Below are 343,212 nucleotides of genomic sequence, written 5' to 3'. Positions count from 1 at the left end.
CGCACCACCTTGCGACCCGCACCACCAACACCCCCCCCCCCCCCCCCCCCCCCCCCCCCGCCCCCCCCCCCGGCGTCACCCACCCTCCCGAGAGCCCACCCCCCAACAGCAACCCCCCACCGACAGCCCCCGCTAGGGTTCCCCAGGTGGATCTGGATCTGGGACAGGTACGAGCCTTCGTCACCACCGCCGAGGCCCTGCACTTCGGCCGGGCGGCAGCCCGGCTCGGCATCAGCCAACAGGGCCTCTCCAAACGCATCGCCCGCCTGGAAGCCACCCTCGGCCTCCGCCTGCTGGAACGCGACGCCCGCGGCGTCAGCCTGACCGCGGCCGGCACCCGCTTCCTGGACCCGGCACGGCGAGTGCTCACGCACGGAGACCTGGCGGTGGCCGCCGTGCGGGAGTCCGGACGCCCCCTGCGGATCGACGTGTGGGGCCACCTCTACGCCCCGATGCGCACCCTCGCCCAGGCCGTGGACGCGGCGCCCGGCCTGGAGGTGGAGCCGGTGCCGGGTCGGGACCTGCCGTCGGTGGCGGCGGCGCTGCTGCGCGGGGAGGCGGATGCCGGGTTCGGCCGGGTGCACGCCCTGCCGGACGGCGCCGACGCCGGGCTGACGCACCGGCTGGTCCGGCTGGAGCCGGTCGACGCGCTGCTCAGCGCGGACCACCCACTGGCCGACCGGGACACCCTGAGCCCGGCGCAGCTGCGCCGCAGTGTGCTGCGCTATCCGGCGGCGGTGGACCGGCTGGACTTCCTGACCCGCTTCGCCGCGAGGTTCGACATCACCGCCCGGGTCGGCTCCACCAATCTGGGGCTGGAGCACTTCCTCGACCAGGTCGCCGCCGACCCGAGCTGCTTCTCCCTCGTCCCCGCCGACGGCCCGCTGCCGGACCGCCCGGGCGTGCGCACCGTCCCGCTGGCCGACCCGACCCCGCTGTACGCCTGGTCACTGCTCTGGCGAACCGACGACGGTGCCGAGGACAACGGCCAACTGGACCGTCTGCTAAGGGCGTTCACCGCCGAGGCCGCCCGCAGCCGGTGGCTGGAGTACGACCCGTCCCGGGACTGGCTCCCGGACGCCGACGAGGCCGCCCTCCAGCCGTGAACCGCTCGCAACGGCCGAACCGGGGCGCCGTACAAACGAGTTGGGCGCCCGAGCGGCACTCGGCGGTCACCACCAGGTGTTCTGGGTGCCCAGCACCGACCCGTCCGCGGCGAAGGAGGTGACGGTGTTGTCGGTGGAACCCAGCCTGCGGACGACGGCGTACCAGTGGACCGGGGAGTCCCCGACCGCGACCGGCACCGCCCCCACGGAGCCGCCGGTTTTCCAGTTGACCCGGACCTTGGCGACGTCCGGTCCGACCGGGACGGCCACCATGTCCGGGCGGCTCGCGTCCCCGGTGACCCGGTTGAGCATCACGCCCCTGGTGGGGCCCGAGACACCCGTGACCGTTCCGCCGGGGGCGGTGGTCGCCGCCACGAGGTCCCCGGGCTGCCGCCTGCCGTCCGCGATCAGGTAGATGTCGACCCGGTCCGCCTGCGGGTCCCAGACCGGGTTGCCGCTGTTCTCGGGGTCGGGCGGCAACGTCGGGTCGGCGGCGCGCCGCTCGGTCCGGATCAGCTCGCCCTGTTTGAGGCCGTCCTCCGCCGTCCGGGCCGCCGGCCACAGGGCGACCCAGACCTCCATGGCGTGGCCGTTGACGGCGCCCTCACCGACCTTGGCCCGCATCGGGCTGAACGGATCCCGCACGGTCCCGGACGGCCCGGCCGAAGCAGCCGAAGCCGTCGGAGTGGCCGTCCCGACGGCCGCTCCCGCCGGAGCCACCACCGGCGACGCCGAGGCCACCGGCGACGCCGAAGCCGCCGCCCCCGCCGTTCCCGCCCCCGCCGGCCCGTCCCCCGACGCCCTGCCCGAAGCGAGCGCCGCCGCCGACGAGACCGCCGCCACCGAGGCGCCGCCGGCCTCCCGCCCGTACCCGCCGAGCGCCGTCCCCGCCCCGGCCACCGCCACCACCAGCACCGCCACCGCGCCCGCGGTCAGCAGCCGCCGGCGCCGCAGTCTGCGCCGCCCCCCGGCCAGCAGCCGGTCGTACGGGACGGCGCCGATCTCGAAGCTCTCGGCCACCTCGCTCAGCCCGTACGACGCGGCGGCCTCGGCCCCGGTCATGTCCTCGTTGCTCATCCTGCGCCTCCGATGGTCGTCAGCTCGCCGAGTGAGGAGGTCTCCCGGAGCTTGGCCAGTCCCCTGGCCGCCTGGCTCTTGACCGTGCCGACCGAGCAGCCCATGGCCGCCGCGGTCTGGGACTCGCTGAGGTCCTCCCAGTACCGCAGGACGACGGCCTCGCGCTGGCGGGGCGGCAGGGCGGCGAGCGCGGCGAGCAGCACGGCCCGGGCGTCCGGGTCGGGCGCGGTCGGGGCGGGCCGGTCGGGGAAGGCCTCGACCAGGTACTCGGCCGGTCTGCGGCGGAACCGCCGGGCGTGCTCGTTGATCAGGATCCGGCGCACGTAGGCGTTGGGGTCGTCCGCTGCGCGGACCTTGGTCCAGTGGACGTAGGCCCGCTCCAGGGCCTGCTGGACCAGGTCCTCGGCGCCGTGGCGGTCCCCCGCCAGCAGGTACGCCGTCCGCAGCAGCCGTGACCACGCACTGCCGGCGAACGCCCGGAACTCGTCGTCCCGGGCGGTCTTGTGGGCTCCCATGAGCACCTCCTCGACCCCCAGAGCCCGGAACCGCGGCCGACCGTTGCCCGGCGTTCGCGATTCGCCACCGGCGGCTGTGACACTGGAGGGGCTCGAAAACCGAGGTGCGCTCCGCCGTGCCTCCTTGCGAACCTAGAGGGATGCCCGCAGTGAGTTCTCCCGCAGTCCAGTCCGCCCCCGTACCCGCCGAGGGTCCCGGAATCGGTGAGCTGGCCGCCCGCCTGCCCGAGCTGACCCTGCGCGACGAGGTGCGGATCGGACGCCGGCTGGAGGGGGCCCGCAGGGTCCGCAAGCCCGAGGCCCGGCAGAAGATCGCCACCGAGATCGCCGCCGACATCGACCGCGCCGAGCTGCTGGTCGAGCAGCGCCGGAACGCGGTGCCGAAGATCACGTACCCGGCCGAGCTCCCGGTCAGCCAGAAGAAGGACGACATCCTGGAGGCGATCCGGGACCACCAGGTGGTGATCGTCGCAGGCGAGACCGGCTCCGGCAAGACCACCCAGATCCCGAAGATCTGCCTGGAGCTGGGCCGCGGCGTGCGCGGTCTGGTGGGCCACACCCAGCCGCGCCGGATCGCCGCCCGTACCGTGGCCGAGCGCGTCGCGGAGGAGCTGGACACCCCGCTCGGCGAGGCCGTCGGCTGGAAGGTCCGGTTCACCGACCAGGTCGGCCAGGACACCCTGGTCAAGCTGATGACGGACGGCATCCTGCTCGCGGAGATCCAGACCGACCGCGACCTGCGCCAGTACGACACCCTGATCATCGACGAGGCGCACGAGCGCAGCCTGAACATCGACTTCCTGCTCGGCTACCTCAAGCAGCTGCTCCCGCGCCGACCCGACCTCAAGGTCGTGATCACCTCCGCGACCATCGACCCGGAGCGCTTCTCCCGGCACTTCGGCGACGCCCCGATCATCGAGGTCTCCGGCCGGACGTACCCCGTCGAGGTCCGCTACCGCCCGGTGGTCGACGACAGCGAGGACGAGGCCGACGAGGCGGACCGCGACCGCGACCAGATCCAGGCGATCTGCGACGCCGCCCAGGAGCTGCAGGACGAGGGCCCGGGCGACATCCTGGTCTTCCTCTCCGGCGAGCGCGAGATCCGCGACACCGCCGATGCCCTCACCAAGCTGAAGCTCAGGAACACCGAGGTCCTGCCGCTCTACGCCCGGCTCAGCTCGGCGGAGCAGCACCGGGTCTTCCAGCGCTCCAACCTGCGCCGGATCGTGCTGGCCACCAACGTGGCCGAGACCTCGCTGACCGTCCCCGGCATCAAGTACGTGATCGACCCGGGCACCGCCCGGATCTCCCGCTACAGCCACCGCACCAAGGTGCAGCGGCTGCCGATCGAGGCGATCAGCCAGGCCAGCGCCAACCAGCGCAAGGGCCGCTGCGGCCGCACCTCGGACGGCATCTGCATCCGGCTGTACTCGGAGGAGGACTTCCTCTCCCGCCCCGAGTTCACCGACGCCGAGATCCTGCGCACCAACCTGGCCTCGGTGATCCTCCAGATGACCGCGGCCGGCCTGGGCGACATCGCCGCCTTCCCGTTCCTGGACCCGCCGGACTCGCGCAACATCAAGGACGGCGTCCACCTGCTGCACGAGCTGGGCGCGCTGGACCCGGACGAGAAGGACCCGCGCAAGCGCCTGACCGCGCTCGGCCGCAAGCTCGCCCAGCTGCCGGTGGACCCGCGGATGGCCCGCATGGTGCTGGAGGCGGACCGCAACGGCTGTGTGCGCGACGTCATGGTGATCGCCGCCGCGCTGTCCATCCAGGACCCGCGCGAGCGCCCCGCCGAGAAGCGCCAGGCCGCCGACGAGCGGCACCGCCGGTTCTCCTCGGAGACCTCCGACTTCCTCTCCTACCTGGCGATGTGGCGCTACGTCCGGGAGCAGCAGAAGGAGCTCTCCTCCTCGGCGTTCCGCCGGATGTGCAAGGCCGAGTTCCTCAACTACCTGCGGATACGGGAGTGGCAGGACGTCTACACCCAGCTGCGCACGGTCGCCAAGCAGTTGGGCGTGACGATCGAGGAGCCGCATCCGGACGCCGAACCGGACGCCGACCGGATCCACCAGTCGCTGCTGGCCGGGCTGCTCTCCCACATCGGCCTGTTCGACGTGGAGAAGCGCGAGTACGGCGGCGCCCGCGGCGCCCGCTTCGCGATCTTCCCGGGCTCCGGCCTGTTCAAGAAGCCCCCGCGCTGGGTGATGTCCGCCGAGCTGGTGGAGACCTCCCGGCTGTGGGCCCGGATCAACGCGAAGATCGAGCCCGAGTGGGTCGAGCCGCTGGCCGGGCACCTGATCAAGCGCAGCTACAGCGAGCCGCACTGGGAGAAGAAGGCCGGCGCCGTGCTGGCGTACGAGAAGGTGACCCTCTACGGGATGCCGGTCGTCGCCCAGCGCAAGGTCAACTACGGTCGGATCGACCCTGAACTCTGCCGCGAGCTGTTCATCCGCAACGCGCTGGTCGAGGGCGACTGGGAGACCCACCACAGGTTCTTCGCCGAGAACCGCAAGCTGCTCGGCGAGGTCGAGGAGCTGGAGAACCGGGCCCGCCGCCGGGACATCCTGGTGGACGACCAGACCCTGTTCGACTTCTACGACGCCCGGCTGCCCGACGAGGTCGTCTCCACCCGGCACTTCGACGCCTGGTGGAAGAAGGCCCGGCACGAGCAGCCGGACCTGCTGAACTTCGAGAAGTCGATGCTGATCAACGACGCCGCGGACGGCGTCACCGAGGCCGACTACCCGGACTACTGGCAGCAGGGCAAGCTGCGCTTCAAGCTGACCTACCAGTTCGAGCCGGGCAGCGACGCGGACGGCGTGACCGTCCACATCCCGCTGCCGGTGCTCAACCAGGTCACCGCGGAGGGCTTCGACTGGCAGATCCCCGGTCTGCGGGAGGAGCTGGTCACCGCGTACATCAAGTCGCTGCCCAAGGCGATCCGGCGCAACTTCGTGCCGGCCCCGGACTTCGCCAGGGCGGCCCTGCGCCAGGTGAAGGACCGCCAGGAGCCCCTGCTGCCGGCCCTGGAGCACGCCCTGAAGCGCCTGACGGCCGTCACGGTGCCGCCGGAGGCCTGGGACGACGAACGGGTGCCGGAGCACCTCAAGGTGACCTTCCGGGTGGTGGACGGCAAGCGCAGGCTCGCCGAGTCCAAGGACCTGGAGGAGCTGCGGCTGAAGCTCAAGCCCAAGCTCAAGGAGACGCTCTCCTCGGCGGCCTCCGGCCAGGGCATCGAGCAGAGCGGGCTGACTGCCTGGCCGACCGGGCTGCCGGTGCTCCAGCGCACCTTCGAGCAGCGCTCGCGCGGTCACTCGCTGCGCGCCTACCCGGCGCTGGTGGACGAGGGCACCTCGGTCGGCGTGAAGCTGTTCGACACCCCGGAGGCCCAGGCCCGGGCGATGTGGGAGGGGACGCGCCGGCTGCTGATGCTGACGACGACCTCCCCGGCCAAGTCGATCCAGGGCCGACTGGGCAACCAGGCGAAGCTGGCGCTCTCGCACAGCCCGCACGGCTCGATCAACGCCCTGTTCGAGGACGTCGTCTCGGCCGCGACGGACCGGCTGATGTCCCTGGCCGGCGGCCCGGCCTGGGACGAGGCGGCCTTCGGCAAGCTGCACGACAAGGTGCGGGCGGACCTGTACGACCTGTCCGCGGACACCACGCTGAAGACGGCCGGCGCCCTGATCGCCTTCCACAAGGCCTCGACCCGGCTGAAGTCGGTGAGCAGCCCGGTGCTGCTGAACGCCGTGAACGACGTCCGGCTGCACCTGGCCTCGCTGGTGCACCCGGGCTTCGTGACGGACACCGGCTGGCGGCGGCTGCCCGACCTCAAGCGCTACCTGCTGGCGGTCGACCGCCGCCTGGAGGCGCTGCCCAACCACCCGCAGCGGGACGCCCAGCAGCTGCTGAAGGTCCAGCAGGTGCAGCAGGCGTACGGGGAGCTGCTGGCGGCGGTGCCGGCCGGGCAGCAGCCCTCCGAGGAGGTGCGGGCGATCCGCTGGATGATCGAGGAGCTGCGGGTCAGCTTCTTCGCCCAGTCGCTGGGCACGCCGAGCCCGGTCTCGGAGAAGCGGATCATGAAGGCGATGGAGGCGGCCCGGGCGACGCTGTGAGGCCCGTCCCGGGCGGCGCTGTGAGGCCCGGCCCGGGCGGCCCCGCGTACCGGGCGGCGCCCTGAGCTGCGGGTGCGCGGTGGGCCTTCAGGAGCCAGTTCGACCTGGGGGCCCACCATGGGCTACGATCTGTCTTGTTCGCAGCGCGGCAAGCGAGTGAACGAGATCAGAAAACTCTGGTCCCGTGGAGCAGTTGGTTAGCTCGCCACCCTGTCAAGGTGGAGGTCGCGGGTTCAAGTCCCGTCGGGATCGCCGTAGCGCGAGAGGCCCGGAACCGTCAGGTTCCGGGCCTCTCGCTTTTGGCCGTCCGGCTTTTACCGCATCCAGGTCCGGACCGCAAGTGACAGGCTGTGTGATCGTCGCCACTCACCCCCTCCGGGAGGCATCCCCGGAACAGCCCGTTCTAGATACCACTAATTTAATATGTAAAATTGCACTTTTATTCACTGTAAATCCCCCCCGCATCTTGCGCACCAAATCGTTATCCGGAGTTCAGCATTCCGACCCCCGGGAAGCGCGGCGCCGGGCACGACAAAGGGGCCACCAACCGGACCCGGCGGAGTCCGGTTGGTGGCCCCTTTCAAAGAGCCTTTGGCCTATCAGGCCTCAGTGCGCTGGGCGGGAATCCCGGCCAGCAGGGCGCGCACCTCCGCCTCACGGTAACGACGGTGACCGCCGAGCGTGCGGATCGACGTCAGCTTGCCCGCCTTGGCCCAGCGGGTGACCGTCTTCGGGTCAACGCGGAACATGGTGGCAACCTCTGCCGGCGTCAGCAGCGGCTCAGCATCAGGGGTACGAGCGGTCATGAGCGGCCTCCTCGGGAGAACCGAACCAGGGCGGTTCTATCCTTCAAATTCTGCACCTTGGCCCGCGATGCCCGAAATGGCATAGACGGGCCGAGTCGGTTATAGGACGAACGGCTTGTCCTGGTGTCTACAACTACACCATCCGTCCAGCCCTATCGACCAAACCGCCAAAATTGACCCCTCACGGGTTCAAGGCCGACGGATGGCGATGGACCACCCCATAACGGACAGTCACACCACAGTGACGTCCGGTTACGAGGGGACCAGACCCTCCGTTTCCCCGCAAAGCACGCATCGACTCCAGAACCACCCAAAAGTGGGTACGCTCACGTGAAGTTGGGCTGGTTGTCCCATTTTTGCACATAGGGGTAAGTTCGCGTCAACGGTGAGTAGTGTCACGTTCGGCAGCTATTGACCCGAACCAGGACCTTGGTCAGCCCCGTTGCGGACCAAAGACCCCTCACAGTCATACACGGGCGGTCGGACGTCAGTTCGCCTGCCGCAGCGCCAGCACCCGCCGCCACCGCACCGTCAGTTCCCCGTACGCGCGCAGCGCCTCCGCGGTGTCCCCCGCCCGCAGCGCCCGCAGCCCGTCCTCCAGCTCCCCCGCCGAACGGTCCGCCAACAGCCGCTCCGGCCCCAGCAGATGCACCAGCCCCCCGTAGTCCAGCTCCACCAGCGAGCGCGGGTGGAACTCCTCCAGCCACCGCCCGACCTGCTCCGCCCCGCGCACCAACTCCCCCTCCGGCACCGCCTCGCGCAGCGCCCGCAGGGCCCGCGCCACCCGGCGCCGCGCCTGGGCCATCGGCACCAGGTAGAACAGCGCCGCCGCCCTCCCCCGCTCCCCCTCCGTCCCTTCCCCGTCCGCCCGCTCGCCGCCCGTGCCCCCCGGCACGAAGCACCGGTCCTCGTCCCCGAACGGGAGGAACCAGCGCACCGGCACCTCCCACCGGCTGGTGAGGATCCACGGCCGGGCGTCCGGGTGGCCGGCCAGCCAGCGCTCCCGGTCCGCCTCGGCGGCCGCCCGGGTCACCGGCGGCACCGCGGTGTCCAGCAGCGCCACCGGAGCCCCCGCCCGCAGCTCCTCCAGCGCCTGCCAACTGCGCAGCCTGGTCGCCCACGGGCACACGTACAGTACGCCGTCCACGATCCGCAGGTACGCCCGCGCGCTCTCCTTCTCCGGCAGCGCCCTGGGCGTGCGGGCGGCCAGCTCCGCGAGCGCCTCCCGCTGCTCCTCCAGCACCGCCGCGGCCACCGACTGCTCGGCCGCCACCGCGTCCGGCCCGTGCTCCGCCGCGTAGGCCTGCCAGCCCGCCCGCTCGGGCTCCGGGTAGGCCGCCAGCGGCTCGTAGACGCGCAGGTGGGCGGCGTAGGGCGGCAGTACGGAAGTGCGTACGACGGTCACGTCCTGCATGGTCGCACGCGCCGCGCGACCCCGGGAGGGCGCGCCCTCGAACCGTTCGCCCCCGCACCGCTCACCCGCCGCCGTCTCACCCTTCGGACAACCGGCACAAGCTCGGACAAGACGGCGGATCGGCGGCCCTCGCCCGACTACTCTTCGCCCTAGGCGCCCGCACCACAGCAGCGGGCCTTTCCATACTGGAGTCACCACCGTGACCGACGTACAGACCCCGGCCACGCACCCCGCACCCGGCGTGCTCAGCAGGATCTTCCGCACCGAGCAGGACGGCGCCCCCGGCGACGGCCACGAGCAGGTCGTCCTCTGCCACGACCGCAGCTCCGGGCTCAAGGCGATCATCGCCATCCACTCCACCGCCCTCGGCCCCGCCCTCGGCGGCACCCGCTTCTTCCCGTACGCCTCCGAGGAGGCGGCCCTGGAGGACGCGCTGAACCTGTCCCGCGGGATGTCCTACAAGAACGCGCTGGCCGGCCTCGACCTCGGCGGTGGCAAGGCCGTCATCATCGGCGACCCGAACAAGGACAAGAACGAGGCGATGCTCCGGGCCTACGGCCGCTTCGTCGAGTCCCTGCGCGGCCGCTACATCACCGCCTGCGACGTGGGCACCTACGTCCAGGACATGGACGTCATCGCGCGCGAGACCGAGTTCGTGACCGGCCGCTCGCCCGAGCACGGCGGCGCCGGCGACTCGTCCATCCTGACCGCCTTCGGCGTCTTCCAGGGCATGCGCGCCAGCGCCCAGGCCCGCTGGGGCCAGCCCACCCTGCGCGGCAAGCGGGTCGGCGTCGCGGGCGTCGGCAAGGTCGGCCACTACCTGGTCGGCCACCTGGTCGCGGACGGTGCCACCGTCGTCGTCACCGACCCCTTCGAGGCCGCCGTCAACCGCGTGCGCGCCGCCCACCCGGACGTGGAGGTCGTCGCCGACACCGCCGCCCTGCTCCAGGCCAAGCTGGACGTCTACGCCCCCTGCGCCCTCGGCGGCGCGCTGACCGACCCGGTGGTCGCGGCGCTCGGCGAGTTCGGCACCTCGATCGTCTGCGGCGCGGCCAACAACCAGCTGGCCCACCCGGGCGTCGAGAAGGACCTGGCCGACCGCGGCATCCTCTACGCCCCCGACTACCTGGTGAACTCCGGCGGCGTGATCCAGGTCGCCGACGAGATCGACGGCTTCAACTTCGAGCGGGCCAAGAACAAGGCCACCAAGATCTTCGACACCACCCTGGAGATCTTCACCCGGGCCGCCGCCGACGGCGTCCCGCCGGCGGTCGCCGCCGACCGCCTGGCCGAGAAGCGGATGCGCGAGATCAGCGCGCTGCGCACGGTGCTGCTGCCGGGCGCCCGCCGCGGCTGACCGCGGCCGCTCCGGTGAGCCGGTGCGCGGGGGGCCGTCACCTTCGGCCCCCCGCGCATCACGATGTGGAACCGGATTCTCACTTCTCCGCCCGAACGGGTGATCCGAGGTCCCCCTAGGGGGGATAATCAGTCCTGGAACGACGGACCCCGAACACCTCCGGACAGCGTGCAAACTGCCCCAAAACCTCCCCTGACCTGGGAAGACCTGGTCGCGGGTGCGGTAGGTGCGCGCCACGTCACACCGACGACGTACCGTCCAGCGGCGGAAACAGGTACCGTTAATGCTCCAAGGGACGGTCCTCCCATTCGGGCAGGCCGGTCCTGATCATGAACACGTGTCAGACTCGGGGCCGTGAGCCCCATCGTTGAGGGGGTCGACCCATGGGGCGCGGCCGGGCCAAGGCCAAGCAGACGAAGGTCGCCCGCGAGCTGAAGTACAACAGCGGCGGGTTCGACGCTAACCGTCTGTCCAACGAGCTGGGCGTATCGCCGTCCACCGCTTCGATCGACCCGGAGCCGATCGAGGAGGAGGAGGACGACGACCCGTACGCGGAGTACGCCGCCCGCTACGCCGACCTCGACGACGAGGACGACAACGAGCCGGGCACCGGGCCGTCGCAGGCCTCCCGCCGCTCGTAACCCACAGCTTCGCCGGACCGGTCCGTGCACCCCTGGGTGCCGGACCGGTCTTCGGCGTTCCCGCGATCCCGCGTTCCCGCGGGCGGACCGGGGGCCGGCGCGTCGACCTCGCCCGGTACCGGCCGACGGCTGACGGCTGACGGCTGACGGCCGACGGAAACGTGACCGCGGACGTGCGGGAGGGCCCCTCCGGTGCACCGGAGGGGCCCTCTGCCGTCGACGGGGCCGGGGAGGGCCGTCAGCCCGCCGCGAAGCCCTCGTAGGCGTTGTAGAGGGCCGCGCCCTCCGCGTGCTCGTCGGTGCGCTCGACGATGTCACCGAGCAGCCAGGCCTCGACGCCGCGGTCCTCCAGGATCGACAGCACCACGTCCACCGAGTGCGGCGGGACGACGGCGACCATGCCGACACCCATGTTGAGCGTCTTCTCCAGCTCCAGGGTGGCCACCTTGCCGACCTCGGCGACGGTCCGGAAGACCGGCAGCGGGGTCCAGGTGCCGCGGTCCAGGCGGGCGTGCAGGCCGTCCGGGATGACCCGGGCCAGGTTGGCCGCCAGGCCGCCGCCGGTCACGTGCGAGAAGGCGTGCACCTCGGTCGCGCGGGTCAGCGCCAGGCAGTCCAGCGAGTAGATCCGGGTCGGCTCCAGCAGCTCCTCGCCGAGGGTGCGGCCGAACTCCTCGACCTTGCGGTCCAGCTTCCAGCCGGCCTGGTTCAGCAGCACGTGGCGGACCAGCGAGTAGCCGTTGGAGTGCAGGCCGGAGGCGGCCATCGCGATCACCACGTCGCCGGCCCGGACCCGCTCCGGGCCCAGCAGCGCGTCGGCCTCGACCACGCCGGTGCCGGCACCCGCGACGTCGTACTCGTCCGGGCCGAGCAGGCCCGGGTGCTCGGCGGTCTCGCCGCCGACCAGGGCGCAGCCGGCCAGCGCGCAGCCCTCGGCGATGCCCTTGACGATCGAGGCGACCCGCTCCGGGACGACCTTGCCGACGCAGATGTAGTCGGTCATGAACAGCGGCTCGGCGCCGCACACCACGATGTCGTCCACGACCATGCCGACCAGGTCGTGGCCGATGGTGTCGTGCTTGTCCATGGCGGCCGCGATGGCCACCTTGGTCCCCACGCCGTCGGTGGCCGAGGCCAGCAGCGGCCGCTCGTAGTTCTTGAAGGCGGACACGTCGAACAGGCCGGCGAAGCCGCCGAGACCGCCGACCACCTCGGGGCGGTTGGCCTTCTTCACCCACTGCTTCATGAGCTCGACGGCGCGGTCGCCCGCCTCGATGTCGACACCGGCGGCGGCGTAGGTGGCGCCGTTCTGGTTGCTGGTCACTGCGTGCGGCCCTTTCGGGTCAGGTGGGGGTGGTTCGGAAACAGCGGTGGGGCCCCGGTTCGCGGGACCCCACCGTGCGTTCGTTACGGGCGGCGCAGCGCGTCGGCCGCGCCCGCCCCGCCGAGCAGCGACTGGACGCCGTCCAGGTCGCTGCCGCTGGTCGGCTTGCCGCGGACGGCCGGCTGCTGCTGGCCGCCCTTGATCTCGGCCTCCAGCAGGAGCTTGCCGAGCAGAGCCGGGTCCGGCAGCTCCATCGGGTACTCACCGTCGAAGCAGGCCCGGCAGAGCTTGTCCTTCGGCTGCGTGGTGGCCTCGATCATGCCGTCGATCGAGATGTACGCGAGCGAGTCGGCCCCGAGCGTGCGGCCGATCTCCTCGATGGTCATGCCGTTGGCGATCAGCTCCGCGCGGGTGGCGAAGTCGATGCCGAAGAAGCAGGGCCACTTCACCGGCGGCGAGGAGATCCGGATGTGCACCTCGGCGGCGCCCGCCTCGCGCAGCATCTTCACCAGCGCGCGCTGGGTGTTGCCGCGCACGATCGAGTCGTCCACGACCACCAGGCGCTTGCCGGCGATGACCTCGCGCAGCGGGTTGAGCTTGAGCCGGATGCCGAGCTGGCGGATGGTCTGGCTGGGCTGGATGAAGGTGCGGCCCACGTAGGCGTTCTTCACCAGGCCGGAGCCGTACGGGATGCCGCTGGCCTCGGCGTAGCCGATCGCGGCGGGGGTGCCGGACTCGGGCGTGGCTATCACCAGGTCGGCCTCGACGGGGGCCTCCTTCGCCAGCCGGCGGCCCATCTCCACCCGGGAGAGGTGCACGTTGCGGCCGGCGATGGAGGTGTCGGGGCGGGCCAGGTAGACGTACTCGAACACGCAGCCCTTGGGCTTCGCCTCGGCGAAGCGGGAGGTGCGCATGCCGTTCTCGTCGATGGCGATGAGCTCGCCGGGCTCGACCTCGCGGATGAAGGAGGCGCCGCAGATGTCCAGCGCCGCCGTCTCGGAGGCGACCACCCAGCCGCGCTCCAGCCGGCCGAGCACCAGCGGGCGGATGCCCTGGGGGTCGCGGGCGGCGTAGAGGGTGTGCTCGTCCATGAAGACGAGCGAGAACGCGCCCTTGACCTTGGGCAGCACGACCTTGGCCGTCTCCTCGATGGAGAGGTCCGGGTGGCCGGCCAGCAGGGCGGTCACCAGGTCGGTGTCGTTGGTCGCGGCGGTCCGGCCGGAGCGCGAGACGTGCTCCTCACCGGGCAGCTCGGCGACCATGGCCGCCAGTTCGGCGGTGTTCACCAGGTTTCCGTTGTGCCCGAGGGCCAGCGAACCGTGAACGGTCGCCCGGAAGGTCGGCTGGGCGTTCTCCCAGACCGAGGAACCGGTGGTCGAGTAGCGGGCGTGTCCGACGGCGATATGCCCGTGCAACGACCCCAGCGAGGCCTCGTCGAAGACCTGGGAGACGAGTCCCATGTCCTTGAAGACGAGAATCTGGGAGCCGTTGCTCACTGCGATGCCCGCGGATTCCTGACCGCGGTGCTGCAGGGCGTAAAGGCCGAAGAACGTGAGCTTGGCGACCTCCTCGCCGGGAGCCCAGACACCGAAGACGCCACACGCGTCCTGGGGGCCTTTCTCGCCGGGAAGAAGATCGTGGTTGAGTCTTCCGTCACCACGTGGCACGCCTTCGAGTCTAGGGCAGTTGACCAGGGCATCCGGAACCCGGGACGCCCGGTTCGATCGGCGATCACGGAGTAACGCGCGTAGACAAAACCCCTTACGGGGCCGGGAATTCGGGTGGGGGAATTCCGGCGGACGGCGGTTGGCCTTGCGGTTCGCGCCTGTTGGGGCTTTCCGTGTGCGGAACGGTGGCTGCCGGGGCGGTGCCAACGTGAGCCTGCTCACCCGGGGTTCACCCGGTGGTCATGCGGCGGGCAGCAGCAGGCCCCAGGCGCCCGGGCGGACCGTCCAGGTCCGGGCGCGGACCGGGCCGACGGAGTGGCCGTCCGCCTCGTAGCCGAAGCCGCGCCCGACCACCGAGACGCTCGCCGCCCGCACCCGCACCAGCGCACCCTGCGCGCTGACCACCACTTCGAGCACCCCCGCGCCGGCCGGCTCGGCCCGTCCGGCGCCCGGGAGGGTCAGCTGCACCAGGCGGACCGGGCGGTGCACGTCCGCGAGCAGCCGGCCGTCCGCCTCGACCCGGACCCGGGGGCTGTGGTCCGCCGTCTCCGGCGTTAGTGCGTTCGCCTGCTCGGCCGCAGCCAGTTTCGCCCATAGCGAACGCCAGCCACCCGTACGGCCCACCGGCCGCCGCGCACCGCCGCCGGTGATCCGCACCCCGCCCAGCGCCACCCCGCCGCCGTCGTCCACCAGCAGGTCGAAGGTGCGCGGCGCGCCCGACAGCACGGCCCGCGCCGCCCGTACCGGCTCGCCCGGCACGCCGAGCGCCCGGGCCGTCGCCAGCTCCTCCGCCCGGCCGACCGGAACCATGCCCACCGGATCGGCGCCCAGCTCACGCTGCCGGTGCAGTGCCTGGAGCACCCGCTGCAGGGCGAGATCGGAACCGATCACCACCGGTCTCCGACGACCCCGGTGCGAAAGCATCCGGTCGAGTTCCGACGGGCTCTCCGGATAGGCCACCTTGACGTCCGCACCCCCGCACAGCACGTCCTTCGCGATCCGCACCGACTCCCCGTCGGTCTGCCGGGCCGCCGGGTCGAGCAGTAGTAGAAGGGGCTCGGGACCGCCGGTTCCAGGCGTGGACAGGGACGACACGACCGGTCCTTCCTCAGGTAATCTCTCGGTGCAAGAGCCCCTTGCGCCATTGCGCCAGGGGCTTCGTCTATCTCGGGGCAGACTGCGGCCTACGCAGGATGCCCCAACCGGAAGGGGTGTACGCCTGTGCCGGCACTCGTGCTCGTTGGCGCTCAGTGGGGGGACGAGGGCAAGGGGAAGGCCACCGACCTCCTCGGCGGCTCCGTCGACTACGTCGTCCGCTACCAGGGCGGCAACAACGCCGGTCACACGGTGGTCATCGGCGACCAGAAGTACGCCCTGCACCTGCTCCCCTCCGGCATCCTCAGCCCGAACGTGACGCCGGTCATCGGCAACGGCGTGGTCATCGACCCGGGCGTGCTGCTCTCCGAGCTCAACGGCCTGAACGAGCGCGGCATCGACACCTCCAAGCTGCTGATCTCGGGCAACGCCCACCTGATCACCCCGTACCACCGCACCATCGACAAGGTCGCCGAGCGCTTCCTCGGCAAGCGCCGGATCGGCACCACCGGCCGCGGCATCGGCCCGACCTACGCCGACAAGATCAACCGTGTCGGCATCCGGGTCCAGGACCTGTTCGACGAGTCGATCCTGCGCCAGAAGATCGAGGCGGCGCTGCACGACAAGAACCAGATCCTGGTCAAGCTCTACAACCGCCGCGCCATCCCGGCCGACCTGGTGGTCGAGGAGTACCTGGGCTACGCGGAGAAGATCAAGCCCTTCCTCGCCGACACCACCCTCGTCCTGGACGAGGCGCTCAAGGCGGACAAGGTCGTCCTGCTGGAGGGCGGCCAGGGCACCCTGCTCGACGTCGACCACGGCACGTACCCCTTCGTGACCTCGTCGAACCCGACCGCGGGCGGCGCCTGCACCGGCGCCGGCATCGGCCCCACCAAGATCGACCGGGTCATCGGCATCCTCAAGGCCTACACCACCCGCGTCGGCTCCGGCCCGTTCCCGACCGAGCTGCTCGACGAGGACGGCGAGGCGCTGCGCCGGATCGGCGGCGAGCGCGGTGTCACCACCGGCCGCGACCGCCGCTGCGGCTGGTTCGACGCCGTCATCGCGCGCTACGCGACCCGGGTCAACGGCCTCACCGACTTCTTCCTCACCAAGCTCGACGTGCTCACCGGCTGGGAGCAGATCCCGGTCTGCGTCGCCTACGAGATCGACGGCCGCCGGGTCGAGGAGCTCCCCTACAACCAGTCGGACTTCCACCACGCCAAGCCGATCTACGAGACGCTGCCGGGCTGGACCGAGGACATCAGCAAGGCCAAGACCTTCGCCGAGCTGCCGAAGAACGCCCAGGCGTACGTGAAGGCGCTGGAGGAGATGTCCGGCGCGCCGATCTCCGCCATCGGCGTCGGCCCGGGCCGCGACGAGACGATCCAGATCAACTCGTTCATCTGAGCCTGAGCGCCTTCGAGGGCCCCGCGGGACGCGCCGTCCCGCGGGGCCCTTCGCTTGGCGGTCCGCATTTGCACTAGTTCATATGTCCATTGCCTCTAGTGCAGAACCGCGCTACGTTCGAAGCCATGACCGCGAAGCTGCCCTCACCCGTCACCCTCACCGGCAACCACATCCGCCTGGAGCCGCTGGACCGCCGCCACCTCGCCGACCTCTGGGCCACCGTCGGCTCCGAGCCCGAGGTCTGGCGCTGGACCATGAACCTCCCGCCCACCACGGCGGAGGAGCTCGGCGCGATCCTCGACGCCCGCATCGCCGAGGCCGAGCGGGGCGAGTCGGTGCAGTTCGCGGCCGTCGACCTCGCGAGCGGCACCGCCGTCGGCATCACCGGCTACTACGACCTCAACGCCGAGGACGAGTCCCTGGAGATCGGCGGCACCCTGTACGCCCGCTCGGTCTGGCGCAGCGCGGTCAACACCGAGGCCAAGCTGCTGCTGCTCACCCACGCCTTCGAGGACCTCGGCATGGGCCGCGTCTTCTGGAAGACCGACGCCCTCAACGAGCGCTCCCGCAACGCCATCCAGCGCCTCGGCGCCCAGTACGAGGGCACCTTCCGCCGCCACCGCCTCCGCCCCACCGGCACCTGGCGCGACAGCGCCTACTTCTCGATGCTCGCCGAGGAGTGGCCGGCCGCCAAGTCCCGCCTGGCGGAGCGACTTTCGCGAGGCTGAGGGCTCACCCTCATCACCGGTGGGCCCAACTTGGCCACGGCCCATACGGCTTTGCCGTAGCTGCCGATCAGTTCGACGCCCCACTCGTCCGAGAGAGCTTCGACGATGTCCAGGCCCCGGCCACTCGCCCGCGCGTCGTCCCGGGCCAGCCGGTGGAGCGGGTTCCCCGAGGCGTCGGAAACGGTGATGTGCAGCTCGCCGCAGATGAGTTCGAGCGTGACGCCCGGTCGGCCCTCCCCGTGGAGCAGGGCGTTGGTCACCAGCTCGGAGAGGATGAGGCACGCCGAGTCCGGGTCCAGGCCCATGGCGTGGAGGACGTCCCGGAGGAGTCGGCGGATCGGCCCGACCATCCCGGGAAGGGCCGGCGGAGAGAGGTCGAGCCGGAACTCGGAGACCAGCGGACCCCGGGAGGGGCCGAACTGTGGAAGGCACATGGCTTTCTCCAGCCCTGAGTTGAGTGAAGGCATCTGGGAGAGAAGTGGAAACCCGTGGCCTGCCCCCGCCGACGGCGTGAGAGGGCAGGCGTCGGCAGCCTGCACCCCCACACCCGGGGTGCACTTCGGGTGCGCTTTCGCGACTTCGCGTAAGCAACCTGCTACACACGGTAGGCCATCTCCAGGCAGTTGCGCCACCCACTACGTGGCATTGATGCCCCGTCCAGCCGGGGAACATATGCCCCAATGGACAAGGTGCGCAGCCCGCACGAAGTGGACTGCCAACACCGGACGCGGGAGACTCTCCGCATGCCGCCAAGGACCACACCAACCGCCCGCCAGTTGCGCGTTGGCCTGGAGCTGCGAAAAATGCGTGACTCCGCCAGGAAGACCACCGCTGACGCGGCCTCAACTCTCGGCCTGGACCGGACGAAGATCACCCAGATCGAGAAGGGCCTCTACCCCATCTCACCCGATCGCGTCCGGACCCTTGCCTGCGAGTACCAGGAAGGCGATTCGGCCTACGTCGAAGCGCTCGCCGCCGTCGCGGCGGAGCGCGGCAAGGGGTGGTGGGAAGAGTTCCGGGGCGTCCTGCCGGCCAGCCTTCTGGACATCTCGGAACTCGAACACCGAGCCGAGGGGCGGATAAGGACCTTCCAGATCGGCCACCCTCCGGGCCTGCTCCAGACCGAGGACACCGCTCGCGCGATCTTCGAGCTGGTACATCCGCGTCTACCCGCCCGAGACCTTTGGGCGCGAATCGCCCACCGCGTGGAGCGCACCCAGGTCCTCACCGGGCCGACCGCCGTCGAGTACGACGCGATCGTCCATGAGGCAGCCCTGCGGATGAGGTTCGGCGGCAAGGACGTGGCCCGCGCCCAGCTCGAACACCTCCGCTCGATGGCCGAGCGCGCCAACATCACCATGCGCGTCATCACCTTCGACGCCCCGGGCTTCTCCGGCGCCGGGAACGCGGTCCTCTACGTCGGCGGTGCGGTCCCCCGACTGGACACCGTGCAGATCGACTCCGTGCACGGCCCGATCTTCCTCGACGACGCCAACCAACTGCGGAACTACCGCGAGACGCTCGACGCCATGGAGAGGTCGGCACTCAGCCCGGCCGACTCGATCACCTTCATGGATGATCTTCTGAAGACGTCCTGAAAGGGGAAAGACCATGGAAGACCTCGACTGGCGCACCCCCAGCATCTGCGGCGCGGGCAACAACTGTCCCGAGGTGGCGATCACGGCTGACTCCGTCTTCGTTCGCAGCAGCCTCGCCCGCGACACCACCCCGGTTCGCTTCACGCACCGGGAGTGGAGGGACCTCCTCGACGGCATAGCCAAGGGAGAGTTCACCGTCTGACCGGCACCGGAGGGATGGTTCGTTCCGGTGGCCCCTTGCGCCTCGCAAGGGGCCACCGGCCAGAAGCCGCTCGGCTCGGACGCCCGAGCCTGAGACAGGGTCCGGATTCTCGACCGCCCGTCCGTGGCCGACCAGCTTTCCCGTTCTGGAAATATCAGATCCTTGACCCTGCGCCTTGGAAGCCAGGATCATCGACGAGACAGCAACCACCCACAACTGGGGGCACTTGATGCTGCGTTGGCTGGCTGGAGACGGGTCCTGCAAGAACGGAAACTGCCCCACTCTGTGGGGCAGCGAGAATGGGGACTACGTGGTCCAGGGATACGTGATCACCGATCCTCGACGCCTGGCAGAGTTGAACCTGCCTGCCGGCGAATCGGCGGTTGTGATCCCCGCTTCGGTCCTGGAGGGATACTTCAGTGCTCAAAGGTGAAGGTTTCGGCCGTCTCTTCGAGACGTTCGAACGAACGGCCTTCCGTCTCGAAACGCTGGCCGTCTACGACGTGGACGAGGAACGTGAGGAATTCGCCGACTTCCTCGCGGGGAAGGGGTTGCCACCGGAGTCCGCCGACAACCCCTGGGTCCGCTCCATGACGGACCTGGGCAAGCAGGTGTCCCGGGTGCATGTCCTTCAGTCCCCGCTGTCCGACTACCTCCGGTACGAGTTGGCGTCGTACCCCGGCAACATCAAGGCCGGCGAATCGATCGGCATCATCGACACGGCCCGACAGGAGGTCGCCGGACTGCCCGACCACGACTTCTGGCTGTTCGACGACGCCCTGGTCTACCGGATGCACTACACCGACGCAGGGCAGTTCCTCGGCGCCGAACTGCTGCCGGACGATCGCTTGAACGAGTACCGCCTGTACCGGGACATCGCCCTGGCGAACGCCGTGCCCTTCGGGGAGTACACGGCAGCTTGAGCGGTGACCAGCACAACGACCTGGGAAGAGCCCTGCGGGCGCTGCGGATCGCCTCGGACAAGACAGCCGAGACCGTCGCCCGCAGGGCTTCCATGTCTCCGGCCAAACTCTCGAAGATCGAGAACGGCAAGACCCTACCGAGCGTGCAGGACGTGGACCTCATCCTGTCCGCACTCGGCATATCCGGCGAGGCCAAGGCCGAGTTCCTGGATGCAGCCCGCGGCGCGGCCACCGAACAGACCGCCTGGCGGGAACTCCGCCGCATAGGCCACTGGAAACATCAGCAGGCCATCAAGGCTATCGAGGCCCGCACGACCGTTCTCCGGCTGTTCCAGGGGCAACTTATCCCGGGACTACTGCAAACTGCCGAATACGTCTCCGCTGTATTCTCGATTCCTCCGGTGTTGCCGGAGGAATCGAGAGCAAAAACGATCGGGGCTCGACTTGAGCGCCAGGCCGTCCTGTATGACCGCCACCGCGAGTTCCATTTCGTTATTTGTGAGCATGTGCTGCGGTGGCGGATCTGCCCGCCTGGCGTCATGGCCACTCAGCTCGATCGCATGGTTTCACTGTCTCGGCTTCCCAATGTGACCATCGGAGTCCTGCCCCTCACCGGGCTGATGCCAGACTTTCCGATGACGTGCTTCAGCATGCACGACGATCGCCTGGTCATGGTGGAGACATTCCATTCAGAGATCACCACGCGCGACCCCAGGGACGTCAGCCTCTATCTTTCGACGTTCTCCAGATTCGATGCCGCCGCGCTTCACGGAGACGACATGCGCACCCTGGTCGAAGGAATCCGAGACGAGTACTTTCGCGAACAGTGAAGCGCATAGCAATCACATCGACTCCCCCGTAGATTAGTGGCTCGCCGGAGCAATTCGAGAGTCCTGGGAGCCCTCCATGTCCACTGCGGATTTCGCAGGTCCGACCGGCATGAAGCGTCGCCGCAGCCACGCGGAGCTCATGGAGCGCGTTGAGAACAACCCGGTACGGAAGGATCTGACGACCGGGCGGCTGGTCGAGGTGGTGGGGGCGGAGGACGGGCGGCCCTTGGTGCGGCCGTTGTTCGAACCGGACGGTCCTGTGCGCCAAGTGCCCGCCGACCAGTTGACCACCCGCATCGGGCTGTGGGGGTGACCGTGGCCGAGCAGTGGGTGCCGGTGGTCGGCGAGCGCGTCCACGAGCGCCGCACGGGTGTCGCCGTCGAGATCATGGCGATCGACAAGGCCGACGTGTACGTCCGTCCGCTTCGCGGTGGGCTGGAGCGGGTAGTCCGGCGCTCCGATCTGGTCCCGCCGGACGATGCTCCGGGCGGGTTCTTCGACTGGCAGGCCTCGCGCGGGTAGCGGCCCGGCATCGCTCGCCCTCCCGCTGGCTCCTCCCCTGAGTTTTCCGCCCAAGCCCTGGGCGGAACGGGGCCGTTCCGTGCCCCGACGCCACACCGGAAGGTGCACTGCGATGAATGAGCGCAACCTGTACGGGCTCGATCTCTCCCGGGTCGAGTTCAAGCGTGCGTGCGGCGGCAACCAGGGCGGGGGTGACGACGGTTCCGAGACCTGCGTGACCCTCGGCCTGGTCGAGGACGGCGTGTACGCCATGGGTGACAGCAAGCGGCCCGACCGGGAGCCGTTGCTCTTCACCACCGAGGAGCTGACCACCGCCGGGATCGACCCGGCGCGGTTCGGTCTCTCGGTCTGAGTCCTGCCGACAGCCCCGGCCGCCCGCAATGCCGTGCGGGCGGCCGGGGTTCCATGTCTCCGAGGAGCGACGCAGTTGCACTTCCATGGATACGAGTGGGCCGGGGACGGCCGGCTACTGGCGAAGGAGTCGGAGCGTCGGCCGATCGAGGGTGGAGGCTTCGGGCTCTCTGGGCTTCCGCCGCTGATGACGGGCTGGTGGCTGTTACGGCCGCCCGCTCAGGTACGGGGCACTTGGGAAGCAGCGGCCGACGCGGTCGAGTGGCTCGCGGAACGGTATGGGGAGCACTCGCCCGGCGGCGATCCGTGGATGCCGATCGAAGCACGGCGCCGGTGTGCGATCGAGCAACTTGCCGAAGGCTCGGACGTCGTGTGGTCCCGGTGGGTGTCGGGAAGTCGCTGGTCGGGCCACTACGTGATCGCGTGTCCCAACGTGGTCTGGCCGCAACTGACTTGTCCAAGGGGACAACATGCCTGAAATCCGGGCCGGGCCTGCGCGGGGAGCGCCGGCCCGGGCCTCCTGTGTGCGGGACCGGGCGGTCAGACGCGGGGTGGGCTACTCGCGGTCGGCGGGGGTGGGGGTGGGGCGGCGGGGGGTGAACTCGCGTTTCAGCGGGCGGAGTTCGCGCGGCTGGCCGTTGACCAGCCAGACCAGCCAGCCGACGAAGACGACGGCGAGGAGGAGGGCGGACAATCCGGCGACGAGAAGGGCGTTCACCAGGAGAGGGGAATGCGGGGAGGAAGACGGAGGGGCGACGGAAGGGGCACGGCTGTCTCCGGTCGGTGATGTCGAACGCCCTGACCATGCGTCTGGTGGGTACTGGCAGCTGATCGGCGACTTGGCGACTGTTTACGGGGCAACAAGTCAGTGAGTGACACGGACGACCATAGGGTCAGGGTGCCAGAGTTGCTACCGAGGGACTGGACGTTCACTCCATCGTGGGGTATCCCCCATTTCGCTAGCTAGTGCCCGGTGTCCACGGCACACTTCACCGGAAGCATCGACCGTAGCCGCGATCCGGAGAAGAGAGTCATGCCACCCCGCTTGTCGCCGACCGTGCGCCAGCAGCGCCTGGGGATCGAGCTGCGCAAGATGCGCGAGCGCGTGGGCGTGACGCCCAAGAGCCTGGCCGCCACGATCGGCACCGACCTGCCGAAGATCTCCCAGATGGAGAACGGGAAGTCGGGCATCAGCGCCGAGCGGCTCCGGATCTGGGCGCGCACCTGCGGCTGCCCCGACGGCCCCTACCTCGACGCGCTGCTCGCGATGACGCAGGACCGCCGGAAGTACTGGTGGGACGGCTACCGCGGCCGGATGCCCAGCGGGATCATCGACATCGCGGAGATGGAGCACCACGCGGCCTCGCTGTCGATCCTCAACAGCACCTTCATCCCCGGGCTGTTGCAGACCCCGGCCTACGCCGCCGCGGTGTTCGAGCGGCTCCCCGCGCAGCACCGGCAGGAGGCCGAGGTCCGGATGGCATTCCGGATCCGGCGCCAGCAGATCTTCGTCGACGACCCGAAGCCGTACAGCGCGATCCTGCACGAATCCGCGCTGCGGATGCAGTTCGGCGGTCCGGAAGTGCTGCGCGAGCAGTTGCGGAGCCTGCTGGCGAATTCCGAGCGGCCGGGGGTGGAGATCCGGGTGATCCCGTTCAGCGTGCCCACCTACACGGGGTCCGGGGAGAGCCTGTATCTCGCCCGAGGTCCGGTCCCGGAGCTCGACACCGTCCAGATCGACCTCACGCACGGGCCGAAGTTCGTGCACTCGGAGGCGGAATTGGCCTCCTACCGCCGGATCAAGGAGAAGACCGCGGCGATCGCGCTCGGGACGGCCGAGTCCCGGGACTTCGTCCGGGCCTTACTGAAAGACTTCACATGAGTACGTGGCGCAAGGCGTCAGCCAGCGGTGAGAGCACCGACTGCGTGGAGGTCAGAGCCGCCGGCGGGCTGGTGGAGATCCGGGAGTCCGACCTGCCGGAGGTGGTGGTGCGGACGACGCCGCGCAAGTGGGCGGCGTTCGTCCGCGGGGTGAAGGCCGGGGAGTTCGACCGGTACGCGGACTTCAGCCGGCCGTGAAACCGGCCGCGAAAACGGCCGCGAAAACGGCCGTGAGCCCGGCCGTGAACCCGCCGGGACGGCGGTAGGCTTGGCAGCCCACAGTGGACCCCTGCGCCTGGCACAGCACTCCGGGTCGGGGTGCGCGTGCGGGAGAAATCGGAGCATCCGAGGATGGCTCGGCACCTGATCACCAGCGCCCTTCCGTACATCAACGGGATCAAGCACCTGGGCAACATGGTCGGGTCGATGCTCCCGGCGGACGTCTACTCCCGCTACCTGCGCCAGACCGGCCACGAGGTGCTGTACATCTGCGCCACCGACGAGCACGGCACGCCCGCCGAACTGGCCGCGCAGGAGGCCGGGCTGCCGGTCGCGGAGTTCTGCGCCCAGGCGCACGAGGCCCAGAAGGCGGTGTACGACGGCTTCGGGCTGTCCTTCGACCACTTCGGCCGCAGCTCCTCGCCGCAGAACCGGGAGATCACCCAGGAGATCGCCCGCGAGCTGCAGCGCAACGGCTTCATCGAGGAGCGCTCGATCCGCCAGGTGTACTCCAACGCCGACGGCCGCTTCCTGCCGGACCGCTACATCGTCGGCACCTGCCCGCACTGCGGCTACGACAAGGCGCGCGGCGACCAGTGCGAGAACTGCACCCGGGTGCTGGACCCGACCGACCTGCTGGAGCCGCGCTCGGCGATCAGCGGCAGCGCCGACCTGGAGGTCCGGGAGACCCGGCACCTGTTCCTGCTCCAGTCGAAGCTGACCGAGGAGGTCGAGCGCTGGATCGCCGACCACGGCGACGACTGGCCGGTGCTGGCCTCCTCGATCGCCCGCAAGTGGCTGACCGAGGGCCTGCAGGACCGCTCGATCACCCGTGACCTGGAGTGGGGCGTCCCGGTGCCGGCCGACGTGTGGCCCGAACTGGCCGCCGAGGGCAAGGTGTTCTACGTCTGGTTCGACGCCCCGATCGAGTACATCGGCGCCACCAAGGAGTGGGCGGACGCGGCCCCGGCCGAGCGGCGGGACTGGAAGTCCTGGTGGTACGAGGCCGACGAGAGCGTCCGCTACACCGAGTTCATGGCCAAGGACAACGTCCCGTTCCACACCGTGATGTTCCCGGCGACGATCCTCGGCTCGCGCCGCCCGTGGAAGAAGGTCGACTACGTCAAGGCCTTCAACTGGCTGACGTACTACGGCGGGAAGTTCTCCACCAGCCAGAAGCGCGGCATCTTCACGGACGTCGCGCTGGAGCTGCTGCCGGCCGACTACTGGCGCTACTTCCTGATGGCGCACGCCCCCGAGTCGGACGACTCCAGCTTCACCTGGGACCTCTTCGCCTCGGTGGTCAACAAGGACCTCGCCGACACCCTCGGCAACTTCGTCAACCGGGTGCTCTCCTTCAGCCGCAAGCGCTTCGGCGACGACGTCCCCGCCGGGGCCGCGGCCGGCGAGGCGGAGGCCCGGCTCGGCGAGCAGATCGCCGGGCTGCTGGCCGAGTACGAGGCCCAGCTGGACGCGCTGAACTTCCGCAAGGCGGCGCAGGCGCTGCGCGCGCTGTGGAGCGCGGGCAACGCGTACCTGGACGAGAAGGCGCCCTGGCAGCAGGTGAAGACCGACCCGGAGGCGGCGGCGCTGACCCTGCGCACGGCGATGAACCTGATCCACCTGTACGCGGTGGTGTCCGAGCCGTTCATCCCGACCGCGGCGGCCGCGATGCGCCGCGCCTTCGTGCTGCCCTCGGACGAGCGCACCTGGATCACCGGGGACGAGGCCCGGTCGCTGGGCCTGGTGCCGGCCGGGACGCCGTTCACCGTGCCGCCGGTGCTGTTCGCGAAGATCACGGACGAGGACCTGGCGGCCTGGACGGCCCGCTTCGGCGGCGCCGAGGGCTGATCCGGGCGACGGAACGCCCCGAGGGCCCCGACCGTGGCGAACGGTCGGGGCCCTCGTCGGTGGTGCCGGGCCCGTGGGGGCGGGCCCTCGGTTCGGCCCGACGGCGCGAGCCGGTGACACGGGTCGGTGACACGGGTCGGTGACACGAGTCGGTGACACGGGTCGGCGGCGCGAGCCGGTGGGGGCGGGCCGGTGGTCGTGACTACCAGCGGGTGGTCTCCGCGAAGAAGCCGGGGATCTCGGTCGCCTTGCCGGCGGCCACCGCCTCGTCGTGCACCAGCGCGCCGACCGCCAGGTCGAGCACGCCGAGGCCGAACGGCGAGAAGACCACCGGGCGGTCGGTGCCGACGGCGACCTCGCCCTCGATCACCTGGGCGAGCGTGCCGGTGACGAACTCCCGGTTGCCGTAGAGCTGTTCGGCCAGGTGCGGCGAGGTGTTCGCCTTCATGCAGTGCTCCACGTCGTCGAGCACGTTGTACGCGCCGCCGATGATCTCCGGGGCGAGGTCGCGCAGCGAGATGTTGAGCACCAGCTGACCGGGGGCGAAGGTCCCCGGGTCGAGGATGTACGGCTCGCCCGCGGTGGTGGCCAGCACCACCACGTCGGCGCCCTTGAGCGCCTCGCCGAGGTCCTCGACCACGCGCGCCGGGTAGCCGAGTTCGGCGTCGGCGTGGTCGACCAGCGCCTGGGCGTACTTCGCCTCGCGGTCGTGCACCACCAGCTCGTCGATCGCCCACTCCTGGGCGCCGAAGAACTCCAGGATGTTGCGGGCGATGATGCCGGCGCCGACCACCGCGAGCCGGCCCGCCGTACGGCCGCCGCTGAGCACCTCGGCGGCGAGCACCGCGGAGGCCGCGGTGCGGGCCGCGCTGATCTGCGAGGCCTCCAGGACGGCGAACGGGTAGCCGGTCTCGTAGTCGTTCAGCAGCAGGGCGGCCGAGGCGCGCGGGAAGCCCCGCTCGATGTTGGCCGGGAAGCTGCTGATCCACTTGATGCCGGCCAGGCCCACGCCGCCGCCGAGGTAGGCCGGCAGGGCGATGATCCGGGCGTCCGGCTTGGCCGGGAACCGCAGGAAGTAGCTGTCGGGGTTGACCGACTCGCCTGCGCCGTGGGTCAGGTAGGTCTCCCGGACCTCCTGGACGATGCGCTGACGGGCTCCCGCGATGACCTCGCGGGCGGTGGTGCCGTCGATGACTCTGAACTCGAACACGGTGGTGGCTCCAGTCGAGGCCGCCCTGCGCGGGCGGGAAGGGGAATGTGCGGGCGAGGTGATCAGCCGACGTAGGCGGTGCCGGCCGGCTCGTGGTGGCCGCCGGCCGCGTGCGCGCCACCGGCGTGGGCCCGGGTGCCGCGGCCGCCGCCCAGCCAGCGCGGCAGGTACCAGTTGCGGTCGCCGAGCAGGGCCATCACCGCGGGCAGCAGCACCGCGCGGACCAGGGTGGCGTCCAGCAGGACCGCGACCGCCAGGCCGATGCCGAGCTGCTTGAAGTCCTGCATGCCCAGGGTGCCGAAGACCGCGAACACCGCGACCATGATCAGACCGGCGCTGGTGACCACCCCGGCGGTGTTGCGGATGCCGAGGCCGACCGCCTCCCGGCTGGGCTTGCCCTCCAGATACGCCTCGCGGATCCGGGAGACCACGAACACGTGGTAGTCCATCGAGAGGCCGAAGAGCACCACGAAGACGAACAGCGGCATCCAGGACTCGATCGCGCCCGGTGCCTTGGTGCCGACGATCGAGGCGCCCCAGCCGTGCACGAACACCGCGGTCATCACGCCGTAGGCGGCCGCCACCGAGAGCAGGTTGAGCAGGATCGAGGTGATCGAGATGGTCAGCGAGCGGAAGGAGAACAGCATCAGCAGGAAGGTGACGCCCATGACGAAGGCGAACACCGGGACGATGCTGCGGTGCAGCTGGTCGTTGTAGTCGACCGAGAAGGCGAGGTCACCGGCGACCAGCGCGGTGGTGCCCGGGACGGTCTTCAGCGTCTGCGGCACCAGCTGCCCGCGCAGCGCCGCCAGAGCCGCCTTGGAGGTGGCGTCGGTGCCGTTGCCGGCCAGCGGAACGTTGATCTCCGCGATGTTCTTGTCCTTCCAGTACCGCACGTCGATCTGGTTGCCGGTCTTGCCGGAAGCCAGTGCGGCCCGCTTGAAGTCCTCGATGCTCTTGGCGACCTGCGGCGAGTCGATGTTGTCGGCCTTGACCACCACGGTGGCGGGCGAGGGCGAGCCGGGGAACTCGCGGTCGATCCGCTGCGAGACCGAGACCAGCGGGTTGTCCGAGGGCAGCAGCTTGTCCATGCCGAGCTTCTCGGTCTTCATGCCGAGCGCCGGAACGGCGAGCACCACGAGCACCGCGGCGGACAGCACGGCGAAGATGCCGGGACGGGCGAGCACGGCGCGCAGCAGCGCGTTGGCGGGCTTGACGCTGGCCGCGGCGGCCTGGCGGCGCTTGCTGATCCACGGGATCCGGCCGGACGCGACCTTGTCGCCGAGCATCGACATCAGGGCCGGGAGCACGGTCATCGAGCCGACCACCGCGACCGCGACGACCTCGATGGTGGCCATCGCGAAGCCCTCGAAGACGGTCAGACCGGAGAGGAACATGCCGGCCATCGCGACCATGACGGTGAAGCCGGAGACCATCACCGAGTGGCCCGAGGTGTGGGCGGCGATCCGCAGCGCGGTCGCCTTGTCCCGGCCGAGCGCCCGCTCCTCGCGCTCACGGCGCAGGTAGAACAGGCAGTAGTCGACGCCGACGGCCAGACCCATCAGGAACATCACCGAGTTGGTCATGGCGTCCACCGGCACCAGCTGGCTGCTCAGCGAGAGCAGACCGAGCGCGCCGATGCAGGCGGTGACCGCCAGGGCGACCGGCAGAACGGCCGCCACGAAGGCACCGAAGACCACCAGCAGGATGCCCAACGCGACCGGCAGGGCGGTCAGTTCGGCGCGGGTGAAGTCGTCGCCGAGGCTGTCGTTGATGCCCTTGAGGGCGGTCGCGCCGCCGAACTCGCCGATGGTCACCTGGGGGTGGGCCTTGGCGGTGTCGTTCACCGCGGTGATCACCGGGTCGATCCGGTCGGCAGCGGTGTCCGGGTCACCGGTGACGGCGAACATGATCAGCGCGGAGTGCTTGTCGGCCGAGAAGGCCTGGGTGGCGTACGGGTCGCGCAGGTTCTCCGCGAGACCGGTCTTGTTGACCGCGTCGGAGGTGGCCTGGACGGCGCCGCGGAACTCGGGGGAATCCGCGGTCAAACCGTCGCTGTGAATCAGGATCAGCTCGTTGACCGGGTCGCTGATCCCGGCGTCCTTGAGCACCTGGGCGGCGCGGCCGGAATCCCCGGTCCCGTAGTCGGCCTGGGTCAGGCTCTTCTGGCCGACCATGCCACCGAGCACGGTGACCAGGACGACCAGGACGACCCAGCCGATGACGGCGGTCTTGCGGTGGTGGGCACTCCACTCGCCCAGCCTGGCCGCGAAGTTGCTTTGACGTGCCATTACCTCTCCTGCGATAGGCGGCATGATCAAGCCGCAGTGGCGACAGTCGGGTTCGGATGTGTCCTCACCGGCATGAGGGGGACCGGAGGAATACCCTCGACCGTAGGCCCTCCCGAACCACTGCGGGCCCTCCGGGAGTTGCAACATCCTGCGGTGGCAAACTGCTGCCAGCCGAGCCCGGCCGAAGCCCCTTACCGCGTCCGTTTCCCCGGTGCTACCGTCGGTTCCCGTTGAGGGACAACCATTCGAGCGGGCCACATTCGGGTGAAGCCGGGCCGAAGACGCGGGAACGCCCACCGGCCGCGAACGATTCCACCGAATTCCCGGATTCCACGTCGGAATGCGTTCCGGCGTCTGCTTTCCGAACGATCCACCTACCTCCGTGAAAGGGGGAATGAATGATGGACACCGCCATTCGGGCGACCGGTCTCGGCAAGAGATACGGGGAGCACCACGCGCTGAGAGGCGTGGACCTGGAGGTGACGGCCGGAACCGTGCTCGGTCTGCTCGGGCCCAACGGGGCCGGCAAGACCACCACCGTCCGGCTGCTGGCGACACTGCTGGAGCCTGACCAGGGACGCGCCGAGGTGGCCGGTTTCGACGTGGTCCGCCAGCAGCGCCAGGTGCGCCGCCGGATCGGCCTGGCCGGCCAGTACGCCGCCGTGGACGGGCTGCTCACCGGCCGCGAGAACCTCGAACTCCTCGGTCGGCTCCTGCACCTGGGCCGCAAGGGCGCCCGCGAGCGGGCGGCCGAGCTGCTCGCCCGGTTCGAGCTGGAGGGCGCCGCCGAGAAGCCCGCCCAGACCTACTCCGGCGGCATGCGCCGCCGGCTGGATCTGGCCGCCGCGCTGATCGGACGGCCCGAGGTGCTGTTCCTGGACGAGCCGACCACCGGGCTGGACCCGGCGAGCCGGCTGGTGCTCTGGGAGATGGTCCGCGAGCAGGTCGCCCAGGGCGTGACCGTGCTGCTCACCACCCAGTACCTGGAGGAGGCCGACTTCCTGGCCGACCGGATCCTGGTGATCGACACCGGCCAGGTGATCGCCGAGGGCACCCCCGACGAGCTCAAGCGCAAGGTCGGCGAGGAGTGGCTGGAAGTGGGCGTCGCCACCGACGCCGCCCTGCCGCAGGCCCTGGCCGTGCTCGCCCCGGTGGCCGCCGCCCAGCCCGAGGTGGACCGCACCGGGCGCCGGATCACCGTCCAGCTGGCCGACGGCATCGGCACGATCGCCGCGGCGGCGGTCGCGCTGGAGTCGGCGGGCGTGCCGGTGACCGACTTCGCGCTGCGCCGCCCGTCGCTGGACGACGTGTTCTTCCACCTGACCGGGCGCGGCACCCAGGTGGGCCGGGCCCCGGAGGAGGGCGCCCAGCGGCTCGAACCGGGCGCGGAGGGCTCGAAGGGCTCGAAGGGCTCGAAGGGCGAGGCCGGGCAGACCGGGAAGGCCGAGCGGGATCCGGTGGCCGCCGCCACCGCACGGACGGGAGACGAGCAGTGAGTGACATCGGCGCCTCGGCCGGCCTCGGCACGGCCATCGGCGACACCGCCGCGCTGATCGGCCGCCACCTGCGGCACCTGCGCCGCACTCCCGAGAAGATCATCGCGATCACCCTGACCCCGGTGACCATGGTGATCGTGCTGGGCTACCTGTTCGCCAGTGTGGTGACCGTGGCCGGCTCCGGGGAGTACCACGACTACGTGATGGCCGGGGTGTTCGCCCAGGTCGGCCTGACCTGCGTCGGCGTGGCCGCGCTGGGCGTGGCCACCGACCTGCGCACCGGCCTGATCGACCGCTTCCGCTCGCTGCCGATGGGCCGCTCCGCCGTGCTGGTCAGCCACACCGCGGCCGACCTGCTGACCGCCGCGGCCGCCACCTTCGCGGTCACCCTGGCCGGCCTCGGCGTCGGCTGGCGGATCCACAAGGACGCCGGCTCCGCGGCGCTGGGCTTCGTGCTGGTGCTGGCCTTCGCCTACGCGATGCTCTGGCTGGGCGCGCTGGTCGGCATGCTGATGCGCAACGCCGAGGCGATCAACGGAATTTCGGCGCTCTTCCTGGTCGTGCTGTCGTTCCTGTCCAACTCGTTCATGCCGCTGTCCGGGCTGCCCGCCTGGCTGCGCGCGGTGGCCGAGTGGAACCCGGTGAGCCTGGTGGCCGCGGCCTGCCGCGAGCTGTGGGGCAACGCCCCGACGGTGGTCGGTTCCAGCCTGCCGGACCGGCACCCGGTGCTGCTCTCGATGATCGTGGTGGCGGCCCTGCTCGCGGTGCTGATCCCGGTGAACCTGCGGGTCTACCGCACCGCGGTGACGCGTTGATGATGCACGGGGCAGGCCGGTTCGGGCGAGGCGGTAGGTGTCCCGCCCGGACCGGCCGTTCGCGTGGGCGCGTGGGCTCAGGAGCCGGACAGGCCCTGGCCCTCGCGCTCCGGCGCGCCGCCCTGCAGCAGACCGCGCTCGCCGGCGATCACCCCGGCCTGGAAGCGGCTCCGGCCGCCGAGCCAGGCCATCAGCTCCGCGGTGATCCGGCGCGAGGTGCGCACCGAGACGCCGAGCTTGCGGGCCACCACCTCGTCGGTGTGGCCCTGCGCGAGCAGGCTGAGCACCGCCATCGTCTGCGGGTTGAGGCCCTCGGCCCCCTTGGCCGGGGTCTTCCCGTACGGGGCGGCGTTCTCCCAGACGTACTCGAACAGCGCGCAGAGCGCCGAGACCAGTCCGGGACCGGACAGCACCAGAGCCCCCACGCTGGTGTCGTCCGGATCGGTCGGGACGACCGCCACCGTGCGGTCGAAGATCACCAGGCGCATCGGGAGCGCGGGAGCGACCCGTACCCGGGCGCCCTTCTCCGTGAGCCAGTCCAGGTGGGCGATGGTGCCGCCGTCGTTGGCCGCGCTCTCCAGGTAGATGCTGCGCATCTGCACGCCGCGGTCGAAGACCGCCTGGTCGGCTGCCTGGCTCGCCTTCCGGGCGGCCTGGGACTGCCCGCCGCCGGTCGCGAAGCCCATGATCTCGCTGGTGCAGGAGTGCGAGAGCTCCTCCAGTCTCAGCCGGATCTGGTCGACGCCCTCCAGCTGTTCGACGCCCAGGCCCCGTTCGCCCTTGCGGCTCTCGGCGTACTGGGCGACGAGCTTGGCGGCCTCCAGCCGGCTCTGCGCGATCTGGCGCTGCCGCTCGGCGAGTTCGGCCTCCTGCCGGCCGATCAGCATCGCCAGACTGACCTCCGGGTTCACCAGGAGGAGGTGTCCGGGCTCCAGCTCGGAGTGCCTGATCAGGGTGAGCCGGGCGAGCCCGTCCAGGGCGTCCCGAACGCGTTGTTCCGGCCAGTTGAGATCCTGCGCGACCCCCGCGATTCCGAGCTCCGGCCGGGCCAGTACCGTCCGGTACACGGCCTCGGCGTCGGGATCCAGTCCTAACACTGATAGCACCGCCTGCCCCCCGATATTTCGAACCTGATGAAAGCGCCACGTCATTGCCGGATCTCGGGGCATGCTACGACACCAGCCCCGGAGCCACCCGAGGTTTCAGGCCAGGGCCCTTTCCTGCGGGCTTCGAGCGGGTCCACCCACGAGAGGATTTGACATGTATATCACTGTCGGACGTCTGGTTCGGGGTATGGTCGGGCCGGAACAGGTCACGCCCGACAAACTCGTCGAACTGCTCCGGAAGGCCGCCCTTCCGGGCGAGGGACTTGAGCACGTGTACGTCGAGATCGATCCCCTCGGCGCCGATCTCGTCTTCTTTCTCGGGCCACCGAAATCCGGAGACCTGGATTCCGCCGCGCGGCGAATCACCAGCCGCTGCCTACGGGATGCGCCTGAACTGCGCGGATGGCGGCTGGTGGCCCAATTCAGCGACGACCGTTTGCCGCTGCTTGAGGAGTGACGCCGGGAGTCGGGACTGTGCAGGGTGCTGCCATAGCAGGACCCTGACAGCGGTGAACCATGGCACGGAACGTGTGTGCGAGACAGACTTGGTCATGCCGAAGGGGGCCGGAACCCCCTTCCCGCAGGATTAGAGAGCCGGGCTCGCCCAGCCATTCAGCGCAGGGTTCGAACCCGGGGGGAGCACTCATCCGTTTCAGCTGTTTCGCCGCCGCTTATTCCGCGGCCCGCGACGTCTTTGCCACCGGGGGTTCACCATGAGCAGCATCACCGTTTTCGCCGGCCGCGCCGCCGTCCTCCTCGGCCTGCTGGCCGCCGGCGTCACCCTCAGCGCGCCGGCCGCCGGCGCCGCCACCACCGCCGCCCTGGCCGGCGCCCACACCGCCACCGTGCACGGCGACGACATCATCTGGGACTGACGTCCCGTCACTCGACGCGAAGGGGGACGGGCCGATGCCCATCATCAGAACACCGCAGGAGTTCAACGAGGACGAACTCTTCGTCGACCTGCGGGCGATGTTCGACTACCCGCTGTACCTCAAGTGCGAGGGCTTCAACTTCGCCGGATCCGTCAAGCTCAAAGCCGCCCTGAGCATGGTCGACGCCGCCGAGCGCGACGGGCGGCTCAACCGCGACTCCATCCTGGTGGAGTCCTCCTCGGGCAACCTCGGGATGGCGCTCAGCATGATCGCCTCCGTCCGGGGCTACCAGTTCATCTGCGTTGTCGACCCACGTACCAATCTGTCCACCCGTCAGCTCATCGAAACCCTCGGCGGTCAGGTTCACATGATCACCGAGCCGTCGCCGGAAACCGGGTTCCTGGGCGCCCGGTTGGACTACGTCCGGGAACTGTGCGCGTCCTCGCCGCGGTACGTGTGGCTCAACCAGCACGCCAACCCGGACAACTGGCGGGCCCACTACCGCACCACCGGCCCCTCGATCCACCGGCAGTTCCCGAACCTGGACGTGCTGTTCGTCGGAGCCGGGACCACCGGAACGCTGATGGGCTGCGCCCGTTACTTCAAGGAGCACCGGCCGGACACCCGGATCGTCGCGGTGGACAGCGTCGGCTCCGTCACCTTCGGCGGCGAGCCCGGCCCGCGGATGATCCCCGGCCTGGGCGCCGGCGTCCGGCCGGCCCTGCTGGACGAGGACTTCGTCGACGACGTGGTGCACGTACCCGAGGTCGACACCGTCCGGACCTGTCACCGGCTCGCCCGCGGCGGCTTCCTGTTCGGCGGCTCCACCGGCACGGTGGTCAGCGGCGCCGCGGCCTGGCTGGCGAAGCACCGCGGCGGCAAGGACGTCGTCGCCGTCGCCGTCTCGCCCGACCTGGGCGACCGCTACCTCGACACCATTTATCAGAGCGCCTGGGTGCGCGACATCTACGGAGCCGACGCGCTGGACGCGGTCGAGCGCCTCACGCCACCCAACGCCATTGTCACGGGGGTAAGATGACGATGCGTCAAGACGCGCGTCCGTTGGAAACACCGCGTCCCGAAGAACTGCCGCTGTCCGCCGCCCAGCGCGAGATGTGGTTCGCCCAGCAGCTCGACCCGGGCAACCCGGTGTTCACCATGGCGGACTGCCTGGAGCTGACCGGCCCGCTGGACGGCGAGCGGCTGCGGGCCGCCTGGCAGCGCGTGCAGAACCGCACCGAGGCACTGCGGGTGCGCTTCGTCGAGCGCGACGGGCAGCCGGTGCAGCTCGTCGAGCCGCCCCACGAGCGCCCCCTCCCGGTGCTCGACCTGACCGGCGAGCCGGACCCGCTCGCCGCCGCCGAGGCGTTCCTGGACGCCGACCGGCGGCTGCCGTCCTCGCTCGGCCCCGACGCCTTCGCCGCCACCCTGCTGCTGATCGGCCCCGAACTGGCCTGGCTGCACGTGAAGGCCAACCACATCCTGGTGGACGGCTTCAGCAGGTCCCTGGTCTACGCGCGTCTCGCCGCCGAGTACGACCTGCCCGACGCCGAGCCGGCCGCCGACCCGACCCTGGCCGAGCTGCTCGCCGAGGAGGGCGAGTACCTCGCCTCCCCCGCCCACCAGCGCGACCGCGCCTACTGGGCCGAGCAGTTGGCCGACGGCATCGAGCCCACCGTGCTCTCCGCCCACCTCGGCGCGCCCGCCCGCAGCACCCTGCGCAGCACCGGCCTGATCCCGGCCGGCACCGTCACCAGGCTGCAGGACGCCGCCTGGGCCGAGCGGGTCACCTGGCAGACCCTGCTGATCGGCGCCACCGCCGGCTGCCTGGCCCAGCTGGCCGGCACCGACCGGGTCGTGCTGACCCTCCCGGTCGCCGCCCGGACCACCCCGCTGGCGCAGTCCGTCCCCGGCATGCGCGCCAACTTCCTGCCGCTGCCGGTCGCCACCCACCCCGCGCTCGGTCGCGGCGGCCTGCTCACCCAGGTCGCGGCCACCCTGCGCGGCACGCTGCGCCACCAGCGCCACCGCCACGACGAGATCCGCCGCGAGCTCGGACTGACCGGCGACGCCGGCCGCACCTTCGGCCCGACCGTCAACGTGCTGCAGACCGGCGGCGAGTTCGCCCTCGGCGAGTGCCGCGCCCGGGTCCGCAACCTGTCCACCGGCCCCGTCCCGGACCTGCAGATCCTGTTCCTGGACAGCGGCGAGGAGGGCTGCGAGCTGCGGATCGACGGCGACGCCGACCGCTACCCCCAGGAGCGCCTGGACCTCTTCCGCGACGCCCTGCTCGGCTACCTGGCCGAGTTCGCCACCGTCTCCACCGAGCTGCCGGTCGGCCGGATCGCCGCCCTGCCGGCGGCCGAGCGCGAGCGCGTCCTGGCCGAGGGGAACGGCTACGGACAGCAGCCCGAGGTCTTCACCGACGTGCTGCCCCGGATCCGCGAACTCGCCCTGGCCCGGCCCGGTGCGACCGCCGTCCAGGACGACGCCGGCCGGCTCGACTACGCCGAACTGGTCGCCCGGGCCAGCGCCCTGTCCCGCCGGCTGGTCGCCGCGGGCGCCGGGCCGGACCGGCTGGTGGCCGTCGCCGCCGCCCCCGGCACCGGCTTCGTGACCGCCGTCCTCGGCGTGCTCGGCGCGGGCGCGGCCTGGCTGCCGCTGGACGTCCAGGCCCCGGCCGCGCGCGGCGCGGCGCTGGTCGAGGCGGCGGGCGCCGCCGTCCTGCTGCACGGCGAGGACCAGCGGCCGTACGTCGACGCCCTGCTCGACGCGCTGCCCGGGGAAGGACCCGGGCCGGTCCCGTCCGTCCTGGTGCTCGACAACGCCCGCGACGAGGAACTGCTGCCGACCGCCGGCGGCCCCGCCGAGCTGGCCTACGTCATCTACACCTCGGGCTCCACCGGCCGCCCCAAGGGCGCCATGGTGCACCGCGACGGCATGGTCAACCACCTGCTCGCCAAGCACGCCGACCTGGAGCTGTCCGAGGCCGACACCGTGGTGCACAACGCCCCGGTGACCTTCGACATCTCGGTCTGGCAGATGCTGAGCCCGCTGGTCGCGGGCGGGCGGCTGCGGGTGGTCTCCCGCGAGCTCGCCGCCGACCCGGGCGCGCTGTTCGCGCTCGCCGACGCCGAGGGCGTCACCGTGCTGGAGGTCGTCCCCTCGCTGCTGCGCGCCGCCCTGGACTCCTGGGAGTCCGGCGCGCCGATGCCCCCGCTGTCCGGGCTGCGCAAGCTGGTGGTCACCGGCGAGGCGATGCCCGCCGACCTGGCCCGGCGCTGGTTCGCGCTGCGCCCCGGCATCCCGCTGGTCAACGCCTTCGGGCCGACCGAGTGCTCGGACGACGTCACCCACGCCCTGATCGGCTCCCCGGCGGAGCTGGACTCGGTGCGCGCCCCGATCGGCCGCCCGGTCCGCGACACCCGGCTCTACGTCCTCGGCGACTCGCTGCAGCCCGTCCCGATCGGCCGGCCCGGCGAGCTGTACGTCGGCGGGCGCGGCGTCGGCCGCGGCTACCTGAACGACCCCCGGCGCACCGCCGGGGCCTTCGTCGCCGACCCCTTCAGCCCGCTGCCGGGCGCCCGGATGTACCGCACCGGCGACCGGGTGGTGCACCGGGCGGACGGCCAGCTGGAGTTCCTGGAGCGGGTCGACCACCAGGTCAAGATCCGCGGCCACCGGATCGAACCCGGCGAGGTCGAGGCCGCGCTGCGCGCCGTTCCCGGCGTGGCCGACGCGGTGGTCACCGTCGCCCGGGACCCGTCCGGCGGCGCCCGGCTGGTCGCCCACCTCGCCGGTGACGCCGACCCGGCCGCCGTCCGCGCCGAACTGGCCCGGACGCTGCCCGACTACATGGTCCCGGCCGTCCTGGTGCCGATGGCGGCGCTGCCGCTGACCCCCAACGGCAAGGTGGACCGCAAGGCCCTTCCGGTGCCGGACTTCGGCGCGCTGCGCCGCGAGCGGCGGGCCCCGGCCACCGAGCGCGAGGCGCTGCTGTGCGCGCTGTTCGCCGAGGTGCTGGAGCTGGACGAGGTCGGCGCCGACGAGGACTTCTTCGCGCTCGGCGGGCACTCGCTGCTGGCCGGCCGGGTGGTCACCGGGCTGCGTGCCCGGCTCGGCGTCGAGCTGCCGATCCGCACCCTGTTCGAGGCGCCCACCCCGTTCGCCCTGGCGCTCGCCCTGGACGGCGCCGAGCCGGCCCGGGAGGCGCTGGCGGCCGGTCCGCGGCCGGAGCGGATCCCGCTCTCCCCCGGGCAGCAACGGCTGTGGTTCCTCTCCCAGTTGGACGCCGCCGGCGCCACCTACCACCTCTCGCACGCGGTCCGGCTGACCGGCGCCCTGGAGCGGGCGGCGCTCGCCGCCGCGCTGGCCGACGTGGTCGCCCGGCACGAGAGCCTGCGCACGGTCTTCCCCGCCGAGGACGGACGCCCGCACCAGCGGGTGCTGCCGGTCGGCGAGGCCGGGCCGGAGCTGCCGGTCGTGCCGTTCGTCGGCCGCCCGGCCGAGGAGCTGGACGCCGAGCTGGCCGCCCGGGCCGGCACGCCCTTCGACCTGGCCGCCGAACCGCCGCTGCGCGCGGTGCTGTTCGAGACCGGCGCCGAGGAGCACGTGCTGCTCCTGGTGCAGCACCACATCGCGGCGGACGGCTGGTCGGTGCGCCCGCTGGTCGAGGACCTCCAGGCCGCCTACCGCGCCCGGCTGGCCGGCGGCGCCCCGGACTGGGCCGAACTGCCCGTCCAGTACGCCGACTACACCCTCTGGCAGCGCCGACTGCTCGGCGACCAGGACGACCCCGGGTCGCTGATGTCCCGGCAACTGGACTACTGGGCCAGCCAGTTGGCGGACCTGCCGGAGGAACTGGCGCTGCCCGTCGACTTCCCGCGCCCGGCGGTGCCCAGCTACCGGGGCGCCACCGTGCCGCTGCGGCTGGACGCCCGGACGCACCGCGCCCTGACCGCGCTGGCCCGGGAGTCCGGCGCCAGCCCGTTCATGGTGGTGCAGGCGGCGCTGGCCGTGCTGCTCGGCAAGCTCGGCGCCGGTACGGACATCCCGCTCGGCACCCCGGTCGCCGGGCGCACCGCCCAGGCCCTGGACAGCCTGGTCGGCTTCTTCGTCAACACCCTGGTGCTGCGCACCGACCTCTCCGGCGACCCGTCCTTCCGCACCCTGGTCGGCCGGGCCCGGGAGACCGTCCTGGCCGCCCTGGCCCACCAGGACGTGCCGTTCGAGAAGCTGGTCGACCGGCTCGGCGCCGGCCGTTCGCTGGCCCGCCAGCCGCTCTTCCAGGTGATGCTGGCCTTCCAGAACAACGCCGGGGCCCGCCCCGAGCTGCCCGGCCTGACCGCCGAGGTCAGCCCGGTCGGCACCGGGACGGCCAAGTTCGACCTGGCCTTCGAACTCGTCGAGCAGTACGACGGTTCGGGCGAGCCGGACGGCCTCACCGGCACCCTGGAGTACAGCACCGACCTGTTCACCGAACGGACCGCCCGCGGCCTGGCGGACCGGCTGGCCCACCTGATCGGCCTGCTCACCGGCCTGCCCGACCGGCCGCTCAGCGGGCTCGACGCCCTGCTGCCCGAGGAGCGCGAGCTGCTGCTCGGCTCCTGGAGCGGGGCCGCGACGCCGACCACCGTCGGTGCCGTCCAGCTGCCCGCGCTGTTCCAGGCCCAGGCGCACCGCGCGCCCGAGCGGCCCGCGCTGCGCTGGTTCGAGGACGGCGCGGTGCGCGCCGAGGTCGGCTACGGCGAGCTGAACGAGCGCGCCAACCGGCTCGCCCACCACCTGATCGCCCTGGGCGCGGGCCCCGGACGGATCGTCGCCCTGGCGCTGCCGCGCACGGTCGACGCGGTCGTCGCGGTGCTCGCGGTCCTCAAGACGGGCGCGGCCTACCTGCCCGTCGACCCGGCGTACCCGCGCGAGCGGATCGCCTACCTGCTGGAGGACTCCGGTCCGCTGGCGGTGCTCAGCCACGGCTCGGTGGCCGGACGGCTGCCGGAGCAGGCGACCGCGCCGGTGCTGCTGCTGGACGACCCGGCGACCACCGCCACGATCGCCGACGCCCCCGCGCACGACCCGGACGACGCCGAGCGGACCACCCCGCTGGGCCCGGACCACCCGGCGTACGTGATCTACACCTCGGGCTCCACCGGCCGCCCCAAGGGCGTGCTGGTGCCGCACCGGGCGGTGGCGGCGCTGGCCGCCGAGCACGACCGCTTCGGCGTCGGCGAGGGCACCCGGCTGCTCCAGTTCGCCTCGTTCAGCTTCGACGCCGCCGCCTGGGAACTGCTCACCGCCCTGCTCAACGGCGCCGTCCTGGTGCTGGCCGCGGAGGCCGACCGGGCGCCCGGCGAGCCGCTCGCCCAGCTGGTCGCCGAGGCCGGCATCGAGGTGGTCTGCCTGCCGCCGACGGTGCTCGCCGCCTGGCCGGTCGGGCTGCCGATGCCCGAGGGGCTGACCCTCATCACGGCCGGCGAGGCCTGCCCGCCCGAGCTGGTGGAGCGCTGGTCCGCGGGCCGTCGGATGCTCAACGCGTACGGCCCGACCGAGACCACGGTCTGCGCCACCGTCAGCGAGCCGCTGGCCGGAGCGGTCAAGCCGCCGATCGGCCGGCCGCTGGCCGGTGCCCGGGTGTACGTGCTGGACGAGGCGCTGCGGCCCACGCCGCCCGGCGTGATCGGCGAGCTGTACGTGGCCGGCGCCGGGGTGGCCCTGGGCTACCTGCACCGGCCGGAGCTCACCGCCCAGCGCTTCACCGCCGACCCGTACGGCGCCGAGGACGACCGGATGTACCGCACCGGCGACCTGGTGCGCTGGACGGCCGACGGCCAGCTGGACTACGTGGGCCGGGTCGACGAGCAGGTCAAACTGCGCGGCTTCCGGATCGAGCTCGGCGAGATCGAGACCGCACTGCTCGCCCGGCCCGGCGTGGAGCAGGCCGCCGCGGTGGTCCGCGAGGACCGCCCCGGCGACAAGCGGCTGGTCGCCTACGTGACCCCGGCCGACCTGCCGGTCGGCGAGCTGCGGGCGGCGCTCGCGGCGGAGCTGCCCGACTACCTGGTGCCCTCCGCGTTCGTCCCGCTGGAGACCCTGCCGCTGACCGGCAACGGCAAGCTGGACCGCCGGGCGCTGCCCGCGCCCGACTACGCCGCCGCCTCCACCGGCCGGGCCCCGGCCGACGCCCGGGAGGCCGCGTTCTGCGCGGTCTTCGCCGAGGTGCTCGGACTGCCCGAGGTCGGCGCCGACGACGGGTTCTTCGACCTGGGCGGCGACAGCATCGTCTCCATCCAGCTGGTCAGCCGGGCCCGCGCGGCCGGGCTGGTGGTCACCGCGCAGGACGTCTTCACCCACCGGACCCCGGCGGCGCTGGCCGTGGTGGCCCGCGACGGCGAGGACGAGGGGGGCGTCGCCACGGTCGGCACCGAGGACGGCGTCGGCCCGATGGGACAGCTGCCGATCGGGCACTGGCTGCGCGAACTCGGCGGCCCGGTGGACGGCTTCCACCAGGCCGTCCTGGTCCGCACCCCGGCCGACGCCACCCGGGAGTCGCTCACCGCGGCCCTCCAGGCGCTGCTGGACCACCACGACGGGCTGCGGATGCGGCTGCTGCCGGACTGGTCGCTGCTGGTCACCGAGCCCGGCACGGTCGACGCCGCGGCGCTGCTGCGGACCCTCGACGGCCCGGCCGCCGACTGGCCCGCCGAAGCGGTCGCCGCCCGGCAGCGGCTGGCGCCCGGTGAGGGTGTCATGGTCCAGGCGTTGTGGCACCCCGTCGGCGGCGAGCTGCTGCTCACCCTGCACCACCTGGTGGTGGACGGGGTGTCCTGGCGGGTGCTGCTGCCCGACCTGGCCGCGGCGCACGCGTCCGTCGTGGCGGGCGAGCCGGTGCGGCTGCAGCCGGTCGGCACCTCGCTGCGGCACTGGTCCGGGCTGCTGGAGCGGACCGCGGACACGCCCGAGCTGCAGGCCCAACTCGACTGGTGGCGCACCGAGTCGGCCGGCGACGAGGCCCCGCTGGGCCACCGGCCCGCCGACCCGGCGGTGGACACCTTCGCCACCGCCCGTACGCTGCACCGCACCCTGGACGGCGACACCACGGCGGCGCTGCTCACCGAGGTCACCGGGGCGTTCCACGCCGAGGTGAACGACGTGCTGCTGACCGCCCTGGCCCTCGCCGTCGCGGACTGGCGGCGGCGCACCGGACGGCCGCAGGGGCCGGTGCCGGTCGAGCTGGAGGGCCACGGGCGCGAGGAGTTCGCCCCCGGCGTGGACCTGTCCCGCACGGTCGGCTGGTTCACCACCGCCTACCCGCTGCGGCTGCACCCGGGCCCGGTCGACCTGGCCGAGGCGCTGGCCGGCGGCCCGGCCGCCGGACACAGCCTCAAGCTGGTCAAGGAGCACCTGCGGATGGTGCCGGGGCACGGGCTCGGCTGGGGCCAACTGCGGTACCTGGCCGGGGCGGAGGCGCTGTCCGGGACGGCCCGGCCGCAGCTCGGTTTCAACTACCTGGGCCGGATGCCCGCGCCCACCGGCGAGGACTGGTCGCTGACCGAACAGTCCTCCGCCCTGGCCGCCGGGGCCGATCCGGAGATGCCGCTGCCGCACGTCCTGGACGTCAACGCGGTGACCGAGGACGGCCCGGACGGCCCGCGGCTCAGCGCCCGCTGGACCTGGGCCGGCCAGGCGCTGCCGCAGGCCGACGCCGAGGACCTGGCCGAGGGCTGGTTCCAGGCCCTGCGGGCCCTGGTGCGGCACACCCGGGAACCCGGCGCCGGCGGCTGGACGCCGTCCGACCTCGACCTGGTGGCACTCAGCCAGGACGAGATCGACGAATTCGAGGACGAGATGGACGACTGGGGGGACGAGCTGTGACCACGGCCTCGGCCGAGCCCCGCGCCGGGCGACGACCCGGACGGAGCTCCAATCTGAGCGACATCCTGCCGGTGGCACCGCTGCAGGAAGGGCTGATGTTCCATGCGCAGTACCACCGCGAGGAACTCGACGTCTACACCGTGCAGTTGGTGATGGACCTGGCCGGTGAGCTGGACCCGGCGCGGCTGCGCGCCGCGGGCACCGCCCTGCTGGAGCGCCACCCCAACCTGCGGGCGGCCTTCCGCTACCGCAAGAACGGCGACCCGGTGCAGGTCGTGCCGCGCGAGGTCCCGCTCGACTGGCGGGAGCTGGACCTGCGGGACGTCGCCGACGCCGAGCAGCAGAGCGAGGGGATCGCCGAGCACGACCGGCTGCGGCCCTTCGACCTGACCCGCCCGCCGCTGCTGCGCTTCAGCCTGCTGCGGCTCGGCGAGCGGGAGCACCGCCTGGTGCTGACCGCCCACCAGATCCTCTTCGACGGCTGGTCGATGCCGATCGTGGTGCGCGAGCTGTTCGCCTGCTACGCCGACCGCGGCGTCTCGCTGCCGCGCCCCGCCCCGTACAAGTCCTACCTGGCCCACCTGGCCCGGCAGGACAAGGCGGCGGCCGAGGCGGCCTGGGCGGCCGCGCTGGACGGCTTCACCGAGCCCACCCGGCTGTCCGGCGCGACCGCCGGCGGCGAGCCCGCCCGGCGCGGCATGCCCGGTGAGCACGCCGTCGAGCTGGACGAGCGGGAGTTCGCCGCGCTCACCGGCTGGGCCCGCAGCCGCGGCCTGACCGTCAACACCGTGGTGCAGGGCGCCTGGGCGACCGTCCTGGGCACCCTGACCGGGCTGCGCGACATCGTCTTCGGCGGCACCGTCTCGGGCCGCCCCCCGGAGCTGCCCGGGGTCGAGGGCATGGTCGGGCTCTTCATCAACACCCTCCCGGTGCGGGTCGACCTGGACCCGGCGCAGAGCTTCACCGAGCTGCTGTCCGCCCTGCAGGACCGCCAGTCCGTCCTGCTGCCGCACCAGCACCTGGGCCTCAACACCATCCAGCGCCTGGCCGGGGTCGGCGACCTCTTCGACAGCGTGCTGGTCTTCGAGAACTACCCGCTCGACCCGAAGGCGCTGGCCGGCGAGGTCGCCGGGCTGCGGCTGACCGGCCTGCGGGCCGGCGACGCCAACCACTACCCGCTCAGCCTGATGGCCCTGCCCGGCGAGCGGCTGCGGCTCCAGGTCGGCTACGACACCGCCCGGTTCACCCCGGCCGAGGCCGCCGTCGTCGCCGAGCGGCTGCTGCACGTGCTGCGCACCGCCCAGGCCGAGCCGGACCGTCCGCTCGGGCAGCTGGACCTGCTGCTGCCCGGCGAGCGCACCCGGCTGGCCGTCACCGCTCCGGAGCCGGCCGAGACCGACCCGTGGACGGACGTGGTGGCACGGGTCCAGGAGTTCGCCCGCACCGCCCCGGACGCCGTCGCCGTCTCCGACGGCACCGAGCGGCTGACCTACCGCGAGCTGGCCGGCCGGGCCGGCGCCGTGTCCCGGGCGCTGCTCGACGCGGGCGCCGGGACCGGACCGGTCGGCGTGCTGGCCCAGCCCGGCTGCGGCTTCGTCACCGCCGTCCTGGGCGTGCTCGGCGCGGGCGCGGCCTGGCTGCCGCTGGACGTCGCCGCGCCGGTCAGGCGCGGCGCCGTGCTGGCCGCCGAGGCGCACGTCAGCGCCCTGCTGGTCGGCCCGGACGAGCGCGCCACGGCCGCCGAACTGCTGGCCGGGGCCGGTCTGGACGTCCCGGTGCTGGAGCTGGGCACGGCCGTCGCCGAGGAGCCGCCGGCCCCGCGCGGCGCCCGCGACGACCTGGCGTACGTCATCTTCACCTCGGGCTCCACCGGCCGCCCCAAGGGCGCCATGGTGCACCGGGCGGGCATGGTCAACCACCTGTTCGCCAAGATCGACGACCTGGAGCTGGACGGGCGGACCGTGCTGGTCCACAACGCCCCGGTCACCTTCGACATCTCGGTCTGGCAGATGCTCTCCGCGCTGGTCGTCGGCGGACGGCTGCGGGTCACCGGCCGGGAGCTCGCCGCCGACCCGCAGGCGCTGTTCGGCCTGGTCGCCCCCGAGGGCGTCACCGTGCTGGAGGTCGTCCCCTCGCTGCTCCGGGCCGCCCTGGACAGCTGGGACGACGGGGCCGAGCCGCCCGTGCTGGAGGGCCTGCGCAAGCTGGTGGTCACCGGCGAGGCGCTGCCCGCCGACCTGGCCCACCGCTGGTTCGCCCGCTACCCGGCGATCCCGCTGGTCAACGCGTACGGCCCGACCGAGTGCTCGGACGACGTGACGCACGCCGTGATCGGCTCCCCCGCGGAGCTGGACTCGGTGCGCGCCCCGATCGGCCGGGCGGTGCGCGGCACCGGCCTGTACGTCCTGGACCACGCGCTGCGCCCGGTGCCGGACGGCGTCCCCGGCGAGCTGTACGTGGGCGGGCGCGGCGTCGGCCGCGGCTACCTGGACCAGCCCGGCCGCACCGCCTCGGTGTTCGTCGCCGACCCGTTCAGTCCGCTGCCGGGCGCCCGGATGTACCGCACCGGCGACCGGGTGATCCGCCGGCCGGACGGCCAGCTGGAGTTCCTGGAGCGGGTCGACCACCAGGTCAAGATCCGCGGCCACCGGATCGAGCCCGGCGAGGTCGAGGCCGCGCTGCGCTCGATCGAGCGGATCGGCGACGCGGTGGTGGTGGTGCGCCACGGCGGAGCCGGCGACGCCCGGCTGGTCGGCTACGTCACCGGCGACCTCGACCCGGCCTGGGGCCGGGCGGCGGCCGCCGCGATCCTGCCCGAGTACATGGTGCCCTCCGCCCTGGTGGTGCTGGACGCCCTGCCGCTGACCCTCAACGGCAAGGTGGACCGCAAGGCGCTGCCCGAGGTCGACCTCGCCGCGTCGACCGGCCGGGGCCCGCGCACCCCGCAGGAGGAGGTGCTGTGCGCCGCCTTCGCCGAGGTGCTGGACCTGCCGAAGGTCGGCATCGACGAGGACTTCTTCCAGCTCGGCGGCCACTCGCTGCTCGCCACCCGGCTGGTCAGCCGGGTGCGCACCCTGCTCGGCGCCGAACTGCCGATCCGCGCCCTGTTCGACGCGCCCACCGTGGCCGCGCTGGCCGGGCGGCTCACCCAGGACGCCGACCGCCCCGCGCTGACCGCCGGGGAGCGCCCTGAGCTGCTGCCGCTGTCCTACGCCCAGCAGCGGCTCTGGTTCCTGGACCGGCTGGAGGGCCCGTCCGCCACCTACAACCTGCCCTGGACGCTGCGGCTGCGCGGCCCGCTGGACCGTACGGCGCTGACCGCCGCGCTGACCGACGTGGTCGAGCGGCACGAGAGCCTGCGCACCGTCTTCCCGGACCGCGACGGGCTGCCGTACCAGCAGGTCCTGCCGGTCGGGCAGGCCGCCGTCGGACTGCCGGTCCGCGAGCTCGACGAGTCCGAACTCATCTCGGCCGCCGAGGAGTTCGCCACCGAAAGCTTCGACCTGGCGAACCGGCCGCCGATCCGGGCCACGCTGCTCGCGGCCGGCCCTGAGGACCACCTGCTGGTCGTGGTGATCCACCACATCGCCGGTGACGGCTGGTCCAACGGCCCGCTCGCCCGCGACCTCTCCACCGCCTACGCCGCCCGGCTGGCCGACCGCGCGCCCGCCTGGACGCCGCTGCCGGTGCAGTACGCCGACTACGCGCTCTGGCAGCGCGAACTGCTCGGCGAGGAGGGCGACCAGGAGTCCGTCATCGCGCGCCAGATCGCCTACTGGAAGGAGCAGTTGGCCGGCCTGCCGGAGGAGCTGCAACTGCCGGTGGAGACCCCCCGGCGGGCCACCGCCGGCTACCGCGGCGACAGCGTCCGCTTCGCCGTCCCGGCCGGACTGCACCAGCGGGCGGTCACGCTGGCCCGGCAGAGCGGGGCCAGCCTGTTCATGGTGCTCCAGGCCGCGCTGGCCACCCTGTACGGCAAGCTCGGCGCGGGCGAGGACATCCCGCTCGGCACCCCGATCGCCGGGCGCACCGACGACGCGCTGGACGACCTGGTCGGCATGTTCGTCAACACCCTGGTGCTGCGCACCGACCTGTCCGGCGCGCCGACCTTCCGCGAACTGCTGGACCGGGTCAAGGCCACCGACCTGGCCGCGTACGCCCACCAGGACCTGCCGTTCGAGAAGCTGGTCGACGCCCTCGGCCCCGAGCGCGCCCCGGCCCGCAACCCGCTGTTCCAGACCCTGCTGGCGCTGCACAACAACGCCTCCGCCCGGCTGGAGCTGCCCGGGATCACCGCCGAGGCGGGCGCGGCCGAGCTGGGCGTGGCCCGGCTCGACCTCTGCTTCGAACTCGCCGAGGTCCCCGGACCGGACGGCCCCGGCGGGCTGGAGGGGCGGCTGGAGTACAGCACCGACCTGTTCAGCGCGGCCGGCGCCCAGCGGCTCGCCGACCGGCTGGTGCACCTGCTGGGCGTCCTGGTCGACCAGCCGGACCGGCCGATCGGCGCCGCCCCGGTGCTGCTGCCCGGCGAGCAGGAGGAGCTGCTGGCCCTCGGGGCCGGCGCCCCCGCCCGGGGCGACGGGCAGCCGCTCGCCACCCTGCTGGAGGCCACCGCCGACGCCCACCCGGACGCGATCGCGCTCGAATACGCCGACCAGCGGCTCGACTTCGCCGAGCTGCACCGCCGGGCCAACCGGCTCGCCCGCGTCCTGGTAGACCAGGGCGCGGCGCCGGACCGGCTGGTGGCGATCGCGCTGCCGCGCTCGGTCGACCTGGTGGTGGCCGCCCTCGCGGCGGTCAAGTCCGGCGCCGCCTATCTGCCGATCGACCCGTCCTACCCGGCCGACCGGATCGCCGGGATGGCCAAGGACGCCCAGCCGGTGCTGACCGTGACCCTGACCGGGGTGGCCGCGGCCGTCCCCGGCCTGGACAACGGCCGGCTCCTGCTGCTGGACGACCCGGCCACCCGCGCGCTGGTCGACGGCCAGGCCCCGGACCACCTGCGCCCGGCCGAACTGGCCGCGCCGGTACGGCCCGAGCACGGCGGGTACGTCATCTACACCTCGGGCTCCACCGGCCGCCCCAAGGGCGTCGTGGTGCCGCGCGGAGCCCTGGTCAACCACCTGTACGACCTCACCGAGCGGGTCGGCCTGGCCCCCGGGCGCACCCTGCTGGCCGTCACCACCTTCGGGTTCGACATCGCCAACCTGGAGCTGTTCGGCCCGCTGCTCAGCGGCGCCCGGCTGGTGCTCGCCCCGCACGACACCGTCCGCGACCCGGAGCTGCTGGCCGAGCTGACCCTCGCCACCGGGGCGCACGTCATGCAGGCCACTCCGACGCTGTGGCACGCGCTGGTCACCGCCCGGCCCGACTCGCTGGCCGGGGTGCACGTGATGACCGGCGGCGAGGCCCTCAGCCCGGCCCTGGCGGCGGCGCTGACCGGCGCCGCGGCGAAGGTCAGCAACCTGTACGGCCCGACCGAGACCACCATCTACTCGGTCGGCGTCGACCTGGCGCCCGACCACACCGGCACCCCGCCGATCGGCCGCCCGCTGGCCGGCAACCAGGCCCTCCTGCTGGACTCCGAGCTGCGCCCGGTGCCGCCGGGCGTGGTCGGCGAGCTCTACCTGGCCGGCGCCGGCCTCGCCCGGGGCTACCTGGACCGCCCCGGCCTGACCGCCGAACGCTTCACCGCCGACCCGTACGGGCCGCCCGGCTCGCGGATGTACCGCACCGGGGACCTCGCCCGCTGGCGGCCGGACGGCTCGATCGACTACCTCGGCCGGATCGACCACCAGGTGAAGATCCGCGGCTTCCGGATCGAACTCGGCGAGATCGAGGCGGTCCTGACGGACCATCCACTGGTCGAGCGCGCCTCGGTGACCGACCGGGAGGACTCCCCCGGCGAGCGCCGGCTGGTCGCCTACCTGGTGCCCGCCGGGCCCGAGCGGCCCGAACCCGCGGCGCTGCGCGCCCACTTGGCGGCCGTACTGCCGGAGTACATGCTCCCGGCCGCGTACGTCCCGCTGGAGGCGCTGCCGCTCACCCCGAACGGCAAGGTGGACCGCAAGGCGCTGCCCGCGCCGGGGGCCGACGACCGGGCGGTGGCCCGATCGGACGGCCGCGCGCCCAGCGGACCGGTGGAGCTCGCGCTCAGCCGGGTGTTCGCCGAGGTGCTCGGCCTGGACCGGGTCGGCGCCGAGGACGGCTTCTTCGAGCTGGGCGGCGACAGCCTGAAGTCCATCCAGCTGGTCAGCCGGGCCCGCGCGGCCGGGCTGGAGCTCACCCCGGCCGACGTCTTCGCGCACCGCACCGTGGCCGGGCTGGCCCTGGTGGCCGGCACCGCCGAGGGCACCGGCGCGCCGGAGGACCCGTTCGCGCCCGTCCTGGCGATCCGGCCGACCGGCACCCGCCGTCCGGTGTTCTGCGTGCACGGCGCGGTCGGGCTCGGCTGGCCCTTCCTGACCCTCGCCGCGGAAATTGACGCGGACATTCCCGTGTTCGCTTTCCAGGCGGGCGGCGTGCGCTCCCCGGAAAAGTTCCCGGAGTCCGTCCGGGAAATCGCCGGAAAATATCTCGGCGAAATGCTGGAAATCCAGCCGCAGGGGCCCTATCGTATTCTCGGCTGGTCGTTCGGAGGGCTCGTCGCCCACGAGATCGCGGTCCAGCTGCAGGCCCGCGGCGAACAGGTCGAACTGCTCGCCGACCTGGACGGCTACCCCGGCAGCGGCTCGCCCGCCGAGGACGTGCCGGACGACCGGGCCGTCCTGGCCGAACTGCTCCAGCGGGCCGGCCTCCCCGGCGAGGGCCCGGTCGACCCGGGCGCCGCCCGCGAGCGCCTCGCCGAGGCCGGCAACGCGCTCGCGGAGCTGGACGAGACCGAGCTGACCAGGCTGCTCGGGGTGATCCGCACCCACAGCCTGCTGGGCGAAGCCCACCGCCCCGGCCGCTACCAGGGCGACCTGCTCCTGTTCGCGGCCACCCGCGGCGTCGCCCCCGGCGACCCGGACGAGGAGTCCTGGCGGGAGCACGTGACCGGCCGGATCCTCCGGCACCCGGTCGACAGCGACCACGACTCGATGCTCGAACCGGCCCCGGCCGCATTCATCGGAAAAACCCTGTCGGCCACCCTGCGAAAGTCGGACTGAAAACAGGCGGCGACCGCCCCGGACAATTCCGCCCCGGGGCCGCCGCGCCCGGCGAGAAGACGATTCCCGGGAATTCCGAAAGGACCAGAATCATGAGCAACCCGTTCGACGACGAGCAGGGCACCTTCATCGTGCTCGCCAACCACGAGAACCAGCACAGCCTGTGGCCCGCCTTCGCCGAGGTCCCGGCCGGCTGGCGGACCGTGAAGGGCGCGAGCACCCGGCAGGAGGCGCTCGACCACATCGAGCGCACCTGGACCGACCTGCGGCCGCAGAGCCTGATCGACGCAACCGCCTGAGCACCACCCACCCCACACCACTGAGGAGCACCCCATGAGCGCTGTCGCCATCGACGAGGCCAAGGTCCGCGAGATCGTCGCCGACTGCCTCGACCTCGAAGTCGAGGAGCTGACCCTGACCGACCACTTCATCGACCACTACGGCGCCGACTCGCTGAACGCCATCGAGGTCCTCGCCCGCCTGGAGAAGGAGTTCAACGTCACCATCCCGCAGGAGGAGCTGGCCAACATGGTCAACCTGTCCGCCGTGCTGGAGGTCCTGTCCCGGGCGAACGCGCGATGACCGAGCCCCAGCGCGTGGTGGTGACCGGCATCGGCGTCCTGTCGAGCATCGGCAACGGGGTCGAGGAGTTCACCTCGGCCCTGCGCGAGGGCCGCTGCGGCGCCGGGCCGATCACCAGCTTCGACACCACCGGCTTCCTGCGGACCTTCGGCCACGAGGTCGACGGCTTCGAGCCGGAGCAGTGGATCCACCGCCTCCCGGTCGAACAGCTCGGCCGCGCCACCCAGTTCGCCGTCGCGGCGGCCCGGATGGCCGTCCAGGACGCCGGCCTCGACGAGCAGGAGCTCGCCGGGCTGCGCGCCCAGGTCACCGTCGGCACCACCGACGGCGAGGCCGCCGAACTCGACAAGATGATGGCCGAGTCGGTGGCCAAGGGACCGGACCACCCGGCGGACCAGGTGATGGCCGGCCGACTGCCGTCGCACCAGCTGGCCCTGGCCATCGCCCGGGAGCTGCGGCTCCCGCGGGCGGTCCCGACCGTCCTCGGGACCGCCTGCGCGGCCGGCAACTACGCGATCGGCGACGGCTTCGACGCCGTCCGCGGCGGCGAGGCGGACATCGCCGTCGTCGGCGGCGCGGACGCGATCTGCCGCCGCACCTTCGCCGGGTTCAGCCGGCTCGGCCTGGTCTCCTCGGACTTCTGCCGTCCGTTCGACGCCGACCGGGAGGGGCTGCTCACGGCCGAGGGCGCGGGGGTCCTCGTCCTGGAGACCCTGGAGTCCGCCCGGCGCCGCGGCGCCCGGATCTACGCCGAACTGCTCGGCTACGGGCTCAACTGCGACGCCCACCACCCGACCGCACCCGACCAGGCCAGCGTCGCCCGCTGCATGGAGCTGGCGCTCGCCGACGCCGGGGTCAAGGCGAACGAGGTGGACCTGGTCTCCGCCCACGGCACCGGCACCCCCACCAACGACATCACCGAGACCCGCGCCATCCGCGAGGTCTTCGGCGACACCCCGCCGCGCACCGTCGCCCTCAAGGCGATGCTCGGCCACTCGATGGGCGCGGCGAGCGCGCTCGGCGCGGCCGCCTCGGCGCTCGCGCTGGCCCACGGGTTCATCCCGCCCACGGTCAACCACCGCACCACCGACCCCCAGTGCCAGATCGACTGCGTGCCCAACCACTCCGTCCCCGCGGACCTCCGGGTGGTGGTCAACAACGGCCTGGCCTTCGGCGGCAACAACGCCTCCGTCGTCCTGGGGCGCCACGACGAGGAGCCTGCCCGATGAGCGAGCGAATCATCAAGAGGAGCGCGTGGGCGAACGCCCTCGCGGAGCACAGCGAGGCGGGCGCATGAGCGAGCGCAGCGAGCGAATCATCAAGAGGCGCGCGTGGGCGAATGCCCTCGCCGAGCACAGCGAGGCGGGCGCATGAGTCCCAGTACCATCCACCGTGATGCGCCGCTGATCACCGCGTGGTCCGCCGTCTCCCCGTTCGGTCTCGGCCGCGACGCGTTCGCGGCCGGGGTCGGCCGGGGGGAGCCGGCCCACGAGGTGCCCGACTTCGACACCCGCAAGGTGCTCGGCAAGGCCGGAACCCGCACCTTCGACCGGGCGACCGGCCTGGCCGTCACCGCCGTCCGCGAGCTGCTCGACGAGGCCGAGGCCGCGCAGAGCCCGATCGCCACCGGCGGCGGCACCGCCCTCGTCCTCGGCACCACCCTCGGCAGCGCCCACAGCGCCGCCGGGTTCAGCCGGGCCTCCTTCGAGGGCGACAAGCCCTACGACGTGCCGGCCCAGCTGATGCCGAACGTGCTGATGAACGGACCGGCCGCGGCCACCGCCATCCGCTTCGACCTCAAGGGCCCCAACACCACCCTGGCCGGCGGCGCCGCGGGCGGCCTGCTCGCCCTCGGCTACGCCCGCCGCCTGCTGGCGGCCGACCGCGCCGAACGCGCCGTGGTCGGCGCGGTGGAGGAGCAGTCGACCACCCGCGAGTGGCTGGCCGGAGACCCCGCGCAGCCCCTCGGCGAGGGCAGCGTCGTGCTGCTGATGGAGACCGCCAGGACGCTGCCGCCCGGCCGCCGGGTACTGGCCGAACTGCTCGCCCTGGACGTCCGGCTCGACGTCGACGACGACCCGGCACAGGCCCTCGCCGACGTCGTCCACGAGGCCCTCGACCAGGCCGGCGCGGCCCCCGACGAGGTCTGGGCCGCGGCCGTCACCGGCCAGCCGGCCCGCGACCGGCTCGCCGAGCTGGTCGGCGCCGAGGCCGTCGACCGGGTCCCCGCCCTGCTCGGCGACACCGGCTCCGCCGGGACCGTCTTCTCCCTCACCACCGTGCTGTCCCTGGCCGAGAACGACCCCACGGCCACCGGCCGGGTCGCCGTGATCGCCTCGCTGGACCACCAGGGCCTGGCCGCCTGCGCCGTCCTGCGCCTCACCGGCGGTGACCGATGAGCGCCCCCGGCACCGCCCTGATCAGCGGCGGCTCCCGCGGCATCGGCAAGGCGGCCGCCCTGCGGCTGGCCGCCGAGGGCTACGCGATCAGCTTCTGCTACCAGTCCGACCAGCAGGCCGCCGACCTCCTCACCAAGGAGCTCGACGCCCTCGGCGTGGGCGTCCTGGCCGAACGGGTGGACGTCACCGACGCCCCCGCCGTCCGCGCCTGGGTCACCCGCACCGAGCAGGAACTCGGTCCGATCACCGTCGCCGTCGCCAGCGCCGGGATCACCCGCGACAAGCCGCTCCTCCTGATGGCCGACGAGGACTGGCAGGCCGTCACCGACACCAACCTCACCGGCACCGCCAACGTCTGCCGTGCGGTGGCCTTCCCGATGGTCAAGCGCCGCGGCGGCTCGATCATCACGCTCTCCTCGGTCTCCGGCGTCTACGGGAACCCCGGCCAGAGCAACTACGCGGCCTCCAAGGCCGGCATCATCGCGCTCACCCGCGCCCTGGCCAAGGAGATCGGCCGCTACGGCGTCCGGGTCAACGCGGTGGCCCCCGGCATGATCGAGACCGACATGACCTCGGCGCTCACCGACGCCCAGCGCACCGAGGCCCTCAAGAACATCCCGCTCGGCCGGTTCGGCACGGCGGACGAGGTGGCCGACTCGGTCGCCTTCCTGGCGGGCCCCCAGTCCGCCTACTTCACCGGCTCGGTCCTGCAGATCGACGGCGGCATCGTCCTGTGATCCAACGCACCAGACGCACCGTCAACCTCGACTAGGAGAAACGACCATGACCATTCCCGCCGTGCGCACCTTCGACAACCACACCCCGCTCGTCGACACCGAGCTGCTCCCCGGCCGCGGCACCGGCGTCAACGCCGCCCACCGGATGTACGAGCACCTCATCGGCATCTGGGCCACCGGCGTCATCGAGGCCGCCCACGACCTCGGCGCCTTCACCGCCCTGATCAGCGGCCCGGCCACCGCCGGCGAGCTGTCCAGCAAGCTCGGCACCGACCTGCGCGCCACCCGCGTCCTGCTCGACGGCCTGGCCGCCTACGACGTGGTCGAGCGCAGCCGCGCGGCGGACGGCCAGGCCGTCTACACCCTGCCCCCGGAGATGCACGACATATTCGCCCCCGAGGGCCTGTACAGCCTGGTCGGCAAGATCCGGCACGACCGCAACGTCGCCTGGAACGCCTGGCGCAACCTCGCCACCAACGTCCGCACCGGCGCCCGCAACTCCGAGGGCTCCCAGCAGCTCAACCAGATCTCCGAAGAGGACTACACCTCCCTCGTCCGCGGCATCAACTTCTGGGCCCCGCCGATCGCCTCCACCCTCGCCACCGCCCTGCGCGAGCAGGGCTGGACCGACGGCACCGGCCGCACCCTGCTGGACGTCGGCTGCGGCACCGGCATCTACAGCCAGCTCCTCCTCCAGGAGTTCAGCGGCCTCAACGCCCGCGCCCTGGACGCCGAGCGGATCATCCCGATCGCCAACGCCCAGGCCCACCGCCTCGGCGTGGCCGACCGCTTCAACCCCGAGGTCGTCGACTTCTGGGCCGACGACTGGGGCACCGGCGTCGACGTCGCCCTCTTCGTCAACATCTTCCACCTGCAGACCCCGGAGTCCGCCCGCGAGCTCCTCCTCCGCTCCGCCAAGGCCCTCACCGAGGACGGCGTGATCGCCATCGCCGACCACATCGTCGACGAGGACAGCACCGACGGCAACACCCAGAACCGCTTCTTCCGCCTCTTCGCCGCCTCCATGCTCGCCACCGGCGGCGGCGACGCCTTCACCGTCCAGGACTACGACCAGTGGCTCGCCGACGCCGGCCTGCGCCGCGTCGCCCTGCTCGACACCCCCATGCACCGCCTCCTCCTGGTCAAGCACGCCTGATCCACCCCCTCACCCCACCCCCTCGACGGCCCCGACGCCCCGCGTCGGGGCCGTCGGGGTTCCCACACCCGGAGGCCCGGAATGCCCCACCGAACCCCCCTCTTCCGCACCGACCTCACCCCCGAGGAGATCGCCACCCTCACCCTCCTCCTCATCCACCACCACCGAGGAGCCCAACCCACCACCAGACCCCGACCCACCCCCCGCAGAGTCCGCTGGCACGACGTCTCCCTCAAACCCCCCACCCCCACCACCTCCTGGCAAATCGTCGCCTGACCCCACGGCCCCGCCGCCCCCGCGCCGGGGCCGTACCCGTGCCCGCACCCATCCGTAGCGCGCAGCCCCTGTCCGTGGGCACGCAGGCCCCTCCCCCCATCCGTGGGCGCGCGGGCAACGCCCCGCGGGCCACCACACCCCTCCCCCCTCCCCCTCCCTGGGCGCACGGGCAACGCCCCGCGCGCCCACACACCCACCCCTCGCCCCCTCCCTGGGCGCGCGGGCAACGCCCCGCGCGCCACCCCCCCTCCCCCTCCCACCAACCCAGGCGAGAGGGACGCGCTGCGGGAGGGGGCGGTGGAGGGGGTGGGTGCGGAAGGGGGCGTAACGGGTGATTTTCAGACTGCCAACGGTCCAAAGCCCCCCACGATGAGAGTCGGCAGTCTGAAAATCACCCAGCCCCCGGAGCGCCCACCCCCGGAACCGCCCCCGGCGTCACCCACCCTCCCGAGAGCCCCCCGAACACCCCCCCAACCCCCCACCCGACAGCCCCCAAAACCAAATGGCCCGGAGCCTCCCCGGCCCCGGGCCCCACCCAACCCCGCTCACCCGATCAGATCCAACGACCCCGCCAAGTTCCCCGTCCCGATCAGGTCATAGCCCCCCGCCAGCACCAGGAACACCAGCGCCGCCACCGTCACCCCCGTGTAGTGCAGCCGCCCGAACACCCCCCACCATCCACGCCGCCAGGCAACCACCGCACAGATCGTCATCAGCAGGGTCAGCACCGCAGCCCCCAGGTACATCGCCGGCACCACCTTCAGCAGCGGCGAGTCCCCCAGGAACAGCGTCTGGTTCAGCGCATTGGAGTCCGAGGTCAGCAGCGCGAACCCAGCGGTCGCCACCACCAGCACCGCCCCCGTCAGCCACCCCAGCAGTCGAGCCACCGGCTGCCCGGCCCGCCCCTTGCCCCGTGCCGCCCGCACCACCGCGGCCACGCCCCATCCGATCACCGTCAGCGCCAGCACCCCCAGGCTCCCCAGCGCGACCCGCTGGTGCAGCTCCGGAGCCTGGTACCAGGCCAACGGCTCGTACGCGATGGTCGGGTCGCTGTCCGTCAGCATCGAGGTGACCTCCCCGTCCCCGTTCAGCTCGAAGGCGATCTGACCGCTCCCGCCCACCTGCTGGAAGAGTCCCGGCTGCACCTGCTCCCACTGGGTGTCCCCCGCCGAAGGATCCCGGGTGACCGGCCCGCTCACGACCAGCCGCCCGTCACGCGCGGCGATGTGCACCGACCCCATCAGCGCCGCCGCCTTGGTCAGGTTCGACTGGCTCACCCGCGTCGACCGGAAGTCCCCGGTGAACTTCGAAAGGTCCCCACCGACCACCCCCGCACCAGCCCCCGCACCAGCACCAGCACCAGTCCCAGCCGCCGCACCCGCACCCGCACCCGGGTAGAACCGATCCACGAAGTCGTTCAGCACCTGCTGCGTCATCCACCCCCCGGTGGCCCCCTCCCCGTCCCCGTTCACGGTCACGTACAGCCCGACCCCCCGCGCCGGCAGCAGCGCCAGGTTGCTGTGGAACCCGGGCACGTCCCCGTCCTTGACCAGCAGCTGCTGCCCGTTCCGGTTGCGCTGTTCGAGCAGGTACGCCATCCCGGGCATCCGCTGGTCCGGCCCGAAGTGCCGGGCGAGCAGCAGGGCGTCGCCCTCCCGGTCCAGGACCGACCCGCCGTCGTGGGTCCCGCCGTGCAGCTGGGCGAGCATCAGCCGTCCCATGTCACTCGCCGTGGTGACGGCGGCCGCCCCGGTCGGGGTCAGCGGCCCGTACAGCCCCTTGGTCTCGGTCTGCCCGTTCCCGTCGGGGCGGTACCCGTGGGCGAGGTCGGCGTCGATGGGGGCGGGGTGGGGCTGGGTGAAGGTGGTGTGGTCCATGCCGAGCGGCTGCAGCACGTGCTGGGCGACGTACTGGTCGAACGGCTGGCCGGAGACCACCTCGACCAGGTAACCGGCGAGCGCGACACCGTAGTTGTCGTACGCGGCGATCACCCCGGGGGCCCGGACCCGGTCCGGCTGGTGGGCGGCCAGCGCGGCCCCGAGGCCGCCGTTGTTCCGGGGCTCGGCCTCCGCCAGCCCCATGAAGGTGTCGTCGAAGCCACCGGTGTGGGTCAGCAGGTTCTCCACGGTGACCGGGTGCCCCGGGTAGCTGTCCCGGATCTTGAAGGCGGTCAGGTAGGTGTTGACGTCCGCGTGCAGGTCCAACCTGCCGGCCCGGACCTGCTGGAGGACGGCGACGGCGGTGAACACCTTGGCGTCGGAGCCCATGAAGAAGGCCGTCCGGGCCGGGTCGACGGGCTTGCGGTTGGGCACGTCGGAGACCCCGTACCCGCCGGCGAAGACCTGCTTCCCGCCGGCCACCACGCTCACCGCCGCGCCGGGGATCTTGTGCTCGGCGAGCAGTTTCGGCACGATCTCGTCGAACAGCCGCTTCACCGACCCGGAGTCGGGTGGTGCCGTCGAGCCGCCCGCCGCCGCCGAACTCCCGCTGCCCGCCGTCGTGGTGGCCGCGTGGGCACGGTCCGGCGTGAGCCCGTACAGGAACAGACCGATGGCAGCCAGCACCATGACCAGACGGACCCAACCCCGCTTGACCAGCGGCCGGTTCGCCTCTGCACGTCGCTCGCTCATGGTGAACTCCCGTTCCAGACAAGTTGATTGTGGAAGCTCCGGCGCGCTCTGGCGGGTCGCCTCCCGACACCGACAACACTAGGAGGGATGCCCTTCCCCGGGACATGGCCTCTGGTCGTCGATCGGGGGGTGTACCCAGGTACCACCAAGAGGGGTCCAGGGCCCAGTGATCGGAATCGCGGCGGACGGCAGTCTGGATGTCGTCAGCAAGCAACGGGTAGGGATACCGGCCGCGAGGCCGTCACGGAAGGGGCCGAGCGGTCATGACCAGCAGCATCACCACAGGAGTTGTGAACAACGTGCAGAACACCGACACCACGACCGGCCGCTCCGGGCGGAACCCGCTCCGGGCGCTGGGCAACGCCATCCGGTCCTGCCTGCGCGGCCCGGTCCTGGCGGCCCTCGCGGTGCCGCAGGTGCTGCTGCTCACCGCGGCCACGGTCGCCGCCTCCCTGCTGGGCCTCGGTGTCGGCGCGCTGCTGGTACCGCCCACGATCGTGGCCATCCGCGGCCTGGCCGGCCTGCGACGCCGGCTCGCCGCCGACTGGACCGGCGTGGAGATCCGCGACCCCTACCAGCCGCTGCCGGACGCCGAGGCGGGCTTCAAGGGGGCCTGGAAGCGCTGCCAGGCGATGCTGTCCGACCAGGCCACCTGGCGCGACCTGCTCTGGCTGCTGGTCGATCCGGTGGTCGGCTTCACGCTGGCGATCCTCCCGCTCGCGGTGGTCGCCTACGGCGTCCTCGGCCTGGTGCTGCCCCAGGTCTGGCAGTCGATCGCCGACAACGGCGGCAACACCTGGTACCTGTGGATCCACGTCACCAGCTCGGGTGCGGCCGGTACCGCCGCCCTGTTCGGCGTCCCGGTGATGCTGGCCGGCCTGGCCGTCGCCCCCGGCGTCATGCGGGCCCACACCGCGCTCGCCAAGTCGCTGCTCGGCCCGACCGCCCGTGCCGAGGCGCTGGCCGCCGAGCGCAAGGTCGCCCACCTCACCGAGACCCGGCGTGACGCGCTGACCACCCAGGCCGCCGAACTGCGCCGCATCGAGCGGGACCTGCACGACGGGGCGCAGGCCCGGCTGGTGGCCATGGGCATGAACCTGGGTGTGGCCGAGCGCCTGGTCGAGCGGGACCCGGAGGCCGCCAAGCAGCTGCTCGCCGAGACCCGTCAGGCCTCCGCCTCCGCCCTCAGCGAGCTGCGCGACCTGGTCCGCGGCATCCACCCGCCGGTGCTGGCCGACCGCGGTCTCGCCGACGCCGTCCGGGCCCTGTGCATGGACAGCCCGCTGAACGTGACCGTCTCCGCCGACCTGCCCGGCCGCCCCGAGGCCCCGGTCGAGTCCGCCCTCTACTTCGCCGTCTCCGAGGCCCTCACCAACGCCGCCAAGCACTCCGGCGCCAGCCACGTCGACGTGCAACTGTGGTACGAGAACGGCACCCTGAAGGCCCAGATCACGGACGACGGCACCGGCGGCGCCGACCCCTCCCGAGGCACCGGCCTGCGCGGACTGGAGCGCCGACTTGCTACCTTCGACGGAGTCCTGGCCGTCCGCAGCCCGCTCGGCGGCCCCACGACCCTGACGATGGAGCTGCCGTGCGAGTTGTACTCGCGGAGGACCTCTTCCTCCTGAGGGACGGTCTGATCCGGATGCTGCAGGCCTACGACTTCGAGGTCGTGGCCGCGGTGGACACCGGACCGGACCTCCTCCAGGCCCTCCTCACCGAACGTCCGGACGTGGCAGTCGTCGACGTACGACTGCCGCCGACGTTCACCGACGAGGGCCTGCAGGCGGCTCTGGAAGCACGCCGGCAGATCCCCGGTCTGCCGGTGCTGGTGCTTTCCCAGTACGTGGAGCAGCTCTACGCCAAGGAGTTGCTGGCCGACGGCAGCGGGGCGATCGGCTACCTGCTGAAGGACCGGGTCTTCGACCCCGACGAGTTCGTGGCCACGGTCCACCGGGTGGCCGCGGGCGGCACCGCGCTCGACCCCCAGGTGATCGCGATGCTGGTCAGCAACACCGAACGCACCAAGCCGCTGGAGCGCCTGACGCCGCGTGAGCGCGAGGTGCTGGAGCTGATGGCGGAGGGGCGCTCGAACGGGGCGATCGCCGAGCGGATGGTGATCACCGAGCGCGCGGTGAAGAAGCACACCGCCAACATCTTCCTCAAGCTCGACCTTCCCCCCTCCGAGGAGGACCACCGCCGGGTGCTGGCGGTGCTGGCCTTCCTCCAGGTCGCGCCCTGACCGGCTACGACGCGGTCTCCCCGGCCACCCAGCGCAGGTAGCCGGGGCTGCCGGACACCACCGGCACGGCGATCACCTCGGGCGTCTCGTACGGGTGCCGGCCGGCGACGAACCCGGCCAGCCGGTCGGCGAGTTCGGCCCGGGTCTTGAGGTCGATCCGCCACTCCTCGGCGTCCTGCACCTCGCCCTCCCACCAATACACCGAGCGGACGGGGTAGACCTGCGCACAGGCCGCCAGCCGCTCCCGCACCGCGGCGGCCGCCAGGTCCCGGGCCCGCTCCTCGCTCTCGTGGGTGGTGGTCACCACGACGAAGCCCTGCTCGTTCGCTGTCATGCGCCGACTCTAGGACCCCCGGGCCGTGGAGCCCGGAAGCCTCCGCCCGTCGCGGCCCCGGAAGCGGCGGGCGGAGGCGGTTCTCAGGCCCTGCGGGCGGTGTGGACGGTCATCGCCGAGAGGTAGAAGGCGTCCGGGCGGTGCAGAACGCCGGTCGGGGCGTCCTCCTCGATCAGCGCCTCCAGGGTCGCCCGGTCCTCCGGGTCGAGCACCTCGGCGAGCTGGTCGTGGCGCCGGACGAGCTGGGCGCGCAGGTACTCGCGCACCGGCCGGGCCAGCGGCGCCGGGTGGTCGACCAGGAAGGTGCGGGTGCCGCTGGGGACGAGCCCGGCCCGCCGCAGCATGGCCGGCCAGTCCTCGATCTCCTCGGTGGTGCCGGGCAGTTCGGCGCGCATCGCGGCGAAGCCGTCCTCGTGCACCGCGTCCAGCCGGGCCTGGAAGCCGGGCCGGCCCAGACCGAAGTCGCGGGGCAGGTAGCGCGCCGGCAGGCCGCTCTCGGCGACGGCGAGCAGCCCGCCGGGCCGCAGCCGTCCGGCCAGCGCGGTGAGCGCGGCCTGCTGGTCGCCGAGGTGGTGGATCGCGTTGCCGGACCAGATCAGGTCGGCCTCGGCGAGCTTGTCGAACTCGGCGGGCAGGTCGGCCTGCTGGGTGCCGAGTCGGCCGCCGGAGCGGGTCCGGGCGCGTTCCAGCAGGGCGGCCGACTGGTCGACGGCGACCACCTCGGCCGCCGGGAAGACCTCGGCGAGCAGCCCGGCGATCACCCCGGGCCCGGCGCCGACGTCGAGCACCCGGCGCACCGCGCCGTCCCCGGCGAGGCCGGACAGCCAGCGCCCGGCTTCGGTGACGGCCCCGGCGCGCAGGTCGGCCTCCAGCTCCAGGTGCGCCGCGAGGGCGTCCCAGTCGAGGTCGGCGGCGGGTACGTGGCCGTGGCCGTGGGCGTGCCCGTGGTGCTGGTGGCCGTGCTGGTGCTGGTGCTGGTGTGCGGACATGGTGTCCCCTCTCCGTGGTGACGGATTCGCTGGTGGGTTCGGTGGTGGGCCCGGTACGGCGGTGAGCCGCTCATCACGGCGGTGGGCCGCTCATCATGGCGGTGAGCCGCTCATCACGGCGGTGGGCCGCTCATCATGGCGGTGGGCCCGGTACGGCGGTGGCTTCGCCGCTCACGCGGCCACGGCCGGGCCGGACGCGCGGCGCAGCGCGACCGCCCGTCCGATCTCCTCGTCCACCAGGTCGTGGTTGAGGGCGAGGGCGGCTGCCGCGCCCATCCCGGCGGCGACCACCACCTGGGCGCGCGGGTCGGCGACGTTGCCGACCGCCCAGACGCCGGGCACGCTGGTGCGGCCGGCCCGGTCGGTGGTGACCCAGCCGTTGTCGTCCCGTGCGCAGCCCAGGCCGAGGAGCAGGGCGTCCCGGGGCACCGGCCGCGGGAGGACGAACACCGCCTCACGGGCAACCAGCTGCCCGGTGTCGAGCTCGACGCCGCGCAGCCGCCCGTCCTCGACCACCAGCCGGACAATCCGGCCCTCGGCGACCCGGACGCCGCGTGCCGCGAGCCGCTCGCGGTCGGCCGCGGTCAGCTCCAGAGTGTGGGCGAGCAGCACCACGTCCGCCGACCACTGGCGCAGCAGCAGCGCCTGGTCGACCGACCCGGGGCCGGTGCCGAGCACCCCGAGCGGGCGGTCGCGGACCTCCCAGCCGTGGCAGTAAGGGCAGTGCAGCACGTCCCGGCCCCAGCGTTCGGCGAGGCCGGGCAGTTCCGGCAGGCCGTCCCGCAGTCCGGTGGCGACGACCAGCCGGCGCGCGTGCAGCACCGGTCCGCCGGCCAGGTGGACCACGAAACCGAGCTCGGTGGGCCCGGTGCTCCCGACGTGCTCGACCCGTCCGTCGATCAGCTCCGCCCCGTACCGGGCGACCTCCTCCCGGCCGACCGCCAGCAGCGCGGCCGGTGGCATGCCGTCCCGGCTCAGGAAGCCCTGCATGCGGGCGGCGGGGGCGTTGCGCGGCTCACCCGCGTCCACCACCGCGACCCGCCGCCGGGCCCGGCCCAGCACCAGGGCGGCGTTCAGTCCCGCCGCGCCCGCGCCGATCACCACCGCGTCGTGGCGCTCCGCCGTGTTCGTTCCGCTCATCGTCGCTCACCTCCACCGCCAGGCTGCGACCGACCATCCGGTATCGGCAAGCTTTGTTGCCGCCTCAGCAAAGAACTCAGGAGGCACGGTCGCCCCCGGTACGCCGCCAGTACGAGCGGGTGGCCACCGCCAGCGCCACCCCGTACCCGGCGAAGGCGCAGGCCCCGACCCAGGCCACCTGCAGGGTCTGCTCGGGCGTGGCCCATTCGCCCTGCCGGACCCCGAACACCCCGGCCGAACACAGCGCCAGGTACCCGATCCCGACCAGCCCGTACGGCGCCAGCGTGGCCGCGCCGATCAGCGCCGGAACGAGCGGCAGCCAGCGCGGGACGGCCCGGCCGCGCAGTGGCGGGGTCCAGCGCGGGAACACCTGCCCCCACGGCCGCACCAGCCCCCACAGCAGGAACACCCCGATCGCCGCCAGCAGCACGGTGCCGTCCAGCCCCCGGCGCTCCAGCGCGAGCCACAGCCCGGAGGAGCCGTTGTGCACGTAGCTCGCGTACATCTCGTCCCCGCTGATCCCGGCGAAGCTGCCGCCGAACGCCCAGATCAGCTTCATCGCCACGTACGGCAGGAAGGCCAGGCTCCCGGCCCAGGCGGCGAGCTGGACGGCCGCCGGGGCCGCCGAGGGCGTCGGGCGGCCGGTGGCCGCCGCCGTCCGCTCCGCGAGCGGCCGCCGGGCCCGGGCCGTCCCGGCCAGCAGCAGCGCCCCGGCCGCCGCCAGCGCCTTGTGCACCGCGTCCGGGACGCTGTCCACGGCCTGCCCGAACAGCAGCGTCACCACGTCCATCAGCAGGCTCCAGGACGCCACCACGGCCAGGGCGCACAGCAGCCGGAGCACCCACGTCAGCCACCGCCCCGGCCGCCCCCGCGCCGCGGCCCACCCGGCCCCGGCCGCCGCCAGCCCCACCCCGGCGACCACCCACCCCAGCCAGTCGGCGCTCCACAGCGCGGTCCCGCTCAGCGCACATCCCAGCCCGAACCCGGCGTAGCCCACGCCCCAGCCGGCCGCCGCCCGGCCGTCCCGCACCCACTCACGCTTCCGCATGGCCCCAGGCTCGCCCGCGCCGCCCCGCACCGGCCTCCGCCCGCGTGCTGATCCGGCTCCCCCGGCGGGGGGATCCGCGCCGCCCTTGCCCTGGAGCGCACTCCAACTCCTAACCTCTGAGCCACCACCGCAGCACCGACCCACCAACTTGGGGAGTACCACCATGCGTTACCGCGTCCTGGGCGGCACCGGCATCGAGGTGAGCGCCTACTGCCTCGGCACGATGATGTTCGGCGCCATCGGCAACCCCGACCACGACGACTGCGCCCGGATCATCAACACCGCGCTCGACCGGGGCATCAACTTCGTCGACACCGCCGACATCTACTCGGCCGGCGAGTCCGAGGAGATCGTCGGCAAGACGCTGGCCGCCCGCGGCGACCGGGACGAGATCGTGCTCGCCACCAAGGCGCACTTCCCGATGGGCGAGGGCCGCGCCCGCGGCGGCAACTCGCGGCGCTGGATCGTCCGCGAGGTGGAGGAGAGCCTGCGCCGGCTGCGCACCGACCGGATCGACCTCTACCAGATCCACCGGCCGGACCACACCACGGACATCGAGGAGACCCTCGCCGTCCTGGGCGACCTGGTCCGGGCCGGCAAGATCCTCGCCTTCGGCTGCTCGACCTTCCCCGCCGAGCAGATCGTGGACGCCCACCACGTCGCCGAGCGCCGCGCCCTGCCGCGCTTCCGCACCGAGCAGCCCCCGTACTCGCTGCTCGCCCGCGGCATCGAGCGCGACGTGCTGCCGGTCGTCCAGCGGCTCGGCATGGGCGCGCTGACCTGGGGCCCGCTGGCCGGCGGCTTCCTCACCGGCCGCTACCGCAAGGGCCGCCCGATCGACCTGACCGCCGGCCGGGCCGCCCTCAGCCCGGGCCGCTTCGACCCGGCGCTGCCCACCACGGCCGCCAAGCTGGACGCCGTCGAGGCCTTCACCGAGCTCGCCGAGGAGCTCGGCCGCACCCTGCCCGAGCTGGCCACCGCCTTCCCGCTGGCCCACCCCGCCGTCACCTCGGTGATCATCGGCCCGCGCACCATGGAGCAGCTCGAATCCGCCCTCAAGGCCGCCGACCTGGTCCTGGACGACGACACCCTGGACCGGATCGACGCCATCGTCCCGCCCGGCACCGACCTCTACCGGGCCGACGGCGCCTGGCAGCCCCCGTCCCTCACCACCCCCGCCCTCCGCCGCCGCCCCACCGCCGACCGCTCGGCGGGCTGACCGCGCCGGACAGGCAGGCCCTACCCGTCCCCCCTCGGCGCGGCGAAGCAGTGGACCACGACCGTACGGCCGGAGGCCCAGCGCTGCTCGCCACCGCCGAGCGGGGTCCAGCCGAGGCGGCGGTAGAGGGCCAGGGCGGCGGTGTCGGTGGCGAGGACATCGAGCACGGGGTGCAGTCCGAGCACCCGCGCGTGCGCCACGGCGCGCGCCAGCAGCAGTGCGCCGACAGCCCGTCCGCGCGCCGTCGGGGCGACGAACAACCGGCCGATCACGGCGGTGAGTTCCGGGCGTCCGCCGGTCCGCTGGCTCCACAGTCCGGGGGCCAGGTCCCCCGGGGTGCTGCGGACCAGGCCGATGTGACCGGCGACCCGGCCGTCCACCTCGGCGATCCAGGCCGCCAGCAGGCCGTCCGGGGAGAGCCAGGCGGCGGGCCGCTCGGGCCACTCGACGGGGTAGCCGTCGGCGGCGTGGACGTCGGCCAGGGCCCGGACGCAGCCGGCGAGGTCGGCGGCCGTGCGCCGGCGCACGCCCACCTCCGCCCCGGTCAGCCGTGAGCCGGACGCGACGACATTGGCGCGTTCTTCAAGGTCAGCCATGCCGGTACGTTACCGGCCGGCCCTCACCGCCGCAGCAGGTCGACCACCCCGGCCAGGTCCTCGGCACCGCTGCCGAGCGCCAGCCGGTGCTCCATCAACCGGAAGAACGGGGACAGCAGTTCGGCGCTCACCCGCTGCTCCTCGGCGGTGCGCAGCAGCGTCTGCTTGCCCGCCACCTGCATCGCCAGGTTGGAGACCACGCCCGTGGTGTAGTCGCCGCTCTCCAGCTGCTCCGCCGTCCGCTCCACCGACCCGACCATCGCGGTGAGCCAACTCCCCAGCAGCGGCGCCAGATCGCCCGGCTTCACGTCCTCGTCCCGCACCAGCGCGAAGGCGTGCGAGATCCCGGCGAACGTCCCGTACATCGCGCTCAGCAGCGCCACGTCGTGCAGCGCCGCGTACCCGGCGTCCGCGCCCACGTACCGGACGGCGGCCGGCGCGGCCAGCGTCTCCCGGTGCTCCTCCAACAACTCCGCCGAGCCGCTGTAGAACACGTACGCCCCGGCCGCCGGGACGCCGATCATCGGCGGGACGGCCATGATCCCGCCGTCCAGGTAGCGGGCACCGCGGGCCTCGGCCCAGTCGGCGCGGGCGCGGGCCTGGCCGGGGGTGCTGGTGACCAGGTTGACCAGGTCCCGCCCGGCCAGGTCGGCCCCGGCCAGCGCCTCCTCGACCGAGGCGTCGTCCAGCAGGCAGACCACCACCAGCCGGGCGGCCGCGACGGCCTCCGCGGCGGTGGCCGCCACCGCGGCGCCCTCGGCGGCGAGCGCCTCGGCGCGGGCGGCGGAGCGGTTCCAGACGGTCAGCGGGTGCCCGGCGGCGAGCCAGGCGCGGGCCAGCGCGGTGCCCATCGCACCGAGGCCGAGCAGGGTGACGGGGGTCTTGCCGACGTTCTCAACAGTGTTCGTTTCCATGCCGATCAGCCTCGGCGCGGCCCCGTCCGTGATCAAGTACGCACTTCGGAGTGGGTGGTTACCCTGAGGTGAGCAACGAGGTCGGAAGGGGTGGGCCATGGCGACCGTGCCGAGGCCGGGGGCGTACGTCTGCGGGATCGACGCCGCGATGGACGTGATCGGCGGCAAGTGGAAGGTGCTGATCCTGTGGGCCCTCGGCCAGCGCCCGCAGTGCCGCTTCGGCGAGCTGCGCCGCCTGGTGCCGGGCATCACCGAGAAGGTGCTGGCCGCCCATCTGCGTGAGCTGGAGGCCGACGGCATCGTGCACCGGGAGGCCTACCAGGAGGTGCCGCCCCGGGTCGAGTACGCGCTGACCGAGGCGGGACGGCACCTGAACACGGCACTGGCACCGCTGGGCGTCTGGGGCCGGGACCACGTCCTGAACCGCTGACCCTCAGCGCTCCTCCCCCTCCGCCCCTCCCCCTCAGTGCTCCTCCGCCGCCAGGTGGTCGACGCAGGCCGCGACCGCGAGCAGCAGCCCGGTGTCCGCCCCGTCCGCGACCTCCACCCCGTAGGTGTCCCGGACCCGGAACCACTTGCGGGAGATCCGGGCGAGCTGGTCACCGTGCTGGTTCTCGATCCGGTAGTCCTTGTCGATCAGGTCGCCGCGGATCCGCAGCTCGCCGCCGGAGGCCAACTCCACCAGGTACTTGTCCCGGAACGGGGTGAAGAGCTTCTCCCGGACGGTCGCGACCGCCTCGCCGTCGGCGTCCTCGATCCTCATCGCGTCGCGGACGGCGAGCATCTTCTCCTTCACCACCGCGACCACCCGCCCGTGCGCGTCCTTCAACTCGAAGGTGTGCCGCAGCCGCAGCACCTTGCCGTCCACCAGGTAGGCCTTGTGCCCCCGGTCGTCCTCGATCCAGTAGTCGTCGCCGACCGCGAACAGCTTCTCCCTGACCAGGTACCGCACCACAGCCTCCTCCGTCGTCGGACCCGAACCACCCATTCGACCCGTACCCGCACCCGCCGCACCGCACCGCCACGCCGCGACGCTTCAATGTCGCCATGCTGATCACCCCGCTGCGCACCGAGCGCCTCGACCTCCTGCCCCTCACCCCCGACCACGCCGACGAACTCGCCGCCGCCCTCGCCGACCCCGCCCTGCACGCCTTCACCGGCGGCCGCCCGGCCACCCCGGAGGAGATGCGCGCCCGCTGCGCCCGGCTCGCCGCCGGCTCCCCGGACCCGGCCCAGGTCTGGGGGAACTGGGCCCTGCGACTGCGCGCCGACGGCGCCCTGACCGGCTACGTCCAGGCCACCGTCCGCCCGGAGGCCGCCGAAGCCGAACTCGCCTGGGTGGTCGGCACCCCCTGGCAGCGCCGCGGCCTGGCCACCGAGGCCGCCCGCGCCCTGCTCGACCACCTCGCCGCCACCGGCGTCACCACCGCCCTCGCCCACATTTACCCCAACCACGAGGCCTCCGCCCGCATCGCCCGCGCCCTCGGCCTCCACCCGACCCCGCACACCCAGGACGGCGAAATCCGCTGGCAGACCGATCTTCCGCACCCGTAGCATCCGAGGCCCGAAGCCCCCGGAGGAGCCGCCGTGTCCGTCGATGCCTCGCTGTCGCTGCGCTGGCCCGAGGGCCTTGCCCCGGGCACCGACGGACTGGCCCGGCTGCTCGGCCTCGACCACGGGCCCGGCCACGGACCGGACGCCGGCCCCTGGAGCCTGACCACCGCCCCCGACGGCCGGAGCCGCATGTGGGTCCGCATCGCCACCGACCCCGCCGACCGCACCGGCCCGTACGACCACTGGCTCCACCTCTCCCCGCCCGGGTCCCCGCCGTACGCCGAGGACACCCACGCCGTCCTGCGCGCCCACTGCCGGGAGACCGTCGCCCTGCTGCGCCGCCACGGTCTGGCGGAGGCCGCCCACGACATCGACGGCGACCCGACCGGCTACTGGACCCGCGCCGCCGACCACCCCGAACTCCTCACCGACCCCGAGCTGACCGTCTGGTGGGCCGCCGAAGCCCCCACCACCGCGACCCTCCCGGCCGTCCTCACCCCCAGCCTCCGCCCGGCCCCCACCACCGGCACCGTCCGGGTCGCCCCCACCGACGACCTCGGCGCCCACGCCGCCGAGCTGCCCGTCCAGCACACCGCGCGCTTCACCGGCCACCGGGTCACCCCCGAGGAGCTCGACACCTTCGCCGACCGCCTCGTCGCCACCCTGACCCGCCCCGGCGAACGCATCGACGTCGCCCTCCGCCTCCACACCCGCCTGATCCGCTACGAGTCCGCGACCCAGCCCCTCACCGACCTCCGCGTCCTCCCCTGACCCCCGAAGGCCGCCCGCCCGGAATGCCGCCGACCCCCCATGGGGTTGGATACAGCCATGGCATCTCGTGCACGCGTACGCGCCCCCGAACTGGTCGGGGCAGGCGGTTGGCTGAACACCGGCGGCAAGGACCTCACCCTCGCCGACTTCCGGGGCAAGATCACCGTCCTGGACTTCTGGACCTTCTGCTGCATCAACTGTCTGCACGTCCTCGACGAGCTCCGCGAGCTGGAGGAGGAGCACCGCGACACCGTGGTGATCGTCGGCGTGCACTCGCCCAAGTTCGTGCACGAGGCCGACCACCAGGCCGTCGTCGACGCCGTCGCCCGGTACGAGGTGCACCACCCGGTGCTGGACGACCCGGAGCTCGCGACCTGGAAGCAGTACGCCGTCCGGGCGTGGCCGACGCTCGTGGTGATCGACCCCGAGGGCTACGTGGTGGCCCAGCACGCCGGTGAGGGCCACGCCCACGCGATCGCCAAGCTGGTGGCCGAGCTGGAGGCGGAGCACGAGGCCAAGGGCACCCTGCGGCGCGGGGACGGCCCGTACGTGGCGCCGGAGCCGGTCGCCGGGGACCTCAAGTTCCCCGGCAAGGCGGTCCGGCTGCCGAACGGGCACTTCCTGGTCGCCGACTCCGGTCACCACTCGCTGGTCGAGCTGGCCGAGGACGGCGAGACGGTGGTGCGCCGGATCGGCGACGGGCAGCGCGGCCTGGTCGACGGCACCAGCCCCCGGTTCAGCGAGCCCCAGGGCCTCGCGCTGCTGCCGGAGGGCCACGACTACGACGTGGTCGTCGCCGACACCGTCAACCACGCCCTGCGCGGCGTCCGCCTCACCGAGGACGGTGCCAGCGTCACCACCCTGGCCGGCACCGGCCGCCAGTGGTGGCAGGGCTCGGCCACCGAGGGCCCGGCCCGCGAGGTGGACCTCTCCTCCCCCTGGGACGTCGCCTGGTTCGACGGCCGGGTGTGGATCGCGATGGCCGGCGTGCACCAGCTGTGGGCGTACGACCCGGCGGCCGGCACCGTCGGCGTCGCGGCCGGGACCACCAACGAGGGCCTGGTGGACGGCCCGGCCGCCGAGGCCTGGTTCGCCCAGCCGTCCGGCCTGGCCGTCTCCGCGGACGGCGGGAAGCTCTGGGTGGCCGACTCCGAGACCTCCGCGCTGCGCTTCGTTTCACGTGAAACCATGACGGTCGAAACCGCCGTCGGCACCGGCCTGTTCGACTTCGGCCACCGCGACGGCGCCGCCGACCAGGCCCTGTTCCAGCACCCGCTGGGCGTGACCGTGCTGCCGGACGGCTCGGTGGCCGTCAGCGACACCTACAACCACGCGCTGCGCCGCTTCGACCCGGCGAGCGGCGAGGTCACCACCCTGGCCACCGACCTGCGCGAGCCCTCCGGGGCGGTGCTGGTGGACGGCGACATCGTGGTGGTCGAGTCGGCCCGGCACCGGCTGACCCGGCTGCGGCTGCCGGAGGAGGCCGTACGGGTGGAGTCGGTGGCGCACCGCACCCAGCGCGCCGCCACCGAGGTCGCGCCCGGCGCCCTCCGGCTGGACGTGGTCTTCGAGGCGCCGAGCGGCCAGAAGCTGGACGAGCGCTACGGCCCGTCCACCCGGCTGCTGGTCAGCGCGACCCCGCCCGAGCTGCTGGTCTCCGGCGCGGGCGCGGACACCGACCTCTCCCGCGAGCTGGTGCTGTCCGAGCTGGTCACCGAGGGCGTGCTGCACGTCTCGGCGATGGCCGCCTCCTGCGACGACGACCCGGAGATCGAGTTCCCGGCCTGCCACGTGCACCAGCAGGACTGGGGCGTGCCGGTGAAGCTGGTCGCCGACGGCGTCCGCCGTCTCCCGCTGGTCCTGGCGGGCATGGAGTAGCCGGGCAACGCGCAGGGGGCCCGCCGGAACACCGGCGGGCCCCCTGCGTAGCGGCGTGCTCAGCCCTCCAGGAAGGCCTTGATCGCGCCGGCCAGCAGGTACGGGTCCTCCGCACCGCACAGCTCGCGGGCCGAGTGCATGGACAGTGCCGCGATGCCGCAGTCCACCGTCTGGATGCCCAGCCGCGCCGCCGTGATCGGGCCGATCGTCGTACCGCAGGGCATCGCGTTGTTGGACACGAAGGTCTGCCACGGCACGCCGGCCTTCTCGCAGGCCGCCGCGAACACCGCCCGGCCGACACCGTCGGTCGCGTAGCGGTTGTTGACGTTGACCTTGAGGATCGGCCCGTCGTTCGGCAGCGGGTGGTGGCCCGGCTCGTGCCGCTCGGAGTAGTTCGGGTGGACGGCGTGGCCCATGTCCGAGGACAGGCAGACGGTGCCGGCCAGCGCCCGGGCGCGGTCCTCCGGGGAGCCGCCGCGGGCGTGGACCGTCCGGTCGAGCACGTTGCCGAGCAGCGGGCTCTGCGCGCCGGTGTCGGACTCGCTGCCGGTCTCCTCGTGGTCGAAGGCGGCCAGCACCGGGATGTACGGCAGCACGGTCTCGCCGTCGGCGACGGCCGTCGCGACGGCGGCCAGCGCGGCGGTGGCCGCGTGCACCGAGAGCAGGTTGTCCAGGCGCGGGCCGGCCAGCAGCTCGCGGTCCCGGCCCAGGTAGGCGGCGGGCTGGACGTCGTGGGTCATGAGGTCCCAGCCGGCCACGTCCTCGGCGGCCAGCCCGGCCCGCTCGGCGACGTAGGCGATCAACGAGCCCTCGTCGACCGGGCCGAGGCCCCAGATCGGGGTGAGGTGGCGCTGCCGGTCGAGCTTCATGCCGTCGTTGACCTGGCGGTCCAGGTGGATGGCGAGCTGGGGCACGCGCAGCAGCGGCTCGTCCAGCTGGACGAGCCGTGCACTGCCGTCCTTCAGCGCCAGTCTGCCGGACAGGCCGAGGTCCCGGTCGAGCCAGGTGTTCAGCGGCACCCCGCCGTAGATCTCCACCGCCACCTGCCGCCACCCGGCCGAGCCGGTGTCCGGCACCGGCTTCACCCGCAGGTTGGGGGAGTCGGTGTGGGTGCCGACGATCCGGAACGGCGTCTCCGGCCCCGCGCCCTCCGGCAGGTACCAGGCGATCAGCGCACCACCGCGGATCAGGTAGCGCCCGCCGGCCGAACCGTCCCAGGCGTCCGTCTCCGCGACCTGACGGAACCCCGCCTTCTCCAGGCGCCGGGCGGCGCTCGCGACCGCGTGGTACGGGGACGGCGAGGTGCCGAGGAACGTGATCAGATCGTCGGTGTGCGTCCGGTCGAAGAATGCCCGGCGGGCGGCGGTCGACATGCTGCTCCAGGGTCGAGGGGGGCCGAAGCCGGAGGGGGTCAGCTTCGCCCCCTGAGCATATGCCCGTACACGGACATGGCATTCGATACCCGGCAACCGTTGTGGTAAAGGGACACAACGCGAACCCGCACTTCACCGGGCCTCCTTCACCCCGTGGTCCCCGCCGGTCGCAGACCGTCAGCGGGCTCCCGCGCGCGAACGGGCCACGAGCGGCGCCCGACAGTCGGACGATGGCCCTGGTCCACAGTGAAGTCACCGGGGTGGGAACGCAGTTGACCACCACGATGCCCGCCGAGGAGACCGTCGAGCCCGGCCCCGACCCGTCGTCAGGTCCTGCGCAGCACAGCGCGGGAGCAGCGGAAGCAACGGAACAGCGGAACGGCGGAACCGCGAAAACACCGAAGGGCCCGGTGGCAGCCGGGCCCTTCGGTGCGAGGGTTTCGTCAGGCGGTCAGAGAGGTGCCGCGCGCGGCACACCCCGGGAAGGGTGGTGGCGGGCGGCAGGCGGGCGGGCCTTAGAAGGCCTCCTCCGCCAGCTCCATGATCTCGTTGTCGATGCCCTCGGCGATCGCCCGCTGCGGAGCGATGGTCGGCAGGATGTTCTTGGCGAAGAAGCGGGCCGCCGCGACCTTGCCCTGGTAGAACGGCACGTCCTTCTCCGAGGCGCCGGCCTCCAGCTTGGCCAGGGCCACCGCGGCCTGGCGCAGCAGCAGCCAGCCGACGACGACGTCGCCGGAGACCATCAGCAGGCGGGTGGTGTTGAGGCCCACCTTGTACATGTTCTTGACGTCCTGCTCGACCGAGGTCAGGTCGGCGATCAGCTTGCCGACGATGGCCTCCAGGTCACCGGCGGCCTTGGCGAGCAGCTCGCGCTCGGCGGCCAGGGCGTCGCCGCCCTCGGCGGAGGCGAGGAACTTCTGGATCTGCTCCGACAGCGCGGCCAGCGCCTGGCCGCCGTCCTTGACGATCTTGCGGAAGAAGAAGTCCTGGCCCTGGATCGCCGTGGTGCCCTCGTAGAGGGTGTCGATCTTGGCGTCGCGGATGTACTGCTCGATCGGGTACTCCTGCAGGTAGCCGGAGCCACCGAAGGTCTGCAGGGACTGGGCGAGCTGCTCGTAGGACTTCTCCGAGCCGTAGCCCTTGACGATCGGCAGGAGCAGGTCGTTGAGGCGCTCGGCGGCCTCGTCGCGCTCGCCGCGGAGCTTGGCGGCCAGCATGTCGTCCTGGACGGACGCGGTGAACAGGACCAGCGCGCGCATGCCCTCGGCGTAGGCCTTCTGGGTCAGCAGCGAGCGGCGCACGTCCGGGTGGTGGGTGATGGTGACGCGCGGGGCGGTCTTGTCCAGGAACTGCGAGATGTCGGCACCCTGCACGCGCTCCTTGGCGTACTCCAGGGCGTTCAGGTAGCCGGTGGAGAGGGTGGCGATGGCCTTCGTGCCGACCATCATGCGGGCGAACTCGATGATCTTGAACATCTGGCGGATGCCGTCGACGGTCTCGCCGAGCAGCCAGCCCTTGGCCGGGTGCTTGGCACCGAAGGTCATCTCGCAGGTGTTCGAGGCCTTGAGGCCCATCTTGTGCTCGACGTTGGTGGCGTAGACGCCGTTGCGCTCGCCGAGCTCGCCGGTCTCCCAGTCGAAGTCGAACTTCGGGACGATGAAGAGGCCGAGGCCCTTGGTGCCCGGCTTACCGCCCTCGGGGCGGGCCAGCACCATGTGGATGATGTTCTCGGACATGTCGTGCTCGCCCGAGGTGATGAAGCGCTTCACACCCTCGATGTGCCAGGAGCCGTCCTCCTGCTTGATCGCCTTGGTGCGGCCGGCGCCCACGTCGGAGCCCGCGTCGGGCTCGGTGAGGACCATGGTGGAGCCCCACAGGCGGTCGGTCATCCGCTGGGCGACCTTCAGCTGCTCCTCGGTGCCCTCCTCGGCGATGACGCCGGCGAAGGCCGGGCCGGAGGAGTACATCCAGATGGCCGGGTTGGAGCCCAGGATCTGCTCGGCGAAGGCCCAGATCAGCGAGTTCGGGGTGACCTGGCCGCCGATCGACTCCGGGATGCCCAGGCGCCACCACTCGGCGTCCATGAAGGTCTGGTAGCTCTTCTTGAAGGCCGCCGGGATCGGCGCGGTGTTGGTCTCCGGGTCGAAGACCGGCGGGTTGCGGTCGGTGTCGGCGAAGGACGCGGCGAGGTCGTTCTCGGCGAGGCGGGCGATCTCGCTGAGGATGTTCTTCGCGGTCTCGACGTCCATGTCGGCGAACGGCCCGGTGCCGTACACCTGGTCGCGACCGAACACCTCGAAGAGGTTGAACTCCACGTCCCGCAGGTTGGACTTGTAGTGACCCATGGCCTGTTTTCTCCGGTTCGTCGCTTCCGGGTGACCGCCGCGTTTCGGGCGTCCCGTACCCACCAGTAGGCATCATGATGCTACCCAGCGGTAACTTGGGCAAGCCCCCGGCGGTGAATCCGCTATGAACGTGGTCACGTCCCACAAGCCGGGACGACCACTCCTTGTCAGGATCGACGCCAGCGCGGGCGGCTGCGCTCCCGCTAGCCTGTCCGTGTGTACGGATATGACCAGAACGCATACCCGGGTGACCCCTACCAGCAGCAGGCGGGTCCGCAGCCGGGCATGAACGGCATGCCCGGACCGGACGCCTACGGCGCGCAGGGCCAGGCGTCCCAGCAGTCCCTCTACCCGGAGCCCTCGCCGCCGTCCCTGGCGGACGCGGTCCGGGCGTTCACCACGGGCTCGATGGCGGTCGAGGACTTCCAGGCCATCTTCATCACCTCGAAGGTGCACTGTCCGCGCGGCGACCGCCCCGGCTTCCTGGCACTGCACAACACCCCGACGCCGGTGATCCCGATGTTCAGCTCGCTCAAGGAGCTGCGCCGCTACGCCGGCAAGGACTCCAAGCACTTCACCGTCACCGGGGCCGAGGTGCTGGACCTGCTGCCGACCGGCTACGGCTTCGCCCTGGACATGGAGGGCGAGCACCGGATGGTGTTCGACGCCAAGGCGGTCGAGCAGATGGTCGACTTCACCATGCGCCGGATGTACGGATAGCCACCCCGGGGAGAGGAGCCGCGCTCCTCCGTCCCCGCATAGTTCAATTTTCAACTTGCTTGTTGTTGAGGATTGAACTAACCTCGTGGAACGTAGGCCAGAGAACCCCGCTCGAAGGAGGCCGACATGCCCGCCGTGACCGTCGACAACCCGCTGACCCTCCCGCGCGTGACCACGCCGGACCCGGCCGTCGCGAACGCCCGGCCGGTGCTGACCGTCGCCACCGCCCCCGAGGGCTACGAGGGCGAGGGCTTCCCCGTCCGCCGCGCCTTCGCCAAGATCAACACCAAGTACCTCGACCCGTTCATCATGATGGACCAGATGGGCGAGGTGGACTACGCGGCCGGCGAGCCCAAGGGCACCCCCTGGCACCCGCACCGCGGCTTCGAGACCGTCACCTACATCATTGACGGAACGTTCATCCACCAGGACTCGCACGGTGGCGGCGGCGTCATCACCGACGGCGACACCCAGTGGATGACGGCCGGCTCCGGTCTGCTGCACATCGAGACCCCGCCGGAGTCGCTGGTGCTGTCCGGCGGCCTGTTCCACGGCCTCCAGCTGTGGGTCAACCTGCCCGCCTCGGACAAGATGATCGCCCCCAAGTACCAGGACATCCGCGGCGGCAGCGTCAAGCTGCTCAGCTCCGCGGACGGCGGCGCCCTGCTTCGCGTGATCGCCGGCGAGATCGACGGCCACCAGGGCCCGGGCGCGACCCACACCCCGATCACGATGATCCACGCCTCGATCAACCCCGGCGCCCAGATCACCCTGCCCTGGCGCGCCGACTTCAACGCCCTCGCCTACGGCCTGGCCGGCAACGGCTCGGCCGGCACCGAGCACCGTCCCTTCCACCGCGGGCAGGCCGTCGTCTTCGGCGACGGCGACTCCATCACCCTGCGCGCCGACGAGAAGCAGGACTCCCGCGACAACAACTTCGAGGTCGTCCTCCTCGGCGGCCTCCCGATCCGCGAACCGGTCGCCTGGTACGGCCCGTTCGTGATGAACAGCCACCGCGAGCTCCAGCAGGCCATGGAGGACTTCCAGGCCGGCCGCCTCGGCACCATCCCCACCGACGCCGGCTGACCGCTTCCGTCACGAAGGGCCCGGACCATCGGTCCGGGCCCTTTCGCACACGTCGCACCACAAGGCCGGCGGAGCCCCGTCTCCCCCGTGCCGCACCGCGGGGCCGGAACCGCCGATCCGACGGCCCCCGCCCGGACGACGCCTCCGCCCGCCTCCGCCGCCTACAGCAGCGCGTAGACGGCGGAGGCGTCGTCGTGGGTCTTGCCGCGCGGCCAGCGCTCACAGGTGGCGTCGGCCCGCTCCACCTCGCGGACCTGGGCGATCAGCTCACCCGGCCCGGACTCGGCGAGCAGCCGCAGCACGTCGCCCCAACTACCCAGCCCGAAGCGCTCGGTGTAGCGCGAGGCGCCGTCGGTGAGGGCGGCCAGCGCACGCAGCCGGTCCAGCGGCACGAAGCCGGTCTCGGCGTGCTCGGCCGCCCGCGGACTGGCGGCGGCGATCCACGGGCCGGTGCCCCGGTTGCGGGCGGCGCGCACCGCCAGCGCGTACTCCAGGTGCAGCGCGGCCCGCTCGGCCGAGCCGGGGACGGTCGCCCAGACCTGGCGGCGCAGCCCCTCCCCGCCGGGGAAGCGCTGGTTGTCGCCGATCACCCTGGGCGGGCCGTCCTTGAACTCCAGCACCAGCAGCGAGTCGCCGAGCACCAGGTACTCCAGCGAGTCGCCGTGCCGCCGGGCCGCGACCACCATCGCCGCGGGCGTGTTGGCGTGGCCGAGGTCGCAGCGGCCGCCGTGCAGCGCGGCCGTCTCCACGATGGCGTCGGCCAGGCACTCGGCGATCGACCGGTCCACCCGGTCGGTGAGCCGGGCGAGCAGGTGCACGCCCAGACGCCGGACGTACCAGGCGGTTCCGTGCCGGCACCCGGACTCCAGGCCGGCCGGCGAACTGGCGCCGTCCAGCAGGACCAGTGCCTCCGGCGAGGCCGCCGCGAAGTCCTCGCTCTCGCGGTCGGGCCGCCGCGCTTCCCCTGCGAGCTGTAGCTGCATCCCGTCAGTGTGGCCGCCCGTCCCGGCCCGCGCCCAGACCCGTGCGCCGGTGCGGCGGGGGCCGGGGCGCGGTGTGCGGTGGCAGCGGCGGTGATTCGGCCATACCGTCGGATAGCGACCGGCCGATTCGGCCAATCAGGGCCGGTCGGGTTTGGGCGCACCTTCGGGTGTCCGGACGGCCCGGGACTGACGAGGAGCGGATGATGACGACGTTCTGGCAGTTCATCGTGTTGCTGGCCGCCTCGCTCGGCTTTCCGACCGCCGCGCTGTTCTACCTGATCGGCGGACCGCGCTTCCCCGACGAGCGGCGCGACCGTTAGGGCCTGGCCCTCCAGGCCGGATCGCGGCCGAGCAGCGCCAGGGCGCGGTCGAACCGGCCGGCACCGCCGCCGGCTTCGAGGCCCGGGCGGAAGGCCCGGCCGGGCGCCCGCGCCTCCGGCGTGTTCGGGACGGCCTCGCTCACCGCCAGCAGCGCGGTGACCAGGGCGTCGTCGCCGTCCACCGCCGCGACCAGCCGGTCCGCGTCGCCGAGCGCCGCGGCGACGTCCCAGCCGTGCACCAGGGTGTCCACCAGGTGGAAGCCGACCGCCTGGGCGAGCGGGAACGGCCCGCCGTCGCGGATCTCGGGCAGCCAGAGCGCCCGGTCGGTGACGGCCGCCTCCCGGAACGCGGCGACGAGGTCAGCGCCGGTGCGGCGGAAGTCCTCCGCCGGATCCGCCCCGAGCGTGGCGTCCGCGAACAGCGCCAGGTCCGGCCCGGCGCCGCGGGCGGCCGCGGCGAAGCCCCGGTGCTGGCCGACGCAGTGCTCCAGCAGCCGGCGCAGCGTCCACCCGGCGCACGGGGTGGGTCGGTCCAGCTGGTCCGGCCGGACGGCGTCCACCACCTCGATGGCCAGTTCCATCGCCTGTGCGTGCAGTTCGACGACGTTCATGCGGCAGTGACCCCCAGTCCTGCGGAAATGAATCCGATCACCTGATCAACGACGGTCGGTTCCCCGATGATCCTGCGGTGCCCGAGCCCCCGGGTGACCACCAGCTCCAGCTGCTCCCCGTACGCCCGCTCCGCCGGTGCGCCTGGGCCCGGGTCTTCCCCGGCGGCTGCTTCTTCTACGAGGTCACCGCCGAGTTCGACGCCCGGCCCGGCGCCGTCCGGGACGCCCTGGCCGGCTGCGCCCGGGAGTGGCACGCAACGATCGTCGAAGCCCTCGCCGACGCCCGCGCGGCCGGCGCCCTGCGCCCCGACACCGACCTCGGCGACCTCGCCTTCGCACTGATCGCGGTCCTGGAGACGGCCAACTCGCAGGCCGTGCTGCACGAGGAGGACGTCCCCTACCAGCGGGCCGGCCGCTTCCTGCTCCGCCTGCTGCGCGCCGAGGCCACCGACCCGGCCGACCCGGCGCTCGCCCCCTAGCCGGGGCAGGCCCTAGGCCAACAACCCTTCCAGCACAGCGGCTCGGGCGAGCAGCCGTTCGTCCTCCCCCGCCGCGCCGACCACCTGGAGGCCGAGCGGAAGCCCGTCCGGGGTCCGCCCGGCGGGCAGGCTCAGCGCGGGCAGACCGAGGTAGCTCCACGGCAGCGACATCACCGCGTCCCCGGTGAAGTGCAGCCCCTCCGGCGCCCCGCCCGTCGCGGACGGGGCCAGCCACAGGTCCACCCCGGCCGCCGCGGCGGCTCCGGCCACCCGCTCGCGCAGCCGCTCCCGGAACCCCAGCGCGGCCTCGCGGTCCTCCGCCGCGATCCCCTGGCCGACCCTGATGCTCGCCGCCGTCTCCGGCCGGTACAGGCCGCCGAACCGGGCGAACCAGTCGGTGTGACTGCGGGCCAGCTCGAACCGGTTGACGGTCTGCAACTGCCGGGTGATCTCGGCGAAATCGGGAAACAGCGGCACCCTGCGCACCGCCGACCCGGCCCGCTCCAACCGCGCCACCTGTTCCTCGAAGGCGCGCAGCGCGGCCGGTTCGGCCCGCTCCAGGTACGGACCGTCCGGCACCCCGAGCACCGGCTCCGGGCCGGGCTCGACCTCCCGCCAGCCGTCGCACAGCAGCGGGGCCGCCAGCGCGGCGCCCGCCAGGTCGGAGGTGAACACGCCCAGGGTGTCGAGGCTCGGCGCGTTCGGGATCACCCCGTCGATCGGGATCCGCCCCCACGTCGGCCGGAAGCCCACCACCCCGCAGTACGCGGCCGGGCGGATCACCGAACCGACCGTCTGGGTGCCGATCGCCAGCGGCACCAGCCCGGCCGCGACCGCCGCCGCCGACCCGCTGCTGGAACCGCCCGGGGTGTGCCCCGGGTGGTGCGGATTGCGGGTCGGGCCCGGGGCGCTCGCGGCGAACTCGGCGGTCACCGTCTTGCCCGCGACCATCGCCCCCGCCGCCAGCAGCCGGTCCACCACCACGGCCTGCGGGCCCGCCAGCACCCCCGGCGGCAGGGCGGAGCCGCCGTGCGTGGGCAGCCCGTCCACGTGCACGATGTCCTTGACCCCCACCAGTACCCCGTACAGCGGCGGCCGCCCGGCCGGCTCCGGGTACCGCGCGGCCAACTCCCGTGCCCGCGCCAGCAGTCGGTCGTGCCGCCCGGGCTCCGCCACGAAGGCGTGCAGCAGCGGATCCACCCGCTCGACCAGCGCGCAGAAGCGCTCGACGTGCTCGGGCAGCCCGGGCACACCGGCCCGCAGCCCGGCGGCCTCCCGGGTCAACGACCGCGGCGGCGCCAGGTCTTCGTCCATACCGCGCACCGTAGCGCCCGGCCGCTCACCGGTGCTCGGCCGGCAGGTACGGAGTCTCGCGCAGGAAGTACGCCCCACAGGTGTGGCAGCACAGCTCCGGGGTCGTCCCCCAGTCCACCGCCTCCCGCACCCGCGACCCCTGATCGAGCTCCCGACCGCACATCGCCACGCTCTGCTCGCCCCGGACCATGTGCCACAACCGGACCGCGCCGGCCTCCCCGTCGGCCCCGTACTCGGCTCGCATCTGGTGCATCATGCCCCCCATCGTCCGACCGCCCGGCACCCCCGGCAACCGGAACCGGCGGGCCCGCGCCCCGGTCGGGACCCGGCCACCACACCCGGGTAGGGTACGCACCCGAATCGGTGCCGACGGCCTTCACGGAAGCCCAAGTCGACCGAAACCACCCGCATTTCACCCAAAGAGGGAGCCTTCAGCGTGCGCTCTTCCCGCCTTCTCGCCGCCTCCGCCCTGGTGGCGCTCACCATCGGCGCCACGGCCGGCGCGGCCACCGCCGGCGCCGTCGGGATCGGCACCGCCTCCCCGACCCCCACCGCCTCCCCGACCCCCACCGCGACCCCGAGCACCACCGCAACTGCAACCGCGACTGCCACCGCGAGCGCCCCCGCTCCGACGGCCACGGCCAAGCCGACGAACCTGCCCACCCCTCCGGTCGCCACTCCCAGCGGCGGCCACTGCCAGAGCTACGTGCTGCAGAACCTCAAGGTCACCGGCACCGGTCTCGCCAACACCACCCTGGTCAAGGGCGGTCAGGCGCAGGAGGCCACGGTGACCTTCGAGAACACCACCGGTGTCGACCTCAAGAAGGTCGACACCTACTTCTTCTTCACCGACGTGGCGGAGACCGAGCCGGTGACCAACCCGGTCACCTGGGGCAAGGAGTCCTTCAACATCCAGGTGAAGCTGCCCGGCGGGGACTGGAAGGCGCCCGAGGCGGGCGCCGTCACCGGGAGCATGACCTACCTGAAGGTGGACCTCGGCAAGTACGCGATCGCCAAGGGCGGGAAGCTCACCCTCCAGGTGCGCCTCGCGGCCACCGACAAGGCCCTCACCGCCCGCTACTTCGCCCAGCTGAGCGGCACCTCGGAGGCCTTCGAGGCCAAGGACGTGCCGGGCGCCGACACCAACGGCCGCTGTGTGGCCTTCAACGGCGACTACCGCGTCGACGACCTCTTCAAGGTGGTCGACGCCGGTTCGACCACGGCCGGCGGCACCTCCACCCCGGCCGCCGTCCCCGCCGCCGCGGTCTCCGCCTCGCCGTCGGCCGGTCCGCACCTGGCCGAGACGGGCGCCTCCTCCAACACCCTGCCGATCGCCCTCGGCGGCGCGGCCGTACTGGCCGCCGGGGCCGGCACCCTGTTCGTCCTGCGCCGCCGCAAGGCGGGCGCGCACGGCTGACCCTCCGCCAGGAGAACCGAGGGGCGCGGACAACCGTTCGGGCCCCTCGGTGGTCTTCCCCCGGAGAGCGAACCCCGACCCCACCGCTGGAGCCCCCCGATGCGTCCCGCCCGCCTTCCCGCCGCCTGCACCCTGCTCGTGCTCACCATCGGTCCGGTCGCCCTCGCCACGGCCCCCGCACTCGCCGCCGACGCCACCCCCACCGCTTCCTCCTCCGCCACCGGCGACTGCCCGGAGGGCGCGACCGCCGACCCGATACCGGTCACCAGCAGCAGCGACGCCGCGGGCGAACTCTCCGTCACCTTCACCAACCCCGGCACCACGACGGTCAAGCAGCTCGCCACCACCGTCGCCCTCGCGGACGGCGGCAGCCTCCCCGTCGAACTGCGCGCGGGGAACGGCGCCTGGAAGGCCCTCACCGTCACCGGCACCCCGCTCAACACCGGCAGCTACCAGCTCCCCCAGGGCCAGCGGCTCACCCTCCAGGTGCGGCTCGCCGCCGGAGCGGCGCACGGCGACCACCGCCTCACCTTCACCGCCAAGTCCGAGGTCCTCCCGAGCGGCTCCGCCCCGGCGAAGAAGGACACCTGCCCCCGGCTCACCGCCACCCACACGGCCCCGCTCACCCCCACCGACGACCTCCCGGCCCCCACTCACCTCGCCGACACCGGCGCCGGCACCGCCACCCGCCCCCTCGCCATCGCCGGCACCACCGCCCTCCTCCTCGGCACCGCCCTCCTCCTCCTGACCCGCCGCCGTCCCCTCACCGACTGACCCCGGGCACCGCCCGGCCGAGGGGGACTCCCCCCGCCGCGGCTCCCTGTCACCCGCCTCCGCCACCCCGCGCGGCACGCGCTGCGTCCGGCCACGAGGCCCGACCCGGGCGCGACCCCCAGCGCTACGAAGCCGCCCTCAGGAGGGCGTCGTCCTGCCACTTGAGGATCTTGTCGAAGCTCACGATGGCCCCCCGGAGGGGGTGGTTGCGGAGCTGGACGTGGTCGGTGAGGGCGTGGATGAGGAAGAGGCCGCGGCCGGATTCGGCGGTGAGGTCGGGGAGCGTGTCGAGGTCGACCGGGCGGAGGGTGGGGGCCGGGGGGCGGCGGGGGAGGACGTGGGTGTCGTAGGGGTGGCCGTCGCGGCGGGGCCGGTGGCCGGTGAGCACGCGGGCCGGGACGGTGGCGCGGCCGCGGCGGTGGCGGCGGGGCGCGTGGCCGACCGGGGCCGGGGTGGCCGGGCGGCGGACGGCGGGCGGGGCGCTCGCGCCGGGCAGGCCGGGGCCGGAGTCGGTGACCTCGATCCGCAGCCGGTCGCCGTTGATCGAGGCGGTGACCTGGAAGCCGTCGTCGGGCCGGCCGGTCGCGCCGTGCTCGACGGCGTTGGCGCAGGCCTCGGTGAGGGCGACGCCGAGGTCGTCGGCGATCTGCGGGTCGACGCCCGCGGTCGCCATGGCACCGAGCAGGATGCGCCGGGCCAGCGGCACGCTGGCCGGGTCGCGCTTGAGGTGCAGAGTCCACCAGATGTCCACGGGAGGTCCCTCCTGGCTGCGGCTCCACATACAACTAGGTATCTCCGGGCGAATCGGCGGCGAACCGTGCCCGGGGGCGGCTACCGCCCGTTCGGCGGATGGACTGGGGACGGGGTCTGTGCCGAAGGGCGCACGGGGTGGGGTGCACGCCGCCGCCGAACGGGGCATTCGTAGGGATTTCCCACCCTGCCCGTGTCGGCGGTGTACGCGATGAGATGATGGCCCGGCCATGACTGCCCTCCCCGCCGCCCCGTTCCGGGGCACCCCTGTGCCGGCTCGGCCGGTGGGTGCCGCCTGGGATCTGCGGCTTGCCCGGGCGGTCCCGTTCGCGCTGGTCTGCACGCTGATTGCGGCGGCCGGGCACGCCCTGGCCGGTGGCGGGAACGTGCCGCCGGCCGCGCTGGCGACGGGTTTCGCCGCGGTGCTGGTGCTCGCGGTGGCGTGCGGCGGGCGGGAGCGTTCGCTGGCGGCCATCGCCGGGGCGCTCGGCGCGGGGCAGCTCGGACTGCACTGCCTCTTCCACGGTCTCAGCGGCCACGGTTTCGGCGGCTCCGGCATGCACGACGGCTCGATGTCGGTGCCGCAGGCGGCCGGCCGGCTGATCTGCAACGAGGCCCGCCCGGGCACGCTGATCGGTCTGCCCGGCGGCACCTCCCCGGAGCAGCTGGTCTCCTCGGCGGGCCTGGATCCGCACGCGTACGCCGCCGCGCCGTGGTGGCAGGGCGGCGTGCTGGGGATGACGCCGTCGATGCTGGCCGGGCACCTGGCCGCCGCGCTGGTGGCGGGCTGGTGGCTGCGGCGCGGCGAGGCGGCGCTGTGGCGGCTGGTGCGGGTGGCCGCGTCGGCGGCCCGGGAGCACTGGGCGGCGCCGCTGCGCTCGGCGCTGGTGCTGGCGGCCGCGCTGCTGCGCGGTCTGTTCGGCGTGGCCGGTCCGGCCCGCCGGTTCGGTGCGGGCGGCGGCGACGGCCGGCTGCCCGCGAGCGCGGTGCTGCGGCACAGCGTGGTGCGGCGCGGTCCGCCGTGCGGGGCCTTCGCGTACTGACCCGGTGTTCCGCCGTACCCGTCGAACGGGGGCGGACGAGCCGGTGAGGTGCGCGGTGTCCGGGCCGTTCCCGTCCGCCCACGGCGACGGCGGCCCCCGGCTCTGCCCTCACACGTCCGCACGTGCGGCGCCGCCGAGGCACGGTTCCGCCGTCGCCCGGTCCGGCCGGCCGCCGAGCTCCGATCGGAGACCCCCCATCATGCGTTCCCTCCCCACCCGCCGCATCGCCGCCGTCGCCCTGACCGCCGCCGCCTCCGTGGTGGCGCTGGCCGGCCCGGCCTTCGCGCACGTCACCGTCAACCCGGGCTCGGCCGCCCAGGGCGGCTACGCCACGGTCAACTTCCAGGTGCCGGACGAGAGCGACACGGCGAGCACGGTGAAGCTGGAGGTCAACCTGCCGCTGGACCACCCGCTGGCCTCGGTCCGGACCCTGCCGATGCCGGGCTGGACCGCGACCGTCGAGAAGTCCAAGCTCGACAAGCCGATCAAGGTGCACGGGAGCGACGTCAACGAGGCCGTCTCCAAGATCACCTGGACCGCCGACGCGAACACCAAGATCGCCCCCGGCCAGTTCGGGGAGTTCAGGCTGTCGCTCGGCCCGCTGCCGACCGACGCCGACAGCATGGTCTTCAAGGCCCTGCAGACCTACGACAACGGCGACGTCGTCCGCTGGATCGACGAGGCCCAGGCCGGCCAGCCCGAGCCGGCCCACCCGGCGCCCACCCTGAAGCTCACCAAGGCCGCCTCCGGTGACGGCCACGGCGTCACCGCCACCGCCTCCGCCTCGCCCGCCGCCGGTGCCCACGGGGACACCTCGGACCAGGCCGCCTCCGGCGGCGACGCCAAGTCCAGCGACACCACCGCCCGCACCCTCGGCGTGGTCGGCATCGTGGTCGGCGTGATCGGCACCGCCGTCGGCGTGCTCGGCCTGCGCCGCAAGAACAGCGGCTCCGCCTCCTGACACCCGCACCGGCGGGGCCGTACCGGTACCCGCGGCCGTACCCGTGGACCGGTACGGCCCCGCCGGTGGTCCTCCTGCGCCCGATCGGATCCACCATGCCCCGCACCACCCGCTCCACCCGCACCACCCGCCTGGTCGGCGCGGCCGCCCTCGCGCTGACCGCCGCGCTCACCCTCTCCGCCTGCGGCTCCTCCGGCGGCGGCTCGACCGCCGCGAAGGTCACCCAGCAGAAGGACGACAGTCCGTACCAGGGCACCAAGCTGGCGAAGAACTTCGAGAAGCCCGACCTCCAGCTGACCGACACCTCCGGCCAGCCGTACGACCTGCGGCAGCAGACCAACGGCAAGGCCACCCTGCTGTTCTTCGGCTACACCAGCTGCCCGGACGTCTGCCCGACCACCATGGGCGACATCGGCGTCGCGATGAAGGCGCTGTCCCCGGAGGACCGGAAGAAGATCAACGTCGTCTTCGTCTCCACCGACCCGCAGCGCGACACCCCCAAGGTGCTGCGCACCTGGCTGGACTCGATGGGCACCGACTTCATAGGCCTCACCGGCGACCTGTCGAAGGTGAAGACCGCCGCCCGGTCGCTCGGCATCATGATCGAGGACCCGGTGGTCAACGCGGACGGCACCGTCACCTCCACCCACGGCGCGCAGGTGCTGGCCTTCCTCCCCTCGGACGACAGGGCGCACGTGCTCTACATGAGCGGCACCGAGGAGAAGACCTACGAGCACGACCTGCCGCTGCTCGCCAAGGGCGTGGCGGCATGAGTGGGCGCAGCGAGCCCACCGACGGGAGAGGGGCGGCCGACCGCCGCTTCCGCCGCTCGGCCCTGGCCGGCGCGGTGCTGGCGACGGTCCTCGGCGGCGGGGCGATACTCGCCGCCTGCGGGACCGGCGGCCAGGACGGCGCCGCGGCCGCCGACGCCGGACCGGCGAAGCTGAGCGTGGCCGACCCCTACATCCCGCTGCCCCCGGCGGGCGGGATGGGCGCCGGCTACCTGACCGTGCGCAACGACGGCGGGCCGGACCAGCTGGTCAAGGTGTCCAGCCCGGCCGCCGGGTCGGTCACGATCCACCGCTCGACCGCGTCGACCATGGAGCAGGTGAACAGCCTGGACGTGCCCGCGCACGGCGCGCTGCAGCTCGCCCGCGGCGGCACCCACCTGATGATCATGGATTGGCAGAAGGCCCCCGCCCTCGGCGACGAGCTGGAGCTCGACCTGACCTTCGCCAAGTCCGGCACCATCACCGTCAAGGTGCCGGTCAAGGAGCTCACCTACCGCCCAGGCCAGAGTTAGGGACCCGCCAGCATGGAGAAGGCCGCCCACCCGCGCAGCGCCCACCCCCGCAGCGCCCGGCCCAAGGACGCCCGCCCCGGGAGCACCCGGCGCCGGATCACCCCGCGTCGGATCGACCGGCGCCGCCGGGCCGCCGGACTGCTCGGCGTGCTCGGCGCGCTGCTCGCGCTGATGCTCGCCGGGGCCGGCCCGGCCTCCGCGCACGCCACCCTGGACTCCACGGACCCGGCGCAGAACTCGGTGGTCGCCACCGCCCCGCAGGCCGTGACCCTGACCTTCAGCGAGACGGTTTCGCTGTCCGGTGACTCCGTCCGGGTGCTCGACCCGGCCGGCAGGCCCGTGGACACCGGCAACCCGGCGCACGCCGACGGCAAGGGCGACACCGCCCGGGTCGGCCTGAACAGCGGGCTCGCCAACGGCACGTACACCGTCGCCTGGCGGGCGGTCTCGGAGGACTCCCACCCCGTCGGCGGGGCGTTCACCTTCTCCATCGGCGCGCCCTCGGACACCTCGGTGTCCACCACCGCGCTGCAGGGCGCCAAGGCGGACACCGTGGTCGCCGCCCTGTACGGGACCGGGCGCACCGCCGCCTACGCGGCCTTCGCGCTGCTCGCCGGGGTCGCCGCCTTCGTGCTGGTCTGCTGGCCGGCCGGCGCCACCCGGCGCCCGGTGCAGCGGCTGCTGATGACCGGCTGGACGGCGCTGCTGGTCTCCACCGTCGCGGTGCTGATGCTGCGCGGCCCGTACGAGCGCGGCACGGGCGTCTGGCAGGCCCTCGACCTGTCGCTGGTGCGCGCCACCCTGGACGAGCGGATCGGCACCGCGCTGGCCGCCCGGCTGCTGCTGCTCGCGGCGGCCGGGATCTTCCTGTCCCTGCTGGTCGGCCAGCTGGGGCAGCCGCCGAAGCCCGCCCCCACGGCTCCTGCGGCTCCCGCGGCCCCCGCGGAGGACGAGGACGCCGACGCCGAGGCCGCCGAGCTCCACGCGCTGGAGCAGCGGGCCGCCGAGCGCCCGCAGCGCGAGGCCCGGCTCGGCCTGGGCGTGGCCGGGCTGGTGCTCTCGGTGGCGCTCTCCGCGACCTGGGTCGGCGCCGACCACGCCTCGGTGGGCATCCAGGTCTGGCTGGCCCTGCCGTTGGGCATCCTGCACCTGATCGCGATGGCACTCTGGCTGGGCGGCCTCGCCTCGCTGCTGGTCGCGCTGCGCGAGGGCGTCGGCGCCGAGGTGGTGGACCGCTTCTCCAAGGTCGCCTTCGGCTCGGTGGCCGTGCTGGCCGCCACCGGGATCTACCAGTCCTGGCGGGGCCTCGGCGGCTGGGGCGCGCTGACCGGCACCGAGTACGGGAAGCTGCTGCTGGTGAAGAGCGGCTGCGTGGTCGTGATGCTGGGCGTCGCCTGGATCTCGCGCGGCTGGCTGGCCCGGCTGCGCTCGGCCCCGGCCGAGGCGGCCGAGGTCGAACGGGCCGAGGTGCCCGCGCCGGTCACCGCCGCGGTGCACAGCGAGGACCCGGTGCGGCAGGCGCAGCTGGAGCGTCAGCGGGCCGCCGCGGCGAGTGCCGGGCGCGAGCGCGGGCTGACTCCGACCCGGGCCGGGCTGCGCCGTTCGGTGCTGGTCGAGGCGCTGGTCGCGGTGGCGGTGCTGGTGGTCACCACGATGCTCACCAACTCCCCGCCCGGACGGGTGGCGGGCGAGGTCCGGGCGGCCGGGACCACCTCGGAAGCCGGGGCCGCGGCCCCCGCTTCCCCGAGGACCGAGCCGGGCCGCACGGTGGCGCTCAAGCTGCCGTACGACACCAAGGGCCGGACGCCGAACGCCAAGGGCACCGCGACCGTCACCCTCAACCCGGCCACGCCCGGCTCGAACGAGGTCGGGCTCGCGCTGGACGGCACGGACGGCAAGCCGGTGGACGTCCCCGAGGTGCAGCTCGCCTTCACCCTGCCGGACCGCGACCTCGGCCCGCTGCCGGTCGCGCTCACCCCGGACGGCACCGGCCGCTGGAGCGGTACCGCGCAGCTGCCGCTGGCCGGCACCTGGGTGGTCTCGGTGCAGATCCGTTCCTCCGACATCGACCAGACCACCCCGACCCAGCAGTTCAAGATCGGGTGAGCGGGGTGGATGACGCGGTGGAGGAGGACGCGAAGGGCGGCCCGGCGGGCTTCACCCGCCGGGCACTGCTCGGCACGGCCGGAGCCGGACTGCTGGTCGGCGCCGGGGCCGGGGTGGCCGGGGCGGTGGCCTACGGCCGCCCGGAGGACGGCGCGGTCAAGAGCGGGACGGCGGGCGGTGGCGCGCTCGGCGCCGGCCGGGTGCCGTTCCGCGGCGAGCACCAGGCGGGGATCCTCGACCCCCAGCAGGCCTGCGTCCGGCTGGCCGCCTTCGACCTGGCCGACGGCGCCGGCCGGGACGGGCTGCGTACCCTGCTGCAGCGCTGGACGAGGGCCGTCGACCGGCTGACCGCCGGGGAGCCTGCCGAGGAGTTCGACAACCAGGTCGCGCTGGACGCCGGGCCCTGCTCGCTCACCGTCACCCTCGGCTTCGGCGCCGCGCTGTTCGACAGGGCGGGGCTGGCCGACCGCCGCCCGGCCGCCCTCGAACCGCTGCCCGCCTTCCCCGGCGACGCGCTGGACCCAGCCCGCGGCGAGGGCGACCTGTTCGTCCAGATCGGCGCCGACGACGCGCTGGTGGCGGTGCACGCCCTGCGGACGCTGCAGAAGCTGGCGGCCGGTACGGCGGCGCTGCGCTGGCAGTCGGCCGGTTTCGCCCGCACGCCGGGTGCGACCGCTCGGCCGGTGACCGGGCGCAACCTGATGGGCCAGATCGACGGCACCAACAACCCCAGGCCGGGCGAGGAGGGCTTCGCCGCCAAGGTGTTCTGCGCCCCCGGCGGGAACGAGCCGGCCTGGCTGGCCGGGGGCTCGTACCTGGTGTTCCGGCGGATCCGGATGCTGCTGGACCACTGGGAGCAGCTGCCGGTGGACCGCCAGGAGCGGGTGATCGGGCGGCGCAAGTCGGACGGTTCGCCGCTGAGCGCGCCGGCCGGGTCGGGCGAGGGCACCGCGGTGGACCTCTCCGCCCAGGGCCCGGACGGCGGCCTGGCCATCCCCTCCGACGCCCACATCCGGGTCGCCGCCCCGGCGGGCAACGGCGGGGCGGCGATGCTGCGGCGCGGCTTCTCGTACCACGACGGGGTGCTGCCGGACGGCTCTCCGGACGCCGGGCTGCTCTTCCTCGCCTTCCAGGCCGACCCGCGCAGGGGCTTCACCCCGGTGCAGCGCAAGCTCTCCCGGGGGGACGGGCTGTCCCGCTTCCTGCGGCACGAGGCGAGCGGGCTGTACGCCGTCCCACCGGGGGTGCCGGCCGGAGGTTACCTCGGACAGCAGCTGCTGGAGGGATGATCGTCCACCGCGGTCCCGGCCACTGGAACGCTTTCCTGCCGGGAGCGCGGAATCGTTATGGTGACTGCTTCGGCACCACCCCGCCCATGCACCACACCACCCGCAACGGAGGCGTCATGTCGGCCACCCGCTACACCTATCTCGGCCCGGCCGGCACCTTCACCGAGGCGGCGCTGCACACGCTGCCCGAGGCGGCGACCCGGGAGCTGGTGCCGCTGTCCTCGGTGGCGCTGGCGCTGGACGCGGTGCGCGGCGGGGACGCCGCCGGGGCGTTCGTGCCGATCGAGAACTCGGTCGAGGGGGCGGTCACCGCGACCAACGACGAACTGGCCGCCGGCGCGCCGCTGATGATCTACCGCGAGGTGCTGCTGCCGATCACCTTCGCCCTGCTGGTGCGGCCGGGCACCGAGCTGTCCGGGGTGAAGACGGTGACCAGCCACCCGGTGGCCCAGCCGCAGGTGCGCAAGTGGCTGGCCGCCAACCTGCCGGACGCCACCTGGGAGTCGGCGGCCTCGAACGCGGACGGCGCCCGGCTGGTCGCCGAGGGCCGGTACGACGGGGCGTTCGCGGGCGAGTTCGCGGCGCCGATCTACGGGCTGGACCCGCTGGTCAAGGAGATCGCCGACGCGCAGGGCGCGACCACCCGGTTCGTGCTGGTCGGCCGTCCCGGTCGGGTCTCCTCGCCGACCGGGGCGGACAAGACCTCGATGGTGGTCTGGCTGCCGGACGACCACCCCGGTGCGCTGCTGGAGCTGCTGCAGGAGTTCGCGGTGCGCGGCGTGAACCTGATGCGGATCGAGTCCCGGCCGACCGGGGAGGGGCTGGGCAGCTACTGCTTCCTGATCGACTGCGAGGGGCACCTGTCGGAGCGGCGGGTGGCCGAGGCGATGATGGGGCTCAAGCGGATCTGTCCGCAGGTGCGGTTCCTCGGCTCCTATCCGCGCGCCGACCGGCAGGTCTCCAAGCACCGGCGGCCGGGGACCTCGGACGAGGATTTCACGGCGGCGGCGGACTGGCTCTCCCGGGCACTCGACGGCCGCGGGGACATCTGAGCGCCTTCTCGCGTCTTTCCGACCTTTTCCGACCGTTATCGACCGGACTGATCAAGTGCGGCGGGTGACCGTACCGTCATCCACAGGAACGTCCGACTCCGGGGGCCACTGTCCACAGGCCTCCCCACCGTCCACACGCTGTCCACAGCCGGAAGTTATCCACAGGCCTGGGGACGAGTCGACAAACCGGTATAGCCATTACCCAGAACAGGTCGGATCATCGGTTTGCGTCGCAGAGATGACCAATCCGACCAGAGTCACCCGCTTGCCTGCAAATCACCCGTCCGAGTGCTTCAATTCCCTCACCCGAGAAGGTGCATTGAGGTTTGAAACCTCAATTCCCTGGTTTCGGCGAGCGGAAGACGATCATCCCCCGCCGTCCACAGCCCCGGCCCCGGGCCTGTGGATAACCCGCCCCGGGCCCGGACCCGGCGGATTCCCCACAGGAGTTATCCACAGGTTCCGGCGAGTTATCCCCAGGGGAAAACCGGTACCGGTGGAGGAACGCCCGCCCGGTACGCTTGGCCCTGTGATTGACCTTCGCCTGCTCCGTGAGGACCCTGACCGAGTGCGCGCCTCGCAGCGCGTCCGTGGCGAGGACGTCGACGTCGTCGACGCCCTCCTCTCCGCCGACGAGCGACGCCGGTCCTCGGGCAGCCGCTTCGACGAACTGCGCAACGAGCAGCGGGTGCTCGGCAAGCAGGTCGCCCAGGCCAAGGGCGAGGAGAAGACCGCCCTGCTGCAGCGCACCAAGGAACTGGCCGCCGAGGTCAAGGCCGCGGACGCCGAGCAGAGCGCGGCCAAGGAGGAGGCGGACCGCCTGCTCCGCTCCCTGGCGAACCTCATCGACCCGGCCGCCCCGGTCGGCGGCGAGGAGGACTTCGTCACCCTGGAGGAGATCGGCACCCCGCGCGACTTCGCCGCCGAGGGCTTCGAGCCGCGCGACCACGTCGAGCTCGGCCAGCTGCTGGGCGCCATCGACACCGAGCGCGGCGCCAAGGTCGCCGGTGCCCGCTCCTACTACCTGACCGGTCCCGGCGCGCTGCTGGAGCTCGCCCTGGTCAACATGGCGATCGCCCAGGCCACCGCGGCCGGCTTCATCCCGATGATCACCCCGGCCCTGGTCCGCCCGGCCGCCATGGACGGCACCGGCTTCCTCGGCCAGGCCGCCGAGAACGTGTACCACCTCCCCGAGGAGGACAAGTACCTCGTCGGCACCAGCGAGGTCCCGCTCGCGGCGTACCACATGGACGAGATCATCGAGGCCGAGAAGCTGCCGCTGCGCTACGCCGGCTACTCGTCCTGCTTCCGCCGCGAGGCCGGCACCTACGGCAAGGACACCCGCGGCATCATCCGCGTCCACCAGTTCGAGAAGGTGGAGATGTTCGTCTTCACCACGCCCGAGGACGCGGAGAACGAGCACCGCCGCCTGCTCCAGTGGGAGAAGGACTTCCTCAACGCGCTGGAGCTGCCGTACCGGGTGATCGACGTCGCCTCCGGCGACCTCGGCTCCTCGGCCGCGCGCAAGTTCGACATCGAGGCCTGGATCCCGACCCAGGGCAAGTACCGCGAGGTCACCTCGACCTCCAACACCACCGAGTACCAGGCCCGCCGCCTGTCGATCCGGATGCGCGAGGAGGGCAAGACTCGCCCGCTCGCCACCCTGAACGGCACCCTGGTCGCCGTCCCGCGCACCATCGTGGCGATCCTGGAGAACCACCAGCAGGCCGACGGCTCGGTCGTCGTGCCCGAGGCGCTGCGGCCCTACCTCGGTGGGCGGACCGTCCTAGAGCCGGTCAAGTGACCTCGACCGCACACCCGATCGGTGGCGACCTGCCCTACCGGCTGGTCGCCACCGACCTCGACGGCACGCTGCTGACCAGCGCGGAGACCGTCTCCGAGCGCACCCGCGCCGCCCTGGCCACGGCCACCGGCGCGGGGGCGCTGCACATCGTCGTCACCGGGCGCTCGGCCGTCTGGGCCCGCCCGGTCTTCGACGAGATCGGCTACACCGGGATAGCGGTCTGCGGCCAGGGCGCCCAGGTCTACGACGCGGGCGCGCACAAGCTGCTCACCTCGCTCACCCTGGACCGCCGGCTCGCCGCGCTCGCGATCGAGAAGATCGAGGCCGAGACCGGCCCGCTGGCGATCGCCTCCAACCAGGACGGCCTAGACGGGCAGGTGCTGGCCGGCCCCGGCTACGAGCTGCTGATCGGCTCCGACCTCCCGGTCGTCCGGGCCGAGCGCGGCGAACTGCTCGCCGCCCCGGTCGCCAAGCTCTACATCCAGCACCCCGGTCTGACGGACGACGCCCTCGCCGAGGCCGCCCGGCGCGCCGCCGGGGACCTGGTCGGCGTGGTGATGGCCGGGGCCGGCGTGGTCGAGCTGCTGCCGCTGGGCCTGTCCAAGGCCACCGGCCTGGCCGTCGCCGCCCGCCGCCTGGGCGTGCGCGCCGCCGAGACCATCGCCTTCGGCGACATGCCCAACGACGTGCCGATGTTCGGCTGGGCGGCGCACGGCGTGGCCATGGCCGGCGCCCACGAGGAACTGCTCGCCGTCGCCGACGAGGTCACCGCGGGCAACGACGAGGACGGCGTGGCCGTCGTCCTGGAGCGGCTCTTCCCCCGGGCGTAGGACACGCCGTCCGCCGATGACCGCGCACCTCCGCGAGCAGTTGTAGGATGACCGGGCAATCGGTTGTAGGATGACCGATGACCGACGCGTGGTGCACGAAGGGAGGCCCGGCATGAGCGGCGACGGCAACAGTCTGCAGGCGGCCGGGCGACGGTCCCTGGTGGACACCACCATCGACCAGCTGCGCGAGCAACTGGCCGGCGGGGCCTGGCCGGTGGGGTCGCAGATCCCCACCGAGCACGAGCTCGCCGAGCGGCTGCAGGTCGGACGGAACACCGTCCGGGAGGCGATCCGGGTGCTGGTGCACGCCGGAATGCTGGTCTCCCGGCAGGGCGAGGGCACCTTCGTACGGTCCACCAGCGACCCGGCGGCGGTGCTGCGCGGCGTCCAGCGCTCCGGCATCCGGGACGTCCTGGAGGTCCGCGCCGCGCTGGAGACCGAGGGCGCCCGACTGGCCGCCCTGCGGCACACCCCCGAGGACATCCGGCGGATGCGGGCCGCGCTGGCCCGGGAGGCCGAGGTCTTCGCCGCCCACCCCGAGCGGGCCAGCCGCGAGGCCACCGTCGAGCACGACCTGGAGTTCCACACCGCCGTCGTCGAGGCCGCGCACAACCCGGCGCTGGCCGAGGTGTACCACTACTTCGGTGCCTCCGTGCGCGAGGCGATGACCGCCGCCTTCGGCGACCACGAGATGCCCGAGGCCGTCGTGGCCACCCACGAGGCGCTGGTCGACGCGATCGAGAGCGGCGACCCGGACCGCGCCGAGGCGGCCTGTCGCGCGCTGCTCGCCGAGCCCACCGCCGCCGTCGAGCAGCTGCTCGCGGCCATCGCGGCCCGGAAGTAGGACGGGCCCGAGCCCGCTTCCGTCCGTTCCGCGGCCGACGCCCGTTCCCCGCCGTCCGCGTCTGCCCTCGATTCACGAAAGAACAGCACCTCCATGGCCGTCACCCGTGCCCAGCAGCCGGTTGCCACCACCCCGCTCCCCGTCCGCACCCGGCTGGCCCATCCCGTCCTGCTGCTGACCGGCATCGTGCTGGTCGCGCTGAACATGCGCGCCTGCCTGGCCGCGGTCTCGCCGATGGTCGCCGAGATCCAGCGGACCTTCGGCCTGTCCGCCACCGCGAGCGGGCTGATCACCACCGTCCCGGTGCTGTTCCAGGGCGTCGGCGCCCCGCTCACCCCGCGGCTGACCCGCCGGTTCGGCGCCGAGCGCGTCGTCCTGGGCGCGGTGCTGGTGCTGGGCGCGGGCGTGCTGCTGCGGGTGCTGCCCTCGGTGTTCGCGCTGTACGCGGGCTGCGTGGTGATCGGCGTGGCCATCGCGGTGCTGAACGTGTCGATGCCGGGCCTGGTCAAGCGGGAGTTCCCGGACCGCGCGGCGACCATGACCGGCGTCTACTCGACCACCATGCTGGTCGGCGCGACCCTCGCCGCCGGCACCTCCGTCCCGCTGGAGCACGCGCTCGGAGGCGGCTGGCGGGCCTCGCTCGGCGCCTGGTCGCTGCTCGCCCTGGTCGCCGCGGTGGCCTGGCTGCCGCAGGTGCTGCGCTCCCGGCAGGAGAAGGCCGCGACCGCCGCGACCGCCCAGCCCGGCAAGCCGATCGAGGGCCTCTGGAAGTCCCCGCTGGCCTGGCAGATCAGCCTGTTCATGGGCATCTCGTCGCTGCTGGTCTACACCCTGGTCGCCTGGATGCCGACCATCCTGGCCGACCACGGCATGGACCGCGGCCAAGCCGGCCTGGTCTTCGCCTTCTCCAACCTGGTGCAGGTCGCGGGCGCCTTCCTGGTGCCGCTGATGGCCGGCCGGATGACCAGCCAGCGCGCCCTGGCCGTCACCATGGCCACCCTGAACGGGCTCGGCATCGCCCTGCTGCTGGTCGCCCCGGTCTCCGGCGCCTGGGTGTCGGCGGCCATCCTCGGCGTGGCCCAGGGCGGTTCGCTGGGCCTCGGCCTGGCGTTCATCGTGCTGCGCACCGGCACCGCGGCCGGTGCCGCCCAGCTGGGCGGGATGTCCCAGGCGATCGGCTACCTGGTCGCCGCGGCCGGCCCGGTCGGCGCCGGTGCGCTGCACCAGCTGACCGGCGGCTGGGAGGCCACCCTGGTGCTGATGCTGGTGCTGGTCGCGGTGGTCGGCGCGGCGGGCTTCGGCGCGGGGCGCAACCGCACGCTGTAAGGCGCTCGCCTGCTCCTCGCCTGCTCCTCGGCTTCTCGTCGGCTGGTCCTCGGCTTCTCGTCGGCTGTTCCTCGGCTTCTCGTCGGCTGGTCCTCGGCTACTCCTCGGCCGCCAGCGTCAGCCCGGCCAGCTTCACCGAGGCCAGCACGGTCGCCCCGACGGTGACCACCAGCAGCAGCGGGACGGCCGCCCCGAGCGAGACGTCGGCACCCACCGCCGCGTCCCCGGCCACCGCCTCGGCGACCGCCCGGCCCCACTGCTGGACGCTCAGCGTCCGGGCGCCCTGGACGAAGTTGCCGACCAGCGACTCCCAGATCAGCGCGTAGGCCAGCCCGGCCACCACCGCGTGCCGGGTGACCACGCCGAGCAGCAGGAACAGCGCGCTGTACGCGGTCCCGGCGACCAGCACGGCCACGGTGTAGCCGAGCGCCACGCCGTCCCGGGTGCCGTACAGCAGCAGCCCGGCGAGCAGGGTCGGGACGGCGGCGAACACCCAGGTGGTGCCGACCGCGACGGCCAGCTTGGTGGTGACGATCTTCCAGCGCGGCAGCGGCTTGGCGAGCAGGTAGACGATCGAGCCGTCGTCGATCTCGGTGGCGATCACGCCGGTGCCGATCACCAGCCCGAGGATCGGGACGAGGGTGCCGAGGTCCAGCTGGCCGAGGATCTTGACGGTCAGGCTGTGCGCGTCGCCGTCCGACCGGCCGGCGATCGCCGAGACGATCAGCAGCAGGACGGGCGCCACCAGCAGCAGGGCGCCGCGGCGGCGGCCGAGCAGGCCGCGCAGGGTCAGCCTGGCGACGGTCGGGTTCATGGTCGGTCGGCCCCTTCCTGGGTCCGGGTTTCGGTGAGGTTCGGGCCGGGTGTCACGCGGAGACCAGGTACGAGAAGACGCTCTCCAGCGACTCGTCCGCCGGGGACACGGTGTACAGCCGGATGCCGGCCTCCCGGGCGACCCTGGGCAGCAGGGTGGTGAAGCCCTGGAAGTTCACCGCCTCGATCCGCAGCGCCCGCTCCCGCTCGTCCACCTCGATGCCGGTGGTCGAGCCGTCGGCGATCAGCGCGGCGGCGAGCCGGCGGTCGTCGCTGGAGCGGACCAGGTAGCGGTGCGGACGGTCGGTCATCAGCCGCCGGATCCGCCGGAAGTCGCCCGAGGCGGCGTGCCGTCCGGCGACCACCACCTCGATGTGCCGGGCCAGTTGCTCGACCTCCTCCAGGATGTGGGAGGAGAACAGCACCGTCCGGCCGTCCGCGCCGAAGCGGCGCAGCAGCTCCATCAGCTGGAGCCGCTGGCGCGGGTCCATGCCGTTGAAGGGCTCGTCCAGCAGCAGCACGGCCGGGTCGTGGACGAGTGCCGAGGCCATCTTGACCCGCTGCTTCATGCCCTTGGAGTACGTCCCGGTGCGGCGGTCCTTGGCGTACGCCATCTCGACCAGGTCCAGGGCGCGCCGGGCGGCGGCGCCGGGCTGGGGCAGGCCGTGCAGTTCGGCGTTGGCGAGGACGAACTCCCAGCCGGTCAGGTGGTCGTACATCGACTCCCGTTCCGGGACCAGTCCGATCTGCCGGTACACCTGCTGGTTGCGCCAGATCGGCGCGCCGTCCAGGGTGACCGCGCCGCTGGAGGGGGCGAGGAAGCCGCTCATCATGTGGATGAGGGTGGACTTGCCGGCGCCGTTGGGGCCGAGCAGACCGGTGATGCCGGGACCGATCGACATCGTGATGTCGTTGACCGCGACCACGTTCCCGAACCAGCGGGAGACCTTGTCGATGGTGATGGTGGCCATGCCGCCCTCTCAGACGTCTCACTGAACACTGCGGTTGATCAGACGCGGCTGTAGCGGCGCAGCAGGAGCCGGTACGAGCCCGCCACCATCGCCGCCGCGACCAGGGCGAACACCAGGGTGCCGAAGGTGCCCGGGGCGTGCCGGCGGTCGAGCCCGGAGCCGAGGTCGAACACCTCGTTGACCAGCGCCTCCACCAGGCCGTTCGGTGAGATCAGCGCCGTCCACTGGGCCGCGTCCGACCCACCCGGGCGGGGGCCGCTCATGCCCACCACGACGGCCGCGACCGTCGAACTCACCGCCAGGTAGCCCATGATGGCGGCCACCCCGAAGCCCCGGCGCGGGGTGCTCGCGGCGATCACCAGCGCCACCGAGGTGGGCACCAGGGCGTACAGCAGGGCCGCCGCCAGGCCGTAGAGGAACTGGGCGGTGTTGTGCCCGAAGTCCATCCCGCCGAGCAGCGCTCCGATGTACAGCACCAGCAACGGCGCTGCCATCAGCAGGAGTTGGGCGCAGGCCATGGCCGCGAACTTGGCCCGGACGTAGTCGGCGCGGGTGATCGGGCGGGAGAAGTAGAGCGGGACGGTGTGGTGGCGGAGGTCCCGGGAGAGCAGCACCGGCGCCTGGGAGGCGAGGAAGATCGACACCACCAGGCCGAGGTCGGAGAGGTAGCCGGCGTACTCGACCGGCAGTTCGTCCCGCTTCAGGTAGATCCCGGCGGCGACGAAGATCATCGCCGGGACGGTGACCACGCCCAGCAGCAGCATCGGCAGCACCTTGGACCTGCCGGAGCGGCCGAGGCCGTAGGTGGCGCGCAGGCTCTGGGTGAAGAGCGAGCGGGTGGCGTAGGCGCGGCCGAGGCGCGGGCCGGTGTAGCCGCGGTAGCCGATGTCGTGGATGACGCCGGTGTCGGCGGGCCAGGCCTCAGGAGGCTGCGGCATCGTCCGTACCTCCCCTGGTGCTCGCGTCGTCGTGGTCGGTGAAGAGTTCGGCGACCCGGTGCCGGCGCTGTTCCAGCCGGACCAGGCCGAGGCCGAGTTCGGCGACCGTGTCGCGGATGGTGTCGTAGGTGTCCTCGCCGGCCAGCCGGACCAGCAGCAGGTGCGAGCCCTCCGGCTGGACGTCCAGCCCGGCGGCGGTCAGCCGCTCCCGCACCGCGGCGCCCGGCTCCGCCACGGCGTCCTGCGGGAAGTCGGTGACCTCGACCGCGAGGACGGCCGTCGCCTCGGTGAAGGAGGCGGTGGAGGAGGAGCGCAGCAGCTTGCCGCCGTCGATGACGACCAGGTGGTCGCAGGTCCGTTCCAGTTCGCCGAGCAGGTGGGTGGTGACCAGCACCGAGATCCCGAAGTCGGAGTGGACCCGGCGGATCAGCGCCAGCATCTCGTCCCGGCCGGCCGGGTCCAGGCCGTTGGTCGGCTCGTCCAGCAGCACCAGCTGGGGGTCGTGCACCAGCGCCTGGGCGAGCTTGACCCGCTGCTTCATGCCGGTCGAGTAGCCGCCCATCGGGCGGTACCGCTCCTCGTGGAGGCCGACGTGCCGCAGGGTGTCCGCGGTGCGCTCGCGGGCGGCGGTGGCGGGCAGTCCCGCCATCCGGGCCATGTGCACCACGAACTCGGTGGCCGAGACGTCCGGCGGCAGGCAGTCGTGCTCGGGCATGTAGCCGACCCGCTCGCGGATCTCGGAACCCCGGGTGGCGATGTCCAGGCCGAGCACCTCGCCGCGGCCCGCGGTCGCCGGGGCGAGCCCGAGCAGGATCTTGATCAGGGTGGACTTGCCCGCCCCGTTGGCCCCGACCAGCCCGACGACCCCGGGCTGCACCTCGACGGTCAGCTGGTCGAGCGCGGTGACCCGGGGGAACCTCTTGGTGAGGCCCTCGGTCTTGATGACAGCAGTGGACACGCCCATCAACGTAACGGCCTTGCGCGGCAGGAGGCATGAGCAGGAATGACGAGGCCTGCCGGTACCCCGGTATGACGTCGGGACCGAACTCCCCTAAGGGTCGGCAAATCAGGAGTCCGCTTGTACTCTTGTCGCAATTTTTTGAGACGCGCCACCGACGGGGGTGCCGGTACGGCTGCACCGGCGCAGAGAGAGAGCGATCGACATGTCTGATCGGGCGACCGCGTTCGACCGGATGATGAATCCGTGGGCGTACGACGCGGACGGCAACCTGACCGCCCAGGCCCGGGCGCAGGAGGTGGCCCGCACTCAGATCAACTCGGCGAGCGCGCCCGCCGGGGGCGGGGGCGGCGGATTCTCCGTCGACTCCAACGCGCTGGCCACCGCGGGCACCAACTCCGACCAGATCCACGCACGGCTGAACACCGACGGCCGGGGCGCCGACGACGCCACCGCCAAGGTCAGCACCTCGCTCGCCAACTGGAGCACCGGCCAGGCCGCCAAGAACGCCGCCGGCACCTGGGACCAGTGCATCGCCGCCCTCGGCACGACGATCGGGCAGACCACCCAGGCGCTGCGCACCAGCGCCACCGCCTACCAGCAGCACGAGCAGCACGTGCAGCACGACATGGGCGCCTGAGGGGAATACGGACATGGTGGACTTCCACGAACTCAGCAACGCCAACTTCGACTCCCTGGACGCCGCCGCGACCGCCTGGACCACCGTGGCGCAGAAGCTCAAGTCGATGGACGACGACTGGAACACCACGGTCGTCGGCCAGGTCGACTCCGAATGCTGGGTCGGCAACGCGGCCGACCAGGCCAGGCCCGGACTCAAGCGCACCGCCGACCAGTTGAGCGCCGCCGTCACCGAGGCGAACGCGCTGGCCTCGATCTTCACCGACGCCGCGACCGAGTTCAAGGCCGCCAAGGCCAAGCTGGACAAGGCCGTCGCGGACGCCCGGGCCGCCAAACTGACCGTCACCGGTGACGGCACGGTGAACTGGCCGCCGCCGGACACCGCCACCCGGCACGACCGGGACGCCCTCGACGAGTACCAGAAGGAGTGGGGCGGCAAGGCGGACGCCGCCCACCAGGCGATCGTCGCCGCCATCGCGGAGGCCACCGCCGCCGACGAGCGGATCGCCTACGCGCTGAACTCCGACAGCGGCACCGACAAGAACCACTCCTTCAACGCCAACGCCATCGGCGGCGGCCCCGAGGCGGACGGCAAGCGCGCCTCCCTGCTCGCGGCCAAGGGCGGGGACATCAGCGACACCGAACTCACCGAGCTCAACTCGCTGCTGGCCTCGCACCAGAACGATCCGAAGTTCGCCACGGCGTTCTACCAGGACCTCGGTCCGGACGGCCTGATCAAGTCCTGGAACAGCATGGTCGGCGACCCGGCGCACTACCGCGACCCCAAGGACCCGCGCTGGAAGGCCTACCAGGAACTGCAGAAGAACCTCGGGCTCAACCTGGCCACCGCCACCCGGCAGAGCAACCAGCCGCACCTGTCCGACGACTGGGCCGCCGCCCTGCGCAAGGCCGGCGCCCAGCCGGTCTGGGACAAGCCGATGCGGCCGAGCGGGTTCGACTACCAGCCGTACGGCTACCAGGTCCTCTCCGGCATCCTGATGACCGGCAACTACGACCCGCACTTCCTCGACCCGATCGCCCAGCACGTCACCCAGCTCGACACCAACCGGGACAAGTACTGGCCGGCCCCGCCGCAGGCCGTCGCCGACAAGGTGCACGGCTTCAACCTGCTCGGCGGCACCGACGGCGGCCTCGGCTTCCAGCCGACCACCGCGGTGCTGACCGCCCTGGGCCACAGCCCGGCCGCGGCCAACCAGTTCTTCAGCGAGCAGCCGACCGCCTACCACGAGGACGGCACGGTCAATCCGAACGGCAAGCCCAAGCCGGCGGACTACTTCACCTACTACACCCACGACAAGGAGTGGCTGCCGGACACCAACTCGATGCGCGACATGAACGCGCTGGACCAGAGCAAGCACGCCGGCCCGACCGCGCTCGGTCACGCCCTGGAGGCGGCCACCTCCGGCCACCCGTACGACCAGCCGGCCGACGTCCCGCCGAAGCCGCACACCCCCGAGCAGGCCGCCCTGGCGGAGCGGGTCCTGGACACCTTCGGCACCCACGGTGGCAACGGGGCGCTGGACGACATCAAGGGCGACGGCAAGTTCGCCCCGCTGCGCGGCAGCCTCGGGCACATCGCCGCCGACTACATCGGGGACGTCCAGCGGGCCGCCTCGGGCGCGAACGACCTGCCCGTCAACGGCTCCGCGGCCAACCTCGACGGCTCGAAGGTCCAGGGCCTGCTGGACGCGCTCGGGCGCGACCCGCAGTCGTACGGCTCGATCACCAACGCCAACCAGGCGTACACCAGCGCGCTGATCCGCGGCGCGCTGGACAGCGGGCAGACCGACTTCTCCCGGCTGCAGGCGGACATCAACCACATCGCCCAGAACGGCAGCGTGGTGACCGGCACCCTCGCCGAGGCCCGGGTCGACGAGGTCCACACCCAGCACCACGCCTCCGACAAGGCGTACAACGACGCCGTGGCGGAGAACGTCGGCTTCGCCAAGGACGCGTTCAACCAGACCATCGGCAAGGTCACGGACAAGGTGCCGTTCGGCAGCGACCTGTCGGGCATGCTCGTCGACGACATCACCAACAACATCATCGCGGCCAACTCCCGCGACACCACGGCGGACGGCGAACAGGAGGCCCGGGTCTACGTCCAGCAGGCCAAGCAGAGCTCGATGGACGCGGTCTCCCAGGCGGTCCGGGACGCCTCCCTGCAGACCTCCGTCAACTACGCGGACGTGCAACGGCTGGCGGCGAGCGCCCAGGACGCCTCGAAGACCGGCTTCATCGACGGTCTCTCCACCAACATGGCCACCCAGGTGAGGGGTTAGCACGTGAGGATGCTCGAAGGCCGGTGGCCGCTGCCCGCCGCACTCGCGGTGCTGGTGGCGGCCGCCGGGGCCGTCGGCTACCTGGACTGGCGGGGACACCGCCCGGTGGAGGAGCCCGGCCGGACCGCCTACCTCTGCGGGGTGCCCACCGGGAGCGGCTCCCCGCTCGGGCGGCTGCTGCCACCCGGCGGGCAGGACGTGGAGGAGAGGCAGGACGGCCGCTCCGGCGATCCGGTCTCCTGCACCGTCCGGGTGGACGGGCGCACCGCGCTCACCGTCCTGGCCACTCACCACGACGGACAGCCCGCCCTCCCGCCCGAGGCCGCCCAGCACCCGGATGCGCACGGCTTCGCGCAGCCCGGCCCGTCCGCGTCCTGGGCGGGCGGCGCCGTCATCGCCCGGACCTGCCCGCCCACCAGGAGCGACTACGGCTACGTCGTGCTGGAGGTCACGGCCGGAGCGGCGGCCCGCACGGACGACAGCAGCCGGAGCGACCTCGAACAGATCGCCACCGCCGTGGTGGAGCAGAAGACGAAGGACGCCTGCCAGTGACGAAGACCCGACCACTGACCGCGGGCGCGACGGCCCTGCTGCTGCTCGGCGGCGGCCTGCTCGGCTGGCACCTGTACCTCGACCGCACCGAGTACCGGCCGCCGGCCGTCGCCCTGTCCCACGGGGAATGCCAGGGCACCCTGGACGACCCGGGGATCAGCGCACTGCTGGGGCGCACTCCCCGGGTCTTCGTGGACACCGGGCTCCGCCCCGCGACGCCGGAGCTCAAGCCCGGCCTGAACTGCACGGTCCAGGGGCAGGGTCAGCGGCTGCTCTTCGCCTCGGTGCTCAGCGCCACGGACGCCAACGGCGCCGAGGACGGGGAGGCGGCCTTCGGCTGCACCCTGAACGGCAAGGCCGAGCCCTACCGGGCCCGGCTCAGGGTGGACAAGAAGTTTCCGCCCGCCGCCGTCCCCGACCGGGAGCACCGGGCCGAGCTGGTGACCGGCTTCGCCAAGCGCGCCGCCGAGAAGCTGGGGTGCGCCAACGGCGCCGAGTCGCTCACCGTGAAGTGAGTGCCCCGGCGCCGCTACCGGCTGCCCGTCAGGAGCTCGGACGCTCCCACATCTCGGTGACCTTGCCCGAGGCGTCGATCGCGACCGTGTAGACGCCGCTCGAACAGGGGTAGAAGCCCTTCTGGTTCCCCGGCGTGGCGATGCACTCGTTGATGTGCTTCGCCAGGTCGGCCGCGTTGACGTCCTTCGGCGCGGCGACCACCGACCGGAGGTGGCCCTTGACGGTGGGCGCGAACTGCGCGGTCTTGTCGGGGCCCGTCGCCTCGTGGGCGACGTCGTCGACGCCGCACGCGTCCTTGGTCTCCTTGTAGACCAGGGCCGTCGCGCTGGTGCCCTTCTCGACGTTGATCCACTTCTGCCCGGCGGGCAGCGGGGCACTGGTGCAGAAGCCCTCCGGGCCGCCGTCGGTGGGCTTGCCGCTCGGCGCGGGCTTGGCGGTGCCGGTGGCCGGGGCGGCGGCGGTGGGCGACGCGGCACCGGCCGGGGCGGCGGTCGCAGTGGCGGTGGTGGAGCCGGCGCCCTGGTCGGACGGGTTGTTCGGGCCGCAGGCCGCCAGGCCGAACGCGGCGGTGGCGACCAGAGCGGTGGCGAGCAGCCTCCTGGAAACAGACATGACGAAAGAACCCCCGTTTAACGCATGATCAGATGAAGGTGCGGCGGACAGATTAGCGCCTTCCGCCCCCACCCTCCTCGAACGGCCACCGGCCCGCCCCTCGTCGAAGGCTCGCTGAACCGGCCCGTCCGGTTAGGGTCGGAGACATGCGACTGAGCACCGTGATCCTCCCCATCCACCGGTGGGGCGAGGGGCAGAAGATCTGGCGGCGGGCCGAGGAACTCGGCTTCCACGCGGCGTACACCTACGACCACCTGTCCTGGCGCAGCTTCCGGGACGAGCCGTGGTTCGGCTCCGTACCGACGCTGACGGCGGCGGCGTGCGCCACCGAGCGGATCAGGCTGGGGACGCTGGTGACCTCGCCGAACTTCCGGCACCCGGTGACGCTGGCCAAGGAGCTGATCACGCTGGACGACGTGTCCGGCGGGCGGGTCACCCTGGGCATCGGAGCCGGCGGGACGGGCTTCGACGCGACCGCCATGGGCCAGGAGGCGTGGTCCCCGAAGGAGCGCGCCGACCGCTTCGGGGAGTTCCTGCCGCTGCTGGACGAGCTGCTGCGCGAGGACGCGACGACCCGCGAGGGCACCTACTACTCGGCGGTCGAGGCGCGGAACATCCCCGGCTGCGTGCAGACCCCGCGGGTGCCGTTCTACGTGGCCGCGACCGGCCCGCGCGGGCTGAGGCTGGCGGCCGAGTACGGGCAGGGCTGGGTCACCTACGGGGACCCGCGCGGGCCGGCGGACGTGCCGGTGGAGCAGGCGCCCGGGGTGATCGCCCAGCAGATCGCCAAGCTGACGGCGGCCTGCGAGGCCCGCGGCCGGGACGTGGCGACGCTGGAGAAGGTGCTGCTCCAGGGCTCGACGGCGGAGAAGCCGCTGCAGTCGGTGGACGCCTTCGTGGACTGGGCCGGGACGTACCGGGAGCTGGGGATCACCGAGCTGGTGATCCACTGGCCGGTGCCGCACTCGGTCTTCGAGAACGACCTCGCCGTCTTCGAGAAGATCGCCACCGAGGGCCTGGCCCAGCTGGGCTGAGCCCCTGCCGGGCCGGGCGTCACGGGTGCGGGCGGGTGCGCTGGGCCGGGAGGGCGGGGACCGGGTCCGGGGTACGGCGGGCGAGCTCGGCGAGGGTGTGGAAGAGGACCTCGCCGAGCAGGACCGGCTCCCGGGAACCGGTCGGTGCGGCCCGGCGGTCCGCGGCCGGGACGTCGGCACGGACGTCAGCCGGGACGTCAGCCGGGACGTCAGGGGAGGAGAGGGTCGGGGGCGGCTCGTCACGGACCTGGCGAGTGGGCATGGCTCTTCCTGCCGACGGAGTGACCGGGGGGAGTCGTGCCCGCCGGACCCGCAGCGACACCCCGGGCGGGGCCGGATCGGCCGGAAACGGCGCGCGAAGGGCCGGAACCCGTCCGTACGGTCATCGCCCCGGCCCCCACCGCGGCGCCGCCCGGGTGTTCAGCCGGGCGGGGGCGATGGGCGAAGATGGACCGGTGACCGAAGCCCGTACCGCTCCCCGCCTCATCGCCACCGACCTGGACGGCACCCTGCTGTGCTCCGGCGGCACGGTCAGCGACCGCACCGCCGCGGCCCTGGCGGCGGCCGAGGCGGCCGGGGTGCAGGTGGTGTTCGTGACCGGGCGGCCGCCGCGCTGGATGCAGCAGCTGAGCCCGCACATCGGCGGTCACGGGGTGGCGATCTGCTCCAACGGCGGCGCCGTCGTGGACGTGCGGCGCGGCGGCGAGCTGATCGAGTACTTCCCGATCCCGGCCGAGACCTCGCTGGCCGTGGTGGAGGCGCTGCGGACCGAGCTGCCCGGCACCGCGTTCGCCTTCGAGTACGCGGACGGCTGGGCCCGCGAGCCCGAGTACGAGGTCCTGATGTGGGGCGACGCCGAGGTCCGGGCGATCGGCCCGGCCGAGCGGCTGCTGGCGGACGGCGGACCGGTGCGCGGCCTGTTCAAGCTGCTGGCCAAGCACCCGGACCTCGACCCGGACACCTTCCTCACCGAGGCCCGGACGGCCGCCGGGCACCTGGCCGAGATCACCCGCTCCTCGCCGATCCCGCTGCTGGAGATCAGCGCGCCCGGCGTCACCAAGGCCAGCACGCTGGCCCGTTGGTGCGTCGAGCACGGGATCGACCGCAGCGAGGTGGTGGCCTTCGGCGACATGCCCAACGACCTGGACATGCTGGCCTGGGCGGGCACCGCGTACGCCGTCGCCAACGCCCACCCCCAGGTGCTGGCGGCGGTGGCGCAGCACACGGTGAGCAACGAGGAGGACGGCGTCGCGGCGGTGGTGGAGGAGCTGCTCCGGCTGCTCTGACCGAAGCGTTCACAACGGGCCACGCCGGCCGGGAAGTTCTCCCCCGCCCGGCTTTCACCTGTCGGCGGGGGAACCGTTGCGGCCGGGCCCGCTCACAGCCGCGCGGTCCAGCGCACCACGGTCCCCTTCCGGTACGGACCGCTCTCGTGCCAGGCCGCCCCGCCGAGCGCCTCCGCCCGCCGGGTCAGGTTGAGCAGTCCGCTGCGCCGCCCGCCCTGCGGGATGCCGACCCCGTCGTCGGTGACGCTGAGCAGCACGCCGGGCCGTCCGCCCCGGTCCAGCGACTCCGGGTCGCCGCCGACGGGCCGGCCCTCGTCGCCCAGGTGGACGGTGGCGTCGATCTCCACGCCGACCCGGGAGGCCCGGGCGTGCCGGGCCGTGTTGGAGAGCATCTCCCGCAGTGCGGCGAGGAGTTGGCGCCCGGTCTTCTCGCCGACCAGGCTCTCCACCGGCCCGACGAAGCTCACCGAGGGCTTGAAGCCGAGCGCCGCCGCGGCCTGGCTGGCCTCGCGCAGGACGCGGGTGCGCAGGGTGTCGGGGGCGTCGCCGTGGTTGTCGTGCTGGAGGGCGTAGATGGTGGTGCGGACCTCCTGGATGGTGGCGTCCAGCTCGTCCACCGCGTTGCCGATGCCGACCTTCACCTCGGGGACGACGGCCCGGCGGGCCGCGCTCTCCAGCATCATCCCGGTGGCGAACAGCCGTTGGATCACCAGGTCGTGGAGGTCGCGGGCGATCCGGTCGCGGTCCTGGAAGACGGCCAGGCGCTGCTGGTCGCGCTGGCCCTCGGCGAGCCGCAGGGCGAGCGCGGCCTGCGAGGCGAAGGTCTCGGCGAGCTGCTTCTCGGAGTCGGTGAACGGCAGCGCGCCGCGCGGGCGCCAGACGCAGAGCCCGCCGAGCACCCGCCCGCGGGCGACCATCGGCACGGCCATGGACGGGCCGAAGCTGCGGGCGAGCCGCATCACCACGGTGGGGTCGCCGGACATGTCGTCCAGGTAGACGCTTTCCCCCTTCAGCAGCCGGGCGGCGAAGCTGTCCTTGGGCAGCAGCTCGCCGCGGACGAACTCGGCGGCCTCGCCGGAGGCGTGGGCGACCCGCATCTGGCAGTCCCGCTCGCCGACCGGGGCGGTGGGCAGCAGGATCATCCCGAGCGCCGCGTCCGCCAACTCCCGTACCTGCTCGGCCGCGACGGTCAGCGCGCCCTCGGCCTGCTCGGCGGAGAGCAGGGCGGTGGTGACGGCGGCGGCGCCGGCGATCCAGCGTTCACGGCGGCGCCCCTCCTCGTACAGCCGGGAGTTCTCGATGGCGACGCCGGCGGCCGCGGCGAGCGCGTGCACCACCTGCTCGTCCTCGGGTGTGAAGGCGCCGCCGCCCTTCTTCTCGGTGAGGTAGAGGTTGCCGAACACCTCCTCCCGGACCCGGATCGGCACGCCCAGGAAGGTCCTCATCTGCGGGTGGTGCGACGGGAAGCCGGAGGAGCGCGGGTCGGCGCCGAGCTCGGTCAGCCGCAGCGGCTCGGGTCGGTCGATCAGCGCGCCGAGGATGCCGCGGCCGGCGGGCAGTTCGCCGATCTCGGCGGCGGTCACGTCGTCGATGCCGACGTGGATGAAGTCGGCCAGGCCGTCCCCGCCGGGGGCGATCACCCCGAGGGCCGCGTACCGGGCGTCGACGAGCTCGGCGGCGCCGGTGGCGATCCGGTGCAGGGTGGCGTGCAGGTCGAGCCCGGCCCCGATGGAGACCACCGCCTCCAGCAGCCGCTGCATCCGGTCGGTGACCGCGGCGGCGGACTGCAGGCGTTCCGCGACCTCGGTGACCAGGGTGTCCAGTCCGAGCGAGGCGATCTCGGGCACCCGGTGGGGTGTCGGCTCGGGGGCGGCCTCGGGAAGGTCCGGCGTGGAGTCCATGGAGAAAGCCTAGTTTGTACGCTTTTCAGTCGAAGATCGGCGCAGCGCCCACGGGCCCGGCGCTCACGGGCCCGGCGCTCACGAGCCCGGCGCTCACGGGTCCACCGGTCAGGAGCCCGGCGCTCACGCGCCCACCGGTTCCAGCAGGCCGTCCGCCTCCCGCTCCCGCCGCCGCATCGCGTGCAGCCGGCCGTCCGGGTCGGCCGCCAGCTCCGACCAGCGGCCGCGCTCGACGACCCGCCCGCCGTCCAGCACCAGCACCTCGTCCACGGAGCTGTCGTCCAGCCCGGCCAGCCGGTGGGTGATCAGCACGGTGGTGCGGCCCGCGGTGGCGGCCAGCAGGTCGGCGGTGAGCGCGTCGGCGGTGGGCAGGTCGAGGTGCTCGGCGGGCTCGTCCAGGACCAGGACGGGGAAGTCGGCGAGCAGCGCCCGGGCGAGCGCGAGGCGCTGGCGCTGGCCGCCGGAGAGGCGGGCGCCGTGCTCGCCGACCATGGTGTCCAGGCCCTCGGGCAGGGTGTCCGTCCAGTCCAGCAGCCGGGCGGCGGCGAGCGCGGCGCGCAGCTCGTCCTCGTCGGCGTCCGGCCGGGCGAGCCGCAGGTTTTCCCGCAGCGAGCTGTCGAAGACGTGGGCGTCCTGGGCGCAGAGGCCGATCACCCGGCGGACGTCCTCGCCCGCGAGCGCCCGGCTGTCCACAGCCTGTGGACGGCCGGCGGCGAAGGTGACCGTCCCGGCCCCGGGCTCCAGGAAGCGCAGCAGCGCCTGGGCGAGCGTGGTCTTGCCGGAGCCGGACGGGCCCACCACGGCGATCCGGCGGCCGGGCGCGAGGTCGAGGTCGATCCCGGCCAGCGCGTCCGCGCCCTGCCCGGGGTGCCGTACGGTCAGCCCGCGCACCGCGACGGGCAGCGGCCGCTCGGGCAGCTCCGCCGGCTCGGCGGGCTCGGTCACCACGGGCTCGGCGGACAGCACCTCGTCCAGCCGGGCCCGGGCGGCGCGGCCGCGCTGGCGGGCCTGGACGGCGAGCGGCATCCCGGTGACGGCCTCGAAGGCGGCCAGCGGGGTCAGCACCACGACGGCCAGGCAGACCGGCGGGAGCGAGCCGGCCCGCACCCCCTGGATGCCGACGGCCGCCGCGCCCACCACGGTCAGCCCGGTGAGCAGCGCGATCAGCCCGGTGCCGAGCGCGGTGGTGGCGGCCGAGCGGGCGGCGAGCCCGGTCAGCGCCGCGTCGGCGGTGCGCACCGCGGCCAGTCGGCGGGGCAGCGCGCCGGCCACGGTGAGCTCGGCGGTGCCGGTGAGGGCGTCCACCACGGAGGTGGCCAGCCGCCCGCGGGCGGGGGCCTGGCGCCGCTCGGCGCCGGCCGACCAGCGGGCGGCGAGCGCGGGTACCAGCACCCCGGCGAGCAGCAGTCCGAGGCCGAGCACCAGTCCGGCGGAGGGCAGGAAGGCGGCCGTCGCGACCGCCGAGGCCAGCGCGACCACGGCCGCCACGGCGGCGGGCAGCCGCCAGCGCAGGTAGCGGTCCTGGATCGCGTCGACGTCGGCGACCAGCCGGGAGAGCAGGTCGCCGCGCCGGAAGGCGGGCAGTCCGGCCGGGGCGAGTGCGGTCAGCCGGCGGTACACGGCGGCCCGCAGGGTGCCGAGGGTGCGCAGCACGGCGTCGTGGGAGACCAGCCGTTCGGCGTAGCGGAAGACGCTGCGGCCGATGCCGAAGGCCCGTACGGAGGTGACGGCCATCATCAGGTAGAGCACCGGGGGCATCTGGGAGGCCCGGGAGATGAGGTAGCCGGAGGTGGCCATCAGGGCGACGGCGCTGCCGAGGGCGAGCGCGCCGAGCAGCACGGACAGGGCCAGCCGGGGGGCGGCGGGCTCGGCCTCGGGCTCCTCGGGCGCGGCCGGGGCGGGGGTCGGCCTCCCGCTGTGGGCCGGCCGGGTGACGGCTGGGGAGGCCTCGGCGGCGGCGGGCCCGGCCAGGTGGACCCGCTGGTCCGCGACGGCCAGCAGGGCGGGCCGGTGGGCGACCACCAGCACGGTGCGCGCCGGGTCCTCGGCGAGGGCCCGGACGGCGTCCACGACTGCGGCCTCGGAGGCACCGTCCAGGTTGGCGGTGGGTTCGTCCAGCAGCACCAGCGGCCGGTCGTCGGCGAGCAGCACCCGGGCGAGCGCGAGGCGCTGGCGCTGTCCGGCGGAGAGCCCGGCGCCGTCCTCCCCCAGTTCGGCGTCCAGGTCGGTGACGAAGTCGAGCGCGTGGGCGGCCCGCAGCGCGGTCCACAGCTGCTCGTCGGAGGCCTCTGGCCGGTAGAGCCGCAGGTTGTCGGCGACCGTGCCGGCGAACAGGTGCGGGTGCTGGGGCACCCAGGCGATCTGGCGCCGCCAGCTGCCGGGTTCCAGCTCGGCGAGGTCGTGGCCGCTCCCGTCGGCGGCGGTGATCCGGACGCTGCCGGCCCCGGGGGCGGTGAGGCCGAGCAGGACGGCCAGCAGGGTGGACTTGCCGGCCCCGCTGGGGCCGGTGAGGGCGGTGCTGGTGCCCGGGCGCAGGGTCAGCCCGGCGCCGTCCAGTGCGGGCAGGGCGCGCCCGGGGTGCCGTACGGTCAGGCCCTCGACGGTGATCACGGCACCGGTGAGGTCGGGGGCCGGGACGGTTCCGGCGGCGGGCAGCGGGGTCTCCAGCACCCGGAAGATCTCGTCGGCGGCGGTGAGCCCCTCGACGCTGGAGTGGTAGAGCGCGCCGACCTGGCGGATCGGGAAGTAGACCTCGGGGGCGAGGATGAGGATCAGCAGCCCGGTCTCCAGGTCGAGCGAGCCGTCCACCAGCCGGAAGCCGACGGTGACCGCGACCAGCGCGACGGACAGGGTGGAGAGCAGCTCCAGCGCGAAGGAGGAGACGAAGGCGATCCGCAGGGTGCGCAGGGTGGCCCGGCGGTAGTCGGCGGTGATCCGGGCGATGGTGGCGGCCTGGCTGCGGGCCCGGTTGAAGACCTTGAGGGTGGGCAGGCCGGCGACCACGTCGAGGAAGTGGTGGGAGAGCCGGGCCAGGGTGTTCCACTGCCGGTCCATCCGGGACTGGGTGGCCATTCCGATCAGCACCATGAACAGCGGGATCAGCGGCAGTGTCCCGGCGATGACCGCGGCCGAGGTGAGGTCGGCGCCGACGATCCGCAGCAGCACGATCACCGGGACGACCACGGCCAGGGCGAGCTGCGGCAGGTAGCGGGCGAAGTAGTCGTCGAGGGCGTCGATGCCCCGGGTGGCGAGGGTGGTGAGTTCGCCGGTGCGCCGGCCCGCCAGGTAGGACGGGCCGAGCGCGGTGGCGTGGTCGAGCAGCCAGCGGCGCAGGGTGGACTTCACCCGGGCGACGGACCGGTGCGCGGTGAGTTCGGTGAGCCAGCCGACCAGCCCGCGGCCGACGGCGGTGAGCGCCAGCAGCACCAGTGGGGTGGTCAGTTCGCCGAGGCCCGCGCCGCGTTGGAAGGCGCGGACCACGATCTCGGCGATCAGGCTCGCCTGGGCCACGACCAGGGCCGCGCCCGCCCCGCCGAGGAGCACGGATCCGGCGAGGAAGGCCCGGGTGGTGCGCGCGTACCCGAGGAGTCGGGGGTCGACCGGCTTCACGGCGTCAGGCCCGGTCGGCCGGGGCGGCGGGAGCCGTCGGAGCGGCCTGGGCAGCGGCAGCGCCGGGAGCGGCCGGGGCTGCGGCGGGAGCGGCCGGCCGGTGGCCGCCGGGGATGTGCTGCACCCCGATCCGCTTGCGGAACACCCAGTACGTCCAGCCCTGGTAGAGCAGCACCAGCGGGGTGAACACGGCGGCCACCACGGTCATCAGCTTGAGGGTGTACGGCGAGGAGGCCGCGTTCTCGACGGTCAGGCTCCACGCCGGGTCGAGCGTGGACGGCATGACGTTCGGGAACAGCGCCAGGAAGAGCATCCCGACCGCGGCCACGACGGTCGCCCCGGAGAGGACGAACGCCCAGCCCTCACGGCCGAGTTGGTTGGCCGCCAGCGCGCCGGCCAGGGCCGCCACCGCGACCGCCAGGGCGACCAGGCTCCGGCCGTTGCCGCTGTCCGCCTGGGTCCAGAGCAGGAAGGCGAGGGCGAGGACGGCGGCCGCCAGACCGGCCCGGAGGGCGGCCCTGCGGGCCCGCTCGCGGATCTCCCCCACGGTCTTGAGGGCCGCGAACACCGCGCCGTGGAAGGTGAACAGGGTGAGCGTCACCAGTCCGCCGAGCAGCGCGTACGGGTTGAGCAGGTCGGCGAGGCCGCCGACGTAGTTCTTGTGCGCGTCGATGTCCACGCCGCGGACGATGTCGGCGAAGACGACGCCCCACAGGAAGGCCGGGACGAGGGAGGTCCAGAAGATGGCCTCCTCCCAGTTGCGCTGCCAGCGGGCGCCGTCCCGCTTGGCCCGGTACTCGAAGGCCACGCCGCGGACGATCAGGCAGACCAGGATGGCCAGCAGCGGGATGTAGAAGCCGCTGAAGAGGGTCGCGTACCAGTCCGGGAAGGCGGCGAAGGTGGCGCCGCCGGCGGTCAGCAGCCAGACCTCGTTGCCGTCCCAGACCGGGCCGATGGTGTTGATCAGCACCCGGCGCTCGGCGGTGTTCCGGGCGAGCGGCTTGGTGAGGACCCCGATCCCGAAGTCGAAGCCCTCCAGGAAGAAGTAGCCGATCCACAGGACCGCGATCAGCACGAACCAGACGTCGTGGAGTTGCATGACCCTGGGTCTCCTATCTTGGGTCGGTTCCGCGGATCAGTACGCGAAGGCGAGCGGCTTGTCGGCGTCCTCGTCCGTGGACGGGCCACGCAGCGACGGGTCCACGGCCGGGGGCTGTTCGGTCACCACCGGGCCGGCCTTGGCGTACTTGACCAGCAGCCGGACCTCGACGACGGCGAGGATCGCGTACAGCGTGGTGAAGGTGGCCAGGGCGCCGATCTGGGTGCCGACGCCGACGTTGGGGGACACCGCATCGGCGGTGGTCATCAGCCCGAAGACGGCCCAGGGCTGGCGGCCCATCTCGGTGAAGATCCAGCCGAAGCTGTTGGCGATCAGCGGGAAGCCCATGGTCAGGATGCCGATCCGCCAGCTCCACCTGGTGAGCAGCGGGCTCAGCTCCCGCTTCGGGGTGAGCATCAGCCGGGGCACCTCGGTGTCGCCGGTGCGGAACTCGGGGCGCAGCAGGAACCTGCGCCGGGTGGTCCAGAGGCCGATCAGCCCGGCCACGAAGGAGGTCATCCCGAAGCCGATCATGAAGCGGAAGCCCCAGTACGTCACGAAGACGTTCGGGATGTAGTCCTTGGGGTTGCCGCCGTGGGCGGCGGCCTCGGCGGCGGCGGTGTCGTTGATGCCGGGGACGGACGAGCTGAAGTCGCTGTGGGCGAGGAAGGAGAGCACCCCGGGGACCTCCAGCGCGACCGAGTTGTGGCCCTTGCCGACGTCGCCGACCGCGAAGACCGAGAACGGCGCGGGCGCCTGGGTGTCCCACAGCGCTTCGGCGGCGGCCATCTTCATCGGCTGCTGCTCGAACATGACCTTGCCGAGGGTGTCGCCGCTGAGCGCGGTGCCGGCGCCGAAGATCACGGCGAGCACCAGGCCGAGCCGCAGCGAGGTGCGCATCACGGCCGTCTTCTTCGGGTCGGCGCCCTCCGGCCTGCGCTTGGCCTTCCAGAGGTGGAAGGAGGCGATGCCGACCATGAAGGCGGCCCCGGTGAGGAAGGCGGCGGTCAGGGTGTGGAAGACCACGGTGAGCGTGGTGTCCTGGAACAGCACCTTGGTGATGTCGGTGAGCCGCGCCTTGCCGGTGGCCTTGTCGATCGCGTAGCCGGCCGGGTGCTGCATCCAGGAGTTGGCGGCCAGGATGAAGTAGGAGGAGAGCACGGTGCCCAGCGAGACCATCCAGATGCAGGCGCAGTGGATCTTCTTCGGCAGCTTGTCCCAGCCGAAGATCCACAGGCCGATGAAGGTGGACTCGAAGAAGAAGGCGATCAGCGCCTCCATCGCGAGCGGGGCGCCGAAGACGTCACCGACGAAGCGGGAGTAGTCGGACCAGTTCATGCCGAACTGGAACTCCTGGACGATGCCGGTGACGACGCCCATCGCGATGTTGATGAGGAAGAGCTTTCCCCAGAACTTGGTCGCGTGGAAGTACTTCTCCTTGTTCGTACGCACCCACGCGGTCTCCAGCCCGGCCACGATCGCGGCCAAGCTGATGGTGAGCGGTACGAAGAGGAAGTGGTAGACGGTGGTGATCCCGAATTGCCATCGCGCGATCGTCTCGTGAGCGATTGCCAGTTCCACGTCGCCCTCTCTCCGCCGGCCCCGTTCCCAGGGCTGTTTCGGACAAACTCCGTCTCCGGTCGAGCACCGTTGCCGAACCACGCAGGCTTGTCCGCTTGTGAACGTGAACACGTTCACAAGCACAGTATCCACCATCCTTACGGGGGAACCGCAGGTGGGGTGGCATTGACAGCGGGTGGCGGGGCGTGACGGTGCGCACAGTTTGCGGACCGACAGCGGGGCGTGGCAACGAACGACCCAGGCGGACGGGGCCCCGCTCTTGTCCGAACCGGCGCTTGACAGCCGTACGCCCCGCTCGCTTCGGCGAACGGGGCGTGCTAGCGGCTGACCGGGCCGCGGTTACGGACGGCCGAGGAGCTGCGCCCCCGAGGTGGAGTCGGCCCGGGCGGTGAAGAACTCGGTGAAGCCGCGCAGGAACTCCTCCAGGGTGATCCGCCCGTCCCCGTCCGTGTCCAACTGGCGGAAACCGTGCGACAGCTCGACCGGATGGACACGCGGGCCGCCGAACACCGCGCGGTACTCGTCGAACTCCAGGAAGCCGCTGCCGTCGGTGTCGGCCGCGACGAACACCGCCCGCAGCGCGGGCAACAGCCCCTGCTCCAGGTACGCCTCGTCCCGGTCGAGACCCGCCAGGGTCGCCGCCGTGAACTCCTCCCGGCTCACCTTCCCGTCCCCGTCGGCGTCCATCGCCCCGCGCAGCTGCTCCCACCAGCCGTCGAACGCCGCGTACACCCGCGCCTCGGCGGCCTCGTCCAACTCCAGCTGCCAGCACACGTTGTGGGCCATCGCCCGCAGGTCGTGCACGGTGATGGAGCCGTCCCCGGTCTGGTCGAGCACCTCGCGGAAGAACCGGTCCACCCGGGAGCCGCGGGCATCCACGCGCTGCGGGCGCAGCCGGCGCGGCGGCCGCTGCCGCTCCTCCGGGGAGCGGTAGCGCACCCGGTCCGGGAGGAGCGGGACGACGGCTCCGGCACCCCGGTGCAGCACCGCGGACAGCAGCGCGCCACGGCGGGTCCGGACCAGCCCGAGCCGCTCCCGCACGGACGGCGGCAGGTCCGCCACCGTCAGCTCCCGGATCCCCCGGGCCACGGCCTCCCGGACGACCCGCCACCCGGCGTCCCCGAGGAACCAGAGCCGGCGCGGGCGGGGCGCCTCGCGCAGGATGTCGTCGAGCAGATAGCGGGCCGCCTCGGTGAACTCCAGCTTCTCGCGGGTGTACCGGGCGAAGTAGGCCGGCAAGTCGGCGGCAGTCTTGGGGAGTTCATCCTCGGGCAGCTCGAAGGCGGCGACCGCCTCCCTGAACTCCTGGTACGCGTGCTCCAGTTGAGCACCGTCGTACGGATCGCCGCCGAGCCGCCGCATCGCCGTCACGCACTCGAACAGCGTCAGCAGCACCCACGCCCTGGTCGCCGCGTCCCGCGCGTCGTACGGCTTCCCGTCCGGCATCGTCCCGCGGATCCGCTTGTGCGCCCGGTTCAGCCGCGCGACCTCCCGCCGCAGGGTGTCGGCGTCCTGGTAGAACAGCCGCCGGCCGCTCCCCAGGGTGTGCTCGATCCGCCGCCAGGGGTGCGCCCGGTAGGTGGAGTGCTCGTGCATCCCGGCCCCCACCACCGGGTCCGCGGCCTGCAGCACCAGCAGCCGCCAGGCGACCAGGGCGACCCGCCACTCGGACAGGTCCTGCTTGAAGGAGACGGCCCGGTCAGCCACGGAGCTCCCCGGTGATCTCGGGGCCGATCACGAAGCCCTTGGCCGGTCCCTCGGGGATCACGGCCTCCCTGCCGTACGGGATCCGGGTCGAGGAGGCGTAGACCCCGCGCTCGGGGTCAGGGCTGGTGAGGACGGTCACGGTGCCGCCGTCGTCGTAGTCGTCGATGATCACGTACACCGGGACGCCGGCGCGGGCGTACGCCCGGCGCTTGAGAACGTGGTCTCGTTTGCGCGCTTCGGCGCCCGGCGAGACGGTCTCGACCACCATCGGGACACCTGAGGCGAGCACCCCGACGCCCTCGGGGTGCTCGATTTCTTCGACGTCGTCCGGCGCCACGAAGACGTCCGGGAAGAACACCTTGAGGTCGGCGATCACGTTGCCGTCCTGCGCAGGCCCGTAGCCGGAGCCCCTCAGATGGTCGCACAAGGCCCGACCCAGCCGCCTGTTCACGCTGAAATGGCGGGTGCCGCCAGTGGGTGACAACGTGATCGTCCCCTCGATGATCTCCGCCCGGAAGCCCTCGGGTACATCCATGGACTTCCATGCCTGCCATAGTTGCTGGTCCAGGTTCACGACGGTCTCCTCGACAACGAGCGCGCTCACGAGACACCTCTTTCCCGTCCGGTGTGGTCAGCCCGCGCGATCCCGCACAAGCAACGGCAGCACGGTCGCACACGACCGGGGGGCCGAGCGGGTGAACGGGTTCCGGGTCACCCGATCGAGGAGCTTCGGGCGGTATCCGTCAGCGCTGGCGCGGCAGTTCGACCCGGAACGTGGCCCCGGCGCCCGGGGCGGTGTCCAGGCTGAGGGTGCCGCCGTGGGCGCGGGTGAGGGCGGTGGCGATGGCGAGGCCGAGTCCGCCGCCGCCGCCGTTGTCGCGGCTGCGGGAGGCGTCGACGCGGTAGAAGCGGTCGAAGACCCGCTGGGCCTGCTCCTCGGTGAGGCCGGGCCCGGAGTCGGCGACCTCCAGCAGGCAGACGCCGTCGGCCCCGCCGCCGACGCCGATCCGCACCGGGGTGCCGGGCGGAGTGTGCTTGACGGCGTTGCCGACCAGGTTGGTGACGACCTGTCGCAGCCGGGCCTCGTCGCCGAGGACGGGCGCCGCGCCGGGCGCGCCGGTACCCGTGGGGCCGGTGAGCGCGACCGGGCGGCTGGGGTCGAGGGCGGTGAGGTCGTGCAGGGCGTCGGCGGCGAGGGTGCGCAGGTCCATCGGGGCGAGGTCGAGCGGGCGCTCCTCGTCGAGCCGGGCGAGCACCAGCAGGTCCTCGACCAGGGCGCCCATCCGGACCGCCTCGCTCTCGATCCGGCTCATCGTGCGGGTGACGTCCGCCTCGGTGGGCAGCGCGCCCATCCGGTACAGCTCGGCGAAACCGCGGATGCCGGCCAGCGGGGTGCGCAGCTCGTGCGAGGCGTCGGCGACGAAGCGCCGCATCCGGGCCTCGGACTCGGCGCGGGCGGCGAAGGCCGCCTCGATCTGGGTGAGCATGCCGTTGAGCGCGATCGACAGCCGGCCGACCTCGGTGCCCGGGGACAGTTCGGGCATGCGGTGGGACAGTTCGCCGGCGGCGATCCGCTCGGCGCCGGCCTCGATCCGCCGCAGCGGCCGCAGCCCGGCCCGCACGGCGAAGAAGCCGAGCGCCGTGATCAGCACCAGGACGCCGCCGCCGATGGCCAGGAAGGAGGTGCTCAGCCGGCCGGTGGTGGCGTCGACGTCCTCGCGGGAGACGGCGACCATGACGTACGTCGGGGTGCTGGCCGGCGAGACGTACGCGGCGGCCCCGGTGGCCGGGGCGCGCGGGGGCTGGAGCGGCAGCACCAGCACCCGCCAGCTGTGGTGGCCGCGCTGGTCGGGCAGGTCGAAGGGGGTGTCCGGGGCGGTCTGGGTCGGGTCCAGTCCGGCCAGTTGCGGCGCCGGGTCGGTGTCCGAGAGGGGCTGGCGCAGGGAGCCCTGGACCTTGCCGTCCGAGGACAGCCACTGCACCAGGTACTGGCTGGGCAGGCTGATCCGCCGCCCGTTGACGCCCGGCTTCCCGGCACCCGGCGCGGTCACCTGGACCGGGGCCTTGCGGGACAGCGGCTGCCCGTAGCGCTGGAGCTGCTCGTCCAGCTGCTCCACCAGCTGGGCCCGTACGGTGCCCAGCACGAAGGTGTCGCTGACCGCGAGCCCGGTGGTGACCAGCGCGAGGGCGAGGACCAGCAGCCGGGCGCGCAGCGACAGCCGGGAGGTGAAGCGGTTGAACACGAGCGGGTCCGGTCAGCCCTGCGGGGGGCGGCGCAGCGCGTACCCGATGCCGCGCACGGTGTGGATCAGCTTGGGGCCGTGCGCCGGGCCGGAGTCGAGCTTGCGGCGCAGGTAGGAGATGTAGGACTCGACGATGGAGAGGTCGCCGCCGAAGTCGTAGGCCCAGACGTGGTCGAGGATCTGCGCCTTGGACACCACCCGGCCGACGTTGGCCATCAGGTAGTGCAGCAGCTTGAACTCGGTCGGGGAGAGCGCGACGGGGGTGCCGGCCCGGGTGACCTCGTGGGCGACCGGGTCGAGGCTGAGGTCGGCGACGACCAGTCGGCCGTCGTCGGAGGGGCCGCCGGCCCGGCGCAGGATGGCGCGGATCCGGGCGATCAGCTCCTCCAGGCTGAACGGCTTGGTGACGTAGTCGTCCGCGCCCGCGGCCAGGCCCTGGACCTTGTCGCCGACGCCGTCCTTGGCGGTGAGGAACAGCACCGGCAGGTGGTCGCCGGGGTGACCGTGCGCGGGTCCGGCGATCTGGCCCCGGCTGGTGCGCTCGCGCAGCTTCTCGACGACGGTGAAGCCGTCGAGGTCGGGCAGCATCACGTCGAGGACCACGAGGTCCGGCCGCTCGGCGGCGATCAGTTCCAGGGCCTCGGTCCCGCTCGCGGCGGAGGCCACCCGGAACCCGGAGAACCGCAGCGAGGCGGCGAGCAGTTCGCGGATGTTCGGCTCGTCGTCCACGACGAGGAGGAAGGCCTCGCCCTGGCCCCCGGCCACGGTGGAGCCGCCCGGTGTGGTGACAGTGCCTTGCACGGCGGTTTCGCCTCCCGGTCGGACGATGACGTTCAGCATGAGGCTAGCCCCCGGAGGCTATGCGGCATGGATGAATGTTGGATTAACACCTTATCGGTCGGTTTTTGGGCGACAAGCCCCCCGGGGTGCGGCTCGGTGGTGTGCGCACGGGTGCGCGGGAACGCCGAACGGCCGGGGAGCACGCTCCCCGGCCGCACCGCGTCACACCGTTCCGACGGTCAGTGCTGGGCAAACCGGCCCGGCCGGTAGTCGCCGGCGGGCTGACGGATCATGACATTGCCGCGGTTGAAGGCGTTGATCAGCGCGATGACGCAGACCAGTGCCGCGAGCTGCTCCTCGTCGTAGTACTTCGCCGCGTTCTCCCAGGCCTCGTCCGTCACCCCGCCGCCGTCGGCCAGCCGACTGCCCTGCTCGGCCAGCTCCAGGGCGGCCCGCTCGGCCTCGGTGAAGACGGTGGCCTCGCGCCAGGCCGCGACCAGGTTCAGCCGGGTCGCCTCCTCGCCCGCGTGCACGGCGTCCTTGAAGTGCATGTCGACGCAGTAGCCGCAGCCGTTGATCTGGCTGGCCCGCAGCCGCACCAGCTCCTGGGTCGCGTACGGGAGGGTCGAGTCCGCGATCGGCTGGTTCGCGGCGATGAGGTGCTTGAAGACCTTGCCCATCACGGGGCTGGTGAAGGCGTTCAGACGAGCTTCCATGGTGTGCTCCCTCGGGGTCGGTGTTGCGTTGCCGTCCTCTGTGACAGGACAGCCGGGCCGTCCGTGACAGACCGGGACGTGGCCTGCCTCACACCTGCCAGGCGCGGAGCTTCTCCGGGTTGCGCACGGCCCAGATGTGGGTGATCCGGCCCTCGGCGATCCGGAACGCCATCACGGTGTCCGTGACGCCGTCCTGCCGCGCGACCAGGCCGGGCAGGCCGTTGACGGTGCTCTCCAGCAGCGTCAGCCCGGCGGTGACCCGGTCACCGTGGACACCGGTGCGGTCGATCCACTCGCTGCCCGTGAGCGGTTCCAGCAGGGCGGCGACCAGGCCTCCGCCGTCGGCGATCACGGTGGCGTCGGGGTCGAGGAGGTCCATGAGCGACTTGACGTCCTTGGCCTCCCAGGCCCGCTTGAACTCCCGGACGATGCCGGCCTGCACGCCCGTCGGTGTCGCGGGGGCCCGCGCCGCACGGATCCGGCGCCGGGCGGAGGAGGCCAGCTGGCGACAGGCCGCCGCCGAGCGTCCGACGATCGCGGCCACCTCGCCGAAGGGGTACTGGAAGACGTCGTGGAGGACGAACGCCACGCGCTCGGCCGGGGTCATCGTCTCCAGGACGACGAGGAAGGCCATGTTGACCGACTCGTCGAGGGTGATCCGGTCCGCCGGGTCCGCCGCCGCGCCGTCGGGCCCCTCCCGGCGCTCGGGCAGCGGCTCGGGGAGCCACTCGCCCACGTAGCGCTCCCGCCGGGCCCGGGCGGAGCCGAGCTGGTTGAGGCAGATCCGGCTGGCGACCGTGGTCAGCCAGCCGCCGGGCGAGACCACGGCGTCCCGCTGGTGCGGGGGCATGGCGTACCAGCGGGCGTAGGTCTCCTGCACGACGTCCTCGGCGTCGGCGAGTGAGCCGAGGAGCCGGTACGCCACGTTGGTCAGCCGGCGCCGCTCACCCATGATCACGCTCAGGTCCTGGTCCATGCTCCGCCTCCGGTTCGTCTCCTGCCCTCATGACAGGACAGCGGGCCGGAATGTGACGTCGGCCCCCGTCCGCCCCCGCCTCACATTCCGGCGCGCTGCCGTGTCGTACCCGGCAGACGGAAACCGAACGGTAGGGAGGAACCACCGTGAACGACTTCCAGGCCATCGCCGACCTCGTCGGGATCCAGGCCCTGCAGGCCGAGTTCACCGACGCGGTGATGATGCGCGACGGCGAGCGGCTCGCCGGCCTGTTCACGCCGGACGGCGCGCTGCGGATGCCCCATGTCCCGGTCGAGCTGGTAGGCAGGGAGCAGATCGACGCCGGGCGCAGGAAGCTCCAGGCCCAGTGGGACTTCTTCGTGCAGAACACCCACCCCGGCGCGATCCGGGTCGACGGCGACACCGCGACCGGCCGCGCCCTGCTGCACGAGGTCGTCCGCCTCAAGGACGGCCAGGAAGGCCTCAACTACGCCGTCTACCACGACCGTTACCAGCGGACCGCGGACGGCTGGCGGTTCGCCGAGCGGGTCTACGAGGTCCGGTACGTCGACACCAGCCCGCTGGGCGGCTCGGCCCCGCGTGATGCGCGGGACGCCGTCGCCGAGGCCGCCGACCGCGGTGCCTCCACCGCGTTCACCGCCCCGGCGGACGGGGAGCGGCTGGAGCGGGCCGCGGCCGCGCTGGCGGCCGCCGGCTTCACCGTCGAGATCCTCGACGACGCGGCCGCCGCCCGTGCCCGCCTCAGGGAGCTGGTCCCGGCGGACGCCACCGTGTTCACCGCCGCCAGCGAGACGCTCCGGCTGTCCGGCATCGACGAGGACCTCAACTCCGGCGGCCGCTACCGGTCCGTCAGGTCCCGGGCGCTGAACATGGACCGGGAGGCCGAGGCCGACGATCTCCGGCGCCTGCTGGCCGGCCCCGACGTCGCGGTCGGCAGCGTCGTCGCCGCCACCGAGACCGGTTCCCTGGTGATCGCCTCGGGCTCCGGCAGCCAGCTGCCCGCCAACGCCGGCGGCGCCGGTCATGCGGTCTGGATCGTCGGCGCCCAGAAGGTCGTCCCCGACCTGCCCACCGCCATGCGCCGCCTGGAGGAGCACGCCCTCCCCCTGGAAGACGCCCGCGCCCGGGCCACCTACGGCCAGGCCAGCGCCGTCAACCAGCTCCTGGTGCTCAACGCGCCGACGCGCTTCGCGCGGGGCACCGTGCTGCTGCTGCGCGAGGCCATCGGCTACTGAGACGCGGACGCGCGGGAAGTCGGCCGGCCCGACTTCCCGCGCATCGCCGCAGGTCAGTCCGAGGACGCCTCGGGCTTCGCGTGGAGCACCTCGGGCTTCGCGTGGAGCACCTCGCGCCCCTGCTCGGCGGCTCGCGCGATGGACTCGGAGATGAAGTCGAGGAAGCGGGCGATGTTCTCCAGCCGCACACCGGCCGGGGTCCCCGCGCCGAGGATGCCGACGCCCTGGCGGGTGGTGTCGCCGAGCTGGGCGGTCGCCCGGGCGCTGACCACCATCGACCGGTACCACATGTCGTCGTCCATGAAGTAGCGCTCGCGGCGGCGTTCGTCGCGCTCCCGGCGCACCATGCCCTGGCTCTCCAGGAACGCGATCGACTTGGAGACGGTCGCCGGGCTGACCTGGAGGCGCTCGACGAGTTCGGCGGCGGTGAGGCTGCCGTCGTCGGTGATGTAGAGACAGGACAGCACCCGCGCCATCATCCTGGGCATGCCGGACTGCATCATGACGGTGGTGAGCACCTCCTCGAAGGCGCGCACCGCCTCGGCGTCGCGGCCGTGCGGCTGCGGGGTGGCGTTCGCCCCGTGGGCCGCGGGCTGCCGGCGGCGCTGGGCCCGGTGGCCGGTGGCGCGGTGGGCGAGGTCGGCGCGGTAGGCGGTGGGGCCGCCGTTGCGCATCACCTCGCGGGTGACGGTCGAGGTCGGCCGGTCGAGGCGCCTGGCGATCTCCGCGTAGGCGAGGCCGTCGGCCAGTCCCAGCGCGATCTGCTGGCGTTCCTGCTGGGTGAGTCTGCCGCCCGGCATCGCGGCCTCCTTCGTGCTCCGTGTTCGGTCTCTCCGTACAAGGTAGCGTTCATCTCCAGTCCATTGCAATGGACGGGATGGCCCGCGTTGCATTCCTTGCATGACGGTTGCAATGATTTCCCGTCATCCACCTGCACAGTTGCCGTTTTTACGCAACGAACTAGTTGCTGGATCGCTAAACGCAACGTAGCTTTTCCGTCACGAGAAAGCAGCTGGCCGCAGTGGCCGGCTGCCGGAGCAGAGGAAGGGACGACGATGCAGAAGCGCACCGACACCGCCACCGGGATCCCCGCCTGGTCGGGCACGGTCGAGGTCGACGACACCGCCCTGGCCGTCACCGACACCGGCGGCAACGGCACCGCCGTGGTCTATCTGAACGGCTCCTACGCCGACCGCTCGCACTGGCGCCGGGTGATCGCCGACCTCGGCGACGGCTACCGCCACATCACCTACGACGAGCGCGCCCGCGGCAAGTCCGCCCTCGCCTCCGACTACTCCTTCGAGGCCTGCCTGCGCGACCTGGACGCCGTGCTGGACGCCCGCGGCGTGCGGCGGGCGGTCCTGGTCGGCTGGTCGTACGGCGCGATGGTCGCCGTGCACTACGCCGACCGCCACCCCGATCGGGTGCTGGGCGCGGTCTCCGTGGACGGCGCGATGCCCGTCGAGCCGCTCGACGAGGCCGCCAAGGCCAGGATCCGCGGCCTCTTCGCCCGCCTCAGCCCGCTGTTCCCGGTGTGCCGGCGCCTCGGCCTGGCCGCCCGGATGAGCGCCGTCCAGCACGCCGAGATCAACCTCGAACTTATCGGCCTGTCCGCCCCCGCCCTCCTCCTCCCGCTCTTCGACCGGCTGACCGTCCCCGTCCACTACGTCCTCGCCACCGGCGGCAACCTGGGAGCCGACGAGCGGACGATCGAGGGGCTGCGCACCGTCATCACCGGGATCGCCGCCGAGAACCCGAACATCCGGATCGCCGCCAAGGTCCCCAGCAACCACTCCAAGATCCTGCGCAAGGACCACCGGACCGTCGCCGACACCATCCACGCCGTCGCCACCGCTCCTGCCCGGCAGGAGAGTTGAGCAACACCGCCCGCTGCCGCGGCACCGCCCACCGGCCCGCCGGAAGTGGTGCCGGAACCGGGGTTGACCTTGACCCGAGGTCAACCCCGACGCTGGAGGCATGAAGACGAACGCGAACGCCCGACGGACCACCACCCACCGCCCCCGGACCCGCATGCTGCCGGTCGAGGACACCGCCCTGGCGGTCACCGACACCGGCGGGGACGGCCGCCCCGTGCTCTACCTCAACGGCTCCTACTGCACCCAGAAGGACTGGGGGCGCGTCATCACCGAACTCGGCGACGGCTACCGGCACATCACCTTCGACGAGCGGGCCCGCGGCGGGTCGCGGAAGTCCGCCGACTACAGCTTCGAGGCCTGCCTGCGCGACATCGACGCCGTCCTCGCCGCCACCGGCGCCCGCAACCCGATCATCGTCGGCTGGTCCTACGGCGCGGCCCTCGCCCTGCACTGGTCCACCCGCAACCCCGAGCGACTGGCCGGCGCCGTCATGGTCGACGGCGGCTACCCCTGGGACTACCTCGCCACCGTCGAAGGCGGCCGCGAGGCCGGCAAGGAGCAGATCCGCAAGCTGTTCAAGCGGTTCGCCCCGCTGATGCCGCTGGTCCGCCCGCTCGGCATGGCCGCCCGGATGTCCGCCGCCGAGCACGCGGAGATCAACATCGAGCTCAACGAGATCGTCGCCGACAGCGCCGCCGTCTTCGACCTCGTCAACTTCCCGATGCGCTACCTCGTCGCCACCGGCGCCAGCCTCGGCGGCACCGCCGAAGGCCTCGCCGCGATGCGCGCCACCCTCGACCCGATCCTCGCCCGCAACCCCGACGTCCGGGTCAGCGCCACCGTCCCGAGCAAGCACACCACCATCGTCCGCAAGGACTTCCGCGCCATCGCCGCCGCCGTCCGGGAGGTTGCCGCCCTCCGGTACGGGCTGGTCAACTGACGCCATGACGGACGGAGTAACGATCGGTCAGGCCGCCGCCTTCGCCGGTGTCACGGTGAAGACCATCCGGCACTACCACAAGAGCGGCCTGGTCGAGGAGCCCGCGCGCGACCGCTCCGGCTACCGCCGCTACGGCAGCCCCGAACTGCTGCGGCTGGTCCAGGTGCGCACCCTGGCCGGGGCGGGCGTGCCGCTCGCCGAGATCGCCCCCATCCTCGACGCCGGTCCCGAGGACTTCGCCGCCGCCCTCGTCGACGTCGAGGAGAACCTCACCGCGAGGATCGACGAACTGATCGCCCGGCGCGAGACCCTGCGCCAACTCGCCACCGGCGACCGGGTCCTGCTGCCCGCCCGGGCCCGCGCCCTGCTCGACCGGATGCCCAAACTCGGCTTCGACGCGGACGACCTGAGGACGGCCCACGAGGGCCTGGTGCTGGTCCGGGCCCTGATGCCGGAGGGCTTCGACGACTACCTCGCCCAGATCGAGCACGGCCTGGAGGACCCGGGACACGTCGCCGTCATCAAGCTCACCTGGAGCGCCGGGAAGTGGGACCCGGACGATCCCAGGATCGAGGAACTCGCCGAGGAGGTCGCCGCCCACTTCATCGCCGACCCCTCCCTGCTGCCCACCCTGGGCGGCCTCCGCTCCCGCCAGGACGGCGACACCCGCCACGAACTCCTCACCCACCACGGCGAGGACGAGCGGCCCGGCTGGACCCGCCTCACCGCGCTGATCGAACAGAAGCTGCGCGCCGCGGGCGTCGACGTCCCGTAGCCCGGGCCGGTCCGGCACCCGCGGCCGGGCACCCCGTTCCAGGGCCTGCCGTTTCGCTTCGGCGCTGCTCGGGCGTCACCGTCGGCGACCGGGCGTGCCGAGGGTGGCGAGGGTGGCGAGGCCGAAGAGCAGCCCGCCGGTCATGAAGAAGGGCTCGTAGAGCAGGGTCGCGAAGCGGTCCATGGCGTCGAGGTCGGCGGTCGTCCGGGCGCCGGTGGCGAGGGCCAGCCAGTCCGGGACGGACGGCAGGGAGTGCACCAGCAGCACGGCGGTGATGCCCCGGAGGACGTGGCCGAGGAGCCTGGCCGGCAGCCGCCCGCCCCACGGCCGGACGATCGCCAGGGCGAGCACGGCGGCGACCGCGCAACCCGGGATGGCCAGGACGTCGATCACCAGCAGCGGGGTGTTGCCGGTGACCGAGAGCCCGTCCGGCAGGCCGGTCCGGCCGCCCAGCAGCCAGTACAGGTGAACGACGGAGAACGCGGCGGACCAGGTGGCGGCGGCGTAGGCGGCGACGTGGGCGGCCCGGAGGGTGGTGGTCTTCATGCCTCCACGTTCGCCGTCCGGGGGCGGGCGGCGGATCGTCCCGGCGGGTCGACCCCCTCCCCTGGGAAGGGGAGTTCTGACTCATCCCCACGGCGGGAGCCCCTGGGGCTGTCGCTGACCGGGTATCAGCTCCACATCCTCACCGTCAGGCGACGGCGAGCCGGTCCACCAGCAGTTGCACCCTCTGGTCGACGTACTCCGGGGGGAGCCGCCCGGCCCGGGTCAGGGTGGCCAGTCCGTGCAGGGCCGCCCAGAACGTCTCGGTGAACACTCCGGGGTGGACGCCGTCGCCGGCGACCTCGCCGAGGCTCTCCAGCAGGGCGGCGAAGGCGTCCTTGAGGGGTTCCGGGGTGTCCTCCTGCGCGAAGGCGAGGCCGCCGTCGAGCTGGAACAGGGCGTCGTAGACCGCCGGGTTGCGGGCGGCGAAGTCGAGATAACTCCGGGCGAGGGCGGTGACCCGGGCGCGCGGGCCGTCCGCGGCGGCGGTCGCGGCCCGCAGCGCCGCGGCCATCTCGGTGGCACCTTCGAGGGCGACCGCGCCGATGATCTCGCGCTTGCCCCGGAAGTGGCTGTAGAGGACGGGTTGGCTGTACTCGATGCGCTCGGCGAGGCGGCGGGTGGTGACCGCGTCCCAGCCCTGCTGCTCGGCGAGTTCACGGGCCGTGGCCACGATGAGGCGTTCGCGCTCCGCCCGTTCGCGCTGCTTGCGTTCCTGTACCGACATGAGTCGATCCTAGCACCGCTAGACAACAGAGCGGCAGCAGGCCTAGTCTTGCTTCATCAGCTAGCAGCGCTAGATGCCGGAGGGAACGTCATGCTCAACGCACTTGAGGTCTTCACCACGGTGGTCGTCGGCGTGATGGTGGGGGTGGAGTTCTCCGTCGCTTTCGTCATGAACCCGATCTTCAACGCACTCCCCGACGACAGCACCCAACTCGCCAACGCCCACGGGGGCCGGATGCTCGGCGCCCTGATGCCGTTCTGGTACATCGGCTCGCTCGTCCTGAGCGCGATCTGGGCCGTCGCCGGATGGCATCGCCACGGCGCCGGGCTGGTGGTCACCGCCGCCGTGCTGCTGATCGTCAGCGTGATCATGTCGGTCCTGCTGCTCGTCCCGATCAACAACCGGAACAAGACGTGGACCCCCGAGAACCGGCCCGCCGACTGGAAGGAGCAGCTGAACCGCTGGAACCGCTTCCACTACGTCCGGGTCGCGGTCATCATCGCCGCCTTCACCCTGCTGGTCGCCGCCCTCGTCTGACCGCCCGGGGGAACTCGTCCGACCGCCGGGGAACCTCGTCCGACCACCGGGGAAAAGGGACCGCGCAGGAAGTCGGACCGGCCGACTTCCTGCGCCTCGTTGTTCCGATGTCCTGAGCGGGGCTCGGGGTCACTGCTTGGGGAAGGCGGTGGCGACGGCCTTGGTGCGGGTGAGGACCGCGACGGGGACGAGGGCGAGTGCGGAGAGTCCCTGGAGGACGGCGTACCAGGCCGGGCAGATGCCGGGGATCAGGTCGACGGCGATGACCGCGATCGGCATCACGGTGGAGAGGGTCCGGACGCGGTCGAAGGCCTTGTAGGAACCCTCGGCGGCGCGGCCGGCCAGGCGGAGGAGCACCGGCGCGAGGGCCGGGAAGATGACGCCGCGGATCCACATGAACGGGGTGGTGCCGTGGCCGGTGGAGGCCATGACCACGACGGTCGCGAGGGTGATCAGGCCGATGGCACCGAAGAGCGCGACGCACTTCTTCGCAGTCGCGAAGGCCTCGCGGGTACGGGAGTTGCCGAGGTTCGCAGTCGCGGTGATCGCCATGGTTCTGTCCTCCGTGTCGTGGTGAGAACGAATCTACGGAGGCGGCGAGCGGCCCGACACCGGTCTGGCCCCACACCTGGGGTGGGGCCAGACCCACCCCCTAACGTCCGCCGGCCGCCCCGTGGCGGCTGTCCAGGCAGAGCGCCCACACGTCGGTGTAGGTGTCCGGCGAGGGCGAGCCGCCGACGTGGACGGTGGCCGTCCAGGAGGCGGGCTCGGTGGATCCGTCGGCGGCCGGGGTGCCGTCGGCGTCGCCGGGGTAGCTGCCGGTCAGGTGGGTGCCGCCGGAGCCGGCCTTGCTGAAGTCGGTGGTCGTCACGTTGCCGCCACTGGCTGCCGCGCCACCGCTGAGCAGGTGCCATCCGCTGGGTCGGCGCCACTCGCCCGGGGTGTCGCAGCCGACCGTCGCCGTCCGGTGGGTGCCGGCCACCGTCGGGCCGCTGAGTTCGCTGAACCGCACCTTGGTGGTGACGCCCTTGACGTGGTCGTCCGCGCCGCTGCAGATCGCGTACGCGTAGGTGGTGTTACCGGCGTCGCGGCCGCCGCCGATCCCACCGACGGCCGTCCAGGAGTCGGGGTCGGTCTCGCCGTCGGCGGCGGCCTTCTTCCCGAAGTCGTGGGCGACGTCGTCGAAGGTGGGGAAGCTCGCGACGGGCTTGAGGCTGCCGACGCTCGCCGGGGTGGTGCGGGCCCCGCCGCCGATCAGGAGGGTGCCGGCCGGGCAGGTGGCGGTGACGGGCTTCGCGGTCTGCGACACCGTCGGACCGGCGACCTGGTTCATCACGACCTGGGTGTGCCGGATCCGGTTGCTGGTCAGGCACAGCGCGTAAGGCGTGGTGGAGAAGGCGGAGTTGAGTTGACCTCCGCTGCCGCCCTTGGCGATCCAGTAGGTGAGGTCGGTGCCGACGACACCGGTGCTGCCGGTGTACTCGGTGGTCCCGTCCGAGCTCGGCTCGGTGCCCAGCACGTGGTTGCCGTTCGAGCCGGTGCCCGTGCCGGTGGCCTGGTCGATGCCGCCTGCTGAGACCAGGCCACCGGTGCAGTGGGCGCTGGTGGAGATCGACGAGTCGATGGCGGTCGGGCCGAGGGTGGCCCCCGGAGTCCGTACGGTGACGGCCGCGGTGTTGGCGTACGCCGTGCCCGGGGCTGCAAGGGTGAGCAGGGCACCGATGAGCAGGGCTTTCCCCGCAAGGGTGGTTGTGCGCTGTTCCATGCCGGTTCCTCCGTGTCGGGTTGCGCGAGGCGATCCGAATTGAAGCAACGGGCAGAGCGTGGGAACTACTGGTGATGAGTGCAGGGCGAACCCGCAGAACTGGTGGATCAACCAGCGGCGGCCTCCTGCGGGGAAGGCGGGAAGGGCAGACGGCGATGGGGCCTCAGGAGTCGGAGCGGTAGGCGAACGGCCGGTCCGGGCAGTCGGGGCACTCGAACAGGTAGATGCCGCCCATGTCACCGAGCATCAGGCCGTGTGGGCGCTGGATCCGCGTCCGCTCCTCGTACGGAAGGTCCCAGATCTCGCCGTCCGCCGGAGTGTCCTCGACGGCCAGCCAGGTGCGCCAGCTCGCGCCGTCGAACTCGACGCTGTTGACGGTCAGCAGGTGCTCCATGGTGCGGTCGCAGCTTCGACAGGTGGGCCAGTCCGGGTCCTGGCTCCAGGTCGGGTAGCCGCCGACCTTGATCCCGTCGGACACGGACAGGTGGGCCTCGTAGGACCAGCCGGTCTCCTCCTCGACCTCCTCGAACCTGGCTCGGAGCGCGTCGTACACGTCCTCCGGCAGGTCCCAGCTCGGGTAGTCGACGACCTGCTCCGGGTGCAGGACGCACGGATTCGGCAGATAGGCGTCCTGCACGCCCTCTTTGCCGGCCGGCGCCGCCGCTTCGAGGTCGCTCCGGTAGCTGTCCCAGCGGTACACCTCGGGCCGCGGCACATAGCCGGGCTCGTGATCGAACGGGCACCACAGCACCTGCAACAGGTCGGTGCCACCAGGGAATTCGAGCCCGGGCACGTCGGCGGCGAACAGCTGCAGAACGGGTACGAGCGGGAACGGCCCCTCGGCGTCCTTCGGCGGCGCGTACGAGGTGCGCGGATGCCCGTCCGCGCAGTGCGGCCACGGCTCCGAGCGCGGCCAGAGCACCGGCCCTCCCATCGAACTGTCCCGAACACCCGGGTTGCCGATCCTCGGATGCAGCCGAGTGGCCGCCCGGCGAAAGGCCGCCACCTCAGGAAAGACCGCCCCGACATCGAGCGGACGCGGCGGAGTCGTACGAGCCATCGAACGGCCAATCTGCGGGAGGGAACGAAAATCCACCCGTGTCTACCGGTGGCCCCGTACGAGACACAAGAGACCACAGGTGAACTGCCGAGGAGCTGCACATCGATTAGCCAGATGTGGCGGTCCAGGCTGCCGAACGCCGTAGTACGACGGCGGCCTGAAGAAATGCGCAGGAAGTCGGCCGGGCCGACTTCCTGCGCAGGAGCTGGGGCCGGATGGGCAGCTCGCGGGTATCAGGTCGACGGTCGGGGCTGTCGAACTCGCTCCGACCGGCCCCGTCGGCTTTCACGAGACCCCGGTACGCGCGGCAAACTCCCGCACGCCGGCCACCGCGACCGGGGCGTACAGCAGGTCCGCTGTGAGCGCCTGCAAGGCCGGTCGCCGCACCTCCTCCGGGGCCACCTGCTCCGTGAAGCGCAGCGCCGCGAACGTCTTGCGGTCGTCGCCGAGACGGTGCCACATGCGCGCGCAGTCCGTGCCGTACCGGGCCTGGCGCTCGGCTGTCGGCAACTGCCGCGGTGAGATCCGCGTCGCGTACCGAACTCCCTCGTCCGGTGTGCCCAGCGCCGTGTGTACGCCGATCCAGTACAGGTCCGCCTGCGCGCCGGTGGCGTCGACAGTGAACAGCGGGGTGCCCGGCCGATGTCTGGCGCTGGTCAGGCGGTCGACCGCGTCCTCTGCGCCGGCCATGAGGTCGAGGGCGTCGCCGCGGCGCTGCCCGCACGCAGCCGTGTAGGCGGCCGTCATCAACAGAGTCGCCGCCACGGCCCAGGACACGTCGCTCCGGTCCTGCGAGAGCGAGTCAGCGGTGCGGCGCAACAGATCGACAGCGGCGGCCGGGCGGCCGGAACGCCGCATCGTGATCGCCAGAACCCGAGCCGCCTCTCCGTGCACTACCGGGTCGCCGCCGGCCTGGGCCGCTGCCAGGGCCCGATCCGCCGCCGGCCACGCGACGTCGGAGTGGGCCTTCAGCGCGAGTTCCGTCGCCAGCACCCAGGAACGGGCCACGCATCCATGGGCCTCTTCACGGGACCGGCCGGACAAGGCATCCCGTGTCGCCTGCGCCGATCCCAACAGGCCGGGAAGGGAGTTGCCGAGCTGCCGATAGCGGGCCGCCGTGAACTGTGCGCGTGCCGAAGTCAGGGACGTCTTGAGCTGCTGCAGCGACGTGGGTGCAGATGGTTCGGCCCCGTACAGGGCCCTGACGATCCGGGCCGATGCGTCCGGCCGCGCGGCAGCCGCCGAGGCGGATTGCAGGACTGACGCCCCGGCAGCGACCATACCGGCCACGAGCAGCTGCCTACGGAGCATGGCGTCCTCCTGATCCAGAGTCACATCCTCTGTCAGAGTAGCCGGTCTGCCCAGCCCAACGGTGTCAGGCCGCAGGTCCAGCGCCTGCGTGATCAGCCGGAGCGCCCGCTCCGTCGGCCGAAGGACGGCCGCCTCAACCCGGCTGATCGCGGACGCCGAGTAGCCACATGCCAGGCCCAGCTGGGCCTGGGTCATCCGCTGTGCACACCGAGCGGCCCTGATGACCGTCCCGAACTGACGCTGATGTGACACCTCGTTGCCCCTCGTGTGCGCGGAGTAGCCACCGTATCGAGTGGGCGGCTTCCCAAGGCAGGGCGTGCACGGGGCGTGCGGGGCACGCACGCGGTGTGCGGGAGCCTCCGCGCGGCACCCGCACCAGGCACCAAGCCGGGTTCCCTTGGTAATGCCCGGCCGGCGTACCTCTGCCACGCCATCCCTAGGAGAGACGCCATGAGCACCAGCCTGCTCGACAAGCCCGTCACCGAGACCGAGCCCGCCGACGACCCGACGCCCAGTACCCTGCTGGAGCGGGTCGACGAGCCGAGCGCCCGTGTGTGCCCGGTCTGCGGATCGGGTGCCACCTACCAGACCATGGACGGCCGATGGGGCTGCACCTCGTGCGGCTCCACCTGGGCCTGACCTCGGGGAGGGCCCGATGGTGGACTGCACGCAGTGCTCTGCTCCTGCGGTGATCGAGGATCTCGACCCGCAGCCGCCACAAGCCTGGTGCCTCGGATGTGCGACCGCCCTCGTGCGAGCCGGCGATCCGGTGCTCAACTACCGCCCGCTCGACGGTGACAGCGAGTACCGGCACATCCTGGCCGGCGGCAGTACCCAGGTCCTGCCGTTCCGCTGACGGACGCACCGAAGCGGCCCCGCCCCCTGACAGCACTCTTCCCCGCTGGATGAATCCAGCGGGGAAGAGCAACGGAAGTGCAACGGACCCAGCCGACCGCCGGCGTCCGGGGAGGGCGAGGGCCTCGCGGGCGTCCGACGACTGCAGGGGGTCAGCCTCCGGACGGGTTCCGGTTTCCACCTCCGAAGCCACCGCCGCCGAAGCCGCCGGTTGCGGCGCCCTCGACGAGTTGGCTGGCGTTGTACCCGCCACTGGAATCCGGCGTTCCGACGACGGTCACGCTCTGCCCGGGCTGGAGGTCGGCGACCTTGCCCTCCTTGTTCAGCTGGACCTTGGTCGAGTCCGCCGTGGTGACCTTGACGGTGTTGCCGTTGGCGTCGGTCAGGTACACCGTGTTCCCGTCGACGGCCTTGACGGTGCCGCGCGTGAAGCCGCCCTGGCCCTGACCCTGCCCCTGACCGGCTCGGCGCCCGGCGCCCTGGCCGTACCCGCCTCCCGCCGAAGCGGCAGCAGCCGCTCGGGGGGAGGAGGACCTGCCGCTCGAAGCGCCGTTCCCCTGCTGGTACCAGACCCCGCCCGCGAACGCCCCGGTGGCGATCACGCCGCCTGCGAGCACCAGCGTCAGCCACGGCAGCTTCCGCCTCGGCGGTGCGGCCAGTTCCGCGCTCACGTCCTGCGCGTCCGGCGGCGTGGAGAGCAGCGCAACCTGTTCGTCGTGATTCATCGAAGAAGTGCTCCTACTCGTGCCGGAGGGCGTCGATCGGCCGCAGCGAGGCGGCCCGGTTGGCGGGGTAGCTGCCGAAGAACAGTCCGATCGCGACGGCGATGCCGAACGCGCCGAGCACCGACTCGGGGATCACCACCGGCTTGATGCCGACGATGCTGAAGTGCGAGCCGACGATCCCGGCCGCCACGCCCAAGCCCGCGCCGATCACCGACAGCAGCGTGGACTCGGTCAGGAACTGCCCCAGGATCACGGCCCGGGGAGCGCCCAGTGCCTTGCGGATGCCGATCTCCCGCGTCCGCTCCGTGACCGTCACCAGCATGATGTTGGTGATCCCGATCCCGCCGACCAGCAGTGAGATGGCCGCGACGGCGCCGAGCAGCACGGTGAAGGTCTTCGTCGTGCTCTCCCTCGCCGTGAGCAGTGAGGCCTGGTTGGTGATCCGGAAGTCGGCCTTCGTGGGATCGGCGATCGCGTGGGTGCCGAGCAGCACCCGGGTGATCTCCGACTGCGCCGCCGTCGTGGTGTCGGCGGAGGACGCCTGCACCAGGATCTGGTTGACCGCCCCGAAGCCCGTGAAGGCGTTCTGCACGGTCGGCAGCGGTGCGATCACCACATCATCCGGATCGGTGAACCCGCTGCCGCCCTTGGTCTGCAGCACGCCCACCACCGTGAACGGCGTCCCGCCGAGCACGATCTTCTTCCCGACCGGGTCCTCGGTGTCGAACAGCTGCTTGGCCGTCGTGGCGCCGAGCACCGCGACCTTGCGCGAACCGAGCACGTCGTCGTTGGTGAAGTACTCGCCGTGCGCGACCTTCTGGTTGGCGGTCTCGAAGTACGCCGGGTACGTCCCCACGACCGAGCCCGGGCTGTACGAGACGTTCCCGTACAGCGCCGTCGCGCTGGTGGTCACCACCGGCGCCACGGACTTGATCGCCGAGGCGCCGGGGTCCGCGTCGCTCGCCAGCGCCTTGGCGTCGGCGACGGTCAGCTTCTTCACGGAGGACACCGAGCGCGATCCGCCGGCCGCCGAACCGGAGCTGACCGTCAGCGAGTTGGTGCCGAGCGAGGTGATCGAGTCCTTCACCGCCTGCGACGAGCCGTTGCCCACCGCGAGCAGCAGGATCACCGAGGCCACACCGATCAGCACCCCCAGCACGGTGAGCGCCGACCGCACCTTGTTGGCCGCGAGCCCACCGGCCGCGAAGCGGAGCGTCTGCCAGAGGATCATGCCGGAACCCCCAGGAGCGCGGGTGGCAGCCCGTCCGCGGCCGCCTGCCGGACGTCGCTGACGATCTGCCCGTCGACCAGCCGCAGCACCCGCTTGGCGTGCTGGGCGACCTCGTCCTCGTGGGTGATCAGCACGACGGTGCGGCCGGTGGCGTTGAGCCCGTCGATCAGGCCCAGCACCTCCTCCGTGGAGCGGCTGTCCAGGTTGCCGGTGGGTTCGTCGGCGAGCAGCATGGCGGGCGCCGTGACCAGCGCCCGGGCCACCGCGACGCGCTGCTGCTGCCCGCCGGAGAGCTGGTTGGGCTTGTGTCCGGCCCGCTCACCCAGCCCCACCAGCGTCAGTGCGGCCATCGCCCGCCGCCGGCGCTCGGCGGCCCGGACGCCCGCGTAGGCGAGCGGGAGCTCGACCTGGGCGAGGGCGGTGGTGCGCGGGACCAGGTTGAAGGACTGGAAGACGAAGCCGATCTTGCGGTTGCGGACGAGGGAGAGCTGCTGCTCGTCCAGGTGGCCGACGTCGGTGCCGTCCAGCAGGTAGCGGCCGGAGGTGGGGACGTCGAGGCAGCCGAGGATGTTCATCAGCGTGGACTTGCCGGAGCCCGAACTGCCCATCACGGCGACGTAGTCGCCCTGCTCGATGTCCAGGTCGACGCCGGCCGGCTCGTCCGTCCCGGGCAGCGACGGACCGCGCAGGGCGTGCACGGTGGCGTCGCCGTGCCCGTACGACTTGGTGAGCCGGCGGATGCGGATCACCGGTACGGGCGTCGCGGGGACACGGTTGTCGATGACGTGCTGCATGCTCAGCCCTTACCGCCCCGGCCGCCGCCACCGCCGGCGCCACCGCCGCCCGGGAGGCCGACCGCGCCGCCGGCGCCGCCGCCGAAGCCCGGGAAGGAGCCGTTCGGGAAGCCGTTGTTGCCGCTGGTGGTGGGGAGTTCGACCTTGTCGCCCTCCTTGAGCCCGGAGACCACCTGCACGGTGCTGTCGCCCTCGACGCCCACGCCGACGTCCACCCGCTCGGTGGCACCGCCCTCCCGCACCACCGTCGCGGTCCGCGAGGAGCCGGTGCCGGACAGGGCCGAGGTCGGCAGCGAGAGCGCGTTGTCCGCCTCGCCGGTGATCACCTGGACGGTGGCGCTGAGGCCGGTGCGCAGGGTGCTGGTGTCGCCGGTGAGCCGCAGGGTGGCCGCGTACTGCACGGCGGAGGAGCCGGCCGCGCCGCTCCCGCTGCTCGACGGCAGCGAACTCACCGACAGGACGGTCGCGTTGAGCTTGGTGTCGGACTGGGCGTTCAGCGTGACGGTCGCCGCCTCGCCCTTCTTCAGCTTGAGCGAGTCCAGCTCGGAGAAGTTGGCGGTGACCTGCATCCCGGTCGGGTTGGTCAGCACGATGAAGCCGCTGGGCGAGCCCGAACCGGCGCTCGCACCGGCGGACTTGGCGGTGGAGGAGGAACCGGAGCCCGAGGCCGGCGAGCCCACGGTGTCGCCGGCCTTCGCCGCGATCGAGGCGACGGTACCGTCCACCGAGGCGGTGAGCGTCGTACCGGCCAGCGCGGCCTGGGCGTTGGAGAGGTTGGTCTGCGCGGTGGCGACCTGCTGCTGGGCCTGGGCGACGGCCGCGTCGTCCACCTTGGTGGTGGTGATGGTGGTGGTCTGCGGGGCGGGCGTACTGCTCCCGCCCGCCCCGCGACCGCCGCCGCTGCCGCCCTGCGGGGCTGTGGTGGCCCCGGGCAGCGGCTCGGTGGTGGTCGTGGTGACGCCGGCCTGCGCCTTGGTGAGGCTGGCGTTCGCCGTCGTCAGGGCCGCCTGGGCGGCGTCCACCTGCTGCCGGGCCGCCGTGGTGTCGACGGTCGCCAGGACCTGCCCCTTCTTGACGACGTCCCCGACCGCGACCTTGACGGCCGTGAGCCGCCCACCGGTGATGAAGTCCTGGGCGGCGTCGGTCGGCGAGACCAGGGTGCCGGTTCCGGACACGGTGGCCAGGACCGTCCCCTTGGCGACGGTCGCGGTACGGGCGACCGGCTTGGCGGCCGCCGTGCCGCCGCTGCCGTTGACGGTGGCGTACACCAGGGCCGCACCGCCCAGGAGGGCCACGCCGAGCGCGGAGTTGACGAGGACGGCGCCTCGCCGCCGTGGGAGCACCTTCATGGCGGACAGCTTCGCCGGGCGCTCTTGCGCTGCCCTGGGCGGCGGCTGGGAGAAGACTGACCGGCCGGATCCGGGCATTCCGCCCCAATCGCCCACCCCGAACGGGCGCCTTGGCCGGGCCGTGGGCCGTCGTTGGCCGAACTCCCAGCGCCCTCCCAGCGATCCCCAGCCATCCGGCAGGGCTTCCTCAGGGATCCCACCTCCACGAACGCGGGGGCGCCCGGGAACGCCGCAGGGGCGCACCCCCGAGGAGTGCGCCCCTGCGAACCGGGAGCCGGGAGCCGGGACCGGAAACCGGAAACCCGCGACCCGCGACCGGCGACCGGCGACCGATCAGCCGTCGAGCTCCTTGCGGAAGGCCTCCGCCACCGACAGGAAGATCGTGTTGCCCTCGGTCTCACCGATGGACACCCGCACGCCCTCCGGGAACGGCCGGACGATCACCCCGGCCGCGGCGCAGGCCGCGGCGAAGTCCGCCGAGCGCTCGCCGAGCCCGAGCCAGACGAAGTTGGCCTGCGAGTCCGGGATGTCCCAGCCCTGGGCGCGCAGCCCGGCGACGACCCGGTTGCGCTCCTCGACCAGCGCCTCGACCCGGACCAGCAGCGCCTCCTCCGAGCGCAGCGAGGCGACGGCGGCGTCCTGGGCGAGCTGGCTGACGCCGAACGGCACGGCGGTCTTGCGCAGGGCGCCCGCCACCGGCTCGTGGGCGATCGCGAAGCCGACCCGCAGGCCGGCCAGGCCGTACGCCTTGGAGAAGGTGCGCAGCACGCAGACGTTCGGGCGGTCGCGGTAGAGGTCGATGCCGTTGGGCACCTCGGGGTCGCGGATGAACTCGATGTAGGCCTCGTCGACGACCACCAGGACGTCGCCGGGGACGGCGTCGAGGAAGCGCTCCAGCTCGGCGCGGTGGACCACGTTGCCGGTGGGGTTGTTGGGGTTGCAGACGAAGATCAGCCGGGTGTTCGGGGTGACGGCGGCGAGCATCGCGTCCAGGTCGTGGTCGCCGTTGGCCTTGAGCGGGACCGGGACGGGCGTGGCACCGGCGATCTGGGTGATGATCGGGTAGGCCTCGAAGGAACGCCAGGCGAAGATCACCTCTTCGCCGGGGCCGGCCGTGGCGAGCACCAGCGACTGGGCGACGCCGACGGAGCCGGTGCCGAGGGCGATGTGCTCGGTGGGGACGCCGAAGCGCTCGGCCAGCACGGCGGTCAGCTCGCTGACGCCCATGTCGGGGTAGCGGTTGAACGAGCCGGCCGCCGCGACCGCCGCCTCCAGGACGCCGGGCAGCGGGTTGTTCGGGTTCTCGTTCGAGGACAGCTTGTAGGCGTCGGCGCCGGCCGGCTTGCCGGGCTTGTAGGTGGGGATGCCGTCCAGACTCGGGCGCAGGCGCGGGCCCTGCGCTGAGGTACCACTGCTCACGGTCGTACTCCTTCGTGTTCTCTGCCGGTCCGCCCGCCCTGGCACGGTCGGGATCGCCGCCGTACCCCGGGACCCGGCTCCGCCCCCGGGATCTCGGGACGCGCCTGCCGGACCACCCCGGTCGGGTGCCTTGCACGATACCGACCGCCCTCACCCGTAGGAGTGAGATGCCCGGACGGGTTACAGGCGCAGATCAGCCATTCTGCCCGGTTCCTTTGGCACATGTCAGAGGTAAGAAGCCTGGTTTCAGAAGGGGATCGAAGGGGCGCACCCCGGCTCACTCTTGGAGAAACGTATCTCCGAAGGCTCCCGATGCGCCGGTCACAGACCCTTGTCAGGAGCCATACGATCGGTCCGCCATGACAGCAGCAGCCAACCAGAGCGGTCGGCGACCTACCACCTCACGGCGTCTGGAGCGGGCCGGCATCCGGGATGTGGCAGCAGCCGCCGGAGTGTCGATCACCACCGTCTCCGATGCGCTGAACGGAAAGGGCCGCCTGCCCGACGAGACCCGCAGCCGGGTGCGCGAGGTCGCCGAGCGCCTCGGCTACCGCCCCTCCGCGGCGGCCCGCACCCTGCGCACCGGACGGTCCGGCCTGATCGGGCTCACCGTCACGACCTACGGCGAAGAGCCCTTCACCTTCACCGAGTTCGCGTACTTCGCCGAGATGGCCCGGGCCGCCACCAGCGCCGCCCTGGGCCGCGGCTACGCGCTGGTGGTGCTGCCCGCCTCCTCCCGCCACGACGTCTGGGGCAACATCGCCCTGGACGGCACCGTGGTGATCGACCCGCCCGACCAGGACCCGCTGGTCAGTGAGCTGTACCGGTCCGGCGTGCCGGTGGTCAGCGACGGCAAGCCCGGCAACTGCCCGGTCACCGCCTGGGTCGACAACGACCACGAGGCGGCCGTACTCGGCATCCTCGACCACCTCTCCGAGGCCGGCGCCCGCCGGATCGGCCTGCTCACCGGCACCAGCACCGACACCTACACCCGGCTCTCCACCGAGGCCTACCTCGGCTGGTGCGCCAAGGTCGGCCAGGAGCCGGTGTACGAGGCCTACCCGGCGCACGACCCGGCGGCCGGCGCGGTCGCCGCCGACCGGCTGCTCGCCCGCCCCGACCGGCCGGACGCCGTCTACGGCCTGTTCGACCCCAACGGCACCGACCTGCTGGCCGCCGCCCGCCGCTACGGCCTGCGGGTGCCGGACGACCTGCTGCTGGTCTGCTGCAGCGAGAGCGACGTCTACGCGGCCACCGAGCCGCCGATCACCACACTCTCGCTCAAGCCGCGCAAGATCGGCACGACCGTGGTCAACCTGCTCATCGACGCCATCGAGGGCGTCGACTCCGGGACGGGCGTGGACATCGCCCGGCTCTTCCCGCCGCGCTTCCGCACCGCCGGCAACGGCCCGCCGCCGGGCACCCTGATGCCGACCGAGCTGATCGTCCGCGCCTCCTCCCAGCGGCGGAGCCCGCGCACCACCGTCAGCCCGCCCCGCCCGCCGGGCGAGGTGTAGACCTCGCGCGCACCGGTCGTCGGCCGCCGGGAGGCCGACGACCGCAGGACACCGACGACCGCCGACAGGTCGGCGCTCCGCCGGTAGGCAGGTCGGCAAGAGGTCGGCAAGACCCTATCGAGCCGGGACAAAACGGACCTTGCGGTGCCGCCCGGCTGACGCTCCGGAGGATTGGATACCCACCAGGTGACGACGCCGGGAGAGTGGTCTTCCTATGATGGGCGAATGACACCCGAGGACCGCTTCCCCGGACCTGAGCACCCCCACTCAGGCCCCCGCCACCAGCCGGACCTCGACGTGCTGCCGTACGGCACCTACTACGAACCCGAGCCCGCCGCGGGCTACCAGAGCAGCGCACCGTACGAAGCGGAGACCTACAGCGGTTACGGCGGCGCACGCTACCTGGAGCAGCACTGGCCCGCCGACGGCCAGGGCCACGGGCACACCGTGCACGCCCAGGGGCTCGGCACCGACCAGGGGCCGGTCGACCAGGCGGCGGTCTTCTCGCACCAGGGCCAGGGCGACTACGAGGGGGATTACGAGGGCGGGTACGAGGCCGCCGGGTACGAAGGCGGCTACGACACCCCGGAGCACGCCGGCCACGACGTCCGCTCGGGGCACGACGTCCGCACCGGCCACGACGTCCACTCGGGCCACGAGGTCCACTCCGGCCACGAGGTCCACTCGGGCCATGACGTCCAGGACCACCCCGGCTACGAGCCCACCCTGCCCGACCAGCCCTCCCCGGCCCTCCAGCTCGCCGAGCGCGACGACCCGCCGACCATCGAGCTCGGCCCGCCGCTGCCCGACCCCGCCGCCCCGACCTACCCCTACCCGGCCCCCGGCCCCGGCGAGCCGCCCGGCCCGGTGTACGTGGTCGGCGACGTGCACGGCTACCTCGACGAGCTGCGTGCCGAACTGCACCACCAGGGCCTGATCGACGCCGACGGCCACTGGTCGGCCGGCCGCGCCCGGATCTGGTTTCTCGGCGACTTCACCGACCGCGGCCCGGACGGCATCGGCGTCATCGACCTGGTCATGCAGCTCGCCGCCGAGGCGGCCGCGGCCGGCGGCTACTGCCGCGCCCTGATGGGCAATCACGAACTGCTCTTCCTCGGCGCCCACAAGTACGGCGACGAGCCCGTCCAGTCCACCGCCGGCACCGCCTCCTTCCTCGCCGCCTGGCGGCTCAACGGCGGCCAGCAGAACGACCTGGACCGCCTGGAGGCCCACCACATCAGCTGGCTGTCCCGGCTGCCCGCCATCGGGCTGGAGGACGGGCACCTGCTGCTGCACTCCGACACCACCGCGTACCTGGAGTACGGCGAGTCCATCCCCGACGTCAACGACGCGGTGCACAGCCTGCTCGCCGACGGCGGGGTGGACGAGTGGTGGGACTGCTTCCGCCGCTTCACCAAGCGCTTCGCCTTCCGCGGCGACGCCGGCCCGACGGCCGTCCACGAGCTGCTCGACACCTACGGCGGCTCCCGGATCGTGCACGGGCACAGCCCGATCCCGTACCTCACCGGCGCGGTGCACGCGGACGACGGACAGCCGCCGCACATCCCGGGGCCGTACGTGTACGCGGACGACCTGGCGGTGGCGATGGACGGCGGGGTCACCATGGAGGGCCGGCTGCTGGTCGCCCGGCTGCCTATCTGACGATCGTTCAATAGTGGGACTTCACTAGAACAGTTGTTCCCAGCGCCCGGGCCCCCGCACGCGCGCCGTCCGGGGCGCGAAATTCCGGAAACCGACTGTCAGCACGGCCGCGCCCGCCCCTAACATGAGGCACACCACACCCGGCCGCCCGTCCGGCGGCCCGCCTCCGCGCCCGTCCCGGCGTTCCGAGGGTGTCCCGCGTCCCCGACGCGGCCCCGCGCCCTCGCTGCCGGCCGGGGTCCGCATGAACGGGGTCCCCATGTCCAACCCCCCGCCGCTGCACGCCGAGGACCGCCCGGAGTACGAGCGCCTCCTCGGCGAAGCACTGCGCGACCGCACCGTCCTCACCGCCCTGCGCGCGCCCGGCGCACTCACCGCCGACCAGCTGCGCGTCCTCGCCCTGCGCGACGCCGACGCCGTCAACACCGCGGCCGCCACCGAGTACGCCCACTACACCGCGCTGCGCGAGAGCCTGCGCGCCACCCCCGCGCCGCCGGCCGACGTCGAACCGTACGCCCCCGGGCTGCTCAGCCAACTGCGCTCCACCAACGGCGGCGCCGGGCTGTTCCCCGTGCTCACCGTGCTCACCCCGATCCTCGCCTGGTCCGCCGGGCTGGTCCTGCTGCTCGTCGGCTACCTGCTGCGCGCCGTCGACTCCGGCCTCCTGCTCGGCCGCTCGGTGGTCACCGCCGGCTGGGTCGCGCTCGCCGCCGGGGTCGCCGCGATGGCCGTCGGCGTCGTCGGGCTGCTGCTCACCGCCATACGCGACGGCGCCGCCGCCGTCCCGGCCGGCACCGACCCCGAGCTCGCCGCCGAACTCGCCACCGCCCGGGCCGAATGGCGCACCGCCCTGCGCGAGCGCGGCCTGCTGCCGTACCTCCACACCCACCTGCCGGCCGTCCCCGGCCGCCCGGCCGCCGGCTTCGCCGGCCCCGGGTACAGCCCGCCCGCCTTCACCAGCCCCGGCGCCGGAGGCCTCACCGACACCGACGGCCGCACCCCCCGCCCCGCCGCCTTCACCACACCCGACTTCACCGGGCCCGGCTACACCCCGCCCGACTTCACCGGGCCGGACGACGTCCGCTGACGCCGACCGGGGCCGGCCGAGCGGCGGACACCGCCGCACCCGTACCGGCCGTCCGTCCGACAGCCGCGCGGGTCAGCACCCGGCGGCCGGTCCAGCCCCGGCCGCCGGGTACCCCCACCTGCGCGCCATCTCCTGACGGGCCGACCGCCCGAACTCCGAACCCGGCCCTACGAACCCCCACCACCCGCGGCCACATCCGCCGTAGCCCGGATGAACTCCCGCACGCGCTCCGTGCTGTTGGCCGGAAGCCAGATCGGACCCCGCTCGATCGGCGGGGCGTCGTGGATGGGGACGTAGGCGAGGTCCGGGCGGGGGTAGTACTGGCGGCAGAGTTCGCCGACGGGCAGGACGCCACGGCCCATGGCGACCAGGCTGAGCATCTCGGAGAAGGTGGCGCCGGAGGGGCCCTTGGTGACGGGACGGCCCGACGGGGTGCGGTCGGGGGTGCGGTCCCGCTTGAAGCCGACCGAGGTGACCGCCGGGTACTGCACCACCGGGTGGTCCGCGAGCACCTCCAGTGACACCGAGGCCTCCGCGGCCAGCGGATGCCCGGCCGGGACGGCCAGGACGCGCCGCTCGGTGAGCAGGACCGGGCCGAGCGCCATGCCGTCGAAGGGGTAGGAGGCGACCAGGATGTCGATCGAGCCGTCCTCCAGGCTGGAGCGGGAGTTGGAGAGGTGCACCTCCCGCACGTCCACCCGGCAGTCGGGGTGCCGCTCACCGAACAACGCGACCACCCTGAGCAGCACCGGGGCCGTCCACTCCCCGAGGAACGCGACCCGCAGCTCGCCGGTCACCCCCCGGCCGGCGTCCACCGCCCGGCGCAGCGCCTGCTCCATCGCGGCCACCACCGGGGCGAGGTCCTCGGCCAGCTGCCGCCCGACCGGAGTGAGCCGTACGGACCGGCTGGTGCGGTCGAACAGCGGTGCGCCGATCCGGCGTTCCAGCTTCCTGACGACCTGGCTGACCCGGCCGGTGGTGAGGCGCAGCCGCTCGGCGGTCCGGCCGAAGTGCAGTTCCTCGGCGAGCGCGAGGAAGATCTCCGTCTCCAGCCGCTCCAGCATGCCGCCCCCGTCCCTGCCGTCACGCGCCCGGCATCGTTTAATCCAGCTCAATGATCCTACGGCGATCCGGCGTTGATGATCGCTTCCGTCCGGAGGATCGTGGAGCCCGTCCTCAGCGGAACCACACCACCGGAGCGGATCACCATGCGCGTCGTCGCCCTCGACCACCTGGTCCTCAACGTCGCCGATGTCGAGCGGTCGCTGGCCTTCTACACCGGCCTGCTGGGCCTGGAGCCGGTCCGGGTCGACGAGTGGCGGGCCGGCAAGGTCTCCTTCCCGTCCGTCCGGGTCACCCCGGACACGATCATCGACCTGTTCGACCGCCCCCGGCACGAGTCCAACGTCGACCACATCTGCCTCACCGTGGAGCCCCTCGACTGGCAGGAGGTCGTCGACTCCGGCGTCTTCACCGTCCTCGACGGTCCCGGCCCCCGCTACGGCGCCCGCGGCACCGGCACCTCCCTCTACGTCCAGGACCCGGACGGCAACACCGTCGAACTCCGCTGGTACTCCGAGGACACCATTCCCGCCACCGACTGACACAGCCTGCAGGTGCCGAGCACGCCGGGCAGCACGCTCGGGCCGTCCTACCAGGCGCCCAACGAAGCGCCGCCCCGAGAAGCGGAGGCTCCCGGGGCGGCGCTCAGGCGTCAGGCGTCAGCCGTCCTGCGTCAGCCGTCCTGCGTCAGTCGGCGAGGGGGAGGTAGACCCGGTTGCCCTGGGCGGCGAACTCGGCGGACTTCTCGGCCATGCCGGCCAGGGCCTCGGCGTCGAAGTCGCTGGTCACGGCCGTGGAGCCGTCACCGTGCTCGTCCCGGATCTTCTGGGAGATCTTCATCGAGCAGAGCTTCAACGAAGGCACACCTGGACGCGCCGCGCCGGCTAAGGGCGAACCGAAGCGAAGACCTCGATGTCGCACTTTGCCGCCCCGCTGCGCTTGATCCTCGCATCGCTGGTGATCAGCGGTACGCCGAGGGCTTCCGCCAGGGCGACGTACTGGGCGTCGTAGGCGCTGAGGTTGGCGTGCAGCTTCTTCACTCTGTCCCAGAACGGCAGCGTGTCCCGTTTGGCGATGGGAAGCATCCGGTAGGCGTCAACCGCCCTTTCCACCTCCCTCTCGGTCAGCTTGCCGCCACGCTGCATGCCGAGCAAGGCCGACTGGATCTCGTAGTCCAGGAGGGTGGGAGCGTAGACGTCCCCCGCCTCGGCCACACGGCTCCGGATGAGTTCTCCGTCGGGACTGTGGGCCGTGAGGACCAGGACCAGAGCGGAACAGTCGATAACGATCAACGCCCGGCTCGTCCCTCGTCGATGGCAGCGACGATGTCGGTGGCGCTGACGCGGGCGGTGGTCTCCCGGTTCAGCCGCTCCATCATCTCCGCCATCGTGGGCTTGGACGCTTCCCTTGCGATCAGGTCTTGCATGAACGCCTGGAGCGACTTGCCGGCCTGGGCTGCGCGGACCTTCAGGGTCTGGATCTGATCGTCCGGGACATCCCGGATGGTGAGCGCTGTCATATCTGCACTCTAGCATCAGTAGCTGCAAAATGCAGATATCACGCCGGTCGGTACCGCGTCGCCCCGGGAATCCAACGGGACCCGGAGCGACGCAGTCGGCGAGACCCGATCAGTCGGCCAGGGGGAGGTAGACCCGGTTGCCCTGGGCGGCGAACTCGGCGGACTTCTCGGCCATGCCGGCCAGGGCCTCGGCGTCGAAGTCGCTGGTCACGGCCGTGGAGCCGTCACCGTGCTCGTCCCGGATCTTCTGGGAGATCTTCATCGAGCAGAACTTCGGGCCGCACATCGAGCAGAAGTGGGCCGTCTTGGCGGGTTCGGCGGGGAGGGTCTCGTCGTGGAAGTCGCGGGCGGTCTCCGGGTCGAGGGCCAGGTTGAACTGGTCCTCCCAGCGGAACTCGAAGCGGGCGTCGGAGAGGGCGTCGTCCCAGGCCTGGGCGCCGGGGTGGCCCTTGGCGAGGTCGGCGGCGTGGGCGGCGATCTTGTAGGTGATCACGCCGGTCTTGACGTCGTCCCGGTTGGGCAGGCCCAGGTGCTCCTTGGGCGTGACGTAGCAGAGCATCGCGGTGCCCCACCAGGCGATCATCGCGGCGCCGATGCCCGAGGTGATGTGGTCGTAGCCGGGGGCGACGTCGGTGGTGAGGGGGCCGAGGGTGTAGAACGGCGCCTCGTCGCAGATCTCCTTCTGGAGATCCATGTTCTCCTTGATCTTGTTCATCGGGACGTGCCCCGGGCCCTCGATCATCACCTGGACGTCGCGCTCGCGGGCGATCCGGCCCAGCTCGCCGAGGGTCTGCAGCTCGGCGAACTGCGCCTCGTCGTTGGCGTCCGCGATGGAGCCGGGCCGCAGGCCGTCACCGAGCGAGAAGGTGACGTCGTAGGAGGCCAGGATGTCGCAGAGTTCCTCGAAGTTGGTGTAGAGGAAGTTCTCCTGGTGGTGGGCCAGGCACCACGCGGCCATGATGGAGCCGCCGCGCGAGACGATGCCGGTCTTGCGGCGCGCGGTGAGCGGCACGTACCGCAGCAGCACTCCGGCGTGGACGGTCATGTAGTCGACGCCCTGCTCGCACTGCTCGATGATGGTGTCCCGGTAGACCTCCCAGCTCAGCTCCTCGGCCTTGCCGTCGACCTTCTCCAGGGCCTGGTAGAGCGGCACGGTGCCGATCGGCACGGGGGAGTTGCGCAGGATCCACTCGCGGGTGGTGTGGATGTTGCGGCCGGTGGAGAGGTCCATGACGGTGTCGGCGCCCCAGCGGGTGGCCCAGGTCATCTTCTCCACCTCCTCCTCGATCGAGGAGGTGACCGCGGAGTTGCCGATGTTGGCGTTGATCTTCACCAGGAAGTTGGTGCCGATGATGGCCGGTTCCACCTCGGGGTGGTTCACGTTGACCGGGATGACGGCCCGGCCGCGGGCCACCTCGGCGCGCACGAACTCCGGCTCCAGGCCCTCGCGCAGCGCCACGAACTCCATCTCCGGCGTCACCACGCCCCGCTTGGCGTAGGCGAGTTGGGTGACGGCGGCGCCGGCGCGACCGCGCAGCGGGCGGCGCGGACGGCCGGGGAAGACGGCGTCCAGGTTGCGCAGGTTGCCCCCGCGCGGCGAGGTGTGCTTGATCCCGTCGTCCTCGGGGCGCGCCTCGCGGCCGTCGTACTCCTCGACGTCGCCGCGCTGGCGGATCCAGGCGTCGCGCAGGGCGGGCAGGCCGCGCCGCACGTCGGGCTCGTAGGCGGGGTCGGTGTACGGGCCGGAGGTGTCGTACAGCGGGACGGTCCGGCCGTTGGTGAGCTGCACCTCGCGGTACGGCACCCGCAGGTCCGGGCGGGATCCGTCGCGGTAGGCCTTGCGCCAGGCCGGGGTGGGATAGCCGGTGCGCTCGCTGCTGGGGGCGCTCTGGGCAGACTGCGGCTGTGCTTCGAACGTGGTCATCTGACCTCTACTCCCTACGCCGGCATTACCCGGTCAGGTTCCTGCGGTCGACGCAGCCGTCGGTCCGTCCGTCGACGTCCCGGTCAGCGCCCTCTCAGCCCGGTGCTCCGAGCTCCCGCGTCGCAGGCGGTGTTGCCTGCACATGACGCCCAACACGGTAGCGAGCCGATCGCCGCAGGTCCAGACGGTCCCCGAACGGAACCGGCCACGCGGAGCCGGCGGACGGACGATCCCAAGGCGGTCCGAAGGCGGCCCGAAGGCGGTGCAAAGGCCGAGGCCCGGCCCCCGCGGACGGGGTGCCGGGCCTCCGGAGGTGCTCCGCGCGGCGCGCGGAGCGGGGTCAGCTCTTGGCGGCCTTCTTCACCAGGATCACCACGGCGGCGGCGATGCCGACGACCACCAGCAGCTTGATCACGATGCTCAGCAGGGCGCCGACCACGCCGAACACGAAGGCGATGACGTTCCAGGCCAGCACCAGGACCAGCACCGGGATGACGATGTTGCGCACCCAGGAGGGCAGCGACTTCCAGAGCTCAGCCATGTCGGTTCCTCTTCTCCCCTCGGGCCGGCTGCCGTCCGGTGCCGCATCCCGCTTGCTTTCGATGCTTCGATCGTACGGGGGCGGGAGCGGCGGAACGAGGGCCAACGGCCCGGAGAGAACCCCGAGATCACCCCTATCCGACCCCCCGGGACGACCCCCGAGAAACGGCGGGGGCCGGGGTCAGACCGGCCAGCGCTCCCCGCGCCAGGCGGCGTCCCAGAACATCCACTCGTAGCGCGAGGTCGTCCTGAAGTGCTCGACCACCCGGCGCCGTTCGGCCGCCGAGAGCTCCTCGCCGAGCCGGTCGGTGAGCGTCAGCACCCGGCGCACCACGGACTGGAAGGCCTCGTCGCCGTAGGTGGCGATCCACTTGGCGTACAGCGGGTCGGGGGAGCCCTGGGCGAGCAGCGCCTCGCCTACCCGGGCGTAGATCCAGTAGCAGGGCAGCACCGCGCCGAGCGCCTCGGCGAAGGAGCCGCCGTACACGGTGGCCAGCAGATAGCTGGTGTAGGCCCGGGTGGTCGGCAGCACCGGTTCGGCGGCGGCCTCCTCGGCGGTGCCGCCGAAGGCGGTGAGGAACTCGGCGTGCATGCCCTGTTCCGCGGCCAGCGCGCCGACCGCGTCGTCGGCGAAGGCCCGGACGTCCTCCTCGCCGGGCGCCTTGGCGGCGCAGACGGCGAGCGCCCGGGCGTAGTCGCGCAGGTAGTGGGAGTCCTGGACGACGAAGTGGCGGAAGGCCTCGCGCGGCAGGGTGCCGTCGGTGAGGCCGCCGATGAAGGGGTGGGCGAGGATCTCGGCGTAGATCGGCTCGATCGACGCCCAGAGCTCGTCGGTGAGGCTACGGGTCATACCGGCGACCCTAAGCGCTCAGTCCTCCGGCGGGGAGAACACCACCAGCACCCGCAGCTCCTCGGTGATGTGGTGGAACCGGTGCGGGGTGCCGGCCGGGACGTACACCACGCTGCCGCGTCCGACGGTCGTGGTCTCGGCGCCGACGGTCAGCTCGGCGCGGCCGCTGATCACCTGGTAGATCTCGTCCTGGTCGTGCGCGGTCTGGGTGTCGGTGTCGCCGGGGGAGAGCGCGTACAGGCCGGCGGACATCCGCGGTTCGCGCAGGAACCGCAGGTACGCGCCGTCGTTGGCCGCCCGCTCCGCGTCCAGTTCGTCCAGCCGGAACACCTTCACCGCTGCCGTCCTCCTCCGCCCGTCGGGTCCCTCGCGTCCGTCGCGTGCACCGCGTCCGTCGCGTGCACCGTGTCCGTCGCGTCCGTCGCATCCACCGCGCGGACCAGGGGCATTCAACACCAACTCGTCCGGTGGGACCTTCCCCCGGGGCGGGGCGCCTGCCAGGCTTGGGCGCCATGAAGGGTTTCGTCATCAAAACACTGATCAACGCGGCGGCCATCTGGGTCGCCGCTTGGATCGTCAGCGGCATCCAACTCGCCGAGGGCAAGGCCGACTGGCAGCACAAGGCACTCACGGTGCTCGGCGTGGCCGTGGTCTTCGGCCTCATCAACTGGCTGATCAAGCCGGTGGTGAAGCTGTTCTCGTTCCCGCTGTTCATCCTCACGCTGGGCCTGATCACCTTCGTGATCAACGCCCTGATGCTGCTGCTCACCTCCTGGGCGTCCAGCAGGCTGGAGCTGGACTTCCATGTGGTCAACTTCGGTTCGGCACTGGTCGGTTCACTGATCATCAGCCTCGTTGCCTGGGGCCTGCACCTGGCCCTGGACGACGACTGACCCGGTCGTGCGGCCGTCGCACACCACGACGCGGAAGGGGCCGTGCCCGGGTGGGTCCACCGGGTACCGGCCCCTTCGCCGTGTCCGGGTGGTCCACCGGTACCGGCCTGCCGCCGTTCCCGGCCGCTCAACCCGCGTCGCACCCCCTGAGGATGGCCGCGAGCTGGGCGTCGAGCTCCCGCCCGGTGAGCTCCTGCCCCGTCGGCACCAGCCGGTCGGTGCGCGCCAGGAAGGCGACCAGCGGCGCCGCCGGGGCGTGCAGCACGGCGTCCCCGTTGGGGGTGTGCAGCGCGATGCGGACCTCCGGGGGCTCCCCGCCGAGCGGGTGGATGTGGACGTCCCCCTCTCCGGACGGGCGGCCGAGGCCGTCCCGCAGCAGCTCGCGCGCGAACACCCAGGTGACGGGGGCGTCGCCGGGCAGGTTGAAGGCGAACCGGACCGCGTACGGATCGCCGGCCTCGTACACCAGGTCCGCCCCGATGCCGAAGGACAGCTCGGGCGAGACCACGAGGCTCATCCCCAGGTGCTCCTGGACTGTGCTGTGCTGCATGGCGCTGGTACCTCTCTGACGAACGACGGGTTCGGAAGCCGAACGGTGGACTTCGGAGCACACCCGACCGGGTGGGCGTTTCGACCTCCGCCCCGCGCGGCAGACTCCCGCACAACGCTCCAGCCCCGGAGGTCGCCATGGGCCCCGACAACCGAACCCCGCCACCGCGCCCGGTGGTCAAGCGGACCGCGCGGGCGATCCTGCTGGAGCTGGACCCGGACGACCCGTACGGCCCGGCCTCGATCGTGCTGATCCGGCGGGTGCGGCCCGGGGCGCCGCACCCGTACTGGATCACCCCCGGCGGCGGCGTCGAGCGGGACGACCGCACGGTGGTGGAGGCACTGCACCGCGAGGTGGACGAGGAGCTCGGCGGCAAGATCGTGGACGTGGTGCCCGCCTTCGTCGACACCATCAGCCACACCCACCACGACGACGGCACCCTGCTGCACCCCCACGGGGTCAAGGTGCAGCACTTCTTCGTCTGCCGCCTGGCCTCCATGGACCTCAGCCGGCGGCACGGGCCCGAGGTGACGGATCCCAACGGTGAGTACCAGGTGGTCCGGCTGCCGTTCACCCGCGAGGGCGTGACCTCGGTGAACGTCGTCCCGCCCCGGCTGCGGGCGTACCTGGCGGCCAACATCGAGGGCATCCGCGCGCTCCTCGCACCCGATCTCGGCTGATCACCCGGCGGCCCGCTCGCCCACCAGGTCGTGCCGGATCCGCTCGGCCGGCAGGCCCATCCGCAGCAGCACCCCGACCCCGCGCCGGACCATCGCGGGTGGACCGCTGAGCACCGCCTCGCGGCCGCTCCACGGGCCGAACCGGCCCACCACCTCGGGCAGTTCGCCGGTCAGCACGCCCTCGGCCGGGCCGGTGCCGGAGAGCACCGGCCGCACCGTCAGCCAGGGCAGGCGGTCCGCCAGCCCCTGCAGCGCGTCCAGCTCGTACAGCTCGGCGGCCTGGCGGGCCCCGTAGAACACCTCGACGCTGCGGCCGGGGCCGCCGTGCCCGGCCGCCTCCTCGACCAGGGCGCGGATCGGCGCGATGCCGGTACCGCCGCCGAGGCAGAGCAGGTCGGTGCCGGCGCTGTGGTCGACGGTCATCGAGCCGGCCGCCGGGCCGAGCCGCAGCACGTCCCCGGGTGCGGCCCGGTGCACCAGCGCGTTGCTCACCCAGCCCGCCTGGACGGCCTTGACGTGGAAGGTCAGCAGCCCGTCCGGGCGGGGCGCGGAGGCGAAGGAGTAGTGCCGCCAGACCCGCGGCCACCAGGGCGTCTCCAGGCTGCAGTACTGGCCGGCCCGGAACGGGTAGGCCTGGTCCGGGCGGACGGTGAGCACCGCGACATCCCGGGTACGGCGCTCGTGCCGCACCACCTCGCCCTGCCACCAGGGCGGCGAGGTCCGGGCGTCCTCCTCGGCGGCCTCGATCATCATGCCGGAGATCAGCCGGTAGGCGCGGCGCCAGGCCAGTTCGGTGTCGGCGCCCCAGCGGCTGCCCGCGTACCGGGCCAGCGCCTGCACCAGACACTCCCCCACCGGGGCGTAGTGGCCGGTCAGAGTGCCGTAGCGGCGGTGGCCGCGGCCGAGATCGCTCATCCGGGCGCGCAGCGCCGCCGGGTCCTCGGCGCCGCGGGCGGCGGCGAGCAGGGCGCGGAACAGCCGGTCGCGCTGGACGTCCATGGCGGCGGGGAAGAGCGAGCGGACCTCCGGGTGCCGGAGGAAGAGCAGGGCGTAGAAGTGCGCGGTGGCCCGGTCGGCGACCGGCTCGACGACGGCGAGGCTGGCCCGGATCAGCTCGATGTCCCGCGCGGTGAGCGGGAGTTCGACGTCCTCGGCACTCGAAAGCGCGACGGGCAGGGCTACCGGCGGCTGCGCTGCCGGACGCCGTGGGGCGGACGGCTGGGGCGCCCGACCGCCGCCGGGGCCGGACCAGTTGAGCCCAGGAGCGTCGGCGAAGAGGGGCTGGAAGCAGGGCGCGGTACCGGTGGTCGAGGGCGACTCGGGGAGCGCGGGGACGGTCGGCGGCTCGACGGGCCGCGGCGGAATCACCGGCACCGCCGGCACCGTCGGCGTCGGCGGCCCGGACCGCACCGCCTCGCCGACCGCCGCTTCGGCCGGCACCGGCTCCGGCGCCGACGCTTCGGCCGCCGCCACCGGTTCGGGCTCGTGCGCCTCCGGCAGGCCCGGGACGGCGGCGGCCCCCGCCGAGCCGAGCCCGGTACGGATGAGGAGTGTTCTGCGGGACTTCACCGCTGCGTTTCGAGTACCCAAGAGAATCGTTTCGCCTCCGGCCGGCCTGCGTCACCACCTGGCTTGTCTCTGCTGACGCCTAGGTTGGCACGCCCGGAAAGCTCATCCGATAAATCACGCGAAGCCCGGACACCCGGCCCGGGAACGCGCTACTCTCACGTGATCGGCGGTCGCCCTGAGTGCCGAGCAGCACACCCAGGGCGACCCCGCCCTGCTCAGTGCGGTGGGGTCACAGCTGTCGCAGCAGCATGCCCGGCTGCTCCACGCAGTCCGCCACGAACCGCAGGAACCCGCCGGCCGTCCCGCCGTCGCAGACCCGGTGGTCGAAGGTGAAGGACAGCTGCGTCACCTCGCGCACCGCCAACTCCCCGCCGTACACCCAGGGTTTGGCCACGATCCGGCCGACCCCGAGCATCGCCGCCTCGGGGTGGTTGAGGATCGGGGTGGAGCCGTCCACGCCGAACACCCCGTAGTTGTTCAACGTGAAGGTGCCGCCGGTCAGTTCGGCCGGGGTGAGCGAGCCGCTGCGCGCCGACTCGGTCAACCGCCCGAGCTCCGCGCCGAGCTGCTCGGTGCTGCGGGCGTGCGCGTCCCGGACCACCGGGACGACCAGCCCGCGCTCGCCCTGAGCGGCGAAGCCCAGGTGCACCGCCGAGTGCCGGACGATGCCCGAACCGTCCTCGGTCACACTGGAGTTGAGCTCCGGGAAGCGCGCCAGCGCGACCGTGCAGATCCGGGCCAGCAGCGCCAGCACGCTCACCTTCGGGCCCGGCGTGGCGTTCAACTGCCGTCGCAGCGCCATCAGTTCGGTGGCATCCACGTCCACCCAGCAGGTCGCCGCGGGGATCTCCCGGTGGCTGCGGCTGAGCTTCTCGGCCACCGCCCTGCGCAGCCCGCGCAGCGGGACGACCTCGTCCTGCGCGACCGCCACCTGCGCGACCGCCGTCGGCGCGGCGGGCGCCGACGCCGCGGACCCCGGGGCGGCGGACACCGGAGCGGCGACCTTGGCCGCGACCGCCCGCTCGACGTCCGCCCGCATGATCAGCCCGTCCGGCCCGCTGCCGGAGAGCGCGGTCAGGTCGACCCCCTGCTCCCGGGCCAGCCGCCGCACCAACGGCGAGATCACCGGCACCACGACCGGAGCGGCAGGGGCAACCGGAGCCGCCACCGCAACGGGAGCAGGAGCAGGAGCAGGGGCATGAGCAGGAGCAGCCGCCCCCACCCGGCGCCGCCGCGTCCCCCTGCTCTCGGCGACCCCGTACCCCACCAACGGCCGCTCGACCTCGGCGGAAACCACGACAGCGGAAGAAGCAGGGTCACCCGCCTCGCCCCCCGCCGAAGCCACGGCCACCGTCACCAACGGCGCGCCGACGGCGATCTCCTCGCCCTCCGCCCCGTACCGAGCGGTGACCACCCCGCCGTACGGGCAGGGCACCTCCACCACGGCCTTGGCCGTCTCGACCTCCACCACCGGCTGGTCGACCGCGATCACCTCGCCGACCTCGACCATCCAGCGCACCACCTCCGCCCCGGTGAGCCCCTCACCGAGGTCGGGCAGCCGGAACTCCCGCACGACGGGCATCATCCTCAGTCCTCCCACTGCAGCCGGGCGACCGCGTCCAGGATCCGGTCCACGCCGGGCAGGTGGTGGTGTTCGAGCATCGGCGGCGGGTACGGGATGTCGAAGCCGGTGACCCGCAGCACGGGCGCCGCCAGGTGGTGGAAGCAGCGCTCGGTGACCCGGGCGGCGATCTCCGCGCCGGTGCCGCCGAAGCCGCTGGCCTCGTGCACCACCACGGCCCGGCCGATCGAGCGGACCACCCGGGTGACCGTCTCGTCGTCGAAGGGCACCAGGGTGCGCAGGTCCAGCACGGCGAGGTCCCAGCCCTCGGCCCGCGCCGCCTCGGCCGCCTCCAGGCAGACCGGCAGCGAGGGGCCGTAGGTGATCAGCACCGCCGACGTGCCGGTGCGCCGCAGCACGGCCCGGCCGATCGGCTCGACCGGCGCCGCCGGGTCGAACTCGGCCTTGCCCCAGTAGAGCCGCTTGGGCTCCAGGAAGACCACCGGGTCGTCGGAGGCGATCGAGGCGCGCAGCAGCCCGTACGCGTCGGCGACCGTCCCCGGGGTGACCACGTGCAGACCGGGAGTGCTGGTGTAGTACGCCTCGGAGGCGTCGCTGTGGTGCTCGACGCCGCCGATGCCGCCGCCGTACGGGATGCGCACGGTGATCGGCAGCGGGAGCCGGCCCGCCGTGCGGTTGCGCATCTTGGCGACGTGGGAGAACAGCTGCTCCAGCGCCGGGTAGGCGAAGGCGTCGAACTGCATCTCGACCACCGGGCGCAGCCCGTACATCGCCATGCCGACCGCGGTGCCGAGGATGCCGGCCTCGGCGAGCGGGGTGTCCAGACAGCGGTCGGGGCCGAACTCGGCGGTGAGCCCGTCGGTGATCCGGAAGACGCCGCCGAGCGCGCCGACGTCCTCGCCGAGCACGTGGACCGTCGGGTCCTCGCGCAGGGAGTCCCGCAGAGCGGAGTTGAGCGCCTGCGCCATCGAGGCGGTACGGGAGGAGACTGCCGTCGACATCAGTGCTGCACCTCGGCCTCGGCGGCCAGCTCGGCGGACAACTGGGCGGCCTGCTCGCGCAGTTGGGGGGTGGGCTCGGCGTAGACATGGGCGAACAGCGCCATCGGGTCGAGTGCCGGGTCGGCGTGGAACTCGGCCCGCATCCGGGCCGCCAGCGCCTCCGCCTCGTCCGCCGCGTCCTGCACCAGCCCGTCGTCCAGCAGGTTCAGTTCGCGCAGCGCGCGGTCCATCAGCAGGATCGGGTCGTGCTCCCGCCAGGCGTCCACCTCGGGCTCGGTGCGGTAGCGGGTGGCGTCGTCGGCGTTGGTGTGGGCCTCGATCCGGTAGGTGAGCGCCTCGATCAGGGTGGGGCCCTCGCCGGCCCGGGCGCGCTCGACGGCCTCGGTGAGCACGGAGTGCAGGGCGGGTGCGTCGTTGCCGTCCACCAGCCGGCCCGGCATGCCGTAGCCGACGGCCTTGTGGGCCAGGCTGGGCGCGGCCGACTGGGCGCTGAGCGGGACGGAGATCGCGTAGCCGTTGTTCTGCACCAGGAAGACGACCGGGGCCCGGAGCACGGCGGCGAAGTTCAGCGCCTCGTGGAAGTCGCCCTCGCTGGTGCCGCCGTCGCCGAGCATGGCCAGCGCGACCACCGGCTCGCCGCGCAGCCGGGCGGCGTGCGCCAGTCCGACGGCGTGCGGGGCCTGGGTGCCGAGCGGGGTGCAGAGCGGGGCGGTGCGGCTGGCGCGCGGGTCGTAGCCGGTGTGGGCGTTGCCGCGCAGCAGGGTCAGCGCCTCCAGCGGGTCGACGCCCCGGGAGACCACGGCGAGGGTGTCGCGGTAGCTGGGGAACAGCCAGTCGCGTTCGCCGAGCACCAGCGCGGCGGCGACCTGGCAGGCCTCCTGCCCGGTGGAGGCCGGGTAGACGGCGAGGCGGCCCTGCTTGGTCAGGGTGGTCGCCTGCTGGTTGTAGCGCCGGCCGACGACGAGTCGCCGGTAGAGCTCGCGCAGCAGCGCCGGGTCGTGCTTCTCCAGCGCGGGGGTGCCGAGGACCCGGACGGGGGAGACGTCCGGGAGGAGGGGGGCCGGATCGGTGCGCGGGGCGGTGGCTCCGGGCATCCAGCCGGGCACGCCCGTGTGGTGTCTGTGGTCGAGAACGGTCATCTCGGGGCACCTCCATGGGTGGCGGGGGCTCCCTACCGATTGTTCGGTCGTCTGTTCATCTTGACCAGAAGCGTGACAAGGTGGTGGACATTCGGCCTGAGCAGCGGTCGACTGGTGGCAGTGCGTCCAATCGGTGAGGGTGGGGGGTCATGTCGGCTGAACAGATGTCCAGACTCGACCGGGTCGACCGGTCGATCCTGCGGCTGCTGCAGCAGGACGGTCGCGCCTCCATCCGCTCGGTGGCCGAGCGGGTGCACGTGTCCCGGGCCAACGCGTACGCCCGGATCTCCAGGATGGTCGAGGACGGCGTCATCCGCGGCTTCACCGCCCGGGTGGACCACGAACGGGCAGGTCAGGGCGCGTCCGCGTACATCACCCTGAAGATCGTCCAGAATTCCTGGCGCACCGTGCGCGAGCAGCTGCTGGGACTGCCCGGGGTCGCCCACATCGCCCTGGTCGGCGGGGACTTCGACGTCCTGCTGCTGGTGCACACCGCCGACAACCACGCCCTGCGGGAGCTGGTGCTCAACCGCATCCAGTCCATCCCCCAGGTGCTCGGCACCCGAACCATGCTGGTGTTCGAGGAGACCGACCAGGTCCCGCCGGACTGAGCCCCCGGACCGAAGGCCCCCGGACCGGTACCGCTAGCAGGTCACCGCGCCCGCAGGCCGTCGAAGGCCAGGTGCACCACGGCGTCCGCGACCCCGTCCGCTCCCTTCGCTCCCGGCCGGTACCACTCCACGATCGAGTTGATCATCCCGAACAGCAGCCGGGTGGCCAGCCGCGGCTCCACGTCCCCGCGCAGCGCGCCGTCCGCGACGGCCGCCCGCACCAGCTCCGCCACCTGGTGGTCGAAGTCCCGCCGCCGCTCCAGCGCCCACAGCTCGGTGGCCGTGTTGCCGCGCACCCGCAGCAGCAGCGTCACGTACGGCAGCTCGGCCAGCAGCACCTCCGCCGTGCGCCGCACCACGTGCTCCAGCCGCTCCACCGCCGGGCCCTCCACCGCGGCCGGCTCGGCCAGGATCGCGAACAGCCCGTCCAGGGCCCGGCCCACGGCCAGCCGCAGCAGCTCCTCCTTGCCGCGGACGTGGTGGTAGATCGAGGACTTGGAGATCCCGGCCGCCCGGGAGAGGTCCTCCATCGATGTGCCGTCGTAACCCCGCTCGTTGAACACGTCAACGGTGACCGCGAGCAGTGACTCGACGGTATAGGCGGTGCGCGTGGTGTGATCGGCCATCCTCCGAGTATCCCCGGACGCCCCACGGGCCACTCGATCGGGTCCGCTCGGTCCACGCCTTCGAGGACGGGACCTAGAATCTGCGGACGATCGTCCACGTCCAGCAGGCTGGGGTCCACAGCTGATGAACGCAATACCGGCAGTCTCCTCCGACGTGCCCGAACAGCGCAGCGAGGAGCCGGCGGACGTCCCGCACCCCTGGCAGGCGCGCGCCCGGGCCCTGGTGGTCCGCTTCGGCCCGGCCGTGTGGTGCTACGCCGTGCTCAAGCTGATCGGCTTCACGGTGTTCATGAAGCTGCTCTCCTTCGCCGGCGACTACGCCAAGAAGCCGGCCCGGTTCGGCGGCGGCGCCCACCCCTGGGACGTACTGGCCAGCTGGGACGGCTGGTGGTACCAGCAGGTCGCCCAGTTCGGCTACCACCCGGCGCTGGTCCCGATCCCGGGCGGCCAGCCCGGCTTCACCATCGAGCAGAACTCGGCCGCCTTCTTCCCGCTCTACCCCGGCCTGATGCGGCTGACCTCGGACGTCACCGGCCTCGGCCTGTACGGCGCCGGGATGCTGGTCTCGGTACTGGCCTCGCTGTTCGCCGCCGCCGGGATCTACGCCGTGGTGGACAGGCTGTCCGGCCCCCGGGCGGGCGTGATCGCCGCCGGGATCTGGGCGATCGCCCCGGGCTCGGGCGCCGAGTGGGCGGTCTACTCGGACTCGCTGTTCGTCGCACTGGCCGCCTGGGCCTGCTACCTCACGATGACCAAGCAGTGGGTCGCGGCCGGGGTGGTCACCCTGGTCGCCGGGCTGAACCGGCCGACCGCGGCGGCGCTGATCGGCGCCGTCGGTCTGGCCGCGCTGGTCGAGCTGTACCGGCGGGAGAGCGGCGTGCTGCGCCCGCTGGCCGCGATGGTGCTGGCCCCGCTGGGCCTGCTCGGCTACGTGGCCTGGGTGGGCTGGCGGACCGGCGAGTGGGGCGGCTACTTCCGCATCCAGCACGACGCCTGGCTGCACTACTTCGACGGGGGCCAGGGCACCTGGCAGGCGATCCGCGGGGTCCTGCTGGGCCGCAGCGACTACCCCTTCGCCTTCCCGGTGCCGGACCTGCTGGCCACCCTGATCGTGTTCAGCCTGCCGGTGCTGATCGTGCTGCTGGTCCGGCTGCGGCCGCCGCTGGTGCTGACCGCCTACACGCTGGCCACGATCGTCTCGGTGCTCGGCAGCCTGGGCATCTTCGGCAACGTCTCGCGCTACCTGCTGCCGGCGTTCCCGCTGTTCATCGCGCTCGCGGTGGGGATGCGCAAGCTCAGCTGGCCGGTGCTGGCGGCCGTGCTGGGCACCGGAGCGATCGCCTCGGGCTGGTACGCCGGGTACGTGATCTTCGAGCTCGGCGTGCCGTAGACCGGCCCACCACCGTCGGAGCGGGGGCGCGTCCGGACCGGACGCGCCCCTTCGCGTTCCGGGGAGCCCGCGGGACCCGGCCGGAATCCGTCCCCTGCTCCCTCTTGAGCCGACCGATCGTTCGGTTACTCTGTGACGTGTCCCGTCCTCCCCCCTGAGGAGCGCACAGATGTCCGCAGCGGTCACCCACCCCCTCGTCAGCGAGCTGGTCGAGCGCCACCAGGCCACCCTGGACGCCGCGCTCTCCGCCGCCGCGAAGCGCGACTACTGGTCCGCGTACCCCGAGTTCCCGAAGGCCTACGGCGAGAGCGGCCCGGCCGACGGCAAGGCCGCCTTCGACGCCCTGCTCGGCCGGCCCTTCGCCCTCGACGGCCACCCCACCGACGGCGACCAGGTCGGCGGCGAGGCCTCCCCGTACGGCATCGAGCTGGGCATCACCTACCCGCACGCCGACCCGGACTCGCTGATCGCCGCACTGCGCGCCGCCCAGCCCGGGTGGGCCGCCGCCTCCCCGCTGGAGCGCGCCGCCGTCTGCCTGGAGATCCTGCACCGGATCAACGCCCGTTCCCACGAGTTCGCCCAGGCCGTCATGCACACCACCGGCCAGGCCTACGGCATGGCCTTCCAGGCCGGCGGTCCGCACGCCCAGGACCGCGGGCTGGAGGCCGTCGCCTACGCCTACGCCGAGCAGACCCGGCTGCCCCGGCAGGCCGGCTGGACCAAGCCCCAGGGCAAGCGCGAGCCGCTGGTGATGACCAAGGAGTTCACCGTCGTCCCGCGCGGCCTCGCGCTGCTGATCGGCTGCAACACCTTCCCCACCTGGAACGGCTACCCGGGCCTGTTCGCCTCGCTGGCCACCGGCAACCCGGTGCTGGTCAAGCCGCACCCGCGGGCCGTGCTGCCGCTCGCGCTGACCGTCGCCGTCGCCCGCGAGGTGCTCACCGAGGCGGGCTTCGACGCCAACCTGGTCTGCCTGGCCGCCGAGCACGAGGGCGGCACCGTCGCCGCGACCCTCGCGGTCCGCCCCGAGATCAAGATGATCGACTACACCGGCTCGACCACCTTCGGCGACTGGCTGGAGGAGCACGCCAAGCAGGCCCAGGTCTACACCGAGAAGGCCGGCGTCAACGCGGTGGTCATCGACTCCACCGACGACTACAAGGGCATGCTGGGCAACCTCGCCTTCGCGCTCTCGCTCTACAGCGGCCAGATGTGCACCACCCCGCAGAACGTGCTGATCCCGCGCGGCGGCATCAGCACCGACCAGGGCGACAAGTCCTACGACCAGGTCGTCACCGACCTCGCCGGCGCCATCGAGGGCCTGCTCTCCGACGACGCCCGCGCCGCCGCCATCCTCGGCGCCGTGGTCAACCCGGGCGTGCTCCAGCGCTCGGCCGCCGCGGCCGGCGGGGAGTACGGCGAACTCGCCCTCGCCCCGCGCCCGGTGGTCTCGCCCGACTTCCCCGGCGCGACCGTCCGCACGCCCGCGCTGATCAAGCTCGACGCCGACAAGCCGGACGACCGCGCGGTGTTCCGCAGCGAGTGCTTCGGCCCGGTCTCCTTCGCCGTCGCCGTCGAATCCACCGCGGCCGCCGTGGAGTTGCTGCGCACCACGGTCCGCGAGAAGGGCGCCATGACGGCCTCCGGCTACACCACCTCGCCCGAGGTGGAGGCCCTGCTGGTCGAGGCCGCGCTGGACTCCGGCGTCTCGCTCTCGCTCAACCTCACCGGAGGCGTCTACCCCAACCAGACCGCCGCCTTCTCCGACCTGCACGGCACCGGCGCCAACCCGGCCGCCAACTCGGCCTACTGCGACGGCGCCTTCGTCGCCAACCGGTTCCGCACGGTGGAGATCCGCCGGCACAGCTGATCCGGCCCGGCCGGGGCGGCACGGCACGGCCGGCCGCCCCACCTGCGCAACCCGGTCCCCCGGTGGTCACCGACCGCCGGGGGACCGGCGGTTCACAGCTCCGTGGGCGCCAGCGATGATGGAGGCTGGGAGAACGCCGGAAACGGCGTCCAACCGCCCTCCGAACAACGGGAGCTGATACATGACCCTGAAGCCGACCACCGAAACCGACGTGATCGTCGTCGGCGCCGGACCGACCGGACTGCTGCTGGCCGGCGACCTCGCCGCCGCCGGGGTCGGCGTCACCGTCCTGGAGAAGCGCGCCGCCGAGTCCAACCTCACCCGGGCCTTCGCCGTCCACGCCCGCAGCCTGGAGCTGCTGGACGCCCGCGGCCTCGCCGACGAGCTCATCGCCACCGGCCGCCCGCTCGGCGGCCTGAAGATGATGAACCGGCTCGGGATCGACCTCAGCTCGCTGCCCAGCCGCTTCCCGTTCGTCCTGATCACCCCGCAGTACAACGTCGAACGGCTGCTCCAGGAGCGCGCCGAGCGGGCCGGCGCGGTGATCCTGCGCGGCGCCGAGGTCACCGGGCTGCGCCAGGACGCCGAGGGCGTCACCCTGGGGACCGCCGACGGGCAGAGCCACCGCGCCCGCTACGCGGTCGGCACCGACGGCGTCCGCTCCGCCGTCCGCGAGCTGCTCGGCATCCCCTTCCCCGGCGAGTCCGTGGTCGACTCCGTGATGCTCGCCGACGTCCGGCTGGAGCGCGAGCCCGCCGACGCGATCGCCGTCGGAGCCAACAAGGCCGGCTTCTCCTTCGTCGTCCCGTTCGGCGACGGCTGGTACCGGGTCATCGCCTGGGACCGCAACGAGCACCACGCGGACGGCGCCACCCCCACCCCCGAGCAGCTCACCGCGATCGTCCGGGCCACCCAGGGCGAGGACTACGGCCTGCACGACGTGCGGTGGAGCTCCACCTTCCACAGCGACGAGCGCCAGGCCCCCAACTACCGCTCCGGCCGGGTCTTCCTGGCCGGCGACGCCGCCCACTGCCACTCCCCGGCCGGCGGCCAGGGCATGAACACCGGCCTCCAGGACGCCGCCAACCTCTCCTGGAAGCTCGCCGCCGCCCTCCGTGGCCGGGCCACCGACGCCCTGCTCGACACCTACCAGACCGAGCGGCACCCGGTCGCCAGGACGGTGCTGCGCACCTCCGGCGCGCTGATCCGAATCGCCCTCGCCGAGTCCGCCCCCACCCGCGCCCTGCGCGGGGCGCTCACCGCGATCGGCGGCCACCTCGACCTGCTCACCGAGCGCGGCGCCCGGATGGTCTCCGGGATCGAGATCTCCTACCCCGCCCCCAAGGGCGCCCACCCGCAGGTCGGCAAGCGCGTCCCGGACCTGCGGCTGACCGCCCTCAGCAAGCCCGCCGAGGGCTCCCCGGCCGGCCCCGAGCGGCTCTACGAGGCGCTGCGCGCCGGGCAGTTCGTGCTGGTCAGCAATGACGAGCTGACCGCCGTCGACCCCTGGGCGGACCGCCTGGTCACCGCCGCACCCGCCGATCCGCACGGCAAGCTGGCCGACACCGTCCTGCTGATCCGCCCGGACGGCTACGTCGCCTGGGCCGCCGTCGACCCCGGCCGGGGCGAGCTGCACGAGGCCCTCACCAGCTGGCTGGGAGCCCCCTCGGAGGCCTGACCGGCCACCGGGCGCGGCCGGCGGATCCACCCCGGCCGCGCCCCGCCGCACCGACCCTTCGTTCGGTCGTCGGTTAACCCCGCGCCTTCACGTAGTGCCGCGCCGCCTTCGCCCGATTCCCGCAGACCGCCATCCGGCACCACCGCCGGCGCCCGTTCTGCGAGGCGTCGAAGAAATGCAGAATGCACGCCTCGTGTGCGCACTGCTTCACCCGGTGAGCGCCCTGTCCGAGCAGCGTGAGGAAGTCGTCCGCCGCCAGCCAGGGCGCCAGCCACTCCGGCCGGTCGGCCTCGACCCGGTCCTCGGCGCCGCCCGGCCCGGCCGTCCGCAGGATCCGCCCGTGCGCCAGCACCGCGTCCAGCCCGTCCCGGGCCGGTGCGCCCAACTCGCCCTGCTCGCGCGTGTCCTGGGCCGCCAGCTCGATCGCCTCGCGGGCCTGACGGATCGCCGCCAGCCCCGCCTCGTCGGCCGTGCAGCGCCCGCTCAGCCCGTTGCTGGAGAGCCAGATCCCGTACTGCTCGACGCCGGTGAGCGCGTCGTTGACGGGCGTCCCGGCCCAGCGGGTGTTGAGCAGGTCGAGCGCCAACGGCTCGCCGATCAGCGGTCGGTGGTCCCTCGGGTCCGGCATCACGTTAGTCATCGCTCTCCCTCGGCTCCGTCCGATTCTACGGCCGCGCCGCGCGCCGTGAATTGGTACGGACCGGTGCCGGAATTCCGGTCATTCACTGTATGGAATCCCCCGCTTTCCCGGCCTCCACAGTTGACTGTTTTTTAGCAATGAATTGCCGGACCATGATCCACGGCGCCGATCCGTTCTGACATGTTCTAGCCAGCGTTCCCGAACCCCTCGGAACGCCTTGCCCCTTGCCGGCTCCCCACAGCCGGACGGAGGAGGATCCGTTGCGCCACCGTTCCCTCGCCGTCGCCGCCGCGATAGCCGTCCTGCCGCTCACCGCCGTCTCGCTCGGCCTCTCCACCGCGCAGGCCGCCACCCCACACGCCGCCCCGCGCGTCGCCCTGCCGAACACCGTGAACCCCGCGGTCGCCCACTCGGAGAAGAAGGGTGACGTCCCGGCCGAGCAGCAGATCTCGGTGGCCGTCAGCCTGAAGCTGCGTAACGCGGCCGAGCTGGACCGCTTCCTCACCGCGGTCACCACCCCCGGCGCGCCGGAGTTCGGCAAGTACCTGACGCCGCAGCAGTTCAGCGACCGGTTCGCGCCCACCCAGCAGTCCGTCGACCAGGTCAAGGCCTACCTGGCGGCCCAGGGCCTGACCGTCGGCGACGTCAGCGCCAACCGCCAGGTGGTCAACGCCAAGGGCACCGCCGCCCAGATCTCGCAGGCCTTCGGCACCCACGAGAGCTCCTACCTGGACCCCCGGTCGAGCCGCGCGTTCTTCGCGAACGACGCCGCCGCCTCCATCCCCGCCGAACTGGCCTCGGTGGTCCAGGGCGTGAGCGGCCTGGACAACCACGCGGTGCGCAAGGGCCGGATCGCCGCGCCGAACGCCGCCGCCGCTACCCCGAACGGCATGACCCCGGCCCAGTACCAGGGCGCCTACAACCTGAACAGGACCGGCGCCGACGGCACCGGCACCACGGTCGCCCTCTGGGAGTTCGACGGCTACAAGACCTCGGACCTGACCACCTACGACTCGCAGTACGGCCTGACCGGTCCGGCCGTCTCCACCGTCTCGGTGGACGGCGCGAACTACGACTCCTCGCCCGGCCAGGGCGAGGGCGAGGTCGAGCTGGACAGCGAGATCGTCCGCGGCGCGGCCCCCAAGGCCACCCAGCTGCTCTACGAGGCGCCCAACAGCGACCAGGGCGAGATCGACATGGCCAACAAGATCGTGGCCGACAACAAGGCCTCGGTCATCTCGATCTCCTGGGGCACCTGCGAGCCGGACACCACCGCCTCCTCGATGACCGCCGTCGACAACGCCTTCAAGCAGGCCGCCGCCCAGGGCATCTCGGTCTTCTCCGCCTCCGGCGACGACGGCTCCCGCGACTGCACCCGCTCCGCCAGCGGCTCGGGCGTCACCTCGGTCGACTTCCCGGCCTCCAGCCCGCACCAGACCGGTGTCGGCGGCACCAACCTCAAGGTCAGCAGCTCCAACACCTACTCCTCGGAGAGCGCCTGGAGCACCGCCGGCGGCGGCGTCTCCACCGTGTTCGCCAAGCCGAGCTGGCAGACCGGCACCGGCATCAACGGCACCATGCGCACCGTTCCGGACGTCGCCTCCAACGCCGACCCGCAGAGCGGCTTCGCGATCTACAGCGGCGGCGCCTGGGCCGTCTACGGCGGCACCAGCGCGGCCGCGCCGCTGTGGGCCGGCTACGCCGCCCAGTTCAACCAGAAGGCCAAGGCCGCCGGACAGCCCGTCCTCGGCGAGGCGAGCCCGCGGCTGTACGCGGTCGCGAACAGCAGCAGCTACGGCAGCGCCTTCCACGACGTGACCACCGGCGCCAACCAGGACTTCTCCACCAAGGGCGGCTACGACCAGGTCACCGGCTGGGGCAGCCCGGTCGCCGACGCCCTGACCACGGCCCTGCTCGGCGGCGGCAGCGGCAGCGGCACCACCCCGCCGCCCACCGGCGGCTGCACCGCCACCCAGCTGATCGGCAACGGCGGCTTCGAGACCGGCACCGCCGCCCCGTGGAGCACCTCCTCGGGCGTCGTCGACAACAGCTCCTCGGAGCCGGCCCACTCGGGCAGCTGGAAGGCCTGGCTGGACGGCTACGGCTCCGCCCACACCGACAGCCTGTCGCAGACCGTCTCGGTCCCGGCCGGCTGCGCCTCCGCCACCCTCACCTTCGCGCTGCACATCGACACCGCGGAGACCGGCAGCACCCCGTACGACAAGCTGACCCTCAAGGCCGGCAGCACCACGCTGAAGACCTGGTCCAACGCGGACGCGGCCGCCGGCTACGTGCAGCAGACCCTGGACCTGACCTCCTTCGCCGGCCAGACCGTGACCCTCACGTTCACCGGCACCGAGGACGGCTCCAACCAGACCAGCTTCGTGATCGACGACGTCGCCCTGAACGTCAAGTGATCACCGACCGGTAGCACCACACCCGGACCCCCGCCGGGGCGGCGCCGACACGGCCCGCCCCGGCGGTGTCCGTTTCCGCCCGGTTCCCCACTCCCGGGGCCTGCGTTCCGGCCGTGTTTCCGGACTGTTTCAAGATCGATAACCCTCCGGTCCACCTGCCGTGACCACTGTCATACGCACGACTGATGACGTAGCCTCTCGACCGTGCATAGGGTTCCCCAAAGCTCGGTGAAGCCGCTGGCGGCGCGCCCCGGCGTCGGCCCGGTGCAACCGAACTCACCTGGTGGGGAGGGTCACCGCATGGCCGCACAGCAGCCTCAGGACGCCGCGCGGCTGCGGCTGGTCGGATCGCGTACGGAGCGACCCGATCCGCCCGCCCCTGCGCCGTCCGCCAACCCGGCCCCCGCGCCGTCCGCCAACCCGGCCCCCGCGCCGTCCCCCGGCCGCCCCGCCCCGCCCGGCGGCTTCGCGGACGCCCTACACCTGGCCATCGAGGCCAGCGGCCTCAGCCTGGACCGGATCCGCGCCGCCCTGGCCCAACGTGGCGTCAGGGTCAGTGTCACCACGCTGAGTTACTGGCGCCGCGGTCGCAGCCAGCCCGAACGGGCCAGCTCGCTGCGCGCCGTCCACCTGCTGGAGGAACTGCTCGGCCTGCCGCACAGCGCGCTCTCCTCGCTGCTCGGCCCGCCGCGCCCGCGCGGCCGCTGGGCCGCCGCCGCCAACACCCTCCACCTCGGGCTGGAGGACGTCTGGCCGGGCGAGCAGGAGATCGCCTCGATCTTCGCCGAGCTGGACGCCCCGCCGGCCGGCGAGCTGGAGCGCCTCAGCATCCACGACTCGTACTACGTGGACGCCGAGCGGCGGGGCAACCTGCTGCGGATGCGCCAGGTGGTGCGCGCCACGGTCGGCGGCGTCGGCCGCTGCATGGTCGTCCACAAGGCCGACGAGGAGGCCACCGGCTGCCCCGAGATCACCTCGGTCCGGCACGGCCGGCTGGGCAGGGTCCGCCGCCGCCCGGACGACGGCCTGACCGTCGCCGAGCTGATGCTGGACCGCCCGCTCGGACTCGGCGACAGCACGGTCTTCGAGTACGAGGTGGAGATCCCGCCGGGCGGCCCGACCATGGAGTACAGCCGCCGCTTCGCCACCCCCGTGCGCGAGTACGTGCTCCAGGTCCACTTCGACCCGGCGGCCGTCCCGGCGCACTGCGAGCGCTACGACCGCGAGCCGGGCGCCGACGTCGACCACCGCCGCGAACAGCTGTGGATCGGCGCCTCCGCGAGCGCCCACGTCCTGGCCCCGGACCAGCAGCCGGGCCACATCGGCATCCGCTGGGAGTGGGCCTGACCGCACACCGCCCGAGAGCCCCGCCGGACCACGAGGTCCAGCGGGGCTCTCGCGTTCCCGGACCTAACCACTTCAAGCTGTCACACCGGTTGACGCCTCATCACCTAACTCCTAATCTCCTTATTACCGGTTAGGCAGCGGCCTCGCCGGAAGCCCCAGCCCCGGGAGTGACCAGGCATGTCCAGCACCACCCTGCTCCGCACCCTGCAGACCGGCCACGTGGGCCTGAACGTCACCGACCTGAACCGCTCGATCGACTTCTACCGCGCCGTCCTCGGCCTCCAGCTCGCCTACGAGGGCACCGACCCCGAGCGCCGCTACGCCCTGCTCGGCCGCGACGGCCGCCTGGTGGTCACGCTCTGGCAGCAGAGCACCGGCACCTTCTCCACCGGGACCCCCGGCCTGCACCACCTCTCCTTCGAGGTCGAGAGCCTCGACGAGGTCCGCGCCACCGAGGACCTGCTGCGCGAACTGGGCGCCGATTTCGCCTACGACGGCGTCGTCCCGCACGGCGAGGGCTCGGCCTCCGGAGGCATCTTCTTCAGCGACCCGGACGGCACCCGGCTGGAGATCTACACCCGCACCGGCGTGGACGGGACCACCGCCGAGGCCCCCACCACCGGCGCCCCGACCTGCGGTTTCTTCTAGACCGGACCCGACGGTCCCGAGCCGGCGCACCTGCTGGTGTGCCACGGGGGAGCACACCATGACGACCATCAGCACGCCCTACCACTCCGGTGAGCGGACCGCCCAGGCCCGCGCCGGGGTGACCGACCGGGCCGACCACGCCGGCCGGTCGATCCGCAGCACCGTCCCGGCGGTGGCCGCCCGTTTCCTCACCGAGCGGCGGATGCTGGTGGTCGGCGCCGCCGACCTGGAGGGCCGGGTCTGGGCCACCCAGCTGTCCGGCCCGGCCGGCTTCCTCCAGGCCGCGGACGAGCGCACCATGACGGTCGCCGCCCGCCCGGCCGAGGCCGACCCGCTGGCCGAGGCCCTGGCCCGCCCGACGCAGATCGGCACCATCGCCCTGGACCCGGCCGGCCGCCGCCGGATGCGGCTCAACGGCCGCTCGGCCCCGGACGGCCGGGGCGGCCTGACCGTCCACGCCGAGGAGGTGGTGTCCAACTGCCCCAAGTACATCCAGCGCCGCACCCCGCTGGACCGCCCGGGCGCCGGCTCGCCCCGCACCGTCGCCGAGGGCCAGGCCCTGTCCACGGCGCAGCGACTCGCCGTGAACACCTCGGACACCTTCTTCATCGCGACGGCCGGCCCGGACGGCCGGGTGGACGCCTCGCACCGCGGCGGCTTCCCCGGCTTCCTGGAGGCCGTCGCGACCGACACGGTGCGCTGGCCCGAGTACCGCGGCAACGCGATGTTCATGACCCTCGGGAACCTCGAACTGGACCCACGGGCCGGCCTTCTGCTGCCCGACTGGGAGACCGGCGGATCCCTGCTGATCACCGGCGAGGCCCGCACCGACTGGTCCGAGGAGGCCCGACAGTCCGCCCCGGGCGCCGAGCGGATGGTCGAACTGACCGTCACCGGCGTCCGCGAACTCGCCGACGCCACCCCACTGACCTGGACCGGCCCCGAGTACTCACCCGCCAACCCCCACTGACACCAGGCCGCCTCACCGCTTCCCGGACATCCAGTGGAAGAGGCCCATGGCCACACTCGTCGCCAGATTGAAACTGGACACACCCGGCTGCATCGGCACCGCGACCAACTGGTCCGCCCGCGCCTTCAACTCCGCCGACACCCCGTGCCGCTCCGTCCCGAAGGCGAGCAGAGCATCATCCGGGAACGGCAGGTCCCGGATGTCCGCCCCCTCCGGATCCAGCACGTACAACGGCCCCGGAGGCAGCTCCGACAACCCCACCCGCTCCACGGCCGTGGCGAAGTGCAGTCCCGCGCTCCCCCTCAACACCGTCGGATGCCACGGATCCAGATCCCCGGTCGTCACCACCCCGGTGGCCCCGAACCCGGCCGCCAACCGGATCACCGCCCCGACGTTCCCCAGGTTCCGCGGATTCTCCAACACCACCACCGGAGCCCGCCGGGGCCGCCGCCCCAACACCTCCCGGTTCGCCGCCACCGACGGCCGCACCGCCAACGCGATCACCCCCGTCGGATGCAGCCGGGGCACCAGCCCCCGCAACCGCTCCTCCGACACCTCCACCGCCAACCCCTCCAACGCCGGCACCACATCCGGCGCCAACTCCCCCGCCAACCCCAGCAACGCCCCCCGATCCCCCGTCAAAACCCGCCGAACCCCACCCCCGAACCGCAACGCATGCTTCAGCGGATGAAACCCGTCCAGCAGCACCACCCCAGGCTCCTGCTCGACAACCCGCCACTCCCGCACCACCTCGTCATCCATCCCCCCACTCTCCCACCCGGGCCCCCGCCCCCTCCCGCTCCGCACTCCCCCGCAACGCCCGCTCCAGATCCCGCAGAGCCACCCCGATCAACCGAGTCCCCGCCCGCACCACATCGCCCTGCACCCCCACCGGCAGCACCGCCTCCAACCGCTCCTGAGCCACCCGCACCGCCCCGAACTCCACCGTCCCCCCCGTCAGCAGAGCCCCCGCCGCCAACGCCGTGGCCAGCTGCAACTCCTCCGCGTACTCCGCCGCCCCCGGCACGGGCTCCGCATCGGCACCCGGCAGGTGCGCCTCCAGCAGCACCGCCGCCCGCCCGAGGTGCCCGACCGCCGCCCGGGCCCGGTCGAGCTGCCGCCGAGTGACCCCGGCCAGCCCCGACTCGTGCCGCCCCGGCTCCGCATCCGCCCGTTCCATGGCCTGGATGAGCTCCGACCGCGCCTCCCGCGAGTCCAGCAGCGCCGACCGGACGATCCGCCCCCGTGGCGTCGCCGGGTGCTCGTAGCAGGCGACGACCGCCGCCGCGTACCGTCCCGCCGCCGCCAGCCACTCGGCGAGCCGCTCGCCGAGCCGGGCCGTCTGCCAGGTGGGGAACAGCGCGTAGGTGAGCAGCGCCAGCGTCCCCCCGAGCAGCGTCATCCCCACCCGTTCGAAGGCCGTCTCCAGCGGGTTCCCCTCCTGCAGCCCGAGCAGGAACACCACGTACGTCGAGATCCCGACGGTCGTCAGCGCGTACCCGGTCCGGAACGCGAGGTACGCCCCGCCGATGCACAGCACCGCCAGCGCGGCCAGCACCCACTCCCCGGGGTGGGCCAGCTGCACCACCAGCGTCGAGACGACGACCCCGACGACCGTCCCGACGAGCCGGGCGACGCCCCGGCTGTACGTCTGGGCGAAGTCCGGCCGCATCACCATGGCCGCGGTCATCGGCGCCCAGTACCCGTGGTGGAACCCGAACGGCCGGGCCAGCAGATAGGCGACCGTGACCACCCCGGCGAGCCGGACGGCGTGCTGGAAGATCGCCGAGCGCGGCCGCAGCTGCCGCCGTACGGTCCGCAGCGCGACCGGCAGCATCCGGAGGATCGACGGTTTGTGCAGCGCCCCGCCGGCCCCGACCACGGGCGTGGTGATGGTGTCCGCGTCACCGCGTTCCAGCGCGTCCGCCGCCTTGCGCAGCAGCCCGCCGAGCCGCCGGGCGGAGCGCCGGGCGGCTCCCTGCAGCCGCGGCCCCTCGTCCGGCCGGACCAGGGTGAGCGCGGGCGCCGAGCGGGGGAGCCGGACCGGGTCGCCGGTGCGGACCGCCCGGGCGATGGCGTCCATGACCTCGGCGGCGGCCGCCAGCACCTCGCGGGCGCGGTCGCGTTCCGGCCCCTCCTCGGGGGCGCCCACCTTGGGGTCGGCGAGCGCGGCGAGGGTGGGGCGGATGCGTTCGGCGATGCCGCGCAGGCCGCGCAGTTCGGGCGGCCGGTGGCGTTCCTGCCAGGGGGTGACGGCCGAGGCGTGCCGGGCGGTCATGAACGGTTCCGGGTCGACGTGCGCGGTCGGGTCCTGCCGCAACCGGCGGGCGTAGTCGGCGAGTTCGGCGTAGGTGTCGGCGAGCGCGGCCCGCTGGGCGGTCCAACTCCCGATCGGCCAGAGGGTGATGACGGCGGCCTGGACGATCCCGCCGAACGCGGCGACCAGCCCGTGGCCGAGCGCGGTGGCCACACTGACCGGCAGCTGCACGACGATCAGCATCACCGAAACGGTGTTGGTGGCGACGATCCCGGCGGTCGGTCCGATCGCCCAGGCGAGTCCGGCGCCGAAGGCCCACACGGCGAGCAGCACCGGGAACAGCCCGTACACCCCGACCGCCAGGTAGCCGAGGAAGGAGCTGACGCCGAGCCCGATCCCGGCCGCGACGGCGAGGCTGGCGCGGGGCCGGAAGCTGCGCTGGAAGGTGGCCGCTCCGGCGATGAACGCCCCCATCGCGGCGGAGGTGGCCAGCCGGACCCCGCTGACCGCCAGGATCGGGAACATCACCAGCCCCACGGCGACCGCCCCGCGCAGCGCCCGCTTGGGGTCGGTGAGCGCCCGGTCCAGGGTGAGTCCGGTCCGCGCGGTGTCACGAAGGGCAGCGAACCAGGACATACCGACATCCTAGGGCGCGCGCACCGCCCGCCGCCGTAGCCGCCCGAGCCGCTCCGCCGCCCAGAGCAGCGCGCCGGTCGGCAGGAACACGGCGTCCGCCGCGACCATCGCGAGCGAGAAGACCGGCAACCCGAGCACCACGGCGATCCCCAGGTGCTCGGCCATCATCACCGCCAGCAGTACGTTCTTGACCCGCCGGTTCATCAGGGTGAACGGGAAGGCGACCTGCAGGGCCACCGTGGCGTACGAGACCAGGAAGACCGGGAACAGCGCCGAGCCGACCAGCCCGGACAGCCCCGGCCAGGGGGTGAAGTAGTCCAGGTGCAGCGGGTAGTACAGCGCGGTCCCGTCCTGCCAGCGCGAGCCCTGCACCTTGTACCAGCCGGCCGTGGCGTAGATCAGCACCACCTCGACGGCGATCACCAGCATCGCGCAGTTGTGCACCATGTTGGCCAGCGCGTCGAGCACCGCCCGCGGCTCGCCGGCCGGCCGCAGCCGTCCGAGCAGCCACCAGAGCCCGGCCACCGCCCAGAGCCCCCAGAACAGCGGCGCCCAGCCGAGGTACGGGAAGGCCGGGGCGGTCCAGGTCAGGCTGTCGCCGGAGAAGTCACCGGCCTGACAGGCCGCCAGCGCCGCGCCGAGCAGCACCCAGAGCACCACCCCGCTCCGCCCCGGCCCGGCACGGCCTGGGGGCACCTCCCGGCCGGAGGCTGGGGGAGCGTCCAGCGACCACACCTCGGCGCAGCGGGTGAAGACCAGGTAGACCGCCATCAGGTGGACGACGTTGTCCCCGCCGTCACCGAGCAGCACGTCGCGGTTCTGCAGCGACAGCACGGTGATCAGGAACAGCACCGTGCTCGCCCTGGTCCGCCAGCCCAGCACCACGGCCAGGGCCGCCAGCACGGCAAGGTGGTAGACCAGCTCGAACCAGAGCCGCCCGCCGAACCAGGGCAGCACGGTGAACGCCCCGTCGTCGGCCAGCAGCCGCTGGGCCAGTTCCATCGACCAGGGCGAGCGGTCGCCGTACAGCACCCGCCGGTTGGGCCACTCGCGCAGCAGGTAGGCGAGCCAGACCAGCCCGAAGCCGATCCGCACCGCCGCGGCCTGGTGCCGTCCGAGCGCCCGTCCGGTGAACGCCTCCATCGCGCGTCCGAAGGCCGCCACCGGTCCGCGCCGCGGCACCGGAGCGGGCCGCGGCGCCGGAGCGGGCGGCGGCACCGGAGCGGGCGGCCCGGCCGGACCGGACGGCTGCCGCGGGAACTCCCCGAGCTCGGCCGGTTCCACCGCCGACGCCTCGTTCACCCCAACCCCCGGTAGTCCTCGTCCCCGACCGGCCACCACGGCAGCTCGCGCACCTTGGGCGCCGGCGGCGCGGTCTCGCCGCTCCAGGACGGCGGCGGCACGGTGGCGGTGGTCACCCGGAACTCGATCTCCAGGACGCGCTCGCCGCCCACCTCCCGGCCGATCCGCTGCAGCGCGATCCGCTTGAGGTACTGCTCGGCGAGCTTGCCGCGCGAGTTGGTCGGCTTCTCGTCCTGCGGGTCGTGCGAGCCGTCGTAGAAGTCCCAGGCCCGGCGCAGCAGGTTCTGGTCCACGTGGCTGGGCGCCGGGTTGCCCCGGATCGCGGCGATGTCCTGCGCGGTCAGCCCGGTCCAGTCCCCGGTCCGGGTGGCGCCGCCGTCCGCGACGGTGCGCACCCGGGCGTCCAGGCTGACGTTCTGCTGCAGCGGGTTGGGCGCGAACAGCTTCCAGTTCTGCTCGAACTCCGGGTACACCACGCCGTCGACCTCGTCCCGGTACTGCCGGGAGAGCACGTTGTCGGGCGCCACGTGCAGGAACACCGCGGCGAGGAACAGCCCGGTGCCGCTGACCAGCACCGCGGCGGCCAGGCCGAGGACGAGCTGCGCGGGCCCGGACCACACGCGTCCGGGGGCGGCCCGGTCCGTGGTTACCGTCATGGCCTCCCCGCCCGATCGGCGCGCCGCCGGCCCGCACCGGCGCGTCGCGCGCCCATCCTGCCCTAACCGGCGCGCGGCGGGCGCGGCGAGGCGTCACCGACCGCGGGCGCCGGCCGGACGCCGGCGTCAGAGCACGAAGGCGGTCTGTCCGCTGCTGCTGACCATCGGACGGCCCGCGCCCTCCCAGGCGTACATCCCGCCGTCCACGTTCACCGCGTCCCGGCCCTGCTGCACCAGGTACTGGACGACCTGCGCGGAGCGGCCGCCGACCCGGCAGATCACGTACAGCTTCTCGTCCGGCAGCTCGCCGATCCGGGCGATCACCTCGCCGATCGGGATGTGCAGCGCGCCGTCCACGTGGCCGGCGTCCCACTCGTCCTGCTCGCGCACGTCCAGCAGGGCGGCGTCGGCCGGCACGGAGGCGGCGTCGGTGGTGGGGATCTGCGCGAACATCGTGGGGCTCTCCTGGGGTCGGTTCGGGTCGGTGCCATTGTGGCCCACCGGGCGGTCCGGGGCCCCGAGCAGCCGCTCCAGCTCGGCCTGCTGGGCGGCGGCCTTGGCGAGCAGTTCCTCGGCGAGCTGCTCCAGCAGCCGGTCCGGGTCCTGCGGGGCGAGGGCGAGCAGCTGCCCCATCGGGGTCTGCTCCAGCCGGACCTGCTCGGTGGCGGTCTCGGTGATCTTGGTGGTCAGCCAGTCCAGCCGGCGGCGCAGCCAGCCCAGCCGGTCGGGGGAGTCGACGGCGGGCGCGGCCTCCGGCGCGGTGGACCACTCGGCGGCCAGGCTCTCCAGCGCGGCGGTGTCCCCGTACGCGTAGGCCTCGTTGACCCGCACCAGGAACTCCGCCCGGCGCCGCTGCTCGGCCCCGTCGGTGGTCAGGTCCGGGTGGGCGCGGCGGACCAGCTCGCGGTAGATCCGCTGGGCCTCCTTGCCGGGGCGCACCCGGGCCGGCGCGGCGGGTGGCGGCGGGGCCTCCTCCGCGCCCTCGCCGGACTTCTCCCGCACCGAGTCGAACAGCGCGTCCAGGTCGGGCAGCTCCTCGACCCGCTGCCGCGCCTCGGCGGCCCGGCGCAGGTCCTCGGGGTCCCCGGTCCGGGCCGCGACGGCCTCGGCGACCAGCGCCTCCAGCTCGTCCAGCCGGGCGTAGAGCGGGCCCAGCAGCTGGTGGTGGATCAGCGCGAAGTTGTCGATCTCGACCCGCAGCGTCTGCACGTCCACGTCCATGCTGAGCCAGGCGAGCTCGGCCGCGGCGACCCGCTCCTCCAGCTCCTGCTGCTCCGGGTCCGTCCAGCGGACGGGGCTCTGCGCGCTCACGGTCTCGCCTCTGTCTCGTCCGGCCGACTGGGTCCTGCGGAGCCGCCGCGAGGGCGGCCCGGCCTGCCACCCTACCGTCGCGTTCCAAGGCCCCGTCCGGGTGAAGCGGGGGTACGAACCGGCGCGCGGCGCGCGACACGCAACCGATCCTGATGAATCTCCCCGTTTCGGTGTCGAGCCCGGCCCGGTCCGTGCTTCGCTGGTATCCGCACAGCGTGCCTTCCTCCGGAGAGAGGGCCGCCTCCAGGCGCGGCGGCCAGGCGGGAGCAGACCGAATCCATGGTGGCCGAGTCCAACTCCACACCGCTTCCGGCGGGTGCCAGGACCGCGCCGGGCGACCACCCGACCGGAGTGGCCGCCCTGGTCCGGCTCGCCCTCGTGCTGGTCGACCGGACCGGCCGGATCGCCCAGTGGAGCCGGGCCGCCGAGGAGCTGTTCGGTCACCGCGCCGAGGCAGCCACCGACCGCCCCGCCTCGGGCCTGCTGCCCGCCCTGGAGTCGCGGGTGCTCGGGCGCTGCGCCGTGCGCCGACGCTGTGACGCCCTCGACACCCTGGCCGAGCTGACCGCCGCCGGCCGCCCCTGGGCCGGCCGGCTGACCGTGATCGACCGCGAGGAGCACCAGCGCGATGTGCTCTGGTGGGCCTACCCGCTGCCCGGCCCGTCCGGCGGACTGCTCGCCCTCGCCGCCGACGCCCGCCCGCTGCGCACCGGCGGGCCGCGGCTGGCGCTCGGCGAGCGCCAGCTGCCGTTCGCCGCCGCACCGGCCGCCCGGGGCGGCTTCCACGGACTGACCGCCGCGCTCACGCCGCCCGCAGCCGAGTTGCCCGAGCCGCTGGCCCGGCTGCTGCCCGCCGCCCACCGGGCCCCGCTGCGGGAGGTGGCGGCGCTCGGCGGGCTGCCCGCGCTGCGGCTGGACGCGGCCACCGTGCTGCCGGTGCTGCCCTCGGACCCGCAGACCGGCACCGCCCACGCGGCCGCCGGCCTGGGCCGCCGCTACCCGACGCCCCAGCAGCGCGCCGCCCGGCTCGGTCCGCCGCAGCAGCCCGACCAGTCCGCGCCCGGCCGCCGTCCCGGCGGCCCGCTGCCCTCCCCACGCGAATCCGTCCCACGGGAGCAGCGGGAACAACGCGAGCACCGGGAACACCACGAGGCCGCGCAGACCACCCCCGCCGTCCGCCCCGCCGCCGTCCTCGGCGGTCCGGCCGGCACCCCGTCCGTCCCGTCCCCCCACGGAGGAGGAGCCACCATCGAGCAGCAGGCCGCCGTCGAGTCGTCCGCCCCCGGCGTCCCGCCGCGCCGCGCCGACCAGGCCCCGCCCGGCGCCGTCCCCGCCCCCGCCGGTGCCGAGGGGCCGCCGAGCGGCCGGCTGAGCCCGTTCCTCACCAACGGGCAGGCCGGCGAGCAGCTGGCCCTGCTGAACGAGGTCGGCGGCAAGGTCGGCACCACCCTGGACCTCGGTTTCACCGCCCACGAGCTGTGCCAGGTGCTGGTCCCCCGGGTCGCCGACTTCGCCTGCGTGGACCTCGTGGACGGCCTGATCTCGGACTCCGAACTGCCGGTCGCCCGCCCCGACGACGACACGATGCTGCGCCGGGTCGCCCTGGTCTTCAACCAGACCGGCGGCGCCTGGGATCACGTGCTCGCCGAGGGCTCGCTGGTCAGCATGCCGCGGCGGACCCCGCCCGGAATGGCCCTGCAGCTGAACCAGCCGGTGCTGGTCCCGGTGATCAGCGCGGACGTCGCCGTCGACTACGCGATCGCCCTCGGCGGCGCCCGGCTGGCCCCGGTGGTCTCCGGCCGCTCGATGCTGGTGGTGCCGCTGTCCGCCCGGGGCACCGTGCTGGGCATCCTCAAGCTGCTCCGGCTGCCGGACCGCGCCCCCTTCGACGAGAGCGACGCCGCCACCCTCAAGGAGCTGGCCGTCCGGGCCGCGCTGTCGCTGGACAACGCCCGGCTGCACCGCGCCGAGGCACGCGTCGCCACCACCCTGCAGCGCTCGATGATCCCGACCCGACCGCCGCAGATCCCCGGCGTGCAGATCGCCCACCGCTACCTGCCCGGCGATCCCAAGGCCGAGGTCGGCGGCGACTGGTTCGACGCGATCCAGCTGCCCGGCAGCCGGGTCGCCCTGGTGGTCGGCGACGTGATGGGCCACGGCATCCACTCGGCGGCGGCGATGGGCCGTTTCCGTACCGCGATGCAGACCCTCGCCGCCCTCGACCTGCCGCCCGGCCAGCTGCTGCGCCACCTGGACAACCTGGCCCAGAAGCTCGGCGACGACCACCTGGCCACCTGCCTGTACGCGGTCTACGACCCGATCAACCGGACCTGCGAGCTGGCCAGCGCCGGCCACGTCCCGCCCGTCCTGGTGCACCCGGACGGCACCGGCGAGCTGCTGGAGATCCCGGCCGGCGCGCCGATCGGCGTCGGCGGGGTGCCGTTCGTCGCCAAGACCATCGACGTCTCGGACGGCTCGATGCTGGTGCTGTGCACCGACGGACTGGTCGAGGTCCGGGGCGGGGACATAGGAGCCGGCCTGGCGGCGCTGTGCGGCAACCTGATCGACCCGCAGCAGAGCCCCGAGCAGGCCTGCGACGAGGTGCTGCGCCGGCTGCACTCGGACGACCGCAAGGACGACGTCGCCCTGCTGGTGGCCCGCTTCGACGGGGTCGCCCCCTCCGAGGTGGCCACCTGGAACCTCACCGTGGACCAGCGCGAGGTCCGCCGGGCCCGCTCACTGGTCCGCGAGCAGCTGACGGCCTGGCACCTGGAGGCGCTCAGCGACACCACCGAGCTGCTGGTCAGCGAGCTGGTCACGAACGCCGTACGGGTCGCCCGGGACCGGGTGCAGCTCCAGCTGATCCGGGTGGACAAGCTGCTGGTCGAGGTCAGCGACGACAACCACAACCTGCCCTCGCTGGAGCCGGCCGAGCAGCTCGGCGAGACCGGCCGTGGCCTCACCCTGGTCACCAAGCTCGCCGAACGCTGGGGCACCGCCCGCAAGGCGGTGGGCAAGGTCGTCTGGTTCGAGCTGCCCCTCCCGCACGCATGACGGCCGCGTACGGGCAACGCCCCGTACGCGGCCGACACGCCAGATGGAGCGTCCCTCAGGGGATCACGGCCCCCGCCGCACGGCGCCGGGCCGCCTCCTTGGCGACCTCCCGGGAGGCGGCGGTGGCCACCGAGGTGGCGGCGCCGACCCCGGCCAGCACCCGCGGCCAGAAGTCCCCGAAGACCTCGACCGAGACGGCGATCAGCAGCGCGGTGATCACCGCGACCACGTGCTCCAGGCCCGCCAGGTTCGGCAGCACGACGGCCTCACCGACCATCAGCACCACCACCAGCGTGGCGGTGAACCAGGCCCGGGTGCGGAAGGCGATGCAGATCGCCAGTGCCACCACCGCGGCCGACGGCCCGGTGTCCCGCACGTAGGCGACCCACTTCGGGAAGCCGAACAGGTGGCCCGGACCGATCGCCACCCCGACCCGGGCGAACAACGTGCCCGCCAGGGTGCACGTGTAGGCGACCACCAGGGTCATCCGCCGGCCGAGCACGACCTCGGCGATCGCGAAGACCACGAAGACCTGGGCCAGCGCCCCCCAGACCGGCAGGTCCAGGGCCGGCACGTACAGCGACAGCGGGGTCCGCAGCAGCGAAAGGTCGAGCGGCAACGAGGCCCGCACCACCCCGATGTGGTTGACGAAGCGTTCGCCGCCCGGCAGGTGCTGGACGACGCTGAACAGCAGGATCAGAAACGTCGCCGCCGTGGCCAGCGGAAACGCGGCGAACCTCTTCCGCGCCACCGCGCCCCGGACCGTCAGGTACAACGTTCCCCACTCGGCGACAGCGGCCTTTCCGGCTAGCGCCAGAGACCCCTTTCGCACGCCCCCCGCGTGGGTCCTGTGAATCACAACCGTTTCTCCCGAATCCCCGGACTTGTCAGCTACTCCAACATTAGAAGCCCGTTAACAAATCCACATCGGCATGGATGGGGATCGAGGTCATCCTCAGGAGGGAGACGAATCCCCCCTCCGGACCCCCCTTACGACCGATGGCCCTAGGTGCCCCAGTGACACTGGCCCTAGGTACACCCCCGGCCCTCGGCCCCCTCCGCCCCCCGACGGAGGGCTACCCCTTCCCGTCCCGCGCCGCCACCGGAACCCGGGGCGCCACCACGGCGGTTCCGGTGTGCCGGCGGCGGAACAGGGCGGGCAGGCTCGGCGCGACGATGAAACCCTCGGCGCGGGCACTGGCGATGCCGATCCGCGGAATCTCGCTGCTCTTCTCGAACAGCAGGTAGCGCGGCTCCCAGATCGGCCGGTACTTGGCGTTCGCGCGGTACAGCGATTCGATCTGCCACCAGCGCGAGAAGAACCCGAGGACGGAACGCCACAGCCGCAGCACCGGGCCGGCGCCGAGCCGCGAACCGCGCTCGAAGACCGACCGGAACATCGCGAAGTTCAGCGAGACCCGCTTCAGCCCCACCTCCTCGGCACGCTGCAGCAGCTCGATCACCATGAACTCCATCAGGCCGTTCTCGGTGTCCCGGGCCCGGCGCATCAGGTCCAGCGAGAGCCCGTCCGGGCCCCACGGGACGAAGCTCAGCAGCGCCTTGAGCTCGCCCTCGCCGTCGCTGCACTCCAGCATCACGCAGCGGCCGTCGCCCGGGTCCCCGAGCCGGCCCAGCGCCATCGAGAAGCCGCGCTCGGTCGCCCCGTCGCGCCACTCGTCGGCCTTGGCCACCAGCTCGGCCATCTCCGCCTCGGAGATGTCCTCGTGGCGGCGGATCCGCACGGTGTAACCGGCCCGCTTGACCCGGTTGTAGGCCTGCCGGACCACCCGCATCGCGCGGCCGTCCAGCGAGAACTCGTCCAGCTCGACGATCGCCTCGTCGCCCAGTTCCAGCGCGTCCAGCCCGTGCCGGGCGTAGATCACCCCGGCCTCCTCGGAGGCGCCCATCACGGCCGGCGCCCAGGCGTGCTCGCGGGCCTCGGACAGCCAGGCCTCGATCGCGCCCGGCCAGGCCTCCGGGTCGCCGATCGGGTCGCCCGAGGCCAGCGACACCCCGCCGATCACCCGGTAGGTCACCGCCGCCTTGCCGCTGGGGGAGAAGATCACCGCCTTGTCCCGGCGCAGCGCGAAGTAGCCCAGCGAGTCCCGCTCGCCCTGCTTGTCCAGCAGGCCGCGCAGCTTCGCCTCGTCCTCGGGGTTGAGCAGCTCCTTGCCGCGCGGGCTGCGGAAGGCCACGTACAGCACCAGCAGGAAGAGCACCGCGCCCATCGCGTTGATCGCGGCGTTCACCCAGGTCGGGGCGGCGATCACCGAGCGCAGGTGCTCGGACGGCGTGATGGTGATCATCCGGCCGACCGAGTACCAGAAGAGGTCCCAGAAGCCCGCGCCGGACAGCTCGTTGGTCGCCCAGACCACCAGAGAACCGGCCAGGCCGCCGAACAGCAGCCCGCCGACGAAGGTGGCCGCCGCGGTCTTCGGGTTGGAGCTGTCCCCCTTGGACGTGAACTCCTTGCGCCCGACCAGCAGCACCAGCACGAACAGGCAGGTCAGGACCGTGGAGAAGTAGTTGAGCGGATGCGCGCGGAAATGCCCGTCCGGAAGTGCCATGAGCGCCAGGTAGAGCAGCGCGAAGAGCCCGCCGAGCGCCGCGTTGAAGATCCACGCGGCCCGCTTCCGCCGCCGCATCGCGATGGCGAGGAACACCGACAGCACCGCGCTGGCCAGGCCCGAGGTCATCAGGTACGGGGTGAAGTACTCACCCTCGTTGTGCTCGCTGACCTGGTTGCGGAAGGGCACCAGCAGCACCGTCGCCACGTTCAGCAGCGCGATCAGGCGCAGGTACCAGACGGAGGCGACGGCGGCCCTCGGGCGCCAGCGGTCGAGCACGCCGACGGGTCCTGGCCCGACGGACGTGGCGGACGGCTCCGACTTCACAGTGGACGACACAGCTCAATTCCAAACGATCAGATGGTGGGGCGCATCCGCAACGGCCCGGCGCCGGGCGCCCGCACGGGCCCGACGGACTGACCGACCACCCCCGCCCACCGACCGCCCGCGTCGAGCGGCAGGTCGGAAAGGGCAGCCAACTCCATGGTTCCGCACCATTCCTGAGAATTACGTGAACCGGGTAGCGGATTCCCACCCCCGCCGAACGGCGGGGGTCCGTACCCCCCATGCGTTCGGCGACCCGCCCGGCCTACCCCTACTCTCAACAGCGACCCCCGCGGACCGACCGAACCCGGCCGCCCGAACCGAGGAGGCACCATCACCACCACCCGCGTGCTGATCGTGGACGACGAGATCCTGGTCCGCTCGGGCCTCGGCCTGATCGTCGGCTCCGCCCCCGACCTGGAGGTGGTCGGCGACTGCTCCGGCGGGCAGGCCGAGGAGCACGCCCGGCGGCTGCGCCCGCACGTGGTGCTGCTCGACATCCGGATGCCCGACCTCGACGGCATCTCGGTGCTGCGCCGCCTGCGCGCCCTGCCCGACCCGCCCGCCGTGGCGATGCTCACCACCTTCGACACCGACGAGTACATCGGCACCGCGCTGCGGGGCGGCGCGGCCGGCTTCCTGCTCAAGGACACCGCCCCCGAGCAGCTGGTGCACGCGGTCCGGGTGCTCGCCGCGGGCGGCAACATCCTCTCCCCGACCGTCACCCGCACCGTGATCGGCGGCTACGTGGACGGCGGCGGCCCGGACGCCGAGGCCACCGCGCTGGCCCGCACCCTGACCGGCCGGGAGCTCGACGTGCTCGCGCTGCTCGGCGAGGGCCTGTCCAACGCCGAGATCGCCGACCGGCTCTTCCTCGGCACCGGGACGGTCAAGGACCACATCAGCGCGATCCTCGGCAAGCTCGGCGCCGCCAACCGGGTGCAGGCCGCCGTACTCGCCCACCGGGCCGGCCTGGTGCGGCCCAAGCCCGGCGACGGGGCATGACGACCGCCGGCCAGCTGCCGTCCCGACGGCTGCCGGCCTGGTGCACCGCCCCCTGGCTGACGTTGCTGGTGCCCGTCCTGTACTCCCTGCTGGACACCGCGCTGGTGGCCAGGGACGCCACCTGGTGGCAGCTGGCGCTCTCCACGCTGGCGGCCGTCTCGCTGTTCTGGCGCCGCCGCTTCCCGGCGACGGTGCTGCTGCTCACCATGCCCGGCACCTGGGTGGAGGCGATCTGGCTGGCCCCGATCACCGCCGTCTACACGGTGGCCACCGAGCGCCCCGGCGCCAGGGTGCTGTTCCCGTGCGCCTCCCTCTTCACCCTGGTCTCCTTCTTCCACTGGCCGCTGCCGAACCCGGTCGTCGACCTCAGCCGGAACACCGCCCTGGACGCCATCCAGGCCGTCATGCTGGCCGCCGGCCCGGCCGCCACCGGCCTGCTCTCCCGCACCCGGCGGGAGCTGGCCGCCCGCCTGGACGAGTTGACCCGCGGCCAGGAGCGGGAGAGCCGGCTGCTCGCCGAGCGGGTGCTGATCAGCGAGCGCGGCCGGCTGGCCCGGGAGATGCACGACGTGGTCTCGCACCAGGTCAGCCTGATCAGCATCCAGGCCGGCGCACTCCAGGTGAGCACCGCCGACCCGGCCGCCGCGGGCGTCGCCCGCACCATCCGCGAGCTGTCCGTACGGACCCTGGACGAGCTGCGCCAGATGGTCGGGGTGCTGCGCGGCACCGCCAACGGCCCCTTCCCGGATGCCCCGCTCGCCCCCCAGCCCCGGCTGGCGGACCTGCCGCGACTGATCGAGCAGAGCGGCCTGGCCGCCGACACCGAGCTGAACCCGGGCGACCGCCCGTGGCCGGAGGCGGTCGAGCGGGCCGCGTACCGCACCGTCCAGGAGGCGCTGACCAACATCACCAAGTACGCGCCGGAGGCCGTGGTGCACGTGAAGGTCCGGGCGAAGGGCCGCCGACTGCGGGTCGAGGTCCGCAACGAGGCGCCGCCGGTCCACCCGGCCGAGACCCTGCCGGGCGGCGGCCACGGCCTGGTGGGCCTGCGCGAACGGGCCCAGCTGCTCGGTGGCACCCTCACCGCCGGCCCCACCCAGGACGGCGGCTTCGAGGTCCGCGCCGAGCTCCCCGCCACCCGCTCCTGAGCCGTCGCTCCCGGCGCCCGGGCGCGACCGGGGGCGAACGGGGGCGAACGGGCAACAAAAAAGCCCCGCAGATCCGAAGATCTGCGGGGCTTCGCTGTGCGCGAGGGGGGAGTTGAACCCCCACGCCCTTTCGGGCACTGGAACCTGAATCCAGCGCGTCTGCCTATTCCGCCACCCGCGCATGGGTGTTGTCTTCTCTGCCGTCCGATCCTCGGAACCGCCGGTACCATGTGGCCCTTCGCGCTTCCTCGGTCCGGCTTCCCTTCCGGGCGGCCCTTCCGACGTGGAAAACATTAGCACGACCTGGGGGGCAGCTCCGAATCCGTTCCCCGGGGAGACCAACCGCCTCGCGAACGGGTGCACGACGGACGGGTGAGCGAACGGCGTGGGCGGTTCCGATGGACACACCTGGCGTGCCGCACCCGAAATGCGTCACCCTGTGTGTCCGAGCCCACCCCCCGGCACCACGCGGGCCGGGAACCGTACGGAAGGGCCCGGCGTGGATACGATCAGTACGGAAGTACCGCAAGTAGGCACGACCGACTCCCCGGAGAACCGCTCCCCGAGGAGTCCCGGACGGCAGGCAGGCGAACGAACCCTGGAAGGGGGTGCCCCATGGGGATGCTGAAGAAGTTCGAGCAGCGGCTGGAGGGTCTCGTCAACGGCACCTTCGCCAAGGTGTTCAAGTCCGAGGTCCAACCCGTGGAGATCGCCGGCGCTCTGCAGCGCGAGTGCGACAACAACGCGAGCATCTGGAACCGCGACCGCACCGTCGTGCCGAACGACTTCATCGTGGAGCTCAGCCCGCACGACCACGAGCGGCTCAGCCCGTACTCCGGGCAGCTCGGCGCCGAGCTGGCCGGCATGGTCCGCGAGTACGCCGAGGCCCAGCGGTACAGCTTCATGGGCCCGCTCCAGGTGAACCTGGAGAAGGCCGACGACCTGGACACCGGCCTGTACCGGGTGCGCAGCCGCACGCTGGCCTCCGAGGAGCCCCAGCAGTACGCCCCGCCGCAGGCCCCGCAGCCGCAGCAGCCCGGCTACGACCGCCAGCCGGCCGCACCGGCCCCCGGCGCACCGTGGCAGCAGGGCGGCGCCGGGCAGTACAACGCGCCCCCGCCGCCGCCCGCGCCCCCGGCGATGCCCCCGGGCCCGCCGGCCGGCGGCAACGTCCGCAACTTCCCCGGTGCCGGCCACGGCGCCTCGGTCCGCCGCTGGATCGAGGTGAACGGCGCCCGCCACCAGATCACCGGCGCGGCCTGCGTGCTCGGCCGCTCGACGGAGGCGGACGTGCGCATCGACGACCCCGGGGTGTCCCGCAAGCACGCCGAGATCCGCCCCGGCACACCTTCGATGGTCCTCGACCTGGGCTCCACCAACGGCATCGTGGTGGACGGGCAGCACACCCAGCGCGCTACGCTCCGCGACGGCTCCCGAATCGTCGTGGGCTCCACCACCATCGTCTACCGGCAGGTCGAAGGGTAGTGTCCGAGTTGTTCGCGCGCCTCGCTCACCGACTGGCGGGACGGTCATGTCAGAACTGACCCTCACGGTCATGCGGCTGGGCTTCCTGGCCGTGCTGTGGCTGTTCGTCATCGTCGCGATCCAGGTGATCCGCAGCGACCTGTTCGGTACCAAGGTGAACCCCCGTACCTCCCGCCGCGGCGCCGCCAGCGCGTCCGGCGGCGGCGCGGCCACCACCGCGGCACCCGGACGTCCAGCGGCACCCGCCGCCCCCGCCGGCAACGGCGCGGGCCAGACCCAGGGCGGCGGCGGCCGCCGTCGCGGCGCCCCGACGCAGCTCGTCGTGGTCCAGGGCTCGCTGGCCGGGACCACGGTCGCGCTCCAGGGCCAGACCATCACCCTGGGCCGCGCGCACGACTCCACCATCGTGCTGGACGACGACTACGCATCCTCCCGGCATGCCAGGATCTATCCGGATCAGACTGGGCAGTGGACGGTCGAGGATCTAGGCTCCACCAACGGCACCTATCTGGACCGGCAGCGCCTGACCGCGCCCACCCCGCTCCAGCCGGGCATGCCGATCCGTATCGGCAGGACCGTCATCGAACTGCGGAAGTAGTAGCGCATGAGGGACAGCATCCCGTCCATGACCCAGAGGGGGGCACAGGTCGCATGACCCTGGTGCTGCGCTTCGCCGCCGGCTCCCACAAGGGACTGATCCGGGAGGGGAACGAGGACTCCGGCTACGCCGGGCCGCGGCTGCTGGCCGTGGCCGACGGCATGGGCGGCGCCGCGGCCGGCGAGGTCGCGTCCTCCGAGGTGCTCGGCTCGATCGTCCGCCTGGACGAGGACGTGCCGGGCGCCGACCTGCTGACCCTGCTGGGCGACGCCGTCCAGGGCGCCAACGACCGGCTCCGGCAGATGGTCGAGGAGGACCCGCAGCTGGAGGGCATGGGCTGCACCCTGACCGCCATGCTGTGGACCGGCCAGCGGATGGGCCTGGTGCACGTCGGCGACTCCCGCGCCTACCTGCTGCGCGACGGCTCGCTGGTGCAGATCACCCAGGACCACACCTGGGTGCAGCGCCTGGTCGACGAGGGCCGGATCACGCCCGAGGAGGCCGAGACCCACCCCCAGCGCTCACTGCTGATGCGGGCCCTGGACGGCCGCGGCCAGGTCGAGCCCGACCTGTCGATCCGCGAGGTCCGGGCCGGCGACCGCTACCTGATCTGCTCCGACGGCCTCTCCGGCCCGGTCAGCCACCAGACCCTCCAGGACACCCTCGGCAGCTACTACTCGCCCGAGCAGACCGTGCAGGAGCTGATCCAGCTCGCCCTGCGCGGCGGCGGTCCGGACAACATCACCTGCATCGTGGCGGACGTCATCGACGTCGGCGCCACGGACACCATGAGCGGCCAGTTCAACGACGTCCCGGTGGTGGTCGGCGCGGTCGCCGACACCCCGCCGTCCTCGGCCGCCACCGACCACTCGATCGCCGACACCCCGGCCGGCCGCGCCGCCGGCCTGGGCCGCGGCCCGCAGGGCGCCTTCGGCCCGGCCGAGGGCTACGAGGGCGGCTACGACGCCGCCCAGGGCGGCTTCGGCCCCCCCGAGGGCTACGAGGGCGAGGGCGAGGGCGGCTACGGCTACCCCGGCGAGCCGTCGGTGTACGGCACCGAGGAGTTCGACGAGGAGCGGCCCTCCAGGCGCAAGCGCCGGGGCCTGACCGTCCCGCTGGTCGTCCTGGTCACGCTCGGCCTGCTCGGCGGCGCCGGGTACTTCGGCTACCGGTGGACCCAGGACCAGTACTACATCGGCGAGGACGGCGACCACGTCGCCATCTACCAGGGCCTCAACCAGAACCTGGCCGGGCTCAGCCTGTCGTCGGTGCACGAGTCGCACACCGACGCGCCGCTGAAGTGGCTGCCGCAGGACCAGCGCACCCAGGTGAGCCGGACCATCTCGGTCGGCAGCCTGCAGGAGGCCGAGAAGACGGTCGGCGACCTCGTGGGCTGGGCCAACCTGTGCCAGCGGGCCGCCGGCGCGGCCCCGCAGGGCACCCAGGCCGCCCAGCCGACCCAGGCCACCAGGACCGGCTTCGTGGCCGCCACGCCGGTCACCCCGGGCGAGCGGGAGAAGCGCACCCCGCCCGCGGCCGCGCCCAGCACCTCGCCGAGCGCCGGCACCCCGGCCACGCCCGCTCCGACGCAGAGCGCCACCCCTCCGGCGGCCGGCGCGCCGAGCGACCAGGCCCAGCAGCCGCAACAGCCCCAGCTGAGCGAGGACGAACGCACCCGGGCCGAGGCCTGCCCGAAGCCGTGACGTCCGCGATCCGACACAGGTCCGCCCGGAGCGGGGCCGCCGGCCGGCAGGGAGCGGTCACCACGTGAGCAGCTACAACCTGAGCGGTGACAGCGACCGCGCCGTCGGCGGCCGACGCCGGGCGGCGGCCGGGCGCGTCGTGCCGCGACGCCGGGGCAACACCACCATCTCGCCCCAGGGCACCCCGAACCGGCGCAACACCGAGCTGGCCCTGCTGGTCTTCGCGGTCCTGCTGCCGATCCTGGCCTACGCCAACGTGGGCCTGGCGATGGACTCCCGGTTGCCGGCCGGCATGCTCGGCTACGGCCTCGGCATGGGCGCGCTGGCGCTGGTCGCGCACCTGCTGGTGCGCCGCTTCGCGCCGTACGCCGACCCGCTGATGCTGCCGATCGCCACCCTGCTGAACGGGCTGGGCGTGGTGATGATCTGGCGGCTGGACAAGGCCGGCCACCTGCTCAGCGGGAACTTCCCGGCGGCCCGCAACCAGCTGATGTGGTCGGCCCTCGGGGTCACGCTGTTCATCGGCGTCATGGTCTTCCTGAAGGACCACCGGGTGCTCCAGCGCTACACCTACATCTCGATGGTGGTGGCGCTGGTGCTGCTGGCCGCCCCGGCCTTCTTCCCGGCCCGGGCGGAGGACTTCGGCGCGAAGATCTGGATCCGGATGGGCAGCTTCTCCATCCAGCCCGGCGAGTTCGCCAAGATCATCCTGACCGTGTTCTTCGCCGGCTACCTGATGGTCAAGCGGGACGCCCTGGCGCTGGCCAGCCGCCGCTTCATGGGCCTGTACCTGCCGCGCGGCCGCGACCTCGGCCCGATCATCGTGATCTGGCTGCTCAGCCTGCTGATCCTGATCTTCGAGAACGACCTCGGCACGTCCTTCCTGTTCTTCGGCCTGTTCGTGGTGATGCTCTACGTCGCCACCGAGCGGACCAGCTGGATCCTGTTCGGCCTGCTGATGTCGGTCGGCGGCGCGGTCGCGGTGGCCACCACCACCAGCCACGTCAAGGTCCGGATCGACGCCTGGCTCGACCCGATGGCCGCCTTCTCCGCGAACCCGCCCAAGGGCTCCACCGAGCAGATCGGCCAGTCGCTGATGGCGCTCGGCTCCGGCGGGGTGACCGGCTCCGGCCTCGGCCAGGGCCGCTCCTGGCTGATCAACTTCGCCGCCAAGAGCGACTTCATCCTGGGCTCCTTCGGCGAGGAGCTCGGGCTCACCGGCCTGATGGCGATCTTCCTGCTGTACGCCCTGCTGGTGCAGCGCGGCCTGCGCACCGCCCTCGCCGCCCGCGACCCCTTCGGCAAGCTGTTCGCCGTCGGGCTCGCCTCGGCGATGGCGCTGCAGGTGTTCGTCGTGGCCGGCGGGGTCACCGGGCTGATCCCACTGACCGGTATGACCATGCCGTTCCTCGCGCAGGGCGGTTCGTCCGTGGTCGCCAACTGGGCGCTGGTCGCGATCCTGCTGAAGATCAGCGACAGCGCCCGCCGTCCCGGGGTCGAACCGGCCCCGGCCACCGAGGGCCAGGGAGGACCCGCCCGATGAACAAGCCGATCCGACGGGTCTCGATCTTCTGCCTCGTGCTGATCCTGGCCCTGATGGTGCGCACCAACTGGGTGCAGGGCGTCCAGGCCGACGCCTGGGCCTCCGACAAGAACAACAAGCGCCAGCTGTACGACCGCTACGCCCACCCGCGCGGCAACATCATCGTCAGCGGCCAGCCGGTGACGAGTTCCGACTTCGTGAACGGGCTGCGCTACAAGTACAAGCGCTCCTGGGTCAACGGTCCGATGTACGCCCCGGTCACCGGCTACTCCTCGCAGGCCTACGGCTCCAACGGGCTGGAGAACCTGGAGGACGGCGTCCTCTCCGGCACCGACGACCGGCTGTTCTTCCGCAACACCCTGGACATGCTGACCGGCGAGCAGCAGCGCGGCGGCGACGTCGTCACGACCATCAACGCCAAGGTCCAGAAGGCCGCCTTCGACGCCATGGGCGACAAGAAGGGCGCGGTCGTCGCCCTCGACCCGAAGACCGGCGCGATCCTGGCCCTGGTCTCCACCCCGTCCTACGACCCGGGCACCATCGCGGGCAACGACAACGGCGACGCCTGGAAGGCCCTCAACGCCGACCCGAACAAGCCGATGGACAACCGGGCGCTGAAGTACACCTATCCGCCCGGCTCCACGTTCAAGCTGGTCACCGCGACCGCCGCGTTCGAGAACGGCATGTTCCAGAGCATCGACGACACCACCTCGACGCCCGAGCCGTACATCCTGCCCGGCACCCAGACCCCGCTGAAGAACGAGAGCCCGAACGAGCGCTGCGAGAACGCCACCGTGAAGTCCGGGCTGGACCAGTCCTGCAACACGGTCTTCGCCAAGATCGGTGCGGACCTGGGCAAGGACAAGATGCGCGCGCAGGCCGAGAAGTTCGGCTTCAACAGCACCATCGACACCCCGGTCCGGGCCGAGAAGAGCGTCTTCCCGAACAGCGCCGGCCTGGACGGCACCGCCCAGGACTCGATCGGCCAGCACGACACCCGCGCCACCCCGCTGCAGGTCGCCATGGTCTCCGCCGCGATCGCCAACAACGGCAGCCTGATGCAGCCGTACATGGTCGACCAGGAGCGCTCGGCCTCGCTGACCACCATCTCCAAGCACACCGAGAAGCAGTTCTCCCAGGCGATGAGCCCGGCCACCGCGCAGAAGATGCAGGACCTGATGGTCTCGGTGGTCCAGGACGGCACCGGCAAGAACGCCCAGATCCCGGGCGTGCAGGTCGGCGGCAAGACCGGCACCGCGCAGCACGGCGAGAACAACTCCGGACTGCCGTACGCCTGGTTCACCTCCTGGGCCAAGACCCCGGACGGCCAGTCGGTCGCGGTCGCGGTCGTGGTCGAGGACGGCTCGGAGAACCGCGACGGGATCAGCGGCGGCCGGCTGGCCGCCCCGATCGCCAAGGCGGTGATGCAGGCCGCGCTCGGCAAGTAGGGGCACGCCCCCTGGTCCGAGGGTGAGGTGAAGGTCACGATCGGCACCCCCGTCCGGATACCGGTCTGATATCGGCCGACGGCTGACTCCGGTCCGGTGCGGTGCGACCGGTAGCGTATCCGCCAGCAGCGGGTGTGCCCGTTGCCGCCCGCGGGGCGGCGCACGGCCCGGCCGGAGAACCGGTCGCGGCGCGCGCGGCGTCACCCAGAGCGTGCGGGGACACCTACGTCACAACCTCACCGGCGGGTGAGGGAGAGGGTCGGAACTATGGAAGAGCCTCGTCGCCTCGGCGGCAGGTACGAGCTCGGCGGCGTCCTCGGACGCGGCGGCATGGCCGAGGTGTACCTCGGCCATGACACCCGGCTCGGCCGTTCCGTCGCAGTGAAGACGCTCCGGGCCGACATGGCCCGGGATCCGTCGTTCCAGGCCCGCTTCCGCCGCGAGGCACAGTCCGCGGCGTCCCTCAACCACCCCGCGATCGTCGCCGTGTACGACACGGGCGAGGACTACATCGACGGGATCTCCATCCCGTACATCGTGATGGAGTACGTCGAGGGCTCCACGCTGCGCGAGCTGCTGCACTCCGGCCGCCGGCTGCTGCCCGAGCGGGCCCTGGAGATGACCATCGGCATCCTCCAGGCCCTGGAGTACTCGCACCGGGCCGGCATCGTGCACCGCGACATCAAGCCCGCCAACGTGATGCTGACCCGGCAGGGCAACGTCAAGGTGATGGACTTCGGCATCGCCCGTGCGATGGGTGACGCCGGAATGACCATGACCCAGACCTCGGCCGTGATCGGCACCGCCCAGTATCTCTCCCCCGAGCAGGCCAAGGGCGAGCAGGTCGACGCCCGCTCCGACCTCTACTCCACCGGCTGCCTGCTCTACGAGCTGCTGACCGTCCGGCCGCCCTTCGTCGGGGACTCCCCGGTCGCGGTGGCCTACCAGCACGTCCGGGAGGAGCCGCAGCCGCCGTCGGTCTTCGACCCCGAGGTGCGCCCCGAGATCGACGCGATCGTGCTGAAGGCGCTCGCCAAGGAGCGCGACTACCGCTACCAGAGCGCCGACGAGATGCGCGACGACATCGAGCGCTTCCTCGACGGCCTCCCGGTCGCCGCCGCCCAGCAGGCCGCCGCCTACGGCATGGGCGCGGCCGGGTACGGCTACGACCAGAACGGCTACCCGCAGCAGCACGACCCGTACGGCCAGACCAACGTGCTGCCGCAGCAGCCCGGCGGCGGCCCGACCACCCTGCTGCCGCAGGCCGGCGGCCAGGGCCACGACGGCTACCAGGACGACGGCTACGGCCAGACCTACGCCGGCGCCCAGGGCGGCGGCCGCGACGGCTACGACGACGGCTACGGCCAGGGCGGCGGCCGGCGCGGCGACGACCGCCCGAAGAAGAGCAACACCTCCTGGATCGTGCTGGCGGTCGCCGCCGTGCTGGTCCTGGTCGGCACCTTCTTCGTGGCCCAGGCGATGTTCAGCGGCAAGGACGGCACCGACACCGCGAAGGTGGCGGCGCCCAACCTGGTCGGCAAGAGCCTGGCGGACGCCAGGACGGCGGCGACCGCGGCCGGTGCCAAGCTCACGGTCACCGAGGGCGACAAGATCGCCTGCCCGGACAACAACGTCAAGAAGGACCAGGTCTGCACCCAGACCCCGACGGCCGGCACCCAGGTCGCCGAGGACGCCCGCATCACCGTGCAGCTGTCCTCCGGTCCGGCCAAGCAGCAGGTGCCGACCCTGACCGGCAAGACCAAGGACCAGGCGATGCAGGCGCTGTCCTCGGCCGGCTTCACCAACGTCGCCACCCCCGACTACAAGGACGACGACACCGCCCCGCAGGACACCGTCATCGCCCAGGACCCGCCGGCCGGCTCCACCGCCGACCCGAGCGCCCCGGTCAAGCTGACGGTCTCCCAGGGCAAGTCCAAGCAGACCGTCCCGAACGTGGTCGGCGCGCAGAAGGACGACGCCCAGAACCAGCTGCAGGGCCTCGGGTTCCAGGTCGACACGTCGAAGAGCACGCCGACCAACGACCCGACCAAGGTCAACACCGTCGCCTCCCAGTCGCTCGCCCCGAACACCAAGGCCCCGGCCAACACGAAGATCTCCCTGACGATCTACAAGGCGCCGGACAAGTCGACCGTCCCGCCGCTGCAGAACGCCAAGCTGTCGGACGCCATCGCCGCGCTCTCCAAGGCCGGCCTGGGCTACACCGTGATCAGCGGCCCGCAGGACCTGAACGCGGTCGTGGTCCAGAGCAACCCGGGCGCCGGCACCCAGCTGGACCCGAACACCCAGGTGCAGCTGTTCACCCGGCCCGCCGATCCGGCCAAAGGGGGCGACCCCGTCACCACACCCCCCGGCAAAGGGGGGAACGACCACTAAGCCCTTCTTCCCGTGGTTCTGAGGGCCGGTCCTCCCCAGCGCTTGGACCCGAGGGCCCGTCACGATCGCCGTGACGGGCCCTCGGGCTTTTCCCGGGACCGGGCCTGAGGGGGCCTCAGGAGCGCCGCAGCTCCGGCGGCGGGGTGCGCTCGGCGTTCATGGCGTCCACCCGCACCAGGCTCCCCCAGACGGCCATCCGGTACCGCGAGGTGTACACCGGCGTGCAGGTGGTCAGGGTGATGTACCGGCCGGGCGCGGTGTACCCGGAGCTCGCCGGGACGGGCGCGACGATGCCGGTGTCGTACTTGGACGTCTCCGGCAGGGTGTTGTCGACCTTGTAGACGTACCACTTGTCCTTGGTCTCGACGACGATCGCGTCGCCCTTGTGGACGGCGTCCAGGTCGTGGAACTTGGCGCCGTGGCCGTCCCGGTGGGCGGCCAGCGCGAAGTTGCCGGTCTGGTCCCAGGGCATCGCGGCCTTGTAGGGCTGCTCGTACACGCCCGCCACGCCCTCGTCCAGGACGGCGGTGGAGGTGCCCATCCGGATCAGCACCTGGTAGTCCCGGCCCATCGCCGGGACGTGCAGGAAGCCCACGTCGTCCCCGATCGCGGGCTGCGCCGCGGCCGCCCCGCCCTGCCCGGGGGCGGCGCCGGACCCGCCCGGGGCACCCGGGGCCGGACCGGCCGCCCAGGAGCTGCGGAGCTTGTCCGAGGCCGCGGCCGCCGAGCGGTCCGCCTGCACGTTGGTCCACCACAGCGAGTAGGCCACGAACAGGCCGAGCACCAGGCCCAGGGTGATCAGCAGCTCGCCGAACACCCCCAGTGCGGCCAGCGCCCGGCCCCGCCCGCCACGGCCCTTCCCGGCGGCCTGCTCGGGCGGGGGGAAGGCCTCCTCGGCCGGCTCGGCCGACCGTGTGGTCCCGTCGTCCTGCATCTGTGCTGCTCCCCCTCCGAAACCCGGCCTCCGGGCGGCTATCCGCCCGTGATCGCGGCCGGCTTGCCCTGGCTGCGCGGCCGCTCCTCGATCAGTTTGCCAAACAGGATGAGGCGGAACTTCGAGGTGAACTCCGGGGTGCAGGTGGTCAGCGTGATGTACCGGCCGGGGCCGGTGTAGCCGGAGCCGTTCGGCACCGGCTTGATCACGCTCACGTTGTTGGGGGAGGTCTGCGGGATGCCGCCGGTGACCTCGTAGGTGTAGTAGCCGAAGGCGGTCTCCACCACGACCTTGTCGCCCTTGCCGAGCTCGTTGATGTACCGGAACGGCTCGCCGTGGGTGTTGCGGTGGGCGGCCAGCGCGAAGTTGCCCGACTGGTCGCCCGGCATCGCCGTGCCGGTGTAGTGGCCGACCAGGCCCTTGTCGAGCACCGCCGACTTGGAGGTGCCCTCGGCGATCGGGAACTTCAGTCCCAGCTTGGGCAGGTAGATGATGGCGAAGCCCTTGCCGGGCTCGAACACCTCGGGCTTGTTCGGGTCCGGGGCCTGCTGCCCCGCTCCGGGCGGCTGGGCGTCCCACTGCTGCTCCAGCTGGTCGCGGGCCCCGCTGGCGGCCTCGTCGGCCTGCACGTTGGTCCACCAGAGCTGGTAGGCGACGAACAGCAGCATCACCACGCCGAGGGTGATGCACATCTCGCCGACGAAACGCGCAGCCACGACGACCGCGGACTCCTTGGGGCGCGGACCACCGGTGCCCCGGCCCTTCGCCCGGCGCCGGCCGCCGCCCGTGCGGACCGAGGTCCGGCCCTGGGCGGCCCGGCGGCGCTCGGCCCGGCCGCCGGTGGGCGGGGCGGGCTCGGCGGCCGGCTCGGCGCCGTCCGCGGGCAGCCGCAGCTGGAGGGTCTGGTCGGGCAGCCACGGGTACTCGGGCCCGCCCTCGACGGGCTGCTCGGCCTGCTCGTACACGCCCCAGCCGTCCTCGGACGGGCCCTGGACCGGGTGCTCCTGGGGGTGCGGACCGCTCCCGTCCCCGCCGCCGTACGGCGCGGCGTCGTACTGCTGCGCGCCCCCGTACTGCTGCGCGCCCCCGTACGGGCCGGCCTCCGGCTGGTAACGCCCCTCCGGACGCACCGCGGTCATGCCGCTCAGCCCCGGCCGATCACCGGGGCGAGCCCGGCCGACCGGTCCACGGCCTGCGGGAAGCCGCACTCCGCCAGCCAGTTGGCGAGCATCCGGTGCCCACCCTCGGTCAGCACCGACTCGGGGTGGAACTGCACGCCCTCGACGGGCAGTTCACGGTGCCGCAGGCCCATGATCACGCCGCTGCCGGTCCGGGCGGTGACCACCAGCTCGTCCGGCACGGTGGCCGGGTCGACGGCCAGCGAGTGGTAGCGGGTCGCGGTCAGCGGCGAGGGCAGGCCCTCGAACACCCCGCCGTCCTCGTGCTCGACCGGCGAGGTCTTGCCGTGCAGCAGCTCCGGCGCCCGGCCGACCACCGCGCCGTAGGCGACCGCGATCGACTGCAGGCCCAGGCAGACGCCGAACACCGGCAGCCCGATCCCCGCGCAGTGGTGCACCATCGCGATGCAGACCCCGGCCTCCTCGGGGGACCCGGGCCCGGGGGAGAGCAGCACCCCGTCGAAGCCCTCCTCCCCCGCCCGGCGGACGGCGTGCTCGACGGTCACCTCGTCGTTGCGCACCACCTCGCAGGTGGCACCGAGCTGGTACAGGTACTGGACCAGGTTGAACACGAAGCTGTCGTAGTTGTCCACGACCAGGATGCGGGGCGGGGTCGACTGGGTGGTCATGCGCGCGTGGTCTCCGTGGGATGCGGTTCTGGGGGAAGTTCCGGGCCCGCCGGGGTCAGCCGGCCGAGGCGCCGTCGCCGCCGTCCACTGTGACGTCACCGAAGGGGAGCAGCGGTTCCGCCCACGGGAAGACGTAGGTGAAGAGGAGGTAGACGATCCCCAGGACCAGGAGCAGCGAAATGACGGCCCGGACCAGGGTGTTCCCCGGCAGATGACGCCAGATCCAGCCGTACATGGTGCTCCCTCTAGGTAGCGGACTGGGGTCAAGAGTAGACCCGGGATCAACGCCGCGAGGCCGGTCCGCCACCGGCGCGGCCGAGGTCAGTCCGCCGAGCGGAGTTCGGTGGTGCCGGAGTAGCCGGGCAGCGTCAGGTCGCCGCTCTCCTGGACCTTCCAGCCCAGGCCGTACGCCTGGACGTACTGCAGGTAGTTGCGGATCGTCGGGTCCGCCTCGACGGCCGAGCGCAGGGCGTCCGTCCTCCCCACCGCCCTGATGACGTACGGCGGGGAGTAGACCCGGCCCTGGAGCAGCAGGGTGTTGCCCACGCAGCGGACGGCGCTGGTGGAGACCAGCCGCTGGTCCATCACCTGCACGCCCGCGGCACCGCCCCGCCACAGCGCGTTGACCACCGCCTGGATGTCCTGCTGGTGGATGACCAGGTCGTTGACGCCCGGCTCGGGGACCCCGGGGATGCGCGCGGTGGCGTTCGGCGGGGCGTCGTTGAGGGTGACGGTCAGTCCGGCGCCCTGCACCGGCTCCAGGGCGGCGCCGAGCCGCAGTCCGCCCAGCTGCGCCGCGTCGGCGGGGTCGTGGCCCTGCTGCTCGGTGAGCTCCTGCGCCCGGGCCTGGAGGTCGGCCAGCTGGGCCTGCGCCTGCTGGTTCTGCGAGCTGCGCTGGCGGATCACGTCGCCGAGGCTCAGCAGCGAGTTGTCGGTCCGCAGGTCGGTGCCGCGGGCGGTCTGGGCGCTGATGTAGAAGAGCAGACCGGCGAGCGCAAACACGGCGCAGGTCAGGGCACGGCCGACAATTCGGATGCCGGAACGACGGGTGACGGCCTTCCCGGGGGGAATCGACAAATTAGTCACCGTACCCTTATCTCCTTGAGGCCCGCCGAGCCACTACGCTAACGGACGCCGGTGGCAGGTGGGGGAGCGGTCCCAGAGCGCTCCCCACGACCGACCGTCGGCGTCTCACCCGCTGCCTCTGCGCGGTCTCACAGCGCATCGACAGGAGAGCTCCTCGTGCCGAAGTCTCGACTCCGCAAGAAGTCCGACTACACCCCGCCGACCACGGCCGCGGTGAAGATCAGTTCGGGCCGCGGTTGGGTCGCCCCGCTGATGCTGGCACTGTTCCTGATCGGCCTGGTCTGGATCGTCACGTACTACGTGACCAGCGGCAGCTTCCCGGTCGAGAGCTGGCGGAACTGGAACATCCTGGTCGGCTTCGGCTTCATCGCGGCCGGGTTCGGCGTCTCCACTCAGTGGAAGTGACGCCCCGCGCGTCCTGAGGCCCCCGTTCGGGCCCTTTCCGCCGCTTCGGAGCCGCAGGTCCCGGAGCGGCGGTTCGGCGTGCCCGGAACCGCTCGGAGCGGTCGGAACGCCTTGGGCGCGACCGTTGTCGGACAGTCCCACGATCACACGGTCACGCTTATCCACATGGTTATCCACACTGGGGAAAAGTCCCCACAGCCTGTGGATAACTTTTCGCGCCCGGCCCGTCCACAGCTGTGCACAACTCTTCGGGAGCGCGGAATTCGCACAGCAGGACACGCGTAGAACAGCAGTCCACAGCCGGATCGGCGCACGAGCTGTGCACAACCCCGCACCCGCTGTGGACAAACGCCCGGGGCCTCACGCCCCGTAGAGGGCCATCCCGGTCAGCAGCATCGCCGCCTCCACCGCCACCGCCCCGGCCACCGCCAGCCCCTGGACCAGCCCACGCCGCCCGCGCGGGGCGTACATCAGCCCGAGGGCGGCCAGTGCGCCGATCACCAGGCCGCCGATGTGCGCCCGCCAGTCGATGCCCGGACGGGAGAAGGTGACCACCAGGTTGAAGACCAGGAAGGCCAGCGCCGGGGCCAGCGGCCCCCGGTTCCGCAGCTGCATCACGACCGTGGCGCCGATCAGGCCGAAGACCGCCCCGGAGGCCCCCACCGAGTTCATCCAGTCCCCGGCCACCAGGAAGGCGAAGGTGCTGCCGCCCAGGCCGGCGAGCAGGTACAGGGCCAGGTAGCGCAGCCGGCCGAGCGCCTCCTCCAGCGGCGGGCCGAGCCAGAGCAGCACCAGCATGTTCAGCCCGACGTGCCACCACTGGAGGTGCAGGAAGGTCGCGGTCAGCAGCCGGTACCACTGGGCCGGGCCGTCCGCGACGCCGTACGGGCCGCCGGGGTGCGCCCGCCCGGCACTGGCCAGCGACCAGACCTCGCCCAGCCGCGGGTTGAGGACGTAGGCGGCCAGCACCCAGACCACGATGTTGATCCCGACCAGCACCCGGGTCACCAGCCCGCCGTCCACGGTCGGCGCTCCGCCGAACCGGGTGGTCGCCCGCCGCGCCCCGGCGTGCCCCTCGCCGACGCACTCGGGGCACTGGAAGCCCACCGCGGCGGCCACCATGCACTGCGGGCAGATCGGCCGCTCGCAGCGAGTGCAGGAGATCCCGGTGGGTGTCCGGGGGTGCCGGTAGCAGCCGGGCCGCCCGCCCTCGGAGGAGCGGTCCGCGGACTGGCGCGGTTCGTCCGGGAGCATCAGCGGTTCCCCTTCCCGTACCCGACCACCGGCGCCGCCAGCCTACTGCGGCGCCCCACCCCGACACTCCGGGAACGCCCCTCCCCCGGCCCAGCCCGGGGTGCCGGGGGAGGAATCAGGATGCATGATCAGCATTCAGGTGGATATGTACATAAAGGACGCCACCCAGGAGGAGAGACTCGTGAGCTTTTCGGACTCGGCCCGTGAGACCGCCACCCGGACCCGGGACACCGCCGCACAGTTCGCGGACGGCGCCAAACAGCGCCTCGGGCCCGCTCTGGACGCCCTCGGACCCAAGACCACCCAGGCCGCCCACAACCTCCGCGTCCAGTACGAGCGACACGTCGCCCCGCAGTTCGGCCATGCCTTCGCCCACCTGCCCCCGGAGGCCCAGCAGAACGCCCTGAAGGCCCTTCACCGGGCCCAGGAGGCCGCCCTGGCGGCCCGGCTGTCCGCGAGCCGCGCCGCCGACCAGGCCCGCACCACGGTCGGCCCCAGGGTTTCCCAGGCCGTCGAGGCGGTCTCCCCGGTCGCCCAGGAGGCCCAGGCCCGCGGCGCCGCCGCCCTGACCGCCCTCCAGGGCCACGTCAGTTCGGCCGAGATCAGCCGGCTCGCCGCCCGGAACGCCAAGCGGGAGCAGCGCTGCGGCAGCCGGACCGCCGGCCTCGTGCTGGCCGGGGCGCTGGCGGTCGGCGGCCTCGTCGCCTGGCAGTGGTGGCGCCGGCACAGCAACCCGGAGTGGCTGGTCGAACCGCCGGGCGCGCCCACCGCGACCGCCCCGATGAACGGCGGCATCCCCGAGGAGCCCACCGAGGACGACCGCCCGCAGGCCTAGGCCACGAAAAGCCGAAGGGCGGCCGACCTGTCTCGCAGGTCGGCCGCCCTTCGGGCGCTGTGGAGCATAGGAGACTCGAACTCCTGACATCTGCCTTGCAAAGGCAGCGCTCTACCAACTGAGCTAATGCCCCTCGACGGCACGGCGCGTGCCAACGGGCACTAGCGTACCGGGTTCCGGCGCGATTCCGGGAGCCGTCCCCCTGGGGGAACCGGCCGGTCCGTCCGGATGAACGGGCCGACCGGTCCGGGAGGCGCGGATCAGCGCCTCCGAAGATCGTCGATCGTCGGATCGCCCGGGCTCAGCGACCGGCCGGAACCGGGTCGGTGGCCTCGGTCCACAGGTCCTGCTCGGCGCGGTCCGCCTGGACCTGACGGTAGACAAAGAAGCCGCCGAGGGCGACCAGGGCGACCAGGAGGAGCTTCTTCACCGCGGGACCTCGTCCTTCTTGCGTTGGTGGACTCAAGAGCCGGTGCTCCGGCCGGAACGACCGGGCCGACGAGTCCAGATGTGTTTCGAGCGCGAACGGGCGGCCGGGTGCCAGACTGCCCTTGCGGCCGATGATACACACCGGTGTCCCAATCGTGACCAGCCGCCGGTGCCGTCAACGCGGCGGTCCGGTCCGAGGATTGACGACGCACCTCGTCCGCACCCCGTTCGCACGGATCGTCCGCACCCGGCGGACCCGGAATTCGCCCGGGAACGCCGAAGGGCCCGGAGTGGATCACTCCGGGCCCTTCGGGGCGGTGGGCCTAACAGGACTTGAACCTGTGGCCTCTTCCTTATCAGGGAAGCGCTCTAACCGTCTGAGCTATAGGCCCTCGCTGTACAGCAGAGCGTACCGGAAGTGGCCCGATCTGCGAAAACGACGCCGAAGGGCCCGGAGTGGATCACTCCGGGCCCTTCGCGGTGGTGGGCCTAACAGGACTTGAACCTGTGGCCTCTTCCTTATCAGGGAAGCGCTCTAACCGTCTGAGCTATAGGCCCTTGCCGCACTGAAAGATTAGCGGACCGACCGCCGATCTCCCAAATCCGTTCCGACCGGGGTCGCGGCAGTGGCCCCGGCGGCCGGGCGCACCAGCCACTCCTCACGCGTCGGCGGCAGGCCCGAGGCGCCCTCCTCGGTGCTGCGCACGGCGAGGATCTGGTTGATCCCGATCCGGTTCTGCTCGAAGGCGAGCGCGGAGGCGGCCATGTACAGCCGCCAGACCCGGGCGCGGCCGACGCCGACCAGCCGGACCGCCTCCGTCCAGTGCGCCTCCAGGTTGGCCACCCACTCGCGCAGGGTCAGCCCGTAGTGCTCGCGCAGCGACTCGACGTCCCGGACCTCGAATCCCGCCTCCTCCAGCCGGGCCACGGTGGAACCGACCGGGGAGAGCTCGCCGTCCGGGAAGACGTAGCGGTCGATGAAGGGGCTGGTGCGGTGCGGTTCACCCGGGTAGTCGGGGCGGCGGGCGATCTGGTGGTTGAGCAGCCGGCCGCCGGGCGCCAGCAGCCGGTACAGGCCGTCGGCGTAGACCCGGTACTGCTCGGAGCCGACGTGCTCGGCCATGCCGACGCTGGAGATCGCGTCGAAGGGGCCGTCGACGATCTCCCGGTAGTCCTGCAGCCGGACCTCGACCCGGTCGGCCAGGCCGGCCTCCTCGACCCGCGCCCGGGCCAGCGCGACCTGCTCCGTGGAGATCGAGACGCCGACCGCGGTGACGCCGTAGTGCTTCGCCGCGTGCAGCAGCAGCGAACCCCAGCCGCAGCCGACGTCCAGCAGCCGCATCCCGGGCCGCAGGCCCAGCTTGCGGCAGATCAGGTCGAGCTTGGCCTCCTGGGCGGCCTCCAGGCTCTTCGCCTCGGGCGTCCAGTAGGCGCACGAGTAGACCATGGACGAGCCCAGCACGAGGCCGTAGAAGTCGTTCCCGACGTCGTAGTGGTGGCTGATGGCCGCGCGGTCCCGGCCGCGGCTGTGCAGCCGTCCCCGGGGCTTGCGGACCTCCTCCGGGGGCGGGGTGGGCTCCGGGCCGAGCGCCCCGGCCCGCAGGGCGGCGGCGAGCGCCCGGCGGCCCTTGGCGCCGAGGACGTCGCGCGGCCCGAGGGTCATGGTGCGGATCTCCGGGAGCTCGGCGAAGCGGGCGACCGCGGAGAGCGTCTCGTACAGGTCGCTGCCGGGGGCGATTTCCAGGTCCCCCGCGACGTAGGCCCGGGCCAGGCCCAGCTCGTCCGGCTGCCAGAGCAGGCGGCGCAACACCCGGCGGTTGCGCAGGACCACCGTGGGCGCGCCGGGCGGCCCGGCGACGCTGCCGTCCCACGCCTGCACCCGCAACGGGACCGGGATGCCCAACAGCCCGTCCAGGGCCTCCACCAGTTGACCTGCGAGCTTCGCCACCGCGCGCCTCCGTCCAGCCGTCCTGCGGAACCTCACCTGACCCGGTCGACCGACCGGGGCGGCCTGCGGCACTCCCAGGCGTGGGAACGGGCGGCGTCCAGCTAATCCCACGGCGGGTGGCCCGTTTCCGGGCGGCACGCCGCGGGGGCCGGCTGTCACCCGAAATGCCGACGGGCCCCAACAGGCTGCAACAGCCTGCGGGGCCCGTACATTCCGTCCGGGGACGGCGAACTGACCGGTGGTCAGGATCCGGCCGGGATCAGTCCTCCTCGGCCAGGGTCAGTTCGACGCCGCCGGTGAAGCCGGCCGCCGCGTTGTAGATGAACGCGGAGAGCGTGGACAGCGCGGTCAGCAGGACGACGTCGACCACGGCGATCAGCGTGGTGAACATCATGACCTTGCCGAAGCCGATGTAGTCCATCAGGTTGAGCTGGCTGCTGGCGTTCTCCGCGCCGCCGCCGGTGACGTCCTTGAGCGTCTTGGTCAGCGAGTCGAAGACGCCGAGCGAGTCCAGGGTCATCCACAGCACGGCCGAGGCCACGATGATGATGATGCCGACGGCCAGCGACAGCAGGAAGCTGACCTTCATCACCGACCACGGGTCGACCTTGGTGACCCGCAGGCGGGCCTTGCGGGTGCGGCCGAGGCCGCCCCCGACGGTCGCGGGCCCGCCGGAGGGGCGGCGCGCCGCCCCGGGGACGGGGGTGCCGCCGGGCGGGGTGTTGCCGCCGGTCCGGGTGCCCCGGGCCGGGGTCGGCTGCCCCTTGGCGTACGTGGTCGGCTGCGAGAACCCGCTCTGGCCGGCACCCTGGTTGCCGGACGGGGTCTGGCCCCCGTAGGTCGCGCCGCCGCTCTGGCCGGCTCCGCCGACCGACGGCATCAGCGAGGTGGACGCGGCCGAGTGCTCGGTCGGGGGCTGTCCCGGCACGCCGCCGTACGAACCCCCGCCCTGCGCGCCCGGACGGCCGCCGGAGGGTCCTCCCGCAGCACCCGTGGCTCCACTCACCTGGTCCTCCCGCACTTCCCACCAGGGCGGCGCCGCCCTGGTCCGTCACTCGTCATCCAGCGCCCGGCGGGTTTGCCCGGTACTGGTCGGCGTCCGGTGCCGCCGCGCCCACTCCTGTGGACGCGGCGGCACCGGACCGCGGTTCGGTTCAGACCTCGGCGTCGCCGCCGACCGCCGTCCCCGCACCCTCGGCCGTCTCGGTGGACTCGGTGACCTCGTCCTCCGCCGTCTCGTCGTCCTCGGCCTCCGCGTTGCGGGCCATGCCCACGACCGCGTCGCGCTTCCCGAGGTTGATCAGTTGGACGCCCATGGTGTCACGTCCGGTTTCACGAACCTCGGAAACCCTCGTGCGGATCACCCCACCCGAGAGGGTGATCGCCATGATCTCGTCGGTGTCGTCGACCACGAGCGCGCCGACCAGGGAACCCCGGCCCTCGACGATCTTCGCCGCCTTGGTGCCGTAGCCGCCGCGTCCCTGGACACGGTACTCGTCGACGGCGGTCCGCTTGGCGTACCCGCCGTCCGTGGCGGTGAAGACGTAGGTGCCCGGACGGACGACGTTCATCGAGAGCAGCTCGTCGTCCTCGCGGAAGGCCATGCCCTTGACGCCGGAGGTGGCGCGGCCCGTGGACCGCAGCGCTTCGTCGGTCGCGGTGAAGCGGATCGACTGGGCCTTCTTGGAGACCAGCAGCAGGTCGTCCTCGGCGGAGACCAGCTCGGCGCCGATCAGCTCGTCGTCCCGGCCCTCCTCGTCCTGGCGCAGGTTGATCGCGATCAGGCCGCCGGAGCGCGGGGAGTCGTAGTCCTTCAGCGGGGACTTCTTCACCAGGCCGGCCCGGGTGGCGAGGACCAGGTACGGCTTGTCCTCGTAGGTGCGCACGGCCATCACCTGGGCGATGTGCTCCTCCGGCTGGAAGGCCAGCAGGTTGGCCACGTGCTGGCCGCGGGCGTCGCGGCCGGCGTCCGGCAGCTCGTAGCCCTTGGCGCGGTAGACCCGGCCCTTGTTGGTGAAGAACAGGATCCAGTTGTGGGTCGTCGTCACGAAGAAGTGGTCGACGATGTCGTCCTGCTTGAGCTGGGCGCCGCGCACGCCCTTGCCGCCGCGCTTCTGCGAGCGGTAGAGGTCGGAGCGGGTCCGCTTGACGTAGCCGCCACGGGTGATCGTGACGACGATGTCCTCCTCGGCGATGAGGTCCTCGATGGAGAGGTCGCCGTCCGAGGGGATCAGGGTCGAGCGGCGGTCGTCGCCGTACTTCTCGACGATCGCGGCGAGCTCCTCGGAGATGATCTCGCGCTGGCGGACCGGCGAGGCCAGGATCGCGTTGTACTCGTCGATCTTGCGCTGCAGCTCGTCGTGCTCGTCGGTGATCCGCTGGCGCTCCAGGGCGGCCAGGCGGCGCAGCTGCATCTCCAGGATCGCGTTGGCCTGGAGCTCGTCGATCTCCAGCAGGCCCATCAGGCCGGTGCGGGCGGCGTCGGCGCTCGCCGAGGCCCGGATCAGCGCGATGACCTCGTCGATCACGTCCAGGGCCTTGAGCAGCGCGCGCAGGATGTGGGCGCGCTCCTCGGCCTTGCGCAGCCGGAAGGTGGTGCGCCGGACGATGACCTCGACCTGGTGGTTGACCCAGTGCCGGATGAAGGCGTCCAGCGACAGGGTGCGCGGCACGCCGTCGACCAGGGCCAGCATGTTGGCGCCGAAGTTGGTCTGCAGCTCGGTGTGCTTGTACAGGTTGTTGAGCACGACCTTGGCGACCGCGTCGCGCTTGAGCACGACCACCAGGCGGGTGCCGGTGCGGGACGAGGACTCGTCGCGGACGTCGGCGATGCCGGCGATCTTGCCGTCCTTGACCAGGTCGGCGATCTTCAGCGCGAGGTTGTCCGGGTTGACCTGGTACGGCAGCTCGGTGATCACCAGGCACTGGCGGCCCTGGATCTCCTCGACCTCGACCACGGCCCGCATGGTGACCGAGCCGCGGCCGGTGCGGTAGTAGTCGTCGATCCCGCGGCGGCCGACGATCAGCGCGCCGGTGGGGAAGTCGGGGCCCTTGATCCGCTCGATCAGGGCCTCCAGCAGCTCCTCGGCGGAGGCCTCCGGGTTCTCCAGGTACCAGAGCGCGCCGGAGGCGACCTCGCGGAGGTTGTGCGGCGGGATGTTGGTGGCCATGCCGACCGCGATGCCGGTGGCACCGTTGACCAGCAGGTTGGGGAAGCGCGCGGGCAGGACGGTCGGCTCCTGCGAGCGGCCGTCGTAGTTGGGCGCGAAGTCGACGGTCTCCTCGTCGATGTCGCGCATCATCTCCATGGCCAGCGGCATCATCTTGCACTCGGTGTAGCGCATGGCCGCCGCCGGGTCGTTGCCCGGGGAGCCGAAGTTGCCGTTGCCGTCCACCAGCGGCATCCGCATCGACCACGGCTGGGCCAGGCGGACCACGGTGTCGTAGATCGAGGTGTCACCGTGCGGGTGGTAGTTGCCCATCACGTCGCCGACGACGCGGGCGCACTTGTAGTAGCCCTTCTCGGGCCGGTACCCGCCGTCGTACATCGCGTAGAGCACGCGGCGGTGCACCGGCTTGAGGCCGTCGCGGACCTCGGGGAGCGCCCGGCTGACGATCACGCTCATCGCGTAGTCGAGGTACGAGCGCTGCATCTCGGTCTCAAGCTCGACCGGCTCGATCCGCATGGTCGCCTGGGCGGTGGCCTCGGCGGCCTCGGGGGTCTCGGGCTGGTCGCCTTCGGGACGGTTGTCGTCGACCACTGGTGGTCAGTTTCCTTTCACGCGGACTGGTACGTGCGGGGCCTGGCGTGCAGGCGTCACACGTCCAGGAAGCGGACGTCCTTGGCGTTGCGCTGGATGAAGGAGCGGCGGGCCTCGACGTCCTCGCCCATCAGCACGGAGAACAGTTCGTCGGCGCGGGCGGCGTCCTCCAGGGTGACCTGGAGCAGCAGGCGGTGCTCGGCGTCCATGGTGGTGACCCGGAGCTCCTCGGCGTTCATCTCGCCGAGACCCTTGAAGCGCTGGATGGCGTCGTCCTTGGGCAGCCGGCGCCCGGCCTCCACGCCCGCGGCGATCAGCGCGTCGCGCTCGCGGTCGGAGTAGGCGTACTCGAAGTCGTCCTTGCCCCACTTGATCTTGTACAGCGGCGGCATGGCGAGGTAGACGTACCCGGACTCGACCAGCGGCCGCATGAAGCGGAACAGCAGGGTCAGCAGCAGGGTGCGGATGTGCTGACCGTCGACGTCGGCGTCGGCCATCAGGACGATCTTGTGGTAGCGCAGCTTGGACTCGTCGTAGTCCTCCTGGATGCCGCAGCCGAAGGCCGAGATCAGCGCCTGGACCTCGGTGTTCTGCAGCACCTTGTCGATCCGGGCCTTCTCGACGTTCAGGATCTTGCCGCGGATCGGCAGGATGGCCTGGGTGCGCGGGTCGCGGCCCTGCTTGGCCGAGCCGCCGGCGGAGTCACCCTCGACGATGAAGATCTCGCACTCGGACGGGTCCTTGGACTGGCAGTCCGAGAGCTTGCCCGGCAGCGAGGCGGACTCCAGCAGGCCCTTGCGACGGGTGAGGTCGCGGGCCTTGCGGGCGGCGACGCGCGCGGTCGCGGCCTGGATGGACTTGCGGATGATGTCCGCGGCCTCGTTGGGGTTGCGGTCCAGCCAGTCGTTGAGCTGCTCGTGGACGACCTTCTGGACGAAGGTCTTCGCCTCGGTGTTGCCGAGCTTGTCCTTGGTCTGGCCCTCGAACTGCGGCTCACCGAGCTTGACCGAGATGATCGCGGTCAGGCCCTCGCGGATGTCCTCGCCGGAGAGGTTGTCGTCCTTCTCGCGGAGCAGCTTCTTGTCCCGCGCGTAGCGGTTGACCAGGCCGGTCAGCGCGGCGCGGAAGCCCTCCTCGTGGGTGCCGCCGCCGTGGGTGTGGATGGTGTTAGCGAAGCTGTAGACCCCCTCGGTGTAGGAGGAGTTCCACTGCATCGCGACCTCCACCGAGATCGCCTTGTCCTTGTCCTCCGCCTCGAAGTCGATCACCGAGGGGTGGATGACCTCGCCCTTGCGGGAGTTGAGGTGGGCGACGAAGTCGGCGATGCCGCCGTCGTACTTGTACGTGACGGAGAGCGGCTTGCCGTCCTCGTCCACGTGCTCGGGGCGCTCGTCGGTCAGCGAGATCGACAGGCCCTTGTTGAGGAAGGCCATCTCCTGGAAGCGCCGGGAGAGCGTCTCGAAGGAGTAGACGGTGGTCTCGAAGATGTCGGGGTCGGCCCAGAAGGTGACCGTGGTGCCGGTGCGGTCGGTCTCCGCGCCCTTGACCAGGGCGGCGGTCGGCGCGCCCATCTTGTAGTCCTGGGTCCAGATGTTGCCGTCCTTGTGGATCTCCACCGAGAGCCGGGTGGACAGCGCGTTCACGACCGAGACGCCGACGCCGTGCAGACCGCCGGAGACGGCGTAGCCGCCGCCGCCGAACTTGCCGCCCGCGTGCAGGACGGTGAGCACGACCTCGACGGCGGGCTTGTCCTGGCCGGGGACGATGTCCACCGGGATGCCGCGGCCGTTGTCGACGACGCGGATCGCGCCGTCGGCCATGATCGTGACGTCGATGGTGTCGGCGTACCCGGCCATCGCCTCGTCGACGGAGTTGTCCACGACCTCCTGCACCAGGTGGTGCAGGCCGCGCTCACCGGTGGAGCCGATGTACATGCCGGGGCGCTTGCGGACGGCGTCGAGGCCTTCCAGCACCTGGATGTTGCTACCGGTGTAGGAAGCCTGGTCGGTGGTCTGGTCTGGGGTCTGGCTGGGGTTGCCGGAATCGGCCACGAAGCGCCCTCTCTGGCACAGCACGGGCCGCAATCCCGCCCCGTGCGGGCGAGCGTGCGACCACGGCGTTTCGACTCGGTTGCCACTAGCAACAGTGTTTGGCTTTCAGTCTACCGGTACGACTGACAGAGATGGGCGTTTGGCAGCCCTTGAAGGCAGATACGCCGCCCTGAATCCCCTCTGCACGAGTCCCGATACTCGACCCGGGGGCCTGAGGCGCCTGGAAGGGCCGTCAGGGGTTCCGGAAGATCGTGGTCCGATCCCGCCGGGGGTCGGACGGCGCCGGCCGGGGTCAGCCCCAGGTGTCGCCCGGGCCCTTGCTGCCCGGGGCGCGCAGCCGGCCGTAGCCGCGGACCGGAGCGGCCGGTCCGAGCACCTTGATGGTCCGGACCGTGCCGTGGCCCAGCTCGTGGTTCAGACGGGCCACCAACTGGCGTGCCAGCCAGCGGAGTTGGGTGGCCCAGGCGGTGGAGTCGCACTGCACGGTGAGTACCGCCTCCGCCTCGTCGTAGGAGGAGGGGTGGCAGTGCGCGGAGATGTCCGGGCCGACGATCTGCGGCCAGCGGCCCATCACCCCGCCGACCGCGGCGGAGGACTCCCAGCCGCGTTCGGTCAGCAGCCGGTTCAGTGCCGCGCCCAGCGGCACCGGGTCGCGGCCGTCCGAGCGGGCGCCGCTGCGCAGCCCGTGCCGCTTCGCCTCGCGCTTCTGCTGGACCTGCTCACCGCGCTGACGGGCCTGGGCGCGGGCGGCCCGCAGGGCGGACCGGGCGAGGTCGGCCCCGGTGGGCGCGACGGCGCCGGGGGAGGTCTCCGCGGACTCGCTCACGGCGATCTCCTTTCCCCAGCCTGTGGACAACCCGATGAGCCGTCCAGCCTACGGGAGCGCACGGACGCCGGGCGTCGGCGCATGCCGTGCCGTGGGTCACGGGTGCGGGTCACCGGTCACGGGTGCGGGTGTGCCGCCGGTGCGGTGCGGGCCGGCGGGCGGGGGATCAGGCGTCGATCCGGCGGACGGCGCCGTCGGAGACCGCGAACCGGGCGCCGGCCAGCGCCTTCGGCACGTCCTCGGCCACCGCCGCGGTGACCAGCACCTGCTCGCCGTCGGCCACCAGCTCGGCCAGCCGGTCCCGGCGGGCCGCGTCCAGCTCGGCGAACACGTCGTCCAGGATCAGCACCGGCTCGCCGCCGTCCGCGCGCAGCAGCTCGTACGAGGCCAGCCGCAGCGCGAGCGCGAACGACCAGGACTCGCCGTGGCTGGCGTAGCCCTTGGCGGGCAACGGGCCGAGCTTGAGCACCAGTTCGTCGCGGTGCGGGCCGACCAGGGTGATGCCGCGCTCGACCTCCTGCTTGCGGACCGCCTGCAGCGCCTGCAGCAGCTGCTCCTCGGCCTGCTCGCGGCTGGTCGGCAGCTCGCCCTCGAAGGAGCTGCGGTACTCCAGCGCGGTCTCGCCGCCACCCGGGGCCAGTTGGCCGTAAGCGGCCGTCACCAGCGGCTGCAGGGCGGCCACCAGCTGGATCCGGAAGGCCGTCAACTCGGCTCCGGCGCGGGCCAGATGACCGTCCCAGACCTCCAGGGTGGAAAGGTCCGCGCCCTTGCCGCCGCCGGCCCGGCGGGCCATCGCGGCGGTCTTCAGCAGGGCGTTGCGCTGCTTGAGCACCCGCTCGTAGTCCTGGCGGACCCCGGCCAGCCGGGGCGCCCGGGCGGTCAGCAGCTCGTCCAGGAAGCGCCTGCGCTCGCCCGGGTCGCCCTTGACCAGACTGAGGTCCTCGGGGGCGAACAGCACGGTGCGCAGCAGGCCCAGCACGTCGCGCGGGCGGACGTTGTCGGAGCGGTTGATCCGGGCCCGGTTGGCCTTGCCCGGGGTGAGCTCCAGCTCGACCAGGGTGGAGCGGCCGCGGTCCACCACCGAGGTGCGGATCACCGCGCGTTCGGCGCCCAGCCGGATCAGCGGGGCGTCGGTGGCGACCCGGTGGCTGCCCAGGGTGGCGACGTAGCCGATCGCCTCGACCAGGTTGGTCTTGCCCTGGCCGTTGGGCCCGACGAAGGCGGTCACGCCCGGGTCGAGGGGAACCTCGGCCCGGGCGTACGACCGGAAGTCGGCGAGCGACAGGTGCGCGACGTGCATGGCTGTGGACTGCGCTCGCCTTCTTGAACAGACCTGTGGAGAACTGCCGGGGACTACTTCGACTCGACCGCGTGGCCGCCGAACTGGTTGCGCAGCGCGGCGATCATCTTCATCTGCGGCGAGTCGTCCTGGCGGGAGGCGAAGCGGGCGAACAGCGAGGCGGTGATCGCCGGCAGCGGCACGGCGTGGTCGATCGCGGCCTCGACGGTCCAGCGGCCCTCGCCGGAGTCGGCGGCCCAGCCGCGCAGCTTCGCCAGGTGCTCGTCCTCGTCCAGGGCGCGGACGGCCAGGTCCAGCAGCCAGGAGCGGATGACGGTGCCCTCCTGCCAGCTGCGGAAGACCTCGCGCACGTCGGTGACCTCGGGGGCGGCCTCCAGCAGCTCCCAGCCCTCGGCGAAGGCCTGCATCATCGCGTACTCGATGCCGTTGTGGACCATCTTGGCGAAGTGGCCGGCGCCCACCGCGCCCGCGTGCACCGAGCCGAAGTCGCCCTCGGGCTTGAGCGCGTCGAAGACCGGCTGGACCCGGGCGACGTGCTCGGCGTCGCCGCCGTACATCAGCGCGTAGCCGTTCTCCAGGCCCCAGACGCCGCCCGAGACGCCGCAGTCGACGAAGCCGATGCCCTTGGCCGCCAGCGCCTCGGCGTGCTTGATGTCGTCGGTCCAGCGGGAGTTGCCGCCGTCGACCACCACGTCGCCGGGGGAGAGCAGCTCGGCCAGCTCGTCGACGGTCGCCTGGGTCGCGGCGCCCGCCGGAACCATCACCCAGACCACGCGCGGGCCCTGGAGCTTGGTGACGAGCTCCTGCAGGCTCTCGACGTCGGAGATCTCCGGGTTGCGGTCGTATCCGACGACGGTGTGGCCGGCGCGGCGGATCCGCTCGCGCATGTTGCCGCCCATCTTGCCGAGACCGATGAGGCCGAGCTCCATGACCAAATCCTTACTGTGGGGACGTGCCTGGCGGCGGCGCCGTTGCCGCACTCCCCGAGCCTACGCTTCCGACCGCCACGGGCTCCGCGCGGTCGGGCCGACCGGGGGAGACGTCCACAGGCTGTGCACAGCGGGTGTGCACAGCCTGTGGACGACCGGCCGGTCGGCGCCCGGCCCGAGCGGGGGGATCAGCCGGAGAGGCGGACCGGCATGATCAGGTACTGGTAGGCCTTGTCCTCCTCGGAGTCCACCGAGACCTTGCCGCTGAGCAGGGCCGGCTTGGTCGGGGTGGTGAAGCTCAGCTGGGCGAACGGGGAGTCGATGGCCTTGAGGCCCTCCTCCAGGTAGCCCGGGTTGAAGGCGATCGAGATGTCGTCGCCCTCCAGGTCGGCCTCGATCCGCTCGGTGGCCTGGGCGTCGTCGCCCGAACCGGCCTCCAGGGTCAGCACGCCCTGCTCGAAGTTGAGCCGGACCGGGGTGTTGCGCTCGGCGACCAGCGAGACGCGCTTGAGCGCCTCCAGGAAGGGCTGGGTCTGGATCGCCGCGACCGCGCTGAACTCGGTCGGGAAGAGGCTGCGGAACTTGGGGAACTCGCCCTCCAGCAGCCGGGTGGTGGTGCGGCGGCCGGCGCCCTCGAAGCCGATCAGGCCCTCGCCCGCGCCGCCCGAGGAGAGCGCGATGGAGACGGTGTCGCCGCTGCCCAGGGACTTGGCGATGTCCTGCAGGGTCTTGGCGGGCACCAGGGCGACCGCGGAGATGTCCGACTGCTCGGGCTTCCACAGCAGGTCGCGGACGGCGAAGCGGTAGCGGTCGGTGGCGGCCAGGGTGATCCGGTCGCCCTCGATCTCGACCCGGACACCGGTGAGGACCGGCAGGGTGTCGTCCCGGCCGGCGGCGACCGCGGCCTGGCTGACGGCCGAGGCGAAGACGTCACCGGAGACGGTGCCGGTGGCGGTCGGCATCTGGGGCAGCGCCGGGTACTCGTCCACGGGCAGGGTCGGCAGGGTGAAGCGGGAGCTGCCGCAGACCACGCTGACCCGCTGACCGTCGGTGGAGATCTCCACAGGCCTGTTGGGAAGGTTGCGCGAGATGTCGTTGAGCAGGCGACCGGAGACCAGGACGGTGCCGGCCTCCTCGACGTCCGCCTCCAGCTCGACCCGGGCCGAGACCTCGTAGTCGAAGCCGGACAGCGCCAGGCTGCCCTCCTGCGCGGTCAGCAGCAGGCCGGCCAGCACAGGCACCGGCGGCCGTGCCGGGAGGCTGCGGGCAGCCCAGGCCACCGCCTCCGCGAGGACGTCACGCTCCACCCGGAACTTCACCGGTAACCGCCTCCTGGATCGAGCGCTCCCGCTCGCACTCTGGTTCGTCTGATCTTGATCGTCGGTCCGCCTGTCCGCCGAGCTCTAGCACTCCGCTTCCAGTCGCAAAGGACAGTCTGACGTACTCCGCCGACAGACGGGGCAGACGGGCGGAAGCGAACCCGAACAAGTGTCGGGGAGCGGTTGTCCACAGATTTCGGGCCCACCCACTTTGAAAGCAGGTTCACGGTCTATCTGTGTAGCGGTAGTAGTAGGGCCTGTGGAAACCGTGGATAACCCCGTTTCCGCAGGTCAGGGCCCGAATTTTGTCCACAGTGGGTGTGGACGGCGGCTGTGGACGGGCAGGCCGCGCTGTGGACAGCCGAGCGTTACCCACAGGACACGCTGGGTATCCACAGGTTATCCCCAGGACTGTCCCCAGATCCGGCCCCGGTTATCCACGGGCACCGGTCAACTCTACGTGACGCCTTTCACACCAGGGTATGAACAGTGGCTCACGGTTGTCGAACTGTGGACCCGGCTGTGGACAACCTGGGGATAACCGCCCGGGCCCTGGGGACAACCGGTGGATAACCCGAACGGCCCACTGGTGGCCCGTCAATTGTCCACACCCTGTGGATAACCGTTGTGCACAAGTCCACAGGCACCTGACCTGCGCGGAAGAGCGTAGCGGCGGCGGGCCTGTGGACGAATTCTGGATAACTCCGGACTCCCCAGCCTGTGGACCGTGCAGAATGGGCCCGTCCTGTGGACAACTGCCGTGCGCGCCCCCGGTTTTCGAATCACCGGTCAGTTGTTCGGCGCGGGCTGTGGACTGGTGGACCGTCCGTCGCCCGGATCCCTGCCCCGCCGACGTCGGCCGCACACCTGTGGACATGCGAAAAGGGCGTCAGGATCGCTCCTGACGCCCTTTTCCGGCCGGCGCGGCCGACGGGTCCGACGGGTCCGACGGGTCCGACGGGTCCGACTCGGCGCCGTCGCCTAGCTCTTGATGCGGTTGGTGAGTTCGGTGACCTGGTTGTAGATCGAGCGCCGCTCGGCCATCAGCGAGCGGATCTTGCGGTCCGCGTGCATCACCGTGGTGTGGTCCCGGCCGCCGAACTGCGCGCCGATCTTCGGCAGCGACAGGTCGGTGAGCTCCCGGCACAGGTACATGGCGATCTGGCGAGCGGTCACCAGCACCCGGCTGCGCGAGGAGCCGCAGAGGTCGTCCACGCCGAGGCCGAAGTACGCGGCGGTCTGCTGCATGATGACCTGCGCGGTGATCTCGGGACCGGCGTCCTCGTCCCCGCCCGGGATCAGGTCCTTGAGGACGATGCCGGCCAACTCCAGGTCCACCGGCGCCCGGTTGAGGTTGGCGAAGGCGGTGACCCGGATCAGCGCCCCCTCCAACTCCCGGATGTTGCGGGTGATCCGGGACGCGATGAACTCCAACACGTCGGCGGGAGCGTTCAGTTGCTCCTGGATCGCCTTCTTGCGCAGGATCGCGATCCGGGTCTCCAGCTCCGGCGGGGTGACGTCGGTGATCAGTCCCCACTCGAAGCGGTTGCGCAGCCGGTCCTCCAGCGTGGTCAGCAGCTTGGGCGGCCGGTCCGACGAGAGGACGATCTGCTTGTTCGCGTTGTGGAGGGTGTTGAAGGTGTGGAAGAACTCCTCCTGGGTGGACTCCTTGCTCGCCAGGAACTGGACGTCGTCCACGAGCAGGATGTCCATGTCCCGGTAGCGGCGGCGGAAGGTGTCCGCCTTGCCGTCCCGGATCGAGTTGATGAACTCGTTGGTGAACTCCTCCGAGGACACGTAGCGCACCCGGGTGCCCGGGAAGAGGCTGCGCGAGTAGTGCCCGATGGCGTGCAGCAGGTGGGTCTTGCCCAGCCCGGACTCGCCGTAGATGAAGAGCGGGTTGTACGCCTTGGCCGGGGCCTCGGCGACCGCCACCGCCGCCGCGTGCGCGAAGCGGTTGCTCGCGCCGATGACGAAGGTGTCGAACAGGTACTTGGGGTTCAGCCGGGCGGCCGGTTCGTCCTTGCGCGAGCCGCCGGCCGGGGGAGCGCCGGGCGGGGCGGGCACCCCGGGGACGGCGGGGCGCTCGGCGGAACGCTCCTGGGCGGCCTTCTCGGCCGGGCGGCCGCCGGCGGGCCGGGAGCCCTGTCCGCGGCGGCCCGCCCCGGTGCGCGGCTGCTCGCCGGGGCCGGGGCCGTACGCGCCGCCGAAGAGGTCGCCCTGGGTGGTGGAGGGCGGACTGGGCAGGGGCCGCGGCGCCGGGCGGGGCGCGGGCTCCTCGGGCTCGTGGTACGGCGCCTGGGGCTCCTGGTAGCCGGGCCAGGGCTGGGCCGACTGGCCGCCGTAGGGCGCGGGGCGGTGCTCGTAGCCGCCGGTGTCGTAGCGGGGGCGCTCGTAGTCCTCGTACGGCTGCTGCTGGTAGCCCTGGTCGCGGTAGCCCTGCTCCTCCTCGGCCGGGCCGGGGTACGGCTCGGCGGGGGCCTGGGCGACGGGTGCGGTGGGCACGGCGTTGGCGTCGACCATCACGGCGATCCGGACCGGCCGGCTGAGCTCGCGGCTGAGCGCGTCGGTCAGCTGGGGCAGCAGCCGACCCTCCAGCACCTGCTTGGCCCGCTCGTTCGGGGTCGCCAGCAGGGCGGTGTCGTGCATCATCCACATCGGCTGGGTGCGCTGCACCCACTGTTTGTCCATCTCCCCGACGTCGGGGTCGCTGACCAGCCGCTCGACGACCCTCGCCCAGACCGGGACGAGGTCGCTGTTGACATCAGCCACTGGTGCACGCTTTCCAAGAACAAACCAGACAAGTCCTGCAACGGTAGTCAGCGAACAGAGACGGATCAAGTCGTTGTCCACAGGCTGTGGGTAAGTGGACCTCCGAAGGGCTGGTTTGACCCTCGCGCCCCGTCCCGCGTACCGTAACCAGGTCGAGTTGTCGATGGCCGCTGCCGCATGTCCGCGGGTCCACCCGCTCCATAAGGCGCGCAGCACGGGCGCCGTGGATTGCCTCAGACCCCAGCCGAACTGGGGCGATGGGCCGGATTTCCGAATCAGGGGAGATCACGCGGACGCACGGTGACGGCCAAGCGACCCCCCGTCATCCTACGATTCACCTCAGGAGCCCCCGAGTGAGCAAGCGCACCTTCCAGCCGAACAACCGTCGTCGCGCGAAGACCCACGGCTTCCGGCTGCGGATGCGTACCCGCGCCGGCCGCGCCATCCTGGCTGCCCGCCGTGGCAAGGGCCGCGCCAGCCTGTCCGCCTGATCCGCACCAGAGTCTGTTGTGCTGCCCTCCGAGAATCGGCTGCGGCGGCGCCAGGACTTCGCGACCGCGGTGAAACGCGGTCGCCGGGCCGGCCGGCCCCTTCTGGTCGTCCATCTCAGCAGAGACGGTGACCCGCAGGGGCAGACCGACCGGACCAGCGACTCCCGCCCGCACGTCGCCGAGGGGACTCCTTCGGCGCGTGCGGGTTTCGTCGTGAGCAAGGCCGTTGGCCCGGCGGTCGTTCGCAATCTGGTCAAGCGCCGGTTGCGCCATCTAGTCCGTGATCGCCTGTCCAGGCTGCCCGCCGGTAGCCTGATAGTGGTGCGTGCGCTGCCCCAGGCCGCGACCGCCTCGTACCAGGACCTCGAACGTGACCTGGACGCGGCGCTGAAGCGGTTGCTGAGGGCCGAGCCCGCCGCAACGGCGCCGACGGGAGCAGGGCGATGAAGTACCTGCTGATGGGACTGATCAGGGTCTACCAGTGGACCATCAGCCCACTGCTCGGTCCGGTGTGCCGTTACTACCCCTCCTGCTCGCACTACGGCTACGAGGCCGTCAAGGTGCACGGAGCGGTCAAGGGCGGCGGACTGACCGTCTGGCGCATCCTGCGCTGCAACCCCTGGTCGCCCGGCGGGGTGGACCACGTTCCGCCGCGCAAGCACCCGGTGTGGCACCGCCGGCTGCGCGATCTGCTGAGCCCCAAGAGCGGGACCGCCGAGCCGGAGCCGGTGGCGAAGCCCGATGTCCAAGGAGTCTGACCGGTGACCTTCGGTTTTCTGAGTCCCCTCTACACGGCGGTGTCCTGGATCATCGTCCAGTTCCACTCGCTGTACAGCCACGTCTTCGATCCGGACGGCGGCTGGGCCTGGGGTCTGGCCATCGCCTCGATGGTGGTCGTCATCCGGATCTGCCTGATCCCGCTCTTCGTGAAGCAGATCAAGGCGACCCGGGCCATGCAGGCGATCCAGCCGAAGATGAAGGCCATCCAGGAGCGCTACAAGAACGACCGGCAGCGCCAGTCCGAAGAGATGATGAAGCTGTACAAGGATGCGGGTACCAACCCGTTCTCCAGCTGCCTTCCCATCATCGTCCAGGCGCCGTTCTTCACCGCCCTCTACGGCGTGCTGGCCAAGGTCGCCAAGGGCCAGGACATCGGCGTGATCCACGGCTCGCTGCTGGTGAGCGCCGGCAAGGCGCACATCTTCGGCGCCCCGCTCTCGGCGACCTTCGTCAGCAGCCCCGAGACCAGCGTCAAGATCGTCACCGCGGTGATGATCGTCATGATGTCGCTGTCGCAGTTCGTCACCCAGCGCCAGCTGATGACCAAGAACGTCGACCTCACGGTCAAGACGCCGTTCATGCAGCAGCAGAAGATGCTGATGTACGTCTTCCCGGTCATGTTCGCCGTCATGGGCATCAACTTCCCGGTCGGTGTCCTGGTCTACTGGCTGACCACCAACGTCTGGTCGATGGGCCAGCAGCTGGTCGTCATCCACAACAACCCCACCCCGGGCAGCAAGGCCTTCCAGGAGCGCCAGGCGCGTCTGAAGAAGGCCGGGCGCCTGCGCGCGGACGGTACGGAGATCAAGGGCGCGCTCTGGGGCATGCTGCCCCCGTCCAAGGCGGCCATCGCCGAGGCGGCCTCCGCCACGGCCGTGGTCGAGGAGTCGGTCCGGGCGGGCAGCCGCCAGCAGCCCCGTCGCCAGACCAAGGCCCAGCGCCAGCACGGCGGTGCCACCCAGGCGGCCGAGCCGGGCGAGGGCACCCCGGTCGAGCAGCCCGCCGAGGAGGCCGTCGCGGCCGACTCCGGCGCGAAGCCGGCGGCCGCCAAGCAGACCGCGGCCAAGTCCGGCGGCACCAAGCAGGGCACCCGGCAGCAGCCCAAGCGCGGCGGCCAGCGGCCGAAGAAGAAGTCCTGACCGGCCCCCTGGCCTCGTTGTCGCAGCTGCGAGAGCTTCGTTCCCCGCCCGCCAGCCGGGCCCATCTCCGAAGGAGTCCATCAGTGACGGAAGGCACCACCTCCGCCGTCGAGACCGAGGCCGCCGCCGGCGCCGACGAGAACCTCGTCACCCGCCTGGAGCAGGAGGGTGACATCGCGGCCGACTACCTGGAGGGTCTGCTCGACATCGCGGACCTCGACGGTGACATCGACATGGACGTCGAGGGCGACCGCGCCCTGGTCTCCATCGTCAGCGACGGCAACGACCGTGCGCTGCAGCGGCTGGTCGGCCAGGACGGCGAGGTGCTGGAGGCCCTGCAGGAGCTGACCCGGTTGGCTGTCCACCGGGAGACCGGCGAGCGCAGCCGCCTCATGCTGGACATTGCCGGCTTCCGGGCCCGCAAGCGCGAGGAGCTGGCCGAGCTGGGCGCCAAGGCCGCCGAGCAGGCCAGGAGCACCGGCGAGCAGGTCAAGCTGCGGCCGATGACGCCGTTCGAGCGCAAGGTCGTCCACGACGCGGTCGCGGCCGCCGGTCTGCGCAGCGAGTCGGAGGGCGAAGAGCCCCAGCGGTGCGTGGTCGTGCTGCCGGCCTGAGGCCGGCGGATCGATGACCGGTCGCCGCGGCGGCCGGTGAGCCTTACCGGACGCGACCCCGTCCGCCTCGTGCGGGCGGGGTCGTTGTTCCTTCTGGGATGTTTCACGTGAAACAGTGCGTTGAGCGGGTCGGTGGATCCGGAGATCGGAGAGGTCGAGATGGACACGGAGAGCGCGGCCACCGGCCGTCCAGGCGCGGACGTGAACCCTGACGCCGAGGGGCGGGCCGCCGAGGCGCCCGAGACGGCCGAGACGCCCGAGCTGGACGTGCTGGCCGAGGCGCCGGCCGCCGCCCGGGAGGTCTTCGGCGACCGCTTCGACGCCGCCGTCCGCTACACCGAGCTGCTGGCGACCGCGGGTGTCCGGCGCGGGCTGATCGGCCCGCGCGAGGTGCCCCGGCTGTGGGACCGCCACGTGCTCAACTGCGCGGTGCTGGCCGAGCTGCTGCCCTCCGGCTCCACCCTGTGCGACGTCGGCTCGGGTGCCGGCCTGCCCGGCATCCCGGTGGCCCTGGCCCGTCCGGACGTCTCGGTGACCCTGCTGGAGCCGCTGCTGCGCCGGACCACCTTCCTGGAGGAGGTCGTCCGGGAGCTGGCGCTGGAGAACGTCACGGTGCTGCGCGGCCGCGCCGAGGAGATGGTCGGCAAGCTCGCGGTGGACGTGGTGACCGCCCGGGCGGTGGCCCCGCTGGACCGGCTGGCCGGCTGGGGCATGCCGCTGCTGCGCCCGCACGGGCAGATGCTGGCGCTCAAGGGCGACAGCGCCGAGCAGGAGCTGGCCGACTCGCGCGCCGGGCTGGCCAAGCTGGGCGCCGTCGAGTGGACCGTGATCTCGGTCGGCGAGGGCACCCTGGAGACCTCGACCCGGGTGGTCCAGGTCAAGGCGGGGGAGAGCCCCGGCGGGGTGAAGGCCGCCACCCGGCGCGCCAAGATGGCCCGGGCCGGTCGCAACGCCGGCGCCAAGAACGGCGGCACCACCGGCCGGGGCGGTCGGCGCCGCGCCCGCTGATCCCGGAACAGCCGCCACGACGGGCGGACGGTCCTCCTCGAAGGGGAACCGTCCGCCCGTCGTCGTTCGGGTGACGGGCGGGCCGACAAGCGGACATCGGAGTGTCGCAACGTCAGATTTCCGACATAGCGGGCATGGTGTTTCACGTGAAACGTCGCTCCTTGCTCTCCGGAATCCTCGCTCGCGGCCGGGCGGCGACTGTTGCCGCTCCGGTTTCACGTGAAACACTGAGCCCCATGCAGGACTCGGAGACCATCGACCAGATCGATGACACGCCCATCGCACGGGCTGCCCAGGCTGCGGTTCAGGCGATCGGCCGAGCGGGGGAGGGGCTTCCCCGGCCCGCCGCGACCCGGGTGATCGTGGTCGCCAACCAGAAGGGCGGGGTGGGCAAGACCACCACCACCGTGAACATGGCCGCCTCGCTGGCCATGCACGGGCTGCGCGTCCTGGTGGTCGACCTCGACCCCCAGGGCAACGCCTCCACCGCCCTCGGCATCGACCACCACGCCGAGGTGCCGTCCATCTACGACGTCCTGGTCGAGGGCAAGCCCATGGCCGACGTGGTCCAGCCGGTCGTGGACGTCGAAGGGCTCTTCTGCGTCCCCGCCACCATCGACCTGGCCGGCGCCGAGATCGAGCTGGTCTCGCTGGTGGCCCGGGAGAGCCGGCTGCAGCGCGCCATCGCCGCCTACGAGCAGCCGCTGGACTACATCCTGATCGACTGTCCGCCCTCGCTGGGCCTGCTGACGGTCAACGCCCTGGTGGCCGGTCAGGAGGTGCTGATCCCGATCCAGTGCGAGTACTACGCGCTGGAGGGCCTCGGCCAGCTGCTGCGCAACGTCGAGCTGGTGCGCGCCCACCTCAACTCCGCGCTGCACGTCTCGACCATCCTGCTCACCATGTACGACGCCCGGACCAGGCTGGCCGCCCAGGTCGCCGAGGAGGTCCGGACCCACTTCCAGAACGAGGTGCTGAGCACGGCGATCCCGCGCTCGGTCCGCATCTCGGAGGCGCCCAGCTACGGGCAGACGGTGCTGACCTACGACCCGGGCTCGACCGGGGCGCTCTCCTACCTGGAGGCCGCCCGCGAGCTCGCGCTGCGCGCGGCCGGTCAGGGCGGCTCGCTGGTGGGTCAGCAGCGGGGCGGCAGCGGTACGGGGCACAATGCCCCGGTGGCACAGCACGGTACGACGGAGGGTCATCAGTGAGTGGTCGCAGGGGTCTGGGACGAGGGCTCGGGGCGCTGATCGGCCCGGCCGCGCCGGCGGACGGCGGGGCGGCGCAGACGGTCGCGGCCACGCCCGCGCCGACCTCGGTGGTGGCGACCGGCGCGACGTCGCCGGCCTCGGTGCCCGTGCTGCCGGGTGGTCGTGCCACGGTGGCGGCCCGGGCGGCCGTCGCGCGGCGGCCGGAGCAGCCGGCGCCGGTCCCCGGCGCCTCCTTCGCCGAACTGCCGCTGGACGCGATCACCCCCAACCCGCGCCAGCCGCGCGAGGTGTTCGACGAGGACAAGCTGGCCGAGCTGGTCGCCTCCATCAAGGAGGTGGGCCTGCTCCAGCCGATCGTGGTGCGCGAGATCGAGGCCGGGCGCTACGAGCTGATCATGGGCGAGCGGCGCTGGCGGGCCTCCCGTGAGGCGGGCCTGGAGCGGATCCCGGCGATCGTCCGGGCCACCGAGGACGACAAGCTGCTGCTGGACGCCCTCCTGGAGAACCTCCACCGGGCGGAGCTGAACCCGCTGGAGGAGGCGGCCGCCTACGACCAGCTGCTGCGGGACTTCTCCTGCACCCACGAGGAGCTGGCCGACCGGATCGGCCGCTCGCGCGCGCACGTCTCCAACACGCTGCGGCTGATGAACCTCTCGCCGGCCGTCCAGAAGCGGGTCGCCGCCGGTGTGCTGACCGCCGGCCACGCCCGCGCGCTGCTGGCGCTGCCGGACGCCGAGCGGCAGGAGGAGGTGGCCAGGCGGATCCCCGCGGAGGGCCTTTCGGTGCGGACCACCGAGGAGATCGTCCGGGTGATGCTCCAGGAGCCGGAGAAGCCCGCGCGCCAGACGCCGAAGGCGGGAAAGATCATCTCCCCGGCCTTCAGCGACCTGGCGAGCCGGCTGTCGGACCGCTTCGACACCCGGGTCAAGGTCGAGGTGTCGCAGCGCGGCGGGAAGCTGGGCAAGGGCAAGGTGGTGCTGGAGTTCGGTTCGGTGGAGGACCTCAACCGGATCCTGGACAGCATGGCCCCCGGCGAGGACGGTCTGCGGCTGTCGCAGGGCTGAGCCGGCCGTCCGGACCGAGGGCGACGACCCGATGGGTGCATGTGCCACGTGAGCGCTGTTTCACGTGAAACATGCACCCATCGGCGTTCGTGGGGGAATGCTCGACCCTGAGAGGGAGGAGGAGGTACGGGCCATGGGACGCCGGATCGCTCCGCTGACGCTGGACAACCTCGCGGACCTGCCGACGGGCTGCCGCTCCTGCGTGTTCTGGGAGCTGGACCCGGTCAGCGCCAAGGAGGCGGTGGAGTCGGGGAAGCCCGAGCTGGAGAAGGAGGGGTGGATCTCCGCGGTGCTGCTGGAGTGGGGGTCCTGCGGCCGGATCGTCTACGTGGACGACCAGCCGGCCGGATTCGTGCTCTACGCGCCGCCCGCGTACGTGCCCCGGTCCCAGTCCTTCCCGACCAGCCCGGTCTCGCCGGACGCCGTTCAACTGATGGTCAGCCGGGTGCTGCCGGGCTACCAGCGGCAGGGGCTGGGCCGGGTGCTGGTGCAGACCGTCGCCAAGGACCTGCTGGGGCGCGGGGTGCGGGCGATCGAGGCCTTCGGCACGGCGGCCCGGGTGCCGACCAGCTGCGTGCTGCCGGCCGACCACCTGCTCGCGGTCGGCTTCAAGACCGTACGGCCCCACCCGCGCTACCCGAGGCTGCGGTTGGAGGCCCGGACCACCCTGTCCTGGCGCGGCGACGTGGAGGGGGCGCTGGAGCGGCTGCTCGGCGGCGGGCGGAAGGAACCGGCGCTGCGGCCGTTCTGATCGGTGCTGCGGAACGGGCGGTGCTGCGGAACGGGCGGTGCTGCAAGGCGGCGGTACGGCGGAACGGCGGTGCTGCAAAGCGGCGGCGGGGCTCCCCGAGTGGGGAACCCCGCCGCCGTACGACCGGTGACCGGAAGACCTAGATCAGGCCGTCCAGCTCGCGCAGCAGCGCGGCCTTCGGACGGGCGCCGGTGATCTGCTTCACCGGCTGGCCGCCCTTGTACAGGATCAGGGTCGGGATCGAGATGACGTTGTACTCGGCGGCGGTCACCTGGTTGGCGTCCACGTCGAGCTTGGCAACGGTCAGCTTGTCGCCCTGCTCGGCCGCGATCTCCTCCAGGATCGGGGCGACCTGACGGCACGGGCCGCACCAGGTGGCCCAGAAGTCGACCAGTACGGGCTTGTCGCTGTCCAGGACGTCGGATTTGAACGTCGCGTCGGTGACGGTGGTGGTGGCGCCGGCCACGGGAACTCCTCGGGTTAGGACGGAGGGGGCTGCTGCCAGGTGAACAACGGGCGGGCCCGTTCTGTTTCTGCCTGGCCGGGGTGGGGGTGTTTCACGTGGAACACCCCCGCTGGGGTTCGCTCGGGGCGAGGGAGGGCGGGAGGTCAGACCGCGACGGCGGCGGCCTTGTTCTCCGCGTCGTCCAGCGCGGCCAGGTAGCGCTCGGCGTCCAGCGCGGCGGAGCAGCCGGTGCCGGAGGCGGTGATGGCCTGGCGGTAGGTGTGGTCCACGACGTCGCCGGCGCCGAAGACACCCTCGACGTTGGTGCGGGTCGAGGGGGAGTCGACCTTCAGGTAGCCCTCGGCGTCGAGCTCCAGCTGGCCCTTGAAGAGGTCGGTGCGCGGGTCGTGGCCGATCGCGATGAACAGACCGGTGACCGCCAGCTCGCGGGTCTCGCCGGTGGTGGTGTCGCGCAGGGTGACGCCGGTCAGCTTCGGGTCGCCGTGGATGGCCTCGACCGCGCTGTCCCACTCGAAGCGGATCTTCGGGTCGGCGAAGGCGCGCTCCTGCATCGCCTTGGAGGCGCGCAGGGTGTCACGGCGGTGGATGATCGTGACGCTCTTGGCGAAGCGGGAGAGGAAGGTCGCCTCCTCCAGGGCCGTGTCGCCGCCGCCGACCACCGCGATGTCCTGGTCACGGAAGAAGAAGCCGTCGCAGGTCGCGCACCAGGAGACGCCGCGGCCGGAGAGCTTGTCCTCGTTCGGCAGGCCCAGCTTGCGGTGCTGGGAGCCGGTGGTGACGATCACGGCGCGGGCCTTGTGCACGTTGCCCTCGGAGTCGGTGACGGTCTTGATGTCACCGGTGAGGTCGACCGCGACGATGTCGTCCGGGATCAGCTCGGCGCCGAAGCGCTCGGCCTGCGCCCGCATGTTGTCCATCAGCTCGGGGCCCATGATGCCGTCCCGGAAGCCCGGGAAGTTCTCGACCTCGGTGGTGTTCATCAGCGCACCACCGGCGGTGACGGCCCCCTCGAAGACCAGCGGCTTGAGGGAGGCACGGGCCGTGTAGAGCGCAGCCGTGTACCCGGCCGGGCCGGAACCGATGATGATCACGTTACGGACGTCGCTCACTGCTTCTCCTGGTTCGCATCGCGACCCGCGTTTGCTGCGGGGAGGGCGGTCCTGCTCCGCCGCCCGGGACAACGACTGACCAGTGTCTCGCATTCCCAGGCTGATCAGTACCAGGTGCCCGAACTCCGGAAGCGGCGTGCCGTCCTGGTCGTCGATCGCATGGGAACGGCCTGCCGGTGGCTGGGAACGGTCGCTCAGTGGCCGGGCACCGTCCGGTGCAGGACGACCGGGCCGCAGTCGGGGGAGCGCAGGTAGACGTCCACGAAACCGGGCCGGTCGGGGGCCGGGTAGACCAGGACCTCGACCGGGGAGCCCTGGTAGCTGCCCCGGTCGGTGGCCAGCGGGGTGCCCGGGGCGGGTGCCTGACAGGCGGCGGGCGAGGCCGGGGCGGAGGGGGAGGCAGGGCCGGACAGCTCAGGCCGGACGCCCCCGGCGGGGGCGGCGTCGGACCGGCCCGGCCCGGTGGCGCGCAGCCCGGGTTCGGCGCCGGAACGGGCCAGCAACTGCTGGACCTGCGCGGTGAGTCGGTCCTCCCGGTAGACGGTGCCGGGGCCCGCCAGGTGGGGGGTGCGGGCGGTCCGGTCGTCGGGGGATCCGGCCGAGGCGGCCGAGGCGGCGGAGGTGCCGGTGTTCTCGGAGTGGTCCAGCAGCAGGGCCCCGCCGAGGCCGAAGGCGGCCAGCGCGGCGGCCGCGCCGAGCAGCACGGCGAACCGCCGGCGGCGGGGCCGGGGGCGGCCGGGGCCGGAGGAGCCGGGGCCCGAGGACGGGCCGGGACGGGACGGAGGGGCCGAGGGCGCAGGAACGGCCCGTACGGGCGTGGCCGGGGTGTCCGCCCGGTGGGTGACGGAGGAGGGCAGCCGGGGGCCTTCCTGGGGCCGCTCCGCGGCCCCGGCCGTGCCGTGCCGCTCGGCGAGGGCGGCCTCGGCGAGGGCGGCGTCCAGCCGGGCGGCGACGTCGGTGGGCATCGGCTCGGGTTCGACGGTGCCGAGCAGCGACTGCACCTCGGCCAGGGCGTCGGCGGTCTCGCGGCACTCGGCGCAGCCGTCCAGGTGCCGGTGCAGCACGGCGGCCCCGGCGGGCTCGACCAGGCCCTCGGCGAGGTCGGCGAGCTCCTCGACGGAGGGGTGGGCGCCGACGGGCTCGGGGGAGGAGAGGGGGGCGGTCATCGCGTGCTCGCATCTCCTTCCAGCATCGTGCGGCCGGTGCTCGGGCCTGTTCCTGTGACGGTGCGGGGGCCGGTCGGGTTCCCCGGGGCGTCGTGGCGCGGCGGCGGGGCCGCGCCGGGTGAGCCGGACGCCCCGCGCCCCGTGGCCCCGCGGGCCGGCGTCCCGCGCCCCGTTGCCCCGCGCCCCGTTGCCCCGCGCCCCGTTGCCCCGCGCCCCGGTGTTTCACGTGAAACGTCCCGCACCCCGCCGTCCGGATCGCGCAGGTGCCGGACCAGCGGCAGCAGCCGGGCCCGGCCCCGGGCGCAGCGGCTCTTCACCGTGCCGACCGGGACGCCCAGCAGCTCGGCGGCCTCGGCGACCGGGTAGCCCTGCATGTCGACCAGGACCAGCGCGGCCCGCTGTTCGACGGGCAGCTCGGCGAGGGCCGCGGTCAGCTCGCGGTGCACCTCGGCGCGGACCACCGGGGAGTCGGCCGGTTCGGCGGTGCCGACCAGGCTGTCCAGCCGCTGCGGGTCGTCGTCCAGCGGGGTGGTGCGCCGGGTGGCGCTGCGCCGGGCGCGGTCCAGGCAGGCGTTGACCACGATCCGGTGCAGCCAGGTGGTGACCGCCGAGCGGCCCTGGAAGCCGGGGGCGGCGCGGAAGGCGGAGACCAGGGCGTCCTGGAGGGCGTCCGCGGCCTCCTCGCGGTCCCCCAGGGTGCGCAGGGCGACCGCCCAGAGCCGGTCGCGGTGACGGTTCACCAGGTGCCCGAAGGCGTGCGGGTCGCCGGCGACGTGCCGGGCGAGCAGCGCCGCGTCGTCGTCCGCCACTGTCACCCCTCGACCCCTTGCCGTCGTTCCGGTGTGCCGGGGTGCGGTCAGCCGGAGACCTTGACCTCGGCGACGTGGCCGCGGTACTTGCCGTCGCCATCCTTCGTCAGAGCGGTCAGCCAGATCAAGAGGTAGCGCGTGGTGACCGGGGTGTCGAGGGTGTAGTCGACGGTGTTGCCGGACTTCTTGGCGAGGGTGGTGAAGCCGTCCGGCTTGAGCTGGGACGGGTTGGCGACGGTCGCGGGGGGCACCCGCAGCTCCGCGGTCTGCTCGCCGCCCTGGAACTGGACGGTCACCGAGGAGACCGACTGCGGCGAGCCGAGGTCGACCAGCAGGCCGGTGCCGGACTGGAGGGCGGGCGGCCTGGGGCCGAACTGGTCGACGAACCAGCCGGTGGTCCAGGCGGTGCCCGGGTCGCCGTCGACGGCGTTCTTGATGCTCTCGGAGCCCTGGAGCCCGTCACCCAGCGGGTTGTACGACTCCACGCCCTTGATGGCGATCGGCACCGGAGTGTGCGCCGTCGGGTGCGCGCTCGGCGCGGCGGTGCTGACCGAGGGCTGCGGGGTGGCGACGGCCTGACCGGTGTGGCGCAGGCTGCCGACGAACTGCCAGGAGGCGACGCCGATCGCGCCCAGCGCGACCGTCCAGGCGGTGGCCTTGACCACCCGGCGCAGCCGGCGCTTGGTGCGCCGGGCGGCGGTCGGCCGCGAGGAGGCCGGCAGCGGGGCGACCGTGGTGTCGGCGACCCGGGTGGGGTTGGGCGCGGTGGGCAGGGCGTGGGTGTTGTGCCGGGGCGGGGCCGGGAAGGCGGGCAGCTCGGGTTCGGGCTGGCGGATCCGGGGCATCTGCGCGATCGCCCGGACCAGCTCCTCCGGGGTGGTGATCGGCTGGGCGTGGTGCGGCGGGTGGTCGAACAGGGCGCGTGCCGCGAGCTGGGACAGGCCCTTGTGGACGCCCGCGCGGACCTGGTCCGGCGCGGCGTTCTGCAGGCCCCTGGGCAGCCCCCGGAGGTCGTAGCGGTCCTCGGGGTACGGCCAGCGGTGGGTGAGCGCGGCGAACAGCAGGGCGCCGATCGCCCGGGTGTCCGCGCGCTGGGCGTCCTCGGTGGAGTCCTCCGGGGGCAGCCCGCGCAGGGCGGCGTCCACCGCGATGCCGTTGATCCGGTACTGGCCGCTGTCGGTGCGCAGCACGCAGCGCGGGGTGAGCCGCAGGTGGGCCTGGCCGCGGCGGTGGGCGGCGGCGACGGCGTCGGCGACCTGGCGCACCATCTGGTACGCCTCGTGCGGCTCCATCGGGCCGTCCGTGAGCAGCTTGGCGAGGTCGGAGGCGTGCGGGAGCCACTCCCGCACGACGAAGACCAGCTCGCCCTCCTGGACGGCGTCCAGCACCTGGACGAAGCGCGGGTCGCCGAGCAGGGCGGCCGACTTGGCGGCGGCCAGCACCTTGCGGGCGCGCTGGTGGCCGGAGGCCATCAGGTGGACGCCGACGGCCCGGCGCAGCTTCTCGTCGACGGCGCGCCAGCTGCTGAAGACCTCGGTCTGGGAGATGCACTCTTCGAGCAGGTAGCGGTTGCCGATCTTGTCGCCGCTGTGCCGCATCGGCGCGGGCAGGGTGCGCGGGAGGGTGGCGGTGTCGCGCGGGTCGACCGTGGGCTGGGGGTCGGTCGGGCGGCGCTTGTCGGAGGCGGCGCCGGGCGGCGCGGGGGCGGGCTTCTTCCGCGGGGTGCCGGCCGCCAGTTCGGCGGCGATCTCGTGGACCGAGAGCGGGGCGGTGATCTCCGAGGTCTCCTCGCTGACGGAGGCCTCCGGGGCCGGCTCGGCATCCCGGTCGCCGTCCTTCGTGGCGTCCTTCACGGCGTCCTCCTCCCCGGTCGTGGAGGCGGCCTCGGAGGAGGCCTTGGAGGACTTGGAGGAGTTGGACGACTTGGTGGACGACGTGGACGACGCGCTGGAGGCGGTCGTGGAGCCCGCCTCGGGGCCGGCCCCGGAGGCGTCCGCGGAGGGGGCGTCGGCGGTGCCCGCCGCGGCGGTCTTCCCGTCCGCGAGCTGGTCGATCGCCGCAGCCAGCGCGGCCTCGTCCGCCGCCGCGTCAGCTGCTGACGTGTCGACGACCGCCTTGGTGCCATCAGCCACCGTGGTCCTGCCTCCCCTTGTGTCGCCCCGGCCGAGAGAGTCGCTGGAGCGCGCGGATAGGCCGCCCTGTGCTCCAGGACAATTGTGCCCACTCTTCTCCACCGGGTACGACCGCTGGGACGTCCGCTCGGTTGCCCGGGGGTGGAGAGATGTCGTGCAGATCCGACACCGGGCCGCCACGTCGCGGCCCGGGCGTTCCCGGTGGCGGTGGCGGCCCGGAATGCGGCCGGACGGGCGGAGGCGGTGGTCGCCCCGGTTGACGCCCGGTCAGAGCGTCCGCCGGTCCGGCAGGTTGGCCGTCGGTCAGCGGCCCAGTCGGCCGCGGACCATGCCCAGCATGGCGTTCATCTCCTCGATCCGCAGGCGCTTCGCGATGAACACGAACACCAGCAGCTGGAGGCCACCGGCCAGGACCACCGACAGCACGCTGCCCGCCCAGCCGGCGAGCACCTGCTGGACCGCCAGGCTGACGCCGAGGCCGACCGCCGCGGCCGGGACGCAGGCGGCAGCCAGCCGGCTGTACGTCTTGCCGATCCGCTTGGTGTCCAGGCCGCCGATCTTCTTCTTCAGCTTCGGCACCGCGACCGTCACTCCGACGGCGTACGCGAGGCCGTAGCCGAGGGCCATTCCGGTCACCGTCCACTGCGCGGGCAGCGCGACCCAGCAGATCAGCGAGAAGCCGGCCTGGCAGGCGGCCACCCAGACGGTGTTGGAGAACGGCGTCCTGGTGTCCTCGTAGGCGTAGAAGCCGCGCAGCATCACGTACTGCGCCGAGTACGGGATCAGCCCGAGCGCGAAGGCCGAGAGCATCAGACCGACGTTGGTCGCGTTGTTCAGGGCCGTACCGCCGCCGCCGACCGCGTAGATCGAGCGGCCGATCGCCGGGCCGAGCGCCAGAAACAGGAAGGCCGCCGGGACGACCGCCACCGCGGTGGTGCGCAGCCCGTACGACAGGTCGTCGCGGACGGCTCCGGCGTCGTCGTCGGCCGCCGCCCGGGAGAGCCGGGGGAGCACCGCGCTCATGATCGAGACGGTGATGACGGCCTGCGGGAGCTGCCAGATCAGCAGGGCGTTGGAGAAGGCCGACAGGCCGACGCCGCCGTGGCCGCCCTGTTCGGCGGCGCTGCCGGCCGCGGTGGCCAGCTGGGTGATGACCAGGTAGCCGGCCTGGTTGGCGAGCACGAAGAAGAACGTCCACTTGGCCAGCCGGGCGGCCTTGCCCAGGCCGTGGCCGCGCCAGTCGAAGCGCGGCCGGAAGTGGAAGTCCGCGGCCCGCAGGTACGGGACCATCGCCAGCGACTGGACCACCAGGCCGAGCAGGGTGCCCAGGCCGAGCAGCCGGACGCCCTCCGGGGAGATGTTCTCCGGGGTGACCTGGGTGCCGTTGTAGCCGCCGTAGACCCAGATGTACGCGCCGAAGGTGAAGATCACCACGATGTTGTTGAGGACCGGGGTCCACATCATCGCGCCGAAGCGGCCGCGGGCGTTGAGGATCTGCCCCATCACCACGTGGACGCCCATGAAGAAGATGGTCGGCAGGCAGTAGCGGGCCAGCGCCACCGTGGTGTCGGCGCGGGCCGGGTTGGTCATCATCGGGTGCGCGATCAGCTGGACCAGCAGCGGCGCCCCGAGGACCGCCAGGAACACCACGCCGCCGAGTCCGACCATCACCAGGGTGAGCAGCCGGCTGGCGTAGGCGGTGCCACCGTCCTCGTCGTTCTTCATGCTGCGCACCAGCTGCGGCACGAAGACCGCGTTCAGCGCGCCGCCGCCGATCAGGATGTACAGCAGGGTCGGCAGGGTGTTCGCCGCGTTGTACGAGTCACCCATCACCGCGATGCCGATCGCGCCGGCGATCACCATGGTCCGCAGGAAGCCGGTGCCGCGGGAGACCAGGGTGCCGGCCGCCATGATCGCGCTGGAGTTCAGCAGGCTGGCGACCTTGCCGCCGCCTCCGGCGGCCGGGGCGGGGGCGGCCGCGGGCTGGGCGCTCCGCTCCTCGGCGAGGTCCGCCCGCGGCTCGACCGCCGGGGGCACCGCGACGGCGGCCACCTGCATGGTGGCCTCGTCCTCGGAGAGCGGCGGGTCGAACTCGATCGGCGGCACGAAGGGGCGCTGCCCGTCCGGACCGACGTGCTGCGGCTGCCCCGGGTAGCCGCCGTCCGGCGGGTACGGCGCGGGGGCGCCCGGCGGCACCTGGGCGTCCTGGGGCATCGGCGCGCCCGGCTGGACGGGCTGGACGGGCTGGACCGGGGCGGGCCCGGGCTGCGGGCCGACCGCCTCGGCCTGGTGGCCGCCGCCGAACAGCGCGTCCACCCCGACGTACTCGGTGGTCTCGGTGTCCCAGGCGGAGTGTGCCGGGCCCGGCTGCCACTGCGACTGCGGCTGCGGCTGCTCGGCGGCGCCCCACTGGGGGGCGGCCGGACCGGCCTGCTGCGGCCAGCCGGCCGGTGCCGGAGGGGTGTCCCAGCCGGGCTGCACGGGCGGCACCGGGGGCGAGAACGGCGTCGACGGCACCGGGGTCGGGTAGCCGCCGCCCTGCGGCGGTAGCTGCGGCGGCACGTCGTACGCGGTGGCCGGCGGCGGCGCCGCGGCGGGCCGTCCGGCCTGCAGTCCGTACGGGTCCTTGCCGTCCTGCTGGGTCCCGTACGCGCCGGCCGCGTACGGGTCCTGGGCGTACGTGTCGGCCACGTACCAGTCGCCGGACGGCGACTCGGCGCCCGGCCGGCTCTCACCGCGGCCCGGCGGCCGCTCCTCGCTGCGCCCGGTCATGTCACCTCTTCGCTGTCGTGGGGGGAGGCCGGCCCGGCGTCGCGGGTGGTCGGCGGTATCAAGGACCAACCTTCTCATCACCGGCGGTCCGATCCCGGCCATCCGGGCTGCTGGCGCGCGGTGTCTGCGCGGGACCGCCGCCCGTGGAACCGTCCCCGGCGGGGTCCGCTCCGGTGGCCTCCGGCTCCTGCGGCTCCTGCGGTTCGGCCGCGGCGGCGCCGTCCGGGCCGTCCGTCGCCGGGCCGTCGCCGACCGGCTGGTCGCCGTCCTCGTGCGGCCGGCCGCCGTGCCGCTTGCGCTGGCGGAAGAAGCGCAGCGCGGCCAGGACCAGCAGCACGGCGGCGCCGGCGAAGACGTACAGCACCCCGTTGGTGACCGAGGTGACCTCGACCGTGAACTCCCGGGGAGCGCCGTAGGGCTGCGGATTGGGTCCGGTGGTGTACAGCTGGGCGGTCATCGCGACCGGGCCGTTGGTGCGGGCCTCGGCGTTGAAGCGCAGCGTGACGCTCTGCGAGGCCGGGAGGACGAGGTCCTCGTCCTTGCCCACCCGCAGCCGGTTCGGCTGGTTCGAGGTGAGCCGCAGCTTCAGGTTGGTGACCGTCTGGGTGAGGTCGTTGCGCACGCTGACCTGGAGCTGGCCGGTGTTCCCGGCCAGGGTGACCACGGTCTTCTTCGGCACCTGGACGGCGGCCGTGAGCTCCGTCAGGTAGTTGCCGACGCCCAGGCGGTAGTTGTCGCCGGCCGACGCCTGGGTGCGCCACTCGGTGGACAGCGAGCGGACCATGGCGGCGCTGAAGGGGCCGCGGACCCGCTGCGGCAGGGTGAGCACCCGCATCAGGGTGTCCAGGCCCCGCTGGACCGTGTCGGTGCCGCTCAGGGCGCCGGCCGGCAGTTCGGTGGCCCGGGCCTGGGTCGGGTAGTCGGCGGACGACGGGACGGTGGTGTTGGCCTTCGGGTCCGGCGTGGCCTGGGCCAGCGCGTCCAGCTTCACCGGGGTCAGCCACTTGTCGGTCGCCGTCTGCAGCGCGCCCGCCAGAACCCTGGCGGTGGCGGCGGTCATCTCGCGCGGCGGCATGACCAGCAGGCCGCGCTGGTTCTGCGGCTGCTCGTGGGTGATCGTGAAGGTCTCGGCCAGGAACCGCTGGGCCGCGTCGGTCTGGTCCTTCGGGGTGCTCAGGTCCTTCTGGAAGAGCGAGGAGACCGTGTCGTCGGCGACCACGGCGCTCTGCCCGTTGCCGATCGGGCGCACCGCGGTCGGGGTGTAGTTCACCGAGTCCGGGTCGGGCATGCTCGCGCCGTTGACCAGCACCAGGCTGCTGCCCGCCTGCCGGGCGATTCCGGCGATCTGCTGGTCGAGGTAGCCCTGGTAGGGCCAGGCCACGTCGGAGCGGGTGTCCACGGAGAGCCGGCCCTCGACGGTCAGCCGTCCGGCGGTGGCCGCCTTGTCCAGGGCGGTGCCCATGCCGGTCAGGTCGGCGCCGTTGTGGGCGATCGAGGCGAGGTCCGGGTCGGCGTACGGCAGCGCGATGACCTGGTTGCCGGACTTGGCGACGGCCGCGCGCAGCTTGTTCAGCCAGGCCTCGGCGGCGGGCGAGGCGTCGTGGGAGACGGTGTTGTCCTCCTTGGCGGGCTTGCCCGCCGCCTCGCTGACCGGCTTCTGCACCCGGTACTTGCCGGTCATCGCGAACGCGGCGTCCAGCAGGTCCGGGTCGATCACCCAGGTCAGGCCGGTCAGCTTGGAGCCGGAGTCGACCAGCTCGTACAGCCGGCCGCCCGGCGCGAACTCGGTGGCCAGGCTGTCGTCGCGCAGCACCGGGAGGGTCTGGTCGTTGTCGGCGGCGGTCTGCGCGGCCAGCACCGGCGCGTGCACCAGTGGCCAGAGCGTGGTGACCTTCGTCGGCTGGGCCTCGGTGCCGCCCTGGGAGAAGGGCAGGAAGGTCCGGGCGATGCCCAGGGCCCGGTCGCGGGGGTTGTCGGCGGTCGAGCCCCAGGCGTCCACCGCGAGTTCGTAGACGCCGCTGTCGGACAGCCCGAGGTCGCTCACCGCGACGCTGAGGGTGTACGGCAGGCTCTGCCCGGGATTCAGCTCCGGCAGGGCGTACTGCGGGCTGTCCAGCTCGGTGCCGTCCTCGCCCTTCGGCGTGGTGCGGGAGGCCACGCCCTGGAGCTCGCTGCGCCGCTGCAGGGGCTTGGCGGAGACCGGCTTGCGGACCGCCGCGTGGGCGCCCTTGAGTGCCGACCTGCCCGAGTTGGTGACGTGGCCGGTGATGGACACGGTGCCGTTCGGCACGGCCAGCTGCGGGGTCACCGTCTCGATGGTCAGCACCACCGGGTACTCCGCGGTGGCCGCGGCGTCGGCGGCCGGGCGGATGTTGCCACCGGCCGGGAGCGCCATGGCGGGGGCGGCCGTGAACAGGGTCAGGGCGGCCCCGAAGGCGGCGGCGAAGCGGCGGGCGAGGCGGCCCGGGCTCCGTCCTTCGGCGGGACGTCCGTCGGGGCCCGTGGCCCGTCCAGGCCTTCGGTGCGCCCCCAGGCCCGAGTGCCGTGCCGGCTCACTCACTCGTTTCGCCCTCGCCGTTCTGTTCGATCGCTCGCTGCTGATGCTGTCCGCCCGGCGCTGGTGCCGGACGTTCCCGCTCGACGTTCTTGTTCGACGCTGTACGCCACCCTGCTGCCGCGGAGGGTTCCGTCGGCACGGCGGCGGCACGCGACACCGCATCCCCGGTTCCGGTGTCCGCGATCCGTCCACCGGCATGGTAACGATCCAGCCTGGCGTGCAGTGTTGCGGGCTGTGGGATGAGACGCCCGAAACGCGCGGGCGGTTGACCTTCCGGGCCACGTACCCTTGTGAGCCGTGTCCACTGCCAATGAGCCCACCACGCGCACCGACCGTCCCAACACCGCCGCCCAGGTCGTCCCAGGCCTGAGCGAGGCCCAGACCCTCGGGCTGCAAGAGCTGCTGCGGGTTTCTCCGGTGGCCGACGAGATCGCCCGCCGGTTCCAGGCTGCCGGTCACCGACTGGCCCTGGTCGGCGGCTCGGTGCGGGACGCGCTGCTCGGCCGGCTCGGCAACGACCTGGACTTCACGACCGACGCCCGCCCGCAGCAGGTGCTCAAGCTGGTCAAGGGCTGGGCGGACGCGGTCTGGGACGTCGGCATCGCCTTCGGCACCGTCGGCGCCCGGAAGGACACCCCCGAGGGCTCCTTCCTGATCGAGATCACCACCTACCGCTCCGAGGCGTACGACCGCACCTCCCGCAAGCCCGAGGTGACCTACGGCGACACCATCGAGGAGGACCTGGTCCGCCGGGACTTCACGGTCAACGCGATGGCCGTCGACCTGCCCGGCCGCGGCTTCGTCGACCCGCACCACGGTCTGGAGGACCTGGAGGCCCGGGTGCTGCGCACCCCCGCCACCCCCGAGGAGTCCTTCTCCGACGACCCGCTGCGGATGATGCGGGCCGCCCGCTTCGCCGCCCAGCTGGACTTCGACCCGGCGCCCGAGGTGATCGCCGCGATGACCGCGATGGCCGAGCGGATCACCATCGTCTCGGCCGAGCGGGTGCAGGCCGAGCTGAACAAGCTGCTGCTGGCCGATCACCCGGTGAAGGGCCTGCGGCTGCTGGTCGACACCGGCCTGGCCGGGCACGTGCTGCCGGAACTGCCCGCGCTGAAGCTGGAGCGCGACGAGCACCACCGGCACAAGGACGTCTACGAGCACTCGCTGACCGTCCTGGAGCAGGCCATCGCCCTGGAGCAGGACGGCCCGGACCTCACCCTGCGCCTCGCCGCGCTGCTGCACGACATCGGCAAGCCGCGCACCCGCCGCTTCGAGTCGGACGGCCGGGTCTCCTTCCACCACCACGAGGTGGTCGGCGCCAAGATGACCCGCAAGCGGATGCGCGAGCTCAAGTACTCCAAGGAGCTCACCGAGGACGTCTCGCGCCTGGTCGAGCTGCACCTGCGCTTCCACGGCTACGGCGGCGGCGAGTGGACCGACTCCGCGGTGCGCCGCTACGTCACCGACGCCGGGCCGCTGCTGGAGCGCCTGCACAAGCTCACCCGCTCCGACTGCACCACCCGCAACAAGAAGAAGGCGGCCGCCCTCTCGCGCACCTACGACGGCCTGGAGCACCGGATCGCCGAGCTGAAGGCGCAGGAGGAGCTGGACTCCATCCGCCCGGCGCTGGACGGCAACCAGATCATGGAGCTGCTCGGGCTGAAGCCCGGCCCGCAGGTCGGCAAGGCGTACAAGCACATGCTTGAACTGCGGCTGGAGCACGGCCCGATGGAGCCCGACGAGGCGGTCGCGGCGCTGCGCGCCTGGTGGGACGGGCAGCAGCAGGGCTGACCGCGACGGCGGTGACGGAACGAGGGGCGGCCCCGTGCGGGTGCCGCCCCTCGTCCGTGCGCGGAATCAGAGGTGCTTGAGGCAGAGCACGTAGTCCAGCGCCGGCCAGTTCGAGTAGGTGCGGCTGTACGTGCTGTCCGACTTGGGCTGCTTCTTGCAGACCGTCTCGTCGGAGGTGGCGAAGTACTTGTAGACCACCTTGTACTGCGCCTTGGTGTCGGTGCAGGCCAGCACGGTGATCTTCGGGTGGTCGGCGCTGGTCCCGTCGTTGCGCAGGCAGTCGCCGGTCTTGGCGTCGTCCACCGCGTCGCTCGGGTCGGTCGGGGTGGCGATCGGCGGCAGGGTGATGCTCGGCATGGTGAAGGACGGCAGCGGGGGCGGCGGGGTGTAGCTGAAGGTGGGCCGCGGCGACGGGGCGAAGGTGACCGTGTTGACCGGCGTCGGCGAGGCGACCGCGGGGTCGCTCTTCGGACCGAGCACGCCGGTGGCGGCCAGGATCCCGACGCTCAGCAGGGAGACCGGCACCAGCAGCATCGCCAGATGCGGGCGGCTGGTCAGCGGGGCGCCGGGGTCGAGCTGGGGGCCGTGGGTGCCCGGCATCGGCGGCGGCAGCCGCTTGATCCGGCCGTGGGCGCCGAGGTTCATCAGCAGGGTGATCAGCGTCAGCAGCGGCGACACCCAGCTCCACCAGCCCTGGACGAGCGTCCTGGCGGACATGTCGCGCACGGTGGCCGTGCCGCAGGTGTGGCAGAACGGTCCGTGCATCCGGAGCATCCGGAACGCGACTATCAGGCCCTGGTGGCCGCGGACGGTCGCGCGCACCGCCGGGAAGCCGCCGCAGAAGCGGCAGTGCTCGCCGTCCGTCGGGGCCGGCGGCGGGTAGCCGTAGCCGTAGCCGGGCGGCTGGGCGCCGTAGGGCTGCTGCTCCGGGGGCGGGGCGCCCGGGTAGCCGTACCCCGGCGGTGGCGGGGCGCCGTACGGGCTGCCGTCACCGGGTGGCGGGCCGTAGGGCATCTGGGGCGGAGGCGGAGCGGACAAGGGGTCCCCCGGGAACAGGATGGTGGCGGAAGGGTCAGGACTTCTTCACCGGCGGGTAGCCGCCGGTGGTGGGGGTCAGTGGGCCCAGGCAGAGCACGTACCGCGTCTTGTTCCACCGGCGTCCGCTCTTGCCCGAGACGGCGCTGGTGGTCTGCGGCGTCTGCCGGCAGCGGGTCACGTCGGTGGTGCCGGTGAACTTCGACAGCACCTTGTAATTGGCTTTGGCGTCCGTGCAGTTGACGATCGAGACGTCACGCGATCCGCTCACCCGGACGCAGTCGCCGGGTTTGGCGCTGCTCACGCTGGGGCCGGCCAGGAAGTAGCCGGCCGCGAGCACGCCGCAGCCGCCGACCAGCCCGACGATCCTCAGCTTGGACCGGACGCCGCGCTTCGCGGGGGGTGTCGCGGCCACCGGGGCGGGCTGGGGGTGGCCGTACGGGCCGGGGGGCGGCTGCTGCCCGTACGGCGCCTGCGGCTGGGGCTGCGGCTGCGGTGGCTGGGCGTACGGGTTCTGGGCGTACGGGTTCGGGTACGGCAGCGGAGCGGGCGGCTGCTGCCCGTACGGCGGTTGGCCGCCGTACGCCGGCGGTGGCGGACCGTACCCGGGCGCGGCGGGTGGCGGCGGCCCGTACGGGCCGGTCGGTGTGCTCATCAGTTCGTCCCCCGTGACCGAGTGCTGTCGTTCAGACAGGTTTACGTACCTTAGCGACTGGGTCGGACGCAATCGGTCCCCAGCCCGCAAGGGACATCGGTACGGGGTGGTTTCGATTCCGCTACCGGACGGTTTCAGTGGCCGTCGCCGGGGAGCGGTCGCCGTCCCCGGGGAGCGGTCCGGACCGCCGGGCGGTCCGCAGGTAGAGCACCGCGGTCAGCCCGTACACCGCGGCCACCCCGGCGACCACCGCCACCGAGCGGCCGGACAGCGGCAGCACCAGCGCGGTGACCAGGGCGGCGGCCACGAAGGCGACGTTGAACAGCACGTCGTAGATGGCGAAGACCCGGCCGCGGAACTCGTCCTCGACCGACTCCTGCACCACGGTGTCGGCGCAGATCTTGGTGCCCTGGGTGACCACGCCGAGCAGCAGGGCGGCGGCCAGGCAGGGGATCGGCGCGAAGAACAGGCCCAGCGCGGGGACGAAGACCACCGGGGCGAGCAGGCAGGCCGTCATCCAGCCGGCCAGGCCGAGCCGGCGGGTGCACCAGGGGCTGACCACCGCGGCGATGAAGAACCCCGCGGCCGACAGGCCGACCGCCTGGCCGAGGGTGGCCAGTCCGGCCGCGCTGTCGGCCGGGTCGTTGAAGGTGTACCGGGCGAGCATCACCACGACCACGATCAGCACGCCGTAGCAGAACCGGGCCGCGGTGACGGCGGCCAGCGCATGGGCGGCGGGGCGGCGGTCCCGCACCAGGTGGCGCACGGCGGCGCCGAGTTCGACGGCGGCCCGCTTCAGCGCCTGGCCGAGCGCGGGGTGGTCGCCGTGCCGCTCCGGGCCGAGCAGGTCGCGGTCCATCCGGCGGGCGGCCAGCGCGGCCGACAGGTACAGCAGCGAGGCGACGGTGACCAGCGCGGCGTCCGCCTTCGGCCCGGGCGCCATCACCTGGTGCAGCAGGAAGCCGATGCCCCCGCCCGAGGCGGCCGCGACCGTCCCGAGGGTGGGGGAGAGGGCGTTGGCGGTGACCAGGGTGTCCTGCTCGACCACCCGCGGGAGGGCGGCCGACAGCCCGGCCAGGATGAACCGGTTGAGCGCGGTGACCAGCAGCGCCGAGGCGAAGAACAGCCAGGTCGGCGCCTCGGCCAGGAGCAGCGCCCCGGTGCCCAGCCCCAGCCCGAAGCGGGCCAGATTGCCGAAGTAGAGCACCTGGCGGCGGCGCCAGCGGTCCAGCAGCACCCCGGCGAACGGGCCGATCACCGAGAACGGCAGCAGCATCACGGCCAGCACCGAGGCGATGTCGGCGGGGGAGGACTGCTTCTCGGGGGAGAAGACCACGTAGGCGGCGAGCGAGACCTGGAAGACGCCGTCCGAGAGCTGGGAGAGCACCCGGGCGGTGAGCAGTCGACGGAAGTCCCGGCCACGGAGCAGACCGAGGAGCGTGGCGCGTTGCGCGGACTGGTGGGTGCTGCCGTTCTCGGTGATCGCCACCCGCCCAGGGTGCCATGGAACCGGCCGCCGTTTCACGTGAAACATCCGCCGCGGAAAGGTGAAGGGCTCACGATCAGTTGATCGTGAGCCCTTCGGGCGCGTTATGAGCGGTCAGCTCAGCGCTCAGCGCTCAACACGCGGCGCTCAGCGCTCGACCTCGCCGCGGATGAACTTCTCGACGTTCTCCTTGGCCTCGTCGTCGAAGTACTGCACCGGCGGGGACTTCATGAAGTACGAGGAGGCCGACAGGATCGGGCCACCGATGCCGCGGTCCTTGGCGATCTTCGCGGCGCGGACGGCGTCGATGATGACACCGGCGGAGTTCGGGGAGTCCCAGACCTCCAGCTTGTACTCCAGGTTCAGCGGGACGTCGCCGAACGCGCGACCCTCAAGGCGGACGTAGGCCCACTTGCGGTCGTCAAGCCAGGCCACGTAGTCCGAGGGACCGATGTGGACGTTCTTGGCGCCCAGCTCGCGGTCGCGGATCTGCGAGGTGACGGCCTGGGTCTTGGAGATCTTCTTGGACTCCAGGCGCTCGCGCTCCAGCATGTTCTTGAAGTCCATGTTGCCGCCGACGTTCAGCTGCATGGTGCGCTCAAGGATGACACCGCGGTCCTCGAACAGCTTGGCCATCACGCGGTGCGTGATGGTGGCGCCGACCTGGGACTTGATGTCGTCACCGACGATCGGCACGCCGGCCTCGGTGAACTTGTCCGCCCACTCCTTGGTGCCCGCGATGAACACCGGCAGGGCGTTCACGAAGGCGACCTTGGCGTCGATGGCGCACTGGGCGTAGAACTTGGCCGCGTCCTCGGAGCCGACGGGCAGGTAGCAGACCAGGACGTCGACCTGCTTGTCCTTGAGGACCTGGACGACGTCGACCGGGGCCTCGTCCGACTCCTCGATGGTCTCCCGGTAGTACTTGCCCAGGCCGTCGAGGGTGTGGCCGCGCTGGACGGTCACGCCGGTCGGCGGGACGTCGCAGATCTTGATGGTGTTGTTCTCGCTGTTGCCGATGGCGTCGGCCAGGTCGAAGCCGACCTTCTTGGCGTCGACGTCGAAGGCGGCGACGAACTCCACGTCACGGACGTGGTAGTCACCGAACTGGACGTGCATCAGCCCGGGGACCTTGCCGGCCGGGTCGGCGTCCTTGTAGTACTCGACACCCTGCACCAGCGACGCGGCGCAGTTGCCCACGCCCACGATGGCTACGCGAACCGAACCCATTCCGGTTGCTCCCTGTGATCTCATGAGGGCCGTCGGGGCCGACGGCACTCGTCCTGCTTCTTCGAATGACTGCTTGTACGGGCGCGAGGCGCCCACTCCTGCCGCGCGGCACAGGGCTGACGCGGTGTCAGCGCTCCTGGTCGGAGCGCCCCGGGCGGTCGTACGGTGGCCCGGACGGGTCGGGGGACCCGGTCTCCTGGCCACGGCCGTCCGAAGTCGTGTGGGGTACGGCGGTGGTGCCGGTGCTCCCGGTGGGGGCACCGGCAGCGGGCCCGGTCCGGCCGGTGCGGTTGGCCCGCTCGGTCTCGATCAGCTCGTTGAGCCACCGGACCTCGCGTTCCACCGACTCCAGGCCGTGCCGCTGGAGTTCGACGGTGTAGTCGTCGAACCGTTCGCGGGCGCGGGCCAGCGAGCTGCGCATGCGCTCCAGGCGCTCCTCCAGCCGGCTGCGGCGACCCTCCAGGACGCGCATCCGGACGGCCCGGTCGGTCTGGCCGAAGAAGGCGAAGTGGACGCCGAAGCGCTCGTCCTCCCAGGCGTCCGGACCGGAGTCGGCGAGCAGCTCCTCGAAGCGCTGCTTGCCCTCGGGGGAGAGCCGGTAGACGATCTTCGACCGCTTGCCGTTGAGCGCGGTGGCCGGGACGTACTCGACGTCCGGGTTGTCCTCGACCAGGAAACCCTGGGCGACCAGGCTCTTCAGGCACGGGTAGAGCGTTCCGTAGGAGAGCGCCCGCAGCGCTCCGAGCAGGATGTTGAGCCGCTTGCGCAGCTCGTAACCGTGCATCGGGGCGTCATGGAGCAGGCCGAGAACGGCGAACTCCAGCACTCCTGAGCGCCTGCCCACTGCCGTCGTCCTCCTCCCTCTCCGCCTTCGCTCCGGCCGCTGCACCGGCGGTATACCGCTTCGATGTATCGGCTCGATATATCGAGAACAGTAAACCCGACCCCCGGAACGGGCAAGGGGGGCACGCGTGAATGTGATCACAAGCCGACGCGCGGGTGGGGTTGGCAACGGGCATGTAATGATCTGTCGTCGTTTTGCGGTTATTGGCGCCTGATGCCCGATTAGTTGTATTTCAGCGCTGCGTACGCTGTCGCGTGTGCACGAGGACCAACCTCCGGGGTTAGGGCGGTCCGGGCATCGGACAGGAACCCTGCCTTCAGGCCGACAAGGCCTGGCGAGGAGCGGCTGAGAACATGAGCGAGCGACGGCGAAGGACGCCCAACCCGGGCGGTGACGGGCAGCAGCCCCCGGGAGGCGGAGGTCGTCGGGGTGGTCCCGGACCCGACGAGCTGGCTTCGGACGGGCTCGGCCGCCGACGTCAGCCGGGCGTCCGGGAGACCGCCCAGCAGCCCCGGATGACCCGTGCCGAGATGCGCAAGGCCGCCCAGAAGAAGGGCAAGGGGGGCGGCCGCCGCGGAGGGGACGCCGCTCCCGCCGCAGCCGCAGCCGGCCCGGGCAAGAAGCGCTTCATCGACTACCCGCGGTTCGGCAAGACCGGCGTCCGTCGCTGGCTGCCCTCCTGGAAGCAGTGGCTGAGTGCCTTCCTGCTGTTCTTCGCCACCGGCGTGGGCGCCGTGTTCTACCTCTACCAGACCACCACGGTCCCGCAGCTCAAGGACCTGGTGAAGGAGCAGAACACCATCTACTACTGGGCCGACGGCACGGAGATGACCCGCAAGGGCGACACCAACCGCCAGATCGTCGAACTCAACGACATCAGCCCCAACCTGCAGAACGCCGTCATCTCGGCCGAGAACGAGACCTTCCGCACCGACAGCGGCATCGACCCCAAGGGCATGCTGCGCGCCGTCTACAACATGGCGAAGGGCGGCGAGACCCAGGGCGCCTCGACGATCACCCAGCAGTACGTCAAGAACGCCTACCTCAGCCAGGAACAGACCATCAGCCGCAAGATGAAGGAGTTCTTCATCACGCTGAAGATCAACCAGACGACGAGCAAGGACGACATCCTCAAGGGCTACCTCAACACCAGCTGGTTCGGCCGCAACGCCAACGGTGCCCAGGCCGCCGCCCAGGCGTACTACGGCGTCAACGCCAAGGACCTGAACCTCTGCCAGAGCGCCATGCTGGCGGGTCTGCTGAAGGGCGCGAACTACTACGACCCCTCGAAGCCGGCCAACCACGACCGCGCCGTGGAGCGCTGGAAGTGGATCCTGGACCGGATGGTGACCACCCACAACGCCACTCCGGAGGAGCGGGCGAAGTGCACCACCTTCCCCGAACCGATCCAGCCGAAGAGCAGCTCCAACATGAGCGGTGAGGTCAGCTACCTGGTCGACACCGTCAACCAGTACGTGATGACCACCGACAAGTCGATCACCCAGCAGATGATCGACAAGGGCGGTCTGAAGATCTACACCACCTTCGAGAAGGACAAGGTCGACGCCCTGAAGAAGGCCGTCGACGACGTCAAGGCCGAGAACCTCGACCCGCAGAAGCGTCCCAACAACGACACCTTCGTCCAGTTCGGCGCCGCCAGCATCAAACCCGGCGACGGCGCGATGGTCGCCATCTACGGCGGCGACGGCGTGGAGAACGGCCACTTCGACAACAACGCCAACGCGGGCGGCGTCCAGGTCGGCTCGACCTTCAAGCCCTTCGTGCTCGCCACCGCGATGCAGGTCGGCGTGCAGACCGCGAAGGACAGCGACGGCAAGCCGAAGCGGATCAACGCCGACAGCCGCTACCTCGCCGACGACATGTCCGAGATCCGCAAGCCGGACGGCTCGCTGGTGATCGGCGACGACGGCAAGCCCTACCGGCAGAAGAACGAGGACTCCGGCAAGCGCGGCTACGTCTCGCTGCGGCAGGCCATGCAGTGGTCGTACAACGTGCCCTTCGTCCAGCTCAACCAGGACGTCGGCGGCCCGGCCGTGGCCGACATGGCCGTGCAGATGGGCATCAAGCGGGAGAGCCTGGCCGACCCGAAGACCGCGACCTTCCCGCTCGGTACCTCCACCATCAGCCCGATCCGGATGGCCACCGGCTACGGAACCCTGGCAGCCAGCGGCAAGGAGGCCGAGCCCTACTCGGTCACCAAGGTCGAGGTGGACGGCAAGGAGCGCCCGGGCTTCGGCAAGAAGGACGTCAAGGTGGCGCTGGAGCCGGCCGTCGCCGACAACGTCACCGACGTGCTGGTGAACGTGGCCAAGAACGGCACCGGCTCGAAGACCAACGCGCTGGGCCGCCCGGTGGCCGGCAAGACCGGTACCACCGACGAGAACAAGTCGGCCTGGTGGGTCGGCTACACCCCGCAGCTGGTCACCAGCGTCGCGATGTGGCGGGAGGACCCGAGCAAGCACGACCGGGTGTCGCTCAACGGCACCGGCGGCAAGCAGTCCATCCACGGTGGTGACATCCCCACCGACATCTTCACCCGGTACATGAAGGCCGCGCTGGCCAACGAGAAGAAGATGGACTTCCCGACCCCGCAGTCGGTCGGCACCGAGGTGGACTCCTCGGGCGCGCCGTCCACGGCCACGGCGACGGCCACCCCGACGGCGACGGAGACCCCGTCGGCCCCGGCCCAGACCCAGGCGCCGGTCCAGCAGCCGACCCAGCAGCCCACCCAGCCCGGCCCGGGCGGGAACTGCGTGCCGGGCGTGGACTGCCAGCCGACCCAGCCGCCGACCCACGGCGGCGGGCACACCCCGAAGCCGACGGACACCAGCTGCACCCTCATCTTCGGCTGCCCGTCGACGACACCGACCGGCACCACCGGCGGTGGTGCCGGTGGTCCCGGTGGCGGCGCCGGTGGTGCCGGCGGTGGCAGTGGCGGCGGCAAGCCGAGCCCGAGCAGCACCGCCGGCGGGATGCAGGGCGGTGGAGCGGCCGGGTAGTGGCCCCGACCCGGTCCGGTCCCGCCGGTGAACCGGTGGGACGGTGAAACGGTGAAGCGGCGGTGGCGGTCCTCCTCGGAGGGCCGCCACCGCCGTTTCGTCACGATTAGCCGCCCGCGCCCCGCCCGTACCGCCGGACCACGCGGGGTCCTCCTCGTCCCGCCGCATCCGGTGCGGCAGGATGTCCGGCATGACGTCGAGCGATCGTGACGAAACCGCCGGCCCGCACGGGTCCGGCGCCGCCGCAGGGCCCACCCCGGCAGCCGTCGCCACGGCCGCGCCACCGGCCGACACCGTGGTCGTCCCGGCCGACGAGGACCGGGTGGCGGCGGCCGGCAGCGAGGTGTTCGGCGGCCCGCCCGGCCGACGGGCGCTGCTCGGCGTCTCCTGGTGGATCCCGGTGCGCGTCCTGGCACTGGTGGTGATCGTGGTCTCGGTGCTCGGCATGGTGCACGACCTGCCCTGCTACGACCAGGCCTGGTTCCAGCCGGGGTCCCCGCAGTACATCCACGCCTGCTACAGCGACATCCCGCACCTGTACTCCGGCCGCGGGTTCTCCGCCGGGCTGCACCCGTACGTGGACCGCATCCCCGGCACCACCGGGGACCTGCAGTACCTGGAGTACCCGGTGCTGACCGGCCTGTTCATGCAGGTCGCGGCCTGGCTGACGCCCGGCGGCGGCACCGGGCAGGCCCAGGAGCAGTGGTTCTGGGTGATCAACGCCGGGCTGCTGATGGCCTGCGCGGTGGTCGCCGCGGTCGCGCTCTCGCGCACCCACCGCCGCCGCCCCTGGGACGCGATGCTGTTCGCGCTCTCGCCGATCGTGCTGCTCAACGGCACCGTCAACTGGGACCTGCTCGCGGTCGCCCTGGCCGCCGTGGCGATGGCCTGGTGGGCCCACTCCCGGGCGGGCTGGGCCGGCGTCTTCATCGGCCTGGCCACCGCGGCCAAGCTCTACCCGCTGCTGCTGCTCGGCCCGCTGCTGGTGCTCTGCTGGCGGGCCGGGAAGTGGCGGGAGTTCCGGGTGGCGCTCGGCGGCGCGGTGGGCGCCTGGCTGCTGGTCAACCTGCCGATCATGCTGGCCAACTGGCAGGGCTGGTCGACCTTCTACGTCTTCAGCGAGCACCGCGGCGAGGACTACGGCTCGTTCTGGCTGATCCTGATGCAGAACCGCGGGGTGGGACTGGCCGACCTCGACGTCTACATCGGCGTGCTGATGGTGCTGGGCTGCGCGGCCATAGCGTGGCTCGGCCTCTCGGCGCCCCGCCGGCCGCGCTTCGCGCAGCTGGCCTTCCTGGTGGTCGCGCTGTTCGTGCTGGTCAACAAGGTGTACTCGCCGCAGTACGCGCTCTGGCTGCTGCCGCTCGCGGCGCTGGCCCGGCCGCGCTGGCGGGACATCCTGGTCTGGCAGGCCTGCGAGGTGCTGTACACCCTCGGCATCTGGTCCCACCTGGGCTTCGTGACCGGGCCCAAGCAGCACGGGATCGGCGAGCCCTGGTACCACTTCGCGATCGTGGTGCACCTGCTCGGCACGCTCTACCTGGTCGTCCTGGTGGTCCGCGACGCCCTCCACCCGGACCGCGACCCGGTCCGCCGGGACGGCAGCGACGACCCCTCCGGCGGGGTGCTCGACGGGGCCCCGGACGTGTTCACCCTCGGCGCCGCCCGGCACCTCCACGAGGACGAGAGCTACGCCGGACACGCGCCGGCCGGCTCCTTCGAGCAGTGGCTGGAGGAGCCACGGCTGTCGGAGCCGGCCGGGAACGAGAAGCAGTCCTGACGCGAGCCGGGCGCGGTGAGCGGGGCCCTAGCGGTCCACCACCCGGTCGAAGTGGGTGGTGGTGTGACGGACCTGGAGGCCCAGCTCCTCGCCGATCGCGGGGGGCGCGGTCTCCCCGTCCAGGAACAGCAGCGAGACCTGCATGTGCGGCGGCTCGGCGAACCAGAGCTGCTTGCCCGCCCAGTGGAACGGCGACTTGGTCTTGTTGACGGTCGCCAGGCCGGCCCGGGCGATGCCCTTGGCGCGGGCGCCCATGCTCGCCACGTACTTGGGCGCCTCCAGGCCGATGCCGTGCGCGGTGCCGCCGGCGACCACCAGGATGTGGCCGTCGGAGGGCGCCGGGTGCTGGCGGTAGCCGTAGCGGTCGCCCTTCTTCACCGGGGTGACGTCCAGCACGGTGGCCCGGACCTCCAGGGCGCCGTGGTCACCCAGCCAGAGCCGGGTGCCGATCCGGGCCCGGAAGACGGTGTCCGGGTAGCGCTGGGCCAGCTGGTCCATGCCGGCCGCGCCCAGGTGGCTGACGAAGACGGTGTGCACCGGGATGCCGGCCGCCTTCGCGGTGTCCACCCAGTACATGACCTCCTCGACCGGGCTGGAGCCGTCCGGGCGGTCCATCGGCAGGTGCAGCGCGAGGCCCTCGAAGGCGACGCCGTCCAGCTCCGCGGCGACGGTGCTCAGGTCGGCCGCGCTCACGCCGTGCCGGCGCATGGTGGTCATGCACTCCAGCACCACCCGGGCGCCGCGCAGCGCGCGCAGCGCGTCCACGCTGGCCACCGTCCGGATCACCCGGGCGTGCGGCAGCGGGAGCGCCTCCTCGCCGACCCGGTACGGGGTGAGCACCAGCAGCTCGCCGCCGTACCACTCGGCGGCGTCGGCCGCCTCGTAGGCGGTGCCGACGGCCAGCACACCGGTGCCCAGCAGCGTCGCCTCCTCGGCCAGCCGGTGGTTGCCCAGGCCGTAGCCGTTCCCCTTGGCGACCGGCACCAGGCCGGGGAACTCGGCGAGGACGGAGCGCTGGTGGGTGCGCCAGCGTTCGGTGTCGAGGTAGAGCGACAGCGTCATCGGGTCAGCCTCCTCAGCGGCGGGACATGTAGAGGTCGAGGGCCTTGTGCAGCAGCTTGTTGAGCGGGAAGTCCCACTCGCCGAGGTACTCGGCCGCCTGGCCGCCGGTGCCGACCTTGAACTGGATCAGACCGAACAGGTGGTCGTTCTCGTCCAGGGTGTCGCTGATGCCGCGCAGGTCGTACACGCCGCCGCCGAGCGCGTAGGCGTCGCGCATCATCCGCCACTGGATCGCGTTGGAGGGCTTGACCTCGCGCTTGTGGTTGGCCGAGGCGCCGTAGGAGTACCAGACGTGCTCGCCGACCACCAGCATCGTGGTCGAGGCCAGCGGCTCGCCCTCGTGGTAGGCGATGTAGAGCCGCATCCGGTTCGGGTCCTCGGAGTTGAGGGCGTTCCACATGCGCTGGAAGTAGGACAGCGGGCGCGGGGTGAACTTGTCGCGCTCGGCGGTGACCAGGTAGAGCTGGTGGAAGATCGGCAGCTCGTCGTAGCCGCCCTGGACGACCTCGACGCCGCTCTTCTCGGCCTTCTTGATGTTGCGGCGCCAGAGCTGGTTGAAGCCCTTCTGGATGTCGTCCAGCGAGCGGTTGGCCAGCGGCACCTGGTACACGTAGCGCGGCTGGACGTCACCGAAGCCGGCCCCGCCGTCCTCGCCCTGCAGCCAGCCGGCCTTGCGCAGCCGGTCGGCCACCTCGAAGGCGCGCGCCTCGTACCAGTCGGCCTCGACGTCGCGCAGCCGCTTGGCCTGCTTGGCGGCGATGGCCTCCTTGATGGTGGCGGCGTTCCAGCGGCGGATGACCACCGGCGGGCCCATCTTCACCGAGAAGGCGCCCTGGGACTTCAGGTGCGCCAGCATCGGGGAGAGCCAGCGGTCGAGGTCGCGGTCGAACCAGTCGATGACCGGGCCCTCGGGCAGGTAGGCGAGGTAGCGCTTGACCTTCGGCAGCTGGCGGTAGAGCACCAGGCCGGCGCCGACCAGCTGGTTGTGCTCGTCGAACCAGCCGATCGACTCGGAGCGCCACTCGGCCTTCACGTCACCCCAGGCCGGCACCTGCATGTGGCTGGCCGAGGCGCGGCTCCTGATGAAGGCGAGGTGCTCCTCGCGGGTGATCGTCCTCAGGCGCAGGCTCATTGCTCGGTGCTCCTCGTCGGTCGGGCTGCGGTGGCCCCAGGTTCTCGGGCTGACCCTATCGTCCGGGGCCCGGGCGTCCGCCGCTGCGGGCACGACGGCGCCCCCGTCGGGTACCTGTCTTCTGCAGATACGCGACGGGGGCGCCGAGGGTTCCTGAGCGGTGCGGTCAGCCCCAGAGGCCGCCGCGGGCGACGCCGAGGTAGAAGCCGATCGCGGCGGCGCCGAGCGTGATCATCAGGACGAAGCGTTCGGCGGTGGTCACCGAGATGAACATGCCCCACAGGCCCGTGACGATCCCGGCCAGGCCGGTCCACGAGCTCAGCAGGTGCAGGTTGTGGAAGAACGACGTGGTGAAGGCGATCACGCCCAGCACGGCGGTCAGTGCCACCAGGGTGTTCTCGCGGGGGTGCGGGTGGCCGTCGGTGTTCAGCGTGAGCGCGGGCATGCGATGGACGGACTGGGCCATGAGTCCCACCTCCTGGCGTGGAGACGAACGGGCAGGAATCCCGTTCGTCCAGATTGCGGCGGTTGGGTCCGTCTCACAACCCCTATGCGTTTTGTTCGGCCGTCCGGGTGCGGGTAGGCTGTGCCGTCTGCACTGGTGTAGTTGTGCCCCCTTGCGCCCTCTTCCGGGTGACGCCCCCTTCCGGGTGGTCGGGGCCCGACTGTCGGACCCGGCCGCTACGGTGGCCCGGAGTCGTCACCTCACCGGTGCCGACGCTACGCACAACCCTCCTGCCACGGAGAGACCGTGGCCGCTGAGTCCAAAGGAGGTGGGTTACTCATGCGTCACTACGAGCTGATGGTCATCCTCGACCCCTCGGTCGAGGAGCGCGCTGTCTCCCCCCTGATCGAGTCCTTCCTCGCCGTCGTCCGCAACGGCGGCGGCAAGGTCGAGAAGGTCGACACCTGGGGTCGTCGCCGTCTGGCTTACGAGATCAACAAGCAGTCCGAGGGCATCTACTCGGTCATCGACCTCAAGGCCACGCCTGAGGTCGTCAAGGAGCTCGACCGCCAGCTGGGCCTGAGCGAGTCGGTTCTGCGGACCAAGGTCCTGCGCCCGGACACCCACTGAGCCACCTCTGAGGCCTTCGGGTCTCGGGTAGCTCGCGTCCGCTGTTTCACGTGAAACAGCGGTGAACGGACATCTTCCCGAGAGGTCATCACCACCATGGCAGGCGAGACCGTCATCACCCTCGTCGGCAATCTCGTCGACGACCCCGAGCTGCGCTTCACCCCGTCGGGTGCGGCGGTCGCGAAGTTCCGCATCGCGTCCACCCCCCGCACCTTCGACCGTCAGACGAACGAGTGGAAGGACGGCGAGAGCCTCTTCCTCACGTGCAACGTCTGGCGTCAGCCGGCGGAGAACGTGGCCGAGTCGCTGCAGCGAGGCATGCGCGTCATCGTGCAGGGCCGACTGCGCCAGCGGTCTTACGAGACCAAGGAAGGCGAGAAGCGGACGGTCTTCGAGGTCGAGGTCGACGAGGTCGGCCCGAGCCTGCGCTCGGCGACCGCGAAGGTCACCCGGGCCAACCGGTCCGGCGGCCCCGGTGGCGGCTTCGGCGGCCAGCAGGGCGGCGGCCAGGGCGGTTGGAGCGGCGGTGGCGGCCAGCAGGGCGGCGGCTGGGGTGGAAACTCCGGCGGCGGCCAGTCCGGTCCCTCCGACGACCCGTGGGCGTCCAGCGCCCCGTCCGGTGGTGGAAACCAGGGTGGCGGCGGCTGGGGCGGTGCCCCGTCCGGCGGCGGCTACTCGGAAGAGCCCCCGTTCTAGAGCTGACAGATTTCGTGCGGCCCGGCCGCAGGCGTCCCAGGACGCCGGTCGGGCCGTGAACCCCAAATGGAGCACACCATGGCGAAGCCGCCTGCTCGCAAGCCGAAGAAGAAGGTTTGCGTCTTCTGCAAGGACAAGGTCAACTACGTTGACTACAAGGACACGAACCTGCTGCGGAAGTACATCTCCGACCGCGGCAAGATCCGTGCCCGCCGGGTCACCGGCAACTGCACCCAGCACCAGCGTGACGTCGCCACGGCCGTGAAGAACAGCCGTGAGATGGCGCTGCTGCCCTACACCAGCACCGCGCGCTAAGAGAGGGTGACCGAGTAATGAAGATCATCCTCACTCACGAGGTGCCGGGTCTCGGCTCCGCCGGCGAGGTCGTCGAGGTCAAGGACGGCTACGCCCGCAACTACCTGGTCCCGCGTGGCTACGCCATCCGCTGGACCAAGGGTGGTCAGAAGGACGTCGACGCCATCCGTCGCGCCCGCAAGATCCACGCGATCCAGACCCTCGACGCCGCCAACGAGGTCAAGGGCAAGCTCGAAGGCGTCCAGGTCAAGCTGGCCGTCCGCTCGGGCGACGCCGGCCGCCTGTTCGGTTCGGTGACCCAGGCCGACGTCGTCGAGGCCATCAAGGCCGCCGGCGGCCCGGCTGTGGACAAGCGCGCCGTCGCGATCGCCTCGCCGATCAAGACCGTGGGCACCCACAAGGTCTCGGTCAAGCTGCACTCGGACGTCGTGGCCAACCTCGACGTCGCCGTCGTGGCTGCCTGAGTTCCGTAGCAGTGGCCTGAGGGCCGGACTCCGCGAGGAGTCCGGCCCTCGGTCGTTCCCGGGCGCGGCCCCGGTCGCTTCCCGGGCCGCGCGGTTCAGCTCCGGACGGCTCCGGTGACCAGCCAGCGGCCGCCGCGGGCCCGGGCGACCAGGAAGACCGCACGGACCAGCATGAACAGGTTCATCGCCCACCACAGCCCGGCCAGCCCGGCGCCGGTGGCCGGCACCGCGAAGGCCACCGGGGCGAACACCGCCAGGGTCGCCAGCGCCGCCCACGCGAGGTACGGGCCGTCCCCGGCGCCCATCAGCACGCCGTCCAGCACGAAGACCAGCCCGGCCACCGGCTGGCTGAGCGCGAGCAGCAGCAGGGCGGTGCCCAGCTGCCCCTGGACCACGGGGTCGGGCGTGAACAGCGGGACGTACAGCGGGCGGGCGAGCACCACCAGCAGGCCGAGCAGCACCCCGGAGCCGAGGCCCCACTCGACCATCCGCCGGGTGGCCGTCCGGGCACCCGGGGCGTCCGAGGCGCCCAGGTAGCGGCCGATGATGGCCTGCCCGGCGATCGCGATGGCGTCCAGCGCGAAGGCCAGGAAGTTGAACAGCGTCATGGTGATCTGGTGCGCGGCCACCTGGTCGTCGCCGAGCCGGGCGGCCACCGCGGTGGCGATCATCAGCACCGCGCGCAGGCTGACCGTCCGGACCAGCAGCGGGCCGCCCGCCCTGGCACCGGCACGGATGCCGGCCAGGTCCGGTCGCAGCGAGGCCCGCTCCCGGCGGGCGCCGCGGACCACCACGACCAGGTAGACGGCGGCCATCCCGGTCTGCGCCAGCACGGTGCCCCAGGCCGAGCCGGCCACCCCGAGCCCGGCGCCGTACACCAGTCCGGCGTTCAGGCCGATGTTGGCGGTGAAGCCCGCGACGGCCACCGCCAGCGGCGTGCGGGTGTCCTGGAGGCCGCGCAGCACGCCGGTGGCGGCCAGCACCAGGAGCATCGCCGGGATGCCCAGCGAGCTGATCCGCAGGTACGTCACGGCGTACGGCGCCGCGGTCGGCGAGGCACCCAGCACCGCGGCGGCCCAGGGCGCCAGCAGCAGGCTGAGCAGGACCACCGGGACGGCCAGGCCCACGGCGAGCCAGAGGCCGTCGACGCCCTGCTGGACGGCGCCCCGGCGGTCCCCGGCGCCGATCCGGCGGGCCACCGCGGCGGTGGTGGCGTAGGCGAGGAAGACGAAGACCCCGGTCGCGGTGGTGAGGGCGGCGGAGGCGACGCCGACCCCGGCGAGCTGCGGGGTGCCGAGGTGGCCGACGATCGCGGAGTCGGCCATCAGGAACAGCGGCTCGGCGACCAGCGCGCCGAAGGCGGGCACCGCCAGAGCGAGGATCTCGCGGTCGTGGCTGCGTCTGGAGGGCTCGGAGGGGGCGGCGCTCATGCGCTCCAGGGTACTCATCCACAGGTAACAGGCCAAGGGCATGTTCGGCCATTACTCGAAAGAACGGGCGGCCCGCTCCGCCCGGCCCGTGCCCACAGCCGTCCGGCTGTGTGTGAAGAATTTCTCATGCACAGGCCCGGGAAGGGGTAATCGCAGGTCAGCAGGTTGACGGTGGATCGATCGTCCGGTTATCCACAGGAACTTCCACAGGGGTGTCCACAGCTTTGCGGCAGTTCTCCACAGCCCCGGGCCACTCGTCCACACCCCCTGTGGATAACCGTCTTGGCGCGAGGGCGTCCGGCGCCTTAGCGTGGGCCGTCCACCCGACACTCCCACCGGCCCCGGCGTCCGATTTGTCGGTGCCGTGGCGTACAAAAGGAGCGGCCCCGCTCCACCCAGCCACCGGCAAGGCCCGCTCCAACTTCGCACCACTCGCTGATCGGGGAACACGCGTGACCGGCCCCCAGTACGACGACCACGACGCCCCGCCGCCGGAGGAGGACTGGCAGAACGCCGAGGACCCCTTCCCGGTCGGCGCCTTCGACGACGCCCCCTTCCCGGACGGGCCCGGCGACCGGCTCCCGGTCTCCCGCAACCGCGGCAACGGCCAGAGCGGCGGCGGTCAGGGCGGCGCCCGGGGCGAGGGCTTCCGCAAGGGCGGCGCCGGGTTCAACGGAGGCAAGAAGGGCGACCGCCGGGACGACCGGGACCGCCGGGACGACGAGGGCCGGGGCGGGGTCGACGGCTTCGAGCGCGTCCCCCCGCAGGACCTCGCCGCCGAACAGTCCGTCCTGGGCGGCATGCTGCTGTCCAAGGACGCCATCGCCGACGTGGTCGAGGTGCTCAAGCCCGCCGACTACTACCGGCCCGCGCACGAGATGATCCACGGCGCGATCCTCGACCTGTACGCCCGCGGCGAGCCGGCCGACCCGATCACCGTGGCCGGCGAGCTCACCAAGCGCGGTGAGCTGCAGCGCGTCGGCGGCGCCTCCTACCTGCACACCCTGGTCAACTCCGTCCCGACCGCGGCCAACGCGGAGTACTACGCCCAGATCGTCCACGAGCGCGCCGTACTGCGCCGCCTGGTCGAGGCCGGCACCAGGATCGCCGGCATGGGCTACGCGGCCGAGGGCGACGTGGACGAGATCGTCAACGCCGCCCAGGCGGAGATCTACGCCGTCACCGAGCAGCGCACCAACGAGGACTACGCGCCGCTGGCCGACATCATGGAGGGCGCCCTCGACGAGATCGAGGCGATCGGCTCCCGCAACGGCCAGATGTCCGGCGTGCCGACCGGCTTCGCCGACTTCGACCAGCTCACCAACGGCCTGCACCCCGGTCAGATGATCGTCATCGCGGCCCGCCCCGCCATGGGTAAGTCCACCCTGGCGCTGGACTTCGCCCGCGCCTGCTCGATCCACCACAAGCTGCCGAGCGTGATCTTCTCGCTCGAAATGGGCCGCAACGAGATCGCCATGCGCCTGCTCTCGGCCGAGGCCCGGGTCGCCCTGCACCACATGCGCTCCGGCAACATGACGGACGACGACTGGACGCGGGTCGCCCGCCGGATGCCCGACGTCAGCGAGGCACCGCTGTTCATCGACGACTCGCCCAACCTGTCGATGATGGAGATCCGCGCCAAGTGCCGCCGGCTCAAGCAGCGCAACGACATCAAGCTGATCGTCATCGACTACCTCCAGCTGATGCAGTCCGGCGGCTCCCGCCGGGCCGAGAACCGCCAGCAGGAGGTCTCGGACATGTCGCGAAACCTGAAGCTGCTGGCCAAGGAGCTGGAAGTCCCGGTCATCGCGCTGTCCCAGCTGAACCGTGGTCCCGAACAGCGCACCGACAAGCGGCCGATGGTCTCCGACCTGCGAGAGTCCGGCTCGATCGAGCAGGACGCCGACATGGTCATCCTGCTGCACCGCGAGGACGCCTACGAGAAGGAGTCCCCGCGCGCGGGCGAGGCCGACCTGATCGTCGCCAAGCACCGTAACGGTCCGACCGCCACCATCACGGTCGCGTTCCAGGGCCACTACTCGCGCTTCGTCGACATGACCAGGGACTGATCCCGCCGCGGTGGCCGCCCGACGGGTGACCACCGCGGTGCGCTCCGGTCAGAACCAGTGCAGGCAGTGCGGGGTGCGCTCGGCGCGGAACAGGGCGTCGGCCAGGGCGGCCGCCTCCGGGTGGTGGGCCCGGATGTGCCCGGCCCGTACGAGCGTGCTCGGGGCGGTGCCGCCGAGGTAGACCGAGCCGAGGTCCCGGACGTCCAGCGAGAGGTCGGGCTCCCGGTCGGTCGGGACGCACTCGGCCTTGCCGTCCCGGACGGTGAGCAGGTGGCGGGCGCGCTCGCCGAGGAACGGGTCGTCGACGTCGAGGACGAGCTCGCCGTCGGTGAGCCAGCCGCGGGCGGTCAGGGCACCCGGGACGTCCAGCAGCCGCACCCAGAGCCAGTCGCTGCTGTTGCCCACCTCGGCGGCGGCGAAGTCCGCGAGCTGCCAGCGCAGCGGGTGCTCGGCCGGGAAGTGCTTGAACACGACCCGGCCGACCAGGTCGTGGCCGAGCAGGAACCGGGCCAGCGCCGCGGAGACGGCGTCGTCGACGGCGATGGTTTCGTCGACCGTCAGGGTGTCCCCGTCGAGCGCGTAGCTGGCGTAGCCGTCCGGAACGCCGTCGGCGTCCCGGTGGACGGCGACGTAGCGCGGCGCCGCGGAGACCGGGGGCTGTCCCGCGCCCAGCGCCCACCAGCGGTGCGGCCGGGACAGCGCACCCGGCCGGGTGCGGCGGTACCGGTCGTAGAGCTCCTCCAGGAGCTCGCCGCACCGGGCGCGCCGGAGCACCTCGACCGAACCGGTGTCCGTGCCACCGGCCCGCGGGGTGGCGAGGGCGGCCCGGTGGCGCGGCACCGTCAGCCGCCCGGTGTACGTCGCCGGACCGTAGCCGAACCGGCCGTAGATCACGGCCTCGGAGGCCAGCAGCACGGAGAGGACCTCGCCGCGGGCCCGCAGCTCGGCGAGCTGGTGCCGCATCATCGCGGTGAGCACGCCCTGGCGGCGGTGCGTGGGCAGGACGCCGACGTTGCTCACCCCGGAGACCGGGACGATGACCTGACCGGGCAGGGTGAGCTCGAAGGAGTACGCGCCGGCGGTGCCGACCGGTCGCCCGTCGGCCGTCACGGCGAGCAGGCTGCGGTCCAGCTCGGTGGCCGACCACCAGAGCCCGCCGCCGTCCTCGGCCGGGGTCTCCGGGAAGCGCCCGAACGCGGCGTGGAGCGTGTCGACGAAGACCTCGCGGTCCCGATCGGTCGTGGAACGGATCTCCATGGCTGTCGCTGCCTCCCCTGGGTACCGGCCCCACGGTGTGTGGCGCCCGCGACAGTCCAGCCCCGCCCGGCGTCCTGATCAACCGAATTTCGTACCGGGCGCGGCGACGTCCGTGCTGACGCCGGGAAAGGGGAGGGGGCGCAATGGACTACTGTCCCTGCCGTGAAGACGATACGACAGCTGTCCGCCCGAAGGGGCCGGGGGAGCGAGCAGTCCCAGAACGGTGGGGCGGCTGCCCGACTCGGCTGGCTCGACGCGCTGCGCGGCGTGGCCGCCCTCGTGGTCGCCCTGCACCACTTCGACGTCCTGAAGCTGTTGCCGGACCGCCTGGCCGCCTTCATCTGGTGGCACGCGGACCTCGGCCTGTACGGCGTGATGCTGTTCTTCCTGGTCAGCGGGTACATCATCCCGGCCTCGCTGGAACGCCGGGGTAACGTGCGGGCGTTCTGGATCGGCCGGTTCTTCAGGCTCTGGCCGCCGGTGATCATCGGCATCGCGGTGGCGCTGGCCATCATCCCCAAGGGTGACGGCTCGGTCGCGCTCTTCGCGACCGGCCACAACTACGTGGCCGTGGCCGCCAACGCGACGATGCTGCAGGACTTCATGGGCGTCTGGAACGGCCTGGGCGTGATGTGGACGCTCAGCTACGAGATGGCCTTCTACTACATGGTCACCGCGCTCTTCGCGGTCGGTCAGCACCGCCGCAGCGGCCCGATCGCGGTCGGCTTCGCCGCCGTGGCGGTGCTCTTCGGCACCACGATCGCCTCCCACACGATGACGGTCGACGCCGCCTCGACCCGCCACCTGGTCTGGGGCGCGGTGCTGATCGTGCTCTTCGGCTTCGCCTGCCTGATGAGCGGCCGCGCGAACCTGACCCGGGTCGGGGCGATCGCGCTGGGTCTGCTGGCTTTCGTGCTGATGTACAACAACAGCCGCGCCCCGATGTTCGAGACCCTGATGATCTTCGCGACGATGTTCGCGGGCACCGTGATCTACCGTGCCGAGAAGGGCCAGATCGACCGGCTGCAGGCGCTGCTCTGCTGCGGCTTCGTGCTCGCCGCGGGCGTGGCCGTCGCGTGGTTCTACAACCGCGGCGGCATGGAGAACAACACCTGGACGGCCGGGCCGCGGGCCTGGGCCGGCTCCTTCCTCGGGGCCTGGATCACCTTCGGGATCGGCTTCGCGCTGCGCAAGCGCCGCTTCCCCAAGCCGCTGACCTGGCTCGGCGGGATCAGCTTCTCGCTCTACCTGCTGCACGTCCCGGTGCTGCACACCATGCACTACGCGCTGGACGTGCCCAAGGTGCCCCCGACGACGAGCGGCAAGCTGATCTGGACGGCCGAGTACCTGGCCGTGATCATGATCGCGAGCTGGGTGATGTACAAGCTGGTGGAGCTGCCGGTGCAGAAGATCGGCCGCAAGGTGGGCAAGTGGGTCGACCGGCGCTGGCCGGGCGGCGAGCTGCCGCCGCTGTCGTTCGTGCTACCGGCCGGCCCGGTCACCGCCACGCCCGTGGTGCCCGTTCCGGCGTCTGCTGCGCCGACGCGGACCGTGGAGACGGTTCCGGTCGAGGTCGGTGCGGGCGTACCGGGGTCACGGGACCACTGACCGCCGTACGGATTCGAGGAAGGGCTCGCCCCCACCGGGGGCGAGCCCTTCCTCGTGCGGGCGGCGGCGGCCGTCAGACGGTGACGGTGGCGCGGAAGAGGGTGCCGGGGGCGCCGGCGAGGCGGGTCGCGGTGCCGGTGGCCGGGAGGAAGGCGGACTGGCCTCGGGCGAGGTCGAGCACGGCGCCGTCGGCGGCGGTGAGGCGGACGGCGCCCTCGGTGCAGAGCAGGATCTGCGGGGTGCGGCCGTCTATCTCGCGTTCGACGCCGTCCAACTCGAAGCGGGAGAGCCGGAATTCGTCGATCGGGACGGGGTAGAGCTGCTCGCCGGGGGTGCTCTCGACCGGGACCGGGTGCACCACCTCGGGGGCGCCGGGCTCGAAGAGGACGACCTTCAGCAGCTCCGGCACGTCGATGTGCTTGGGCGTGAGCCCGGCCCGCAGCACGTTGTCCGAGTTGGCCTGGAGCTCCACGCAGACGCCGGACAGGTAGGCGTGCGGCACCCCGGCGCCCAGGTAGAGCGCCTCGCCGGCCCGCAGCCGGACGTGGTTGAGCAGCATGGCGACGATCACGCCGCGGTCGTCCGGGAAGTCCTCGGCGATCCGGGCGTACGGGGCGTGCTCGCCGTCCGGGGCCGTCCCGGCGAGCGCGGCGACGGTCTCCCGGACGGTCCGTCCGGCGGTCGCGTCGTCCATGGTGAGCACGGCCGACAGGGTGTCGCGCAGCGCCTCGGCCTCGGCCTTGTCGTCAGCGGTGTCCCCGACCGACAGCAGCTCGATCAGCGGCTGCAGACCGGGCACCGCGAGGGCGGCCATCAGCGCGGCCGCCCCGGCGGGCCGGCGGAAGCCGCACAGGCCCTCGAACTCGCCCAGCGCGCAGACCATTTCGGGCTTGTGGTTGTCGTCGCGGTAGCTGCGCTCGGGGGCGTCCAGCGGGAGGCCGAGGGCGTTCTCGGCGGCGAAGCCGGCCCGCGCCTGGTCCAGCGTGGGGTGGGCCTGGATGGACAGCGGCAGGCCCGCGGCGAGCACCTTGAGCAGGAACGGCAGGCTCGGGCCGAAACGGGCCGTGCTGGCCGCGCCGAGTTCGCCCTCGGGGTCGGCCGCGATCAGCTCGTCCAGCCGTCGCAGGCCCTCGCCGCGGTCGGCGCGGGACGGGTCGCCGGGGTGGGCGCCCATCCACAGCTCGGCCTGCGGTTCACCGGTGGGCTCCTGTCCCAGCAGCTCGGGCAGGGCCGTGAGCGACCCCCAGGCGTACGGGCGGACGGTGTTGACGAGCCTGTCCATGCGCGCGGTCCTACTCCTTCGCTGACGGGGCGGCCCCCGGACGTCCCGAGTCCGGATCGCCGGGGCGGGCCCGGCGGTACGGGCGGGTCCCGGCACGAGCAAGGGCATCGACCCTAGCCGACCCTGGTCGCTCGCGGGGAAACGGTGGGCACCAGGGGGGAGTGCCGTGGTCAGACCAGCGGTTCCCGGGCGCGGTAGTAGGATGCCAGGACGCAGTAGTCTCCGCCCTCCGCAGCATTCCCCACCGTGGTCATCCCGTCGGCGGGCTGTCGGCGGGGCCGCGTTCCAGAGTGCGGGCGACGGTGTTCTGATACTCCCCGCCATCGGCCGAGAGGTTTGTACGTGACCGTGAACCAGCAGAGTTTTGCTGATCTCGGCAGGGTCCTGGTGATCATCCCGACCTACAACGAGGCGGAGAACGTCGAGCGGATCGTCGGCCGGGTCCGCGCCTCGGTGCCCGAGGCGCACGTGCTGGTCGCCGACGACAACAGCCCCGACGGCACGGGTGAGCTGGCCGACAAGCTGGCCGCCGAGGACCCGAACGTGCACGTCATGCACCGCAAGGGCAAGGAGGGCCTGGGCGCCGCCTACCTCGCGGGCTTCCGCTGGGGCATCGACAACGGCTACGACGTCCTGGTCGAGATGGACGCGGACGGCTCGCACCAGCCCGAGGAACTGGACCGGCTGCTGAACGCGCTGCGCGGCGCCGACCTGGTGCTGGGCTCGCGCTGGGTGCCGGGCGGCCGGGTGGTGAACTGGCCGAAGTCGCGCCTGCTGCTCTCCCGCGGCGGCTCCACGTACTCGCGGCTGATGCTGGGCGTGCCGATCCGGGACGTCACCGGCGGCTACCGGGCCTTCCGCAAGGAGACCCTGCTGGGCCTGGGCATGGACGAGGTGGCCTCGGCCGGCTACTGCTTCCAGGTCGACCTGGCCTGGCGCACGGTGAAGGCGGGCTTCAAGGTCGCCGAGGTGCCGATCACCTTTGTCGAGCGCGAGCTCGGCGCGTCCAAGATGAGCCGCAACATCGTGGTCGAGGCGCTCTGGCGGGTGACCACCTGGGGCATCGCCGACCGGGTGGCCCGCCTGCGGGGTGGCGCCGCCGCGCGCTGAGCCGACCTGCCGAAGGGCTACCGAAGGGGCCCGTCCTCCGTTGAACGGAGGACGGGCCCCTTCGGCGTGTCCGGGCCGGGCGTGTCCGGGTGTGTCCGGGCGCGGTCGGTCGGGGTGCCGGTCAGCAGCCGCCCCGGAGGGCGCTCTCCGGCAGGTAGCGGTCGGCCCAGACGGCCAGTTCGGTGAGGGCCGGCTTCAGGGCGACGCCGCCCTCGGTGAGGCGGTAGCTGACGCGCAGCGGGGGGCCGGGGTCGACCTCGCGGACGACCAGTCCGGCCTCGGTCAGTTCGGTCAGCCGGTCGGAGAGCATGCGCTCGCTGATGCCCGGGACGGCGCGGCGCAGCTCGGAGAAGTAGGCCGGGCCGCCGTTGTTGAGCACGCCCAGCAGCATGCCGGTCCAGCGCTTGCCGAGCAGGGTGAACACCCGGTTGAGGGCCAGGTCGACGTTGCCGCAGCCGCCGGGGCCCGCGGGGGCGGCGCACGGGTCGACGCCGGTCGGGACTGCGTCGGTGACTACCTCGTGCTCGGCCATGGGTCCAGCGTACTCGACCCGCCACTAGTGACTGCAGAAAAGTAAGCTGCTACCGTACTTGCAGCTGCAGCGGAAACAGCAGCTGCTTATTCTCTGGAGGTCCCGTCATGCCCACGCTCCTGCACATCGACTCCTCGGCGCTCACCGACGGCTCCGTCTCCCGCGAGGTCACGGCCGCCTTCCGGGCCGCCTGGGAGGCCGAGCACCCCGGCGGCACGGTGATCCACCGCGACCTCGCCGTCGAGCCGGTTCCGCACCTGGACGCCGCCGGGATCACCGCCGGCTTCCTCCCGGCCGAGGCGCGCGACGCCGAGCAGGCCGCCGCCTTCGCGCTGCGCGAGCGGCTGATGGTCGAGCTGGAGTCCGCCGACGCGGTGCTGATCGGCGCCCCGATGTACAACTTCACGATCCCGTCGACCCTCAAGGCCTGGCTGGACCAGGTGATCCTGATGGGCCGCACCGCCGGCGACGACCCCTCCGCCAAGGGCACCCCGGTCACCGTCGTCGCCTCCCGCGGCGGCTCGTACGTCCCCGGCGCCCCGCGCGAGCCGTTCGAGTTCGTCACCACCTACCTGGAGAAGGTGCTGGGCGGCGGGCTCGGACTGGAGGTCGAGTTCATCGTCCCGGAGTTCACCCTCGCGGCCTCCGTCCCGGCGCTGGCCGAGTTCGTCCCGGCCGCCGTCGAGTCCAAGGCACGGGCCCTGGAGCTGGCCGCCCGCCGGGGCAAGGAGCTGGCCGCCCGGGCCGCGGTGTGACACGCCCGAGGCGCGCCCCGACGGGCGCGCCTCCCGTGCGATCGGTCGCCGGTTCTCCCATGCTGTAGGGCGCAGGGAGTCCGACCGCCGAGCAGAGGGAGAAGCCCGTGACGTCGTCCCGGCCCGAGGAGAACTCCGGCGCGGAACGGGCGGACGCCGAGCCCGTCGCGGCCGCCGCCGGTGACGCCGGGCAGACGGCCCGGCCGCCGGAGGTCGCCGGGCAGACCGCCCGGCCGCTGGAGGTCGCCGTCTTCACCGGGCCCGAATCGGCCTTCTTCGCCACCTCCACGCTGATCCTCGGCGAGCGGACCGCGATCCTGGTGGACGCCCAGCTCACCCGCAGCGCCGGACGCGAGCTGGCCGAGTGGGTCGCGGGCAAGGACCGTCGGCTGCTCGCCATCGTGATCACCCACCAGCACCCCGACCACTACTTCGGCGCCGAGGAGGTGCTGAGGCTCTTCCCGGACGCCCAGCTGCTGGCCGCTCCGGCGGTGGTCGAGGGCATCCGGCGCACCGTCGCGGCCAAGGTCGCCCAGTGGAAGCCGGTCTACGGCGACGACATCCCGGACCACCCGCTGGTCCCGGCCCCGCTGCTGCCCCAGCCGCTGATGCTCGACCGCCAGGTGATCCCGGTGCTGCTGCTCGGCCAGGCCGACTGCGGGGAGTCCACGGTCGTCCACGTGCCGAGCAGCCGGACCGTGATCGCCGGGGACTTCGTCTGCAACGGCACCCACGTGTGGACGGCCGACACCACCCCGGCCCAGCGCACCACCTGGGGCCACAACCTCGACCGGATCGCCGACCTCGGCGTCGACCGGGTCATCGCCGGACACCGCGCCCCGGAGCAGGGCGACGACGCCGCCCGGGTGCTCGCCTTCACCAGGGAGTACCTGCGCGACTTCGACCGGCTGCTGGCCGAGCACCCGGACGACCCGGAGGCGCTGATCACCGCGATGAACGAGCGGTACGGGGAGCTGACCCTGCCGTCCTTCCTGCAGCTGGGCGCGGCCGCGAACACCGCCCGGACCGCCTCCCCGGCGGCCGGAACCGAAGGGGAGGACGCGGCGAAGGAGGACGCGGAGAACTCGGAGGAAGGGGACGGCGAGTAGGGCGGGATACTGGCCGCATGACGACGCCGTACGACGTGATCGTTCCGGCGGGCGGCGCGGCCCGGAGACTCGGCGGGGCCGACAAACCCGGCCTGACCGTGGGGGAGACCACCCTGCTCGACCGGGTGCTCGCCGCCTGCGCGGGCGCCCGGACCACCGTCGTGGTCGGCCCGGCCCGGCCGACCGCCCGCGAGGGCGTCCGGTGGACCAGGGAGCAGCCGCCCGGCGGCGGGCCGGTCGCCGCCGTCGCGGCCGGACTCGACCTGGTCACCGCGGACACCGTGCTGCTGCTCGCCGCCGACCTGCCCTTCCTCGACCGGCGGACGGTGGAACGGCTGGCAGCCGCCCTCGACGGGGCCGGACCGCGCGCGGACGCCGCCGTCCTGGTCGACGCGGGCGGACGCGACCAGCCGCTCACCGCCGCCTACCGCACCGCCCCGCTGCGCGCCTCCCTGGCCGCCCTCGGCGACCCGGCCGGTCAGCCGCTGCGCCGCCTCGTCGGCGGGCTGACGCGGCTGCGGGTGGCCGACACGGACAACGTCGCGTACGACTGCGACACCTGGGAGGACCTGGAACTGGCGAGGGAGCGCGACCGGTCCTGAGCGCCCCCGGCGGGTGGCGCGCCCGAGGTGTCGCGGCCGTCGCGGGGCGGGGACGGCGGCGGTGGCCGGGCAACGGGGCGGGAACCTCACCGCGGCCGCCCCCGGGCCGTGAGGGAGACGACGCGCGCCGCACACGGGGCGAACACCACGGGGAAACCGCTGATCGGGCAGCATGGGCGCATGGAGCGCACGCTGGAAGACTGGATCGCCGAGGTCAAGGCCGACCTGGGCATCGACCTGGACGTGGACGTCCGGGGACTGCTCGACATGGCCCGGGTGGTCGCGCACGGAGTGGCCCGGCCCGCCGCGCCGCTGACCGCCTTCCTGATCGGCTACGCGGCCGCGCAGCAGGGAGGCGGACCGGAGGCCGTCGCCGAGGCGTCCCGGCGGACCACCGCGCTCGCCGAGCGGTGGAGGCCCGCTGACGGTCCGGAGGAGCCGTGAGCACGGTCGGACGGGCCGGCGTGACCGTTCCGTCCAGCCGTCCCGGCGTGCTGAGCTGGTCGCACGCCCGGGAGGCCGCGCGCCGGGCCGGGCTGCGCCCGCTGCCGGTGGTCGGGCTGCCGCTGGCCGGGGCGCTCGGGCACGTCCTCGCCGAGCCGCTCGGCGCGCTGACCGACCTGCCCGCCTTCGACACCTCCGCGATGGACGGCTGGGCGGTCGCCGGGCCCGGGCCCTGGCGGGTCGCCGGGCGGGTGCTGGCCGGCCGCACCGCGGTCGCGCCGCTGGCCGACGGCAGTGCGGTGGAGATCGCCACCGGTGCCCAACTGCCGCCCGGAGCCACGGCCGTACTGCGCCGCGAGCACGGCGTTGCGGAGGGCGCGCTGCTGCACGACCGGGGCCCGCAGCAGCTGACGACCGGCCAGGACGTCCGTCCGCGCGGCCAGGAGTGCCGCAGGGGCGAGGAGTTGCTGCCCGCCGGGACGGTGGTCGGCCCGGCCGTGCTCGGCCTGGCCGCCGCCTGCGGACACGACCGGCTCGCGGTGCGCCGCCGCCCGGTGGTCCAACTGCTGCTGCTGGGCGACGAGTTGCTCGACAGCGGGATCCCCGGTCCGGGGCTGGTCCGGGATGCGCTCGGCCCGCTGTTGCCGCCCTGGCTGCGGGCGGCCGGTGCGGAGGTGGACGAAGTCCGCTGTGTCCGCGATGACTTCGGGCTGCTGCGGGACGCCCTGCGGCACTCCACCGCCGACGTCGTGGTCACCACCGGCGGGACGGCCGCCGGACCGGTGGACTTCCTGCACCGGGCACTCGCCGAGGTCGGCGCCCGGCTGCTGGTGGACGGCGTGGCCGTCCGGCCCGGACACCCCATGCTGCTGGCCGAACTCCCCGGCGGACGCCACCTGGTGGGCCTGCCCGGCAACCCGTTGGCCGCCGTCGCCGGGATGGTCACGCTCGCCCTGCCGCTGCTGCACGCCCGCGGCGGCCGGGTCGGTGCCGGCCCCGCGCTCGCCCCCGCGGCCGTCCCGCTGCCCGGGCACCCGGTGGACACCCGGCTCCAGCCGGTGCGGCGCACCCCCGAGGGGGTCGTGCCGCTCGCCTTCGACGGGCCCGCGATGCTGCGCGGCCTCGCCCGGGCCGAGGCGATGGCGGTGCTCCCGCCCGGCGGCGCGGCGGCCGGGGAGGCCGTCGAGCTGGTGGACACCCCGTGAACCGTCTTCGCCGCATCTCGGCGCCGGGGACGGAGCCGTGGGCGGACGCCGGGATCGTGCTGCCCGCCCGGCGTACGGCGCCCGCGGTGCGGCAGGTCGGCTCGCGGCTGCTGCTGGCGCTCGCCCTCCTGGTCGCCACCTCTCGATGCTCAGCCCGCACGCCGGGGCCGTGATGGAGGACCTGCTGACGTACGGGAACGGGCTGGACGTGGTCGAACGCCCGGTCACCCGGGCCGAGGCGGGGCACCGACCGCGCGAGTGCGAGGACCTGGTGGTCGCGGTGGTGCGGGGCCGGCGGGTGCTCAACTACAACGAGCCGGAGGCCGCGGTGCTGCAGCTCACCGACCGGGTGATCGTCATCAAGTCGACGGCGCAGGGCGGGGCCTGGGGCCCGGACCGCCGTGCGGCGCAGTAGGTTCGGGGCATGCATGCGATGACGATTCCCGTACCCGGCGGCCCCGAGGCACTGGTGTGGGCCGAGGTGCCCGATCCGGTGCCCGGCGAGGGCGAGGTCCTGGTCGAGGTGGCGGCCACCGCCGTCAACCGTGCCGACCTGCTCCAGCGGCAGGGCTTCTACAACCCGCCGCCCGGCGCCTCGCCCTACCCGGGGCTGGAGTGCGCCGGGCGGATCGTCGCCCTCGGGCCGGGAGTGGCCGGCTGGGCCGTCGGCGACGAGGTGTGCGCGCTGCTGGCCGGTGGCGGCTACGCCCAGCGGGTCGCGGTGCCGAGCGGGCAGCTGCTGCCGCTGCCGAAGGGGATGGGCCCGGAGCAGGCCGCGGCGCTGCCGGAGGTGGCCTGCACGGTGTGGTCCAACGTCTTCCTCACGGCCCACCTGCGGCCGGGTGAGACGGTGCTGCTGCACGGCGGCGCGAGCGGGATCGGCACGATGGCGATCCAGCTGGCCAAGGCGGTCGGCGCGCGGGTGGCGGTCACGGCGGGGAGCCCGGAGAAGCTGGCCCGGTGCACCGAGCTGGGCGCGGACATCGTGATCGACTACCGGGAGCAGGACTTCGTCGAGGCGCTCCGGGAGGCCACCGGCGGGGCCGGGGCGGACGTGATCCTGGACATCATGGGCGCCAAGTACCTGCAGCGGAACGTGGACGCGCTGGCGGTCAACGGGCGGCTGGTGGTCATCGGGCTGCAGGGCGGGGTGAAGGGCGAACTCGACCTCAACACGCTGCTGCGCAAGCGGGCGGCGGTGATCGCCACCAACCTGCGCGGGCGGCCGCTGGCGGAGAAGGCGGCGATCGTGGCGGCGGTGCGGGAGCACGTGTGGCCGCTGGTCGAGTCCGGGGTGGTGAAGCCGGTGGTGGACCGGGTGCTGCCGCTGACCGACGCCGCCGCCGGGCACCGGGTGCTGGAGTCGGGGGAGCAGGTCGGGAAGGTCGTGCTGACGGTCTGAGCGGTGCGGCGCGGGGGCCCGAAATGCCGCGATTGCCGGATTGTGTGAGGCTGGTCCGGAGCTGTCCCGCCGCCGATCCCGCCGCCGGGCGAGGTCGGCCGTCGGAAGGACTCCGACCGTGGCCGCAACTCCGCACGACGTCCTCGGGCCGCTGCCCACCGCGCCGCTGCCCACCGCGCTGCACCACCGTCGTACCCGCCGTTCCAGCCGGCTGCTCGCCGCGGCCGTGCTGGGACTGGCGCTCCCGCTGGCCGCCGTGACCACGGCGGTGGCGGAGCCGTCGCCGGGCGCCTCGGCCCCGGTGGCGGACTCCCCGGCTCCCGACTCGCCCGTGCCGGATTCCCCCGTGCGGGACTCCTCGGGGCCGGATTCCTGGGGCCCGGACTCCTCCGGGCCGGATTCCTCGGGCCCGGACTATTCGGGCTCGGACTATTCGGGCCCGGACTCCTCGGCCTGGACCGCCGACCAGCAGGCCGGTCCGAGCTGGGCCTCCGGGTCGTCACCCAACGCGGCGCCGCCGCAGCACGCGGTGCCCGGCCGGTCCCGCCCGGACTTCTCCGGACTGCGGGCGCACCACCACCGGCCCTCCTCGGCGCCGGAACGCCCGGACGCGACCGTGGAGCAGGCGCCGGACCAGGCACCGGTTCAAGCGCCCGGTCAGGCGCCGGACCAGGCCCAGGACCAGGCCGTCGAGCAGTCGCCCGGGCAGGGCCAGGACGGCTCGGCCGACCAGCCGGGCCCGGACTCCGACGTGGACGCCGCGGCTCCCGCCGCCGACCAGGGCGCCGGTGCGGCGGCCTCCGGCCGGCCCGTGGCAGCCGCCTCCGTCCCTGCGGTCCTCCCCGCCCACTGGCAGGACCCCTCCACCGTCCAGCTGCCGCTGGGCGTGGGCCTGGGACTGATCGGCTGCGGCCTGGGGCTGATCGGCGTGCGGCTGCGGAAGGGCTGAGCCCCGCCGAGGACCCGGCCGACGGGCACCCGGCCGACGGGCGGCGTGGAGATTCGGTGCGGGTTCCGGGGCCGGTCGGACCGCGCCCGGTGCGGGTCCCGCGTCGCCGTGGCGGCCGGTCCCGCGCCGGGCGGGCGGCCGGGCGGCCCGGGAACTGAGTACCCGTACGGATTCCGCGGCCGCCCACGGCGGCGTACCGTCGTCACGGGTGGCGCAGGACGGCGGGACGAACGGGGGCTTCCGCCCGACCAACCCCAGTGAGAGAGAATGTTGTTCATGACGAATCCGATGAACGAGCGCTCGTCGCAGGAGTCCTTCCGGGCCGCCGGCGGGCAGTCGCAGGACGGCCAGAAGGTGCTGGTCGTCGGACCGGACGGACTGCCCGTGGGCCAGGGGTTCGCCGGCGCAACGATGGAGGGGGACGACGAGGCGGAGATGCCCCGCGAGCTCCCGGTGACCGAGATGGTCGAGCAGCCCGCCAAGGTCATGCGCATCGGCAGCATGATCAAGCAGCTGCTGGAGGAGGTCCGGGCGGCGCCTCTCGACGAGGCCAGCCGGGCCCGGCTGAAGGACATCCACGCCAGTTCGATCAAGGAACTGGAGCTCGGGCTGGCCCCGGAGCTGGTCGCCGAGCTGGAGCGGCTCTCGCTGCCGTTCACCGAGGACAGCATCCCGACCGAGGCCGAGCTGCGGATCGCCCAGGCCCAGCTGGTGGGCTGGCTGGAGGGCCTGTTCCACGGCATCCAGACCGCCCTGTTCGCCCAGCAGATGGCCGCGCGGGCGCAGCTGGAGCAGATGCGGCGCGCACTGCCGCCCGGTCTGCACGGCGGCGAGCCGGACGAGGAGGACCCGGGCCAGGGCCGCGGGATCCGTTCCGGCCCGTACCTGTAGGTCCGCCGGGCCCGCCGCCGGGTCCGGACGTACCACGACGATCCGCCCCGGACCGCACCGCCGCAGGACGGCGCCGGCGGTCCGGGGCCAGGATCGGCCCTGGACCGATCACCGTCGGCGCAAGCCGATACCCTGACCCCTGTCGCAGGCCGGTCGAGCCGCCGCGGCAGGGGATCGCCGGGCCAGCGGACCGGGCCCACCACGTACGGACGAGACCGAACGTCACGGTTGCGGCAGCACCACCGCGCCGAGGGGGAGCAGAGGACCATGAGCGAGCACGGCAACGCGGTCGAGGGCTTCTCCCTGGGCAACGGCCGCTATGTGCTGCAGCGGCTGCTGGGCGAGGGCGGCATGGCCTCCGTGCACCTCGCGTACGACAGCGTGCTGGACCGGCAGGTCGCACTGAAGAGCATGCACAGCGAGCTGGGCCGGGACGACTCGTTCAAGGAGCGGTTCCGCCGCGAGGCCCAGGCCGTGGCCCGGCTGGAGCACCCCAACATCGTCACGGTGTACGACAGCGGCGAGGACGTCGCCCCCGACGGCTCCAGCACGCCGTACATCGTCATGCAGCTGATCGACGGCAAGGGCCTGCGCGAGACGATCAACGAGGCGGTCGCCCAGTACGGCGCGGTGCCCACCGAGGAGGCCCTGAAGGTCACCATCGGGGTGCTGAACGCTCTGGAGGCCTCGCACGACATGGGCCTGGTGCACCGCGACATCAAGCCCGGCAACGTCATGTTCGACCGCAAGGGCAATGTCAAGGTCATGGACTTCGGCATCGCCCGGGCGCTGGAATCCGGCGTCACCTCGATGACCCAGACCGGCATGGTGGTCGGCACCCCGCAGTACCTGTCGCCCGAGCAGGCCCTCGGCAAGCCGGTGGACGCCCGCTCTGACCTGTACTCGGTCGGCGTGATGCTCTTCGAGATGCTCACCGGCCAGCTGGTCTTCGACGGCGACTCGGCCTTCTCGATCGCCTACAAGCACGTCCAGGAGGAGCCGCCCGCCCCCTCCAGCCTCAACCGCTCGGTCACCCCGGCCGTGGACGCCTACGTCGCGCAGGCGCTGCGCAAGGACCCGGCGCACCGCTTCCAGAGCGCGGCCGCGATGCGGGACGAGGCGGAGCGGCTGATCGCGGAGCTGAAGGGCGGCGGTGGCGGGCACGCGCTGCAGGCCAGCTCCCCGCTGGTGATCAAGGAGGGGCCGCGCTCGGTGCACGCCGGTCCGCAGGCGCCGCAGACCCCGCACCCGCAGTACCTCCAGCAGGGCGGGCAGCAGCAGCCGCAGTACCGGACCCCGCCGCCCGCGTACCAGACGCCGCACCCGCAGGCCCCCCACACGCCGCACCCGTTCCCGCAGCAGCAGCCGCAGTACCGGACCCCGCCGCCCGCGTACCAGACCCCGCGCCCGCAGGCCCCCCACACGCCGCACCCGTTCCCGCAGCAGGGCGGGCAGCGGCCGCCGATGCACACCCCGGGTCCGCAGCCGATGCCGCCGTACCAGCAGCCGAAGCCCAACGGCGGCGGGTGCTCCACGGCCTTCGTGGTGATCGCGATCATCGTCGGCGTGCTGGTGCTGGCCGGCATCATCATCGCGATCGTGGTCAACAAGGCGGAGAAGGACACCAACGGAAAGTTCCACTCCGAGCGGCCCGCCGCGGTCGTCGTGGTGGGTCCCCAGGCCGACCGGAACGGTCTGCTCTGACCGTTTCCCGCCGTTCCGCGCGTGTCACGGGTGCGCGCCGGAAGCGGTAGCGTTCGGGGATACGTAAGCGACAGGGCACCGCGATCCGAGCGAACGCCCGGGGCGAGGAGCGATGGCACAGACGCAGCAGCCGGACGACGAGGCGGGTGCCCGAGCGGTCGGACGGACCGGCGGCACGCCGAGGATCCCCGGGCCGGGCAGCGAAGCCGCGACCTCCGCGCTGCCGCCGTTCGGCGGGGCGGGCGGCCCGCAGACGCCGGGCCGCGGAGTGCCGCTGGGCACGGTCGGCGACGGCCGCTACCGGCTGACCCACCGGCTCGGCCGCGGCGGCATGGCCGAGGTGTTCGCCGCCGAGGACGTGCGGCTGGGCCGCACCGTCGCGATCAAGCTGCTGCGCGGCGAGCTGGCGCAGGACGACGTCGCCCGGCTGCGCTTCACCCGCGAGGCACACGCCGTCGCGGCGCTGAACCACCACGCGATCGTCTCGGTCTACGACACCGGCGAGGAGTACGTCGGGGACGAGTCCACGCCGTACATCGTGATGGAGCTGGTCGAGGGCCGGACCGTCCGCGAGCTGCTGGTGGACGAGGAGGCGCCGCCGGTCGACCAGGCGCTGATCATCATCGCCGGGGTGCTGGAGGCGCTGGCCTACAGCCACCGCAACGGCATCGTGCACCGCGACATCAAGCCCGCCAACGTGAGCATCACCACCACCGGCGCGGTCAAGGTGATGGACTTCGGTATCGCCCGGGCGCTCACCGGCGGGGCCACCACGATGACCCAGACCGGCATGGTCATGGGCACCCCGCAGTACCTGTCGCCCGAGCAGGCCCTCGGCAAGCCGGTCGACCACCGCTCCGACCTGTACGCGGCCGGCTGCATGCTCTACGAACTGCTCACGCTGCGCCCGCCGTTCACCGGCGACACCCCGCTCTCGGTGGTCTACCAGCACGTCCAGGACCCGCCGGTGCCGCCCTCGCAGGTCAACAGCCGGGTGCCGGTCGGCCTGGACGGGCTGGTGCTGCGCTCGCTCGCCAAGAACCCGGACGACCGCTTCCAGGACGCCGACGAGTTCCGCGCCCACCTGCAGCACGCGCTGCGCGAGATGCACGGCGCGGCCGGGGCCGACTGGGTCGGTGTCGCGACCGGGATGCCCGGCGACACCGGGGCCACCCAGGTGCTCCGGCCGGACCAGGCGGCGGCCACCCAGGCCTTCGGCGCGGTCGGGGCGGGCGACCGGACCTCCGTCCTGCCGTACTCGGCGGGCGGCCAGCACAGCCCCTCGCCGTACCAGGGCGCCGGCGGGCCGTACGGCGGTGGCGGCGAGGACGACCACGGCGGGGACGGCGGCCGTCGGCGCGGGCCGTGGGGCTGGGTGGCCGGCGGGATCGCCGTGCTGGTCGCGGCCGGGGCCGGGATCGCCTTCGCGCTCAGCGGCGGTGGCGGCACCACGGACCACACGACGCCCCCGACGCCCGCCCCGGTGGTCAGCACCAACGAGACGACCACGCCCACCCAGAACGGGCAGTCGCCCCAGCCGCCGTCCACCCTTCCCGGCAGCAGGCGGCCGACGCAGCCGGCCGACAGCGGGTCGAACGGCTGGAACGGCGGGGGCGGCGGCAACAACATGTCGCCGTCGCCGGGTACGGGCAAGCACACCCAGGTCCCGACGCCGACGGCGACCCACACGGCGACCTCGACCGCGACGGCGACCGGTGGGGCGACCGCGACGCCGTCCGCGTCGGCGGGCGGTGACGGCGGCAGCTCGACCAGCCCGAAGCCGAGCACGAAGCCGACCGGTGGCGGGAGCGGCGGCGCGGCCGGTGGCAACACGCTGCCGCCGCCGGTCAACCCCTGACGGATCAGTTGGCGAAGGCGTCCAGGACCTGCTCGTACTCCTGGCACCACCACGCCAACTGCCCCGCCGAGGCGGGGAACAGCGGGTCGGCCCGGTGGTCGGCCCGCTGGTAGCGCCACTGCAGCATCCAGAAGTCGTTCAGCCGTTCCCACCAGACCCGGTGGACGGCGGCGGCCAGGTGCTCGGCGGTGGCGGCGCCGGAGGCCCGGTAGGCCTGGGAGTAGCGGCGGACCCGGACCAGGTCGAGGGTGCCGGTTGTCCGGTCGTTGAAGAGCAGGGTGGCGGCCCGGACGGCCTCCTCGGCGCGCGGCTGCGGGCCGAGCTTGTCCCAGTCGAGCACGGCGGCGACCGACTCGCCGTCCGGGCCCTCGTCGTACAGCAGGTTGAGGCCGTGGAAGTCGCCGTGGGTCCAGCCGGTGGGCGGGGCGTCGAGCGGGTCGGGCCGGCGGTGGGCGTGTTCGGCGAGCAGCTCCAGCCGTTCGCCGAGCCGTTGTTCGACCAGGGCGTCCAGGTCGTCGTACGGGCGGTGCTCGCGGGCGCGGCGCCGTAGTTCGCGGGCCAGTTCGGCGCTGTCGAGGGGGTCGGCGCTGTGGTAGCCGGCGGGCTGGTCGAGGGGGGCGCACACGTCGTCGAGCGCGCCGTGCAGCCGGCCGAGCAGCGTGCCGAGCGCGTCGCACCGCGACGGATCGAGCTCCGTACCGTGTCGGTGTCGGCCATCCACCCAGGGGAACAGCGCGAACATCCGGCCGTTCAGGCTCGCCACCGTCCCGCCGGGCCCGGCGCAGCCCAGCGGGGGTGCCACGGGCAGTCCCAGGGCGTTCAGGTCGGTCATGGCGCGGTGGTGGGCGAGGATCTTCGGGCGGCTGGCGGTGGCGGCGTCGACGTAGCACTTCAGGAAGTACGCGCCGGCCTCGGTGGTGACCCGGTAGCCCCGGTTGAGCAGGCCTTCGGCGACCGGTTCGGCGGTCAGCGGGCGCCCCACCCGGAAGCGGGCCAGGACCTCGACGAGTGCGCTGCGCGGGACGGGTGGGCTGAGGGTCCCTATCGGCGGGGCGGAGAGGTCGGGGCGGGCCGGGGCGCAGGCGAGGGTCTGGCTGAAAGTCACGTGCAGAGGTTATGGCCCCTTGGTGGGGGCCCTTGACAAACCGTCAGGAGTGTGGCAGCGCTCAGGTCAGTACTGGTGGTCGGCCCGGTGTCGCGCCACGTACGCCGCCGCCTGGGTGCGTCGCTCCATGCCCATCTTGGCGAGCAGGCTGGAGACGTAGTTCTTCACCGTCTTCTCGGCGAGGTGCAGCTCGTTGCCGATCTGACGGTTGGTCATCCCCTCGCCGATCAGGTCGAGGATCCGCCGCTCCTGCTTGGTGAGCTGGGCCAGCCGTTCGTCCTCCTTCTCGCCGTCGCGCAGCCGGGCGAGGACCCGGCTGGTGGCGACCGGGTCGAGCAGCGAGCGGCCGGCCGCGACGTCCCGGACGGCGGTGATCAGGTCGGTGCCGCGGATCGCCTTCAGGACGTAGCCGGAGGCGCCCGCCATGATCGAGTCGAACAGGGCCTCGTCGTCCGAGAACGAGGTCAGCATCAGGCACTTGATCTCCGGCAGCCGGGAGCGGATCTCCCGGCAGACCTCGACCCCGTTGCCGTCCGGCAGCCGGACGTCGAGCACCGCGACGTCGGGGTGGACCGCGGGAATCCGGGTGAGCGCCTCGGCGGCCGTGCCGGCCTCGCCGACGATCTCGATGTCGTCCTCGACCGAGAGCAGATCGTGCACGCCCCGGCGGACGACCTCGTGGTCATCGAGTAGGAACACCCTGATTTGTCCGTTATCAGTCACGCCCAAAGCCTCCCATATCACCGTACACAAGGCCTATCGTCCGCAGTGGCGTCATGGCGTGATCCGGCCGCGGTCGCCGAAACCGATACCGAGAACCCCCTTACGTACGGGCTTCCGCCCGGATAACGTGCGCTGGTGTCCTGAAGGCGCTCGAATTGAGAGCTGCGTCACGCCGACCGTCACCCCCACCCTTCCGACGGCGAGCCGGGCGCGGCACCCTCGGGGTTGTAGACCCTGAACAAGTAGGACGTCCTAGCGCAAGCGCGCCAAGGGCGGACGCTGGGTAACGTTCTCGTGAGGGACGCCGTCGGAACAGGATCACCACCTGCCACGCAGTAGGTGCGCACACCCACGCGCGCCCCGCGAGGCGGTGACCGGACCGGTCACCGGCGACCCCGGGCGGCCGGACAGACCGAGGAGTGAACGTGACCGTCAAAAGCACGGCGAGGGCTCGCAAGAAGGCGGCCCCCGCTGTACCTGACACCCTCCGCGCCACGGGGACGGACGCCCAGCCGGAGCTCGTACAGCTGCTCACGCCGGAAGGCGAGCGGGTCGAGCACCCGGACTACCCCCTGACCACCACTCCGGAGGAACTGCGCTCGCTCTACCGCGACCTGGTGCTGGTGCGCCGGTTCGACGGCGAGGCGACCGCCCTCCAGCGCCAGGGCGAGCTGGGCCTGTGGGCCTCGCTGCTCGGCCAGGAGGCCGCCCAGGTCGGCTCCGGCCGCGCCATGCGCACCGGCGACTACGCCTTCCCGACCTACCGCGAGCACGGCGTGGCCTGGTGCCGCGACGTCGACCCGCTGAACCTGCTCGGCATGTTCCGCGGCGTGAACCACGGCGGCTGGGACCCGAACGAGAAGAACTTCCACCTGTACACCATCGTGATCGGCGCGCAGACCCTGCACGCCACCGGCTACGCGATGGGCATCACCAAGGACGGCGCCGACGACGCGGTGATCGCGTACTTCGGCGACGGCGCCTCCAGCCAGGGCGACGTCAACGAGGCCTTCACCTTCGCCTCGGTCTACAACGCCCCGGTGGTGTTCTTCTGCCAGAACAACCAGTGGGCGATCTCCGAGCCCACCACGACCCAGACCAAGATCCCGCTGTACCGCCGCGCCTCCGGCTTCGGCTTCCCGGGCGTCCGGGTCGACGGCAACGACGTGCTGGCCTGCCTCGCGGTCACCCGCTGGGCGCTCGACCACGCCCGCAGCGGCAACGGCCCGGTGCTGATCGAGGCCTTCACCTACCGGATGGGCGCGCACACCACCTCCGACGACCCGACCCGCTACCGGCTCGCCGAGGAGACCGAGGCCTGGAAGGCCAAGGACCCGATCCTGCGGCTGCGCACCCTCCTGGAGAAGGAGGGCCTGGCGGACGAGGAGTTCTTCGCCGCCGTCGACGCGGAGAGCGAGCAGCTGGGGCTCCGGGTGCGCGAGGGCGTGCGCAGCATGCCGGACCCGGACCCGACGCTGATCTTCGACCACGTGTACAGCGAGCCGCACGCGCTGGTCGATGAGGAACGGGCCGGGTACGTCGAGTACGCGGCCTCCTTCGAGGCGGGGGAGAACCACTGATGGCCGGTCAGCTGAGCATCGCCAAGGCGCTCAACGACGCGCTGCGCAAGTCGCTGGAGAACGACCCGAAGACCGTCCTGATGGGCGAGGACATCGGCAAGCTCGGCGGCGTCTTCCGGATCACCGACGGCCTGCAGAAGGACTTCGGTGAGGACCGGGTGATCGACAGCCCGCTGGCCGAGTCCGGCATCATGGGCACCGCGATCGGCCTCGCGCTGCGCGGCTACCGCCCGGTGGTGGAGATCCAGTTCGACGGTTTCGTCTACCCCGCCTTCGACCAGATCGTCTCCCAGCTGGCCAAGATGCACGCCCGTGCGCTGGGCCACGTCAAGATGCCGGTCACCGTGCGCATCCCCTACGCGGGTGGAATCGGCGCGGTCGAGCACCACAGTGAGTCGCACGAGGCGTACTTCGCCCACACCGCCGGTCTGCGGGTGGTCACCCCGTCCAGCGCGCACGACGCGCACTGGATGCTGCGCCAGGCCATCGAGTCCGACGACCCGGTCATCTTCCTGGAGCCCAAGCGGCGCTACTGGGACAAGGGCGAGGTCGGCGCCGCCGCCGACCTGACGCTGCACGACGCCCGGATCGTCCGCCCCGGCACCGACGCCACGCTGATCGCGTACGGCCCGATGGTCAAGGTCTGCCTGGAGGCCGCCGCGGCCGCGGAGGAGGACGGCCGCCGACTGGAGGTCGTCGACCTGCGTTCGCTCTCCCCGGTGGACTTCACCACGCTGGAGGAGTCGGTCAAGCGCACCGGCCGCGCCGTCGTGGTGCACGAGGCGCCGGTCTTCCTGGGCATGGGCGCCGAGCTGGCCGCCCGGCTCACGGAGCGGTGCTTCTACCACCTGGAGGCACCGGTCCTGCGGGTCGGCGGCTACTACGCCCCGTACCCGCCGTCCCGCGTCGAGGAGGCATTCCTCCCCGACCTGGACCGCGTGCTCGACGCCGTCGACCGCGCGCTCGCGTACTGATCCCGGGGAGCGTAGATGACCACCGAAGTTCGCTCGCTCCGCGAGTTCAAGATGCCCGACGTGGGCGAGGGCCTCACCGAGGCCGAGATCCTCAGCTGGTACGTCAAGCCCGGTGACACCGTCACCGACGGGCAGGTCGTGTGCGAGGTGGAGACCGCCAAGGCGGCGGTGGAGCTGCCGATCCCGTTCAACGGGGTCGTCGAGCAGCTCTTCTTCCCCGAGGGCGCGACGGTCGACGTCGGCACCGTGATCATCTCGGTCGCGGTGGCCGGGGAGGCGGGGGCCGCTCCGGCCGCCGTTCCCGCGCCGGCACCCGTCGCCGCTGCCGCGGCTCCGGCCGCTGAGGCCGAGCCGGAGCGCCGGGAGGTGCTGGTGGGCTACGGCCCGCGCACCGGCACCGCCCAGCGCCGGGCCCGGCGGACGACCACGACCACGGCGAAGGCCGCCGCGCCGCAGCCGGCCCCGGTCGCGCCCGCGGCTCCGGTCGCCCCGGCCCCGGCGGCGCCCGCCCCGGTGGCCGAAGCCCCGGCCGGTGAGCGGCCGTTGGCCAAGCCGCCGGTGCGCAAGCTGGCCAAGGACCTCGGCATCGACCTGCGGGCCGTCACCCCGACCGGTCGGGACGGCGTGATCACCCGCGAGGACGTGCACGCCCACGCCGCGGCCCGGTCCGCTCCGGCGGCCCCGGCCGTCGAGCCGGTCGTGGTCGAGGCGGCCGAAGCCGTCGTGGCCCCGGTGCCGGTGTCCGGCTCGGGCGACGTCCGGGTGCCGATCAAGGGCGTCCGGAAGGCGACCGCGCAGGCGATGGTGGCCTCGGCCTTCACCGCCCCGCACGTCACCGAGTTCGTCCAGGTCGACGTGACCCGCACGATGAAGTTCGTCCGCAAGCTCAAGGAGAGCGGCGAACTGGGCCGGGACGTCAGAGTCAGCCCGCTGCTGCTGGTCGCCAAGGCGCTGCTGGTGGCGATCAAGCGGCACCCCGAGATCAACGCCCAGTGGGACGAGGCGGCCCAGGAGATCGTGGTCAAGGGCCAGGTGAACCTCGGCATCGCCGCGGCCACCCCGCGCGGCCTGATCGTCCCGAACATCAAGGACGCCGGGTCCAAGACCCTCGCGGGCCTGGCCACTTCGCTCGGCGAGCTGGTCGAGACCGCACGCCAGGGCAAGACCTCGCCGACCGACATGCAGGGCGGCACCGTCACCATCACCAACGTCGGCGTCTTCGGCGTCGACACCGGCACCCCGATCCTGAACCCGGGCGAGGCGGCCATCCTGGCCTTCGGCGCGGTCCGGGAACTGCCGTGGGTGCACAAGGGCAAGGTGGTCCCGCGCCAGGTGACCACGCTGGCGCTCTCCTTCGACCACCGGCTGGTGGACGGGGAGTTGGGCTCCAAGGTGCTGGCCGACATCGCCGGCCTGCTGGAGTTCCCCAAGCGCCTGATCACCTGGGGCTGACGGCTCACCGGAGTCGACGAAGGGGCCCTGTTCCGCACCGTCGTGCGGAACAGGGCCCCTTCCGTCGTTCCCGGCCGTCGGCCGGCGCTCCCGTCCGGTGCCGGCGGCTACCGCTGGCGGCGGAGGCGGCGGACGGCCAGCAGGACGCCGGCGCCGAGAGCGAGCAGGGCGGCGGCCGAGGTGGCGAGGAAGGTGTCGACCCCGGAGGCGCCGGTGTGCGCGAGCTCGGCGGTGCCGGCCGGGGCGGCGGTGGCGGGGGCGGGGGTGTCGGCCTGCCCGGCGTCGGCCTTCGCGGTCCGGTCGGCGGCGGGTGCGGCCACGGCCGCCTTGGCGGGCGCGGGCTTGGCGTGCACCGGCTTGGCGCTGGCCTTCGGGGCGGACGCCGCGTGGGTCACGGTCATCTCCCTGGTCGCGTCCGCTCCGCCCGCGTTGTCGGCCGTGCTGGAGACGGTGACCTGGAGGCGGGTGAGCTTCGGCGAGGCCTTGGCGGAGAGCCCGACCCGGAAGGTGAAGTGGGTGGCCCGGCCGTTGTCCAACCGCTCGCCGAACCCGGTCTCACCGCCGTAGAACCCGTCGGAGGAGGAGCCGAGCTCGACCGGCTGCCACCCGCCCTGGGGCGTGCGGGCCTCGATGGTCAGCATGCTGTCGTCGAGAGGGCCGTTCCCCACGACACCGCGGAAGGCGATGGCGGCCTTCACCTGCTGGTAGGGCGCTCCGGTGAAGTTCGCGACCTCGACCGGCACCTCGACCTTCGGGCCACCGGCGGTGATGCTCAGCGACTTCGTCATGAAGAACCCGATCTCGACGTGGCCGTGGTGCGCGACCGCGGCGGTCGGGGCCGCGACGGGCTCGGCGGACCAGGCGGTGTCGCTCATCGCGAGGACCTGGACTCCGCCCGCGAGGACGGCGGTGGCGGCGAGGGCGGCGATGCGGCGGCGGCCGGAGAGGGCGCGGTCGTTCTTCGCGAAACGGGTGATAACGGACGTGCGCATGACGTGACTCCCCAAAGTCATGGTGGTGACGGTGTGTTGGTGAAGACGACCGGCCGCGCTCCTCGTGAGCGGAAGCGCCCCCCGGCTCCGCCGGTCTCGCTCTCCGTGCCTTCACCCTGACAGACGTCCATCCCCGCCGGGGGTTGCAGGTGGATCGAAAAGTTTTTTTCGGGAGTCCTCGGCCGGGCTCCGGGATACTGCCGGAATGACGGATGAGCTGACGGTCCGACCGCAGAGGGCGACGGTCGAGGGTGAGGAACGCCGGTCGCTGCGGCGGGACGTGTCGGCGCCGGCGCTGTTGGCCGGGCTGGTCTGCGTCGCGGTGTCCTTCTCCGGTCCGCTGGTGGTGGTGCTCGCGGCGGCCGCCGCGGGGCGGCTGGACCCGGCGCACACCGCGTCCTGGATCTGGGCGGTGGCGATCGGCAGCGGGGTGAGCGGCTTCGCGCTCAGCTGGTGGACCAGAACGCCGGTGGTGACCGCCTGGTCCACCCCGGGAGCGGCGCTGCTGGTGACCAGCCTGGGCGGCTACCCGTACCGGGAGGCGGTCGGGGCGTACCTGGTGAGCGCGGCGGTGGTGACGCTGTTCGGGGTGACCGGATGGTTCGGCCGGCTGATCGCCGCCGTGCCGGTGGGAATCGTGAACGCGATGCTCGCGGGCATCCTGTTCTCCTTCGGCGCCGGGATCTTCGGCGCGGTGCACAGCGCGCCGGTGCTCGTGGTGGGCAGCTTCGTGGCCTTCCTGCTGGCCAAGCGGTTCGCACCGCGGTACGCCGTCCCGGTCGCGCTGCTGGTCGGCGGGGTGCTGGCGGCGCTCACCGTCGGACTGCCGCTGCACCTGGGCACGGGCGGGCCGACCGTGCCGGTGCTGACGGTGCCGGCCTTCTCCTGGTCCGCCGTGGTGGGGCTGACGCTGCCGCTCACCATCGTCGTGCTGGCCTCGCAGAACGCCCCTGGCCTCGGGGTGATGCGGGCCTTCGGCTACCGGGCCGACGACCGGCTGCTGATCGGCTCCACCGGCCTGATGTCGCTGCTGATGGCGCCGTTCGGCTCGCCGGGGGTGAACCTGGCGGCGATCACCGCGGCGATCTGTTCGGGCCCGGAGGCCCATCCGGACCCGCGCCGCCGGTACGTCGCGGGGATGTCCTCGGGCGCCGGGTACGTGCTGGTGGGCAGCTTCGGCGGGGTGCTGGTCAGCCTGTTCACCGGGCTGCCGAAGGAGCTGATCGCGGTGATCGCCGGGGTCGCGCTGCTGGCCTCGCTGCAGGGCAGCCTGGCGGCGGCGGTCGTCGAGGAGCGCGGGCGGGACGCGGCGGTGGTGACCTTCCTGGCGAGTGCCTCGGGGATGAGCCTGTTCGGCATCGGCTCGGCCTTCTGGGGGCTGCTCTTCGGGCTCGGCACCCACCTCCTGCTGGACCTGGGGAAGCGTCCCAGGCACTGATCGACGGAATTGGTTGGTATGACCGGGACGATGCTGATCGTTCGGCCAGGTCGGTGACTTTTTCGTCCGCCGGTGGGGGCGACACGCCGGTCCGGGTACGTCTCCGCTCCACCACCCGGGCGACACCGGGTGACCGGAGCCCCGAGGACGCACCCGTATGCCTGCTGGCAACCCTGGCCGTCTCGTCCGGAGTCTGGCCGCCCTCGTACTGGTGTCCACCGCAGTACTCCCCGCCGCCCTGGAACTGGTCGGCCCCTCGCCGTTCGGCGTGATCGGGCCGGGCGCCACCCTCGACCGGGCCGTGCCCCCGCACACCGCGCTCCGCGCCGACCAACGGATACCCGCGGCCGCCCCGACCTTCGACATACGCCGGACCGGGGACCCGTCCAACCGGATCACCCTGGTCCTGCTCGGCGACGGCTACACCTCGGACGAACAGGAACTGTTCCGCCAACAGGCCGACAAGGCCTGGCACGCCCTGATGGACATCGAACCGTTCCGCACCTACCAGGGGTTCTTCAACATACGGAGGGTCGAGGTGGTCTCCCCGGTCTCCGGGATAGCCGAGACCGAGAGCCGCGGCCGGAATCCGGCCACCCCGCTGGGCATGCACTTCTGGTGCGAGGGGACCGCCCGGCTGCTCTGCGCCGACGAGGCCGCCACCGCCCGCTACGCCGGGGACGGCGCCGGGCCGCAGTACCTGATCGCGCTGGCCAACTCGACCGAGTACGGCGGCGCCGGGGGCACCGGGGTGACCACCCTGGCCGGGGGCAGCCCGGACGCCGGACGGATCATCCAGCACGAGATCGGGCACACCGTGGGGGACCTCGGCGACGAGTACGACAGCGCCCCCGACGACGCGGACTACCCGAACCTCTCCTCCCTCAACGCCGACGACATGAAGAAGAAGCAGACCAAGTGGTGGCGCTGGCTGGGCGCGGTCTCCCCGGACGGCGCCGGCACCGTCGGGGCGTACCGCAGCGCCAACGGCCTCTACCGGCCCACCCCCGACTCGGTGATGCGCACCCTGGGCAGTGCCTACAACCTGCCCTCCCGCGAGGCGATCATCGAGGAGCTGTACCGCAGGGTCCGGCCGACCGACACCCCCTCCCCGCCGCCCGGCGAGGTCAGCGGGCTGCCCCGGCTGGACGTCCGGCCGCTGCCGCTGACCGGCTCCCGGCAGCTGAAGGTGGACTGGAAGGTCGACGGCGCCCCGGTGGCCCCGCAGGCCGTGGACGGCGGCTCGCTGGACACCGCGAAGCTCAACCTGGCCCCGGGCCGGACCGCGACCGTCACCGCGACCGTCCGGGACACCACGGACTGGGTGCGGGACGAGGCCTTCCGGGACCGCTACATGACCAGGTCGGTGTCCTGGACGGTCACCGGCTGAGCGGTCCGCCCTCACCCCGGGCTGGGCGTCCCATCATGGGATGACTAATCTGGACGAACTATGACCGTGGAGCCAGCTGGTCCAGCCCCGTCCCTGTCCGTACCCGCTCCCCGAGCCACCGCCGAGGCCCCGGCCGTCCCCGTCGTTCACCCCGTGCCGCCCGGTGGCCGTGCGGCCTGGCTGGCCTGGTGCATCGGCGTCAGCGTCTACGTCCTGGCCGTCATCCACCGCACCAGCCTCGGGGTCGCCGGACTGGACGCCGCCGAGCGCTTCGGCATCGGCGCCTCCGCGCTGTCCACCTTCTCGATCCTCCAGGTGCTGGTCTACGCGGCTATGCAGGTCCCGGTCGGTCTGCTGGTCGACCGGTTCGGACCGCGCCGGGTCCTGCTGCTCGGCATCCTGCTGCTGAGCACCGGTCAGCTGGCCTTCGCCTTCAGTTCCTCCTTCGTCCCGGCCCTGGCGTCCCGGGCGGTGCTCGGCTGCGGCGACGCGATGACCTTCATCAGCGTGCTGCGGATCGCCGCCCGGTGGTTCCCGGCGGCGAAGAACCCGTTCGTCGCCCAGCTGACCGGCCTGGCCGGGATGGGCGGCAACCTGGTCACCACCGTGGTGCTCGCCCAGGCGCTGCACGACGAGGGCTGGACGCCCACGTTCACCGCGATCGCGCTGCTCGGCGTCGCGGTGTTCGCGCTGGTCGCGCTGTTCCTCAGGGACGCCCCGGCGGTGGCCGTCCGACCGGTCGACCCGCCGACCGCCCGCCCGAGGATCCGGCGGCAGGTCCTGGACTGCTGGCGGGAGCCGGGCACCCGGCTCGGGCTGTGGGTCCACTTCACCACCCAGTTCCCCGGCAACGCCTTCGGCCTGCTCTGGGGCATGCCCTACCTGGTCGAGGCCCAGGGCATGTCCCGGGGCGAGGCGGGCGGACTGCTGACCCTGCTGGTGCTCTCCAACATGAGCTTCGGCTTCCTCTTCGGCCGGCTGCTCTCCCGCTCGGCACGGGCCCGGATGCCGATCGTGCTCACCGTCATCACCACCACCGGGCTCGGCTGGGCCCTGGTCCTGGCCTGGCCCGGCGGCCACCCCCCGATGTGGCTGCTGGTCGGGATCATCCTGGTCATGGGCAGCAACGGCCCGGCCTCACTCGTCGGCCTGGACTACGCCCGCACCCGCAACCCGGCCGAGCGGCTCGGCACCGCCTCCGGGATCGTCAACATGGGCGGCTTCATCGGCACGATGATCACCCTCTTCGGGATCGGCGTGCTGCTCGACGCCCTCTCCCCGGCCGGCGCCGAGGCGTACTCGGCGACGGCCTTCCGCTGGGCGTTCTGCTGGCAGTACGTGCCGCTGGCGGTGGGGACGCTGATGATCCTCCGGCTGCGGCGGAGGGTTGTGGCCTCGCAGGCGTAGCGTTTCCGATCTGCGGAAACGCGCTGACCCTCGCTTCGAGCGAGGGTCGGCGGAGGCCATGAGCGAGTGGAACCCGCGCACAGCGGCGGCGGCATCAGCGCCTGTACTCCTGCATGAACCCGGCCATCTGCGAGGCCGTCCCATGGATGACGCATGGATGACGCATGGATGCACGAGTGGTGCCGACCCGGCGCACGGTCGTGCGTGTACGCCGGGTGGCGCGCGCCGATGAAGCTCAGATGGTGACGGAGAAGTTGGCCAGCACCCGCTCGGCCAGTTCCTTGTCCCCCTCGACGGTCACCGGCCCGGGCCGGCCCCGGCCGCAGGCGAGCCGGACGTACGTCTCCCAGTCCATGGTGAGCTGGACGTCGGGGGCCAGGCTGATCGACTCGTCCACGATGCCGCGCCCGGCGGAGTCCACCCGCACGGTGCGCAGGAACTCCACCGGACCGGTCACGTCGACGACCAGCGCCGTCCCGGCCGGCGCGCCGGCGGTGTGGGCGACGGCCTTGGGCAGCCGCTCCAGCAGGAAGTCCCGGGCGACCAGCGCGCCGGGGGCGTCCAGGTTGCCGGGGGTGTCCAGGGCCCGGCGCAGGTCCTGCTCGTGCACCCAGACGTCGAAGGCCCGCATCCGCAGCAGCTCGTGGTACGGGACGTCCCCGGCCAGCGGCCCGGCCGGCCAGCGGACCAGCTCGCCCGGCGTCTGCTTGGCGTTCCGCAGCGCGCGGGAGCGGCGGATGATCGTGTACTCCAGCTCGCTGGTCATCTCCAGCGCGGTGTGGCAGCGGCGCTTGTCGACCGGCAGCTCGATGTAGCGGGCGAAGTCGGTGGTCACGTGGCGAAGGTCACGCGGCAGCGAGTGGATCGGGCGCGGGTCGCCGAGCAGCTCGGACTCGACCGCGATCACGTGCGAGACGACGTCCCGGACCGACCAGCCGGGGCACTCGGTGGCCCGGTTCCAGGCGCCTTCGGGGAGAGGGGCGACCAGCTCCGATATGGACTCGATGCTCTGCGTCCACGCCTCGGTGTAAGCCTGCACGGTCTGGTTGTCCGTCACGGGAATCTCCGGCCCTCCGTCAGCTTTCCTACGCTCCGCGCCCGGCCGTCGCGGTCGGCCGGGATGTCCGGCTTCCGGGCGCACACGCTAACCGCACGTTACGCTGCCGGGAGACAGCTGGGCAGCGCTTTCGGGTGACGATCGTAGGTCTCTTGCCGTGGACGGTGGTACTGTGCGCGCTTCATTGATCCAACTCGCGGTCTCCGACGCCGAGCCGCCCGCCGAACGGCGGGCCCGGGCGGCGTCGCTGGTACGGGCGCAGCAGGGCGCCGACCTGGTGGTGCTGCCGGAGCTGTGGCCGCTCGGCGGCTTCGCCCACGACCTCTGGTCGGACGGCGCCGAGGCGCTGGACGGGCCCACCTCGGACGCCATGGCGTCGGCCGCCCGGGCGGCCGGGGTCTGGCTGCACGCCGGTTCGATCGTCGAACGCGACCCGGACGGCCCGATCTACAACACCTCGATGGTGTTCGCCCCGGACGGCGAGCTGGTGCACACCTACCGCAAGATCCACCGCTTCGGCTTCGACAGCGGTGAGGCGGTGGTGATGGGCGCCGGGCAGGAGATCGTCACGGCGTCCACCGAGTTCGGCACCCTGGGCCTGGCCACCTGCTACGACCTGCGCTTCCCGGAGCTGTTCCGGGCGCTGCTGGACGCCGGCGCCCAGCTGCTGGTCGTCCCGGCGGCCTGGCCGGCCAAACGGCGCGAGCACTGGACGCTGCTGGCCCGGGCCCGGGCGCTGGAGGAGCAGGCCTTCGTGCTGGCCTGCAACACCGCCGGGACGCACGCGGGGGTCGAGCAGGCCGGGTACAGCGTGGTGGTGGACCCGTGGGGCCGGGTGCTGGCCGAGGCGGGGGCGGCGGAGGAGGTGCTGACCGTGGAGTTCGACCCGGCCGAGGTGGGCCGGGCGCGCGAGGACTTCCCGGTGCTGCGCGACCGCCTGCTCGGCATTCCGGCACCCGTCCAGCGTTAGGGCCTGTCCGGCGGCCCCTCGTTCCGGGAGGGTTGGTTCGGACCTGCTCCGGGCCGGTTTGAGAAGATGAGCACTTGTCGTGTTCCCTGCCGCCGGTCGGCCGGTCCGTCGCGGGTCGGCACGGCGGCCTGCCCGAGGAGGTCGCGCGCATGTCCGGCACCGGCGCCGGCGACACCCCCCGCCCGGTCATCCACCGCAACAGCCTGCGCGAGCAGATCGCCGGCGCGCTGCGCGAGGAGATGATGGCCGGCCGGCTGGAGGCGGGCCGCAACTTCACCGTCAAGGAGATCGCCGAGCTGTACGGCGTCTCCGCGACCCCGGCCCGCGAGGCGCTGGTCGACCTCGGCGCGCAGGGGCTGCTGCGGACCGAGCACCACCGGGGCTTCACCGTGCCGGAGCTGTGCTGGGAGGACTTCCTGGAGATCTTCGAGGCCCGGGTGCTCCTCACCGACAGCTTCTACCGCCAGTTCTCCGCCCGCCGGGCGCTGCCCGACCTCACCCGGTTGCCCTCGCTGCGCCGCCGGGCCGACGCGGCGGTGCGGGCCGCCCGGGCCGGGAACCTGGACGTGATGGTGGGCTGCGACCGCCGGTTCTGGCAGGAGGTCTCCGCCCTGCTCGGCAACCGCCGGATCGGGGACTACCTGGACTGGCTGCGGGTGCAGTCCTGGATGTTCGCCGCTCCCTACCTGCGCGCGATGCCCGCCCTGGCCGGGGTGTGCTGGGACCGCCACGCGGACCTGGTCGACGCGATCGGGGCCCACGACCTGGTGGGTGCGCACCGGATCGTCTGCGAGTACAACCTGTCCACCGCCCGGCTGCTGGCCGGGCTGACCGGGGAGCCGCTGGAGTCGGTGACGGTGCTCGGGCTGCTCACCGAGGCGGCCGAGGGGGAGCCGCTGCCCGTCCCGGTCGAGCCGCCGCCGGCGCCGCCGTGGCCGGCCCGGTCGGTGTCCGGGACCGGGGTCGGACCCACTGTCGGGCCCGCGTCCGAGCCCGGGCCCGGGTTCCGTCCCGAGCCCGGCGGGTCCCGTCCCGGACGGCCCGGCCGGGGCGACGAGGCCGCCCGGGAGCTGGGCCGCGAACTGGGCCTGGGCCTCGGCCTGGTGCCGCAACCGCGCTGGATGCCGCACACCCGGTTCGGCCGGCGGCTGTCCGAGCCGCCCCCCGAGGCTCCGCAGGGACGGCCCGATCCGCATCCGGCCCCGGGCCGGTAGGGTGGGCGGTCGTCGAACCGGGTGCCCCGTAGGGGCCCTCCGGGTACCGACTCCGCCCCCGTCGTCGCCCCGCCCCCGCGGGCGATCCCGCCGTCCGGAGAGGAACTGCCGGCCATGGCCTGCGACCTCTGGCTCGTCCCGCTGGTGGACGTGCTGAGCCACAGCCCCGACAACCCCTTCCGGGACGACCTCGCGCTCTACAACGCGGTGCTGACCTCGCGCGGGCTGCCCGAGGTGCCGGTCTACCAGTTCGTCCCCGGGCTGAGCGGAGCGGTCGAGCCGATAGCCGCCTTCGACTACGACTCGCTGCACTTCCTGCGCCGCGCCTACCTGTTGGGCCTCACCGGACTGGACATCACCCCGGTCGACTCGCTCGGCGGCGACTACGAGCAGCTGCTGGAGATGTTCGAGAGCAGCGCCGAACAGTCCCACCTGGTCTGGCACTTCGACCACGCCGGCGCGTACGTGCCGATCGAGTTCCAGACCCCGCTGGTCGACGAGGTGCTGCTCGCCTCCGGCGGTCCGCTCGGCTCTAGCCACGGGCTGCTGCGCGAACTGCAGGCCGTGGCACCGGCACTGGGCCTCGACCCGCTCAACCCGCCGAACCCGACCAGGCCGCTCGGCCCGACCGGCCTGGAGCAGCCCTTCGGGCCGCCGATCGACGACCTGCACCCCTTCGCCCGGGAACGGCACGCCTGGTCGGGCCTGTACGCGGCGGCGACCAGGAGCGTCAGCCAGGGCTCCATGATCGTCTTCGCGTAGCGCCGTCCCGGGCCCCTACCGCAGCGGCCCCTACCGCAGTGGGCCCTACCGCAGCGGGCCCTCCGGCGGCCGCTGGCGCGGCATGGTGGGCCTGGTCCCGGGCGGCGGCAGCACCCGGACCTGAGCGCCCACCCCGGGCTCGGTGCGCCCGCCCCACGCCCCCGCGGACTGGGTGGGCAGCTGGGTCATCGACGCGCGGAACTCCAGCATCCACTCCGAGGTCTCGGTGCGGACCATGTCCGAGACGTCCTCGCAGAACCGGCGCAGCACGCCCAGGCAGCGCTCGGCGGCCTCGCCCGCGGTGCCCTCGGTCGGACCGAGCACCTCGCGCACGCACTCCGAGGCCCAGTCGAACTGGAAGGCCTCCAGCCGGCGTTGCAGCGCCTGGGCGGTGGAGATGTCCCGCATCCAGCCGGAGGTGAGCCCGAAGACCCGGTCGGCGCCGTAGCAGGCGGCGGAGAGCGCCAGGCCGACGTAGCCCCAGCTGGTGCCGTGGGCGAGCGCGCCGGTCAGGTCGACCAGCGGGGCGGTCACCCCGCCCACCGCGAAGCCGGCCGACCCGAAGCGCAGCAGGCGTGCCCAGCGGCGCTTCCAGATCCGGTCCCGGCGGTACCACTCGATGGCCTCGACCGCCCGCTCCTCGGACCAGCGGTAGAGCTCCTCCAGCCGTTCGGCGGGCTCGCCCCAGTCCCCGAGCGGGAACTGTCGGGTGCTCAGATCGGCCCGGTAGCGGGTGGAGGGCCGTGGGGCCACGGCTGCGGCGGGCTGGTCCTCCTCGCCGATCTCCTTGCCCCAGGCACTCTCCTCGGGCTGCATTTCCGGCTGGCTCACCTGTGGGGCTCCCTGTGCGGGCGGGCGGCTGGGTCTGTCGGCGCATCGGCTGACATGACGTCTGCCGGTGGTTCTCCAACAGCACTTCTTACCGCCAAATGGCTGACCATGGGGGCGCTTCCCCGCTGATCGTTACCGGTTTCGGCCATCGGAACCCGAGGTGGGAGGGTTGCGGGGGGCGGCGAGATTTCACCCGTCCGAGCGAGGCCCCGGTGACCCGCCGTCCTGACCCGGACACCGGCCGCGCGCACGGGTCCGCCGTTCTTGGAGGATCCTCCGAGGCGGTCGGCGTACGGACCGCTTCTCCTGGAGGATCCGACGAGGATCCGGCGGTACCGGAGAGCGGCCGGAACAGGCCACCGACTACGCTGCTGGCGTGAAGGTCCTCGTCATCGGCGGCGGCGCCCGCGAACACGCCCTGTGCCGCTCCCTGTCCCAAGATCCCTCCGTGACCGAGTTGCACTGTGCCCCGGGCAACGCCGGGATCGCCCAGGTGGCGACGGTCCACCCGGTCGACCAGCTGGACGGTGCCCAGGTCACCGACCTGGCCGCGAAGCTCGGCGCCGACCTGGTGGTGGTCGGCCCCGAGGCCCCGCTGGTGGCCGGTGTCGCCGACGCCGTGCGCGCCGCCGGCATCCCGGTCTTCGGCCCCTCCGGCGCGGCCGCGCAGCTGGAGGGCTCGAAGGCCTTCGCCAAGGACGTGATGGCCGGCGCCGGTGTGCCCACCGCCCGCTCCTACGTCTGCACCACCCCGGAGGAGGCCGCCGAGGCGCTGGACGCCTTCGGCGCCCCCTACGTGGTCAAGGACGACGGCCTGGCGGCCGGCAAGGGCGTCGTGGTCACCTCCGACCGCGCGGCCGCGCTGGCGCACGCCGCCTCCTGCGAGCGCGTGGTCATCGAGGAGTACCTGGACGGCCCCGAGGTCTCGCTGTTCGCGATCACCGACGGCACCACCGTGCTGCCGCTGCAGCCCGCGCAGGACTTCAAGCGCGCCCTGGACGGCGACGAGGGCCCCAACACCGGCGGCATGGGTGCCTACTCGCCGCTGCCGTGGGCGCCGGCCGGGCTGGTCCAGGAGGTCCTGGACACCGTCCTGCAGCCGACCGTGGACGAGCTGCGCCGCCGCGGCACCGAGTTCTCCGGCCTGCTGTACGCGGGCCTGGCGCTCACCTCCCGCGGCACCCGGGTGATCGAGTTCAACGCCCGCTTCGGCGACCCGGAGACCCAGGTCGTGCTGGCCCGGCTGCGCACCCCGCTGGCCGGCGTCCTGCTGGCCTCCGCCACCGGCACCCTGGACCAGGTGGAGCCGCTGCGCTGGGACGAGGGCGCGGCCGTCACCGTGGTCGTCGCCTCCGAGGGCTACCCGGCCGCACCGCGCACCGGCGACCCGATCGAGGGCCTGGCCGAGGCCGAGGCGGACGGCACCGCGTACGTGCTGCACGCCGGGACGAAGGCGGACGAGAACGGCCGGGTGCTCAGCGCCGGCGGCCGTGTCCTGTCGGTCACCGCGACCGGCGCCGACCTGGCCGAGGCGCGCGACCGCGCGTACGCGGCCGTGGAGCGGATCTCGCTCAAGGGCGGCCAGCACCGCACCGACATCGCGCTGAAGGCGGCCACCGCCTGAGGCACCCACGCCCCCCGCGGCCCCCGTGCGAACCGCTCGCACGGGGGCCGCTGCGCACCGTCGGCACCGGGTCAGGAGCGCCCCGGAGGCGAGCGGGCCCCCGAGGGGTGCGGAAACAACCCGCAGGGCGCAGCGCCCCCGGCGTTTCCGGGGCGGGAGCGGTTCCGCGGGCCGACGCACCGTTCGGCGGCCGGATTCCAGCCCATCGGGTGACAGCAACCGCATCCGGCTGACGCAACCGGGCGCCCGGCCTTATGGTGCGCTGGATCGCAGTGCGGCGGGGTCGTGCGCCGGGGTCGCCGCCGGGTAGCGGCGTGTCCGCGGGGGGATGCTGGACGGCGATCGGCCGGGCGGTCGCCCGGTGCTTCGCACCGGACCGGTCCCGGGACGACCGGGCGGCGTCATCGGGACGACCCGGCGGCGTCACCGGGACGAGTGGAAACCGGGGCGATCCGGAACACCCGCCCGGACCGGGGCGTCGAAAATGTCAGTAGCGCCACACAGCATGCACTGCCGGGGATCGGATGCCTCCGCTTCCCGGTCGGAACTGATCGTTTCGAGTCGGCTCAGGGCCCGTAGGCGGGCGCCCGAGGGCTCCGAAGGGGGTGCCGCACCGTATGGCCGTCGACACCGCGCGCGCTCACGCCCAAGCGGTCCTGCGGATCCGGGGCCTCGCCCTGGCCGCCGCAGTGCTGCCCGCCGCCGTCGCGGTGGTCCTGCTGGCCGGCCGGTTCACCGGCCGGATCGGGGCCGCCGGATCCTCCGACGCCGCCGGGTGGGACGCCGCCCGCTGGGTGGTCTGCGTCCTCGCCGCGGTCACCCTGCTGGTGGCCGGGCTGACCACCCGCGCCCTGCGCCGGGCCGTCCCGCCGCAGACCCCCGCCGTTCCGGTCGAGCGCGCCGCCGCCCCCGAGCTGTACCGGCTGATCGACGAGCTGGCCGACCGGCTGGACGTCCCGGCACCCTCCGCGGTGGCCCTCACCCCGGACTGCGACAGCTGGCTGGAGGACGTCCCGCCGCCGCGGCGCCCCCGCGCCCTGCGTCCGCACCCCGCGGGGCCCGCGCCGGTGCTGGTGATCGGATCGCCCTTCCTCTGGTGGATGCGCTCCGGTGAACTGCGCGCCCTGCTCGCCCCCGTGGTGGCCGGCACCGCCGCCTCCGCGGACCCGGAGATCGCCGCCGCCCGCCGCTTCCTGCGCGGCCTGGACGCCTGCCTGGACTCCGGACCGGGCGCGGCCCCCGGGCTCGGCGGCGCCACTCTGGCCGCCCCGCCCGCCCCACCGCGCCGCGGCCCGGCCGGGCCGGCCGACCGGATCGCCCGGCGGATCACCCGCCGGCTGCTGGGCGCCTGCCGCGGACACTCCGCCGAACTGGAGCGGTCCGTCGCGAGCTGGGCCTCCGAGCAGGCCAGGACGGTCGACTACGGCCTGCGGATCGCCGCCCAGGAGCAGGTCGGCCTGGCCTACGCCGGCTGGGACCGGCTGCTCACCCGGGTCGCGCTGCCCGCCTGGCGGCTCGGCCGCCATCCCGCGCACCTGAACGCCGGCGTGGTCGCCGCGCTCACCGAGCTGTCCCGCCGCGACCGGCTGGCCGCCGACGGCTACGGCAGCCGGCTCGGCGACCGCCCCGCCTGCGACCTGCTGGAGGAGCCCGGCACGGTCGACCGGGCGGTCTCCCGGCTCGCCGCCGACCTGTTCTTCGGCCGTCCGGCGGCCGGCGTCTGGCACGAGCTGGAGTGGGCCGACTACCCGGCCGAGGTGGTGGACGCCGGCTGGCGGGCCCGGGCCGCCGCCCTGCAGACCGCGCTGGACCGGCTGGCCCCCCAGGCCCGCCCGGGTGCCCCGACCCTGACCCGGCTGCTGGCCCGGCTCGCCGAGGGCGATGGCGAACAGCTGGCCGCCGCCCTGGCCGCCCAGCTCGCCCGCACCACCGCCCCGGCCCCCCTGCTCGAACCCGACCGCACCGGCCGCGACCTGCTGGTCGACCACGTCACCGCGATGGTCTGCTGTGCCGCCGTGGACACCGCCGGCGGCGCCCCTGGCCTGGACTGGCTGGACGGCCCGGTGCTGCTGCTCGGCGGGGTCCGCCGCACCGACCTGGCCGCCCCGGTCGCCCAGGCCGTGGAGCAGGGCCAGGACGGCCCGCTGCGCGCCTGGCTGGACGCCGCGGAAGTCCGGCTGGAGAAACCCGTACGCCTCTGACGCCCCGTGAGTCACCGTGCCTCCGGGCGGCGCTCGACGGCCCGGCACGCGCCCCCGGGAGCCCGGGCCTCCGGCCGTCTCCGCAGGCCGGAGGCCCTGTCCCGGAGGCGCGCGAGATTCCCGGCACCAATTGCTACCGTGGGGTGACGGGGCGCCAGCACTGTGTGGTGTATTAGACCGCACGCACATCCGGGGGGCACGTGCCAACCGGACGGAAGTGCACCTGGGAGGGGCGCGTGGGGACCGAACTCAACCGCCGCTGGGAGTCGGGCACGCACGCTTACAGCGTCTCCGACCCCTTCGGCCAGGGCCCGCTGCCCTGGCTGCGCAGCCCCGACCAGTACCTGGCCGGGGCCGAGGGCGCCGTGCCCTGGTACGTCTCGGTGGACGCGCCCGGCCAGCAGCCGCTGTCGGCGGGCGTGCGGCCCAAGCCGCCGGTCGGCACCCCGCAGAGTTCCAACGACGTGGACCAGCAGATCAAGGGCTTCGCCTCGGCCGGGGTGATCCGCCCCGGCGGTTCGGTCGACTTCCGGGTCACCGTCAACCCGCCCCGCGAGTTCACCGTGGACGTCTACCGGATCGGCCACTACGGCGGCGACGGCGCCCGCCACATGACGTCCAGTCCGCTGATCGCCGGGCTGGCCCAGCCCGCCCCGCTGGTGGTCGAGCGGACGGTCTCCTGCCACCACTGGTGGCACTCCTGGCGGCTGCAGGTCCCGCTGCACTGGAAGCCCGGCGCCTACGTCGCCGTGCTGACCACCGCGGACATGCTGCACCGCAGCCACATCCCTTTCACCGTACGGGACTTCGCCGACCACGGACACACCGCCGAGCTGCTCCTGGTGCTCCCGGACGTGACCTGGCAGGCGTACAACCTGTTCCCCGAGGACGGCCGCACGGGCGCCAGCCTCTACCACGCCTGGGACGGCCTGGGCGGTCTGGTCGGCGAGTCCGAGGCGGCCGTCACGGTCTCCTTCGACCGACCGCACGCCACCGCCGGGCTGCCGCTGCACGTCGGCCACGCCTACGACTTCATCCGCTGGGCCGAGCGCTACGGCTACGACCTCTCCTACGCCACGGCCACCGACCTGCACGCCGGCCAGGTGGACCCGACCGAGCACCGGGCACTGGTCTTCCCCGGCCACGACGAGTACTGGTCCGAGCCGATGCGCCGGGCCGTCGAGCGGGCCCGGGACGGCGGCACCTCGCTGGTCTTCCTGTCCGCCAACACCATGTACTGGCGGGTCGAGCTGACCGCCGCCGCCTCCGGCGAGCCCAACCGGCTGCTGAACTGCCGCAAGCGGCAGAAGCCCGGCCCCGGCAGTCCGGCCGCCGGGGTGCCCGGCGCGGCCAGCGCGCTGTGGCGGGACGCCGGCGAGCCCGAGCAGCACCTGCTCGGAGTGCAGTACTCGGGCCGGGTCGCCGCGCCCGTCCCGCTGGTCGCCCGGCACACCGCGCACTGGCTCTGGGACGGCACCGGGCTGCAGGAGGGCGACGAACTGCCCGGCCTGGTGGCGGGGGAGGCCGACCGGTACTACCCGAAGGTCGCGCTGCCCGAGCACACCGAGCGGGTGCTGCTGGCCCACTCGCCGTACCAGGACCTGGCCGGCCGCACCCGCTACCAGGAGACCTCGCTCTACCGGGCGCCCAGCGGCGCGTACGTCTTCGCGGCCGGCACCTTCGCCTGGTCGCCCGCCCTCGGCCGCCCCGGCCTCACCGACGAACGGGTCCAGCGGGCCACCGCCAACCTGCTGGACCGGCTCTGCAAGAACTGAGGCCCCCGACGCCCGCAGGAACCGGGGCCCGGGCGGCGTGAAAGACTGCAGGGGCAGTGACCTCCCCTTTCGCGGTGCTCCACGCCCGTGAACGACCCCTGAGGACTGAGACACCTTGAGCGGATTTGTCACCAAGCCCGAGCCGGTTCAGGTACCCGGCCTGGTCCACCTGCACACCGGCAAGGTGCGCGACCTGTACCGCACCGGATCGGGCGAGCTGGTGATGGTCGCCAGTGACCGGATGTCCGCCCACGACTGGGTGCTGCCGAACGAGATCCCGGACAAGGGCCGGGTGCTCACCCAGCTCTCGCTGTGGTGGTTCGAGCGGATCGCCGACATCGTCCCCAACCACGTGATCTCCACCGAGGTCCCGGCCGGCGCCCCCGCCGACTGGAAGGGCCGCACGCTGGTCTGCAAGAGCCTGGACATGATCCCGGTCGAGGCGGTCGCCCGCGGCTACCTGGCCGGCTCCGGCCTGACCGAGTACCGGGAGAGCCGCACGGTCTGCGGCGTCGCCCTGCCGGAGGGCCTGGAGAACAGCTCCGAGCTGCCCGCCCCGATCTACACCCCGGCCCTCAAGGCCGAGGTCGGCGAGCACGACGAGAACGTCCCCTACGAGGAGACCGCCCGCCGGATCGGCGCCGAGCTGGCCGCCCAGGTGCGCCGCACCACCCTGGACGTCTACGCCCGGGCCCGGGACATCGCCCGCGACCGCGGCATCATCCTGGCCGACACCAAGTTCGAGTTCGGCCTGCTGGACGGCGAGCTGGTGATCGGCGACGAGGTGCTCACCCCGGACTCCTCCCGCTACTGGCCGGCCGACGACTACGAGCCGGGCCGCTCGCAGGCCTCCTTCGACAAGCAGCTGATCCGCGACTGGCTGGTCTCCCCGGCCTCCGGCTGGGACCGCTACAGCGAGCAGCCGCCGCCGGAGCTCCCGGCCGAGGTGGTGGAGCGGACCCGCGCCAAGTACATCGAGGTCTACGAGCGGCTGACCGGCACCACCTGGGTCTGAGCCGTACGCGTGACGCCCGCGAGCGACAGGGCCTAGATCCACCCGTGCTCGCGGGCGATCCGCACCGCCGCGTGCCGGTTCTCCGCGCCCAGCTTGGTGGCCGCCGAGGACAGGTAGTTGCGCACGGTGCCCTGGGAGAGCGCGGCCCGCTCGGCGATCTCCGCGATCGGGGTGCCGTCCGCGGCCAGCTCCAGGACGTCCGTCTCGCGCGGGGTCAGCGGGGTCTCCCCGGCGCTGATCGCGTCCGCCGCCAGCTCCGGGTCCACGTACCGGCCGCCGGAGCGCACGGTGCGGATGATGCCGGCCAGGTCGGCCGCCGAGACGGTCTTCGGCAGGAAGCCCCGGACCCCGACCTCCAGCGCCCGCTTCAGGTAGCCGGGCCGGCCGTGGCCGGTGACGATCATGCAGCGGCAGTCCGGCAGCAGCCGGCGCAGCTCGGTGGCCACCCCGATGCCGTCCTTCCCGGGCATCTGCAGGTCCAGCACCGCGATGTCCGGCCGGTGCGCCCGGGCCATCGCCAGCGCCTCCGGGCCGGAACCGGCCTGGGCGACCACCTCGATGTCGTCCTCCAGCGAGAGCAGCGCGGCCAGCGCACCGCGGATCAGGTGCTCGTCGTCGGCGAGCAGGACGCGGACGGGCGCGGTGTTCTCGGTCATCGGAAGGCCTCTCTCAGCCCGGCAGCGGGACGGTGGCGAGCATCCGGAAGGTACCGGGTGCGGTGGTCGGGACGGTCAGCTCCCCGTCGTGGGCGGCCAGCCGCTCGCGCAGGCCGTGCAGCCCGGTGCCGCCGCCCTGGGAGGGGAGCGGGACGGCGGGCACCCCGTCGTTCTCCAGCTCCAGTACCGCCCGGCCGTTCTCCTGCCGCAGCCGGATCAGACAGCGGGCGGCCTCGCTGTGCCGCAGCACGTTGGTGGTGGATTCGCGGATCACCCAGCCGAGCACCGACTGCACCTGCGGCGGCAGCCGGTCGGGCTCCTCACCGAGGTCGATCTCGCAGTGGATGTCGGCGGCACGCAGCACCGCGCGGGCGCCGATCGCCTCGGCGTGCAGGTCGGCGGTGCGGTAGCCGCGGATGACGTCCCGGACCTCGCGCTGCGACTCCTGGGCGATCCGCTGCACCTCGGCCATCTGCTCGGCCGCCTCCGGGCGCTCCCGCCGGGCGAGCTGGACGGCGAGTTCGCTCTTCAGCGCGATGGTGGTGAGGTTGCGGCCCATCACGTCGTGCAGGTCGCGGGAGAAGCGCAGCCGCTCCTCGGCGACGGCCAGCCGGGACTGCGCCTCACGGGCGGCGTCCAGTTCCCAGACCACCGCGGTGACCCAGGCGAAGCTGCGGCAGCTGGCCACCATGAGGACCGTGCCGATGACCGCGCCGATCAGCCATCCCGAGGTGGTGGCGAAGCCGGCTCCGGCCAGCAGCATCGCCGGGGCGATCAGGAGCACGAGGGCGGTTCCGGAGAGGAAGGCCCACCGCCACCGCAGGCCCACCCCCGTGGGGCCTGCGGTGGCGCCGATCAGGGCGGCGGCGATGACCGAGGTGAACGGCGCGCCCGGGTGGGGCGCGAGCCCGTCGGAGGCCGGGCCGAGCAGCAGGACGGTCCATGAACCGGCCACGGTCAGCACGGCGCTGATGATCAGCCAGCGCCGGTACGGGCTGGGTCGTCCCAGGTAGTGGTCGAGCGAGGTGCGGTACGCCCGCAGGGTGACCAGGACGGAGGCGAGGGACAGGACCAGGCCGACCTGTGCGGCGGTGGTCGCGCCCTGGACCTTCACGCTGGAGGCGGTGGCCAGCAGGGCTACCGGCAGCATGATCCACGCCACCATGTAGAGCGACCAGCGGAAGTAGAGCTCGGCGCGCTGCGGCTTGCCGTAGCCCCTCCAGCGCCGGATCGGCCCCCGGACCATCGATGTGCTCCCCGTTTGATCACGTGCGTGTCGCTGCCTTCATATCAGAGGACGTACGGGGTGGGTCTCGGGGGAATCCGCCGGGGTCAGCGGCGCGGCTCCCAGCGGAAGTAGCGCACCGCGCCCCAGACCGCCAGACCGAGCCAGACGGCGCCGGTGACCAGGTGCGGGGCGGCGGCGCCCCAGCTGCCGAGGAAGTCGGTCGCGGCGGCGGAGCCGTCGGTGCCGAACCAGCCGACGCGGAGCAGCTGGAAGGCCGGGGTGGTCGGCAGCAGGCGGCAGACGTCGGCCAGCTGCGAGGGCATGGCCTCCAGCGGGAAGTACAGGCCGGAGCCGCACTGCATGACCAGCATGACGGGCAGGGTGGTGATGCCCGCGCTCTCCACGGTCCTGGTGAAGGCACTGGACAGCGCGGCCAGGGCGATCATGGTGGCCAGCAGCATCAGCAGGCCGACCAGCATCAGCACCGGGTTGACCGGGACGGCCAGGTGCAGGCCGACGCTGCCGCCGATCCCGATCAGGGCGGCCATGAACAGCCCGAGGACGAGAGAGGGGACGGCGGTGCCGAGCAGGATCTCCAGGTCCTTGGCCTCGCCGGTGCGCAGCCGCTTGAGCACCAGTTCGCCGCGCCGCCCCACGTACGCGGCGGTCAGGTTGTAGTACACGACGAAGGCCAGGACCATCCCGACCGAGCCGTAGACCAGCAGCGAGTGGACGTCCAGCCCGGGGTTGTCCTCGGACTGCTTCTTGAGCAGCCCGTGGAGGGTGCTGATCAGCACCACCGGCAGCACCACGGCGGTGAACAGCGCGGCGCGGTTGCGCAGCAGCAGGGTGGCCTCGGCCCGGCCGAGGGCGAGCAGCCGGCGGGCGGTGGTGCTCGGCGGGCCGGCGACGGCGGTGGGGGCGGCGGCCGGGTCGGCGGTGGGGGCGGCGGTGGTCATCGGGCGGATCCGATCAGGCGGCGGCGGGCGGGACGGTCGGCGGCGGGGGCCTGGGGCGGGGCCTGCTGGGCGGCCTCGGAGGCGATGGCGAGGAAGGCCTCCTCCAGCGAGGCGCTGCGGGCGTCCAGGGCGCCGAGCGCGATCCCGTGGTGCCGGGCCCAGCCGAGCAGGTCGGTGAGGGTGTCCTGGAGGCCGACGCTCTGCACGGTGACCTTGCGGCCGTCGACGCTGACCTCGGCCGCGGGCAGGACGGGCAGCGCGGCCCCGGTGAACTCCGGGAGCTCGAAGGTGATCCGGGAGGGCCGTCCGGCGATCACCTCGGCGACGGTGCCGCTGGTGACGACCTGCCCGCCGTGCATGATGGCCAGCCGGTCGGCGAGCTCCTCGGCCTCCTCCAGGTAGTGGGTGGTGAGCAGCACCGTGGTGCCCTGGGCGCGCAGCTCGCGGACCAGGCGCCAGACGGCGGTGCGCGCCTCCGGGTCGAGGCCGGTGCTGGGCTCGTCCAGGAAGAGCACCTCGGGGCGACCGAGTAGGGCCATCGCGAGGTCGAGCCGGCGCCGTTCGCCGCCGGACAGCTGCTTGACCCGGACGCCGGCCCGGTGGCCGAGGCCGACCAGCTCCAGCGCCTCCGCGACCGGGCGGGCGCCGCTGGTCACCCCGGCCCAGGCCCGGCCGGTCTCGGCGGCGGTGAGCTCGCCGGGGAAGCCGCCCTCCTGGAGCATGACGCCGATCCGCGGCCGGACGGCGGCGCGCTCCGTGAAGGGGTCGTGGCCGAGCACCCGGACGGTGCCGCCGCTGGGCGCGGCCAGGCCCTCGATGACCTCCATGGTGGAGGTCTTTCCGGCGCCGTTGGTGCCGAGCAGGGCGAACAGTTCGCCGCGGCCGACGGTCAGGTCGACGCCGCGGACGGCGTGGTACTCGGTGGCACCGGTGCCGTAGTGCCGGTGCAGGTCGGTGACCTCGATCACGTTCCGGCCGGGACGACCGGGCTTGCTCGTTTCCATGCCCCAAGCCTCCCGGCGCCCCGGCCGCGCGGGCAGTGCGCGCCGTCACCGGCCGGCGGTGCGGATCCACGGGTCGGCGATGACAAATGTCATGGGGGGAATGCGAGGGGGACCGGAATACGTCGAAGGCCCCCTCGATCGAGGGGGCCTTCGCTCTGGAGCGGACGACGAGATTCGAACTCGCGACCCTCACCTTGGCAAGGTGATGCTCTACCAACTGAGCCACGTCCGCAGGGTCAAACTATTGAGTTGTGCTGTGCTCGCGCACTGCGAGCGGACGACGAGATTCGAACTCGCGACCCTCACCTTGGCAAGGTGATGCTCTACCAACTGAGCCACGTCCGCAGGGTGCCTGGTGGGGCACCCGCCGCCTCTTCGGATCTCTCCGTTGCGGCGACGAGGAATACTCTACAGCATCGTTCGGGGTGGTCGCCCCACCCTTTCGGTCCGGGCGGGCAGGGCGACCGGGGGCGGTGCCCCGACGGGGTCAGTTCGCCTCGGCGAACGCCTCGTACACGTGCTTGGGGATCCGGCCGCGGGCCGGCAGTTCCATGCCGCGCGACAGGGCCCAGGCGCGCACGGCGGCCGGGTCCGGGGTGAGCGCGGTGCGGCGGAAGGACTTCCCGGTGCGGCTCTGGCGCCGGCCGGCCGCGACGAACGGGGCGAGGGCCTCCCGCAGCTTTTCCGCGTTGTCCACGGACAGGTCGATCTCGTACGACTTCCCGTCGACGCCGAAGTGGACGGTTTCCGCGGCGGCGCCGCCGTCCAGGTCGTCGGAGAGCGTGACAACTACACGCTGAGCCATGGGTGTCAATCCTCTCGGGCAATTCGGCCGCCGGTTCACGGAGTGTGCCGCGTGGCCTGATGTGCACCAACTCGCGCAAGCGCACACGGGCAGGCCTGGTGGCCCGCCGGATACGCAGCACTTGCCGCGACAGGTGGCCCTATTCTGCACCCGAAGGGGGTCGAAATCGAAGAGTCCGGCATTCTTTTCCGGATATTCACGAGTCTTGCGGGACTGCCGGATACCGGTGAGCGGGACGGGCGGTTCTGTCCCCAAGTGCCGTATTCGGGTGTTCTCCCGGGGTCGCCGTTCGGTGCCCCGAATCCGCGGAAACGGGCCGGCCCGGGCGGGGGGCGGGGGCGCCGGATCCCTTGGGGCGTAAGGGTCCTGGGTCTACGCGCGTCACTATCACCGGCCAGCAATCCTGCCCCGAACGGCCGGTAGTCTGGAGTTCCCCCGCCTCACCGAAGACACCACCGGGAGTGCCAGTGGCACGCGTCGTAGTCGACGTCATGCTCAAGCCGGAGATCCTCGACCCCCAGGGACAGGCGGTGCAGCGCGCACTGCCCCGTCTCGGATTCACCGGGATCGCCGACGTCCGCCAGGGCAAGCGTTTCGAGCTGGAGCTGGAGGGCCCGGTCGACGACGCCGCGCTCGCCCGTATCCGCGAAGCCGCCGAGACCTTTCTCGCCAACACCGTGATCGAGGACTTCACCGTCCGTGTCGAGGAGGCGGCGAAGTGACCACCCGCGTCGGCGTCGTCACTTTCCCCGGCTCGCTCGACGACCGCGACGCCCAGCGCGCGGTCCGCCTGGCCGGCGCGGAGCCGGTCGCCCTCTGGCACCGTGACAAGGATCTCCACCAGGTCGACGCCGTCGTCCTGCCGGGCGGATTCAGTTACGGCGACTATCTGCGGTGCGGCGCGATCTCCCGCTTCTCGCCGGTGATGGAGACCGTCATCGAGCAGGCCAAGCTCGGAATGCCGGTCCTGGGTATCTGCAACGGCTTCCAGGTGCTCTGCGAATCGCACCTGCTGCCCGGCGCGCTCACCCGGAACGACTCGCTGCACTTCGTCTGCCGCGACCAGAAGCTGCGCATCGAGAACGCGGAGACGGCCTGGACCGGGGATTACTCGGCCGGCCAGGAAATCGTCGTCCCGCTGAAGAACGGCGAGGGCCGCTTCGTCGCCGACGCGCACGTCCTCGACGAACTGGAGGCGGAGGGCCGGGTCGTGGCCCGGTACCTGGACGTCAACCCGAACGGTTCGTACCGCGACATCGCCGGCATCACCAACGCCGCCGGCAATGTCGTCGGCCTGATGCCGCACCCGGAGCACGCCGTGGAGCCGCTCACCGGCCCGACCACCGAGGGCCTGGGCTTCTTCACTTCCGTACTGAAGCAGCTGGTGAACGCCTGATGAGCCTCGACACCGTCAAGAACGCCGAGCAGACCCCGGACGCCGCCCAGCCGTGGGCCGAACTCGGCCTCAAGGAGGACGAGTACGCGCGCATCCGGGAGATTCTCGGCCGCCGCCCGACCGGCGCCGAACTCGCGATGTACTCGGTCATGTGGTCCGAGCACTGTTCGTACAAGAGCAGCAAGGTCCACCTGAAGCAGTTCGGCGAGAAGAAGCCGGATTCGGACGCGATGCTCGTGGGCATCGGCGAGAACGCCGGTGTGGTCGACGTCGGCCAGGGCTACGCGGTGACCTTCAAGGTCGAGTCGCACAACCACCCGTCCTACATCGAGCCCTACCAGGGCGCGGCCACCGGCATCGGCGGCATCGTGCGCGACATCCTGGCGATGGGCGCCCGCCCGGTCGCCGTGATGGACCCGCTGCGCTTCGGCGCGGCCGACCACCCGGACACCCGGCGCGTGCTGCCCGGCATCGTCGCGGGCATCGGCGGCTACGGCAACTGCCTGGGCCTGCCGAACATCGGCGGCGAGGTCGTCTTCGACTCCTGCTACCAGGGCAACCCGCTGGTCAACGCGCTGTGCGTGGGCGTCATGAAGCACGAGGACATCCACCTCGCGCAGGCCTCCGGCGCCGGCAACAAGGTCATCCTGTACGGGGCCCGCACCGGTGGCGACGGCATCGGCGGCGTCTCGGTGCTGGCCTCCGAGACCTTCGACGACACCAAGCCGGCCAAGCGCCCGGCCGTCCAGGTCGGCGACCCGTTCCAGGAGAAGCTCCTGATCGAGTGCACCCTGGAGATCTTCCGGGAGAAGCTCGTCAAGGGCATCCAGGACCTCGGCGGCGCCGGCCTGTCCTGCGCCACCAGCGAGCTGGCCTCGGCCGGCTCCGGCGGCATGCGGATCGACCTCGACACGGTGCACCTGCGTGACCACACGCTCTCGCCGGAGGAGATCCTCATGAGCGAGTCGCAGGAGCGCATGTGCGCGATCGTCGAGCCCGACAAGGTCGCCCGCTTCCTGGAGATCTGCGAGAAGTGGGACGTCATCGCCAACGTCATCGGTGAGGTCACCGACGGCGAGCGCCTGGAGATCTTCTGGCACGGCGAGCTCGTGGTGGACGTGCCCCCGCGCACCGTCGCCCACGAGGGCCCGACCTACCAGCGCCCCTACGCCCGCCCGAGCTGGCAGGACGCGCTGCAGGCCGACGCCCCCACCGCCGAGCGGCTGGCCCGCCCGACCACCGGCGAGGGCCTCAAGGCCGACCTGCTGAAGGTCGCGAGCCACCCGAACCAGGCCTCCAAGTCCTGGATCACCGACCAGTACGACCGCTACGTGCTCGGCAACACCGTGCTCTCGCACGGCGAGGACTCGGGCATGATCCGGATCGACGACGAGACCAACCTCGGCGTCTCGGTCGCCACCGACGGCAACGGCCGCTACGCCAAGCTGGACCCGTACACCGGCGCCCAGCTGGCCCTGGCCGAGGCGTACCGCAACGTCGCGGCCGGCGGTGCCAAGCCGCTCGCCGTCTCCGACTGCCTCAACTTCGGCTCCCCCGAGGACCCGGACGTGATGTGGCAGTTCGCCGAGGCGACCCGCGGCCTGGCCGACGCCTGCCTGGTGCTCGGCACCCCGGTCACCGGCGGCAACGTCTCGCTGTACAACCAGACCGGCGAGGTCGCCATCCACCCGACCCCGGTGGTCGCGGTGCTCGGCGTCATCGACGACGTCACCCGGCGCACCCCGGTCGCCTTCGCCGAGGAGGGGCAGCTGCTCTACCTGCTCGGCGACACGGCGGACGAGCTCGGCGGCTCGGCCTGGTCGCAGGTCGTCCACGACCACCTCGGCGGCCTGCCGCCCAAGGTGGACCTGGAGCGCGAGCGGCTGCTCGGCGAGATCCTGATCTCGGCCTCGCGCGACGGCATGATCGACGCCGCGCACGACCTGTCCGACGGCGGCCTCGGCCAGGCGCTCGTGGAGAGCTGCCTCAAGGGCGGCCACGGCGCGCGGATCGTCGTGCCCGAGGGCATCGACCCGTTCGTGTTCCTGTTCTCGGAGTCGGCCGGCCGCGCCGTCGTGGCGGTGCCGCGCAGCGAGGAGCTCCGCTTCAACGACATGTGCACCGCGCGTGGCCTGCCGGCCACCCGGATCGGTGTCGTGGACGGCGACTCCCTGGACGTCCAGGGGCAGTTCACCGTCTCGCTGGCCGAGCTGAAGGACGCCCACACCGGCGTCATCGAGGCCCTGCTGGCCTGACCGGCGGTTCGAGGGACGGGCGGTTCTCCGGAACCGTCCGTCCCTCGGCGTATGTTGGGCCCCATGCCTCCCAAGTCCCGTACGTACCAGCCGCAGAAGGTCCGCGCGGCGCTGGCCGCCCAGAGCGAGTCGCTCCGCGCCGTCGTCCACGGCCTCAGCGCCGACCAGTTGGAGCGGCCGACCCGGCTCGGCGCCTGGCGGGTGCGGGAGTTGCTGGCGCATCTGAGCCTGGCGTTGGGCCACCCGGCGGTCGCGGTGGACGCCCCGGCGCCGGACGGGCCGGTGCTCTCGCTGGCCGGCTACGCGGAGTTGAGCAGGACGATGGCCGTGGCCGTCGACAGCGCGGTGACGGAGCACGCGGCGACCGGGTTCGCGGGACCGCCCGCGGAGCTGGCCGCCGCGTTCGACCGGTCGCTCGACGCCGTGCGGGCCGTGCTCGACCGGCCTGCCGGGGTGGAGCCGGAGCCGACCGCCGTCGTGGTCGGTCGGCGGATGCTCCTGACCGACTACCTGGTGACCAGGCTGGTCGAGGCCGTGGTGCACGCCGACGACCTGGCCGACGCGCTGGGCCTGGACGCCTTCCCGCACGACCGCCAGGCCCTCGCCGCCGTCACCCGGATGCTGGCCGACGCCTTCGCCGACCGGGTGCCCGGCGGCGCGGTCGAGCTGCGGATCCCGCCGTACGCGGTCGTCCAGGCCGTCCCGGGGCCCAAGCACACCCGGGGCACCCCGCCGAACGTGGTCGAGACCGACCCGCTGACCTGGATCCGGCTGGCCACCGGCCGGGTGCCCTGGGCGGCGGCGGTGGCGGACCACGCGGTGGCCGCCTCGGGGGAGCGCAGCGACCTGGGGGAGTACCTTCCGGTCCTGGGCTAGTCCGTGAGCCGGCCGACTAGCCCTTGAGCTGGCCCTTGAGCTAGCCCTTGAGCTGCCCCGCCAGGGCTTCGGCGGCCTTGCGCAGCGGTTCGCCGGCCAGGGCCGGGTCCTGGGCCGCCCCGCCGGTGGTGTTCTGGTCGAGCATCAGCACCAGGTCCCCGTCGCCGTGCAGCGCGATCCGGGAGACGGCGGCGGTGCCCCCGCCCGGGGTGAGCTTGGTCTGCCCGACGGCGGGCCGGTCGGCGGAGAACCGGGAGAGCTGGTCCACGCTGAGCAGCCCGGCACGCGCGACCGAGGGGAGCAGCAGGCTGATGCCGTAGTCGTTCTTCGGCACGGCCAGCAGCTCGACGTCGACGGTGGACGCGCCGACCGTGTACGAGCAGGTGATCTGGGCGTTCGGGGGAGTGGCCGGTATCTCGGTCATGGTCGGCGGGTGACCGGTGTCTCCCGGAGGCCAGGGCTGGGCCGGGACGCCGTTCCCGGCGTTGCCCGTGACGGAGCCTCCGTCCGTCACGGCGGGGGCGACGGCGCCGGTGATCCCGGCCGCGGAGGCGGCCTTGGCGAGGTCGAGGCCGAACGGGCAGGTGCTGGACCTGTTCTTGGACAGGTCCAGGGCCGTCGACCGGACGCGGTCGTAGGAGAGCGCTCCGCCGCCGGTGGCGGTGGAGGTCGAGGACGAGCACGCCGCGGTGCCGAATGCGATCCCGGCGACGGCGAACGCGGCGGTGACTCTCAGGCGTTGGGCAGCGGTCATGATCGGAGGGTAGGCCGTGTTCGTGCCGGAGGGTTGCCGTTCCGGTCTCAACTCCGTTGCACTGCCGGACGGCTGCGGGCTGCGGAACGGCTGCGGGACGGCTACGGCACCGCCGGGCCGCTCAGGTAGGTGCCGTCCGCCGAGTACGGCCAGGCGTTCGGCGCGCAGCCCTTGAGGCCGTAGATCTGCTGCATCATCGCGGGCGCGGGCTTGCCGGGGCCGGGGCAGGTCTCGTGCCCGTGGCCGATCCGGTGACCGACCTCGTGGTTGACGATCAGCGCCCGGTACTCGTCCAGCGGGCCGCTGAACTGCGGTGAACCGGTGTTCCAGCGCTTGGAGTTGACGAGCACCTGGTCGCCGACGTTGCAGTTGACCTCGCCATGGGTGTCCAGCCCGGAGGCGCCGCAGATCTTGTCCACGGTGGCCGGGGAGGCGATCTTCACGGTGAAGTCGTACGAGCCGCCCGCGACCAGCTGGAAGGCGTTCTTGCGGTCGTTGGTCCAGCCGCGGCGGTCGCCGAGGATGCCGTGGATCTGCGCGGCGGCCGAGGCGGCGTCGATGCCGATGCCGTCCTCGACCTCGACCCGGTAGCGGCGCACGGTGCCGCGGCCGATGGCCTTGGCGTTGGCGGGGGCGATGCTGAAGGTGCCGGTGCCCTTGGTGGGGCCGGGGTCGGGCGCGGTGGGCGTCGGCGTGGGGGCCGTCGTCGGGGTCGCGCTCGGCGTGGCGGACGGGGCTGGAGCCGCAGTCGTCGTCGGCGCCTGCTCGCCGGGCGGGGCGACCCGGGCCTGGGCGGTCGCGGCGGGGGCCGGGGCGTCGGACGGGCGGTTCAGGGCGAAGGCGGCGACGCCCAGCAGCAGCACCGAAGCGATGAGTGCCGTGAGCATGCCAGGGCCGATCCGGCGGCGTGAACGGCGGCGACGGGGGTTGCGAACGTTCCCACGTGGAGCGGTTCGCCTGCGGGCGGATCTGGCTGCGGGCACGAGCGACACCCTGGCATGCGAACGGGTGAATGTCTACATACCTGGTATGCAGCGGTTGACCCCTGGGCCCCGGGTGGCAGACTGCACTGCATGGCGATTCACAAGAATCTTCTCGACGGCCCCGACCCGACCCTCCTGCCGGAGGACGAGCAGCCCTACCGGATGCTGGCGGAGGAGTCGGCCTCACCGACCCAGGTGGCCGCCGACTTCCCGGCCTTCTGCCTCGCCTGGGCCATGCTCGCCGACGACGCCTACGCGGCGGGCCGCTACGTCGAGTCCTACGCCTACGCCCGCACCGGCTACCACCGGGGCCTCGACCAGCTGCGCCGCAGCGGCTGGAAGGGCCACGGGCCGGTGCCGTGGGAGCACCGGGGCAACCGCGGCTTCCTGCGCTGCCTGGCCGCGCTCGCCCGGGCGGCCGGCGCGATCAAGGAGACCGAGGAGGAGGCCCGCTGCTGGCAGTTCCTGAAGGACAGCAGCGCGGAGGCCTACGCCGAGCTCAAGCAGTAGGAACCACCGAACCACCCGGACACGACCGTGCCCCCGGCGGGAGACCGCCGGGGGCACGACCGGTTTCACGCTCGCGTCAGCGGGCTCACTTCAGGCGCTTGCCGGCCGAACGCAGCTGCTCGGCGGCCTCGACCACGCGGGCGGCCATGCCGGCCTCGGCCAGCTTGCCCCAGGTGCGCGGGTCGTAGGTGTTCTTCTTGCCGACCTCGCCGTCGACCTTCAGCACGCCGTCGTAGTTGGCGAACATGTGGCCGGCCACCGGGCGGGTGAAGGCGTACTGGGTGTCGGTGTCCAGGTTCATCTTCACCACGCCGTTCTCCAGCGCGGTGGCGATCTCCTCGGCGGTGGAGCCCGAGCCGCCGTGGAAGACGAAGTCGAACGGGTCGGTCTTGCCGTACTGCTTGCCGATCGCGTCCTGCAGCTCGCGCAGCAGCTCCGGCTTCAGGACGACGTTGCCCGGCTTGTACACGCCGTGCACGTTGCCGAAGGAGGCGGCCAGCAGGTAGCGGCCCTTCTCGCCCAGGCCCAGGGCCTCGGCGGTGCGCACGGCGTCGTTGACGGTGGTGTACAGCTCGTCGTTGATCTCGTGCGAGACGCCGTCCTCCTCGCCGCCGGTCGGGGTGATCTCGACCTCAAGGATGATCTTGGCGGCGGCGGCCTGGGCCAGCAGCTCCTGGGCGATGGACAGGTTGTCGGCGAGGGTCTCGGCCGAGCCGTCCCACATGTGCGACTGGAACAGCGGGTTCTCGCCCTTGGCCACGCGCTCGGCGGAGATCGCCAGCAGCGGGCGGACGTAGCCGTCCAGCTTGTCCTTCGGGCAGTGGTCGGTGTGCAGCGCGACGGTGATGTCGTACTTGGCGGCGACGATGTGGGCGAACTCGGCGAGCGCGACGGCGCCGGTCACCATGTCCTTGTTGTGCTGGCCGCCCAGGAACTCCGCGCCACCGGTCGAGATCTGGATGATGCCGTCGCTCTCGGCCTCGGCGAAACCGCGCAGCGCGGCGTGCAGGGTCTGCGACGAGGTGACGTTGATGGCCGGGTAGGCGAACTTGCCCGCCTTGGCCCGGTCGAGCATCTCGTTGTAGACCTCGGGAGTTGCGATGGGCATGCGATCCGCTCCTGTCGGGTTGCGGCGTACGGACGGTGCTGTCCGACGCTGTGTACGCCTTCGTGACGACTCCGTGCCGGCCCGCCGACGCGCGGCGCTGCGGTGTGGCTCTCCGGCACCAAGGTTCGAGGCGACCTCCGCGGCACGGCCATGAGGGTGGTGGCCCGGCCGCGGACCGGACGCCTGTGCCATCTTCCCAGACTCGTGGCCGCAGGTCAGCAGGAGCCCGCCTGTCGGGACGTCGCCCGCGACAGCTCGGCCGGAAGTCGTCGGAAAGGTACGCCCGCTATCCTGCGCCCGTGGACTACAACCAGCTGGCCGTCAATCTGCTCGACGCCAAATCCCTGATCTCGTCCCTCGGCGCCATCGGGCTGATCGCGATCATCTTCGCGGAGACCGGCCTGCTGGTCGGCTTCTTCTTCCCGGGTGACTCGCTGCTGATCATCGGAGGCGTCGCCGCCTCGAACGCCGCCTCCTCGGTGCTCGGCGACGGCGCCAAGCTGCCGATCGCCGTCCTGCTCACCGGCTGCCCGATCGCGGCGATCGCCGGTGCCCAGCTGGGGCACCTGATCGGGGCCAAGGTCGGACCGAGGATGTTCGACAAGCCCGAGTCGAAGATCTTCCGCCGCGACTACGTGATCAAGGCGGAGGAGTACTTCAACAAGTTCGGCTCGGGCAAGGCCGTGGTGCTGGCCCGCTTCATGCCGATCATCCGCACCTTCCTGAACCCGGTGGCCGGCACCCTGGAGATGCCCGCCAGGACCTTCTTCGTGTGGAACGTCGTCGGCGGTGTGCTCTGGACCGAGTCCATGCTGCTGATCGGCTACTTCTTCGGCGACGCGCTCGCCCCGGTGATCGACAAGTACCTGATCCCGGCGGTGCTGCTGATCGTGCTGCTGTCGATCTCGCCGATCCTGGTCGAGGTCGTGCGGGAGCGCCGTAAGAAGAAGGCCGGCCTCGTCGAGGCGCCCGCCGCGGACGCCGTGCAGGGCACCGGCAGTGCCGGCGGCGGGCGGCACCGGCGCGGCTGAGGTCCCCGTTCACGGCCTCGCTGCGGATGCTTCGAGGGCCGGGTCCCGTTCCACGTGGTTTCACGTGAAACAGGACCCGGCCCTTCGTGTCGTCCGGGGTCCCGCAGGGTCAGAGGCCCAGGTCGTCCAGGGTGTACGCGGTCACGTACTGCAGGCCCTGCTCCTCGACGGCGCCCGCGCCACCGCGCTCGACGATCACCGCGACGCCGACCACCTCGGCGCCCGCCTCGCGCAGCGCCTCGACGGCCTGCAGCACCGAGCCACCGGTGGTGGAGGTGTCCTCGACCGCCAGCACCCGGCGGCCCTTCACGTCCGGGCCCTCGATCCGGCGCTGCAGACCGTGCGCCTTGCCGGTCTTGCGGACGACGAAGGCGTCCAGCTTCTGCCCGCGCGCGGCGGCGGCGTGCAGCATCGAGGTGGCCACCGGGTCGGCACCCAGGGTCAGACCGCCGACGGCCTCGTACTCCAGGTGGGAGGTCGCGTCCAGCATCACCCGGCCGACCAGCGGGGCGGCCTCGCCGTCCAGCGTGATCCGGCGCAGGTCGACGTAGTAGTCGGCCTCCTTGCCGGAGGAAAGGGTGACCTTGCCGTGCACGACGGCCTTGTCCTTGATCTGTGCCAGCAGGGCGTCGCGGTCGTTGCTCATGAGCGTTCAGTCTAGGGCCTGGCGGCCCGTGAGGCGCTCGCGGCCGGACCGGCCCCAGCGGTGCCCTAGCGGCGTCGCAGCGCCCTGACCAGCACCACGGCACCGCCCAGCAGGGCCACCGAACCACCGATCACCCACGGCACCGCACTGCGGCCACCCGCGCCCGGCACCACGATGCCGCCGGCCTCGCCGCCCCAGCGGGACGCCGCCCGGGCCCGCGCGCTGCGGGCCGGCAGCGCCGGGGCGTAGCGGCCGCGCGGCGGGGCGTGGTCCACCTCCTCGGCCGAACGGCCGACGATGCTGCGGCGGATCGGGCCGGTGAGCTCGGGCTCGTCCTCGTAGGCGAACAGGGGCTCGACGGGGAGCTCCTCGGCGACCCCGTCCCGGGGGCCGTCGCCGGCCTCCCCGGCGGCGCCGTCCGCGTCGTCGACGTCGTCCTCGTCGTCCTCGTCGTCGGCCGAGCCGGTGGGGAGGCCGAAGCGCTCGGCGTCGGCGTCGGAGAAGGCGATCAGATCGGAGAGGTCGTCGTCCAGGTCGTCGCCGGGCTGGTCCTGGTGCTCCTCGATGAAGAGGATCTCGGCGTCGGGCCCGGTCTCGTCCGTGCTCCCGTCGCCGGTCCCGATCCCGGTGCCGGTGCCGGTGCCGGCACCGGTCTCGGTCTCGGTCTCGTGCGCGAGCTCCTCGTCGCCCTCCTCCGGGGCGTCCAGGGTGTCCGGGGCGTCCGGTGAGGCGAGCGCGGTGGCGAAGCGTTCCAGCAGACGGCGACCGGCGGCGTCGAGGGTCTCGGCGTCGAACTCGGTCAGCCGGCCGGTGGCGCTCAGGTCACCCGTGAAGCGGACCGTCGCGGTGCCGTCCTCGGCGCCGTCCGTGACACTCACCCGCACGGTGGCGGTCGCCTCACCGCTGCCCCGGGCCTCCTGACCCTCGGCGAGCACGGTGAGCACCCCGTTGCGGCCCTCGATCAGCGACAGCACGCCCTTGAAGGTGATCGTGGAGCCGCCGATCCGCAGCTTCAGCCGCCCGCCGATCTCCTCGGCCGACCCGGCCCCGACCGCAGCGGGCTCGGTGCTCAGCCCCGGCACGCTCCGCGCCAGCAGCGCCGGATCCTGCAAGGCCTGCCGCACCAGCTCTGCGGACATCGGGACGACAACCTCATGCTCCATGCAACGGAGCCTACCGACTGGGCCCCGCCCGGTCCCTACCCACCACCGCCCGACTTTCCGCCACCACCCGCCCCCGCCGTCTCCGCCGCCTGCCGGGCCCCGTCGGCGGCCTCCGGCCCGGCCGGGCCGAGCGGCCTCCTGGCCCTCCGCCCATGGCCGCCGTCGGCGCGGCCTTCCTCCCTCCGCTGCCCCTCAGCGCGGCCCGAGGAGCGTGAGCGGGGCCGGGGGGCGGGCCGGCCGGAGGGCGGTGAGGCGGGCGCTGGAGCTGCGGAGGGCGTCCGGGGTGAGGGCGCGGGGTGGTGGGGCGTCGGGGGCGAGGGTGAGCGAGGGCGGGGTGGCGGCGGCGACCACGAAGGCCTGGGCGGTGTCCGGCGGGCCCGGGCGGCAGGTCGCGGTGGCGCCGCCCTCGACCGCGTACGGGGTCGTCCGCAGTCCGGCGGCCCGCAGCCCCGACTCGATCCGCCACAGGCTGCCGTTCGCGTCCCCGCCTTCCCCGCCTTCCCCGCCTTCCCCGCCTTCCTCACCCTCCCCGCCCCGGACGGCGATCCGGCCGCCGGGGGCCAGCAGCCGGGCCGCGAGGCCGTAGAACTCCTGGGAGTGGAACTCGACCGGCCCGCCGTCGGTGGGCGCGGGCAGGTCGGCGAGCACGACGTCGTACTCCTCGGCGGGCGCGCCGCGCAGCCAGGCCATCGGGTCGGCCGCGGTGGTGCGGACCCGGGGGTCGTCCAGGGAGTGGCCGTTGAGGGCGGCGAGTCCGGGGTCGGTGCCGGCGAGCCGGGGCAGGGCAGGGTCGGTGTCGACCAGCCGGACGGAGCGGACGCCCCGGTGCCGCAGCACCTCCCGCAGGGCGAGGCCGTCGCCACCGCCGAGCAGCAGGATCCGGGCGTCGGGTCCGGCGGCCAGGGCGGGGTGGACGAGCGCCTCGCTGCCCCGGTACTCGTCGGGCCCGCAGACCACGAGCCGTCCGTCGAGGTAGAGCCGGAGCGGGCCCTCGGCGGGGCCGGTGAGCACGATCTCCTGGTACCGGCTGCGGGTGGCGTAGCGGACCTGGTCGCCGTAGAGGGCGTGCCGGGCGGCGCGTTCGATGGAGTCGGAGCCGGCGGCGGCGGCCGCGAGCACGGCGAGGACGAGGGTGCAGCCGCCCCAGAGCAGCCGTCGTATCCGGGGGGCGGGTTCCTCGCGGAAGAGCCAGAGCACCACGGCGGCCCCGGCGACGGCGTTGACCGCCCCGGTGAGCAGGGCGCCGTCGCCGGGGCCCAGCCGGGGCAGGATCAGGAAGGGGAAGGCCAGGCCGCCGATCAGCGCGCCCACGTAGTCGGCGGCGAACAGGTCGGCGACCGCGCGGCCGGCGTCCTCGCGCCGGATCCGTTGGATGAGGGTCATCAGCAGCGGGATCTCGGCACCGATGAGGATGCCGATGAGGCAGGTGAGGCCGACCATCGCGGCCTGGTAGCGGCCGATCCAGGCCCAGCAGGAGTACAGGGCGAGGACGGAGAGGCCGCCGGTGAGCGCGAGGGCGCACTCGACCAGGGCGAAGGCGGTCGCGGGACGGCGGGTGAGCCGCTTGGCGAGCAGCGAGCCGAGCCCCATCGCGAACACCATGACGGAGAGCACGACCGAGGTCTGGGTGACGGTGTCCCCGAGCAGGTAGTCGCCGAGCGCCACGAGTTCGAGCTCGTAGACGAGTCCGCAGGCCGCGCAGACGAAAGCGGCCAGCAGGACGGTGAGCCGGGCGAGCCGGGGGCGGGAGCGCAGCCGGGAGCGACGGCGGGCGGGCAGGGGGATGAGGCTTCGCCCGGGCGGGGGTCGGGTGCCGTCGTCGAGGTCCACTTGCGCGTGTGCGGGCGGACCGGCCGGATGGTTGATCACGAACAAACGCTAGGGGACGTGCGGGACGGATAGCTGCGCCCATCCGACGGACAGTGAGGGCCGTCGGATTGACGAATCGTTCCTGCGTGCGATTCATGGGCTTGTGCTGGGTAGCGTATGACCGGACAGGTGGTCCCGCCCGGCCCGTGGGTCCTCACGGTCCCGACACCACCAGCGAGGAGCGGGTGCAGACCAGCTGCCCCTCCTGCGGATAGGCGTGCCAGGTCCGCCAGAGCAGCCGGTCCGGGCCGCCCTGGGTGACCAGCGCGGTGAAGGCGCTCGGGTCGCCCGGGAAGACCCCGGCGAGACCGCGCGGGTGGCCCTCGACCAGGGCCAGCAGCTCCTGGGCGCGGGCCGCGAAGTCGTGCGGCGGCAGCGCCTCGATCCGGGCGGCGAACTCGTACTCCCAGCCGCCGACCTGCTTGGCCACCCGGGCGGGCAGCGGGGTGCGGCGACCGGGCAGGCAGGCGACGGTCTCCAGGCAGTCGCCGGGGCCGGCCGAGATCACCACCTGGTGCGAGGCGCCCAGCAGCCGGAGCTGGAGGGTGCCGGAGGCGTTGGGACGGTCGCCGTCGAGTCTCAGGTCGCGGACGGCGAGAGCGGGCAGCGGGTCGCCGCCGAGGCACCAGGCCAGGTCACCGGCGCGGGTGTCCGTGTAGGAGGTCTGCAGTGTGGTGAGCATGCTCGGCTCCGCGTTTCAGCTCCGTGCGCGCCCGCCGAGCAGCACCGAGTAGGCCTAGGCGATGGCGAGGCTGTTCGTGGCTGTGCGGCCCTGGGCGCGGCCGACCGTGGAAGGAAGGATTCCGGCTGGAGATTCAGCAGCAGAGAAGCATGAATACGCCGGGTCCGTCGGTGATTTACCCAACTTTGTCAAGCATTCACCGTTTCGAGCACACCTGCTTCCCGGCTCTGATCGACCCGGTGTGCGACTTTGCACAGCGCGCGCCCCTGTCACCGGCCCATGCGCCGTGCGCGCCCGTAGTGCGCCTTTCGCGCGCTCCACGCGCCGCCGCCCTCCACGCACAGGGCGTGGAGGGCGGCCGGGAGTGCCAGGCGGGTCGCCGGATTTGCCTCACTGGCAGCAAAGAAGCAGGCTGTTCACGGGAGTTGGATACACATCAGAACTGATGTCGGACCAGAACGGCCCCCGTTCGAGGGGGGCGCGCGAACCCTCCGCCAGCGCCGTATGGGCGCAGCCCACCCTCCAAGCCCCCGCCCCCATTGCACAAAACCGTCCCAGCTGGGCTACAGCCCGCCCCCGTGACCCGCCCCGCCCGGCCCGACGGCCCGCAAGCCTCTCGGGTGGAGCCGTCAACTCGCCTCATTCGCAAGGGATTTGCGGCCCGATGAACACCCGTCAGAGCTGCTGGAGGCGGGCGACGGCCTCCTGGAGCACTTCGTCGCGCTTGCAGAAGGTGAAGCGGACGAGGCTGCGGCCCGCGTCGGTGTTGTCGTAGAAGACGGCGTTGGGGATGGCGACCACGCCGCAGCGTTCGGGCAGGGAGCGACAGAACTCGATGCCGTCCTTCTCACCGAGCGGGGTGATGTCGGTGGTGATGAAGTACGTGCCCTCCGGGGTGAAGGCGCGGAAGCCCGCCGCGGTGAGGCCGTCGAGCAGCAGGTCGCGCTTGCGGAGCAGGTCGGAGCGCAGGGTGCGGAAGTACTCGTCGGGCAGGCGGAGGGCTTCGGCGACGGCGTACTGGAAGGGGCCTGCGCTGACGTAGGTGAGGTACTGCTTGGCGGTGCGGACGGCGGAGACCAGCGCGGGGCTCGCCGTGACCCAGCCGACCTTCCAGCCGGTGAAGGAGAAGGTCTTGCCGGCGGAGGAGATGGTGACGGTGCGCTCGCGCATGCCGGGGAGGGCGGCGATGGGGTGGTGGGTGGCGCCGAAGACGAGGTGTTCGTAGACCTCGTCGGTGATCACCAGCAGATCGTGCTCGACGGCGAGGGCGGCGATCGCGGCCAGTTCCTCGGCGGTGAGGACGGTGCCGGTGGGGTTGTGCGGGGTGTTGATCAGCAGTAGCCGGGTTTGCGGGGTGATCAGGGCGCGCAGCTCGTCGAGGTCGGGGCGGAAGTACGGGGCCCGGAGGGTGAGCGGGCGACGGGTGGCGCCGGCCATGGCGATGCAGGCGGCGTAGGAGTCGTAGAAGGGCTCGAAGGCGATCACCTCGTCACCCGGCTCCAGCAGGGCGAGCAGGGCCGCCGCGATGGCCTCGGTGGCGCCGGCGGTGACCAGCACCTCGGTGTCGGGGTCGTAGGTCAGGCCGTGGAAGCGCTGCTGGTGCTCGGCGATGGCGGTGCGCAGCTCGGGGACGCCGGGACCCGGCGGGTACTGGTTGCCGCGGCTCTCGCGCAGGGCCCGCACGGCGGCCTCGCGGACCTCCTCGGGCCCGTCGGTGTCCGGGAAACCCTGGCCGAGGTTGATCGAGCCGGTGGCCGTGGCCAGGGCGGACATCTCCGCGAAGATCGTCGTGCCCATCCCGGCCAGTCGGCGGTTCAGCAGTGGCCTGGTTCCCATCGGTGGCTCCTCACGGCTCGTCGTCAGGGCCATCCTGGGGCAGCCGGGGGCCGGGGACAAGGACGGCCCGGCCGCCCGGATGTGCCGGGGGCCGGGCCGTGGGGTGCGTGCCGGGGGCCGGGATCAGGCCTCCTCGCCGTCCTCGCCGTCGCCGTCCTCGCCCTCGATCTCGTTCTGCAGGCCCAGGCGCTCGATGATCCACTGCTCGAAGCCGACCGCGGCCTGGGTCCAGTTCGCCGTGGTGGTGACGAAGTAGTCCAGGTTGACGCCGGTGCCGACGATCATCTGGGCCTCGCCGATCAGGCGGACCACGCCGTCCTCGTGGGTGTGGGTGTAGACCTTGGGCCAGAGGGTCTCGCGGTTCCACTCGTCGATCAGGTCGAGGATCTCGCCCTTCTTCTCCAGCGGGTACGCGCGGTCGTAGAAGGCGCGCACCGCGAAGAGCTCCTTCTGCTCGCCGCGGAACATGTAGTAGACGCGGAAGCCCTCCCAGGGGGCGGTGAGGTCGCCCTCCTCGTCCACGACGTGCTTGAGCTGCATCTGGTCGAGCAGCTGGGTGACCAGGGCCTGGTCCGGGACGATGATCGGCGGAGGGCCGGCCGGCCGACCGCCCTGGCCGCCGGGCTGGCCGCCCTGGGGCGCGCCGAACGACGGGATGGACGACGGGTCGATGCTCATGGGGGGTCCTCTTCCTCAGTGCACGTGGTGGCCGGCAATGAGAGGCCGCCCTTTCCACCTCTCATCCTGCCTCATTCGGGGCTCCGCTCACAGGGGCACCGAAGGGCGCGTCGATCTTCGTTCCGGGGTGCGCTCAGGCCTTCGTCACCCACGGTGGCGGGGGTGGCGGAGGCGTCCAGCCGTCGTGCCGTCGTCGTGCCGTCGCGGTGCCGTCGCGGTGCCGTGGAACCTGTCGGCGCCGGCCGGGCGCCCGGCGCGCGAGTGAGCCAAGTCACGCGCCCGGCGCGCGGGTTCGCCTGCCGTGCGGGCCGGATGCGGTTAGCGTGCGACGGAACTCACCGGGGGCAAAACCCCACTCAAACGGGCGAGTTGAGGTGGTTTGAGCTGAATGGGGGAGCGGTGATGGAGCGTACGGTGACCAGGGAGGGCGCCTCGCTCGGGACGCTGCTGCGGAACATCCGACTGGACCGGGGGATGACGCAGGAGCAGTTGGGCGAAGCATCGGGGCTGAGCGTGCGGTCGATCCGGGACCTGGAGCGGGGGGTGTCCTGCCCGCGGGTGTCCACGCTGCGGCTGCTCACCCAGACCTGGCATCTGCCGGAGTCCCAGGGGGCCGAGCTGCACCGACTGGCGCGCGCGTGGCGGGACCGCTCGCGGCAGCAGCGGCAGCGGGCCGTGGCGGAGTAGCGGCCGCTCCGCCCGGGGCGGTCGGTTTCCAGGAAAGCGGTGCGGTCGCGAACGCGGTACGGGCCGTCCCCCTCGCGCGTGCGAGGGGAACGGCCCGTACGGGGCACGGCCGCTACTTCTCCAGCGGGACCCGGCTGCGGACGGTGAGGTGGTCGCCCTCGTCGTCCCGATCGACCAGGACGGTGTCCCCGTCGTGCACCTCGCCGGACAGGATCGCCCGGGCCAGCTGGTCGCCGATCGCGGACTGCACCAGTCGGCGCAGCGGACGGGCGCCGTACGCCGGGTCGTACCCGGTGAGCGCCAGCCAGTCGCGGGCGGCAGCGGAGACGTCCAGGGTGAGCCGCCGCTCGCGCAGCCGCTCGCCGAGGCGGGCCACCTGCAGGTCGACGATGCGGCTGAGCTCGTCGGTGCCCAGCGGGTCGAAGACCACGATGTCGTCCAGCCGGTTGAGGAACTCCGGCTTGAACGCGGTCCGGACGGAGTCCAGCACCAGGGCCTTCTTCCGCTCCTCCGGGATGGCCGGGTCCACCAGGTACTGGCTGCCCAGGTTGGAGGTGAGGATCAGGATCGCGTTGCGGAAGTCCACCGTGCGGCCCTGGCCGTCGGTGAGCCGGCCGTCGTCGAGCACCTGGAGCAGCACGTCGAAGACCTCGGGGTGGGCCTTCTCGACCTCGTCCAGCAGCACCACGCTGTACGGGCGGCGGCGGACCGCCTCGGTGAGCTGGCCGCCCTCCTCGTAGCCGACGTACCCGGGCGGGGCGCCGACCAGGCGGGAGACCGAGTGCTTCTCGCCGTACTCGCTCATGTCGATCCGGACCATCGCCCGCTCGTCGTCGAACAGGAAGTCGGCCAGGGCCTTGGCGAGTTCGGTCTTGCCGACGCCCGTGGGGCCGAGGAAGAGGAAGGAACCGGTCGGGCGGTCCGGGTCGGCGATGCCCGAGCGGGTGCGGCGCACCGCGTCCGAGACCGCCTGCACGGCCTCCGCCTGGCCGATCAGGCGCTTGCCCAACTCCTCCTCCATGCGCAGGAGTTTGGCGCTCTCGCCCTCCAGCAGCCGGCCGGCCGGAATGCCCGTCCAGGAGGCGACCACATCGGCCACGTCGTCCGGGCCGACCTCCTCCTTGACCATCGAGGCGGAGGGGTCCTGGTCGGCGGCGCGGTCCTGGGCGTCGCTGAGCTCCTTCTCGGCGGCCGGGATCTCGGCGTACATCAGCTTGGAGGCACGCTCGAAGTCCCCGTCGCGCTGCGCCCGTTCGAGCGCGCCGTGCAGGTCGTCCAGCCGCTCCTTGAGCTCACCGACCCGGTTGAGGCTCTTCTTCTCCTGGTCCCAGCGCGCCGTCAGCACGCTCAACTGCTCGTTCTTGTCGGCCAGATCGCGCCGCAGCCGGGCCAGCCGGTCGACCGAGGCCGCGTCCGACTCCTTCTCCAGGGCCAGCTCCTCCATCCGCAACCGGTCGACGGCGCGCTGGAGTTCGTCGATCTCGACCGGGGAGGAGTCGATCTCCATCCGCAGCCGGGAGGCGGCTTCGTCGACCAGGTCGATCGCCTTGTCGGGCAGGAAGCGGGAGGTGATGTAGCGGTTGGACAGGGTGGCGGCGGCGACCAGGGCGGCGTCCGAGATCTGCACCTTGTGGTGCGCCTCGTACCGGCCCTTGAGGCCGCGCAGGATGGCGATCGAGTCCTCCACGCTGGGCTCGCCGACCAGCACCTGCTGGAAGCGGCGCTCCAGGGCCGGGTCCTTCTCGATCCGCTCGCGGTACTCGTCCAGCGTGGTGGCGCCGACCATCCGCAGCTCGCCGCGGGCCAGCATCGGCTTGAGCATGTTGCCCGCGTCCATCGCGGAGTCGCCGCCGGCGCCCGCGCCGACCACGGTGTGCAGCTCGTCGATGAAGGTGACCACCTGGCCGTCGGAGGCCTTGATGTCGTTCAGGACGGCCTTCAGCCGCTCCTCGAACTCGCCGCGGAACTTGGCGCCCGCGACCATCGCGCCGAGGTCCAGCGCGACCAGCCGCTTGCCGCGCAGCGACTCCGGCACGTCACCGGCCACGATGCGCTGGGCGAGGCCCTCGACCACGGCCGTCTTGCCGACGCCGGGCTCGCCGATCAGCACCGGGTTGTTCTTCGTCCGGCGGGAGAGCACCTGGACCACCCGGCGGATCTCGTGGTCACGGCCGATCACCGGATCGAGCTTGCCGTCCCGGGCGGCCTGGGTGAGGTCGGTGCCGAACTTCTCCAGGGCCTTGTAGGTGCCCTCCGGATCCGGCGAGGTGACCCGGCCGCTGCCCCGGACGTCCTTGAAGGCGGCCAGCAGCGCCTTGGGCGTCGCGCCCTGCTGCACCAGCAGCTCGGCGACCGCCCCTCCCTCGGCGGCCAGGCCGACCATCAGGTGCTCGGTGGAGACGTACTGGTCGTCCAGGTCGTCCGCGCGCTTGCCGGCCTCGGTGAGCACGGCGAGGGTGTCCCGGGCCAGCTGCGGCGCGGCGACCGTCGAGCCCATCGCGCTGGGCAGCGCCGTCAGCAGGCGGCGCGCCTCGGCGTCGATCCGGGAGACGTTCGCCCCGACCGCCTCCAGCAGGGGCCGGGCGATGCCCTCGGACTGCTCCAGCAGGGCGATCAGGATGTGCACCGGCTTGACGTCCGGGTTGCCGACCGCGCCCGCCTGCCGGATCGCGGCGGACAGGGCGTCCTGCGTCTTGGTGGTGAACTTGCTCGCGTCCACTGCTGGGGGATCCTCCCTCGTCGTCCTTCACTGCTGCCACGTACAGCATGCACTAAGTTGAGTGTAGCCCGCTCAACTTTTTTCCGGCACCCTTCCGGGCTCCTCCTCCCGGCCCTGGGGCTCCTGCCGGACCCGCAGGGCTACTCCGGAGCCGGGTGGGCCTCATCCCCGCCGCTTCGGAGGCTTGTCGGAGCTCCTGCGGGTCAGCCCCAGCAGCTCCCGGGCCGGCCCGCCCGGCCGCTGCCCGGCCGGCCACACCGCGCGCAGCGGCCGCCGCAGGTCCAGCTCCTCCGTCAGCGGGACCTCGACCAGTCGCCGGGTGGCCAGTTCCTCCACCACCGCCAGCTCGCTCAGGCAGACCGGCCCCGCCCCGGTCATCGCCGCCGCCTTCAGCGCGGTGGACGAGGCCAGTTCCAGCCGGGGCGGCACCGCGCCCCCGTACGGCGTCAGCGCCATCTCCAGCACCTCCCGGGTGCCCGAGCCGGGCTCTCGCAGCACCAGCGGGGTGGCCGCCAGCTCCGTCCCGGTCAGCGGGGTGCGGCGGCGCGCCCACCGGTGGCCGGGTGCCACCACGACCACCAGCCGGTCCGCCGCCACCACGGCGCCGGCCAGCCCGGGCGGGGTGGACGGGCCCTCGACGAAGCCGAGGTCGGCGTCCCCGGCCAGGACGTGCCCGGCGACCTCCGCGGAGTTCGCCGTCCGCAGCGTCACCGCCGTCCCCGGACTGGCCTCGGCCAAGGCCAGCAGCCAGCCCGGCATCAGGTACTCGGCGACCGTCAGGCTGGCCACCACCCGCAACTTGGCGTCCCGCCGCTCGCGCAGCGCGTCGATCCCGGCGTCCAGCGCCTGTGCCGCCTCCACCACCTGCCGGGCCCACTCGACCACCAGCCGGCCCGCCTCGGTCGGCCGGCTGCCCCGGGGCGAGCGCTCCAGCAGCGGGACGCCGATCTGCCGCTCCATGCCCTTGATCCGGGCGCTCGCCGTCGGCTGGCTCACACCCAGCTCGGCCGCCGCCCGGCCGACGCTGCCCAGCCGGGCCACCGCGAGCAGCAGTTCCAGGGCGCCCAGTTCGGGGACGTGCGGGGAGAGGGCCATAGGTTCAGCCTATGCCCTCATAGAACCGGTGGCGCTACCGGCCACCGGCGCGCTCGGCAACGGTGGGACCATGTCCACCTCGGCCGATGTCCGCCCGCTCACCCGCCCCGCCGACCGCTCCCGGCTCCCCGGCCGCTCCCGGCGCACCGGCCTCTCCCCGCTCACCCGCCCCGACCTCGCCCAGCTCGGCCCCAACTGGTACGCCGCCGTGATGGGCACCGCGATCGTGGCCAACGGCGCCGCCGCCCTTCCCGTCCGGCTGCCCGGGCTGATCGGCTTCGGCGAGGTGATGTGGGCGCTCGGCGCGGCCGCCCTGCTGGTGCTGGCCCCGGCCCGGCTGGTGCACCTCACCCGCCACCGCGAGGCGGCCAGGGCCCAGCTGCTGGACAACCCGGCCGCCGCCGTCTTCTACGGCTGCCCGCCGATGGCGCTGCTGGCGGTCGGGCTCGGCACCCTGCTGCTCGGCTCGCGGGTCATCGGCACCGGTCCGGCCGTCGCCCTGGACGCCGTCCTGTGGGGCGTGGGAACCCTGTACGCGCTGGCCGTCGCGGGCGGCATCCCGTACCTGATGATCACCCGGCACCCGGTCTCCTCCCTGGAGGCCAACCCGACCTGGCTGCTGCCCGTGGTCGCCCCGCTGGTCGCCTCCGCGTGCGGCCCGGCGCTGGTCCCGCACCTGCCCGCCGGCCTGCCGCAGCAGGCCCTGCTGTACGGCTGCTGGGCGCTGTTCGGCGTCGGCCTGCTGGCCACTCTGGTGATGCTGCCGGTGGTGTTCACCGGGCTGCTCCACAGCAAGGTGCCAGCCCTCGCGCTCACCCCCACGCTGTTCCTGGTGCTCGGCCCGCTCGGCCAGTCCGTCACCGCGATCCACCAGCTCGCCGACGCGGCCCGCCCGGTGCTGCCCGCGCTGGCGCCCGTCATGCTGCCGCTGGCCGAGCTGTACGGCGTCGCGGTGACCGGCGTCGCGATGCTCTGGCTGGCCGTCGCGCTCACCGCCAACCTGCGCGCCCGGCGGGCCGGGATGCCGTTCGCGATGACCTGGTGGGCGTTCACCTTTCCGGTCGGCACCTGCGTCACCGGCGCCTCCGCGCTCGCCCGGCACACCGGATTCGGGGGGTTCACCGGGCTGGCCGTCGGCCTCTACCTGCTGCTGGGCACCGCCTGGCTGGTGGCGGCGGGCGGTACGGCCGCCGGGCTGCTGCGCGGGCGGCTGCTGGCGCGCTGAGCTGCGGGCGGCCGGGGCTGCGGGTGGCTGGTGCTGCGGGTGGCTGGTGCTGCGGGTGGCCACCCCGCGTGGAGCGGCCACCCGCCGTCAGGGGCGCGTCACCGTTGCAGGAACGCGCAGCTGCAGGATGACGGTGTACAGCCAGCCGCCAGCCGCCGTTCCCACCCCCCGCTGGCCTCGGCCTTTACCGGAATCCGACCCGCCGTCCACGACTCCGCACCCCCGCCGGGATGCAGATAACTGCAATTGCGCGAACCTGCACTCGGGCGGCACTTGTCCACCGGCCGTCACGCTGTGAGGGTGGAGGCACGCCAGGTCGTCCGGGCACCGCAGTCCGATGGTGGCGACTTGCTCTTCAGACTGACCACGGAGGCACTTCCCGCCGCCGTGGAACGGGGGGGAAGAGCCCCGGCCGGGGTCCATGTGTGGTGATGGCCCCCGGAACCGGAGCCGGCGAGGCGTTGCTGCTCCGCCTCGACGGAAGCGCCCAGGCATTGGCGTAGTGATGGGGACCCCCGGGATCCCGGTGTGCGACGGCACCCGGCCCCGGGGGTCCACCGTCCGACCGGTACCGTGGGACGCCCCCGGCCGCCGGTACCCGCGGACCGCGCGTACGGGTGGGGGAACAGGGGAGAGGCGTCCGGCAGGGAGAGTGCGACGTGACGGCGGAACCGGCGGTCACGCCGCACCAGATGCCCGAGGGCGGCGAACCCGACGAGGCCGCACGGCAGTTGTACCTGGCGGTCATCGACCGGGGCGGCCGCATCCCGTTCGCCGACATCACCGACGAGGAACGCGCCGCACTCCGGCAACTCCTCGACATCGGCCTGGTCATGGTCAACCGGATGGACCGCTGCTACACCGCCGTCAGCCCGCGCTCCGTCAGCGACCGCCTCGGCGCCGAACTCCGCAGCGAGGCCACCCGGCTGCTGGTCCGCGCCGAGAACCTCCCCGGCGCCCTGGACGGCCTCACCCGCGCCTACGACGCGATGCCCCGCCCGTCCGGCGGCTCCGGCGGCGCCGTCCACGTCGAGGGCCACGTCCACATCCGCCAGCGGATCTCCCAACTGGTCTCCGACTGCCGCTCCGAGGTCCTCACCGCCCAGCCCGGCCAGCGCCCCGCCGACGCCCTGCAGGTCGCCCTCGCCCAGGACGTCCAACTCCTGCAGCGCGGCTGCTCGCTGCGCACCATCTACCAACCCGTCGCGCTCGCCGAACCGCCCGCGATCGCCTACGCCGAGGCGGTCACCCGGCACGGCTCGCAGATCCGGATCCTCGACGAGCCCTTCCAGCGGCTGATCGTCTTCGACCGCAGCGTCGCCGTGATCTCCGCCAACGACGACAACAGCGCCGCCGCCTTCATCAGCGACCCGGCCGCCCTCACCTACCTGATCAGCGGCTTCGAACGCGACTGGGCCCGCGCCGAGACCACCGAGGCCGCCACCGCCCTCGGCCAGGGCCCCGCCCGTACCATCCCCGACCGGGTCGGCCGCCTGCTCGCCCGCGGCCTCACCCAACGCGCCGTCGCCACCCGCCTCGGCCTCAGCGAACGCACCGTCGCCGGCCACATCTCCCGCCTCCGCGACCGCTACGGCGCCCAGACCCTCTTCCAGCTCGGCTGGCTGATGAGAGGTGCCCGGGATGACGGATGAGCCGGGCCCCGCCGAGCGCGCCCTCTACCTGGCCGCCGTCCGCGGGGGCGGACGACTGCGCCCCGAGGACCTCGGCCCCGCCGACCGCCCCACCGTCGCCGCCCTCGTCGCCCGCGGCCTCCTCACCCCCACTGCCACCGGCTACACCGCCGCCAACCCGCGCGCCCTCGGCGACCGCATCGGCGCCGAGCTCCGCGTCCGCGCCGTCCGCCTGCTGCTGCACGCCGAACGGCTCCCCGGCACCCTCCGGCCGCTCGCCCAGGCGTACGAGGCGCTCCGCGGGGTGTCCGAGCCCGACGGCCCGAGGCGTGCCGTCCGGGTCGTCGATGGCCACGACGCCACCGACATCCGCGGCCGCATCTCCGAACTCCACGCCGAATGCAGGACCGAGCTCCTCGCCGCCCGCCCCGGCCACCAGCCCGCCGACCGACTCCAGCGGACCCTCGCCCAGGACCTCGCCCTGCTCGCCCGCGGCTGCTCGCTGCGCACCCTCCACCAGCCGGCCACCCTCGACGATCCCGCCGCGCTCCGCCAGACCGCCCGCCGCACCCGGCAGGGCGCCCAGGTCCGGGTCCTCGCCGAACCGTACGAGCGCGTCCTGGTCTTCGACCGCACCGTCGCCGTCATCCCCGCCGCGGCCGACCGCAGCCGCGCCGCCATCGTCACCGACCCCAGTACCGTCGCCTACCTGGTCGCCCACTTCGAACGCGACTGGGCCCGCGCCACTCCCGCCGACCGCCACCTCGGCGCCCCCCATCCCACCACGGTGCGCATCGGCCGCCTGCTCGCCCGCGGCCTCACCCAACGCGCCGTCGCCACCCGCCTCGGCCTCAGCGAACGCACCGTCGCCGGCCACATCTCCCGCCTCCGCGACCGCTACGGCGCCCAGACCCTCTTCCACCTCGGCTGGCAGCTCCGGGGAGAACACCATGGCTGACCCTCGGCCCTCCTCGCGGTGGCCCTTCCGGACCCCGCCGCCCACGCCCGCTACCTGGCCATCCTCCGCGAGGGTGGCCGCATCCGCGCCGCCGACCTCGGGCAGGCGGACCGGGCGGCACTCGGGCGGCTGGTGGAACTGGGATCGGTAGCACCGCAGTTGCTGGACGCCGCGTACAGCGCGGTCGATCCGCGTGGGGTGATCGAGCGGATCGAGGGGGCTGCGGTACATCACCGGCAAGGAGGAGATCCGGCACACGGTCGAGCAGTTGAGCCAGGAATTCCCGGGAGCGAGCATGGCCGCCCAACCCGGCGGACCTCGCCCCGCCGCCTTTGGGAAGCACTGGCAGCTGGTTCCCGAGACCCTGTTCCAGCTGGGCCGACGGATGAGGGGAGCCCGCGATGCCTGAGCCCGACCTGCCCGATGCCGCCGCCCGCGAGCTCTACCGGACGATCCTGGCCGAAAGCGGCCGCATCCGGGTGGAGGGCCCGGCAGTGGTCGCGCACTCGCGCGGGGTCTCACGCAGCGGGCGAGTGCCGGCCGGACGGGGCTGAGCGAACGGACCGTGGCCGGTCACATCGCCCGCCTGCGTGGGGTGTACGACGCCAGACCCTGTTCCGGTCGGCCTGGCGGATGAGGGGAGCCCGGGCGGGGGAGCCCGGTGGGTGAGCTCTGCTCAGCCGGTGGCGGCACCGGTCGGCCAGTAGCCGGGGACGGCGGCCTGCTGTCGGGGGACGTTGAAGCGGTCGCCGGGGGCGGTCCAGAAGCCCTCGCGGAGGGAGAGCGCCATACCGGCCCAGTCCAGGGCGGTCTCCACGGTGTGGTGGAGGGCTTCCTGCGACCAGGTGTCGTCGAAGACCAGCGGCAGGACGGGGGCGACCTGCTCGATGGTGGCGATCAGCGGGTTGTGGGTGATGGCCTCGTCGACGAGCAGGACGATCGGCTTCCGCAGTGCCGACGCCCAACCGAGTTCGAGGCTCACCCCGGCCGAGAGCGGGGCCCCGACGTAGGCGAACACCAGGTCCGCGGACTGCAGCGCCCGGAAGTCGGACGGCACCCGGGGCTCGGGGGCCCGGCCGGCAACGGTCCAGGCGTCGCTGTGGTGCGCGCTGTACACGGCGGCACCGCTGCGGAGGAGGGTCGTGCGGAGGGTCGTCAGCCGCGTCCGGCTGGCGAGCGTCACCACACTGTCCGCGGGGCCGGTCAGCCGCATCAGCGGCGCGGCCAGGAACACACGTGCACGCCGACCCTCAGGGGCCTGGCTGTCGTGCTGACGCAGGTAGGGCTCGGTCATGTCGACTCCGGGGGAAGGCCGACCAGGGGAGTGAGCGTCGGCGGGGCGTTGGATATGGGCTGCTCTTTGGAGTGGTGCTGCTGGTGAACGACTCGGCATTTGACGGTACATTGGCAAGGTGTGGTGTCCTGCCGGACCATCGGGAGCGAACTGATCGTCCATCGCGGGGCAGTGTCACGTCCAGGGTTGGCCTGTGTCATCTGTATGCCTGGCAGGGAGATGACGCACACTCCGGAGACGGGGGGCGGGTGACAGCCTCCCTCTCGTGCGGCACTATGTGAGCCGTTATCCTGCTTGCCAGTTCTGGTGGAGATTCTCGATCGAGAGAGAGTGGAGGCGTGACTGACATGCGCCGATTTGTCCGTAAAGTTGTGATTTCCTTGGCGGTTGCCACGGCTGTGCTCGGCGTCTGCTCTCTCGCGAACGCTGCTTGCTCTCACGATGTGACCACCGTTAAGGCGGCCGTGACTGTCGCGGACGACCTCTCCTGGCAGTGAGTCCGGTCGGGCGAGGGCCTGACGGCACGCCAGGGCGGCGGAGTATTCGCTGACCGGCCGAAACCGACGGGGACGTCAGTCGGCAGGCTCCTGCGTCTTTCGGCCCAGCACGTATCCGAGCTGAAATAGCGAGTCGACTTTGTAGTCGTCTCGCATTTCGGCTATGTGCCGTGCCAGTGTTCGCTCGCTTATGCCCAGGCGGCGTGCGATGACGCGGTGATTGGTCCCTTCGAGCATCTGGTCAATGATCGTCTGGCGCAGACGGGACACCACCTGCTGTGGAACCGTACGGGCGCCATCGAACTCCAGTGCCCGACTCCAGCACCGCTCGAACACTTCCTCGACGAGGTAGTCGATGACTGCCGGGTCGTATATGAAGGCCGCGAGGCTCATGTCATCGACGATGGGGATCACGGCAACGCGTCGATCCATCACCAGGAGCCGCGTGTAGGGCTCGTCCAGGGTTCGGTACTGGCCGCCGGCCCGGGCGAGTGTGGCCACATAGTCCCTGGTCGGCTGGTGGTAGCGGGTGCTGGCGTGGTAGATCGTCCGCATCTTCGTACCGCTCCGCAGGGTTTGCAGGTCCTGCTCGATCATTCCCGAGAGAATCTCCGGGAGACGAGGGCCCCCGGGCTGGAGCGCCAGGGCTTCCTCCATGCCGGAATCTCTGAAGTGCTGCACCCGCTGGCGAATGAGGGCCTTTCCCTGGACGTGCTCGATGGAGCCCCCGGGCTGCTTCGGGGCGTGAAATTCCCGGGCGAGCTCCTGCAGTTCCGAAGGCAGGGATACGGCTCGGGACAGCAGATCCAGTGCTTGACGCTGCCATGAATTACTGAGAATTGTCGAAAGCTGGGACGGATCGGCGGCTATGAAAGTGGTCGGATCATCACTGTCGGGCACGAGGAGGCCAATCCTCACCAGCTCTTCCCGCGCGGAATCATCCTGCGCGGCATTCGGCCCGGTCGGCAGACTGCCGTCTCCTCGGATGACGGTGAGATATAGCTCTCTGGCCGCTGCTGAGAGGACGGTCGAGCCAGCGGCAAGGGGCTGTTCTCGTTCACTCATCCGCGACTCCTCGCCGTTACCGTGATACCTGTGTCCCGTCAGCGCTGCTGCTGGATGACGTTTCAGCATGCCAGATCCGCTCAGCCCTCCGGAGAGGGAATGTGACCGCACTCTCTCACCACACGCCAGCCGCCGGCACCCCCCGAACAGGAGGGAGCCGGCGGCTGGCGGGGGTGGGCAGTGCCTCGGGTCAGCGCTTGGGGCGCCAGACGACGAGGGCGCTGGACTGGGGCGTGGGGGGCTGGTAGGGGACGAGGTCGCGGCGGTAGGAGGCGTGGACGGCGGCCTCGCGCTGCTGGAGGGCGGCGGCGGCGCTTTCGAGCGAGTCGACCAGTTCGGTGATGCGGGCCTGGAGGGCGGCGACCTGGTTCTCCAGCTCGATGATCCGCTTGATGCCGGCCAGGTTGATGCCCTCGTCCTGGGAGAGCCGCTGGACCTCGCGCAGTTGCTGGATGTCGCGGGCGGAGTAGCGGCGGCCGCGGCCGGCGGTGCGGTCGGGGCTGACCAGGCCGAGGCGGTCGTACTGGCGCAGGGTCTGCGGGTGGAGGCCGGAGAGCTCGGCGGCGACCGAGATGACGTACACCGGGGTTTCCTCGGTGAGCACGTACTGCGGCGGGGCGGCCGAGCGCCGGGTGCGGCGGGGGCCGTTGCCGGGCAGGCCCTCGCCGAGCCCGGGGCCGATCGGGCCGCCGGCGTCCATCGGGTTGGTCGGGTTCATCGGGTTCGGGGACATCTGGTCGTCACGCTCCCTTCGCCGCCCGGAAGAGGGCGGCTCGCGGGTCGTCGGAGGCGGTGGCCTCGCGGTACTGCTCCAGGGCGTTCAGCGCGTCGCCGGTGACGTGCTGGGGCACCACGACCTCGACGGTGACGAGGAGGTCGCCGCGGGTGCCGTCCTTGCGGGTGGCGCCCTTGCCGCGGGCGCGCATGGTGAGACCGTTGGCGCTGCCCGGGGGCAGCTTGAGCTTGACGGCGGGGCCGTTGAGCGTGGGCACCTCGATGGTGGCGCCGAGGGTCGCCTCGGGGAAGGTGACCGGGACGGTCACGGTGAGGTTGTCGCCCTTGCGCCCGAAGACCGGGTGGGGGTCGACGTGCACGGTGACGTAGAGGTCGCCGGGCTGGCCGCCGCGTTCGCCCTGGGCGCCCTTGCCCTTGAGCCGGATCCGCTGGTCGGCCTGGACGCCGGCGGGGATGCGGACCTGCATGGTGCGGGCCGAGCTGGCCCGGCCGCTGCCGTGGCAGTCGGGGCACGGGTCGTCGACGATCATGCCCCGGCCGCGGCAGTCCTTGCAGGGCTCGGAGAGCGCGAAGGCGCCCTGGCCGCGGCTGACGGTGCCGGAGCCGACACAGGTCGGGCAGACCCGCGGGGTGGTGCCGGACTTGGCGCCGGTGCCGTTGCAGTGGCGGCAGGGGGCCTGGCTGGTCATCCGCAGGGGAACGGTGGCGCCGTCCACCGCCTCCTCGAAGGAGAGCGTCACCTCGGTCTCGACGTCCGCGCCGCGCCGGGGCTGGGCCTGCCGGGCGCCGCCGCGGCTGAAGAGGCCGCCGAAGACGTCGCCGAGCCCGCCACCGCCGCTGCCGCCCTGGCTGCCGCTGAAGAGGTCGCCGAAGTCGAAGCTGTAGCTGCCGGTGCCGGGGCCGCCGGTGCGGAAGCCGCCGTTGGCGAAGAGGCTGCGGGCCTCGTCGTACTCCTTGCGGCGCTTGTCGTCGGAGAGGACGTCGTACGCCTCGGAGATGTCCTTGAAGCGCTCCTCGGCCTTGGCGTCACCCTTGTTGGCGTCGGGGTGGAACTCGCGCGCCAGCTTCCGGTAGGTCTTCTTGATCTCGGTGGCGGTGGCGTCCTTGGGCACGCCGAGGACCTTGTAGTAGTCCTTCTCCACGTAGTCCTTGCCACTCATGCGCCCACCTCGCTGCGCTCGGCAGCCGCTGAGCGGGACACGCACGTCTTCATGGTTCGCTCGCTGCGCTCGCTCACGGCTTCCGCCACCTCCCGATGTCCATCGTCACTGCGCTGTCAACAGCCGCCGAAGGAGGAGCCGTTGACAGCGCGCTGCGGAGCCGGCCGCCGTACTGGCCGGCACGCGACTCCGCAGCGCACTGATTGTCAGCTGTCACAGGTTGTCAGCTGTCCGAGCCACCGTCGGACTCGTCCTCGCCGGACTTGGCCTCGGCGTCCGGGCCGGGCGTCGTCTGGGTGCCCGGCTGGGGCTCGGCCACGGCGACCATCGCCGGGCGGATGATCCGCTCGCCGATGCGGTAGCCGGGCTGGAGGATCTGCACGCAGGTGTCCTCGGTGACGTCCGACGAGTAGCTGTGCATCAGCGCCTCGTGCTGCGTCGGGTCGAAGGGCTCGCCCTCCTTGCCGAACTGCTGCAGGCCCAGCTTGGCGACGACCGTCTCCAGGGACTCGGCGACGGACTTGAAGCCGCCCGTCACCTCGCCGTGCTCGCGGGCGCGGCCGATGTCGTCCAGGACGGGGATCAGGGACTCCAGGATGTTGGAGACCGCGATCTCGCGGACGGTCAGCCGGTCGCGCTCGACCCGCTTGCGGTAGTTCTGGTACTCGGCCTGCAGACGCTGCAGGTCCGCGGTGCGCTCGGCCAGCTCGCGCTTGGCCGTGGCGAGCTCCTCGGAGCCCTCGCCGGCAGCACCGGCGGCGGCCTCCTCGGCGGCCTTGATCACGGCCTCCTCGGCGGCGGAGTCGTCGCCGGGCTTGCCGCCCTGCGGCTTGTCCGTCATGCCGACGCACCGCCCTTGGGCTTCTCGTCGTCCACGATCTCGGCGTCGACGACGTCGTCCTCCTTGGCCTGGGCGGACTCGCCGGCCGCGGCGGCACCGGCACCGGCGGCGTCGGCGTTGGCGTAGAGCGCCTGGCCGAGCTTCTGGGCGGTGGTGGAGACCTTCTCCGAGGCCTCGCGGATCTTCGCGATGTCCTCGCCCTTCAGGGCCTCCTTGAGCTCGCCGATGGCGGTCTCGACCTCGGTCTTGACGTCGGCCGGGAGCTTGTCGGCGTTGTCCGCGATGAACTTCTCGGTCGAGTAGACGAGCTGCTCGGCGGAGTTGCGGGTCTCCACGGCCTCGCGGCGCTTGTGGTCGTCCTCGGCGTACTGCTCGGCCTCGCGGCGCATGCGGTCGACCTCGTCCTTCGGCAGCGAGGAGCCGCCGGTGACGGTCATCTTCTGCTCCTTGCCGGTGCCGAGGTCCTTGGCGGCGACGTGCATGATGCCGTTGGCGTCGATGTCGAAGGTGACCTCGATCTGCGGCAGGCCGCGCGGCGCCGGCGGGAGGCCGGTCAGCTCGAACATCCCGAGCTTCTTGTTGTACGCGGCGATCTCGCGCTCGCCCTGGTAGACCTGGATCTGTACGGACGGCTGGTTGTCCTCGGCCGTCGTGAAGATCTCGGAGCGCTTGGTCGGGATCGTGGTGTTGCGCTCGATGAGCTTGGTCATGATGCCGCCCTTGGTCTCGATGCCGAGGGACAGCGGGGTGACGTCGAGCAGCAGGACGTCCTTGACCTCGCCCTTGAGGACACCGGCCTGGAGCGAGGCGCCGATGGCGACGACCTCGTCCGGGTTGACGCCCTTGTTGGCGTCCTTGCCACCGGTGAGCTCACGGACCAGCTCGGCGACGGCCGGCATGCGGGTCGAGCCGCCGACCAGGACGACGTGGTCGATCTCGGCGAGCGAGATGCCGGCGTCCTTGATCACGTTGTTGAACGGGACCTTGCAGCGCTCCAGCAGGTCCGCGGTCAGCTGCTGGAACTGGGCGCGGGTGAGCTTCTCGTCCAGGTGCAGCGGGCCCTCGGCGGAGGCCGTGATGTACGGCAGGTTGATCGAGGTCTCGGAGGACGAGGACAGCTCGATCTTGGCCTTCTCGGCGGCCTCGCGCAGACGCTGCAGGGCCATCTTGTCCTTGGACAGGTCGACGCCGTGGCCGGCCTGGAAGACCTTGACCAGGTGGTCGACGACGCGCTGGTCCCAGTCGTCACCACCGAGGTGGTTGTCACCGTTGGTGGCCTTCACCTCGACGACCCCGTCGCCGATCTCCAGCAGGGAGACGTCGAAGGTGCCGCCGCCGAGGTCGAAGACCAGGATGGTCTGGTCGTCCTTGTCCAGGCCGTACGCGAGGGCGGCCGCGGTCGGCTCGTTGACGATGCGCAGGACGTTCAGGCCCGCGATCTCGCCGGCCTCCTTGGTGGCCTGGCGCTCCGAGTCGTTGAAGTACGCCGGGACGGTGATGACGGCGTCGGTGACGGTCTCGCCCAGGTACGCCTCGGCGTCGCGCTTCAGCTTCTGCAGCACGAAGGCCGAGATCTGCTGCGGCGTGAAGTCCTTGCCGTCGATGTTGATCTTCCACCCGGTGCCCATGTGGCGCTTGACCGAGCGGATGGTGCGGTCGACGTTGGTGACCGCCTGGCGCTTGGCCACCTCGCCGACGAGGACTTCGCCGTTCTTGGCGAAAGCGACGACGGACGGCGTGGTCCGGGCGCCCTCGGCGTTCGTGATGACGGTGGGCTCGCCACCCTCCAGAACGCTGACGACCGAGTTCGTCGTGCCGAGGTCGATGCCGACCGCGCGTGCCATCGTAGATACCTCCACGGAAGAGTTGAGCTTTACAGGCTCAAGGATGCACGACCCGACGGGGGGCGTCAACAGGTATGAGTGCGCCCCGCTCAACTTTGCTGAGGCCGTTCCCCGTCGAACGGAGGTGGACGGCCGCTCGGTCGGCGGTCACCGACCGGGGCGGCGCGCGTGCGGTCACGTGACTGCCGCCATAGCTTGGGAGCCTTCTGGAGAACTGTTGCCCACCGGTAATGTCCGGGCCGTCGGCCCGGCAAGTTACCGACCAGTACAATCTCTTCGGAAAACCGCAGAGACTGCTCAACCGCAAGCCGCAGGAGACGGAGAGCGATGCAACTAGCAGCGATCGTCATCTCGCTGGTCACCTTCGTGATCGGCACCGCGCTCGCCCTCCGTGCGGCGTGGCACATCTTCAGGGTGGTGCTGACCGGCGCGCCGGACTCCACCCGTTTCGGGAAGCCCGCGCAGCGCGCGGGGACCCTCGCGACCGAGTTCTTCGGGCACACCCGGATGAACCGCTGGGGGATCGTGGGCATCGCCCACTGGTTCGTCGCGGTCGGCTTCTTCAGCCTGGTGCTGACCATCGTCAACGCGATGGGCCAGCTCTTCGACGCCGAGTGGGAACTGCCGGTCATCGGCAACTGGATGGTCTGGCAGCTCTTCGTCGAGCTGGTCGGCACCCTGACCACCCTGGGCATCGTCACCCTGATGGTGATCCGCCTGATGAGCCTGCCGTCCCGGTCGGGCCGCAAGTCCCGGTTCGCCGGCTCGATCGCCTGGCAGGCCTTCTACGTCGAGTACACGATCCTCGGCATCGGCCTCTGCATCCTGATGCTGCGCGCCCTGGAGGGCGCCCTGGCCGGCGTCGACTCGTACGGCCCGGAGCACCTGGTCTCGTACCCGATCACCTCCGCGCTGAGCGGCCTGTCGCACGGGACGCTGGAGAACCTGGTCTACCTGTTCGCGATGCTGAAGATCTGCATCTCGTTCGCGTGGGCGATCACCATCGGCCTCAACCCCTCGATGGGTGTGGCCTGGCACCGCTTCCTCGGCTTCTTCAACATCTACTTCAAGCGCGAGGAGGACGGCGGCACCGCCCTCGGCGCCCTCCGCCCGATGACCAGCAACGGTCAGCCGATCGACTTCGAGGACCCGGCCGACGACGCCGTCTTCGGCGTCTCCCAGGTCGAGCACTTCTCCTGGAAGGGCATCCTCGACTTCTCCACCTGCACCGAGTGCGGCCGCTGCCAGTCGCAGTGCCCCGCCTGGAACACCGGCAAGCCGCTCTCGCCCAAGCTGCTGATCATGAGCCTGCGCGAGCACGCCTACGGCAAGGCGCCGTACCTGCTGGCCGGCGGCGGCAAGGACATGGAGGGCACCGAGAAGGCCACCGCCGAGCAGCTCAAGGACGTCCCGGCGGCCGCGCTGGCCGAGGCCGAGCGCCCGCTGATCGGCACCGCCGAGGAGAACGGCGTCATCGACCCGGACGTGCTGTGGTCCTGCACCACCTGCGGCGCCTGCGTCGAGCAGTGCCCGGTGGACATCGAGCACGTCGACCACATCGTCGACATGCGCCGCTACCAGGTGATGATCGAGAGCAACTTCCCGACCGAGGCCGGGACGATGCTCAAGAACCTGGAGAACAAGGGCAACCCGTGGGGCATGGCCACCAAGGCCCGCCTGGACTGGGTCAAGGAGCTGAAGAAGGAGACCGGCATCGAGGTGCCGGTGATCGGCGAGGACATCGACCCCGCGGAGGTCGAGTACCTCTACTGGGTCGGCTGCGCCGGCGCCCTGGAGGACCGCGCCAAGAAGACCACCAAGGCCTTCGCCGAGCTGCTGCACACCGCGGGCGTCAAGTTCGCGATCCTCGGCAAGGAGGAGACCTGCACCGGTGACTCCCCGCGCCGCCTGGGCAACGAGTTCCTCTTCCAGATGCTCGGCGCGCAGAACGTCGAGACCCTGAACGCCGCGCTGGAGGACGCCCCGACCAAGCGGATCGTGGCCACCTGCCCGCACTGCTTCAACACCATCGCCAACGAATACCCGCAGCTCGGCGGGCACTTCGAGGTGATCCACCACACCCAGCTGCTGCAGCACCTGATCGACGAGGGCAAGCTCGTCCCGGTCAACCCGGTCGAGGGGCTGATCACCTACCACGACCCCTGCTACCTGGGCCGCCACAACAAGGTCTACAGCCCGCCGCGCGAGATCATGGACAAGGTCCCCGGTCTGCGCCAGCAGGAGATGCACCGCCACAAGGAGCGCGGCTTCTGCTGCGGCGCCGGCGGCGCGCGGATGTGGATGGAGGAGCGCATCGGCAAGCGGATCAACACCGAGCGCGTGGACGAGGCGCTGTCGCTCAACCCGGACATCGTCTCCACCGCCTGCCCGTTCTGCCTGGTGATGCTCTCCGACTCGGTCAACGGCAAGAAGAACGAGGGCGCGGCCAAGGAGCACCTGAAGGTGGTCGACGTGGCCCAGCTGCTGCTCGACTCGGTGAAGGCGACCCCGCCGACCGAGGCCGAGGAACCGGCCACGGTGGACGCGTAACAGCGCCAGCTGTTCGACAGTTCTGCTACAACTGCCCGGCCCGGTGGACGCCGCCAACGCGCCCGCCGGGCCGGGCCTTTCGGTGCCCCGGGCGACCGCCGGCGGTACGGCGGACGGACGGCGAGTGACGTCAATCGCACGACCGCCGGACGGGCATTCGGTCGGAAGGAAATACAGTAGGCGCCGGACCGGCGACGAGCCGGTCGACCCGTTCCGGACGGGAACGGACCACCGACGGAGGCACCGGCCCGCCGGGCCGGGCCGCAGAGAGCACAAGGGGAACAGCGCAGACCATGACCGAGGCGATCATGCTCGTCGGTGGTAAGGGCACGCGACTGCGTCCGCTGACCACCCACACCCCCAAGCCGATGCTGCCGGTGGCAGGCGTCCCGTTCATCGCGCACCAGCTGGCCCGCGCGGCCGCTGCCGGGGTCACCCGGGTGGTGCTGGCCACCTCCTACCTGGCCGAGGTGTTCGAGGACCACTTCCAGGACGGCACCCCGTACGGCATCGAGCTGGTGTACCTGACCGAGCGCGAACCGCTGGGCACCGGCGGGGCCATCCGCAACGCCGCCTCCGGACTGACCTGCGGCCCGGACGAGCCGGTCCTGGTCTTCAACGGAGACATCCTCTCCGGCCTCGACATCGCCGCCCTGCGCGACGGCCACGTGGCCGCCGGGGCCGACGTCACCCTGCACCTCACCCGGGTCGAGGACCCGCGGGCCTTCGGCCTCGTCCCGACCGACGCGAACGGGCGGGTGCTGGAGTTCCTGGAGAAGCCGGAGACGCCGGAGCAGATCGTCACCGACCAGATCAACGCCGGCTGCTACGTCTTCACCCGGTCCGTCATCGACCGCATCCCGGCCGGCCGGGAGGTGTCCGTCGAGCGCGAGACCTTCCCCGAGCTGCTGGCCGGCGGGGCCCTGCTGCGCGGCGTCGTCGACACCTCGTACTGGCTGGACCTCGGCACCCCGGCGGCGTTCGTCCGCGGCTCCGCCGACCTGGTGCTGGGCAAGGTCGACTCCCCGGCCGTCCCCGGCCCGACCGGCGACGCCCTGCTGCTGCCCGGCGCCACCGTCCACCCGGGCGCGGTGCTCAGCGGCGGCACCGTGGTGTCCGAGGACGCGGTGATCGAGGCCGGCGCGATCGTCGAGGGCAGCGTCATCCTGCCCGGCGCGGTGATCGGCCCGGACACCCTGGTCAAGGACTCGATCGTGGGCGCCTTCGCCACCGTCGGCGACCGCTCCGCGCTGGTCGGCGCGGTGATCGGCGACGGCGCGATCGTGGAGTCGGACAACGAGCTGCCGAGCGGCATCCGGATCGCCTGCGGCACCCTGCTGCCGGTCGGCGCCGTGCGCACCACGGCCGGCCCGGGCGGCTGCCCGGCCGGCACCACGGCGGCCGCGGCGGTGCACGGGCCGTCGGTCACCGCCCAGCGCTGACGGATCCCCCCGAGGGCTCCCCAGCGGGGCTGCCCAGCGGGGAGCTCCTCCGCAAGGTGCTCCGCAGGGCTGCTGCTCCGCGGCAGCCGGGGGCGGCTTTCGGACCCGTTCGTCTCAGGCTCGCTGCAAACCGGCCCCGGCTCCGTCCGGGGCCGACGCGCGTTGGGCCGGACGGGTACCTTCGGAGCGTGGCTGGTAATCGATACGACAGCGGTCAGGGTGCCGACCGTCCGCACGGCGGATGGCCGGCTCCTCCTCCGCCACCGGCGGGGGTGCCCGGGGGGTACGGGCGGGCGGACGGGCCCGTGGACGGGCCGGAGTACTTCACCGCCGCGCACCCGACGGCGTCCGGCGGGCCCGGTGGTCACGGCGGGGCCGGCGGGCCGGGCGGTACGGTCGGCGACGGGTACGACCCGTACGGGGCCGACCGGCCCGGCAACACCCGGGCCTTCCCGCTCGGCGACCCGTACGAGCAGCAGCGCGACTACCAACAGCAGCAGCCCTACCACGCCCCGCCGCCGGCGCCGGGCCACTACGACGACGGCGGCTACGGGCAGCAGCCGCCGTACGGGCAGCAGCCCCCGCCGCCCTACGGCGGCAGCCGGGACCAGCACCCGCCGTACGGCCAGGACAACGTCACCGTCTACCGCGCCGGCGGCCGGTCCGCCCCGCACGTCAGCGGGCCCCGGCCGCACTGGCGCGAGCTGCTCGTCGGCATCTTCCGCACCCCGACCGCGATCTTCGACCGCACCCGGGACCACCAGGTCTGGCTGCCCGCCCTCACCGTCTCGCTGCTGTACGGCGTGCTCGCGGTGCTCGGCATCGGGCTGACCCACGACGACATCGTCAACTCGACCTTCTCGGTCGCGCTGACCGGCCTGTTCGCCGCGGCCGTCGGCTTCACCGTGGCCGGGGCGGTCTTCGGCGCGGTCACCTACGCGCTGGCCCGCCAGCTCGGCGGCGACGGCCCGTGGAAGTCGACGATCGGCCTGGCCGCGCTGATCGGCTGGCTGACCGACGCCCCCCGGCTGCTGCTCGACCTGGTGCTGCCCTCCGGCAGCGCGGTGGTCCAGGCCGTCGGCTGGGCCACCTGGATGCTCTGCGCGTACCTGCTGACCGGCATGGTCCGGCGGGTGCACGACCTGCCGTGGGGCAAGGCGGCGGGTGCCGCGGCCGTGCAGCTGGTCGCACTGCTGGTGTTGATCAAGCTGCCGACACTGGGCTGAGGGGTGAAGGGCACAATGGTGGGCGGGTCCGGCCGGTAGGCGCGGGCCCGCCCGCCCTCGTCCAGTCCCAGCCACGGAGTGCGCCATGACCCTCCCCACCACCCACGTCAGCTTTCCGGCCGGGGCGGTGACCGGCGAGTCCCCCGTGCTGGCGGTGCACCCGCTGGCCGACGGCCGGTACGCGGTGGTGACCGAGGCCACCCCGTTCCACCCGCTCGACCACACCTGGCCCGACCAGCCGGCCGACCACGGCACCCTGACCGTCGACGGCACCGAACTGGCCGTGGTGGACTGCCTCACCGGCGCGGTCGGCCCGGACGGCGGCGCCCCGCTGGTCGGCGCCGAGATCCCGGTCAAGCGCGGCGACGAGGAGTGGTCCTGGCTGGTCCTGCACGTCCTGGACACCGACCCCGGCGACCTCACCGGCCGCACCGCCGTCCTCGCCGTCGACGCCGAGCGCCGGGCCGCCCTGAGCGCCTCGCACAGCGGCTGCCACCTGCTCGCCCTCGCCCTCAACGCCGCGCTCGCCCCGCGCTGGCGCAAGGACCCGGGCCGCTCGGACGCCTTCGGCAACCCCGACTTCGACAGCCTCGCGATGGCCGGCTCGGTGATGGACACCCAGGCCAGCACCGACACCTACCGGCTCGGAAAGTCGCTGAAGAAGAAGGGCTTCACCGTCGACGCCACCGAGGACCTCCCCGCCCTCGCCGACGCCCTGCCCGCCCTCACCGAGGCCGTCAACGCGCAGCTCGCCGCCTGGGTCGCGGCCGACGCCCCGGTCCGGATCGACGTCCCCGGCCCCGAGCTCACCGCCCGCCGCCAGTGGCACTGCGAGCTGCCCGAGGGCGGCGCGCGGATCTTCTGCGGCGGTACCCACCTGCACCACCTCGGCGAGCTCGCCGAGCTGCGCACCGAGCTGCGGCTGTCCGAGGACGGCGCCGAGCTGGTCGCGGTCACCAGCCCGAAGCGGGCCTGACCGGCACCGCGGGGCCGAGCGGCGCTGCCGGGCCGACCGGCACCGCGGGCCCGAGAAACGCCGCGGGCGGCCACCCCTCCTCCGAGGGGGTGGCCGCCCGCCGTGCATGCACTCCGTCGTGCTGCGGTCAGAGCCGTTCCTGCTGCGGTCAGACCTCGCTGCGGTGGAAGTTCAGGTACGAGCGGGACGGCGTCGGGCCGCGCTGGCCCTGGTAGCGCGAGCCGTAGCGCTCGGAGCCGTACGGGTGCTCCGACGGCGAGGAGAGCCGGAACAGGCACAGCTGCCCGATCTTCATCCCCGGGTAGAGCTTGATCGGCAGGGTCGCGACGTTCGACAGCTCCAGCGTCACGTGGCCGCTGAAGCCGGGGTCGATGAAGCCCGCCGTGGAGTGGGTGAGCAGGCCCAGCCGGCCCAGGCTCGACTTGCCCTCCAGCCGGGAGGCCACGTCCTCGGGCAGCGTGATGACCTCGTACGTCGAGGCCAGCACGAACTCACCGGGGTGCAGGATGAACGCCTCGTCGCCGTCCGGCTCGACCAGCCGGGTCAGGTCCGGCTGCTCCTCGGAGGGGTCGATGTGCGGGTACTTGTGGTTCTCGAACACGCGGAAGAAGCGGTCGAGGCGCACGTCGATGCTCGACGGCTGGATCATCGCCGGGTCGAACGGGTCGATGACGACCCGGCCCAGGTCGATTTCGGTCCGGATGTCCTTGTCAGAGAGCAGCACGCTTCGAGGTTACGTGCACGACGGGGCCCCGGACGAATCCGTCCGGGGCCCCGGGTGTCCTCCCGCCGGCCGTCAGGCCAGGAACTCAGCGGCCTCCAACCGCATCGCCTGCGCCAGTTGGGCCGTGGACAGCTCCCGCACGTCGGCCAGCACCGAGCTCCGGAGCCGTCCGCACTGCGGACAGCGGATCAACCGCCCGGGGCCGAGCCGGCCCGGACCGAGGTTCTGCATCGGGAACGTGGTGGTGCTGAACAGGTGCCCCTCGGCACAACGAACGACGGCGCGCTGCTCCATCGATCCCCTTCCCATCCCTAACCCAGTACTCACCCGTACTCATCGCGCCCCGGCGACCAGGCTCCGGGACAGCGTCACATTAGGGGATGTTCCGGACATTCCACACCGTGGCTCGCCGCCCCGACCCACGCCCACCGGAGCACTCACACGCGGCCCAAACAGTACGCCCCCCGCATTCCCCCGTCCGGCTCCGCCACGGCCCCGGACCGGCCGTGCAACCACAGCGGCGGATGGGGTACAGTGGCACTGGATCGAGCGGTCTCTGACGGCTCGTCAGGCGGGCGTAGTTTAATGGTAGAACATGAGCTTCCCAAGCTTAGAGCGCGAGTTCGATTCTCGTCGCCCGCTCCGCACCGAAAGCCGCAGGTCATATGACCTGCGGCTTTCTTGTTATCTAGACCGGTTCACCCCTGTCATGCCAGATTCGTGCCAGAACGCCGTTCGGCCGCGGCCGGCTCCGCCTCTTTGTAGCGGTTCGACAAGTTGCCGCAGAACCGGGAGCGGCTCGCGCAGTAGCCGTATCCGGCCGTGCCAGCCAGGGCCGAGCGTTTCACGGTCTCCCTCGACGCGGGGCACGGCAGCGGTGCCGAGTCGATCAGCTGCAGGTCGTCGTGCCAGGTCGGGACCTGCCGGGCCAGTGCCCCCCGGCGAACGGGCATCCATTGTCATGGTCGCGGCCAGGCCGGCAATGGGACTCATTCATCTAGGCGCTCTGCGCTGCCTGATGGGGCGCGGGCCCGGGCTCGGTCGTGATCAGGGTTGTGATGGCGGGGAGTTGCTCGCTGAGGAAGAAGTGTCCGCCGGGGAAGGTCGTGAAGCGTGTTCCCGCCGTGGTGTGGTTGCTCCAGGCGGCGGCGCCGGCCTGGCTGACGCGGGAGTCGCCGTTGCCGGTGAGCACGGTGACGGGGCAATCGAGGACGGCGTCGGGGGCGCAGCTGTACGTCTCGATCGCCTTGTAGTCGCTGCGGATGGCCGGCAGGGCGCCCCGGAGCAGTTCGTCGTCGACGAGCAGCCGCTGGTCGGTGCCACCGAGCGCGGCCATCTCCTTCAGCAGTGCGTTGTCATCAAGCCGGTGGACCGCGGCGGTGTTGGGGAAGGAGGGGGCGCTACGGCCGGAGGCGAAGAGGTGGCTGAGCACAATGCCCTCGCGCTGGAATCGCAAAGCCACCTCAAAGGCGAGAATCGCGCCCATGCTGTGCCCGAAGAACTGCAGCGGAAGGTCGGTCCAGTCGGCGAGGGCCTCGGCGACCGCGTCGGCATACCGGGGAATGCTGTCGATGAGAGGGTCGGCACGCCGGTCCTGGCGGCCCGGATACTGGATGGCCACGACGTCGACGACGCCCGACAGGGCGAGTGCGAGCGGGCGGAAGAAGGTGGCCGATCCGCCCGCGTGCGGAAAGCACACCAGTCGGCGGTCCGCCCCGGGGGTGGGCTGGTACCGCCGAATCCAGGTGTTTTCCTCGCGTCCGCCGTCCGACATGGCCCTGCCTTCCGTCATGAGTCAAAGGGGAAGTGGGCCGCGTCAGCGGGAGCCGTCTCCGTCGTGGCCTCTTGGAAGTTATCCGCACCCGCGCTGGACGGTAAGGCCGATTAGGGGCACGGGCGGCTACTCCTTTTGGGGAGTGTCCATGCCACTTCGGGTTCAGCGGCGCAGCGCGCCGTGCAGCGCGGCCATCCAGTGCTCCGTGGTGCGTCGGGCCAGTGCGCTGTCCGGCGCGTACCCCTCGAAGAGGTGGAAGGCGCCCGGTACGAGGTGGAGTTCGGTGCTGACACCGGCCTCCACGAGTCGGCGCGCGTAGTCGATGCCCTCGTCCCGCAGGGGGTCGTTTTCGGCCGCCATGATGTAGGCGGAGGGGAGCCCCGACAAGTCGTCGGCGCGGGAGGGCACCGCGTAAGGAGCGGTCGGGTCCGCGCCGCCGAGGTAGGTCTGCCACATGGTCAGCGCGGTGTGCCGATTGAGGATGCGGTGGTCGGTGACGCTGTGAGCGGAGGGGGTGTCGCAGCGGTCGTCCAGCGCGGGGATGAGCAGGAGTTGGTGGATCAGCCGTGGCCCGTCCTGGTCGCGGGCCATCAGAGCCACTGCGGCGGCGAGGCAGCTGCCTGCGGAACGCCCGCTGACCGCTAGCCGGTCGGGGTCCACGCCGAGGTCGGCCGCATGGGCGTGGAGCCAGCCGAGCGCGGCGTGGCAGTCGGTGAGCCCGGCGGGGTACGGGTGTTCGGGCGCCAGCCGGTAGCCGACCGAGACCACCACCGCGTTGCCTCCGAGGCATATCTCGCGGCAGTTGCTGTCGGCGGTGTCGAGGTCCCCGGTGATGAAGGCGCCGCCGTGGCAGTAGAGCACCCCGGGCAGCGGCTCTGGAGCCTCTCCGGTCGGGGTGTAAATGCGCAGCTCTATCTGATTGCCGTCGGGGCCGGTGAACGAGGCCCCGCTGATCTCGATCCTCGGGTCGGCGGGCGCGGGAGTGGCGGCCAGCAGCCTCCGGGTGGCGGCGCGGGTGGCGTCGACATCGCTGAACCAGTCGAGTGTCGGAAGGGTGGCGAGCACGGGCGAGAGGGCGGGGTCGATGTTCACAGAATTCCTTGGTAGCCTACGGTATTTCATTTGGCGCGCGATATTCACAAAAGGAGCCGCCATCCGGGGTGGCGGCACTGAGTTCTTGCGCTCAGCTGGCTGCGTTATTTGCGTGCCATGATGTGTGCGAGGTGTCGGTTCGGATGGCCGAAGCGGCCATCGCCTTGTTCACCGCGTCGATCCGGGAAACCGCGTCGAGTTTCTCGAATATATTTCGCATGTGACGCTTCACCGTGCCTTCGGCGATTCCCAGCGAGGCCGCCGTCTGTCTGTTGCTGCGGGCGGCGGCGACATGGTTGAGAACCTCGATCTCGCGGTTGGACAGCGCACCCGGCCCGGTCGGCTTCTGCCGGGAGACCTTGAGGCTCTTCCGGGAGACCGACATGGTCACCTGCTGATCGGCGCTGCGGGCGGCGCGGATCGCGGAGATCAGCGTCGCGCGGGTCGCGCTCTTGTGGAGGAAGCCGCTGATGCCCAGTTCGAGGAACTCCTGGACCAGGCCGGGAGAGTCGTGCATGGTCAGGATGACCGTGCTCGTGTCCGGGCAGCGGTCGCGCAGCTGTATCACGGTGGTCAGGGTCTTCTGCCCCGGCATCTCGACGTCCAGCAGGGCGATGTCGGGCTGATGCTGCACCGCCAGCTCCACCGCGGACTGGCCGTCTCCGGCCTCCGCCACGATCTCGAAGTCGGGTTCGCTGCGCAGGGAGTCGCACAGGGTTTGGCGCAGTATCGTGTGGTCATCGGCGACGAGTATGCGGATCTGGTCAGACATGTTCTGCGACTCCGATGGGTATCCACAGGTCGATCCGGGTGCCGGTCGGCGCGGCGTCCTTGATGGTGAGTCGGCCGTTGAGTTGCTCGACGCGCTCGGACATGGAGATCAGGCCGTGGCCCCTGCGGCCGGATGCGGTCCGGTGCAGGTCGATTCCGATGCCGTTGTCCTCGACCAGGACGTTCACCTCGCTCGCGGTGAACTCCACCCGCACCTCGATCTGGCTGGCCATGGAATGCGCCAGAGCGTTGAGCAGGCACTCGCGCAGCACGAGGAAGAGTTCGGCGAGCGTCCGGTGGCCGGCGGGTGCGCCGTCCCCGATGACATCGATCGTCACTGTGCTCGTCCCGGATACCTGCATCGACTCCACGAACGCCGCGAGAGCGCTGCGCAGGTCCAGGTCCGAGGAGTCCTCGCGGAGCCAGGTGATGAGTTCGCGCAGTTCCAGCAGGGTGCTGACGAGCGTGTCGCGCACGGCCAGCACAGGCTGCTGCTCGGCCTCGGGCCGGTCGGCTATCGACAGCGCGTAGAGCTCCAGCTGGCGCATCGCCAGACTCACGCTGCTGCCCAACCGGTCGTGCACGTCACGCGCGAGCGCCCGGCGGTGGGCATCGGTCGCGTTGTGCATCGCGGTCAGCAGGGCTGCCTCGCGGTCACCTGCGATGACCTGCCATCGTGCGTTGATGCTGCGATGGAGCGTCAGGAGCGCTTCGGTGAGCAGAGCGGTCCGCTGAGGCCCGTCACCCACCACCTCCCGCAGTGCGGCTGCCACCGTCTCGAAGAGCAGCGTGGACGCCTGCGCCAGAGCGACCTGGTCGGCATGGACCGTGGGATGCGTATCGGCGGCGGCTCGCGCCAGACGGGTCGCCTCCTCCGGGGTAACGGCCCGCCCCAGCTCCAGGGTCAGCGCACAGGCAGCGATGACCTCGCCGGCCTGGACGGCGATGCGGTCGCGACTCGCATGACTCACTATCAGCGTGCTTCGCTGCTGCACCAGTTGCGCACAGAATTGCTCGGCTATGTCGGAAGAGCGGCCCAGGAGGGCATGCCCCGGCCCGTTTTCTTTGCTTAGATTTTTCTTGAAGGCCACGAGTAATCCCCCGATTCGGTGGGCTCCCAAGGATCTACCGGGTCCTCGACTCGGAACGGTGCACCTGCTGTAACGCCCGGGCGCACTGCTCAACTCCGTAGACCTGGAAAGGTGATGATACATCGGCCAATGCGAACCGCGAGGCTCGATTCTGGTTCGCGGCGGCCTGTGGCTTCAGCTATGACGACAAGTCAGTTCATTTGGGGCGCCGATTCATGGGGCAGCTTGATGTGGGCACCAACGGAGTGATCCGAGTCACGTGCCGACCCGGGGGGTGGGGTGGCGGCGACTGTGGCTACCACGGAAATCCCCGCCCTACGTTTCGGGCCTGTTGCAACTTCCATTTCTCGATGGCCTATTGATACCGATCTGCACAGTTGGAACTCTTAGCGTTTCGCCGCGGTCACAGTTGGTAAGCATGATCCTCGGCACCGCCGTACGCGCCTTTGGGCCGGCGTCCGGGGTGCCCGGTGCACCCCGTTCGTGATCAGGGTGATGACCTGGGCCGACAGCCCTCCGGCGACGCCCGCACGGGTACCGATGAGGGTCATGAGACACATCGGTATCACTAAAGGAGCACACGGTCGGCTGCGCCTTAAGTGACCTACTTCCGAACGCTCCTGGCTAACTAACGTGGCCTTCGCGTGGCAGGTCAGCGAGGCGGGGAGGCCTGCCCTTCACGCCGGACTTTCACATTCGAAGCACGTGGCAGTAGGGGGATTCCAGGATGAGGCTGGGCGGCGCTCTGAGCATCAAGGCGGCCTCGACATGGCTACCGGAGGACCGGGAAACCGTGGACGAGGTGATCGCGGACGGGCGGCTGGAACCCGAGCACCGGCACCGCGTCGGCGTCACCGAGCTCCCGGTCTCCACCGAACTCGCCGGCCCGCAGCTCGCGGCGCGTGCCGCCCAGCGGGCGCTGCGTGCCGCCGACTGGGACACCGACCGCGTCGGCCTGCTGGCCCACGCCTGGATCTACCACCAGGGTCACGACTTCTGGGCTCCCGCCCACTACGTCGCCGACCAGGCGGGTGTCAGCAAGGCGCTGCCCTTCGGCCTCCAGCACATGTCCAACGGCGGTGCGCTCGGCGTCCAGCTCGCCGCGACCCGTCTGGTCGCGGACCCGGCGATGGATTCGGTCCTGGTCACCACCGGCGACCGCTTCTCCCTGCCCGGCTTCGACCGTTGGGCCGGCGACTACGACGTCGTCTACGGCGACGCCGGTACCGCCCTCCTGCTCGGCCGCACCGACGGCCACGGCGACCTGCTGCACATGCTCTCCTTCTCGACCGCCGCGGCCGCCGAGACCGAGCTCTTCTTCCGAGGCCGCGACCCCTTCAGCGACGCCGCCCTCGACCACAGCCGGCCCATCGACGTACGCCGCCCGAAGAAGGCGTACCTGGAGATGGGCGGCATGGAGCAGCTCAAGTCGCTCGGCCTGGCCAAGGTGCGTCACATCCTGCTGGAGTGTCTGGAATTCGCCGGCGTCGAGCCGAGCGACCCACGAATCCGCTGCATCGCGCTGCCCCGCGCCGGCGACTCCGTCTACAACCTCATGTACTTGCCCGTCATCGAGGACGTGATCAAGGCCGAGCCGCTGTTCCTGGGCCGGAAGACCGGCCACCTCGGCGCCGGTGACTTCATCGCCAACCTCAGCGACATCATCGCCTCGGACATCCTCCAGCCCGGCGAGATCGCCCTCGTGATCGGTGGTGGTGCCGGCTACACCTGGTCCTGCGCCGCCTTCCAGGCTCCGGAGAAGACCCATGGCTGAGTTCGCACAGACCCCCCGCTCGCAGGGCACCCCGACCATCGCGGTCATCGGCATCGCCTGTCGGCTGCCGGGAGCGCCGGACCCGCAGGCGTTCTGGAAGCTTCTCGACAGTGGCCAGGACGCGATCACCGAGGCGCCCGCCGACCGCTGGAACCCTGACACGCCCATCGCGGCACGCTTCGGCGGCTTCCTCGACCAGGTGGACCGCTTCGACGCGGGCTTCTTCGGAGTCTCGCCCCGCGAGGCGACCGTCATGGACCCGCAACAGCGCCTGATGCTCGAACTCAGCTGGGAGGCACTGGAGGACGCCCGGATCGTTCCCGCCGACCTGCGCGGCAGCAGGACCGGCGTCTTCGTCGGCGCGATCGCCGACGACTACGCCCGTCTGATGCACGCGGCCGGCCCGGACGGCATCACCGCGCACACCGTCACCGGCACCCACCGCGGCATCATCGCCAACCGCGTCTCGTACGTTCTCGACCTGCACGGGCCGAGCATGACCGTCGACACGGCGCAGTCCTCCGCGCTCGTCGCGGTCCAGATGGCGTGCGAGAGCTTGGCCCGTGGAGACTCCACACTCGCCCTGGCCGGCGGGGTCAGCCTCAACATCCTCGCCGAGACCACCCTCAGCACCGAGAAGTTCGGCGGTCTCTCGCCCGACGGCCGCTGCTACACCTTCGACGAGCGCGCCAACGGCTACGTGCGCGGCGAGGGCGGCGCCGCGCTGCTGCTCAAGCCGTACGAGCAGGCCCTCGCCGACGGCGACCGCATCCACTGGCTCATCATGGGCGGCGCAGTCAACAGCGACGGCGCCAGCGACGGCCTCACCGTGCCCAGCGGAGCGGCTCAGGAAGACGTCATCAGGCGGGCCTACGACGACGCCGGCATCGACCCGGCCCTGGTCCAGTACGTCGAACTGCACGGCACCGGCACCCGGGTCGGCGACCCCACCGAGGCCGCCGCGCTGGGTGCCGCGCTCGGCGCCGGCCGGGCCGTCGACGCGCCCCTGCTCGTCGGCTCGGCGAAGACCAACGTCGGCCACCTCGAAGGTGCCGCCGGCATCGTCGGTCTGCTGAAAGCCGGACTGAGCATCGCCCACCGGAGGATTCCGGCGAGCCTCAACTACGAGCGGCCCAATCCCGCGATCCCGCTGGACGACCTGCGTCTGCGCGTGCAGAGTGAATCGGGCCCGTGGCCGCACCCGGGCCGTCAACTGGTGGCCGGCGTCAGCTCCTTCGGGATGGGCGGTACGAACGGGCACCTCGTGCTCGCCTCGCAGCAGGGCCACGCGGAGGAGACGGAGCACCCCGTGGCCGACCGTGACGGGCACCGGCCGCTGGCGCCCGCCGGGGAGCCGTCCAGGGACGGATCCCCCGTGCCCTGGCTGCTGTCCGGGAAGACCGAGGCCGCGATGCGCGCCCAGGCCGAGCGGCTGCTCGCGTCGCTTAGCGCCGACGCCCCGCGGTGCCCCGCCGACGTCGCGCTCTCACTCGCCACCACGCGCACCCACTTCCCCCACCGCGCCGCCGTGGTGGCCGGCGACCTCGACGTACTCACTGCGGGGCTGGAGGCGCTGGCGCTGGGCAAGCGCTCTGCGGGCGTGATCACCGGTCGCGGCGCCGAGGAGGGCGCCCTCGCCTTCCTCTTCACCGGCCAGGGCAGCCAACGGCTGGGGATGGGCCGGCAGCTGTACGAGACCCATCCGGTCTTCGCCGAAGCCTTCGACGAGGTGTGTGCCGAACTCGACGACCGCATCGGCCGCTCGCTGCGCGCCATCATCTGGGCGGAGGACGACACGGGCGGTACCGGTGAGGCGGGGTCCGCCGCCGACCGCGCCTCGCTCGACGAGACCCGGTACACCCAGCCCGCGCTGTTCGCGGTCGAGGTGGCCCTCTACCGGCTGATCACCTCATGGGGGGTGCGTCCCGACTACCTCGCCGGACACTCCATCGGTGAGATCGCCGCCGCCCACGTGTCTGGTGTCCTCTCGCTCGCCGATGCCGCGACGCTGATCGCCGCGCGCGGCCGGCTGATGCAGGCTCTGCCGGCCGGCGGTGCGATGATCGCGCTCCAGGCCTCCGAGGCCGAGGTGGTCCCGCTGCTGCGCGGCTCGGAGCAGACTGTCGGCCTCGCGGCGATCAACTCGCCGAACTCCGTGGTGATCTCCGGAGCCGAGCAGGACCTGCTGCCGATCGCTGAGCACTTCCGCCGGATGGGCCGGAAGACCCGGCAGCTGAACGTCAGCCACGCCTTCCACTCGCCGCTGATGGCCCCGATGCTCGCCGAGTTCCAGGCCGTCGCCGAGACCCTGACCTACCACGAGCCGACCGTTCCGCTGGTTTCCACCGTCACCGGAGAACCGGCCGACGCGGACGAACTGCGGTCCGCGGCCTACTGGGTCCGGCATGTCGCCCAGCCGGTCCGCTTCGCCGGCGCCCTGAACGCCCTGCGTGCCGCCGGCGCGCGGACCTTCCTCGAGGTCGGGCCGGGCGGAGTGCTCACCGCTATGGGCCAGGAGTGCCTGGACGAGCCCGGCACCGTCTTCCTGTCCGGTATGCGGGAGGGCGCCGAGGGACACGCGATTACGGCCGCGCTCGCGGGGCTGTACGTCAACGGGACCGATGTCGACTGGCGCGCGGTGATCGACGCCGATGCGACCGTCGTCGACCTGCCCACCTACGCGTTCCAACGCCGCCGCTACTGGTCCGAGCACACCCCGCGCCCCACCGCGGCGGCCACCGCCGGACCGGCCGTCCCCGCCACGCACAGTGCCAAGGACGAGGAGACGGCGCACGCCGCCGTCGAGCCGGGCCGCCGCGCCTCCCTCGGCACGCGGGAACTCACCCGCGAACTCACCGACCTCGTACGGAACACGGTCGGCACGGTCCTCGGCCACACCGCCGATGACGACGTCGTACTCACCCAGACCTTCAAGGAACTGGGCTTCGACTCGCTGCTCGCCGTCGAACTGCGCAACATCCTCAACGAGGAACTCGACCTCCGACTGCCCGCCGGCCTGCTCTTCAACTACCCGACGCCCGCGGTTCTGATCGACCACCTCGTCGGCGAGCTCTCCGGCACCTCGACGGACAGCGGCGCCCCCACGGCCACCGTCGTCCGTGCCGACGAGCCGATCGCCGTCGTCGCCATGTCCTGCCGCTACCCGGACCGGATCACCTCTCCCGAGGAGCTCTGGCAGGTCGTCGCCGAGGGCATCGACACCATCGGTGACTTCCCCACCGACCGGGGCTGGGACCTCGAAGCCCTCCTCGGCACCGACCGGTCGCAGCCAGGCCTGTCGAGCACCCGGCACGGCGGATTCCTCGACACGGCGACCGAGTTCGATGCGGACTTCTTCGGTATCAACCCCCGCGAGGCCGCGGCGATGGACCCGCAGCAGCGGCTGCTGCTGGAGACGGCCTGGGAGGTGTTCGAGAGCGCGGGCATCGACCCCGCGTCCGTGCGCGGCAAGCGGGTCGGCACCTTCATCGGCGCCACCGCGATGGACTACGGCCCGCGCCTGCACGAGACCGCGGACGGCTCCGAGGGCTACCTACTCACCGGCGGCACCACGAGTGTCGCGTCGGGTCGGCTGGCGTATTCGTTCGGTCTGGAGGGGCCGGCGCTGACGGTGGACACGGCGTGTTCGTCGTCGTTGGTGGCGTTGCACCTGGCGGTGCAGTCGCTGCGGCGTGGTGAGTGCGAGATGGCGCTGGCCGGCGGTGTCACCGTGATGGCCACACCCGGCATGTTCGTGGAGTTCTCGCGTCAGCGGGGTCTGTCCGCGGACGGGCGTTGCAAGGCGTTCGCGGCGTCGGCGGACGGGACGGGCTGGGCCGAGGGTGTCGGTCTGCTGCTGGTGGAGCGGTTGTCGGAGGCGAGGCGTCTCGGTCACCGTGTTCTGGCGGTGGTGCGTGGTACGGCGGTGAACCAGGACGGTGCGTCGAACGGTCTGACGGCGCCGAACGGTCCGGCGCAGGAGCGGGTGATCAGGAGTGCGCTGGCCGATGCGGGTCTGACGGTCGGCGAGGTGGACGTGGTCGAGGCCCACGGTACGGGGACGAAGCTCGGTGACCCGATCGAGGCGCAGGCGCTGCTGGCCACCTACGGTCGGAATCGTGAGCAGGACCGGCCGTTGTGGCTGGGCTCGCTGAAGTCGAACATCGGTCACAGCCAGGCGGCTGCCGGTGTTGGCGGGATCATCAAGATGGTCCAGTCGATGCGCCACGGTGTGCTGCCGAAGACGCTGCACGTGGACGAGCCGACCCCGCACGTGGAGTGGGAGTCGGGGGCGGTCCGGCTGCTGACCGAGGCGATGCCGTGGCAGAGCGAGGGCCGTCCGCGCCG

Annotated in this window: 295 protein-coding genes, 8 tRNA genes and 4 pseudogenes; 154 read left to right on the top strand and 153 right to left on the bottom strand. The window is 72.6% G+C overall.

The window, feature by feature from the left end; translation table 11 throughout:
• Positions 1 to 146 precede the first annotated feature (146 nt).
• Positions 147 to 1,106 carry a LysR family transcriptional regulator gene (locus ACZ6Z8_RS20385; protein WP_465611436.1) on the top strand — a complete coding sequence of 320 codons (960 nt, stop codon included), beginning with the start codon at positions 147 to 149 and terminating at the stop codon, positions 1,104 to 1,106.
• 66 nt (positions 1,107 to 1,172) lie between these two features.
• Here ACZ6Z8_RS20385 and ACZ6Z8_RS20380 read toward each other — a convergent pair whose 3' ends face one another.
• Together ACZ6Z8_RS20380 and ACZ6Z8_RS20375 are read right to left on the bottom strand one after the other, a co-directional pair.
• Positions 1,173 to 2,183, bottom strand: coding sequence for a hypothetical protein (locus ACZ6Z8_RS20380; RefSeq protein ID WP_465611435.1), 1,011 nt, complete (start codon positions 2,181 to 2,183; stop codon positions 1,173 to 1,175).
• On the bottom strand, positions 2,180 to 2,698 hold the full coding sequence (locus ACZ6Z8_RS20375; protein ID WP_465611434.1) for a SigE family RNA polymerase sigma factor: 519 nt from the start codon (positions 2,696 to 2,698) through the stop codon (positions 2,180 to 2,182). Before ACZ6Z8_RS20375 ends, ACZ6Z8_RS20380 begins: the two co-directional genes overlap by 4 nt.
• Before the next feature lie 140 nt (positions 2,699 to 2,838).
• Between ACZ6Z8_RS20375 and hrpA the strand changes: the two genes are divergently transcribed.
• Both hrpA and ACZ6Z8_RS20365 read left to right on the top strand, forming a co-directional pair.
• Positions 2,839 to 6,819, top strand: coding sequence for an ATP-dependent RNA helicase HrpA (gene hrpA / locus ACZ6Z8_RS20370; RefSeq protein WP_465611433.1), 3,981 nt, complete (start codon positions 2,839 to 2,841; stop codon positions 6,817 to 6,819).
• 178 nt (positions 6,820 to 6,997) lie between these two features.
• Positions 6,998 to 7,071 (top strand) — tRNA-Asp (locus ACZ6Z8_RS20365).
• 347 nt (positions 7,072 to 7,418) lie between these two features.
• On the opposite strand, the gene bldC is transcribed toward ACZ6Z8_RS20365, so the two are convergent.
• The gene (gene bldC, locus ACZ6Z8_RS20360) at positions 7,419 to 7,625 is read right to left on the bottom strand and encodes a developmental transcriptional regulator BldC (RefSeq protein WP_014137253.1); all 207 of its coding nucleotides are present in this window, start codon (positions 7,623 to 7,625) and stop codon (positions 7,419 to 7,421) included.
• A 487-nt stretch (positions 7,626 to 8,112) separates the two neighbouring features.
• A complete protein-coding gene (locus tag ACZ6Z8_RS20355; RefSeq protein WP_465611432.1) occupies positions 8,113 to 9,030 on the bottom strand; it encodes a DUF8083 family protein in 918 nt (305 codons plus the stop codon).
• Between the two features lie 208 nt (positions 9,031 to 9,238).
• Here ACZ6Z8_RS20355 and ACZ6Z8_RS20350 point away from each other — a divergent pair, with 208 nt between their 5' ends.
• Both ACZ6Z8_RS20350 and ACZ6Z8_RS20345 read left to right on the top strand, forming a co-directional pair.
• The gene (locus ACZ6Z8_RS20350; protein ID WP_465611431.1) at positions 9,239 to 10,396 is read left to right on the top strand and encodes a Glu/Leu/Phe/Val dehydrogenase dimerization domain-containing protein; all 1,158 of its coding nucleotides are present in this window, start codon (positions 9,239 to 9,241) and stop codon (positions 10,394 to 10,396) included.
• 383 nt (positions 10,397 to 10,779) lie between these two features.
• A complete protein-coding gene (locus ACZ6Z8_RS20345) occupies positions 10,780 to 11,037 on the top strand; it encodes a DUF3073 domain-containing protein (protein WP_380420125.1) in 258 nt (85 codons plus the stop codon).
• A gap of 238 nt (positions 11,038 to 11,275) precedes the next feature.
• On the opposite strand, the gene purM is transcribed toward ACZ6Z8_RS20345, so the two are convergent.
• The 3 genes from purM to ACZ6Z8_RS20330 form a co-directional block, all read right to left on the bottom strand.
• Positions 11,276 to 12,361: a phosphoribosylformylglycinamidine cyclo-ligase gene (gene purM, locus ACZ6Z8_RS20340; RefSeq protein ID WP_465611430.1), complete on the bottom strand. Its 1,086-nt coding sequence runs from the start codon at positions 12,359 to 12,361 to the stop codon at positions 11,276 to 11,278.
• Positions 12,362 to 12,444: 83 nt separating this feature from the next.
• On the bottom strand, positions 12,445 to 14,028 hold the full coding sequence (purF, locus tag ACZ6Z8_RS20335) for an amidophosphoribosyltransferase (protein ID WP_465611429.1): 1,584 nt from the start codon (positions 14,026 to 14,028) through the stop codon (positions 12,445 to 12,447).
• A 240-nt stretch (positions 14,029 to 14,268) separates the two neighbouring features.
• On the bottom strand, positions 14,269 to 14,919 hold the full coding sequence (locus tag ACZ6Z8_RS20330) for a diacylglycerol kinase (protein WP_465611428.1): 651 nt from the start codon (positions 14,917 to 14,919) through the stop codon (positions 14,269 to 14,271).
• Positions 14,920 to 15,249: 330 nt separating this feature from the next.
• On the opposite strand from ACZ6Z8_RS20330, the gene ACZ6Z8_RS20325 reads away from it, so the two are divergent.
• Together ACZ6Z8_RS20325 and ACZ6Z8_RS20320 are read left to right on the top strand one after the other, a co-directional pair.
• Positions 15,250 to 16,533, top strand: a complete 1,284-nt coding sequence (locus ACZ6Z8_RS20325; RefSeq protein WP_402829602.1) for an adenylosuccinate synthase — start codon at positions 15,250 to 15,252, stop codon at positions 16,531 to 16,533.
• 125 nt (positions 16,534 to 16,658) lie between these two features.
• Positions 16,659 to 17,261, top strand: a complete 603-nt coding sequence (locus ACZ6Z8_RS20320; protein ID WP_465611427.1) for a GNAT family N-acetyltransferase — start codon at positions 16,659 to 16,661, stop codon at positions 17,259 to 17,261.
• On the opposite strand, the gene ACZ6Z8_RS20315 is transcribed toward ACZ6Z8_RS20320, so the two are convergent.
• On the bottom strand, positions 17,189 to 17,695 hold the full coding sequence (locus ACZ6Z8_RS20315; RefSeq protein WP_465611426.1) for an ATP-binding protein: 507 nt from the start codon (positions 17,693 to 17,695) through the stop codon (positions 17,189 to 17,191). The genes ACZ6Z8_RS20320 and ACZ6Z8_RS20315 overlap by 73 nt on opposite strands.
• A 246-nt stretch (positions 17,696 to 17,941) precedes the next feature.
• On the opposite strand from ACZ6Z8_RS20315, the gene ACZ6Z8_RS20310 reads away from it, so the two are divergent.
• The 7 genes from ACZ6Z8_RS20310 (at position 17,942) to ACZ6Z8_RS20280 (ending at position 21,688) form a co-directional block, all read left to right on the top strand.
• Entirely contained in the window at positions 17,942 to 18,859 is a 918-nt protein-coding gene (locus ACZ6Z8_RS20310) for a helix-turn-helix domain-containing protein (protein ID WP_465611425.1), read from the top strand.
• Between the two features lie 13 nt (positions 18,860 to 18,872).
• On the top strand, positions 18,873 to 19,061 hold the full coding sequence (locus ACZ6Z8_RS20305) for a DUF397 domain-containing protein (RefSeq protein ID WP_396496809.1): 189 nt from the start codon (positions 18,873 to 18,875) through the stop codon (positions 19,059 to 19,061).
• Positions 19,062 to 19,480: 419 nt separating this feature from the next.
• Complete coding sequence (locus ACZ6Z8_RS20300; protein ID WP_465611424.1) at positions 19,481 to 19,984, top strand: DUF6879 family protein; 504 nt, start codon at positions 19,481 to 19,483, stop codon at positions 19,982 to 19,984.
• A complete protein-coding gene (locus ACZ6Z8_RS20295) occupies positions 19,981 to 20,814 on the top strand; it encodes a helix-turn-helix domain-containing protein (RefSeq protein ID WP_465611423.1) in 834 nt (277 codons plus the stop codon). The genes ACZ6Z8_RS20300 and ACZ6Z8_RS20295 overlap by 4 nt, the downstream gene beginning before the upstream one ends.
• A 76-nt stretch (positions 20,815 to 20,890) precedes the next feature.
• The gene (locus tag ACZ6Z8_RS20290) at positions 20,891 to 21,127 is read left to right on the top strand and encodes a hypothetical protein (RefSeq protein WP_465611422.1); all 237 of its coding nucleotides are present in this window, start codon (positions 20,891 to 20,893) and stop codon (positions 21,125 to 21,127) included.
• Positions 21,128 to 21,129: 2 nt separating this feature from the next.
• Positions 21,130 to 21,336: a hypothetical protein gene (locus ACZ6Z8_RS20285; RefSeq protein ID WP_465611421.1), complete on the top strand. Its 207-nt coding sequence runs from the start codon at positions 21,130 to 21,132 to the stop codon at positions 21,334 to 21,336.
• A 112-nt stretch (positions 21,337 to 21,448) separates the two neighbouring features.
• Positions 21,449 to 21,688 carry a DUF397 domain-containing protein gene (locus tag ACZ6Z8_RS20280; RefSeq protein WP_355207638.1) on the top strand — a complete coding sequence of 80 codons (240 nt, stop codon included), beginning with the start codon at positions 21,449 to 21,451 and terminating at the stop codon, positions 21,686 to 21,688.
• Positions 21,689 to 22,243: 555 nt separating this feature from the next.
• Here the strand turns inward: ACZ6Z8_RS20280 and ACZ6Z8_RS20275 are convergent.
• Positions 22,244 to 22,405, bottom strand: coding sequence for a hypothetical protein (locus tag ACZ6Z8_RS20275; RefSeq protein WP_465611420.1), 162 nt, complete (start codon positions 22,403 to 22,405; stop codon positions 22,244 to 22,246).
• A 315-nt stretch (positions 22,406 to 22,720) separates the two neighbouring features.
• Between ACZ6Z8_RS20275 and ACZ6Z8_RS20270 the strand changes: the two genes are divergently transcribed.
• From ACZ6Z8_RS20270 to metG, 3 genes are all read left to right on the top strand, one after another.
• Entirely contained in the window at positions 22,721 to 23,569 is an 849-nt protein-coding gene (locus ACZ6Z8_RS20270) for a helix-turn-helix domain-containing protein (RefSeq protein WP_465611419.1), read from the top strand.
• Positions 23,566 to 23,766 (top strand): DUF397 domain-containing protein, encoded by a 201-nt coding sequence (locus ACZ6Z8_RS20265; protein WP_270145320.1) that lies wholly within the window; start codon positions 23,566 to 23,568, stop codon positions 23,764 to 23,766. The genes ACZ6Z8_RS20270 and ACZ6Z8_RS20265 overlap by 4 nt, the downstream gene beginning before the upstream one ends.
• 153 nt (positions 23,767 to 23,919) lie before the next feature.
• On the top strand, positions 23,920 to 25,638 hold the full coding sequence (gene metG / locus ACZ6Z8_RS20260) for a methionine--tRNA ligase (RefSeq protein WP_465611418.1): 1,719 nt from the start codon (positions 23,920 to 23,922) through the stop codon (positions 25,636 to 25,638).
• Positions 25,639 to 25,840: 202 nt separating this feature from the next.
• Here metG and sbnB read toward each other — a convergent pair whose 3' ends face one another.
• Positions 25,841 to 26,848: a 2,3-diaminopropionate biosynthesis protein SbnB gene (sbnB, locus tag ACZ6Z8_RS20255; RefSeq protein ID WP_465611417.1), complete on the bottom strand. Its 1,008-nt coding sequence runs from the start codon at positions 26,846 to 26,848 to the stop codon at positions 25,841 to 25,843.
• A gap of 62 nt (positions 26,849 to 26,910) precedes the next feature.
• Entirely contained in the window at positions 26,911 to 29,139 is a 2,229-nt protein-coding gene (locus ACZ6Z8_RS20250) for an MMPL family transporter (RefSeq protein WP_465611416.1), read from the bottom strand.
• Positions 29,140 to 29,540: 401 nt separating this feature from the next.
• On the opposite strand from ACZ6Z8_RS20250, the gene ACZ6Z8_RS20245 reads away from it, so the two are divergent.
• Both ACZ6Z8_RS20245 and ACZ6Z8_RS20240 read left to right on the top strand, forming a co-directional pair.
• Positions 29,541 to 30,635: an ATP-binding cassette domain-containing protein gene (locus tag ACZ6Z8_RS20245; protein ID WP_465611415.1), complete on the top strand. Its 1,095-nt coding sequence runs from the start codon at positions 29,541 to 29,543 to the stop codon at positions 30,633 to 30,635.
• Positions 30,632 to 31,450, top strand: a complete 819-nt coding sequence (locus ACZ6Z8_RS20240; protein WP_465611414.1) for an ABC transporter permease — start codon at positions 30,632 to 30,634, stop codon at positions 31,448 to 31,450. The genes ACZ6Z8_RS20245 and ACZ6Z8_RS20240 overlap by 4 nt, the downstream gene beginning before the upstream one ends.
• Before the next feature lie 77 nt (positions 31,451 to 31,527).
• Here ACZ6Z8_RS20240 and ACZ6Z8_RS20235 read toward each other — a convergent pair whose 3' ends face one another.
• Entirely contained in the window at positions 31,528 to 32,547 is a 1,020-nt protein-coding gene (locus tag ACZ6Z8_RS20235; protein ID WP_465611413.1) for a LuxR family transcriptional regulator, read from the bottom strand.
• A gap of 163 nt (positions 32,548 to 32,710) precedes the next feature.
• On the opposite strand from ACZ6Z8_RS20235, the gene ACZ6Z8_RS20230 reads away from it, so the two are divergent.
• The 12 genes from ACZ6Z8_RS20230 to ACZ6Z8_RS20175 all read left to right on the top strand — a co-directional run bounded on the left by ACZ6Z8_RS20230 (position 32,711) and on the right by ACZ6Z8_RS20175 (position 54,600).
• Complete coding sequence (locus tag ACZ6Z8_RS20230; RefSeq protein ID WP_465611412.1) at positions 32,711 to 33,013, top strand: hypothetical protein; 303 nt, start codon at positions 32,711 to 32,713, stop codon at positions 33,011 to 33,013.
• Positions 33,014 to 33,269: 256 nt separating this feature from the next.
• The gene (locus ACZ6Z8_RS20225) at positions 33,270 to 33,431 is read left to right on the top strand and encodes a hypothetical protein (protein WP_465611411.1); all 162 of its coding nucleotides are present in this window, start codon (positions 33,270 to 33,272) and stop codon (positions 33,429 to 33,431) included.
• Positions 33,432 to 33,465: 34 nt separating this feature from the next.
• Positions 33,466 to 34,470 carry a 2,3-diaminopropionate biosynthesis protein SbnA gene (sbnA, locus tag ACZ6Z8_RS20220; RefSeq protein WP_465611410.1) on the top strand — a complete coding sequence of 335 codons (1,005 nt, stop codon included), beginning with the start codon at positions 33,466 to 33,468 and terminating at the stop codon, positions 34,468 to 34,470.
• 23 nt (positions 34,471 to 34,493) lie between these two features.
• Positions 34,494 to 42,302, top strand: coding sequence for an amino acid adenylation domain-containing protein (locus ACZ6Z8_RS20215; RefSeq protein ID WP_465611409.1), 7,809 nt, complete (start codon positions 34,494 to 34,496; stop codon positions 42,300 to 42,302).
• A complete protein-coding gene (locus tag ACZ6Z8_RS20210) occupies positions 42,299 to 49,450 on the top strand; it encodes an amino acid adenylation domain-containing protein (RefSeq protein WP_465611408.1) in 7,152 nt (2,383 codons plus the stop codon). The genes ACZ6Z8_RS20215 and ACZ6Z8_RS20210 overlap by 4 nt, the downstream gene beginning before the upstream one ends.
• A 92-nt stretch (positions 49,451 to 49,542) precedes the next feature.
• Entirely contained in the window at positions 49,543 to 49,749 is a 207-nt protein-coding gene (locus ACZ6Z8_RS20205; protein WP_402829566.1) for an MbtH family protein, read from the top strand.
• Positions 49,750 to 49,783: 34 nt separating this feature from the next.
• Positions 49,784 to 50,032 carry an acyl carrier protein gene (locus ACZ6Z8_RS20200; RefSeq protein WP_396238202.1) on the top strand — a complete coding sequence of 83 codons (249 nt, stop codon included), beginning with the start codon at positions 49,784 to 49,786 and terminating at the stop codon, positions 50,030 to 50,032.
• Positions 50,029 to 51,261 (top strand): beta-ketoacyl-[acyl-carrier-protein] synthase family protein, encoded by a 1,233-nt coding sequence (locus tag ACZ6Z8_RS20195; RefSeq protein ID WP_465611407.1) that lies wholly within the window; start codon positions 50,029 to 50,031, stop codon positions 51,259 to 51,261. The genes ACZ6Z8_RS20200 and ACZ6Z8_RS20195 overlap by 4 nt, the downstream gene beginning before the upstream one ends.
• Before the next feature lie 141 nt (positions 51,262 to 51,402).
• Positions 51,403 to 52,431, top strand: a complete 1,029-nt coding sequence (locus ACZ6Z8_RS20190) for a beta-ketoacyl synthase N-terminal-like domain-containing protein (RefSeq protein WP_465611406.1) — start codon at positions 51,403 to 51,405, stop codon at positions 52,429 to 52,431.
• Entirely contained in the window at positions 52,428 to 53,168 is a 741-nt protein-coding gene (gene fabG / locus ACZ6Z8_RS20185) for a 3-oxoacyl-ACP reductase FabG (RefSeq protein WP_465611405.1), read from the top strand. The genes ACZ6Z8_RS20190 and fabG overlap by 4 nt, the downstream gene beginning before the upstream one ends.
• 46 nt (positions 53,169 to 53,214) lie before the next feature.
• The gene (locus ACZ6Z8_RS20180) at positions 53,215 to 54,324 is read left to right on the top strand and encodes a class I SAM-dependent methyltransferase (RefSeq protein ID WP_465611404.1); all 1,110 of its coding nucleotides are present in this window, start codon (positions 53,215 to 53,217) and stop codon (positions 54,322 to 54,324) included.
• 81 nt (positions 54,325 to 54,405) lie between these two features.
• Positions 54,406 to 54,600 carry a hypothetical protein gene (locus tag ACZ6Z8_RS20175; RefSeq protein ID WP_465611403.1) on the top strand — a complete coding sequence of 65 codons (195 nt, stop codon included), beginning with the start codon at positions 54,406 to 54,408 and terminating at the stop codon, positions 54,598 to 54,600.
• Positions 54,601 to 55,145: 545 nt separating this feature from the next.
• Here ACZ6Z8_RS20175 and ACZ6Z8_RS20170 read toward each other — a convergent pair.
• Positions 55,146 to 57,230: a serine hydrolase domain-containing protein gene (locus tag ACZ6Z8_RS20170; RefSeq protein ID WP_465611402.1), complete on the bottom strand. Its 2,085-nt coding sequence runs from the start codon at positions 57,228 to 57,230 to the stop codon at positions 55,146 to 55,148.
• A gap of 263 nt (positions 57,231 to 57,493) precedes the next feature.
• Here ACZ6Z8_RS20170 and ACZ6Z8_RS20165 point away from each other — a divergent pair, with 263 nt between their 5' ends.
• Complete coding sequence (locus ACZ6Z8_RS20165) at positions 57,494 to 58,858, top strand: sensor histidine kinase (protein ID WP_465611401.1); 1,365 nt, start codon at positions 57,494 to 57,496, stop codon at positions 58,856 to 58,858.
• On the top strand, positions 58,822 to 59,472 hold the full coding sequence (locus ACZ6Z8_RS20160) for a LuxR C-terminal-related transcriptional regulator (protein WP_030290358.1): 651 nt from the start codon (positions 58,822 to 58,824) through the stop codon (positions 59,470 to 59,472). The genes ACZ6Z8_RS20165 and ACZ6Z8_RS20160 overlap by 37 nt, the downstream gene beginning before the upstream one ends.
• 4 nt (positions 59,473 to 59,476) lie before the next feature.
• Here the strand turns inward: ACZ6Z8_RS20160 and cutA are convergent, their stop codons facing one another.
• The 4 genes from cutA to ACZ6Z8_RS20140 all read right to left on the bottom strand — a co-directional run bounded on the left by cutA (position 59,477) and on the right by ACZ6Z8_RS20140 (position 62,983).
• Positions 59,477 to 59,806 (bottom strand): divalent-cation tolerance protein CutA, encoded by a 330-nt coding sequence (cutA, locus tag ACZ6Z8_RS20155; RefSeq protein WP_465611400.1) that lies wholly within the window; start codon positions 59,804 to 59,806, stop codon positions 59,477 to 59,479.
• A gap of 83 nt (positions 59,807 to 59,889) precedes the next feature.
• The gene (locus tag ACZ6Z8_RS20150) at positions 59,890 to 60,795 is read right to left on the bottom strand and encodes a class I SAM-dependent methyltransferase (RefSeq protein WP_465611399.1); all 906 of its coding nucleotides are present in this window, start codon (positions 60,793 to 60,795) and stop codon (positions 59,890 to 59,892) included.
• Between the two features lie 171 nt (positions 60,796 to 60,966).
• Entirely contained in the window at positions 60,967 to 61,935 is a 969-nt protein-coding gene (locus ACZ6Z8_RS20145) for an NAD(P)/FAD-dependent oxidoreductase (protein WP_465611398.1), read from the bottom strand.
• 76 nt (positions 61,936 to 62,011) lie between these two features.
• Complete coding sequence (locus tag ACZ6Z8_RS20140) at positions 62,012 to 62,983, bottom strand: hypothetical protein (protein ID WP_465611397.1); 972 nt, start codon at positions 62,981 to 62,983, stop codon at positions 62,012 to 62,014.
• A 163-nt stretch (positions 62,984 to 63,146) separates the two neighbouring features.
• Here ACZ6Z8_RS20140 and ACZ6Z8_RS20135 point away from each other — a divergent pair, with 163 nt between their 5' ends.
• Positions 63,147 to 64,202, top strand: a complete 1,056-nt coding sequence (locus ACZ6Z8_RS20135; RefSeq protein ID WP_465611396.1) for an aldo/keto reductase — start codon at positions 63,147 to 63,149, stop codon at positions 64,200 to 64,202.
• Positions 64,203 to 64,222: 20 nt separating this feature from the next.
• On the opposite strand, the gene ACZ6Z8_RS20130 is transcribed toward ACZ6Z8_RS20135, so the two are convergent.
• Together ACZ6Z8_RS20130 and ACZ6Z8_RS20125 are read right to left on the bottom strand one after the other, a co-directional pair.
• Positions 64,223 to 64,798 carry a GNAT family N-acetyltransferase gene (locus tag ACZ6Z8_RS20130; RefSeq protein ID WP_465611395.1) on the bottom strand — a complete coding sequence of 192 codons (576 nt, stop codon included), beginning with the start codon at positions 64,796 to 64,798 and terminating at the stop codon, positions 64,223 to 64,225.
• A 23-nt stretch (positions 64,799 to 64,821) separates the two neighbouring features.
• Positions 64,822 to 65,712, bottom strand: a complete 891-nt coding sequence (locus ACZ6Z8_RS20125) for an NAD(P)-dependent oxidoreductase (protein ID WP_465611394.1) — start codon at positions 65,710 to 65,712, stop codon at positions 64,822 to 64,824.
• A 97-nt stretch (positions 65,713 to 65,809) separates the two neighbouring features.
• Here ACZ6Z8_RS20125 and ACZ6Z8_RS20120 point away from each other — a divergent pair, with 97 nt between their 5' ends.
• Positions 65,810 to 66,142: a winged helix-turn-helix transcriptional regulator gene (locus ACZ6Z8_RS20120; protein ID WP_465611393.1), complete on the top strand. Its 333-nt coding sequence runs from the start codon at positions 65,810 to 65,812 to the stop codon at positions 66,140 to 66,142.
• Between the two features lie 33 nt (positions 66,143 to 66,175).
• Here ACZ6Z8_RS20120 and ACZ6Z8_RS20115 read toward each other — a convergent pair whose 3' ends face one another.
• A complete protein-coding gene (locus ACZ6Z8_RS20115) occupies positions 66,176 to 66,664 on the bottom strand; it encodes an LURP-one-related/scramblase family protein (protein ID WP_465611392.1) in 489 nt (162 codons plus the stop codon).
• Positions 66,665 to 66,759: 95 nt separating this feature from the next.
• Here ACZ6Z8_RS20115 and ACZ6Z8_RS20110 point away from each other — a divergent pair, with 95 nt between their 5' ends.
• The 3 genes from ACZ6Z8_RS20110 to ACZ6Z8_RS20100 are packed head-to-tail and all read left to right on the top strand — an operon-like array spanning position 66,760 to position 69,915.
• On the top strand, positions 66,760 to 67,266 hold the full coding sequence (locus tag ACZ6Z8_RS20110) for a GNAT family N-acetyltransferase (protein WP_465611391.1): 507 nt from the start codon (positions 66,760 to 66,762) through the stop codon (positions 67,264 to 67,266).
• 33 nt (positions 67,267 to 67,299) lie between these two features.
• A complete protein-coding gene (locus ACZ6Z8_RS20105; protein WP_465611390.1) occupies positions 67,300 to 68,037 on the top strand; it encodes a hypothetical protein in 738 nt (245 codons plus the stop codon).
• 57 nt (positions 68,038 to 68,094) lie between these two features.
• A complete protein-coding gene (locus ACZ6Z8_RS20100; RefSeq protein ID WP_465611389.1) occupies positions 68,095 to 69,915 on the top strand; it encodes an NHL domain-containing thioredoxin family protein in 1,821 nt (606 codons plus the stop codon).
• A 59-nt stretch (positions 69,916 to 69,974) separates the two neighbouring features.
• Here ACZ6Z8_RS20100 and ACZ6Z8_RS20095 read toward each other — a convergent pair whose 3' ends face one another.
• Entirely contained in the window at positions 69,975 to 71,288 is a 1,314-nt protein-coding gene (locus ACZ6Z8_RS20095; protein ID WP_465611388.1) for a M18 family aminopeptidase, read from the bottom strand.
• Between the two features lie 515 nt (positions 71,289 to 71,803).
• Complete coding sequence (locus ACZ6Z8_RS20090) at positions 71,804 to 73,633, bottom strand: acyl-CoA dehydrogenase (RefSeq protein WP_465611387.1); 1,830 nt, start codon at positions 73,631 to 73,633, stop codon at positions 71,804 to 71,806.
• A gap of 216 nt (positions 73,634 to 73,849) precedes the next feature.
• Between ACZ6Z8_RS20090 and ACZ6Z8_RS20085 the strand changes: the two genes are divergently transcribed.
• Complete coding sequence (locus ACZ6Z8_RS20085) at positions 73,850 to 74,353, top strand: SseB family protein (RefSeq protein WP_380609006.1); 504 nt, start codon at positions 73,850 to 73,852, stop codon at positions 74,351 to 74,353.
• A gap of 126 nt (positions 74,354 to 74,479) precedes the next feature.
• A complete protein-coding gene (locus ACZ6Z8_RS20080; RefSeq protein ID WP_465611386.1) occupies positions 74,480 to 75,439 on the top strand; it encodes a pirin family protein in 960 nt (319 codons plus the stop codon).
• 161 nt (positions 75,440 to 75,600) lie between these two features.
• On the opposite strand, the gene ACZ6Z8_RS20075 is transcribed toward ACZ6Z8_RS20080, so the two are convergent.
• Positions 75,601 to 76,422 carry a protein phosphatase 2C domain-containing protein gene (locus tag ACZ6Z8_RS20075; protein ID WP_465611385.1) on the bottom strand — a complete coding sequence of 274 codons (822 nt, stop codon included), beginning with the start codon at positions 76,420 to 76,422 and terminating at the stop codon, positions 75,601 to 75,603.
• Positions 76,423 to 76,738: 316 nt separating this feature from the next.
• Positions 76,739 to 77,353, bottom strand: a complete 615-nt coding sequence (locus tag ACZ6Z8_RS20070) for a TIGR03086 family metal-binding protein (protein ID WP_465611384.1) — start codon at positions 77,351 to 77,353, stop codon at positions 76,739 to 76,741.
• 77 nt (positions 77,354 to 77,430) lie between these two features.
• Between ACZ6Z8_RS20070 and ACZ6Z8_RS20065 the strand changes: the two genes are divergently transcribed.
• Positions 77,431 to 77,832, top strand: coding sequence for a TetR family transcriptional regulator C-terminal domain-containing protein (locus ACZ6Z8_RS20065; RefSeq protein WP_465611383.1), 402 nt, complete (start codon positions 77,431 to 77,433; stop codon positions 77,830 to 77,832).
• A gap of 12 nt (positions 77,833 to 77,844) precedes the next feature.
• Here the strand turns inward: ACZ6Z8_RS20065 and ACZ6Z8_RS20060 are convergent, their stop codons facing one another.
• Positions 77,845 to 79,146, bottom strand: a complete 1,302-nt coding sequence (locus ACZ6Z8_RS20060; protein WP_465611382.1) for an amidase — start codon at positions 79,144 to 79,146, stop codon at positions 77,845 to 77,847.
• A gap of 25 nt (positions 79,147 to 79,171) precedes the next feature.
• Positions 79,172 to 79,402, bottom strand: a complete 231-nt coding sequence (locus ACZ6Z8_RS20055) for a hypothetical protein (protein ID WP_465611381.1) — start codon at positions 79,400 to 79,402, stop codon at positions 79,172 to 79,174.
• Positions 79,403 to 79,582: 180 nt separating this feature from the next.
• Here ACZ6Z8_RS20055 and ACZ6Z8_RS20050 point away from each other — a divergent pair, with 180 nt between their 5' ends.
• Both ACZ6Z8_RS20050 and ACZ6Z8_RS20045 read left to right on the top strand, forming a co-directional pair.
• Positions 79,583 to 80,563, top strand: coding sequence for an LAETG motif-containing sortase-dependent surface protein (locus tag ACZ6Z8_RS20050; protein WP_465611380.1), 981 nt, complete (start codon positions 79,583 to 79,585; stop codon positions 80,561 to 80,563).
• A 99-nt stretch (positions 80,564 to 80,662) separates the two neighbouring features.
• Positions 80,663 to 81,337 (top strand): LPXTG cell wall anchor domain-containing protein, encoded by a 675-nt coding sequence (locus ACZ6Z8_RS20045; RefSeq protein WP_465611379.1) that lies wholly within the window; start codon positions 80,663 to 80,665, stop codon positions 81,335 to 81,337.
• Positions 81,338 to 81,461: 124 nt separating this feature from the next.
• Here ACZ6Z8_RS20045 and ACZ6Z8_RS20040 read toward each other — a convergent pair whose 3' ends face one another.
• Positions 81,462 to 82,088 carry an ATP-binding protein gene (locus ACZ6Z8_RS20040; RefSeq protein ID WP_465611378.1) on the bottom strand — a complete coding sequence of 209 codons (627 nt, stop codon included), beginning with the start codon at positions 82,086 to 82,088 and terminating at the stop codon, positions 81,462 to 81,464.
• Between the two features lie 229 nt (positions 82,089 to 82,317).
• Between ACZ6Z8_RS20040 and ACZ6Z8_RS20035 the strand changes: the two genes are divergently transcribed.
• The 11 genes from ACZ6Z8_RS20035 to ACZ6Z8_RS19985 all read left to right on the top strand — a co-directional run bounded on the left by ACZ6Z8_RS20035 (position 82,318) and on the right by ACZ6Z8_RS19985 (position 94,645).
• Entirely contained in the window at positions 82,318 to 83,130 is an 813-nt protein-coding gene (locus tag ACZ6Z8_RS20035; protein WP_465611377.1) for a hypothetical protein, read from the top strand.
• 199 nt (positions 83,131 to 83,329) lie between these two features.
• Positions 83,330 to 84,091, top strand: a complete 762-nt coding sequence (locus tag ACZ6Z8_RS20030) for a YcnI family copper-binding membrane protein (RefSeq protein WP_465611376.1) — start codon at positions 83,330 to 83,332, stop codon at positions 84,089 to 84,091.
• Positions 84,092 to 84,186: 95 nt separating this feature from the next.
• Positions 84,187 to 84,864, top strand: coding sequence for an SCO family protein (locus ACZ6Z8_RS20025; RefSeq protein ID WP_465611375.1), 678 nt, complete (start codon positions 84,187 to 84,189; stop codon positions 84,862 to 84,864).
• Positions 84,861 to 85,394, top strand: coding sequence for a copper chaperone PCu(A)C (locus ACZ6Z8_RS20020; protein WP_465611374.1), 534 nt, complete (start codon positions 84,861 to 84,863; stop codon positions 85,392 to 85,394). Before ACZ6Z8_RS20025 ends, ACZ6Z8_RS20020 begins: the two co-directional genes overlap by 4 nt.
• 12 nt (positions 85,395 to 85,406) lie before the next feature.
• A complete protein-coding gene (locus tag ACZ6Z8_RS20015; RefSeq protein WP_465611373.1) occupies positions 85,407 to 87,500 on the top strand; it encodes a copper resistance CopC/CopD family protein in 2,094 nt (697 codons plus the stop codon).
• Positions 87,497 to 88,789: an iron uptake transporter deferrochelatase/peroxidase subunit gene (efeB, locus tag ACZ6Z8_RS20010; RefSeq protein ID WP_465611372.1), complete on the top strand. Its 1,293-nt coding sequence runs from the start codon at positions 87,497 to 87,499 to the stop codon at positions 88,787 to 88,789. The genes ACZ6Z8_RS20015 and efeB overlap by 4 nt, the downstream gene beginning before the upstream one ends.
• A 116-nt stretch (positions 88,790 to 88,905) precedes the next feature.
• Positions 88,906 to 89,841, top strand: coding sequence for a prephenate dehydratase (pheA, locus tag ACZ6Z8_RS20005; RefSeq protein WP_402825271.1), 936 nt, complete (start codon positions 88,906 to 88,908; stop codon positions 89,839 to 89,841).
• A gap of 529 nt (positions 89,842 to 90,370) precedes the next feature.
• The gene (gene serS, locus ACZ6Z8_RS20000; protein WP_465611371.1) at positions 90,371 to 91,645 is read left to right on the top strand and encodes a serine--tRNA ligase; all 1,275 of its coding nucleotides are present in this window, start codon (positions 90,371 to 90,373) and stop codon (positions 91,643 to 91,645) included.
• A complete protein-coding gene (locus tag ACZ6Z8_RS19995; protein ID WP_465611370.1) occupies positions 91,642 to 92,475 on the top strand; it encodes an HAD family hydrolase in 834 nt (277 codons plus the stop codon). The genes serS and ACZ6Z8_RS19995 overlap by 4 nt, the downstream gene beginning before the upstream one ends.
• A 112-nt stretch (positions 92,476 to 92,587) precedes the next feature.
• Positions 92,588 to 93,319, top strand: coding sequence for a FadR/GntR family transcriptional regulator (locus ACZ6Z8_RS19990; protein ID WP_465611369.1), 732 nt, complete (start codon positions 92,588 to 92,590; stop codon positions 93,317 to 93,319).
• Between the two features lie 93 nt (positions 93,320 to 93,412).
• Positions 93,413 to 94,645 (top strand): CynX/NimT family MFS transporter, encoded by a 1,233-nt coding sequence (locus tag ACZ6Z8_RS19985; RefSeq protein ID WP_465611368.1) that lies wholly within the window; start codon positions 93,413 to 93,415, stop codon positions 94,643 to 94,645.
• A gap of 97 nt (positions 94,646 to 94,742) precedes the next feature.
• On the opposite strand, the gene ACZ6Z8_RS19980 is transcribed toward ACZ6Z8_RS19985, so the two are convergent.
• The 4 genes from ACZ6Z8_RS19980 to ACZ6Z8_RS19965 are packed head-to-tail and all read right to left on the bottom strand — an operon-like array spanning position 94,743 to position 98,331.
• Positions 94,743 to 95,459, bottom strand: a complete 717-nt coding sequence (locus ACZ6Z8_RS19980; protein ID WP_465611367.1) for an ABC transporter permease — start codon at positions 95,457 to 95,459, stop codon at positions 94,743 to 94,745.
• 52 nt (positions 95,460 to 95,511) lie between these two features.
• Positions 95,512 to 96,429, bottom strand: coding sequence for an ABC transporter ATP-binding protein (locus tag ACZ6Z8_RS19975; protein ID WP_465611366.1), 918 nt, complete (start codon positions 96,427 to 96,429; stop codon positions 95,512 to 95,514).
• Positions 96,430 to 96,467: 38 nt separating this feature from the next.
• Positions 96,468 to 97,367: an ABC transporter permease subunit gene (locus tag ACZ6Z8_RS19970; protein WP_465611365.1), complete on the bottom strand. Its 900-nt coding sequence runs from the start codon at positions 97,365 to 97,367 to the stop codon at positions 96,468 to 96,470.
• On the bottom strand, positions 97,351 to 98,331 hold the full coding sequence (locus ACZ6Z8_RS19965) for an ABC transporter ATP-binding protein (protein WP_465611364.1): 981 nt from the start codon (positions 98,329 to 98,331) through the stop codon (positions 97,351 to 97,353). Before ACZ6Z8_RS19965 ends, ACZ6Z8_RS19970 begins: the two co-directional genes overlap by 17 nt.
• Positions 98,332 to 98,530: 199 nt before the next feature.
• On the opposite strand from ACZ6Z8_RS19965, the gene ACZ6Z8_RS19960 reads away from it, so the two are divergent.
• From ACZ6Z8_RS19960 to ACZ6Z8_RS19945, 4 genes are read left to right on the top strand one after another with little or no spacing between them, the layout of a single operon-like run.
• Complete coding sequence (locus ACZ6Z8_RS19960) at positions 98,531 to 98,965, top strand: hypothetical protein (protein ID WP_465611363.1); 435 nt, start codon at positions 98,531 to 98,533, stop codon at positions 98,963 to 98,965.
• 13 nt (positions 98,966 to 98,978) lie between these two features.
• Positions 98,979 to 101,267 (top strand): hypothetical protein, encoded by a 2,289-nt coding sequence (locus tag ACZ6Z8_RS19955; protein ID WP_465611362.1) that lies wholly within the window; start codon positions 98,979 to 98,981, stop codon positions 101,265 to 101,267.
• A gap of 3 nt (positions 101,268 to 101,270) precedes the next feature.
• Entirely contained in the window at positions 101,271 to 101,819 is a 549-nt protein-coding gene (locus ACZ6Z8_RS19950; protein ID WP_465611361.1) for a hypothetical protein, read from the top strand.
• Positions 101,816 to 102,334, top strand: coding sequence for a hypothetical protein (locus ACZ6Z8_RS19945; RefSeq protein ID WP_465611360.1), 519 nt, complete (start codon positions 101,816 to 101,818; stop codon positions 102,332 to 102,334). The genes ACZ6Z8_RS19950 and ACZ6Z8_RS19945 overlap by 4 nt, the downstream gene beginning before the upstream one ends.
• A 28-nt stretch (positions 102,335 to 102,362) precedes the next feature.
• Here the strand turns inward: ACZ6Z8_RS19945 and ACZ6Z8_RS19940 are convergent, their stop codons facing one another.
• Complete coding sequence (locus tag ACZ6Z8_RS19940) at positions 102,363 to 102,947, bottom strand: hypothetical protein (RefSeq protein WP_465611359.1); 585 nt, start codon at positions 102,945 to 102,947, stop codon at positions 102,363 to 102,365.
• A gap of 146 nt (positions 102,948 to 103,093) precedes the next feature.
• On the opposite strand from ACZ6Z8_RS19940, the gene ACZ6Z8_RS19935 reads away from it, so the two are divergent.
• Positions 103,094 to 103,981, top strand: a complete 888-nt coding sequence (locus ACZ6Z8_RS19935) for an LLM class flavin-dependent oxidoreductase (protein ID WP_465611358.1) — start codon at positions 103,094 to 103,096, stop codon at positions 103,979 to 103,981.
• A 19-nt stretch (positions 103,982 to 104,000) separates the two neighbouring features.
• Here the strand turns inward: ACZ6Z8_RS19935 and ACZ6Z8_RS19930 are convergent, their stop codons facing one another.
• Positions 104,001 to 104,243 carry a hypothetical protein gene (locus tag ACZ6Z8_RS19930; RefSeq protein WP_465611357.1) on the bottom strand — a complete coding sequence of 81 codons (243 nt, stop codon included), beginning with the start codon at positions 104,241 to 104,243 and terminating at the stop codon, positions 104,001 to 104,003.
• A gap of 175 nt (positions 104,244 to 104,418) precedes the next feature.
• On the opposite strand from ACZ6Z8_RS19930, the gene ACZ6Z8_RS19925 reads away from it, so the two are divergent.
• Entirely contained in the window at positions 104,419 to 105,267 is an 849-nt protein-coding gene (locus tag ACZ6Z8_RS19925) for an HAD family hydrolase (RefSeq protein WP_465611356.1), read from the top strand.
• Between the two features lie 92 nt (positions 105,268 to 105,359).
• Here ACZ6Z8_RS19925 and ACZ6Z8_RS19920 read toward each other — a convergent pair whose 3' ends face one another.
• The 10 genes from ACZ6Z8_RS19920 to sigJ form a co-directional block, all read right to left on the bottom strand.
• Entirely contained in the window at positions 105,360 to 107,168 is a 1,809-nt protein-coding gene (locus ACZ6Z8_RS19920) for a sensor histidine kinase (protein ID WP_465611355.1), read from the bottom strand.
• Positions 107,169 to 107,291: 123 nt separating this feature from the next.
• On the bottom strand, positions 107,292 to 110,777 hold the full coding sequence (gene cydD / locus ACZ6Z8_RS19915; protein ID WP_465611354.1) for a thiol reductant ABC exporter subunit CydD: 3,486 nt from the start codon (positions 110,775 to 110,777) through the stop codon (positions 107,292 to 107,294).
• 4 nt (positions 110,778 to 110,781) lie between these two features.
• Positions 110,782 to 111,876: a cytochrome d ubiquinol oxidase subunit II gene (gene cydB / locus ACZ6Z8_RS19910; RefSeq protein ID WP_465611353.1), complete on the bottom strand. Its 1,095-nt coding sequence runs from the start codon at positions 111,874 to 111,876 to the stop codon at positions 110,782 to 110,784.
• 36 nt (positions 111,877 to 111,912) lie between these two features.
• The gene (locus ACZ6Z8_RS19905) at positions 111,913 to 113,457 is read right to left on the bottom strand and encodes a cytochrome ubiquinol oxidase subunit I (RefSeq protein WP_465611352.1); all 1,545 of its coding nucleotides are present in this window, start codon (positions 113,455 to 113,457) and stop codon (positions 111,913 to 111,915) included.
• A 339-nt stretch (positions 113,458 to 113,796) separates the two neighbouring features.
• Entirely contained in the window at positions 113,797 to 115,164 is a 1,368-nt protein-coding gene (locus ACZ6Z8_RS19900; RefSeq protein ID WP_465611351.1) for an oxygenase MpaB family protein, read from the bottom strand.
• Positions 115,157 to 115,768 (bottom strand): Uma2 family endonuclease, encoded by a 612-nt coding sequence (locus ACZ6Z8_RS19895; RefSeq protein WP_465611350.1) that lies wholly within the window; start codon positions 115,766 to 115,768, stop codon positions 115,157 to 115,159. The genes ACZ6Z8_RS19900 and ACZ6Z8_RS19895 overlap by 8 nt, the downstream gene beginning before the upstream one ends.
• A 139-nt stretch (positions 115,769 to 115,907) precedes the next feature.
• Positions 115,908 to 117,407: a sensor histidine kinase gene (locus tag ACZ6Z8_RS19890; protein ID WP_465611349.1), complete on the bottom strand. Its 1,500-nt coding sequence runs from the start codon at positions 117,405 to 117,407 to the stop codon at positions 115,908 to 115,910.
• Between the two features lie 12 nt (positions 117,408 to 117,419).
• A complete protein-coding gene (locus ACZ6Z8_RS19885; protein ID WP_465611348.1) occupies positions 117,420 to 118,208 on the bottom strand; it encodes a response regulator transcription factor in 789 nt (262 codons plus the stop codon).
• A 218-nt stretch (positions 118,209 to 118,426) separates the two neighbouring features.
• A complete protein-coding gene (locus ACZ6Z8_RS19880; RefSeq protein WP_465611347.1) occupies positions 118,427 to 118,903 on the bottom strand; it encodes a carboxymuconolactone decarboxylase family protein in 477 nt (158 codons plus the stop codon).
• A gap of 88 nt (positions 118,904 to 118,991) precedes the next feature.
• A complete protein-coding gene (gene sigJ / locus ACZ6Z8_RS19875; RefSeq protein ID WP_465611346.1) occupies positions 118,992 to 119,879 on the bottom strand; it encodes an RNA polymerase sigma factor SigJ in 888 nt (295 codons plus the stop codon).
• A 146-nt stretch (positions 119,880 to 120,025) separates the two neighbouring features.
• On the opposite strand from sigJ, the gene ACZ6Z8_RS19870 reads away from it, so the two are divergent.
• Positions 120,026 to 121,114 (top strand): nuclear transport factor 2 family protein, encoded by a 1,089-nt coding sequence (locus ACZ6Z8_RS19870; RefSeq protein WP_465611345.1) that lies wholly within the window; start codon positions 120,026 to 120,028, stop codon positions 121,112 to 121,114.
• 53 nt (positions 121,115 to 121,167) lie between these two features.
• Here ACZ6Z8_RS19870 and ACZ6Z8_RS19865 read toward each other — a convergent pair whose 3' ends face one another.
• On the bottom strand, positions 121,168 to 121,914 hold the full coding sequence (locus tag ACZ6Z8_RS19865) for a GbsR/MarR family transcriptional regulator (protein ID WP_465611344.1): 747 nt from the start codon (positions 121,912 to 121,914) through the stop codon (positions 121,168 to 121,170).
• A 255-nt stretch (positions 121,915 to 122,169) separates the two neighbouring features.
• On the opposite strand from ACZ6Z8_RS19865, the gene ACZ6Z8_RS19860 reads away from it, so the two are divergent.
• From ACZ6Z8_RS19860 to ACZ6Z8_RS19850, 3 genes are all read left to right on the top strand, one after another.
• On the top strand, positions 122,170 to 122,991 hold the full coding sequence (locus tag ACZ6Z8_RS19860; protein WP_465611343.1) for an alpha/beta fold hydrolase: 822 nt from the start codon (positions 122,170 to 122,172) through the stop codon (positions 122,989 to 122,991).
• Positions 122,992 to 123,091: 100 nt separating this feature from the next.
• Positions 123,092 to 123,931: an alpha/beta fold hydrolase gene (locus tag ACZ6Z8_RS19855; RefSeq protein WP_465611342.1), complete on the top strand. Its 840-nt coding sequence runs from the start codon at positions 123,092 to 123,094 to the stop codon at positions 123,929 to 123,931.
• A gap of 4 nt (positions 123,932 to 123,935) precedes the next feature.
• The gene (locus tag ACZ6Z8_RS19850; RefSeq protein ID WP_465611341.1) at positions 123,936 to 124,706 is read left to right on the top strand and encodes a MerR family transcriptional regulator; all 771 of its coding nucleotides are present in this window, start codon (positions 123,936 to 123,938) and stop codon (positions 124,704 to 124,706) included.
• Positions 124,707 to 124,781: 75 nt separating this feature from the next.
• Here ACZ6Z8_RS19850 and ACZ6Z8_RS19845 read toward each other — a convergent pair whose 3' ends face one another.
• The gene (locus tag ACZ6Z8_RS19845; protein ID WP_465611340.1) at positions 124,782 to 125,252 is read right to left on the bottom strand and encodes a DUF3995 domain-containing protein; all 471 of its coding nucleotides are present in this window, start codon (positions 125,250 to 125,252) and stop codon (positions 124,782 to 124,784) included.
• Positions 125,253 to 125,397: 145 nt separating this feature from the next.
• Positions 125,398 to 125,976: a TetR/AcrR family transcriptional regulator gene (locus ACZ6Z8_RS19840; protein ID WP_465611339.1), complete on the bottom strand. Its 579-nt coding sequence runs from the start codon at positions 125,974 to 125,976 to the stop codon at positions 125,398 to 125,400.
• Between the two features lie 90 nt (positions 125,977 to 126,066).
• Between ACZ6Z8_RS19840 and ACZ6Z8_RS19835 the strand changes: the two genes are divergently transcribed.
• Positions 126,067 to 126,513, top strand: coding sequence for an anthrone oxygenase family protein (locus tag ACZ6Z8_RS19835; RefSeq protein ID WP_465611338.1), 447 nt, complete (start codon positions 126,067 to 126,069; stop codon positions 126,511 to 126,513).
• A 129-nt stretch (positions 126,514 to 126,642) separates the two neighbouring features.
• Here ACZ6Z8_RS19835 and ACZ6Z8_RS19830 read toward each other — a convergent pair whose 3' ends face one another.
• The 4 genes from ACZ6Z8_RS19830 to ACZ6Z8_RS19815 form a co-directional block, all read right to left on the bottom strand.
• Complete coding sequence (locus ACZ6Z8_RS19830; RefSeq protein ID WP_465611337.1) at positions 126,643 to 127,065, bottom strand: hypothetical protein; 423 nt, start codon at positions 127,063 to 127,065, stop codon at positions 126,643 to 126,645.
• A 100-nt stretch (positions 127,066 to 127,165) separates the two neighbouring features.
• The gene (locus tag ACZ6Z8_RS19825) at positions 127,166 to 128,278 is read right to left on the bottom strand and encodes a hypothetical protein (RefSeq protein WP_465611336.1); all 1,113 of its coding nucleotides are present in this window, start codon (positions 128,276 to 128,278) and stop codon (positions 127,166 to 127,168) included.
• 163 nt (positions 128,279 to 128,441) lie between these two features.
• Entirely contained in the window at positions 128,442 to 129,212 is a 771-nt protein-coding gene (locus ACZ6Z8_RS19820) for a DUF1963 domain-containing protein (protein ID WP_465611335.1), read from the bottom strand.
• Between the two features lie 411 nt (positions 129,213 to 129,623).
• Positions 129,624 to 130,844: a helix-turn-helix domain-containing protein gene (locus tag ACZ6Z8_RS19815; RefSeq protein WP_465611334.1), complete on the bottom strand. Its 1,221-nt coding sequence runs from the start codon at positions 130,842 to 130,844 to the stop codon at positions 129,624 to 129,626.
• A gap of 255 nt (positions 130,845 to 131,099) precedes the next feature.
• On the opposite strand from ACZ6Z8_RS19815, the gene ACZ6Z8_RS19810 reads away from it, so the two are divergent.
• Positions 131,100 to 131,288, top strand: a complete 189-nt coding sequence (locus tag ACZ6Z8_RS19810; protein WP_465611333.1) for a hypothetical protein — start codon at positions 131,100 to 131,102, stop codon at positions 131,286 to 131,288.
• A 16-nt stretch (positions 131,289 to 131,304) separates the two neighbouring features.
• Entirely contained in the window at positions 131,305 to 131,505 is a 201-nt protein-coding gene (locus tag ACZ6Z8_RS19805) for a hypothetical protein (protein WP_465611332.1), read from the top strand.
• A gap of 151 nt (positions 131,506 to 131,656) precedes the next feature.
• On the opposite strand, the gene ACZ6Z8_RS19800 is transcribed toward ACZ6Z8_RS19805, so the two are convergent.
• The 5 genes from ACZ6Z8_RS19800 to hisC all read right to left on the bottom strand — a co-directional run bounded on the left by ACZ6Z8_RS19800 (position 131,657) and on the right by hisC (position 137,022).
• Positions 131,657 to 132,229 (bottom strand): hypothetical protein, encoded by a 573-nt coding sequence (locus ACZ6Z8_RS19800; RefSeq protein WP_465611331.1) that lies wholly within the window; start codon positions 132,227 to 132,229, stop codon positions 131,657 to 131,659.
• Between the two features lie 13 nt (positions 132,230 to 132,242).
• The gene (locus ACZ6Z8_RS19795) at positions 132,243 to 133,460 is read right to left on the bottom strand and encodes an ABC transporter permease (protein ID WP_465611330.1); all 1,218 of its coding nucleotides are present in this window, start codon (positions 133,458 to 133,460) and stop codon (positions 132,243 to 132,245) included.
• Positions 133,457 to 134,254 (bottom strand): ABC transporter ATP-binding protein, encoded by a 798-nt coding sequence (locus tag ACZ6Z8_RS19790; protein WP_465611329.1) that lies wholly within the window; start codon positions 134,252 to 134,254, stop codon positions 133,457 to 133,459. The genes ACZ6Z8_RS19795 and ACZ6Z8_RS19790 overlap by 4 nt, the downstream gene beginning before the upstream one ends.
• A gap of 2 nt (positions 134,255 to 134,256) precedes the next feature.
• Complete coding sequence (locus ACZ6Z8_RS19785) at positions 134,257 to 135,603, bottom strand: efflux RND transporter periplasmic adaptor subunit (RefSeq protein WP_465611328.1); 1,347 nt, start codon at positions 135,601 to 135,603, stop codon at positions 134,257 to 134,259.
• 333 nt (positions 135,604 to 135,936) lie between these two features.
• Positions 135,937 to 137,022, bottom strand: coding sequence for a histidinol-phosphate transaminase (gene hisC / locus ACZ6Z8_RS19780; RefSeq protein ID WP_465611327.1), 1,086 nt, complete (start codon positions 137,020 to 137,022; stop codon positions 135,937 to 135,939).
• Between the two features lie 359 nt (positions 137,023 to 137,381).
• Here hisC and ACZ6Z8_RS19775 point away from each other — a divergent pair, with 359 nt between their 5' ends.
• The 3 genes from ACZ6Z8_RS19775 to ACZ6Z8_RS19765 all read left to right on the top strand — a co-directional run bounded on the left by ACZ6Z8_RS19775 (position 137,382) and on the right by ACZ6Z8_RS19765 (position 141,288).
• A complete protein-coding gene (locus tag ACZ6Z8_RS19775) occupies positions 137,382 to 138,539 on the top strand; it encodes a LacI family DNA-binding transcriptional regulator (RefSeq protein ID WP_270145572.1) in 1,158 nt (385 codons plus the stop codon).
• A 225-nt stretch (positions 138,540 to 138,764) separates the two neighbouring features.
• On the top strand, positions 138,765 to 140,201 hold the full coding sequence (locus ACZ6Z8_RS19770; protein WP_465611326.1) for a metallophosphoesterase: 1,437 nt from the start codon (positions 138,765 to 138,767) through the stop codon (positions 140,199 to 140,201).
• A gap of 259 nt (positions 140,202 to 140,460) precedes the next feature.
• Positions 140,461 to 141,288 carry a hypothetical protein gene (locus ACZ6Z8_RS19765; RefSeq protein ID WP_465611325.1) on the top strand — a complete coding sequence of 276 codons (828 nt, stop codon included), beginning with the start codon at positions 140,461 to 140,463 and terminating at the stop codon, positions 141,286 to 141,288.
• A 167-nt stretch (positions 141,289 to 141,455) separates the two neighbouring features.
• On the opposite strand, the gene ACZ6Z8_RS19760 is transcribed toward ACZ6Z8_RS19765, so the two are convergent.
• The gene (locus tag ACZ6Z8_RS19760; protein ID WP_465611324.1) at positions 141,456 to 142,352 is read right to left on the bottom strand and encodes a LysR family transcriptional regulator; all 897 of its coding nucleotides are present in this window, start codon (positions 142,350 to 142,352) and stop codon (positions 141,456 to 141,458) included.
• Positions 142,353 to 142,496: 144 nt separating this feature from the next.
• Here ACZ6Z8_RS19760 and ACZ6Z8_RS19755 point away from each other — a divergent pair, with 144 nt between their 5' ends.
• Complete coding sequence (locus tag ACZ6Z8_RS19755; RefSeq protein WP_465611443.1) at positions 142,497 to 142,892, top strand: VOC family protein; 396 nt, start codon at positions 142,497 to 142,499, stop codon at positions 142,890 to 142,892.
• A gap of 145 nt (positions 142,893 to 143,037) precedes the next feature.
• Here ACZ6Z8_RS19755 and ACZ6Z8_RS19750 read toward each other — a convergent pair whose 3' ends face one another.
• The 7 genes from ACZ6Z8_RS19750 to ACZ6Z8_RS19720 all read right to left on the bottom strand — a co-directional run bounded on the left by ACZ6Z8_RS19750 (position 143,038) and on the right by ACZ6Z8_RS19720 (position 147,519).
• Positions 143,038 to 143,190 carry a hypothetical protein gene (locus ACZ6Z8_RS19750; protein WP_465611444.1) on the bottom strand — a complete coding sequence of 51 codons (153 nt, stop codon included), beginning with the start codon at positions 143,188 to 143,190 and terminating at the stop codon, positions 143,038 to 143,040.
• A 44-nt stretch (positions 143,191 to 143,234) separates the two neighbouring features.
• The gene (locus ACZ6Z8_RS19745) at positions 143,235 to 143,642 is read right to left on the bottom strand and encodes a type II toxin-antitoxin system VapC family toxin (protein WP_465611323.1); all 408 of its coding nucleotides are present in this window, start codon (positions 143,640 to 143,642) and stop codon (positions 143,235 to 143,237) included.
• Positions 143,639 to 143,869 (bottom strand): FitA-like ribbon-helix-helix domain-containing protein, encoded by a 231-nt coding sequence (locus tag ACZ6Z8_RS19740; RefSeq protein WP_033348302.1) that lies wholly within the window; start codon positions 143,867 to 143,869, stop codon positions 143,639 to 143,641. The genes ACZ6Z8_RS19745 and ACZ6Z8_RS19740 overlap by 4 nt, the downstream gene beginning before the upstream one ends.
• Positions 143,870 to 143,978: 109 nt before the next feature.
• Positions 143,979 to 145,793, bottom strand: a complete 1,815-nt coding sequence (gene thiC, locus ACZ6Z8_RS19735) for a phosphomethylpyrimidine synthase ThiC (RefSeq protein WP_465611322.1) — start codon at positions 145,791 to 145,793, stop codon at positions 143,979 to 143,981.
• A 340-nt stretch (positions 145,794 to 146,133) separates the two neighbouring features.
• Positions 146,134 to 146,334, bottom strand: coding sequence for a DUF5326 family protein (locus ACZ6Z8_RS19730; protein WP_030278197.1), 201 nt, complete (start codon positions 146,332 to 146,334; stop codon positions 146,134 to 146,136).
• Between the two features lie 180 nt (positions 146,335 to 146,514).
• Positions 146,515 to 147,183, bottom strand: a complete 669-nt coding sequence (gene tenA, locus ACZ6Z8_RS19725; RefSeq protein ID WP_465611321.1) for a thiaminase II — start codon at positions 147,181 to 147,183, stop codon at positions 146,515 to 146,517.
• An 18-nt stretch (positions 147,184 to 147,201) separates the two neighbouring features.
• Positions 147,202 to 147,519 carry a cupin domain-containing protein gene (locus ACZ6Z8_RS19720; protein ID WP_402825226.1) on the bottom strand — a complete coding sequence of 106 codons (318 nt, stop codon included), beginning with the start codon at positions 147,517 to 147,519 and terminating at the stop codon, positions 147,202 to 147,204.
• Positions 147,520 to 147,695: 176 nt separating this feature from the next.
• Here ACZ6Z8_RS19720 and ACZ6Z8_RS19715 point away from each other — a divergent pair, with 176 nt between their 5' ends.
• On the top strand, positions 147,696 to 148,076 hold the full coding sequence (locus ACZ6Z8_RS19715) for a phage holin family protein (protein ID WP_465611320.1): 381 nt from the start codon (positions 147,696 to 147,698) through the stop codon (positions 148,074 to 148,076).
• 127 nt (positions 148,077 to 148,203) lie between these two features.
• On the opposite strand, the gene ACZ6Z8_RS19710 is transcribed toward ACZ6Z8_RS19715, so the two are convergent.
• A complete protein-coding gene (locus ACZ6Z8_RS19710; protein WP_465611319.1) occupies positions 148,204 to 148,626 on the bottom strand; it encodes an SsgA family sporulation/cell division regulator in 423 nt (140 codons plus the stop codon).
• A 137-nt stretch (positions 148,627 to 148,763) separates the two neighbouring features.
• Here ACZ6Z8_RS19710 and ACZ6Z8_RS19705 point away from each other — a divergent pair, with 137 nt between their 5' ends.
• Positions 148,764 to 149,306, top strand: coding sequence for an NUDIX domain-containing protein (locus ACZ6Z8_RS19705; RefSeq protein WP_391491782.1), 543 nt, complete (start codon positions 148,764 to 148,766; stop codon positions 149,304 to 149,306).
• Here the strand turns inward: ACZ6Z8_RS19705 and ACZ6Z8_RS19700 are convergent, their stop codons facing one another.
• The 4 genes from ACZ6Z8_RS19700 to pdhA (ACZ6Z8_RS19685) all read right to left on the bottom strand — a co-directional run bounded on the left by ACZ6Z8_RS19700 (position 149,307) and on the right by pdhA (ACZ6Z8_RS19685) (position 154,597).
• Entirely contained in the window at positions 149,307 to 150,875 is a 1,569-nt protein-coding gene (locus ACZ6Z8_RS19700) for a globin domain-containing protein (protein ID WP_465611318.1), read from the bottom strand. It abuts the gene before it with no gap.
• Between the two features lie 229 nt (positions 150,876 to 151,104).
• Entirely contained in the window at positions 151,105 to 152,457 is a 1,353-nt protein-coding gene (locus ACZ6Z8_RS19695) for a dihydrolipoamide acetyltransferase family protein (RefSeq protein ID WP_465611442.1), read from the bottom strand.
• Between the two features lie 5 nt (positions 152,458 to 152,462).
• Positions 152,463 to 153,458 (bottom strand): alpha-ketoacid dehydrogenase subunit beta, encoded by a 996-nt coding sequence (locus ACZ6Z8_RS19690; protein WP_465611317.1) that lies wholly within the window; start codon positions 153,456 to 153,458, stop codon positions 152,463 to 152,465.
• A complete protein-coding gene (gene pdhA / locus ACZ6Z8_RS19685) occupies positions 153,458 to 154,597 on the bottom strand; it encodes a pyruvate dehydrogenase (acetyl-transferring) E1 component subunit alpha (RefSeq protein WP_465611316.1) in 1,140 nt (379 codons plus the stop codon). The genes ACZ6Z8_RS19690 and pdhA (ACZ6Z8_RS19685) overlap by 1 nt, the downstream gene beginning before the upstream one ends.
• 149 nt (positions 154,598 to 154,746) lie before the next feature.
• Between pdhA (ACZ6Z8_RS19685) and ACZ6Z8_RS19680 the strand changes: the two genes are divergently transcribed.
• The gene (locus tag ACZ6Z8_RS19680; RefSeq protein WP_465611315.1) at positions 154,747 to 155,208 is read left to right on the top strand and encodes an Lrp/AsnC family transcriptional regulator; all 462 of its coding nucleotides are present in this window, start codon (positions 154,747 to 154,749) and stop codon (positions 155,206 to 155,208) included.
• Between the two features lie 41 nt (positions 155,209 to 155,249).
• Here the strand turns inward: ACZ6Z8_RS19680 and ACZ6Z8_RS19675 are convergent, their stop codons facing one another.
• Complete coding sequence (locus ACZ6Z8_RS19675; RefSeq protein WP_465611314.1) at positions 155,250 to 155,834, bottom strand: TetR/AcrR family transcriptional regulator; 585 nt, start codon at positions 155,832 to 155,834, stop codon at positions 155,250 to 155,252.
• A gap of 124 nt (positions 155,835 to 155,958) precedes the next feature.
• Here ACZ6Z8_RS19675 and ACZ6Z8_RS19670 point away from each other — a divergent pair, with 124 nt between their 5' ends.
• The 3 genes from ACZ6Z8_RS19670 (at position 155,959) to ACZ6Z8_RS19660 (ending at position 160,772) form a co-directional block, all read left to right on the top strand.
• Entirely contained in the window at positions 155,959 to 157,224 is a 1,266-nt protein-coding gene (locus tag ACZ6Z8_RS19670) for a hypothetical protein (protein ID WP_465611313.1), read from the top strand.
• Positions 157,225 to 157,393: 169 nt separating this feature from the next.
• Complete coding sequence (gene paaN, locus ACZ6Z8_RS19665) at positions 157,394 to 159,094, top strand: phenylacetic acid degradation protein PaaN (protein WP_465611312.1); 1,701 nt, start codon at positions 157,394 to 157,396, stop codon at positions 159,092 to 159,094.
• Between the two features lie 181 nt (positions 159,095 to 159,275).
• Positions 159,276 to 160,772, top strand: a complete 1,497-nt coding sequence (locus tag ACZ6Z8_RS19660) for an FAD-dependent monooxygenase (protein WP_465611311.1) — start codon at positions 159,276 to 159,278, stop codon at positions 160,770 to 160,772.
• Positions 160,773 to 160,845: 73 nt separating this feature from the next.
• On the opposite strand, the gene ACZ6Z8_RS19655 is transcribed toward ACZ6Z8_RS19660, so the two are convergent.
• On the bottom strand, positions 160,846 to 161,412 hold the full coding sequence (locus ACZ6Z8_RS19655; RefSeq protein ID WP_465611310.1) for a CGNR zinc finger domain-containing protein: 567 nt from the start codon (positions 161,410 to 161,412) through the stop codon (positions 160,846 to 160,848).
• Between the two features lie 260 nt (positions 161,413 to 161,672).
• Here ACZ6Z8_RS19655 and ACZ6Z8_RS19650 point away from each other — a divergent pair, with 260 nt between their 5' ends.
• The 4 genes from ACZ6Z8_RS19650 to ACZ6Z8_RS19635 all read left to right on the top strand — a co-directional run bounded on the left by ACZ6Z8_RS19650 (position 161,673) and on the right by ACZ6Z8_RS19635 (position 166,794).
• On the top strand, positions 161,673 to 163,829 hold the full coding sequence (locus ACZ6Z8_RS19650; protein ID WP_465611309.1) for a S53 family peptidase: 2,157 nt from the start codon (positions 161,673 to 161,675) through the stop codon (positions 163,827 to 163,829).
• Between the two features lie 300 nt (positions 163,830 to 164,129).
• Positions 164,130 to 165,176, top strand: a complete 1,047-nt coding sequence (locus tag ACZ6Z8_RS19645; protein WP_465611308.1) for an XRE family transcriptional regulator — start codon at positions 164,130 to 164,132, stop codon at positions 165,174 to 165,176.
• Positions 165,177 to 165,353: 177 nt separating this feature from the next.
• Complete coding sequence (locus ACZ6Z8_RS19640; RefSeq protein ID WP_465611307.1) at positions 165,354 to 165,824, top strand: VOC family protein; 471 nt, start codon at positions 165,354 to 165,356, stop codon at positions 165,822 to 165,824.
• Positions 165,825 to 165,882: 58 nt separating this feature from the next.
• Entirely contained in the window at positions 165,883 to 166,794 is a 912-nt protein-coding gene (locus tag ACZ6Z8_RS19635; protein WP_465611306.1) for a pyridoxamine 5'-phosphate oxidase family protein, read from the top strand.
• 12 nt (positions 166,795 to 166,806) lie between these two features.
• Here the strand turns inward: ACZ6Z8_RS19635 and ACZ6Z8_RS19630 are convergent, their stop codons facing one another.
• The 5 genes from ACZ6Z8_RS19630 to ACZ6Z8_RS19610 form a co-directional block, all read right to left on the bottom strand.
• The gene (locus ACZ6Z8_RS19630; RefSeq protein WP_465611305.1) at positions 166,807 to 167,556 is read right to left on the bottom strand and encodes a TrmH family RNA methyltransferase; all 750 of its coding nucleotides are present in this window, start codon (positions 167,554 to 167,556) and stop codon (positions 166,807 to 166,809) included.
• The gene (locus tag ACZ6Z8_RS19625) at positions 167,549 to 169,687 is read right to left on the bottom strand and encodes an FUSC family protein (RefSeq protein ID WP_465611304.1); all 2,139 of its coding nucleotides are present in this window, start codon (positions 169,685 to 169,687) and stop codon (positions 167,549 to 167,551) included. The genes ACZ6Z8_RS19630 and ACZ6Z8_RS19625 overlap by 8 nt, the downstream gene beginning before the upstream one ends.
• A 9-nt stretch (positions 169,688 to 169,696) precedes the next feature.
• Entirely contained in the window at positions 169,697 to 170,989 is a 1,293-nt protein-coding gene (locus ACZ6Z8_RS19620) for an HTTM domain-containing protein (RefSeq protein ID WP_465611303.1), read from the bottom strand.
• Entirely contained in the window at positions 170,986 to 171,645 is a 660-nt protein-coding gene (locus tag ACZ6Z8_RS19615) for a DUF5819 family protein (RefSeq protein WP_465611302.1), read from the bottom strand. The genes ACZ6Z8_RS19620 and ACZ6Z8_RS19615 overlap by 4 nt, the downstream gene beginning before the upstream one ends.
• Before the next feature lie 126 nt (positions 171,646 to 171,771).
• Positions 171,772 to 172,956: a rhodanese-like domain-containing protein gene (locus ACZ6Z8_RS19610; protein ID WP_465611301.1), complete on the bottom strand. Its 1,185-nt coding sequence runs from the start codon at positions 172,954 to 172,956 to the stop codon at positions 171,772 to 171,774.
• 279 nt (positions 172,957 to 173,235) lie between these two features.
• Here ACZ6Z8_RS19610 and ACZ6Z8_RS19605 point away from each other — a divergent pair, with 279 nt between their 5' ends.
• Positions 173,236 to 176,010 carry an ATP-binding SpoIIE family protein phosphatase gene (locus ACZ6Z8_RS19605; RefSeq protein WP_465611300.1) on the top strand — a complete coding sequence of 925 codons (2,775 nt, stop codon included), beginning with the start codon at positions 173,236 to 173,238 and terminating at the stop codon, positions 176,008 to 176,010.
• A gap of 55 nt (positions 176,011 to 176,065) precedes the next feature.
• Here the strand turns inward: ACZ6Z8_RS19605 and ACZ6Z8_RS19600 are convergent, their stop codons facing one another.
• The 3 genes from ACZ6Z8_RS19600 to ACZ6Z8_RS19590 form a co-directional block, all read right to left on the bottom strand.
• Complete coding sequence (locus ACZ6Z8_RS19600) at positions 176,066 to 176,761, bottom strand: hypothetical protein (protein WP_465611299.1); 696 nt, start codon at positions 176,759 to 176,761, stop codon at positions 176,066 to 176,068.
• 325 nt (positions 176,762 to 177,086) lie between these two features.
• The gene (locus ACZ6Z8_RS19595) at positions 177,087 to 178,856 is read right to left on the bottom strand and encodes a phosphatidylglycerol lysyltransferase domain-containing protein (protein ID WP_465611298.1); all 1,770 of its coding nucleotides are present in this window, start codon (positions 178,854 to 178,856) and stop codon (positions 177,087 to 177,089) included.
• 77 nt (positions 178,857 to 178,933) lie between these two features.
• Positions 178,934 to 179,062 carry a hypothetical protein gene (locus ACZ6Z8_RS19590; RefSeq protein ID WP_465611297.1) on the bottom strand — a complete coding sequence of 43 codons (129 nt, stop codon included), beginning with the start codon at positions 179,060 to 179,062 and terminating at the stop codon, positions 178,934 to 178,936.
• A 190-nt stretch (positions 179,063 to 179,252) separates the two neighbouring features.
• Here ACZ6Z8_RS19590 and ACZ6Z8_RS19585 point away from each other — a divergent pair, with 190 nt between their 5' ends.
• Together ACZ6Z8_RS19585 and ACZ6Z8_RS19580 are read left to right on the top strand one after the other, a co-directional pair.
• On the top strand, positions 179,253 to 179,906 hold the full coding sequence (locus tag ACZ6Z8_RS19585) for a response regulator (protein WP_465611441.1): 654 nt from the start codon (positions 179,253 to 179,255) through the stop codon (positions 179,904 to 179,906).
• Complete coding sequence (locus ACZ6Z8_RS19580) at positions 179,903 to 181,054, top strand: sensor histidine kinase (protein WP_465611296.1); 1,152 nt, start codon at positions 179,903 to 179,905, stop codon at positions 181,052 to 181,054. Before ACZ6Z8_RS19585 ends, ACZ6Z8_RS19580 begins: the two co-directional genes overlap by 4 nt.
• Positions 181,055 to 181,151: 97 nt before the next feature.
• Here ACZ6Z8_RS19580 and ACZ6Z8_RS19575 read toward each other — a convergent pair.
• A tRNA-Leu gene (locus ACZ6Z8_RS19575) sits at positions 181,152 to 181,235 on the bottom strand.
• A 434-nt stretch (positions 181,236 to 181,669) separates the two neighbouring features.
• Between ACZ6Z8_RS19575 and ACZ6Z8_RS19570 the strand changes: the two genes are divergently transcribed.
• The 6 genes from ACZ6Z8_RS19570 to pknB all read left to right on the top strand — a co-directional run bounded on the left by ACZ6Z8_RS19570 (position 181,670) and on the right by pknB (position 190,225).
• Positions 181,670 to 182,539, top strand: a complete 870-nt coding sequence (locus tag ACZ6Z8_RS19570; RefSeq protein ID WP_465611295.1) for an FhaA domain-containing protein — start codon at positions 181,670 to 181,672, stop codon at positions 182,537 to 182,539.
• Positions 182,540 to 182,585: 46 nt separating this feature from the next.
• Positions 182,586 to 183,137: an FHA domain-containing protein FhaB/FipA gene (locus tag ACZ6Z8_RS19565; RefSeq protein WP_465611294.1), complete on the top strand. Its 552-nt coding sequence runs from the start codon at positions 182,586 to 182,588 to the stop codon at positions 183,135 to 183,137.
• 53 nt (positions 183,138 to 183,190) lie between these two features.
• Entirely contained in the window at positions 183,191 to 184,840 is a 1,650-nt protein-coding gene (locus ACZ6Z8_RS19560) for a PP2C family protein-serine/threonine phosphatase (RefSeq protein WP_465611293.1), read from the top strand.
• 139 nt (positions 184,841 to 184,979) lie between these two features.
• Positions 184,980 to 186,383 (top strand): FtsW/RodA/SpoVE family cell cycle protein, encoded by a 1,404-nt coding sequence (locus ACZ6Z8_RS19555; protein ID WP_402817534.1) that lies wholly within the window; start codon positions 184,980 to 184,982, stop codon positions 186,381 to 186,383.
• Positions 186,380 to 187,831, top strand: a complete 1,452-nt coding sequence (locus ACZ6Z8_RS19550; protein WP_465611292.1) for a peptidoglycan D,D-transpeptidase FtsI family protein — start codon at positions 186,380 to 186,382, stop codon at positions 187,829 to 187,831. The genes ACZ6Z8_RS19555 and ACZ6Z8_RS19550 overlap by 4 nt, the downstream gene beginning before the upstream one ends.
• Before the next feature lie 267 nt (positions 187,832 to 188,098).
• Positions 188,099 to 190,225, top strand: coding sequence for a Stk1 family PASTA domain-containing Ser/Thr kinase (gene pknB, locus ACZ6Z8_RS19545; protein WP_465611291.1), 2,127 nt, complete (start codon positions 188,099 to 188,101; stop codon positions 190,223 to 190,225).
• 115 nt (positions 190,226 to 190,340) lie between these two features.
• Here the strand turns inward: pknB and ACZ6Z8_RS19540 are convergent, their stop codons facing one another.
• The 5 genes from ACZ6Z8_RS19540 to ACZ6Z8_RS19520 form a co-directional block, all read right to left on the bottom strand.
• Positions 190,341 to 191,159 (bottom strand): class E sortase, encoded by an 819-nt coding sequence (locus tag ACZ6Z8_RS19540; RefSeq protein WP_465611290.1) that lies wholly within the window; start codon positions 191,157 to 191,159, stop codon positions 190,341 to 190,343.
• A 38-nt stretch (positions 191,160 to 191,197) separates the two neighbouring features.
• The gene (locus ACZ6Z8_RS19535) at positions 191,198 to 192,298 is read right to left on the bottom strand and encodes a class E sortase (RefSeq protein WP_465611289.1); all 1,101 of its coding nucleotides are present in this window, start codon (positions 192,296 to 192,298) and stop codon (positions 191,198 to 191,200) included.
• Between the two features lie 5 nt (positions 192,299 to 192,303).
• A complete protein-coding gene (locus ACZ6Z8_RS19530; protein ID WP_396531216.1) occupies positions 192,304 to 192,966 on the bottom strand; it encodes an aminodeoxychorismate/anthranilate synthase component II in 663 nt (220 codons plus the stop codon).
• Positions 192,967 to 193,021: 55 nt separating this feature from the next.
• Positions 193,022 to 193,201, bottom strand: a complete 180-nt coding sequence (locus ACZ6Z8_RS19525; RefSeq protein ID WP_465611288.1) for a hypothetical protein — start codon at positions 193,199 to 193,201, stop codon at positions 193,022 to 193,024.
• Between the two features lie 86 nt (positions 193,202 to 193,287).
• Complete coding sequence (locus ACZ6Z8_RS19520; RefSeq protein WP_465611287.1) at positions 193,288 to 193,968, bottom strand: DUF881 domain-containing protein; 681 nt, start codon at positions 193,966 to 193,968, stop codon at positions 193,288 to 193,290.
• A 240-nt stretch (positions 193,969 to 194,208) separates the two neighbouring features.
• Here ACZ6Z8_RS19520 and crgA point away from each other — a divergent pair, with 240 nt between their 5' ends.
• The gene (gene crgA / locus ACZ6Z8_RS19515; protein WP_030278238.1) at positions 194,209 to 194,457 is read left to right on the top strand and encodes a cell division protein CrgA; all 249 of its coding nucleotides are present in this window, start codon (positions 194,209 to 194,211) and stop codon (positions 194,455 to 194,457) included.
• A gap of 360 nt (positions 194,458 to 194,817) precedes the next feature.
• Here the strand turns inward: crgA and ACZ6Z8_RS19510 are convergent, their stop codons facing one another.
• Positions 194,818 to 195,711, bottom strand: a complete 894-nt coding sequence (locus ACZ6Z8_RS19510; RefSeq protein ID WP_465611286.1) for a rhomboid family intramembrane serine protease — start codon at positions 195,709 to 195,711, stop codon at positions 194,818 to 194,820.
• Positions 195,712 to 195,892: 181 nt separating this feature from the next.
• Between ACZ6Z8_RS19510 and ACZ6Z8_RS19505 the strand changes: the two genes are divergently transcribed.
• Entirely contained in the window at positions 195,893 to 196,546 is a 654-nt protein-coding gene (locus ACZ6Z8_RS19505) for a DUF5324 family protein (RefSeq protein ID WP_465611285.1), read from the top strand.
• A 60-nt stretch (positions 196,547 to 196,606) separates the two neighbouring features.
• On the opposite strand, the gene ACZ6Z8_RS19500 is transcribed toward ACZ6Z8_RS19505, so the two are convergent.
• From ACZ6Z8_RS19500 to dnaA, 13 genes are all read right to left on the bottom strand, one after another.
• Positions 196,607 to 196,679: transfer RNA gene (locus ACZ6Z8_RS19500), tRNA-Ala, on the bottom strand.
• A 168-nt stretch (positions 196,680 to 196,847) separates the two neighbouring features.
• Positions 196,848 to 196,976 carry a DLW-39 family protein gene (locus tag ACZ6Z8_RS19495; RefSeq protein ID WP_014137031.1) on the bottom strand — a complete coding sequence of 43 codons (129 nt, stop codon included), beginning with the start codon at positions 196,974 to 196,976 and terminating at the stop codon, positions 196,848 to 196,850.
• A 317-nt stretch (positions 196,977 to 197,293) separates the two neighbouring features.
• Positions 197,294 to 197,367, bottom strand: a tRNA-Ile gene (locus ACZ6Z8_RS19490).
• A gap of 89 nt (positions 197,368 to 197,456) precedes the next feature.
• Positions 197,457 to 197,533, bottom strand: a tRNA-Ile gene (locus tag ACZ6Z8_RS19485).
• Between the two features lie 16 nt (positions 197,534 to 197,549).
• Positions 197,550 to 198,923, bottom strand: a complete 1,374-nt coding sequence (locus ACZ6Z8_RS19480) for a class I SAM-dependent methyltransferase (RefSeq protein WP_465611284.1) — start codon at positions 198,921 to 198,923, stop codon at positions 197,550 to 197,552.
• Positions 198,924 to 199,182: 259 nt separating this feature from the next.
• Positions 199,183 to 199,851 carry a DUF3566 domain-containing protein gene (locus tag ACZ6Z8_RS19475; RefSeq protein WP_465611283.1) on the bottom strand — a complete coding sequence of 223 codons (669 nt, stop codon included), beginning with the start codon at positions 199,849 to 199,851 and terminating at the stop codon, positions 199,183 to 199,185.
• A gap of 226 nt (positions 199,852 to 200,077) precedes the next feature.
• A complete protein-coding gene (gyrA, locus tag ACZ6Z8_RS19470; RefSeq protein WP_465611440.1) occupies positions 200,078 to 202,609 on the bottom strand; it encodes a DNA gyrase subunit A in 2,532 nt (843 codons plus the stop codon).
• Positions 202,610 to 202,740: 131 nt separating this feature from the next.
• Positions 202,741 to 204,759: a DNA topoisomerase (ATP-hydrolyzing) subunit B gene (gyrB, locus tag ACZ6Z8_RS19465; protein ID WP_465611282.1), complete on the bottom strand. Its 2,019-nt coding sequence runs from the start codon at positions 204,757 to 204,759 to the stop codon at positions 202,741 to 202,743.
• A 268-nt stretch (positions 204,760 to 205,027) separates the two neighbouring features.
• Positions 205,028 to 205,561, bottom strand: a complete 534-nt coding sequence (locus tag ACZ6Z8_RS19460; protein WP_465611281.1) for a DciA family protein — start codon at positions 205,559 to 205,561, stop codon at positions 205,028 to 205,030.
• A 166-nt stretch (positions 205,562 to 205,727) separates the two neighbouring features.
• Positions 205,728 to 206,861 carry a DNA replication/repair protein RecF gene (recF, locus tag ACZ6Z8_RS19455; RefSeq protein ID WP_030278246.1) on the bottom strand — a complete coding sequence of 378 codons (1,134 nt, stop codon included), beginning with the start codon at positions 206,859 to 206,861 and terminating at the stop codon, positions 205,728 to 205,730.
• A 53-nt stretch (positions 206,862 to 206,914) separates the two neighbouring features.
• Positions 206,915 to 207,790 carry a phosphogluconate dehydrogenase (NAD(+)-dependent, decarboxylating) gene (gnd, locus tag ACZ6Z8_RS19450; RefSeq protein ID WP_465611280.1) on the bottom strand — a complete coding sequence of 292 codons (876 nt, stop codon included), beginning with the start codon at positions 207,788 to 207,790 and terminating at the stop codon, positions 206,915 to 206,917.
• Positions 207,791 to 207,978: 188 nt separating this feature from the next.
• Entirely contained in the window at positions 207,979 to 209,109 is a 1,131-nt protein-coding gene (gene dnaN / locus ACZ6Z8_RS19445; RefSeq protein ID WP_030278248.1) for a DNA polymerase III subunit beta, read from the bottom strand.
• A gap of 981 nt (positions 209,110 to 210,090) precedes the next feature.
• A complete protein-coding gene (gene dnaA, locus ACZ6Z8_RS19440) occupies positions 210,091 to 211,881 on the bottom strand; it encodes a chromosomal replication initiator protein DnaA (RefSeq protein WP_465611279.1) in 1,791 nt (596 codons plus the stop codon).
• Positions 211,882 to 212,234: 353 nt separating this feature from the next.
• On the opposite strand from dnaA, the gene rpmH reads away from it, so the two are divergent.
• From rpmH to ACZ6Z8_RS19395, 9 genes are all read left to right on the top strand, one after another.
• Positions 212,235 to 212,372 carry a 50S ribosomal protein L34 gene (gene rpmH / locus ACZ6Z8_RS19435; protein WP_030059672.1) on the top strand — a complete coding sequence of 46 codons (138 nt, stop codon included), beginning with the start codon at positions 212,235 to 212,237 and terminating at the stop codon, positions 212,370 to 212,372.
• Positions 212,373 to 212,390: 18 nt separating this feature from the next.
• On the top strand, positions 212,391 to 212,819 hold the full coding sequence (gene rnpA / locus ACZ6Z8_RS19430; RefSeq protein WP_380413691.1) for a ribonuclease P protein component: 429 nt from the start codon (positions 212,391 to 212,393) through the stop codon (positions 212,817 to 212,819).
• Positions 212,816 to 213,130 carry a membrane protein insertion efficiency factor YidD gene (gene yidD, locus ACZ6Z8_RS19425; protein ID WP_188307180.1) on the top strand — a complete coding sequence of 105 codons (315 nt, stop codon included), beginning with the start codon at positions 212,816 to 212,818 and terminating at the stop codon, positions 213,128 to 213,130. The genes rnpA and yidD overlap by 4 nt, the downstream gene beginning before the upstream one ends.
• Positions 213,131 to 213,133: 3 nt before the next feature.
• Positions 213,134 to 214,291, top strand: coding sequence for a membrane protein insertase YidC (gene yidC, locus ACZ6Z8_RS19420; RefSeq protein ID WP_465611278.1), 1,158 nt, complete (start codon positions 213,134 to 213,136; stop codon positions 214,289 to 214,291).
• A gap of 83 nt (positions 214,292 to 214,374) precedes the next feature.
• Entirely contained in the window at positions 214,375 to 214,905 is a 531-nt protein-coding gene (locus tag ACZ6Z8_RS19415; RefSeq protein WP_465611277.1) for a Jag family protein, read from the top strand.
• A 159-nt stretch (positions 214,906 to 215,064) separates the two neighbouring features.
• Positions 215,065 to 215,913 carry a 16S rRNA (guanine(527)-N(7))-methyltransferase RsmG gene (gene rsmG / locus ACZ6Z8_RS19410; protein ID WP_465611276.1) on the top strand — a complete coding sequence of 283 codons (849 nt, stop codon included), beginning with the start codon at positions 215,065 to 215,067 and terminating at the stop codon, positions 215,911 to 215,913.
• Positions 215,914 to 216,176: 263 nt separating this feature from the next.
• Positions 216,177 to 217,124: a ParA family protein gene (locus tag ACZ6Z8_RS19405; RefSeq protein ID WP_465611439.1), complete on the top strand. Its 948-nt coding sequence runs from the start codon at positions 216,177 to 216,179 to the stop codon at positions 217,122 to 217,124.
• A complete protein-coding gene (locus ACZ6Z8_RS19400) occupies positions 217,121 to 218,188 on the top strand; it encodes a ParB/RepB/Spo0J family partition protein (protein ID WP_465611275.1) in 1,068 nt (355 codons plus the stop codon). The genes ACZ6Z8_RS19405 and ACZ6Z8_RS19400 overlap by 4 nt, the downstream gene beginning before the upstream one ends.
• Positions 218,189 to 218,321: 133 nt before the next feature.
• Positions 218,322 to 218,939: a GNAT family N-acetyltransferase gene (locus ACZ6Z8_RS19395; protein ID WP_465611274.1), complete on the top strand. Its 618-nt coding sequence runs from the start codon at positions 218,322 to 218,324 to the stop codon at positions 218,937 to 218,939.
• Positions 218,940 to 219,078: 139 nt separating this feature from the next.
• Here the strand turns inward: ACZ6Z8_RS19395 and trxA are convergent, their stop codons facing one another.
• The 7 genes from trxA to ACZ6Z8_RS19360 form a co-directional block, all read right to left on the bottom strand.
• The gene (trxA, locus tag ACZ6Z8_RS19390; RefSeq protein ID WP_402817440.1) at positions 219,079 to 219,405 is read right to left on the bottom strand and encodes a thioredoxin; all 327 of its coding nucleotides are present in this window, start codon (positions 219,403 to 219,405) and stop codon (positions 219,079 to 219,081) included.
• Positions 219,406 to 219,548: 143 nt separating this feature from the next.
• The gene (gene trxB / locus ACZ6Z8_RS19385) at positions 219,549 to 220,514 is read right to left on the bottom strand and encodes a thioredoxin-disulfide reductase (RefSeq protein ID WP_465611273.1); all 966 of its coding nucleotides are present in this window, start codon (positions 220,512 to 220,514) and stop codon (positions 219,549 to 219,551) included.
• 194 nt (positions 220,515 to 220,708) lie between these two features.
• Entirely contained in the window at positions 220,709 to 221,680 is a 972-nt protein-coding gene (locus ACZ6Z8_RS19380) for a cupin domain-containing protein (RefSeq protein ID WP_465611272.1), read from the bottom strand.
• The gene (sigM, locus tag ACZ6Z8_RS19375) at positions 221,677 to 222,495 is read right to left on the bottom strand and encodes an RNA polymerase sigma factor SigM (RefSeq protein ID WP_465611271.1); all 819 of its coding nucleotides are present in this window, start codon (positions 222,493 to 222,495) and stop codon (positions 221,677 to 221,679) included. Before sigM ends, ACZ6Z8_RS19380 begins: the two co-directional genes overlap by 4 nt.
• Before the next feature lie 41 nt (positions 222,496 to 222,536).
• Positions 222,537 to 224,621, bottom strand: a complete 2,085-nt coding sequence (locus tag ACZ6Z8_RS19370) for a protein kinase family protein (protein ID WP_465611270.1) — start codon at positions 224,619 to 224,621, stop codon at positions 222,537 to 222,539.
• A gap of 303 nt (positions 224,622 to 224,924) precedes the next feature.
• Positions 224,925 to 227,393, bottom strand: a complete 2,469-nt coding sequence (gene murJ / locus ACZ6Z8_RS19365; protein WP_465611269.1) for a murein biosynthesis integral membrane protein MurJ — start codon at positions 227,391 to 227,393, stop codon at positions 224,925 to 224,927.
• A 58-nt stretch (positions 227,394 to 227,451) separates the two neighbouring features.
• Complete coding sequence (locus ACZ6Z8_RS19360; protein ID WP_465611268.1) at positions 227,452 to 229,953, bottom strand: DUF6049 family protein; 2,502 nt, start codon at positions 229,951 to 229,953, stop codon at positions 227,452 to 227,454.
• Positions 229,954 to 230,316: 363 nt separating this feature from the next.
• On the opposite strand from ACZ6Z8_RS19360, the gene ACZ6Z8_RS19355 reads away from it, so the two are divergent.
• Positions 230,317 to 231,744 (top strand): CCA tRNA nucleotidyltransferase, encoded by a 1,428-nt coding sequence (locus ACZ6Z8_RS19355; protein ID WP_465611438.1) that lies wholly within the window; start codon positions 230,317 to 230,319, stop codon positions 231,742 to 231,744.
• Positions 231,745 to 231,810: 66 nt separating this feature from the next.
• On the opposite strand, the gene ACZ6Z8_RS19350 is transcribed toward ACZ6Z8_RS19355, so the two are convergent.
• The 5 genes from ACZ6Z8_RS19350 to ACZ6Z8_RS19330 all read right to left on the bottom strand — a co-directional run bounded on the left by ACZ6Z8_RS19350 (position 231,811) and on the right by ACZ6Z8_RS19330 (position 236,994).
• A complete protein-coding gene (locus tag ACZ6Z8_RS19350; protein ID WP_465611267.1) occupies positions 231,811 to 232,782 on the bottom strand; it encodes an LppU/SCO3897 family protein in 972 nt (323 codons plus the stop codon).
• A gap of 34 nt (positions 232,783 to 232,816) precedes the next feature.
• Entirely contained in the window at positions 232,817 to 233,434 is a 618-nt protein-coding gene (locus ACZ6Z8_RS19345; protein ID WP_465611266.1) for an LppU/SCO3897 family protein, read from the bottom strand.
• A 121-nt stretch (positions 233,435 to 233,555) separates the two neighbouring features.
• Positions 233,556 to 234,923 carry an MFS transporter gene (locus tag ACZ6Z8_RS19340; RefSeq protein ID WP_465611265.1) on the bottom strand — a complete coding sequence of 456 codons (1,368 nt, stop codon included), beginning with the start codon at positions 234,921 to 234,923 and terminating at the stop codon, positions 233,556 to 233,558.
• 144 nt (positions 234,924 to 235,067) lie between these two features.
• Positions 235,068 to 236,150: an inositol-3-phosphate synthase gene (locus ACZ6Z8_RS19335; RefSeq protein ID WP_030278269.1), complete on the bottom strand. Its 1,083-nt coding sequence runs from the start codon at positions 236,148 to 236,150 to the stop codon at positions 235,068 to 235,070.
• Positions 236,151 to 236,277: 127 nt separating this feature from the next.
• The gene (locus ACZ6Z8_RS19330; RefSeq protein ID WP_465611264.1) at positions 236,278 to 236,994 is read right to left on the bottom strand and encodes a PadR family transcriptional regulator; all 717 of its coding nucleotides are present in this window, start codon (positions 236,992 to 236,994) and stop codon (positions 236,278 to 236,280) included.
• A gap of 515 nt (positions 236,995 to 237,509) precedes the next feature.
• Between ACZ6Z8_RS19330 and ACZ6Z8_RS19325 the strand changes: the two genes are divergently transcribed.
• Both ACZ6Z8_RS19325 and ACZ6Z8_RS19320 read left to right on the top strand, forming a co-directional pair.
• Entirely contained in the window at positions 237,510 to 240,014 is a 2,505-nt protein-coding gene (locus ACZ6Z8_RS19325; RefSeq protein WP_465611263.1) for a transglycosylase domain-containing protein, read from the top strand.
• A 190-nt stretch (positions 240,015 to 240,204) separates the two neighbouring features.
• Entirely contained in the window at positions 240,205 to 241,794 is a 1,590-nt protein-coding gene (locus tag ACZ6Z8_RS19320; protein ID WP_465611262.1) for a glycosyltransferase family 87 protein, read from the top strand.
• A gap of 27 nt (positions 241,795 to 241,821) precedes the next feature.
• Here the strand turns inward: ACZ6Z8_RS19320 and ACZ6Z8_RS19315 are convergent, their stop codons facing one another.
• The 3 genes from ACZ6Z8_RS19315 to ACZ6Z8_RS19305 form a co-directional block, all read right to left on the bottom strand.
• Positions 241,822 to 242,856 (bottom strand): alanine racemase, encoded by a 1,035-nt coding sequence (locus tag ACZ6Z8_RS19315; protein WP_465611261.1) that lies wholly within the window; start codon positions 242,854 to 242,856, stop codon positions 241,822 to 241,824.
• A 13-nt stretch (positions 242,857 to 242,869) separates the two neighbouring features.
• Entirely contained in the window at positions 242,870 to 243,988 is a 1,119-nt protein-coding gene (locus ACZ6Z8_RS19310; protein WP_465611260.1) for a lipid II:glycine glycyltransferase FemX, read from the bottom strand.
• Between the two features lie 166 nt (positions 243,989 to 244,154).
• Positions 244,155 to 244,454, bottom strand: coding sequence for a hypothetical protein (locus tag ACZ6Z8_RS19305; protein ID WP_465611259.1), 300 nt, complete (start codon positions 244,452 to 244,454; stop codon positions 244,155 to 244,157).
• Between the two features lie 318 nt (positions 244,455 to 244,772).
• Between ACZ6Z8_RS19305 and rpsF the strand changes: the two genes are divergently transcribed.
• The 4 genes from rpsF to rplI all read left to right on the top strand — a co-directional run bounded on the left by rpsF (position 244,773) and on the right by rplI (position 246,538).
• Complete coding sequence (gene rpsF / locus ACZ6Z8_RS19300; RefSeq protein ID WP_030278276.1) at positions 244,773 to 245,063, top strand: 30S ribosomal protein S6; 291 nt, start codon at positions 244,773 to 244,775, stop codon at positions 245,061 to 245,063.
• A 96-nt stretch (positions 245,064 to 245,159) separates the two neighbouring features.
• Entirely contained in the window at positions 245,160 to 245,759 is a 600-nt protein-coding gene (locus ACZ6Z8_RS19295; protein ID WP_465611258.1) for a single-stranded DNA-binding protein, read from the top strand.
• Positions 245,760 to 245,837: 78 nt separating this feature from the next.
• Positions 245,838 to 246,074: a 30S ribosomal protein S18 gene (rpsR, locus tag ACZ6Z8_RS19290; RefSeq protein WP_030059640.1), complete on the top strand. Its 237-nt coding sequence runs from the start codon at positions 245,838 to 245,840 to the stop codon at positions 246,072 to 246,074.
• Positions 246,075 to 246,091: 17 nt separating this feature from the next.
• Positions 246,092 to 246,538 carry a 50S ribosomal protein L9 gene (gene rplI, locus ACZ6Z8_RS19285; RefSeq protein ID WP_355668897.1) on the top strand — a complete coding sequence of 149 codons (447 nt, stop codon included), beginning with the start codon at positions 246,092 to 246,094 and terminating at the stop codon, positions 246,536 to 246,538.
• Between the two features lie 95 nt (positions 246,539 to 246,633).
• Here the strand turns inward: rplI and ACZ6Z8_RS19280 are convergent, their stop codons facing one another.
• On the bottom strand, positions 246,634 to 247,968 hold the full coding sequence (locus ACZ6Z8_RS19280) for an MATE family efflux transporter (protein ID WP_465611257.1): 1,335 nt from the start codon (positions 247,966 to 247,968) through the stop codon (positions 246,634 to 246,636).
• A 452-nt stretch (positions 247,969 to 248,420) separates the two neighbouring features.
• On the opposite strand from ACZ6Z8_RS19280, the gene dnaB reads away from it, so the two are divergent.
• Complete coding sequence (dnaB, locus tag ACZ6Z8_RS19275; RefSeq protein WP_465611256.1) at positions 248,421 to 250,037, top strand: replicative DNA helicase; 1,617 nt, start codon at positions 248,421 to 248,423, stop codon at positions 250,035 to 250,037.
• 48 nt (positions 250,038 to 250,085) lie between these two features.
• Here the strand turns inward: dnaB and ACZ6Z8_RS19270 are convergent, their stop codons facing one another.
• Positions 250,086 to 251,294, bottom strand: a complete 1,209-nt coding sequence (locus ACZ6Z8_RS19270) for a GNAT family N-acetyltransferase (protein WP_465611255.1) — start codon at positions 251,292 to 251,294, stop codon at positions 250,086 to 250,088.
• Positions 251,295 to 251,456: 162 nt separating this feature from the next.
• Between ACZ6Z8_RS19270 and ACZ6Z8_RS19265 the strand changes: the two genes are divergently transcribed.
• Positions 251,457 to 252,902 (top strand): acyltransferase family protein, encoded by a 1,446-nt coding sequence (locus ACZ6Z8_RS19265; RefSeq protein ID WP_465611254.1) that lies wholly within the window; start codon positions 251,457 to 251,459, stop codon positions 252,900 to 252,902.
• Positions 252,903 to 252,975: 73 nt separating this feature from the next.
• On the opposite strand, the gene manA is transcribed toward ACZ6Z8_RS19265, so the two are convergent.
• Complete coding sequence (gene manA / locus ACZ6Z8_RS19260) at positions 252,976 to 254,184, bottom strand: mannose-6-phosphate isomerase, class I (protein ID WP_465611253.1); 1,209 nt, start codon at positions 254,182 to 254,184, stop codon at positions 252,976 to 252,978.
• A gap of 342 nt (positions 254,185 to 254,526) precedes the next feature.
• On the opposite strand from manA, the gene ACZ6Z8_RS19255 reads away from it, so the two are divergent.
• Complete coding sequence (locus tag ACZ6Z8_RS19255; RefSeq protein WP_465611252.1) at positions 254,527 to 255,294, top strand: polyprenol monophosphomannose synthase; 768 nt, start codon at positions 254,527 to 254,529, stop codon at positions 255,292 to 255,294.
• Between the two features lie 121 nt (positions 255,295 to 255,415).
• Here ACZ6Z8_RS19255 and ACZ6Z8_RS19250 read toward each other — a convergent pair whose 3' ends face one another.
• The gene (locus tag ACZ6Z8_RS19250) at positions 255,416 to 255,826 is read right to left on the bottom strand and encodes a winged helix-turn-helix transcriptional regulator (RefSeq protein ID WP_402817397.1); all 411 of its coding nucleotides are present in this window, start codon (positions 255,824 to 255,826) and stop codon (positions 255,416 to 255,418) included.
• 107 nt (positions 255,827 to 255,933) lie between these two features.
• Between ACZ6Z8_RS19250 and ACZ6Z8_RS19245 the strand changes: the two genes are divergently transcribed.
• The 12 genes and pseudogenes from ACZ6Z8_RS19245 (at position 255,934) to ACZ6Z8_RS19190 (ending at position 266,745) form a co-directional block, all read left to right on the top strand.
• Complete coding sequence (locus ACZ6Z8_RS19245) at positions 255,934 to 256,581, top strand: FMN-dependent NADH-azoreductase (protein ID WP_465611251.1); 648 nt, start codon at positions 255,934 to 255,936, stop codon at positions 256,579 to 256,581.
• 107 nt (positions 256,582 to 256,688) lie between these two features.
• Positions 256,689 to 257,690 carry an MBL fold metallo-hydrolase gene (locus tag ACZ6Z8_RS19240; protein WP_465611250.1) on the top strand — a complete coding sequence of 334 codons (1,002 nt, stop codon included), beginning with the start codon at positions 256,689 to 256,691 and terminating at the stop codon, positions 257,688 to 257,690.
• A gap of 17 nt (positions 257,691 to 257,707) precedes the next feature.
• Positions 257,708 to 258,286: pseudogene (mobA, locus tag ACZ6Z8_RS19235) on the top strand (molybdenum cofactor guanylyltransferase); the annotation flags it as partial.
• A gap of 168 nt (positions 258,287 to 258,454) precedes the next feature.
• A pseudogene (locus tag ACZ6Z8_RS19230) lies at positions 258,455 to 258,736 on the top strand (DUF6457 domain-containing protein); the annotation flags it as partial.
• Positions 258,733 to 259,941, top strand: a complete 1,209-nt coding sequence (locus tag ACZ6Z8_RS19225; RefSeq protein WP_465611249.1) for a molybdopterin molybdotransferase MoeA — start codon at positions 258,733 to 258,735, stop codon at positions 259,939 to 259,941. The pseudogene ACZ6Z8_RS19230 and the gene ACZ6Z8_RS19225, both read left to right, overlap by 4 nt.
• Positions 259,938 to 260,114: a hypothetical protein gene (locus ACZ6Z8_RS19220; RefSeq protein ID WP_465611248.1), complete on the top strand. Its 177-nt coding sequence runs from the start codon at positions 259,938 to 259,940 to the stop codon at positions 260,112 to 260,114. The genes ACZ6Z8_RS19225 and ACZ6Z8_RS19220 overlap by 4 nt, the downstream gene beginning before the upstream one ends.
• Positions 260,087 to 260,356, top strand: a complete 270-nt coding sequence (locus ACZ6Z8_RS19215) for a hypothetical protein (protein ID WP_465611247.1) — start codon at positions 260,087 to 260,089, stop codon at positions 260,354 to 260,356. Before ACZ6Z8_RS19220 ends, ACZ6Z8_RS19215 begins: the two co-directional genes overlap by 28 nt.
• Before the next feature lie 9 nt (positions 260,357 to 260,365).
• The gene (locus tag ACZ6Z8_RS19210) at positions 260,366 to 261,343 is read left to right on the top strand and encodes an NAD(P)H-quinone oxidoreductase (protein WP_465611246.1); all 978 of its coding nucleotides are present in this window, start codon (positions 260,366 to 260,368) and stop codon (positions 261,341 to 261,343) included.
• 118 nt (positions 261,344 to 261,461) lie between these two features.
• The gene (locus tag ACZ6Z8_RS19205) at positions 261,462 to 262,292 is read left to right on the top strand and encodes a hypothetical protein (RefSeq protein ID WP_465611245.1); all 831 of its coding nucleotides are present in this window, start codon (positions 261,462 to 261,464) and stop codon (positions 262,290 to 262,292) included.
• Between the two features lie 276 nt (positions 262,293 to 262,568).
• Complete coding sequence (locus tag ACZ6Z8_RS19200) at positions 262,569 to 263,183, top strand: bacterial proteasome activator family protein (protein WP_465611244.1); 615 nt, start codon at positions 262,569 to 262,571, stop codon at positions 263,181 to 263,183.
• 267 nt (positions 263,184 to 263,450) lie between these two features.
• Positions 263,451 to 264,887, top strand: coding sequence for a protein kinase domain-containing protein (locus ACZ6Z8_RS19195; protein WP_465611243.1), 1,437 nt, complete (start codon positions 263,451 to 263,453; stop codon positions 264,885 to 264,887).
• 112 nt (positions 264,888 to 264,999) lie between these two features.
• Positions 265,000 to 266,745, top strand: a complete 1,746-nt coding sequence (locus tag ACZ6Z8_RS19190; protein WP_465611242.1) for a protein kinase domain-containing protein — start codon at positions 265,000 to 265,002, stop codon at positions 266,743 to 266,745.
• 4 nt (positions 266,746 to 266,749) lie between these two features.
• Here ACZ6Z8_RS19190 and ACZ6Z8_RS19185 read toward each other — a convergent pair whose 3' ends face one another.
• Positions 266,750 to 267,850, bottom strand: coding sequence for a phosphotransferase (locus ACZ6Z8_RS19185; RefSeq protein ID WP_465611241.1), 1,101 nt, complete (start codon positions 267,848 to 267,850; stop codon positions 266,750 to 266,752).
• Between the two features lie 66 nt (positions 267,851 to 267,916).
• On the bottom strand, positions 267,917 to 268,573 hold the full coding sequence (locus tag ACZ6Z8_RS19180) for a response regulator (protein ID WP_465611240.1): 657 nt from the start codon (positions 268,571 to 268,573) through the stop codon (positions 267,917 to 267,919).
• Positions 268,574 to 268,998: 425 nt separating this feature from the next.
• Between ACZ6Z8_RS19180 and pdhA (ACZ6Z8_RS19175) the strand changes: the two genes are divergently transcribed.
• From pdhA (ACZ6Z8_RS19175) to ACZ6Z8_RS19165, 3 genes are read left to right on the top strand one after another with little or no spacing between them, the layout of a single operon-like run.
• Positions 268,999 to 270,153 carry a pyruvate dehydrogenase (acetyl-transferring) E1 component subunit alpha gene (pdhA, locus tag ACZ6Z8_RS19175; protein WP_380419898.1) on the top strand — a complete coding sequence of 385 codons (1,155 nt, stop codon included), beginning with the start codon at positions 268,999 to 269,001 and terminating at the stop codon, positions 270,151 to 270,153.
• The gene (locus ACZ6Z8_RS19170) at positions 270,153 to 271,127 is read left to right on the top strand and encodes an alpha-ketoacid dehydrogenase subunit beta (RefSeq protein WP_465611239.1); all 975 of its coding nucleotides are present in this window, start codon (positions 270,153 to 270,155) and stop codon (positions 271,125 to 271,127) included. Before pdhA (ACZ6Z8_RS19175) ends, ACZ6Z8_RS19170 begins: the two co-directional genes overlap by 1 nt.
• A 15-nt stretch (positions 271,128 to 271,142) precedes the next feature.
• Positions 271,143 to 272,579 (top strand): dihydrolipoamide acetyltransferase family protein, encoded by a 1,437-nt coding sequence (locus ACZ6Z8_RS19165; RefSeq protein WP_465611238.1) that lies wholly within the window; start codon positions 271,143 to 271,145, stop codon positions 272,577 to 272,579.
• 107 nt (positions 272,580 to 272,686) lie between these two features.
• Here the strand turns inward: ACZ6Z8_RS19165 and ACZ6Z8_RS19160 are convergent, their stop codons facing one another.
• Complete coding sequence (locus ACZ6Z8_RS19160; protein ID WP_465611237.1) at positions 272,687 to 273,571, bottom strand: hypothetical protein; 885 nt, start codon at positions 273,569 to 273,571, stop codon at positions 272,687 to 272,689.
• 205 nt (positions 273,572 to 273,776) lie between these two features.
• On the opposite strand from ACZ6Z8_RS19160, the gene ACZ6Z8_RS19155 reads away from it, so the two are divergent.
• The 3 genes from ACZ6Z8_RS19155 (at position 273,777) to ACZ6Z8_RS19145 (ending at position 277,806) form a co-directional block, all read left to right on the top strand.
• Positions 273,777 to 275,009, top strand: a complete 1,233-nt coding sequence (locus tag ACZ6Z8_RS19155) for a benzoate/H(+) symporter BenE family transporter (RefSeq protein WP_465611236.1) — start codon at positions 273,777 to 273,779, stop codon at positions 275,007 to 275,009.
• A gap of 211 nt (positions 275,010 to 275,220) precedes the next feature.
• Positions 275,221 to 276,399, top strand: coding sequence for a M64 family metallopeptidase (locus ACZ6Z8_RS19150; protein WP_465611235.1), 1,179 nt, complete (start codon positions 275,221 to 275,223; stop codon positions 276,397 to 276,399).
• 153 nt (positions 276,400 to 276,552) lie between these two features.
• Positions 276,553 to 277,806, top strand: a complete 1,254-nt coding sequence (locus ACZ6Z8_RS19145) for an MFS transporter (protein WP_465611234.1) — start codon at positions 276,553 to 276,555, stop codon at positions 277,804 to 277,806.
• A gap of 235 nt (positions 277,807 to 278,041) precedes the next feature.
• Here the strand turns inward: ACZ6Z8_RS19145 and ACZ6Z8_RS19140 are convergent, their stop codons facing one another.
• Positions 278,042 to 278,863: a maleylpyruvate isomerase family mycothiol-dependent enzyme gene (locus tag ACZ6Z8_RS19140; protein ID WP_465611233.1), complete on the bottom strand. Its 822-nt coding sequence runs from the start codon at positions 278,861 to 278,863 to the stop codon at positions 278,042 to 278,044.
• A 172-nt stretch (positions 278,864 to 279,035) separates the two neighbouring features.
• Between ACZ6Z8_RS19140 and ACZ6Z8_RS19135 the strand changes: the two genes are divergently transcribed.
• The 3 genes from ACZ6Z8_RS19135 to ACZ6Z8_RS19125 all read left to right on the top strand — a co-directional run bounded on the left by ACZ6Z8_RS19135 (position 279,036) and on the right by ACZ6Z8_RS19125 (position 281,809).
• Complete coding sequence (locus ACZ6Z8_RS19135) at positions 279,036 to 279,833, top strand: carbon-nitrogen family hydrolase (RefSeq protein WP_465611232.1); 798 nt, start codon at positions 279,036 to 279,038, stop codon at positions 279,831 to 279,833.
• A 149-nt stretch (positions 279,834 to 279,982) separates the two neighbouring features.
• Positions 279,983 to 281,047 (top strand): GntR family transcriptional regulator, encoded by a 1,065-nt coding sequence (locus ACZ6Z8_RS19130; protein WP_465611231.1) that lies wholly within the window; start codon positions 279,983 to 279,985, stop codon positions 281,045 to 281,047.
• 114 nt (positions 281,048 to 281,161) lie between these two features.
• Entirely contained in the window at positions 281,162 to 281,809 is a 648-nt protein-coding gene (locus ACZ6Z8_RS19125) for a hypothetical protein (protein WP_465611230.1), read from the top strand.
• A 45-nt stretch (positions 281,810 to 281,854) separates the two neighbouring features.
• Here the strand turns inward: ACZ6Z8_RS19125 and ACZ6Z8_RS19120 are convergent, their stop codons facing one another.
• Positions 281,855 to 282,640, bottom strand: coding sequence for an SLATT domain-containing protein (locus tag ACZ6Z8_RS19120; RefSeq protein WP_465611229.1), 786 nt, complete (start codon positions 282,638 to 282,640; stop codon positions 281,855 to 281,857).
• Between the two features lie 376 nt (positions 282,641 to 283,016).
• Here ACZ6Z8_RS19120 and purD point away from each other — a divergent pair, with 376 nt between their 5' ends.
• The 4 genes from purD (at position 283,017) to ACZ6Z8_RS19100 (ending at position 289,255) form a co-directional block, all read left to right on the top strand.
• Positions 283,017 to 284,264 (top strand): phosphoribosylamine--glycine ligase, encoded by a 1,248-nt coding sequence (gene purD / locus ACZ6Z8_RS19115; protein WP_465611228.1) that lies wholly within the window; start codon positions 283,017 to 283,019, stop codon positions 284,262 to 284,264.
• A 617-nt stretch (positions 284,265 to 284,881) separates the two neighbouring features.
• Positions 284,882 to 286,465: a hypothetical protein gene (locus ACZ6Z8_RS19110; RefSeq protein ID WP_465611227.1), complete on the top strand. Its 1,584-nt coding sequence runs from the start codon at positions 284,882 to 284,884 to the stop codon at positions 286,463 to 286,465.
• A 236-nt stretch (positions 286,466 to 286,701) separates the two neighbouring features.
• On the top strand, positions 286,702 to 288,240 hold the full coding sequence (locus tag ACZ6Z8_RS19105; protein WP_465611226.1) for a N,N-dimethylformamidase beta subunit family domain-containing protein: 1,539 nt from the start codon (positions 286,702 to 286,704) through the stop codon (positions 288,238 to 288,240).
• Between the two features lie 115 nt (positions 288,241 to 288,355).
• Positions 288,356 to 289,255: a phosphoribosylaminoimidazolesuccinocarboxamide synthase gene (locus ACZ6Z8_RS19100; RefSeq protein WP_465611225.1), complete on the top strand. Its 900-nt coding sequence runs from the start codon at positions 288,356 to 288,358 to the stop codon at positions 289,253 to 289,255.
• A 32-nt stretch (positions 289,256 to 289,287) separates the two neighbouring features.
• On the opposite strand, the gene ACZ6Z8_RS19095 is transcribed toward ACZ6Z8_RS19100, so the two are convergent.
• The 7 genes from ACZ6Z8_RS19095 to ACZ6Z8_RS19065 form a co-directional block, all read right to left on the bottom strand.
• Positions 289,288 to 289,911 (bottom strand): response regulator, encoded by a 624-nt coding sequence (locus ACZ6Z8_RS19095; RefSeq protein ID WP_465611224.1) that lies wholly within the window; start codon positions 289,909 to 289,911, stop codon positions 289,288 to 289,290.
• A gap of 13 nt (positions 289,912 to 289,924) precedes the next feature.
• Entirely contained in the window at positions 289,925 to 291,157 is a 1,233-nt protein-coding gene (locus tag ACZ6Z8_RS19090; protein WP_465611223.1) for a sensor histidine kinase, read from the bottom strand.
• Between the two features lie 86 nt (positions 291,158 to 291,243).
• Positions 291,244 to 292,098, bottom strand: a complete 855-nt coding sequence (locus tag ACZ6Z8_RS19085) for an ABC transporter permease (protein ID WP_465611222.1) — start codon at positions 292,096 to 292,098, stop codon at positions 291,244 to 291,246.
• On the bottom strand, positions 292,095 to 293,102 hold the full coding sequence (locus ACZ6Z8_RS19080) for an ABC transporter ATP-binding protein (RefSeq protein WP_465611220.1): 1,008 nt from the start codon (positions 293,100 to 293,102) through the stop codon (positions 292,095 to 292,097). Before ACZ6Z8_RS19080 ends, ACZ6Z8_RS19085 begins: the two co-directional genes overlap by 4 nt.
• Positions 293,103 to 293,258: 156 nt before the next feature.
• A tRNA-Gly gene (locus ACZ6Z8_RS19075) sits at positions 293,259 to 293,334 on the bottom strand.
• Positions 293,335 to 293,374: 40 nt separating this feature from the next.
• A tRNA-Gly gene (locus ACZ6Z8_RS19070) sits at positions 293,375 to 293,447 on the bottom strand.
• A gap of 142 nt (positions 293,448 to 293,589) precedes the next feature.
• Positions 293,590 to 293,907: a histone-like nucleoid-structuring protein Lsr2 gene (locus ACZ6Z8_RS19065; RefSeq protein WP_030056585.1), complete on the bottom strand. Its 318-nt coding sequence runs from the start codon at positions 293,905 to 293,907 to the stop codon at positions 293,590 to 293,592.
• Positions 293,908 to 294,374: 467 nt separating this feature from the next.
• Between ACZ6Z8_RS19065 and purS the strand changes: the two genes are divergently transcribed.
• From purS to ACZ6Z8_RS19045, 4 genes are all read left to right on the top strand, one after another.
• Positions 294,375 to 294,629 carry a phosphoribosylformylglycinamidine synthase subunit PurS gene (gene purS / locus ACZ6Z8_RS19060; protein WP_030278336.1) on the top strand — a complete coding sequence of 85 codons (255 nt, stop codon included), beginning with the start codon at positions 294,375 to 294,377 and terminating at the stop codon, positions 294,627 to 294,629.
• Positions 294,626 to 295,303, top strand: coding sequence for a phosphoribosylformylglycinamidine synthase subunit PurQ (purQ, locus tag ACZ6Z8_RS19055; protein ID WP_465611218.1), 678 nt, complete (start codon positions 294,626 to 294,628; stop codon positions 295,301 to 295,303). The genes purS and purQ overlap by 4 nt, the downstream gene beginning before the upstream one ends.
• The gene (gene purL, locus ACZ6Z8_RS19050) at positions 295,303 to 297,558 is read left to right on the top strand and encodes a phosphoribosylformylglycinamidine synthase subunit PurL (RefSeq protein ID WP_465611216.1); all 2,256 of its coding nucleotides are present in this window, start codon (positions 295,303 to 295,305) and stop codon (positions 297,556 to 297,558) included. The genes purQ and purL overlap by 1 nt, the downstream gene beginning before the upstream one ends.
• A gap of 63 nt (positions 297,559 to 297,621) precedes the next feature.
• A complete protein-coding gene (locus ACZ6Z8_RS19045; protein WP_465611214.1) occupies positions 297,622 to 298,434 on the top strand; it encodes a maleylpyruvate isomerase family mycothiol-dependent enzyme in 813 nt (270 codons plus the stop codon).
• A gap of 40 nt (positions 298,435 to 298,474) precedes the next feature.
• On the opposite strand, the gene ACZ6Z8_RS19040 is transcribed toward ACZ6Z8_RS19045, so the two are convergent.
• Positions 298,475 to 299,188, bottom strand: a complete 714-nt coding sequence (locus ACZ6Z8_RS19040; RefSeq protein ID WP_465611212.1) for a hypothetical protein — start codon at positions 299,186 to 299,188, stop codon at positions 298,475 to 298,477.
• A gap of 101 nt (positions 299,189 to 299,289) precedes the next feature.
• A complete protein-coding gene (locus ACZ6Z8_RS19035; protein WP_465611210.1) occupies positions 299,290 to 300,075 on the bottom strand; it encodes a DUF3152 domain-containing protein in 786 nt (261 codons plus the stop codon).
• 186 nt (positions 300,076 to 300,261) lie between these two features.
• On the opposite strand from ACZ6Z8_RS19035, the gene ACZ6Z8_RS19030 reads away from it, so the two are divergent.
• Positions 300,262 to 300,681 carry a DUF3151 domain-containing protein gene (locus ACZ6Z8_RS19030; RefSeq protein ID WP_465611208.1) on the top strand — a complete coding sequence of 140 codons (420 nt, stop codon included), beginning with the start codon at positions 300,262 to 300,264 and terminating at the stop codon, positions 300,679 to 300,681.
• An 85-nt stretch (positions 300,682 to 300,766) separates the two neighbouring features.
• Here ACZ6Z8_RS19030 and fbaA read toward each other — a convergent pair whose 3' ends face one another.
• Positions 300,767 to 301,789: a class II fructose-bisphosphate aldolase gene (gene fbaA, locus ACZ6Z8_RS19025; RefSeq protein ID WP_030278348.1), complete on the bottom strand. Its 1,023-nt coding sequence runs from the start codon at positions 301,787 to 301,789 to the stop codon at positions 300,767 to 300,769.
• Positions 301,790 to 302,088: 299 nt separating this feature from the next.
• Here fbaA and ACZ6Z8_RS19020 point away from each other — a divergent pair, with 299 nt between their 5' ends.
• Positions 302,089 to 302,820, top strand: coding sequence for a DedA family protein (locus tag ACZ6Z8_RS19020; RefSeq protein ID WP_465611206.1), 732 nt, complete (start codon positions 302,089 to 302,091; stop codon positions 302,818 to 302,820).
• A gap of 109 nt (positions 302,821 to 302,929) precedes the next feature.
• Here ACZ6Z8_RS19020 and pyrE read toward each other — a convergent pair whose 3' ends face one another.
• The 6 genes from pyrE to ACZ6Z8_RS18990 all read right to left on the bottom strand — a co-directional run bounded on the left by pyrE (position 302,930) and on the right by ACZ6Z8_RS18990 (position 309,694).
• The gene (pyrE, locus tag ACZ6Z8_RS19015; protein ID WP_465611204.1) at positions 302,930 to 303,466 is read right to left on the bottom strand and encodes an orotate phosphoribosyltransferase; all 537 of its coding nucleotides are present in this window, start codon (positions 303,464 to 303,466) and stop codon (positions 302,930 to 302,932) included.
• A gap of 65 nt (positions 303,467 to 303,531) precedes the next feature.
• Positions 303,532 to 304,629, bottom strand: a complete 1,098-nt coding sequence (locus ACZ6Z8_RS19010; protein ID WP_465611202.1) for an SRPBCC family protein — start codon at positions 304,627 to 304,629, stop codon at positions 303,532 to 303,534.
• Between the two features lie 192 nt (positions 304,630 to 304,821).
• Positions 304,822 to 306,498 (bottom strand): polyamine aminopropyltransferase, encoded by a 1,677-nt coding sequence (locus ACZ6Z8_RS19005; RefSeq protein ID WP_465611200.1) that lies wholly within the window; start codon positions 306,496 to 306,498, stop codon positions 304,822 to 304,824.
• A 154-nt stretch (positions 306,499 to 306,652) separates the two neighbouring features.
• The gene (locus ACZ6Z8_RS19000; protein ID WP_402817313.1) at positions 306,653 to 307,180 is read right to left on the bottom strand and encodes a DUF2617 family protein; all 528 of its coding nucleotides are present in this window, start codon (positions 307,178 to 307,180) and stop codon (positions 306,653 to 306,655) included.
• Positions 307,181 to 307,855: 675 nt separating this feature from the next.
• Positions 307,856 to 309,016, bottom strand: coding sequence for a pyridoxal phosphate-dependent aminotransferase (locus ACZ6Z8_RS18995; protein WP_465611198.1), 1,161 nt, complete (start codon positions 309,014 to 309,016; stop codon positions 307,856 to 307,858).
• A 123-nt stretch (positions 309,017 to 309,139) separates the two neighbouring features.
• Positions 309,140 to 309,694 carry a type III secretion system chaperone family protein gene (locus tag ACZ6Z8_RS18990; RefSeq protein ID WP_465611196.1) on the bottom strand — a complete coding sequence of 185 codons (555 nt, stop codon included), beginning with the start codon at positions 309,692 to 309,694 and terminating at the stop codon, positions 309,140 to 309,142.
• 402 nt (positions 309,695 to 310,096) lie between these two features.
• On the opposite strand from ACZ6Z8_RS18990, the gene ACZ6Z8_RS18985 reads away from it, so the two are divergent.
• On the top strand, positions 310,097 to 310,381 hold the full coding sequence (locus ACZ6Z8_RS18985; RefSeq protein ID WP_465611194.1) for a helix-turn-helix domain-containing protein: 285 nt from the start codon (positions 310,097 to 310,099) through the stop codon (positions 310,379 to 310,381).
• Positions 310,382 to 310,493: 112 nt separating this feature from the next.
• Here the strand turns inward: ACZ6Z8_RS18985 and clpB are convergent, their stop codons facing one another.
• Complete coding sequence (gene clpB, locus ACZ6Z8_RS18980; RefSeq protein ID WP_465611192.1) at positions 310,494 to 313,100, bottom strand: ATP-dependent chaperone ClpB; 2,607 nt, start codon at positions 313,098 to 313,100, stop codon at positions 310,494 to 310,496.
• A 162-nt stretch (positions 313,101 to 313,262) separates the two neighbouring features.
• On the bottom strand, positions 313,263 to 314,195 hold the full coding sequence (locus ACZ6Z8_RS18975) for a LysR family transcriptional regulator (RefSeq protein WP_465611190.1): 933 nt from the start codon (positions 314,193 to 314,195) through the stop codon (positions 313,263 to 313,265).
• Positions 314,196 to 314,265: 70 nt separating this feature from the next.
• Here ACZ6Z8_RS18975 and ACZ6Z8_RS18970 point away from each other — a divergent pair, with 70 nt between their 5' ends.
• From ACZ6Z8_RS18970 to ACZ6Z8_RS18955, 4 genes are all read left to right on the top strand, one after another.
• On the top strand, positions 314,266 to 315,420 hold the full coding sequence (locus tag ACZ6Z8_RS18970; protein WP_465611188.1) for a TDT family transporter: 1,155 nt from the start codon (positions 314,266 to 314,268) through the stop codon (positions 315,418 to 315,420).
• A gap of 659 nt (positions 315,421 to 316,079) precedes the next feature.
• A complete protein-coding gene (locus ACZ6Z8_RS18965) occupies positions 316,080 to 317,072 on the top strand; it encodes a LuxR C-terminal-related transcriptional regulator (RefSeq protein ID WP_465611186.1) in 993 nt (330 codons plus the stop codon).
• Complete coding sequence (locus ACZ6Z8_RS18960) at positions 317,062 to 318,009, top strand: LuxR C-terminal-related transcriptional regulator (RefSeq protein ID WP_465611184.1); 948 nt, start codon at positions 317,062 to 317,064, stop codon at positions 318,007 to 318,009. Before ACZ6Z8_RS18965 ends, ACZ6Z8_RS18960 begins: the two co-directional genes overlap by 11 nt.
• A 401-nt stretch (positions 318,010 to 318,410) precedes the next feature.
• Positions 318,411 to 318,563 carry a hypothetical protein gene (locus ACZ6Z8_RS18955; RefSeq protein WP_465611182.1) on the top strand — a complete coding sequence of 51 codons (153 nt, stop codon included), beginning with the start codon at positions 318,411 to 318,413 and terminating at the stop codon, positions 318,561 to 318,563.
• A gap of 122 nt (positions 318,564 to 318,685) precedes the next feature.
• On the opposite strand, the gene ACZ6Z8_RS18950 is transcribed toward ACZ6Z8_RS18955, so the two are convergent.
• From ACZ6Z8_RS18950 to dnaK, 6 genes are all read right to left on the bottom strand, one after another.
• Complete coding sequence (locus ACZ6Z8_RS18950; RefSeq protein WP_396237778.1) at positions 318,686 to 319,303, bottom strand: hypothetical protein; 618 nt, start codon at positions 319,301 to 319,303, stop codon at positions 318,686 to 318,688.
• Between the two features lie 572 nt (positions 319,304 to 319,875).
• The gene (locus tag ACZ6Z8_RS18945) at positions 319,876 to 320,865 is read right to left on the bottom strand and encodes a hypothetical protein (RefSeq protein ID WP_465611180.1); all 990 of its coding nucleotides are present in this window, start codon (positions 320,863 to 320,865) and stop codon (positions 319,876 to 319,878) included.
• Between the two features lie 190 nt (positions 320,866 to 321,055).
• On the bottom strand, positions 321,056 to 321,565 hold the full coding sequence (locus ACZ6Z8_RS18940; protein WP_465611437.1) for a heat shock protein transcriptional repressor HspR: 510 nt from the start codon (positions 321,563 to 321,565) through the stop codon (positions 321,056 to 321,058).
• A 40-nt stretch (positions 321,566 to 321,605) separates the two neighbouring features.
• A complete protein-coding gene (gene dnaJ / locus ACZ6Z8_RS18935; protein WP_465611178.1) occupies positions 321,606 to 322,760 on the bottom strand; it encodes a molecular chaperone DnaJ in 1,155 nt (384 codons plus the stop codon).
• A 223-nt stretch (positions 322,761 to 322,983) separates the two neighbouring features.
• A complete protein-coding gene (gene grpE / locus ACZ6Z8_RS18930) occupies positions 322,984 to 323,601 on the bottom strand; it encodes a nucleotide exchange factor GrpE (protein ID WP_465611176.1) in 618 nt (205 codons plus the stop codon).
• Positions 323,598 to 325,445, bottom strand: coding sequence for a molecular chaperone DnaK (dnaK, locus tag ACZ6Z8_RS18925; RefSeq protein WP_402817284.1), 1,848 nt, complete (start codon positions 325,443 to 325,445; stop codon positions 323,598 to 323,600). Before dnaK ends, grpE begins: the two co-directional genes overlap by 4 nt.
• A 327-nt stretch (positions 325,446 to 325,772) precedes the next feature.
• Here dnaK and ACZ6Z8_RS18920 point away from each other — a divergent pair, with 327 nt between their 5' ends.
• The 4 genes and pseudogenes from ACZ6Z8_RS18920 to ACZ6Z8_RS18905 all read left to right on the top strand — a co-directional run bounded on the left by ACZ6Z8_RS18920 (position 325,773) and on the right by ACZ6Z8_RS18905 (position 331,639).
• Entirely contained in the window at positions 325,773 to 327,995 is a 2,223-nt protein-coding gene (locus ACZ6Z8_RS18920; protein WP_465611174.1) for a (Fe-S)-binding protein, read from the top strand.
• A gap of 293 nt (positions 327,996 to 328,288) precedes the next feature.
• Positions 328,289 to 329,353, top strand: a pseudogene (gene manB / locus ACZ6Z8_RS18915) (mannose-1-phosphate guanylyltransferase); the annotation flags it as partial.
• A 389-nt stretch (positions 329,354 to 329,742) separates the two neighbouring features.
• Positions 329,743 to 330,663 carry a Yip1 family protein gene (locus ACZ6Z8_RS18910; RefSeq protein ID WP_465611172.1) on the top strand — a complete coding sequence of 307 codons (921 nt, stop codon included), beginning with the start codon at positions 329,743 to 329,745 and terminating at the stop codon, positions 330,661 to 330,663.
• Positions 330,664 to 330,748: 85 nt separating this feature from the next.
• Positions 330,749 to 331,639 carry an alanyl-tRNA editing protein gene (locus tag ACZ6Z8_RS18905; RefSeq protein WP_465611170.1) on the top strand — a complete coding sequence of 297 codons (891 nt, stop codon included), beginning with the start codon at positions 330,749 to 330,751 and terminating at the stop codon, positions 331,637 to 331,639.
• A gap of 148 nt (positions 331,640 to 331,787) precedes the next feature.
• Here the strand turns inward: ACZ6Z8_RS18905 and dcd are convergent, their stop codons facing one another.
• Positions 331,788 to 332,363, bottom strand: a complete 576-nt coding sequence (gene dcd, locus ACZ6Z8_RS18900; protein WP_465611168.1) for a dCTP deaminase — start codon at positions 332,361 to 332,363, stop codon at positions 331,788 to 331,790.
• Between the two features lie 72 nt (positions 332,364 to 332,435).
• The gene (locus ACZ6Z8_RS18895; RefSeq protein ID WP_188304334.1) at positions 332,436 to 332,657 is read right to left on the bottom strand and encodes a hypothetical protein; all 222 of its coding nucleotides are present in this window, start codon (positions 332,655 to 332,657) and stop codon (positions 332,436 to 332,438) included.
• 277 nt (positions 332,658 to 332,934) lie between these two features.
• Between ACZ6Z8_RS18895 and ACZ6Z8_RS18890 the strand changes: the two genes are divergently transcribed.
• Positions 332,935 to 333,005, top strand: a tRNA-Gly gene (locus ACZ6Z8_RS18890).
• Between the two features lie 143 nt (positions 333,006 to 333,148).
• Here the strand turns inward: ACZ6Z8_RS18890 and ACZ6Z8_RS18885 are convergent.
• The 5 genes and pseudogenes from ACZ6Z8_RS18885 to ACZ6Z8_RS18865 all read right to left on the bottom strand — a co-directional run.
• Positions 333,149 to 333,298 (bottom strand): annotated as a pseudogene (locus ACZ6Z8_RS18885) (IS982 family transposase); the annotation flags it as partial.
• A gap of 62 nt (positions 333,299 to 333,360) precedes the next feature.
• Positions 333,361 to 334,155, bottom strand: coding sequence for a thioesterase II family protein (locus ACZ6Z8_RS18880; protein ID WP_465611166.1), 795 nt, complete (start codon positions 334,153 to 334,155; stop codon positions 333,361 to 333,363).
• A gap of 144 nt (positions 334,156 to 334,299) precedes the next feature.
• Positions 334,300 to 335,229 carry an alpha/beta hydrolase gene (locus ACZ6Z8_RS18875; protein WP_465611164.1) on the bottom strand — a complete coding sequence of 310 codons (930 nt, stop codon included), beginning with the start codon at positions 335,227 to 335,229 and terminating at the stop codon, positions 334,300 to 334,302.
• Positions 335,230 to 335,320: 91 nt separating this feature from the next.
• Positions 335,321 to 336,001 (bottom strand): response regulator transcription factor, encoded by a 681-nt coding sequence (locus tag ACZ6Z8_RS18870; RefSeq protein ID WP_465611162.1) that lies wholly within the window; start codon positions 335,999 to 336,001, stop codon positions 335,321 to 335,323.
• The gene (locus tag ACZ6Z8_RS18865) at positions 335,994 to 337,091 is read right to left on the bottom strand and encodes a sensor histidine kinase (protein ID WP_465611160.1); all 1,098 of its coding nucleotides are present in this window, start codon (positions 337,089 to 337,091) and stop codon (positions 335,994 to 335,996) included. Before ACZ6Z8_RS18865 ends, ACZ6Z8_RS18870 begins: the two co-directional genes overlap by 8 nt.
• A gap of 793 nt (positions 337,092 to 337,884) precedes the next feature.
• On the opposite strand from ACZ6Z8_RS18865, the gene ACZ6Z8_RS18860 reads away from it, so the two are divergent.
• Positions 337,885 to 338,865 carry a beta-ketoacyl-[acyl-carrier-protein] synthase family protein gene (locus ACZ6Z8_RS18860; RefSeq protein WP_465611158.1) on the top strand — a complete coding sequence of 327 codons (981 nt, stop codon included), beginning with the start codon at positions 337,885 to 337,887 and terminating at the stop codon, positions 338,863 to 338,865.
• A partial coding sequence (locus ACZ6Z8_RS18855; protein ID WP_465611156.1) for a type I polyketide synthase occupies positions 338,858 to 343,212 on the top strand: 4,355 nt, incomplete at its 3' end. The genes ACZ6Z8_RS18860 and ACZ6Z8_RS18855, both read left to right, overlap by 8 nt.

It is taken from the genome of Kitasatospora sp. NPDC101108, from assembly GCF_055584725.1.
This window is presented reverse-complemented; position numbering and strand designations above follow the sequence as displayed.

What these genes read in the sequence shown, in the direction of transcription:
- ACZ6Z8_RS18995 (WP_465611198.1), bottom strand. Translation starts at nt 309,016, where the DNA reads ATGGGAACCAGGCCACTGCTGAACCGCCGACTGGCCGGGATGGGCACG.
- grpE (WP_465611176.1), bottom strand. Translation starts at nt 323,601, where the DNA reads ATGACGGACAAGCCGCAGGGCGGCAAGCCCGGCGACGACTCCGCCGCC.
- ACZ6Z8_RS19930 (WP_465611357.1), bottom strand. Translation starts at nt 104,243, where the DNA reads ATGCCCACTCGCCAGGTCCGTGACGAGCCGCCCCCGACCCTCTCCTCC.
- ACZ6Z8_RS19965 (WP_465611364.1), bottom strand. Translation starts at nt 98,331, where the DNA reads ATGGGCGTGTCCACTGCTGTCATCAAGACCGAGGGCCTCACCAAGAGG.
- ACZ6Z8_RS20060 (WP_465611382.1), bottom strand. Translation starts at nt 79,146, where the DNA reads ATGGACGAAGACCTGGCGCCGCCGCGGTCGTTGACCCGGGAGGCCGCC.
- ACZ6Z8_RS20250 (WP_465611416.1), bottom strand. Translation starts at nt 29,139, where the DNA reads ATGGCACGTCAAAGCAACTTCGCGGCCAGGCTGGGCGAGTGGAGTGCC.
- ACZ6Z8_RS19850 (WP_465611341.1), top strand. Translation starts at nt 123,936, where the DNA reads ATGACGGACGGAGTAACGATCGGTCAGGCCGCCGCCTTCGCCGGTGTC.
- ACZ6Z8_RS20145 (WP_465611398.1), bottom strand. Translation starts at nt 61,935, where the DNA reads ATGAGCGGAACGAACACGGCGGAGCGCCACGACGCGGTGGTGATCGGC.
- ACZ6Z8_RS20120 (WP_465611393.1), top strand. Translation starts at nt 65,810, where the DNA reads ATGGCGACCGTGCCGAGGCCGGGGGCGTACGTCTGCGGGATCGACGCC.
- bldC (WP_014137253.1), bottom strand. Translation starts at nt 7,625, where the DNA reads ATGACCGCTCGTACCCCTGATGCTGAGCCGCTGCTGACGCCGGCAGAG.
- ACZ6Z8_RS19845 (WP_465611340.1), bottom strand. Translation starts at nt 125,252, where the DNA reads ATGAAGACCACCACCCTCCGGGCCGCCCACGTCGCCGCCTACGCCGCC.
- ACZ6Z8_RS19280 (WP_465611257.1), bottom strand. Translation starts at nt 247,968, where the DNA reads ATGAGCGCCGCCCCCTCCGAGCCCTCCAGACGCAGCCACGACCGCGAG.
- ACZ6Z8_RS19085 (WP_465611222.1), bottom strand. Translation starts at nt 292,098, where the DNA reads ATGACCACCGCCGCCCCCACCGCCGACCCGGCCGCCGCCCCCACCGCC.
- ACZ6Z8_RS18950 (WP_396237778.1), bottom strand. Translation starts at nt 319,303, where the DNA reads ATGACCGAGCCCTACCTGCGTCAGCACGACAGCCAGGCCCCTGAGGGT.
- ACZ6Z8_RS20035 (WP_465611377.1), top strand. Translation starts at nt 82,318, where the DNA reads ATGACTGCCCTCCCCGCCGCCCCGTTCCGGGGCACCCCTGTGCCGGCT.
- ACZ6Z8_RS19955 (WP_465611362.1), top strand. Translation starts at nt 98,979, where the DNA reads ATGGTGGACTTCCACGAACTCAGCAACGCCAACTTCGACTCCCTGGAC.
- ACZ6Z8_RS20110 (WP_465611391.1), top strand. Translation starts at nt 66,760, where the DNA reads ATGCTGATCACCCCGCTGCGCACCGAGCGCCTCGACCTCCTGCCCCTC.
- ACZ6Z8_RS19635 (WP_465611306.1), top strand. Translation starts at nt 165,883, where the DNA reads ATGACGACCATCAGCACGCCCTACCACTCCGGTGAGCGGACCGCCCAG.
- ACZ6Z8_RS20375 (WP_465611434.1), bottom strand. Translation starts at nt 2,698, where the DNA reads ATGGGAGCCCACAAGACCGCCCGGGACGACGAGTTCCGGGCGTTCGCC.
- ACZ6Z8_RS20320 (WP_465611427.1), top strand. Translation starts at nt 16,659, where the DNA reads ATGACCGCGAAGCTGCCCTCACCCGTCACCCTCACCGGCAACCACATC.
- ACZ6Z8_RS19190 (WP_465611242.1), top strand. Translation starts at nt 265,000, where the DNA reads ATGGCACAGACGCAGCAGCCGGACGACGAGGCGGGTGCCCGAGCGGTC.
- ACZ6Z8_RS19295 (WP_465611258.1), top strand. Translation starts at nt 245,160, where the DNA reads ATGGCAGGCGAGACCGTCATCACCCTCGTCGGCAATCTCGTCGACGAC.
- ACZ6Z8_RS18945 (WP_465611180.1), bottom strand. Translation starts at nt 320,865, where the DNA reads ATGAGTGAACGAGAACAGCCCCTTGCCGCTGGCTCGACCGTCCTCTCA.
- ACZ6Z8_RS20045 (WP_465611379.1), top strand. Translation starts at nt 80,663, where the DNA reads ATGCGTCCCGCCCGCCTTCCCGCCGCCTGCACCCTGCTCGTGCTCACC.
- ACZ6Z8_RS20055 (WP_465611381.1), bottom strand. Translation starts at nt 79,402, where the DNA reads ATGATGCACCAGATGCGAGCCGAGTACGGGGCCGACGGGGAGGCCGGC.
- ACZ6Z8_RS20310 (WP_465611425.1), top strand. Translation starts at nt 17,942, where the DNA reads ATGGACAAGGTGCGCAGCCCGCACGAAGTGGACTGCCAACACCGGACG.
- ACZ6Z8_RS20195 (WP_465611407.1), top strand. Translation starts at nt 50,029, where the DNA reads ATGACCGAGCCCCAGCGCGTGGTGGTGACCGGCATCGGCGTCCTGTCG.
- ACZ6Z8_RS19880 (WP_465611347.1), bottom strand. Translation starts at nt 118,903, where the DNA reads ATGGAAGCTCGTCTGAACGCCTTCACCAGCCCCGTGATGGGCAAGGTC.
- ACZ6Z8_RS18880 (WP_465611166.1), bottom strand. Translation starts at nt 334,155, where the DNA reads ATGACGGAAGGCAGGGCCATGTCGGACGGCGGACGCGAGGAAAACACC.
- ACZ6Z8_RS20090 (WP_465611387.1), bottom strand. Translation starts at nt 73,633, where the DNA reads ATGGGTCACTACAAGTCCAACCTGCGGGACGTGGAGTTCAACCTCTTC.
- purL (WP_465611216.1), top strand. Translation starts at nt 295,303, where the DNA reads ATGAGCCTCGACACCGTCAAGAACGCCGAGCAGACCCCGGACGCCGCC.
- ACZ6Z8_RS19565 (WP_465611294.1), top strand. Translation starts at nt 182,586, where the DNA reads ATGTCAGAACTGACCCTCACGGTCATGCGGCTGGGCTTCCTGGCCGTG.
- ACZ6Z8_RS19530 (WP_396531216.1), bottom strand. Translation starts at nt 192,966, where the DNA reads ATGACCACCCAGTCGACCCCGCCCCGCATCCTGGTCGTGGACAACTAC.
- ACZ6Z8_RS20225 (WP_465611411.1), top strand. Translation starts at nt 33,270, where the DNA reads ATGAGCAGCATCACCGTTTTCGCCGGCCGCGCCGCCGTCCTCCTCGGC.
- ACZ6Z8_RS19770 (WP_465611326.1), top strand. Translation starts at nt 138,765, where the DNA reads ATGACACCCGAGGACCGCTTCCCCGGACCTGAGCACCCCCACTCAGGC.
- ACZ6Z8_RS20200 (WP_396238202.1), top strand. Translation starts at nt 49,784, where the DNA reads ATGAGCGCTGTCGCCATCGACGAGGCCAAGGTCCGCGAGATCGTCGCC.
- rplI (WP_355668897.1), top strand. Translation starts at nt 246,092, where the DNA reads ATGAAGATCATCCTCACTCACGAGGTGCCGGGTCTCGGCTCCGCCGGC.
- dnaJ (WP_465611178.1), bottom strand. Translation starts at nt 322,760, where the DNA reads ATGAGTGGCAAGGACTACGTGGAGAAGGACTACTACAAGGTCCTCGGC.
- ACZ6Z8_RS19730 (WP_030278197.1), bottom strand. Translation starts at nt 146,334, where the DNA reads ATGGCTGAGCTCTGGAAGTCGCTGCCCTCCTGGGTGCGCAACATCGTC.
- ACZ6Z8_RS19860 (WP_465611343.1), top strand. Translation starts at nt 122,170, where the DNA reads ATGCAGAAGCGCACCGACACCGCCACCGGGATCCCCGCCTGGTCGGGC.
- ACZ6Z8_RS19325 (WP_465611263.1), top strand. Translation starts at nt 237,510, where the DNA reads ATGACCCGTGCCGAGATGCGCAAGGCCGCCCAGAAGAAGGGCAAGGGG.
- ACZ6Z8_RS19840 (WP_465611339.1), bottom strand. Translation starts at nt 125,976, where the DNA reads ATGTCGGTACAGGAACGCAAGCAGCGCGAACGGGCGGAGCGCGAACGC.
- ACZ6Z8_RS20170 (WP_465611402.1), bottom strand. Translation starts at nt 57,230, where the DNA reads ATGAGCGAGCGACGTGCAGAGGCGAACCGGCCGCTGGTCAAGCGGGGT.
- ACZ6Z8_RS20380 (WP_465611435.1), bottom strand. Translation starts at nt 2,183, where the DNA reads ATGAGCAACGAGGACATGACCGGGGCCGAGGCCGCCGCGTCGTACGGG.
- ACZ6Z8_RS19560 (WP_465611293.1), top strand. Translation starts at nt 183,191, where the DNA reads ATGACCCTGGTGCTGCGCTTCGCCGCCGGCTCCCACAAGGGACTGATC.
- ACZ6Z8_RS19705 (WP_391491782.1), top strand. Translation starts at nt 148,764, where the DNA reads ATGGGCCCCGACAACCGAACCCCGCCACCGCGCCCGGTGGTCAAGCGG.
- ACZ6Z8_RS19985 (WP_465611368.1), top strand. Translation starts at nt 93,413, where the DNA reads ATGGCCGTCACCCGTGCCCAGCAGCCGGTTGCCACCACCCCGCTCCCC.
- ACZ6Z8_RS19645 (WP_465611308.1), top strand. Translation starts at nt 164,130, where the DNA reads ATGGCCGCACAGCAGCCTCAGGACGCCGCGCGGCTGCGGCTGGTCGGA.
- ACZ6Z8_RS19755 (WP_465611443.1), top strand. Translation starts at nt 142,497, where the DNA reads ATGCGCGTCGTCGCCCTCGACCACCTGGTCCTCAACGTCGCCGATGTC.
- ACZ6Z8_RS19980 (WP_465611367.1), bottom strand. Translation starts at nt 95,459, where the DNA reads ATGAACCCGACCGTCGCCAGGCTGACCCTGCGCGGCCTGCTCGGCCGC.
- ACZ6Z8_RS19305 (WP_465611259.1), bottom strand. Translation starts at nt 244,454, where the DNA reads ATGGCCCAGTCCGTCCATCGCATGCCCGCGCTCACGCTGAACACCGAC.
- ACZ6Z8_RS19160 (WP_465611237.1), bottom strand. Translation starts at nt 273,571, where the DNA reads ATGCGCACGTCCGTTATCACCCGTTTCGCGAAGAACGACCGCGCCCTC.
- ACZ6Z8_RS20190 (WP_465611406.1), top strand. Translation starts at nt 51,403, where the DNA reads ATGAGTCCCAGTACCATCCACCGTGATGCGCCGCTGATCACCGCGTGG.
- recF (WP_030278246.1), bottom strand. Translation starts at nt 206,861, where the DNA reads ATGCACGTCGCGCACCTGTCGCTCGCCGACTTCCGGTCGTACGCCCGG.
- pheA (WP_402825271.1), top strand. Translation starts at nt 88,906, where the DNA reads ATGTCGGCCACCCGCTACACCTATCTCGGCCCGGCCGGCACCTTCACC.
- ACZ6Z8_RS19805 (WP_465611332.1), top strand. Translation starts at nt 131,305, where the DNA reads ATGGTGGACTGCACGCAGTGCTCTGCTCCTGCGGTGATCGAGGATCTC.
- ACZ6Z8_RS19035 (WP_465611210.1), bottom strand. Translation starts at nt 300,075, where the DNA reads ATGCTCACGGCACTCATCGCTTCGGTGCTGCTGCTGGGCGTCGCCGCC.
- ACZ6Z8_RS19165 (WP_465611238.1), top strand. Translation starts at nt 271,143, where the DNA reads ATGACCACCGAAGTTCGCTCGCTCCGCGAGTTCAAGATGCCCGACGTG.
- ACZ6Z8_RS19940 (WP_465611359.1), bottom strand. Translation starts at nt 102,947, where the DNA reads ATGTCTGTTTCCAGGAGGCTGCTCGCCACCGCTCTGGTCGCCACCGCC.
- ACZ6Z8_RS20135 (WP_465611396.1), top strand. Translation starts at nt 63,147, where the DNA reads ATGCGTTACCGCGTCCTGGGCGGCACCGGCATCGAGGTGAGCGCCTAC.
- ACZ6Z8_RS18870 (WP_465611162.1), bottom strand. Translation starts at nt 336,001, where the DNA reads ATGTCTGACCAGATCCGCATACTCGTCGCCGATGACCACACGATACTG.
- ACZ6Z8_RS20270 (WP_465611419.1), top strand. Translation starts at nt 22,721, where the DNA reads ATGCCACCCCGCTTGTCGCCGACCGTGCGCCAGCAGCGCCTGGGGATC.
- ACZ6Z8_RS19345 (WP_465611266.1), bottom strand. Translation starts at nt 233,434, where the DNA reads ATGAGCACACCGACCGGCCCGTACGGGCCGCCGCCACCCGCCGCGCCC.
- ACZ6Z8_RS19660 (WP_465611311.1), top strand. Translation starts at nt 159,276, where the DNA reads ATGACCCTGAAGCCGACCACCGAAACCGACGTGATCGTCGTCGGCGCC.
- rpsF (WP_030278276.1), top strand. Translation starts at nt 244,773, where the DNA reads ATGCGTCACTACGAGCTGATGGTCATCCTCGACCCCTCGGTCGAGGAG.
- ACZ6Z8_RS20140 (WP_465611397.1), bottom strand. Translation starts at nt 62,983, where the DNA reads ATGCGGAAGCGTGAGTGGGTGCGGGACGGCCGGGCGGCGGCCGGCTGG.
- ACZ6Z8_RS20265 (WP_270145320.1), top strand. Translation starts at nt 23,566, where the DNA reads ATGAGTACGTGGCGCAAGGCGTCAGCCAGCGGTGAGAGCACCGACTGC.
- ACZ6Z8_RS19130 (WP_465611231.1), top strand. Translation starts at nt 279,983, where the DNA reads ATGTCCGGCACCGGCGCCGGCGACACCCCCCGCCCGGTCATCCACCGC.
- ACZ6Z8_RS19795 (WP_465611330.1), bottom strand. Translation starts at nt 133,460, where the DNA reads ATGATCCTCTGGCAGACGCTCCGCTTCGCGGCCGGTGGGCTCGCGGCC.
- ACZ6Z8_RS19670 (WP_465611313.1), top strand. Translation starts at nt 155,959, where the DNA reads ATGAACGCAATACCGGCAGTCTCCTCCGACGTGCCCGAACAGCGCAGC.
- ACZ6Z8_RS20130 (WP_465611395.1), bottom strand. Translation starts at nt 64,798, where the DNA reads ATGGCTGACCTTGAAGAACGCGCCAATGTCGTCGCGTCCGGCTCACGG.
- ACZ6Z8_RS20230 (WP_465611412.1), top strand. Translation starts at nt 32,711, where the DNA reads ATGTATATCACTGTCGGACGTCTGGTTCGGGGTATGGTCGGGCCGGAA.
- fbaA (WP_030278348.1), bottom strand. Translation starts at nt 301,789, where the DNA reads ATGCCCATCGCAACTCCCGAGGTCTACAACGAGATGCTCGACCGGGCC.
- ACZ6Z8_RS19605 (WP_465611300.1), top strand. Translation starts at nt 173,236, where the DNA reads ATGGTGGCCGAGTCCAACTCCACACCGCTTCCGGCGGGTGCCAGGACC.
- ACZ6Z8_RS19170 (WP_465611239.1), top strand. Translation starts at nt 270,153, where the DNA reads ATGGCCGGTCAGCTGAGCATCGCCAAGGCGCTCAACGACGCGCTGCGC.
- ACZ6Z8_RS19710 (WP_465611319.1), bottom strand. Translation starts at nt 148,626, where the DNA reads ATGCAGCACAGCACAGTCCAGGAGCACCTGGGGATGAGCCTCGTGGTC.
- ACZ6Z8_RS19765 (WP_465611325.1), top strand. Translation starts at nt 140,461, where the DNA reads ATGTCCAACCCCCCGCCGCTGCACGCCGAGGACCGCCCGGAGTACGAG.
- ACZ6Z8_RS20290 (WP_465611422.1), top strand. Translation starts at nt 20,891, where the DNA reads ATGTCCACTGCGGATTTCGCAGGTCCGACCGGCATGAAGCGTCGCCGC.
- ACZ6Z8_RS19625 (WP_465611304.1), bottom strand. Translation starts at nt 169,687, where the DNA reads ATGTCCTGGTTCGCTGCCCTTCGTGACACCGCGCGGACCGGACTCACC.
- ACZ6Z8_RS19335 (WP_030278269.1), bottom strand. Translation starts at nt 236,150, where the DNA reads ATGGGTTCGGTTCGCGTAGCCATCGTGGGCGTGGGCAACTGCGCCGCG.
- ACZ6Z8_RS18920 (WP_465611174.1), top strand. Translation starts at nt 325,773, where the DNA reads ATGCAACTAGCAGCGATCGTCATCTCGCTGGTCACCTTCGTGATCGGC.
- ACZ6Z8_RS19535 (WP_465611289.1), bottom strand. Translation starts at nt 192,298, where the DNA reads ATGACCGCGGTGCGTCCGGAGGGGCGTTACCAGCCGGAGGCCGGCCCG.
- ACZ6Z8_RS19820 (WP_465611335.1), bottom strand. Translation starts at nt 129,212, where the DNA reads ATGGGAGGGCCGGTGCTCTGGCCGCGCTCGGAGCCGTGGCCGCACTGC.
- ACZ6Z8_RS19750 (WP_465611444.1), bottom strand. Translation starts at nt 143,190, where the DNA reads ATGAAGATCTCCCAGAAGATCCGGGACGAGCACGGTGACGGCTCCACG.
- ACZ6Z8_RS20205 (WP_402829566.1), top strand. Translation starts at nt 49,543, where the DNA reads ATGAGCAACCCGTTCGACGACGAGCAGGGCACCTTCATCGTGCTCGCC.
- ACZ6Z8_RS20245 (WP_465611415.1), top strand. Translation starts at nt 29,541, where the DNA reads ATGGACACCGCCATTCGGGCGACCGGTCTCGGCAAGAGATACGGGGAG.
- ACZ6Z8_RS18990 (WP_465611196.1), bottom strand. Translation starts at nt 309,694, where the DNA reads ATGAGCATCGACCCGTCGTCCATCCCGTCGTTCGGCGCGCCCCAGGGC.
- metG (WP_465611418.1), top strand. Translation starts at nt 23,920, where the DNA reads ATGGCTCGGCACCTGATCACCAGCGCCCTTCCGTACATCAACGGGATC.
- cutA (WP_465611400.1), bottom strand. Translation starts at nt 59,806, where the DNA reads ATGACAGCGAACGAGCAGGGCTTCGTCGTGGTGACCACCACCCACGAG.
- sigJ (WP_465611346.1), bottom strand. Translation starts at nt 119,879, where the DNA reads ATGGACCAGGACCTGAGCGTGATCATGGGTGAGCGGCGCCGGCTGACC.
- ACZ6Z8_RS19695 (WP_465611442.1), bottom strand. Translation starts at nt 152,457, where the DNA reads ATGCCCGTCGTGCGGGAGTTCCGGCTGCCCGACCTCGGTGAGGGGCTC.
- ACZ6Z8_RS19395 (WP_465611274.1), top strand. Translation starts at nt 218,322, where the DNA reads ATGGGACGCCGGATCGCTCCGCTGACGCTGGACAACCTCGCGGACCTG.
- thiC (WP_465611322.1), bottom strand. Translation starts at nt 145,793, where the DNA reads ATGACCACGTTCGAAGCACAGCCGCAGTCTGCCCAGAGCGCCCCCAGC.
- ACZ6Z8_RS19125 (WP_465611230.1), top strand. Translation starts at nt 281,162, where the DNA reads ATGGCCTGCGACCTCTGGCTCGTCCCGCTGGTGGACGTGCTGAGCCAC.
- ACZ6Z8_RS19200 (WP_465611244.1), top strand. Translation starts at nt 262,569, where the DNA reads ATGACGAATCCGATGAACGAGCGCTCGTCGCAGGAGTCCTTCCGGGCC.
- cydB (WP_465611353.1), bottom strand. Translation starts at nt 111,876, where the DNA reads ATGCAACTCCACGACGTCTGGTTCGTGCTGATCGCGGTCCTGTGGATC.
- ACZ6Z8_RS19540 (WP_465611290.1), bottom strand. Translation starts at nt 191,159, where the DNA reads ATGCAGGACGACGGGACCACACGGTCGGCCGAGCCGGCCGAGGAGGCC.
- pknB (WP_465611291.1), top strand. Translation starts at nt 188,099, where the DNA reads ATGGAAGAGCCTCGTCGCCTCGGCGGCAGGTACGAGCTCGGCGGCGTC.
- ACZ6Z8_RS19590 (WP_465611297.1), bottom strand. Translation starts at nt 179,062, where the DNA reads ATGGAGTTGGCTGCCCTTTCCGACCTGCCGCTCGACGCGGGCGGTCGG.
- ACZ6Z8_RS19690 (WP_465611317.1), bottom strand. Translation starts at nt 153,458, where the DNA reads ATGTCGACGGCAGTCTCCTCCCGTACCGCCTCGATGGCGCAGGCGCTC.
- ACZ6Z8_RS19315 (WP_465611261.1), bottom strand. Translation starts at nt 242,856, where the DNA reads ATGACGCTGTCGCTCTACCTCGACACCGAACGCTGGCGCACCCACCAG.
- ACZ6Z8_RS19815 (WP_465611334.1), bottom strand. Translation starts at nt 130,844, where the DNA reads ATGACCCAGGCCCAGCTGGGCCTGGCATGTGGCTACTCGGCGTCCGCG.
- ACZ6Z8_RS19835 (WP_465611338.1), top strand. Translation starts at nt 126,067, where the DNA reads ATGCTCAACGCACTTGAGGTCTTCACCACGGTGGTCGTCGGCGTGATG.
- ACZ6Z8_RS19715 (WP_465611320.1), top strand. Translation starts at nt 147,696, where the DNA reads ATGAAGGGTTTCGTCATCAAAACACTGATCAACGCGGCGGCCATCTGG.
- ACZ6Z8_RS19675 (WP_465611314.1), bottom strand. Translation starts at nt 155,834, where the DNA reads ATGGCCGATCACACCACGCGCACCGCCTATACCGTCGAGTCACTGCTC.
- ACZ6Z8_RS19825 (WP_465611336.1), bottom strand. Translation starts at nt 128,278, where the DNA reads ATGGAACAGCGCACAACCACCCTTGCGGGGAAAGCCCTGCTCATCGGT.
- ACZ6Z8_RS19810 (WP_465611333.1), top strand. Translation starts at nt 131,100, where the DNA reads ATGAGCACCAGCCTGCTCGACAAGCCCGTCACCGAGACCGAGCCCGCC.
- ACZ6Z8_RS19090 (WP_465611223.1), bottom strand. Translation starts at nt 291,157, where the DNA reads ATGGTCCGGGGGCCGATCCGGCGCTGGAGGGGCTACGGCAAGCCGCAG.
- ACZ6Z8_RS19195 (WP_465611243.1), top strand. Translation starts at nt 263,451, where the DNA reads ATGAGCGAGCACGGCAACGCGGTCGAGGGCTTCTCCCTGGGCAACGGC.
- ACZ6Z8_RS19320 (WP_465611262.1), top strand. Translation starts at nt 240,205, where the DNA reads ATGACGTCGAGCGATCGTGACGAAACCGCCGGCCCGCACGGGTCCGGC.
- ACZ6Z8_RS20305 (WP_396496809.1), top strand. Translation starts at nt 18,873, where the DNA reads ATGGAAGACCTCGACTGGCGCACCCCCAGCATCTGCGGCGCGGGCAAC.
- rsmG (WP_465611276.1), top strand. Translation starts at nt 215,065, where the DNA reads ATGGACACGGAGAGCGCGGCCACCGGCCGTCCAGGCGCGGACGTGAAC.
- ACZ6Z8_RS19065 (WP_030056585.1), bottom strand. Translation starts at nt 293,907, where the DNA reads ATGGCTCAGCGTGTAGTTGTCACGCTCTCCGACGACCTGGACGGCGGC.
- ACZ6Z8_RS18970 (WP_465611188.1), top strand. Translation starts at nt 314,266, where the DNA reads ATGTCCACCTCGGCCGATGTCCGCCCGCTCACCCGCCCCGCCGACCGC.
- fabG (WP_465611405.1), top strand. Translation starts at nt 52,428, where the DNA reads ATGAGCGCCCCCGGCACCGCCCTGATCAGCGGCGGCTCCCGCGGCATC.
- ACZ6Z8_RS19010 (WP_465611202.1), bottom strand. Translation starts at nt 304,629, where the DNA reads ATGGAGCATGAGGTTGTCGTCCCGATGTCCGCAGAGCTGGTGCGGCAG.
- ACZ6Z8_RS19570 (WP_465611295.1), top strand. Translation starts at nt 181,670, where the DNA reads ATGGGGATGCTGAAGAAGTTCGAGCAGCGGCTGGAGGGTCTCGTCAAC.
- ACZ6Z8_RS18955 (WP_465611182.1), top strand. Translation starts at nt 318,411, where the DNA reads ATGCCTGAGCCCGACCTGCCCGATGCCGCCGCCCGCGAGCTCTACCGG.
- ACZ6Z8_RS19040 (WP_465611212.1), bottom strand. Translation starts at nt 299,188, where the DNA reads ATGACCGCTGCCCAACGCCTGAGAGTCACCGCCGCGTTCGCCGTCGCC.
- ACZ6Z8_RS19080 (WP_465611220.1), bottom strand. Translation starts at nt 293,102, where the DNA reads ATGGAAACGAGCAAGCCCGGTCGTCCCGGCCGGAACGTGATCGAGGTC.
- ACZ6Z8_RS19310 (WP_465611260.1), bottom strand. Translation starts at nt 243,988, where the DNA reads ATGAGCCTGCGCCTGAGGACGATCACCCGCGAGGAGCACCTCGCCTTC.
- ACZ6Z8_RS19270 (WP_465611255.1), bottom strand. Translation starts at nt 251,294, where the DNA reads ATGGAGATCCGTTCCACGACCGATCGGGACCGCGAGGTCTTCGTCGAC.
- ACZ6Z8_RS20030 (WP_465611376.1), top strand. Translation starts at nt 83,330, where the DNA reads ATGCGTTCCCTCCCCACCCGCCGCATCGCCGCCGTCGCCCTGACCGCC.
- ACZ6Z8_RS18960 (WP_465611184.1), top strand. Translation starts at nt 317,062, where the DNA reads ATGACGGATGAGCCGGGCCCCGCCGAGCGCGCCCTCTACCTGGCCGCC.
- ACZ6Z8_RS19095 (WP_465611224.1), bottom strand. Translation starts at nt 289,911, where the DNA reads ATGACCGAGAACACCGCGCCCGTCCGCGTCCTGCTCGCCGACGACGAG.
- ACZ6Z8_RS20125 (WP_465611394.1), bottom strand. Translation starts at nt 65,712, where the DNA reads ATGGAAACGAACACTGTTGAGAACGTCGGCAAGACCCCCGTCACCCTG.
- ACZ6Z8_RS19960 (WP_465611363.1), top strand. Translation starts at nt 98,531, where the DNA reads ATGTCTGATCGGGCGACCGCGTTCGACCGGATGATGAATCCGTGGGCG.
- ACZ6Z8_RS19615 (WP_465611302.1), bottom strand. Translation starts at nt 171,645, where the DNA reads ATGACGGTAACCACGGACCGGGCCGCCCCCGGACGCGTGTGGTCCGGG.
- ACZ6Z8_RS20280 (WP_355207638.1), top strand. Translation starts at nt 21,449, where the DNA reads ATGAATGAGCGCAACCTGTACGGGCTCGATCTCTCCCGGGTCGAGTTC.
- ACZ6Z8_RS19580 (WP_465611296.1), top strand. Translation starts at nt 179,903, where the DNA reads ATGACGACCGCCGGCCAGCTGCCGTCCCGACGGCTGCCGGCCTGGTGC.
- ACZ6Z8_RS19110 (WP_465611227.1), top strand. Translation starts at nt 284,882, where the DNA reads ATGGCCGTCGACACCGCGCGCGCTCACGCCCAAGCGGTCCTGCGGATC.
- ACZ6Z8_RS19030 (WP_465611208.1), top strand. Translation starts at nt 300,262, where the DNA reads ATGGCGATTCACAAGAATCTTCTCGACGGCCCCGACCCGACCCTCCTG.
- ACZ6Z8_RS20150 (WP_465611399.1), bottom strand. Translation starts at nt 60,795, where the DNA reads ATGTCCGCACACCAGCACCAGCACCAGCACGGCCACCAGCACCACGGG.
- ACZ6Z8_RS19785 (WP_465611328.1), bottom strand. Translation starts at nt 135,603, where the DNA reads ATGAAGGTGCTCCCACGGCGGCGAGGCGCCGTCCTCGTCAACTCCGCG.
- ACZ6Z8_RS18895 (WP_188304334.1), bottom strand. Translation starts at nt 332,657, where the DNA reads ATGGAGCAGCGCGCCGTCGTTCGTTGTGCCGAGGGGCACCTGTTCAGC.
- pdhA (WP_465611316.1), bottom strand. Translation starts at nt 154,597, where the DNA reads ATGACCGTTCTCGACCACAGACACCACACGGGCGTGCCCGGCTGGATG.
- gyrA (WP_465611440.1), bottom strand. Translation starts at nt 202,609, where the DNA reads ATGCGGATCGAGCCGGTCGAGCTTGAGACCGAGATGCAGCGCTCGTAC.
- sbnA (WP_465611410.1), top strand. Translation starts at nt 33,466, where the DNA reads ATGCCCATCATCAGAACACCGCAGGAGTTCAACGAGGACGAACTCTTC.
- ACZ6Z8_RS20070 (WP_465611384.1), bottom strand. Translation starts at nt 77,353, where the DNA reads ATGAACGTCGTCGAACTGCACGCACAGGCGATGGAACTGGCCATCGAG.
- ACZ6Z8_RS19510 (WP_465611286.1), bottom strand. Translation starts at nt 195,711, where the DNA reads ATGCTCCCGGACGAACCGCGCCAGTCCGCGGACCGCTCCTCCGAGGGC.
- ACZ6Z8_RS19380 (WP_465611272.1), bottom strand. Translation starts at nt 221,680, where the DNA reads ATGACCGCCCCCCTCTCCTCCCCCGAGCCCGTCGGCGCCCACCCCTCC.
- ACZ6Z8_RS20080 (WP_465611386.1), top strand. Translation starts at nt 74,480, where the DNA reads ATGCCCGCCGTGACCGTCGACAACCCGCTGACCCTCCCGCGCGTGACC.
- ACZ6Z8_RS19865 (WP_465611344.1), bottom strand. Translation starts at nt 121,914, where the DNA reads ATGCCGGGCGGCAGACTCACCCAGCAGGAACGCCAGCAGATCGCGCTG.
- ACZ6Z8_RS19630 (WP_465611305.1), bottom strand. Translation starts at nt 167,556, where the DNA reads ATGGATGACGAGGTGGTGCGGGAGTGGCGGGTTGTCGAGCAGGAGCCT.
- pyrE (WP_465611204.1), bottom strand. Translation starts at nt 303,466, where the DNA reads ATGAGCAACGACCGCGACGCCCTGCTGGCACAGATCAAGGACAAGGCC.
- ACZ6Z8_RS19245 (WP_465611251.1), top strand. Translation starts at nt 255,934, where the DNA reads ATGCCCACGCTCCTGCACATCGACTCCTCGGCGCTCACCGACGGCTCC.
- ACZ6Z8_RS20095 (WP_465611388.1), bottom strand. Translation starts at nt 71,288, where the DNA reads ATGTCGACCGCCGCCCGCCGGGCATTCTTCGACCGGACGCACACCGAC.
- tenA (WP_465611321.1), bottom strand. Translation starts at nt 147,183, where the DNA reads ATGACCCGTAGCCTCACCGACGAGCTCTGGGCGTCGATCGAGCCGATC.
- manA (WP_465611253.1), bottom strand. Translation starts at nt 254,184, where the DNA reads ATGGACAGGCTCGTCAACACCGTCCGCCCGTACGCCTGGGGGTCGCTC.
- ACZ6Z8_RS18985 (WP_465611194.1), top strand. Translation starts at nt 310,097, where the DNA reads ATGGAGCGTACGGTGACCAGGGAGGGCGCCTCGCTCGGGACGCTGCTG.
- ACZ6Z8_RS19250 (WP_402817397.1), bottom strand. Translation starts at nt 255,826, where the DNA reads ATGGCCGAGCACGAGGTAGTCACCGACGCAGTCCCGACCGGCGTCGAC.
- ACZ6Z8_RS20175 (WP_465611403.1), top strand. Translation starts at nt 54,406, where the DNA reads ATGCCCCACCGAACCCCCCTCTTCCGCACCGACCTCACCCCCGAGGAG.
- ACZ6Z8_RS19155 (WP_465611236.1), top strand. Translation starts at nt 273,777, where the DNA reads ATGACGGATGAGCTGACGGTCCGACCGCAGAGGGCGACGGTCGAGGGT.
- ACZ6Z8_RS18975 (WP_465611190.1), bottom strand. Translation starts at nt 314,195, where the DNA reads ATGGCCCTCTCCCCGCACGTCCCCGAACTGGGCGCCCTGGAACTGCTG.
- gnd (WP_465611280.1), bottom strand. Translation starts at nt 207,790, where the DNA reads ATGGAGCTCGGCCTCATCGGTCTCGGCAAGATGGGCGGCAACATGCGC.
- ACZ6Z8_RS19655 (WP_465611310.1), bottom strand. Translation starts at nt 161,412, where the DNA reads ATGACTAACGTGATGCCGGACCCGAGGGACCACCGACCGCTGATCGGC.
- ACZ6Z8_RS19210 (WP_465611246.1), top strand. Translation starts at nt 260,366, where the DNA reads ATGCATGCGATGACGATTCCCGTACCCGGCGGCCCCGAGGCACTGGTG.
- dnaK (WP_402817284.1), bottom strand. Translation starts at nt 325,445, where the DNA reads ATGGCACGCGCGGTCGGCATCGACCTCGGCACGACGAACTCGGTCGTC.
- ACZ6Z8_RS19790 (WP_465611329.1), bottom strand. Translation starts at nt 134,254, where the DNA reads ATGCAGCACGTCATCGACAACCGTGTCCCCGCGACGCCCGTACCGGTG.
- ACZ6Z8_RS20315 (WP_465611426.1), bottom strand. Translation starts at nt 17,695, where the DNA reads ATGTGCCTTCCACAGTTCGGCCCCTCCCGGGGTCCGCTGGTCTCCGAG.
- ACZ6Z8_RS19550 (WP_465611292.1), top strand. Translation starts at nt 186,380, where the DNA reads ATGAACAAGCCGATCCGACGGGTCTCGATCTTCTGCCTCGTGCTGATC.
- ACZ6Z8_RS20100 (WP_465611389.1), top strand. Translation starts at nt 68,095, where the DNA reads ATGGCATCTCGTGCACGCGTACGCGCCCCCGAACTGGTCGGGGCAGGC.
- ACZ6Z8_RS19830 (WP_465611337.1), bottom strand. Translation starts at nt 127,065, where the DNA reads ATGGCGATCACCGCGACTGCGAACCTCGGCAACTCCCGTACCCGCGAG.
- ACZ6Z8_RS20015 (WP_465611373.1), top strand. Translation starts at nt 85,407, where the DNA reads ATGGAGAAGGCCGCCCACCCGCGCAGCGCCCACCCCCGCAGCGCCCGG.
- hrpA (WP_465611433.1), top strand. Translation starts at nt 2,839, where the DNA reads ATGCCCGCAGTGAGTTCTCCCGCAGTCCAGTCCGCCCCCGTACCCGCC.
- ACZ6Z8_RS19990 (WP_465611369.1), top strand. Translation starts at nt 92,588, where the DNA reads ATGAGCGGCGACGGCAACAGTCTGCAGGCGGCCGGGCGACGGTCCCTG.
- ACZ6Z8_RS19215 (WP_465611247.1), top strand. Translation starts at nt 260,087, where the DNA reads ATGCTCAGCCCGCACGCCGGGGCCGTGATGGAGGACCTGCTGACGTAC.
- ACZ6Z8_RS19680 (WP_465611315.1), top strand. Translation starts at nt 154,747, where the DNA reads ATGTCGGCTGAACAGATGTCCAGACTCGACCGGGTCGACCGGTCGATC.
- ACZ6Z8_RS19525 (WP_465611288.1), bottom strand. Translation starts at nt 193,201, where the DNA reads ATGTACGGCTGGATCTGGCGTCATCTGCCGGGGAACACCCTGGTCCGG.
- ACZ6Z8_RS20020 (WP_465611374.1), top strand. Translation starts at nt 84,861, where the DNA reads ATGAGTGGGCGCAGCGAGCCCACCGACGGGAGAGGGGCGGCCGACCGC.
- ACZ6Z8_RS19800 (WP_465611331.1), bottom strand. Translation starts at nt 132,229, where the DNA reads ATGAATCACGACGAACAGGTTGCGCTGCTCTCCACGCCGCCGGACGCG.
- murJ (WP_465611269.1), bottom strand. Translation starts at nt 227,393, where the DNA reads ATGACCGGGCGCAGCGAGGAGCGGCCGCCGGGCCGCGGTGAGAGCCGG.
- ACZ6Z8_RS18940 (WP_465611437.1), bottom strand. Translation starts at nt 321,565, where the DNA reads ATGGACGCCGGCGGCCCGATCGGCCCCGGGCTCGGCGAGGGCCTGCCC.
- ACZ6Z8_RS19045 (WP_465611214.1), top strand. Translation starts at nt 297,622, where the DNA reads ATGCCTCCCAAGTCCCGTACGTACCAGCCGCAGAAGGTCCGCGCGGCG.
- ACZ6Z8_RS19970 (WP_465611365.1), bottom strand. Translation starts at nt 97,367, where the DNA reads ATGCCGCAGCCTCCTGAGGCCTGGCCCGCCGACACCGGCGTCATCCAC.
- ACZ6Z8_RS18905 (WP_465611170.1), top strand. Translation starts at nt 330,749, where the DNA reads ATGACCCTCCCCACCACCCACGTCAGCTTTCCGGCCGGGGCGGTGACC.
- ACZ6Z8_RS19640 (WP_465611307.1), top strand. Translation starts at nt 165,354, where the DNA reads ATGTCCAGCACCACCCTGCTCCGCACCCTGCAGACCGGCCACGTGGGC.
- ACZ6Z8_RS19975 (WP_465611366.1), bottom strand. Translation starts at nt 96,429, where the DNA reads ATGGCCACCATCACCATCGACAAGGTCTCCCGCTGGTTCGGGAACGTG.
- ACZ6Z8_RS19935 (WP_465611358.1), top strand. Translation starts at nt 103,094, where the DNA reads ATGCGACTGAGCACCGTGATCCTCCCCATCCACCGGTGGGGCGAGGGG.
- yidD (WP_188307180.1), top strand. Translation starts at nt 212,816, where the DNA reads ATGAAGTACCTGCTGATGGGACTGATCAGGGTCTACCAGTGGACCATC.
- ACZ6Z8_RS19760 (WP_465611324.1), bottom strand. Translation starts at nt 142,352, where the DNA reads ATGCTGGAGCGGCTGGAGACGGAGATCTTCCTCGCGCTCGCCGAGGAA.
- ACZ6Z8_RS19925 (WP_465611356.1), top strand. Translation starts at nt 104,419, where the DNA reads ATGGGCGAAGATGGACCGGTGACCGAAGCCCGTACCGCTCCCCGCCTC.
- ACZ6Z8_RS19740 (WP_033348302.1), bottom strand. Translation starts at nt 143,869, where the DNA reads ATGACAGCGCTCACCATCCGGGATGTCCCGGACGATCAGATCCAGACC.
- rpsR (WP_030059640.1), top strand. Translation starts at nt 245,838, where the DNA reads ATGGCGAAGCCGCCTGCTCGCAAGCCGAAGAAGAAGGTTTGCGTCTTC.
- ACZ6Z8_RS20025 (WP_465611375.1), top strand. Translation starts at nt 84,187, where the DNA reads ATGCCCCGCACCACCCGCTCCACCCGCACCACCCGCCTGGTCGGCGCG.
- ACZ6Z8_RS19920 (WP_465611355.1), bottom strand. Translation starts at nt 107,168, where the DNA reads ATGGACTCCACGCCGGACCTTCCCGAGGCCGCCCCCGAGCCGACACCC.
- ACZ6Z8_RS20165 (WP_465611401.1), top strand. Translation starts at nt 57,494, where the DNA reads ATGACCAGCAGCATCACCACAGGAGTTGTGAACAACGTGCAGAACACC.
- ACZ6Z8_RS19855 (WP_465611342.1), top strand. Translation starts at nt 123,092, where the DNA reads ATGAAGACGAACGCGAACGCCCGACGGACCACCACCCACCGCCCCCGG.
- ACZ6Z8_RS20180 (WP_465611404.1), top strand. Translation starts at nt 53,215, where the DNA reads ATGACCATTCCCGCCGTGCGCACCTTCGACAACCACACCCCGCTCGTC.
- paaN (WP_465611312.1), top strand. Translation starts at nt 157,394, where the DNA reads ATGTCCGCAGCGGTCACCCACCCCCTCGTCAGCGAGCTGGTCGAGCGC.
- ACZ6Z8_RS20345 (WP_380420125.1), top strand. Translation starts at nt 10,780, where the DNA reads ATGGGGCGCGGCCGGGCCAAGGCCAAGCAGACGAAGGTCGCCCGCGAG.
- ACZ6Z8_RS20075 (WP_465611385.1), bottom strand. Translation starts at nt 76,422, where the DNA reads ATGCAGCTACAGCTCGCAGGGGAAGCGCGGCGGCCCGACCGCGAGAGC.
- ACZ6Z8_RS19000 (WP_402817313.1), bottom strand. Translation starts at nt 307,180, where the DNA reads ATGCTCACCACACTGCAGACCTCCTACACGGACACCCGCGCCGGTGAC.
- ACZ6Z8_RS19775 (WP_270145572.1), top strand. Translation starts at nt 137,382, where the DNA reads ATGACAGCAGCAGCCAACCAGAGCGGTCGGCGACCTACCACCTCACGG.